The sequence below is a fragment of the Psychrobacter sp. M4 genome (assembly GCF_055699795.1).
The window spans coordinates 2,537,547-2,998,919 of the sequence record NZ_CM146740.1 but is presented as its reverse complement, the minus strand read 5'-3'; the positions used below and the strand labels follow the sequence as shown (position 1 = coordinate 2,998,919).

The following is a 461,373-nucleotide window of genomic DNA, read 5'->3' as shown; positions in this document are numbered from 1 at the left end:
CGCCGTTGATAGGGCCAAGGCCGGGCAGCATGCCTACGATAGTTCCCAAAAAAGCACCAATTAATGCAATCAGCAAGTTTTTGGGTGTAGAGGCGACAGCAAAGCCTTGCAATAAAAAATCAAAGGTTTCCATATCAGCTATCCTATTATCCCTGCGAGCAGTCCAAGTGGTAATTTGACATCTAAAAACACATCAAACAAAAAATATAAACCAATACTGATCACTACCGAAAAGATAAGACTTTTGACAGCGTTACCGGCAAACAGTAAACCGACCGCAAAAGACATAAGGATAGTAGAGATGATAAATCCTAAAGTCTCAAAAAGTAGACCATAAACTAATAAAGCAATGACGCAAAGAATAAGGTTTCTGATGATGGCTTTGTTATAGCCCAACTCAATAACTTTAGTAAATTGGGCGGGGCGAAAGGTGACAATCAAAGCGCCTAAAGCTAGCAGTGAGAAAATAAGAATGGGATAAGGACGAGGGCCAATAGGATCATAAGCAATAGGTGCGGTATAGCCATAAGCTAAGTAGATCAGACCAAAACAGACCAGAGCCATAAGTCCGGAAAATAGACGTTCCATAGTCATAAGATTTGTTCCTAACACTTGAAGCTAAAAAGGCTGGCAGAGACAGAACCTGACAGCCTTAATAAATATTCAACTTCGATAGAATAATTTTACTTAAAAGCGACTTTACTGAGCCTCTACCAGACCATATTCAGCAGAGAGATCACGTAGCTCGTTAGTGCGTCTATAAACGTACTCTTGCAGCTCATCGCCAGTCATTGAAAAAGGTAGTAGTTCACGCTGCGTGCGAATCTCAGCAAACTGAGGATCAGCAAGCATCTTATCAAAGCTTTGCTTCCACCAGTTGTAAGCTTCATCACTGACATCTGGGCCCATATAATAACCACGAACTACCGGCCACGTCACATCATAGCCTTGCTCTTTTGCTGTCGGAATATCAGCCATATTTCCATCAAGTCTTTCATCGGCAAACACAGCCAATACCCGCAGTTTACCCGCATCCACTTGTGGCATCAGCTCAGCAATACCAGCACTAACCGCACTAATATGACCACCCATTACCGCTGTAATGGCTTCACCGCCGCCCTCCATAGCGACATAGGTCATGTCACTAGGATCAACGCCGGCCGCTTTGGCTAAAATAGCGGTTTGCATCCAGTCTTGACCGCCAACACTGCCGCCAGCCCCAAAGCTAACTGATTTTGGATCAGTTTTTAAAACTTCTACCAAATCTTCTAGACTTTGTATAGGCGAATCCGTACTTACGGCTACTGCGCCGTAGTCCGTACCCACTCCAGCCAACCACTTCACATCTTCTTCAGTGAACTGGCCAAATTTACCTTGCGATAGATTGAGAATAGAACCAGTAGAGAAGGCAATAATAGCGTCATCATTGGCGCGATCATTAGCGACAATTTTATTATAAGCCACTGCCCCTACGCCGCCTGGCATATAAGTTACGCGCATAGGTTCTTCTAAGATCCCCGTTTCTTGCAAGCCTGTTTGTGCAAGCTTACAAGTTAAATCAAAGCCGCCACCTGGTTTTGCAGGAGCGATACACTCAGGACGTGATGGGGCTTTTAGCTCACTAGTAGCGCTAGCTGTAGTAGTATCAGCATTGGCATCAGTAGCCGTGGTTTCGCTAGCGTTGTTACAAGCAGCTAAAGATAATACAGAGAGGCCAAGAGCCAAATAAGATAGGTTTTTCAAAAAAACACTCCTTGTTTATTTTATTAACTCGAAAACTAAAAGAACTGCTGATTACTAGAATCTATAAACAGTTTTACAAGTACTATAAAAGTTGTATAGATTAATATTAAACTGCAAACTTATAAGAAATACAAGAATATTGTCAAGAGTTTATCAATAATTAAGAAAATACTCTTATATACTAATAAGCGAATGATGAAGTAAAAATCAAACGAACACAAGAAAAAAATAAAACCGATATAGCCTTATCAAGAAGCAAACAAAGAACTATAATCGTTTACTGTTCAGGTTTAAATTGCCAATCAGTAATAAAGTCTTGATGACGTATACTGCCATCAGCGTCGGTAAGCTTGGTCAAACATTCATAAGTTCTTTGTTGCCAGTAGTTATAGGCAGGTGATGACAACTGGCCGGTCAAGCGCAGCCAACGCAGGTAGATCAGCCAAGTGTTCATGACATCGGATTCGCAGTAGGTTGTCAGAGTATGCCAATCATTTTGAATCACAAGATCTCCCACCATACTGCCATCCACGTCAGTCTTACCCGGCAAACCATAGAGGCTTGCCACCACATCCATGGCTTCACGGCGACTGGCCCCGTATTGGCTAAACCGATCCATCAAGTCCAAATGACGTGTTTGAAACCGGTTGACATAATTATTAAAACGCATGTTTTTAATACGCTCGCCTTCCTCAAACAGCCAAGGCGCTGCTAAATCGTACTGCATCGCACGATAAATCAGCACCGGGATATCAAACCCAGAACCATTCCAACTGATGAGCTGCGGCAAGCTGTCGATATCGCTAAAGGCTTTGAAGAACTTACGTAAAATCTCCTGCTCTGATAGGTTTTCAGCACTGAGTGAAAATAAGGTTGTTCTCTCGCCTTGCACATAAAAGGCTGAGATACAAACTATACGCTGTAGGGGCAGACGCATAAAATCATGCCCAGCTTCTTGTATCCGAATAGCAGTGAGAGCGCTTAGCGTATCAGCATCATTAAGATCAGCCAGCTGCGGATAGATACGGCGCGCCGCTTTTGTGTCGGCTATAGTCTCAATGTCAAAGACCAGTACGGGATTGGAGAATAGGGTATTGGTCATAAATCATCCTAAACTTTTTATACCGCATTGTCGTCAGTATTAGTATCCTCAACACTGTATAGACCTGTCGATAGATAACGATCGCCGCGATCACATACGATAAAGACGATAACGGCATTCGGATTGGCTTTGCCCACTTGCAGCGCCGCCCAAGCAGCCGCTCCTGAGGAGACGCCTGCGAAAATACCTTCGGACTTAGCCAGTTTGCGCATATAAACCTCAGCAGTTTTTTGATCGACATCCATAACTTCATCGACCATATCTGCGTTATAAATACCGGGCATGTAGGCTGCAGGCCAGCGGCGAATACCAGCGATAGAAGCCTCTTCGTCAGGTTGTAGTCCGATAATTTGAATATCAGGATTTTGCTCTTTTAGATATTGTCCCACGCCTGTGATAGTGCCCGTTGTACCCATAGAGCTGATAAAATGAGTGATCTTGCCATCAGTTTGTTGCCACAGCTCAGGGCCAGTGGTGAGATAGTGAGCTTGACTATTATCAGGGTTGTTAAATTGATCGAGGACAATACCTTGACCGTCGGCTTGCATTTGTAGCGCCATATCACGTGCCGCCTCCATCCCTTCATCAACTTCGATTAAGGTAGCGCCATAAGCCGCCATCGCATCTTTACGCTCTTGGGTGGAGTTAGTGGGCATCAAAAGCGTGATTGGATAACCGCGCATGGCTGCCACCATCGCCAAAGCAATCCCCGTATTACCGCTGGTCGCCTCAATCAAGGTATCACCAGGTTTGATATCACCGCGCTGTTCAGCTTGATAAATCATATTAAAAGCAGGGCGGTCTTTGACAGAACCTGCTGGATTATTACCCTCAAGCTTACCTAATAACTGTGTGCCACTAGTAATTTTTTCTTCCTCAGGTAAGCGCTGTAATCTAACTAATGGCGTTTGACCGACACAATCAGCAAGATTGGTGGTTTGAGTGATAAAGTTGCTATTGGGGATGTTTGTAGATGACATAGAGTATCCTTTATTAATCTTAAATTTATAAGCTTTAAATTTTGAGCTTAGTTACTCGTTATAGTTTTTGAAAATTAGTAAGCAAAGCTGACATAGTTGGACTATGCTGAGAAATACTATATTAATTGTAGCACTTTGTTTTTGTCGATGTTTGGTGCATCAAAACCTACTGATAAAAGGTTAACAATTAAGTATAAATGGTTTATGCCTATAATAGAATAAATCAGAACATAGGTTTATGTGCAAGGGGCTGTTAAAATAATCGTTATAGTCACATATGATAGTCAAAGAAGGTAGAGCATGATACACAAAAAACGCTTTGACACTAGCAGCGCTTATGGTCAGCTGATCATATTGGTGTTTTTGCCTATCTGTATACTGGCTGCAGTAGGCGGGATTTTGGTTTTTTATGAAACCATGCGAGCTAGTGATTCAGAGCAAGAGGCTTTAGCGGAAGCTGTGCTCATCCGCTATGCACCGATGGTCGTTGATCTTATCCCAGATTTACTGGATCAAAAAAGCGTACCGCTAATAATCAATCAAAACCTTGATTCAATCTCACTACCTCCAGCCAATAGTAGCGTACCATTTATTGATCAAAATACTTCCGCAGCCAACACTACTACCAGTACTTTGCCACAAAATGCTAGGGTAACCTTAGCCACTATTCATGACAAGCTTAGCCGTATGCAATCGGAGCAGCATGTACAGCGCACAGCTATTATCAATCAAAATAATCAAGTACTAGCTACGGTTGGTTACGGAACTGATGAAGTCTGGCCATCTATAGACCCCTCACAAAACTTTTTATCAAAACAGCCGACGCCTATTGGTACCGCTTATGGTCGTCTGTTAGGTGATTTTGAAGGTCAACGGTTATGGCTGCTAATTGATATGGACAACGAGCCGCTCTACATAGCTCGCTATCGGATTGCTATGTCACTGGCGATTACTGGTTTGTTTACTATTTTGATGTTATTACTTAGCTTAAACATTTATGCCAAACGCTGGATTGCGCCTATTTATGAGCTACGATTAAAGCTACAAAGAACCACCGTTGATAATTTATATAAGCCAATTCTTATAGAATCTGATGGCGAGATAAATCTATTACAACAAGATTTAGTGAGAACTTTACGGCGTTTGCATTCAAGCTTTCAAGAGCTCAAAGACCATGCTGAACAAACCGAAGATGACTTGCGTCTGGCTTTTGATGAGATGGAGATGCAAAATATCTCCATTCGCAATGCCCGTGATGCGGCCATCTCAACCAGCCAAGCTAAGTCTGCTTTTTTAGCCAATATAAGCCATGAGCTGCGTACGCCGCTTAATAGCATTGATGGTTTTATTAATCTGCTGGCGCGTCATGGAGGGCTTAATTCTGAGCAGGACCTGTATGTACAAACTATTCGCAAATCGTCAGCCCATCTGCTGGCCTTGGTTAACGATGTTTTGGACTTCTCTAAGATCGAAGCGGGAAAACTGGTATTAGATTGTCATGAATTTGACCTCTACGATACTATTTATGATGTGGTTGATATGCTCTCGCCGGTGGCCGCAGAAAAAGGACTACGCATGGCAGTCCTCTTTTATAACGATGTACCGATGCAGGTCAACGGTGATGCACTACGTTTAAAACAAGTACTGACTAACATCGTTGGCAACGCTATTAAGTTCACTGATAGTGGTAATGTGGTGGTGCGAGTAAGTTTGGATGATCATCGAGATAATTATCTGATGATTAGCGTCCAAGATAGTGGTAAAGGTATCTCAGCGGCTGATCAAAAGATGTTGTTTCAAAGCTTTAGTCAAGGAGATCCTTCGGTTACTCGCCAGTATGGTGGCACCGGTTTGGGTTTGGTGATCTCAAAACAGTTGGTACGACTGATGGGCGGTGATATTGGTTTTTATGACAATGTGCAAGAAAACATCGCCAAGCAAGGCGCTACTTTTTGGTTTCGGATGCCAGCTCATGTCGATGTGCTAGAGGCTGCGACAGGGCAATCCATTGAACCGCCAGTTTTAGCACCATTGCTCGCTGACAATGATAAATTTAATGTCCTAGTTTGGATCAATCATGTGGCATCAAGACAAGTGCTCAAAGCCAGTTTACAAAATCTGCCCATTAAGCTGACTCAAGCAAACTCCTTACCTGGAGTGCTCGAGTCTTTGAAAGAACATGGCAACTACTGGGACTGGGTGATTGTTGATAACGATACCCAAGACGATATGATGGCGCTACTTAAACAGATTCGTCTGCATTATCAAGGTAAGCTTGCGGTGTTTGGTTATCAAGTTGCAGCGGATCAGGCACTTTTGAACCGTTATCATGCCAATATCTTGTACGAACCTTTAGATAAGCGGCAACTATACGCCATGCTTGATACTCGAAAGAAGAGCGCACCAAAGCTGACGCAAGAGCCAATTTGGCAAGGGGTAACGGTATTGGCTGTCGATGACCACCTGCCTAATCTGCTGGTATTAGATGCCTTACTTAGCGAGCTTGGTATTCATGTGATTACTGCCAGCAGTGGCTTTGATGCTATTGAGATGATTAGTAAACAACAAGCCAAAAATACTAAGCATTCAACAATCAGTACTAATCAGCGCAGTTTGGCCAGTAAAACTCAAACCTCCAAAGCAGAAGACCGCGCCCAGCTTAACAAAGTGGCAGCCACTAATATAAATGCAGAGGAGCAAATGCCTACTAATTTGCTAAATAACTCATCAAACAAGTTTCAGGACAAAGAGAGTATTGATCTGATTTTTATGGATATCCAAATGCCGCGTATGTCAGGACGAGAAGCGGCGCAGCAAATTCGTAAAATTGAAGGCGCTGATAGCCATATTCCTATTATCGCGTTAACGGCACATGGTTTATCTGATGAGCGTGAAAAACTAATAGCTAGCGGTATTGATGATTACGTCGGCAAACCTATCAGTCAACCACAATTATTACGAGTGCTACAAAAATGGCTAGGTCGTACGGCTACTGCGCGTGCGTTGCTCGAAGAAACCGTTAATAACGTCACTTCGCCTACTGAGTCGCTACCTACAAATGAGCATAGTACTGAACTTAGTACTGAGCCTAATATAGCGGTGCACCATACGATCAACCAAAATATCTCTACTAATAAACCATCAGATAGAAAAGTGACACGCCCATTATCTCTTAAAAAAATTCGTGATGATTATTTGCGAGACAGTCAGCCGCGTGACGACTATATGTTAAAGCCTACAAGCGATAATCAATCACGCTATGGAGATAGGCAGTATCATGAATTGCAATATGAAAGACAAAATCAAGCCTTGTTAGAAGATCAATCCATACCTCATGATGAGCAACAATACGGTGAAATAAAAGACTCAAAGCTCTCTCGATTAGAGGCTAACCCATCCAAAAGTCCCGCTTCAACAGCAAGTGCTATTGAGGAATTAGATATTTTAGACTGGCAAGATGCATTAACTCGCTCTGCCCATAAGCCTGAATTAGCAGCTAAGCTCATTATAATGATGCTTGATACTATCCCTGATGAAAAGGAAGCTTTGCATCAAGCGTGGCAAGCACGTGACCGTTATGAGCTGGCACAAATTGCTCATCGTATTCTAGGCGCTAGTCGTTACACAGGCGTGCCGCAGCTACGCCAAGCCAGCCAAAACCTAGAAGATAAGTGTCTGTTGAACGTCCAGCACACCACACCCATTCAGTTTGCGATGCTCAAACCCTATTATGAAGAGTTGTTGCTGGCATTAAGTAACTTACAAACCCTTGATCTATCTTTTTATCCGCAGCTTGATTATCATCGTCTTAGCGAAAACGATATGATTTGGAAGATGATATAGACTCATACTAAACCTAAAAAAAACTACAATAGTCTTATAAGTAAGCCCTAGTAACGCAGTGGTCAATGATTAATACGGCACCCCGATATTTGGCCTGCTACTATTAGCTTTAGTTATTCATCATTAATTGACTATTGACTTTAAATACTCATAATTTTAAACGCTCACTATTTAAGTATTAAGGATTACCATGCACGCTATTGCCACTTATCAATATCAGACGCTACAAGTCAGCGTTACTGAAAATATTGTAACCGTTACTATCAACCGACCCCAAAAAAAGAATGCTATGAGCTTTCAAGTAGTCAATGAGCTGATTGCCGTGGCCGGACGAATTAGTAAAGACAAAACCTTGAGGGCGGTGATCCTCAATGGCGCTGAAGGAGTGTTTTGCGCGGGTATCGATTTGGGAGATTTAAACCAGCCTAAGAATCAAGCCTTTGCGTTTTGGGAATTGATAAAACCGTGGCAAAGTTTGTTTCAAAGGGTATGTCTGGTTTGGCAGGAGGTGCCTATTCCTGTGATTGCGGTACTAGAAGGTTACTGCATTGGTGCCGGTATGCAACTGGCATTAGCCTGCGATATACGCATCGCTCATCCTGAGTGTAAATTGTCTATTATGGAAGCTAAATGGGGCTTAGTACCTGATATGGGTTTGACGCAATCGGCACTAGGGGTGGTACGTGCTGATATTTTAAAAGAGCTAGCGATGAGCGCGCGTACTATTGATGCAGGAGAAGGGCAGACATTGGGGCTTGTCAGTCATTGTAGTGAAACGCCACTTGAGCACGCGCAAACATTGGCAATGGAGTTTACTAAGCGCTCTCCTGATTCAGTACTTGCCAGTAAGCGTGTCATCAATGCTATGTATCAGCAGTCCTTTGCTACCTTGTACAAAGAAAAGACGTGGCAATTGAAATTAATGCTAGGACGAAATCGTAAACTGGCTATCAAAAAAGCCAAAGATGCTAGTATTGAGTTTGCAAAACGTCAATTTGGCTAGGCATTTTTTAATAAAAATGTTTTACACTGAATATTGTTTTATATGTAGATAATAGTAACTTTAGAGATAAGTAATATTAGTTATTATTATGTTAATTAAACTTAACTACCCATTGAAATTCAACTAGACAGAACGATATAGCAGTGTCTACTTATCGGCTGATACGATAAGGGCACTAATAACACTGATAGAAAACGGTCAATGCCATGTCTTCCCCAAAATCTGCTTCAAACAACCAACCAATTACCAGCTCAAGAGTGCGCTCATCAGAGCTACCTGTTGCTTGGATTATGATGCTTGGGCTTATCGTTGCCATAGGGCCATTGTCTATTGACATGTATTTGCCTGCAATGCCTGCAATGGGCGATAGTTTTGGGGTATCAACAGCCTTTATAGCAAACTCAGTGCCAGCGTATTTTGTCGGCTTGGTATTCGGGCAGCTGTTCTATGGTCCTTTTAGTGATCGTGTTGGACGCGTCAAGCCTTTATATATAGGTATGACGTTGTATGTTATTGCCTCTATCATCTGTGCGACAACTGATAGCGAGTATGTGCTATTCGCAGGACGTACCTTGCAAGCTCTTGGTGCCTGCGTAGGAGCTGTGGTCACTCGAGCAGCGATTCGTGATCGCCTTACCGCTAGGCAAACGGCCAAAGCTTTTTCGATTATGATACTGGTCATGGGCTTAGCGCCAATTTTAGCGCCATCGCTTGGAGCGCTATTTTTGCAGTTTTTCGACTGGCCCTCTATATTTTGGTTCTTAGCAGCCTTTGGGGTACTCAATCTATTACTAACTAAATTTTTCTTCTTTGAAACCTTGACCGAAGAAAACCGTAACGCTCGCCCTGCAAAAGAGGTGCTGAGTCAATACTGGGAGCTACTCAAAGACCCCACGTTTAACTATCCAGCGATTGGCGGTGGCTTATTAATGGGCGCAATGTTTGTTTATATTAGCGCCGCCTCTGAACTGATTATGGATACTTACGGAGTTTCAGCAACGCATTTTGGTTGGATTTTTGGCTCGAATGCTGCAGGTTTTGTGGCGCTAACTCAATTAAATCAATGGCTGACCAACCGTTTTCGTATTCTAAGTATTTTGCGCTTTGGTGCAATGATGCAGGTGATCTCTGCAGGTGCGCTATTTATGACAGGTCTACTCTTTGGTACTGACGCCTGGTTGCCATTGGTATTAGGCTGTATTTTCTTTTGTATCGCAGGTTTAGGTCTAACTCAGCCTAATGCTTCAGCTATTGCCTTGGCATTTCAAAAACGCCGTGCTGGTATGGCAAGCGCCCTACAAGGCTCTTTGATGTTTTCAGTTGGTATTTTTGGTGGATTATTAGTGAATCTATTTCCAGTCAACCCCGTACTTAAGATTGGTATTGCTATGTTCGTACTGATGAGCTTGGGCAGCTATTTGATTTGGCAAATTGATCGTAATTTGAACCTCGATGACGCTGAATAGGATCGATAAAATTAACTAGCTTGTACTAAAAAGCCTTCATACGCTTACTACGTATGAAGGCTTTTTTATGTCCGCATTGATTGATACGCGACTCTGTCCAAAATTACATCTGTGGTTCAACTTATCATCAATTAGTTATCCATATATCATTAGCAATCGTAATGATAAGTACCATTCACTATTCACCGTTTATCATTTCATCTATCCATTCATCTACATTTATATTCATAATGATTGATATAATAAAAATACTAAACTATTATCTAGTTTAGTTAGTGTATAAATTTAGACCATGGAATTAGGTACAGTGTTGTCAGGTTTTTGAAAAAAGACAACTACTTTTAAATTTTAAGGATGAACTATGAATACGTTATATCAAATACTACCAATTATAATGGGTGTCGGTCTATTGGGTTGCGGTAATACTAGTAGCACCAATAATACAACTATGCCCGAGAGCAGCACGCCAGCCATTACTGAAACTAAAGAAGCGTTCGTTAGTAAGTTACCGGATTCCGCACCAGTGGTGAAAGTGTCCTCTGATTCAGACTTTGCACCTTATGAGTTTAAAGATGAGTACGGTAAAGTTACTGGGTTTGATATAGAGCTTATGAACTACATCGGTGAAGATCAAGGCTTTAGAGTAGAGAACTATACGGATCGTTGGGAGGAGATGTTCGTAAACTTAGACAACAAAAACCGCGATATGCTTGCCGCAGCTATTCCTTATAGTGCTAAGCGTGATAGCAAATACTTACTGTCAAACCCCTATGCACCGCTGCCGTCCACTCTCTTATATTTAGACAATACACTAAATATTACCTCCTTAGACGACTTAAGTGATGTAAAGATAGGGGTACTTGACGGTACGGTACAACACGAGTACTTTAGCAGTGGTCAATTTAGAGTGAAGTCTGTAGAGCCTTACGTAACAACTTTTGCTGCTGTACAAGGCATGGCAAAAGGCGAAGTTGATGCTGTAGTTGAGGACTCTGCCGCTCTTCGTCATATCATGAGCGAATTGCCAGATCTCCAGCCTAACTATTTTGATTATGAAGACATCCATGCAGAGAGTGCCTACAAAGTTCTTATTATTGATAAAGATCAGCCCGAACTACTCGAAAAGGTAAATGCAGGTCTAAAAAACTTAATAGATGATGGTACTTATGCCATGCTAACGACAAGATGGTTTGGCGAGGATTTAACAGCAGATGTCTTGCAGCAAAAAAAACCACAAACCAAATCCTAACTTAATACTTGGCCAAAAAGCACTCAAATATAAATGATGTTTGAGTGCTTTTTTTGTTTTTATTTAATAATACTTATTTGCCAAATTCAGTTAAATTTTCTTGCTTCATTGCCGCAACATCTAGTTGTCGTATTGAAAATCAAACAAACACATCAAACAGTGGCATAGCTCTTGCACAACTATTGTTGATCCTATAGCTCATTGTTTCTCATAGGACTGCTGTATATCAGGGAACAGAAAACTTTCTAACTTTCAAGGATGGAATATGAAGCAATTATACAAAGTACTTCCAGTAGTACTAAGCATAGGTTTATTCGGCTGTGGTAATAACAATAACGCCAATACCACAACTAAGCCGGAGAGTACTAAGCCTGTAGTGACTGAGACCAAAGAAGTGTTTGTCAGTAAACTGCCTGATTCAGCGCCAGTAGTAAAAGTTGCTACCGAAGCCAACTATGCACCCTATGAGTTTAAAGACGAATATGGCAACGTTACTGGCTTTGATTTAGAGTTAATGCGCCAAATTGGTGAGGATCAGGGATTTAAGGTGGAAGTCTATAACGATCCTTGGGAGGATTTATTCACCAACGTAGACAATAAGAGCCGCGATATGATTGCAGCAGGTCTTTCATACAGTAAAGATCGTAATAGCAAATATTTACTTTCAGACCCTTATGTACCTCTGCCATCAACACTTTTATATATAGATGACTCATTAAGTATCAATTCAATGAATGATCTAGGCAATATAAGAGTTGGTGTCTTGAGCGATACCGTACAATATGACTATTTTACTCAAGATAGTATCAATGTTAAGTCTATAGAACAGTACCCAACTACTTTTGCTGCAGTACAAGCGATGGCACAAGGGGATATTGACGCTGTTGCAGAAGATAGCGGGGTCTTACGTTACCTTATGAACGACTTACCTGACCTGCAGCCTCACTATTTTGATTATGAAGACATTGGATCAGAAGCAGCGCGTAAAGTCCTTGCTATTGATAAAGGGCAACCTGAACTCCTTGAAAAAGTAAACTTGGGGCTAAAAAGTTTAAAAGAAAACGGAACTTACGCTAGTTTAACCACCAAATGGTTTGGTAAAGACCTAACTAAAGATGCATTAACGCAGCAAGAGATGGTTCTATCTAATCCTTAATATTCATAAACAGCTATTACAAACTATTAAGTAAGAATCAACTTTATTAAAGTCGTTTAAATGTGAGTTTGCATTTGAATGACTTTTTCATATGTAACTTCATTTTTAACCGTTATTTTGTAAATGAAGTGGATATATTAAACAGTGGCACAGCTTTTGCATAATAAGAAAAAGGTTACTTTCTGATTTTCAAGGATAAGATATGAAGCAGTTATATAGAGTACTTCCTGTAATGTTAAGCGTTGGTCTGTTTGGTTGTGGCAATAATAATACCGCTACTACGACAACGACAACGGCACCAGAAAGCGCTACGCCAGCAGTTACAGAAACTAAAGAAGAGTTTGTCAGCAAACTCCCTGATTCAGCACCAATTGTTAGAGTGGCTACCGAAGCCAACTATGCGCCTTACGATTTCAAAGATGAGTTCGGTAATGTGACTGGGTTTGATGTAGAGCTGATGCAACAAATTGGTGAAGATCAGGGTTTTAAGATTGAGCTCTATAATGATCCTTGGGAAGATCTATTTGAGAATCTAGATACTAAAAGCCGAGATATGATTGCAGCTGGGACTACTTATAGTGAAGAGCGTGCTAGTAAGTACTTACTTTCAGATCCGTATGTTCCTTTACCAGGGACCCTTGTCTATGTAAATGAGGCATTAAATATTAACTCATTAAATGACTTGAGCAATGTAAAAATTGGCGTACTAAGTAACTCAGCTCAGTTTCGTTACTTTACTAAAGATGATACAACTATTGAAAGTCTAGAAGAATACCCAACTACTTTTGCTGCCATACAAGCTATGGCGCAAGGTAAAGTTGACGCTGTCGCCAGTGATTCAGGTGTGATTCGCTACACTATGAATGAACTACCAGAATTGCAGCCCAAATATTTTGATTATGAAGGGATAACCTCTGAGACGGCTCGTAAGGTATTTATCGTTGATAAAAACCAGCCTGAACTGCTTAAAAAGCTAAATACAGGACTACAAGATCTCAAAGATAACGGTACTTATGCCAATTTAACGACTAAGTGGTTTGGTACTGATCTGACCAAAACTGCTTTGGAACAACAACAAAAGCTTTCTGCAGTTGAGTAAGACAACTAAGTAATTAGATAAATTATAGTCTACACCAGAAACACTCGGCTCATCAATTATGTGCTGAGTGTTTTTTTTATGGGTAAGTCTTATTCTCTTGACTCTCCAAACTGGTATTTATGCTTCGTTAATCAGATGCTTCTGTAGATGGAAAACCTAAATCAATGTTACAAAGCTGATATAGAGACTATGATTAATGGCATGCCTATTGCATATATTACGATGCTCTAATGATTGTCGGTTATTATCTAGTTTCCGAACTTAAGAATCTTTTTTATTACCAAACTAGCGACCAAATACCGAATTATAAATTAACTATAAAAGTTACTATAAATTTTTCTAATGTAACTTTAGTTAACAAAAAGTATTTTATTTTTAATGGTTTTTTAAATTGTAAATGAAGGTTTTTCAACTTTTAGGATAAGTTATGAAGCAGTTATATAGGGTGCTACCTGTTGCACTAAGCGTTGGTCTATTCGGTTGTGGCAATACTAATACTACTACGCAGCAAAGTACTACCGCACAAGAAAGTACTACACCAGTTGCTCCAAAAGTCATCGAAACTGAAGAAGAGCCGGTAAGCAAGTTGCCGGATACAGCGCCTGTGGTTACTGTCGCTTCAGATCCTGATTACGCGCCTTATGTGTTCAAAAACGAATATGGCAATATGACTGGGTTTGAGATAGAGCTTGTGCGCTCTATCGGTGAGGATCAGGGCTTTAAAGTTGAAAACTACAATCATAAATGGGAGTTTATATATGATGTATTGGATACTAAAAAGCGCGACATGATTGCAGCAGGTATTCCTTACAGTAGCGAGAACGCTAGTAAATATCTGATTTCAGACCCTTATGCGCCGCTACCACCAACAGTTGTGTATTTGGATGATTCTTTAAACATTAAATCATTGAATGATTTGAGTAATGTGAAAATCGGTACGACGGTTAATACGATCGAATACGATCTATTTAGCAGCGGCGACTTTGCAGTGAAATCGGTAGATTCCTATGACACGATCTTTCAGGCAGTACAAGCCTTGGCACAAGGTAAGGTTGATGCGGTTGCTGGAGACAGTGGTGTTCTTCGTTATACCTTAAATGATCTACCCGAGTTAAAACCCATATTTTTTGATTATAGAGAGCTTAACGAACCAGCTTCTCGTATAGGTTATGTGATTGATAAAGACCAGCCTGAGCTGCTTGCAAAAGTAAATGCTGGGTTAAAGAATCTTAAAGAAAATGGTACTTACGCAACATTAACGACTAAATGGTTCGGTAAGGATTTGACCGCTGATGTTCTAGAGCAAGAAAAGATACTAGAAGCAGCTTCAGCACCATAAACTAAGTTATACCTTGCTCTAGTTTACTAGGTATTAAGTATAAATTATCTCCATATTAATAGGAATTGGCTATGGCTATATCAACTATGAGCGATAATTCGCGTTATCGTGGTTTGATTTTGTCGATTGCAGCCTTTTTAGCACTAATTGGTGCGTTACTGGCTTTTACGTTTTACACCTCAAGTGTTCTAGAGCGTAATACAGCATTAGTAAATGTATCTAACAAAGCTGCTAACGATGCTCAATCAGTGATTAAAGATTTGTTCGATTTGCAAGGAAGCTTGGGTGAACATATCAATTCGCCCCACCAAATAGAGGTTCGAGAAAGATTAGCAGCCAATACTCAGAGTATTGAACAGCTACTGAGCGGTATGAACACAGGATCAGCTTATGTTAATAGTGAAGGACTTAATACTGATATTCCTGAGCTGACGAACGCAAATGAGAAAGCGGCGTTAGCAGGTGCTCAGCAAGAATGGAGTAAACTAAAACCGCTAATTGAGAATTATCTCGACGGCGCTGACAATATTTTGGTGGATTCGTCAAACGAGCTAGCACTAGCTTATGAGCAGGCAAAAACCTCTAGTTTGCTTATGAACGACTCGCTTGACGAGTTGACTGAAGAGGTATATGAGGCATCAGAGAGTCAAGCAAACTTGATTCGTTTGATTCAGATATTAGGGGTTATCGCTATTTTTGCTTACTTCCTAATTTTCGTATTCTTCTTTGTACGTCGTCTTCGCGAGACAGATGCCGAAGTATCGGCAGCTCGCCGTGAAACGCAAGAGATTATGCAGACAGTTAACACCGGTCTATTCTTGCTTGATAAGGATCTAAATATTGGTCAGCAGCACTCAAAAGCGCTTAATAACATCATTGGTACTGATAAATTGGCCGGAGAGAACTTCGCCAGCGTACTACGTGGCCGTATCTCAGATAAAGATCTAAATACGACACGTCAGTTCGTTGAACAGCTCTATAATCCGCGCGTTAAAGAAAAACTTGTTGACGATCTTAACCCGCTACACAAGGTTCTACTAAATAACGCTTCAGGTGAGCAAGGGTCAGACAATCGCTTTTTAGATTTCAAATTCTCACGGGTTTATGAAGATAAAGATATTGCGCGTATTTTGGTTAACGTCAGCGATGTATCAGACGCTGTGTATTTAGAGCAGCGTCTCGAAAAAGAACGTTCACAAAACGATATGCAGATAGAGATGTTAACGACTATTTTAAACGTTAACCCTAAAATTATTAACGAATTTATTAGTAATACCAAGTCTCATATCGACAAGATGAATAACATCTTGAAAAACCCAGGTAGCTCACAATATGAGCTTGAGGCGAAACTAAACTCTATTTATCGTGAAATGCATAGCTTGAAAGGCGAGGCATCTGCTTTAAAACTGCATAGCTTTACTAAAATCGCTACAGATGCTGAAGATAAACTGAGTGCGCTACAAAACCAAGGCAAGCTATCAGGTAATGACTTTTTACAACTAGCGGTGCATTTGGATGATCTACTGAGTCTGTCTAATACGATTGAAACCTTAGGCGAGCGTATTAATCAATCAGCGCCAGCCGCTGCTAAAGAGACCAAAGCTACAGAATCTGTAGTAGCAGATATTGAATCCTTAACGGCAAATCGCGATCAAACCTTGGATGCTTCCACGCACCATGTAGATGTAACCAGCAATAAGAATGGTATTGATGCAGACGAGACTGATAATTATCTGCTGAGCTACTACCAAGACTTTGCGCAAGAAATCGCTACAAGACAAGGTAAAAAAGTACAGCTTAATAGCGATTCGTTTACACAAACACAAATACCAGAGAGCCTGAAAAATACGGTCAAAGAGATCGGTATCCAGCTACTACGTAACGCTGTGGTACACGGTATTGAAAAACCTGATATCCGCCAGTCAACAGGTAAGCCTGCCATTGGCAATATTAACCTAGACATGCAAAGTAATGCTCAAAACCTGACTATTACTCTGCAGGATGATGGTCAAGGTATCGACTATGAGCGTATTCGCGATAAGCTAATTGATAAAGGTCGCTTTAGTAGTGAAGAAGTCGGTCAGTTCAGTCATAGTGAGTTACTCAAGCAATTGTTCTCCTCAGGTTTTTCGACCAAAGAGTATGCTGATGAAGATGGTGGACGCGGTGTTGGTCTAGATATTATTGAGGCTCAAGTGAAAGAGCATGACGGTAAAATTGATGTAGATAGTGAGTTCGGTAAAATGACACGTTTTGTCATTACCTTACCTAAAGCTTAATTAAGGATATAAATTAGATATGTATAAACTAATGATTGTTGATGACTCCAACATTATTCGCAACCGAATTCAGCGCGCTTATGATTCAGGCAACTTTATGTTGGTTGCTACGGCAACCAGCGGAGTCCAAGCCATTGAAAAATTTAATGTGCATCGTCCTGATGTTATTACGATGGATTTAACCATGCCGCAAATGGATGGTCTTGAATGTATCGAAAAAATCATTGCCATCGATCCAGAAGTACGTATTTTGGTGGTTTCAGCGCTGTCTGATAAAGCGACTGGCATTGAAGCATTATCGTTAGGTGCCAGTGGATTTTTGTGCAAGCCTTTCTCAGAGGAAGATCTTGTAGAGTCCTTGTATGAGCTCATGCAAGACTAATATCACTCATTGATGCAAACAGATACAAGATTGAAGAAAATACTATGAAAGAACAAAAGCTACAGATTTTTTTAGATATTATTAGCAATTATTTTAATCAGTTTGGTGGTGAGGAGCTTATCGCTGACACGCCTTACTTATTAGAAAATAAACAGCCTAAAGTTCATGACTATACTGGTGTGATTGGTATATCAGGAGTGCAAAAAGGCGTGGTTTATTTTTCAGCAACTCGTGCATTACTTTCATCCATACTAGATAAAATGGGTGAGACTGATAATAGTGAAGAGATGTATGTCGATCTTGCAGGTGAAGTGGCCAATACGATCGCTGGTAATGCCCGCACTGAGTTTGGTGGGGAGTTTCATATCTCTGTACCATTTGTGTTCAAAGGCGCGCCGCAAAGTATTATGCTACCGAGCGATGAGCGCTCCTTTATCATTCCTATTACATGGCACTCGCAAGTCGGCGAGATTGTGATCTGCCTGCAAGACTAGTAATTAAGCTGACATGTGTTAATTATATATGGCGACTATATCTGTAATAATTATACATGTGATGACTATGGACAATAATATATTATGGTTAATGTAGAGAAGCTAGGTGTGTTTCTAAGTTCGATCAATGCATTTTTTGCGCAGATTGACGACACAAAAGTGGCCATTGATACCCCTTATTTGAATAACAATAAAAATGCTCTTGGTTATGACTATAGTGGAGTTATAAAAATATCAGGTCCTCTCAAAGGCTGTGTTTATGTCAGTGCCCCTAGTGTGATGCTGCGAGAGGTTATTAAGGTTATGGGCGAGCCTGATTCGTCTATTACTATGATGAAAGATCTACTAGGTGAGATGGCTAATACCATCTCAGGTAATGCTCGTACTGAATTTGGTTCAGAGTTTATCATCTCACCGCCACAGATTGTTGAAAGTGCGCCGGGCATGTCTTACTTACCAAAGGATCGCCACAGTTATATTACTCCATTTACTTGGCGTGGCTATAACGCAATGATTGGTATTTGTGTTGCTTAGTCAAGCGCTAGCGGCTTAAGAACAAACTGCTACTCAAAGTAACACTCAAAAACGGTGCTCAGGCGCCGTTTTTGTATTTCACTGTTTTTAGATTTCGCTTTTTTTAAATTTCATAACAAGCATTGATTTTAACGCTCAATGCCTCGATATACATAAAGTATCAGACAAACATCTCTATAACTTATCTTTACTCCTGTACAAACTGCTGGAGCTTACAATGAGTTATATGATAAAATACAGCGCAGCTATTTTTATGATTTATGTAAAATATGATAATTTGAATGATAGCTCAATTTTTAACTAACCAATGACACACACATCATGGTAAAAAATTGCTGGGTGTTTGGTGACTTGATTAATTTGCAATAGCAAAGTTTTGCATAATGGTAGTAAGTTATGTAGATGCTTTTTATAGTAGCAGATGCGTGTCACTAAATAGGCAGTTTTTGTGGTGTGGAGGCATAACCCAATTAATAGGATAAGTAACATGGCTAATCAAAACCCAACACAAGTTTCAATGCGCGACTTATTACAAGCTGGCGCTCACTTCGGTCACCAAACACGATTCTGGAATCCAAAAATGGGTCCTTATATCTTTGGTGCACGCAATAAAATCCATATTATTAATTTAGAGCATACCGTAAAAGCTTTTAATGATGCCCTTAATTATGTAAATGGTCTAGCAGCTAAGAAAAATAAAGTATTGTTCGTCGGTACTAAGCGTGCAGCAAGCGGTATTATCCGTGAACAAGCACAGCGTGCTGGTATGCCTTATGTAGATCATCGCTGGTTGGGTGGTATGCTTACCAACTGGAAAACGTTACGTCAGTCAATCACTCGTCTAAAAGAGCTTGAAAAGCAGTCAGAAGATGGTACGTTTGCCAAACTAACTAAGCGTGAAGCACTTGAGCGTACTCGCGATATGGAAAAGCTTGAGCGTTCATTAGGCGGTATCAAGGATATGGGTGGCCTGCCTGATGCTATCTTTGTCGTTGACGTTGATCATGAAGCGATTGCTATTAAAGAAGCTAAAAATCTAGGTATTCCAGTTATCGGTATCGTTGATACCAACTCTAACCCCGATAATGTTGACTACATTATCCCAGCAAACGATGATGCTATCCGTGCGGTGTCGTTATATGTTACTGCTGTTGCAGATGCGATTATCGCTGGTAAAGAATACGCACAGACTCAAGCGAGTGGTAAAGCAGATCAAGAACAAGCGCCTGCAGATACTGCAGATGCTAATAATACCTCAGCGAGTAGTACTGATGCTATTGAACAACCAGTAGAAGCGCCTGCAGTAGAAAACCCAGCAGAAGCACAAGCTGACCTGTAAGTAGTTTGTAATATCACTAGCAAAAATTAATACTTTACTAGTCAGTGATCTGATAAATAGGCATGATGCAGTATTACTCGTCATGCCTTATTCTTAGTACACCAATCTTAGTAAAATATACTTAATTAGTGAACCTAATTAGTAAACATAGTACGCTAAATTCATAAGAAGCTGACTACAGTTTGAATATCTTTGTTACTATTTGACTGTATCGTTTTAGCTAACAATAATGAGGTAATTGATATGGCACAAGTATCCGCCAAAATGGTAAAAGAGCTGCGCGACCGCACTGGTCTTGGTATGATGGAATGTAAAAAAGCATTAGAAGAAGCCAATGGTGATGTTGAAGTTGCTATTGATAACTTGCGTAAGTCTGGTCAAGCAAAGGCGGCTAAAAAAGCAGGTAATATCGCTGCTGATGGCGCTATCATTATCGCTCAAAATGATAAAAAAGCTTTTTTATTAGAAGTTAACTGTCAAACAGATTTTGTAGCAAAAGATGATAATTTCACTGCGTTTGCTGAAAAAGTAGCTAATCTTGCACTAGAAAACAATACCACTGATGTCGCTGCTATATCTGAGCTACCTTATGGCGATGGTCAAACGGTTGAAGAAGCTCGCGTATCACTAGTACAAAAAATAGGTGAGAACATCCAAGTACGCCGCGTTGAAAGCATTGAAGGCAACAACCTAGCTTCATACCGCCATGGTCTACGTATCGGTGTTGTAGTATCTTTTGAAGGTGGTACTGCTGAGACTGGTAAAAACCTTGCTATGCACATCGCCGCCTTTAACCCAGTTGCTGTAGATGATGAAAGCGTATCAGCTGATGTATTAGCTCGCGAAAAAGATATCATTGAAGCTAAAGCCAAAGAATCTGGTAAGCCTGACAATATCGTTGAAAAAATGATTGAAGGTGGCCTACGTAAGTACCTAGATGAAGTAACTTTACTACGTCAGCCTTATGTTATGGACAATGACAAAAAGGTGGGCGACGTTCTAAAAGCAGAGGGCGTAAAAGTACTTGGCTTTAAACGTTTAGAAGTTGGCGAAGGCATCGAGAAAAAGCAAGAAGACTTTGCTGCTGAAGTTGCCGCCGCGCAAGCATCAGCTAACAGCTAATTTTAGCTTGATAGTTATTGATACAAAAAGCCCGTTAAATAAATAACGGGCTTTTTGTTGCTATTAAATGTGCTATCAAAACAATGTCATTAAAACGATGTCATTAGCACTGAGTTATTAGATCTGCTTTTAACCATTTAGCGTAGGGCGGCATAGGCTGAGTTGGCGTAACTGGCGCTAGCGCTGTTGTTGCTGGTACCGTAACTGACCGTTTGCATATCACTATTAGTAGTAGTAGATGAGTTGCTTGCATTTATAGTACTGTCAGATAGCCCAGCATCATTTTTATATAAGCTATGATAACGACTCATCACGCTTTTAACGTAGTTACGAGTCTCCTTGAATGGAGGAATGCCACCATATTTATCAACATTGCCTTCTCCAGCATTATAACCAGCAATAGCGTATTCAATATTGTTGTTGAAGCGGCGCATAAGCCAAGCGATATATTTAGCTGAACCTTCAATATTATCTGCAGGGTTCCAAGGGTTGCTGACTTTAAAACGGCTTGCTGTAGCAGGCATTAGTTGCATTAGACCTTGCGCGCCGACAGGGGAGCGAGCATTGGGGTTAAACGCTGATTCGGTATGCATCATCGCTTTCATTAAGCCTGGATCAACACCATGACGCGCAGCAGATGCACGGATATAAGTGTCATAAGCGTTGCGAGTTCCGCTCTTGCTAGCAGAGCTGTTACCATAATTGGCACTACTTCCACCATCATACATTTTAGAATCTTTATAATAGGTGACTTTTACTTTTTTGGTAAATTTATCGAAATTACCACTTGGATTGACATTCGTAAGTAGCACTTGTCCGCCCTGATCTTTATAGATATACATGTTGCCAGCTTGGGCAGTAATCGTCAAAGTAGATAAAGTAAGCGCAGTTAGAGTTAATAAAGTAGAAGATAGGTGGCGAGTAAATAAAGGCACAGTTTTCATTAGCGTATTTTTCATCATATAGATATCACTTTTCATCGAATAATAGCAAATGACTCTATTTATAGGCTTATCGTCTGACCTATTAAAATAGCTATCATAATCACAAATATAATCACAAAGTTTTGTAGGAACCGTTAATAGTATAGAACTATGCAAGAATTACGCCTAAGAAAGCCACTTGCGGCAGATACAAAAAATAATAAGTGCTTACTATAACATATAATAACAGTTGACCCTATAAAAACGACGGGATGCACATGACATTAAAGTAAACAAAAAGTGAGGTTATTTAAGGACTTACTACCTTAATAAATGGCGCTAACGAAGACAGGTACCCAGATGGCTGTAAGCAGACCATTTACTGCCAAGCCAAATGCTGCATAACGGCCTGCTGTTGAGCTAATTTGCCAAGCTTCTACTGTACCAAAAGCATGTGCAGCAAGTCCTAGTGCAAGACCTTTGGCACGGTCATCTTTAATACTGCGAAACAAAAACCGACCCAAAGCACCACCTAGAAGGCCTGAGACTATAATGATGAGATTGGCCATTGCAAGTGGCGCTGCAATAAGATCTGCCACGCTAAGTCCAATAGGGGTGGTGACCGAGCGCGTAGCAAATGCTAAGATAGTATCTTTGCTTAGCGCAAACAGATAAGCCAACGACATCGGTAGTAAAGCGCCAACTATACTCGCTATTAGTACGATGATCGATAAGCGCTTAACGGGCAATCCTTTGAAGTTCATAGCAGCAAGCGGAATGGCGAGCAATACGGTTACATAACCCAATAAATGATCAAATACTGGCTTCGCCACTGCATAATAATGATCATAATCCCATTGCAAGATAACTAAAAACACGATGACCAATACTAGCGCAGTGATGACCATCGGTAATCCAGCCAGTTTTTTGGCCAGTACACGAGCGCTTACATGTGCAACTAAAGTCAATAGTATGGCTGCAAGAGTCGCCATTATTACGCTATCAAAATGCATGGCTACTCCTTGGGCTCAATGATTTTTTGGGTATCACTAATAGGATTGTCTGAGCAGTCATTTAGCCAGCGATTGGCCAGTAGCCCTAAACCCCAAAGCGGAATCAAGGTGCTGATAATCATAGTCAGCATAATTCCCCATAGCTCATCACCTAGCTGGAATAACAGTATTCCAGCGCCTGCTGATACAGGTAGAAAGGCAAAACCGCTATCGACCAATAAGGTGTTACTGGCACGAGTCAACCATTTTGGTAATCCTCTAAGCCTGCGCCAAGTTATCAAAATTAGAAACATAGCCACTAACCCCACTATATTGGCCGCTTTTTCAATACCTGCCCACTGACAGATGACAACTGCCGATTCACGAACGACGATCACCATAATGAGGGTCAATATCAAAGCCTGCCATAACGGCAAGCTCGAGTGCAAGGAGGCTTTCATAAACATGCCCTAGTAATTGCTATTAAAATTAGCGCTAAATAGATGCTGTGTAGTCGATGCACTCTAAAAAATATAGTGCTGCTGGGATGCTTTCTTTTAAAGGATGGGTTGCCCAGCATCGAAAAAGATTCATGTAAACAGCCAGTAAGGAAAATTTATACCAGTAGCATATTTAAATCTATGTAACAGTTTGATTTTCAATGAACTATTCTACAATTATTGACACGCCTTATTGGCATAAAAAAATGAGCATATCGACTTATGTAGCCAATATACTCATTTTTTATTTAAAAGCAATACTAGACTTGTGGGCTTGAGCTAGTATTATTAGTGTCAGTATGAGAAGTGTCAAGCTCACTCTCTACATCAGTACCAAATATCTGCTCGTATGTCAGTTCTTCTTCTATGGGCTCATCTTTAGCTACTTCATCATCAAAATCAGCCGTTTCATGCTTATCGTCCTTTTCAAAAGGCTCGAGCACTGGCATCAGTAACGTCGCTTGTGCTAAAGGTAAGACATCCAGCGGCGCTATATTAGCTTGACCCAATAGCTGCTTTAAACGATCACTTGGCAAGCGCACCGTTAGAATCTCGTGCCCCGTGTCATCATAGCTTTCCTCTAAAATCACACCCAGCTCGTACAAAGTGTTTTTGAATTGACCAGCATTATAAGGAAGCGTTAAATCAAAAGTAGTTAAGGTACCCATCAATAACTGTTGTACAGCAAGCGAGAGCTCATCCATGCCTAAATTTTCTTTTGATGAGACATAGACGCGATTGGGCTGACCTTCAGAGGCGTAACCCACATGCGACGGTTCTCCAGTCAAATCAATTTTGTTATAAACATTGAGTACCGGTACGTCATTATCGATCTCAGCAAGCACGTCTTTAACCGCTTGGATTTGTTCGTGCATATCCTCACTTGAGGAATCAATGACGTGCAGCAATAAATCAGCTTCCAAAGTCTCTTCTAATGTGGCATGAAAAGACTCAACAAGCTCATGCGGCAAATGGCGCACAAAGCCTACAGTATCTACCAGTACAACGCGGCCAACACCTTGCCAATCGAGACGGCGCAGGGTTGGGTCTAGGGTTGCAAACAGCTTGTCAGCGGCATAAATGTTTTCATCGACCAAGCGATTAAACAAGGTGGATTTACCGGCGTTGGTATAGCCCACAAGCGAAACAGTGGGGACGTCCGACTTTTGACGACGGGCTCGTCCTTGCGCGCGCGTTTGCTTAACTTTATCCAGCCTAGTTTTTAATTGATTGACGCGCGTTTGTAATAAACGGCGATCGGTCTCAAGCTGGGTTTCACCCGGACCTCGCAGACCAATACCACCTTTTTGGCGTTCCAAATGCGTCCAACCGCGCACTAAGCGCGTTGATAAATGATTCAACTGCGCAAGCTCTACTTGCAGCTTACCCTCATAAGTACGCGCGCGCTGGGCAAAAATATCTAAAATAAGGCCCGTACGATCAAGTACCCGGCACTGCACCAATCTCTCAAGGTTACGCTCTTGAGAAGGCGATAAGCTATGGTTAAACAAGACAATATCGGCATCGTATTCACGTACCAATTCTGCAATCTCTTCTGCTTTACCACTACCTACAAAATACTTGGCATCAGGCCTAGAGCGCGACCCTGTTACTATTGCCAAGGCATTAGCACCAGCTGAGTCAGCGAGCAGTTCAAACTCACCTAAATCATCAGGATCTTGTATTTGGCGGATATCTAAATGTACTAAAATGGCGCGCTCGCCACCTTCATGCCTTTCAAAATATTCCAAAAATTATCACCTATATTAAATAAATAAATCGCTATTATTGATGTCGCCAAAACGATAGTCAATTATCATTGCAGCAACATCACATCTAAATATAGCGCTTAGATTATTATTGATATGCGGTCTTGTACCTTAATATTAAAGCGTATACATCTAATTAGTGATGATTTTATGTTACAACAATTACTGTTTAAAATATAGTCAGCAGCTCAGTGAACAAATCATCACTGAGCGCTATAATTTTGCTATAATTATCCCGTTTTTTGTCAAAGCTATTCTGAATAGCCCTATATTAACCAGTTCTATTTTGACCATTTTTAATAGCATTCAATTTTTAATAGTTATACGGTTCAGTAGTGACATATTTCACGTTTATATACTTAGTCGTTTATACACTTAGTAATGAGGAACACCGATGAGCCAGTCTAAGTCAAATTTTTCACTTAAAAAACAATTGGGCCGTGGTAAAAAAATTGCTGGTATGACCACCACTATCGCTGGCGGTATGCGTACCGCGCAGCGTATTGGCGCGTTTCGAGAGCCTCCTCGTGAGACCTTACCACGCTATATTCAGACTTTTTGTCGCAAAATGGCAGGCTCATTTGGTATTACTATTGAACAGGTGGAACCTGTACCGCAGCATCATGGTTTGTGGGTATCTAATCACGTCTCGTGGATGGATATTCCAGTAGTCGGTAGCGTGAGTCCGGCGTTCTTTTTATCAAAAGCTGAGATCGGAGAATGGCCCGTATTTGGTAAGCTTGCTCATGCTGCGGGCACGTTATTCATTCAGCGCGGTTCAGGTGATGCAGGCTCGGTTGCCAGTCAGATGACTGATTTTTTAAAAAAAGGATTTTCAATTGTTTTTTTTCCAGAAGCAACAACCACTGACGGCAAAAAAATCAAACGTATTCATGGCACATTGCTGCAAGCAGCGATAGATGCTGATGTTCCCATTCAACCAGTGGTATTGGCTTATGTAAATAAAGACGGGACGTTAAGTGAGGCGCTACCATACTACGGTAAGCTGACTATGAAGGAGAGTATGAAGCGCGTCCTTGATAGCAGAAATGTTACTGCCCACGTGTTACCACTTGAGCCAATAGATCCTAATGGATGTACTAAAAGTGAATTGACCAATATATTGCAAAAACGGATGCAAGAGGGGCTGGCTGAATTACACTCAAAGGTATTAAGCACTGCCGCCAAAGCTTAAAGTGTTTGTATCCAAAGTTCTCGTATTTAAACTGACATTCAATCAAATAAAAAGAAAAGAGGCGCAAATTATAATTATTTGCGCCTCTTTAGGTGTGTAATTTTATATCATTAACAGTATCTTTAATTCGCTCTAGGGTGACGGGTTGGGCTGGCGAGTATGCACCGCCTCTATAGCATCAAGCACGTCTGAGCTTAGGGTTAAATTAATACTATCAATATTGGACTTCAGCTGCTCGGTACTGGTCGCGCCAATAATATTACTAGTGACAAACGAGCGCGAATTCACAAAAGCTAACGCCATTTGTGCCATATCAAGTCCAGCATCAGCAGCAATCTTAGCATATTGCTCGGTAGCTGATTTAGCTTCATCATTAATATAGCGCTGAAAACGGTCATACATCGTCAAGCGCGCGCCTTTGGGACGTTTGCCATCAAGATATTTACCTGATAATACTCCAAAGCCAAGCGGCGAATAGGCCAGCAAACCGACATTTTCACGGTGGGCAATCTCTGCCATGTTCACTTCATATAGACGATTGAGCAAGCTATATGGGTTTTGAACGGTGATAGGTGCAATCAAGTTATTCTTTTCTGCCTCCCAAAGGTAGCGCATTAGTCCCCAAGCGGTATCGTTTGAGAGTCCATAAGCACGAATACGGCCCTTTTTAATCTCATCGTTGAGCGCTTGAATAGTCTCTAAAAACGGTGTTAAATCATCGAGTGATTGTGCAGCCATCTCTTCGTTATAGCCGCGTTGACTGAAGAAGTTGGTTTGCCGCTCAGGCCAGTGTAGCTGGTATAAGTCGATATAGTCAGTTTGCAAGCGCTCAAGATTACCATCAATAGCGCTACTGATATGCTTGGCATTATAACGGCTTTGGCCGTCACGCAAAAAGCTTGCTGGCGACATTTTGCTGGCAAGAATGACTTTATTGCGCTGTTTGGTTTTGGCAAACCACGTACCGATATGACGCTCGGTATCGCCTTGTTTATCCGCTTCGGGCGGTGAGGGGTACATCTCAGCAGTATCCCAAAAGTTGACGCCCGCGCTTAGTGCTAAATCCATTTGCGCGTGAGCCTCGCTCTCGTCATTCTGCTGACCCCACGTCATCGTACCGAGGCAGATTTTGGACACTTTTTCATTAATTTGCGGCAGAGTTGTATAATGCATGCGTTTATCCTTTTTAGTTTTATGAAATGGATTGTTAAGCTTAAATGAGCTGTATGCCAGTGACACCGGGCGGGGTGACTTTAAATATTTTCACTTTAAATAATACTGCTTGACCGGCCAATGGATGATTAAAGTCCACTTCTATCTCGTCATCATCTATGGCGCTAATGGTACCTGGTAGTGTGTTTTTGCCTTTATCTTCGAACTCTACCATCATCCCTACCTCAGGATTGTCAGCGATAAGAGCGAACTGCGCCCGGCTAAAGTGTTGCACATTATCAGGATTCCAATCGCCAAAGGCTTGTTCGCTGTCCAAATGTGCGCTGCGCGTATCTCCCGCGCGTAGATTCATAAGTACTTGCTCAAAACCAGGTAATAAACTCTCATCACCGATAGTTAGGGTCACTGGGTTATCTCGGCTAAAGGTTGAATCAATCACAGTACCATTCTCTAGCGACACCTCAAAGTGTAGCTTTACGGTACTGCCGTAAGTGATACGCGTGTCTTCGTTGGGGTTGATAAATTGCGAGTCGGTCATAATTGATAGCCACTTGTTGATGAGTTAAGAGTATTATTAAATGAGCATGATGTAAGAAATGATAAGCCAAATTATGAGTGCTGTAAGCGTCAATAATGTAACCTAAATAGTGTACTATATTTGACTAGCCTATTTAACGAGTATAAAAGTGAGCGATGGTATTAATGGCAAATAGACAACAAGGTCATATCAAAAACTGGCAAGATGACAAAGGTTTCGGTTTTATTGAAACTGAGGTTGGTGAGTCAATATTTTTTCATGTCAGTGAGTTTAAGGCGCATCGGCGTCCAGATATTGGCGAGCCAGTAGTGTTCACCATCGCCCAAGATAACCAAGGCCGTTTGCAAGCCAAACAAGTGCAAGAGCTGAGCTTTGTACAGCAACAAATGGCACAAAAGAATAGTCAAATACGCAAACGTAATCATCAACGAAGCGCACAAGCAGACTTTGAGGCCGGACAAAAAAAACGTTTGTTTCTTGGTGTGAGCTTCTACGGTGTATTAGTACTACTCGCGTTTATGGGCGATATCAGCTGGCTGGTCGTCGGATGGTACGTATTGCTTGGCGGTATTACTTATATAATGTACGCTAAAGATAAGGCGGCCGCGCAAAGCGGTGAGTGGCGTACGCCTGAATCGACATTACACCTATTGAGTGCAGTTGGGGGTTGGGTTGGGGCGATGATCGCGCAGACGTATCTGCGTCATAAATCCCAAAAGCCTGAGTTTCGTATGACTTATTATTTGACGGTAATTATTAACTTGGCAGCGCTACTATTCATTATGGCGGGTGGCGGTTTAGATATTTTGTAGGGTTTAAGCTAACTTTGCTCTAGCATCTGCTGATAAACTATCGCATCTTGCGCTGAAAAACAGCAAAAGATAATCTCTCGGATTGGAAAGTCATTCGCGTTATCCAACCCTCTTTGTACGTATTCTTGCACCGTATTAACAGCGTTCCTAGCTGCTTTGTCAATGGGATAACCATAAACGCCCGTACTGATGGACGGAAAAGCAAGGCTGGCGACATTGTTTGCAACGGCTAAATCTAATGAGTTCTGATAGCAATTGATAAGTAGCGCTTCCTCGCCCTTATTACCACCATGCCAAACCGGACCTACCGTATGAATGACATACTTCGCGGGCAAATCAAAGCCCGGACTTATCTTAGCCTCGCCAGTGGCGCAGCCATTGAGGGTTCGGCAATACTCTAGCAATTTAGGCCCTGCTGCTCGATGAATTGCACCATCGACACCGCCGCCGCCAAGCAGGCTTGAATTGGCTGCATTGACAATGGCGTCGACATCAAGTGTAGTAATATCTGCTTGCATCATTGACAAAGTAACCTTATCTTTAATCTGATTATTAACAGCTGAAATTTGCTTTTGATAAATGGAGCTGGCTTGATTTGACATACGAGTATCCTTGTAACTGTGCAATAATAGTCTTTTTTTTACTCTAAATTATTTTACATCGTTTGTTTGTATATAGTCTGCGTATAATAAGTTGCAAGTTATAAATACCGTTTATGGTTTTATAAACAGACAAATTTTTGATATAAAAAGGCGAACTATAATGATTACCTTATATAAATACACTCATCCTAGCCGCGCCGAAACCGTCATTTGGGCACTAGAAGAGCTGGGCTTTGATTATGAAACCAAAGAGCTGGACGGTAAAAAAGGCGAGCAAAGAAGTCCTGAATTTTTAGCGATTAATCCGTTCGGTAAAATTCCAACCATCACCCATAATGGTAACCACTTCACCGAATCACTCGCTATCATCGAATATCTAAATGATTTACATCCCGATAAGCCGCTTACGCCAAATCCGGACGATGAAGATTACGCGGAGAAAAACTACAAACTGCGCCAAGTCATCTCTTTTGGCATGATTGAGATCGAAAGCTATCTGTGGATACTGACCAAGATTAAAGTGTTAAACAACTATGAGAGCTGGCCTGAGGGTACAGAGCAAAACTGTATGCAGAGTATTCAAAGCGCGTTACCAATTGCCAGTGCTTGGTTGGATAATCAAGACTACATTGCCGGGAATCGCTTTACGCTCGCTGATATTTATTATCAGCATCTGTTCTCATGGCTTAAAATGATGGGGGTTGATCTGCCTGAACAAGTTAAAGGTTATTTGAAAAGGTTGTCAAAGCGGGAAAAGTTTCCTAGGAGGTAGGGTTGTTTTTGGGGAAAGTTGATTAGGTGTCTGTCAAAGGTTCCACCTAGCATAAAGGCTAATTATTTGAAAATGTTTTAGTCTTAGCACTCCAGTAAAGGGTTATCTCTTTTTCTTGCAAGATGGGAGCTGCAAGGGTGCGACCTTTATCATCAATAAATTCAATCATATATGCAGGAGGGTTCGTATCGAAAATATCTACTACCGTTCCGCTATCACCCGCTTGAATATGATCTTCTAAATCTTTTAAGACTTTAACAACGTCATTTATTTCAAACATACAATAGTCCCCTAGTTAATACATTATGATAATTTCTGATAAATAATAAGTAAGATTGATTCAGTTTTTGAGTACGGAGCGCTCAACCCACTAATAAGGACTCAAATCACGATATATTCTATAGTTTATTGCATCACAACCCATCAAGAATATGATTTTCAATATTAGAAATGGTGGGTTACGTTTCATATGCATTCTCTATGAAAACTTGATAAAACTCACCACACCTTATGCTTATGAGCGTTATTTAGACATAAAACGACAATTCATACTATGCAAAAAACACCAGTAAAAAAAGGGTCATGCTAGTGCCGACCCTTTTTTTATTTTATACACCATATCACTTTTATACGAAATACCAGCCGCTAACCCTTACGCTTACTTTCCAAAAATATCATATCAATGATAATCAGCGCGACACCGATGCAGATAGCGATATCAGCGATATTAAAAATCGGGTAATGCCAAACGTCAGCATAATGCACATGGATAAAATCAACCACTTTACCAATGCGCAAACGGTCGATTAAATTACCTATAGCGCCGCCAAGCACCAGCGCCAGTCCGACAGAGAGAACCTTAGCTTGACGCGGCGCTTTAATCAAAACACCAATCAAAAATAGCGCCATAACTAAAGCTAATACCGAGAAAAACCACTTCTGCCAGCCACCCGCGTCGGCCAAAAAGCTAAACGCTGCGCCATAGTTATAGGCGAGCGTCCAGTTGAGAAATGGCTCAATCACTGGTATCGGCTCATGAAAGTTAAGCTTGGTTTCGGCCAGCCACTTGGTCCACTGGTCGATAATAATTACCACCAGCGATAGCAAATACCACACAAAAGCACGCTTACCATTGGCGATCATGTTTGGCTTTTTATTCAAGCGACTTCTAGGTACAGTTGAGCTGCCAGTAGTCACATGTGCAGGCTTGGGCGTAGTGTCAACCTTGATATGCTCTTCCTCAGTTGGATTAGGCATAGCGGCGTACCTCGCCGTTGCCAAAGACATTAGTGACGCAGCGCGCGCACAGCTCTGGATGCGCGCTATCGCTGCCCACATCATTACGAATATGCCAGCAGCGCACACATTTGGTGCCTTTAGCAGCACTGATATTGACTCTTAGATCAGCTGCTGTATCAGAACCGCTTGCGCTATCTGAATCTTCTTGAGATTCATTACTGTTCATTGAAACATCAGTTGGCGCTTCAGCCAGCGGCGCAAGTGTCGCTTTACTAGTAATAAGCACAAACCGCAGCTCCTCATCAAGCTTGGCGAGGCTATCATACATCGCGCCTTCAGCATACAAAGTAGCATCAGCAGATAAATTAGCATTGATAATTTTATTACCGCGCGCGGTTTCGATCTGTTTATTGACCACGTCTTTAGCGCGCATAATGTTATGCCAGTCAGTAGTACTGATACTGTTTAGCTTAAACTCTGGGAACTTGTACCATTCTTGAGTAAAGACATACCTCTTTGCTTCTTGTTTATTGGTACTTTCTAACACCTCCCACGCTTCTTGTGCGGTAAAAGATAAAATCGGTGCAATCCAGCGAATCAGTGCATGAGCGATATGATAAATTGCCGTCTGTGCTGAACGGCGCGGCTGACCATCGGCTTGGGTAGTATATTGACGGTCTTTAATAATATCTAAATAAAAGCTGCCCAAGTCTTGCGAGCAAAACGCAGTAATATGCTGGGTGACCTGGTGAAAGTCCATACTATCGTAAGCGCTTACAATTTGTGCCTGTACGCTTTGTGCGCGCTCCATAATAAATTTATCGAGGCTGACCAGCTCATTAATATCAACGCTATCCGTCGCTGGATTAAAATCATCGGTATTGGCCAGCAAAAAGCGTAAGGTGTTACGAATGCGGCGATACATATCGATTGCACCTTTAAATACCGTTTTACCCGCGCTCATCTCATAGCGATAGTCGCTTGAGGCGATCCATAAGCGCAGCATATCCGCGCCGGTTTTATTGATCTCATCTTGCGGAGTGATAATGTTGCCGAGTGACTTACTCATCTTGCGGCCGTTTTCATCAACCACAAAACCGTGAGTTAATACTTGTTTAAACGGTGGACGCTCATACATCGCCTCTGAGGTTAAGAGGGAGGTTTGGAACCAACCACGATGTTGATCCGAGCCTTCTAAATACATATCGGCAGGATTGGTCAGCTCATCACGCTGCTCAAGCACCGTGTAATGTGTGGTACCAGAATCGAACCAGACGTCTAGTGTATCGGTTGACTTGTCATAGTCAGCGGCATCAGCGCCTAAATAATCCTCGCAGCTGGCATCAAACCATGCTTCAACACCGCCCTCGTTAATTTTCTGCGCTGCCGTTTCCATCAGCTTAAGTGTATTTGGATGCAGCTCTCCCGTTTCTTTGTGCATAAAAAAAGGAATCGGCACGCCCCATGTGCGCTGGCGTGAAATACACCAATCAGGGCGTCCGGTCATCATCGCCTCAATACGGTTTTGGCCCCAAGCAGGCGTCCACTGCACCGTAGGAATATCTTTTAGCGCACGCTCGCGTAGCCCTTCTTTTTCCATATTGATAAACCACTGCGGCGTGGCACGAAAAATAATCGGCGACTTATGACGCCAGCAGTGCGGATAGCTGTGCTCGATCTTGGTGTGACTAACAAGATGACCATTATCATGCAGGGCTTCGATAATCTTAGGATTGGCTTTATAGATATGCTCGCCAGCAAATACTGCTGCGCTTTCTAAATAAACCCCATTACCGCCTACAGGGTTTTCGACTGGTAGATCATACTTTAAGGCCACGATATAATCGTCGAGACCATGACCGGGCGCAGTATGCACTAGACCCGTACCGCTATCAGTGGTCACATGCTCGCCTAAGATTAGCGGTACTTGGCGCTCTTCGATAAGGGGATGCTGAGCTTGCAGACCTTCTAAATCACGTCCTGCTACAGTCGCTAGTACGCCTTGGTTGCTGGCGTGAATAGACTCTAAAACAGTATCGATGAGATCGCTGGCTAATAATAGGTTACCTTTATCAGTGGCGACCACGCTATAGTCATGCTCTGGATGCACAGATATCGCTTGGTTGGCAGGCAAGGTCCACGGCGTAGTAGTCCAAATAACCGCAGCAACGTTGTCATTTATATCAGCGAATTTAGCAACTTTGTCAGCGTCCAAAACATCAAAGCTGACATAAATAGCATCAGAGGCTTTGTCGTAATATTCAACCTCCGCCTCTGCTAGCGCTGAAGTACAGTCTAAGCACCAGTTGACCGGTTTCATGCCGCGGGTGACATGTCCGTTTTCATAAATTTTTGCCAGCGCACGAACGATATTGGCTTCTTGATGAAAGTTCATGGTCAAATAAGGATTGTCCCAATCACCAAAAATCCCCAAACGTTTAAAGTCCGCTTTTTGTAGCTCAATCTGGGTACTGGCATACTCACGGCAGAGACCACGAAACTCAGTTGCGGAAACTTTTTGACCCACTTTACCCACTTTGGCTTCAACCTTTTGTTCGATTGGTAGACCATGACAGTCCCAACCGGGTACATAAGGCGCATCAAAGCCCGATAAAGTTTTTGATTTAACAATCATGTCTTTAATGACTTTATTGACCGCGTGCCCTAAGTGAATCTGCCCGTTGGCATACGGAGGGCCATCGTGCAAAATATATTTAGGCGCGCCCTCTCGCGCTTGACGAATCTTGGTATAAATGCCGTCTGCTTCCCACTCAGCTAACCAATCTGGCTCGCGTTTGGCCAGATTAGCCCGCATGGGAAAAGGGGTGTCAGCAAGGTTGAGAGTGTCTTTATAGTCGATAGATTCGGTCATAGTGGTGGTCTTTGTCTGTATTATATGATTTATATGGTGAATAAGAGGTAACCATTAGCAAAAAAGTAGCTACAGTCTAATATGTCTAGTGGATATGCGGGTATGATTAGCAAAATCAAAGCTACCTATTATAAGATAAATAATTTACTAAAAATAGGGGCTATAATTCTTCGGTTTAGACGGTTTTAATCGTCCTTAAAAACCCTAGTCCGCTGATATAATTAGCTGCTCTGCTAACGTTGAAAAAGGTTGGATAGAGCGCTGAAAATCCAGCCCGGCTTCTAAGTGATTCAAATGTTGATCAATTAATAAGATCAGGCGTTTTTCATCCTTGTCTGCAAGTGCTTGCACAATACCTGAATGCTCATCTTCTGCGCAATTTGAAGAACCCGCTTTGTTATACAGGCCAATAATTAACGTCGTACGCAGTGTCAGCTCATTCAAAAACTGCTCCAAAACTTTATTGCCCGCTATGATTGCTAAATGCATATGAAAAGCGCGCGACAAGCGCAGCTCTGCTGGTTTATCAGCGCGCGCATGAGCCTCGGCTTCAGCGCTTATTAAATCGCGCATATCGAAGATATCTTGTGATTGCACGTTTTTGACAGCGCTACGTGCTAGGGTGCGCTCAATAGTACGGCGAGCCTCAAACACATCACCAGCTTCTTTTGGGGTAGGGGTTGACACAAAAGCGCCACGATTCGGCTGCAACTGCACAACATGCATGGTAGCAAGGGTGGATAGAGCGCGTCTTACGTTGGCTCGATTGCAATCAAATAGATCACTAAGCATCTGCTCGCCAAGCTTAGTTCCAGCTGACAAACGCTGTTCTGATACGGCCGTAGTAATAGCGTTAATAATAATATGCTCAGGCGTATTATCAGATTCCAAGATCTTTTCTTTTGAGGTTTTTTTATTCATAGCCGCGATTATAGTGTGCCATTCGCGCCTCTACAACAAATATTATTTTATCAGTTGAATTGTTAACAATAATAGTTAACAATATTTACCAGTGTCATTATTTATTTTTGGCAACATTATAGTTAGTCGAATGCCGTCAATTGAGAGCCTTTATGAAAATTTTAGTAATGAATCCAAACTCAACCACTTCTATGACCGATAAAATCGTCGAAAGCGCTCGTCAAAAAGCCAGCGCTGGAACGACTATTATTGGTGCTTCTGGCACAGATGCGCCAGCCTCTATCCAAGGTCATCATGATGAAGCCATGTCAGTACCAGGGTTATTAGCTCGTCTCAAGCAAGCTGAAGCAGAAGGGGTCGATGGCGTTGTGGTCGCTTGTTTTGATGATCCGGGTATTGGTGCTTGCCGCGAAGTGTTTTCAGGGCCGGTTCTTGGGATTTGTGAAGCGGCGGTTAAAGCGGCAAGTATGATCTCAACTTCATTTAGCGTCGTCACTACCTTACCGCGCTCTGTGCCTGTCATTGAAGACTTAATCCACGGTTATGGTCTGTCGCATCGTTGTAGACGGGTACGCTCTGCTGAAATACCAGTGTTGGCACTTGAGGAGCCAGGTTCTGGTGCGAGTGAAAAAGTCCGCGACGAGATCCTGCGCGCTGTAAATGAGGACAACTGCGAAGCTGTAGTTCTAGGCTGTGCTGGCATGGCGGATTTGACAGAATGGTTAACCGAAGAGACGGGCGTTCCTGTCATTGATGGCGTCACTGTCGCCACCCGTATGATTGAGGCTTTAGTCGGCTGCGGACTCAAAACCAGTAAGATCGGCGCTTACGCTAAGCCGATTCAAAGCTAAACTATGCACCATTAACGATAACCTATGCACTACTCACGATAGATAGTAATTCATTTCTCAAGGAAGGAGAACGCAATGGAAAGTATAAAAACGGCCGCTGCGACAGCAGGAATAGATACGCTGGATCATAAGGCAATTGGAGAGGAGAGCCTTGCACCGCAAACTACGCGGATTATGGGTTCATGGTCTTATTTATTTGCATGGCTTGGCGGCTGTGTGTCTATCGGTACGTTTACAGTTGGCTCAGGACTGGTCGGCACTTTAAACTTACTACAAGTAGTACTGGCGATCACCATTGGTTGTACGGTTATTGGTGCCGCATTGATGATCAATGGCAAAGCCGGACACAAATACGGCATACCGTTCATGGTGCAAACGCGCTCTGCATTTGGCTTTACGGGCAGCCGGATACCAGCTCTAGTGCGCTCAGTGCCAGCGATTGTCTGGTTTGGTTTTCAAAGCTGGATTGGCGCAGGAGCACTAAATTTAGTATCAGATACCTTGTTTGGCTATAGCAATATTGTCGTTTTCTTCTTAGGTTTTCAGTTCTTACAAATTGGTCTATCGGTTCTTGGGTTTCATGGCATCAAATGGCTTGAAAACATCGGCTCGGTGTTTATTATCTGTTCACTAGCTTATATGTTCTTTAGTGTCATTGACAAATATGGTACGACGATCTCAACCAATCTTGTCAACGTCGAGGGCAGTTGGGGTACTCCGTTTTGGGGCGCAACGATGCTGTTCTTAGGTGTTTATAGCACCATGATGCTCAACGTGTCAGACTACTCGCGTGAACTACGTAAAAACGTAGGACTATTTCGTCAAGTGGTTATCTACGCCAACTCAATTTTGCCTGCTACCTTGTTCATGGGTTTGATTGGGGTCATGGTCACTAGTGCTACAGGCGAGGTTGATCCTATTCAAGTTTTCTCAAGTGCCGTTGATAACAAGCCTTTACTAGTTATTACTATGCTATTTATCGCTTTTGCTCAAGTCACCACTAATATTCTAAACAACGTTATTCCTCCAGCTTATGCGCTGATGGATATATTTAATCTCAAATATAAAACTGCCGCTGTTATTGTCGGTCTGCTTGCTTTTTGCACTTTCCCTTGGGAGCTGGTAAAAGATGAGTCTGCCGCTGGATTAAATCTATTTATTCAAACCTATTCAGCCTTTTTGGGGCCACTATTTGCTATTTTAGTCGTTGATTATTATTTCCTTCGTAAGCAAAAGCTTGATCTAGATAAACTTTACGACAAAAATGGACCTTATAAAGGTACCAATATGGCAGCAGTCATTGCTATGATAGTGGGTATCGTAGTTGCGCTATTGTTTTCAAGCGTCTCTTGGTACGCCAGTCTGATTCCAGCTGGAGCTATTTATTGGATATTGATGCTAAAAATGCCAGCGGCTCAGCGTTTTATGTCATAAACGCTTGGTAAGCTTACTTTAAAATATGTCCTAAGATATCCATGCTTATTATAACCACCACTCTTAAAAACTTTGAGCAAGGAAGAATTATGAAAATAGGAATCCCAAAAGAGATTAAAAATAATGAAAACCGCGTTGGTTTAACCCCAAACGGTGTCAATATGCTAGTTGACGATGGTCATGAGGTGCTCGTTGAAACTGATGCAGGCATAGGCTCGCAATTTACTGACGATGATTATAAGGAGGCGGGCGCAACTATCGTTGATAGTGCGACCAAAGCATGGAATGTCGAGCTGGTCATTAAAGTAAAAGAACCACAAAAAGAAGAATTTCAATACTTAACCGAAGATCTGATTCTATTTACTTATTTGCATCTGGCGAATGAGCCTGAGCTTGCCGAAGTATTGATCAATAATAAAGTCACCGCTATTGGCTATGAGACCGTGCAACTTGAAGATGAGTCACTGCCACTGCTCACACCAATGAGCGAGATCGCAGGCCGTATGAGCACCCAGATTGGCGCGCAGTTTTTGCAAAGTTTTTATGGTGGCAAAGGGATCTTGCTTGGCGGTGTGCCCGGTGTACAAAAGGGCCGCGTGACCATTATCGGCGGCGGCGTGTCAGGGACAGAGGCGGCGAAAATCGCGGTAGGACTGCGTGCTGATGTAACCATCTTGGACTTAGATCCGCAGCGCCTAAAAGAGCTCTCAGAGATGTTCGGTAATAATGTGCAGACCTTAATATCAAATAAAGCCAACATTGCCAAAAGTGTCAAAGACAGCGATTTAGTTATCGGTGCGGTATTAATTCCGGGAGCATCGACACCAAAACTGGTCACCGAGGACATGATCAAAGCAATGGATGATGGCGGCGTTATTATTGATATCGCCATCGACCAAGGCGGCGTGTTTGAGACTACCGATCATGTCACCACTCATGATGATCCAACTTATACCAAACATGGTATTATCCATTATGCGGTGGCTAATATCCCAGGCGCGGTACCGCGTACCGCAACGATGGCGCTGTCTAACGTTACCTTGCGATATATACAAGCACTCGCCAAAAAAGGCGTAAAAGCAGCCTGCAACGACAACCCAGCACTAGCAAAAGGTGTTAATACCATGCAAGGCTATATGACTTACGAAGCGGTTGCCGAGGCGCTCAATTATGAGTATAAGGATTTAGATGAGCTAATTGATTAGGTTTTTGGTTAAGCGTTTTGATTGTGATTCTTCTGACGTAAAGCTAATACTCTGTTTAGTAGACTAGTTTTTGATAAAAAAGCTCAGTATTTTCAATAATTTAAATTGACGTCAATTGTTAATATATTATATTGTAGGTTAAGATCATCAACCACTATAGGAGCAAGGGACATGGAGCTTTACGATTTAGAATTATCAGGGAATTGCTACAAGGTTCGACTGTTTTTGGCTTTGATTGAGCAACCTTACACCTTGCGTCCGGTTGACTTCTTAAACGGTGAGCATAAGAATGCAGAATCCATTAAACGAAACGCTTTTGGTGAAATTCCGGTACTCGTTGATGGCGATTTAACTCTCAGGGACTCACAGGCTATTCTTATTTACTTAGCTCGAAAATTTGCTAGAACGGACTGGTATCCAACCACAGCTGCTGATGAGGCAAAAGTTGCTCAGTGGCTGATGGTCGCTGAGAGTGAGATTGCAAGAGGGCCAAATGATGCGCGGCTACATGATAAATTCGGCTTTGATCTTGATGTGGATGCCGCTAGAGCGAAGTCGTCCCGTATTCTCACTATCCTAAACGATCACTTAGCTGATCGCGACTGGCTAGAGCTTGATCAGCCTACAATAGCGGATATAGCATGTTTTCCTTATATAGCGCTGAGTCATGAAGGCGGCGTATCATTAGAGCCTTATCCAGAAATACAAAGCTGGATAGATCGCATTAAGGCGCTGCCAAACTTTGTATCCATGCCTGCAATTTAATAGAGTGCTTGGATGCAGACATATAATATAGCGCTGGACTGGGTAAAAAAGATTGATCTGCCAGAGCATCATTTGTCATCCAAATAGTAACGTCTTAGAATTTAATGAAATTTTAAAACAAGTAAGTAATAAGGACTTTAACTTAGAAGGTGTCGCTTAACCACAATCGCAACCTAAGCGACCACAGCGGCTGAATACCAGTCAATCCTTGTGTCATCTTGCCATCTTTTAACACCACATACGAAGGCGTAACTTGTCCTTGCCAATCGGTAAAGATATCGCCTTCTTGGTCGTTGATGGTCGTAAAATTGTACTTATTTTCAGCCAGATAATTATCTAGTTCTTGATCGCTACCCGATTGAATGGCGATGGTGACGATAGGATAGCTACTCGCGTTAGCTAGATTATTGATAGTGGGGGAGGTAACACTACATATCGGACACCAAGTACCCCAAAAATAAACCAGTACTGGCTTATCAGCGCTTATAGCTGCTAAATCAATAGTCTGTCCTTGATAATCAGTAAGCTGCAATTGCGGGTGGGCTGGCATAACCGGCTGTCGCCACCAATTGATAACAGTATAAATTAGTATAAACACTAAGCCGTAAATTAGGACTGTTTTTAGTATTGAAAAGAGCTTTTGTTTTGGCGTTTTTTTAGCTTTTATTTCTGTCTTTTTAATATCAGTCGTCATAGTGGCAGCTTTTTTATTTACTTCCGTGAGGTTTGATTGCGAGCAGTTATTTCAATAGATAAAAATAAACGGCTGAATAAGCAGCCGTTTATTTTAAGTTTTCACAGTAAGTTTCTATAGAGTGTTTCTAGCGATTAAGATTTTTGTGCGCGATTTTGTAATGGATCGCCTAGTAAGACGCTACCTGAGTTCTCACGGCGCTCAGCATCGCTTAGTTTGCTAGCAGATATCTTAGATTTTCGTTTCCATTTAAGACTAAATAAGTCATCGCGGCGATCAAGTAAATTATGCACCGAACCCTCATTACGCACATGGATCAGCTTATCTAAGTTTACATCGGAGAAAAATACCATCTCGGTATTGGGGGTAGTTTCTGCCATAATTGCATCATGCGGGAAGGCAAAATCTGATGGCGAAAAAATAGTTGACTGCGCGTACTGAATATCAAGGCTCTCAACTTGCGGTAAGTTACCCACTGAGCCACAAATCATCACGTAGCATTCGTTCTCAATGGCACGTGCTTGCGCGCAGTGACGCACACGCAAGTAACCATTTTGCGTGTCAGTCCAAAACGGTACGAACAAGATATCCATATCATCAAGTGCCATCAAGCGCGCAAGCTCAGGAAACTCAACGTCATAACAAACTAAAATACCAATACGGCCAGCGTCAGTATCGAAGACTTTTACCTCATCACCGCCTTCAATAACCCAAGCGCTACGCTCGTGCGGGGTAATATGAATCTTGCGCTGCTCCTCAACGGTACCATCACGGCGACACAAATAGCTAACATTATACAAGGTATCGTTTTCATCAAGCAGCGGCATAGAACCAGTAATGACGTTGACATTATAGCTGACGGCCAAATGTGAGATTTCATTCTTAAACCATTCAGTATAATCAGCCAAAAAGCGAATGGCGACGTTTTGATCAGTGGACTCACACAGTCCCATTAATGGCGCATTAAAGAATTCTGGCAAGCAAGCAAAGTCAGAGTTGTAATCGGCCATAATATCCACGAAAAACTCAACTTGCTGCAACAGCTCTTCAGGGGATTCGACCTCTCGCATTTGCCACTGAATACCGCCGATACGCACCTCAGATTTACGCGTATTGGGTTTGTAGTCTTGCGGCTCATAATAGATATTGGCCCATTCAAGGAGGGTAGCAAAACCTTTTGACTGTTTATCATCAGGCAAATAACCGGTCAAGATACGCTTGACGATAAAGCCGTTTGACAACTGAAATGATAAAGCCGGATCATGAATCTCACGCGACTCAACCGCATCAATGTACTCACCTGGCGTCATATCTTGATGATCTTGGTATTTGGGAATACGGCCACCTGCTAAGATAGCGCGAAAATTCATCTGCCGGCACAGCTCTTTACGCGCATCATAGAGCCTGCGTCCTAAACGATACCCACGATACTCAGGATCAATCAAAGCATCTAGACCATAGATAGCGTCGCCCTCAGGATCGTCTTTGATAATTTCTTTGTGACCAATTAGATCATCGTAAGTATGCGGATTGGAAAATTTAGTATAATTAACGCGCACAGACAATACGATACCGATCAATTGATCATGGTCAAACAAAGCAATTTGACCTTCTGGAAAAGCATCAATTAAAGTGTTGATCGTAGTCTTTGACCAAGCCCCGCCTAAGTTTGCATAGACGCGATCCATCAAAGCTTTTAGCTGCGGATAGTCTTTTTTCTTAATCTCAGCAATCGTTAGATGAAAATCGTCTATCTTTTCTACTTTATTCATAATAGTCCTATATCAATGTGCAATTACTATCAGTTGTCAAAATCAGTGGTTAAAGTTTAATAAGGCTTAAATAGTTATATAAGAGAGTTTACAATAGCTTAATGTGCTTACGAAAATTTTGAATTGGGCTAAAAGATAATATCAATGAAACAGTTATGATGTTACAATTATTAACAATATCAATCATTTGTTGTATTCTAACTTACTTACTCATTTACTTTTGTTATATTGAATAAATTTTCTATGTACTAGATTTTTACTTAATAATTGAGATGAGCAATTTTAATATTTTAAACAATTATTATCAGCAGTGCCGACTTGTGAATATTCAATACGCCCCAGTTATGCTTTCTTATATTTAACGTTTTATGTCTATATTCCAACGGTATACACCATCATTCAGGATTAACTTGCTATGTCATCGCATTTAGAGCATATCGATACTATAAAAAACATCGATACTATAAAAAATTTAGATGAAGTATCAGAATCTGCACTAATTCAGCTGGTTTACGTTAGTAGTATCACAATGACTACACGTCTAAATACTTCAATATTTGATGATATAGAAGCGCAGGCTCGCCGTTTTAATCAGTATAATAACATCACTGGTATTCTATGTTATGGCAATGGACACTTTTTACAATGCATCGAAGGTGAAAAGGCGCAAGTACTTGCGCTACAACAACGAATATTCTCTGACAAACGTCATAAAAACACTAAAACATTATTGTTACAAGCTGTTGAGCAACGTAATTTTTCGGACTGGCGTATGCGCTTATTGTTTTTGGAGCGCTGGCTATGGTCGCCGGCGACCAAGCAGCAAGCGACAAAATTAACGCCTTTTCTACCCTTTGCGCCGCACGGCTGGAACCTTAAGCGCACCGAACAGTTTGTAGCGCTGATCAAAACTTTTGAGACGCCGCCCCATATTAGAGCGGCAGGAATTACTTACAATGCGCTAGGTAATATGTTTCGTCATATTGCTGCCCCGCATCAAGCTTTTTTGATAGTGCAAGGGGTCCTCATTGTACTTATTATTACAGCGCTAATATTGCTTTATGTCTAAGCCCTATCCTATTTTTTGTAATACCAAGCACAAAAACGACGCTATATTCTATTTTATAGCGTCATTTTTATGCTCTTTCTTATAGCCTTCAGAGCTATCTAAAAAAGACGAGCCATTAGTAGACAATCACATATCAAAGATCTTGCCACGGTTCATAATATTATTAGGATCAAATACTTTTTTGATGGCCCTTAAGTAATCAATTTCAGTGTCGCTGCGGCTATAGTGCAGATAGGGCTTTTTAGTCATACCGACGCCATGTTCAGCAGATACAGAACCGCCATATCTTTGTACCGTTTCAAAGACATATTTATTGACGATTTGACACTCGTTAAAAAAGTCATCTTTGCTCATGTTTTCAGGCTTTAAAATATTGAGATGCAAATTGCCATCGCCAATATGCCCAAACCAGCATACTTCGAAGTCAGGGTAATTGCTGCTGACGATATGATCAATCTCAGTGATGAAGTCGGGCACATAGCTGATTAGTACGGATAAGTCATTCTTATAGGGGGTAAATACGGAGATAGTCTCAGAGATATATTCGCGCAGCTTCCAAAGCTCAGTTGCCTGCGCCATACTTTGACTCATAACGCCATCAACCACCCAGCCTTCATTCATGCAGTGCTCAAATATAGCCATTGCTTTGTCCATAATAGGCTCATAAGGCGCTTCAAACTCAAGCAAAGTATAAAACTTGGTACGTGATTCGAACGGCTCTTGTACTTGGCCGTGAGCCATTAATTTATCAACCGCAACATCATCGAAAAACTCAAATGCGGTCAGATCAATTTTAGCTTGAAAGGCTGACAATACATTCATAACATCATTGAAACTATTCATACCTAGCACCATGACGTTTAGATCTTGCGGGGGACGCTCAAGCTTAATCTGCGCGTGCGTGACGAAGCCTAACGTACCCTCACTGCCGATAAACAATTGACGCAAATCATAACCCGTAGCGTTTTTGATCATACCGCGGTTTAGCTGCAAAATATCGCCTTTGCCAGTAACAACGGTTAGTCCCATAATCCACTGACGGGTCATGCCGTAGCGAATGACCTTGATGCCGCCCGCGTTGGTACCGATATTGCCGCCCATTTGACTAGAGCCTGCCGAAGCAAAATCAACCGGATAGTACAAGTCCTTGGACTCAGCGAATTGCTGCAATTGCTCAGTGACTACGCCGGCTTCAATCTCCACCAAGCGATCAGCAGGATAAAATTGACCTATTTTATTCATCTTATCCATGCTGACCACAATCTCACCATTGGCCGCAACTGCGCCCGCTGATAGTCCCGTACGGCCGCCACTTGGCGTTAATACTACACTATGCTTATTAGCAAGCTTGACAATAGCTTGTACCTGCTCGGTAGTCTTTGGAAACACAATAGCAGAGGCGGCAGGGGCAAAATGTTTGGTCCAGTCTTTGCCCCAATGCTCTAGGCTCTCGTTATCAGTCTTTATTTGCGTGCTATCAAAGTGATGAGTCTCAAGAAGGGTGTTTAAAATGGTTTGTACAGCAGTAGTATTGGCATCTGCTATAGACCTACTGGTAGGCTCATCAACAGGTGCTTGCTCTGCGGCATGGGTACGCTCGTGAGCGGTGGATAGGGTGTCAGTAGAAGTAGTCATAACGATCTCATATTTTGATTAGCAATAGTTTAATTGACAGTAATTTAATTGATAGTAACCAGTATAAATGCGTATTAGGATCAATATTAGCACACTGCTAAGCGCTACCCCACTGCTATCAAGTCACAAAATAAAGTCTGTATATAAGTGTATAAAATAGTAACTATTTATTTAGACATAATCTCTAACAACATCCACTAAATTTGTGTAAGATAACTGAATTATTTTTATTTATTCGCGTAGGCTACTATCTCTTTGATAGCTTGCTACTACACAAATTAATTATAAAGCAATTATAGGACAGATCTCACATGGCATTATCATTACAAAAAGACAAAATCCGGTTTTTACTCCTTGAAGGGCTACATGAGAATGCCCTAAAAGTGTTAGAAAGTGCCGGTTATCATAATATCGAATATCTTAGTCATGCACTCGATCAAAATGAGCTAATCGAAAAAATTAGAGACGCGCATTTTATCGGTATTCGCTCACGCACACAGCTGACGCGTGAAGTCTTGTCAGAGGCCAAAAAGCTTATCGGTATTGGTTGTTTTTGTATTGGCACTAATCAAGTTGACCTAGAAGCGGCGCGTGAGATGGGTATCCCGGTCTTTAACGCCCCGTACTCAAACACTCGCTCGGTTGCTGAATTGGTACTTGCAGAAGCCATTATGCTTTATCGCGGTATTCCAGAGAAAAACGCAGTAGTGCATCGCGGCGGCTGGGGCAAGTCTGCTACCAATTCGCATGAAGTACGCGGCAAAACCATCGGTATCGTCGGCTACGGCTCTATCGGCTCACAGCTGTCTGTGCTGGCTGAAAGCTTCGGTATGAAAGTTATTTATCATGATGTAGTCACCAAATTGCCATTGGGTAATGCGCATCAAGTTGGCAGCTTAGAGGAGCTATTATCCAGCGCTGATATCGTCACTTTGCACGTGCCAGATGTACCCAGTACGCGCTATATGATGAAGGCGGAGCAATTTGCGCACATGAAAGAGGGCAGCTATTTTATCAATGCCGCGCGCGGTACTTGTGTGGAGATTGACGATTTAGCGGCAGCTCTTGAATCAGGCAGAGTTTTGGGCGCAGCGATTGATGTGTTTCCAAAAGAGCCAAAGTCCGCTGACGAAGAGTTTGAATCACCGCTACGTAAGTTTGATAATGTGATTTTGACCCCGCATATTGGCGGCTCAACCCAAGAGGCACAGGCCAATATTGGCCTTGAGGTAGCTGAAAAATTCGTCAAATACTCAGACCAAGGCGATACCGCTACTGCGGTTAACTTCCCAGAGGTCTCTGTACCGTTTAAAGAGGGCTCACATCGTCTACTGCATATCCATAAAAACGTCCCAGGAGTACTCTCACAAATCAACCGCTTGTTCGCCGAGGCACATATTAATATCTTGGCGCAAAGCCTGATGACCGAAGGTGATGTGGGTTATTTGGTGATGGATGTTGATTACAATGATTCAGATGCTGCTCTTGATCAGCTCAAAGACGTCGAAGAAACCATTCGCGTGCGGATATTGTTTTAATTAGCATCGTTTGACTTGGTTTGGATAATAGATGATAGCAGGCAGTTTTAGGATTGTCTGCTATTTTTTGGCGTGCTCTTACTTAGTTGTGAGACTAGCTTAGCTGTGATACTAATTTATAAAAACTGCTTATTTATAAAATATATTATTTATAACTGCTACAGCCTCTATACTGTACCGATGTTCTCAGACTATAAATCTGCGGCTAGTATACTATACGAGCAGCGATGATTTATTGGTTTTAAAATAGATTTTCTATTTTTGAGCTGGTATACCTCATTGTCTTGTTTTAAAACAACAATTGAAGGATAAGTTATGAAAATAAATATTATGAAAGCAGCAGCGCTAGGCGGCGTATTAGCCATGACCGCGACTGCTGGACAAGCGGCTGATCAAGGTACGCATCAATTATCAAGTCATATTCTTGATATAAGTACGGGTAAGCCTGCGCCAAATGTTAATGTAAAATTAATGATGCAAAATAACGGGCAGTGGCAACTGCTTAATGAGCAAAAAACAGATGATAATGGCCGTATTGGTAACTTCTTACCCAATGCTGGTAATGCGGATCATAAGGGTACTTATAAGCTCATTTTTGAAACCAAACCTTACTTTATGAGCCAAGGCTTAGAGTCATTTTATCCGTATGTCGAAGTTAACTTTAATATCGAAGACAACAACCATTATCATGTGCCAATCACGCTATCGGCCTATGGTTACAGTACTTATCGTGGTAGCTAAGTAGCAAAAATAGTTACATATAATTTGACGATATTAATAAAAAAGAGAGATCCAATCATTGGGTCTCTCTTTTTTTATCATAGGTAAGAAGTAATAATATATAACTGCCTCTTACTTCAATAGTAGCTTAATCCTAACCCGCTTTAGCCTTGTTAGCGGCCTCCGCCTGACGACGCGCTTCTTTTTCCGCTTTACGTTTTTCCATCACTTCAATGACGTCGCTGCCAATATGAGCTTCTCCGCGTTGTTTAGCCAATTGCATTTGATACTCACGCTCACGAAAACGTGCTTTTTGCGCTTCGGTAGCTTTATCAATACAATGTGGGCAAGACTCACCTTTACTATAGGCGGCGCTTTGCTTATCCGCTTCGGTGATTGGCATCCGGCAAGCAAAACACTGATCGTATTCGCCCTTTTCTAGATCATGATTTACTGAAACTCTATTATCAAATACAAAGCATTCACCTTCCCACATAGAGTCGCTGGCAGGTACTTCTTCTAAGTATTTTAAAATACCGCCTTCTAAATGATAGACCTCTTCAAAACCTTGCTCGCGCATAAACGCTGTTGATTTCTCGCAGCGAATACCGCCAGTGCAGAACATCGCTACTTTCTTATGCTTATTAGGGTCTAGCTCTTTTGCCACATACTCTGGAAACTCGCGAAAGGTCTCAGTGTTTGGGTTGACCGCGTTTTGAAAGGTACCGATTTGAACTTCATAATCGTTACGGGTGTCGATTAAAATGACTTCTGGGTCTGAGATCAGCGCATTCCACTCACTTGGCTTCACGTAGCGACCAACCGATTGTAATGGGTCGATATTTTCTACGCCCATAGTAACGATTTCTTTTTTTAGCTTTACTTTGGTGCGATAAAAAGGCTGCTCATCGGTATAAGACTCTTTGAAGGTAAAGCTGCCAATCGCTTCGATACTACGCAAATAACCAAGGACGTTATCAATGCCTTCACGGTTGCCGGAGATCGTGCCGTTAATACCTTCACTGGCAATTAGCAGGGTGCCTTTAACGTCATTTTCGAGCATGGTATTTAAGATCGGTTCGCGATATTGCTCAAAGTCAGTAAAACGGGTAAATTTATACAGCGCCGCCACGACGATATTGTTGATCTCGCTATCGTAAGCCTTGGCTTTTTTTGCATCGTGATTTGTATTACTTATGTTTTTTGGGGTAGTACTCATAATATCTCCTGCGGGCTAGGTCGCAAACCTAGTGCAATAAGTTTAAAAGTTTATAGATAACACTAGCTTAATTGTGGAATTAGCTAGCGGACGTAGTGTAGCAAATTTTGGTAGGTTTTTGAATAAATTGCTGTTATCAAGAGAGCTATCATGTAAAGTTTAAAGTTATCTGTGAAAGTATTAATGACCATAACTACATCAATGGAGATGACACATGAGTGACCAAGCAACTAACCCATCTAGCAGTCCTTCTATCGGCTCGCCTATCAGCCGCTATCCGGTACCGTCTTTAGACAACTTACCTGAGGATATTTTAGAACGTATATTGGCAGTACAAGAAAAAGCTAAATTTATTCCTAATGTATTTTTAGCTTTGGCACACCGGCCAGCGGAGTTTAGAGCTTTTTTTGCTTACCACGATGCTATTATGGAGCGCGAGGGTAGCACGCTAAGCCCTGCTGAAAAAGAGATGATCATTGTCGCCACTAGCGCCGCCAATGGCTGCCAATATTGCGTGGTGGCTCACGGCGCGCTACTGCGCGTGTTCTCAAAAGAGCCGCTGCTCGCTGACCAAATCGCAGTCAACTACTTGCATGCGCTTATTAGTCCCAAGCAAAAACAAATGCTAGCCTTTGCTCTAAAAATTTGCCGTACACCAGAGCTTATTCAGGATGCTGATTATATAGCGCTCAAAGAACACGGCTATGACGACGAGGATATTTTAGATATTGCGGGTATTACCTCGTTTTTTGGCTTATCTAATAGAATGGCGATTGTGATGAATATGCAGTCCAATAAAGAGTTTTATACTATGGGACGTGTGCCAAGAGAATAGAGTTTTTAAATAACTTATCAGTTAAACAAAAAAATCCAGCTTATAAGCTGGATTTTTTATTGACTAGAAACTCAAAGCTTATTTACTTTGGAACCAACGATCGGCTTGACTGCGCGCATTAGCGATATCTGAGCTGGATAAGTTCAAGGCTAACTGGCCGATTTTGCCACGTGCTTTACTACGTACTTTTTCATCGAGCATGCCATCACGGGCCGCAAGATCATACCACTTATAAGCATCAACTAGGTTCTTTTGCTTCTCATCAAGTAGCGCCAAGGTATAGCTGGCACGGTTGTCACCGCGCATCGCGGCTTTTTCAAGCCAAACGCGAGCTTGCTGCAAGTTGGGCTGCACGCCTTCACCGCGCAGATACATAATCGCTAAATTAAGCTGGGCAGGAGCAACGCCTTGTTCAGCCGCGCGGGTATACCACTGAATGGCTTGCTTAGTATTTTGTGCAACCCCTTCACCTTTTTGTAAGCGTTTGGCAAGATAAAACTGCGCATGATCATTACCTTGCGCAGCGCGAGCAGACAAATCACTAACACTCATCAGCTCAAAACGTGACGTATCAAGGGGTACGTTCGATATCAGTTCGGCATTGGCTAGACCAGCACAAGAGAATAATGCAGTAAATAAGGCGGCTTTCAATAGTTTCATAGCAGCTCCAAAATTAGGCAGTTGATAAGCAGTGGATAAAATTTGCTACCGAAATTTAAATAATGAGATAGCAACAATATATCCATTACAGTATTGGCTTACCTAAATATTAGCAGGGACGCAGATGCAAATACGAATGCAAAATAAATACTAAATGGATAGATAAGCAAAAATATTAGAAGTGTCATCGACACTATTTGGCTAGCTTACCATTCGAAGTTACGAAACTCAAATACTAATTACCTCATTTAACACGTTTTGAGCGGTCTTAGTTTGTAACAAAACCAGATAATTACTGTGTAGCAAGTGTAAGTATACTGAGAATATACATTAAGTAAGACTCGCCTTAAAAAATAGGGGTCAGTTAACAATAGGTAATGGGTATAAGGCAGGTTTTATAGTTTTAACGTCTTTGATGTTTGGTCACCCGATAAATAGCAACATCAGCTAAAAGGTTAGGGGCATGTCTTATAAGACTAGTCATCAAAGCAGAATGGCCTTTATCTGAATCGCTCACTGCAAAACGATTGATGATATGAATATCATGTTGAGCACAAAGCTGCTCAAAATCTTTAAAGGTACACAGATGAATGTTCGGCGTGTTATACCACTCGTATGGTAATGCTTCAGATACAGGCATCAGACCCTTTAAGCCAAGATGAATTCGGTTTTGCCAATGCGCAAAGTTGGGAAAGGTAATGACCGCTTCACGAGCCACGCGTAGCATATCGAGTAATAATAGATCCGGTTCTTTAACCGCTTGTAGGGCGCGCGCCATGACTACAGTATCGAAGCTGTCATCGGCAAAACGGCCTAGGCCATCATTGAGGTCTTGCTCCACAATAGATAATCCTTTAGCGATGGCGTCATTGATTTTGTCCTCATCAATCTCTATACCATAGCCAGTTACGCTAAGGTTTTGTTGCAAGTGTGCTAATAATTCGCCATTACCGCAGCCCAAATCTAGTACGTGCGAGTGCGGGGCAATCCAGCGCTCAGCCAGTTGATGATCCATTCTCACAAACGCTCTCCTTTTGTTTATTGATTGACTGATTGAGGGGTAGCAATGAACGGCGCGGTTAAAAACCCTCTGATCGCACCCATGTAACGCGGAATATCAAATAAGAACGAATCATGACCGTGCGGGGCATCGACATTGATATAGCTGACCGGCTTACCAGTAGCCATTAGGGCATCGACAATCTCTTGTGAGCGCTCGGGGGCAAAACGCCAATCGCTGGTAAAGGACACAATCAAATACTGACACTGAGTATGAGCAAAAGCGGTTTTAAGCGCAGTGAGTTCTTGATGGGTGTTACTGGCGTCATCGCTAGCGGCTGCATAATCTTCAAGCTCATCTTTTATAGTAGCGGTTGTGGTTTTTACTGATTCTGCAATAGAAGACTCCAGCGGTTCTACAGAGTCTATAGCATAGTCGCGGGTAGGATCAAAATAGTCCAAAGCCTTGGTCATCAGCAGATAAGTATTAGCATCGAAGTTTTCGCTAAAGCGCTCGCCTTGATAGCGTAGGTAGCTCTCTACCTGAAACTCAACGTCGTAGCCGTACATAAATTTGCCTGACTTAAGATCGCGGCCAAATTTGGCTTTCATCGCATCATCAGTTAAATAAGTGATATGCCCAACCATGCGCGCTAATATTAGCCCGCGGCGCGGGTAGGTGCCAGCTTGTAAGTAGCGCCCGTTCTTAAAGTCAGGATCAGACAAGATGGACTGGCGGGCGACTTCGTTAAAGGCAATATTTTGCGCAGATAGCTTAGGGGTGCTGGCGATAACCACGCAGCGTTTGAGGCGATCAGGATAATCAACTGACCACTGCATAGCTTGCATGCCGCCCATAGAACCGCCAACAATCGCATGCCAAGCTTTTATACCTAAACGATCTGAGAGCATGGCTTGGGTTTTGACCCAATCTTTAATGGTGACTAGCGGAAAGTCAGGGCCATAAACTTGCGGTTCATTATCATCAGTTATACTATTGGGATTAATAGTTGTGGGGCCCGTTGAGCCAAAGCAGCTACCGATATTGTTGACACAAACGACAAAAAATCGATTGGTATCAATGGCTTTATTCGGGCCAATCATATTATCCCACCAGCCCGCTTTAGTATCGTCAGCGCTGTGATAGCCTGCGGCATGATGACTACCAGATAAGGCATGACAAATTAGAATCGCGTTTGATTTATCAGCATTGAGCGTACCATAAGTTTCTACCATCAAGTCAAAGGAGGGTAGAGTGCGATTACACTCAAGCGTCAATGGCTCAGCAAAGTGAAAATTCTCTGGCGTAACAATGCTCACTGAGCCAACTGAACCATTAGAATTAAATCGCTTATTGCCAGACTGATTATCAGCATAGCCATTAGGGGTATCGGGACGTGTGCTCAAAGCTACCTCACAGGACAACAATTATCGATAAAATACAAGATATATCGCTATACAATACGTTATGTTCGCCTATTGTATGGCGATGAGAGCACGAGCACAACCTTCATGCAAAGTGTTTATGTTCAACAGGCGTAAATAACTTAATCAGCGAACTATAGGCTGCGTATTAAATTGTATAGCGGCTATATTTGTCCTGCGATTCATAGCGATAAGATGCTAAACTAACGGCAGTTTTGTGCTTAGTTTTGCTGCTACAACCTTTTAATAACTTTCAATAGAATGTACTGCTATGAAACCTGAATTGCCTCCGCGTATTGCTGTGTTGCTGATTAATCTTGGTACCCCTGATGAGCCTACTGCGCCTGCGGTACGTCGTTATCTACGCCAGTTTTTATCAGATACTCGAGTGATCGAGATTCCAAAACTCTTATGGGCTATTATCCTTAATTTATTTGTGTTGCCTAACCGTCCTAAGCGCGTGGCGGAAGCTTATGCCAGTATTTGGGATGGCGACTCGCCCATGCGCAATATATTAAATGAGCAAGTGGCAATACTTGAGCCGCGCTTGGCTGAGCGTGCCGAGCCATTTCGGATCTCGGTGCATGCAGCGATGAGCTATGGCAATCCAGGTCTGCCCGATGTGATGGATAAACTACGTGCCGAGGGGGTCGATCATTTTGTTATGCTGCCTTTGTTTCCGCAGTATTCAGCCACCTCAAGCGGCGCGGTGTATGATGCAATAACTAAGTGGACACTTAAGCAGCGTAATTTGCCCAATATTACCATAGCTAAAGATTATTTTGCCCATCCTTTATATATCAAAGCCTTGGCCGACAGTATCCGTCGTTTTCAAGCTAAGCATGGTAAGCCTGAAAAGCTTATGTTTAGCTTTCACGGTATTCCGCAGCCTTATGCTGATAAAGGCGATCCGTATCCCAAACGCTGCAAATGTACCGCCGCGCAAGTGGCACATGAATTAGGACTTAAGGAAGACGAATGGATTATTAGTTTTCAGTCGCGCTTTGGTAAGCAAGAATGGGTCAAGCCTTATACCGATGTGGTGCTAGATGACTGGGCAAAATCGGGTGTGCGTTCAGTACAGATTCTCAGCCCTGCGTTTTCAGCCGATTGTTTAGAAACGCTAGAGGAGCTAGCTATTGAAAACCGTGATAATTTTTTGAATGCTGGCGGGCAAGAATATCATTATATTCCAGCGCTCAATGCAGATGACGCGCATATTGATTTGATAGAAGCGCTAGCTGCGCCATTAGTGCAGGGCTGGACGGGTACGCTAGATGGCTGGGTCTAATCTTCTTAAATCCAAAACCGCTTTTTAACGACAAAAAGCACGCTCACTAATATTGGGCGTGCTTTTTAATTGAGACTAACTTGTCAAGTCGTATGACAAGAACTTAAAAATCATCGTCGTTAGTGCGTTCAGCAGCTTCGCTATCAGCGATATCCGCAATATCGGGATAATCGTCATCGTCAAGATTGCCTTCTACTAACAAATCAGGCACTTGTTGCTCATCAACATTTTGACGATGCATAGGGGTCAGACCTTGGGTCGCGTCAGTGCCGACCTCTGAGTTATCAAACCCTGCAGTATTATCAATCACATCGTCATTATCAAAAGTGCGCAGCATAGGGTTTTCTAGATCGACGAGTTGGTCGTCTTTGTCCATGTCAGTACTTTTATTGCTATCGATGCTATCCATCTCTTCTGGTAGTGGATTTTTTGGGTTTTCCATAAGTCATTCCTTAATTTTTATGATAGGTTAATGGTTGTAAGTAGTGTGCGACCTTTTAGTTGCTACTGCTAGTAGCAAGGTGTCACAGGATGTTCAAAAAATGTAAGAAGGTCGTTATGATAAGTAGTCAGCTACCAGTCGCGGTATCATTTATAAGTGTTGTAGTCGCACTGAGCGCTTGTGATCGTCTGCCTATTGGCAGTACCTCTACTGCTAACCATGCTAATACTAAACTTAATTTAAAGCTGCCTCAAATTGTTGATGCCAATCTGCCAGCGCCCACGACAATTATAGAGTGTGGGGATTTAATATCGAAGCAAACTTTGACTATAAAAGGTCATAGTGCGCTGAGTCAAGGTTGCGATTTAACAGGTAAATCAATACGTTTTATACTCGATAGCTCGCACAGCTCACTTAACTGTCAGGGTGCGACATTTAGCACTAGGGCGGACGATGAATCAAACGCTAGCGCCATTACTATTCAGCCTAAAACTGATACCGCTATTGAAGATATCGCATTAGCCAATTGTCACGTTGATGGCTACGGACACGCGCTGCACATTCGCCAATACAGTAATCCTAATCAGCGTTACGCGCGTGGTCTCACTGACCCGGCAGCCAATCGCGCGCTGGCTCCACAAGATATTCGCGTCATCAATGTCAGCAGTCTCAATAGCAAGAATAGCGGCATATTCGTCGGTGACCATGTAAGCCAAGTCACTTTTGAGCAAGTGCATGTGCAAAACGCGGGCACGGTGGGGCTTTATTTGGAATTTGGTAGCCGTAATAATGTCATCAAAGATTCGGTCTTTGTCGGTAATGGTTTTCGCAGCTTCAAACCCAATCGTGAAGCCATCGCTGTCGATTCATCAAGCAACAATCGTATAGAGAACAACACTTTTATTCATAATGGCGCCGGCAGCATCCTGTTATACCGCAACTGCTTTGAGCACGCCAATGATCCAGCGCGCAGCAATCATTTTAAACGTACCGAGTCTAGTCGTGACAATATTATTAGCGACAATCTATTCCAAGACGAACCAGTTGGTGTTTGGGTCGCCTCAAGACAATCACGTGATCTTAAAGGCTTTGAGTGCGGTGCTTATGAGATTAAAGAGACCTTATTTGCCCGTTATCATCTGGACAGTGCCAAAGATAATACGATCACGAACAACCGTTTTGAGCAAGTAGAGCAGGGTATTATCGTTGAAGACGATGGAACGCTTATCGAAGGCAATACCTTTGATGCAACAGTAGCTCAACCTATTACTGTCGGCTCTGATATTCGAGAAGCAAGCACTGCTGGCGCGGTAAAAGATACGGTGATTAAAGACAATATTTTTATCGATAAAATGCTTGCGCAAGCTATCAAAATAACGGACGCCAGCAAAAAGGCCACCGAGATTCGGTAGCCCTAACGTTGATTATAGATTTAACAGATATAAAGACTATGAACCAATCTTACTATTTACAAAGCGAATTACAGGATCAGGGGTAACTTGTGAGAGTTTATGAAAAACCTTGGCTGGCATACCAATAGGGTAGTGGGTACGTGACAGCTTACGATTAGGACGGCTGCACAATTTATATAAGCTCTTGGCAATATCGTCAACGGTTAGATGGATACCCAAACGCTCGATACTGGTGACGGCGATATCTTTGGTCATATCCGACTTGACCCATAGCGGCATGACGTCAATGACTTTGATACCTAGAGCAGCATATTCAATATTCAAACCTTCGGTAAGACCACGAACGAAGAATTTGCTGGCGGCGTAGTTAGCAACCTCAGGCTGACCGTAGATGGCAGAGGCAGAAGACACGTTGATGATTTTACCGTTTTTGCTATCCGCCAGATAAGGCGCAAGCTTATGACAGCCGATCAGAACGCCTTTACAGTTGACATCAATCAAAGATAATTGCTCATCTAAGTCCGTCTCTGGCAACGCACCGCTGACCAGTAAGCCGGCGTTATTGATTAAAATATCGATGCTACCGAAGTTGTCAATCATTTGCCGGGTAGCCTCATCCCATGAGTCTGGCTGAGTGACATCAAGCTGACCGGTAATAATACGATCTTTTTTATTAGGCTTTTTAAAGGTTTTATCTTTGATGGCGTGCTCAAGCGTATCCATATTAGTGGCAAACAGACCGACGTTATGACCTTTTGTAGCCAAACGTTTGGCAGTGGCAAGACCAATACCACGCGACGCGCCAGTGATTAAAATATTCATAGTTTCACCTAATAGTTGGGTTAATGATTGAATTTTTTTAGTATAGCAAAGCGGTAGAGAGCATAACATGGTGTCTTTGCTACAAACTATTAAGGTGTGAGTTTGATTATTGACGTTTTATAATTTTATATTCTAAAACCTTTTATCTTGGCTGAGTGCTTCAAATAAACTTATCATTATCTTAGGATACGATACAAATGATAACCGGGCTAAATCATATTACGCTGACAGTGCAAGATTTAGATATATCTTTGAAGTTTTATACCGATATTCTAGACTTTAAAGCAGATGTACGCTGGGACAGCGGAGCATATCTCCATTTAAATGAGCTTTGGCTATGTCTTTCGGTAGAAGCAACTACGCCTGCTGAAGGTTATACGCATTTTGCTTTTTCTATTGAGCAGGCTGATTTTGAAACCTTTCTAGGTAAGATAAAAACTAATAAAATTTTCGAATGGAAACAAAATACCAGCGAAGGGGACTCGTTATATTTTCTTGATCCAGACGGGCATAAGTTAGAAGTACATACAGGTGATCTACAATCTCGGCTAGAGAGCTTGAAAACTCAGCCGTATGCTGGTCTTAGATGGTTAAACTAACGAGCTTTCTTTAAAATTAAACGTTATCAACTTTAGCGATCAAAGCTAACGTGCCTCCAACTCAAATTCTGTTTTAGTTGCCAAGCGCTTTTCAAAATCTACCAGTCTAAAGCTCAATAAGTAAAACAGAGCAATGGCGTATATCGTATCTTCGCTCAATTCTTCAACCATTATACCAAGATCATGAGGGAAGCCAATCGCGTTCTCGCCCATATACTGTATGAGCGCTAATACCGCTACACTAATATATATCAGGAGCGCTGTACTTTTTAATAGCGCCCACAAATAGCGCCATGAATAAACCAATAACCCAAGAGTTAAGATGTAAACGACTAAGAGTACGCTATCTTCCCACCAGTCATAAGAGTAACTGAGAAATGAGAAGTCGCTAGCAATAAATAGGTCTGGTAAATAGTTTAGTTCTCTACGCAGTACGATTAAAAATACAAAAACTGAGGCTAGCCAAAAGTAGTGGCCTCGCTTGATATGGCTTTGCATCGCATACTGTAAACTGCGCAGTAAGCAGAGCACCAAGATAATATTACCCAAAATCTCAATAATGCCATTCTCGTTGAAAATATTACTCTCCTAAATTATAGAGCTAAATCTAAAGAAAAAAGCGAGCAAAATAGCTTACTTTTATCGCTAAGACGGGTGTTATAAAAAGATAAATTCTAGTACATCATTATAACGGCAACATATGCATTTTTCTATTGTAAAGTTTTTCTAATCAATTGAATACTACTATTGATTTTTTTAATTTACCTTGTATATAGAAACGCTATCTTTTGAGCAACTATGCTATAGCCATACCACTTTTTTTCGTTCTAAGGAGCTAAAACAAAGCCTCCATTCGCAGCAAAGCAGAAGGGTAATGGTTTTTATCGTCTGTTTTGTCGTTGAGATAGTTAAGTTCCGTTTGGACATAAAACCACTCACGCCAAATAGGCTGACGGTAGCTGATGGCAGGGCCGTAACTGTTTAGTGTCGACTTATCGTGATCAAAATAACCGCTGGTCGCGATACCGTAGGCCAGCTGTTTTTCATTACCCAAGTAGTGCACTTGGCGCAGATCATTTACCCAATCTGTGCTCTCTTCATGGTTACGGTTGCGATAGCGAATGGTAGTGCGATTGTTGATGAATCTATCAGCACTAGTACCATATTTTAAATTCAGCGCCCCTTTAATGTAGTGTTTGCTATCAAGGCCATAGCGATAAAAGTTATCATTGCTGATCTTTAGTTTCTCGCCTTCATACCAGTCTTTATCCACGCTTACCTTGACATAGAGATCATCCACCGAGCGCACACCAAGATCTACATCCGTTTTTACACCCAGTTTATCTTCAATCTGATCATCAAAACGTGACCAACGTAGCGCAATGGACGCATTTTCATCTCGGGTTCTTCTAGTATCGATGAGTTTATCTGGATCGCTTATATCCTCATCTACATTGCTACCTGACTTTAGAAAAGTATCCTCATCCAAGTTGCCATCACCGATGATCAAACTTAGACGTTCCTCTAGCACCGGCAGGCGCAAACGTCCACGAATCCTAGGCTTAACCGTTACTTCATTACCTTCTATAGGATCGTCTGCCCAGCGTGTATCCAGTACCAGCCTTAAGCTAGTGGTAGCGGGTTTTTGGGGATCAGTCTCGCCAAACCAATCGTTCATCTCATTTGCCCATATATCCAATTTATCTTTGACTTTTTTACGCTTCTCATCTGTCCAGCCCCATTCAAAATTAGGTTGAGAATATAGAGGGGTTGATTTGTCTAGTGCGGCATTGTCTAAGTGCAAATCTTCTAAAGCTTCTTCTTTGGCCTCTATATAAGTTGCCGCATCGGGTAAAGTCTCTGCCACGGCATAAGATAACAAGCTAAAGCTGACAAAGGTATAAAAGGTTAGAGTAGTGATATGAGATGATTTGATCATAGAGAGGTTTGGTTGCTTTTCCAAGACTGGATATTTGAGGTCGGTGTGGGTAAATAAGGGGTAATTATGTCATATATTGACAGCGATTTGAGGGTAGGTTGGTGTGGAAAGATGAGACACAACGAGTTTTTAGATGATTACTTGCTAAGATATCTTAAGTCGATCACCCGATGACAAAGCCTAGCAACCAGAGCGGCATCATGACTCACGACCAGTGTACCGACGTCACTGTGCTTAAACTTTTCAAGAACCGCTTGCCAAATTTGTGCCTGCGTAATCGCATCGAGCATGGTTGTCATCTCATCAGCAATAAGAAACTTGGTCTTTGGTCCCAGCGCTCTTGCCACACAGAATCGCTGCAGCTCGCCTCCTGATAACTCCCTCGGAAAGCGCGTGAACCACTCTTCTTCAATGCCTAAGGAATCTAATAGCGATTGATCAGGCTTCCAGCCCTCATGAAGCACTTTCCACATTTTCCAGCGAGGGTTAACCGCTTTTTCAGGGTGTTGAAAAACCAATTGCACAGGATGATAAGCCGTTTTAGAGATAGCTGACCCATCAAGCGTGACGCTTCCTTCTAAAGGCGCTTCATAACCCGATAGAATGCGGCAAAGCGTGGTCTTACCGGAGCCACTAGGCCCTATGAGCCCAACGATTTCGCCCGATTCTATCATTATATTCACTCCTCGAAACAACCAAGGTCCCTCCCCGTAGCGAAAGCCAATATTTTTGGCTTCAAGTTGCATGCAGACAACTCACTCTTCCGGTACGAAGGTCGCGCATATCTGGTTGTGCCTCATTGCAGGCAGGCAGCATAAGCGCACAGCGCGGCGCAAATAAACAACCAGGCGGCAAGTCGGTGGCTTTCGGCTGTGAACCTGGAATAGGAATAAAATCGTTTTGTGGCAAGGCACGCCACAAAGCCCGGCTATAAGGATGGCGTAGTCTCTCGCCGTCGCCGCTGAAATCTTCTACTGAGGCGATTTCAAGCGTGGTTCCGGCATAAAAGACCGCGATTCGATCGGCGATTTGTAAAGCCGCTTCAATATCGTGGGTAATGAACATAATGGTGCGCCCTTCATCAGCTAGATCTCGAAAGCTTTGCAGCGCCTCCTTTATGACCACAGGATCAAGTCCAGGCGTGGGCTCATCGGCGATAATAAGCTTGGCATCTCTGACAATAGCAGTCGATAACAAGGTTCTGCGCGCCATACCCCCAGAGAGCTCAAAAGGGTACATATCCTCAACCTCTGCGCCTAATTGCAAACGCTCAAATGCTGCTCTTTGCGCCTTAATGGTCGCTTCATCGTTTGTAGGCGACCTAACTTGCTTAGCTACGCGCATAAGAGGATTTAGAAAATTAACGGATTGCGGAATCAAAGCAATCTCACTGGCGCGTAATGATTCTTGCCGCTTAGCCGTCAATGCTTCCCCTTTATATTTGATAGTGCCACTCACGTTTGCATTCGCTGGCAAAATACCTAAAATTGAATGCGCGAGTAAACTCTTTCCTGAACCACTCGCTCCCACGATGGCTAGTATTTCACCTTTTTTTACACTCACGTCTAAACCTGAGACGACACTCAACTCTCTTTGTTTTAACCCACCTGTATATTGGTTAAACGATATCGATAAATCTTTTACTTCTAAAATCGACATCTATTTCTCCCTTAATTACTGATTTGCTTGTGTAGGATCGAGCAATTTTCTTAAGTTTTCACCAATGGTCTCAAACGTGCGCACCACGATAAGCAAAGCTACCCCGGGGAAAAAGGCCAACCACCAAAGATTTGATGATAAGTATCTCATCGATTCTGACAAAATAATACCGATCGCCGGTTCATGAGGCGATAATCCTAGCCCTAAAAATGTCACCGCCGCTTCATGCAAGATAATGTGCGGGAACATGAGCATAAATCCCACTAACAGCTGCGGGATAAGATGCGGGAGGATATGATTGGTCGCAATCCACCACCGCGATTTGCCCATTTGCTGCGAGACTTGCACGTAGTCCGCAGAGCGTATTTGCATGACCTCAGCTCGAATCACTCGTGCCAGACTTGGCCAGTGGGTCACCATCAAGCCTATCACAATGCCTTTAAAACCGCCGCCTAGCATAAATGAGATGAGGATGAGCGTCACCAGATGCGGCACACTCAAAAACAGATCAATAACCCACGTAATCACCCGATCACTCATCTTTCCCATGGTCGCCGCCGCCATACCTAGTACCAAGGCGATAAAAGCGCTGCCAACCGCGCCCAGCAACCCTACGCCAATACTTAGCCTTAAGCCCTTAATAGTGCGCGCAAACATATCGCGGCCCAGCCAATCGGTGCCAAACAGATGCTCAAGCGTTGGGGAGAGGTTACGATCAGTTAAATTGGTGGCAATTTTGCCTTCATCTATAACAATGCCACCAATTATGACACTGGTAAGAAATAAACTGGCGAGTATAATAATCAGCAGCGTGCGCTGTCTGAGATTGAGTCCAAAGCGTTTAAAGCGCTTATGGTTTTTATTGGTCATGTTGCTTGGTTTACTTTGGCTATTGGGGCTACTTGGCATCATAGCATTCTACTTTCCCTCGTCCTCGGGTCGACGATGTAATAAATCAGATCAGCCATTAAATTGCCTACAAAGACAAAGATCGTACTAAATAACACGATGCCCAATAAAAGTGGCACGTCCCCTCGCAGGCCGGCGTCTATTGTGGCTTTGCCAAGCCCCGGATAAGAAAACACTTGCTCGGCAAGAATAGCGCCGCCAAACAATTCACTAAATGCTGCGAACTGTAGAGTGACTGCTGGCAGAGCAATATTGCGCAGACCATGTCGCCAAAACAAAGAAAAACCTTTTTCACCGCGAGCCCTAGCAAATAAGACGTAGTCACTTGATAGCACCTCAATGAGCTTTTGACGGGTATGTAGTGCCACGTTCGCAACCCCTAGAATACTGAGTGTTAATGCCGGCAGTACAAGGTGCTTGACTCGATCTAAAAACATCACATCCTCCGCTAAAACCCCTGCTGGCACCCCTAAACCGATTGGGAACCAGCCAAGCCATACCGCAAAGATAATAAGCACTAGCAGTCCCATCCAAAAAGTAGGGGTGGAGGCTAGGGTATAGCAGTACCATTGAATAGTGCGATCAATCCATGTGCCATTTTTCATAGCGGCAACGACACCAAACACAAATCCCATCACCCCAGATAACGTCCATGCTACTATCATAAGCGCTAAGGAGCTTATAAATCGCTCACCGATAACCTCACTAACCGGACGCCGATAAATCATTGAGGTACCCAAATCGCCTTGCAGTACCGCCGCCGCCCAGTTCGTATACTGAACTAAAACAGGTTTATTAAGTCCCCAATATTCCGCTATTTGCTGACGCTGCTCAGGTCCTACATTTAGCATATCCGCGCCAATGTAAGCTTGCACAGGATCAATAGGGGAGTTCTTCATCAGGATAAATGAGATAAAGCTAATGGCAACCAGCAATGACGCCATTCTTAGGCCTTTGTACAAAAAAAAGCGTGCCGTTTCTCCCATATTTTTTTGCACATTACTTACTCCATGTCCAATCTACGATATTGTCGGTCGCAGGCCAACCATGTCCATGCACATGAATTCTTTGAGTGCCAATATCGAGATTGTCTTTCATCAGATATAAGTGATCAATATTAACCAGCCAAACCCAAGCCGCGTCACCTTTACCGCTAAGTCCTGTCGTTCCATCCCACTGCGCTTTTTTCCAATACTCAAGCGCTTCTTCTTCACTCTTGGCTTGCAGCGCTTGCTCAAAATAACGATCTACGCTTTTATTGCTGTAATAGCCAGTATTGTTATAATCAATGCCCGCGTTTTCACTGCCATAAATACTTACCATCTCATGAGGATTGTGGCTACCCCAGCCCATTAATACGGCGTCAGAATGCATTTTTTTGCCGATACTATCCCAGCTGCCACCCTCAATATTAATCTGAATGCCTAGAGGCTTTACCATATCAGCGACGGCAATGGCAAGGGATTGTCTAATCATATCGTTTGCCGGGTAATGCAGGGTAAATTCAGCTTTTAGTCCGTTCTTTTCAAGCACGCTGTCGCCATTGGTATCTTCCCAGCCGGCATCGGCGAGTATTTTACGAGCGCCATCCATGTTTGCATCATCAACCACGGTTTCTGGATTCCACCATGGCAAACCATCGACCGAGGTATAAGCCGGCGAACCATAGCCTTCTAACACCCCTTCGATTAACGCTTCACGGTCTACTGCAATATCGATAGCGTGACGAATCGCTGGATCAGCGGTGACGTCGTTGCCAATGGGCAAACCTTCTTCTGTCATTTTGCCTGACTTAACGTAAGGAAAGGCAATGCCGCGGTTATCAACCGTTTCGACTGATTCAAGCTTCATGCCAGGTACTTTTTGGTGACTAAAAGCGGCGGGCAGATAAGTAATATCAACCGTCCCTGCTTGCGCTGCTGCAAAGGCGGCGTCTTCATTTAAGAACACAAACGTTAACTTTTTAAAATAAGGGTGCTTGTCATAGTACTCAGGATTGGCCTCTACAATAAGCTGTTGCCCTTTATCCCACTGCACTAAGTGAAAAGGCCCTGAACCTAAAGGGTTCTCAGCATAATTGTCGTCATAAGCATGCTCAGGCACGATTCCCATCGCCACCAAACTATTCACAAACGTTGATTGCGGGTTTTTTAAGGTAAACTGAACTGTGGTTTCGTCAAGCGCTGCAACTTTTTCTAGGATGTTTAAATCAACCACTGACGCACTTTGCATCGCTTGCTCAAAAGTAAACTTAACGTCTTCAGCCGTTAAGGGTTCACCGTCGGCAAACTTGACGTCATCACGTAAATTTATCGTCCAAACTCTACCGTCCGCGCTTACTTCATAATCTGTCGCCAGATCACCCGCAATATTAAGGTCATCATCTCTTTTGAGTAAGGTGCTTTGAAATAAGGGTGACCCATAGCGTCCCCAACCTGTGATAGGGTCAAACCCTGCTTCTGGCTCTGAAGCAAACGCTAAGATAAGCTCATCTTTTGTCTCGTCAGCCGCTATATTATTACCGGTGCCTGTATTATTTGTCGGTGAGGAACAGCCTACTACTAACACGAGTAACAACGTCAATAATCCAAACATGCCAATAGACTTTCTATTCATGGGAGTACGCTCTTTTTAATAAAACGGTATTTGGAAAAACGTTTATTATTCGACACACAACTTATGCGACCAACTTATTTGAAAAGCAACTAAAACTTATTCAGCAGGGGCGATTGAAAAATCGCCATGACTCACACCCTTTAGCGTGGTCAACTTATGGCTAAGCTTTTGCACCGCTTCAACTTTCCCTTTAACCACGATAAGCTCAAGACAGTTTTCTTGACTGACATGAAAATGAGTGGTCGCTAGGATCAAATCATGGTGTTCATGCTGAATTCTAGTCATCTCCTCAACGAGTTTTCGCTGATCGTGATTGTAAAACAACAAAATACTACCAGCGATTACTTGTTCGCCGTCTTCATAAACATGCTGCATAATGGACTTGCGTACTAAATCACGGAACGCTTCAGAGCGATTGCTATAACCCTTTAGAGCAACCAACTTATCAAACTTCTTGAGCAAGCCTTCCTCCATAGAGACACCGAATCTTGTTAAGTTTGAATCTTGCATAGACACGTTTCCTATCTGGCTATTACTTAGATAGTAACACGTTAGTTAAAAAACGTGTCACGAGGTGAGCTAAAAAAAGCGTCATACAAAATATGACGCTATGACACTGTAAATTTTCTTTAAAAGGTAGATATTTTGATTATACAGTCTTCTTAGCTCTTTTTAAAATGAGCTGTACTAAAGAAACAATACACCTAAACCTGGCAAGCTCTCCAAGGTAAGGACTTTTTGATGGTATCTACATCTACATCAAATCCAATAACCTAGTCTAAATCAGAATTTAATGCGCCTCATCCCAATTCTCACCACTATCGGTTTCAACCAAAAGCGGTACGGCAAAATCAACCTCCCAGCCCATATCTTTAGCAGTATCAGTCAGTACATTTTGCATCGCATCAGTGATGAGCTTGGCCGTCTCATCAACCTTGTCGCTATCGACTTCAAACACCAATTCATCATGCACTTGCAAGAGCATTTTAGCTTGCTCTTTAGGCAATACTTTATCGACAGCGATCATGGCAAGCTTAATCAAATCCGCCGCTGAGCCTTGCAAAGGTGCGTTGATAGCCGCGCGTTCAGCTCCTTGTTTGACCATGCGGTTACTATGATTGATATCGGGAGTGTAGAGTTTACGACCGAGTATCGTTTCGATATAACCGCGCTCTACGGCGCTGGCACGGGTGTTGAGCATATATTGTTTAACGCCCGGATAGCGCTCAAAGTACATGTCGATATAGTCTTGCGCCTCGCCTCGGCTCATTTGCAATTGCTTGGCAAGCCCAAAGGCGCTCATACCGTAGAGCAGCCCGAAGTTAATGGCTTTGGCATTACGCCGTTCGGTAGCAGTGACGTCTTCAACGCTCTTACCCAATACTTCGGCAGCAGTAGCAGCATGAATGTCCAAACCTTCTTTAAAAGCTCGGGTTAAGTTGGCATCTCCTGAAAAATGCGCCATTAAACGCAGCTCAATCTGCGAGTAATCCGCTGCTAAAATAACGCGGCCTTCTGGTGCAATAAAGGCTTGACGAATCAGACGACCCGTTACTGTACGAATAGGGATATTTTGTAAGTTTGGATCAGTGGATGACAGTCTGCCAGTACTGGTCAGCGCTTGATGATAACTGGTATGCACGCGGTCCGTTTCGCTATCTGCTACCGCGTCAAGAGAGTCAGTATAAGTATTCTTTAATTTGGCAAGGCTGCGATACTCTAGGACAATATCGGCTAGGGGATGATCAACTTTTGAGAGTATGGCCTCGCCTGTAGAGTATTGACCAGACTTGGTTTTTTTGCCGCCGGGAACGCCTAGTTTATCAAATAGCATCTCGCCAAGCTGTTTGGGCGAGCCTAGGTTAAACTCCTCACCTGCGATGTCATAAGCCTGTTTTTCAAGCGCGATAATCTCCTCATCAAAGCGTTTGGACAGCTCATTTAAAAACGAGCGCTTGATCAAAATACCGTGCGCCTCCATTTGGCATAGTATCTGCGCGATAGGTATCTCAAGCTCAGTGAGCAGTCTAATATTATTCTCATCATCCGCTAAAGTTTCGCTAAAGACTTCAAACAACTGATAAGTGATGTCCGCATCTTCACATGCATAGTCGCTAGCAATCTCGATAGCGACTTGATCGAAACTCACTTGTTTAGCGCCTTTACCAGCAACGTCCTCATAACTGATGGTTTGAGTGTGCAGGTAATGGCGCGCCAAATCGTCCATGCCGTGACGAGTAATCGCCGCGTTAATCACATAGCTTGCCAGCATGGTATCCATTGCCCAGTTACTTAGAGTCTCATGTATAGCACCGATCAAATCAATATCGTAACGACTGAGAATATGAGCGTCGTATTTAAGATGCTGACCGATTTTACCAATCTTAGGGTTTTCTAAAAGGGGTTTAAGTTTGGTCAGTACCGTATCACGATCTAGTTGCTTAGCGGTTAGCTCATCACCTTCTAGCACATGAGTCAGCGGAATATAATAAGCTTCGTGCGCTTGCACAGCAAAAGACAGCCCGACGATTTCGGCCTCACGCCAATAAATGCTCGTGGTTTCAGTATCGATGACGAAATGCGGCGCAGCTGACAACTCTGCAATCAAGCTGTCCAAAGCCGCCTCATCAAAGATGGTATGCCACGCTTTATCACGGCTTTTGCTATCTTTAATATTGTCAATTTTGCTCGACTGTAAAGATTTGGCGACTTGCGCTTGCGATTCGGCGTTTGCTTGGCTATCTGCCACACTTGAGCTACCGTTTGCCGGATGATTGGGGTGATCTAAGGATGCTAGCTCGTTTTTAAACTCAAGCTCGCTGTATAGCGCGCGTAGCTCATCAATATGAGCGCAAGGGTCGGTATTGATCTTCAGATCTCTCCAATCTTGGCCGATAGCAAGATCAGTCACGATGGTCGCCAGCTGCGCATTCATAGGAATGTCATCGCTATACTCCACCAAGTTTTTACCCGCGCGGCCTTTGATATTAGCTACGTTTTCAAGCATCGTCGCAATGTTGCCGTATTCATTGAGCAAGTCTTTAGCGGTCTTTTTACCAATGCCAGGTACGCCTTTGATACCATCAGAGGAGTCGCCCATTAGGGTCAAAAAGTCGACCATCTGGTTAGGTTTGACGCCGAATTTTTCCACCACGCCTTGGCTATCAGTGATTTTGCCCGTAAAGCTGTCCTCTAATATTACGCAGTCATTAACCAGCTGCGCCATGTCTTTATCACCGGTTGAGATCACTACATGATGACCTTCAGCGACAGCGCGATGAGCAAGGGTGCCAATAATATCGTCAGCTTCTGCGCCTTCAATGCGTAGTAGGGGAATACCGAGGGCGGCTACTAATCGATGAATATAAGGAATTTGCTCGACCAGCTCGATATCGATGGGCGGACGATCGCCTTTGTAGTCGGAGGATAGATGATGACGAAAGGTGGGCGATTTAGTATCGAAACAAACTGCCATATGAGTTGGGTGATAACGGCGCATCAGTTTTAGTAGCGCGTTTAACGTCCCGCGTATCGCATTAGTCATTAGCCCTTGCGTGTTTTGCATAGTTTTTGGCAATGCATGATAAGTGCGAAACAGATAATACGAGCCATCGACTAGGATAAATGGCGGCTGCTCTTTGTCCACATGAGCGGTGTCCATGGTCGCTACATTGGGCATGGTATCGAAGTTTGGCAAAACATCAGGGTCAATAGGTGAGTGTGAGTTGTGATCGTTGTCGGTCATAAAGGTCACTTAGTAGTTGTTAAAAGTTATTAGCAGTTATCAGATAAAAGGATAGATAAAAAGATAACCTATTATAACGCTAAAAGTGACGCGTGCCGAATAGGGAGAGGTTAACGAATAAAAAAAGAACCCAGACCAGCTGAGTTCTTTTAATATACTTATCTATATTGAACAAACCAACACGTTATTTAACTTCTGAAGTCACTTCGATATCGATATTACCTTGGGTAGCTTTTGAATAAGGGCAAACTTCGTGCGCTTTTTCGACCAGTTTTTGGACATCATCAGCAGATAAGTCAGTACTATCAGCGATAACATGGATTTTCACCGCTAGTTTATAATCGTGGTTGTCACCTTGTAGCAAATCTACTGAGGTTTCAGTCGTTGAAGAAAAGCTGGCTTCTTCCATCTTTTTGACCACCCCTAAAGCACTATCAAAACAAGCAGCATAGCCCATTGCCAATAATTGCTCAGGGTTGTTACCTTCTTTATTGCCACCCGGAGGCGCCATATTGATCTCAAGATCACTGTCTTCTAGCTTAGCGGTACCCATACGACCACCAGTTACGGTTGCTTTGGTTGAATACAAGGTTTTCATAAACATATCCTTCGTTGTTAGTTTTACTTAAATTATTTTTTGCTTAAAGTTCTTAAAGAATACACTTATCTTTAATAACTTATTTTTTCGCGTAGCTTAGTTAGCATAGCAAACCTTCTACAGCACTTTACCTATTCGTGGTAAATGTATGCTATGAATTTGTAAGTGCTTACTTGTGAATGTGTAGCATACTCTGAGGTTTAATATTTTTTCGATTTATAGCAGTTAAGTTCCTGCCTATAACAAGCCTTATATATAAATAGTTGCCAAATCCTTATAAGATACTCGTATAAAGTTCAATTTTATGGTGCGAAAGACTAATAGCATTTTTGATAAAAAGGATATTTTGCTATGAAAAACTTGGTAATCACCCCTATAGTGTTGTCAATGGTGGCTATTGGCTTAGTAGGCTGTAATGATGAAGACAATGCTATCTTTGGTTCGATCAGTAGTAATGAATTTACGGTAACGCGCTTTGATAAAGGTATAGATCGTCAGGTAAGCACAGAAGCTGTTGCTCGTATTGATACCGAGTATAGTGATGGCGAGCGCGATATTGATGTAACCAATATTGTCGGAAGCTTTAATTCGCAAAATATTAATGATTTAGAACAATCGATAGTGCTATCAGATAATTTTGAGGGCACACTCGAAGATCGCTATATTAAGGTCAATGGCCGTACCGTCAGGCAACCTGTTTACGAGGTAAACAGTAGTAATAATTTCAATTATGAAACGACTTATAGAACACTGGACTTATCGGGAGTGAACGCTGGTAGCTATAGTCTGGGTAACAATCTTGGCGGCAGCCGAGGAATTTTGACTGATTTAAACAATTATCCGAATATTCCATTAAGTGTCGAGTTTCCAGTAGGTTCTGTGTGCTATATCCCTGTAACGACTAGCGCGCGCTCATTTTTTGTCTTTAATGATAAAGACAGAACTCGTTATGATGATCTTGAAGATTGGGTTGAGGCATCCGAAAATCGTTTTAGCGACAATAGAAATTTTAGTACTACTCGTCTAAATACAGGTATAAGTAACCAATTACAAACGGCGCAAGTTAAATTCTTCGCCTTTGATAATGAACCTGAATACATATTTAGAGGCGTCGATTATGACGACCGTATTTACGAGGCCAATTATATCGACACTAATGCTTCGCGGCCTAATGAGAACAGCAGTCGCGGTGTGGTAGATTGTACTTTAGTCAATGAGGTAGCGGCTGACTTTTTAGAAGAGCAAATCAGACGCTACTACCGCGATAGCAACTCCATACTATAACTGCTAACAAGCTTTAGCTATCGATTATAAGCTCAATTGTGGGCCGCTTGCCAAGCACCCATTGATCCTAAATAAATATCAAGATTTTTAAAGCCACGGCTCGCAAGCCACCCTGCAGCGACCGTAGCTCGTGCGCCGCTACCACACATCAGCGTATAATGGCGGTTTTTATCAAGCTTGCGCCACTGCTCATTGAGCTTGCCAACGTAGATGTGCTGAGATCCTTTGATAGAAACTTCAGCGCGTTCGTCAGCATCGCGAACGTCGAGTAGTATCCAGTCTTTAGCATCACTGTTAAGTCGTTCTTCTACCTCGCCAGTATCTACCATAGGCGTTTGCTGCATCTGCATGCCTTGCGCCGCAGCAGGAAGCAAGCCGACATAGCCACCTATGACATTATTAAGCGCGATCCGTACCAGATGCTCCATAGCGGTAGCCAGCTGTTCTTCATTGGATGCAATTAATGCAATGCTTTCTCCTTCAGAGATGAACCAGCCAGCAAAAGCAGATATCATATCTACTGGCAAGCTCATAGCATTGGGCAGATGACCAGCAGCGTAAGCCATTGGTTCACGAATATCGATTAAATGATCGGCATTACTGTTTTTGAGCTGCTCAAGGGATAGGTTACGCGGACGCATGACGCGCGGTGCCGCTTCACCGCCTTCCATATTGAGGCGCTCCATCAAGCGAAAATAAGGCGGCTGGTAATGGTTCTCGTTTACTTTGAAATCGATAAAGGCGTCACGATCTGCAATTTGCAGACGTGGATTGTTTACTCTCTCATGACCGACAGTAGAGAACTCACGCTCTGCCATCCCTGAGCCGCAGACTGAACCTGCACCGTGGGCAGGGTAAATTATCGCCTGATCTCCTAAAGCTAATATTTTTTGTAGCGAATCATAAAGTAGTCCCGCGACTTCCTCAAGCCGATCAGGATAAAAGTCGGTGCGACCTACATCACCGACAAATAAAGCATCGCCAGTGAATACGCCAACTGCCTTATCTGGATAAGCAGTATCGTATAGAGCAAAGCTAAGATGATCATCAGTGTGACCGGGCGTCTCTAGGACGCGGATCTCCAGCTGACCGATAGCGAAACAGTCACCTTCATGCGCCGTTTGCGCATAGACAATAGGCTTCTCTGGATTGGGACCATGTAGTACCTTGGCACCAGTTATCTCGGCTAAGATCGGCGCGCCAGAAACCAAGTCTTCATTGCGATGGGTCTCAAAAATATGAGTGATCTCAAGTCCTGCTGCACGTGCTTTGTCGACATAAATATCGCAGTCTCGACGCGGGTCAATGACCGCCGCTTGACCATCTGACCCTATCAAATAAGACAGGTGCGAGAGTCCGGGAGTTTTGATCTTTTCGAGTAGCATAAGCGTTTCCCTATTAATTATTATCAAAAATATATGATTCTAATATTAAAGTTTAGTATCAAAAAGGATATCAAGTAAGTCTTCTGTACAATGTACTTTATCATATATTATAAGTATAAATATTGTTCCAAGAGGCTAGTAAACGCAGTAAAAATAGCTTCTTAATCATAAAACCGCTATAATATGCGCACTAAAATTCATCCTATTTATCTATTAGTTTTCACTACCTTCTATTTATTCCTTCCAAAATTTAACGATAAGTTATTCATTATGAGCGCAGATTCTAAGTCTTCAGCTACCAAGCTGTCTCCCACTAAACTTGCCCGTGAGGTTGCCAAACGCCGCACCTTTGCTATTATCTCGCATCCTGATGCCGGTAAAACTACCATGACCGAAAAGCTGCTGTTGTGGGGCCAAGCCATTCAGGTGGCAGGCGAGGTCAAAGGCCGCAAAACCGATCGCCATGCTACCTCAGATTGGATGAGTATGGAGCAAGAACGCGGTATCTCTATTACCACCTCAGTCATGCAGTTTCCTTATCAGGATCACATTGTTAACTTGCTCGACACCCCAGGTCACGCGGACTTTAGCGAGGATACCTATCGCACCCTGACTGCCGTCGACAGCGCGCTGATGATGGTTGATGGCGCAAAAGGTGTGGAGGAGCGTACCATCAAGCTGATGGAGGTGTGCCGGATGCGTGATACGCCGATTATCTCCTTTGTCAATAAGCTCGATCGCCAGATTCGTGAGCCGCTAGATTTGCTCAGCGAGATCGAAGCGGTACTAAAAATCAAGTGTATTCCAGTCACTTGGCCTATCGGTATGGGTCAAGATTTCGTTGGTGTCTATCATCTGACTGAAAACAAAACCTACTTTTATGAAAAAGGTCATGGCGGCGAGATTACCGTCTCTGAGACCCGCGAAGGTTATGACTACCCCGATATACGTGAGCGTTTAGGGACGTTGATGTTTGCCGCCTTTGAAGAGTCGCTTGAATTGGTACAAATGGCGCTCGAGGACTTTAGTGTAGAAGAGTTTTTGGCAGGGGAGATGACGCCAGTACTATTCGGTACCGCTTTAGGTAATTTTGGCGTCAATATGGTGCTCGATACCTTGGTTAAGTATGCGCCGCCACCCAAAGAGCATCCCACTGAAGAGCGTGAAGTGGCCGCGACTGAGGCTGACTTTAGCGGCTTCGTGTTCAAGATTCAGGCCAATATGGATCCGCGTCATCGTGATCGTATAGCGTTCTTAAGAGTGTGCTCGGGTAAGTACGAAAAAGGCATGAAAATGAAGCATGTGCGCTTGGGTAAAGACGTACGTATCGCTGATGCGCTAACTTTTTTGGCAGGGGACCGTGAAGCGTTAGAAGAAGCTTATCCGGGCGATATTATCGGCCTGCATAATCATGGCACCATCTCTATCGGTGACAGCTTCACCGAAGGCGAGGCGCTGAACTTTACCGGCATTCCACACTTTGCACCTGAATTGTTTCGCCGCGTGGTGCTCAAAGATCCGCTCAAATCTAAAGCTTTGCAAAAAGGTCTGCAACAATTAAGTGAAGAGGGTGCAACACAGGTCTTTATGCCGCAAATTAATAATGACCTAATCTTAGGCGCAGTTGGAGTCTTGCAGTTCGAAGTCGTCGCGCATCGTCTCAAAGAAGAGTACAAAGTACAGTGCACCTTTGAGCCGGTCTCCATTGCTACGGTACGCTGGATTCACTGTGATGATGAGGTAGCTTTAACCAAGTTTAAACGTAAAGCCCATGATCAATTGTCTATTGATGGCGGCGGTTATCTAACTTATTTAGCGCCTAGCCGTGTTAACTTGCAGCTGATGCAGGAGCGCTATCCGGAGATCGAATTTAGTAATACGCGCGAGCATTGATTTATTATTCTTAAACCAGAAAAAAGGCACGCTTAGCGTGTCTTTTTTATTGAGTGGAAGTTATTTATCATAGTTTTCGTCGCAAAGGCAAGAGTGGTTCCCTAGTGAGGACTTGAATATTAGGAAAGGTCATGCTTCTTCGTTTTATTGCGCGTCATAGCACATTAATTATGCCAGTTTGCGCCATTGTGGGCTTTGTTTTGCCAAACTTATCTAATGCAGTATTAGTATATTTACCCCAAGTACTGTTCTTCTTGATGTTTTTTACTTTATTAGGCATTGATCAATATGCGCTGTTAAAGCGTATATCGACAAGCTATGTATGGGTTTTTGCCTTATTACAAAGTGGGGGCATGAGTCTATTTTTAATATTAATTGCTTATGCCCTTGGTGTACGTGGCGATTGGTTATTGGCTATTGCAGGTCTTGGTGCCACTGCTCCGTTATTTGGTAGCGGTGCGTTGGTCAATGCAGTGGGGTTTGATGCACAACTGGCGACGGCAAAAACGATCGCTGCGACCCTCGTTATGCCATGTACATTATTGGGCGTATTGTGGCTATTAGGTGACGCGAATGCGCATTTAGATATTGGTGTTTATGTCAGGCGTTTGTTGGTTTATATTGTTATGCCAATGGTGCTAGCAGTGGTAGTGCGTCGTTTCGTTCCACCAGTTATTTTGTCACGTTATTATCCCAAAATTGGGCAGTTTAATATTTTACTACTGATGTTGTTCCCACTGGGACTGATGGCAGGATTTCGTGCCACCTTTGACTATGATCCGTGGCAAGCGTTATTATTACTAGTGCTAAGTTCGGTATTGGCATTGGTGTTTTATTTTAGCGCTTATGTGATATATCGGCGTTTTGGTTATGAAAATGCTATTGTCGCGGCGCTGGTGTGCGGTGGACGTAATGTATTACTTACTTACACCATAACGGTACCCTTTATGGGTACGATGTTTTTACCGTTACTGGGTGCCTTTCAATTACCAGCATTTTGCTTGCCGTTACTGGGTAAATATATGGCAAAACGCCATACTACATAGAAATCGACCTAGTGTTTTTAAATCTAATACTTACAGGGTATTATAATTTGCCTAACATATAGGTTAGTATAATAGTTGTTCATTGAACGTTCTAGACAGTTGTACTGGATACTTGCTAAAAACGCAACCACTAGTATCAGACAACTAAAAATAGCATCAATAAACACGCCCGCCGTGTCTTTTTTTAGACTTAACTAATCACAATCATCCAAATCCGCCAATACTTTGCCATTAATGGTCAAAATACTATCAGGATCTTGCTCGAGTTGTCCTAAATGAGATGGATTAACACAGGCGATTTCAGTTTGAGTGGTAGTCACATCACCATTGATATTTTTCATAGGCCCAGAGAAGGTAATAGCCGCTTTTGCTGGATGATTGACCTGCACATTGGTTAACGTCATATTTTCAACAGCTGCTCCTAACCCTTCATTACCAAACTCATTACCCAACAACGATAATCCAGCGATTCCTGGGTTGTTAACAGTGACGTTCTCTAAGCTAATAGTTGCAGCTGGATTAATAAATACGCCTGAGCGACTTGGGTCACTGATAGTCATGTCTGCTGCGCTAATATCATTGCCATCAAAATTAGGTAAGGTAGCTGAATTAACGATCATTAAGCCATTGACGCCGCCCAATAGATTAGTATCGTTCATAGTTACGTCGTGGCTGGCTTGCAATACGACCAAATCCATATCTTGTACTTGATGACTATTATCAATAGTAAGGTTATTAGTCGTTACGCCATCGTTGCCTACTAAGAGTAGCCCTTCACGGCGTGAGTTACTAATTTTGGTATTGTTGATTGTCACATTTGAGGTTGTGTTCTTATAAGTGTTGGTATCTGAGTCATAATTGCCTTTTAAAAAATTATTAGCTAAAAAGATACCATAGGTAACGCTATCGATATCGACGTTATCAATGATAATGTTGCTACTACCAATAGCACTTATTGCAGCATTTGGAGCAATGGTCGGCGAGAGTACTGAAAATTCACAAATTGTCTTATCTTCACAAATGCTCAAATCATGAATTGCGCTATTGCTTATACTAAGACCGTCGGTATTATCCAGTTTAATACCATCGCCTGTAGTCGCTGAGATATCAACATCGCTAATACTGACGTTGCTTGTGCTATCGTTTAAACTACCGATACCCTCCAAACCACTTTTAAGAGTTACGCCGCTTATATTGGTATTGGAAGCAACTTTAATAACGCTACTGTTTGAGCTATTGGTAATCACGGCTGGCACTTTGCGTATATAAGTAATTATATTGCCAGATTTGGTTTTAATCTGTAGAGAGCCGTTACCTAATAGAGTCTGATTTTCGCCAATAATCAGGCTATCGTCAAACACAACACTGCCACTTATAAGCACAATCCCATTATCGCCTAGACTAGCAATTTTCTGATTGACGGTTTGTACGTCTACGCTGTCCTCATTGCGATAACCTTCATTGTGAGGATAACGTAAGTCTAGAATGGGTACGTCAACCGATTGATTCTTATACGGCATTACTCTTAAATTTTTATTGCCAGTCCAGTCGCTTGGCATCTTTAGTTGTGTACTACTATCAAATTTTATTCCTGCAGTGGCAGAGACAGAAGAGAAGGCTATATGCATGATTACTGAGCTCATTATTAGCAATGATATCTTTTTCATCAAATAGCCTCTTTTTATTGGACGCTGTAGATTATTGGTATAAATATAATAATTTTAAGAAATTGATATAGAAAGAATGTTTTTGTTCTACTGTTCTAGAGGTATAGTAGAGTGCTTCAATCTCATGTCAATCAACAGGTGAATAAGTGAATTTGATAGCCATAATAATGGGCGTGCTTGGGGGAGCCTTTATTGGTGCTCAGGGCGGTATTAATGCACAACTTACCAAGCATTGGGCAAAAAACTCTGTGTTAGCATCGGCAATCTCCTTTTTAGTGGGTGCACTAGCACTGTGGACTTTGAGCCTCGTATTATTCATTCCTATTCCTGCGCTTACAGATAAAATACTTTGGTGGCATTGGACAGGAGGAATACTGGGTGCCTATTTTGTCTACTCTCTGGTTTATCTCTCTCCTCGTTTAGGAGCAAGCGTAGTCGTAGCCTTAGTTTTGGCAGGTCAAATATTAGCTGCTGTAGTGTTAGATCATTTTGGGCTTGCTGGTTACCCCGTTCGTCCAGTAAATACAACTCGTCTTATTGGAATCGCATTGTTAGGCGCTGGTGTCCTTCTTATCCGTAAATCATAAACATAAAAGGCAGTTATGAATATTTTTTATATAGTAATGGGTATAGTAGGTGGCATGTGTCTTGCCATTCAGGGCGGTGTAAATTCGCAGCTTACCGCAGTATGGACTCATAGCCCTATAATATCTGCTGCTATATCCTTTACCATAGGATTTGTGGCCCTCTTTGTGGTAATAATAATACGTAAAATCTCTATTCCTACCATAATCAAAGACACCGACACAAAATGGTGGCACTGGATTGGCGGGTTTTTGGGCGCTTATTTTGTTTTTGCCACTACTTTTCTAGCCCCAGTAGTTGGTGCCGGACTTCTAGTTGGATTAATACTAATGGGGCAGTTAAGTACCGCTGTAGTATTAGATCATTTCGGATTAATTGGATTTAAAAAAAAGCCTGTCAACGGCCGCAAGATACTTGGTGTTGTCGTTTTAGCTTCTGGAGTCGCATTAATTAGGTTTTTCTAATATTTTATATTCTATGAGGCTTAAAATGTAATCTAATGACATGAGTCAAATAGACCGCTCGAATAATGAATACACTATATATGCGCGCAACGACTCCATAGGCTTTGTTTTTATCACGTTGTAGCACCTCACGAGACCTATCTAGTAATCATAAAAACTTGCTTATTATCTAAAAAACACGCCCACTGTATCTTTTTTATCGCCTCTAATTACTGTTTTTATTTACTGTCTCTAATTATTATCCCTGTTCTTAAGCTGATATTTGACCATAAATAGCGACATTCAGCCCTACAAAAACACAAACAGTGTTTCAACAATAGACAATCATACTTGCGGTACTATATCGCTATAGTTCTAAATATAGTAGCGAGAGTCTATGCCAGCATTTGCTCCTCTTAGTCATATCAACCGCTCGCCTATGCCACTAAACGCGCAAATAGGCAGCAGGTTGCTATGTTTGTTTTTAGGACTATTCCCGTTATCTGCCTTAGCTAATACTTTGATTAGCAGTGACTACTATTTAGAGTATGAACTACCAAAAAGCCTACAAGATCAATGCTATGAGAACAACAATTGCCCTGATATCGATGTCAAATATATCAAAACTAATCAAGATTGGATCAATAATATCGTCAATCGGCGCATCAATAATATAGTAATTAATAGCAAACCGAGCGAATCTGAACCCTCTAAAAGCGACGATGATAAAACCACCCAAACGGCGCTCGATGACTTTGCCAAATCGCAGTTCATTGAGGTGCCAGATGACAGACCGTGGTCATATCAATTGTTGGTGACCCCCAATTATATGGGGCATGTCACACTTGGGCAGCGCCAAGATTTTGAGCTATTTGAGATTGACGCTTATGTTTTTACTGGCGGCGCGCATGGTATGCCTTATAGCGAATATCTAATTTTTGATCCTAGTCATAAAACCCAAATCAGCCTTGATGACATGCTTATTAGCGGCAAAAAGTCCAAGTTTGCAGCATTAGCTTATGATGCTTACAAAACATGGGTACGTACGATAGATGAGGATGTTAGTAGTTATGAGCAGAACTGGCCGTTTACGCTTAGTGATAATGTCACTTTGACTGATAGAGGAGTTGATATTCGCTATCAGCATTACTCTATTAGCCCGTATGCTTATGGCATGCCAGTGCTCAGTATTCCTTATAGTAAGCTAATAGGAGTTATCAAAGCGCGTTTTATGCCCACTATTTTAAAGTAAAATATTAATATGATAGTTTATATAACAGGTTAGTCGTTTATAACATAATTAGATCGATACAATAAAAGAACCTATAAAATATTTAATAAAAAGGAGTAACGATATGGCGAATCATTTAGAGCAAAATAACGCTGCGACAACCGATGTAGAGTCTAATACTTGGCAACTCAATGCTTTGACAGAAGCGCTTGGTGATTTGACACTGACCGTCAGTGATAATTTATCCATTGGTCGTGGCAATGACAACGATGTAGTACTAGGAAGCAAATCTGTATCGCGTAATCACGCTCAGCTTAGCGTGTTAAACGGTAAACTACATATCAAAGACTTGGAGTCATCAAACGGTACTTTTATTAATGATCAGCGTATTGAAGGTAGCGATGCCAAGCTGCTCAATGTTGATGATACTGTCAGCTTTGCAAGTTTTGCTTTTCAGGTGGCGATGCCTGTAGAGAGCAAGACATCTAGGAGCGATGATCAAGTAGATTTAGCACCTGTAAGCGCAGAGATGGATAATGTGCAAGCTAATGACGGCTCTACTACTAAAACTGCAACCCCAACATCTACTACAGATGAGTCAGTAGAAGATGATATAGCTGCCGTTACCGCTGATGCTGTCGTTACTTCTGAGACTAAAGCAAGAGAAACGTCTAAACCCGCCTCTAAAGCTTCACAACCAACTACCATTGACCAAACAACTACTATTAAAGAAACGCTTGACGATCAAGAGACGGCAAGTAACACTGACGAGCCAGTAAACAAAGAAACAATGATCAAAGAGGTAATGGCATCTACAGTGGATGAAAATACCTCCCCCGCTGCCGCAGTCGTAGAACCTATATTGTTAAAAAACACCGTACCACTTGAAGAAGAAGAACAGGAGACAATGATGTCAAACGATAAGTCTGATAAGACCTTAAAAGCAGAACCATTAGAAACAAAGCCGGCAACTGATGAACCAAAAACCGATGAACCGCTGATGAAAAAGACAGCCGCTCATCAAGAGTCAGTCGTCACGCCAGAACATGATAAAACTACCACAACGGAGCTGCAAGAAGAAGCTGATCCAGATGTACTACGCGCCAAACAAGCTGCGTCAGCACAGTTCTCAGGAACCGCCAATTTGGGTCAAGGGCGAGATTTAGGTACTGAGGGTAATAACGCCATGGATCAAGCTATTGATAACCCTGCTAATCCCGGTCAAACCGAGAGAAAACCTAGCGGTGGCTGGTTTATTTGGGTATTTATTGCCATTCTTATTATCGGTATCGCCTTATGGTTATTTAACATGGGCGGAGCATAATACTTGGTTTTAAATCACAAAAAATAGAGGCACACATACTCAGACTTACATAAGTTATCTAGCTGTCCCAAACCCAAATGTTAGCCAGTTTTGTTATACTGGCTAACTGGGTTTTAGATGGACTTAAGTTGTTTTCCCTCTATTTATTTTCAGTGTGGGCTCCATAGTATGGAACTTACGCTGTGATTTTTTTCTGCTTTTATTATTTTTATTCTTTGTTAATGCTGTACTAAGAGATTGCTTATTATGATGACCTTTGAAGAATATAGTGACTTTAAAGCTCGTGGCTTTAGTCATGCTCCGCTTGTCAAAAAACGTCTAATGGATGCACAAACTCCGGTATCGGTGTTCTCCAAAGTACGTGATTTGAGCGGTTCGGCGTATTTATTTGAGTCGGTAGTAGGAGGCGAGCGCTGGGCACGGTATTCAATGATTGGTCTGGGTAATGATTTAATTTTGCAGTATACCGATGGCAATATGATGACTAAAAAAGAGGATCATATCGACACCAGTGCCGTTGACGATCCCTTTGATTATATTCGTAAGCTGATGCGCGATTATAAGATGCCAACAGTAGACGAGGTTGAGGCGCTACCAAGCTTTAGTGGCGGATTGGTCGGTTACTTTGGCTACGATATGGTGCGGGTGATTGAACCAAGCGTTGGACTATCCGCTGCGCCAAACCCTATGACTTTGCCTGATATGTGGTTAACGCTGTCAATGAGTGTCATTGTTTTTGATAACTTAGAAAACACTCTCTCGATCATTGTTTATGCTGATTGTCATGATGAAGACGGCTATGGCGATGCTATACGCGAGCTACAAAAAATTGAGGACAAACTGGCTGAGATGCCAGATTTGACTACGCCTATTATGCCAACCCCCAAATTCGTCTCCCAAACCGGAAAAGATAAGTACTGTAGCGATGTCAATAAAATCAAAGACTATATTTTAGCAGGCGACGTTATGCAGGTGGTTCCCGCACAGCGCTTGACAGCAGATTACAAAGGTGACTCACTAGCGGTTTATCGTGCCCTGCGGTTTTTGAATCCATCACCGTATTTATTTTTGGTTCATGGTTATACTTTAGATGATCATAAGCGTTTTGATATCATTGGCGCCTCTCCTGAGATCTTATCGCGAATAGAGAATGGCAAAGTAACCGTGCGTCCTCTCGCTGGGACACGCAAGCGCGGCTTGGATGAAGTTGAGGACTTGGCGCTTGAGCAAGAGCTGCTGGCTGATCAAAAAGAGATTGCTGAGCATTTGATGCTCATAGACTTAGGACGCAATGATATTGGCCGCGTATGTGAGTATGGTACTGTCAAAGTTACTGAAAAGATGCTCATTGAGCGTTACTCGCAAGTGATGCACATTGCCTCAAACGTTGAGGGTACAATAGCCGCTGATAAAGATGCTTTAGATGTGTTCTGCGCTACTTTTCCTGCAGGAACTTTGTCAGGCGCTCCCAAAATCCGTGCCATGCAAATTATTGATGAGATAGAGCCAGTACGTCGTACAGTATTTGGTGGCTCAGTAGGTTATCTTGGCTGGCATGGCAATATGGATACAGCCATCGCTATTCGCACCGCAGTCATGCGTCGCGGCAAGATTCATATTCAGGCCGGTGCTGGGGTAGTTGCTGATTCAGTACCAGAGGCTGAGTGGGATGAAACCAACAAAAAAGCTTTAGCACTGGTCAAAGCGGTAAAAATGGCTTGTGATGGACTGCGTATCCGCTAAATATGGCTTACATGCTTTTGTTATAAACGCTTATAAGAGAATATAATATAGGCGATAAAAATAGCAATATAATCAATATTTTATCAACGTTCACAAAAAAAACTGTGAAAAAGCAGAAATAAGGCTTGTATTCTAAGATATATTTGATAGAATACTCCCCACTTTGAAGGAACAAGCCGACTTAGCTCAGTTGGTAGAGCAACTGACTTGTAATCAGTAGGTCGCCAGTTCGATCCCGGCAGTCGGCACCATTCTTCAAGGTAGCTTTTTCTAAAAATTTTTTGCTAAAATGTTTTATTAAAAGCAACATAAGGTGGGATTGGGGAGCGGTCAAACCCAACAGACTGTAAATCTGTCGCGAAAGCTTCGAAGGTTCGAATCCTTCTCCCACCACCATATTTTTAAAGTTTGTTATAACAGCTAGTGTTATTAATACTGGACTTTATAACAGCTTGTGCGGGTTGTGCGGGTGCAGTGTAGTGGTTACATATTAGCTTTCCAAGCTAAAGACGTGGGTTCGATTCCTACCGCCCGCTCCATATATGTAATAGAATTTTAAGCCATTATCTAATCATTCATCACGACAGTTTGAGTTATTGCGGGTGTGGTATAATGGTAACACCTTAGCCTTCCAAGCTAATGACGCGGGTTCGATTCCCGCCACCCGCTCCATATACACTATCAGCTGTAGATAATATTAAATAAAATACTAAACAATCAGTCACGACTATCAGTTATATTTATTAACTGTCTCGTGATATTTTTTTTAGTAAATAGCGGTTTATTTAAAACACGCTCATATAGCTCAGCGGTAGAGCACTCCCTTGGTAAGGGAGAGGTCTCGAGTTCAATTCTCGATATGAGCTCCATTTATCATCTATTTGTATTGATGATTGGCGATCTAAATTAGATAGAGCCACAGTTATTATATAAAGTTCTATATTGATACTAAAAAATATAAAGTCAGCTTGATAGATAATAAATTAAAGGTGACACTAAGGTGTTGCCTTTTAGTGCTGTCAATGCCTTAATGTTTGATGCCGTTCTAGTAAAACGAAATAGTGAAAATTTTTTGTACTTTAGTCTAGCAAATAAGTTGAAAAAACAAGTATAGCACCCATATATTACAGCTATGCTGATGAATAAAAGCTAGTAAACGAATCCTAGCGTCAACAGTTTGATGGTTTTAATTCATGATAAGCCGTTAAACCATTATTTACCGATCTTTGATCAATGAAGATTCACCAATAAAGAGGAAGAACCCCATGGCAAAGGCCAAGTTTGAACGCAACAAGCCCCACGTCAACGTCGGCACCATCGGACACGTTGACCACGGTAAAACCACACTAACTGCTGCTATCGCAACCGTAGCCGCTAAAACCTCAGGCGGCGAAGCCAAAGACTACGCGTCAATTGATAGCGCCCCTGAAGAAAAAGCACGTGGCATCACCATCAACACCTCACACGTAGAGTATGACACCGAAGCTCGTCACTACGCACACGTTGATTGCCCAGGCCATGCTGACTACGTTAAAAACATGATCACCGGTGCCGCACAAATGGACGGCGCCATCCTAGTCGTCTCAGCGACCGATGGTCCTATGCCACAAACTCGTGAGCATATCCTGCTATCACGTCAGGTTGGCGTACCGTACATCATCGTCTTCATGAACAAGTGCGACCTTGTTGACGACGAAGAGCTACTAGAGCTTGTTGAAATGGAAGTTCGTGAACTCCTTAACGACTACGACTTCCCAGGCGACGACACCCCAATCGTTAAAGGTAGTGCCACCGAAGCCCTAAAAGGCTCTGACGGTCCTTATGGCGAACCTGCTGTTGTCGAACTACTTGGCATCCTAGATACCTACATCCCAGAGCCTGAGCGTGACATCGACAAAGCATTCCTTATGCCTATCGAAGACGTCTTTTCAATCTCAGGTCGTGGTACCGTAGTAACTGGTCGTGTGGAATCAGGTATCGTAAAAGTCGGCGACGAGATCGAAATCGTTGGTATCCGTCCGACCCAAAAAACCACCTGTACCGGTGTTGAGATGTTCCGTAAGCTTCTAGACGAAGGTCGTGCTGGTGAGAACTGTGGCGTATTGCTACGTGGTACCAAGCGTGAAGACGTACAACGTGGCCAAGTACTAGCTAAGCCAGGTTCAATCACTCCTCACACCAAATTTGACGCAGAAGTATACGTACTGTCAAAAGAAGAAGGTGGTCGTCACACGCCATTCCTAAACGGCTATCGTCCACAGTTCTACTTCCGTACCACTGACGTAACTGGCGCAATCCAATTACAAGACGGTACTGAGATGGTTATGCCTGGCGACAACGTTGAGATGGGCGTAGAGCTTATCCACCCAATCGCTATGGACAAAGGCCTACGCTTCGCGATTCGTGAAGGCGGCCGTACGGTAGGTGCTGGTGTGGTTGCAAGCGTTAGTAACTAATACCTAAAGACTAGTTGATCTATACTATTAGGGTTTATGTTTTAGCCTACTCTTACATAGTATAAACTGACTAAAAGCCGTTCTCGATTGAGAGCGGCTTTTTTTGTGCGTGCTTATTTTGAAATGATATCTTCGATGCTATATTGTCATTATCTATGAGCCGCTGTGTATAAACTAGAAAAATAAAAAAGGAGTAATAGTTGATGCTTAGTACACAAAGGATCAGGACTATCAATGATGAAAGTATAAATGTCATAAAAGATGTGGCTGGCATTGAAGCCAGCATTCAGCCGCAAGATGCTTGGGCTTATAACACGATCAAGGACATGCTGAGCCAAGAAGGAGTAGAGTTACTGATAGTCATTGAGTGTACTCAAGAAGAAAAACAGAGGGTCGTGGGTTACTGTTTGTATCAGCTGCTATTTGAGCAAGCAGAGATATTGCGTATTGGTACGCATCCCTGTTATCAGCGCCGAGGCATCGCTTCGCAATTATTTTTTGAGATCAATAAAGAGTTACAAAGCAAAGAAGTTATGAGTTTGTTGCTAGAGGTACGAGAAGATAATACTCCTGCCATAGCACTGTATAAGCAGCAGGGCTTTGCTATTATTCATCGCCGCCATAACTATTATCAAACCCTGCATCAGCCGTCAATTGATGCTTTGGTTATGGAGCTTAGCTATATAGTCAATCCTAAATAAAATTGGCACACTCTACGTGCTGCTGGTATTAATTTCGTGCAGCCTCTATCAGCGTAGACACAGCACACAAGGAAAATTAATACCAGCAGCACTGTACCTATTCTAAAGTGTGTCAACTATAAAGCTTAATGATGAGAATCAAGGGTAGAACTCAGCTAGAGATCTTAATCTTTTAGTTTGCACGAACTAGCAAGATCGGCGCTTTTTCTACATTCAAGAGTAGCAACTTGTTCAGTTAGTAGCTTAACCATAAGGTTGATATTGGCTTGCTGCTCTTTAACTTGTGCAAGTTTTTGCTCAACAACCTTTATTTGCTTATCAAGATCAAGATGCCCTTCATAATAGTCATTAAGGCAGTTCTTGATTTCGGTCAGTGTAAAGCCAATCGCTTGCGCACTTTTTATCAGCTTAACACGTTCAATACATTCGGGATGAAACTCAGTATATAGACGTGACCCTGCTTGGCGTTTGCGTGACTTGAGGAGACCCAGCTGGTCATAGTGACGTATCGTATCTTTGGTGGTGTTAGCCTGCTTTGCCAGTGCACCGATGAGTAGAAAGGATGTGTCAGGTGCCATATGATAACCTCATGTCTAGTAATGGAGCATTCTATAAGCAGGCGACTTAAAAACTAATTTGAAAACTAACTTAAGACTCAAAAGTAACGTAGAAATTAAGGCTACCTCTAGAGTTCTTAGAAGGATAGCTTTAATAAATGTTAGCTTTATTGCTCGCGCTGCCATGGTTCTATCTCGTTGAGACGAGAAACAGACAGTGCTTTATAAGCACTATGTTGCCACTTATCTGAGCCACTACCAATTAAGGTGTTTAATTCACTCAAAAATTCATTACGCGATCGAGTGGTTGCTCCTAAGCTTAGCAAATGATCATTAACCAACTGACAATCTACTAGCTCTACCTTGCTTTGCTGGCATAAAGCCATTAAGCTCCAAAAGGCAATTTTTGAGGCATTAGAGGCTCGGTGAAACATAGATTCACCAAAATAAACTCGGCCTAATTTGAGTCCATATAAGCCGCCGATTAAATTTTTATTCTCATCCCAAACCTCTATACTATGGGCAAAGCCATAATTATGCAGCTCGGTATAAGCTTCAATCATCTCATCATGAATCCAAGTATGCGCGCCATCAGAATGCTCATTATTGAAGTCGTCACAGCGCGGTAGGCTGCAAGCGTGTATCACCTCATCAAAGGCTTGATCAAGTGTCACTTGCCATCGCGTACGTGCTGCTTGTTTTTTTAAGGATTTACTTGGTACATAGTCGCTGGGCACGATGACGCAGCGCGGCTGGGGACACCACCAAGCAACAGGATCATCCTCATTGAACCAAGGAAAAAGGCCTTGGGCGTAAGCAGATATTAAGGTCTCAGGTGCCAAATCACCACCGACTGCCACAATACCAATACCATCAGGATCGACCAAAGCAGGATCTGGAAAATTGTAACGCCCAAGACTTTTTAGGGTCTCAGGCGTTACTTGAGGGCTATTAATATTTTGGGTATCAACAGCACAGTTATTATTAGTATCTGCAGCGTTTTTAGCAGGTGAGCTCACTTAAGCCTCTTTTTCTTTATCAGCGGTCAAGGTGGACGCATAAGTATGGTCACGAGCGACAGCTTCACCAATAGCATCCAAGTATTTTTCAGCATCAAGCGCGGCCATACAGCCAGTACCAGCTGAGGTGATGGCCTGACGATAAACGTGATCTGCCACGTCTCCTGCCGCAAAGACGCCTTCAATACTAGTTTGTGTCGCATTGCCACTTAGACCGCTATTGACAATAATATAACCATCCTTCATATCCAGCTGACCTTTGAACAAATCAGTATTAGGTTTATGGCCGATTGCCACGAATATACCATGACTATCTAGCTGTTTAGTCGTACCATCAAGAGTAGATTCAATGACAACGCCATTAACGCCCATATCATCACCGACTACTTCTTTGACTTTATGGTTCCATTCAATTTTGACGTTGCCATTTTTGGCTTTTTCGAACAATTTATCTTGCAAGATCTTCTCAGAGCGCAGACTATCGCGGCGATGCACCAAGGTTACCTCGGATGCAATGTTGGATAAATAGAGCGCTTCTTCGACTGCTGTATTACCACCGCCAATAACAGCAACTTTTTGATTTTTATAAAAGAAGCCATCACAAGTAGCACAAGCGGAGACTCCTAGACCTCTAAATTTTTGTTCTGATTCTAAACCTAGATATTGAGCAGAAGCACCGGTTGAGATAATAAGGGCATCACAAGTATAGCTGCCGTTATTTCCTGTTAATTTAAAAGGACGCTCGCTAAGATCGACGTCATTAATATGATCGTAAACCAGCTCGGTACCAAAGCGCTCGGCATGATCTTTCATGCGCTCCATAAGTGCAGGGCCTGTCAAATCATAGGCATCACCTGGCCAGTTGTCGACCTCGGTAGTAGTAGTGAGCTGTCCACCTACTTCCAAACCCGTTACCATAACCGGCTTGAGATTGGCACGCGCAGCATAAACCGCAGCCGAATAACCTGCAGGTCCAGAGCCTAAGATAATAAGTTTTTCGTGACGAGGTTGTTGATAAGCAGTGTGATTATCAGTTGTCATTAATTTTCCTTACGAGTTTTAAAAATATGAAATTTAACAAAATAAAGAGAAAAAGTAGAAATTTTATAGCATTTTCATTATTAATGTTACTAACATAGGGGCAGTCGCCATAGAGCACAAGTTTGCTAAAGCAAATATAGGTATTGTTAGAACTAAAGTACGATTAACGGTGCTGTATTAACCATCCTCAGAGCTTTGGCATCAGTATAGCTTGGATACTAAGAAGGTATAAGGTATAAAGAATTGTCTTTATTGCAAATTATATAGCGTAGCCTTCTATCTACAACCGCTCTATAACCACTATTGTGTGTCTGCTTGCTTTTAAGTGCGTTATTAAAGTGTTCTATTGCCTGCTTTCTTTATAACACGCTCGCCACTTAACCTAAGTATTTGTTATTATAACAAGTTAGGCCAAGCTCAATCAGCGATGAAGGCTAGCTGTCATAACTAAGATAGCGATAAAATGCGAGCATCTAGCACAGTACCAAGCTCATAATGAGCTCAAAATTAGACCCATATTTTACGTCATGAGGGTGGCCAAGATGTCTTATAATGGTTAGTTTATTATAAGTGTTTAGTGACGTAAACTTATATCAGCATATCCAGTCAATATGATTGCACTCAATCATGAATTGACAACTATTTAGTATGAATAACAAGGCAGATCCTACGTGATATCAGCACCATTTATTGAATACTTGAAAAAAGGAACTTTTACTTTCCTTGGGACACTTTTGGCAGTTTATCTGTTTATCATTTTACTGACTTATACCGGCAATGATCCTAGCTGGTCGCATATCAGTAGTGATATGACGACTATTAATAATATGGGCGGCTCTACGGGCGCGTGGCTGTCGGATTTGTTTTATAGTTTTTTTGGTTTTGGGGCTTGGTGGTTGCTAATCTTTTTAGTTTATGAGTCCATTTTAATCTGGTGGGATAATAAACCGACTTTTTGGCCACTGCGTGTGGTTGCTTATGTGTTTTTATTATTGAGTAGTAGTGCGTTGTTTGCACAGCTGGTCGCTTTAGTACAGCAAGTTGCCAACCCTCTAGTGACAGGACTTGAAGGCGTAGCCGGCGGTATTATTGGACTAGAGTTGCAGGCACGTTTAGCACAGCTATTAACGCAGTGGGGCAGTGTACTGTTCTTGCTCGTATTTGTAGTGATTACGACTACTTTTGCCTTCAATATTCATTGGCAAGCGCTATATCATAAACTTGTCGATTTATCGTGGTTTGGCTCCGGTGTCAAAGCGGAGGCTACCGATACCGAACAGTATGCAAAAGATGACAACGATGAGGCGTTAGAGAATAATGAAGCTGTGCTTACAGAAGGTTTAATCAGTAAAAAGTCTAAAAAAGCCAAACCTGACTATGGACAATTGCCACTTGAGCTACAACCTACTCATAGCGAACAAACTAATCACGGACAGGCATCGATAAGTGACACAGAGCGCTTTGGTGATGTATTGACAGACTTTTTAATAAAATCAGGACTTGGCGCTAGTGTAAAAGCGACGCTTGCAACCGAAGCTGCGACCAATCAGAACGCTATGAGTGATAGTCTGTCAACCCCTACGTCTACTCTAAAGCATAATAATATCGACGCCGCGTCAGCACGTAAGGTTGAGCCCAGCTTTGCTTGGAACAATACCGATGTTATTGATGACCTATTAGCAGCTGCGCCTAATTCTAGCAATGACGACCAAGAAGCTATACCGGCGCTTGCAAGAGCACCACATACCGCTGATGCTAACGATTTTGAAGCGCCTACTTCTGAACCAGAGTTTTTTGAGACAAAAGAATCTGAATCAGAGATGGTAGCATCGCAGATATTAGAACCAGAAAAATCTGAGCAAGAGACAGCCGATCATACAGATACCGCCTTGAACGATAAATCTGACGAAGCAATCACGCCTGAAGTTGCTGAATTGGCAGATACTTGGTTGGATGCTTATCAGTCGATAGCAGCAGAATCCGAGGAGCCTTGGCAGCCAGAACCACAAGAGTCAGCTTTAACGTCCGTAACTGATCAATCGGTATCACCATCCTCAGACAATCAGCACGTAGAGGTGCAAGCTGCTACTGTTTCAGATACTGCTACTAATAAAAGAGTTTCAGAGGTACAAACCTCTATACCCGCAGCGCCAGCAGCGGACATGACTCCTACTAATACGCCACCTGCCAATCCAAAGGCTGCGCCAACCATAGAGACGGCTGAGTTAAATACCGCTACTAAACCAGTAGCTGCTGCCAAGTCAACGATGAGCTTTGCGGTACCCGAGGGCGATAGTAGTAATCTTATCACTGATATGATGCCAGACGATGATGCTGACGATGAGATAGCTACGCCAGTTATGCCAGACATCAGTGATGATGCGGCATTCAGTCAAAAGTCGCGCTCTATGCAAACGGCGGCTTACCGTAGCAGTTTAACGCCTATTCCAGAGGTATCGATACTGGATAAGCCAGATCCTGATCGTAAACCCAGCTATACCATGGCAGAGCTTGAGCAGTTATCAGAATTGCTTGAGATTAAGTTGCAGGAGTTCAATGTAAAAGCGACTGTGGTTAACGCGATCCCCGGACCGGTAGTTACGCGCTTTGAGGTGGAGCTAGCTGCTGGAGTAAAAGCCAGCAAGGTCACTGGTATCTCGCGCGATCTGGCGCGCTCTTTATCAATGGCCTCCCTGCGGGTAGTCGAGGTCATCCCGGGTAAGCCTTATATTGGTATCGAAGTGCCCAATAAGCAGCGTGAGATGGTACGCCTTATTGAGCTGTTAAATACGGATAAATACAAAGACCCCAAAGCGCAAATCAGTATGGCGATGGGCAAAGACATCGGTGGCAACCCTATTATTACCGATCTTGCGCGCGCGCCGCATATGCTGGTTGCTGGTACCACAGGCTCAGGTAAATCAGTATTGGTCAATTCCATGCTATTATCGATGCTGCTTAAATATACACCCAATGAGCTGCGTTTGATCCTGATTGATCCAAAGCAGCTTGAGCTTGCCAATTACAATGATATTCCGCATCTATTAACGCCCGTAGTCACTGATATGACCGAAGCGGCGAGCAGCTTGTCATGGTGCGTAGCTGAGATGGAGAGGCGTTATCAGCTGATGAGTTTGCTTAAAGTACGTAAGCTTAATGAGTTCAACAAAAAGGTACGCGCTGCCGAAAAAGCAGGTAAGCCCATGCTTGATCCATTGTGGCGACCCAATGACAACGTGAGCATTGAGCAAGCACCCAAGCTTAAAACCCTACCGATGATCGTCATCGTCGCCGATGAGTTTGCCGATATGATTATGCAGGTTGGTAAGCAAGCTGAAGAGCTGATCACCCGCTTAGCCCAAAAGTCGCGGGCTGCTGGCATTCATTTGATGCTCGCGACTCAGCGCCCATCAGTCGATGTCATTACCGGTCTGATTAAAGCCAATATTCCGGTACGGGCAGCGCTGCGAGTCAACTCCAAAGTAGACTCACGGACAATTTTGGATAGCGGCGGCGCAGAAGACATGCTTGGTAACGGCGATATGCTGTTTTTAGGGCCAGGGCAGATTGAGCCGGATCGCGTGCATGGCGCTTATGTGAGCGACGAGGAGGTCAACCGCGTCTGTGACGCTTGGCGTGAGCGCGGTGCTCCTGATTATATCGATAATATGGCGGGCAATTTCGAATTGTCGAGTCCGAGCGGTGGCGGCTCTGCTAATGCTTCTGGCGAGGACGACGATCTGTACAATGATGCCGTGGCCTTTATCATGGAGACGCGCAAAGTATCGGCCTCCAGTATTCAGCGTAAATTTAGTATTGGTTATAACCGCGCCGCTCGCATTGTAGACTCTATGGAGGAGGCAGGATTGGTCAGCTCTATGGGCAAAAGCGGTAAACGTGAGCTGCTGATGTAGAGTTTATACTTTTATTAGGTGTAAAAAGCGAGTTACGATAGTAGCTCGCTTTTTTATTTAAACGCATAACAAGGATGACGCTATGTTTAAAGAATACACCCAATATGACGCGCTAGGATTGGCAGGATTAGTGAATTCAAAAGAGGTCAGCGCTAAAGAGCTACTGGACGCCGCTACCCACCAAGCCAATACGCTAAATCCTAAACTCAACGCTATCATTCACCGCTTTGATGAACGCGCTTATAAGGCGGCGCAGCAAGGATTGCCTAAAGGGGTATTTAACAGTGTACCCTATTTACTCAAAGACTTATCCTTTCATTTTGCAGGTGAGCCAATAACCATGGGCAGCCGCAGCGTCAATATCGTCTCACAATATGACACCGAAATTGTCAAACGTATGAAGGCAACGGGCGTCAATACCTTTGGTAAGACCAATACCCCTGAATTTGGTTTGATTATCACTACCGAACCCAAAGCGCATGGTGCGACCCATAATCCTTTTAAAAAAGGCTATAGCTCTGGCGGCTCTTCCGGCGGCAGTGCAGCGGCGGTAAGTAGCGGCATTGTACCGATGGCAGGTGCGGGTGACGGCGGCGGTTCAATCCGTTTTCCAGCGGCGTGGTGCGGGGTGATAGGACTAAAGCCCAGCCGTGGTCGTAACCCTATGGGTCCTAAGTTTGGTGAAGGGTGGGAGGGCGCGGTCGCCGACCATGTAATTACGCGCACGGTACGTGATAGTGCTGCCATGCTCGATGCTACCAGCGGGATGGAGATTGGCGCGCCTTATGTAATTACGCCGCCTAACGGAACTTTTTTGCAAGCGGCGATGCGTGCTCCTAGAGCGTTAAAGATTGCGCTACATCAACGCCCGCTCATTGCTAATACGGTAGTTGATAAAGAAGTGTTGGCTGTGCTTGAGGGTACGGCTAAGCAGCTAGAGGCTATGGGACATAACGTCGTCCACGCTGAGCCCAATATCGATATCGATAGGTTTTGGCATGATTTTATCGTCATGATCTGCGCGCATACCGCCTTTACTGTAGATGATATTGAAAGCAATTATGGTAGTGAGCATATTAAAAACCTCGAACCACAAACCTATAATTTAGCGATGCTGGGTCGTTCACTATCGGCGGTCGATCTGGTCCATGCCAAACACGGCTGGCATGATACTCAGTACCAGACTGGGCTACTGCTTGAAGAATACGATATGATCTTATGCCCAACGGTGCCCACAACCGTTGTTAAGCACGGAGTACTGCCACCAAGCCGGATAGATGAGATGCTGATGAACACCTCAGGCTTATTAAGCCGCGGCATCAACATGGGCAAGTATACCTTTAGCTCGGGCATGATTGAGAAGCTTAGTCACCCGGTACTGAGCAAAATGTCTTTTACGCTACTTGGTAATATCACAGGTCTGCCAGCAATGTCAGTACCGATGGGTATGAGCAAAAAAGGGTTGCCCATTGGTATGCAACTGATCGGACGTATGAATGATGAGACGACGCTATTTAGCGTAGCAGGGGAGCTTGAGCGTGCAGGATTATTTACTAAGCCTGCTGTTGAGAAGTAGCCCTAAAACGATAAAAATCAGTCAAAGCGATAAATATCCATCCCCAAGCTATGATGCGCCATGCTTTGATGTACAACTGACACCCGCTGACCGGCCCCCAATGCAAAAAACAACGGTAGTAGGTGCTCATCGCTTGGATGGATGTTTTTATAATTAGGATACTGCTGCCAGTCCAGAGCCGTAGGAATGTCGATTTTAAGCTGCTGCAATAGCCAAAGCTTAAAATCCTTGGCGGTTTGATCGATACTATCAGCTTGCCAGCGCATTGCTTGCATATTATGAGTAATGTTGCCGGAGCCAATAATAAGTATTTGCTCTTCACGTAGCTTGGTCAATTGCGCGCCGAGCTGGTAGCAGGCCACACTGTCATAATACCGCGGCAGGGAGATTTGTATAATAGGCACGCTGGCCTCTGGATACAGATGCGTGAGCGGTGCCCATACTCCATGATCCCAAACCCGCATCGGATTGACACTGCAAGTGATCCCGCGCGCCGTTAGTTGCTGCGCAAGTGACTCGGCGAGAGCGGCGTGACCGGGCGCTGGATACTGCACGTCATAAAGCTCAGACTCAAAGCCTGAAAAGTCATGCCAAGTTTTGGGCTGCGGGTTGCTGCTAATCTCAAGCTTATTAGACTGCCAATGGGCGGACATAATAATGATCGCGCGCGGTACGGGTAGGTTTTGCCCTATACGCGCCAAAGCGCTAGTAGTCGCTGATTGCTCAACCGCCAGAGTAGGCGCGCCATGCGAGATAAATAGTGAGGGCAGACGTGCCGCATTAGCTAAACTTGCAGGTGCATCTTCCCACGCTACTGACGCGGTAATAGGCGTAGTAGAAGTGGTTTTATGCTGATAATCAGGACGGCTACGGCTGATATAACTGGCGGATTTTGAATAGGTCATGCTGCGTTTATTAGGGCGGGCGCGTGTTTTTCAATCTCTTTTGTCATTGATATTGCTCAATTACCGCGGTGATAAGGGTGGTTGTGATTGATACTCATGGCCCGGTAAAGCTGCTCCATAAGTACGACTCGCACCAGTGGATGCGGTAGGGTTAATGCCGATAGTGACCATGTCATATCAGCCTTTGCTAGCAGCTCTGGGGCGACCCCATCTGCGCCGCCAATCACTAAAGCGATATCATCACCTTGCTGCATCGCAGCGCTTAATTTAACCGCTAGATTTTCTGTTGAAAGCATCTTGCCTTTCACATCAAGCACCCAAAGCTGCTCACGACTAGCACTGCTATGCGCCGCTAATAGCGCCTGGCTCTCTTGTTCACGGTACTGAGCTAAGTTAGCATCGGAGGGGTTTTTGGCACGCTTGGCGGCAGCCAACTCGACCATTTCGGTACTGAGCATAGGTTGAATGCGTTTATAGTATTCATCGAAGCCGCTTTGCACCCAATTAGGCATTTTGTTACCCACTGCCAAAATTCTTGCTCTCATTACCCTTAATCCTAGTTTTAGTACTCATTGAGGTTTTTTATAGTTTGGATTTAGCTTAGCGAATCACTGTTTTTAAGGTTTCTGAAACCGTACCTTCTTTAGATTTGTCGCTCTTGGGTATGACCGCAAGCGTAGCATCAGATTCAAAAATAATAGCCTCCACATCATCTAGGTTATGAATACCTGCTGAGCGCATGGCGCTTTCAAGCTCTTGCTGGGTCAAACGCTCATCGCGCATGGCCTCAGGCAAATATTGACCTTGATAGAAAACCACGCGCGGCTCAGACAATAGCAGACTAGCAAAGGGTTGGGAGATAGAAGAGTATTTAGTTACTAAAAATTGCAACACATACAAAGTGACAAGAGAAGCTGCACCTTCGATGAACGGAATCTCTCTTAGCAAAATGATACTGGCGCCTAAGGAGCCAATCATGACCGTCATCACCCAGTCGAAGTTATTGAGCTGCGAGGTGGAACGTTTACCCGACGCTTTAGTAAGTAAAATGATTGTTATATAAACCATGGTCGCTGTTGCTGCGATACGCCCAAGTTTTTCAATATGGTCAAAAAATAACATATCCATGCTGATTATTCCTATTGACAATTTTATGCTAGTGAATCTTAATTTAGTAATGTTATCTAAAGCCAATTATAGAGTATCTACTATAAAAAATTGCTAATCAAAAGGTTTTACGTTTAGGATCTAGCAAACGATTTACAATCAAAATACTTATGCGCGCGCCTACCAAGGTTATTACCAAGATCATGACTAAAGCGGCTATCAAAGGTAGCGGCTGCTGCATAGTCATCTCCATAAATACAGCACGGTTAGCGGCGTCAAACAACCATAGCCATACTGCCAAAAAATAAATGGCAGTTATTGTCCAGACCGCTCCTGTGCCTCCAAAAGTCAAACGGTTTATCTCGCTAATGGTAAGAGCGCGCTGCTGATGTTTTGTAAATTTCAGTACCCCAATATAAGCGCCAACAAACACAGCGATAATAGTAACCAGATAGGGATTAAGAGGAAATTTTAATTGAACAATCATAAAGATAGCGCTGGCTAGCAAATAACCAACCGCGAAAAACCCTACATATTGTAATATCCCCGTCTTTGAATGCTGCTGCGTCCGTTTTGACTGAGTAGGGTCTTTGTGTTGATTAGGCGTGATCGGAGAGCGACGGGACATAGTATTGCCTATATGATCGTTAAATTGACTAGCATTAAACAGGTAACGATAAATGAGTCAAGAATGATAATGAGAGCGTGATTGTTGTGAGGTTATAACTAAAGTACAAACATTTTATTGCTGCGCTGTCCAGTCAAGCAAGCTGTCTAATACAGGTCTTGCCGTGTAAGGGTTTAGTGCTTGCTGTGTATTGATCAATCCTACCACAGAATAGTCCTGACCTGATTGTCCTTTCACGTAACCTGCCATGGCGGTAACGTTATTAAGAGTACCGGTTTTTATCCAAGCTCGTCCAATAGCAGCAGAGTCAGGCAAGCGCTCGCTATGATAAACGATGGTGCCACTCACGCCCGCTACCCCTAATGAGTTGACGTAAGCGTCAAAGCTTGGCTGATAGTAAGCATAGGTTAAGAGCTCATTTAAGTTAGCGGCGCTGATCGTACAGTCGCGGCATAGGCCGGAGCCGTTGGTTAGGTGCGGCGGTGCTGTGGTTAAGTGAGTTTGCCACCACTGATTGATAGTTTGTAGCGCCTGCGGGTAATCAGTCATTTTGGGCGCGCCAAACTCATATAAGCTAGTCGCTGACATCTTTTTATGCTGTGCTTGAGACTGCGCCTGATTAGAAGCCGATTTTTTAGAAGTTAAGTTTGTAGCACCATTTTCTATCTTATAAGCGTCTATTGATAGCGCCACTTGTTCAGTTAATACGTTGTTGGAGAAATGATTGATATCGTAAATTTGCTGCTTTAAAGGCAAGGATGGATAGCTGACGATGGGCAATGGAGTAATAGCTAGAGACTTTAAACCAGATGGCTTTGTAGATAAGTTTGTGGCAGCGAGACTGTTTTTATAATCGTTGTTTTTATAGCTATTGTTTACACCACTGTTATTTTTATAAATACTATAAGGTTGCTCTTGCGCTACAACTTTACCCGTTAAAGTATTACCTAATTGTTGCCATTTGGCAGCAACGACGCGGGAGGCAAAGTCTTTGGCATCGGGGTAAGCGATATAAAATACGTGTTCACCGCAGCTATTTGGTAATTTGGCGTTTAAGCTTAGCTGATCCATCTGCCATATTGGGGCGAGGCTATAACGAGCCTGCGAGCAAGGTGCACTGCGCATGTCAATAGTAGGTGGCAACTGATAACTAGCCAGCTGCGGCGTATAGTTAAGCTCAGCTTGTCCGTTGTCTAAAGGCCGACTTCTTAGCGCCACACTATTAAAATTGACCAAGAACCCATCAGGACTGGCGTTGTAGGAACGTAGCGGTGAGCGATCAAACGTTGCCGGATCTTTATTCACCTTATTAAAAATAGCGCTATCAATAATGATATCGCCGTTGATATGACGAACGCCTGATTTTTGCACTTGCAAAAGAAGCGCTTGCAGGCGCTCATGGGTCATCTTCGGGTCGCCGCTACCTTGGATAATAAGATCGCCATATAAGCGATCCTTAATGATAAGGCCAGTATGATAAACACGGGTATACCAAGTAAAATCAGCCCCCAAGGTATCTAGGGCAATCAAGCTCGGTACCAGCTTCATAGTGCTGGCAGGCGTGCGCGCGATGTCTATTTGATGACTGAGGATAGGTTGTGTGACATTTTGAGTAGTGTCTACCGTAGCATTAGTAGTAGCCTTGTTTTTGATGGTTGTATTTTGAGCCACCGCGCGCGCAGGTAATAGAGCAGGCGTACTTGCTATACTGTAATGAGTATAAGGATCATCAGTATAAGCGTTGATCTTGCGCTCTTGATGCCAGATCACTTGCTGATCGACAACGGGTCCGGCGTTATTTGTAGTGTTGTCTATTTTAGGACTATTATCTTTTGTGCTCGCACTATCAACTACCCTTACCACTGACGGTAAGCGGCTGTTGTATTTATCGCCAATGGGCGTCACTACAATACTGATATCCTGCGAATCTATCGCCGCGCGAGCTAGCGCAGTTTGGACAGATTCTGGCAGCGCTGCTTGACTACTTAGTGGGAGCAATACACCAATTGCAATGAGTAGCTTAAGCTTAGCTGATTTAAAGTAAAGCGGTAGTTTGAGAGTAGGGTAAGTAACCTTAGGCGCGTTCAAATCAGTAATACCTGTTGAATTATTGGCAGGTTTGACAAGGGTAGGCATGGTAGTAATATCGTCAGGTATCAAAAACCGCCTATGGTAACATGAGTTACTAACTTTTAGCTCTAGCGTTGATATTTTTAGCTTAAACAAGTACAGTTCTAACCTTAGCGTACATGCAAAAAAGCCATAGCGGTCATCACCGCATCATTATAGGCATTGTGATTACCAAGCTCCGGAATATCATAATACGCTAAGATACTGCTAAGTTGTTGCGACTGAGCTGGAATCCCTTGAGCGCCGCCCATACGCTGGCTGTAAAGCTCACGTACATCGAGCACTTCGTTAGGCAGCGACGTACCCATATAGTGCTTGACTAGTGGGTTCAAAAACGCGGTATCTATGAGCGTACAAAACCCTACCAGTGGACGATTACCGATAAAAGGCAGTAGCAAAGCGAGCATCTCATCATAAGTCATACCGTGCTCAACATCAGTAGGACGCAAACCGTGAATGACAATAGTATCTCGATCAGGCATGATCGGCGGACGGCACACCAAATGCAAACCATTGCCGGTATCAATAGTACCACCATCGATATGGATAGCAGCTACTGACAGCAAGTGATGCTTTTTGGGGTTAAGTCCAGTCATCTCACAATCAATAGCAACCCACTTCTTGGTAGGTGGCGGCTCAAACATGGATGCCAGCTCCGGACGCTGTAGCTGTCTTTTTTGCCAACTAGTTGTCAGTTGTTTAAGCCAGCTCATATTACTTTATCATCCATTTATCCAATCTCGAGCTGATAATGCTGGCGTAGCTGCGCTTTAAAGCTTTTGACGACAGCGAGGCATTCTTTGAGGACATCGCGCTCAAGCGCTGATAAGGTAGTCGGATCAACTTGCCGCGCGTGTTTGTCATCTGTAGACAGCGCTACGGTTAGACGCTGCGCCATAAAAAACTCCAGCGCCTCGTTTAGAGTGTCGGCGCGTACTTGCGTTAGCATACCCACCTCTACTAGCGCTTTGAGCCGGCCTTTGGAGCTGGGGACATACAATATATCATGCTCAAGTGTTAGAGTGCGAATACCGTGCACCAATGGGAAAATCCCTGCTTTTTTAAGGTCAATATCTTGTACGCTAGGCTTACCAAGTAATGGTATAAACTTTTGCCACCACTGATTAACTTCACCAAACTGCAGTGCAGCCCTTGCAAACTGACGTACAAACATGGGATCTGATTGTCGATGCGCAACTTTCAGGTGCTCGCGGATTTGGGTCAACAGCGACTCATCACCGCAAACGTAGGCGCCATCCAGTATCGATGATATCCAAATACTATGCATCGGATCGGTGTTTTTAAACCATAAACTGATCTGCTTTTTAAAATCACTCAGCGGTTGACGCCACAGCGGATTGGTCATCATAATATTACCATCGCACAAGGGATACCCAAGTGCCGCCAACTGCTGATTAAAGGTGTCGGCAAACTTGGCTAAGTCAGGATGAGAATAACCGTCGCGGATAATCAGGGCATTATCTTGATCGGTACGCATAATTTGTTCGCCGCGCCCCTCTGAGCCCATAACGATGACGCAAGTATTGTCAATGACCTCTTTTGGGACAATAAGCTCCCAAAGCTTGGTAAAAACTTGCGCGTTTAAGGTCTGTACCATGCGGCTTACGATACCAATCTTTACCCCGTTTTGATGCTGGGCGCGGATATAGCGGCCGATGAGTTCAACCGCGGTGTCAAGGCTTGCCATATCTTTTGCTTGTTCGATTTGCACACTGATCAGCTGCGAGTGATGGCTCAAGTGCGCCAGTACATCGCTTTGACCCAAGATACCAATGACCGCGCCTTTATCATCAATGACGGGCAGGCGATGAATACGGTAGCGCGTCATAGTCAGTAGCGCATCCCCAATCTCATCATCAGCGCCTATCGTACGCAGATTAAAGTTTGCAAACTGCCGGCAGGGTGTTGTGGCAGGATCACTTTGCTCGCTAACCGCACGGCAAAGATCAGCATCAGTCAAAATCCCCAATTCAGGTGCCAAGCCAGCTATGGGGTCAGAGGTTGAATGCGAGCCTTGAGTCTGGTCTGCTGATTGACGCAACAGTACATGTTTAAGTCCCGCAGCAGTCATAGTACGCGCCGCTTGATACAGGCTACTGTCCGCGTCGATGATATGTACGGGCAATAAAGTGACAGCCACGACAGGCTGGAGCATGATTTGCTGTACTTCTTGCTGAGCATTATAACTGGTAGCGTTTGCTCCCAGCGCTTGATTTTGAGCGCCGCGCCTTTGTTGCAACGCTTTTAGGCGCTCCGGCAGTTCATTGGATAACAACTGGCGTATGAGATGATTTTGGGCACTCATTCTATCGATGGCTGAACCCTCTACTTGCAGCAGTAAGGTGTCCTCAATAGCGCGGTATTGATATGCTGAAGTATTCTTAATATCTGCTCTAGGCAATTTAGCTGACGGCAGCTCCCGATCGTCAGGAGTACGGCGACTATCGAACCAGTCGTTACTATTGAGCTGATCGGAGTAACTACTACCGACATACGAGGCAATAAATTCGTCGCCTAAGCGCTGTTCAATCTGACCTTTTAATACCACAAAAAAATAACTTAAATCATCGGTAGGTAAAGATTCGCCAGCTGCGAGATAACGCACTTGAGTATGCTTTTTGAGACTTTGGCGCTCAGTGAGACTGAGCACATCAAAAGGGGGCTGAGTGAAATCAAGCTGCGGCATAGCATTATCCTTGATAATGTGGGCTCATGATACTGATAAAATGCTTTAAGAGGTATAACAAATGGTAAGCATCTGCTTTTACTATAGCATTATCTAAGCCGTTATTATCAATAACATTACTAAGAACAAGGTTATCTTTATCTCAAATGAGCGGTGAGCAGCTCTTTAATACGCTCAATAGCTTCTCGGCTCTCAGCAACGCTAGCCACTAGCGCAATACGTACATAACCTTTACCAGGGTTTTTGCCATTGACCTCACGTGACAGATAACGCCCAGCAAGAGCATGGATATTTGCCTGCTCATACAACGCTTTGACAAACACTTCGTCATCATTATCAAACTGCGTAGGAACTTTTACCCAAAAGTAAAACCCAGCTTCTGGCATGGTTAACTCGAGTAGCTCGCCCAATTCATCCATCCATAGCGCAAATTTTTCTTGGTACAGCGCGCGGTTATGCGCCACGTGCTTTTCATCTTGCCAGGCGGCGATAGAAGCAAGCTGATGCGGTATCGGCATCGCACAGCCTTGATAAGTACGATATTGCAAATACGGCTGTAGGATGGCTGCGTCGCCGGCGATAAAACCTGAGCGTAGACCGGGCAGGTTTGAGCGTTTTGATAGGGAATGAAAGACCACGCAGTTTTTAAAATCATCACGGCCAAAAGCAGTACAGGCCTGAAGTAAGCCGATAGGAGGCTCATTAAAATATAGCTCGCTATAGCACTCATCGCTTGCGATAACAAAGTCATATTTGTCGGACAAACGAATGAGATCTTCCCAGTCATCCAAGCTCATAATCGAACCGGTAGGATTATTGGGACTACAGATAAATAGCAGCTGGGTTTGCTCCCATATCTCTTTAGGTACAGCGCGGTAGCTACCTTTAAAATTGTTGTCCGGCGTACAAGGAATAAAGTAAGGCGTTGCCTGTGCCAGTATCGTAGCACCTTCATAGATTTGATAAAACGGATTCGGCATGACGACAGTAGGATTGCTTTTATTAGTATTCACTACAGCTTGTACAAAGCTAAAAATCGCCTCACGTGTACCCATAACTGGCAATACTTCAGTATTGGGATCGACATGACGCAAGAAAAACCGCTTCTCAAGCCAATGCGCTATGGTTTGACGTAGCTCAAAGCTGCCATTAGTAGTGGGATAACGAGATATCTTGTCCAAATTTTCTTGTAGTACGTCTAAAACAAAAGCCGGCGGCGTATGTTTTGGCTCGCCAATACCGAGCTTTATTTCAGTGTAATTACGAGCAGGCTCGCTGTTAGCAAGCAACTGTGCCATTTTGGCAAAGGGGTAAGGGTGCAGATGTGCTAAGTTGTTATTCATAAGTAAGATCATTATAATAAGAGGCTATATTAAGTAAGTAATTGTAACGAAAATTAGAATAGTTAGTTGAGCGTAATTTCGATCGTCATCATATTATATATTCGTAAAAAACTACCAATTAGGCAGTGTAGCATTTAGCTTATTATTTGTCTTTTCCTTCTCTTATCGATTTCTCTAAACTATTATTCATTTTTCAACAACTTACCTACTACTTTTATGCTAATAATTTATATGCTTACAACTTAAAAACAACAATAGACAATAAAACAGATAACTGCTGCCAGAGACTAAGGCAAATTATCGTTAGGATAACCTTATGATCGATGCTCCAAAAATTGACAACTTTAAGGCTTTTAAAGAGGGGGGCAATTTCGTTAACGATGATATAAGTATTGACGACGAGACAGGTAATGATCTGAGCGGTCCATCTTATGAGCAGCTTAAACAATATGAACAACAGTGGTGGCAAGCTCGTCAGCGCTTTATTAATCTCAAAGAAAGACAGATGTTTTGGTTTGGTGACAATAGTATAATCACTTGGTTGTTATGGCAATTAGTCAGTTATGTAATCGTGGCTATCGTAATGATGACGTTGGGTAAGTTATTTAATATACCCATGTCATTGTGGCACTACACGATAGTATTTGGCATCCAAACAATGGTGTTTATAATTGCGCTAATATTTAAAGGTCAGCTGGCCAATTATATACAAGAGCACATTAATGACGCAGACACTATGTGTGAACAGGCGCTAACGAAGATGGCTGATTTAGCATCAGAGAATATTTTTCCGTATGTTCATGATCAGGCGCCAATCTCTTTACAAACGATTTATACGCATTATAAAGCACAGTTAAGGCTTGCAACCTTGCAGCGTTTACTCCAAAAAGAGATTGATGCTGGCCGACTGATTTTAGATCAGCACCAAATAGAGGCAGAGATATTGCCTCCAGAGTTTGTCGATGATGAGTTGACTCCATATGCCAGCGAGATGGTTTATAAAAGTCTAATCACTTATTCAAGCTAGCTAAGCTAAACACTTCGGTTGATAATTAAGTGTATTTGTCCTCAGTATGAGCATTCAAGCTAGTGATAAGTGCGCTTTTTAATGTTGCAAGTTTATCAGCAGATAAAGGGGCATCGTGTTGATCGCTGATATAAAACATATCTTCTGCTCGCTCACCTAATGTCGTAATACGTGCCGCATGTACCTCGATACCTTGCTGCAAAAATATCTGTCCTACGCGTGCAAGCAGTCCTGGCTGATCAAGCGTTTGCAAATTCATTATGTGCTGCGATGAGGCTTCATTAAAGTCAAAACTAATCACTGTGGGTACTTCAAAATGCCTTAGCTGGCGAGGCAAGCGCTTATAGGTAAGCTTGGGCGCTGCTGGATTTTTAAAAGCATCAATGAGGCGCTGTTTTAGCTCTTGCTGAGTGTCCTTATCAGTTAGTAAAGTACCGCTGCGATCAAGCAAAACATAAGAGTCCAAGGCAAAATTACGAGTAGCTGTGATGATTCGCGCGTCCAAAACATCTAGATTCATCTGATCAAACACCGCCATAGTTACGGCAAAAAGATTGGCCTGATCTTGGGTATAAACAAAGACCTGCACCGCATCAAGCGCCAGCTCTCGATGCTCACGTAGCACCACCAAAGGTGCACTATCGGTATCAGAGGCGCGTCCGATAGGAGGATGATTTAAAATGGCTTCGGTATGCCACAAAATATCTTCTACAATCTCCCGCAAAAAATACTCATCGCCCAGATCATCCCATAATCTAAGTACTTCATCACGATTCATATGCTGATTGTCGACACTGTCAAGCCTCGCCAACGCCTGTTTGCGTGTGGCGCTAATCATATCTTGACGATTGGTTGGGGCATCGATATCAGCACGCAAGATACGCCGCGTTTGCGAATATAGCTGCTTCATCAAGGTCGCCCGCCAGCTATTCCAAAGCTGAGGATTGGTGGCATTCATATCAGCAACAGTCAGTACGTATAAATGGTTGAGATGAGTGACGTTACCGACAAGATTAGCAAAAACAGTCACCACTTCAGGGTCAGAGATATCCTTTTTCTGCGCGGTCATCGACATCAGTAGATGGTAGCGGGTCAACCAACCGACCAGATGGGCGTCCGCTTGACTCATACCATGTGCCAAACAGAATTGGGTGGCCTCAGTTTCGCCAAGCTGACTATGATTACCGCCGCGGCCTTTGGCAATGTCATGAAACATAGCTGCTAGTACAATAATCTCTTTGCGCTCGATTCGCTGAAAAATGGCACTGATGAGCGGAAAGTCTTGTGCATAATTAGGATCGGTAAAACGGTGTAAAATTCGAATCAAAAATAGCGTATGGGCATCGACGGTGTAGCGATGAAACAAATCATACTGCATCATGCCAGTGACTTGTGCAAAAGCAGGGATATAACTGCCAAGTACCCCATAGCGATTCATAGCGCGCAGACGGTGAAACAGATAGTTTTGTTCTTTTAAATTGGCTAAGAACAGCGCCTGATGTTCAGAATTATCACGATAAGCTTGATCAATACCGCGCGCCGCAATCTTTAGCGCGCGTACGGTGCGCGTACGGATATTTTTGATCCCGTACTGACCCATAAGCAGAAACATCTCCATGATCGCCGCTGGGGTTTGTGCAAAAACGCGGTGATGAGCGATGGCAATCTGATCACCAACTTGATTAAAGCGTGCATTGATAGGCCGTTTTATGGGACGCTCGTCATCTGGCAGTTCAGGCTCAATAATGGTTTCATAATAGTGGTTGATGAGCATCTCAGATAGCGTAGATATTTGCATCGCACAGCGATAATAGTCACGCATAAAACGCTCAACAGCAGCATTGGGCGCGTCATCAGGCTGCGTCTCATAACCCATAAGCTCAGCAATATCGCGCTGATAATCAAATAACAATTTATTCTCGTTACGTTTTGTCAGCTCATGCAAGTAATGACGTATTTGCCATAAATAGCTCTCTGCAAACTGTAATTCATCGAATTCTTTTTCGGTCAAAAAGTCTTGCTGAACTAAGTCATAAAGTTTGCTGACTCGAAAGTAGCGCTTGGTGACCCAGCCAATGATATGGATATCGCGCAGCCCGCCAGGAGCCGTTTTAATATTAGGCTCAAGGTTGTATTCTGTGGCATTGTGACGCAGGTAACGCGCTTTTGCCTCAGCTGTTTTTACCTCATAAAACTCTCGCGGCGACCACCGTTTATTGACAATCGCATGGGGTACTTTTTGCAGTGCCTCGTTACCAGTAAGTAATCTTGCTTCGAGTAGCGCACTGGCTACGGTATGGTCTTTTGCCGCCTCCAGACAGTCGCTGGTATCACGGACTGATAATGAAGGCTCAAGCCCGATATCCCAAAGTAGCGCCACTAATTTATCAATCTTGGCGCTAACCTCACTGCTAATACGGGTAAGGCTAAGTAGTAAAATATCGACATCTGAATAGAGCGACAACTCGCCGCGACCATAACCACCGGTAGCAAATAGAGCCAAGTCTGTATCATTGAGGCCAAATCGTTCAAACAAAGCGATTAGCAGATCATCGATGGCGCAAGCGCGAGCGGCAACCAACTGACGAATACTAACACCGCGCTCAAGAGCACGGCTGATATCATTATTAATTTGTACTACCCACGCAGAGATAGCTGTCAACGCCTGATCAGATAATACTGATTCAGAATGGGTTGCTGCTGATGGGGGACGCAAGAGAACTGACGGTAGCGGCGTAATATTAATAGAGGTGGTATCGCAAGTAAACATGCAAGTTGTCCAGTGTTATCTAATTGGAGTTTAAGATAAAATTAGCAAAAAAAAGACCGCCTAGGCGATCTTTTATGTTATTACTGAGTCAAAAAACTTAAATCTTCTTCAGGGCGTGTGGTAAATACCTCACAGCCATTATCGGTGACCACCATCGTATGCTCCCACTGCGCTGACAGCTTACGATCTTTGGTGATGGCGGTCCATTCATCAGGTAATATTTTGGTCTGCCAAGTGCCTTGATTGATCATCGGCTCAATGGTAAAAGTCATACCCGTTTTGAGCTCAAAGCCAGTACCCTTTTTGCCATAGTGCATGACTTGCGGCTCGTGGTGAAACTCATTGCTGATACCGTGACCACAGAACTCGCGGACGATACTAAAGCGCTCAGGCTCGACCACTTCTTGAATCGCGGCGCCCACATCACCCAAACGTGCGCCATCTTTGACCACGCTCATACCGGCATAGAGTGCTTTTTGAGCCACATCACAAATACGCTGCGCCATGATAGAACCTTCACCAACGATCCACATCTTTGAGGTGTCACCATAATAGCCATCTTTGATGACAGTGACATCAATATTGATAATGTCGCCATCTTTAAGCAGTTTGTTCTCAGTTGGGATACCGTGACAAACCACATGATTGACCGAGGTACAAATAGATTTAGGAAAGCCATGATAATTAAGCGGCGCAGGAATAGCCCCTTGCTCATTAACAATATAGTCATGAGCAATCTGGTTAAGCGCTTCGGTACTCACGCCAACTTTGACATGCTCATCAAGCATCACTAGCACATCGCTGGCAAGTTTACCGGCGACGCGCATTTTTTCTATAGCTTCAGGAGATTGAATAAGAGATTTTTTAGTCATCATTGTTGTACTTATATTAGTCGTAGAATTAATAGAGACAGAATTAATTTATATGAATTATATCATAAACATAATGGTGACGGTTTTATGCTAATCAAGGTCTGTTGTCGTTTTATGAGCTAATAGTCGTAACTATAAAATTATTAAAAAACATCTGTCGGTCTTTGAAATATTCGTTATTTATATACACTAAGCGGACAGAAAAATCTATTGAATAATACAAAATATACAAGTAATGTAAATTTGATTGCTAAATGGATTAGTAATTGTTTTTGATAGCTTTTTATGCCAAGACAAACATAAGCTGGTTAAAAACACTCTTATTGATACAATAACAAGGATGTTGTTATGACCTTTCATAGTATAAAATCATACAAAAGACCACGTGCATTTTTACCACTATTTAGTGCTATTGGCAGTGGTATTTTGCTAATGACACTGCAAACCACTCCGGCGAAAGCTTCTACCTACTATAGTTGTTCTGCACCCAGCGGATGCCAATTGGTAGGCGCTAGATTATTAACGTCAAATTATACAACTACTCAGCATCCGGTGGTGCTGGCGCATGGACTTGGTGGTTTTAATAAACTATTCGGTGCCCTAGATTACTTTTATGGTATTCCTCAAACCTTGATGAGAGGAGGTACCGATGTATTTGCAACCAAAACCTCGGCCATTAATAATAGTGAAGTTCGCGGTGAACAACTACTGGCACAAGTCAAACTCATCTCAGCTATCTCCGGCAACCCCAAAGTCAATCTAATAGGACACAGCCAAGGCGGTATTGACGTTCGCTATGTCGCTGGCGTTGCCCCTGAATATATAGCCTCAGCAACCGCAGTTTCAAGCCCAGAACAAGGCTCAAAAACGGCAGACGCTGTTTTGCGGCAACTCTCAGAGGGTACTATCACCACAGAGGCGGCGCTTGGCTTATTCAAACTCATCGGCATTGCTACCGACATCGGCTCTGGTGTTAGTGTCACTAAGTTACAAGAGCAAGATGGTTGGAAATCGTTAGTTGCTCTGTCCACTGATGGCGCGGCTGAATTTAATGCTAGATTCCCGGCAGCGATGCCGACTACTTATTGTGGGCAACCAGCTGATATTGAGGTCAATGGTATTAAGTATTATTCGTTTAGTGGCGTTGGGCAACTGACCAACTTACTTGATGCCGGTGATCCTTTGCTGTTGTCGACCAGTACTACCTATCGAGGTGAGCCAAATGATGGGTTGGTATCTACGTGTTCGAGTCGTCTTGGTTATGTCATTCGTGATAACTATAGAATGAATCATTTGGATTCGGTTAATCAAGTACTAGGCTTAGTAGCCTTTGGAAGCGTTAATCCAACAACCGTATATCGTAGTCAGGTTAATCGCCTCAAAAACGCCAATCTATAAGCAAAATAGGATGCCGCTTTTATGTCTACTAGACAGCGCTCATATTTAATCCTTACTACTATTGCTGGAGTTATTATAATAACGGCAGCAATTATTTGGTGGTTTAAGCCTACCCAAAGCAACATAACACTTTCTCAAGAAGTGTCTACAGTAGTAAGTAAGAGTACTAATGGTTCAATAGATAGTGAGTCAAATCTTGAGCAAAATCTTAATATATCCTCTACTCAAAGTGGCACTAAGTTTACCACCGGACTTGAAAACTTGCCGCATTCTTTACAAGGCACGGATGTTGATGGCGAAATTGTCATAGATGAAAACCAACAATTAATTGTTACCGAAGGGCTAAAGCGATTGTTTGACTACTTCTTATCCGCGCTTGGTGAAGAAGATGAAGCCACTATCTTTGCCCGCGTTGAGAGCTATATTCGCAGTTTTGTTCCTGAACCGGCCGCTAGCCAAGCTATGGTTATATTTAATAACTATATAGCTTATTTAAAGGCGATTCCTAAGATAGAAAAGCATTACGGTAATTTGCAACTGCAAGCCACACAAAACGGCGAGCTGGATTTAAATATGGTGGCTCAGCAAAAGCAAGACGTGGCGCGGCTGCGTCAACAGTATTTTGATAAAAACACTATTGCCGCCTTCTTTAGCGTAGAAGACGAATACGATAACTATAGTATAGAGATGGTGAGGATCAATCAAAACGATCAGCTCTCAAAAGCACAAAAACAAGTAGCGCGGCAAGACTATATTAGCCGGATGCCAGATAATGCAACCAAAGCTGCTATTCAGCAGCAAGCCAACTTAAACGAGCTTATGAGTCGCACTGAACAGATGAAAAATGAAGGTGCGACTCCTGAACAATTATATAATATGCGCCGTGAGCTGGTAGGCGCGCCAGCAGCAGCAAGGCTTGCGCAATTGGATGAGGAGGATGCCAATTTCGATCAGCGTTTTAAGCAGTACCAAGCGCAAAAGCAGATTATTGTCAATCAAAACAATGATAACGCGGCGACAAATGATCAAACAAGTGCACAAATCAGGCAGCTCGAACAGCAGTTATTTAGTGATACTGAGCGCAAACGTTTGACAGGCTATGCTGCCCTGCAACAGGTAAAGCCATAATAGGCGTTTAAGCTTAACATTAAATAACGAGTAGTAACGCAAAAAGCAGTGAAGTATAAACTTCAAATAAGTTATGGTTACTAACGAAAAAGTAGATGTTCTAGATGTTAGCGTTAGTAAAGAATAACAGTAAAGACATAGCTCGTATTTAAATTTTATTCATTATTGTAGGAGTTCGTATGAAAAGTATAAGCAAAATATTAATGACTGGTTTGGTTGTAATGAGTGTACTAGCAGGCTGTCAATCTACACCCAGTATGACTGCGCCGCCAACCTCTGAGCCTAATATCACTGGCACGGATGTCATATAATTCGTTATTTATCAAAGGCAAATATCAAAGCTAATTATTAAGACTTAGCAATATCTAGTTATCCCATATGTCTAAGTCAGCCTTTATATAAAAACCTCACTACTTAGTGAGGTTTTTTTGGCAAAATCAATCTTGATTTAGACTGCCTTACTATTGTTAGCTTTGGCATTATGATATCCTACGATCTTACATTTAAATTAAAAATTATAATCAGCTATTGTGAAAATTATCGATTACTAAGAATCCATAATATAAAATCTAATAATTCTAGGAGCCTATATGAAAAATATGACCAAAATAATGATGGCGGCGACGCTTACCTTAGGTACGCTAGCTGCAGGCTGTCAAACGACTACTACGCCAAAATCAAGCGTTGAAGCCCCAGCTCCAGTTGCCCAGCCTGTGACTAAACAACAGCTGCAAGCTTACAATTGGCAACTTGTCGATGCCAAACGCAGCAATGGCGATAAAGTAACACAGCTATTTGTTGATCCAGCCAAGCCGCTTACGCTAAACTTTTTCAAAGACAACGGTACTGATCGCGTCAGCTTTATAAATACTTGTAATAACATCGGCGGTGAATACAGCGTAGTTGATGGTAGCGTCCAACTTAGCAACGTATTTAGTACTATGAAGGCTTGTCCTGAACCCGAAGCCAGCTTTGATACTGCGACGATGGCAACTGTACAGGGTAAGTACAGTCTTGGCGAAAATGCTAATAATTTACCTATTTTGACGATTAAAAACGACAATCAAGTAGCCTATTTTAAAGGGGTTGCTAAATAATTGTCTTAATTCTCGGACATTAGTAATGTGATGTTCAAGCTTATATCCCCCATAAAAGCGCTCTACTATTTATAGTGGAGCGTTTTTTTTGGTTAAATTTTAGTTAAGGCTTAGACAAAGGTTTGTTTTATTACTAATAAGTCTATTTTAATTAAAGATATTTCGTAAATTAAGTTATACTATATGTTATATATTTGTTAATAAACTGTCTAAAACAATTCTAATTTATGTTACTTCTGTCTCTATGAGTATTTCTATGTTTAATCGATCTTTAATTAGTAGGCACTCTACTACTATTGCTCTGAGTACCACTTTGAGTGTGCTTTTAACAGCTTGTAGTACTTTACCCCAAACGATACAACCGCTCAGTAGCACCGCGAATCCTATAATTGTTGATCCGTTAACAGCAAATATGCCAATTGTAGATCGGCAAGGTCGTATCGCTTATGTAGAGGAACTAAGTGCAGGTTCTGCAATAATATCAAGTCTTTATACCCTAAACCCTGATGGTAGCGATAGACGGCTACTTGATCAAATCAACGGCTTTATCTACGCCCCAGCATGGTCAAAGGACGGCAAATTATTAGCCTATAGCAAACAAGCCATGCTGCAAAATCCAAAGATTTATATCTACGATACTAATAGCCAAACTCGAAATTTAGTAGTAGACACAGCTGGCAGCAATCTGTCACCGTCATTCTCTCCAGATGGACAAAAGCTGCTTTATAGCTCAACGATCGGCGGTAATGCCGATATCTACGAGATGAATTTACGCGATGGTAAAACCCAGCAGCTCACCACTTTACCTAGTACCGAAGTCCAACCAAGCTATGCCTTTGACGGGCAAAGTTTCGTCTACACCAGTGACAAAAAACACGCAGGGCGTCCGCGCATTTATCGCTATCACTTTGCAACTGGCAGTGCTGAGCAGATTAGTAATGAAGATTATGCTGCCAGCGCGCAGTTGAGTGTTGACGGTCAGCGCCTGGCTTATCTCAACGGTCGTCAGGCAGCCATAATGACTGTAGCAACCGGACAAATCATCAAGCTTGCAGAAACAGGACTTGATGAGCCTGCACGTCTGTCGCCTTCTGGACAGTATGTTCTGTACCCAGCGCGCACCTTACCAGTTAAACAAATTAGTGGTCAAAGTGGGGGTAGTTTAACTGTGCGCTCTTTAGCTGATAATAGTAGTTATGCTATCAGTAGTAAAAATGGAGGCATGATCAGATCGCCAGTATGGGGAAACTGATTGCAAATCAAGTATATTTTTTGACATCTTGTGTATATAATAACTTTATAGCAAACATAAGTTCATTTATAAGTATGAGTTTGAGAAGCGTTTACGTTTGGCGCAACTTATAAAAGGTGAGTACGTAAATTTATAAAATAAGCCATATAAATTTATGAATTACAGGACCAAACCATATAATAATCATGGCTAATTTGTATGGTGGTATGGCTTAGGAGTGCAGGATGCAAGAATCGTTTTTGATTTTTATTACCAAAATAAGTTTATACCCTACCTTTGTGTTTACAGGGCTGGTGATGTTTGTCACTTTGTATTGGGTAGTATCTTTACTCGGCATGACGGATATGGACAGCGTAGAGTTTGGTGAATCAGGCGGTGATGCCGATGTCTCCAACCTATCATCGACCGGATTTTTCACTGGTCTTATGCTCAAATTTGGCCTTTATGGCGTGCCTTTAATCATCATACTAACCTTGATTAGTTTAATCGGTTGGGTATTGAGCTACTTATATACTAGTTTTTTGCATCACTATTTTGATTCAGGCGTTTTGTATTATGTGTTTGGCACAGGGGCGCTCATTTTTGTATTAGTGGTATCGATGTGGTTGACGGGCATCATTATTTCACCGATCCGTAAAAACATCGCTAAAATTCCTAAGCGCAATGCCGTGAGCAATGTAGGTAAGACAGCCATAGTGCGTACACTTAGTGTGATCGATAAGCATGGTGAAGCTGAGCTTAATGATGGCGGCGCAGGATTAATACTCAAAATTCGTCCAGATATGAATGAGAATTCATTAAAGCAAGGCGATAAAGTGGTATTGGTAGAGTATCTAAATGAAGCCAATGTTTACCTAGTTGCTCCTGTTAAAGATAAATAACGCTAAAAATTGAATGGGTTAATTGAAGAACTTTCACGCAAAAGTATTTTTAACTGGGTAGCTTGCAAAAGCGATTTTTCAGTAAAAATTGAACTTAAAAATGAAAACGTAATAACGATCGGGCAATGTATAAACGATAAGTAATCTATTGGCAGGCATTGTAGCAACTGTTTTAAATTTGGTTGGAATGTTTTAATTAGAGGAATGAATATGGACATACTCATTATCGTCGGCGTGGTTGTAGTGCTGGCGTTTGTTTTCATCATGGCAGCACTTTTGATGCTAAAAGCCTTTTATTTTAAGGTTGAGCAAGGCAAAGCACTGATTATTAATGGTGTTAGTAAAATCGCTGTACGCTTTGATGGTGGTTTCGTTTGGCCCATTATCAACAAAAAAGAATTGATGAGAATCTCGCTTATCACTTTAGAAGTGGATAGACGCGGTAAAGAAGGGCTGATTTGCGCCGACAACATGCGCGCTGATATCACCGTTGCGTTTTACCTGCGAGTTAACGAGACCGAAGAGGATGTCCTCAAAGTCGCCAAATCGGTTGGGGTTGAAAGAGCCTCAGATAAAGTCGCTGTCAATGAGCTATTTAATGCCAAGTTCTCAGAAGCGCTAAAAACAGTCGGTAAGCAAATTGACTTCGTTAAGCTGTTTGAGAACCGCAGCGAATTTCGTGACAGCATCGTCCAAGAAATTGGCAACGATCTCAATGGTTATGTCCTAGAAGACGTCGCAATTGATTACTTAGAGCAAACGCCAAAAGCGTCATTAGATTCTAGTAATATCTTGGATGCTGAAGGTATCAAAAAGATTACTCAATTAACGGCCTTTCAAAATGTCATCACCAACGAGCTTGAGCGTGATGAAGAGCTAGCGGTTAAGAAGAAAAACGTTGAAACTAGGGAAGCTATGCTGGAGCTTGAGCGTCAACAAGCCGATGCCGAAGCCAAACAGCAACGTGAAATCTCTTCTGTAATTGCACGTGAGACTGCTGAAACCCGCAAGATTGAAGAAGAAGAGCGTAAAAAATCGGAAACAGCTGTCATTATGGTTGAGCAAGATTTGGCGATTCAGCGCGAGAATCAGCAGCGTGAAATTGAAGTGGCTGGACAGAACCGTCTGCGTGCTGTCGTCATTGAAGAAGAGAAAGTCATTCGTGCTCGTGATTTAGAAATCGTCTCTCGTGAGCGTGAAGTCGACTTACAGCGTATCGAAGCGGAACGTGCCATTGAAGTTGAGAAAAAAGAAATCGCCAACGTCATTCGTGAGCGTATTGCGGTAGATAAAACTGTTGCGCAAGAAGAAGAGCGCATCAAAGAAGTCCGCGAAGTCAGTGAAGCGGATCGCTCTAAGCAAACGCGCGTATTAGCTGCCGAAGCGGATGCTGAAGAAATCAAAGTGCGTCAGGTGAAAAAGGCGGAAGCAGAAGAGCTGTCTGCCAAGCATAAAGCCGTTGAAATCACCACGCTTGCCACTGCCAATCTTGAAGCGTCTGCCAAAGAGTCAGAAGCTAAAATCAAGCTTGCCGAGGGTATCAAAGCTGAAGAGTCTGCTCATGGGTTTGCTGAAGCAGCGATTCAAGAAGCCAAAGCAAGCTCTTTGGAAAAAGAAGGTATTGCTAAAGCCAATATTATTAAAGCGACTGGACAAGCTGAAGCGCAATCAGAGCGTGAAAAAGGCATGGCAGATGCGGAGGTTATTGCCGCTCGTGGTGAATCTAACGCTAAAGCCGACCGTGATGTCGGTATGGCAGATGCTGAGATTATTGCCGCTCGCGGTGAATCAAATGCCAAAGCAGAGCGTGAAGTTGGACTGGCAAAAGCTGAAGTTACCCGCGCGCACTTCCAAGCTGAGGCCGATGGTCTGGTCGAGAAGTTCAATGCCATGGGTAGCATGAGCAAGGAAGCACGTGAGCATGAAGAGTTCCGCATGAGTCTTGAGACTGCATTGCAAGAAGCGATGGCGTCGATCGATGCGGGCAAAGAGATTGCTAAAGAAAACGCTGAAGTGTTGGCAGTGGCGCTCCAAAAAGCCAAAATCGATATTGTCGGCGGTGAAGCGCACTTCTTTGATAACTTCGCTAAGTCACTCTCTATCGGTAAAGCCATTGATGGCTTAGCTGGCAAGTCTGACACGCTAAGCGGTATCATCAATACGGTTATGGCAGGTCAAGTTATGACTAAAGCTAACGAGTCTAATAAGACTGCTCAATATAACGATTAGTCGTTTTAAATATCAATAAAAAATCTGTTGCTTAGGTGGCAGATTTCCAAGCCAACTTAAAACACTGAGTTGGCTACTCTAAAAAAATGTTTTATATACATGACTTACTATGAATTGTCGTAGGGTGCATGCACCATGATAGTGTGATAATAGAAAGTCTTATTTAAAAGATTTTCCTTGCTGAACGCGGCAGTGCTTTTTCATGGCTTTTAGGTGCTTAAAAAGCACCCTACCTATAATTTATAAAACGTTTCTTTAGACTAGCCACATTTAACCCTCTCACCTTTTCTTATTGCGCAAAACTCTCTTATTATATAAAAACAGAAGTGGACGACTCACGATGGCGGATACGCAAAACTCAACCAATTCAGATAGCCCAAGCAACGATAGCCAAGCCAATCAAGCTCAACAAACTGATCAGGCTGTTGCCACAGGCAATGCCTATGAGCTCATTAAAAAACGTCTAACAGAGCAGGGCAGCCGTTTAGAGCAACAGACCGCTACCCTGAATAACGCGCGTCTTGAAGAGTTTGGTAGCACTCAAATGCAAGTGACAGCTCGTACTCGTATTCGCACCGAACACAACTGCGTGGCGCAGGATATGGTGCAGGTAGGTGGTTATTTACTATTCGGCTACAACGTCTTTATGGGTCTTAAACGCGCGAGCAGTGTCAAAGATGTGCTGTCGTTGTATCGTTTGATAGAGCCTGATAATACAAAGCCTGATAATAACAGTAATGATGTTAAGGAAGACTACCAGCTTGAAGAGGTCGATTTAACGGGCACATTTTTAGATCAACAAGCCTTTGTACAAGACTTTAATGAGCTGTATAGATATTACAAGCAAACGCGCCTGATTCAACTGACGGTTAAAGACAGTAAGCTGCTATTAGCGTTTCAGATCGGTGAGCGTATCACCGATATTCGAGTGTTTCGTTTTGCCCTAGACTTTAGCGAAGGCACACCAGAGGCTGCCCAAGTCGCCTATGTAGACAATAGAGGTGAGCGCGATATTGAGTTGCCGCCAGCCTATGATTTTGATTGGACTGAGACTACTCGTGATCAGATGATCAATGGCAAATACCCGCATATGAATATCTTAGATACGATATTTGTAGAGACGGTTAGCGGCAGTTTGACCATTAAGATTGAGGATAATACTCAATCAGGGCTAGGGATTTATAGCGAACCCGTTAGTGACAGCACACAGTCTCTGACAGATGCTGAGATTTCTTATGCCAAAGTTGGTAGTTTAATCTTGCTGAAAATTTTGCCGTATCGTGAAGACAGTCATCGCTATTTCGTCTACAACACCTTGACTGAAGAAGTGCTGCGACTGGATGCCATCGGGCAATCTTGTGTCCAGCTACCCGAAGATCACGGCATTATCTTCCCAGGTGGTTATTACTTGCAAACTGGCGAGCATAAACTGTTTGATGCTCAGAGCGTCGATGCCAATACTAGAACTAGCAACGGTAATGAAAAGAACTTACAATTTAAGCGTAAAATCGTCTCACCCAACGGCGAAGACGTTTTATTCTTATTCTATGACGTGGCGTTGGGCATCACGGGGTTATTCCCTTATAACCTTATCAAAAAACAACTGGCAAACCCCATTTATTGTAATGGTATGGCACTGGCAGAAAATGGTCGCTTGGTACTGTTCAGCGCCCAAAGTGAGCCGTCACGCATTCACCCGATGCAGATATGGCATACCCCTTATGCCTCTCCTGAGTATGTCAGTGAATTACCTGAAAGCACGAGCTTCTATGGCAAAATTGGCAATAAAGAATTGGTGCGCGGCATCTCAGATCTCTATAGCATCACCCGCCTCATTGACAATCAAAGCGTGTCACAAAAGCTCTATGAAGAATTAGCCGACAATACTAGCCGCCTGTTTGATAGCTATTATTGGCTGTCTGAACCTGAGCTGACCGAGATCTCAGGTAGTATCAAAGAGGTGACGGCCACTGCTGAGCTGGTCATTGATGAGTTTGCCAAAGTACAAAGTATTCAAAAGCAAACCCAAACCGCTATAGCTGATGCTGAAGCCCAGCAGAATGAAATATTGCGACAGATACGAGTCACTACTTTTGAGTCGGCCAGTGACTATGTTGATCAATTGTCTGCGTTGAGACGGCAAAAAGGCCGCTTGGTCAGCTTGGAAGATTTGCGTTATTTAGATAGCGATAAATTAGTAGCGCTACAAACACAACTAGAAGCAGCAGAGAGCGAGCTTGCCGAAAAAACCGTACTATTTCTAAGTGGTGAAGAGGCGCTATCAAGCTACGAAGGGGTATTAGCAGATGTTAGTGAGCGTTTAAATACGAGCGAGACCAATGCCGAGCTCAAGCCAGTATTAGAAAAAATCGATGAGACCGCTCAAGGTCTAGACTTGTTGACCGAGCTGCTAGGTACACTAGACGTCGCCGATGCCACGGTACGCACGCAAATTATCGATGACATCTCGACCATCTATGCGAGTCTCAATCAAAGCAAAGCTAAGCTCAATCATAAACGTAAAAACTTAGGCTCAGCTGAAGCCGTGGCGCAATTTGGCGCGCAATTTAAACTGTTTGGTCAATCCATTGCCAATGCGTTATCCATTGCCAATACGCCTGAGAAGTCAGATGAGCAAATGGCAAAATTGCTGGTACAGTTAGAGGAGTTAGAGAGCCAGTTCGCGGATCCAGAGACCAATAGTGGCGATCAGTTTTTAGCCGACATCATCAGCAAGCGTGAAGAGATTTACGAAACCTTTGAAAACCATAAGCAGCAATTGCTTGATGCCCGCAACCGTAAAGCGCAAAACTTAGGTGATGGCGCACTACGCATGCTGGAGAGCATCAAAAAACGCACGCAAAGCACAGGCGTAACAGGCTTCACAGAGGAAGAGGCTTTAAATACTTACTTTGCCTCAGATGGCCTAGTGCAAAAAGTTCGTAGCATCGCTAAAGAGCTGCAAGCACTAGGCTTTAGTGTCAAAGCAGATGATATTGATGCGCGCTTAAAAGCCATTCAAATCGAGAGTTATAAGAGCCTAAAAGACAAGTCAGATTTGTTTGAAGATGGTGGTCAAATCATCAAGCTTGGCAAGCACCGCTTTTCGGTCAATACTCAGCCATTGGATTTGACCTTACTAAGTCGTGGGCAGACAGACGGCAAACGCGTCCTTAATCTACATTTAACGGGCACAGATTATTATGAAGTATTGGACAATGCCGAATTAAACGCTTTGCGTCCGTATTGGGATATGAACATCGCCTCCGAGTCCGATACCGTCTACCGCGCCGAATACCTAGCGTATAGCATTATCGAAAGTGCCAAAAACAGTCAAGATGGCTTGACCGAGTCGCGCCTATATCAAGCTTATGACGATACTGTTAGTACTATTAATAGCAGTGTTAGTAGCACTATCGATAGTAATGGCGACATCGATGATAGCCCTCTTGCCAAACTGGTCAAAGCTTACGCCACACCACGTTATCAGCTCGGTTATGACAAAGGCATTCATGACCATGATGCAACATTGCTATTGCTGCAAATACTACCGACTTTGCGCGAAGCTGGCTTGCTCATTTATACCCCGCAAGTACGTGCGTTGGCGCAGCTGTTCTATTGGCAGTTGAGCCTAGTAAAAGCACTCGGTTTAAATGGATTACGTCAATTTGGTTACGATAACTGGTTAAATGAGTCCGTACTAACGCGCGTGAGTAACTGGACGGATAGAGCCATCACCGCCGAGCAATTGCGTCGTAGCTTAGGTAGTGATACCGCCAAAGCCTTGCTAGTAGAAGATATGACGGAGGTTATGCATAACTTTGTCTCTGCTTATAATGATGATAACTTTAGTAACGACAGTATTAGCCTCGAGAACAATTTTAATAAGAAGTCAGATTCAGATTTAGGCTCAGAATCCAACTCCAGCTCAGACCTGAATTTAGACACCAGCGACATTCACAACGCCAATATCTTTAAACAAAGCTATGTTCAGCTTGCCAGTGAATACTTGGTCAGCGTGATGGGGCAGGCGAGTAGCCCAAATGCAAGCGTAAGTACTGGCACAAATACTGGCATAAGTACAGATGTAGAATGGCAAACCAGTCAGCAAGCGCAGCAGTTGTGCGAGCAGCTGATACAAGCGCTAAATAGTTCGTCAGGTAATACGCAGAACGCTGCCAGTTTTGAGCAATTACGATCCTCAATCGGCAAACTTGGCTTTCAGCCCAAATCAGCCTATGAGCTATTGGCAACGTGGTTTCATGCGCTATTGGATAAGACCTATGGCGATAGCGAAACAATCAATAAGCCATTAGATAGTACTGATAGTGAAGGCAAGCCACTCAGTGAAGAACAGCTTGCTGAAATTGAGGAAAAGTCCGCCTTAAGCAGACATCAATTGCAGATTGGCCGCCACTATGTGCCCGAAGCGATTGCGGTCTTACTCACCCAATTAAATGATGGGCAACGTGAAGCCTTGGTGCAACGTCTCATTGACTCAGGTATTAGCTTTGATAAGAGCGCTACTGGCACGCCGTCTACTTTGTCATTCTCAGCCACTACCTCATTGACCAGTCTCAATAATCCGCTCAATCAAGTACAGAGCTTTGAGCGCAGCATAGGTAAAGTGTCGCTTGAAATACAAGTCAATAACTTACTAGGCGAACATGAGCGCATTCATCAGCAGACTTTGACCTTTGCTGTCGATGATTTCTTAAATCGTTTGCACCATCATGACACACAGGTCATTCCTGCCTACAGACGCTATCTAGCCATGCGCTCAGAGATATTGCACGACTCAAAAGAATCATTGCGATTGGATGAGTTTATGCCACGTCCACTGTCATCCTTTGTGCGTAACCGTCTGATTAATGAGAGCTATCTGCCGTTAATCGGCGACAACCTTGCTAAGCAAATGGGCACGGTCGGCGAAGATAAACGTACCGATCTGATGGGTATCCTGATGATGATATCGCCACCAGGTTACGGTAAAACCACCTTGATGGAGTATGTGGCAAACCGTCTTGGCCTCATCTTTATGAAGATTAATTGTCCTTCCCTCGGTCATGACGTCACCTCTTTAGATCCCGAAAAAGCGCCCAACGCCACTGCTAGAGAAGAGCTGAATAAAATCAACTTAGCCTTTGAGATGGGCAATAATGTCATGCTATATCTGGACGATATCCAGCATACTCATGCCGAATTTTTGCAGAAGTTTATCTCACTTGGCGATGGTACACGCCGTATCGACGGCGTCTGGCAAGGCAAAACCAAAACCTATGATATGCGTGGCAAGAAGTTCTGCGTGGTCATGGCGGGTAACCCGTACACCGAAAGCGGTGAGGCCTTTAAAGTCCCTGACATGCTCGCCAACCGCGCTGACATCTACAACTTAGGCGACATCATGAGCGGTATGGAAGAAGTCTTTGCGCTCAGTTATATCGAAAATTCGTTGACGTCAAACAAAGTTCTCGCGCCACTTGCTAACCGTGATTTGAGCGACGTCCATCGCCTCATAAAAATGGCAAAAGCTGTCGGTTCCAATAGCGAAAGTCTCGCGCAAGCAAGCGACCTGACTTATCCTTATAGCACCTCAGAGATTAACGAAATTATCGCCATCTTGCGCCATATGTTTACCGTGCAAGAAGTCATCCTTGATGTCAACCAAGCTTATATCGCCTCGGCTTCGCAAGATGATAAATATCGCGTCGAGCCGATATTTAAGCTGCAAGGCAGTTACCGTAATATGAATAAGATGACCGAAAAGCTATCGGCGGTCATGAATGCGCAAGAGCTGAACCAGCTGATAGATGATCACTATCTGGGTGAGTCGCAGCTATTAACCCAAGGTGCAGAGAGTAACTTGCTTAAGCTTGGTGATATGCGCGGCGTGCTTGACGATGCGGAAAAAGAGCGCTGGGAGCAAATCAAAGCTGATTTCTTACGTAACGAAGCCATGGGCGGGGAAGATGGCGACACTGGTGCACGTATCGTTGCGCAGCTCGTTGACCTAGCCAGCGGCTTCAATGCTATTAGTAGTCAGTTTGATAAATACCTTAACCAAAACGACCCCGAACAAATTGCCCGCTTACAACAAGCAGGACAGCAAGCCCAGTTAGAGATTCAGATAGAAGCGCAATTAGAATCTCAGAAAGTCCTTGCCGATAGCTTCGTTAGCAATGCCAAAGTCGTCAGCGACAGCATTGATAACGGCTTTGAGAAGAGCATGAATCAGCTGATGCAAATCTATAAGCACGATCATAAAGCAGAAGGCGAGTACCTCAAGCAAAACCAAAATATCCAAAAGCAGCTCATGGTGCAATTGGTCAGTGCGGTTGAGCAATTGGCACAGCAAATGGCAGAAGGTCTGCCTAAGAAAGTTGAGAATCAAATCTCCAAGCCTGACACGCCTAACATTGTTGAGCAAACTGCGCTCATAGCAAATGCACTTAAACAAGCATTAGAGCCCCTTACGCTACGTATGGATGAGAAGCTGATGCTGGATACCAGTACTGATCAATCTGGTAAATTGATTGTGAATTGTCTGAATCGACTCAACAAGATCTTTGATGAGTATGAATAATAGCGACATGCAGGCGTAGGGTGCGTTCCACGCACCAATTTTTAAATATATAGTACGATAAGGAAAATAATGACGCACAAAAAGAAAAATGTACGCAAAAAACAATGCCCTGTCTGCGCGCGCGAGTTTAGCTGGAGCAAAAAGCTAGATAAAAACTGGGATAGCATAGTGTACTGCTCAGACCAATGTCGACGAGTCAAAAAGTATGAGGGTTTAGAACATCAGAAGTGAGATGAAATAACCATGGCACACAAAAAACCAAACTTACCTGAGAAGATTTGCCCCGTATGCCAGCGACCTTTTACCTGGCGCAAGAAGTGGGAAAAGGATTGGGACAATGTGGTTTATTGTTCAGAGCGGTGTCGGCGGGGTAAAGACAAGGCAGATTAAGTTTAGATTATTTGGATATCGAGAACAAATCAATACGATTTTCCATGTAAATTACATTTATCTGTATCAAATATACTAGAGAAAAATATGCAATTTAATCAAGCACATATAAATACAATCATTAATGCAAGAGATAATGACAATTTAGTTATTTTTGTTGGTGCAGGGGTTTCTAAATTTTCTGAAACTAATAGCTTAAATTTCCCATTCTGGGGAGATTTAATTGATGTTTTGAAGAAAGACCTAGATACGAAGGAAAGCGACTACTTAAAAGTAGCACAACTATACTATCTGAAATTTGGTGAATATTCACTCTACGAAAAACTTAAATCATTAATCCCACTACATGCTAACTCGTCTGACATTCACGAGAAGATATTTGAATTAAATCCTAAATATGTTATTACAACAAATTGGGACAATATTTTAGAGAGTACGATAGAACAAAATGGGCATATTTACGACATTATAAAAAGTGATGCTGATTTAGTTAAATCTATAATACCTAGGAAGCTTTTAAAAATACATGGTGACTTTTCTAGCCATAACATTGTATTTAAAGAGGATGACTATTTGCAATATAGCGATAACTTTCCTTTGATTGAAAACTTCTTGATACATATATTATCATCCTACACTATCCTATTTTTAGGATATTCCTATAGCGACTACGATCTAAAAATTGTTTCAAAATGGATTGAGAGGCGTTCTAATATAGCTCCTCCGAGATTTATACTAACAAAAAATGAAAATGTCACAGAAAGTATGTATCTAAGAAGTCATGGGATACAGTCGGTTTTTCCTAGACTTCATAAGGAGAGAAATTTTTTTGATTATAAGGAAGTGTATGAAAATTTTTTAGATAGAGTTAATTCTGAATACAATATTCCTTATAATCTTTTATCAGCAATTGAGAGCATATCAAAAAATGAAATTATTGAAGTTAGCAGTCAAACTAAGATAGAAGTTATTGATTATCTATACGAACATCTTAAAGGACTACTAGAATTCAAGATTTTATTACCTGAGCAAATTACCAATGCACTGTCAAACTGTTCAGTTGAATATCATCTTAACTGTTTCGGATTATGGTTCCACGACGGAGCAATGACAACTGACTACGAAGAAAATCAGCGCAAAATATACAAGATATTTTTTCAGATCATTGAGAACTATGATGATCATGATGCTCTAAAGCACGACAGTGATATTTTTGAAAAAGTAGTGACAATATTTAAAATTTTTTATCTAGGTAATTGTTTATTTATTACTAATAATGGAAGAAAAGATTGGATAGAAATCAAAAAATATTTATCTAGATCTGATGTTGATAAGCTGGAAGACGTAGATTTAAAATATAATGAATACTTGACATTCTCTCATAATAATAAAGAGTTAATGGGAGTAGTACGAACAGTTGATAATAAGTCTGAAAACTTAATAATATATGAAAAGCTGATAAATAAATATAATAACGAGATCTATAAAAGACTAAAGAACAAGGAGTTCTATAAGGCAATAATATCTATGTTCAATGTTGATCTTATAACGAGGAAAATAAGGTTCAATATGGAAATTGAGTTTGAGAGCCAACGAAAATTTGATAATTTGGAAACTAACTGGAGAATCAAACTTGAGTTATATCCTCCGAGTGTAAAAAGGCATATAAAAGGTCTATATGACTTTTTAAATTTTGATATGCTTTATAAATTTTATCATGATGCAAATAATGAAGTTGCGAATATAGATAAGAATTATATAATTAATTCTAATAATTATCGTTCAAATGATAGAAGTTTACAGGTATTACGTTTCTTTGTGCTAAACGAAATAATGATTGACGAATATAGTATTTTTACTGATTTAATGACAATGTACGTAGAATTAAAGCTCAGGTTAATGATTAAAAGAAATAAACAAGAAAATAAAATTTTTCAAATTCCTGTATTAAGTACTCATAGTATAGAGCAACATGACCTGTTTATTCTAGTTAAATATTTCAAATTTAAAAAGCTGTATGAGTTGATTCATAATATTTTAGACTATTATGAATCTAGTGGTTCTTATATAGATTGCGCTGAACATACTCAATACTTGCTAACTACCTTTGAAAATTTAGTCTCACTTTATGATAACTCTAAAATGGGAATTTGCAATGATGTAATTGGGAAAGCAATAACGAATCTAATTCTCCTAAACTCATTGTTAGAGTGGAAAAATGACGATTTAGATAAATTAGTCAAACTAATTTCGTCAAGTTTTATGAATAAAAATCTACCTACAGATGCTTACAAAGCGTTAAATAAATTTATATACTATAACTTTAAATTATTCAATATTTCTAGTGAAAAAATAAAGTCCCTACTAGACATACCTCTTAGAAAGATTATATCAGGAGGATTGAATGCTTTGGAGTTTCACTCCTTCAGTAATGACTTAGGTAATTTGTTCGGGATATTAGTCGAGACTGATATTAAGTATGAAAATAATGTTTTGATTAGTCAGGCAATTGGATCATTGAAACCTTTAGATAATGTAGGTTATCAGAGAAAGATTTGCAAAAATATTCTCATCAAGTATTTGTATATTGTTGATAAAAAAACGGTTAAAAAGCTTCACAGATACATAAACTCTATTAGACTAGAAGATTGGTCTGACGAAACTAGTAACGAACTATTAATTGAAGAGCTGACATTCAATATGTTCGGATTAAAGGTAAATAATAATTTTATAGATTTTTTAAGCAGTAGTATAGAAGATTATAAGTCTACAATAGAAAAAGTTGATTCTAGAAATTTAGAAGAAAAAGATATGCCAAAAATTATAAATGTTCCTGGTTTATTCGAGTTTATAAAAGCTCTATCTGATAAACATATTCATGAATATGTAGAGCTTCAGAAGAAACTATCTCTATAGACAAAAACGCCTATTACATTAATAGGCGTTTCCACTAGTTGCTTACAAATTCGGATTTAACCACTTCTCAGCAGTCTTCATATCCCAGCCTTTACGTTCAGCATAGCTCTCTAACTGATCGGTGCTGATTTTACCGACGTTGAAGTATTCACTATCAGGATGCGAGTAATAAAAGCCACTGACCGAGGAAGCAGGCCACATTGCAAAACTTTCAGTTAGCGTCGTGCCGATAGCATCAACCGTACCGAGCCAATCAAACAGTTTGCCTTTTTCCGTGTGCTCAGGACAGGCAGGGTAGCCCGGTGCAGGGCGAATACCGACATATTTTTCTTTGATCATCTCATCATTGGTTAAATTCTCGTCAGCCTGATAGCCCCAATAATCTTTGCGAATCAGCTCATGCAAGTGCTCAGCGAAGGCTTCGGCCAAGCGGTCGGACAAAGCTTGCACCATGATAGCGTTATAGTCATCGCCTGCCTCTTTGTACTTTTCAGCCAGTGCTTCTGTCCCAACGATCGACACCGTAAAGCCACCTAAGTAATCGGTATGGGTGTCCGATGGTGAGATAAAGTCTGCCAAGCTAAAGTTTGGCTTGCCACTGGCTTTGTCGCTTTGCTGACGTAAGTGCTCAAACTGATAGGTCGGCTTGCCGCCATCAGCTGGACTGTTGTCATAGACGGTTACCGTATCCGCGCCAGTGCGTTTGGCTGGCATGAGTTTAAACACACCTTTGGCAACGATTAACTTTTCATCTATCATTTTTTGCATTAAGTCATTCGCATTCTCAAACAGATCGCGTGCCGCTTCGCCGACCACGTCATCTTGCAAGATTTTTGGGTATTTACCTGTCAGGCCCCAAGAGATAAAGAACGGTGTCCAGTCGATATAAGGCAGCAGATTGGTGATAGGATAATCATCAAATATCACTTGTCCGAGTTTATTAGGCACGGGTGGCACGTAGTTGTCCCAGTCAGCTTTAAAGCCAATTTTGATAGCGTCAGCATAAGATATCTTCGCCGCTTTTGGTTGGCGTTTGGCGAGGCGCTCACGGACTGTTATGTACTCTTCGCGGGTTTCGTCAATCAGCTCTTGACGGTTCTGTTTGGAGAGCAGTTTGGTGACCACACCGACCGAACGTGAGGCGTCACTGACGTAGATGACCGCATCGTTTTGGTAATGCGGTTCAATTTTGACCGCGGTATGCGCTTTTGAAGTGGTTGCGCCGCCAATCATCAGGGGCAGGTTCATGCCGCGCTCTTGCATTTGCTTGGCGACATAGACCATCTCATCGAGGCTGGGAGTAATCAGACCCGACAGTCCGATGATATCGGCTTTCTCGCTAATAGCGGTATCGAGGATTTTCTCACACGGCACCATCACGCCGAGGTCAACGACGTCGTAGCCATTACAGCCGAGTACCACGCCGACGATATTTTTGCCGATATCATGCACGTCACCTTTGACGGTTGCCATCAGGATTTTACCTTTAACCTCGCCCTCGACTTTTTCTGCTTCGATATAGGGGTTTAGCCACGCTACCGATTGCTTCATCACCCGCGCGGATTTGACCACTTGCGGTAAAAACATTTTACCTGCGCCAAATAAGTCACCAACCACGTTCATCCCGTCCATCAATGGCCCTTCGATGACATCGAGCGGTTTGGGATATTTCTCCCAAGCCTCTTTGGTATCGGCGTCAATATAAGTGGTAATGCCTTTGACCAGTGCATGCTCGATGCGTTTTTCTACGCTCTGCTCACGCCAAGATAGATCAACGGTGCTTTCTTTTTTCTTACCATCGTCTTGGTAGTTCTCAGCGATAGTCATCAGGCGTTCGGTCGCATCTTGCCCAGTTTCGCCTTGGTTGCGATTGAGCATGACGTCTTCGATAGCGTCGCGGGCGTCCTTGGGAATATCATCATAAATCTCTAACATAGAAGGGTTGACGATACCCATGGTCAGGCCGTTCTTAATAGCGTGGTAGAGAAATACTGAGTTGATGGCTTCACGAATTGGATTACCACGGAAGCTAAAGGAGACGTTAGAGACGCCGCCCGATACCATGGCATTGGGTAGATTTTCGGTTATCCAGCGTGTGGCATTGATAAAGTCCGCGCCGTAATTATTGTGTTCGGTGATACCGGTGGCGACGGCAAAGATGTTGGGGTCAAAGATGATATCCTCACTAGGAAAACCAACTTCATCGACCAAAATGTCATAACTGCGCTGGCAGATCTCAATTTTGCGCTCATAAGTATCGGCCTGACCGTCTTCATCAAAAGCCATCACCATAATAGCCGCGCCGTAACGCATACAGAGCCTAGCGCGCTCGACGAACTCATTATAGCCTTCTTTTAGAGAGATGGAGTTGACGACTGATTTACCTTGCGTGCGTTTAAGCCCTGCTTGGATAATCTCCCATTTGGAGGAGTCAATCATCAATGGCACGCGGCTGATATCCGGCTCACCGGAGACCAGATTGACGAAATGAATCATCGCCTGCTCGGAGTCGAGCATACCCTCATCCATATTGATATCGACGATTTGTGCGCCGCCCTCGACTTGGTCGCGGGCAACGTCGAGCGCCTCGGTGTAGGCTTCGGTTTTAATTAACCGTAAGAATTTCTTCGAGCCAGTGACGTTGGTACGCTCACCAACGTTGACGAACAAGCTATCAGAAGTAATGTTAAATGGCTCAAGCCCAGACAGACGACAAGCAGGTGCTATCTCAGGAATCTCGCGCGGTGGGTATTTTGCCACCATATTAGCAATTTGGCGAATATGCTCAGGCGTCGTACCGCAGCAGCCGCCGACGATGTTTAATATACCCGCTTTGGCAAAGCCTTCTAGCAGGGCAGTGGTTTCCTTTGCCGTCTCATCATATTCACCAAACTCATTGGGCAAGCCCGCGTTCGGATGCGCGGAGACATACGTATTAGCAATATTAGATAACGTTTGGATATGCGGGCGCAGCGCATCAGCACCAAGCGCACAGTTGAAGCCAACTGATAACGGCTTGGCATGGCGAATCGAGTTATAAAATGCCTCAGCGGTTTGACCAGATAGCGTACGGCCTGAGGCATCGGTAATCGTACCCGATATCATAATCGGTAATTCAAAGCCAATATCGTCAAACACCCCAGTAACGGCAAAGATGGCGGCCTTGGCATTTAGCGTATCAAAGATAGTTTCAATCAAGATGATATCGACGCCACCTTCAATGAGCGCTAACGTCGCTTCACGATAATTATCTACTAACTGATCAAAGGTTACGTTGCGATACGCCGGATCGTTGACATCAGGGGAGAGCGAGCAGGTACGCGAGGTCGGACCAATGACGCCAGCGACAAAACGCGGCTTGTCAGGGGTCTTAGCAGTAAATTCATCAGCAGCTTCGCGGGCAATCTTGGCCGCAGTCTTGTTTAGCTCTGGCACCAGATATTCCATGTCATAGTCAGACATCGATAGGCGCGTGCCATTAAAGGTATTGGTCTCGATAATATCTGCACCAGCCGTTAGATGATCGCTATGAATCTCTTTAATCATTTGTGGCTGGGTTAGCACGAGCAAATCGTTATTACCACGCACGTCTTGGCTAATATCTGCAAAACGCTCACCACGATAGTCCGCTTCTTCTAGCTTATAGTTCTGAATATGGGTGCCCATTGCGCCATCAAGCATCAAAATACGTGCCTTCATTTGCTCGGTAATACGTGCACGCGCGGCCAGTTGCTTTTCCTTAAAGGGAAAGCTAGCTGGCGGAGTTAATATAAAATTATTAGGATTGTCTGAAGGTGAGGGGGTAGTAGTTTGCAAAGGGTTTTGTGAAGTCATAGAAGTACTGCTTATATCATCAAGGTTGTAAAGGGAAAAGAGGTAAAAGGCGTAAAGTTTTATAGATAGAGAATTATAAATTAGTAGTAGTCTAGCATGAACTACAAATCGTTCATGACTGTATAGTTTAGCTCTGTTTAGCGTGAGTATTTAGCATTAATTATTTGGCGCTGAAAATTCAAAGTAATCTCAATCAAATCATATTTTAAAGGTTAAAAGAAGTGTAACTAATTTACTTTTAAAGGGCTTTTCTTTAGTTAAAAGTTATAGAAGCTTAACAATGCTCTTGAAAAATAGACAAAACTTACAAGCGTCTCACAAAAAGTAGCGTAACGATGGCGCGTTACAGCAAAGTTCTATGTTAGTTTACAACCATAAAGATTAGCATCTTACAGTATTTTATATATTTAAGGTTTTTGACTAATAAGGATTTTTAGTTAACTAATTCCAATATTAGTCTAAATAATAAACTTTGTTTTAGTTTTTTAGACTTATTTAGACTTATACTGTTCAAAATTTATTTCTTTTTACAGTAATTGATCTAAATAAAGATGCTGTCTTAGGATATAACACATTAGTCAACACGTAGGATACACCTCATTATTAAGGATATAAGTATGAAACTTACCAAAGTAGCTACTATTGGTACTCTAGCCATCTCACTTGCTGGTCTAACGGCTTGTAATAATATGATGGCGGCAGAAGAAGCTCCAATGGCGCAGCCTGCACCGACGGCTCAAAGCCAACCTGCAGCTCAATCCAATATGACCAAATCGAATGTTAATGTAGTACAAATTGCTCAAAGTAATCCAGACTTCTCTTTATTAGTCGAGGCAGTACAAGCAGCAAATTTAGCTGGTATTTTGTCTGAGCCTAGTGCTAATTATACTATCTTTGCACCAACTAACGAGGCTTTTGCAAAGGTATTACAAGATACTGGAATGACTAAAGAGCAGCTATTTGCTGATAAGGCTTTATTAACTAAAATCTTAGGCTATCACGTTATAAATGCCAATATGCCAGTATATGCCAAAGACGTTAAGCCTGGCAATGTTGTCATGCTTAGTACGGACACCTTAGTGGTGACCCCTCAAGGCACGCTAATGGATGAAAATGGTCGTACTGCAAACATTTTACAAACTGATCTTGCCGCTACTAATGGTGTAGTACACGTAATTGACACGGTACTGCTACCAAAATAAGTACCCGCTATTAATACAACGCCCAGTTTTTAGCTGGTTTTGTAACACTATATATTATAGAACTATATTGAATAAAAAATTATTCAATTACTATTTATAAGGAAGTACTCATGTTAAAGAAGAATTTATTACCACTAGCGTTTGCTATGGCTGTATTACCATTAGCCGCTTGTAGCAACAATGAAACCGTACAAGATGAGCCAGTAGCTGATGTTGCTGAAACTGAGGTTGTAGAAGTTGTGGAACCGGCTCCTGAAGTTGATCCTATGGCTGACCCAGTAGAAGCCGATCCTATGGCTGATCCTATGGCCACGCAGAATATTACTGAAGTTGCTGCAGGTAACCCAGACTTATCGACACTAGTTGCGGCTCTGCAGGCAGCTGGTCTTGATCAAACACTAGCATCAGATGGTCAGTTTACTGTGTTTGCTCCAACTAACGATGCCTTTGCTGCTTTGTTAGAAACGCTTGGTGTGACTCAAGATGAACTATTAGCTGATACCGACTTATTAACTACTGTACTGACTTATCATGTGGTTCCTGATGCTACAGTGATGGCAACTGATATCCCTTACGGTAGCGATATCGAAACAGTAAACGGCGATGCCTTTACTATTAGTGAAGATAATGTGATTACAGCTTCTGGTGGTGGCACTGCAAATATTACTCAGCCAGATGTACAAGCTACTAACGGCGTTATTCATGTTATCGATGCAGTATTAGTTCCTGAATAAAGGCAAATCATAATAATGTGCTGAGTTTAAAATACGATTTTTGAATGAAGCTAATATTGGTTTGATATTCATTAACTTGAGTATCAAACCTTTTTTTGTCTAAATAATAATCTATTATTACCTGGTTTGATGAACTACATTTATAAGATAGGTACAGTTCTGGCTAAAACCACGCTTGTATCAATTATAAAGCTCCATCAAAAAGCCCGTGACTTGATCACGGGCTTTTTGATGATTATTAATAAAGTTTAAATAGCGTTTACGTAAAATCTAAGATCGAGGTGTTTTGCGTAACGACTCTTGTCTTAAAAGCTCTTCTTCTTTTGCATGACGCTCTTCCCAATAAGTGGCGTTTTTGATACCAAATTTCTTAGGATCAAAGACAAATCTCTTATAACTGGTACCGCCACCTGCTTTAAGCTGCGCTTCATAGTCTCGCAAAATATCGATAGCAGGACGGGCAACAAAGAAGATAATAATGATACCAACGATATTGAGCCACGCCATTAGACCAACGCCGACATCACCAAGGCCCCAGATATAGCCTGAGCTATTGAGCGCACCATAAGCGACCATAAACATAATAATCAATTTAACGATAAATTGACCGGTCTTACTGGCCCCTTTACCCATAGAGCGGGTTAGATAGGAGATGTTGACCTCAGCTATATAGTAGTACGCTAAGATAGTGGTAAAAGCAAAGAAGAATACCGCTACAGCGATAAAGGTATCACCAAAGTTACCATAGACAGATTCCATGGCCATTTGGGTAAATGAAGGCGAGTTAATCTCAACATCCGCAGCGACGTTTTGGACGATAAATTGACCATCTTCTAGTGTACCTTGAATGTTATACATACCTGTTGATAGGATCATAAAGGCTGTTGCAGAACAAACTAACAAGGTATCGACATAAACTGAAAAGGCTTGCACCAAACCTTGCTGCGCGGGATGATCAACTGCAGCTGCTGATGCTGCGTGAGGGCCTGTACCTTGACCGGCCTCATTGGAGTAAATACCACGTTTGACACCCCAACCAATTGCCGCACCGAAACCTGCTTGCGCGGTAAAAGCATCACCAATGATCATACCAAATACTTTAGGAATCATACTGAAGTTGGTAAACATAATGAGTAATGCAAGCAAAATATAACCTACTGCCATAAAGGGTACAGCATACTCAGTAAAGGTTGCGATACGCTTAATACCACCAAAGATGATAAAACCTAAAACCACTAAAATAATACCTAGGGCAATAAGACGAGTCGAACCCGTTTCCATACCTACAAAGTTTATCGCTGAACCTTCACCTGCGACCTGAGCGACTGCATTGATAACGCCGTTCGCTTGCACGCCAGGCAGGAACACCCCACAAGCAATAATAGAGGCGATGGCAAAGACAACACCGTACCATTTTTGACCAAGAGCGCGCTCAAAGTAATAAGCGGGGCCACCGCGATACTCGCCTGTGACGACATCGCGCTCTTTGTAAATCTGACCTAGTGTAGATTCGACATAAGCGGTGGAAGCGCCTAAAAAGGCCACTACCCACATCCAAAATACCGCGCCTGGACCACCGAAACCAATAGCAGCGGCGACACCTGCGATGTTACCCATACCCACACGACCTGCGAGTGAGACGGCTAATGCCTGAAACGATGAGATACCATCATTGTCAGGCTTACCTCTAAACAACAGTCTAATCATCTCACCGAATAAACGCACTTGTACAAAGCGCGTTAAAATAGAATAAAACAAACCTGCGCCCAAACACAAATAGACTAGTGCTGGGCTCCAGATAATTCCGTTTGCTAGATTAACTAAACCTTCCATATTAATATTCCTAGTACTGTCTTAAAGTGGTTATGCTCAGTATTAATAGGTTATTGAAACCAATAATAGAAGTCATAATTACTAAGGATAGATTGTCATTGTCTATATTTATCCGCTTGGCTTATCAATAAGGTCATTGAATCAAACAGTTACTATGACCGATATTTTAGCTGCGGCCGCAATTCCTTTTGCCGTTTTATGGATTACCTCATAATAATGACATAACCTTGTGAAGATAGGTAAATAAAATAGACCAGCGGATAAAACAGGTGATTATTGTTATTAAATACCAAGCAATGCTACACCGATATTCAATTTATAGTTAACCCTCTGGTTGCTATGAGTAGCGCTAGCATTGCTAGTGCTACCATAACCCAATGTATAAGCCAGACGGTTAAGTAAATGCAATTTGCCATAATTTTTTAACAATTACTAGAATTTTCTATGCTTTTACAGTCGTTAATTCCATATATCGAGGTCAAAAACGCTCTATATTATTGATACCTAATAAAAAGTTGTGCTAATTCACTTCAAAATCACTCGACAAAATTAATGCTAAAAGTATTATCTTTCCTACTGATCTTTATTAAGTGAGTTTTGTTTATCACTCTTCTGCTCATTTAAATAGCGCTCCTCCCAATAAGAAGCGTTTTTGATACCAAACTTAGCTGGATTGAACGTATAACGGGCGACTCCTGCTTTGCGCTGAGTCTCATAGTCTTTTAGAGCTTTTATAGCGGGACGGGCGACCACAAAGATGAGCAAGATACCAACAATATTTAGCCAGGCAATGAGACCGACGCCAATATCACCGATAGCCCAAATATAACCAGCTGAATTAAGACCACCATAGGCAATCATAATCATAGTGACCACTTTAACCAAAAGTAAGCCTACTCTATTAGCATGGATACTGATAAAGCGGGTCAAATAAGCCACATTGACCTCAGCTATATAATAGTTGGCTAAAATAGTCGTAAAAGCAAAGAAGAATACAGCTACCGCAATAAAGGTATCACCAAAAGCCCCATAGACAGATTCCATTGCCAGTTGGGTGAAGGCAGGGGAGTTAATCTCGACACCAGCGGCAACGTTTTGGACGATAAACTGACCATCAGGTAATTCGCCTTGAATGTTATAAGTACCCATAGTTAGGATCATAAAAGCAGTTGCAGAGCACACCAGTAGCGTATCGACGTATACTGAGAACGACTGCACCAAACCTTGCTGTGCAGGGTGATCGACCTCAGCCGCTGCTGCTGCGTGCGGAGCGGTACCTTGACCTGCTTCACTGGAGTAAACACCACGTTTGACGCCCCAACCAATGGCAGCGCCAAAGCCTGCTTGGGCGGTAAAAGCGTCACCGACGATCATGCCGAATACTTGTGGAATTAAACTAAAGTTACTAAACATGATAATTAAAGCCAAAACGATGTAGCCGATGGCCATAAAAGGTACGACGACCTCAGTAAAGGTAGCAATACGTTTGATACCACCAAAAATAATAATACCAAAGACCACTAAGATAATGGCTATGGCTCCTAAACGCATACTGCCGACATCAGACCCTAGCACTGACATAGTACTGCCTTCTCCAAGCACTTGGGTCACCGCATTGACAACGCCATTTGCCTGAATACCAGGCAGAAATATACTCAAAGCAATAAGCGCAGTAACAGCAAACGCCACGCCATACCAACGCTGTCCTAGTGCACGCTCAAAGTAGTAAGCAGGGCCACCGCGGTACTGTCCAGTGACCACGTCTTTTTCTTTATATATCTGTGCCAGCGTCGATTCAATATAAGCGGTGGAGGCACCCAAAAAGCCAACAACCCACATCCAAAATACCGCCCCAGGTCCACCAAAGCCGATAGCTGCCGCCACGCCTGCAATGTTACCCATACCCACGCGTCCAGCCAGTGACAAAGTTAAAGCCTGAAATGATGAAATACCGTCGGTACTGGCTCTACCTTTAAATATCAAACTTAGCATCTCTCCAAAGAGACGCACTTGTAAAAACCGCGTTGTAATAGAGTAAAATAGCCCTGCACCCAAACAAAGATAAATAAGAGCAGAGCTCCAGATAACGCCGTTTACGCTATTAACTAAACCTTCCATATGTGCATCCCTACATAATGAATTCATTTTAAAATAAGATAATGGTTTTAGCATTCCCTCATTACTGCGCATATTATTAAAAGGTTTTTCTGTCTATTACCGTTTATATTTGTATGCATACTCGTTACATCAAAACATGTAAAAGTAATATATAGAGATTTGCTAGGTAGGCATGCTCAACAATGAAAAAGGAGTACATAAACTTAATCGATTATTGTTAATTATTTGTAGTTGTTTTTTGGTAACGTCTGATTGCAAAACCATGAAGATAGCTCCATTATTAGCAGCATAATTGATATTACTCAGATTACTCGCTTGTCTATTTCTTATGATTGTTTTTGAATAAATAGAATAGATGAACGCTTTTTATTATTAGGAGAGTCACATATGACGCCCAAAGCTATTATAAAACCTATGTTGTTATCAGCTGTATTAGCCACTTCAACAATGGGTCTCTCAGGTTGTGGTTACAACAACTTGCAAGCTCAAGACGAACAAGTTACTGCATCTTGGTCAGAAGTGGTTAACCAGTATCAGCGCCGCTCGGATCTGGTACCAAATTTGGTTGAAGTAGTGCAGCAGTATGCTGAGCAAGAGCAGGAGGTGTTCACTGAGGTGGCGCAGGCACGCTCACAAGCAGGCGGTATTACGATTACCCCAGAAGTACTCAATGACCCAGAGGCGATGGAGCGTTACGCCGAAGCGCAGTCACAGCTCACAGGCGCGCTATCAAGATTGATGGCGGTGTCTGAGCGTTACCCTGAGCTGAAATCTGACGCCTTATTCCAAGATTTGCAAGCGCAGTTAGAGGGTACGGAGAATCGTATCGCGGTTGCTCGTAACCGTTATATCCAAGAAGTACAAGGCTATAACACTACGGTGCGCCAGTTCCCAACCAATATCACCGCCAAAGTCTTCGGTATGGATACCAAGCCCAATTTTTCAGTTGATAATGAAGAGGCTATCTCTACCGCACCAAGCGTGGATTTTGGTGAGTAATGCAGCAGCTGCGAAAACGATGTGAGTTAGATAGTTACATATTAAACAGTTACTAATAATAGTTACTAGTGACTGATCGAAATAGCCATAAAATGATTCAGCACACGATAAGTTTGTGCCTGATGTGTTGGTACCCGTGTCAATTAAGGTGGTAAAGAGCGAATGAATAACTCAAAAGCAGTCATATTAGCATTATTAATTGCCCTTAGCGCCAGTAGTGCTACAGTACTACATGCTGCTGCGGACGATACGGCTGCTCCTACTGACAATAGCGCATCAACTCTACAAAATCGTAGCGTTGAAGATCTAGTCGCTATTGCTAAAGCGGGCGAGTCTAATGAGGCCATCAATGACGCGGTGCTAGGTAATGAGGCTATCAATGAAGCTATACTGGGTAATGATGCCATAAACCCTAATGCCGCTAATGAGCGTGCTGATAGTACGGCTACCAATACCCCAGCGCCACCACCTGTACAATCTACTGCTGATGGCGTCGATGCTGACAAATTAATCCTAAACAGCCCAGTAGTTGATCAGGCTAATATCCTAAATCCGCAAGAAAGATTGCGTTTAGAAACTCAGCTGCAAAACATCTATCGTCAAGGCCTAGCGCAAGCTGCAGTCGTTATTGTACCAACGACTAATGGTGTGCCTATATTTGATTATGCGCTGCAAGTTGCGGAAAAATGGCAGCTGGGTGAAGCGGACACTGATGATGGACTACTAATGGTAGTTGCGGTCAATGATCGTGATATGTATATCCTATCGGGTTATGGCTTGGAAGGCGTTTTGCCTGATGCCGCTTTAAACCGTATCATTCGTGAAGATATCACTCCATACTTTAAGCAAAACGATTATGGGTCAGGTATATTGGCGGGTATTAATAGTATTGAGACCCGTTTAACAGCCGATCCTGAAGTATTGGCGCGTGCAGATGAGCAAGCCGCCGCGCGCAGTGCTCAGCAAAGCTCAGACGACGTTCCAACGCCTATTTTTTTATTCCTAATGGCGATGATATTTGGTAGTTTTATTACCAGTATCTTTGGCCGTATTTTTGGCTCTATTTTAACTGCTGGTGGTTTTTTTGCAGGTTCGCTGGCTTTAGGCGGCGGTTTTTTCATGACTTTGATCATGGCTATATTTATCTGGATGTTCCTCATCTCGCGCGGTTCAGGTGGCGGCCGAGGTGGACGCGGCGGCGGCGGCGGTTTTATCTTTTTACCCGGTATGGGCGGCGGTAGTAGCGGTGGCGGTTTTGGCGGCGGCGGCTTTGGTGGTGGCGGCGGTGGTTTTGGCGGTGGCGGTGCTGGTGGCTCATGGTAGGCTATACCGAGCAATAATCAACAGTTATAAAAATCATTACTATATGTAGTTTGTTGCAAGTTTAATTTAAGCTTGCATAGATAGATAATCGTAAGTGATTAGTAGCTGAGAGCCACTAAACGCATACTTGAGGATACAATATGATGGCACAAAAACACTCGTCTCAGACCAGTCTTGCCCGCTTATGGCGTCAGGTTTTATTCGTGCCTATGCTGCATAGTAGATGGCTGACGCCGCAGATCAAAGCACGTCTGACTGCGAAGATAACTGAGGTCGAAAAAGGCCATCGCGGCGAGGTGTTTTTGGTGATAGAAAATCATCTGCCCATTCAAGAGGCTTATTATATCAACTGCCGTGAACGCGCTATTGATCTGTTTAGTGAATACCGAGTATGGGACACCGAAGAGAATACAGGCGTTTTAATCTATGTCAATATCTGTGAGCAAAGCCTAGAGATTGTCGCTGATCGCGGTATTAGTGCTCACGTTAGTCCCACAGTATGGCGAGCCATGTGTGATAAGGCGCTGGCCGGTATGGCCAATAAAAAAACAGAAGAGAGCCTAGCTGATTTGCTAGATGAAGTGGGGCAGCTACTGCGTCAATACTATCATCTAGAAGATGATCCAGAAGGTAATGAGTTGTCTGATACCGTGGTATTTTTAAAATAGCGTTCCTAAAGTAGCGTTGGTCTTCAATTATGTCACGGGTTTTGTCACTGGCAATTTAAAGAACGATAATGGTGGTATCCTATGATTGAGCTGATAAAAGCCCTACCTAAAGCTGAGCTGCATCTGCATATTGAAGGCTCGCTTGAGCCTGAGCTTATGCTTAGATTGGCTAAAAAAAATAATGTAGACATCCCTTACAAAGATATAGAAGCGATACGTGATGCCTATAATTTCACCAATTTGCAAAGCTTTTTAGATATTTATTATGCTGGAGCCAAAGTACTGGTAACCAAAGAAGACTTTTATGATCTGACTTGGGAGTACATCTTAAAATGTGTGGAAGACAATGTGGTTCATACGGAGATATTCTTTGATCCGCAAACCCATACCCAACGAGGCGTGCCTTTTGAGGTGGTAATCACTGGAATCACACAAGCCTTAAGCGCTGCTAAAGCACGCTACGGCATCACCTCTGCTGTCATCATGTGCTTTTTGAGGCATTTGTCGGAGCAAGAAGCTTTTGAAACTTTAGAGCAAGCCTTAAAATTTAAGCAGCACATTATCGGCGTAGGCCTTGACTCAGCAGAATTGGGCAACCCTCCTTCCAAGTTTAAAGCGGTGTTTAAAAAAGCAAGGGAAGAAGGGTTCAAGCTCGTGGCGCATGCTGGCGAAGAAGCTGATTATTCCTACATTTATGAGGCTTTGGACCTATTAGATATTGATAGGATAGATCATGGGGTACAATCTATAAATAGTGATGCGCTGATGCAAAGGCTCAAAGAGGAGCAAATACCGCTTACGGTTTGCCCAAATTCAAATATTGAGTTAAAAGTCTTTGACAGTTATGAGCAGCACAATATAAAACAGCTTTTGGACTTCGGCTTAAATGTCAGTGTGAATTCAGATGATCCCGCTTATTTTAAAGGGTATATCAATCAAAACTTTATTAACATATATGAGCACTTATCTTTATCAGAAGCTAACATTGTTACTTTAATAAAGAATTCTTTTCGCTCAGCCTTTATTGACAACGATCTAAAACAGCAATATCTGCGGCAAGTTGATCAGGTATTACTGTAGTTTTTGACTGGTTCATCTCTGACTATGTCTCTTTAATCTGTTGCACCAAATGAGGCATGACCACTCCCGCTTTATCGGCTAAAGTGATATCAACTATAGTATTGGGAGTAGGGTTGGGGTTTATCTCAATAATTTTGGCACCGTTTTGCTGAGCCAATTGCGCCAGACCTGCCGCAGGATAAACCAAACTTGACGTTCCAATACTGATAAACACATCGCAATTGGCGGCAGCATCTTCAGCATGTTGCCATGCTCCAGTAGGCAGTGCTTCGCCAAACCAGACGATGTCGGGTCTGATATAGTTGTCACAGTGCTGGCAAGTGATTAAATCAGTACTAAAATTAGAGTCATCTTCGCTAACTTCTTTGTCAGCGTTGAAATCTCTTGATTTGTCCTCGTAAGATATGCCACAGTGACTACAACGATTGCGCCATAAATGACCGTGCAGATGAGCCGCTGTGCTTCCAGCTTGCTCGTGCAGATCATCGACGTTTTGGGTAATCAAGCTGATTGATTGGTTATGCTGTGCCGCATAGTCTTGCCAATCGGCGAGGGCCAAGTGAGCAGGGTTGGGCTGTTTATTGTGTACTAGTTGCCTACGCCACTGATACCATGACCATACCAGCTGTGGATCGCGTGCAAAAGCAGCTGGATTGGCTAAGTCTTCAGCGCGGTACTGTTCCCATAGACCAGTTTGCTTGTCACGAAAGGTGGGAATACCGCTTTCTGCCGAAATCCCAGCACCGGTCAAAATACAGATACGTGCTGGTGCTGTTAATAATCTAGCCGCGCTTTGAATATTAGCCGCTAACGCTTGCGGCAATTCTTGTAACATGACTTAACCTCTAACAATAGGATACATCTCTTTATGATAGACGGAAAATGGTGGCTTGTCATATTATCAGCAGTAATCATTGCATTATGGTTGCTAGCTTCTACGCGCGGCACTAAGAATGTTAGAAACAATAAGAATACTAGAGCAATGAGTAATTCAGCTATTAAAAAAGCATCGCCTAATGACGCCCTACAAAAAACAGCTATGGTGCTCGAACAGAATTTTCCAGATTATCAAGTTACGCGCAGAAGTAAACATCTGCTTATCAGTAAACTTAACAAAAAAGTGGCGATGATTACTATCGATAAAAGTATCGCTGCAGGTCAACGCCGTTTAGGAGAGGTGCCGATCATTAACTATCATAAAGTGCCTAGTCGTGCTCAACTCAAAACTAATTTACAAGACGCACAATAATTTTGGACAGTAACTTTAAATATAGCTCTAAGCCGTAACTTTGAATAAGCTGCCCTAGACACCATCAACTATATGAGTCACAGCATAAAATTTAATCATTATCACTAACGCCTTGTTAGCGTCAGGCAAGGTCATTATAGATTTTTTTGAAACGCTTGATGTCATTATCACTTATCGAGTTGCCATCAGCCAAAAAACAACCACACTCCAAAACACAGAGCCAACTGATAATAAAGCCATATAAAAGACGCTCATTTTTCTCTCCTAAACTTAAATCAAATAATAGTAATAGCTATAGATTCGGTATCCAAACTCGTCCATCAAGTCTTTTATAAATAGTGTCAAACAATATGAATAATCTGGTGAATAGATTTTACCCACTTCAAATCTGATAAACCTAACTTATATTTGGTTTCCAGATTATTACTACTATATTCATTTGTTTACATATAATTACATAAATACCTTAAAAACAATCATACGCATATTGCTTTTAAATTGAAAGTAATTTATTAGATATTTTTGTCTTTTTTATAGTAGATATAAACTGATGAATTTTGCTAGTTGTATCGAAGATATATGCAAAATAGATGCCAAAGAATATAAGGAAGGAGTCGGAGATGAGGTGCGGAAAATAAAGACATTGTAGGGGAAATATGATAAAGGGGGTATTTTATATAATTGCAGAGATACTACGAGCTATGAGTACTGCCAAAGTCAGAGGTTTTAGACACAATTTTTTGACGCATATAACTATCTATTAGCGTTTATGACTATTTCTTAGTGTTTATAGCTGTGAAGACAAAAGTGATGATAAGGATATTGACAAGTTTTTATTTAAAAGGATTGTTGAGGTGAGAAGTCAAGCAAGAAAAAATAAAAAAAGAAGTGGTGCGCTCGGCGGGAATCGAACCCACGACCCTCGGCTTCGGAGACCGATACTCTATCCAACTGAGCTACGAGCGCTTAATGTGATTTGATGACGGAGCGGCTATTAGGATCTTTCCCGATAAGATTTTACAGGAGAGAGTACTAGCCGTGTAACGCAAAGTGTCGAAAAATAAAGACCGCCTAGTCTAACAAATAAAAGCCAAAAAACCAATGCTCAAAGCAGCTAATAAATATTCTTTCACAATAAACAAGATAGTCAACAAACAAGCATGGCAATTTACCACGCTTTTCCCTTATAATGCTATGGAGAATATACATGGATAATCAAATCACCGATTACAAGTGCGCCTGCAGGTAGGGTAATGGTTAATAACCACATGTCCTTGAAGCTCAAAGAAGAACAGAATGCTAAATTATGCTGGCACTTGTATACGCTATAAGAGAACGTGACGGATGAGAAAAGTAGTTATGTTATCGGCAGCTGCCATTCTAGGAATCGCTAGTATCGCGGTGAGCCAAGCTGAAGATATTGTAGATACCCCTGTGACGGTATCGGAAGTGGAAGAAGCGCAAGAAGTCGTTGAAGAGGCACCTGAGGTATTGGGTGATCAGACGCAAGCGGCAGCTGATACTACAGATACGAATGCAGAGGTAAGTGTTGCTGCAGATACTGCTGAAACAGATGCTGATGCTGCTACCGAAGACGGCGCCGCTGAAGAAACTGTGCAAGCTGCTGCTCCTGCCGTTGAAGAAGAGCCTATCCCTGAGGATACGCCGCAAGTACAAAAGCTGATTGCGCTATACCCAAACCTGATTGCTCGTATTCAGCCTGTAGGTAATTTATGCTTTGAAGGTGAGCCTTGTGATGTCACTGTACGGGCCGCTGGTGCTTCAGCAGACGGCAGTCCGCGCGACGGTGTTGCCGTCTACGGCGCAGTCTGTCAAACTTGTCATGGCGCAGGGCTACTTGGTGCTCCAATGCTAGGTGATGCTGGTGCTTGGGGTCCTCGTATTGCTAAAGGTAAAGACACTTTATATGACCATGCTATCAATGGTTTCAACGCTATGCCAGCTAAAGGTGGCGCTGATATCCCTGATGAAGAAGTGCAAAATGCTGTAGATTATCTAGTAGCTGAAGCTAGCTAGTATAAAGTTGCGATAACTTACTTACCACTTGTCTTGCATAGTTCAGTTTTGAGCTTAGCTTCTATAGATATAAATACTCACCTTTAAAAATTTAGAACTTATCTAAAAAAAGCTCATCTTATATATGAACTGACCCCCATAAGTTGGACACAATTTATGGGGGTTATTTTATGCGTTACGATCTAGACTTTAAGATCAAAGTCATAGCATACTACAAGTAAGGACATAGCGGACATGCTACCAGTGAGAAGTTTTCTGTAAATCCGCGGTTTGTCAGCAAATGGGTCGAGCAATATCAACATGGTGGCATAGACGCTATCAAGCCTAAGGTCGATAGGACTAAATACAGTAGCGACTTTAAGTATAAAGTGCTCGCTGTGATGTTATCAGAAGGACTAAGTCAGTCTGAAACTGCCCTTAGGTTTACTATCAGCTCACCTGCGCTTATTAGCCACTGGCACAACGCTTATCGACACTACGGTATGTCTGGACTCACCTCTAAATATAAAGGTAGTAATCCTATGACCTCTCCTATCACAGACAAACCTGATGAGGACAAGACCCTAGCAGAGCTCAAACGTGAGAACGAGTATCTACGAGCGGAGAATGCGTATTTAAAAAAGCTCGATGCCTTGCTCAGAGCGGAGGAACAAGCAGACAAAAAGCAAGGCTCATCGAAGGACTAAGACAACAGCACGTGTTATCTGACTTACTCACCATAGCAAAGCTTGCAAGGAGTAGTTTCTACTATCATAGAGCGAGTCTTTGGGATAAAGACAAATACGCTCCCTTGAAACAGCGCATCCGTGATATCTACCACCAGCATAAAGGTCGATATGGCTATCGTCGAATCACTCAGACACTTAAGAATGAAGGACTAAAGGTCAACCATAAGCGGGTTGCAAGGCTTATGGGACAGCTTAAGCTGACTGCCAGAATCAGACGACAAAGGTATCGATCCTACAAAGGACAGTGCGGCGTTATAGCTAAGAACAGGGTCAAGCGTAAGTTCAGAGCAGGTGCGCCTAATCGCAGATGGTTTACTGACATCACTGAATTTAAGGTCGGCGGTGATAAGTTGTATCTATCACCCATACTCGATGGCTACAACAATGAGATCATCAGTTATACGCTCTCAAGACGACCCGTCTATGATTTAGTCAAACAGATGCTTGAGCGTGCCGTTAAAAACATACCTGCAAAGCGCAAAGAGGAGCTCACCCTGCATTCAGATCAAGGCTGGCACTATCAAATGAAACCGTTTGCAAGTACGCTTAGAGCGAATCATATTAACCAAAGTATGAGCCGTAAGGGTAATTGCTTAGACAATGCATTGATGGAAGGGTTCTTTGGTACGCTCAAATGTGAGACGATTTATATTGAGAAACCGAATACCATTGAGGATTTAGAGCAACAGATTCATGAGTACATACATTACTACAATCATGATCGGATTCAGCTTAAACTAAAAGGACTGAGTCCTGTAAAGTACAGAACTCAGTCCTTTCTTTAATTAACCGTCCAAGTTTAGGGGGTCAGTTCAATACTAGGATGGGCTTTTTTTATGCTTTTTATAAATTAAACGTATTTATCTTGTACTAGGAGTAAATCAACAGGGTACAGCCGTTGAAATTCTTCATAAGCAACCTCACTTTATAGCATTACAATAAATATTCTATAAAACCATAAAAGAGGTGTTCATGTCTGAGGTGCCAGCGCTTACGGTTCAAAATTTATCTAAAACTTACGAGAATGGGTTTTCGGCATTGAAAGGTATCGACTTAACAGTGCCTCAAGGCGGTTTCTTTGCCTTGTTGGGGCCTAATGGTGCTGGTAAATCGACTATGATTGGCATTATTAGCTCTTTATTTAAGCCAACAACAGGTAGTGTGCATATCTTTGGTACAGATTTGCTAGAAAATCCATCAATTGCTAAACAGTATCTTGGAATAGTACCACAAGAATTTAACTTCAACCAGTTTGAAAAAGTTGAAGATATTTTGATTACCCAAGCGGGTTACTTTGGTATTCCGGCCAAAGAGGCCAAACCTCGAGCAAAAAGACTGTTGACGGCTCTTGGACTATGGGATAAGCGCGATACAATGTCACGTGAGCTATCAGGTGGTATGAAGCGGCGTCTAATGATCGCCCGCGCGCTTATTCATAAGCCTAAATTATTAATACTTGATGAACCAACTGCAGGGGTAGATATTGAGCTGCGCCGCTCTATGTGGGAATTTATGCAGCAAATCAATATCGAAGAGAACACTACTATTATTTTGACGACGCATTATTTGGAAGAAGCTGAGCAGCTGTGTAAGCGTATTGCTATTTTGGATCATGGTGAGATTCGTATCAATACTGAGATGAAAGACTTGCTCGCGCAGTTATCTGTCGAAACTTTTGTGTTTGATGTCATCACACCTCTTGAGCAGCCCATAAAACTCAAGGGCGTCACAGAAGTCGCGCAACCAGATGAGCTGACGCTTGAGGTTACCCTGACAGAAGGGGAGTCGCTAAATGGCGTCTTTACTCAGCTGTCTGATCAAGGCATTACTATTGGTAGTATGCGCAATAAATCTAATCGTTTGGAAGAGTTGTTTATGCGCTTGGTAGAAAAAAACGTCCAGAGTGGAGATAGTATGAAGGAGGCAAGATTATGAAACAGGAGATAGAGGTAGATCATAATGAAAGTATATCTTGGTTCAAAAGAGGGATTGCGTTTCGTACTATTTTATTAAAAGAGATACGCCGCATTCTGCGTATATGGCCGCAGACTTTGTTGCCACCTGTCATTACCATGACCCTGTACTTTGTAATCTTTGGTAGAATGATAGGCGATAGAGTAGGCGAGATGGGCGGCGTACCTTACATGCAGTTTATCGTGCCTGGTCTTATCATGATGGCGGTGATTACTAACAGTTACTCCAATGTGGTTTCAAGCTTTTTTAGTGCTAAATTTACTTCGAGTATTGAAGAGCTACTAGTGTCTCCGGTGTCCAAGCATGCTATTTTAATGGGCTATGTCAGTGGTGGGATTTTTCGTGGATTGACTATTGCTATTATTGTCTCTATTGTCGCCCTGTTCTTTACTGATCTTGGCATCCAGCATTTATTTGTCACGGTCTTTACAGTTTTGGGAACTTCAATCTTGTTTTCCTTAGGCGGCTTTATTAACGCTGTGTTTGCACGCTCGTTCGATGATATCTCTATTATTCCAAGCTTTGTATTGACGCCATTAACCTTTTTGGGTGGGGTGTTCTATTCTATGGAAGACTTATCGACATTTTGGCAAAACGTCTCACTACTAAACCCCATTGTCTATATGGTGAACTCGTTCCGCTACGGTATTTTAGGCTATTCTGATGTCAATGTCTTTTATTCGATGGCAGCTATTTTTATTTTTTGTGCGGTATTTTATGTGATCTCATATCGCCTACTTAGTGATGGCTCACGAGTTCGATTGTAGTAGGTGGATTGAATATTATTGGCAATGAAGTAAGTGATAAGGACGTATCAATGAGTATTCACGGTATCTTAGGTGAGCAAACTACTGATTATCCAACCGAGTATAGTCCTGAGACGCTGTATCCTATTGCTCGCAATCTAGGCCGCAATGCTATTGACTGGCAAGCAGATAAGCCCAGTATTCATAAACTAAGTGTTGGCATTGATTGGTGGCACGCCTTTGAGGTGTCATGGCTAAATCCGAAAGGGGTCTCACAAGTAGCGATAGCGCGCTTTAGTGTGCCCGCAAGCTCACCTTATATCGTTGAGTCCAAATCACTCAAGCTTTATCTTAACAGTATTAACTTCACTGAGTTTGCAAGCTGGCAGGATGTAGAGGCACTACTGGCTAGAGATCTATCCGCATGCGTACAAAGCGAGGTGCAAGTTGATTTATTTGCACTCCATGATGACACCTCAGGGTTATTAATCACCCAGCCGGAGGGTATTTGTATTGATGAAGCTTTGGCCGATAGTGATGAAAAGGTAGCTTTAAGCGTTCATCCTGATGCGGCGTTATTAGTGAACGGTAAACTAGAAACAAACCAAACTTACAATAATAATGGGCTTTATACTTTTTATTCTAACTTGCTACGTAGCAACTGTCCGGTGACCAATCAGCCTGATTGGGGAACGCTAGCGGTCTCTATAAATAGCCTTAAAGCAATAGATAATGCGGCGATGCTGCGTTATATCCTAAGCTATCGACAGCATAATGGCTTTCATGAGCAGTGCGTTGAGCAGATATTTGCTGATTTGAGCAGAGTCTATCAGCCAAGTGAATTAATGGTTAGAGCTTGGTATACGCGCCGCGGCGGGATCGATATTAATCCATGCCGGGTCAGCAATACAGCACTGCTACCAATGCCTAGTCGTTTAATTAGACAGTAGTTTTCCATTATATTTTCTTAATCGTATTCAAGAATATCAAAAGCTATTGAGTATAAAAAAGCGCCTATCCAACAAGATAAGCGCTTTTTACTTCTAAAATTCTAGTTCTATTTACCAGTGACTCTCGCCAGTACTTCATCGCGGCTGAGCATTTGCTTCTCGCTATCACGGCGATTGACGTACTCGTATTTGTCTTCTGCCAAGTTACGATCAGAGACTACAATGCGGTGCGGAATACCGATCAGCTCAAGGTCAGCGAACTTGACGCCCGGACGCTCGTTACGGTCATCAAGTAGGACATTAACGCCTTGAGATTTTAATTCTTCATATAACGCGGTGGCCGTTTGCATTACGGTGTCTTCTTTGGACTTCATAGGCACAATAGCCACTTCAAACGGTGCAATTGAGTCATCAATGTCAGGCGTTTTTGGCCACATAATACCGTTATCATCGTTATTTTGTTCAATGGCCGCGGCAATAATGCGGCTAACACCAATACCGTAGCAGCCCATCATTAGCGTGACTGGCTTGCCATCTTCACCTGACACCGTACAACCCATCGCTTGTGAATATTTATCACCCAATTGGAAGATATGACCGACCTCAATACCGCGCTTGATTTGCAGGGTGCCTTTACCATCAGGCGAGGGATCGCCCTCAACGACGTTACGAATATCAACCACGCGCGTGATAGTAGCGTCACGCTCCCAGTTCATCCCTATTGTATGTTTATCGGTCTCATTAGCCCCAGATACAAAGTCTGCTAGGGCAGCAGCAGCGCGATCAACGAAGATAGGCATATCCAGCTCAACCCCAATGTAGCCTTTATGCAGACCTGCGGCTTTAAGCTCTTCTTCTGAGGCCATAGTTAACGGGACATCAACTTCTTCGATCTTCTCAGCTTTGATAGTATTCAAGGTATCGTCGCCACGTATGACCAAAGCGATCAGCTGCGCGTTCCCATCAGCGGTATGACCGTGCACCACTAAAGTCTTGACTGTAGTAGCAAGTGGGATGTCTAAATGCTGCGCGACGGCCTCACAAGTAGGCATATCTACTGTTGATACATCCTCACGTGGCTGTGATGCGGGCTGACGTTCAGCGGTACCAATAGACTCTGCAAGCTCTACGTTTGCAGCATAATCGGATGAGTCAGAGAAGGCAATATCATCTTCGCCGCTATCAGCGAGTACGTGAAATTCATGGGAAGCAAAGCCACCAATAGAGCCTGTATCTGCCTGCACAGCGCGAAAATTTAATCCCAAACGGGTAAAAATACGGCTATAAGCATCGAACATATCATCATACGTTTTAGCAAGTGACACTTGATCAACATGGAATGAATAAGCATCTTTCATGGTAAATTCGCGCGCTCGCATCACCCCAAAGCGCGGGCGGATCTCATCACGAAACTTACCTTGGATTTGGAAAAAGGTCACTGGCAGCTGCTTATAGCTGCGTAGCTCACTTTGAGCAAGGGTGGTGATGACTTCTTCGTGCGTTGGGCCGAGCACAAACTCGCGCTCATGACGGTCTTTGAAGCGTAGCAGTTCAGGACCGTAGTCTTCAAAACGTCCCGTTATTTTCCACAGCTCAGCGGGCTGAGTCATAGGCATAAGTACCTCTTGCGCGCCGATATTTTGCATCTCTTCACGAACGATACGCTCGACCTTTTGCAACACGCGCAGCCCCATGGGCAACCAAATATACAAGCCAGAGGCGATCTTGCGGATGAGACCGGCACGCACCATCAATTGGCTGGAGGCAATATCGGCATCGCTGGGGGTCTCTTTTAGGGTAGCAAATAAAAATTGACTGGCTTTCATAAATAAAGCGTAACCTTATCTTTGATAGAATAATAAATAAGGCGATGAGCTTTTGGCTTATTAGCCACTACAAGCTTGCCTTTATAGGAAGGAAATTATAGTAGTCGATACTTCAATCTAACCGCAGTTTATGCTTGTCTATAGCTAATTTTTTATAGTGCTCTATTTAAGCGGTATTATATAGGTTAGATTTATCGATACAAACGCTCTATGTTAGGTAAAGTTTGCCTAAGACGCAATGACTTTTTAATTTTTCCGCCGCAACTTTATATAAACGCTCTTATAAGCTTAAAGATAGTTTGATTGCTTACTAATTTGATAAAAAAATAATATACGTGGACTAATTATAAGCAATGATGTAGGGGATTGGTAGAGATTGCTTGAAGTTACCTTAGAGCCGTATCATTTAGATTGTATAGCTATGTTTGACATTGTTATCTATTAGCTACATTGAAGCTAGTACTATCCGAGCAAAGCAAAGTATACTATTAAAAATGGCATCATCGATAAAAGGCTGCGTATATGACAAGTCCAAATAATAAACCATCTACTGATCGGGACGGTACGCTGAGCAAGTCTCCTAAACCTAAAAAACCCATTGCTATGATGTCATGGCTGCTACTCATTATAGGTTTCGCAGCTTTAGCATTTGCTATTTATGTTGCGCAGAATGCTACTGAGGAGGAACCAATAGAAACGATTACTCGTGAAGGGGTTGTCACTCAAATACAGCAGCTCAATCGTTTGCAAACGGTAGCTTTTAGCGTCGATACCGTAATTACTAGTCAGCGTCCTGGCAGCTGGATGAAGCTGTGGCAAGATGAGCAAAAGGGTCTGTTTATTGCACGTGGCCGTGTAGATGCAGGTATTGACTTAAGCGCGCTCACCCCTGAGATGGTACAGGTCATCCAACCTGACGAGCAAATGAGTGCAGCTAATAATGAAAATCAAAGTAATGACGCTGCTACGCCTGTCATGCCGCAGATTAACATCACTATACCACCCTCAGAGATATTCTCAGTCTACCTAGATGATATCGAGATTTACGATTGGCAAACCGGAGCATTTGGTATGATGCAAGTCGATCCAAAAATCTTCGAACAAGCACAAGACATGGCCAAAAAAGAAGTCCTTGAGCGTGCTTGTCGCGGTGATGTGATGAATATTGCTTTACAGAATGCGCAAACTCAGCTGCAACAGTTATTTGCTCTAACGGGAGCCGTGGTTACGGTAAACACGCAGGGAGCAGGGGCTTGTCAGTTGCCACAAAACACGGCATAAATTACAAACAAAGAAACTACCATTTAAAACTTTTTATAAGGCTTGAAATTACCGAATATAGTGTCATCTATATTATATAGCATTACTTATTTATTATTCATTGCAAACTTATAAATACTGCTAACAGAATATGATAATACAATGTAAGTGGTGGCGAATATGAAAAACCCTAACGATAAACAGTCTACTGATGTCAAGCGCAAACTTAATAAGCGCCGCAAATCGGAGGATTCTCTGCCATTAGCCACGTGGATACTGCTAATTATAAGTTTTTCTCTACTGGCTTACGCCCTCTATTCTATTCAAACCCGCATAATATAAGCGCCTGATAAGACTGACATAACTAAAAGTAGTCTAACGCAAGCACAATAGCTAAGCCATTACAAACTCAGCGCTCTGCTATTAATGCCCTAATTTAGTTCTTTTTGAATTCAGCAATGGCTAGTTTCCGTGCCGCTTTATGCTCGACCATGGGCGTTGGATAATCGATTTTAGCAAATTCGCCGCCTTTTTTAAGTGCCTTACGTAGCTTGTCTTCGCTATGCAAAATGGAGGCAGGAATATCTTTAAGCTCCGGCAGCCAAGTTTTGATAAATATTGCCTTCGAGTCATGCGACTTGGCTTGGCTAAAAGGGTTCATGATGCGAAAGTAGGGTGCAGAATCAGTACCAGTTGAGGCGCTCCACTGCCAGCCACCATTGTTGGAGGAAAAATCACCATCTACTAGCTGCTGCAGAAAATAACGCTCACCTAAGCGCCAATCAATGAGTAAGTCCTTGGTCAAAAACATCGCCGTCACCATACGCAGCCGATTGTGCATAAAGCCTGTTGCGTTCAAGCAGCGCATCGCGGCATCTACAAAAGGCACGCCTGTCATGCCTGTGCACCATGCTGCAAAATCATCTTCATTATATGACCAGTTAATTTTTTTATCCGTATCGTCTTTATAGGCTTGATGACGAATCAGCTTGGGTTTATCTACCAATACATGCCGATAAAAGTCTCGCCAGGCCAGCTCGCTTATCCAGCGATTGATGTCTTCATTGTCGCTGTCATTGCCGTGCAATTTTTCTTGCGCGCTATTCGCTTGCAGATAGCATTCTCTTGCGCTGATTGCGCCAATAGTTAGATAAGCTGACATGTGACTGGTACCTTGCAAACTAGGTTTATCACGGCTTAAGTTATAATCGTTGATATCATCAGAGGTAAATTGCTGTAAACGCTGGCAAGCCGCATGCTCTCCTGCCGGATAATCTTCACGTGAATAGTCAAGCTGCGAATCACTATCGATATGACTTAGCGCTTCATTGTCTGCTAATGACTTTTGATAGTCCTTAAGGACTTTTTTGGTCAATGACTCGATATCTTTTAGCGTGTTGATGCTGTCTGTTGCAGACTTCAGGGTAATAGCTTTATTATTAGACTCGTTATTTTCGATAGCTTGTGCTTGGTGTAGTGTCAGTGCTCCGGTCTCTAGGGTCTCGCGCCATTTTTTATAAAACGGGGTAAACACTTTATACATGGTGTCATTGTCGTTGGTAGTAATGCTTTTAGGCGGTAAAATGCACTGGTCATGCCAGCGTATAAACTCAATATCTTGCTTCCCAAGCTGCTCGGTTAGTTGCTCATCGCGAGCAATCTCACGACCTTCGTATTCGTGATTGGCCATAACTAGACTGATATTCTGGCTGTCACAAAGCTCAACTAGCGCTTTAACGCAGTCAGAGAACTTTGGACAGACATAGACATGCAGGATAATATTTAGCTCATTACGTAAGTCCTTGGCAAGGATAGGTATAGTGCGCATGATATGATCAACTTGCGCCGGTGACCTATCGTGGAGTTGCCACTGTTTGGGCGTAATAAAAAATACTGCGCTCACTGACGCGTTATCCTCATTAGCGCGTTCGCAAAGAGCCGCTAGAGCCGTATTATCATGTAGACGCAAATCACGGCGAAACCACATTAAATAATGCGGCAAGCTAGCACTAGGGTTTTTATTATTACTGTTGCTATTGTCACTGGCAGACGCAGTCTTAGACATTTAAATCCCTTATTTTAATCATAAACAAAACTATGAATAAAAGTATGCTAGGATAAGTTTTTGGATGCAATTGATTTGCAGTCTAAGTAACAAATTATCATCATATCTTTTAGCAATTATTTAGGTTAACCCATGCACGTTAAGTTCTGCGGCTTTACCCAGCTGGCTGATATTCAAGACGCTGTCCGATTGGGCGCTGATGCAGTGGGTTTGGTATTTTATCTGCCAAGCCCGCGTGCCGTGACACCAGATGAGGCGCAAGTCTTGGTTGCTGCTGTACCCGCCTTTGTCAGCGTGGTCGCATTAGTGGTTAATATGACAGCGGATGAGCTAATCCAGCTTGCTAACGATGTCAGCTTTGATATCATTCAATTTCATGGTGATGAGAGCGCAGATGAGTGCCAAGAGCTAGCAAATGAGGTGAATAAGCGCTGGATAAAAGCGCTGCGTATTAATGCCGAGCAAGATACACCCGCTAGCGTCAAAGCTCAGATTGAACAATTTGCCCAAGCTGGGGCGAGCAGTATCTTGCTTGATGCCTATCATCAGCATAAGTATGGCGGCACTGGCGCAAGCTTTGATTGGGATTTGATACCTTATGATAGTGCACTACCTATTATATTGGCTGGTGGTCTCACTGCTGACAATATCGCTGAAACTTTAGACTTACCGATCTATGGGGTTGATGTTAGCGGCGGTATTGAGTCTACTAAAGGAGTTAAGGATGCTGCCAAAATGCGCGCATTTATGAAAGCGGTTAAGCGTGATCGATGGCAAAGCCCAGCGCTAAGCGAGTCCTAAGAATTATACATAGTTAGTCTTATATTTAGCTGGCTATCAAAAAAATACTTCAATTTCAAACCTCATTTATCCTAGGAATTATCATGAATCAAGTCGCTGATAAAACAGCTCAAGAACCTTCGGCCGCTGCCCAAGCTATCAACACTTTTACCAATCCAAAAGACGTAAAAGACTTTAATCAATATCCCGATGCGCGTGGGCACTTTGGGGTGCATGGCGGCCGTTTTGTGTCAGAAACCTTGATGGCTGCGCTCGAAGAGCTTGAAACTTTATATACCAAAGTTAAAGCTGACCCTGCGTTTTGGGAAGAGTACCATAACGATCTGGTTAATTATGTTGGTCGTCCCACGCCGCTATATCATGCCAAACGTCTTAGCGATGAGATCGGCGGGGCGCAGATTTACTTTAAACGTGAAGATTTGAATCATACCGGCGCGCACAAAGTGAATAATACTATCGGGCAGGCATTGCTTGCCAAAATGAGCGGTAAAAAACGCATTATCGCCGAGACGGGCGCAGGTCAGCATGGCGTAGCAACGGCTACTATCGCCGCGCGTTTAGGGCTTGAGTGTATCGTCTATATGGGCGCAGATGATGTCGAGCGCCAAAAGATGAACGTCTACCGGATGCGTCTGCTTGGCACAAAGGTCGTACCGGTAACGTCCGGTTCACGTACGCTAAAAGACGCGATGAATGAAGCCATGCGCGACTGGGTCACTAACGTGGATACCACTTATTACATCATCGGCACCGTTGCAGGACCGCATCCTTATCCGCTCCTTGTGCGCGACTTTCAGGCGATTATCGGCAAAGAGACTCGCATTCAGCATCTGCAAAAAACAGGCAAACTGCCGGATGCACTAGTTGCTTGTGTTGGCGGCGGCTCAAACGCTATTGGCCTGTTTTTTGACTTTTTAAATGACACTGGCGTCAAAATGTACGGCGTTGAAGCCACAGGCGACGGTATCGAAACGGGTCGTCATTCAGCGCCGCTCGCCGCAGGTCGCATCGGGGTATTGCACGGCAATCGCACCTATTTGATGGCCGATGACGAGGGTCAAATCCAAGAGACGCATTCTATATCTGCCGGTCTCGACTATCCAGGCGTTGGCCCTGAGCACAGTTTCTTAAAAGATATGCACCGCGTTGAATATGTTGGTTGTACAGATTTGGAGGCGCTTGAGGGCTTCCACGAAGTCACCCGTAAAGAAGGCATTATCCCAGCACTCGAGACCGCTCATGCTTGTGCTTATGCTTTAAAATTGGCAAAAACTATGACTCCAGATCAAACCATTGTCGTCAATATGTCGGGTCGCGGTGATAAAGATTTGCATTCGGTGATGAAGGCGGAAGGGATTGAGCTGTAGAGACTATAGAAAGATAAAAGATAAATGAGGCTATAAATAATAGCCTCTAGTTTTTTAATAATATTAATTTTAGAGACCCCTATGACCCGAATTGAAAGCACCTTTGACACCCTAAAAGCCCAAAATAAAAAAGCTTTGATCCCTTATGTGATGGCAGGCGATCCCAATCCCAGCAATTTTGTGGGTTTGCTGCATGATCTAGTTAAGCATGGCGCGGATATGATTGAAGTTGGATTGCCATTCTCTGATCCTATGGCAGACGGGCCTACCGTTGCCTTGGCAGGGGAGCGTGCATTAGCAGCAGGTACCAGCACGCGTGATGCATTAAAAATGGTCGCTGAGTTTCGTCAGCAAGATAAAGAGACGCCTATTATCTTAATGGGGTATCTAAACCCTGTTGAAATTATTGGCTACGATAAGTTTGTAGCGCTTTGCGAGCAATCCGGTGTTGACGGTATTTTAATGGTAGATCTGCCGCCAGCGGAAGCGGGCAGTTTTACCCAACATTTAACTGATCATGCGATGAATGAGATTTTTTTATTATCACCAACCACTTTGCCGGAGCGTCGCGAGCAAGTATTGACCCATTGTGGCGGTTATATTTATTATGTGTCGCTAAAAGGTGTCACTGGTTCGGCCACGCTAGATACTGACGATGTAGCAACGCAAGTGCAAGCGATAAAAGCGGAGACTGATCTGCCAGTATGCGTAGGCTTTGGTATCCGTGATGGCGCGTCAGCCAAAGCCATTGGCGCGCACGCTGACGGCGTCATTGTTGGTAGCGCTTTGGTACAAAACTTTGCTGATATTGATGCCAATGACACGACAGCAGTGGCAGCGGCTCAGCAGAAAATAATGGTAAAAATGGATGAGCTGCGTACAGCTTTAGACAGCTTAAGTGCTTAAGTAGCCCTGACAATGCGTATAATAAACGATCTATTAAATGGCTTTGCTAAATCTAGTTTACGTGTGTAAACTAAGATAAAATATAAATGGTTACATTTACCTATAATCTGACTTTTTATAGCTGCTCATCCTCTCAGCTACCTATATTGTGACTGTACTTAACCTGCAAAGACAAGTGTATGGGCAGACTTGTCGACAAGCCTTTGATAATGGCGAATAACTATGACTGATACGATAAAAAAAACGGATACCAAAAACGCTGATACTCAACAGGACAACGCTGATCCGGGGCGTCATTCTTGGTTTGATCGCCCTGTACCGGGCATCAAACAGCAATTGACCCAGGTACTAACGGCGGTAGAAACTGAACCGTCGACAGAATGCTCTAATTGCCATTCTATGATTACCAATACGGCACTGATTTTCAATTGTTATGTCTGCCCGCACTGCGATCATCATCTGCCTATGACTGCTCGCGAGCGTTTAAAATGGTTTTTAGAACAAATCGATGGTGAGCTTGGGCAAGAATTTACGCCCAAAGATCCGCTTGGTTTTGTAGATAGTAAGCCTTATCCCCAACGTATGGCTGAGGCGCAAAGCAAAACCGGTGAGAGTGAAGCGCTAATCGTTTTGTACGGCAAATTGCGCAACCTTGATCTAGTCACTTGTGCCTTTGACTTTCGCTTTATGGGCGGCTCGATGGGTTCAGTCGTTGGCGATCGTTTTGTGCAAGCAGCCGAAAAAGCGCTGATAGAGAACAAACCACTGGTTTGTTTTGCTGCCTCTGGCGGCGCACGTATGCAGGAGGGTTTATTGTCTTTGATGCAAATGGCGCGTACCGCTGCCGCTATTGAGCGTCTAAGGCTGGCGGGCATTCCTTATATCGTAGTACTAACCAATCCTGTTTATGGCGGCGTGACCGCCTCTCTTGCGATGCTTGGTGATATTCATCTGGCTGAACCAAAAGCGATGATTGGCTTTGCTGGTAAGCGCGTCATTGAACAGACTGTACGTGAAAAGTTAGAAGAACCGTTCCAGCGCGCTGAGTTTTTGCTCGAGCATGGCGTAATCGACGAAGTGGTACATCGTCATCAAATGATTGATACTATTTATCGTTTGCTGGCAAAGCTGTGCAATCAGCCTAATGTTGATGCTTAATTGACGTCAACTCTTAGTGTCGAATTAACCATTAATTTATCATTTTACCTCATAGCATTTATCGTCATACGCGATAAATGCTATTTTTACTTGTAAGTTTGGTTTTGGACCCACTTGTTATACACTAGCTTAATTTTTGCGTTTATACCGCGTTTTCAAATTGGTTTTAGATTTTTAATAGGTTACTGTTATGTCTTCATCTTCTGATGCTAATGCCGTTAATACCGATAGCCCCAATAAACATTCTACGCTTACTGAATGGTTAGATTATATGCAGCAGATACATGTCTCTGCTATAGATATGGGGCTGTCGCGCGTACTACCAGTTGCGAAATATTTAGGCGTGGTGCAATCAGCCAAAGATGACGCTTACGTTTTTACGGTGGCGGGTACCAATGGTAAAGGCTCAACGACCGCGATTATTAATGAGATGTGTCAAGTAGCCGGATATAAGACCGCATTATATCAATCGCCGCACCTGCAAGCGTTCAATGAACGCGTACGTATCAATGGCGAGATGGTCAATGACCAAACCTTGATTGAGGCTTTTAGTAAAGTGGAAACGGCGCGGCTTGAGTGTAAATTGACACTGTCGTTTTTTGAGATGACTACTTTGGCGGCCTTCTTAATCTTTGCCGAGGCCGATTGTGATGTTTGGGTGCTGGAAATAGGGCTGGGTGGGCGCTTAGATGTGGTTAATATTGTTGATCCAGACATGGCAGTGATTACCAATATTGGTATCGATCATGTCGAATGGCTTGGTGACAATGTTGAGGACATTGGTTTTGAGAAAGCGGGTATTTTGCGTGATAATATACCGCTGGTTTATGGCGCTCCTAAGATGCCCACTAGCGTTCAGCAAAAGATCGCTGCCCACAACGTAACCTGTTATCAAATAGAGAAAGACTTTGATTATCGTATAATTGATGCCCAAACGTGGCAATATAGCAGTGCCGCTGTGACCCTGCAACTGCCGCGCCCGTCGTTGTCACTTATGAATACCGCCAATGCCTTATCTGCGGTATTAGCCAGTTCATTAACCATCGGTGTTGACGCTATTGAGCAAGCACTACAAAGTGTCAAGCTGGCGGGACGCTTTGATTATCGTGAAATTGCTGAGCGTCAGTGGTTGTTTGATGTAGCACATAATGAACAAGGGGTTGAGTATTTATTGTCGCAACTACTGCCATTATGGAAGCAGCATAGTAGTTATAAGCCATCACCAAGCATAAAAATGCTATTTTCCATGCTCGGTGACAAAGATATTGCTCATGTTGTAGAGCGTTTGACAGCAGCTGGTCTGCTTATTACGGACTGGTATGTGGCCGAGATTGACCACCCACGTGCAGCGAGTATAGAGCAGCTACAAACTGCGTTATTATCCTATGTAGATAATACTCAGGTACATATTTACACCGACCTGCAGCAAGCTACTCAGGCTGTACTGGATAATAGCTTAGTAGAGGATTTAATTGTAGTATGCGGCTCTTTTCATACCATTGGTGAGGCGTTCGCGGCTCTTGGAGTCTAGTTATACTTGTGCACGACCAAGCATAAAATCTTACTACCCTCTTTCAGTATTAGGCTAAAAAATATACGATAGCAGACAGCATGCAAAATATGTTTTATAATCAAAGCACTTGTACAAGGTGGCATAACTTTTGCTAACTGTTAATAGAGATTGGGTACGCTTAGCAATCAAACCTTACTACCAACTAAGAGACGTAAACGGATGAACTTTTCGAGACAAGCCTTATTGGGCATCGGGATGATTATAGGCGGTAGCGTAATGCTATATGCCATGGCGCAGCAAATTGGCACTGATAAAGAGACGACGCCTCCTCCTGCTATCGTCGAGCAATCATCTACCAAGCCTGCATCGACGCCTCCGCTCACGACAGATATTGATACTGAAAAGCGTATCTTAGCGCAAAAACAACAAGAGCGGGCTGCTCGCGTTGCCGCGCAAGAAAGGCGAGCCCAGCAGTTTTTGGCTGAGCAAGAGAGTGCAGAGGCTAAAGCGCTTGCTAAATCCCGCGCCGAAAATCAGCAGTATGTCGCCAATACTACGCAAGTTGGTGGTGACAGTGATAGTCCAGAGGCTGCACAAAACCCAGCTTTAAATCAGCCAACTGTAGTAACCACGCCAACTACGCCTACGGTACAACCGCGCGCCGAGGCTACTCCTGTAAGTGTCACGACTACTGATAATGATACACAGGCTAAAGAGCAAGCTGAAGCTGCAAAGCAGGCCAAAGCCAAAGAACAAGCAGCTGCCAAAGAGCGAGCTGAAGCCCAGGCTAAAGCTGAAAAAGAAGCTGAAGCAAAAGAAGCAGAGGCCAAGAGAAGAGCAGAAGAGCAAGCGACAGCCAAACAAAAACAACAAGAGTCAGAAAAGCAGCAAGAACAAAAAGCAGAAGCCGCTAAAAAAGAGGCGCCTAAATCGCCAACAGATTATACTGTAAAGCGAGGCGATGGTTTAATCAAACTGGCTCGTCAATATAACGTGCCGGTGGAAGCTTTGGCGCAAGCAAACGATCTCTCACCATCAACTTCCTTGCAGGTGGGTCAAGCGTTGACTATCCCTTCACGCAAGCAAGTTGCGCGTTTAGAGCGTGAGGCGGCAGCTGCCAAAAAAGCAGCTGAAGCTGAACGTACGGCCAAACAAAAACTTCGCGAAGCTCGTCAAGAGGTTAAAGAAACGGATGCTAAAGGTAGCTTTGGAGTGCAAGTAGCGTTGGCTAAAAACCAAGCGGCGGCTGATGATGTTGCCGAAAAACTCAAGTCGGCAGGGTATCAAGTAAAAACCAGCGCAACTAGTCGCGGTGTACGCGTTGTTGTTGGGCCTGAGCGTGGTAAAGTGGCCGCCTTGGCACTAAAGGATAAAATCAATACTGATCCCAATGTCGATACCAATGGCGCTTGGGTATTGTACTGGCGCTAATTGGTTTATTACAACTATATCCAGCACTCACCATTTCTAAAACACGACATTAATTGTCGTGTTTTTTAGTTTATGGATGGTAGCTAAGCATTAGCCCAGCTAGTATAGTGACTTTTTGTTTCTCTTATTTTAAATTAATAATACAAGGTAAAACCATGTCATTTGGCGTTATATTTTTGGTATTGGCGGTAGGCTTTTTAGGACTGATTGCGTTGCCAAAGCTGCTATTAAAACGTCATTCTAATAAACACATTGAACAAGATCTACAGCCAGTACGCGGTGATGATTTGGCCATTTGGCCTTTTGTCCCTGTGCCGATTATGACTGATACCGAAGTTATATTTTTTCATAAGCTCAGCGAGGCTCTGCCAGAGTTTCACATCTTTGTTCAAGTCCAGCTCTCGCGTATTATCGAAGCTGATAGCCAAGAAACAACAGAGCGCAGCTTTTGGTTCAACCGTATCAGTCGTCAAAGCGTAGATTATGTGATCACTGACAGTGATGGGCAGACTACTTTGATGGCTATTGAGCTGGATGATTGGACTCACAACAGTAAATCCCGTCAAAAAGCAGATGATAAAAAAGACAAGGCGCTTGCCAGTGCTGGCATTCCGATCGTACGTTTTCATGCAGAGCGCATGCCTAGCGTAGACATGCTTAGACACGAGCTAATGCAAGTTATCGAAATATACTAACTGTTAGCGTATTACTTGGTCTTAACTTATTCTAAGAATAAAATATAGTTTGATATCTTATAAAATTGTGTTTTTTGAGCAAAGATACAATCATACAAAACATCAATCTATTTATGAATGGACTAATGAATAATCTTGGTTGATTACTATTAATCACGAAAAGACAAGTAAACTGAGTCCACACATATTATGTATAGTCCCTATAAAAATAAATAATCTGTTTGTACATTAACAAACAGATAACTCCAAAAATATAAATACTTACCATATAGACTAAATTGGAAAATAAATATATTATCTATCCTTTACTAAATAAACTTATGTATATACTAATGTTCAATAAATTTAAGCTAGAACAGTCACTATTTAGTTATTTATCTAGCTTCGATTCAATGACCTAATCTAAAAATATCTCATTAATAAAGGGTAATTCTATGAAGTTTTTTAAACTAACCGCTTTAGCATTAGCCAGCTCCTTAGTATTAGCAGGCTGTGGTAGTGACGGTGGCAGCAGTAGTACCACAGTATCTAATAATAATGGATCAACCATTCCTGCCAAGCCACCAGTAAATAACAATCTGTCTGATCTTCAGCAAGCTAAAGGTCTTATTGATACGGCTAAACAGTTTATTTTGGACAATAAAGCGATCAAAGATGCCTACGAAGGGGCTAGTGAGATCTTGACCGAGCAGCAACAAGCAAGAGTGAGCTTAACCTTTGATATTGCTGAAGGTCTGCGTGAGTACATGCAGGAGAAATCAATAACACGGCTAGATGCAGCAGACATTATTTATCTAAGAGATAATGGTGATCTTAAAGAAATAATAGACAAAGACTTGGCGAGTGATTTTTATTGGGACAGATTCTACGACAATAAGCTAACGCCAAGCGATGATTTCTTAGCAACACTTGATGCCAATGGCAAGTTCAAGTTGTCCGGTACTACGCTTGTGAATAGCGAAGATTATGATTATAGCTATAATCCTCTAACCAATAATATAGATAGCATAGCCACCAAGGATTCTTTCAAGATAACCTATGATAAGTTTGAAAATACACTAGCATCTAATAGCAGTACTGATAATTTTAAAGGAAGATTTGGCTTTAACAATATAACTATTGGTTCAGGCGCAAAAGCAGTTGTATTTAGCTCATTGTCGCAAGGCGCTACCGTTAATGCTCAATTTAGCGATAAAGTACTGATCAACGATGAGTTTGATCTAGATGAAGTCAATGCAGCAGGTATTACTGTTGAAAAAGCGGTTATTAAGTTAGGTGATGTCAAGCTTAAAGCCAACGACAGTACTATCAAGGCTAGTGACCTTGAACTGGCGTTTTTAGATATGAGCCACAAGCGTGCTGATGGCAGTTTGGTAGTTAGAACACTACCTTCAACCATCAAACTAACCGGTCAGCTGATAAAAGAAAAACCTAAAACGGATATGACTATTTCACTAAACGCAGTTGCTAATGAAAATGATATCAAAAACGTTATCAAAGTGACGCAAGATGGAGACATTGAAGAAGCGGCTGGTAAATTTGTAGGTATAGAGATTGTGATGTCCCTTAACGGACAGGTAGCTAGAAAGAATACCAATATAACCACTAGCATCCCAATTGATATTCAAGCAAATCTAAAACGTATGTCACGTAAAGATGTCGAGTTACAAGGCTTGAGCGCCAATGTTGACGGTAAAAAACTATACGTAACTGGTAAAACTATTTTGGATACGACCTATAATGTTAGCTGTAAATGTACGCAGCTTAATATCACCCAAAACAATGCGGCGGTTAATTTAAAATTCGACGTGAATAACGACTTTGTAAAACAGGATACTAGCACTGGTAAGATTGCTGATATTACAGTTAATGGTAAGGTTTTAGGTCAGCTGTTAGAGAACAATGGTACCGTTAGTGCCAAGTTCGTTGATAATAGCTTTGTTCCTTTAGGATAATAGTGAGCGTTTATTACACCGCTGTAAAGCATAATTCTTCAGACACGATGATACGCGTTTGAGATATTGTCAATATGTACAGAAGAGACAGCTCGCCCTGTCTCTTTTTTGTGCCTTTTAATTTATGGAAGACTATTATGTTCTGTCTGCGATCATCCCTTTATGTACCCTTCGCACAAATGCTACCTACATCTCCCACCATCGATATCTCTCGGTACGCCATGTATAAGCACACGCTATTTGTCCTACGCAATATAGTAGTGACCGTCAGTACAGGGGTGGCAATATCTGCTATGGCTCAACCAGCACCTTTGATAAACGTACCTTTAGTGACTGCACCATCTGTAGTCCCTAAGAGAGCGGCGGCGCAAATTGATTGGAATATAATGGCCACAGCTCATAGCCCAGCGCAGCCGATTAATGATTTTATCAAAGATTGGGATGCACCTCTAGACTCCGGTAAGCACGCTTACGCCCAGGGACGTGTGTCACTCAATGTACGTCCGCCTGATAGCGCTATTAGCTACGGCTTAGCTTGGCGTTACGATTATCTGTTGAGCTTCAATCAGGACACAGCAGATCTATATTGGCAGTATCAAAATAAGCAATTACCTAATCAAAATCAAAACTATCAGTTGCAGCTAGAAGCGCAGCATAATGAGCGCATTGGCGCTAATATCGGTTTTACTCAGCAGATAATGCCCAATTGGCAACTGACTACTTACGCCAATATTTGGCAAGGACAACATGTGCTTGATGGCGCTATCAAAGGTAATTTGACGTCGCAAGCCTTTCCTGAGGGCGAAATAGTTAGAAACCTAGATCGTTTAAATAAGATTGATACTTCTATAGATTATTATTACGATGAGCCCGCGCTTAAAGAGGAGGACTTGAATTGGTATCCTGATAAACCCTCAGGCTACGGTTATTCACTAGATTTAAACCTGACCGGTCAATTATCCCAAAATACCCGATTGTCTATTCGTGGTTATGACATTCTTGGACGTATGCATTGGCAAGACGCACCTAGTACCCAGTACATTCTAGATTACGATATCAATAGACCCACTACCGATAAAACACGAGGCCAACTCGATACCGACGATGTGACACAGACCTTGCCTTGGCGAGTTGAAGGTAGCCTCATGCATGAGCTAGATGAGCAGTGGCAGCTTGGTGCTCATGGTCAAGTGAATGACGTTCATGATTTGTACCAGCTATCAGCAGGCTACAAAATGGAACAGATGGCTTATTCTGTTACGCTTACAGGTCTGATCGAACCGCAAACGCAATCTTTGGGCTTGGCTTTAGACAGTCAATATGGAGGCATTAAACTCCTCACCGATAGTTTAGACGCAGAAAAAGCCAAACGCAGTGAGATCAGTTTATATGGGCGCTATGCTTGGTAGTGCTAGAAACTGTAGTACTGGAAAATAAAGGTGTTAAAACACAGTAAATTTAGTATGGAACAATAAAATTGCCTAGCACTTATCAATTTAAGACTCGTTATCTACGTGGTCGCGCTGTTGAGGATAGATCACTATAAACCTATCGCCTTCAAAGTACAGACCTGTTCTAGGTAGCGCGTCGTCCGGCTGTTTATTAGAATTTTTATCGAAACCTGTTAATTTTACTTGGCAGTTATCGTAAAACTCGCGCTTGGTAAACCATTCAATATAATGCGCTAAGCGTAGGTTGTTGGTATCGAGCATCGCAAGATTCACCTTGTCACTTTTATCGCACCATTTATGCATGGGAAAGTCTGAGGACAACCAATCCGGCCACTCAAAATAGCTCAAATCGTTTGAGTTCATTGGCAAAAAGAACCTTCCCTTTATCAGCGCATAACGCTTGTCGATTTTAACTTGTCCATGGTTTTCAGTTTCGACCCAAACGGCGCGAAATTGTTTGGTTTGCATATGGGTCATTTTACGTTCTAAATTGTCGTTGGAGTTGATACCCACCCAGTTCTCTGGCGCAAACGGATATGAGCCCATAAAGAATTTAATGGCTAATTCCCAATGCTCTACTCGTTTATCTTCATGATTGTATAAAATCAAATCCAGCTCGCCTACTGTTTGCTTACCATTATAAAGCTGTATATTGCTAGCCAATGTCTCATACGGATGCAGGCCACGCGTATAACCATCCTCTAGCCAAAACGCTAGTAATCCTTCAAAATGAAATCCCAAGCGATTGGGACTGGGACGTTTCAGTAAATAACGGGTTAGGTCTTGGTAGGCGTCGGTATTATCTAGCTCGTGCAAGCGCTGCTGATAAGCAGAAAACTGCGCCAGCCAAAACTCGCTACTATGTACAGCGATAGGAGGTGTGTTTTGATGCGGCGCAAATTCTAGCCATCTGGTTAGTACGTCAGGGCAAGCAAGTGCATAGGCCAAATCACGTACATAAGGGCGGTGGTAAGCTTCCCACGGTGCATTATCTACGGGAGTAGCAAAGAGTAAAGCAGTAGGCTCGGGCATAGGATAGACCAGAGTAAGTGATAGAGGAGAATATAAAGTATTTACCCTAATAGCTTGCGTGGTAAAAGTCTATAGGGAGTTGTAATATGTTAAGATTAAGCCCAATTAGCAGGGTATATTTCTGCCTATAATTTCTCATATCACTTAATAAATAGTAGGAATAAACTATGAAATATCTTTTACAAATGGACTTTCCATACACTGGACCTTTTGGCGATGAGTTTTACAAGCAAATGAAGGAGCTTGCTGAAGATATCGCTACAGAAGATGGTTTGGTCTATAAGCTATGGACAGAAAACGCGCAGACGCAAGAGGCGGGCGGCATTTATGTCTTTAATAATTTAGATGATGCCAATAGATACTTATCCAAGCATACTAAGCGCTTAGAGTCGTTTGGGATTACCGGTATTCGAGCGAAAACGTTTAAAGTGAACGAAGAGCTGAGTAAGATTACTAAAGCATGGTTGCAGTACTTGGCGTAGGATAGATTTTTAGGATCAGAAAAGCCAGCTTCTGGATTTAAGGGCTGGCTTTTTGTTGCGTCTTATATGCTCAAAACATGATATTAATCATATAAAAGTTAAGCTGAATGTCAGGCGAGTTTGACAGAAAAGGCACTAGAATCACTATCAAAAACTTTAATATACTAAGTGTCCATTTTGGTGGTTTGTTGAATGATTTTTTAGATGATGTGGTTTCTTTGGTTTGGGTTGGGTGTGTCATGTTCATAGCTCCATGTAGTTTATCGAGCCGTAACTTGTGCTACGGCTTACATGGGCTATGTTAGAGGATGGGCAGTTATAGCAGTTTTATATAATGGCATAGTGATTTTATATAAAATACTAGTCGTCCTTAGGTTGTTCAGATGCAAGTTTTAGCCAGTTGCCTATGACCTGATTACTAACCTTCATTTGATTAGACTTTATTTGATCAAATATAATAGAGTTTGTAGTATTAGGCTCTTTGCTAGCATGGGGTTTATCGATATTTAAATCAGCTATTTGAGTCAAAGCCAAAATAATCTTGGCAACATAGTTTTGAGACTTTGTATTTAACTCTTTATCATCGTTAGCTTGTTCGTCTACTAATTCTGCTTTTACCTGAGCAAGTTGATTTTCAAGTTCTGCTATACGTTCTTTATCGCTCTTAAGGTCGGTTCGAGTGATTGTTGGTGCTGGTATTCTGTTATTATTAGATTGAGAATTCAGAAAATTTGTGATTTCATCACGATGAGTAGGGCTTGTATTGTATGAGTCCATTTGAGCGTCCATATATTCATGAATTTTTGCTATCACTATCTTTTGAATATCAGTTGCTTCTGATAAGTCTGTTTTACTATCGATTTCTATCTTAACGATTTGGTCTATAGCTATTAGCTCATCTATTCTTTTTTGTGGTAGTCCAGTCACCAGTTCATTAGAGCTAAACAGACTACCTATTGAACCTTTACTTAAATATCCAAACCCTCTAGCCATAGCCTCATGAGCTGCATATTTTTTTATAAAGCTAATTTGCTTTAAAGTGTCAGACTGAAATAGCTCTAACAATGAAAAGTATAAGTCCGCATACCTTTCTCGTATTTCATAAGGAAACCCCATAATTACTGAAAAGCTTGCTGTTTTCTCAATATTATTAAAAAAATCGCAAGTGCTTTTACAGTTGTCCTCATTATCTCCTTTGGGGTTAATGTAATCTCTATTTTTTCTATAAAGAGTAGTAGTAGAAGGGAATGATTTTATACTTAGATAAATTAATATTTCCTCTAAATTTGTCTGCTCAAATTCTACAAGTAATTCGAGGAAGGTACAAACATTTATATATTGAATAGTCGTATCTTTCTTATAACTATCTAAATAATTTTTAGCCGTTAGTAAGCTCAAATTCACACTCCTATACCCTTAAATAAAAACAGCTGCTGTTCATATAATTAGCTCGAGCCCTACATAGTCATTACGCCATACCTTCGTTATCGATGGCATTGGCAAGCGTATCGGCAACCCACTGATTGAGGCTCATACCGTGACTGGTGGCGACAGTGCTCACTTGCTCATGTAGCTCGCTTGGTATGCGCGTCATAAACTTACCAGAGAAGGATTTGTAAGGCTCAATACCATTTTCTTTGCACACCTCCAAAAAGGTTTGTAGTGACTGTTCACCCTCATTCTGTAAAGCGGTGATACTATCACCGTAGAAGTCTGCACCGCCATTTAGTCCTACGAATTCCCCACGAAACAAGCTTAGTTCAGGGTCATATTGAATGATGGCTTTATGCTCATTAATCATCATAATATTTTGCATAATTATTCCTTATTGTCATTGATTACAGGGGCGGTCTGTTCAGTATCATCAATAGGACTATAGTCTAAACTATCTAACCATTTTCGCACGCTAGCTACTGCGCCCTTGTCGGTTGTTGGCTGGGGGTGTGGTCGATGATAGACCTGTACTTCATCATCTAATACGATTGCTACTCTTGATCCTGCCCGTTCGCTAACTTCTGCACCCAATGCTATAAATAAAGCTTCAATATCTGACCATTTTATATTACCGGATATGGGTTTACTAAAAATAGCTATGAGTGTCTTTTGATGCTTACGTTGCATACCATATCCTTATTGTTTATCTCATTATAGTATCATATAGTGATACTAAAAACAGTTGTTTAATTCCATTGAACAGTTTTAAATTCTTGAATCAATTAATTTTGTCTTCAACAACAAGTCTAAACTATTTCTTTTATCGTGAAACTATAGACTAATAAAATCCAAATCAAAAAAAAGCCAACCATTGAAAACAATGATTGGCTTTTCTATTTAACTATTGTGTTTGGTCGGAACGGCAGGATTTGAACCTGCGACCACTACACCCCCAGTGTAGTGCGCTACCAGACTGCGCTACGCCCCGAATGACTGCTATTTTACGCAAAATTATTTATATTGCAAGGGCTAATTAACATCCAAGTTAGCAATTAATTTACGCACAAAACAGTCAGGACTATTTACAGCAGACCCTGTTATCCTAATAATTCTTTTAGAATCTGATTGACCTGCTGCGGATTAGCGCTACCACGGCTGGCTTTCATCACTTGACCGACCAAACCATTAAAGGCTTTTTGTTTACCGCCTTTATACTCATCGACCATGACCTGATTGTTAGCGATAACCTCTTCTACCATCGCTTTAATAGCACCAGTATCGGTTTCTTGCTTAAGGCCTTTTTCCTCGATAATCTTATCAGCAGCGTCATCACCATCGCCGCCTTCGCGTGCATAAAGAGCGCTAAAGACGGTTTTAGCCATTTTACCTGATAAAGTATCATCATTAATGCGCTTGAGTAGTCCGGCTAATTGCTTAGCGCTGATAGGGGAGTCGATAATATCAGCGTCCTCCTTATTAAGCGCACCGAGCAAATCGCCCATCACCCAGTTGCCCGCCATCTTGGCGTCTTTTTGTCCGACCTCAGCGACGACGTCTTCAAAGTAATCGGCCAATTGACGACTACCAGTTAAGATACGCGCATCGTATTCTGAGAGTCCAAGCGCCTCTTCAAAACGGGCACGACGCGCAACCGGCAGCTCAGGCATTTCAGCCATAATAGCATCTATCGTATGCTGCTCGATACGTACAGGAAGCAGATCAGGATCAGGGAAGTAGCGGTAGTCATCAGCGTTTTCTTTGGTACGCATGACCCGGGTTTCATCTTGATCAGGATCGTAGAGCATCGTTGCTTGCACAACTTTACCGCCGTCTTCGATAATATCAATTTGACGTTCGATCTCACGAGCGATAGCGCGTTCTATAAAACGAAACGAGTTGAGATTTTTCAGCTCGGTACGCGTGCCTAGCTCATCCCCTGGTTTGCGCACGGAGACGTTACAGTCGCAGCGAAACGAGCCTTCTGCCATGACGGCATCTGAAATACCCAGCCATGTGACCAATTGATGAATGGCTTTGATATAAGCTAGCGCCTCAGCAGCTGAGCGCATATCAGGCTCAGAGACAATCTCAATAAGCGGCGTACCCGCACGGTTGAGATCCACACCAGTCATACCATCGACAGCGTCATGTACTGACTTGCCTGCGTCCTCTTCTAAATGCGCGCGTGTGATACCCATGCGTTTGGGATACTCATTCTTATCACCTTCATTGACTACCACATCGATATACCCTTTACCCACGATAGGATTAGCCATTTGAGTGATTTGATAGCCTTTGGGCAGGTCAGGATAGAAGTAGTTCTTGCGATCAAAAGTATTAAACAGCCCTAATTCTGCGTTGACGCCGATACCAAATTTTAGTGCTCGATCTACCACACCGCTATTTAGGACGGGCAAGACACCGGGCAGACCTAAATCTACAATATTCGCTTGTGAGTTTGGCTCATGACCAAAGTCGGTCGGTGCACTTGAGAATATTTTGCTTTCGGTATTGAGCTGGCAGTGAATCTCGATACCAATGACCACTTCGTAGCCATCGACGAGCAGCTCTTTACGAACTGCAAACTCTGTCATTTCCATCATAAAATCCTATCAAAAAATTAAAATAAAACGGGGGGATGCTAAAAAGATAATCCATATTTATAGTAGCTACCGATGATAAAATGATTATCACCACACAGCATCAGTAAACTAGCGCAGAGTATATTTTGTACACTACTCAAGTGATGTTTCGACAAATAACATACATTACACTACGTCTGCCTAATAAACAGACTTTAATAACTATTCATCATTTCAGTATAAATTTCTGAGAAAATTTTACTATCCCCACCACTTTGATAATAAGCGGGAATAACGTAACTCAACAAGATTCTAAAATCACCTTGTAGAAACAAACTATTTACCAAAGCTTCAGCTTGTTTAGCATCTCCCTTTTCAAAGCCATAAGGGGCAATAGTCTCTTCAAATTTACTATAGAATTCTTGGAAAAAACTTGAGCTATCCTCGAAGTTTTTGTCAAAAAAAGCTTCTAAGTTTTTAAGCTCTGTTTGTAAGTCATTAGCTTGATTATCATCTAAGCCATAATCTTTTTTCAACATGTCGATAAAATTCATTTCATATCCCTAGTAAAGTCAAATTTTTGCCCGCGTAAAATCGTATAATTTAGTACGGTAAGTTATTCAACCACAACACCGTGTGTTATACGCTTTCCTTGGCGATAGTAGAGTGTTGTAGATGATGATCGGTATGCTGCTGGAATAGATGCGCAGTGGCGAGTAGCTTGCTCTCTTGCCAGTACTGTCCGATCAATTGCAAACCAATAGGCAGGCCCTCAGAAGTCAAACCAACAGGCTGGCTCAGCGCTGGTAAGCCTGCCAAATTTACTCCGATAGTATAAATGTCACCTAAATACATAGTTGCCGGATCGAGGTTATCGCTGAGTTTATAAGCGGCTGTTGGCGACGTTGGACTGGCAATTACATCACAATTGGCAAAAGCTTTATCAAAGTCCTCGACGATCATTCGGCGCACTTTTTGTGCTTTAGTATAATAAGCGTCAAAGTAACCTGCCGAGAGCGCATAGGTCCCAGTCAAAATACGGCGCTGTACCTCGGGACCAAAGCCCTCAGAACGCGTACGCGTGTACAGATCAATGAGATCTTTGGGATCCTCACAGCGATAACCAAAGCGCACGCCATCAAAGCGTGATAAGTTTGATGAGGCCTCAGCAGGAGCTAGCATATAATAAGTAGCAAGGGTAATATCAGGATCAGTGATGTTCACCTCCACAATCGTTGCGCCCAATTCTTGATACTTTTGTAGGGCAGCGCGTACAGCTTGCTCGACTTCTTTATCAAGACCCTTACTAAAGTACTCTTTTGCCACCCCAATACGTAGACCATCAAAGGGCTTATCGCCGGCTTTAGCTTCGGCATCATTGATGTCTTGTACATAATCAGGAATGTCGTGTTTGATAGAAGTGGCATCACGCGGGTCATGGCCGATCATAGGCTGCAATAGATAAGCGCAGTCTTTAGCGCTACGACCCATGCTGCCTGCTTGATCAAGGCTTGAAGCGTAAGCAATCATGCCAAAACGCGATACACGTCCATAAGTGGGCTTGATGCCGGTTAGGCCACAAAACGAGGCGGGCTGACGGATAGAGCCGCCAGTATCACTTGCCGTAGCTACAGGAGTGAAACCTGCTGCCACTGCTGCTGCACTACCGCCGGATGAGCCACCAGGGACGTGCTCTAAATCCCAAGGGTTTTGTACCGTACCATAATAGGAGCTACTGTTATCCGAGCCCATCGCAAACTCATCCATATTGAGCTTACCTAGGCTTATCATGCCAGCCTTGTCTATATTGGAGACGATGGTCGCGCTATAAGGCGCCACAAAATTATGCAGCATTTTAGAGCCACAAGTAGTCAGTACACCTTGGGTGCAAAAGATATCCTTGTGTGCCATCGGTACACCAAGCAGACGTCTTTTATCGCCTTGCGCGCGCATCTCATCAGCAGCTTTTGCTTGTGCGCGCGCAGTCTCTGAGGTGTTGGTAATAAAACTATTAATCTTGCTATCTAACGTTTCAATGCGCTTGATATAGTGTTCAGTGATCTCAAGGCTGCTAAATTGTTTGTCTTGCAGTCCGGTAATCAGTTGCTGGGTACTTAAGAGATGAATCTCAGACATAAGGAGTCGTCCGTCAAAAAGGTTGCTGGATAAAATAAGAATAAAAAGTCAGTTAACGGTTATTCAATCACCTGAGGTACTAGGTATAAACCGTCTTCAACAGCAGGGGCAACCGATTGATTACGCTGGCGATTAATATCATGTTTGGCGACATCGCTGCGCAAATCTTGGCAAACCTCATGGATGTTCGAGAGTGGTCGTACCTCTGTAGTATCAACGCTGCCAAGTGTCTGCATGAGCTTGAGTACTTTGCTAATATCGTCAGCATAGCTGCCAGCCGTATTCTCATCAATACCTAAACGGGCAAGATTTGCTACTTCTATAATTTCTTGACGACTCACGTTGCTATCAGCGTTAGGCTCAGTAATAGACCTATTATCGAGTATGGTCTCGGGCGTTTGCTGTGACATAATTTCTCCAATTGAAGTCAGGATTTGTTCGTACGAGTGCCTGCTAGTCAAGGCACTGTTGTTGATCAGTTATTGAATAGCTAAGAGTTATTTGCTGTATCACTCATAGTTTGGCTTTACATGGGATAGTAAATACATCTATGGTACTTTTGAATAATATTATCTATGCTAGGGTTTTAGGACCATAGATTAACGATCCGCTATCAAGCAGTTGTTAGTGACGTATTATAAAGCATCTAGCCTAGGTTTACAGAGGACGATGATAAATTGCTGTACAAACATGAATAATCACAGCCGCGCCAGCTAAATTACTGGACATGTTTTATTAGACTGGATAATAAAAACTTGTACATAATAAAAAATCCTTGTTTTACCCTGTAAATAACCCTGTTTTTTTTGTATTGAAACGGTATAATTTAGTCCAATTTTAGCTTTTAGTCATTATTGTTCAGATTTCCCTTGTCGCCTAGATAAGCTTTTGCTAATGTGAGCGCCTGACTATCATCTATCCAAAACTATGATCTACTCGACCTGACGAGCACTGTCTCAGTCATTTTATTCGCCTCATTTGCTTCATTCTTTTAAAGCGCTGGATATATTAATGAACCCGTTTGGATTTTTATCGAATAATATCGCAATCGACCTTGGTACTGCGAACACCTTAATTTTTATTCCTAATAAAGGTGTGGTGCTTGACGAGCCTACAGTGGTCGCTTTGCGTAGTAACCGTACGCAAAACCCAACAGTGGCAGCTGTTGGTCTTGATGCCAAGCAAATGCTTGGACGTACGCCTGCTAATATTACTGCTATCAGACCATTAAAAGATGGCGTTATTGCTGACTTTGAAGTGACCCAAAAGATGCTCAAGCATTTTATCGCTAAAGTAAAAGCCAAGCGCTTTATGGCGCAGCCTAATGTGGTGGTTTGTGTGCCCTGCAAATCTACCTTAGTTGAGCGCAAAGCCATTCGTGAAGCGGTATCATCAGCAGGTGCTAATAAAGTATTACTGCTTGAGGAGCCTATGGCGGCCGCTATCGGGGCTGGCATGCCAGTCCATGAAGCGAGTGGTTCGATGGTTGTCGATATCGGCGGCGGTACCACAGAGATTGCTGTTATTGCACTGTCAGGCTGCGTGTATGCCGAATCGATTCGTATTGGTGGAGATATATTCGATGAGGCAATTATCACTCATGTCCGCCGTACCCATGGCTGTGTGATTGGCGAGACGACTGCTGAGCGCATTAAGCAAGAAGTAGGCTCAGCCCTGAACGAGGACAGTCAGCTTGAGGTTGAGGTGCGCGGTCGTAGTATGGCAGAAGGAGTGCCCAAAACCTTTACCGTTAATTCAGAAGAGGTGCAAAAAGCACTAAGTGATCCATTGAGTGGCATTGTCAGCGCAGTGAAAGCCGCGCTTGAGCAGACGCCGCCTGAGCTGTCATCAGATATAGCTGAGCGCGGTATTGTACTGACTGGCGGCGGCGCTCTATTGCGTGATTTGGACAAACTCATCTCAAAAGAGACCGGCTTGCCAGTTACGGTAGCAGAAGATCCGCTGACCTGTGTGAGCCGAGGCGGCGGTATAGCGCTTGATTTTATTAATAATAAAAGCTTAAATATGATTTTTGTATAAAGGTTTTTCTTACTACATTTCTACATAAATGAGGGCGGTCAATGCGACTGCCTTTATTGCATTAATGATTGATAGAAGCCTTCACTCTGATAAATAACCGTATTATATGCTACGCTTAGCGAGTATTACTCTAATTAGATATCCTATGATTCCAAGTATTTTTGCCCGTCAATCCCTGGCACTACGTAGGACTGCTATTGTATTGATAGTGGCACTAATATTGATATGGTTTGATAGCAAAAATCCTGAGTGGTTTCAACCACTACGTAATATTAGCCACGCTGCGATGCAGCCCATCTACGAGTTCTCTTTATTGCCAAGCTACGCTGAGCATTGGACGCGCGGCAGCATACAATCAAAAGAAGCTTTGCGCCGTGAGAACATAAGACTAGAGTCGCAGCTGATCCATGCGCAAGCTAAGCTACAACAGCAAGATTATATCTTGGCACAAAATGCACGTCTGCAAGGTATTTTGTCAACGACTAAGCCCGATTTGTTTGACTTAAACTTGGCACAAGTTATTGGTACTGATACCAATTTACTCAAGCAAATTGTAGTGCTCAACAAAGGCGCAAAAGATGGCGTGCAAGTAGGACAAACCGTTATAGATGAGAACGGTATTTTAGGCCAAATTATTAATGTTTATCCAAATACTAGCAGACTACTATTGATTACCGACGAGCAGCAATCGGTGGCAGTGACGATCAAGCGTACGGGGCAACGCGCTATTGTGACGGGGGCAGGTACTCCAACCTCACTGCATTTAAACTATGTTTTTAAAACCTCGGACGTACGCGTTGGTGATGAGCTGGTGTCATCGGGTCTTGGTGGACGCATTCCGGCAGGGTACCAAGTAGGCCGTATTGCGCGTATTCAAGATACCCAAGCTGATAATTTTAGAAGTATTGAGGTAACACCAGCCGCCAATTTTGTTGATAATGCTTACGTATTAATTCTACAGGATAAAACAGCACTTGATAATTAAGGTAGGCAATACAGATGTCCGCTGCAGTCAAGTTACTCAACGCTGCCAGTTGCTAACCAATCGCTAAGGCAAGCATTTATGGCGCTTTCAAACTCTGAGCAATCCTCTGGTACAGTACTAATTGCTATAGCATTAAGCTTTGTGGTGGCCTCATCGCCTAGCGTATACCCTCTAAGTCCAAGTATGGCAACCTTGCGCCCGATGATTATGATTATGGTGCTGATATTTTGGCTACTGTTTCAGCCGCGCTATGTTGGTGTCTTTACCGCTTTTATTATTGGGCTTATTGCTGATTTGCTGATGGACACTCATCTTGGTCAGCAAGCCTTTGCCGCTGTAATAATGGTGCTGGCTCTGAGGCTTTGTAGCTTACAGGTTAAACAATTAAACACATTTAGCGCGTGGCTATTAGCGACCATAGGATTGATTGTTTTTCAATTAAGCTTGTGGCTATTGCAGCTAATGACCCAAAGCATATTTGTGGTTCAATCAGGATTATCTCTACTAATAAGTATTCTTAGCTGGCCGCTAATCTTGTTGATATTACGCGGCTTTACGCGCTAAAGTTTGTCTAGAAAACCTTATCTGTATAATCATAAAAAATTAACTCCAAGGGACTAGCAATGAATATTTTATTGGCTTCTGGTTCGCCGCGTCGTCGTGAATTACTAATGAGTGCCCAGCTTGATTTTAAGGTCATAAGCGTTGATATTGATGAGACATATTATGACCAAGAGACGCCAAAAGACTATATCCAACGTATGGTCGCTACCAAAGCTGAGGCTGCCATTACGCAGCTTCAAACAGATGATCAAAACCATACTGCTACTATAGATCAGTCTTCTGTGCCTTTTGTCGTTCTAACCGCTGACACTATTGGGGTACTGCCAGACGGACAATCCATTTTGGTTAAGCCAATAGATCGCGATCACGCCTATAATATGTGGCAACAGATGTCTGATGACACCCATCAAGTGTGGACGGCCGTGCAAGCCACACTCGTCGATCCGGCTTTGCAAGTATTATGGCAACAGCAAATCATAGAACGTACTGAGGTTACTTTTGTCCCTTTAACGCCTGCTATGATGGCAAGCTACTGGGATAGTGATGAGCCTGCTGATAAAGCGGGCGGCTACGCTATCCAAGGACAAGCAGCAGCATGGGTCACCCGTATCAACGGCAGTTATACTAATGTCGTCGGCCTACCTTTAGCGCAAACATTGGCTTTAATCAAATCTGCGAGCAATAGTTACGAAAGCCATTGTGCATAATAATTATAACATCAGACACCTACAAGCAGGCGTTGATTAATAGGCTAGGACACATAATGACACGGCAGGAGAGTGGGCAGTGCTAGCAAGCGTTTGTTACACTGTAAGCTTGATCAACTTAATAAGCTTACAAGCCTATATGATCTTAACAAACCTATAACTATAAAAAGCTATCTATTATCAATACGCATTATAAGCAATAAGAGAAAACATTATGTCTGAAGAGCTGCTGATTAATGTCAGTCCGATGGAATGCCGTGTGGCCGTTTTGGATAATGGCGTGCTCGGTGAGATTTATATTGAACGTCACCATAAGCTAGGTTTAGTTGGTAATATTTATTTGGGTACAGTAGTACGCGTACTACCGGGAATGCAAGCTGCTTTTGTTGATATAGGGCAGTCGCGAACCGCGTTTTTACATGTTAATGATATGCAGCGTGAACCACGGACTACAGTAAAAAATACAAACCAAACTTCTATAGACCAAGTCAGTACTGATAAGTCAGTGACACCTGCCGATAGTTTAGCTATGACGCCACCTGTTGTCAGTGCTCAAACGACAGATGTGGCTACTGTGGTTAGTAAGCTTATTCAACACCGCTTGCACGAAGGCCAGCGTATCTTAGTACAAGTTACCAAAGACCAGCTAGGCAGCAAGGGCGCACGATTAACCACCAACATATCACTACCGTCCCGCTATTTAGTCTACCTGCCATCCAGCGATCATGTTGGTATCTCGCAGCGAATAGACGGCGAGGAGGAGCGTACGCGCCTAAAGACTGAGCTGACAAGTCTTATGCAAACGGTCAATCTACAAGGTGGTTTGATCGCACGTACAGCAGCAGAACGCGTTCCTGTTGAGAAGCTAGAGGAGGATATCTACTATCTTGTGCAGCTATGGCGTACCATCTGTGCACGCAGACAGGAAGTAAAGCATCATCAAAGCTCAGAGCTGATCTACCAAGAACTGTCTTTGCCCCTACGCTCCATCCGTGATTTAGTACATGCTGGTACCGAAAAAGTCATAATAGACAATTCGCAGATTTATGAGCAAGTACGCCTTTTTGCTGAAGAGTTTGTTCCCTTTGTTTATGACCGTATTGTACATTATAGTGCTGAGCCAGCATTATTTGATGTGCACCGTGTTGAAGAAGACTTACGTGATGCCCTAAAACGCCGCGTCGATCTAAAGTCTGGCGGTTATCTGATTATCGATCAAACTGAAGCTATGACCACTATCGATGTTAATACCGGCTCCTTTGTCGGTGGCAGATCCTTAGAAGATACTGTTTATAAAACCAATTTAGAGGCCACCCACGCTATAGCGCGTCAGCTGCGTTTGCGTAATTTAGGCGGCATTATTATTCTTGATTTTATAGATATGCAAGAGCAAGAGCACAAGGACGACATATTAGAGAGTTTGCAGCAACAGCTTATGCAAGATTATGCCAAAACCAATATCACGCAAGTTAGTGAGCTAGGTCTGGTTGAGATGACGCGTAAGCGTACCCGTGAATCCTTAGGTCAGCAGTTGTGTGAACCCTGTGCTACTTGCGAGGGCCGCGGTTTTGTCAAAACAGCAGAAACGGTTTGCTTTGAGATATTTCGCGAGATCATGCGCTGTGCCCGTACTTATAACGCTCCAAAGAAATTTACGGTCGTCGCCCATGCTGCCGTTATAGACTTACTCTTGACTTCAGAAGCAGATACCGTAGCAGAGCTTGAATATTTACTCGGACGCGTCATTACGTTTGAGGTTGAAAACTTATACAACCAAGAACAGTATGATATTGTTCTCGACTAAAATGCTGTTTTCATGTTTTGACTTGTCACTTGTGTGACGATTTATTAGAGTACTTAGTGGGTAAAATCATAGTTTATACGCCATTTACCCTTGCAATGACTCAAATGTTCTGTATAATACGCACTACTGAATTATAAGAGCGCAGCGAAGAATATTGCTGCTGCTATGACAGCTAGAGCATCGTTTCTAGCACTATTTCATTATGCCTTTGCTGACATCCATATAACTAGGAGGGTCGGCGGGGCTTTAAATTATTTTGCTTTTAGCACGCTGCTCGTTCTATTAAAAGAATATTAAGCCGCTTGAAGTGAATCTTTAACCAAACGGCTTTTGGTCATCCACTTGCACAGCAAGAATGATCGAAGCACATATTAGGAGCTTGCTGGCATGGCTAACCAGAGAATCCGTATCCGACTTAAATCTTTTGATCATAGATTGATTGACCAGTCGGCACAAGAGATTGTCGATACTGCAAAGCGCACTGGTGCGCAAGTTTGTGGTCCTGTACCGTTGCCGACTCGTATTGAGCGCTTCGATGTCCTAACCTCGCCACATGTCAACAAAGATGCGCGTGATCAGTACGAAATCCGTACTCACAAGCGTATGGTTGATATTGTTCAGCCTACTGACAAAACTGTGGATGCGCTGATGAAGTTAGATTTAGCGGCGGGTGTTGACGTTCAAATTGCTTTGGGCTAACGCGTAGAACACCCCACCCATTAATAAGATATAAAGAGGTTCAAAATGGCGATCGGTTTAGTCGGTAAAAAATGCGGCATGACCCGGGTCTTCACTGAAGCAGGTGCATCTATCCCTGTAACTGTGATTGAGGTCAATGCAAACCGCATTACTCAAGTAAAAAACAACGAAGTAGATGGCTATCAGGCTATTCAGGTTACTACAGGCACTCGCCGTGACAGCCGTGTCACAGCTGCTCAAAAAGGCCACTTTGCAAAAGCTGGCGTTAAAGCGGGCCGCGGTGTTTGGGAGTTTCGTGCCAATGATAGCGATTTAGAAAGTTATGAGATTGGTGGTGAGATCCTAGCTGACTTGTTCGAACAAGGTCAGATGGTTGATGTCACAGGACAGAGTAAGGGTAAAGGCTTTCAGGGCGGTGTAAAGCGTCACAACTTTAGCATGCAAGATGCCACTCATGGTAACTCAGTATCTCACCGTGTTCTTGGTTCAACTGGTCAAAACCAGTCACCAGGTAAAGTATTTAAAGGCAAAAAAATGCCAGGTCAGATGGGTAACAAGCGTGTCACCGTTCAAGGCCTAGAAGTGGTTTCGGTTGACGCTGAAAAAGGGTTACTTGTCATCAAGGGTGCTATCCCAGGCGCCACCGGTGGCGATGTTATCATACGTCCGTCAGTCAAAGCCTAAGCAAGGGGATTAACGTGGATTTAAAAACAGTTACAGGTGCGGCGGTTGAGCTTTCTGATACGGCTTTCGGTCGTGAATTCAACGAAGCATTAGTGCATCAAGTCGTCACGGCGTATTTAGCCGGTGCTCGTCAAGGTACACGTGCACAAAAAACCCGTGCCGAAGTTTCTGGCGGTGGCATAAAGCCATGGCGTCAAAAAGGTACGGGTCGCGCTCGTGCCGGTTCTATTCGTAGCCCAATCTGGCGTAGCGGTGGTCGTGCATTTGCCGCCAAACCACAAGATTGGTCACAAAAAGTTAACCGTAAAATGTATCGTGGTGCGATGCAGTGCATCCTAGCTGAATTAGTACGTCAAGAGCGTCTGATTTTAGTTGATGAGTTGGTTATCTCTGCACCTAAGACCAAAGAGCTGATCGCTAAGCTAAATGATTTGAATGCACCTCGTGCACTTATCGTCACCAAAGAAGTTGACGAGAATTTATATTTAGCAGCTCGCAACATTCCACACGTCAATGTACTTGGTACTAATGAAGTGGATCCTGTGAGTTTGATTGCCTTTGATAAAGTCATCATGTCAGTTGAAGCTGCGAAACAATTTGAGGAAGCACTAGCATGAATAACGCAAGACTCTATCAGGTCTTAAGAGGGCCTGTGTTCTCAGAAAAATCTCAAATGCTTGGCGATTCATTTGGTGTGCAAGTATTTAAAGTTGATTCTAATGCTACTAAGCTTGAAGTCAAAAAAGCAGTTGAGTTGATGTTTGAAGGTGTTGAAGTCACTAAAGTAAACACTTTGAATGTTAAAGGTAAGACAAAGCGTTTTGGTAAAAGTATCGGCCGTCGTAATGACTATAAAAAAGCCTACGTTACCTTAAAAGCTGGTCAAGATGTACAAATGGCTGATGCTGGTGAGGATGTAGCAAATACTACCTCTACTAGTGAAACAGCGAACAACGAATAAGGATTACACTCATGCCTATCGTAAAAGCAAAGCCAACATCACCAGGCCGCCGTTTTGTCGAAAAAGTGGTGCATCCACACCTTTATAAAGGTCGTCCGTATGCTCCACTTGTCGAATCAAAAGGCAAGTCAGGTGGGCGTAACAATAACGGTCGCATTACCACGCGTCATATTGGCGGTGGTCACAAGCATCATTACCGTGTTATTGATTTTAAACGCACCAAAGACAACATTCCAGCGATCGTAGAACGTATCGAATACGATCCTAACCGTACTGCACATATTGCGCTACTTAAATATGCTGATGGTGAGCGTCGTTATATCATCGCTCCTAAAAAACTAGCTACTGGTGATACGGTGTATTCAGGTGAAGGTTCTCCGATTCGTCCTGGTAATTGTTTACCGCTTAAAAATATTCCATTGGGTACTGTAATCCACAATATCGAGCTTAAAATCGGTAAAGGTGCGCAGATGGCTCGTTCAGCAGGTGCAGGCGTACAGTTATTAGGACGTGAAGGTATTTACGCTATCCTACGTCTACGTTCAGGCGAAACTCGCCGCGTCCATGTTGATTGCCGTGCCGTTATTGGCGAAGTATCCAATACTGAAAACAACTTGAAATCACTTGGTAAAGCCGGTGCTTCACGTTGGCGTGGTATCCGTCCTTCTGTTCGCGGTGTCGCGATGAACCCAGTTGATCACCCACATGGTGGTGGTGAAGGTCGTAACAAAGGTCGCCATCCAACTAGCCCTTGGGGTCAGAAGTCCAAAGGACTTAAAACGCGTCATAATAAGCGTACTGACAGTATGATCATCCGTCGCCGCCGCGCCAAGAAGAAATAAAGGAAGAATTTCATGCCTCGTTCATTGAAAAAAGGTCCATTCATTGATGCGCATTTGTTTGCTAAAGTTGAGAATGCAATAGACACCAACTCACGCAAACCCATTAAAACATGGTCGCGCCGCTCGATGATTCTCCCCCAAATGGTTGGCTTAACTTTATCTGTTCATAATGGCCGTACTCATGTACCGGTCATCGTGAGTGAGCAGATGGTTGGTCATAAACTAGGTGAATTTGCCCCGACTCGTACCTATCGTGGTCATGGCATTGACAGAAAAGCTAAGAGATAAGGTGCTTACCATGGAAGTAACTGCAAAATTACGCGGTGCCGCCATCTCGGCACAAAAAGTTAGACTCGTTGCTGATGAAGTTCGTGGCAAATCTGTTGAGCGTGCTTTGGATATTCTAACGTATAGCAATAAAAAAGGCGCGGTTTTCGTTAAGAAATGTCTTAACTCAGCCATCGCCAATGCCGAGCATAACAACGGTTTAGATATCGATACTCTAAAAGTATCAACTATCTACGTTGATGAAGGCATTACGCTAAAACGTATCCTACCACGTGCAAAGGGTCGCGCTGATCGTATCAGTAAGCGTACCTGTCACATCACTATAAAGGTAGGAGAATAAGTTATGGGTCAAAAAGTACATCCAATCGGAATCCGTCTTGGTATTGTCAAAAAGCATAACGCAAACTGGTATGCAAACCCTAAACAATACTCAGAATACCTAATTAATGATATCCAAGTTCGTGAGTATCTACGCAAAAAGCTAGATAATGCCATGATCAGTAATATCATGATTGAGCGTCCTACTGGTGCAGCCAAGATTACCATCGCCACTGCGCGCCCTGGTATTGTTATCGGTAAAAAAGGTGAGGACATTGAAAGACTTCAAAAAGAGTTGACCAAAATGATGGGCGTACCTGCTCAGGTTAATATTGAAGAAATCACATCTCCTGACCTTGATGCTCGCTTAGTAGCAGATGGCATCGCCAGCCAACTTGAACGCCGTGTTATGTTCCGCCGCGCCATGAAGCGCGCTGTACAAAACAGCATGCGTTCTGGTGCACAAGGTATCAAAGTTGAGTTATCAGGTCGTCTTGGCGGTGCTGAGATTGCTCGTACTGAATGGTACCGTGAAGGCCGCGTGCCATTACATACTTTCCGCGCTGACATTGACTATGCATCAGTTCGTGCAGAAACGACTTACGGCACTATCGGTGTAAAAGTTTGGATTTTCCGTGGTGAGATCCTTGACGGTATGAACAGTGTTTATAATCCCGTCAACGAAGAGAAGCCTCGTGCGCCAAAACGCCGTGGTCGTGGAAATCGTCGAAACTCAGACAGAGGTTAAACTATGTTACAGCCAAAACGTACCAAGTTTCGTAAAATGCATAAAGGTCGTAACACAGGGCTCGCTCATCGTGGAAGCACCGTTGCATTCGGACAAATTGGTCTAAAATCTTTGACTCGTGGTCGTATGACCGCCCGTCAAATCGAAGCAGCACGTCGTACTATTACTCGTAAAATTAAGCGTGGTGGTAAAATCTGGATTCGTGTCTTCCCAGACAAACCGATTACCAATAAGCCACTCGAAGTACGTATGGGTAAAGGTAAAGGTCCAGTCGAATATTGGGTATGCGAAATAAAACCTGGTAAAGTACTGTATGAGATTGAAGGGGTTTCAGAAGATCTAGCTCGCGATGCTTTAACGCTTGCAGCAGCTAAACTGCCCTTTAAAACCACCATTGTTAAGCGGACGATAATGTAATGAAGATCAGTGAATTACGTGATAAATCATTAGAAGAGCTGACCCAGTTACTTGATGAAAAGCAACTTGATGCTTTCCGTATTCGTATGGCTAAAGCAACTGGTCAGTTGGGAAATACCCATGAAGTCAAAGGCAATCGTCGTACGATTGCTCAGATTCAGACTTTGATTAACGAGAAACAACGAGGCAACTCATGAGCGATAACAATCAAGCAACTGCAAATGCTAGTGTCTTAACAGGACGTGTTGTCAGCGACAAGATGGATAAGTCCATTACGGTTTTGATTGAGCGTCTGGTTCGCCATCCTTTATATGGTAAGCAGCTTCGTCGTTCAACTAAAATCAAAGCCCATGACGAAAATAATGTTTGCCAACAAGGCGATCTTGTACGCATTAAAGAGACGCGTCCAATCTCAAAAACTAAAGCATGGACTTTAGTTGATGTGATTGAAAAAGTAGAAAAAATCTAAGTAAATTGCATTAGAAGCTAGAAGCTGTTAAAATAGCCGCCTTTTTCAAGATGCTGATCGTGCCTAGCGCACATCATAAGCATGATGAGTAAGATAATGCTATTTTTATTTAAATGCCGCCTACTCATACGGAGCTTGCGGCAGCAACTGGTTTTTACTGCCCATACGTGTGGAGTAACGCTATGATTCAGGTCGAATCTATGCTGGAAGTTGCAGACAATAGCGGTGCAAGACGAGTTCAGTGCATTAAAGTACTGGGTGGTTCTCATCGCCGTTACGCATCTGTCGGCGACATTATTAAAGTAACGGTTAAAGAAGCCATTCCTCGTGGTCGTGTCAAAAAAGGCGATGTGATGAATGCCGTAGTTGTACGTACCAAAAAGGGCGTTCGTCGTCCCGATGGTTCGGTGATACGTTTTGATGACAACGCTGCGGTGTTGCTCAACCAAAATAAAGCACCTATTGCAACTCGTATTTTTGGACCGGTAACTCGTGAACTACGTGGTGATCAGTTTATGAAAATTGTATCTCTAGCACCAGAAGTATTGTGAGGTAACCCATGGCTAAATTACGCAAAGGCGATACAGTTATTGTGATTGCTGGTAAAGATAAAGGCAAGCAAGGCACTGTACAAGCGGTAAAAAACGATCGTATCAAAGTGGAAGGCATCAATATCGTAACTAAACACCAAAAGCCAAATCAGGCTACTGGTACTGAAGGCGGCATTGTTAAGCAAGAAGCTTTTTTACATATCTCAAACGTCGCAATTTTAAATGCGCAAACCCAAAAAGCAGATCGTATTACTTATCAAATGGATGAAAACGGCAAAAAACAGCGCGTTTATCGTTCAAATGGTGAAGTAGTGGCGACTGCGTAAGACACTAAGGGTGTAACGGTAATGGCAAGATTAAAATCTTTATATAATGATAAACTCAAGCAGCAAATCAAAGAAGAGCTTGGTTTAGACAATGTGATGCAAGTCCCTAAGATCACTAAAGTCACACTTAACATGGGTGTAGGCGGCGCGTCTCAAGATAAGAAATTACTTGAAGGTGCTGTAGCTGATATGACCGCAATTGCGGGTCAAAAGCCTGTAGTCACCAAAGCGCGTAAATCAGTTGCCGGCTTCAAAATTCGTGAAGAGTGGCCAATTGGTTGTAAAGTAACGCTACGTGGTGAGCAAATGTACGAATTTTTAGATCGTCTCATTGCCATTGCTATTCCTCGTATTCGTGATTTCCGTGGTTTTTCACCTAAGGCATTTGACGGACGTGGTAACTACTCGCTGGGTATCAAAGAGCAGATCGTATTCCCAGAAGTAGACTTTGATAAGATTGATCGTATCCGTGGTATGGATGTGACGATCACTACGTCAGCTGGTACTGATGAAGAAGGTCGTGCGCTGCTTAAAGCATTCGGCTTCCCATTTAAATAAGGTAAAGACGTTATGGCAAAGAAGAGCATGATTAACCGCGAATTGAAACGCGAAAAAATGGTAGCTAAGTATGCTGAAAAGCGTATGAAGCTAAAAGAAACCATCAGTGATATGAATGCAAGTGACGAAGAGCGTATGGATGCGATGTTAGAGCTGCAAGCTCTACCTCGTAATTCATCACCTGTACGTCTACGCAATCGCTGTGGTCTCACTGGTCGTCCTCATGGTTACTTCCGTAAGTTTGGCTTATCACGCAATATGCTGCGTGAGCGTGTCATGCAAGGTGATGTACCTGGTGTTCGTAAAGCAAGCTGGTAAGGAGTAACTACATGAGTATGCAAGATACCGTTGGGGATATGTTGACCCGTATTCGTAATGCACAAATGGCGAACAAAGTATCTGTCGCTATGCCAAGTTCAAAACTACGTAAATCTATTGCTGATTTATTAGTAAATGAAGGCTATGTGGCGAGTGCTGTTGTTAATGAAGAAGACAACAATAAAGCTACCCTAAATATCGAGTTGAAGTATTTTGAAGGCAAACCTGTCATTGAGACTATTCAACGCTTTAGCCGTCCTGGCCTACGTCAGCATCGCGGCAAAGATAACATTCCTACTGTTAAGCAAGGTATGGGTGTTGCTATTGTATCAACCAGTCAAGGCATCATGAGTGATCGTGCTGCACGTGCTGCTGGTATTGGTGGTGAGATCGTTGCATTTGTAGCGTAAAACTGACATATTTTTATTTAGGTACTAATATTATTAGTATTTAAATAATAAAAACGATATATCTAATTGTTCTCTATAAAGCTTATAAAATTATCATAAATATTTTATAAGCTTATCCCTAAGGTCTGTTTAGTAACTTTGTAATGAATATTTATTGCAATGACCTTATAAAATCGATCGATAGGTGTTAAATAGAGTCAATTATGTTAAACTAACACGCTTTTTAGCCTGTTAGTTTTTTCGCTATTATTTATTTTTAATAGAAGTATTAATTTTTTAAGGAATATTCCTATGTCTCGTGTGGCTAAAGCCCCAGTAACGCTGCCAAATGGCGTAAGCGTTACTTTGAACGATCGGCAGGTTGAAGTGAAAGGCAAGAACGGAAATATGTCTTTACACCTGCACGAATTGGTCGAGCTGAAACAGGAAGATGATGCTATCATTCTCTCACCTACAGCCGATTCAAAAGAAGCAATGATGCACACTGGCACTATGCGCGCTCTGATTAACAATTACGTTACAGGCGTCAGCGAAGGCTTTGAAAAACGTCTTCAGCTTATTGGTGTTGGTTATCGTGCGCAAGTTAGCGGCAATAAGGTAACTTTAAACGTTGGTTACTCACACCCAGTAGAGTATACGCTCCCTGAAGGTGTTACTGCTGAAACCCCAACGCAAACTGAGATCGTTCTAAAGTCGAACGATAAACAGCAGCTTGGTCAGGCCGCCGCTAATATTCGCGATTTTCGTCCGCCTGAGCCTTATAAGGGTAAGGGTATTCGCTATAGTGACGAACGTGTGATTCGCAAAGAAGCTAAGAAAAAATAAGGTGAGTTGAGATGTTTGATAAAAAAGCAGCTCGTCTGCGTCGAGCTAAGAAAACCCGCGCACATATCCGTCATTTAGGCGTTCATCGTCTTACGGTTAACCGCACGCCAAAGCACATCTATGCCCAGATTATCTCTCCGAACGGTGGTGAAGTGATTGCTCAGGCATCTACCTTAGACGGCAGTTTGCGTTCAGGCGCGACTGGTAACGTTGATGCAGCGACGTCTGTAGGCCAAATGATCGCAGAACGTGCAAAAGCAGCTGGCATCACTAAAGTTGCTTTTGACCGTAGTGGTTTTAAATATCATGGTCGAGTAAAAGCTTTAGCTGAAGCCGCTCGCGAAAACGGATTGGAGTTTTAATCATGGCTAGAAACGATAGAAATGATAAAAATGAACAGAGTGATGGTCTAGTAGAACGCTTAGTGACCGTTGATCGTGTTGCAAAAGTAGTTAAAGGTGGTCGTATTTTCTCTTTTACCGCGCTGACAGTAGTTGGTGATGGAAATGGTCGTGTTGGTTTTGGCCGTGGTAAAGCACGTGAAGTACCCGCTGCTATTCAAAAAGCTCTAGAAGCTGCCAAGCGTAATATGATTACGGTTGAATTGAATGAAGCTACTTTATACCATCCAATTAAAGCCCGTCACGGTGCAAGCAAAGTTTATATGCAGCCTGCTTCTGAAGGTACTGGTGTAATTGCCGGTGGCGCTATGCGTGCAGTATTAGAAGTTGCTGGTGTCAAAGATGTCTTGACTAAATGTTATGGTTCTACCAATACGGCCAACGTGGTTCGCGCTACGTTTAATGGTCTGCGTGATATGTCAACTCCAGAAAAGATGGCAGCAAAACGTGGTAAATCTGTAGACGAAATTTTGGGCTAACCTTTTTATAGATAGGAATAGGTGAGTTACGATGAAAAAAATGAAAGTCACTCAAATAAAATCAGGTGCCCATCGCCTCAAAAGCCACAAAGCGAGCTTGAAAGGATTGGGTTTACGCCGTATTAATCATACTGTAGAGGTTGAGGATACCCCTTCGACTCGTGGTATGGTCAATCGCGTCAACTACATGGTAAAAGTGGAGGAAGCGTAATGGGACTCAGATTAAATGAATTATCACCAGGTGTTGGCGCGAAGAAAACTGCCCAACGCCGCGGACGTGGTATTGGTTCAGGCCTTGGCAAAACTGGTGGCCGCGGTGTGAAAGGACAAAAGTCACGTTCAGGTTCTAGCATCGGTGCTGGATTTGAAGGCGGCCAAATGCCTTTATATCGCCGTCTACCAAAATTTGGTTTTACTAGTAAAATGGCAATGACAACGGCTGAAGTTCGTCTTTCTGAATTGAACAAAGTCGAAGGTGATGTGGTTAGCGTTGAAACCTTGAAAGCCGCTAATATTATTCGTCATGATATGAAGCGTGCTCGAATTATATTATCAGGCGATGTCACTAAAGCTTATACCTTTCAAGGGGTAAAAGTGACAAAAGGTGCCAAGCAGGCAATCGAAGCTGCTGGTGGTAGCATCGAGGAGTAGTAACGTGTCAAAACAATCAATGTCATCGACTGGTATCCCGCTCAATCCTTTTGCCTTTATTCGTAAATATGATGAGTTGTGGACGCGCCTTTTATTTTTGATCGGCGCATTGATTGTTTATCGTTTGGGATCACACATTCCAGTACCAGGGATTAATCCAGTAAATTTGGCGGACTTGTTTTCACGCAACGAAAACACCATTTTGAGTATGTTTAACATGTTCTCAGGTGGTGCACTTGAGCGAATGTCAATTATGGCATTAGGTATTATGCCTTACATCTCAGCTTCAATTATTGTGCAGATGATGTCAGCAGTAGTACCTTCACTTGAAGCGCTTAAAAAAGAAGGTGAAGCAGGTCGACGTAAGCTGAATAAGTATACCCGTCAAGGAACGCTTGCACTGGCTTTAGTACAGTCACTGGGCATGTGTGCTGGTCTTATCAGTCAAAATTTAACATTGTCTAGCGGTCTTACCTTTTATATCCCTGCAGTTACCTCACTGGTGGCTGGTGCTATGTTCTTAATGTGGCTTGGTGAGCAGATTACAGAGCGCGGTGTGGGTAATGGCATTTCCATGTTGATTTTTGCTAGTATTGTAGCTGGTACGCCAGGTATGATTTCACAGTCCATAGAACAGGTCAATCAAGGCCAGATGAACTTGATTGTCTTATTTATCTTTATAATTTTAGGTATCGCAGTAACCGCTGGTATTGTTTATATTGAACGTGCGCAGCGCCGCGTACCCGTTAATTATGCGCAAAAACAGCAGCAAGGCCGGAAAATTTATGCTCAGCAGCAATCACACTTGCCGCTGAAAATAAATATGGCCGGGGTTATTCCTGCTATTTTTGCCAGCTCTTTATTGCTGTTTCCAGCAAGTTTAGGGCAATGGGTGGGTCAATCAACTGATCCTACTTTTACTCAAAAGATTTTGCAAAATATGGCTTTAGTGTTGTCTCCTGGACAACCGCTGTATCTAGTTCTGTTCGGAGCGATGATTATTTTCTTTTGTTATTTTTATACAGCATTAGTCTTTAGTCCCCGTGAAGTTGCTGAAAATCTCAAACGTAGTGGTGCGTATATCCCAGGTATTCGTCCTGGGCAACAAACCCAGCGTTATCTTGATCATGTATTAAACCGACTTACTTTTATCGGTGCTATGTACATGACTGTTATTTGTTTAATGCCTATGGTCATTCAGTCAGGATTTGGGGTGCCATTCAATCTTGGTGGTACATCTTTACTGATTATGGTAGTTGTTGTGATGGATTTCATCTCGCAAATTCAAGCCCATCTAATGACTCATCAATATCATGATCAGACGCTAATTCAGTCGCCTACGCAACCTTAAGATGAACAGGTTGACACTTAAAGGAGCATGCTATGAAAGTTCAAGCATCAGTTAAAAAGATTTGTGGTAGCTGTAAAATAGTACGCCGCAAAGGTCGTGTCCATGTTATTTGTACAGCAGAGCCACGTCATAAGCAGCGTCAAGGTTAATGTTTAGGAATTGGATAGTTTTACCCTATTTATATTCCAAATTAATGCTTGAAAAATAACGGCGGATGCGATATCATCCGCCACTTGCCGTAGTTTATACCGAAAATTTTCAATCAGGATAGTTTGTTTAACTGATCACTGATGAGTTAATAGTATATCCTAGTATTATAATATTTAAGGTATTAACAGCAATAAATCAGAAAGGTAGAACGTTATTTGTCATAAATAATGGTTATTTTTCTTTAATGGAGAGAAATCAATGGCTCGTATTGCCGGTGTCAACATTCCGGATAATAAACATGCTGTTATTTCACTAACTTACATCTTTGGTGTAGGTCGTACTACTGCTCAGAAAATTCTAGAAGCAGTTGGTATTGAGCCTGCTACCAAAATCAGTCAGTTAGATGATTCACAGTTGGATGCTATCCGTGCAGAAGTTGCAAATTTTTCGACTGAGGGTGACCTTCGTCGTGAAGTATCAATGAACATTAAACGTTTGGTTGATTTGGGCAGTTACCGTGGTATTCGCCACCGTCGTAACTTACCTGTAAATGGTCAACGTACGAAAACGAATGCGCGTACTCGTAAGGGTCCACGTAGAGCAATTAAAAGATAATTAACTTAGGAAGCTAAAAGATGGCAAAAGACACTCGCAGCCGCAAAAAGGTGGCTCGTCGTTCAGTATCGGAGGGCGTTGCCCATATCCATGCGTCTTTTAATAACACCATTGTTACGATTACCGACCGTCAAGGTAATGCATTGGCTTGGGCCACTTCAGGTGGACAAGGCTTCCGTGGTTCACGTAAATCTACACCATTTGCAGCGCAGGTTGCAGCTGAAGTTGCTGGTAAAGCAGCTCAAGAGTATGGTGTTAAGAATATCGATGTTTTGGTCAAAGGACCAGGACCGGGTCGTGAGTCTGCGGTAAGAGCACTAGGTGCATTGGGTTATAAAGTGAACAGCATCTCTGATGTAACCCCAATCCCACATAATGGTTGCCGTGCGCCGAAAAAGCGCCGCGTCTAATATTAAAGACGAAGCTTTTTATCCCAAAAGCTTAAAGGAGACATAAAGATGGCCCGCTATATTGGACCAAAATTAAAACTATCACGTCGTGAAGGTACAGACTTAGGCCTTAAATCAGGCGTTAAACCTTATGAAGTAAAAACTAAAAAAGCTGGGCGTCCGCCTGGTCAACATGGCGTTAGCCGTAACAAAAGCTCAGAGTACTCTTTACAGCTACGCGAAAAGCAAAAAGTTAAGCGCATTTACGGTGTACTTGAGCGTCAGTTCGCTAACTACTATAAAGAAGCCGCTCGTAAGCGCGGTGCGACTGGTGAGAACCTACTGGCTATGCTAGAGAGTCGCCTTGATAATGTTGTATATCGTATGGGCTTTGGCTCAACGCGTGCTGAAGCGCGTCAGTTGGTCAGTCATCGTACAGTTATGCTCAAAAAGGCAGGACGCGACGAATTTGTTCGAGTGAATATTCCCTCTATTCAAGTTCAAGATGGCGACGTTATTGCTATTCAAGAGAAGTCACGCGAACAGCTACGTATCAAGAACGCTATTGAATTAGCTTCCCAGCGCGGCATTCCAGAATGGTTAGATGTTGATCACAGCAAACTGCAAGGTACATTTAAACATGCACCTGATCGTATTGATCTACCTGCTGAAATCAATGAAAGCTTGATCGTAGAGCTTTACTCTAAATAACTAGCATTATAATTAATACTGTCTTGGTATGTTTATCATACTAGGTAGTATTGATTTGAAGCGCTAATTAAATTTATAATTAAATCGAGGTGACATCATGATGCTAAATGCAACTGAGTTTCTAACGCCGAATGCCATTAATGTGGATACGGTTAATGAAACGATTGCGAAAGTCACGCTCGAACCGTTAGAACGCGGCTTTGGACATACCTTAGGGAATGCTCTACGCCGCATCTTGCTTTCTTCATTACCTGGCGCTGCAGTCATTGAAGCTGAGATTGATGGTGTCGACCATGAATACTCAACACTCGAAGGGTTGCAAGAAGACGTGCTTGACTTACTTTTGAATTTAAAAGGTTTGGCCATTACGCTTCACGAACAGAATGAAGTATTTTTGACCTTGGACAAACAAGGTCCAGGCACCATTACTGCCGCAGACATCGCGTTACCGCACAATGTTGATATTATCAATCCAGAGTTGGTATTGGGTACATTGAGTGATCGTGGTCATCTTAAGATGCGTCTACGTGTGGTTATGGGTCGTGGATATGAGCCAGCAAATCAGCGCCGTGAAGATGGTGATACTAAAGCAATTGGTCGCCTAAAGCTTGATGCAAGCTTTAGTCCAGTGCTGCGTGTTGCTTATCAAGTTGAGAACGCCCGCGTCGAGCAGCGTACCGATCTTGATCGTCTTATCATTGAGCTTGAAACTAATGGCACCATCGATCCAGAAGAAGCAATTCGTAAAGCGGCCACTATTTTACAACAACAGATTTCTATCTTTGTTGATCTAGAAGCTGAAGAAGCGCCTGAGCCTGTGAAAGAAAAAGAAGAGGTTGATCCAGTGCTACTACGCCCTGTAGACGATCTTGAACTAACGGTTCGCTCAGCCAACTGCTTAAAAGCTGAAAACATTTACTATATCGGTGATTTGGTACAACGTTCAGAGACTGAACTACTCAAAACCCCAAATCTTGGTAAGAAATCATTGACCGAAATCAAAGACGTATTAGCGTCTAAAGATTTAGAGCTCGGTATGCGCCTAGATAACTGGCCACCAGCTGACTTGCGTGTCGATGATCGTTTTTCTTATCGTAGCCGTTAAACTTTAAGGATATTTGACCATGCGCCATCGTAAGAGTGGAGTCAAGCTGGGTCGTACCGGCAGTCATCGTAAAGCAATGTTCCAGAACATGACTAACTCACTATTTGAGCATGAACTGATTAAAACAACATTGCCAAAAGCAAAAGAGTTACGCCGTGTTGCGGAACCATTAATTACTATGGCTAAAGAAGATAGCGTTGCTAATCGTCGTCTAGCTTTTAGCCGTATGCGTAGTAAAGCTATGGTAGGTAAACTATTTGGTACGTTAGGTCCCCGTTATCAAACGCGTCCAGGTGGTTACTTACGTATCGTAAAGTGTGGTTACCGTGATGGTGATAACGCGCCAATGGCTTATGTAGAATTGGTAGATCGTGACGCATAATAGTTTTAATTCTAACTAAAAAAGCTCCAATTTATTGGAGCTTTTTTAATGCTAAAATTTTCTAACAAGGTTAATTCTAAATCCTAATACGTGATTTTATTATAATAATAAAGAGCTAACATCAGCTGCTCCTTGTCTCACAATCTCAGGCTGACTACCGGTCATATCAACAATAGTAGTCAGCTTAGTGGTTTTAGTACCAGCATTGATGAGTCCATCTATTTGATTGCCTAATAATTCTTCTATATCAAAAGGATTATCTAAAATGTCTTCATGAGAAGGCAGTATTAAAGAGCTAGTTAATATAGGTTCATCCATAGCTTCTAATAGCGCCTGCGCTATAGGGTTACTTGGTACCCGAATACCAATGGTTTTTTTCTTAGGATGAGCCAGTTTTTTGGGTACATCTTTGGTGGCATTTAATATAAAGGTGATGGGAGCGGGGGTATGCGCTTTTAGTTGTTTAAACTGGTTATTGTCTACAGTTGCATAAGTAGCAATTTCACTCAAATCACGGCATAGCAAGGTGAATTGATGTTTATCATCAAGCTCACGTATTAGTTTTAGTTTTTCTAGTGCGTCTTTGGCACCGAGACGACAACCAAAAGCGTAACTGGTGTCGGTAGGATAAATGAGTAATTGATCGTTACGTAGTAGATCTGCAGCTTGGTCTATTAAACGCGGCTGCGGGTTCTCAGGATGAATATAAAAAGTCTGCATAACAGCTCCTTGTTTAACTCTATATTTTTTTGATTATTTGCTAAGTATAACGTCAGTTGTTAGTCAAGTAATAGGAGTACGTCGTTAAAAATAGTGTGAGGTTGTTAACATTGTTTTAGTTAAAGGTTTTGGCGATCCAGCCTATAGTAGAATCCTATTTAAAACTGATTAGTGTTAAAGCTGATTAGTGATGCATCTTAATAAAGCGTACAGTAGAATTTGTGCATCGCGAGGTAAGGATTGAGGGCTTGTAATATAATGTTTAACTTGCTGGTAAACATCATTAGCAAAAGTGCTGTTGCCTGTATCGAAATCAGCAAATAAATTATCCTGTGAGACTTGAAAAGGACGCTGACAGGCGAGAGTAAACAAACACTCTATAGCTTGTGGTTTAACTTCTACACGCTCAAATGCTTGCTGCTGAGAGGCGCTACGTCCATCTGGAGCATACCAATAGCCAAAGTCATTTAACTGTCTACGAGCTTTTCCTGCCACGCACCAGTGGCTCAGCTCTAGTAAACTCTTATGCATAGATGTACATTACTAAGTTATTGATTAATAAAGAAGTAATTGTAATGACGTAAAATCAGATTTTTGATAAAAAAATGTACAATATTTCTAATAAAAGGAGATATTGTACATTAATTGAGTCATTGGAATTACTACTTTTCAAAGCACTAAGAAGCTTATATTAGCCGTGCATATACAATCGAGACATATCAATATTTTATTTTTGATGAATAGATCGAGATTTTTTGTTGGTTCTTCTCTTAATAGACATTCTTTGTTTTTCAATAAAATTGGGAAGGCTAGATTATTTACTATAGTTATCATCGGCTGAATAGTAGCCTGATGAATCGTCATTCACATGAGTCATTATTTATCATACTTAGCAAGTACCAATTATATCGTTCTTTGGCATAGGCACTAGTAAACATAAACACTTAAAATAGTCTGCTATAAGTGGTTCCATTATACCAGTCTGTCTTAAGTGGTCTATTAGTAGGTTTAAGGGCTAAAATAACTGGTTCCCTTGGGGTATACCCTAAAAGCCTTCCCCTTGAAATTCATGATATTTAGAAGAAAATTTATGCAAATTACTTTTGGATTCTTCGTTTAAAGAATCATACAGGTCATTATTCAAGACAGCATAAGCGCATATAAAAGCACTTTTGTTTTTTTGAGTGTAGTCTTGCATCATGTCTATACAAGAAAATGAATTGAGTACGTTGAATAGAATACTAGTATTATAAGGGGCGTATTCCAAAGCTTTTTGGAAAAAAATTAGTCCAGAGTAGTTTTCTTTATCTTCCGAAAGATATGGAGCAAGATCTACAGTTATTCCTTTTAGGTTTAAAGCCTCCGCTATTTCACTATCTGTTGAATTACTATCAGAAATTACTTCATTTAAGATATCAAGAGCTAGCTCTGGTTCATAGTTTTGGTAAAAAATCTCTGCTTGGTTCAGCTTTTTTTCTATAGTAGGCATTAGTTTTTTATCCATTCATCTTTGGTTATACGGTAAGCAGATCGATGCCTGTATAGCGCACCGAACAAGTGAACGTATACTCAAAATAACAGATGTTAGAGTGATTTTACCATTCTAATATCTGTTATTTTGGCGTCCTCGTATAGCTCTTCATCACATTGACCGTCAGACTTAAAACCAAATTTTTCATAGAAACTAATCGCGGATAGGTTAGTTTTTAACACCCACAAAGATAGAATAGAGCAGCTATTGCATTGAGAAGCATCAATTAGGGCTGAGTCCATCAACTTAGTACCTATTCCTAAATTTTGGTATTGCGGTAAGAGATACAAAGTGGTTATTTCCCACTCTTGATCTTTCTTAAAGTAAGAAATAAATCCTACAGCAGTATTCTCAGCATCATATGCTATCCATGTATTTACACCAGAGCTAGGTAATACCTTCTCCCACATGTTCATTTTCTGAGACAAGTTATTTTCTTTGTCTCTATACGTTTCGGGTAAAAGACTCGAATACGTAGCATTCCAACTTTCAAAGTGTATATGAGCAATATTAGAGACATCGTTCTGGTCTGCCTTCCGTATAAAAAACATTTGGCATTCCATAGCTAATATTAGGGTAATACTACAGCGTAACAAAATGCATCAGCTGAGGTCTCATCTGACTGGTACGTAGATAAGGAAATATCTTGGCTATCAGGATAATGTTTTAAAATTAATTCAATTTTATCAATAATACAATTTTCCGAATCTGTCATCTTTCCGTTGTACACAGCTTGTTTAAAGCTCTCACCTTCGTGTAGCTTAATTTTATACTTACTTTCTATTTCTAGTAATTTTGAAAGAATACTCATATTTGATCCACTCTTTTAATATTATTTAGATAATCATTGTATAGGCTTTTTCATGTTCAAATAAGCCCAAGTTCGATGCATGTCTATCGCATCAATCACAAACAGAGTATGTATGGTAAGTACACCATGAAGTACACTGTGACTCTTTCAATGAGTTAAAATCTTGATACCATTAGCCCACAGCTTAACGTTCGAGTCCTCACTAGGGGACCATACTTCTTCTTATAAAAGACATTATTGGAACAATTCAAACAGAGAGTAATTTAAAATATCTAAATGTTCATTTTGAATAAAAGGGAGTGTTTGCTTAGATCGATACTTTCCAAGTATTTTTTGAGTATGATAGGTAATTACTCATTGAAATGAATATCTTTTCACACAAATACTTCTAAATTTTAAGATTAGATAAGTATGAGCTTACAAGAGGTAGTTAATAAACTAACTATCTGTGAATATAGAAAAATCTGTATGCATTAATGTTTCTAAAGCTATTCTAGCCGTGGGAGGAGGATTCGTAATCATCTCTTGATAATTAACTTCTAAGTTTTTTAGAAACATCTCTGATATTGGTCGACCTGAAAAATCATCAAAACTAGGTGAAAAATGTATACCTATAGCTTCACACATAGCCTTTTCTAAGCCTTGGGGTCTTGCTTCAACCAATTGAAATAGCTCTTGCTCTTCACTTGTTCTACCACATTCAGTATACCAGTAACCATAATCATCTAGTTCGCGTCGTTTTTGCCCTGCTAAACAATAATGAGCTATTTCATGTAATAGACTTCTTGGGTAGTTTTCTTTAAAAAATATCTTTGCCTTTGTCTCCACCTTTGGCGCTTCGTAGTAAGGTTCATCTGCTCCACCAATTATTACTATACTTGGAAATACATGTTCGAACAAATTTATTAGGCTAATACATAAATCATCGTCATTCATAGGAATACTTATAAAATATTTTAATAAACGTAGTACGGGAAGTAATGCTTTAAACAGGCTATGCAAATAGATGAAAGTTAAGTAAGCAATAAGAAGATTAAGCTATTTATCAAATTCTTTAACCAATCTAACATTAGAAGAATCCATTAGTCCTGATTGAAGCTCAAAATTTTGCTGCAAAATATTAAGATAGTTTTGCATTAGAAGATCATATTCTTTTTTAAGCATATCATACTTCGACTTTGCTTTTAATTTAAGCTCTTTTTCGTGCTTGAGCTTAGCAGTATGATTAGGCACTGCTTTAGCAAGTTTTTTGCGTTCCTCTTCCGCTTTTTTTATAGCTTCGCATAGTTTTGGATACCTCTCATTGCGAACATATCCTTTCCCTTTGCCTGCCTCTTTACCTACAGCGTCCTTAGTTAGCTTGAATCGAGACGAATTCGTATCGACAATTTTAGCTGTATTAGTTATGAGGCGCTCCAAGGCATTCCAATAAACCTGTTCTGCTTGACTGGTTTTCATATTGTTTTTCCTTAATTTAATACTAAGACTGAAAGAAGGCTATCGATTTTTTTAATGCTCGTTTCGTACTCATGATGGACACGTTTAGGAATGTCTAGAGTGAGTTGAGACTCATAAAAATCTTTGGTTTGTATTAAACTACTTCTAGATTCTGATGAAAAAACTGCATTTTCACAGCTAATACAAGCAGTTGCCAAAACACCAGCACCCTTATCACAAGGTTTGATAGACATACATCCGCCTACTAAAGTAGATCTATAACGAATTTTACCGTTTTTTACCGCTTTCTTAGTGCTCTTTCTATCGTCTAAAAACTTAGGAAAATTGTTCTCTGCTCGCTTTTTTTGTAAATTTTTGCCAGCCGCACCAGTTAACTTCATTCCACTATCTAATAATTTATGTAAGTTATCTGACTCTACTCTTGCTTGGGCTTCCTGCCACTCCTTTTGCATAGCGATAACTTCAGGACCATTTCCTAAAATATTTATTGCTCTAGAGTTCGAGTCCGTGTAATAGACTGTCATTATCATACTGATATGCTTTAGTTGAGACTTGAGGGTAGGATATGAAACATAACCACTAGAAGCAGCATATACGGCTAGAGAGCGTCTAAATTGATGGAAACCCAAAGGCCAAGGCTGACCTAATTGGACGCTGTCAGATATTTCATTACCATATAGAAACCAATTAACCTCTGATATGTCTTGTTCTGAGATAAGAAATTGCTTACTTCTCATAATTCTTTCGAGCTGTGTGTGACGAAGCGAAGAGGTTGTATAATTGAAATTAGGATGAGGCTTACTAAATTTTCCTTTCTCAATTGAGAGGAACAACGGCAATTTACTTTTATCAGTTTCTATACAACTCTTGTTTCCTGACCAAGCTAATACCCCCTCAGCGATAAACTGAGCTGCTTTGAAGGCATCTTCAACAACCGAGCCTGTAACCCACTTAGTAAATCGTGGTACTCCCCCTTTTTCTAGCTTCGTTGTAGTTGACCATATAACAGGTATGTTACCATTTTCAGAATTAATATATTTTAAACCATTGAAAGGTACAGCTAATAATTCTTGTTTTCGCATACCTGTAAAAGCAGCTATAACTATAGCGCACCTAGTTTGAATTTGAGCCAAGCAAATTGTCAAACTTCCCCAAGTCAGCTCTTTTATAAGTCCTGCCTTCCGAAGGTTTTTTAAAATGGATATCAACCTATCGTCTTTTCTCAAATTAGCATCCCAATAACTCTTAAATAAAGACTTTTGTGACGAAGTTAGTATTGCCATTGGTGCATTTTTTTCTATTTTTAACGTTGTATCTCTTATTTTAATACGCGTAGAGAAAATATATTCTAATTCATCTAGAAACTCATTAAAAATTCTCAAAATTTCAATACTGTCTTTTAAAAGAGCTTGATAAATGCGTGAAGGAATGACCATGGTTTGAAAGACATCAGTAGTCTCAGGAAAAGACAGTCTAGCTTTTTTTAGTTTAATCAAAAATTCTTCTGAGGGTTGTAAGTTAATCCAAAATTTATTCTGATTTAAAACAGATGCAGTATTGATAATTCTATTTATTCTAGCTAAACATAGTCCTATTTGTCTTTCTGATGTATTACTGGTAATTAAAAACTCGATTGCATTAGGTTCCGTAAATATGTGATGCTGTTCTATATCGTTGTTTACACAGTAGCCAATTAGAAAAGAGAGAGCTACTAAGTCGCTACTAAACTTTGTCATAGAACACCCATTTATTTCACAAATCCAATGGAGTGCAAATATCTTGAGAAATTTAACTGCCAAGTCAATTTTTTTATTATCAATACTATTAGTTTCTATTGATTTTTGAATTCTAGATCTAAAGTTGATAGTTTTCAAGATATTGCTAGTAGCACTATAATCCCAGATGTCATCTGAAAAAATGGATAATGCTTCTCCATTTTTAGAAAAAGTTACAGCTAAGTCGTTCAATTGCCTGTCAAGCAAGGCATTAGGTATAGGTTGAACTTCCTTACTGGAAGATTCTCGCATCATAATATGTTTCATAACTTGATTTATCTCTATTTATATTGTGAGGCAGTTTTAAGAAAGTCAATATGCTTACTCCAATACTCGTTATAAATTTGCGCGTTAATGTGTCGTTCGACGTCGTTTACTAGTTCTTTAACGCTATCGTCCCCTTTCTGAAGAGTAACAATAATTTCACTAATTCTGTCCAATGAAGGCTTTATTGAAATAAGGTAATGCTCAGGATCATTACGCATAGCAGAAGACTTCAACAAAGCTTCCCTCAAGCTTAATAGCTTATGTATATCTTCAAAGCTTCTGTGTACGGCGAAGAATCCACAGAACAAGCAGCTCTCGAATGTTGCACAAGAAGGATTGAGAGCTTCCTCACTAAATCCTATTGCCTTAACAGGGTCATAATCAGATAGGTTGGAACAAGATCCTGTTGGTATTTCCAAAGTATCGTAATTATCGGAAGTATTGATAGGTATAGGTTGGTGATTAGTTCGACCAAATTTAAGAATTGCAGCACTCATCTTGTTGTGGTATTCGTTCATCTCTATAGCTTGGGAATCAATATCGATTGAAGCATAAGATTTAGCTACCGTAGTCAGCGAATTATTCAGCTTTTTAGCTACTAATGATAGATTTCCTTTAGAGTGTTTTATAAAATATTCCGAACATAAGTTTCTGATATCTCTAGCTGAAATTCTTTTCACTCCTTTAAATAAAGGAGATTCTTTATTAGTAGCACTTGTAGAACTTCTACCAAAACGAAGCAACTGACCTTGCTCACCAATCCGAACAAACAGGTATTCACAACCCTCGCTAAATCCATAACTATCAATTTTTTCTCTAAGCTTTAAGTATTGTATTAGATAACGTTTTAGTTGCGGAGACGCAGAGAAATCAACTTGTCTGCCTGCTCTGTATTTGTGCTTTGTAGCGAAGTTCGATGAACCAATTTTTTCTAAGTCTAGATCAGATATTTTCAAATCAAGTGTGGGTTGTATATTGGAGGCGGTAAAAGAAAGAAATATATAGTAAAAGCAATACGTACATAAGTTATAAGCATAGATTTTTTTATATTCTAATATGTCACTGTTCCAATTAGTTCTAGAAGCTATTAATGTGTTCTTATAAAATTTTCTTATAGAATATTCATTCTTAAAGCTTGGTTCTAAGATAGGTTTTATTTTATCAAAAGTTAATAGCTCGTTTTTACTATCAAACAAGTTAGGTATTTTTCTTACACCCAAACTACTAGGAGAAGTCCAATAATAATCTTTACTTGAGGGGGATGACGGTAGAGTAACAGGTACAGGATATATATTATCTAATATCGCTTTTGAGAATTCATTGAAACATGTAATACAGGTTTGTAAAAAAACTCTGAAATCTTCTTGTGAATGCTTTCTTTCTTTAGTGTTATGTCCTCTGTAACGTGGTTTAGGAATAATGTTCAGCATCTCAATATCAGATAGTTCAAAAACTATTTTTATGAAGTCTCTGGCGACGCTTAGATTTGAGTAGAGTGTTGAAGCACTTAAAGATTCTCCCTCAGTCAAACGGCTTTTATGATACAGATTAATTTGATAGTACTTATAATTTGATACCAAACTATCTAAATCAATTGGCTTAGAGCCTTTAAAATCACAAAAATTGAAGAATCTTCTTAATACAACTAGAGTGCTTTTTAACGACTCATCTCGCCAACCTCTTTGAAGTATATCTGTGAGATATATTTTCAACCATCTGCTACGTTCTATAGATAGTGATGATTCTTTGACCTGACATGTAGTGTAACGTTTAGTTTTATGACGGTTATAAGTAGAGTATTTATCTCTATCGGTATAACAGACTCTACCGATATCCATTCTAAAAGTCCTACCATCAGCTTTTGAGCCTACGATAACTGTGTATTGAGGATACTTAATATCTACTATTTGCCTAGTACCTATCTCTATAAGTTTCTTATCACGGAAAGAGTTATACATTTTTTTCACCTAAATCAAACGCTATTCCAAAAGTTTCTTGAATATCATTAAATTCTTTTATTTCAGAGTCGAATTTTAGATAGGCTTCAGTGGTTGTTAAACTTCTATGATTTAACCTCTGTCTGACATGATCGAATATTTTAGAGTCAGGGTAATCCTTAGCTCTAAGGTTTCTTACGATATTCATCCCATAGGTAGCACGTAAATCATGGAATGAAAAATTTTGAAGACTGGGTTCAACTTTTTGAACTTTATTGATGAACCTTTTTAATTCATTTCTTAAAGATTGGCCGTTTTTAGGCACCATGACTGGTGCTTCAGTGTTCCAAACTGGTTTAGGGTTATTACGATTACGATCTATAATTTCTCTTTCAGCAGTTAGATAGGGGTTTCCAGTTCGAGTTAAAAACACATAGTTGTCGTCAGTATTTGCATAAAAGCTGTTTATATTCTGTCTTCTATGTTCCGCTCTTTCGCAATCTATATATGTTGCTAAATGATCAATTAGGTTACGTGAAAATATTAAGCGGTTTAGTCTCCCACTCTTTGAATCTGTTCTGTGTTTATATCCAGTATTTATCACGGCATAATCTGAATCAGCACTTTGTTCTAAGTAGTTGAGAGCAGTTTTAATACAAGCAATAGAGAGAGTGCATACGCTTTGTTGTCTAGCTCCTGTTCCGAGAGCTATTCTTATCATTAGTTCTAACTCTATTGACGCATAGTCTTTATCAAATGCCCTGAAAATAATTTCTTGTTCTTCAGAGCTTAAAGGACGCAGACTGCCTCCATCTCTCAATTTACCTAATGATGGTAAAGGTTTTCTGCTGCTTCTTAGCTTGAGATCATTTGTAATAACACTAATATTTCTCATTATTCCTACATTATTATGAATAGGTATAGAAACCTTCCTTTCTCTAAAGGGCTTATTCTCTATATCAGACTGAGGTACGAGTGATTGATGCTGTATATAATTATAGAAATGAGCAATAGAGGACAGAATGTTATTAATGTATTGAGAGCTAAAGTCGTGCTGTTCTATTACAACCTGTAAAAAAGCTTTGAATTTGCGAGGAACCCTTTGCTGATACTGGGTAGGTAAGTCTAAAAAGTGTTGGTTACTATGCTCTAGGTACTGTAGATAGTATTTTAGGTGGATAGCTCTTGCGGATAAGGTCTTCATATTTGAAAGAGCTGGAGTGTCTAGTTGTCCCATGAGATATAGGTTGCCTATTTTCCAAGGTAAACCATCTGATTGAATGATAACAGGCATTCTGAAGTGATAATCTGAGTTAGCTAAAGAGCTAAAAATGTAATCGTAATCATTAGCCTGAGCAGTCTTTGACCAATTTGCATTCTGCAATCTAAACCGTTTTAGATAAATTACTTTTGCATTAGAGTCAAAAAGGTCTTTAAGAGAAGGTTTCATCTCTTTTCTAGTTCGCTGCGTTCTTTGGCTTTAAACATAAGCTTTTCTATATATTGAGATAACGAATGGAACTGGTTCTTTGCATCATTTATGGCAAACCTCTTAAGTTCTTTAGGTACCCAGACGTTCATCTGAACCTTCTGATTTGACATGTATTCACCCCTTCAGGTTTTGTTACATAAGATGATAGCATTATGCTATCATCGTCGCAAGTTCCTTATGGTAATATTATTTGTTTAAAATTCAATATTCTATTTGGGCTTCGAAATGTCAAAAAATGTGCAGTTTAATTTAAGAATTCCTACTGAATTGAAAGCCCTGATCTCCGACGCCTCAAAAGTTAGTGGACGTTCAATTAATGCCGAGGCACAGTATCGACTAGAAAAATCTTTTGAAGGTCAAGAAGGAAGTTATATCGAAGCTATCGACGATTTAAAGAGTTTTTTTGATGCTCATTTACGTAGCGATCGCTTAAATCTACTATCTGGCAAACTAAATTTCCTCTTGAGTGAAGCTAAGGCAGCTGATAGTTTTCATACCCCAAGTATTTCTAGAGTTGCTGAGGCGCTTGGATACAATAGTGTGGGCGTCACTGAGGATTGGTTTGAAGGGCGAAAAGAGCCATCGTTTAACGAATTAGAAAAACTAGCCGCATACTTTGGGTGCCAAAAGAATTGGCTCGCTCATGATGAAGGAAGGCCTTTCGCAAAAGAAACATTTGAGTTTGGCTATGACATTGAAGAGAATGCTAGAAGCTTATTAAAAGGTAATAATGAAGATGAGGTTAAGTTGGTCTGGTTTGCTCGGAACAATACTGAAAACGGTGAACTAGTTATTATCAAGCATTACGATAGTTGGCATGGTTCGATTCTAGACTCTCGTGTGCATGTCAGTGACAAGGTAGGTATAGGTGGCTCTGAAGACAGAGCGCTCCTATCTTTAACATTAAAGTATCTTTGTAAGTACCATATCTCAAAGATTAGAGGAGCAATAGTTTCAGAACCAGACTTTAACGAATTAATTTGGGCCAAACAAAATCCGATCAAAGTAATTGATAAGTATCGTCACAATCCTTGGATTGAAGATATTTGGGATAGGTCAATGTATTCAAAGAAAGCTAATAGTTACTGGAAGGGATGGAGTGAGATGTGCATGTCTAATGAACTTTATATTAGTGAACATGAGATTTTATCTAAAATATCTATAAATTAATTTGAGATAAAATAAGTATGCCATACTAAGTTCAACATCACTTTTATAAGCGTAAATATTTAGAAAGTGCAGTGTTTAGCAAGCTATCAGGTATTTGAAAAGTAATTGAAGTGAGTCCGTAAGGATGGGTGCTCTCGATAGCAAAGTTATACTCATTTCTACCGTATAATTCCGTATACTTTTAAAAGCTGATAAAAAGGCTTTGTACGCTATGTAGTTCTCTATGAACCTAATATCAATGACAACTGAAAAGACTTTAATAGCCTTCGGTACTTAGCTATAGCAAACTGTATAAGCTACCAGTCCCAGAACGTGGATCTAGATAGCCTATTTTTTGAGATGAAATATCTATCCTAAAGATTTTAAAAGCTTATTACTATCTAAATTATAGCCTGCTTCACTGAGCTCTTTTGATAGTACCTGTTTCCAAGCACCAGCATTATCTAATTGGTTCCAAATAACACCGCTAAAATCTGTCGGAATGTCTAAGTCATCTGATTTGAATGCACATACTTTATGCCGTCCGAGCTTCCCCATAAAATAACCTAACTCTAGAATCACATTTTGACGTGCTCGAGGTTGGTAATTATCTGCATTTTTCGATTTACCCATATCATCTGGAGTCAGTAATATAATTGCAAACCCTACATCTGCATAATGCTCAATTTTTTCAATAATCGTTTTATTACCACTTGCCTGTTCATGAAGAATAATAGCTTCAAAGTCATTTTTTTCTAGAAAACGCGCCATCATTTCTTTTGCATGATCGTCATGCCCATGAACGACAAATATTTTTCTATTAGATTGAGCTACAGCGTTAGCATCATGTGTCTTAAGCTCAGGCTCAATTTTGCTATTTGAAGCAACATATTCTTTGTAGTCGCGTACAAAGGGGATTATTAGCCCTCTAACTAAGTTGTGAATACAAGAGATTGTTTTATTATCGCGGCTACTAAAAAACTCGTATGCATAATTGAAAGCATAACTTGTATCATTACCTATTTTTTGAATTAATGCATACTTTAAACCTAAGTCATGTTCATCATCGCCAGTCCATTGTAATTTGCTAGTGCCCGACATTCCTTTCTGTGTGGCATAGCTATCTTCTAGAAACTGTTCTAAATTAATATTTTTAGTAAGTATTTCATTGAAAGGCTGCAAGTCATCATGGCGCAACAGCTGAGCTAGCTTTTCAAGCAAGCCTTCATAAGTTTGGCTCTGTGATGCTTGGAGATCTAACACGGTATTATCTATTTTTTTGAATAGATCAATAGCCATTTTCATTCTCCTCACTATCTGCCTGTATTCTTGCTTCACTTGCTTTATCTACAATCATCTGCCTATAGGCTGCCTTGATACCGTTAGCCATGTCGATAGCCATAGGATTTGAAGCGTAATTTTCGAACTTTTTATCAACCATGTTTTCCATTTCAACGATAGCTAATTCAATGCTTTCAGCACTTTCAGCATCGAACTGTATGGTTCCTAATTCACCTTCAAGCTCATCGGTCACTTTGCCCAACTCACTTAATGTCTTGTTCAGTTGATCCAGCCCTTTTATCTCAAACATCTTATCTACTCCTATTTCATGACTATCGATTTTTATAAAGTTATAATAGCAGGTTAGCTGATTAACAATTCACATTAGCCGAGCATATGCGACAATATGTGTCGTTTGAAATATTTGTCTCATTGTTTGGATAGAATGACTTTGTCATAATGCCAAATCAGTTATATAAGCGCTCCTTTTACCTTACACCTTAGGAAGTATCATGACCAACTTGTCTACCGAAACCCTTTTTGATGAAACTGAAACGGCAAATAGTAAACAAATTGCTATTTTGAAGAAGCACTTTCCTCAATGTTTCGATAAGGATGGCCATTTTCAGCCTGAAAAGATGATGGAAGTCGTAAAAGCCAACGAAATAGATATGGTCAAGGAATCATATAGCTTAAATTGGCTTGGTAAAGCCTATGCTAGGCTGTTAACCAACTTACCGCCTCAAAAGCTACTAAAACCTGATACAACGCATAACGAGAGTTTAGAGAACAGTGATAGCGGTAATATACTGATTAAAGGTGATAACCTTGAAGTGTTGAAGCATCTAGTGAATGGCTACCGTGAAAAAATTAAGATGATATATATTGATCCGCCTTACAACACAGGATCAGATGGTTTTGTCTATCAAGATAACTTTAAGTTTTCAGTCGATGATTTGAGCCGATTAGCAGGCATCGATAAAGCCGAAGCGGAACGAATCCTTAGTTTTAACGCTAAAGGCTCGAATAGTCATAGCGCTTGGCTGACCTTTATGTATCCAAGGCTATATATCGCCCGTGAACTCATGCGCGAGGATGGCGTGATCTTTATTAGTATTGACGATAATGAGCAAGCTCAATTAAAACTATTATGTGATGAAATATTTGGAGAAGAGAACTTATTATCCCAATTTACTTGGCGAACAGACGGTAACTTTGATAACCAAGCTAAAATAAAAATTAACCATGAGTATATTATTTGCTATACCAAGAAACCTGCGCTTTTTGACTTTCCTGAGGCGTTAGATCCGAATATCGATGAATCCAGTAAGCTATTCAATAATGAAATTGTAAACACAATTGTAAAAAATGGGCCTAAAAACCCTATTAGTAAGGTGTTACTCCCAGTTGAATTTAGAGCGAACTTCTCAGATGGAGTAATTAAAGCAAGAGCAAACTCTTATCCCTTCTTTCACCGTGATGCAATTGTTAAGAACGGTAGGTTAACTAATGAGGTTGTTGTAGAAAGCGGGTGGAGTTCAAAACGGAACCTTGAATTGTTCATTGGTAACAATCTTAAGCCTACATTAGATACTAAAGGTCAGTTAACCGACTATCGGTTAACTGAAAATGGAGCTATTGAAAGCGTTAAAGTTAGGAATATTCAAAGCCATGTCGTTAGTGTTTTAATGAATATGGGTAATACACAGAGTATGGGAGCGCAATTAATTAACGAGTTTGATATCCCGTTCTCATTTCCGAAGCCTCTATCACTCATTAAATATTTAGTTTCGATTGCAACTAATAAAGATAGCCTTGTCATGGATTTCTTTGCGGGATCAGGAACTACGTCTCATGCATTAATGGAGTTGAATAGCTTAGATGATGGGCGTAGGAAAAGTATCTCAATTCAGTTGTCAGAAGATATTGAGCAAGACAGTTTAGCTTATCAGAAAGGATATAGAGCTGTATTTGACATTACCAAAGCCCGTATCACCAAAGCTGCGCAAAAAATCGCTAAAGAAAACCCTGATTATCAAGGCGACTTAGGCTTTAAAATCTTTGAAACGACTAATGACTTCCGTCCTAAGATAGATGATGATTTTGAAGTTGCTAATGAAAGCTTATTTGACGATATGGTATTAAGTGACGAGCAGTATCAAGCGCTGCTAGCGACATGGATGCTTTACGATAACAATGAGCTGACTGCAGATATTATAAGTATAGACTTGCAGGGCTATAACGCTGAGCTGGTGAATAAGAACCTATATCTAGTCGCCTCTGACTTTGGCACTCAAAATTTGAAGTGCTTGTTAGATAAGTTAGATGAGGATAAAAGTTTTGCGCCAGATAGAATCATAGTTAACGGCTACAACTTCGATACTGCCATACAGATGGAGTTAAACGAAGCCATCAGAAGCTATCAAAACAAAAAGAAGATCACGATCAATATTATTGTTAGATACTAAATTTTTGATAGCTATTTTCTTTTTCAACTTCATAGACGAGAGTGACCATGGCAGGCTTTAACTTTGAACCAAATCTATCTCACCAAGAGAAGGCGATTACTGCGTTAATAAAGTCATTTTTGAACGTAGAGTTCCATCCTTCAAGTGACTATATCATCAGCCAGTATATCAATCCTAAGATTAGCTTTAACGCTAGCGTATTAACTAGTGATATCAAGCAAACTCAACAAGAGAACGGTATATTTGGCACAGACAAGTGCAGTGATGATCTTGTGTTTGATATCTCAATGGAGACAGGTACAGGTAAGACCTATACCTATACCAAAACCATGTATGAGCTTAACAAAATCTATGGGCTGTTTAAGTTTATCGTTGTCGTGCCTACTCTTTCTATTAAAGCGGGTACGGTAAACTTCTTAAAAAGTGACGCTTTACGTGAGCACTTTCGCCATGATTTTCAAGGTGAGTATCATGATAAGCAAATTGTCATTTACGTGGTTGAAAGCAAAAAAAGTAAGAAAGGCAAAAGATCCTATATGCCAGAGTCTGTGACTCAGTTTGTCAATGCCAGTCACGGTGATAAGAGTAAAATTCACGTTTTGGTGATTAACCAAGGCATGATTAACTCACCTACTATCCAAGAAGAAAGGTTTGATCGCGCACTGCTCGGAGAGAAATATGATCGCGCCATCGATGCGCTAGCAGGTCTCAACCCTGTCGTCATCATAGACGAACCACATAAATTTCCACAGAAGGGTAAGACTTGGAAAAGCATATCGAACTTAAAAGCACAGTTCACACTACGCTACGGTGCAACTTTCAACGATGAATATAAAAATCTCATTTACCATCTAACTGCTATTGATGCCTTCAACCAAGACCTAGTCAAGGGAGTTACTGCTTACGTTGAAACCTTATCAGGCAATGATGATGCTAATCTCACTTTAAAGTCATTAGATGGTAAAAAAGCCGAGTTTGAGCTTAGCGAAAATGGTACTAAGACTCGCCATATACTTGGCAATAATGACTCGCTTTCAAGTATCCATTCAGCGATACACAGTTTAAATATCGAAAAACTAAATAAAACTACTTTGGTGCTCAGTAACGGTATTGAGCTTAAGAAGGACGAGAGTATTAATCCTTACTCTTATCATGAGTCACTTCAAGACAGTATGATTCAAAAGGCTATCAAAGAGCACTTTAAACTGGAGCGGGAGCTGCTTACTCGTAGTCCTCGTATCAAACCGTTAACGTTGTTCTTTATTGATGATATCGAGGGTTATAGAGACGGTAATGAGCTCGCTGGCAGTTTAAAAACACAATTTGAGACTTGGGTACTGGCAATAGCTAAGTCCTATCTTACCAAAGAAACAGATCCATTTTATAAACAGTATTTACAGCGTACTATTGAAGACATCAGTCTAACCCATGGTGGCTATTTCTCAAAAGATAACACGGGTAACGACGAGAAAATTGAAGCTGAGATCAACGAAATTTTGCATGACAAAGAAAGTTTATTGTCACTGGATAATCCAAGACGCTTTATTTTCTCTAAATGGACACTACGCGAAGGGTGGGATAATCCAAACGTCTTTCAAATCTGTAAGCTACGCTCAAGTGGTAGTACGACCTCTAAACTACAGGAGGTAGGACGAGGCTTACGACTGCCTGTTAATGAACACATGGCGAGGGAGAAGACTGATGACTTTCGCTTAAACTACTATGTCGACTTTACGGAAAAGGACTTTGTAGAGGAGCTGACCCAAGAGATTAATCAGACCTCTGCTTCAGAAGTAGTGCCAGAAGAGCTGAACAATGAGTTAGTTGAGCAAATCAAAAATCATTATGAAGTGAGTAAAAGAGAGCTCAGCAATCAACTTTATGACCAAAACTTAATTGATGATGACGAGAAGTTCTTGGAAGGTGGTTATCAAGCCCTTAAAGACCTCTATCCTGACGCCTTTGGTAAAGCACTTAAAAAAGGCAAAATTGAGAATAAGTCTAAAGAGGACATTAAATCTAAAACCAAAGTTAGACTTGGTAAGTATGAAGAGCTTAAAGCGTTATGGGAGCTAATTAACCAGCGCGCCATTTTAGAATATCAGTTTGAAGATGAGGGTAATTTTTATGAAAAGCTACTTATGGACTATCTCAAGCAAGAAATTACCGCTAATAACTTTAGTAAGACTGGGCTCGTAACAAAAGTATCGAATCTTCATATCCACAATAACCAAGCTGGTTATCAGAGTGTATATGACGATGAAGAAGACTTCGCAAAAATCAGCACAATGAGTTACGGTAGTTTTTTACGTCAGTTATCTGAAAAAACATATATAAAACTGCCAACCTTGCATAAAGCGTTCGTTACTCTCAAACATCTAAAAGACGAAGGTGAACAAGGTCTTGATATTAATGACTACTTGAACATCCAAACTATCCGTAAGTTTGCTGATGGGATAAAGCTGTATCTGTTCCAAAATGCTATGCAAAAATTTGAGATAGGCTATAACATCATATCTAATCAAGTTCATCCTACCAGCTATACAGATTCAAATGGCTCACCTTTACTCGAGTTAAAATCAGGTCAGCTAGGTGTTCATTATGATAACGGTAAGCCCGATGACGCTTATCTTTTTGAAGATGTCTTCTATGATTCGCCTTTAGAAAAGCAAAATATTCAAGAGAAGATAAAGCATGTGACGGTATTTAGTAAGATTCCTCGAAATTCAATCAGAATACCAATAGCTGGGGGTGGCACTTACTCACCTGACTTTGCTTATGTTGTTGAGACTGATAAAGGTCAAACGCTAAATTTAATTATTGAGACCAAAGACACTTCATCGTCTGATAACCTTAGAGCAGAGGAAAACCGCAAGATTAAGCATGCTGAGCGTTTATTTAATCAGATGGAAGCAGTCGGGCTCAGCGTGAGTTTTAGCACCCAGTTTCAAGATGATCTGGTGAAGGATATTATTAACAAGGCGTTAGATCGGGCTGGATGAAGGAAGATGCGTCAATAATGAGAGTAAACTAAATAATAACCGTAACATTTCATTGGGTAATAAGGACGTTAAGATGTATAGAGGTTCAGAATGGGGGCGTTGGGATTTACATGTTCATACAAAAGGAACTGCCAAAAATGATCAGTTTGGCAATATAACTTTCGATGAATACTGTGAGAATTTGTTCACTAAAGCTTTAGAGAAAGGTATTAAGGTTATAGGTATCACTGACTACTTTAGTATTGAAAACTTTGAAAAAGTTAAGATTTTTCAAGAGCATATTAACAAACATCCTTCATTCACTGAATCTCAAAAAGATGCGGTAAGTAAGATATTTCTAATACCTAATATAGAGCTTAGAATTACTCCAACTACTTCAAAGAGTAAACTAGTCAATATCCATATAATATTTAATCCAGAGATTATTGAAGATTTCAAAAGTGGGTTCATGACGAAAGTTGAAATGACAACTGACACTCAGCAAAAGTTCAATTTAACTAGACATGATGTTACAAGCTTAGGCAGACACCATGATTCTAAAGCCATCGATAACGATACTGCTTATAAAATTGGCTTAAGAGAACTGGTTATAAATCATACTGATATCATAGATGCTATAAATTCAAGAAAGATTTTATCTGATAATTGCCTCATATTTGTTTCTAATAACTCAACAGATGGTGTTTCAGGTGTTGGTAAGCATGAGGTTCCACCAAGAGAGTTAATGAATACAATTTACAGAACCTCTAACGGAATTTTCTCACCGAAACTATCTGATATTGAGTACTTTATAGGCAAAAGAGCTGATGATAAAGAGGAAATAATAAAAAAATATGGTTCATTAAAACCTTGTATACATGGTAGTGATGCTCATTGTTTAGAAGAGCTGTTTGACCCTGATCTGAATCGATACTGTTGGATTAAAGCTGAGCCAACCTTTGAGGGTTTAAAACAAATACTTCATGAGCCTGAAACACGCGTGTACATAGGCTCAAATAGACCAGAACCCAAGTTAGATTACGAAGTAATTGATAGGATAGAAATCAACAATGAAAACATAGGTACTAACGTTCTTTATTTGAATCCAAACCTTAATGCTATCATTGGTGGACGTTCTTCTGGAAAGTCTACCTTAGTCCAGTGTATTGCTAACAAGGTTGCTCCTAGTTCTCTGAAAAATGGTGAACCAGAAATTCATGTTCAAGAAATTTCAGATTGTATTAAAATAATTTGGCAGGATAATAAGGAAGATGATACAAGATCAATAGATTATTTTTATCAAGGTCATATGTTTCATAAAACACATGAAGAAGGTATTGAAAGTATAGTTAAAGACATCCTATTTCAATTAAACCCGAAAGTCTATGAAGATAGTGATAAGAACATTGCAGGGTTGAGACAGAAAAATGCTAGTCAGCTTTCAAGCTATTTTAGTAATCAAAGACTTATCAATCAGAAGCTTGAACAGTCAAGTAGCATTGGAAATAAAATCGATATATCACAGCAGATTGACAGATTAGATCAGTCAATAAACGAGTCTAGTATTGGAAGCTATACTCAGCATGAGCTTGAAGAGCATAGTCAAAAACAAGCTGCTTTGAAAAAGCTGGAGTATAGTCTCAGCACTCTTAAAAGCACTATAGAAGATATAAGTAATCTATCCGTAGAAAATGTATTAGAAATTAGCAATCCATTTTTAGATAATCCTTTTTACCAATATATAAAAGACACTACAGAAGAAAAGCTTAATAATATCGAAACGTTTGTTGAATCCCAAGTTGAAGAGTTAAAGCAAGTAGCAAAACTAGCTCTAAATACTACTAAGGATTATTATGAGAAGCAAATTTCTTTAATAGATACAGATAGTAAGTTTATCCAAATAGAGCAATACCTTAAAGCTACTGAGTCGATAAAGCCATTAATAGTCCAAAAAACTAAAGAAAATGAAAAGCTTGAAGTTATCATGCAGTTAGAAGATGAGATCAATGAAATTAGAAATGAATCTAGCGTAATTCTAACTAAAACTCATGATAATTGGCGTTTAATAAATAAAGAGCCCTTACTTCTAACTAAAGAGATTAAAGTGCTTGAGGATAATAGCTTAGAAATATCACCTATTCCAAAGTTTCAGGGCGAAAAATTTAATGCATTTATAGTCAAGTATATTAATCAACAACCAGAAAAAGCACAAAATTATGCAAATTTACAATTTTCCGATGTGGAAGCTTTATTTTTAGGTTTTATCGATATTAGTGAGGCACTAGAAAAGGGTTCAATTAAGCTAAAATCAGGCTTTACAGAAGAGAGTTTTCATTCTGAGTTCCTAACTACGACTTGGTTTAAGCTTAGCTATGATGTTCTTTATGAAGGTGACAGTTATATTGAGATGTCACAAGGTAAAAAAGCTTTTGTAGTTCTAAAGTTAAGCTTAGAGTGTAGCGAAAGGAAATGTCCGATAATAATAGATCAACCAGAGGATGATTTAGATAACAGAGCCATTTATACAGAACTTGTAACATACATTAAAGAGAAGAAATCAAAAAGACAAATTATCCTAGTGACACATAATGCTAATGTTGTAGTTAATGCTGATAGTGAACAGATTATAGTTGCGAATCAGCACGGGTCTAAAACTCCTAATAATGGCAGTAAAAAGTTTGAATATAAACTCGGTAGTATCGAGTCAAACGTTAAGTTTGATTCTGAACATGCGTCTATTTTAGAGTCCAAAACCATAAAAGAGCATATTTGTGAAATTCTTGAAGGTGGAAATACTGCATTTAAACTAAGAGAGCAAAAATATAATTTTTGATATATTGAAAGTATTACTAAACACTAGGTTTGCTATCTGATCATGTATCGATAACCAACCTAGTTCTTTTGAGAATATGATTTCAAATTAAATCTTTTATATCCACTTCTAGTGCATCACAAACTTCATACGCCTTTTTAAGAGTAACATTCTTCTCTCCACGCTCAATGTTTCCCATATAGCTACGATCAATACCTGCCATCTCCGCCAATCTTTCTTGGGATATTCCTTTGCTTTTTCGCATCTCACGGACACGCTTGCCAAAGGCAATCATACGCTCATCTGTTGTCATCTCATTAACCACTGCTAAAGATAGCAATACTCACAGTGGTAAGCTACAATATCCACGGGATATAGTCGGTATTGAGAGGTGGGCGTGAAAACTAAACTAGAGTATCAGCCAGACATAACAGAAACTAATAAGCTGATCTGTGAGAAGTACTGGTTAAGAGAAGGCGATAAACGAAGTGGTTTTATATATACCTGCAAAGAGATAGGTCGAGAGTTTGGTGTTAAGCATCAGGATATACCGAGTATCGTTAAAATAAATGCTCATCTTGTTGTACTAGACTGCCAATGCATAGACTGCGGTACAACTAAGATTTGCTATACTCGCTCACAGCTAACTCGATTGGATCTTATTAGATGGCGGTGTGACGATTGCGGGGAGGCGCTTGAAAAAAGGATGGATCAAGAGTACTTAGAGTATCGTCTTAAACAAAAGCGTTTAGAAGAAGGGATGAGACAGACTGCTTTAGAGTACATCAATCAATGCAGAAGCATTCAATTAAGCAGTATTCCTTCAATTACTGAGCTTAACGATGTGGATAAGCTTCTACTTGCAGCGACTGTAGAGAGTATAGGAGCAGATAATCTAAGGAATACAGTCTCTCTACATGACAATTTATCATTATCTTTATCACCGTTCTCTAGACTAGATGAAGAAATACTACAGCATCTCTTTAACCGAAATCTGCTTATACTCGCTCCTGAAAACAGCTACGAATACGTAACTATCAACGAAGAAAAAGAGCTAGAGATAGATTTCTATCAAGCGATCTTTGAGTTTGCTTATAGTATTGAGAATCTTACTAAAATCTTGATAAACGCTAAATCTAAAAAAAATACCAGTGCTCTAGTAGCGGATAGTCAATTTAAGAGCTGGTGTGAAAAGTTACAGCTAGGAGAGTGTTTAAGCTACCTGGTTACTAGAGCAAGACTGAACTATCTAGCACCTCCTATTGGCGACAAGCTAATTAGCATTCTCAGAGCATGTTTAGCTGAATGCTCTGTATCAATCATGCATTATGTCATTTGGAAGTCTGTTGAAAATGCTGCTGCATATGTACAAAAACCAGGTATTACTCGAAAACATGCTTCAAATTCTGTTTCTGGTAATATAGAAAGAGTTTTCGGTAAAATACATAGTGGTAGTTGGAGTCACAATAAATCTTTTCGCGATGCTAGCCACCCTCAGTCTGCAATGGCCAAAATATTTTTTGATTATGTATTTGGAGTAGATGATGGTGGTTTTCACCATACTCTTGATGAGCTATTCAGCCCATATAGGTCCCAAAAAACTTTAGAGCAAGTAAGTTACGCAACTCTAGGAGATGCTAGAAGTACGAATTATTCAGTCACAATCGCTCTTGATATTAAACAATCATGATTTACCGATGTCTAAATCATTAATACAATTAAATCAGCCGAATAAGACATAGCAATGAGAGAAGAGTTATCTAGATAGAAGACTATCTGACTTGCTGAACAATTTTATTACTACTGATAGGAGCTAGTATGGAAGATTCTAAACTTGAAGTATCGATTATTGATGATCGTCCTATCATCGTTAGCCAACAGGAAATAGAAAAGCGCCGCCGCATCAACTTTGATACTTTGGGTAGCTTTGCAGTCGATAATATTCCTACCAACCCAGATACTCAGCATATTTTTAGAGATTTTGAGGAAGGTAAAATTGCAACTAGCAAGGAGGTGAAGGCTCTACTGCATGCTCACTATACTAAGATAGCGCTCGAAGATAATTAGCTCTTATAGTTTGAGCCCGACGTTGCTAAACTATTACAGTATTACTTTTCACAGCCAGTATCGAAAGATGACACATAATTAATTGTGCTATTCAATCATATTTATCAAATCATTTCACCTATGTAAGATTACTAGTCCAACATCACTAACTCTCGTCCAGCTATCTTCGAAATAAAGAATAACTATCTTGCCCACAAACATAATAACGCTATAGCTAGTCAGCTTATTCGTTTAGTGAATAGATAAGCATTAAGACCTGATATCACCGTGATGAATTACATCCTTGGGTCTGCTTCTATCTACACTCGCTTGTTTTAATATTACCATCATTATATCCGTGTTCATATGGTTCGATATATTGCAACTGACAATACTATGTGCAAAGACGTTAATGATAAACATGAATAGCAGAAAACTACTTCTACCTATCTGACATAGATAAAATCTACTGGATTAGAGGATGGTACGATTGATCAAAAGTAACCATTAATAGATAAACGTAGCGAAGCGTACCATGTCCGCGTTTATAGTTTGGTAGGATGACATTAGAAAGGGCATTTCTGAAATTGTGAAAGATACCTGAAAAACTTAATTATTATGATATCTAATTGATAGAACGATCATTATCTTTTGGATAGGTAAAAGTGATTTATTCTGATAGATGGTAATAATCACCGAAGTGATAGTTTTAATTTAGATGCTTACAGATAATATAGCGATGTACACTATTAGAATAAGAGGTTTCTAGCATGTCAACCTATAAAGAGATGTGTGTATCTCATGTAAAGCACTAGCAAAGAAGCCATGTGCAAATTCAATACGCGCAGGTTGATTAGGTTTAGCAGGAAAGTATTCAGGTTCGTTGTCACCATGTTGCAGTTGTACCTGCTGTTTGGCAAACAAGGTATTGAACAATATGATCAGCTCAGTAGTCGCTTCGTCTTCGTTGTTTGTACGCTTTAAACAAAGAGAGTGATTATACAAATAGTCGTGGTCATAAAATTCTTCATTGGCGCCTAGTAGCTGATATTGTTGTTCAATGAGACTGCCAAGTTGAGACAATAATATTGATGCGTCGTCAAAGGCCAATAATGTAGTGAAACTAGGAGTGTTGACAACATGAGTGTTCATACTGAGGGTCATAAAATAGATATTGTATTGACTATAGGTTAAGAAGGTTGAGAGCAACTAATAACTATGCTACCAATAACTATATAGGTAAGAACTAGCTGAGCGCGAAAAAGTAAAAATCGTAACATACTAGCGCTAGCGTAGTACAACGCTTTGCATTAGTATGACAGGCAATATTATACACTGTTTTGATCAAAGAGGCGCTTATGTCAAACCCTAAATCTAATATCCAAGCCAATGATCGCAACGACGACAACCAAATAGCTCATTTAGCAACTATGCCTGAAAATATTGTTTTAGATAAGTGGGCTGAGAGTGGTTTTGAGTGGTCAGGTGTAGTAGCTCCAACTTCTTTTGAGCGCCTATCTGCTCTGTTAACCGATGATCACGAACAGAGTAATTTGCAGCTAAGTACGCGTCTGTATCGTCAGAGTAATGTCATACACCTAGCCACTCACCTAAAAGGTGAGGTGTGGTTGACTTGTCAGCGCTGTCTACAACCGGTAGCAGTCGATCTCACTGATGATTATGATATCGCTTTACTCGAAGATGATAGCCAAGTTGGTCTGATTGACGAAGAAACACAAGACTACTTACTACTTGATGAAGTAATTAGCGAACAAACGCCTGAGCGTCTGTTACCTATCAAAAAAATGATCGAAGATGAGATTATACTTAAAACTCCTATGGCCCCTAAACACGATGACTGTGAAATGGCAGCTTCACAAGTAGGAGACATACCAGAAGAAGAGACAGAAAACCCTTTTGCTGCTTTAGCAGCTCTAAAGGGCAAACTATAAATCTGCTACTAATTTAGGTATAACCTAATTTTTCACAGGTTTTGTAGGTAGCAGTTAAACGCAGGGCTTTATTAATGACTCAAACATGCGTATAATGTCCGGTTTATTGCATTCTGGCAACAAGCCATGGAAAACTAAAAACTGACTGGGTAAATTATATAAAATTTAGCTTCAGTGAGTATTTTAAAAACATGGTCAATCATTTAGTGGTGCGTAAGACTTAGGTTGTTGCAATTATATAGCCTCTGTCAGTATCAATTAACACTAAGTCTTAAGTAAACCTAAGTCTTAATCTAGTAATTTTAAGCTTATCCCCTTTAGTATAGGAGCTATATCATGGCCGTTCAAAAAAGTCGTAAAAGCCGTTCTCGTCGTGACATGCGCCGTTCACATCATCATATGAGTGTGGCTGAACTAAGCGTAGACGCTACTACTGGTGAAAAGCATCGTCGTCATCATATGACTAAAGATGGTTTTTACCGTGGTCGTCAGTTGTTTAAAGTTAGTCAAGAAGCTTAAATTATTGTCTAGATAGCTATGAGAGTAAAAACAGTGAAATGTTAATAACTACTTGCTGTTACTGCTACCCAATCTTTTTAGACAATATATTTAATTAAGCTAATAAAAGCCAAGTTATTTCGCTATCATATACAGTATAGCCGGATAACTTGGCTTTTTACTGTTCTACTGTTTGTCTAAATTACTATCAGTGAGCTTAGTAGTTATTCATTATTGATGTTAATCGTAGCAACGAGCGCTTATTAATCACTGAATTTAATTGTTATTAGTATTCTACTAGCTATAATGATTGAACAAGACAGTATATAGCTAACTTACAATCAGCCGTGGTTACGGATTCAACAAACAATCTTCATAATAGCGTCCAGTAACTTTAAAGACGTCACTAAGTATTTAAGGACTATTGACTATGGTATCTACACCCGATACAACACCAACACTACCACCTCGTATCGCCGTCATTTTTCCTGGACAAGGCTCACAAGTAGTAGGCATGACAGCCGAGCTTGCTGAGCTTTACCCAGAGATTCAGGATACTTTTGCTGAGGCAAGTGAGGCTTTAGGTGAGGATTTATGGGCAATCTGTCAAAACGAAGAGAAGCTTAACCAAACCCAGTATACTCAGCCCGCGCTGTTGACCGCTAGTATTGCTATATGGCGTATCTTACAAGACAAATTAGATAAAGCTCCTCATTATTTAGCTGGCCATTCATTAGGTGAATATAGTGCCTTGTGTGCATCCGGAGTTATCTCTTTAAAAGACGCGGTACAACTCGTCCATAAACGCGGACAGCTGATGCAAGAAGCTGTTGCTGATATCGATACGGCGATGGCTGCCGTACTAGGGCTTGAGGATCAGCGTGTTGAAACGCTGTGTGAACAGGCTACAGAACATGTCGAAGGTGCAGTCGTGGGAGCGGCGAATTTTAATAGTCCGGGTCAAGTGGTGGTGTCTGGTAATGCAGTTGGGGTCAGCGCTGTTATTGACAAGGTGCAAAATACTGGCAAAAAAGCAATTCCTTTAAAGGTAAGTGTACCTTCGCATTGCGCGCTTATGCAGCCTGTCAGTAATGCTCTTGCAGAAGCACTTGCTGCTATCAAATTTGAGCAACCAACTATTCCAGTTATCCAAAACCGACATGCTCAAGTTGAAACCAATATTCAAGATATAAAAAAAGCTTTAACAGAACAGCTTAGTGAGCCTGTACTTTGGTCCAAAACGATGCAAGAGCTGGCAGACAAACATATTGATATACTAATCGAATGTGGCAGTGGTAACGTACTGAGTAATTTGGCTAAACGTCAAGCGAATCCTATTGCTAGCTATCCAGTCGACAAGCCTGCCCGAATGGAAAAACTAATGGAGGTGTTATCATGAGCCGAACTATTGTGTTAGTAAGTGGCGCTAGTCGCGGAATCGGTAAGGCGGTCGCTAAACGTTTTGCAAAAGAAGGCCATTTTGTCATAGGAACGGCGACCACAGAGAAAGGTGCAGCGCTCGTTGATGATTATTTGCATGATAGTGGTGGTATCGGACGGGTATTGGACGTCCGTGATGGCGAGCAGATAGACAAACTGTTTGAAGAGATAGAAAGCGTATATGGTGTGGTACAAGTACTGATAAACAATGCTGGTATTACGCAAGATGGTTTGCTTATGCGCATGAAAGATGAAGACTGGGAGAGCGTGGTAGATACCAATCTAACCTCAGTTTATCGTATGAGCAAACGCGCGATACGCGGTATGATGAAAGCGCGCCGTGGCCGCATTATTAATATCAGCTCAGTAGTTGCAAAAATGGGTAACGCTGGACAGTCCAATTATGCGGCGACCAAAGCAGGCGTTGAAGGATTTAGTCGTACGCTAGCGCGCGAGATTGGATCACGTCAAGTAACGATAAACTGCGTGGCGCCCGGTCTTATAGAAACCGATATGACCGATGAGCTTGATGAGCGTCTGCTTAACTCTATGCTCGACGCTGTCCCTATTGGCCGTCTAGGACAACCTGAAGATATCGCAGCGGCTGTATTATTTTTAGCCAGTGATGAGGCTAGTTATATTACCGGTGCGGTAATACCCGTTAATGGCGGCATGTATATGTAGCTCTATAATTTGCCAAAGATTATAATAAGAAACACTTTACACTTGTATAATAAAAAAAATTGTGTACGAGTGTAAACTGTAATTAATGGTGCTATAATAACAAACACTTTTAGGCGCAAGACCTATAGTATGATAAAGTCTTGTGAGATATTGAATAAAAAGCAACAGTCGTTATAGTGTGTTTAGTTTATAAAGCTGACATAATGTACCGTATTTTATATAATGTCATCGGTGCTAATACTGGCTAGGTGACGATTTTTACATCGATAAATAGAAAGGAGTAATCTATATGAGTAATGATACTGAGCTAAGAGTAAAATCTGCAGTAGCAGAGCAGTTGGGCATGAATGTTGAAGACATTAGTAATGACGCTTCTTTTATGGAAGATCTAGGCGCAGATTCACTAGATTTAGTTGAACTGGTTATGTCTTTTGAAAGTGACTTTGGTATTACTATTCCTGATGAAGATTCAGCTGAATTGACTACCGTACAAAAAGCTATTGATTACGTTCAAGCTCAACTGTAAAAGCTATTGTTATGGAGTTCATTTATAGTAGATTTATCACATTTTAGAATTATTAATCGTATTCTAAAACTACTAGCAATACAAATAAACTCTATAAGGTTTTCTCAACCGCTTATCTTAGTTGATAAGTGGTTTTTTTACGTATAGTAGTCTAATATCCAATAATTTTGACAGTTATTAGCTATTCTATGTTTCTAGTAAGTCAAACTATCATTATAAATAGTGTTCCGCTTAACATAAGCAAAGTAAAATTAACATTACTCAACACTGTTTTACTATTTGCAACTATTTATTTATTTTCTTCTTGGCTATAGTGTTTGTAGAATAAGAAATTTCGTAGTTAGTAGTGATACTGGTATGATTGTTCTGCTAATGAATAAACAACAATGTAAACAATAGAAAATTAAACTTGAAGGAGTAACCATATGGGTATATTTAGTTTTGCAAAGGATATTGGCGATAAAATTTTTAATCGTGATGATGAGAAACATGATGCTAAAGTAGAGACTAAGGCAGACGCTAATACGCCAGTAAAAGACAACGAGCCTTCTGCACAGTCTGTCGCAAATATTTTATTGCGTCGTATTCAGCAGCAAAATCTTAACATTAGTAATTTAAAAGTTAAATATAATGGCTCTACAGATACCGCTGAAATCAGTGGTAACGCCAAAACCCAAGCTGATCGTGAAAAAGCAATTATTGCCATTGGTAATGTACAAAATGTGGCGAAAGTTATTGATAATATCGATATTGAAGAAGATGCACCAGAATCAACTATGTATACCGTAAAATCTGGCGATAGTTTATCTAAGATTGCTCAAGAGGTATATGGATCATCTGGTGACTACATGCAAATATTTGAAGCCAATAAACCGATGTTATCAGATCCAAACAAAATATACCCAGGTCAAGTATTACGTATTCCTAAGCCCTAGTTATTTATAATATATAAGTTAAGCTATTAGCTTCAGCTCATAAAAAGCGCCTTTTTTAAAATAAGAGGCGCTTTTTTATTGTATTTTAGAAAGTGTCGTTCAACAGATTTGAGTTTACGCTAGTTCTTTTAACTTGCGTCGCTGTTCATCGATAGCCCAGTGAATATGTTCATCAAGCATCTCGCCATAATTCCCTAATTTAGCTTGTAACTGAATGATATTATTCTTTTTGACGTTAGCATTACCTAGACCAATAGCTATATTGCGCAAAAAGTTGACATAGCCGGTACGTCTAAGCGGACTACCTTGAGTGTTTTGTAAAAACGTCTCCTCACTCCACTCCCATAATTCAAGTAAGCTACTGTTGTCAAGATTATGTCTTGGCGCAAAGTCATCAACGGTAGTCAGTTTGGCATATCGGTTCCACGGACAAATCAGCTGACAGTCATCACAGCCAAAGATGCGATTACCGATAGCGCGGCGATACTTAGTATCTATTGAACCGTCATGTTCAATGGTCAGATAAGAGATACAGGCGGCAGCATTAAGCTTATGCGGGGCAACAATAGCTTGGGTTGGACAGATGTCAATACAGGCACTACAGCTACCGCAGTGTGCGCTAATAGGCTTATCATCAGGCAATTCAAGACTGATAAATAGCTCGCCTAATACAAAGAATGAGCCTGCTTGCTTATTTAGCAGTAACGTATGCTTCCCGGTCCAGCCGAGTCCTACCGCGTCTGCTATAGGACGCTCAAAAATAGGCGCAGAGTCACTAAAGGGCCGAAAAACAAAGTCGGATTCAGCCCCAACAGCTAGATGTTGCCATTCTGGTAGCATGGACTCTATTTTTAAAGCCAACTGTTTTAGACGACTACGCATAATTTTATGATAATCACGACCTCTAGCATAGCGAGCAATAATGCCATGATTTGGACGATCATTGTCCTCAATGCGGCGACGCATAGGCGTTTGTGTTAAGTAATTCATACGTACGCTGATAATAGTTTTCGCCCCTGCAACTAGTTTATCAGGATGTGCCCGTAGCTCATGATTATGATGCATAAATTGTAGCTGACCCTCATAGCCTTTAGCGAGCCAGTGCTCAAGTTGCTTAATCTGTTTTGAGAATAAAGGATGATGAACGGATAAAAATCCGCAATCAGCAAAACCCAAGGCTTGTGCCTGTACTTTAATCCACCGTTTGACGTCCTCAGCAGTAGCAAACACTTCGGTGTTAACAACATCGATAGATGCAGGTTTTTGAGTTATAAATGATTTTTGCTTCATATAAGATTATATAACGAGTAGGATAAAATAGAGTATAACGATAAATTAGAGATATTTTAGCAGTAATATCAATGTTATTAATATCAATACAGAAGACCAGTCATGATTTTGTTAGGCTTAGCATAATAAATAACTATCAAAACTAACGTTTTTTGATAAGAAAAATAAGGAGAGGTCATGCTACCAAAGATACCGACAACAGCATATCAATACCGTCCATCAATACCAATCGCTTTATACAGTAGTGATCAGGTTTATACTATGGAACAAGATTGGTTTGCACAAGGGTATAGTGGTTTTGCACTTATGAAGCAAGCGGCTTGGCAAATAGCGCAGCATATTATTCAGCTCAATGAGCATAGCATTAAGTCAAAAGACGCTCATAACTGCCAGTCATCTACTAGTCAAAAGCTGCGAGCCTGTGTTTGGGTAGGACAAGGCAACAACGGCGGCGATGGTTGGTTGATAGCTTATTATCTACAGCAAGTAGGCTGGCATGTGCAAATTATAACTGTTGGCATTACTGATCTTAAAGGTGATATACAAGCAAAAAACGTTGATGATACCTCATTATCAGATGCGCTAAAGGCTCAGCAAATAGCATTGGTGGCTCATTGTCCTTATCAACGTTTTGAAGACAGCCAATATTATCAAAATGAAAATGCTCAGTTAGACACGGCGTTGCAGGCTGATGTCTATATTGATGCTTTGTTTGGTATTGGTCTCGATCGTGCTCCAAAGGGTGTCTATCAACAGGCAATTATCGCTTTTAATAAACTTGCTAAGCAAACTGGCGCTTTAGTTGTCGCTGTTGATATTCCAAGTGGCCTAGTAGCGTCCACCGGGCAGGTATTTGAGCAATTAGCGATACAGGCAGATTTTACATTATGTTTGGTGGCGCGTAAGTTTGGTTTGCATACCAAAGATGGTGCTGATTACGCTGGGCAAGTTATTGATATTCCTCTAATACCTTATGAGCCAATACAGCCAGCAGCTTGGTTATTAAACCGGACTTATTGCCTGTCCTCACGTCAGCAAAACAGTTATAAAGGTAGCTACGGGCATGTACTAATTATCGGGGGCAATCGTATAGATGGCTCACAAGGTATGGGCGGTGCTGCAATTTTGTCGTCTGCAAGTAGCATGGCAACGGGTGCGGGCAAGATTACGGTAGCTTGCCATGACGCTTTTCACGGTGCCTTGCTCACCTCCCTCCCAGATGCGATGACTATAGATTTACATGATCAAGGTGGGGTCAAAAATTTAATCAAAGATGCTAGTGTGATAGCTATTGGTATGGGACTTGGTCGTGATAATGCTGCAAAAGAATTATTTATAAGTTATGTGCAAGCAGCCATAGAGCAAAAATGCACTATAGTTATCGACGCTGATGGTCTTTATCATCTAGCATCGTTATATAAAGATAATCATAAGCTCATCAACAGTTTACGAGAACATAGTAGAAAGCATCGGGTTTGCTTAACGCCGCATAGCGGTGAGGCAGCAAGGTTGCTTGATCTGAGTATTAATGAGGTAGAAAATGGGCGTCTGGCAGCTATAAAACAGTGTGCTGATCTTTATGGGGGCGATTGGGTGCTAAAGGGTTCGGGGTCTTTAGTAAGTGAGCAGGGGCAAGTCTACGTTTGTAATGTCGGTAATGCAGGTATGGCAACAGCAGGTATGGGAGATGTATTGTCTGGAGTAACTGCAGGATTGTTAGCTCAGCAAGATTTAGATAATGAGCAGCGCAGTTTGCGTCAAGCTGTGCTTATTCACGGCTTAGCAGGAGATCAATTAACTAATCAGTCAAACAGTGCTATCAACAGTAAGCTACTATTGATCGGACAACGAGGCCTACAAGCACAAGACATGCCTGCTGCTATTCGTCATGTAATGCAAATGTACACTCATTAAAGTGTTTCTTAGGGTAGCCAGTTCAATATAAAACGATACAGGAGGACTAATTTTAGCTTTTATGCTTATTGTTGCAAGCAGATAAGAGTTGCAAAAAATAAGGTTACAAAAGATTCAACTTAGTCCCGCGCTATAGTAGGATGTATCTCTTTTATTTGATATCTTCTGTATTTTACAAGCACCAGTAGTCTTCAACAGTTCAGTTTAGCTTGGTCAGTTAAGTTAAGTACTTACCCCACTGCAGTATTGACCTATAGCCTGCTGCACGCGTTCACGCTTAAGCTCAATCTCACGGCCGTCCAAATACTTACGATTACCGTCTGCATCCATCTCATAAATACGTCCACCGACATTAAGATTGGTAAGGTTATTGCGTAGTGATTGACAGCGCTGAGCATTGGCTTGCGCTTCTTGATCCTTAATACGGGCCTCTAGCTGTGCTATGCGCTGCTCTTCAGCAATCTGTGCGTTGCTGCTTTGGCTTGGGTCAGTTTTTCCAGCCATCTGCCCTGTATCGTTTTGTCTGCCATCACTACGAAATTCAATGACCTCAATATTTTTAGCATCTTGCGGGGCATGTTGGCTATATTTGACTTCACCATGCGCGCCAATTGATTTGTAAACCTGAACGGCATGGCTATTACTTATAGACAAAGCAATCATACAGGTAGTCACAAACGTAGCAAGTAGCTTGTTTTCAGCTTTCATTATAGGTAGATGAGCCATGAGGATGATCCTTTTAAAACATCAACAAAGCAATTACTATGCCGAATTAGACATATATGTCCAAAAGTTACAATTATTATACGATTTTGAGCTATATTAGCGAATAGTAGTTATAGCTAGATATTTCCAATAACGAATAGTTAGGAGTATGATTCACAATTTTTCCTTGACAATAGGACTCAAACCACCGAATATAACAGCAGTTGATTGGTCAGTGAGCGGCTTTTATGATATTGCCGTGGCACTCGAAAATAACCACTACGAGCTACTTATCGGTAGCATTTGTACGTTATTTTCTTTGTGACAATAGCTCAGCATAGTTTATATAGTAGTAGCTACTTTAAACTGTACTTATTGTCTCCGGACTTATCGGTCTACAATGACTAAGATAAACTTATTATTTTGAGATATTAAAGCTAGTTGTAGCGCTGATAGCGCTAAGTATAGTATGTTAAGTGCTCGGTATAATACGACTTTAGTATTCATACGTCATCAATAAGTAAAGTGATTAGTGTCTGTACTAACTGTTTTTATTGACGTTATTCTTCGTGTCGTTGCTACTAATACCGCTATAGCGATTTAATGCTTGACTGTAATGTCTTCTCAAAAGTTAATAAGCCTCTTTTATAGATAGTCTTTAATGCGCTATTTAGTGTATATAAAAACATCTTGCCACTGTATATCGATAACCTCCTATCAAAACTGATCCCATAAATTACTATGTTTAAGCAAAATGCTGCCCGATACAGTAGCACGGCTTTGACGTAGTGAGCATACCTACTTGATAAGGTGATGACAGTGACTCAAACCACACAAAGTCCGAACATGACTGGCCATACCCAGACGGGTCATGCCGCCAAACATTTCGAAGAAAAGCAGCAACAGCTTGCTAAAGGTACTAAGCAGCCCGTAATGCTATCGGGTGCTGAGATGTTAGTACAATCGCTGACCGATGAAGGCGTCAAATATATTTTTGGCTATCCGGGCGGTGCTGTTCTGCATATTTACGATGCTCTATTCCAACAAGATACCATTGAGCATATTCTGGTGCGTCATGAGCAAGCGGCTGGTCACATGGCCGATGCCTATTCAAGAGTGACAGGCAATACAGGCGTCGTGCTTGCCACATCGGGCCCAGGGGCTACCAATACGGTTACTGCCATTGCGACGGCCTACATGGATTCAGTACCGATGGTTGTGATCTCAGGTCAGGTACCCAGTAGCCTGATTGGTGAAGATGCTTTTCAAGAAACGGACATGGTTGGCGTCTCACGCCCTATCGTAAAACATAGCTTTCAGGTCCGTCATGCTAGCGAGATTCCAACCATCATCAAAAAAGCCTTTCATATCGCTCAGTCTGGTCGTCCCGGCCCGGTCGTTATTGATGTGCCAAAAGATATGACTGCGCCCAATGAAAAGTTTGCTTACGAATATCCAGCACAAGTATCCATGCGCTCTTATCAGCCCTCAAATAAAGGTCACGGCGGTCAAATTAAAAAAGCAGTTGAGACTCTACTTGCAGCCAAGCGTCCGGTGGTCTATGCCGGCGGCGGCGTTATTTGGGGTAAAGCACACGCTGAGCTGACTGATCTTGCGCACCGTTTAAACTTGCCAGTTACTAACACTTTAATGGGTCTTGGGGTATTTCCAGGCTCTGATAGTCAGTTCTTAGGTATGCTTGGCATGCATGGTACTTATGAAGCCAATATGAGCATGCATCATGCTGATGTTATTTTGGCTGTGGGCGCGCGTTTTGATGATCGCGTGACCAATAATGTCAAAAAGTTCTGTCCTAATGCCACTATTATTCATGTCGATATTGACCCTGCTTCGATATCAAAAACGATCCTTGCTCATATTCCTATCGTTGGCGATGTCAAATCCGTGCTTAGCGATATGCTAGATATTATCGGTAATGACCAAGAGCTTGATCAGCATGCCCTGCTAGATTGGTGGGCACAGATTAAGGAGTGGCGTAAGCGTCATGGCCTGCGCTATGACACCAATACCGATGAGGGTATCAAACCACAAAGCGTGGTACAAGCATTGGACAAGGTCACTAATAGCAATGCTATAATCACCAGCGACGTCGGTCAGCATCAAATGTTTGCAGCGCTCTATTACACCTATAACGAACCACGTCAATGGCTTAATTCAGGTGGCCTTGGTACTATGGGAGTTGGGCTACCGTACGCGATGGCTGCCAAGCTTGTTTACCCTGATCGGGACGTAGTCTGTATTACGGGGGAGGGCTCCATCCAGATGAATATTCAGGAGTTGTCGACTTGTCTGCAATATAATTTACCGGTCAAAATCTTGAACATAAACAACGCTCAGCTTGGTATGGTAAAACAGTGGCAAGACATGTTGTATGAAGGCCGCCATGCTCAGTCTTATATGAACTCTTTACCCGATTTTGTTAAATTGGCCGAAAGTTATGGTCATGTTGGTATCAAAATTACTGACCCTGAAACTATGGAGGCGCAAATAGCAGAAGCTATGGCGATTACTGATAAGTTGGTATTTATTGATGTTTATGTGGATCGTAATGAACATGTTTATCCGATGCAAATTGCTGGACAGACAATGAGTGATATGTGGTTATCAAAAGGGGAGCGAGCCTAATGCAACAGCAACATCTGATTTCGGTATTGATGGAAAACGAAGCGGGGTCGTTGTCGCGGTTAGTCGGCTTGTTCTCCCAGCGCGGCTATAACATTGAGACACTAAACGTAGCTCCAACTGAAGATCCTACAATTTCGCGTTTAACCTTGACCACCATCACTTCTCCTGAGAAGATTGAGCAGATTACCAAGCAGCTGCATAAGCTAATAGAAGTGGTCAAAGTACTTAACCTGTCAGATACTGTACACGTAGAGCGTGAGCTCATGTTGATCAAAGTTCGTGCTAGTGGTAGTGTACGTGAGGAAGTCAAACGTAGCGCAGATATATTTCGCGCCCAAATTGTTGATGTTAATGCCAATTTATATACTATCCAAATCGTTGGCGATACGGCTAAGCTCGATGGCTTTATCGATACCATCGGTCGCGAACGCGTTTTGGAAGTCGTGCGTTCAGGAGTTATAGGTATTGCTCGCGGTGAAAAGACTCTAAGTTTATAGTTAGAAATCATAACGAAACTGTGCAATACGAAACTGTGCAATCAGCTGTTTATTAATGATCTATATTTAACATCAAGCTTATGTATCAAATGATCTAAGCATTTACTAGCCTCGGCTATCCATGATTGAGGAAAAGGACTCTATATATGAATGTTTTTTACGATAAAGACTGTGATTTATCCATTATTCAAGGCAAAAAAGTGGCCATTATTGGCTATGGCTCACAAGGTCATGCGCATGCTCTGAACTTACAAGATTCTGGTGTTGATGTCACCGTAGGTCTACGTGCAAGCTCAAGCTCATGGAAAAAAGCTGAGAATGCTGGTCTTAAAGTTGCTGAAGTTGCTGAGGCAGTCGCTGCCGCTGATGTTGTTATGATCCTAACCCCTGACGAATTTCAAAAACAATTGTATAACGAAGTTATAGAGCCTAATATCAAAGAGGGCGCAACGCTTGCCTTTGCTCATGGTTTTGCAATTCATTACAATCAAGTAGTACCACGTAGCGATCTTGATGTAATTATGGTGGCGCCAAAAGCACCTGGTCATACTGTACGCAACGAGTTCGTTAAAGGTGGCGGTATACCTGATCTTATTGCTATTTATCAAGATTCTTCAGGTCAAGCGAAGCAGTTGGCGTTATCTTACGCCGCCGGTGTTGGCGGTGGTCGCTCAGGTATTATTGAGACAACTTTCAAAGATGAGACTGAAACGGATTTATTTGGTGAACAAGCGGTACTTTGCGGCGGTGCAGTAGAGCTGGTCAAAATGGGTTTTGAGACTTTGACTGAAGCAGGCTACGCGCCAGAGATGGCCTATTTTGAGTGTCTGCATGAGCTTAAGCTTATCGTTGATCTCATGTATGAAGGCGGTATCGCTGACATGAACTACTCAATTAGTAACAACGCGGAATATGGCGAATATGTTACAGGTTCTGAGGTCATTAACGAGCAGTCTCGAGAAGCGATGCGTAACGCTCTTAAACGCATTCAATCGGGTGAGTACGCTAAGATGTTTATCTCTGAGGGTGCAACTAATTATCCATCAATGACAGCGCGTCGTCGTAATAATGCTGAACATGACATTGAAATCACTGGTGCAAAACTGCGCGCTATGATGCCTTGGATCGGTGGTAATAAAATTATTGATAAAGACAAAAACTAGAAGCCACCATTGGATAGTTTCTAATAGCTATCATCAGTCTTAAATGTACTTAAACCCTGTGCTATCAAAAAGATAGCATAGGGTTTTTTATACTGTAGCGTTTTTTATCATAAGGTTTTTTAACTTATGCTAAAACTTTTTGTGACATTAGGTCAAACAGGAGTCACTAACGTTGCTTGAAAAGCTATAAAGGATACTCAATATAAACAGCCCTCACAACCGTTATTTGTTGTTGTTATCTGTTATTCTCGTCATTGTTGTTGTAAATTTCTTAAATTATAGGTCGTATTGTGCAAATATCAAATCTTGACTGGCTAACGCCGCAGTTCATTTATATCGCTTTTAGTGCCGTGGTTGCCATTCTCATTTGGGTAGAAGGTGAGATGCTCAAACGCACTGCTGGAAAATTGCCACAATCAGCCCTGTTTAAATTTAGCTCATTATTAGATACTGCTTGGTTTTTTATCTCTGTTTTGATGCTGTATGTGATTGATTTGACACCACTTGCCGTTGCAGTACCAGCGGCCTACGGGCTTTATACTGTTTTTGGCTGGATCTACGGTACCCGTTTACTTAAGCGGCGCGGTATTCCAGATTCTCCTAAAGATTTAGTAATACCTCCGAAATATATTGCTTATAGCCAGTCTTTTGCTCTTATATTTTTAGTTTTATGCTTGTTGGTACTAGTTTCTCCATGGTTGCCTATCTTTGATTAAGCTTTCCCAACTATAACTATTTAAATATTATTAAAGTTAATTTATATCTATCTTTATTATTTTGACACATGAAAAGTAGGTGTCAAAAAGTTTTTATAGTTATATGTAAGTTTATTAAACAATCTGTTAAGTTTTTACAAAAACGTCTTAATTCATTATGTTGTCAGTGGTCAAAGCTGCTATAATCAAAACATACTCACTTGATCTTGATTTGAACTTAAAATAATTTATTACTTGATGATTTTTCATTCGATAAAAGATTATTTTAGTTTAAGTAAAAACTTAAAAATCAGCTGAGTATTTGTCAATTAACCGGTGACGATGTAGGTCGCATCAATAGTTTAAGAGTTAGGAAAATTTATGTCAGAGAAAGTTGAAGGCACTGTAAAGTGGTTTAATGAAGCTAAAGGTTTTGGTTTTATCGCGCAGGATAACGGTGGACAAGACGTATTTGCTCACTATAGCGCTATCCAAGGCAGTGGCTTTAAAACTTTAGCCGAAGGCCAAAAAGTGTCTTTCATCTTAGGTGAAGGAAAAAAAGGCCCACAAGCTGAGCAAATCGAAGCAATCTAATCTTTTTAGTAATGAAGTTAATTGATTGATCAGTTAATTTGTTATTAGAAGATAAGTTATTTGCAAAGATTACACGTTGTTATAACAACATAGATATTGTTTAGACTGTATATTAAAAGCAACCTCTCATCAGGTTGCTTTTTTTATGTCTCCAATAAATGATACTAAGTCAATGATTAAAAGTATAAATAGGCTTTATTAAAATATACAAAAAAGGGTAAGGTTATGGATTGGCAAGCATGGTTTTCGATCGAATGGCAACAGATACTTGGTATTTTTTTATCCGTTATTGGCTTTTACTTCTGCTTGATATTATTTACTCGCATTACAGGTCTGCGTAGCTTCTCTAAGCTATCTAGTTATGATCTAGCCATGACTGTAGGGATAGGTAGTATTTTAGCTTCTACAGTATTATCAAAATCTACATCGCTATTGCAAGGGGTTGTTGCCATTGGTTTTTTATTTGCGCTGCAAGGGTTAGTCTCCATTGTTAGACGTAAAGTTAAACCTATAAAAGCATTGATAGATAATCAGCCTATTATTTTGATGGCGCACGGTAAGTATTTTGAGGAAAATTTGAAAGAGGCTAAACTAAGCACCAATGATATTAAGCAAGTACTGCGAAAAAACGGTGTCAAGTCAAAGTCTGAGGTGTTTGCAGTCATTATGGAGACGACGGCTGATATGAGCGTGATCAAAACTAGTGATGCTATTCCTGATTGGTCAATATTTGATGATATCCGTGATAATGAGCTATTGTTAGAGACAAGGTCTAATGATGATCAAGCGCACATTAATAACAATAAAGATGATTTTGCGAAACAACAACAAACTGTAAAGCATGGACAGGCATAGCAATGCTATAAGTATAAAGGTAAAATAAAGATATAAAAGTAGGATTAAGAGTAACTTTATAAGGCTATAACGAATTTAAAGTTTTACGATAAAAGGCATAATGCTCAAAGTTTGTGCAGATGATCTGAAAAAAACGACAAATTTATGACGCGTTATTCACGCCCTTATCTTGACCTTGCAGTGCTACTGACGCAAGATAGTTGAGTCTTAATAACTAGTTTTAATTTGAACTGAATAAGTGCTATTTATTGTATTCAGTTGTTATTTTTAATTGGCTATTTTAACGAATAGCTTTTTAACGATTTGAAAGCATTACTTTTCACCCTTAAATAACATCTAAAAAACGAGGAACGTATGAAAGCATTAGTCGCAGTCAAGCGTGTCATTGATTACAACGTAAAAGTTCGTGTAAAAGCTGATAATAGCGGTGTTGATCTTTCTAACACCAAAATGTCCATTAACCCATTTGATGAAATTGCTGTTGAAGAAGCTGTACGTCTGAAAGAGGCGGGCGTTATCGATGAGATTATTGTAGCTTCTATTGGCCCAAAAGAATCTCAAGAACAGATTCGTGCTGCCTTAGCTTTGGGTGCTGATCGCGGAGTTTTAGTACAAACGGATGATAAACCTTATCCACTACAAGTTGCTAAGATTCTAAAAAGCATTGCAGAGAGTGAGTCTACTGATATCGTTTTGTTGGGTAAACAAGCTATCGATGATGATAACAATCAGACGGGTCAGATGTTAGCAGCATTGATGGGTGTAGGCCAAGGTACTTTTGCTTCAGAAGTCAAGGTTGAAGGTGACAAAGTAAATGTCACTCGTGAAGTAGACGGTGGACTACAAACGGTTGCTCTTGAACTACCAGCGATCATAACCACTGATTTGCGCTTAAATGAACCACGTTACGCAAAACTACCTAATATTATGAAAGCGAAGAAAAAGCCACTTGATGAAAAAACGCCTAGCGATTTCGGTGTTGATATGGCTTCCAAACAAGAGATCACCAAGGTTGAACCACCTGCTGATCGTAAAGCCGGTATTACGGTAAAATCAGTTGATGAATTAGTCGATAAGTTAAGAAACGAAGCAAAAGTAATTTAATAATTTATTTATGTTTACATAGAGATTCGTACTTTTAGCGCTGTATTTAAGTGTTTAAAAGATAGGCGTTTAGAAATTAAGTACTCAAAATTTAAATATCGAAAACCTAAGTGTTGAAAATCTAAGTATTCAACACCTAATTATTTGAAATCTAGTTGTTTAAAATCTATGTCTCAATATAAATATACAAATTAAGGATAAAAACAATGGCAATTTTGGTATACGCAGAACACGACAATGCCAGTCTAAAAAAGGCAACCTTAAATACGATTGCAGCTGCTAAGCAAATGGGTGATGACGTTCATGTGTTAGTAGCAGGTAGTGGTAACCAAGCCGCTGCTGATGAAGCCGCTAAAGCTGAAGGCGTAAGCAAAGTATTATTGGCAGACAATGCTGCCTATGAGCATCAAATGGCAGAGAATATCGCTTTATTGGTAGCTGATATTGCTGGTGATTACAGCCATATCGTTGCACCAGCAACCACCACAGGTAAAAACTTTATGCCCCGGGTTGCCGCTTTACTTGATGTTAGTATGTTGTCGGAGATCTCAGCAGTAATTGACGCGCAAACTTTTGAGCGCCCGATTTATGCAGGTAATGCCACTGCAACGGTTAAAACTACCGAAGACAAAGTAGTAGTTACGGTACGTACGACTGCTTTTGATCCGGTAGCAAGCGAAGGTGGTTCTGCTACAGTTGAAACTATCGATAGTGTCCAAGATGCTGGTAAATCAAGCTTTGTCAATGAAGAGATGGCCGCCTCAGATCGTCCAGAGCTGACCTCAGCAGGTATCGTAGTTTCTGGTGGTCGCGCGCTTGCCAATGGTGAGAACTTCACTAAATATATCGAACCATTAGCCGACAAGCTAGGCGCAGCTATCGGGGCATCGCGTGCCGCAGTCGATGCAGGCTATGTGCCCAACGACATGCAGGTCGGTCAAACGGGTAAAATTGTTGCACCGCAGCTTTATATTGCAGCTGGTATTTCAGGTGCTATTCAGCACATGGCAGGTATGAAAGATTCTAAGGTTATCGTTGCTATCAATAATGATCCAGAGTCGCCTATTGCAAGTGTTGCTGATTATTTCTTAGAAGCTGATTTGTTCGAAGCGCTACCTGAGCTGACTAGCAAAATCTAAATCAATAGATGACTGGTTAAGAGATAAATTATAAAATCCCGCTATAATAGTAGCGGGATTTTTTATGTACAGAGGGCATAAAATATAGTTTTACGCTGATAGTTATGGTTTTAACTTAACTTTGACTATAGTTACGCTGACGCAGGGTTTCATAAAGACATAAAGAACCTGCAATGGCAACGTTTAAGCTTTCCTGCCCATTTGGTTGTGGCAAGGCAATAGGAGTTGCACATTGCATCAGCTCGTCGCAAACCCCTTGACCCTCATGTCCCATCACCCAAGCGATAGGCGCTCGCAAATCATGCGTATAGATGAGCGTATCAGTATGAGAGCTGGTCGCTAATAGTGGAACTTGTACATAGTCTAAGATGTCTTGAGGGCTCAAACCTTCATAAATACTGAGTGCAAACTGAGCACCCATACCCGCGCGCAAGGTTTTAGGCGACCAAGCTTGGGCGGTGGCGCTAGTGCAAAGTACAGTTTTGATACCTACTGCTGCTGCAGTACGCAGTAGGGTACCAACATTACCGCTATCTTGTACGTCGTTAAAAATTAAACAATCGCTATTAATAGTAGATATATCAGGTATTGGTATGTCGATAATAGCCATGATATCGATGCCAACACCTAGACTGCGAATGCTTTGATAGAGCTTATCAGATAGCAAGAGTAAGCTCGTTTGACTGGGCAGACGATCTAAAAGCTGTTGAACTTCCCTATGATTTTGTGCAGACTCCGCTAACAGTATCTGAGCAAGAGGGTAATTGCTACGTAGCGCTGCATCAATAAGATGCGCGCCTTCAATGATGGTCTGCCCTTGCTTTTTGCGCAGACGAGCCTGAGTCAGTAACGCTCTAGCAAGCTTTATCGTTGAGTTTTTATCGGAGGTAATGAGCTCGTTAGGGTTAGATCGCATAACTCTTTAAACCTTTATTAGGAATACTTTTAAATAGACTTTAGGTTTCATCGTGCTCTAAATGCAGCTGTTTAACATAGTCAACCTCGTTTTGACTTCCGAGTACTACAGGGACGCGCTGATGAATGTCGGTTGGCTTGATATCCAAAATACGATTGACCGCATCTGTTGCTCCGCCGCCTGCTCGTTCGATAAGCAAACTCATGGGATTGGCTTCGTACATCAAACGCAGTTTGCCAGCTTTGTGAGCATATTTGGTGTCAAAGGGATAAGTAAACAGACCACCACGGCACAAAATACGATGCACATCGCCGACCATAGCCGCGACCCAGCGCGTATTGAAATCGCGTCCACGTACGCCTGCTTCGCCAGCAACTAACTCGTCAATATATTGCTGCATGGGTGCCCGCCAGTAACGATAATTTGAGCTATTAATAGAATACTCACTAGTCTCAGCATCAATTTTTACTTCATCGTTTACCATTATATAATCACCACTATCTGGGTCCAGACTGAACATTACCACATCATCAGCAATAGTTAGTGCCAGCATAGTTGAGGTACCATACAATAGATAGCCTGCTGCCAATTGCTCGCTACCGGCTTGCAGAAAATCACTATTATTACAGGTTTGACCTTGACGCTGATACGGCAAGATAGAGAAGATGGTTCCGACTGCCATATTGATATCAATGTTAGATGAGCCGTCAAGCGGGTCAAACAAGACCAATAAACTACCGTCTGCATTGGCAGGGGTGGCATCGTCAAGCTCTTCTGAAGCTACGCCTGCGCAGTTCTTGTTTTTCGCCAAAGCGTCTAGAAGTAAATCGTTGGCAAGAACATCAAGCTTCTTTTGCTCTTCTCCTTGCACGTTTTGATTACCTGCCTCACCAAGAATATCAGCAAGCGCGCCCTTACGCAGTAGCTGTGATATAGTTTGGCCGACATTGGTAATAGTGGTAATGACATCGTTAATCGCAGGATTAGAGGAGTGGTCTTTTAAGTATTGTGTTAAAGTTGTCATGGTACTTCCTAGTTGATAAAGTGAAGAGTAAAATAAAGTACAAATAAGCTACCAAGCTGGCAAATAATGTAGAGCACTCATAGCTTAACTTTTTATATTAATCCTAATATCAGCTACACTATCTCTATTATTATTTGATAGCTTCAATTGTTTGTCGTAGCTGATGTTAGTACTATTTAAATCTTTCTACTGCTGCGGCAAAGTGTAGCAAATAAGCGCTAAAATGTCCTTGTATCTGTGTGCATGATTATAAGGCATAACGAAACATGCGTTAAATAAACCAACGAAAAAGACTCGCCACTATGTCAAATATGTCAAATTCAACTCAAGATTCTGTAGAAGATAAGACGGCGTCTGTTACCCATAAAAACAATACGAAGTTTGACCCTGCCACTATTCATAAAAGACTGGATACCTCGCTAAGCCGTCCGCAGCTCAACGAAGATGGTAGCTTACGGCACTTTTTAGGTGTAGAAGGGCTTAATAAAGCGCAGCTACAATCTATCATAGCCAAAGCAGAAACCTTTTTTGATGACAATGGACTGCTCATTAACCGTCCAGAGCTTGAAGGGTGTACGGTGATGAATTTGTTTTTTGAACCCTCAACCCGTACGCGTACGACTTTTGAGGTAGCAGAAAAACGCTTGAGCGCCAACGTGCTGAATATAGATATTGGTAGCTCTAGTACCAAAAAAGGCGAAAGCTTACGTGATACGTTATGGAACTTGCAAGCGATGACCGCTGATATCTTTGTAGTGCGCCATTCTTCTTCAGGGGCTGCCCATTTTATGGCAACTGAGGTTACTCCAAACATTGCTATTATTAATGGCGGTGATGGCTGGCATGCGCATCCAACTCAAGGGATGCTGGATATGCTTACTATTCATCGGGAAGCGCCGCGTCCTTTTGAGGAATTGTCGGTAGCTATCATCGGTGATATTAAACACTCGCGAGTAGCGCGCTCTAATATAAGTGCGCTACAGACCTTAGGGGTCAAAGACATTCGAATCATCGCCCCGCGTACTTTATTACCTAAAGGTATTGAGCGTTTTGGGGTGCAAGTTTATGAAGACATGGATAAATGCGTGACAGATTGCGATGTCATTATGGGTCTTAGAATACAAAACGAGCGCATAGGTTCGCCACTATTGGCTTCATCTAGTGAGTACTACAAACACTATGGCATTACTCCGAAGCGGGTAGCGCTGGCTAAACCCGATGCACTGATTATGCACCCAGGTCCTATGAACCGGGGGGTTGAAATTGCTTCAAGCGTAGCAGATGGTGATCAGTCTGTTATCTTAAAGCAGGTCAGTAATGGCGTAGCTATTCGTATGGCAGTACTAGCGCTTACCATGCAAGGTCAGCGCGTACATCAAGCGGCTAAGTTGGGTTAATTTAGCAATAGCTGTCAAAAGATTAAATCCCAATTAGCATGATATTTTTTTGTCCTAATTTATTTATTATTTATATGGTAATTAACGCTCATGACCACCTCTATTGCTACAAATGCGCAAATGATTGATTTACTGCCTACCGCCTTTAAAGCATCGCTGTCGGATACAGCACTTGATAAGCTGAAAAATATAGTTATAGAAGGTGAGACTTGGCTACTACCTCCTTTGGTAGACTTGTGCGCGCGTCTGCGAGAACCGGGTCAGCAGCAGCACGGGACTTTAGCATCTGAAGGCCAAGCCGCACGCTCCAATGGCTTTTTACACGTGGTCATTCCTCCAGATACCAATCCAATTTTAGAAAATGGCTCGTTATTAAAGGGCTTACGTGAGCGAGCACTAGATGACGGCGGCATTTATTTGCATATTCTTGGGGCATTGACTGCTGGATTAGAAGGCACGCATCCTTCGAATATCGCTGGCTTAAAAAAAGGCGGCTGTATCGCGGTCTCTAATGCTCGGCGACCGTTTGCCAATGATTTAGTATTGCTACGCACATTAGAGTATGCTGCCACCTTTGGTATGAAAGTGTTTTTTTATCCCGATGAGCCAAGCTTATCGAATAATGGGGTAGCGCACGAAGGTTACATTGCCTCTTATCATGGCTTGCAAGGCATTCCTTGGATCGCTGAAACGGTAGCTTTATCGACTCAACTGTTGATGGTGGAAGAAACTGGTATTGCTGCGCACTTTAGCCAGTTGTCTTGCAAATCGTCAGTGGAGCTGATGCGCTGGGCAAAAGATAAAGATTTGCCAGTCACTTGCGATGTCGCCATGCATCAGCTGTATCTAACGGATGATAATTTAGAAGGTTTTAACGCGCAAGCTTATGTACTACCACCGCTACGCAGTAATACCGATCAGCAAGCTTTGCATCGTGGTCTCAAAGATGGGACGATCGATGCGATATGTAGCCATCATGAGCCACTAAACGCTACTGCCAAAAAAGCGCCTTTTGCTGAGAGTACGCCTGGCATCTCAAACTTTGATACCTTTATGGCGCTAGCTTGCCAATTGGTGCGAGATGAGATATTAACCTTAAAGCAACTGGTAGACAAAATATGTCTCAATCCAGCAAAAATCGCTGGCATAAATGAAGACTATGCAAGTATCGGCGGCGCGGTAGTTATCGACCCCAATCTTGAATGGCAAGTAACTACAGATACGATGCACTCAAATGGTAAAAACACACCTTTTTTTGGACAGTTTCTACAAGGACGTGTGGTGGAGACTCTATTTGACTAATAGGCCTGTACAAGAAGATAAAGTACTATCGTTGCCCCCAAAAAGGAGTCATAAATTCGATAAACAAGATCAGGCATTGTCCAGTTATGCTAGTAAATCTAGCGAATCTATTAAGGCGGTAGCCATATACGAGATTGTCAAAGGAGGTGGCGCGTTATTGATGGCTGCCGCATTGTGGCTATGGCATAAAGATTTAGAGCAATGGCTTGCCACAGTAACTCAGACTTGGCATCAGCAGTTTGGTCAATTACTAGCGCCGCAAGTTGACAGTATTGTGCAGCTTGCTCAGCGTGCCAGTAAAAACTGGACGCTATTTTTATTATTAATATTTGCTTATGCTAGCCTACGCTTTATTGAAGCTTATGGACTATGGCAAGATAAAACTTGGGCGTACTGGTTTAGCGTCATCGGTTATGGGATTTTTATCCCCGTTGAGCTGTACTACTTAATTACAGGTCCATTTGATTGGTTCAAACTGGGTATCTTTGTGCTAAATATTATTATCGTGGTAGTGGTCTACCGCAATATGAAGCACAAAGGTTTATTATAAAAAGGTTTGCTATAAAACTGAGCGGTTATGATGTAGGCGTTGCAGGCTGGTTTTCAGTAATGGTTTTAGCCACTTTACCGATGCTTAGACCTTGAACTAAGATAGAGAATATTACCACCGCGTAAGTTAACGATAGTAAAACATCGCGCTCATCTCCGGTAGGTAGCTGTAGTACTAAGGCGACCGAGATACCACCACGTAGACCGCCCCAAGTTAGTACTTTCCATGCGCCTTCAGGCAGATCAAGCTGACGACTAAAGGTCTTGGTGGTCATACCCACTACTATAAACCGAGCAAGCAAAGCGATAACAATTGTTAAGCCACCAGCGATAAACAAATTGCCAGAATAAGCAATCATCACGATCTCAAGACCAATGAGTACAAACAAAATCGCGTTTAAGATCTCATCGATTAACTCCCAAAAGAGATCAATATAGTGCCGAGTCTTATCACTCATCGCTAAGGCGCGACCACGGTTACCTACCATCAGCCCCATCATGACCATTGCCAGCGGCCCTGACAAATGCCAATGACTGGCCAGCGCATAACCGCCTATCACGCCAGCTAGTGTTAACAGTACCTCTTCTTGATAGCTATCGATGCTTTTGATCATATAATACAAAATGCCACCAAGCACCAAACCAAAGACAATACCACCGCCAGCTTCGACCGCTAAGGTATGAGCAACATAATTAGCTGTTGGGATATCGCCACTTGATAAAATGCCAAGCAGTAAGACGAAAATGACAACGCCAATACCATCGTTAAATAATGACTCGCCAGCGATAACCGTCTCCAAGCTTTTGGGCGCGCCAGCTGAGGCTAAAATGCCCATAACAGCAATGGGATCGGTAGGAGATATCAAAGCGCCAAACAGCAGACACCAGATGAAGGGTAAGCCAAAATCTAGCAGAGGTAACATAAAATAAAGGGTGGTCGCAATGAGCACAGCTGATACGATCGTACCAATACAGGCCAAAATACCTATAGGTAATTTATATCGTCTCAAGTCGCCAATATTGACATGCAAAGCGGCAGCGAATAACAGCATAGATAACATGCCATCTAGCAATACTTCAGTAAAATCAAGCTGCTCTAGTAAACTGACTTCATAATCAATAAGCTCATCGAACCCTAAAAATCCTAAAAATATCGCTCCTATAGATAGCAAAATAGAGATTACCATGACACCGATAGTTGTTGGTAGACCGATAAAACGGTGGTTGACATAGGACAGTACAGCGGTAATAGATAAGAAGATGGCGCTTATTTCAAGTACAGTTAAACTGGTTGCAGAAGCCATAAAATAGATCTCAAATAAAATAATAGATAGTTATAAGTTGTGAGTTAAAACGCTAGCTAGATTGGCTCTCTAGTGTCTTATGGATATGAGCAGAAAAACTACCAGTATATTCAAAGTGCTGATGCTGAGCAGAATCTCCTTCAATGAATTGCCGGGCTTGTCGACACATAGCAAACAAGTCGTCTACCAGCTCACTATAAGCAAGGTTTTCTTCTCCTGCGCGTTCAATCAAGGTTAGCTCACGCAGTAAAGTTTGCCGCTGCCCGTCATTGACGCAAGAGTAATTAAGATCAGTCATTGCCTGACACAGTGTTTTTAATACCATTAAATCAGCGGTCGCATAACGGCGTATATCCCCAAGTGAGGCATCAATAAAATCTGATATCTTTGGAGTCTTGGTAATAACTGCTAATATCGGTAGACGTGGCCGATTAGTAGTAATAGTTAAGTCATCATGATCATGGTCTGGAGTATAAAAGTGATAAGGACTGGGCGGCTGGCGGCGCATCATAACGCTCAAACAAATGGTTAGCGACTGGACACAACTAATAGCTGTTTTAGGGTCATTAGTCCCTGGCGATAGTGCTCGTATGGCGATTTCAGTCACCTGTCCTAAGCTATAAGCAATATCATTAGAATGAGTAGGCCTGCGCACTAGGTCGACACAAGCGCTCAGACGCTGCCAAAAGTTGCCATCAGGGCGGCGCGCTAAAAGAGCCAGATTTGAGGTCTTAGTTTTTTGTAAATGGCTGACTTGATCGTCTGGGCGCTGATAAAAATAGCCGATGATATTTCGATCTGTGACAAAGTCGCCAAGATTAGTGTGCAGCCGTATAATGCCGCCATAGTCTTTGGCTAGAGCAACTACTGATTCGACGTAGATTTGCTGCAGGTAACCTGAGTGCGGCGCGTAAATAGGGGTAGCTGGCCACTGCTTATACTGTTCTATGTCTACTTGTTCTACATCACGCTGGTGTTGAACATCACAATACTTGCCATACCAATAATCGATATTTTCCATAGCATCGTCGCTGGCATGCTGAATGACGTGTGAGGCTTGAATAGCATGCACCATATGTTGAATAAAATATACCAGTAATAAGGCACAGCTAATAGCCATAATAATTGCGAAAGTTACCGCTAATTGCGGTACGCCAAAAGCCACATCTTGCTTATGAATAGCTTTTAGTACCAGTAAACTATAGCTAAAGGTGCCAATAAAAGCGCCTAGAACTAACTGGTTGGAGGTATCTGTCAAAAAATTACGCAGTAGTCTGGGACCAAATTGCGATGAGGCCATGGACAAAACAGCAATAGTAATTGAAAAGGTGGTACCAGCAACGCCTAATACCGCACCAGCTATAGCGGTCATGATAGCGCGCGCGGCTGCATCACTGCCAGTAAAAGCAAAACCAATTTCTTTGACTGCTTTGCGATCAAAGTGCTCGTCAATAGCTATTAACAGCGGCGCTAACAAAATACCTAATAGCACACAAGCTGTTGGAATAAACCAGTAAGACCCAATCAATTGTTGCCACAAGTTTTTTAGCCGTTCAGGCAAACTGGCCAAAGTATCAGTTGACCATAAATAAGAAAATTGCTTTAGCCCTTGTATGCCAGTTGCTATCGTCTTTTCAAGCAGTGATTTTTTAGTAGAGTTGGGCACTGCTGTAGCCTCCAAAGTACTTAGAAAAATAGAATGTCACTTTTTTATTGTTAATTTCTTAGATTGTAGTTTAGATAAACTTTTAATTTAAACGTTTATCTAAACTGTTTTATAGTTTATAGATACTTAGCCCGCTGCGGATTATCATCTTCAGTAATAACATTGTTCTTATTATCAGCGCTACCCGGTATCAATACCTCATTGTTATCCTTATCAGCTATTAAATGGCTGTCTTCATCATAAGCTGCAGGCTCGAGATATACGTCACTTTTGTCGTTCTCGTCTTTGGAGTTGGTTTTGGATACAGCAGGCTTACTAGATGAATTGTCGGATGACTTCTTGCGAGGTTCAATATGAGCAAAGATCTCAGCTAAGGGCAAATTAAGCTGTCTCTTGGCATAATCTTCGGTATTTTCAAATCTACTAACCAACATATTCAACCAAGCCTTTTGACTGTGAGGCTCAATCTCATCAAGCTCATCTTTGATCGGTAGGGGGTAGGGCAGAGTACGATAAAAGTCCCATAGCGTCATCTGACTCAAATCTCTTTTGAGCACATATTCATCGTTGTCTGTGGTCGTAATCAGGTTGCTGTCTTTGAGGTAATTGATATAAATATACCACTTTGGCAGCTCTTTTCGGCCTAGTACATTACGCAGCTCTTGCTCGCTTACCGCCTCGCCTTTGACATGATAGGTGTAAACCAAATTTAGCATATCTAGTAAGCTTAGGAGGGGATGGCGAGGATGCACCTCTTTAGTCTCAAAAATAGTCAGAGTGTAGCTAATCTCAACCCCTAATAAAATCAAATTCCAAGATAAATAGATCCATAACAAGAAGATCGGCAGCGCAGCAAAAGCACCATAAATCGCTTCGTAGCTGGTAAAGTTAGTCATCACTGCGCCAAAGATGTGTTTAAGTAGTTCAAAAACAATAGCGACAATAACGCCTGCGATGGCAGCATTTTTAAAAGGTACTCGTGCTTTGGGGATAAACCAATACATTCCCATAAATCCCGCCATCGTAATACCGATAGAGGCCATTTGCACCCAAAAAGACCAATCAATTCCGTAGCCTGCAATTTGACGATTCAAAAAACTCAGACTTTGTACCGTACTAGAGGCGATAAAAGCGGTACCCAGTACAATCGGTCCCATGGTAACGATCGTCCAATAACGCAGCATACTTTTAATGCCACCAGAACGATCTTCTACCCGCCAAATCTGATTAAAAGCACGTTCAATAGTCGTTAGGGTCATGATCGTCGTGACGAATAAAATCACAATACCAATAGCGGTTAGATTGGTTGATTTTTCAGCAAAATTGTTAATATATTTACTGACCTGTAGGCTTGACTGCGGTAACAGGTTACTATAAATAAGATCATAAATTTGTGCTCTTACGGAAGCTAGCGCTGGCACAGAAGATAAAATCATCAATAATACTGTCAATATCGGCACGATTGACAGCATAGTGGTATAAGTTAAGGAAGCCGCCTTTTGCTGGCAGTCGTCCTCGAAGAAATGCCGCGTCAAAAATTTTAGGAACTGAAACCAACGCTGCTGCAAAAAAGGGAACTTTTTTGATAAGTTTTCCATATGAACCATTTAGAAAGCGTAAATATGACCACATTGTAACAAAAATGTAAGGTTAGCATCTGCCAATTATTTGTTTTACAAGCCTCAAATCGATCATTTGCATGTCTGCTTCGGAGTCGGGCATAATGTAGACAGTTTTATAGCCTATTCACTGAAGGCTTTAGTGCCGTTGCTCGTTGGTAACGTCGCTATTGCTATCAACGAATGGCTACTTTAATAAAACCTAGAGCTTAAAGTAAATTTAAAAGGAAATACGGTTAATGAGTCAAACTACCACGCATGCGCCTTACATATTGGTACTGTATTATTCTAGTCACGGTACGACCAAGACGTTAGCTTATGCTATCGCTCAAGGTATTGAAGAGGCGGGCGTAACCGCACGTATTCGCACAGTGCCAATGGTGGCTCCTGAAACCACAGCTAGCAAGCCTGCGATCCCAGATGAGGGCGATTTGTATTGTACGATGGATGATCTCAAAGACTGTATGGGACTTGCACTTGGTAGCCCAACTCACTTTGGCAACATGGCGGCACCCATGAAGTATTTTTGGGACAATACCGTTACTATTTGGCTGGCAGGTAATTTGCAAAACAAACCTGCTTCAGTATTCACCGCCACAGGCTCCATGCACGGCGGACAAGAAACCACGCTACTGACGATGATGTTGCCTCTTATACATCACGGCATGATGATAGTCGGTCTACCTTACGGGGAGCCTGCGCTTGGACGTACCAGTCGCGGCGGTACGCCTTATGGAGCTAGCCATGTTAGCGGTACCGCGCATGACCAGCCTGTCTCTGAGGATGAGCGCGAACTGGCAGTGGCACAAGGTCGCCGTCTCGCTATTAGTGCTAAAGCATTAGCGCAAGTAGAATGGAGCCGCTAAATAATTATTACGAGCTGGTTTTAGTGTTAATTGAAAAACAAGCTGCTCATCTAACTTAGGGAACCATCGCTGCTGATGCCAAATCACTCTGATCTACCTGATAGCCCAATAACTACAAATTCTGCTAGTACAGAACCGGCGGCGAACCGTGAGACAGCTAAACCTATTACTCCAATGCGTCAGCGTTTGCTAGTAACTTGGCTTATTTGGCTGGGGTATCGTCTGCTCGTATTGCCAGTGTTGATTAGTGTTTTTAACCCTAGCAATCCTGATATTGTAGGGGGTATCTTTTGGTACGGTCTGTGGTTGCTCCCTGCTTTTATTTTAACGCCAGTGATCGTGCGTGGGCGTTCGCCTTATTTATTATTGGTAGGCAGCATGTTGACTTTAGTGTATTTGGGCGCAAGCGGCGTGGTTTTGTTTACGCGCCTCTACGGTAGCAGCGCCGCTGAGATTTTAGTTTGTGGGCTCGATTTTTTGCTACTACTACTCATTAATACTTGGCTATTTTTACTACTAAAGCGCCTACCGTCGATGAATAACGTCGTTAAGCAGCCACGCTCGCGTTAAACCACGTCTTTTTAAAGTAAACGATAGCGGTTCTCTTAACTTTAGAATCTAAAAAAGGCGGCGCTCTATACACTAGAGCGCCGCCTTTTTATTGACTTAGTTTTGTTTATCTATCTAACTATCTAACAAAGCAAAGCTCGCTTAGTTGACTTTGGTTAATTCCAAGTCCATTTTTTTACCATCGTTAATCTGGCTCACTTTCACGGGTAGATAATCTAAGCTTGGTGCCAGCCAAAAACTGGTAGAGCGACTATCGCCGTCGTGGATGCGATCCACACGTACGGTATCAAAAGTACCAGCAGGCACGGTAATTTGAGTATTACCAGACTTTTTAAATGGGGTACTCTCAATTTTATTCTTTTTAGCCATATAGTAATTGCCAGAGAATTTACCATTCAATAAGTCTTGACGGATTTGCACCTCAAGGCTCAAATCATCAAAAGCTTGCTGCGCCATGTTCATCGTCGTCGATTTACCTTTGTAAGTACTGACAACTTGGTTGGTACTAGGATTGAAATCAAGCTTATGCGTGCGCCCAATGCCTAATAGCTTATAAGTAGTGCTAGCTTGAGTCGGCGTGACATTATTGCCAACGATAGTAAAAGCACTGTTTTGTGCAGCACTTGCAACGCCTGCCACACGCGCGTTTACATTATACTTCCAAACATTACCTGACTTGCTCAAGGTGCGAGTGGCAGAGCCGTTGTATTTATCTTCAACGGTAAAATTATAACTGGCCGTTGAAGGTTGCACAGTTTTGGCAGTAGCAAGAGTAGGGGCAGTCATACTTAAAGCTCCTATGGCAGCAATACTGATGCCGGTTGTAAAGGTGGATAAAAATTTGGAGTGACGAGATTTTATATTATTAGTATCAGTTTTTATAGTTGATAAGACTGTCATGGATGATCCTTAATTATTTTATTCTAAATGAAATAAATTTATTCGCTAACTTTTTTAAAGTATTTATAGCTGTTATTTTGTTCTCAAATCTTATGATGGTCATATCCTGTTACATTTTCAAGGGTAACCGCAGAGTTAGGCGTATTATCTTGTAGCTGATGTAACTAGAAAGCGTGGACTAGCTATCATAAGTAACCCTCTGTAAGCAGAGTTGCTAGCTCAACTGAATTTGTAAACACTTTAAAACTGCATTCTTAGAGCAGCATTCTTATAAATATTTTGTTTTTACACTTGAAGCACTCCTACCTTGCCCCCACTTTTGGAGACAAGCTCAACGCATATCTATAGAATCTATTTTTGAGAGCTATTTTTAGAAAAAGGCTTTTAAATTAAGGTCTTTCAGGTATTAGCATTGAGACTACTAAACCAAATAAACCCTTAACGTAAACAACCAAATTTTGGAGTCATCTCGATGAATATTCGTCCTTTACATGACCGTATTGTCGTCCGCCGCATAGAAGAAGAAACAAAAACTGCTGGCGGTATTTTATTGCCAGGTTCAGCGCAAGAAAAGCCATCACAAGGTGAAATATTAGCCACTGGTAATGGCCAGATCCGTGATAATGGCGAAACTCGCGCGTTAGATGTAAAAGTTGGCGACAAAGTATTGTTCGGTCAGTATGCCGGTCAAACGGTTAAAGTTGACGGTGAAGAACTACTCATTATGAAAGAGTCTGACGTATTAGGTGTGTTAGAAGGTTAGTTTGATTAGCTTTTTCTAAGCACTGTTTTTATAGGTACTATTTTTATAAGTACTAACTTTATTAAAATAAAATTATTATATATTGGAGTAATTTAACATGGCAAAAGACGTAAAGTTTGGCATTGATGCTCGTAAACAGATGATGGACGGCGTAAACATTTTAGCAAACGCTGTACGTGTTACTTTAGGCCCCAAAGGTCGTAACGTGGTTATCGACAAGTCGTTTGGCGCACCAACCATTACTAAAGATGGGGTTTCGGTCGCTAAAGAGATTGAGCTTGAAAACAAGTTTGAAAACATGGGCGCGCAATTGGTACGTGAAGTCGCTAGTCGCACTAATGACGTCGCTGGTGATGGTACAACTACCGCAACAGTACTTGCTCAATCAATCTTGCAAGAAGGCATGAAATCAGTCGCCGCTGGCATGAACCCTATGGATCTTAAGCGCGGTATCGACAAAGCGGTACGCGAAGCGGTTAAGCAGATCCATGAGTTATCAACCCCAGCTGACGATCACAAAGCGATCGCGCAGGTCGGTTCCATCTCTGCCAACTCAGATCCTAAGATTGGCGAGCTGATCTCACAAGCTATGCAAAAAGTGGGCAAGCAAGGCGTAATCACCGTTGAGGAAGGTTCAAGCTTTGAAGATACCTTAGAAGTCGTTGAAGGTATGCAGTTTGACCGTGGTTATATCAGCCCGTACTTTGCTAATAAGCAAGACAGTCTGACTGCTGAATTTGAAAACCCATATATCTTATTGGTTGACAAAAAAATCAGCAACATCCGTGAGATCGTGCCTTTACTTGAGCAAGTCATGCAACAAAGCAAGCCACTGCTAATTATTGCTGAAGATGTTGAAAACGAAGCATTGGCTACTTTAGTAGTAAACAACATGCGCGGCGGCCTAAAAACTTGTGCGGTTAAAGCACCAGGATTCGGCGATCGCCGTAAAGCCATGTTAGAGGATATCGCAACGCTAACTGGCGGTACTGTGATCTCAGAAGAGATTGGCCTAAGCCTAGAGACGGCGACTATCGAGCAGCTCGGTACGGCTAAAAAGGTTACTGTTGGTAAAGAGAACACTGTAATCGTTGATGGCGCTGGTCAAAAGACGGACATCGAGAATCGTGTTGAGTCTATCAACCGCCAAATTGAAGAGTCTACTTCTGACTACGATAAAGAAAAGCTTCAAGAGCGCGTGGCTAAACTTGCTGGCGGTGTTGCCGTTATCAAAGTAGGAGCCGCGACTGAAACTGAGATGAAAGAGAAGAAAGATCGTGTTGATGATGCCTTGCATGCGACTCGTGCAGCGGTTGAAGAAGGTGTGGTTCCTGGCGGCGGTGTGGCACTAGTGCGCGCTATGAATGCCTTGTCTGAGCTTAAAGGCGATAACGACGACCAAGACGCTGGTATCAACATCTTACGCCGTGCGATGGAAGCACCACTACGTCAAATCGTTACCAACTCTGGTGAAGAAGCCTCAGTAGTTGTTAACGCTGTCAAGCAAGGTAGCGGTAACTACGGTTATAACGCTGCTTCTGGCGAATATGGCGATATGCTGGAGATGGGTATCCTAGATCCTGCCAAAGTAGCACGTTCAGCACTTGAGAACGCCGCTTCTGTCGCAGGTTTGATGCTTACGACCGAAGCGATGATCACCGACTTACCAGAAGGTGATGATCCAATGGCTGGCATGGGCGCTGGCGGTGGTATGGGCGGCATGGGTGGTATGGGCGGCATGATGTAATCAGCTCTTTACCCTGTAATGCTTAGCAGTTAGAAAAATAAAACCCCGATAGGCTTTGGCTTATCGGGGTTTTTTATATGAATTCGATAAAATCTTAGATTCTACTGATCCTTTTCATCGCGCCGAAAAGTCCACGTCTTGTCATCAGATTCACTGTCCACATAGTAATACCCTGCCAAATCAAACCCCTTGAGCTGTTCAGCATCCGTCAATTTATTTTCAGCGGCGTATTTTACCATTAGGCCACGCGCTTTTTTGGCATAAAAGCTGATCACTTTATACTGACCGTTTTTTTGGTCTTCAAATCTTGGCGTAATGATTTGCGCATCGAGTGCTTTCTTCTTCACCACTTTAAAATATTCATTAGAGGCAAGATTGATTAGCACTTTATCTTCGTTGTTCGCCATCTGATTGTTGATAGCTTCGGTAATTTGCTCGCCCCAAAACTCATATAAATTATCACCGCGCTCATTGTTAAGCTTAGTGCCCATCTCAAGCCGATAAGGCTGTATTAGATCAAGCGGCTTTATAATGCCATAGAGTCCTGACAAGATACCCAGATGTTCATTAACATAAGTGGCAGTGTCTTTATCCATATTGTACATATCAAGACCACTATAAACATCGCCATCAAACAAGTAGCCCGCAGGTTTGGCATTATCGTTAGTGAAGGGCTTTTCTTGGCTCCATTGCCACTCCTGATTACGGTTAGCGTTAAGCTGCGCCAGATCATCAGAGATACCCATCAGCTCTTGCAGGTCAATAGGCTCTTTTGCTTTTAATGTTTTCATCAAGACTTGCGACTGCTCAATAAGTACAGGCTGACTATGATAATTACCAAGATTTAATGGCACAGCATCCGTCTCATTTAATGATTTGGCAGGGGACAATAAAAAATACATCAGTGCTCCTCTCTAATAATACGATCTATTTATACCATAGCTCTACCATACCACACAGATGACAAAAGCAACATGCACCTTTCAAACTACAGTTTGTACCGTTATCTAGCTGTCTTGTCATAGGCAGGGCTAATTTTAGACTAATATAAAATAAATAGTATCTTTACAATAACAATTTTAAATACAATAATAAAAGTTATAGTGATGGTAAAGAGATTAACTTTTTATTTACTTATGAGTCATCATTTGACAATGAAAGGTAGGTAGAAATGTCTCTATAATAAAAAAAGGTGATGAGAAGTGTATTGTCATTTATTATATTGATAGTCTTTGGTTCAACTCTTTATATTGAAGCCCAAGCTTAATATTAAGATCGAACTAAAGATTTTTTACGCCATACGTTTTATAAAAAGTCAGACATGTATAGGCCAAAAGTATTCGGATGCGAGGAGACGGTATGAAAATCGGTGTTATCAGTGCAGATAGTGCTCGTGAGAGCCGCGTAGCAATTACCCCAGATGCGGTCAAAAAGCTACGTAAGCTTGGATTTGAAGTAGTCATACAGTCAGGCGCAGGTCTTGGAGCCTTTTATACTGATGATAGTTACAAGACTGCTGGCGGTGAGATTGCAGCAAGCAGCACTGATGTTATTACCCAGTCTCAGATCATTACTACCGTCGATGATCTGCCCGCAGCGTTGACAGAGCAGTTGACCTCAGGACAAATCATTGTTGGAATGCTTGATCCTTACCGTAATACTCAGCTCGATACTTACGCAGCTAAAGGCGTCACTGCCTTTGCCATGGAGCTATTACCTCGCACCTTATCACGCGCGCAAAATATGGATGTGCTGTCCTCACAAGCCAACCTTGCTGGCTACAAAGCTGTACTCCTAGCCGCCAACGAATACTCGCGTCCTTTTCCAATGTTTATGACCTCAGCAGGTACCGTTAAGCCCGCTAAAGTCGTGATTTTGGGCGTTGGTGTGGCAGGTCTGCAAGCGATTGCGACGGCCAAGCGTTTAGGGGCAGTAGTTGAAGCCAGTGACCTGCGTCCTACGGCAAAAGAGCAAGTGGAGTCTTTGGGCGGTAAATGGTTGGATGTGCCAATGAGCGATGAGGAAGCGCAAAAAGCCAAATCGACAGGCGGTTATGCGTGGACGCCCTCGGAGCAGTATATGAAAGACCAAGCCATCGTTGTAGATAAAGCGCTGAGTAATGCTGATATTGTCATAACTACAGCGCAAATTCCGGGTCGTCAAGCACCACGTTTGGTACACAAAGCCACGCTAGATAAGATGAAAGCTGGTTCTGTCCTTATAGATATGGCGGCGGGTACGGGCGGTAATGTAGAAGGTAATGTTGCTGATGAAACTATCACCACTGATAATGGGGTGCGTATCGTTGGTGCTGCCAACATACCGTCTATGCTCGCTGCGCAGTCATCGGATCTATATGCCAACAACTTAGTCAATTTTATTACCACGCTGATTGCCTCCGATGACGCAGCAGATACTACGGCACCGAACACACTAGCCCTGGATATGGAAGATGAGATTCAAGGCGCATTAGCGGTCACGCATGATGGCCAAGTACGCCTTGCAAAACGTTAAGTCTTGTAAGACTCAATCCTGTGAGACTCATAACCAAGTTTGCCAGTGATGAATAAATTTTTAGGAGGATAAGATGATTGCCAGTATTTTAGCGGCGGCATCAGCCGGCGCGGCCATGGGCAATACCCCATTCGTAGCAATTTTTACCGTATTTGTACTTGCCATTTTTGTGGGTTATTACGTGGTCTGGGGCGTGACCCCAGCACTGCATACGCCGCTAATGGCAGTGACTAACGCCCTATCTAGTATTGTCATCGTCGGCGCTATTTTGCAGACGGTGACTATCGATGGTGAGGTATTTACGGCTACTAGTCTCATTGGTGCCTTTGCTGTCTTTTTAGCCAGTATTAATATCTTTGGTGGCTTCTCAGTGACTGAGCGTATGCTGTCTATGTTTAAGCCTAAACCCAAAAAGGTAGCTACGCCAGTTACTGATGCTAGTGATACTTTAAGTGAGAAGGGAGGCAATGTATGAGCAACTTTTCAGCGATGATTGCCGCTAATGCCGACTGGTTTTATTTAGTCGGCGCTATTTTATTCGTCTTGACCTTACGTGGACTCTCAAGCCCAAAGACGGCTATTCGCGGTAACCGCATGGGTATGGTAGCGATGGCGATTGCTGTCATTACTACCTTTTTCTTAGCCGAAGGTCCTATCATGTGGATGATCATCGGTGCCATGGTATTAGGCGCTGCTGTTGGTATTTGGAAATCAAGAACCGTTGCGATGACACAAATGCCAGAAACGGTCGCTTTGATGCACTCCTTAGTCGGTCTAGCGGCGGTTGCTATTGCGCTGGCAACGGTTCTGCATTCTGATCAAGAGTACAATACTGTCACGCGCCTAGAGCTATTTATTGGTTGCTTTATCGGTGCAATTACCTTTTCAGCCTCGGTTTTTGCTTTTGGTAAACTTGCTGCTAAGAGCTGGGCGAAAACGGTCAATGGTAGTTGGGTCAAACCCGTACAAGCCATCTTATTTATCGCTATGATAGGCTTTGGCGCGGTATATTTTATTACCGACTCCTTACCTGCTTTTTATGTCATGACTGTATTAGCTATCGCTTTTGGTTGGATGTGGATTGCGCCTATTGGCGGCGGTGATATGCCAGTTGTTGTGTCATTATTGAACTCATTCTCAGGCTGGGCCGCGGCAGGTATTGGTTTTACGCTGGGTAACTCCATGCTTATTATCGCAGGCTCGCTTGTTGGCTCATCGGGTGCAATTCTATCTTACATTATGTGTAAGGCGATGAATCGCTCATTAATCAACGTCTTATTTGGCGGTATAGGCACTGCAGCAGTAGCAAGTGGCGCTGATGACGGCGTACCAAAGAACTACAAGTCAGGCTCAGCAGAAGATGCTGGCTTTTTGATGTCTAATGCTAGCGACGTCATTATCGTACCGGGTTATGGTATGGCTCAAGGCCGCGCGCAAAACGCAGTCAAAGAGTTGTATGAGCTGCTAAAAGAAGAGGGCGTCAATGTCCGCTTCGCTATTCACCCGGTTGCAGGTCGTATGCCTGGGCATATGAACGTTTTGCTAGCCGAAGCAGACGTACCTTATGATGACATTATGGAGATGGATGAGATCAACTCGGACTTTGCCAGCACCGATGTGGTACTGGTTATTGGTGCTAACGACGTGGTGAATCCGTCGGCAAAAGATGATCCAACCTCGCCTATCTTTGGTATGCCAATTCTGGAGGTTACCAAAGCACAAACGGTGATGGTCATCAAGCGCTCAATGAGTACAGGTTACGCGGGTCTTGATAACAGTCTGTTCTACATGGATAAAACCATGATGATCTTTGGTGATGCCAAAAAGATGGTCGAAGAGATGGTACGCAGTATTAACGGCGGTGGTCATTAATACTTTGGCTTGATTATCATAGTAGTCGCCAGCGTCTAGGTTGATAGCTATTTAATATTAATAATGATGCTAATATAGTCCATAACAGCGCAAAGATTTAATACACTAAAAGTCACTCAGGTGACTTTTTTTGCGTTAAGGTATGCCGCAATTTGGGCGTGTTGAACATTCAAATATTAGGACTGCTGATAGCTAAAATTGCACCAAACCTTTATTAGAATGGGCATAAACCGAAGATAATGTCGAGACCTTAGCTAGGTTTATAACACCGTTTGGGGTGATTTTAGCATCATCCTTTCAGGGCGAGACTATTTTTTGTCAATACATGGCGAAATTGTCTATCCTAGAATGACTAGGCTTCGAAAATTTCACTGCGTATTGCCCAAAAAATAGCACCCGCCAGTGCCATATTTGAATATTCAACACGCCCTATAATCAACGACAAAATAGACCTTAAGAGAGCTTTTTTATGAACATGTTGATACGTTTTTTTATTATGTATGGTCTACTACAACAGCAGCTCAAGCACCAGTCCGCTCGCCCGCGACTTAGCGAAGAGACACTAAGCACACCGAGTGTCCGTCACTATCGGGTATTGCCACACGACATGGGTTTTCGCGATCATCTGCCCAACTATCGCTATCTATCATTTATTGAGCTTAACGTGACGCGCTGGCTAATAGCCTGTTGTCATCAAAAAGGCATGAAAACCTTAGACTGGGTTATCGCTATGCAAGAGATGGTTTATCTAAAAGAGATTAAATTTTTGGATAAAATGACGCTTAGTAGTCAGCTTGCCGGCTGGGATCATAAGTACATTTATTTTGAACATCGGTTTTTTGTAAAAAACCAGCTTATGAGCGTGGGAATGAGTAAGTTTGTATTAATGGATAAAAAGGAAAAACGCGCGCCAGCAGTGCTTGATATGTTTGGAGAGCAGTTAACTGATGTGATCAATACGTGGAATAAACATCAAGCCGCGGTTAAATCTGCGCCCTACAAAAGCTAAGCTATATTCAATCGGCAAATTTTGCTAGGATAACAACTATCATATTATAAATTCTAACTACCACTAAGGAGTAATTATGACCCCGCAAAAACTAAAATGGACCGACAGCCTAGATATCGCTATTGAACTTGCTGAAAAATTTCCTGAAACTGATCCGCAATATGTGCGCTTCACAGACTTGCATCGTTGGGTAACAGAACTTGAAGGCTTTGACGATGATCCGCAAAGATCAAATGAAGGTATTTTAGAGGCGATTCAGATGAACTGGATTGATGAAGCAGATTAGTTATTAATCAGCAAAAATTCGCCTACCTGATAAGCATTTTTATACATAATATTATAGAGATTATAATGACCGTTAATGCCAAGACACTCACTGAAACCATAGCATGCCAAGGCTTGAGTGTGAGAACTACTAACCAAGCCGAATTAAACCCCAGCACGGCAAAAATGGGTAAATTATGGTTAACTTTCTATCAAACGATTTTTTCTAAACTGCCAGCGGGTAGCGCTGCTTATGGTATTTATCATAACTACGAAAGTGATGCGAATGGCGCTTTCGATGTGACTGCCAGCTGTCAGCAGGATATGAACGTTGATAGTGATAATAATCTAAATTTGCAAATAGTAACTATTCCAGAAGGCAAGTATCTGGTATTTAGTGAGCAAGGTATGATGCCTGCAGCAGTGATTACCGCTTGGCAAAAGGTTTGGTCGTATTTTAATAGCTCAGATTGTGAGCATGCCCGCCTTTATAACGTTGATTTTGAACATTATGTGAGTCAGTTTCAAGTTGATGTTTATATTGGTATTGAGCAGAAGTAATATCAAATACAATAGATAAATAATAACAGCCTACGCAAACTAAAAAGCGTTACTTATTGGATAAGTAGCGCTTTTTTTAAGTCATAATAAACGGGTTAAGTAAAATTAGTCTAACAATAAATTCTCCAAAATTCCCTCATAAATTTGCGCAAGCTTACCTAAATCATCTACTTCGACCTTTTCATCGACTTGATGAATAGTGGCGTTACGTACGCCAAGCTCAACGACTTGGGCACCCGTTGGCGCAATAAAACGACCATCGGAGGTGCCGCCAGAGGTAGATAAGGTAGCGTCCGTATCGGTCACTGCCTTAATAGCTTGCTGGCAAGCTGAAACCAGTTTACCTTCGGGGGTTAAAAACGGCTGACCCGATAACTTCCAGTGGATATCATAACTCGCTGTACTGTCTTTGAAATGTTTATCAAAGATAGCATGGGTTTTTGCTCTTAATTCTTCCTCAGTTGTCTCTGTTGAGAAGCGAAAGTTAAAGATCGCCTCTAATGTTTCTGGAATAACGTTGGTTGCACCTGTACCGCTATTAATATTGGAGATTTGCAAGGAGGTCGCTGGAAAATAGTCGTTGCCGTTGTCCCATTTAGCTGCAGTTAATTCAGATAATGCTGCCATCGCCGCATGAATAGGGTTGGAAGCCAGATGCGGATAAGCAACATGACCTTGTTTTCCTGTTACCGTTAGCACTGCGCCCAATGAGCCACGGCGACCATTTTTAATGATATCGCCGAGCGTATCGGTGCTGGAAGGCTCACCGACGAGGCAATAAGTGATTTTTTCTTGGCGAGCTTCTAAAGCTTCGATGACTTTTACCGTGCCATTGATGGATGGGCCTTCTTCATCGGAGGTAATAAGCATGGCAATAGAGCCATTATGCTCAGGATGATTGGCAACGAAACGCTCGGCGGCAATCGTAAAAGCGGCAATGCCTGTTTTCATATCAGCGGCACCACGTGCCCATAAATAACCATCAGCGATAGTTGGCGTAAAGGGTGGATAAGTCCAATTTTTTACATCGCCAGTCGGTACGACATCAGTATGACCTGCAAAACAAATAACTGGATCGCTACTTCCGCGTCTTGCCCAAAGGTTTTTAACCTCAGCATGTTCGCCACTTTGCTGCTTATCACCGAAGAACATAAACTCACAATCAAAGCCTGCTTGCTCTAAGCGTTCTGACAATATATCTTGGCAGCCGTCATCATCAGGAGTTACTGAGAGGCGTTCAAGTAGGGCGATGCTTAAGTCTAAGGTTGCTTTTTGATGGGTAGATTGCTGGGGAGTTTGAGTACTAGAGTCAGACATAAATAAACCTTTTATATTGTAAATTGAATTATTAATCCGCGCTCAACTATTTATTATTACTAGCGTAGGCTGGGTTTTTAACCCAACTTTGAAACTCTGTAAAATCAAAATGCTGGGTTAAAAACCCAGTCTGCAATAGTTTATGACAAGTTAAGAGCCAGTTATTAATGTTATCTATTAATTATCATTTTCAACAAACGGCACCAAGCCATCACGGCGCATCCATGTGGCAATTGAGTAACGCTGACGATGCGCGATTTGAACCTGATGCTGCAGGTCACTATCAAATATGATTAAGCGATTGGTAACTGGCATAACCGTATGATAGATACTATGATTATCGACAATCTCTAGCGCGCCGCCGTCATCAGCTGTCCAATCGTCGTTCAAATAAAAAACGGCTGATAACACGCGCTCATTGCGTCCAGCAGGGTTATCGCTGTGCCACTGGTAACCAAAACCTGGTGGATAACAAGCATAGTGTGCTTCACTGTGGCGAATACCTGTAAACAGCGTGCGGTTGAGTAAAGAGGCCAGCGCATTGATACTTTGTAAGTAGTAAAATCCAGCAAAGAAGTTTTTGGTAATCCAGCGAATCCTGTCACCGCGTATGTCGCTGATACGAATACCAGCGGTAAGCTGAGCATCACGGTAATCAATAAAACCACCCTCCGCTTGTAAAGCTAATAAGGCCTTAGTTGCAAAAATATCATCAATAACCGTCCAGCCGTCATCAGCAAGCTTATCTAATTTATCGTCGTCAAGCTTATCCTCCCAATTCACTTCGAAGTCAGATAATTGCAGCACCTTTTGCGTTAAGTTACTTGCTTCACTAGTATTAGTACAGTTATTGGGAGTAAGAAGCGGAGGATTATCTCGGCCTATAGGATTATCGAGCGCAGCCGTCGTCAAGCTCGAATCTTTTGCATCAAGATTACTAATAATTACGGTCATCTCATCATTACCTTTATGTGAGTCAGTACCTTTATTACTAAAACCATCGTTATCTTTTGTGCTTCCTATGCTACCATAGATGCACTTTTTCTTATTTAAACTTTTGCTACTATGAATTATAAACATGCCTATCATGCCGGTAATTTTGCCGATGTGGTCAAACACATTTTACTTGTGCAACTGCTCAATCAATTAAGCCAAAAGAATAAACCTTTTTATGTACTTGATGCCTATGGTGGTCGCGGTCTGTACTCTCTTAGTAGTGAAGAGGCACGCAAAACGGGTGAAGCCGATGGTGGTATTAAAGCCTTATCAAAGCTCGATGAGGCTGATATAGAACAAGCACCTGCAGCCATTAAAGACTATATGGAAGGTATCAAGCAAGCTCGTTCTACTTATGATAATAAAGTTTACCCCGGTTCTCCATGGTGGATTGCGCATCATGTTGAAAAGTATCCTGATCTAGGGGTGCGCGGTGAAGCGTTTGAGGCCAAAGCAAGTGAGTATGATGCGCTCAACTATCAGCTACATAAACTACCGATTGGTATTCATCATCGCGACGCTTTTGAAGGTGTTACTGCCGTTATTCCACCCGCTGAGCGCCGTGGTCTGATTTTCCTTGATCCGCCATATGAGCAAGAACACAAAGACTTTACGCGGCTGATTAATTTGTTAGTCGCTGCTTATACCAAGTGGCCACAAGGTACGTATGCTTTATGGTTTCCTATTAAGAATATTGAAGCGGTCGAGCTGTTTTATAAGAAGCTAAAACGTACTGATATTAGACGTCAGCTGATTTGCGAGCTGAACATTTATCCAAACGACGTTGCGGTGGGTTTAAACGGTACGGGTATGCTGATTATTAATCCGCCCTGGCAGTTTGATAATCATGCTCGCGAGATATTACGCTTTTTACAGCCGGTATTAAAAGTTGCTGATGCGCCAAATCTATCAGCCGACAGTGCGACTAATGTGCGCTGGCTGGTTGGCGAATAAGGATATTGTTTTATGAGCAACGATACACGTATTGATCCCCAGAATAATACTGCCACTGAGCTGCCACTTAGTGATAATTTAAATAAGATAAGTGATAGTGCAGCGACTCAGCCGCCTTATATTGATGAGCACGAGTTTAATATTCGCTTAGCAGACAACGACAATTACGATGGTCTAACTTTTGAGGTCATTGAAACCGAGGTTGCTGAAGGTAAGCAAGTAGTGAGTCGCGGTGTTTATCTAGCACCTAACTTAATAACTACCTTATCTTTACTATCTGGTTTTTTCTCTATTCTAGCCAGTACCGATGGACGATTTTACCAAGCCTCGTTAGCGATTTTCTTATCAGCCATTCTTGATGGAGCAGATGGCCGCGTCGCCCGCATGCTCAATGCCCAAAGCCCTTTTGGCGAGCAATATGACTCCTTAGCAGATATGTTAGCCTTTGGCATTGCCCCAGCAATTTTGATTTATAGTTTTGCTTTGGAACCATTAGGACGTATAGGTCTCGGCTGCGCGTTTGTCTTTACCGCTTGTGGGGCGTTTCGTTTGGCACGTTTTAACGTTCAAGTTGGTACGGTCGATAAAAAGTACTTTGTCGGACTTGCAAGTCCACTCGCAGCTATCCTAGTAACCTCGGCAGTGATGGTCGCTATTGACCATAACCAATGGGTTGGTGAGTATGATAGTCTCATTATGATCTTGTTCGCTGCTTGGGTAGTTATTTGCGGTTTACTAATGGTCAGTAATGTCAAATACTATAGTTTCAAAGAGTTCGACAAAAAGAAAGTACCGTTTGTGGTATTAATTTTAGGTGTATTAGTTATAAGCATTGCTATCTACGATATTCCAGTTGGTATTTTAGCTATAGGTATTATTTACGCCCTATCAGGTATTGTGACGACGATAAAAAGTAAGATGTAGATTTGAGTGGTAATGATCTATCTAATAGAGTATGGAAAACATGCTACGAATAGCTAATTCAAAAAACATAGATTAAATTTAGAAAACCGCTTGACCCAATCTGAAAGATGCGTATAATGCCACCCAGTCGAAAGGGAAGGCGGGTTAAGGAAGTGGTTTACCACTGACTTATAATTAATAGCGCAGCTATTAACTAACCAGCCGATAGTTTGAAGCCATTATCTAATTAAGATAAAAACTTTAAACGAAATTAAAAATACTTCTTGACTTACCAATTAAAGCGTCTATAATACGCACCTCACTAAGGGATAGAGACAGATTAAAGCTAACAAATTTAGCGAAATCAGAATCTTAACTTACTGAAACAAATGATAAAAAAGCTTGACAGAACATCAAACTATGATATGATAGTCAGCTCGCTAGACAGAACCACCCGTAAGGGATGGGGAGAATTTAGCAAATAGAATACAAGATATACTTACATACTGGACGACAGATGTAGGACACTATTTAAAAGCGAAACTAAAGAACAACTTGTGTGGATTTTTGCTGAGACAGAATGCTAAACATAAAGTTGACTATCTTCTCTTTTCGGGGAGGTAATTAACTATAAAAATTATCATTTAATCAGTAAAGAAACTCGAAGTTAATTCATTACGAACATATACGAAGAGCGTAATTGCCAGATTAGATGAGCCAAGTTTAGTAACCTCTTTAAAGGGTTACATAGCAAGATTAAACTGAAGAGTTTGATCATGGCTCAGATTGAACGCTGGCGGCAGGCTTAACACATGCAAGTCGAGCGGTAACATTTCTAGCTTGCTAGAAGATGACGAGCGGCGGACGGGTGAGTAATACTTAGGAATCTACCTAGTAGTGGGGGATAGCTCGGGGAAACTCGAATTAATACCGCATACGACCTACGGGAGAAAGGGGGCAACTTGTTGCTCTCGCTATTAGATGAGCCTAAGTCGGATTAGCTAGATGGTGGGGTAAAGGCCTACCATGGCGACGATCTGTAGCTGGTCTGAGAGGATGATCAGCCACACCGGAACTGAGACACGGTCCGGACTCCTACGGGAGGCAGCAGTGGGGAATATTGGACAATGGGGGCAACCCTGATCCAGCCATGCCGCGTGTGTGAAGAAGGCCTTTTGGTTGTAAAGCACTTTAAGCAGTGAAGAAGACTCAATGGTTAATACCCATTGACGATGACATTAGCTGCAGAATAAGCACCGGCTAACTCTGTGCCAGCAGCCGCGGTAATACAGAGGGTGCAAGCGTTAATCGGAATTACTGGGCGTAAAGCGAGCGTAGGTGGCTTGATAAGTCAGATGTGAAATCCCCGGGCTTAACCTGGGAACTGCATCTGATACTGTTAAGCTAGAGTAGGTGAGAGGAAGGTAGAATTCCAGGTGTAGCGGTGAAATGCGTAGAGATCTGGAGGAATACCGATGGCGAAGGCAGCCTTCTGGCATCATACTGACACTGAGGTTCGAAAGCGTGGGTAGCAAACAGGATTAGATACCCTGGTAGTCCACGCCGTAAACGATGTCTACTAGTCGTTGGGTCCCTTGAGGACTTAGTGACGCAGCTAACGCAATAAGTAGACCGCCTGGGGAGTACGGCCGCAAGGTTAAAACTCAAATGAATTGACGGGGGCCCGCACAAGCGGTGGAGCATGTGGTTTAATTCGATGCAACGCGAAGAACCTTACCTGGTCTTGACATACAGAGAATCCTGCAGAGATGCGGGAGTGCCTTCGGGAATTCTGATACAGGTGCTGCATGGCTGTCGTCAGCTCGTGTCGTGAGATGTTGGGTTAAGTCCCGCAACGAGCGCAACCCCTATCCTTAGTTACCAGCGGTTTGGCCGGGAACTCTAGGGACACTGCCAGTGACAAACTGGAGGAAGGCGGGGACGACGTCAAGTCATCATGGCCCTTACGACCAGGGCTACACACGTGCTACAATGGTAGGTACAGAGGGCAGCTACACAGCGATGTGATGCGAATCTCAAAAAGCCTATCGTAGTCCAGATTGGAGTCTGCAACTCGACTCCATGAAGTAGGAATCGCTAGTAATCGCGGATCAGAATGCCGCGGTGAATACGTTCCCGGGCCTTGTACACACCGCCCGTCACACCATGGGAGTTGATTGCACCAGAAGTGGATAGCCTAACCTTTTAGGGAGGCGTTCACCACGGTGTGGTTGATGACTGGGGTGAAGTCGTAACAAGGTAGCCGTAGGGGAACCTGCGGCTGGATCACCTCCTTATAGACGGCATTCGCTCAGCAAGAATTCACAACAAGTTGTTCTTTAGTTTAGTTTAAGAAGATATGGGTCTGTAGCTCAGCTGGTTAGAGCACCGTGTTGATAACGCGGGGGTCAGTGGTTCAAGTCCACTTAGACCCACCATTATCTGGGTAAGGCACAAACCAGCAAATCCCCTTTAAGGGATTTACTCTTGCGCTCGGGATGAAGCAGTGCTTCATCTATATCCTCGCTCAGGGGCCATAGCTCAGTTGGTAGAGCGCCTGCCTTGCACGCAGGAGGTCAGGAGTTCGACTCTCCTTGGCTCCACCACTTAAACGAAAAGCTTTTATAGGTTAATACAGAATTAAGTGATCGTAGATGATTATTTAGTTCTGTTTTATACGGAAACCTATACTCTGACGAAGAGATAGGAACTATTTAAAAACATAGATATGAGTCTGGGTTAGGAAGAGCGTGTTCACGCGCACTTTCTAACCTTAATAACTCACCTCTTAACGACATTGTTGTTATCCCAGGGGTGGGTTATTAAAAAAGTAAAGAGAACTGAATCAAGCGTAAACATAGGTGATATCGTTATAATTGCGAGACCAACCTGTTAAGTATTAGATTTATGCATTGGTTAAAACACCTCGGATTACTTCGAGGTTGTCTTTAACCAATAGTAAAACGAAACTTAGCAATTAACCAAGACTACTTGGGGTTGTATGGTCAAGTAATTAAGCGCACATGGTGGATGCCTTGGCAGTCAGAGGCGAAGAAAGACGTGACAGCCTGCGATAAGCTTCGGGGAGGCGGCAATATCCTGAGATCCGGAGATTTCTGAATGGGGAAACCCACTTAGCATAAGCTAGGTATCATATACTTTGTATATGAGGCGAACGAGGGGAAGTGAAACATCTCAGTACCCTTAGGAAAAGACATCAAATGAGATTCCCCAAGTAGCGGCGAGCGAACGGGGAGGAGCCGATTGATACTAGAATAGAAGAACAGATTGGGAAGTCTGGCCATAGTGGGTGATAGCCCCGTATTTTAAATTCTAGTATTGACATATTAAGTAGAGCGGGACACGAGAAATCCTGTTTGAAGATGGGGGGACCATCCTCCAAGGCTAAATACTCCTGACTGACCGATAGTGAACCAGTACCGTGAGGGAAAGGCGAAAAGAACCCCTGTGAGGGGAGTGAAATAGAACCTGAAACCGTGTGCGTACAAGCAGTGGGAGCGAGCTATCTACTTGTAGATAGTCTTGTGACCGCGTACCTTTTGTATAATGGGTCAGCGACTTATATTCTGTAGCGAGGTTAACCGTTTTGGGGAGCCGTAGGGAAACCGAGTCTTAATAGGGCGATGAGTTGCAGGGTATAGACCCGAAACCGAGTGATCTATCCATGAGCAGGTTGAAAGTGCCGTAACAGGCACCGGAGGACCGAACCCACTGTCGTTGAAAAGCCAGGGGATGACTTGTGGATAGGGGTGAAAGGCTAATCAAACTCGGTGATAGCTGGTTCTCCCCGAAAGCTATTTAGGTAGCGCCTCGGACGAACACCATTGGGGGTAGAGCACTGTTTCGGCTAGGGGGTCATACCGACTTACCAAACCGATGCAAACTCCGAATACCGATGAGTGATATCCGGGAGACACACAGTGGGTGCTAACGTCCATTGTGGAGAGGGAAACAACCCAGACCGCCAGCTAAGGCCCCAAATTCCTAGTTAAGTGGGAAACGAGGTGGGAAGGCATAGACAGCTAGGAGGTTGGCTTAGAAGCAGCCATCCTTTAAAGAAAGCGTAATAGCTCACTAGTCGAGTCGGCCCGCGCGGAAGATGTAACGGGGCTCAAACTAGGAGCCGAAGCTGCGGATTTGAATTTGTTTTCAAGTGGTAGGGGAGCGTTGTGTAAGCCTGAGAAGGTGCATTGTAAAGTGTGCTGGAGGTATCACAAGAGCGAATGCTGACGTGAGTAACGATAATGGGTGTGAAAAGCATCCACGCCGGAAGATCAAGGGTTCCAGTCCAACGTTAATCGGGGCTGGGTGAGTCGACCCCTAAGGCGAGGCCGAAAGGCGTAGTCGATGGGAAATCGGTTAATATTCCGATACTTGTTTATGATGCGATGGAGGGACGGAGAAGGTTATGCCAGCCTGGCGATGGTTGTCCAGGTGAAAGGATGTAGGTTTATAGCTTAGGTAAATCCGGGCTATTTTATACCGAGATCTGATAGCAAGCGGTACTTGTACCGTGAAGTGGTAAATACCATGCTTCCAGGAAAAGCTTCTAAGCGATAGTCATAAACGAATCGTACCCTAAACCGACACAGGTGATCAGGTAGAGAATACCAAGGCGCTTGAGAGAACTCTGCTGAAGGAACTAGGCAAAATGGTACCGTAACTTCGGGAGAAGGTACGCTGCTGGAGGTGAAGGACTTGCTCCGTAAGCTTCTAGCAGTCGCAGATACCAGGCTGCTGCAACTGTTTATTAAAAACACAGCACTCTGCAAACACGAAAGTGGACGTATAGGGTGTGATGTCTGCCCGGTGCTGGAAGGTTAATTGATGGGCTTAGCGAATGCGAAGGTCTTGATCGAAGCCCCAGTAAACGGCGGCCGTAACTATAACGGTCCTAAGGTAGCGAAATTCCTTGTCGGGTAAGTTCCGACCTGCACGAATGACATAATGATGGCAGCGCTGTCTCCAGCAGAGACTCAGTGAAATCGAAATCGCAGTGAAGATGCTGTGTACCCGCGGCTAGACGGAAAGACCCCGTGAACCTTTACTACAGCTTTACATTGAACTTTGACCTGACTTGTGCAGGATAGGTGGGAGGCTATGAAACCGAGACGCTAGTCTTGGTGGAGCCAATCTTGAAATACCACCCTGGTCATGTTGGGGTTCTAACTCAGGTATAACAGTACCGAGGACAATGTATGGTGGGTAGTTTGACTGGGGCGGTCTCCTCCTAAAGAGTAACGGAGGAGTACGAAGGTGCGCTCAGAACGGTCGGAAATCGTTCAAAGAGTATAAAGGCAAAAGCGCGCTTAACTGCGAGACCCACAAGTCGAGCAGGTACGAAAGTAGGTCTTAGTGATCCGGTGGTTCTGTATGGAAGGGCCATCGCTCAACGGATAAAAGGTACTCTGGGGATAACAGGCTGATACCGCCCAAGAGTTCATATCGACGGCGGTGTTTGGCACCTCGATGTCGGCTCATCTCATCCTAGGGCTGAAGCAGGTCCTAAGGGTATGGCTGTTCGCCATTTAAAGAGGTACGCGAGCTGGGTTTAGAACGTCGTGAGACAGTTCGGTCCCTATCTACCGTGGGCGTTGGAAATTTGAGAGGAGCTGCTCCTAGTACGAGAGGACCAGAGTGGACGAACCACTGGTGTTCGGGTTGTCATGCCAATGGCATTGCCCGGTAGCTACGTTCGGATGGGATAACCGCTGAAAGCATCTAAGCGGGAAGCCCACCTCAAGATAAGATTTCCCTAAAGAGCCGTTCAAGACTAGGACGTTGATAGGCAGGGTGTGGAAGCGCAGCGATGCGTGTAGCTAACCTGTACTAATTGCTCGTTTGGCTTGACCATACAACACCCAAGTGGTTTGTATCAAGCATTATATCGATATCACCTTTATCCTTGATTCAGTTAGGATAAGTGATACTTAGTCAAATAAGTAAAACAAACACAGACTCATATCTAACCCCCTTTGCTGACGACAATAGCACGATGGCACCACCTGATCCCTTCCCGAACTCAGCAGTGAAACATCGTAGCGCCAATGGTAGTGTGGCTCCGGCCATGTGAGAGTAGGTCATCGTCAGCTCTCTATTCTAAAAAGAGTCATCTCGAAAGAGGTGGCTCTTTCTTTTTACCTTTAATTTAGTCATCACCATGTGACCTACGCAGCCAATCCTATTTAAAGGATTGGCTCTTGCGAACCTGAGGAGGATTAAGCGAAACACTGTTTCGCCCGACGCAAGACAAGAGCTGTGCTCGCAGTTAGCAGTGCTTTGCTTTAACGGCGCTCTCTTCGTTCGTCAGCTCTCTATACTCTAAAAGCCCCCCAACTTGATTGTTGGGGGGCTTTTTTTGCCTTTTATTCTAATATATAAAAAAACCATCATTCTTACGAGTGATGGTTTTTGTCGTTTTAATTTAAACTGTTACTGTGAATAGCATAGTTACTTAGTAGTTGATATATCAAACACTTCTTTCAAACTGTTAGGCTCTTTACGTTTTACACCGTTCATTTTATGACGAGTATCGGAAGAAGTCTTGTAGGCTTGCAAACGCGAGTTTTGAATCACACCAATAGGACGGTTCTCTTCTAAACATCTAAAAGTCGTGAAAGTAAGATCTTCTATCGCTTCAATATTGCCATCTTCTGGCACATCCTGACAAGGTATGGTCAAATTTGCGACCGTAACAAAAGGCGCATCAGACTCATCCCATTCTTGAGTCAGCTTCTCGATAGGTTGCTTCTTAAGATTACGACATAATTGTATTTGTACGTTGAACTGATAATCATGTTCTTGAATCTCTTTAATGATAGCAGGACGAATAGCTTCATCCTCTGTGAACAAATGAATGTCACGACGTTTGATTTTGGCAGCAGAAGCTTTGGTAGGGGTTACTCTTATTTTCCCCATATAATCGCCATGACGACAAGCACCTTGTGAGAAATAATCATATAACCAGGCATTTTTTGGTGGAATAGTAGCCAGCTTTCTAAACGCGTTTAAGGTTCTTACTCCTTCTGCGTCAGGAAACTCTTTGCCGTACTTAGTGAGCCAATTGAATACTAGCTTGCCTTTACCGAGCAGGCCATCACCTAAATAGCCGTTTAGCTCAAAATTCAGTTTAGACAAATAACCATAATCAGCTAAGCTATTGGTAAAAAAGATAGGACCATTCACTAAAGCATAATCGAAAGTGGTGCAATCTTCTTCGCCGGGTGTTAGTTTCTTGCCGGGCACATCGAATACTTTGATAGCTAGTCCCTGTCCTAAACCTAGTCTTCTATCAGCGTCGACACCTGCCGCTGCATTAGAGAAACGAATGACAGCATCGTGAATACCTGGCTTAGCATACAAGCCTTGTGCAAATTCTTTCGGCAAGTTATCTAGAATTTCAAACTTAGCTTTTAGACCGCAATAGCTTTTGGCATGAACAGAGCGAGTGTGATAATCAATGTCATTGGCTTCTTTACTTTTTTTGACGTACGCGCGAATATCAGCGGTGATCATCTCCATAGTTTGCTTATCTTCTGGACTTAGAATGGTATATTTCTCATCGAATTTAACGTATTTGGGTTTAAACAGTTTTTTTAGCATAATCAGCTACCTATGTGTTAATGAGTTATAATCTAAAAGCTTAACTATTTTATAAAAGTTCGGCAGCCAGTCTTAGTGTTAAGTATTAGTAATATGTAAAGAAATATTGTTACGTTTGCTGTCGAGGAAGATTAGAAAGGTGCATGTAATCATCGTTGAGACAGCTGGTAAAGCTTAAAATCAGCTTTACCATTAACCCAAATTAATTGGTTCCATTTCAATTTTTTAAATGATTTTAGGCTTGATCTAATAAGCGTGATAGAACTAGCACAAAATAACAAAGCTTGCCAAAATTAGATTCTGGCAAGCTTCGTTATTGTTAAGTTGCTATCAAAACAACATTTACACTTAAGATTATTTCTCTAGAAATGAATTAGCTAGACATGAAGCCTAAATCTGTATTGTTAAACTTATGCAGATTAGGCGCTACCATAGCTAGATTGTTATCTGCGACACCAAACCATTTAGCCAAAGTCGCTGAATACTGATCAATAGATGTCGTAGGTAGCCATATACCTTGACCGACATCAGTGGCTGTATTCAAACCAATTTCCGGTGCTTCACCATAGAAATCTCTACCTTTCACCGCGCCGCCCATAATAATATGATGAGCTCCCCAACCATGCTCCGATCCATCACCATGGCTGTTAAAAGTTCGACCGAACTCTGATATAGTGAACGTCGTGACATTCTGAGCAACTCCTAATTCTTCAGTAGCTTCATAGAAACTTGCTAATGCATTATCAAGTAGACCCATCAACTTACTATGCCGACCAAGTAGATCATTATGTGTATCGAACCCTTTAAGTTTTACAAAGAATATCTGACGTTTGACACCTAGATTGTCTCTTGCTTTGATAAGTGAAGCTACTGTTTTTAACTGCTGTGCCAATGCATTTTCAGTGGGAAATTTGGTTGAAATAGTTTCGGCATTCTGTAGCGCAGATAGTATTATTGATTCATTAGCAGAGCTTGCAACTACATTATCATCGTTATCGTCAGATGAAGTAAATAAATTATTCACTGCTTCTGAAAAACTCGTCGCACCAGATGCTTGTGACCCCTCATTAATACTTTTAGTACTTTTGATACCATCAGCGGTAACTCTCAATGGATTGGTGTTTTTGCCTGTCAAAAATACAGTATCCTCATCGGTACTAATACAAGAAAACGCTCCATGCGAATTTTGTTTTAGCATGGCATCACCAATTTTTCCGCCCCAGCCTTCTCTAAACAAATCCGAAGCTGTGCTTTGCCAATTTTGCTTTTGATTAAAGTGCGCAAACAAACCCCTAGGCAACGCTACTGATCGCTTTTTATACTGATCCAACGAAGTAGGTTGTACTAAAGAACCTACATTTTGTAGGATTGCTAATTTTTTTAAGTGAAATAAGCTATTTAAACGCTTAAGATTGGGATTAAACCCCCATTTTAGACCGCCTGCTAAATTGGTTGTGGGTATTAGAGGTAGTAAAGTGGACTGATCCAAAGCAACATCTTGACGTATGTTACGGTAAGTTGCATAGTTAGATGGGTCGATAGGAATCAAAGTGTTGGTTTGATCATTGCCGCCGTCTAATAGGACACAGACTAAGGCTTTATAATCTGAGCCTGCTGTTGCCGCTCGCGCTTTGTTCATAGCTGATAAGTTGAGCGCCATAGGTGCCACAACACCAGCACCCGCTAAATAGCTTAAACGCTGTAAAAAGGCTCTTCTTGATAACTCGTTCATGATAACTTTCCTATAATCTTTGTCATTTTATTACGTATTAAACTGTTGATTTACAATATAGCTAAAGATATCATTAACTAAGATTCCGAGTGCCTTCTACATTTGTGACATTGATATTAGTTGAAGAATTGATTTCAATGTTTGTAACTCTGTTACCAACTTCAGTTTTGATATTTCTGACCACACAGTCTTTACCAAGAGCAATAAACGTGCTAAAGGCTTGTGTATTGTTTAGGGTAATATTCTGAAACGTACAGTCTTCAAGTAATCTCTCATAATCTATGCATGCAATAACGCGGTTATTATGGGTACAACCTTCAACCTTAATACCTCTGAATACGCGCTGATTAGATTTTGATGCCAGTCTGATGTATGGGGCGTCTCCATTATGATTACCTTCTTTAATCATCAGACAGTTACGAATAGTAATATCAAGGTAGTTACGATTGTTACGATTGTTATCTTGTATGATGATCTGTCGACCATCATACGAGTCGCTAGCAGTGATAAACTCAATACCTTCATAAAGCACATCGCCCCATTGATAAGCGGTGCTAGGGGGTTCAATATCAGCAAGGTATAAACCGCCATAGGTCGGTCGAGGATCACTGTTTCTAGGGTTTGTAGAATAGACATATACGTCTTTTTCAAATCGAACGACACCGTTCTTAAGCGTTATGCCAATACCTGAGGCAATAGTAATGCAGTTTCTGTTGGATGGACCTATTTTGAAATCACTGGCTTCAAAGTTCATTGCACTGTTGCCGCGTAGGTATAAGCTATCGTATATTGCACCTTCAGTGGTAAAGTTACTAAACTTACAATTCTTGCCCCATATCCACATGCAATAGATAGATGTGGCCAATCGGCTGTTAGAATCCGCATTCCTTATGGTTTGACCTCTAAAATGAACGCCTGTAGCTTGAAAGCCATCTCCTTCTTCACGAACTTCCAGCACTGCTGCACTAGATTTAGCATAAAAGTAGGTTTCACCCGTACCGAACAGCCGAATATTGGGCACTCTAGGTTTTAGCGCTACCTCATACCTACCATCTGGAAATACAATGTTGGCACCTCCGCGCCTAGCTGCATCCTCAAGCGCTTCTTCAGGCGTATTATAATTGTTGTTATAATAGATAGTATCTTGATTAGGGTCAGGGTATACGCCCTCAAGCTCAGTTTCGGAGTATATGCTATCAGGGTCAATATCAGAGGATATGTCCCCAAGATTTTGACTAGGTACTCCTTCGCTATCCTTTACAAACATACGGTTGTGTTGAGAGGCAGGGCCGCCATTCATATTGAGGCGTGCATAGTGAGCATTTCTAGGAATGGTAACAGTTATACTGTCTAAATATCTGTCTCTTGCAGATACTCGTCTTATAAATCTTCTGTTGCTATCGTAATAGGCAATACTGTTAAAGGTATCAAGACCTCTGCGTTGTTCGCTAGAGATGGTATATTTAGCGCTTGGCTCTACTTCAATGAAGTCAGATGTATCATAATTGGGACTGATAATCATTCTACCATCGTTTTTGATCACTCTATTTTCTGTGACCGTATCTAAGTTTAACAAATTCTGACCAATACTCATGAACACTCCATTCATTAATATAATTTCGTTTTACATAAATCCGTTTTATGTATGCTGAGGAATCAATGCTCAGCTTTAACTTTAGCTTCAATAACGCGGGTGTGAGTATAGTCCAGCTTTCTTACTATAAAACCCGTGGCAATTGCAAAATTGTAGCAATCAAGTTTTAATAATTACGTTGATTTGTATAAGTTTTATACTAATGTAAAATGGTGTAATAAAATCATTTCATACAAGTCTTACTATTAGTAAGCATAATGATCAAGACCAACAATTATCGAAGAGAAATCTATGACAACTTCAAAAGTAACTTATAAAGGTGACCTACGCACCATTGCCGTCCATTTACAATCTAATAACGAAATCATTACTGATGCACCAACTGACAATCAAGGTAAAGGTGAGGCTTTTTCGCCAACAGATCTACTAGCAACCAGTCTAGCCAGTTGTATGCTCACTATTATTGGTATCAAAGCAAGAGATATGAAGATTGATATTGCAGGGACTAGCGCTGAGGTGACCAAAGTGATGGCAGCTGATCCAAGACGCGTTAGTGAAGTGCATGTGGTTATAACATTTCAAAACAAGTTAGATGCTAGAGTCCAAAAAATATTTTATAACACGGCGTTGACTTGTCCGGTGGCTAATAGTCTGCATCCTGATATTGTGCAAAATGTGACTTTTAATTACGAGGGTGACTGATATGACCTCTAAAACGCTACTTATTGTCGCTCATACGCCATCGCCTAATACCAAAAAATTGGCGCAAGCAGCTTACAATGGCGCTAATCATCCAGATATAGATATCAGTGTGATATTGAAATCGCCACAAGACACTCAGCCCGAAGATGTACTTACAGCTGATGCTCTGCTTTTAGGAACGACTGAGAACTTAGCTTATATGGCAGGACTGACTAAAGATTTTTTTGATCGCTGTTATTATCCGGTGCTTGAGAAAAAACAAGGCATGCCCTTTGCTTTATATATTCGTGCAGGACAAGATGGCACGGGGACTAAACGTGCGATGCAAACTATTATCACGGGTTTGCGCTGGAATCAAATCCAAGACACCCTTATCTTAAAAGGGGAATGGCAAGATGAGTTTATTGGGCAGGTAGAAGAGCTTGCGATGACGCTAGCAGCTGGTGTAGAGGCGGGTATCTACTAGCGACTAATATAATTATGAACTGAACTAGCAGTGAGAAAGAATATAATGCAAGATGCAGGTAGGTTACCATTTTCACAAGCTTGTGAGAATAATAAAGATGCTATTCTAAAAGTACTACAACAAGAATTGCAAGAATATACTCACGTATTAGAAGTGGGATCAGGCACAGGTCAACATAGCGCTTACTTCGCACCCAATTTACCACATCTACAGTGGCAGACCAGTGATGTTATTGATAATCATCATATTATAAAGGCTTGGCATAACGCTTATCCTACGTCTAATCTATATGCGCCTTTAACGTTTGATCTGAGGACAGATGCTTTACCTAAATCAATGACAGGTAAGCTTTACGATGCAGTATTTACCGCCAATACTTTGCATATTATTGCTTGGTCTTTAGTTGAAAATTTATTTAAGTTGGCCGCAGAGGCGTTACCTACAAATGGTAAACTTATTATTTATGGACCATTTAATGAAAATGGACACTATACTAGTGCCAGCAATCAAAGTTTTGATTTGTCCTTGAGGCAGCGTGATCCTAGCAGTGGCATCCGCAATAAAGAAGATATTATCATCTTGGCAAAACAGCATCATTTAACCTTGGGTAATCAATATCAGATGCCAGCAAACAATCAAATTCTAATTTTTAAAAAGATAAAACGGTTAAGAGCTGAAGAGTAGCCTTGCAACTAAAAACTACTCTTCAAAGATATAAACTATTTGTAAGTATTTTCTAAAAAGTTTAAGTAGCGATTCCAAGAGCGTTTATCTGCGCGCTCATCATACCTATCAGGGTTATTGAAGTCAGTAAATGCATGAACTGCGCCGCTATAAGTGATCATTTCATGCGGTACTTCACTGGTCTCTAAAGTCTTGCCAAGCGCAGCAAATTCATCAAACGGAACGGCTTCATCAGCGGTACCATGAAAAACTAAAATCTCACCCTTAACGTTATTATAATTTTGACCCGCTGGCGTATCTAAGCTGCCATGAAATGGGACAAAGGCTTTTTGCTCAAATCCTGAGCGTGCAAGCTCCAAAGCCACACCGCCGCCAAAGCAATAGCCCATCGTTACACCCTCACGCACATTATTGCCTTGTGCTTGTCCAGCATTCAAAGCTCCTGCAAGTAAGCGGCGCATTTTACCACGATCGTCATACAGCTCAGAAGTAAGACGTTTTTTATCTTCCATTTCAGTTGGGCGAACGCCTGTCCCAAACAGGTCAGCTGCTAACACATTATAGCCTTCGGTAGCGAGCATATCGGCACGTTTCTTTTCATAATCGGTTAAGCCGTCCCAATCATGAATCAAAAGTATAAAAGGTGCATTTGGTCTATCTGCTTTAGCGTAATAGCCTTGATAAGGCTGGTTATCTACGGTATAGGTAATGTCTTTAGTAGTAATGGCTGATGCAGTCTGACTAACAGTCAATACAATGACGCCTAGTGAGGCTCCTAGCAGGAAGCGACGATAATTAGAAGTAAACGTGTGCGAAGGAATAGATAACATAGATGGCCTCATAAATTAAGTGAAGTATAGATTTTTAGGAGATAATACTCAAAAACAGTATTTAGAAGTAGCAAGGCTTAAGTTAATTCCTCTTAATAGTATCATGCACCAGAAAAACTATGAAATACTCTTTTTTGGGTGCAATCTTTAACTAAATATCAACAAGGTTAATCATGTATATAGCTGTTTTTTTAGGTAATATTACTGGTAGCTCTTTTTGGAGCACATTTTAATTTACTAGCTAGGATGCATGATGAAAACAAATATTGATCATACTGACCCCGCAAAAGATATGAACACTGAACGTGGCAATGGTGGCGAGACGCACCAGCGTGCAGGTGACAATGATAAATCTTTGACGACACAACAAGGTGTGGTTATCGCAGATAATCAAAACTCATTAAAAGCAGGTAGCCGTGGTCCAACATTACTAGAAGACTTCGTAATGCGCGAGAAAATCAACCATTTTGATCATGAGCGTATCCCTGAGCGTGTGGTTCATGCTCGTGGTAGTGCTGCGCATGGTTATTTTGAGTTGACTGAATCATTAGAAGAATATACTACAGCAAAGATTTTGACTGAAACTGGCAAACAGACGCCACTATTTACGCGTTTTTCTACGGTTGCCGGTAATAAGGGCTCAAAAGATACGCCGCGTGATGTTCGCGGATTCTCAGTGAAGATGTATACTGAAGAGGGTAACTGGGACTTGGTTGGCAACAACATGCCCATCTTCTTTATTCAAGATGCCATCAAGTTTCCAGATTTGATTCATGCGGTCAAGCCTGAGCCTGATCGCGGTTTTCCGCAAGCGGCTTCTGCGCATGATACCTTCTGGGATTTTGTCTCACTAAGTCCTGAGACTATGCACAATGTCATTTGGCTCATGAGTGATCGTGCCTTGCCGCGTAGCTTTAGTATGATGGAAGGCTTTGGTATTCATAGTTATCGCCTATTAAATAAAGAAGGTAAGAGTACTTTTTTCCGTTATCACTGGAAGCCAGTAGCAGGCGTGCAATCACTCATTTGGGATGAGGCAGTCAAAATCTCTGGTGCTGATCCTGACTACAACCGTCGTGATATGTTTGAGGCCATCGATAATAAGATGTATTTTGAATGGGAACTAGGGGTTCAGCTCTTTACTGAAGAAGAAGCTAATGAGTTCCCATTTGATCATTTAGATGCCACTAAGCTGATTCCAGAAGAAATGGTACCTGTAAAAATCATCGGTAAAATGGTACTAAACCGCAATCCAGATAACTTCTTTGCTGAAACGGAGCAAGTCGCCTTCTGTCCGTCACATGTACCACCAGGAATCGATTTTAGTAATGATCCACTATTGCAAGGTCGCCTATTTAGTTATCTAGACACGCAACTGATTCGCTTGGGTTCACCGAACTTTGTGCAAATTCCAATCAATGCACCGAAATGTCCGTTTGCCAATAATCAGCAAGATGGCCATATGCAAATGCAAGTACCTAAAACTCGCGTGCTCTATGAGCCACAAAGTCTAGATCTAGATCGTCCACGCGAGAATCCTAAAAAAGGTTTTGAGTCGTTCCATGAGAAGCTAGATGATGGCGTTAAAGGACGCGTACGTGCTGAAAGCTTTGCTGATCATTATAGTCAGCCACGTATGTTCTATCATAGCCAGACACCAGCTGAACAGGCGCATATTGCTTCTGCTTATGCTTTTGAGCTTGGTAAGGTAGACACGCCGCACGTACGTACTCGTATGCTTAGCCATCTGATCAATATCGATGAAGATTTAGCTAATCGTGTGGCAAAAGCGTTGGGTATGAAACTGCCAGAAGCGGCGGAGCCTGCGGCGCCAGTATTGGATATGGCAACCTCAGAGCCACTGCAAACGATTGGACGTACACCTAAATCTTTACAGGGTCGTTTGATTGGTATCTTAGTAGCTGAGGGTTCAAGTCATGAACAGGTCAAAAAGTTTGAAGATGCTGTAAATGGTCAGGGCGGTATGGTAAAACTCGTCGCTCCTACCAAAGAAGTAGAATTAGACGATGGTACGCGCGTGCAAGCTGATGAGCGTGTTGCTGGTGCTCCGTCAGTCTTCTTTGATGCGGTAGTTAGTATCATTATGCCTGATCAAGCTAAAAAACTTGCTCAAGATAGCTCAACCTTGGACTGGTTTACCGATGCCTATGTACATTGTAAAGCTATTGGTTATTGCCCAGCGACAGATGAGTTTATCTTAAGTAAGCTGCCTGTTGAAAAAGATAGCTTTGTAACCCCGCTTGATGAGATGGATAGCTTTATTGAAAATGCTAAATCACGTCTATGGGAGCGTGAGCCAAAGGTTCGTGACTTGGCTTAATTAATATCAATTGACAAAAAATACTTATTAACTTTATTTAAAACTCAGTCTTAGCACTGGGTTTTTCTTTGTGTGTATGATCGGAAAATATATAGTCAAAAAATATATAGTCACAAGCGTTCACTGAAAATAACTTAGTTATAAAGTATCAACGATATAATAAAGAAAACCAAGCTCAGATTGATGAAATATTAGAGCTTAGTAATTTTTCTTTAGTCAGGGAAGATCGATGAGTTTATGTGAAATTGTACATTTAGAGGGTTATATTCAAAGCATCTATCTAGCTGTATACCCAGATAAACTATTGCTGCTTGATGGCTGCTGTCGTCCTGATGTGTCATTAGTGACTAATTATATTGAACAGACACTTCGTCGTCCACTTAATGACCTAAAGGTAGTTATGGTCACTCATATGCATCCAGATCACGTAGGCGGGGCAGTGAAGCTCAAAGAAGTAACGGGCTGCCAGATTGTAGCTGCTCATAAACAACGACAATGGTATAGCGGCGTAGGAGGGCAATTGATGCATTTGATAGATATCAGCCTTGCGCACTATGTAGCTCGGCGTAAAGGTCTTTCGATTAAAAACCTATGGTATCCAGCGTATCTGTATCCTGATGTTACGGTTCAAGATGGTGATAATATTCCAGGGTTTGAGGACTGGCAGGTATTAGAAACGCCTGGGCATACCGATCGAGATTTGTCCTTATTTCATAGACCTAGTCGTCAAGTTTATACGGCTGACCTAATTATTAAGCTTAAGCACAAATTTGTCGCGCCGTTTCCTATCTATGATCCTAAGGTATATATAAAATCTTTGCAAAGAATTAAAGATTTGAAGCCCTCTAAAGTCATGATGGCGCATGGATATGAGTTAGCCATCGATGCTGAAACTTTTGATAAACTGATTTCTCAAGCGCCCAAACAGCCGCGTACGGTAAAAGATACTATCAAACATAAGCTGCTATGGGGACACAGTAATGATTTTAGTTTCCGTAAGCGCCGCTAAGTTTATTCAAGATGCTATAGTTGCCTATAAACGATGACTTGATATAACTGAACAAGAAAAAGCCCCACTACCAATAAAGTAGTGGGGCTTATCTAATATATGGTGGACCGACCGCGACTCGAACGCGGGACCAATTGATTAAAAGTCAACTGCTCTACCAACTGAGCTATCGGTCCTGAAGAGCGTATAAAAAAAGCACTGCTTTTTTAGCTCTGCAAGAGAAAATCCCTTAAAGGGGATTTTCTAAAAACTTTGCGTACAACCTAAACTTATCAACTAAGATCTTCGCAAGGGAAATCCTTTAAATAGGATTTCCAAAATCCCTGCATACAATCAATGTATATGATTATTTGCAAGAATAATTTCCTTAAAGGGAAATTATGTAAAACTTAGAGTTCTAAAAGAATTCACAATTTTGTAAATCCTTAATCTATTATATTGATACCGGATAGGGTAAAACACATAATAAATCTAGTAATATGGTGGACCGACCGCGACTCGAACGCGGGACCAATTGATTAAAAGTCAACTGCTCTACCAACTGAGCTATCGGTCCTGAGAACCGTGAAAAAAACGTTCATAGAACGTTTTTAGGTTCGCAAGGGAAATCCTTTAAATAGGATTTTCAAAAACTTTACTATCAAACGATTACTTACTTGAAAGCTATTTATTAAAATCTTCTATCCACATTCAGATAAGACATCTCGCTAAACGTGAGAGCACATTATATATATTATTGTGATAATTACAACCCTGCATTAGCAGAAAAATGCAATTTCTAGGTGAAATTTACTGTATTTTTTGTATTGGACTTTATTTATATTCTATAACACGGTTTCTATAGGAGTTTGGAGAGAAAACTATTTAGGCGATCAAATTAATCTCTAGAAAGTGCTTCAACAGGATCAAGCTTGGCAGCATTACGAGCGGGCAAAAAGCCAAAAATAATACCGATAAGCGTCGAGCAAACAAAGGCGGCAATAATTGAGGTTGGCGAATAGATGACTTTAAAACTATCCCCACCAACACGATTAATCAATTCACCAATAGCAAAAGCCAGCCCAATGCCAAGTAGGCCGCCTAAAATACACACCAATACTGCTTCAATCAAAAACTGCTGCATGATATCACTTTGACGCGCGCCAACGGCCATCCGTACGCCAATCTCATTGGTACGCTCCGTCACAGATACTAACATAATATTCATGACGCCAATGCCACCAACGATGAGAGAGATAATAGCAATAGAGGATATTAGTAGTGTCATCGTGCCAGTCGTAGCTTCAATAGTTTGCCGAATGGAGTCAGAATTGCGAATACGAAAATCATCAGCACCGTGTCGACCCTCTATCAGCGTAGATATCGCAGTTTCTGCGGCAGAGGATGAAATACTATCATCAATTAGCGCCACAAAACGCTCGATAGTGGGACTACCTACCAGACGCGACATCATCGTAGTGTAGGGCATGTATAGTGTCGGTGAGTCCACTTGTCCACCAAAACCACTGTCATTAGGTTCAAGAACACCAATTATCCGTCCCGGTACACTACCAATCAAGACCACCTCACCGATAGGATTAGCATTATTAGGAAAAAAGGTTTGTTTGGCATTATCATCAATAATGATATCTTGAGTGCGCGTCAAGATGCTTTGCTCATCGAAACCTTGACCTTGCGCGAGCGTCTCACCGCTAACCGCGAGATAATCTTTACCAACCCCGCTAATGCTTGCTGCCTCTTGGACATTGCGATAGCGCACATTCATATTAGTATCAAGTTGCGGGCTGACGCTGGTGACATAAGGTTGGTCAGCGACTGCTTGCGCATCTTGCGGGGTTAGGTTGTCATCGTTATAGCGCCGTCTGGGATCGCCCCAAGGATAGCCGTCGATGACGGTAATGGTATTGGTACCAAGCGAGCTGATATTGGCCAATATCTGCTCTTGTGAGCCTTTACCTAAACCGACAACGGAGACGACTGACGCAATACCAATAATGATACCTAGCATGGTCAAAAGCGTACGCATTTTATGCGCGCGCATAGCCAGCAAAGACATCTTAAAGGCTTCAAATAAGCGATCAATAAAACTGCTAAGCTTACCCTTACGATGCTTATCAAGTATAGCTTCTGGCCTAGCTCTATCGTCACTTTGAGCTTGCTGATAATGCTCGGTTTGATAGTCCTCAATGACGTAGCCATCTTTGAGCTCAATCACCCGCTCGGCTTGCTGGGCAAGACCGGGGTCATGAGTAACCATGATGATGGTGTGACCTTGCGCCTTTAGATCGTGCAAGATTTTCATGACATCTTCGCCAGATTTGCTGTCGAGAGCGCCCGTTGGTTCATCGGCTAAAATAATGTCGCCGCCATTCATCAGCGCGCGCGCAATAGAGACGCGCTGCTGCTGACCACCTGATAGCTGGTTAGGACGGTTGTTAACTTTGTCGCTAAGTCCTAAGTTGCCAAGCAAAGTCTCAGCACGATCGCTACGAGCTTGTCCATCCATACCTGCATAAACAGCAGGTACAGAGACATTGTCGCGCGCGTTGATATCACCTAAAAGATGATAACGCTGAAAAATAAACCCAAAGTGCTCGCGGCGCAGTTTGGCAAGCTCGTCGGCATCAAGGCGACTTACAGGCTGTCCAAATATTTTATATTCACCAGCCGTCGCTTGATCAAGGCAGCCCAAGATATTCATCAACGTTGACTTGCCAGAGCCTGATTGACCGATGATGGCAACCATCTCACCTTGATGGATGGTCAGGTCGATATCATGCAGCACGCGAATGGTTTGCTCGCCAGCAGGGAACTCTTTAATCAGGCCCTTAACTTGCATCAAAGGCACATCTGTCAAAGGTTTGGAAGGAATGGTTTTGCTGTCCATGTACGCGTGCCTATATCAATAACATTTAGTATCAAAAGTCTGTTACAAGTCCTAAAGGTTAAAGCTTAAAAGGGGCGTCTACCTCTGCTTTGTCCTTGTTCTGATTCTTCACTCAAGATCACCTCATCGCCCTCAGACAGACCGTTTAAAATCTGAGCATTAACCCGGTTATTAATACCGACTTGTACCGTTTGCTCGACCACTTCGCCATCGTCTTTAAGAACGCGCACAGTAGCGGTAGAGCCGTTTGTCGCTTCAGTATTGGCTGCGTCTGTAGATTTTGGCGCACCGCTGGCAGGCTGTAAGGCGGCAGAAGGGATAAGCAGAGCATTCTTTGCCTCATCAACAACAATATAAACCTGCGCAGTCATATCGATACGAAAGCGGCGTTCAGTATTGGGTACTTCAATATAACCGATATAGTAGATAGCAGCATCGGTTGAGCTGGTGTCACTAATATTCTCGGGTGCAGGCTCGATGGCTTTCAAGGTAGCATCGTACTTTTGGTCAGGATTACCAATAATATTAAAATAAACCGGCATACCGGGTTCGACGTTAATGACGTCGGCTTCGGAGATTTGCGCATTGATACGTGCGGTTGATAAATCGGCTAAGGTAACGATGGTTGGCGCGGTTTGATTGGCATTAACAGTAGTCCCTTGCTCGGTGGTGATAGAGACTACGGTGCCTGCCATCGGCGCGCGAATGGTGGTGTAGCTCAGATCTTCTCGAGCAGTGCTGACATTGGTCTGAGATTTGCGTAATTCTGCGCGCTGGCTGTTGATATTAGCTTGCGTAGTAATAATAGCCGCTTTGGCAGTATCGATAGCGGCACGCGCATTATCAACCGCTGCTTTGGCAGTCTCAACACGGGTCGCTTGTGTATCGTACTCTTGCTGCGAGATTGCATCAATGGCCACTAAACCTTGCAAGCGCTCAAAATCTGCTTGTGCTTGCTTTAATTCAGATTGTCGACTGTTAAGATCGGCCTCAGCACTTTTTAAGCTGGCGCGCCGACTCAAAAGCTCAGCTTCGGCGCTTTGAATGGCAGCTTCGCTCTGCTCAAGACTGGCTTGCTGATTGCTTAGATTGTTTTTTTGGGTAACCTGATCAATCTGCGCAATCAAATCGCCAGCTTTTACTTCATCGCCCACTTCCACATACAGGCGCGTTACTTCCCCTGAGACCTGTGCACCAACGTCTACAGTGTTTAGCGCCTTAACTTTACCAGATGCCATGACGTTATTTTCTATATCGCCAATCTCAGCTGTTGCCGTAATATAATTGGGTGTATCCTCAGTAGGTTTAAAAGTATTATAGGCTAAAGCGGCAAGCAGCAAGACTACTAAAGCTATAATACCCCATTTGATGGCAGACTTCTGAGTCATTTTGCGCATAACAACAATCCAATTACAGTTAAATCAAGTTTAGTTATAGTAAAGACTTCATAGTTAAAAAGGAACGTTAATTAGTTTAAGAAAGGTTAAGTAGAAGGCTATGAAAATATCTTTTAGGCAAACAAGCGTTTACCCGATAGTTCTAGAGCAGCTTGCAACAAAAGCTCCCAAGCGGGCTGACGAATAAGACCTTTAATAGCCTGATCGCAGCGATAGAGAAGGTCAGGCCAGCGAGCCGTTTGTGCTTGGGTTTGACGACGACAGGCTTGCTGATACAACCCTTGTTTACTGCGCCAAATGCCCAAACTTTGCGGATCTTGTCCGTCCATTAAACCTATGATTTGTCGCATGTCCTTGCTGATCGCCCAAAGCACCAAGGTAGTCGGCTCATCAGTGGCTTTAAGCTGGAACATAATCTTGGTAACTTGTGTGCTATTGCCTGCGAGCATAGCATCGGACAAGTCAAACACACTAAACTGGGCGTCACTAACCAAAGCGGATTGTAAGTCGTTAATATCTAAGGCGACATTGTCTGAAGCGCTCGTCGCGTCCCCTTTTGCTAGCTGCGCTGCAAATAGATAAGACAGCCGCCACAAGGTTTGATAAGCGCTCAAAAGATGGTGCTCAGTATGTGACATCAATAACTGCCAAGCATCTTGTGATAACTTTAGGCCAAACTCTTGTGCTTGAACTTGCAATAACTGTTGGCGTTGACGCTCATCATAAAGATTACAGTCGATAACGTGACCGTATTTGGCAAAAGGAGTAAACCACTTGCTGCTCTGACTACGACGATCTTGTTTGGCTGTTAGCCAAAGCAAGCTATGACTGTGCGCGCCTGTTTGGGCATCTTGAGCAAAGCCTTCAAGCTCAGTGATTACCCCTTTGTCTGGTTTATGATTGCCGGTGACAATTAAGCTACTAGCATCATCAAATAAAGACTGACTGCTAAGCTCGGACAACACTTCTTGCCACGTTTTTACAGAGACCAGCTCAATGCGCTTTATGGCGTAGTTTTTTGCGCGCCAATGTGGCCTTAGAGCGTCAACAAGCCACTGCTGTAATAGCGGCTCATCACCGTGCGCCAGCCACAAGCCAGCTACCGCAACGTCAGTTTGCAGTAGCTTTGGATAGACTTGTATAAAAGACTCTTGCATAAATTTATGACACAAATTTATTGATATGAATTTTTAGGTATAAGTGAACCAATTTATCATCTAGTTGGCGTGCTTAAAAGGTCATGCAATTAAGACGTTACGTCTTTAAGAAGAGGGAGCAATAATGGTGGTAGTCGCTGAGCTCTCCTCTATTTGCGCTGACTTATTAGTAGGAGCGGGCGCTACTTTAGGAAGAGCAATCGCGACATACTGATCGGTAATACGCCGCGCTAAACTATCGTATAACCAATCACGAATTTGGCTGCCTTGCTGATCATCAGTGCTAACCGAGGCCTCGTTGTACTGATAGCTACGCTCAACTTGAATAGGGTTAGTAAGTGTTACTGGTCTACCATTTTCTATAGTTTCATAGCTGACATCTGCTGATAATACCAAGCGAATCTCCGTTAATACACCAACCAGCTCATAACGTCTAAAACGTACATTATTGACATTAATGACGGCTATTTGTTCAGAGCCTTCATCAGCGATAGTACCATTTAATTGAGCATTGTCTGCATTTTCAATAAGACTAATACCATCAACGACTTCAATGCCCAAAGCTTCTAAGCGTCTTGTTAAAGGCAGCTTTAGCGGAAACGATATACGCTCATCTTCGATAACCACAGCGGTCTTAGCAATATCAAAGCGCATAGGAGCGTCATAACCGCGCAGATGAAAGCCGCAGCTACTAAGGATAGTTGTCGATCCAAGCACGGCGATTATAGGCAGACTTGTAAGTAGTGCCATCGCCGCTTTTTGTCCAAAGCGCTTTTTCACATTAAGTTGATGCTTATACGACATAATTGCTATCCTCAATTGTACTAATAGACACTTGCAACCCTAAAGTTGCAAGCTTAACCTGCAACCACAATATTGACTAATTTGTTCGGTACGACGATCTCTTTTTTGACATCACCGGTGATAAATTTTGCTACGCTATCAAGGCTGCGTGCTTGTTCTTTGAGCTGCTCAGGATCGCTATTTGGCGCAACATCCATTTTGCCGCGTACCTTACCATTGACTTGTACCACCATGGTGATGGTATCTTGTATTAAAGCACGCTCATCAACAGCCGGATAGCTTAAGTTTTGGGTATCAAGACCTAGGCGCTCAAGCAGATGTTCACCGACGTGCGGCGCGTATACTGACAACATTATAAGCAAATCAATCAGCGCCTCATGTTGTACTTGTAAGTCCTGCTCGCTACTAGCCTTAAAGCTGGCAAGCTCGTTAGATAGCTCCATAAGACTAGAGACCGGCGTATTTAGTGCTAAGCGGTCACCCAAATCCTTATCAATCTTAGCGATAGTCTCGTGGGTCTTACGGCGCAAATCTTTAGCCGCTTTACTCAGATCAGTGCTATCTAACGCGCTATTATTCAAACTATCAAGACTTAGGTTCGCAGCTGTTAGCGCCTGTATATGGTCGGTAGCAATGCGCCATAACTTTTTGATAAAGTTATAAGGGCCTTTTAGTGCGTCATCTGACCACTCAAGCGTTTGATCAGCAGGCGCAGTAAATAGGGTATAAAGACGCACAGTATCCGCGCCGTATTGATCAATGGTGGTTTGTGGATCGACGCCATTGTTCTTAGACTTTGACATCTTCTCAATTTTACCGATGGTCACCGGTTGGCCATCTGCTTTTAAAGTAGCTTTGATCGGCTGTCCGCGCTCGTTATAATCGATATCGATATCGTCGGCAAAATAATAAGTAGTGCTGCCATCGCTATTGGTACGATGGAAAGTACCAGCGAGTACCATGCCCTGCGTCATCAGGTTAGCAAATGGCTCATCACCGGAGACTAATGACTCATCACGCATAAGTTTGTGAAAGAAGCGTGCATAAAGCAGATGCATAACGGCGTGCTCAACACCGCCAACATATTGATCTACCGGTAGCCACTTATTAGCCGCTGCTTTGTTCACCATATTATTGGTATCGTTTGGACTAGCAAAGCGGGCATAGTACCAGCTCGACTCTACAAAGGTATCAAAGGTGTCGGTCTCACGCTCAGCATGATTACCACATTTAGGACAAGTGGTATTGACAAAATCGGTGATGTTTTTAAGTGGGTTACCGCGTCCATCGGGTACTACGTCAGTTGGCAGTATCACCGGCAAGTCCTGCTCTTCAACGGGCACCGTACCACAATGCTCACAGTTGATCATGGGAATAGGGCAGCCCCAATAGCGCTGGCGCGATACGCCCCAATCGCGCAGACGATACTGAATCTTCTTATTAGCTAGACCTAGCGGTTCAAGCTTGGCGAGCATCGCCTCAAAGGAGTGCTCAAAATCCATACCGTCAAACTCGCCTGAATTGATTAGAGTATTGCGTTCAGTATAAGCAAGATTGACCTCAGAACCATCAGCTTTTGCCTGAGCTTTTATGTTATCAAAGTAGCCCTTTGGCGTATCGATGACTTGCTTGATAGGCAAATTATACTTGGTCGCAAATTCATAGTCGCGCTCGTCATGAGCAGGCACCGCCATAACAGCGCCTGAACCATAGCTCATTAAGACATAATTGGCGACCCAAACCGGTAGCTTCTCGCCAGTCAACGGATGCGTGACGGTCAGACCCGTATCCATACCGATTTTCTCAGCTTTCGCAAGATCGGCTTCAGCGACTGAGCCTTTTTTGCATAGCGCACAAAACTGCGCAATTACCTCATCACGCTCAGCAGCGTACTGCGCTAGCGGATGCTCGGCGGCAACAGCAACATAAGTTACCCCCATTAAAGTATCGGGGCGAGTAGTAAACACATCTAAAGTATTGTCGTCACCAGCAAGCGTATAAGGAAAATGCACCTCCATACCAGCGCTACGGCCAATCCAATTGCGCTGCATGGTCAGCACCTCGGACGGCCAGTGCCCTTCTAACTGCTCCAAATCATCGAGTAGCTCATCAGCATAGTCAGTGATATTAAAGTAATACATCGGAATATCGCGCTTTTCAACGGGCGCGCCGCTACGCCAGCCTTTGCCATCAATAACTTGCTCGTTTGCCAAAACCGTATTGTCGACTGGATCCCAGTTGACGGTGGCTAGTTTTTTATAAACCAAGCCTTTTTTGTACAATTGCAAAAATAGCCACTGCTCCCACTGATAATAGTCCGGGCTGCAGGTGGCAAATTCGCGCGACCAATCGACTGATAAACCAAGCAGTTTAAGCTGCGCACGCATGTTGTCGATATTGTCAAACGTCCATTTAGCAGGCGGCATTTGGTTGGCAATCGCTGCGTTTTCAGCAGGCAAGCCAAAACCATCCCAGCCCATAGGTTGCATGACCTCAAACCCTTTGAGCCGATAATAACGGCTTAACACATCAGAGATAGTGTAGTTGCGCACATGACCCATATGCAGCTTACCGCTTGGATAGGGGAACATGGAGAGCATGTAGCGGCTAGGCTTGTCGCTTGGCTCATTGTTAACCTCATAGCGCTTGTCGGTTGCCCATTTGGCTTGCTGCTCAGCTTCGATAAGCTGCGGCTGATAGTGGCTGCTATCATTATTAGTATTTATATTGTTAGTATTGGTTTGATCTGCTGTCACAGTGTTGCTCATAGTTGGCTCTAGGTTGGAATTTGATAAAAAGAATAAGGATGCATTTGGATAAGGTAGAATAGCGTAAATTGGAAAAAATTGCGATGGGGCTGATAAAACATTGAGTATATACTGCAATTGATTATATGTAACAACCTCTAAATTTTGTATAGATGTCTATTTTTTCTATCTATTTGTCTATCAGTAATCGCTTAATAAATAAGAGCAATTAAGGAGTAATAATGACCATCACCATTTACGGTATCAAATCATGCAGTACCATGAAAAAAGCGTTTGCCAAACTCGATGAATTAGGCGTTGATTATATCTTTCATGATTATAAAAAACAGGGTATCGATAAACAAAGTATCCAGCGCTGGGTAAATGCATTAGGTATTGATAAAGTGCTCAATAAACGTGGCACCACATGGCGTAAATTGGACGATGAACAAAAAGCGCGGGCAGATAGTAATGAGTCTCAAGCTATTGAGATGTTAGCCGCTAATACCAGTATGATTAAGCGCCCTATCGTAGAAGGCGAGTATAATGATCAGAACGTGTTGCTATGCAGCTTTGATGAAGAAGCGTTCATCAGTACTTTTTCTTAAACCATTTAGTGTTTTTGCATAAATAAAAGTGTTTCTACATAAATAAACCCAAGCCTAGAAGCATTTAAATCTAGGTTTGGGTTTTATGGTTTGTACTTAGTTCAACGTCGACTCTAACTCACGGCTGATCAGCGTACCCACGCCTTCATTGGTAAAAATCTCTAACAGCGTAGCATGCGGGACGCGGCCATCAACGATAACAGCGCTTTTGACACCGCTTCGTACCGCATCAAGGGCGCACCCGATCTTTGGAATCATACCGCCTGAGATCGTCCCATCCTCAATCAAAGCATCGACCTTCTTAGGGGTAAGGCCCGTGACTACTTGGCCATCACGTCCCAATACCCCTTTGATATTAGTAAGCAGCATGAGCTTTTCGGCTTGCAAAAATTCAGCGACCTTACCGGCGACTAAGTCAGCATTGATATTATAAGTATTGCCATCGGTATCCACCCCTAATGGCGCAATAACGGGGATAAAATTAGAAGCAATGAGCATGTTGATAACATCTTTATTGACGCTGACCACATCGCCGACAAAACCTAAATCTATCGGTACTGCTATACCATCTTCGCCGACTTTTTCCATTAGCATTTTTTTGGCTTGAATAAGATTGGCATCTTTGCCCGTCAGCCCAATAGCGCGGCCACCGTGTTTGTTGATTAAACTAACAATGGATTTGTTGACCCCGCCGCCTAATACCATCTCTACGATATCCATGGTGCTTTTGTCTGTCACGCGCATACCATCGATACGCTTGGAGGTACGTCCCAGCTCTTTGAGTAGGTTGTCGACTTGCGGGCCGCCGCCATGTACCACTACTGGATGCATACCCACGGTTTTTAACAGGACAATGTCACGAGCAAATGAGCTTTCAAGCTCAGGATCAGTCATGGCATTACCACCGTATTTGACCACAATAATCTTGTCAACGAAGCGCTGAATATAAGGCAGAGCTGTGGTTAATACTTCGGCGGTGGTCTTGGCATCGTCCAAATTTAGCGACATGGTAAGCTCCTAAAACACGGTTCTAAAATATAATTTTAGGCTTATAGTAAGCCATGGTTTTTGTGATAAGCTATTTGACAACTATTCATAGCCGATAGCAGCGATTTGTTCTGCTATTTGGGTATCAAAGTAGCGGCACAGGGCTACAAAGCGCGCTTGCACCTTTTGTAGATCAGCGACACTATCTCCTGCAAAGCGCACGGTCAGGCTATGACTGGTATTAGACTGACGTAATATACCAAAGCCATGAGCAAAATCTAAACGAATCCCGTCAATACAAGATAGAAGAGTACCAGCTGGCAGAAGTTTACGAGCCTGCGCTATCGTTACTTGTTTTATAGTATCAAAGCAAGCGCACGACAATAGGGCTTGAAAATCAGCTGTTTTTGCTATCTCTTTAGGTAAGTCGGCAACTGTAAAAGCCGCTGATAAGTTTAGTGGTTTAGCGTTAGGGTTTTTTACTAAGTGCTGCAAATAATGACAAAATACTACCATATGATCTACTATTGAGCAGGTGCTCGCCGTCTCACTTGACGAACGATCTGGTAGCGGCAAATAATTATCAGCCGTACTGACTAGCCTCGGTAGATACTGGGTAATATCAGTCAAGCGATACGGTAGTGTCGCCCGTCTAGAAGCGCCCCATAAATCAGTGCTAGTAGTAGCTAAAATGCTATGGGTAAGCATGGGATCGACAGCTGTTTTAGCACTACTATTTATTCCAGCATGAGCATTTGTTTTAATGTTAGCACTTAGCTGGGTGACGATATCGGACTCAATAACTGTTGATGCTAGCCAGTGTAGAAGCCGGAGGCCAGCATACATAGCATCGTCATAAACAATAAAATAGTCATCATTAAAAATAAAGTGACCTGATAATTCGCCAGCGAATATAGCAAGGCTGTCTTGGGACTGCAACTGCTGACGCAGTATACTACTGCCAGTCTTGCTCATTACAGGTATAGCCCCAAGTTTTTTTAGTAGGCGCGGCAGATGATGAGAGCATTTTACATCGAATATAACTTGTGGGTCACTGTTGTTTTTACTAGAGATAGCTCGCTCAGTCATTGCAACTTGCGCTAATAAAAAAAGCAGATGATCGGGGGTAACCACTTTACCACTATTATCAACAATCATCAGACGATCACCATCACCATCAAAAGCCAGACCCATATCTGCTGCATTGATAATAACGGTTTGTTGCAGTTCGGCCAGACGGTTGATCTCAGTAGGATCAGGATTACCCGTTGGAAAATTGCCGTCAGGCGTATCATTGAGCATAATGACACTTTTACAAAAATTCTCAAATAAAGGCTGCGCGATTCTGCTCGTCGCCCCATTCATACAGTCAATCACTACCGTCAAATCAAGTTTAGTAGCTACACTTTGATTATTGAGATTGGTCTTGATGTTTTGCTGTTCAATAAGGGTAAATATTTGCGCGATCTCATCAATATAAGTAGAGGCCACTATGTCGGTCGGTAAACTTATAACACTAGAGCTAGATGCCTGTTTATAATGCGTCTCTAATTGATTTATCAGCGTATCATGATGTTTTCTATTGTAGTAATTGTACTTATACTCGCCAACTTTTGATCGTTCAATGGCTAACAAACTTTTATAGAGCGTTTGAATGTCAACATCGCTAGGAGAGTTGTTATCAACCAGCCATTTAATTCCTAAAGTGTTTTTTTCTGAATGACTGGCTGTCACCATAATGCCATGGCCAGCATATTGCTGCGCCCAAAACGCCATCATAGGCGTGGTAATGAGACCAAGCTGAATAACTGTCAGCCCATACGCATGCAAAATGCTAGTCAGTGCTTGCGATATCGTATCACTATTACAGCGTACGTCGTAACCAATGACGATGGTTTTAGAAGCTATGCGATTATACCTAGTATCAGAGGCAGTGTTGCTAGAGACAACATTATTAGAGTCAAAGTCGTTAAAGATTGGAGAATTGATGTTTTTTTGACAGCTAGAGCTATTCTCAATAAGATGATTTTGGGTAAGATAGAGATGAGCAAAAGCCACGCCCAGCGCTTCTATAAATTCAGTAGTAAAATACTGACGCGCGCCGCGAATGTCATAAGCACGAAATAAGGACTGCTGTGCGGCAAAAGCTGACATGGCTATACTCCCCTTATTATTGTTCTTATAAAATCAGACGTTTTATTTTATTAATATATTTGCTTTATACAAAACGGACAAAGACTATTGACGACCTGAATGACCAAAACCGCCAGCGCCGCGTGCGCTCTCATCGCTAAATTCAGTGACAACTTCAAATTCGGGTCGAGCAATAGGCACGACAATATACTGCGCCATACGCTCGCCTGAATTAAGTACGAAGTCCTTACCGCTACGATTCCAAACACTGACCATCAGCTCGCCTTGGTAGTCGGCATCAATGAGACCGACTAAGTTGCCAAGTACTATGCCATGCTTATGACCAAGGCCTGAGCGCGGCAAAATCATACCAGCGTAATCAGGATCAGAGATATAAACAGCCAAACCCGTACCTATTAAATGAGTTTCGCCAGCTTTAATCGTCAGTGGCTTATCAATACAAGCTCGCAGATCTATACCCGCTGAACCATCGGTAGCTCGCGTTGGCATCGGAAAGTCAGGATGCGTGCCAATCTTAGAATTTATTATTTTAACTTGTACTGCTTGCATGATACGTTCACTTATATGGTTATTGTATTCTTTACAGCCTAACTACTCGAGGCGCTCTACAAACTACAAATTAGGGTATTCTATAAATCAGCCGTGATTATAAATAATAACGAGAGACACCGCGTTGTATTTTTAGCTTGAAAATTTTGCTGCTAAATTGCCGTAGACATAAGCTAAAGTAACAATATACTCGCCAGTCCCAAAAATGACATAAAACCGACAATATCAGTTACTGTGGTCAAAATAACCGAAGCTGACAAGGCGGGGTCAATATCCATACGCTTGAGAATCAGCGGTATACTAATGCCAGAGACATTAGCAGCGGTCATATTAATCGCGATGGCAAGACCAATTACTGCACTAATCTTAATATCATGAAACCACATTTGTGCAATAATTGCCATAATAATAGCCCAAATAAATCCATTTATAGCGCCAACCCATAGCTCCTTGTTAAGTAACCAGATGCGGTTAGAGCCCCCGATCTGACCCATAGCCATACCACGAATGACCACGGTTAGGGTTTGGGAGCCGGCGATACCGCCCATACTGGCAACTACTGGCATCAGTATCGCAAGCGCCACCACTTGCGCTAGTACTTCTTCAAATTGGCCAATGACTGCAGCGGCTAGAAGCGCAGTACCTAGATTAATACCTAGCCAAACACTACGGCTCTTGGCGCTGGTCAATATCGGCGCAAATAGCTCTTCGTCTTGACTGACCCCGGCCAAGCTTTTCATAGTGCTATCGACATCATCTTGGATAATCTCCATGATATCCTCACCATTTAACTGACCAACCAGCTCGCCGAAGTCATTAATAACGGGCGCGTAACGAATATCTTCTGAGCGAAAAATAGCGGCAGCATCTTGGATATCTAAGCGATCATTAATCGTAATGGCATTATCAATAAAGCTTGCCACCATGGCCGTTTGATCATGCTTGATAAGATCAACTAAGCTGAGCAGACCTAACAGCTGCTGGCTTTGATCAACGACCAATAGCTCTTGGCTTTGATCGTCAAGCAAATCTTCATGCTCGCGCAGCCAAGATTGTACCTGCGCTAGACTGATATCGTCTTGCACTTGAATAATATCTGGATCCATATAACTGCCAACTTCCCAGTCCTCGTAAGTATCGAGCTTGTTAACCTGAATGCGCACCTCTTCATCCAAGGTTGCCATCACAGAGGTACGTACAGTTTCGGTAACGGTCTCTAGAATCTCTGAGATATCCTGCGCATCTAGGTCTTGGGTGAATGCAGATATCTCTTTTGAAGAGATATTCTCCATTAAAGGCTGGCGCGTATCCACCTCGAGCTCTGCAAGAACCTCACCTTTGAGATGCTCAGGAACCTGTGCCCAAATAATTTGCCGATCTTGATTGGGAAAAGACTCCAACAGATTGGCAATCTCGTACTCAGACTGCTTAGCCAAAAACTCGCCAATATCTGTATACGCATCTTTTGCGACCAAATCCTGCAAATATAACAGCTTATATTCGGCGCTAAACTCTAGCGGATTATAATCTGTCGGTAATTTAGGGGGTTGATCTGGGCTAGGCGTAGGGTCGAGCATAAGCGTTCCAAAATAATAAATAAGGGTATAAGACAATATAAAAGTTTATTAAGACTAAAAATTTGAGCGCTTGGAGTCAACGGCTATAGTTAACACACTTTAAAGTAGGTACGGTGCTGCTAGTATTAACTTCCCTTGCGTGCTGTAGCTAACAGAGATATGAGCATCAACGATTACCCAATAACGCCCGAATATTAGCCAGATATTCATCAGCGACGGCTTCTGGGTTTTTGGTCGCTTTTTTCTTTTTGGTTTTGGCAGGCCAGTCGATATGATCCTCAGGTAACTCATCTAAAAATCTAGATTCAGAGGTCACGCGCATCTGCCCACCAGCGCGGCGCTGGGTGGCAAGCGTTAACGTTAGTTCACGACGTGCGCGGGTAATACCCACATACATGAGTCGACGTTCTTCCTCGACCGTCTCACTCAAGATAGAGTTGCGATGCGGCAGCATCTCTTCCTCTAACCCCATGATATAGACATAATCAAACTCCAAGCCTTTAGCCGCGTGCAGCGTCATTAGATTAACTTTGTTAGTATTCTCTTCTTCTTGCTGCTGCTCAAGCATATCGAGCAGTACCAGTTTGCGAATAATAGTATCAATCGTGCGCTCGTCATCTTCCTCAGCACGGTTGATAAGCGATTGAATACTGGTGTAGAGCATATCGATATTATCAATACGGTTTTTCTCTTGCTGCGGTGTTTTGGCATCGCTGCGCACAAAGTCAATATAGCCCGTCTCATCGATCATTTGCCTGACGATAGGGACGGGGTCAGGATGCTGATCCAATTCCCTAGTATAGTGCTCAATAAACTCGCCAAATTCTTTTAGCGTACTGTAAGCTTTGGAAGGCAACACGTGAGCAAGACCAGCGTGAGTACAGGATGCTAACAAAGATATGCTATGCTCTTGAGAAAACAGTCCGAGCTTCTCAAGGGTGGCAGGTCCCATCCCGCGCTTAGGCGTATTAATAATGCGCAAGAACGCGCTGTCATCTTCAGGATTCAAAATAAGACGCAAGTAGCCCATGATATCTTTAATTTCACTACGCGCAAAAAAAGACTGACCGCCAGATAATTTATACGGCACTTGCAGCTGACGCAGCTGCGCCTCTAACATGCGCGCCTGAAAATTACTGCGATAGAGTACCGCATACTGCTCCCATTCGTTACCAAAGCGTAGCTTGTGGGTGATGATCTCTTTTGCCACACGCTCGGCTTCGTCGTCATCGTTACGGCAATTGATAATCCGGATCTTTTCGCCATGACCTTTGTCTGACCAAAGCTTTTTCTCAAATAAATGTTCATTATTAGTAATGACCGCATTTGCAGAGGTCAAAATACGCGTGGTAGAACGGTAGTTTTGCTCAAGCATAACCACCTTAAGCTTAGGAAAGTCCTCCTTGAGCAGCGCCATATTTTCAGGTTTAGCACCGCGCCACGCATAAATAGACTGGTCATCATCACCTACCACAGTGAAGCGTCCTTGTGGCCCGACTAAGTATTTAATCATCTCATACTGCGCGGTATTAGTATCTTGATACTCATCGACCAGCAAGTAGCGGATACGGTTTTGCCATTTGTCACGCAGCTCTCTATTTTCACGCAAAATCTTGGTGGGCAGGACAATCAGATCATCAAAATCAACGGCGTTATAAGCGCGCAAGTTGCGTTCATATAATGCATAAAGGGTAGCAAAGATCATATCTTCTGGATCGTCCAATGTCTCCATAGCCTTATCAGGTTCAACCAGATCATTTTTCCAATCAGAGATGAATTTTATGGCTTTACCGACCAGCTCACGACTCTCAGCACCCGATAAGTTATCGCGCATCATCAGCTCCATCAAGAGACGCTTGCTGTCATCGCTGTCCATGATAGAGAAATTACCCTTAAGCGGCGTATGAATCAGCTCATAACGCAAAAACTGGAGACCAAATTGGTGAAACGTCGATACCGTCAGCCCACGCATTTTTTCACTAGGCAACAGTTTGCTGACCCGCGCCTTCATCTCGCGCGCCGCTTTATTAGTAAAAGTCACCGCCGTGATGCGTTCAGCTGGCATGTTGCAGTTTTCTATTAAGTGGGCAATTTTACGGGTAATTACTGAGGTTTTGCCTGAGCCTGCACCCGCCAATACCAGTAGTGGCCCTGATACGTAGAGCATAGCCTCGTTTTGTTTGGGATTTAGTTGACTCATAAGTGACCTGTATAGCAAAAGAAAATAGAGGTTAATAATAGCGCCGACAACACGAACGCTGTGCGTTTTAGTCTAAAAGTTGAGTAAAAGTAGGTTATAGGAGTAGAGTTTAATAGTGGTAAAAATAATTATAAAAGTAACGGGAAAATGTTATAAATGAATGATAACGCTCAGCTTTATAAAGCAGATAATACATTAGATTTTAACAGTTGACGTTAACTGAAAATCAAAATGAAGTTAGCTATTATAAAGCAAAAATATTGACTTTGGGGAGGAGATGGACAGGGTAAATTTGTCCAGACTGATAGCTCATAACAAAATGCGTCAATAGATCTAAACCAATTGACGCAAAAAATTCAAATAGAAATTCTATTTCTAACTTTTATTGTTTACTAAGTATTATTCAACTGCCGCGCTGCCTCAAGCGCAAAGTAAGTCAAGATACCATCGGCACCAGCGCGGCGAAAGCCAATCAAGGACTCCAAAATTACCGCGTCGGTAAGCCAGCCATTTTGAATCGCTGCCATATGCATGGCGTATTCGCCGGAGACTTGATAAGCAAAGGTAGGTATGCCAAAGGTATTTTTGACCTCACGAATCAGATCAAGATAGGGTTGGCCGGGCTTGATCATCACCATATCTGCGCCCTCGGCGATATCCATCGCCACTTCGTGCAAAGCCTCAGCACGGTTACCAAAGTCCATCTGATACTGCTTTTTGTGCCCGCCTTTTAGGTTGCTAGCACTACCGACCGCATCACGAAACGGTCCGTAGTAAGCAGAGGCGTATTTGGCAGAGTAGGCCATAATAGCCGTATTAGCAAAGCCCTCGGCCTCAAAAGCATCGCGCATGGCTTTAATACGTCCATCCATCATATCGCTTGGGGAGATAATATCGGCGCCTGCGCGTGCATGTACTAAAGCTTGTTTGACCAAGACCTCTACTGTAGCATCATTGACCACATAGCCACTATCATCAAGCAGACCATCTTGACCGTGCGAAGTATAAGGATCAAGCGCCACATCAGTCATGACCACCATCTCAGGCACCGCGTCTTTTACCGCCGCTACTGCGCGTGCAGCCAAACCGTTTTCGTCATAGGCTGCCATGCCATCAGGCGTCTTTAACGAATTATCGATAACAGGAAAAATATCGATAGTGGTGACGCCTTCGCTCAAAAGATCTTTGGCATGTTTGATTAGTAAATCAATTGATAAGCGTTCAACCCCGGGCATACTAGCGACTGCTTCGCGTTGATTGTCTCCTTCTAACACAAACACTGGCGCGATAAAATGCTTGGGATGCAGCTCAACTTCACGAATCATAGCGCGCACGTTATCGTTGTAACGCAAGCGGCGCAAACGGGTTTCAGGAAATTGGCGATTGAAAGTATAAGACATAATAAATCCTTATTTCAGTTTGATAATAGACAGATGTAACAAATATCATAAAGCAAAAAGCCCCACCAAATCGGCAGAGCTGATCGTATTATTGATTACTAAATGACTGGTAAAACAAGCATCTAAGGTTCGACAATTTCTGTAGTTGGCGCTTGTTCAACTGGCGTTTCTTGAATCAGAGTACCAACCGCTGCATCAGCGTCGTTGTCATTATCGATATCAACGACCGCTTTTGGTCTAAATACAGCGGTCGCTGGATCTTTTGCTTGTTCAATAGCCGCCGCTTCTGGCACCGATGCTACGCGTGCGGAGCTTGCAGCATCAATAGCATAAGCCGCTTTTGCTTTAGGACTGTATTCATTAAGATTGGCAATCCGTGCTAAGTTAGTGTACTGCGGTACAGGAATAGCCTCTGGTATATCCAAATTCGCACCGCCGCCCAGCGCTTGATACAGCTCAATTTGACTGATGATGTTTTGTAGCTCTAAATCCAAAATACCTTGCTGCGTTGAGAACAATGAGCGCTGCGCATCAAGAACATCGAGATAGTTGGAGATACCGGCTTTAAAGCGCGCGTCAGCAATCTGATAAGTTTGATCAAAGTTATCTTGCAGACGGTACTGGGTTCTAAGCTGCTCGCCTAAAGTCGCCCGCGTAGCTAGAACATCCGACACCTCACGGAATGCTACCTGAATAGACTGCTCATAGTTAGCAAGAGTTTGCTCGCGCTCGATTTTTGCCACATCATAATTGGCATTCAAACGCCCGCCATCAAAGATAGGTACAGTGATATTAGGGCCAAAAGACCAGCCGTATGAATCACTCTCAAACAAATTACTCAGACTATCACTACGCACTCCTACACTACTGGCTAAGCTGATCGTTGGGAAGTAGGCGGCGCGTGCGACAGCAATGTTAGCACCAGCCGCTTTTAGGTTATATTCTGCTTGTAGCACGTCAGGACGATAGCGCAGTAGCTCACTTGGTAAGCCTGCATTAAAGATCTCAGGCGTAGTAATGTTGCTGATCGCAGGTGCTGGGATGAGCTGGCCTGGAATAGGCGCACCTACCAAAAACTGTAGAGCATTGCGTGATCTTAAAATACTAGTTTGAGCTTGCAATACAGCGATTTTGGCATTTTCAAGAGCCGCTGCAGATTGCAGTGAGGGGAGTTTAGGATCAATACCTGCTTCAAAACGTGCCTCGGCAATATCCAAAGAGCGTTCACGGCTCTCGACCGTAGCTTCAGCTAGTTTAAGCTGCGCCATACTATAACTTAGGTTGGCGTAGCTTTGCGCGATATTACTAATCAGACTGATCTGCGTCACATCTTTGGCGGCAGTGGTTGCCAAAAAGTTTTGCAGCGCCTGATCTTTTAGGCTGTCAATTCTGCCCCAAAAATCAAGCTCGTAGCTGGCTAGACCTAGATTGACGCTATAAGCATCAGTCGTTTGTCTGCCACCAAAGCCGCCGACGCCAGGAATATCTGTCCGCGGTGAAGACTGACTTTGACGAGAATAGTCCGCTTGACCATTAATCGTCGGCAGGTCTTGAATATCAGTGATTCGGTACTGAGCTCGGGTACGCTCAATAGCTAAGCGTGCACTTTCAAAATCTTTGTTGTTCTCTAAACCTAGAGCAATTAATGCTTTTAAGCGCTCATCACTATAAAAGTTCTGCCAGCGCTGACTGGCTAGACTTGGCTGATTACCATTACTAACGGTCTCACGATCAAGATCGCTAGTACCAAAAGCCTGATTAATACCAATATTAGGCTTGGCAAGTATGGGACTATTATCCGCTTTTGGAGGAATGGTAGTACAAGCGGCCATACTCATCACCAAAGCACTCAAAGCAAATAATCTTCCTGATCTGGTAGCACTTTTCAAAGAAGTAGCAGCAGTAGTCATTAGCAATGCTTTACCTGTCGCAGGTCGCACAGTAGTAGTGGTAGCTACTGTTTGACTTGCTGATTTGGGAGTAAAAAAAGATTGAAAACTCATTGTATATTATCTCCAAAGCTTACAGGCTGATAACTTCCAGAAGGAGCATCTCGCTTATCATCGGTTGGCTTTTTAGGCTTATGGTCATTATCACCGTTGTCATCATTATCACCGTCATCGTTACCATTACTGCCATTTCCACCGTTATTATCGCCGCCACCATCATCTATGTCATGGGCTTCATTACCTTTATAAGGGAACAAGCTACGTACCCAAACGTAGAACATTGGAATGAAGAAAACCCCTAAGAAAGTTGCAGTAATAACGCCGCCAAGAACACTCGTACCGATAGCATTTTGGCTACCAGAACCTGGACCGCTGGCTATGAATAATGGCACAACACCCAAACCAAAGGCAAGTGAGGTCATGATAATAGGACGCAAACGTTGCCGTGCTGCCAGCATCACCGCATCTCTGAGACTATTACCTTCTTCTTGGTGGTCTTTGGCAAACTCAATGATCAAAATGGCATTTTTGGCGGATAGTCCGACCACGGTAAGCAGACCAACTTGTAAGTAAATATCGTTGGAAAAGTTTCGTAGCCAAGTCAGGAGTACCGCGCCTAAGACGCCAAGTGGAATGACCAACAGCACCGAGAAAGGCACAGACCAGCTTTCGTAAAGTGCAGCTAGACACAAGAATACGACTAAAATTGAGATAGCATAAAGGATCGGTGCTTGTGCCCCTGATTTTTGCTCCTCTAATGACAATCCTGTCCATTCATAACCAACCCCTTCAGGTAAATTGGTGATCAGCTCTTCCATAGTATCCATTGCTTCACCAGTACTTAAACCTGCAGCAGCGTTACCTTGAATGTTCATGGAAGGTAAGCTGTTATAACGGGTTAGACGCGGGGAGGCTAGGCGCCATTCGCTAGTGGAGAACGCATCGAACGAAATCATATCACCAATCTCATTGCGCACGTACCACTTACCTATATCTTCAGCGGTAGTACGGCTCTCAGGTTCCCCTTGAGCAAACACCCGTTTAATACGGCCACGATCAATAAAGTCGTTGATATAAGCTGAGCCCCAAGCGATAGAGATAACGCTATTAATACTACCCATAGATAGACCGTAGGCGGCCGCTTGCTCTTGGTTTACGTTGATCTTTAATTGCGGTGCATCTTCTTGACCGTTGGGACGTACGCCCGTCACTCTGTCATCTTGTCCTGCCATACCAAGTAGCTGGTTACGGGCTTCAAGTAGACCTTGGTGGCCGATATTACCAACATCTTGTAGCATCAGATCAAACCCGCTTGAGTTACCAAGACCGGTAATAGCTGGAGGCACGATGGCAAAAACCTGAGCTTCATTAAGCTGGGTTGCAAAGTAACCATTGGCACGGGTAGAGATTGCTTGTACCGTATCCTCCTCTGCGCCGCGGTTGCCCCAATCGCTAAGCGAGACAAAAGCCAGACCAACGTTTTGCCCTTGTCCTACAAAACTAAAACCTGCAATACTAAAGATCGACCTAATATTACTCTCTTCTTGCGTATTGTAATACTCGGAGACTTTATCGAGAACGTCTCGTGTTTCATCGAGGGTAGAGCCTGCTGGCAGCTGTACTAGGGTAAACATGATACCCTGATCTTCTTCGGGCAAAAACGAGCCAGGAATGCGCAAAAATACCACTGCCATAATGGCAATAATAGCGGCGTAGCCAGCAAGGTATAGCCATTTTACCCCGATACTTTTACCAATAATTTTTTCATAACTACGACTAACTTTGTCAAAACTACGGTTAAACCAGCCAAAGAAACCTTTTTTCTCTTTAACTTCGCCATTTTTGTCGTGATTTTTGCTACGTTTAAGTAAAGTGGCGCATAGGGCCGGGGTAAAGATAAGAGCGACAAGCGCTGATAATACCATTGTAGTAATCAAGGTAATAGAGAATTGACGGTAGATTACACCCGTTGAGCCACCAAAGAACGCCATGGGTACAAAGACGGCTGATAAGATAAGTGCGATACCAATAACGACTTTACTGATCTCACCCATAGATTGAATCGTAGCGTCTTTGATGGAGATCTCTTGATTCTCCTCAATAATACGCTCAACGTTCTCGACCACGACGATAGCATCATCGACCAGTAGACCAATGGAGAGTACCAACGCGAACATCGTTAATACGTTGATACTAAACCCTGCTGCATACAGGACGGCAAAGGTACCTAAAATAACCACAGGCACCGCAAGTGTTGGAATAATAGTGGCGCGCCAGCTCTGCAAAAACAGATACATGACGATAAATACCAAGGCAATGGCTTCAAGCAAAGTATGGACTACTTGCTCAATAGATAAGCGTACAAAAGGTGTGGTGTCATAAGGGACAACAGTCTTTAAACCTTCTGGAAAGTTTTGCTCCAGCTCAGCGATACGCTCTTCTACCGCTTCACGAGTATCAAGTGCGTTAGCCCCAGTAGCGAGAGAAATACCCATACCGGCTGCTTCTTGACCATTATAAAGCGCCGTCACACTATAGCTTTCACTACCAATCTCAACATCTGCGACATCACCCAAACGTACTATCGCGCCTGAGCTGTCTGTTTTTAAGAGTATATTGCTAAATTCTTCAGGAGTTTGTAGATAGCTTTGCACCGTAACCGTTGCACTGATAACTTGATTATCAAGATCAGCGGGTCTTTGAGCCAGCTGTCCAGCTGATACTTGAGTGTTCTGTGCCCGTACTGCTTCAACGACATCAGCTGGCACCATGCTAAAGCTACGCAAGCGCTCAGGATCGAGCCAAATACGCATCGCATAAGAAGAACCAAATGACTGTACCTCACCGACACCTTCAACTCGGCTGATCTGATCAACGATATTGGCGTTAATATAATCACCAATATCAGCCTCATCCATACGCCCATCTTCAGAGATAAAACCCTGTACCATCAAAAAGCTACTAGAGGACTTATTGACGTTGACGCCTTGACGCTGAACGGCTTCTGGCAAAGCGCTTATAGCTGCCTGTAGTTTGTTTTGCACCTGTACCTGAGCGATATCGACATCAGTACCGTTTTCAAAGGTTAGCGTTATAGATGCGCCGCCGTTTGAAGAGCTTGATGATGAGATGTACATAAGGCCATCAAGACCTTTCATACGCTGTTCAACAATCTGTACCACCGAGTTTTCAATAGTTTCTGCGTTAGCTCCTGGGTAGGTGGTACTAACAGTGACTGTCGGTGGTGCAATAGGAGGATATTGTTCAATCGGTAGATTGATAACAGCTATTATCCCCATAAGCATGACTAAAATAGCCAACACCCATGCAAAAATAGGGCGATTAATAAAAAAACGTGACATAGTATATCCCTAAGTCTTCCTACCTTTGAATGGAGTTAGTTAGTGGCATCGGTTGATGTGCTAGTATCATTATCGCTACTAGCTGGCTGATCCGTTGTTGCAGCCGCTTGCTGTGATGACTCATTTGTAGGAGCATTTGGTGTAGATGATGCAGGATTAGAGTCTTCCATTGGTTTGACCGTAACTTCTTGATCAGGCCTGAGATTTGCACCGCCGACAACGACGACTTTGTCACCTGACTCAAGACCATCAGTAACAACCCAGTTGCCCTCATAAGTACCATTAATCGTAACTGGACGCACCTGAACTTTATTATTCTCATCCACAATATAAACTTGCGGCGCGCCTTTTGGCGTACGTATAACGGCACTTTGCGGAATTAAAGCTGCATTAGGGATAACGCTTTGAATGATTCGAGCGGTGACATACATGCCAGGCAGCAAGACATTATTAGGGTTTGGAAATACAGCGCGCAGGGTAACAGCCCCTGTCGACTCATCAACACTAGCTTCTGATAGTGAGATCTTGCCGCGTACTGGATACACTGAGCCATCTTCTAGCACCAATTCAACAGAATTTGCGCCAGCTTGAGCTTTACCCTCAGCGAGCTGCTGACGCAATTTGAGCAGATCAGAGGAAGATTGGCTAATATCAACGTAAATAGGATCTAAGCGTGAGATAGTTACCAGCGGTTCAGATTGTCCCGAGCTGACTAGCTGACCTGCAGTAACGTTTGAGCGATCACTGCGACCAGTAATAGGCGCACGCACGATAGTACGGTTAAGATCTAAGGTACTGGCATTTAGATTGGCTTTAGCGGCTTGAATGTCAGCTTTTGCGCTTTCTATAGCAGCTTGGGTTTGACCAACTGCTGCTTGCGCGCTTTCGACTGCTGCTCGTGCCGTACGAACCTGCGTTTGGGCTTGGTCGTACTGCTGCTTAGAGATGGCGTCAATCTCAACCAGCCCCTCGAGGCGTTGAAAATCGTTTACCGCTTGCGCTAGAGAAGCTTGACGACTGGCCAGCTCCGCTTTAGCATTAGCGTTATTAGCCAGCGCTGTTTGATAATTAGCCTGAGATTGCTGGACAGCTGCTTCACCGCTGGCAACAGAGGAGGTATAGTTATCGGTATTAATACGATAAAGAGGCTGACCTTCTTCAACGTTACTACCTTCACGAAATAAGACCTCTTCGATAACCCCGTTGACCTGAGGTCGTACATTCGCAGTTTCATATGCAGCAGTACGCCCAGAAAAAGTCTGTACTTGAGGGATAGTATCAAAGCTCACAGTTTGGACGTTGACGACGGCAGGTGGCATCTGCTGCTGTGCGGCGTCTCCAGCGTCTTCGTTTCTGTCACAGCCAACCAGTACAGCTCCAGATAGTACAGATGCTATTACAAGCGCAAGATAAGAGTGCTTCATCAATGTCCTCGGCGATATATTATAAAAATAATAACAATATAAAAAATGATGGTTGAATTCTAGCCTGTTGAAAAAATAGTTTTACAGCATAGATAATAATTTACGTCAAACAGGCTAGATGACTGACTACTATTATCCAAAGAATATTTAGTCACGAACCGTTCGGCTCGTTGCCAATTTAGCTATATAAATTTGATCGCTATTATAAACTATTGGGCACACCCTATAGTCAAGCCTAGTCAAATGACATAGGCCGCATTTCTTTTAATACTAGAATAGAGTCAAATATATAATTTGAAGTATTACCGATAATAAGAGCATTACAAGGGAAAATCTGTACAATTCTTTGTAATAAACGAGTAAACAAGAAAATGTTAATTTTTGTTAATATTTCTTTAGCATTATTAAAAACATAAGAAGAACTTTTCTTATGCTCCAAAAAACAAACGAGACAGTAAAGTAAGAAAATTATCAATAAGAAAATGTAATCAATACTATCTAACCTCTTAATTATATTAAAAAGTTATAAAAAGAATGAGAGATGATACCTCAGTTTAATCACTAACGTCTATATTGTGTATACGGCATATATGACACAAATTATCTTATAGCAACCGCGCACTAGCCAGCTCTGTCAACTGATACAATCCTAGACGGTAGCGATTGTCAGGTAAAAATTTTAGCGCCTGCTGTGCTAATTTAGTTTCTTCTAAAGCCCGCGTTTTACAATAAGCAAGTGATCCTGAACTACGTACCAATTCAATAAGCTGCTCAGCATTAGGGGTTTTGCCTGTTTGAACGGCAATACGTAATTGATTATAGCCTTGCTCATCGCTATCTTTTAATAGCTCAAGTGCCTTGATTGTTGGTAAAGTAGGTTTGCCCTCACTCAAATCATCACCTAGATTCTTGCCCATAAGAGCGCTATCACCACTATAATCAAGCACATCATCTATAATTTGAAAGGCATTGCCGAAGTGTTGACCAAAGTCTGACAAAGCTTGCAGATACTGTTCTTGCCCCTGCAAAATAGCCGCGCCTTGAGTCGCCATCATAAACAGACGTGAGGTCTTACCATCGATAATACGCAAATAATCTTCTTCAGTGGCAGAGGGGTTATGCTGGTGCTGCAGCTGGAGCACTTCACCTTCGGCAATATCACACGTACCATCTGAAAATAATTGCAACAATGATAAGCTTTGAAAACCGACCAATAAATTGAAAGCTCGTGCAATCAGGTAATCACCGACTAACACGGCTGTAGCATTGTCCCAAGTAGCATTAGCAGTAGGTTTACCACGGCGCTGCCCTGATTCGTCAATCACATCGTCATGAACCAAAGTGGCAGTGTGCAGCATCTCAGTAATAGCAGCCAGATGCATCGCTTGCTGTGAGGGTACATCGTTAAACATGCGCGCACATAATAAAGTAATCAATGGGCGCATACGTTTGCCACCAGCGTTAATGACATGTTGCGAGACGCTCATAACGAGCTGTACTTTTGAGTTCAAGCTGCCAAAAACTTGTTTATCCATAATCTCAAAGTCGTCAGCGACGATACTTTGAATATCGGCATAGTTTGGCTGAGATGAGGGAGGTGTCGCTGCTGCGCTGACTAAAGAGGTGCTGGTCATAGTAGTAATCGTATTAATAATAGAAAATAAGTAAAGGGTTTGAGAAAGCGGAGGTGTGGCTGTTTATTCTATTTATGTTTATAAGTTATCGTTTCTCAGTTCCATAGCGTGCATATCATAGCACAGCTAACCTTTAAAATCGGTATTTAAAGTAATACAAATGTGAATAGCGTACTGTAAGTATTTGATTAAATAAGATATAATCATACCTGCAAATACAAATTGATGTTAAGGTTAGTTGGCTTGCAAGTTTATGATTATAAGAATTATTTTTAGTCTCCTAATCTTATAAAAACAGAGTAGTTAACTTGCTTTTAAAGACAAAAAGACGTAAAATCTTGCCTTTAATTTTTCCCTGTCGTGTTCGTTATTGAAGCGTTGGTATAGTATCAGCCACGGCACACGGGTTAAACGGAGTCAGACAATGTACGCAGTAATCAAAAGTGGTGGTAAGCAGCACCGTGTCGTTGCCGATGAGTTGCTTAGAGTTGAGTTACTAAAAGCAGAAAAAGGCGAGACAATCAAGTTTGAAGATGTCCTTATGGTCGTTAATGGCGATGATGTCAAAATCGGTCAGCCAGTTGTTGACGGTGCAAGCGTAGAGGCGGAAGTAGTTGAGCATGGTCGTGGAGAGAAAATTCGTATTATCAAGCACAATCGCCGCAAGCACTACCATAAAGAGCAAGGTCACCGCCAATGGTATACCTTGTTAAAAATCAAAGCGATTAATGCTTAATTATTATCAATCAGTAGTCAGTTATTCATTTTATTAACTGACTACTTATTAATTGACTACTGATGATAAGCTAAAGTGTTAACAGCATCCGAATGTCGCAGCCGCGATAAGTCATATTAACAAGGAGAATTATCCATGGCACATAAAAAAGCTGCCGGTTCAACCCGTAACGGTCGTGATTCAAATCCAAAAATGCTTGGCGTAAAAATTTTTGGTGGTCAAACGATCACTGCTGGTAACATCATTGTTCGTCAACGTGGTACCGAATTCCACGCAGGCGAAGGCGTTGGTATGGGACGTGACCATACTTTATTTGCACTAAACGATGGTGTAGTAAAGTTTGCAACTAAAGGCAAGTTTAACCGTCGCTACGTGATGGTTGAAAGCGCGTAATTATTTATTTGTGCTAGTTTATTATCTGTACTAGTTTACAGTTTCCACATAAAACGGCACGATTTTTAAATCCTCATTACCAGATGGTAGTGGGGATTTTTTACGCTTATATAATTTTTATTAGCATTATATTGGCTATACTCCATATACCAAACAATAGGTGAATAAAAGTAACGAGTAGACAATAGAGTCTACAAAGGCTATAAGATAAAATTATTTTGGTAAAAACTGTGTAACTGTCAGTGTTACAAGCGCGTATAATAGGGGTAGTATTGATTGCAAATCATGACTAGGCGCGTAATAAAAAAGCTGGCACACTGTAAACATTAATCAACAGTATGCTATGCAAAAGAGATGCTCACTGAGTACTGACTATTTAAATTTTAACTAAAAAGACTGCTGATTAATTAGAACTAAAACGTTGCAGATCCACATTGTTAGAGAACCACATTATAATTTGATTGACTGCCATTAAATTTTTATTATGAGAGGAAAAAGATGACCTTATTAACAAAACCGACAGATAAACAGCTAACCGAGCAGAAAGTGTCTGTCAAACAAAAGCTTATCAGTGGCGCATTAGCAGGTGTATTAACAACCACACTTGGCGCTGCTCTGCCTATAATAGCGCTAACCCAATCAGCAACCGCTGCGCCTGCTGATAGCTTAACTGCTGCTAAACGCTTGAATAAACTATTAACCAATACCAAGAGTATGACGGCAGACTTTAGCCAAACGACTCAGGGCGCAAGTAGTGGTACCTTCAAGGGATCAATGAGTGTACAGCGTCCTAATAACTTTCGCTGGGAGACTAAGTCGCCATCAGAGCAGCTAATTGTAGCTAATGGCAACTCAATGTGGATTTATGACAAAGACCTGGAACAAGCTACCAAGCAGGGCGTAGATACGCAAGTAGGTAACACACCAGCACTGCTATTATCAGGCGATCCTAACAAAATTGCGCAAAATTTCAAAATCACCCAGCCTTACAACAATAAAAACTATTATGTGCTTTATCCCAAGTCAGACGATGCTAGCTTCAAGAATTTATCGGTAAGTTTTAGCGGTGGTAAACCAGTTATGATGGTATTAAACGATACTTTGGGTCAAACCACATCTATTAAGTTTAACAACATCAAACTAAACTCTAGCGTCAATAGCAACCAGTTTAAATTTACTCCACCAGCAGGTGTTGATGTCATCAATCAATAGTTATTTATCCTATCTTTTGTAGACAGAAGGACAGATCGTTAATCGATTTGTCCTTTTTTATGAAAGTCATATAGAGTCATTGTAGGTAAACCCTTGTTATTATTTATAGGTTTACCTATTTAATAATAATATAAGCTTTACTATCTATTTTATGACTTGCAAAAATTAAAATAAGGCGTACCCTGTACCATAATTTATGGCAAAACACACACATTTTGTAGCATATTAGGTGACCACTTGATACAGTTAAAAACTGGCTTTTGAAGCTTGATATGCGTATAGTAAGTAGGTGATTTATGTCAGTTGTCACGCTATTATTGATCATATGTAATGAGTTATTAAATCAATTAAATGGTTCAATATAATATTGATTTAATAAATTCATTCAACTAAGTTATAGAATGTATTCTATGACCAAACGTTGTACGCATATACCGTATATGCGTTCGCAATCGATACCATTTGTATCATTTTCAATAATCTTGCTAATTGGCTATTACCAGTATAACTACCCAAAAACAGCGAGTTCTGTTTTCGTCTAAGTTATCGATATCAAGAGCATTATGTTCAATGGCACTGCTCATGATTTTCTAACTTTAGATTTGGTGAGGAGCAAGTATTATCATGTCTGCTTTTAATTGGTCAGCAGTTGCTTTTATTCTAGCTGCTATTGGTCTGGTTGTATTCATGCTTGTCGTCCCCCGCTTACTTGGTGGACGTTCACGTGGCTTGCAAAAAGAAGAAGTATTTGAAGCGGGTGTTGTCGGAGCGGGCAATGCCCGTATTCGTTTGTCTGCCAAATTTTATTTAGTGGCGATTTTCTTTGTCATTTTCGATTTAGAAGCGCTCTATTTATACGCTTATGCCGTCTCCGTAGTTGAGGTGGGCTGGATTGGGTTTGCAGCAGCGGCCGTCTTTATTGGTATCCTAATTATTGGTCTAATATACGAGCTTAGTTTGGGTGCTATGAACTGGTCACCTTCTGATAAACGAATCAAAAAACCACGCTTATATGCAAACCCTAATGGTTTTAATTTAGCAGACATTACTAAGTTTAATGGTGTTGACGAGCTAATAAGAGATCCTACTGGTAAAATACCAGCACAATCATCAGGACAGATTAATGTCTCTAATAGTATTGAGATCAACCGTCAACATTTGCAAAACATTGATCATATCAACACTACAGGTGATATTACTTCAGTAGACTTTGCTGAGACTGCTCAAAATACAAATAACTAGTACCTAGATGAGCCTTAATAAAATAATGGTATGACTGGGTTAATCTACATTTAGTTGCTGAAAAAGTAGTCCATATGATTATGTCGATCTGAGTACTATCATCTCCTTCTTCGCTGTGCTTAATATAAAGGTTGTATGTTATGAAATACACACTAACAAAAGCCAACCCTGATGCTGAGTCTTATCCTGCTCAGACTCGCGAAACGGTCAATGATCCTATAGAAGATGAGGTTAATAAAAACGTCTTTATGGGCCGTTTAGAAGACCTTGTGCATTCAACAGCCAATTGGGGTCGCAAACATTCACTATGGCCTTTTAACTTCGGTACTTCTTGTTGTTATGTCGAATATGCGACGACTTTGACAGCAGTTCATGACTTATCACGCTTCGGCGCTGAGGTTATTCGTGCCTCACCTCGTCAGGCCGATGTAATGATCGTAGCTGGTACCTGCTTTATTAAGATGGCACCCGTTATTCAGCGTCTCTATGAGCAAATGCTCGAGCCTAAATGGGTCATCTCCATGGGTGCTTGTGCCAATTCTGGCGGTATGTACGATATTTACTCTGTGGTGCAAGGGGTGGATAAAATTATCCCCGTTGATGTTTACGTACCTGGTTGTCCGCCGCGTCCAGAAGCGCTAATACAAGGGCTTATGTTACTACAAGAGTCCATTACTAAAGAGCGTCGACCATTGGGTATTCATGTTGAAGACCAAGGTATCTATCAACCGCAGATGACGCCTGAACGTGATCGCAAACAAGCAGATCGCATTGCCGTAAAAAACCTACGTAGCCCAGACAGTATTTAACCAAATGATTACTCACAATATCTAAAGAGCTTATTGCTGAGAGAATCCCGCTGTTAATCTTGCTATAAAGTAGTTATGAAGGAAGACATCATTCATGGTCATGGTAGTTGAAAACAAAGATCCCAAAATTAAACCAGTACCAGCAGTTATCAAAGAGCTCGGTCACAAATATGCTGGCAAGTTTGTAGTACAGCAGACCGTCGATGAGATTCCAACGGTTTGGGTGGCGCGCGCTGATTTATTAGATGTTCTATTATTTTTGCGTAAGCTACCCAAACCTTATGTCATGCTATTTGATTTGTCGGCGATAGATGAGCGTCTACGTCAACATCGTCAAAGTTTGCCCGCCAGCGACTTTACAGTGTTCTATCATTTGATGTCGCTTGAGCGCAACAGTGATGTGCGCATTAAGGTGGCACTTAGCGAAGAGGATTTGACTGTTCCTAGTGCGACCAAAATATGGCCCAATGCCAACTGGTATGAGCGCGAAGTATGGGATATGTTTGGCATTGTTTTTAGCGGTCATCCGCATCTGACCCGTATTTTACTACCGAAATATTGGGAAGGTCATCCGCTACGCAAAGAGTATCATGCGCGCGCTACTGAATTTACCCCTTACTTTTTAAATGCTGCCAAACAGCAATATGAGCAAGAAAACCTGCGTTTTGTCCCCGAAGAGTGGGGTATGAAGCGCTCAGGTCGCGACGAGGACTTTATGTTTTTGAACATAGGTCCCAACCACCCCTCAGCCCATGGTGCTTTTCGATTGGTACTGCAGCTTGATGGCGAAGAGGTCATTGACTGTATTCCAGATATTGGTTATCACCACCGCGGCGCCGAAAAGATGGCAGAGCGCCAAACTTGGCACTCCTACATTCCTTACACCGATCGTATCGATTATCTTGGCGGGGTAATGAACGAGCTACCTTACATCATGTCGGTAGAGAAGCTTGCGGGCATTACTATACCTGATCGCGCGCAGACTATCCGTATTATGATGAGCGAGTTTTTCCGCATTACTAATAATTTACTTTACGTCGGTACTTTTATTCAAGATGCGGGTGGTATGACGCCGGTCTTTTACATGTTTACCGACCGCCAAAAAGCCTATGACGTCATTGAAGCGGTAACTGGCTATCGTATGCACCCAGCTTGGTTTCGTATCGGCGGCACGGCAGCAGATTTACCACGGGGTTGGCAGCGTTTGGTTCGTGAGTTTTTGGACTGGATGCCTAAGCGCTTAGATGAATATGTCAAAGCAGCGCTTAAAAACAGCGTGCTTAAAGGCCGTACCCAAAACGTTGCTCAGTACAACGCTAAGCAAGCGCTGGCATGGGGGGTAACTGGGGTCGGTCTTCGCGCAACTGGTGTGGATTACGACTTACGTAAAGCTCGACCTTATATGGGCTATGAGAACTTTGATTTTGAAGTACCGCTCGGTCACAACGGTGATGCTTATGATCGCTGTATGATTAAAATTGAAGAGATACGTCAGTCCATGCGTATTATTCGTCAATGTATGGACAATATGCCGCAAGGACCTTATAAAGCTGACCATCCACTGACGGTACCGCCGCCAAAGGATCGCACCCTCAATGATATCGAAACTCTGATTAATCACTTTCTCTCAGTATCTTGGGGCCCGGTCATGCCAGCAGGTGAATGCGCGACATTAGTAGAGGCGACCAAAGGAATAAATAGCTATTACATTACCTCAGATCGCGCCACTATGAGCTACCGTACACGCATTCGTACGCCAACATTTGCACATTTGCAACAAATGCCCTCAGTGATTAATGGTTCTTTGGTGTCCGATGCCATTATGTACTTGGCATCTATTGATATTGTGATGGCTGACTGTGATCGTTAAATGAGGCTCTAGTTTAGTAAGACTGTATTTGATTAAAAATTATATAATAGGTTCTTATTGCCAGTAGGCACACCAAAACGCTGTAATGTTTCAATATGACTATTTGCACATTTTTTTTGATACAACGTTAGTCGTAATATGATTAAGCGTGGTGAGTGAGGATAGAAAGAAGATTATGAAAATTGTTTCTGATAAAGTGCCAAAAGTAGATGTAGCTAGTATTTTAACCAGCGCAGAGATTGATGCCATTTCCGACTTTATGCACCATTATCCGCATGCGCGCGCGGCCTCATTAGATGCCCTAAAAATTGTACAAAAGCGCAATGGTTGGGTCGATGATGCGCAAGTACATGCTATTGCTAATATCTTAGATGTTCCTGTAACTGATCTTGATGGCGTAGCCACCTTTTTTAACCGTATTTACCGTCAGCCTGTTGGTCGCCATGTTATCCTAATATGTGATTCTATCGCTTGTTATTTGACAGGTTATGAGGAATTGTCTGCTGAGTTTAGATCCCAGCTAGGTATCGAATATGGTCAGACCACCATCGATGGTCGCTTTACGCTATTGCCAATTTGCTGTTTAGGAAATTGTGATAAAGGTCCTGCAGTATTAATTGATGAGGATACTTATGGGCCAGTCCAGCCTGACGAGGTTGCGCAACTATTGGAGCTATATACATGAGATTAACCGTTTCAGAGCAAATTGAGCAGCGCCGCCAAGGCAAAGCGCCAAGTCAGCTCAACGAGCAGCGTATCCCAGTTTATGGTGATAAAGCTACGGCCACCAGTGAGACCAAACCTCTAACTTGGCGTTTGGCGCACCATGATGCTGTCTTAGACCTGGCAACCTATGAGTCCCTACGCGGTTTTGAAGCTTTAAAGATAGCATTGAATCAATCAGCAGATGAGACTCTCGAAACTATTAAAGAAGCGGTCGTAAAAGGTCGCGGCGGCGCCGGTTTCCCAGCCGGGATTAAATGGTCACTCATGGCACCGCCTGATGGCGGACCACGCTATTTAGTTTGCAATGCCGATGAGATGGAACCGGGTACTTTTAAAGATCGTTTGCTTATGGAGCGTCTCCCGTTTCAGCTCATTGAGGGTATGATTATCTCGGCTTATGCCATTGGTGCTACAGCGGGTTATATTTTTATCCGCGGTGAGTATATCGTTGCAGCAGAGCGCTTAAATGCAGCCCTCGACGAGATGCGTGCCAATAATCTTATCGGTGACGATATTTTAGGTTCAGGTTTTAGCTTTGATTTGCATGTGCATACCGGCGCTGGTCGTTACATTTGCGGTGAAGAGACGGCTCTACTGAACTCTTTAGAAGGTCGCAGGGCTAATCCGCGTACCAAGCCGCCATTCCCACAAGTTGCTGGAGCATGGGGTCGACCAACCGTAGTTAACAACGTCGAGACTCTGCATAATGTCTCAGCAATTATTTTGCACGGCAGTAAATGGTATCAAGATTTAGCAAAAATCAAAGATGTGGTTGAGACTCCAGGCACTAAACTGTTTGGCTGTTCAGGATTGGTTAATGATCCTGGTCTTTGGGAGCTGCCTTTTGGTTATACAGCGCGCGAGATTATTGAAGACTTCGCAGGCGGTATGCAAGAGGGGCGAACCCTTAAAGCTTGGTTACCAGGCGGGGCGTCAACTGACTTTTTGACTGCTGATCATCTAGATACTGTCGTTGATTTTGATACTATTCAAGAAGCAGGTAGTCGTATGGGTACTGGACTTATTATGGTGGTTGATGAATCGCAAGATATGGTAGCACTGCTGCGTAACCTTGAGATTTTCTTTCAACGTGAGTCCTGCGGGTTTTGTACACCATGCCGTGATGGCCTGCCTTGGGGCGTCAAGTTGCTGACCGCTATTAATAATGGCGAGGGGCAGATAGGTGACGTCGAAAAGCTTGAGGGTTTAACGCGCGATTTATGGATTGGTAAAACCTTCTGCGCTCATGCCCCCGGTGCTATGGAGCCGCTGATGAGTGCGATTAAATACTTCCGCCCTGAGTTTGACAACAAGATTGCACGGGCGGTTGGTGAAGATGTCATTGAGGCTGCAGATGCTCAGCAGCTAGTAGTGAAATAAGGAGAGCGGCATGGCAGTCATACATATTGATGGAACCACTGTCGAAGTAGATAGCAGTGATAACTTGCTGCAAGCTTGTTTATCCCTTGGCCTCGATGTGCCCTATTTTTGTTATCATCCAGCTCTAGGTTCGGTAGGCTCATGCCGTCAGTGCGCGGTTAAGCAGTACAAAGACAAAGAGGATTTAGAAGCTGGTAAAGGCAAGATCGTTATGTCTTGCATGGTGGCTCCCGATGATGATATGTATATCTCGGTCACCGACGATGAAGCTAAAGCATTTCGTAAGTCTATGGTTGAGCTACTAATGACCAACCATCCTCATGACTGTCCGACTTGTGAGGAGGGTGGGCACTGCCATCTGCAAGATATGACCTATATGTCAGGTCACACCAATCGCCGCTATCGTTTTACCAAACGTACTCATCACAATCAATATCTTGGGCCCTTTATCGCTCACGAAATGAACCGCTGTATTGCTTGTTACCGCTGTGTGCGTTTTTATAAAGACTATGCAGGTGGCGAGGATTTAGGCGTTTTTGCTTCCAACAACCGGGTTTATTTTGGCCGTGAAAGCGAGGGCCAATTTGAAAGTGAGTTTTCAGGTAATCTAACTGAAGTGTGTCCGACTGGGGTATTCACGGATAAAACCCACTCTGAACGTTATAACCGTAAATGGGATATGCAGTATGCGCCTAGCATTTGTCATGGCTGCTCAGCGGGCTGTAATATCTCACCGGGTGAGCGCTATGGTGAGCTGCGCCGTATTGAAAATCGTTATAACGGCGAGGTTAATCGCTATTTCTTATGTGATCGTGGTCGCTTTGGTTATGGTTATGTCAACCGTGCCGATCGTCCTACGCAAGCGCTTGAGCTTATCAATGGCAAGCACGTCAAAATCAATATCGATTATGCGCTTGATGAAACTATCAAACGCATAAAAGATAAAAAGGTTATTGGAATCGGCTCACCGCGCGCCAGTTTAGAAACCAACTTTGCGCTAAAAAACTTAGTCGGCTTTGAGAGGTTTTCAACAGGTCTTAATCACCAGCAGCAGGCTTTGGTCAATAAGTGTATCGAGATTTTAACTACCGAAGGCATTCACAATCCAGGCTTAACTGAGGTCGAATATCATGACGCCGTGCTTGTTTTGGGCGAAGATATCACTCAAACCTCACCGCGAGTCGCACTATCTGTACGTCAATCGGCAAAAAACGAAGCGCTTAAAATGGCCGCCGCTGCTAAGACTCAGGCTTGGCTTGCAGAGCCTGTCCAGCGTATTGCTCAAGGAGCGCTAAGTCCTGTTTATGTCATCGATGTCACGCAAACTAAGCTTGATGATATCAGTAAGATCAGCTGTGTAGCAACTCCTGAAGATATCACCAAACTAGGTTTTAAAGTCGCTGATGAGATCAGTAGCTTAGCTGATGATTTAGAACAAATAACTGACCCCGAAGAGCAGGCAGAGTCAGATTCTGCTGCTAGTGATATGGATGCTATGCAAGCGCTTGCTAAGCAAATCGCTTACGATTTAGTAACTGCTGATCGACCCCTGGTAGTATCAGGTAGTAGTCTATCGTCTATTGCTCTGATAGAAGCTGCTGCGCAAATTACCCAAGTACTAAGTCAGAAGCGCACCGCTATTAAACGGACAGAACAAGGTCGAGTTGATGCCCATAACGAAGAGGTTCGCGCAGCCAAGCAGCAAGCACAAACCGCGCAGCCTGATGAAGATAAAGAGTTATCGGCCAAGCCCGCTAAATCTGGAATGGGTATCAATAAAGACGAGCAAGACGATATTGATCGTGAGCCTGCTGATGAGCTTGAACTAAGAGAGATTAATACTGACTATCATGCCCAAGCTGGCATCTACCTTGCAGTAGCAGATGCTAATAGTATAGGCGTCTGTCTGCTTGGCGGTCAGTCAGTAGAGGAGCTGCTTGCTACTGATTTTGAAGTTATAGTCGTTGCTGAAAATCAATTGACAGAAGCGATTGATGCCCAAAAACTTACTCGTTTATTGGCCGATAAAACCGTTATTGCTCTAGATCATCAACTGCTAGATTGGCATAAAGATGTTGATATCGTACTGCCAGCTGCCAGCTTCGCTGAGGCAGATGGTACGTTGATATCAGCAGAAGGCCGTGCTCAGCGTTTCTTTCAGGTTTATGACAACAACTATTATCATCCGCTTAGCGGTATCAAAGAAGGCTGGCGCTGGCTGCATGCTGTGCATAGTAGTTTGATGGAAAAGGAAGTCGATTGGACTCAGCTTGATGATGTGATCAATGCTTTAGTAACTACTCATCCTAAGCTTGCAGGTATCAAAGATGCAGCTCCAGATGCTGATTATCGCATTACTGGTCTAAAAATCGCTCGCCAACCGCGTCGCTACTCAGGTCGTACTGCTATGCGAGCGCCCATATCCGTACATGAACCGATGCAGCCAAAGGATTTAGATACCGGTTTGACGTTTTCAATGGAAGGTTATAGCGGTAAACAAACCAAAAGCTCAATGATTCCATTTGCTAGTGCTGCAGGTTGGAACTCACCGCAGGCATGGAACAAATATCAAGATAAAGTCGGTGGTAGTCTAAAAAATGGTGATCCAGGGGTACGCTTGTTTGATCGCTTCGAGCGTTTAGCCAAGCGCCAATATATCGCACCTGAAACTACAGCTTTAAATACTACTAATATGCAGCAAGGACAGGCAAAACTGGTGCCTATTTACAACATCTATGCTAGCTCTATTATGGCTTCGCGCAGTCCAATCGTCGCTGAGCAGTTGCCGGTAGCGACATGGTATATCGGTATTGATGATGCCAAAGAATGGAGTATTGCCGCCGGAGACTATCTGGCTATCGAGATCGACAACCAGCAAATTACCTTACCCGTACAAACGGTTCCGTATTTAGCGGAGGGTTGTATTGGTTATCCTGTCGGACAGGTTAATATCGTGCATCCTTCTACTCCTGCTTCCGTACGTAAGGTGGATGCGCCAGTTGTGATAACGGGTGGCATGGCAGATGACACTCATTTAACGGCTGATAGTGTATCAGCACCGACTAGCACGCAAGAGGTATAATATGCCATATACTCGTATTATTCCCGATGTGCCAAGCTTTTTGGCTGGTATGATGAGCTTTGATGCTTGGTCCATTCTGTTTTTGGTCGTGCAATCTATCGTTATTTTTTTAGTTGTAGTCATTACCGCAGCTTTAATGATCATATATGAGCGCCGTATGTTAGCGCTTTGGCAAGATCGTTATGGGCCTAATCGCGTAGGACCTTTTGGCTCCTTACAATTGGTTGCTGATATGCTCAAAATCTTCTTTAAAGAAGATTGGACGCCCAATTTTACCGATAAGTTTATCTTTACTCTCGCGCCCGCCGTGGCCATGTTTACGGCATTAGCTTCTTTTGCCATTATTCCAATATCACCCACCTTTGGGGTTGCTGATTGGGATATTGGCATTTTGTTTTTCTTGGCGATGGGCGGTATCGCCGTTTACGCCGTGATGTTTGGTGGCTGGGCTTCAGCGAACAAGTTCTCACTATTGGGCGGCCTGCGTTCAGCGGCGCAAACCATCAGTTATGAGGTGTTCTTAGGCTTGTCTTTAATGGGCGTTGTTGCTTTATCAGGCTCTTTTAACCTGAGGGTAATCGTTGAATCACAAATTGACGGCTGGTACATTATTCCGCAGTTTTTAGGGTTTTTGACCTTTGTTGTAGCTGGGGTTGCCGTTACTCATAGACATCCCTTTGATCAGCCAGAGGCAGAGCAGGAGCTGGCCGAAGGTTATCATGTCGAATACTCGGGTATGAAATTTGGTATGTTCTTCATTGGCGAATATGTCAACGTAGTACTTATCTCAGCGCTAATGACCTGTCTGTTCTTTGGCGGCTGGCTGGCGCCTTTTAACTTAGATATTCCATTTATTCCACCTGCTTTTTGGTTCATGATTAAAACCTTGTTTTTTATGACGATGTTTGTTTTAGCACGGGGTTCGCTCATACGGCCACGCTATGATCAGGTAATGAATTTTGGCTGGAAAATATGCCTACCAGTCACTTTGATTAATTTGCTACTTACCGCTGCGATAATTTTGATCCTTACCCCGACGTGATAGTTATTGACAACTATTTGTCGTCACTGTCTATACACCAAGGTTAAGCTGATAAGGATAATAATTCCATGCTTACTACTATAAAAAAGACCATCGTTGGTATGTATACCATCGTCCGCAGTATGTGGATGGTCAATAGCCACGCGATACGACCACGTGATACGATTCTTTATCCAGAAGAGGCCGTGCCGGTGCCGCCGCGCTTTCGTGGGCGCATTGTGCTCACTCGCGATCCTGATGGTGATGAGCGCTGTGTGGCTTGTAATCTGTGTGCGGTCGCTTGTCCTGTGGGTTGTATCTCTTTGCAAAAAGCTGAGCGTGAAGATGGACGCTGGTATCCAGAATTCTTTCGTATCAATTTTTCGCGCTGTATTTTTTGTGGTATGTGTGAAGAGGCTTGTCCGACGACAGCCATTCAGATGACCCCGGATTTTGAGCTTGGCGAGTATAATCGCCAAGACTTGGTCTATGAAAAAGAGCATTTACTGATATCGGGGCCAGGTAAATATCCCGATTATAATTATTATCGCGTCACTGGTATGGCGGTAGCAGATAAACCAAAAGGCTCAGCACAAAACGAAGCTGCGCCTGTGGATCTAAGGAGTTTGCTGCCATGATAGATTTTTTGAACTCTCCTGATCTGGTAGGGTTTTATACGCTAAGCGCGGTGGCAATTTTTGCAAGCTTGCGAGTCATCACCCAAAGTAATCCGGTACATGCTATTTTATCGATGATCGTACTACTATTGTCCATTGCTGGCATTATGTTCGTACTGGGTGCTCCGTTCGCTGGTGCACTTGAGGTTGTTGTTTATGCTGGTGCTATTTTAGTTCTATTTGTCTTTGTGATTATGATGCTCAATTTAGGAATGGCTAATAAGGCGCGTGAAGAGCTTTGGCTTGATGCCGGCACTTGGGCGCTGCCTACTGGTTTAATGATTATCGTTGCTGTGGTACTTTATGCCTTGATAGGTCTAAATCACAACGATACAGCTATGATGGGCGGGGTAACTATTCCAGCCAAGGTAGTGGGTACTGTGTTATTTAGTAAGTATATTATTTTGGTTGAAATTGCCGCGTTACTATTATTGGCAGCTCTAGTGGCCGCTTATCACTTGGGTAAAGAATCTTTGGATGACGACATCACAGATGAGCATAGCCGCTCTGCACTGAGCAGCGTAAATATCGAAAAACCTAATGCTCAAAAAAGTAGTGTAACAAGAGATAGGGCACTGGATACAGCTGCGACAGCCGAATCTTACGAATATAAAGAAGTAGATCCACATGACTATGTGGGCATGCCGCAAGCCCCGCGCAAGGAGTCAGACTAATGACACAAGCAGCAAGCGTGGCACCAGAGGTGTCAAACGTACCGTTTGCCCATGAAGTAGTAGGCTTAGTACAGCCCGCTGCTGAGGTGCAAAACGTACTGGGCGTGATACCCATGAGCCATGGACTGATCTTGGTTGGTATTTTGTTTACGATTGGTCTGTGCGGGGTTATGGTACGGCGTAATTTTTTATTTATGCTCATGAGTCTTGAAATTATGATGAATGCGGCAGCGCTTGCCTTTGTAATTGCAGGGAGTCGCTGGGCAGATCCCGATGGACAGATTATGTTCATCTTTATTTTGACTTTAGCGGCGGCTGAGGTGTCTATTGGTCTTGCCATATTATTGCAGTTTTATCATAAGCGTGGACATCTCGATGTTGACCGCGCCAATGAGATGAAAGGATGATGTCATGAGTTTATTACCATTAACCTTTATATTTCCGCTCATTGGCTTCTTGATTTTAGCCTTTATGCGCGATCGGTTAACCGAACAGGCAGCAGCATTCGTCGGTGTGGGTAGCATGGCGCTATCTGCCCTTTGCACTTTAGTCGCCAGCTTTACGTTTTTGACGACTTATCCTACTGGTAGCATCGTACAAGTACCGCTATGGACATGGATGCAAGTTGGTGATTTTACACCAAGCTTTGGTCTCAGCTTCGATGGCTTAGCGCTAACCATGCTTGGTGTGGTGACCGGCGTTGGTTTTTTGATTCATCTGTTTGCTGCTTGGTACATGAAAGGCGAGCTGGGGTTTGCTCGCTTTTTTAGCTATATGAATCTGTTTGTCGCCAGCATGTTACTGCTGGTATTAGCAGATGATTTATTGTTGTTGTATCTTGGCTGGGAAGGCGTTGGTATTTGCTCGTATTTACTGATTGGCTTTTATTTCAATGATCGCGCCAATGGCCGCGCGGCGATGAAAGCTTTTACGGTCACGCGAGTTGGTGATGTATTTTTAGCCTTTGGTCTGTTTTTACTGTACCGCGAATTTGGTACCCTTAATATTCAAGAGATCATTACTCGCGCGCCTGAACTATTTAATGTCAATGATCCGGTAATGATTCTAACTACTATGATGCTGGTTGGCGGCGCTATGGGTAAATCAGCGCAGCTGCCGCTACATACTTGGCTTGCAGATGCTATGGCTGGACCGACGCCAGTATCTGCGCTTATTCACGCCGCTACCATGGTTACAGCAGGGGTGTATTTAATTGCGCGTATGCATCCCTTATTTATACTCACTCCAGGTATTTTACTGTATTGGGTTGGTGCAGTAGGGGCATTAACTTTAGTCGTTGCAGGATTCTGTGCATTGGCGCAGACTGATATCAAGCGCATTTTAGCGTACTCAACCATGAGTCAAATCGGCTATATGTTCTTGGCTTTAGGCGTTGGCGCTTGGCAAGGCGCTATCTTTCATCTGATGACGCATGCCTTTTTTAAAGCGCTATTATTCTTGTCCTCAGGTGCGGTCATATTGGCGGTGCATCATGAACAAAACATCTTTAAAATGGGCGGTCTGCGTACCAAAATACCTTTAGTCTTTTGGTGCTATATTGTCGGCGGCGGTGCCCTTGCTGCGATCCCTTGGGTGACGGTTGGATTTTATTCTAAAGAAGCTATTTTATGGGAATCTTATGCCACAGGTCATCAAGTTTTATTCTACGTAGGTGTATTTGGTGCATTTTTAACCGCGCTTTATACGTTCCGGATGATTTGGTTCATATTCTTTGGCGAAGAAAAAACTCACGCGCACAAGTTGTCAGGTATTTCCTACTGGCTACCGCTTAGCGTGCTATTGGTGCTATCAACTGTAGTTGGCGCACAGATTATACCGCCGCTACAAGGGGTATTGCCTGAGAGCTATGGTCATATGTTAGAGATAGCGGGACAAGCGCATGGCAAGCATACCGCTGAGTATATCGCCATGGGTGCGATGGTTGCAGGGCTAGTCTTAGCGGCATTATTATATGTGGTGAATAAAGGCCGCATGCTCACAAGCTTTAAGCGCTCATCTATAGGCGGCGCTCTGTATCATTGGTGCTATCACGGCTTAGGTTTCGATGCCTTATATGATTTGGTTTTTGTAAAACCTTTCTTGATGATTGGGCGCTTGTTTAAGACTGATCCGGTCGACAGGACTTGGAATGTATTGCCAACGCTTGCATCTGCGGGTAATAGGATGTTTTCGGCGACACAAACAGGGTCACTTCGAGGCTACGCTACAAGCTTTGGCTTGGGAATGGCTGTATTGCTAGTGCTGGTAATGATAACGGTGGTATAAAATGATAGAGTTACAACAAACGTGGATGCTACCAGCGCTAATTGCTATTCCCTTTATTGCCGGATTGCTGTGCTGGTTAATTGAAAAGGTCAACAAACGCTTGCCGCGCTGGATTGCTTTGATCGGTATGATATTGACCTTTATCTTATCGCTAGTGTTATGGCAGTATGGCGACTTTAGTGGTATGAGTGAACAGGTTATCTCACCACGTGCAGCCGCTCCTTGGTTCGCAGAATTCAATGTGCCATGGATACCTATCTTTGGTATCAGCTTTTATCTGGCGATGGATGGCATGTCGCTATTGATGGTGGCTTTGACAGGGTTGCTTGGTATCGCTGCAGTTGCTTGCTCGTGGAATGAGATTCAACGCCGAGTTGGTTTTTTCCATCTCAACCTTTTATGGAGCTTGGGCGGCGTTATTGGTGTGTTTTTAGCGCTTGATATGTTCTTATTCTTCTTCTTTTGGGAGATGATGCTGGTTCCCATTTATTTCTTGATCGCTATTTGGGGTCATGATGTAGCTGGCGGTAAAACGAAAGAATATGCCGCGACCAAATTCTTTATCTATACTCAGCTCTCAGGGCTGATCATGCTCGTTGGTATTTTGTTGCTAGTTATCATCAGCTATGCCCAGAGCGGTTTGCTTAGTTTTAACTACAACGATTTGCTTGGTACCTCGCTTCATGGTTGGGAGTACCCAATCATGCTGTGCTTCTTTATCGGCTTTGCTGTCAAGCTGCCTATTATGCCTTTTCATGGTTGGTTGCCAGATGCGCACGCACAGGCACCGACAGCAGGTTCAGTCGATTTGGCAGGGGTGCTGATTAAGACCGCCGCTTATGGTTTGATTCGTTTTGTATTGCCTTTATTCCCCGCCGCTTCTCAAGACTTTGCGCCTATTGCGATGACTCTAGGAACGATAGGTATCTTTTATGGCGCATGGTTGGCCTTTATGCAGACAGATATGAAGCGCTTATTGGCTTATACCAGTATCTCGCATATGGGTTTTGTAGTATTGGCTATTTATGCCGGTACGCTACTAAGCCTGCAAGGTTTGATGGTGCAAATGCTAGCACACGGTTTAAGCTCAGCGGCACTGTTCATTATGGCAGGGCAATTGTATGAGCGTTTGCATACGCGCGACTTGACAGTGATGGGCGGTATTTGGGGACAGTTTCGTTATTATGCGCCGCTCCTCATGTTCTTCTGTGCAGCGCTGCTTGGTATTCCAGGTACCGGCAACTTTATCGGTGAGTTTATGATTTTGTTTGGTACCTTTAATCAGTATCCAGTATTCGTAGTACTTGCAACCTTCAGCTTAGTATTAGCTGGTCTATATTCGTTGGTTTTAATACACCAGGCTTTGTTTGGCGCCAATAACATCAAAGAAGTAGCCAGACATGAGACCAAATCACATGGTTTACCGCAGCGTCCGCTAAAAGATTTGGGTAAGCGTGAGATCTCTTTACTACTGGTATTAGCTGGTGGGCTGGTATGGCTTGGCCTCTATCCGCAGCCGATACTTGATACCTCAAGTCATGCTATGCAGTGGATTAATAACGCTTATATTTATAGTGAAGTAACTCAGTTAAATATACCGCAGTCACTCGATGCGATGGAGGTACGTTAAGTCATGAACGATATTACGATGAATGATTTGATGGAATTGTTGCCTTATGCATCCATTATTGCGGTAGCGATTACAGTTTTGCTGGTAATGATCGCGATTACCGTGAAGCGCTCGCACTTCGTCACAGCTTCGATTACCGTATTTGGTCTCAACGTTAGTCTGTTTACTTTGCTTGCCCAAATGGGAGGAGTTATTAGTAGCGGCGCTGCACTACCACATGCCGATACGATGTTTGTCATTGACAATTTTGCTCAGTTCAACATGGTGGTCATACTGATCTGCGCGCTAGCGTGTTGTACGCTGTCTTATGCTTATTTTGCCAAGTTCAATGACCATAAAGAAGAGCTTTATTTGCTAATACTGGTATCGACTACCGGCGCACTACTTATGGTAAGCGCGCAGCATATGGCAGCATTCTTTATGAGTTTGGAGCTACTATCAGTACCCCTATATGGCCTGCTTTCTTATACCTTTTTACGCAGCCGTTCTTTGGAGTCAGGATTAAAATACATCGTTTTATCCGCTACCGCTTCAGCGACCTTGCTTATGGGTATGGCGTTCATCTACGCGCAGGTAGGGACGCTTGCCTTTAAACCCATAAATATGGTACTTGGTGATATATTTGAGTCGCCTCTACTCATATTGGGTGCAGCGATGATGCTGTTTGGCATTGCTTTTAAGCTGTCAGCCGCGCCTTTTCACATCTGGACGCCCGACGTCTATGAAGGAGCTCCAGCACCAGTTGCTACTTATTTAGGTTCAGTTACTAAAGTTGCGATGATGGCTCTAGCGGTACGCTTCTTAATAGATACCGCTTTATTAGCGCTGCCATCAGTACAAATGCTATTGATGGTTATGGCCACTTTATCTATTTTAGTAGGTAACTTATTAGCGGTACGTCAAACCAATCTCAAGCGTCTACTCGGTTACTCCTCCATTGCACATATGGGTTACGTGTTAATTGTTATTGTTAGTATTGGTTCAGCTGCTGATAGTATCTCTAGTATGTATATGGCCGTTTATGCCTTTACTTCTATTGGCGCGTTTGGCGTGGTGACCTTGATGTCAAGCCCTTATCGAGTAGAGGGTGAAGCCGATGAGCTGATACATTACCAAGGTCTGTTTTGGCGTCGTCCAGTACTGACAGGAGTCATGACTATCATGATGTTGTCGCTGGCTGGTATTCCATTAACTGCAGGCTTTATTACTAAGCTCTTTGCTATACTTGCCGCTGTACAAGGCATGCAGTGGTTCTTAGCTGCCATGATTGTTGTAGGTAGTGCCATTGGTCTGTTCTACTATTTGCGAGTGATGTTAACGCTGTTTAAACGTCCAAAAGAGTTTATTGAGTTTGATGTGGCTGGGCAATGGGGTATTCGTGTTGGCGGTCTTATGGTTATAGGCGTCACGGCTGTTATTATCTTCTTTGGTATCTTGCCCAATAGTTTGATCGAATGGTCGAGTATAGCGCGTATTTGGTAGCATAAAGTTACTTTGATGCTACCTTGATTATAATTTATTCTTCTTATTAGTTATTTAAGCTCGAAAAATAAGATGCGCCGCATTATGCTATGCTTGGCGCATCTTTTTTATCTGCTTTGTTATATAAACCTTTGCCAATAAGAGAGCTTCAATAAGAAAGCTTTAATAAGAAAAATTTAATAATAAATAAGGATAAACAACTATGAGTGATAATATTCAAACGGTAACGGTACTGAGCAAAACCACTTGGACACCCCATTTATTTAGTTTTACAGTAACCCGTCCAGACAGTTTTAAATTTACTGCTGGTCAGTTTGTACGTTTGGGCGTCAACCCTAGTAAACTTAAACACTATCAACAGCTTAGCGAAGACTTAGATGCTGAGCCAATAGATGAAGATATTTTTCGAGCTTACTCTATTGTTTCCTCACCCTTTGACGAGACACTAGAGTTCTTTTCTATCGTCATCCCTGATGGCGCATTTACCTCACAGCTGCAATATTTGCAGGTAGATGATGAGCTGCTACTCAATACCACGCCATTTGGGTTTTTGACTTTAGCACGTTATCAGCAGCCGCTGCCCAAAGATTTATGGCTACTAGCCACCGGTACTGGCCTTGCACCGTTTTTATCGATGCTACAAGATATACAAACTTGGCAGGACTACGAGCATATTGTATTAGCTTATAGCGCTCGTACAGTAGAGGAGCTGGCATACGTAGATAAAATCAAGCAGCTACAAGAAGATTTTGGCACATTGGCTGATAATCCAGCGCAGCTTATTTTTATACCGATAGTAACTCGCGAGCCCATAGAGGGAGCGCTGACTGAACGTTTACCAAAACTACTACTTGATGGTTCTTTACAAGACGAGGCAGGCGTTGATCTGGACGCTGATAACGCTCATATAATGCTATGCGGGAACCCTGAGATGGTAGAAGATACCAAAGAAACCTTGAAATCTATGGGATTTGTAATGAATAGGCGTGGTGAGGGTAATATTGCTGTAGAAAATTACTGGTAAAAGAATAGATACACAACGCCGCGACTTTAAATCTATTTTAGGTTTGGAGTGGCGGCGTATTGGTTTAGGCCTCTTTTTCTTTACTAGGCTCGGTTGCATCCTCTATAGGGTGAAGCGGGCCTTTCATCATCTCAGGCTCGGCCTCACCGCCGTAGTAGTCATCATCGACAGCTTCTTTATGTTCTTTGCTTTCTTCTTTATGGCTGTCGTCTTGGTCTTGATCGCTATCACTAGCATCTTCAGCGGTAATGATATCTTCACCGCTATTACCGCCTAACAGATCTCGATAGTTGATTTGAGCTTTGAGTACTAGCTGCTGCTCTTCAAGCTCACCGTAGTTTACTTGCACTTTATGCAGGGCGCTCATAATCTTTTGGTTTTTCTTAAGCCAGCGATGAATATCTAAATAGATGATATCTTCTTTAGCGCGCGCAATATTGATATAGGTTAAGATGACCCCTAAAGGGTCTTTTTTGAGTATCTTATGATAAAACCAGATAGCAAGCTTAATACCTTGACGTTTAAAAATAGACTCACAACGCAAGTTGAGAACGTCAGTATAGCTAAGTTGTCCAAAGACAAAACGCTGTACATTGCGATCCAATTGCACGTGAACTAGGCTAAAATTGCCCGCAACTTCAATATAAATACCAGCAGCATTGACCGTACAAAAAAGCCGAAACCAGTCATTATGTAACTCGGTACGCAGCTCTAAAATAGCGTTTACATTGTCAGTAACAAACTTTTGCAGAGCATCATTAACGTATTTTTGGGCTACCGGTAAAGCAATCTCATCATCGAGTTTATCGGTAGTTTTATTATAGGCTTGTCTAATGGTTTGGGCTATATTATGCCAACCATCATGAAACGACTCGTTAAAACGGTAGCCGATATTATCAAAGAAGTCGTCAAAGTCATCAAAATGGCTCAAACTTATTATCCTTATAATTGTAGGATTGCTTTAGTAGTACAATTTTCTAAATGCTCTAACAGTACAAAGGGTTAGATGTACTCATATAGCGAGCAGTAACAGAGTGGTGAAAATAGTATATAGCAAAATAACGTTATACTAAATAAAGGGCAGTACATTGTAGCAAATAACCCTAAAATATAACGAATAGAAACAAGCGCTGTCAAATTTCTTACACGCGAATCTATAATGTTGAGCGAATTGACACCATCTTATTGCTATAAAGAAGTTTTTTAAAGCAAGTGGCGCTAAAATTTAGTAATTTTAGTATCGGTAGTTAGAACCCAGCGCTATAATTTTGCTTCATGCTATGGTAGCAACGTCCATACCTAAGTATAATCAGGATATAACAATCGGAATATAAGTAGAGTCAGCACTCATATCAACGGTATGATAATTGCTTATAATTTTTTATAGTCCTAGCAAAATGATTGTCGCTGTATCTACTTTTATTATTTGAGACCTGTTTTGGCACATATTAAAGACTCGCAAAGTTATCATTTTTCTGCACAAGCACCCACCCGCGATTTTAGCTTACCGATGGCTGTTTTTATAGCATTATTGGTACACATGATCGTCATCTTTGGTATCAGCTTTTCTATGGGTCAAGACCCAGCAGCGATGATGCAGGATGTGGCAAAAGCGCTCACAGAAAACATGCAGCCTAACGAAGATGCGCATTATATTGCTAACGCTTCGCAGCAAGGCGGCGGCACTGTACTTGAGCCGATAAGACAAGAAAGCACGCAGTCTAGTCCCTTGTCTGCTGAGCAGATGAGTGAGACGCAAGATATAATTGATTTGCAGCGGCAAGTACGTCAGCAGCGCTATCAAGAGAGCTATCTGCGTACCACCTTAAGCTGGCGCAAAGCTGACAATGAGACTGACAACGACAGTGACCAAACACAAGATGATATGGCGGCACAAGAAGCACGCCTGCGTAAAAAAATTGCTACCTTAGAGGCCCAGTTATCGCAGCGTGAACAGAGCTTTGCCACCAAATCCAAAGTGGTGACCCTTGATAGCAATTCAACCACTCGCGGCGCGGCAGCTGACTATATTGAAACTTTTCGTGAGCATGTCGAGCGCGTAGGTAACTTGCATTATCCAGCGCAAGCTCGCGCGCAAAGTATAACTGGCGATGTGCGTCTTATGGTAATCATCAGCGATAATGGCAACATAAAAGCCATTCGTCTACTCGAAAGCTCAGGATCGACGATACTAGATGAGGCCGCCAAGCAGTCAGTACGCCAAGCTGCGCCCTTTGGTAGATTTACGGCAGATATGAAAGATATTGTAGAGCTACGCCTGATTCGCACCTATCGTTATAGCAACACAGTAGAAGTCACTTATTAGATTTACAACCAATGATTAATAATTAACAAAAGAGCAGCTATGGAATTTTTAGGATTTACCATTGATGTAGCAGCATTAACCAGCAACACTTTGAGTATATTATTTAATATTGCTCTGGCGATACTAGTGTTTGTGGTTGGTCGCTGGCTTGCCAAAAAACTGGTCACTTTTGCTCATGGTATTATGGTACGTAGTCATCTTGAGGTGACCGCGGCTAACTTTTTGAGTCGTATGTTATATGGAATACTATTGGTAGTAGTTACCTTGGCGGCGCTCAGTAAGGTTGGGGTGCAGACCACCTCGGTTGTGGCTATATTGGGCGGCACCGCGGTAGCGGTTGGTTTGGCTTTAAAAGATCAGTTGTCCAACTTTGCTGCTGGCATTATGATTGTGACCTTTCGCCCATTTGTGCGCGGCGACTATGTGCAAATTAGTAGTTATACGGGTACGGTTGCTGAGATTACTTTAGTTAATACTCATCTAACCACTATTAATAATCATGACATTATTATTCCTAATAGCGATATTACTACCTCAGCGGTGGTCAATTATACGGCATTGCCCAATCGCCGTGTCGATATTACTATCGGTGTAGGTTATGATGCCAACATCAAAACGGCTAAAGAGTTGATACTAAAACTGGCTAAAGAGCATCCCGCTTCTTTTAGTGATCCCGAGCCTATCGCCCGTGTAACCAATTTAGGTGACAATTCAGTTGACTTGACCTTGAATGTTTGGACGACCAACGATGACTGGTGGTCCATGCAATGTGATTTGCTCGAACAGTTCAAAAATGTGTTTGATGACGAAAAAATCGACATACCTTTCCCGCAGCGTAGCGTACATATTAAAGGTTTGGATCAGATGATAAACAACATGGATCAATCGCAAAAAATACCTATGAGCAAAAATTGAATAGGTTAAAATCTAGTTTAAATGCAGCTTTATTTAAACCTGTTTCAGTTTAAATATGATGTCATTTAAAGATAGGGATTAGGCACAGCCAGCTTTGCCAAGATATCAATCTCAAATTGTTCCATCTCATCCTGCTCTGATTGTCCAATCTCATGGTCAAAACCTAGTAAATGCAGTATACCGTGTACCAATAAATGCGAAATATGTTGAGCGGTGGTTTTGTCTTGTTCATGCGCCTCAAAGGCAACGACTTCATGACAAATAATCAGCTCACCGAGCGGTAGCGTTGGCATCAGCTCAAGCACACTGCTAGGCAGCTCGCTTGGATAGGATAGGATGTTGGTGGCATAATCCTTACCGCGTGCCTCTAAATTCAATTCATGACCTTCTGTACTATCAGTGATATAGATATCTAATGTTTTTGGTTTACTTTGCCACAGCTCACTATCCGTATCGGTAAAATAAGGCAGGGTCAGACCATTTTTGATACAGGTATCGATATAATCTAAGGTAGCTATCGCTACAGGCATAAGGCTATCTTCACTGTAGAACTCATCAATTAGCGCATTGTCAATACTGTCTATAGCACTGATATCCAGCTCAACTTTAACGGCGTTGTTCTTTCTAGTACTGTCTGTATTATTACTAGGTAAATCCATCGTTTGACCCTTTAATATCTATTGGTGTTATATCATTTATTCTCAAACCATAAAAAACCGGACTGCTCTATTATTAGCAATCCGGCTTTTTGAGAGTAAAGACAAGCTCTAAAACGATGCTTCTTTAAGATAATGTTTTTAACACAACACTTTATAATTTGTTCGCTGCATCAGTTATCGCCTGTTTACGCTCTTGCTCTTTTTGACGCTCAAACTTGCGCTGCTCTTGTAGCGCCAACTGCTCTTCATCAAAAACATCATAAGCTTCGACGATCTTTTGTACCAAATGATGGCGTACCACGTCTTTTGAGGTAAACTTGGTGATATGAATCTCTTCAATATCGCTTAGAATCTCCATCGCTTGCGCCAGACCTGACTTGGTACCGCGCGGTAAGTCAACCTGCGAGATGTCACCAGTAATAACTGCTCGCGAACCAAAACCTAAGCGCGTCAAAAACATTTTCATCTGCTCAGGAGTGGTGTTTTGTGCCTCATCTAAAATCACAAATGAGTTATTAAGGGTACGGCCACGCATGTAGGCTAGGGGCGCAATCTCAATAATCTGCTTTTCTAGCATTTTACCCACTTTTTCAAAGCCAAGCATCTCATAGAGCGCGTCATATAAAGGCCGCAAGTACGGATCAATCTTTTGCGCTAGATCACCGGGTAAAAAGCCTAACTTCTCACCCGCTTCCACCGCTGGACGCACCAGCAAAATACGCTCAATCTCGTTACGCTCAAGCATATCGACCGCGCAAGCTACCGCTAAGTAAGTTTTACCAGTACCAGCCGGTCCAATACCAAAGGATACATCGGAGGTGAGCACGTTTTTGACATAGTCCTGCTGGTTACCACCGCGCGGGATGATTTTACCTTTGCGCGTACGCAAACTGATAGGGGTAAAATCGCTTGCTGACTCTAAATCATCTTCATTATTATCAATCCTGCGCCGATCGTATTCCATATCCTGATCACGAGTAATACTTGATTGGATCATAAGGTGTAGCTCTGCGGCACTAATGTCTTTTGAGTTTTGCGCCTCGTCAGCCAGCTTATATAAAACACGCTCGCCACGCTCAACACCTGTTAGATCGCCAGTAAGGGTAAAACTACCTTGGCGCTGGTTGATTTTGATATCTAAGCGATCTTGGAGATATTTAATATGATTATTATACTCACCAAGCACGGTTTTTAATTGTGCAGGGGTTAGCGATTCAAATGTTACCTGTCGGCTCATGGATTCAGTCAAGCGGTTATCCTTGTGTAGTAGTTGCCCACCTTGTTATGAGGCTATGCTTAAGTTTATAAAGGGTATGTGTAGGCGAAAAATAAAACAACGCAACGTCTCTAACGTAAAACAGTGACGATAAATGATCTACCTTTATTATGGTTGATAGTTTTTAAATTTCAAGCATTGGACCGCGCTTACGAGGTTGATTTTGTATGCTGATTGCAACGGTTTGCTACATAGCTTATGAGTTATTTAGTCATTAATTAAAATCTACCGTTATTTTGCTGATAATGCCGTTTTGTAATCAATTATAAACGCTAGCAACACGGTTAAGCGCAGCGCTATCCACTCAAGATATGGTAACCTATTAAACCTTTAACAAGGATTTAATAAAAAATATAAAACAATAATAATAGTCTTATCATCAGCAGATTTGCTGCAAACCTATTAGATATTTAGCAAGAAAATTACCATGGGAGTAAATAATGAATAACAATAATGTAGAAAGTGCTGATATGACGTCAGTAAATAATAAGATTTATCAGCCAAACGAGCATGCAGAGGCGACAAAGCTTACCGAGCAGCAAGTACTGATCGCAGGTGGCGGTAATGTGGGCTTGTCTTTCGCCTTGCTCCTTGCCCATCATGGCATTGCCAGTACCTTACTGGAAAAAAACAGCTATCCTGATATCAGTCCTGATGATGACCAGCTACGTAGCCACTACCTAGACAGTCGCAATACCGCTCTGTCGCGCCGAACGGTGCAAATTTATCAAGAAATTGGTCTTTGGTCACAATTGCAAAGTCATGCCTGCCGCATCGATGCGGTACAAATTAGCGAGCAAGGCAGCTTTGGACGGGCACAATTAAATAAGGCTGAAGAGAGAGTAGAGTCTTTTGGACAAGTGATGGAAAACGCTTGGCTGGGTCGCAAATTGTTACTGGCCGCGCAAGATGCACCTTTGATTACTCTTATTGATAATGCTGAGGTCACCACTATCGATCAGCAATCCGATAGCGTAACGCTAACTTTTAACTATTACAATGGCGATGAGGGCGCGCAGCAATTACAAGGCAGTGTGTTGGTCGCTTGTGACGGTCGTGATTCGACGGTACGCCAATTGCTTAATATTGGCACAACAACTTATGATTATAAGCAAACCGCTGTCGTAGGTGTGGTAGAAACTGATCAGCCTCATAAACATACGGCGATTGAGCGCTTTAGTCCCGCAGGACCACTCGCCGTATTGCCGCTAACCGATCCTGAGGGCGACGGCAATGATGAGTATCAAAAAGGTCATCGGCGCTCAGTGGTTTGGGTCTGTCCCAAAGGCGAAGAGACGCGATACCTAGAAGATGACGAGCACTTTTTGCAAACCTTGCAGCAAGCTTTTGGCCCGCGTACAGGCACATTTATCAAAGCAGGTCGCCGTGGGGCTTATCCATTGACGCGGGTGCTTGCTGATAAACAGGTAGAGGGTCGCTGCGTGATTATGGGTAACTCTGCTCATACGCTGCATCCGGTTGCCGGACAAGGTTTTAATCTGTGTATGCGCGACGCTCATGTGCTGGCGCAAATGATGGGCGCACAGGTAATGAAAGGCGCGGATATTGGTGATCCAAAGCTACTTAAACGCTACGAGAAAGCACGCCAAACCGATCAAAAGCGCGTCATTCGCTTTTGCGATGCGGTCGTACATGGTTTTACTCATCCCAATCCTGCGATTAAGCTGGCGCGTAACGTAGCCTTGGTAGCTTTTGATAAACTACCTAATGTTAAACCGTTAGTTGCCAATTATGCTATGGGACTAAAATCGTAAGACTAATAACTAATTCTTATATTTATTGTCGTTTCTCAACTTGATGTAGGGCTTTACGAAAACTCTATTTAAAGAGTTTTCCTTGCGAAACTAAAATTGCAATGCAATTTTTAAACGTTTCTCAGGATTAAAAATTCAGCCTACACCAGACGTTTTACATTTAGGAAGCACTTATGAAAAGTAACCATACCTTGATCATTGGTGGCGGTATCGTTGGGGCTACGCTAGCACTCAAATTAGCCCAAGCGAAAATACCAGTAACCTTAATTGATGCTGCCCCTGAGCGCGTAGCGGACGATTGGCAAAAGGTTTTAAGTCAGCGTGATGCGCGAGTTTATGCACTGAGCCTTGCTAGTATTAATCTATTAAAAGAGGTAGGCGCTTGGCAGAAAATCACGCAATCTGGACGCAAAGCAGATTATTCTCAAATGCAGGTTTGGCAATTAAACGGTAGGGGTGAGTTACTTTTTGGTGAGCAAGATAACACACACCCGCAAATGCTGGGCAGTATGGTCGAGCCTTTGGTCATTGAGCATGCACTATGGCAGCGTCTATATGAGGATGACGTTAGCGACTATTTAACCATCATCGCTGGCCAAAAGGTCACGCAAATGGACTGGTTGGGAGCGCAGCATGGCTACCGTGTGGTTTTAGAGGATGGTCAAACTATCGATGCTGCTTTATTAATTGGCGCTGATGGTCGTGGCTCCTTTGTGCGCAAGCAAGCGGGTATTAAGCTGGACACTTTAGACTATAATCAAACCGCGATTTGCTGCGCTATTCAAACGACCAAGCCGCATTTAGCTACTGCTCGCCAAGCCATGCTGCCTACCGGGACGCTGGCTTTACTGCCCCTTGCTGATATTACCGATGAGGATAAAGCCCGTCCGCAGCATTGGCAGTCAGTGGTTTGGACACTACCGCGTAATCAGGCGTTGGACTTGTTAGAAGAAGAGCCGCGCACTATCGCTGATAAACTTGCTGCTGCTAGTAACTATGAGCTAGGCGCTATAGAGCAGATCGAATCTATCGCCAGCTTCCCGTTAGCCGCGCAGCAAGCTAAAAGCTATGTCGCTGACAACTTAGTATTGATAGGCGACGCCGCGCACGGGGTACATCCACTAGCGGGACAAGGGCTTAACTTGGGTATGCTTGATGTAAAAGAGCTATTTGAGCAGTTGACTCATGACTTTGCGCGTAGTGGCGGTACGCTGTGGGGCGCGGGTCAAACACTGCGCCGCTATGAGCGTCTGCGCCGCCCGCATAATAGCCTGATGATGCATAGCTTCTCGGCGCTTAACTGGCTATTTGCAGGGGAGCTGGCACAAATGCGTCCCATCCAGCAAATACGTAGTGAGGGCATGTACCGGGTTGGTAAGATTAAGCCCTTAATGAAATTGTTTGCGAAGCAGGCGAGTGGGGTTTAATCAACACTTTTAATAAAACAAGGATAGTTTGTGAAAACTAAGTCAGGGATGACGATTGCAATTGCAGTAAGTGTTTTGATGCTTGCAGGATGTCAGCATACTCTGGTAACCCCTTCTAAAATAAACTCCACACCACAGAACATTGATAACGATATAAAACTTATTGTACCGCTACCAGATATTCCTGATTCAGATGGCGATGGGGTATTAGATCATGTTGATAACTGTCCAAAAACTCCAGTAGGTGTCATTGTAGATGATAAAGGTTGTCCGGAGCCAGTTGATCTAGCGGATACCGTTACTATGGATCTTCGAGTATTTTTTGAGCACGGTGACTATGAGTTGCAAGACAAGTTCTTACCGCAAGTAGAAATGGTCGCTAAAAAAATGTATAGCGACCCTAAGTTAATAGTTTTTTTGTCTGGTTATACCTCTTCTAAGCATGAAGATATACAAATACCTACTATGACAAATAAAGAAACAGATGAAATAAAAACGTATAATCAGCTCGGACAAAAACGTGCACAGCGAATAAAAAAGGCTTTACTTGAACAAGGTATTCCTGCGGAAAAAATCTATACGTTCGATTGCGCTGATGATATGCCGATTGCTTCAAACGATACCGAGGAGGGCGCAACAATGAACCAGCGTGTTTATGGCAGAGCACTGCCAGCAGATGATTTTTTTACAGGTACAGGGTATGGTCAATCCGATTCGTTCGATTATTATCAATCGCTTTGTCAGCAGTTTTGAGAGAGGAAGCTATAAAAAAGTAAAACTAGAAATGAAATTATTTAAGGCGCTTATAAATAAAATAGCTCCAACTTGTCAATTCAGCATAAATCAATATTTCTGCTGAAAAAGCCTTGTATAAATACTTGCTTGGAGCCACTTACCTTAAACACAAATAAAAGCCTAATACGAAAAAGACGACTCTAAGGAAAAACTATGACTGATATAAATGATCTAAAAGAGCTTATTGATTTTAATCAAACACAAACGGCTTATATTAATGGTCGATACCTTGCAGTAGATGAAAAACTGTCAACTTTTGACACTATAAATCCCGCGACTGGTAAAGTTTTAGCAACGATTCAGCAGACAACTAATGAGCAAATAGACGCCGCGGTAATAGCGGCACATAAAGGACAAAAAGTTTGGGCAGCGATGACCCCAGTTGAGCGTAGTCGTATTTTATTAAAAGCAGTGGCTATTTTGCGTGAGCGTAATGACGTATTAGCCCTCCTTGAGACCAAAGATACGGGCAAAGCTTACTCGGAAACTAAGTATGTAGATATTGTCACTGGTGCTGATGTGGTTGAGTACTACGCAGGTCTGGCATCAATGATTGAGGGGCGTCAGATTCCTCTTCGAGACACCAGCTTTGTTTATACCCGTCAAGAGCCTTTAGGTGTTGTGGCAGGTATCGGTGCTTGGAACTACCCCATTCAAATCGCTATGTGGAAAGCCGCCCCTGCCTTAGCTGCTGGAAATGCGATGATTTTTAAACCTTCGGAGGTAACTCCTTTAACAGCGTTAAAACTGGCAGAGATCTTTACCGAAGCCGGATTGCCCGATGGAGTGTTTAACGTCGTGCAAGGTAATTATGAAGTAGGCACCATGCTTACTGAGCATCCTGATATCGCTAAGGTATCGTTTACGGGCGGCGTACCGACGGGTAAAAAAGTAATGGCAAGTGCAGCCTCGTCTTCGCTTAAAGATGTGACGCTGGAGTTGGGCGGTAAGTCGCCGTTAATCATATTCGATGATGCCGATATCGATATGGCAGCTGACATTGCTATGATGGCAAACTTTTATAGTACCGGTCAAGTATGTACTAATGGTACGCGAGTATTTGTACCCAAATCTTTACAAGCTCAATTTGAGCAAGCTATCGCCAAGCGCGTCAACCGTATCAAGATAGGTGATCCTATGGATGAGAATGTCAATATGGGGCCTGTCGTAAGCTTTACCCATATGGACAGAGTGCTTGATTATATTGAGCAAGGTAAAGCCAGCAGTGCTCGATTGTTATGCGGTGGTGAACGTCTAACTACAGACGCACTTGCTGATGGTGCTTATATCGCGCCTACCGTATTTACTGATTGTAGCGACGATATGACTATTGTAAGAGAAGAGATTTTTGGTCCCGTCATGTCAATTTTGACCTATGAGACCGAAGAGGAGGTCATTGACCGTGCTAACGATACTGAGTATGGATTGGCTGCAGGGGTAGTGACGCCCGATCTTAAGCGTGCTCATCGAGTCATTGGCCGGATCGAAGCGGGTATATGTTGGTTAAATACTTGGGGCGAGTCGCCAGCGCAAATGCCGGTAGGCGGCTATAAGCAGTCAGGTATTGGCCGCGAAAATGGTATTGAAGCGCTTGAGCACTATACGCAGACTAAATCTATTCAAGTCGAGTTGGGTAAATTTGAGTCCGTATTTTAATAAGCGTTATTAAAAATACTTCTAAAGCAATAAGGGTTTCTAATTAAAATTTGTTCAATCTTCTTATCCATCTTTACTGACTCTAAGTCATTTATTCTTCCAAATTATGGAGCATTTTATGTCATCAACTACACCTGAGTATGACTATATTATCGTTGGTGCCGGGTCAGCAGGCAATGTGCTGGCCACACGTTTAACCGAAGATGCCAATATCAAAGTGTTATTGCTAGAAGCTGGTCGTCCCGATCATCGCTTAGATTTTCGTACGCAAATGCCTGCCGCACTAGCCATGCCTTTACAAGGAACCACTTATAACTGGGGCTATGAGACTGATCCTGAGCCAAATATGAATAATCGGTTGATGGACTGCGGTCGCGGCAAAGGCCTTGGCGGCTCATCTTTGATTAATGGCATGTGTTATATCCGTGGTAACGCGTTAGATTTTGATGATTGGGCCAAAATAAAAGGCTTAGAAGACTGGACATATCTGGATTGCTTACCTTATTTTAGAAAGTCGGAAAATTGCGACGCTGGAGAGAACGCTTACCATGGTGTTGGTGGACCTGTCGAGATGACCACATCAAAGCCTGGCGTCAACCCCCTGTTTCAAGCCATGATTGAGGCTGGCGTGCAAGCAGGCTATCCTCGCACCGATGATCTAAATGGTTATCAACAAGAAGGTTTTGGTCCGATGGATCGATTTGTAACACCCAACGGTCGCCGTGCCTCAACTGCTCGAGGCTATCTTGATCGCGCCAAACCGCGCAGTAATATTAATATTTTGACAGGAGCGTTAACCGACGTTATCTTATTCGATGGCAAACGTGCTGTTGGCGTTAAAGTAGAGCATCAAGGACAAACCAAGAATTTTTACGCTGCTCGAGAAATTATTGTATCCTCTGGTGCGATTGCCTCACCGCAGCTGCTACAACGCTCAGGTATCGGACCTGGTCAATGGCTCAAAGAGTTTGATATCAAAGAAGTGCTAGATTTACCGGGAGTAGGCAATAATTTGCAAGATCACTTAGAGCTTTATATGCAGTACGAGTGTATCAAGCCAGTATCGATTGCGCCTGCTAATAAATGGTGGAATAAGCCGGCTATTGGAGCTGAATGGTTATTTATGGGAACAGGTTTAGGCGCATCCAACCAGTTTGAAGGCGGCGGCTTTATTCGTACTGATGAGAAATTCACCCATCCTAATATTCAATATCATTTCTTACCACTTGCGGTTCGTTATGATGGCCGTAGTGCGATTAAATCCCATAGTTTTCAAGCACACGTTGGTTCCCTGCGTTCTCCGAGCCGAGGCCGAGTAAAGCTGACTTCACGTGATCCAAACGCACATCCTAGTATTTTATTTAACTATATGTCGCATGAGCAGGACTGGCAAGAGTTTCGCGCTGCTATGCGTATTACTCGGGAGATTATGCATCAGCCAGCGCTAGACCCATACCGGGGCCGCGCTATTTCTCCAACCGATGATCTGGTTACCGATGCGCAGCTTGATGAATACGTTCGTCAAAATGCAGAGACTGCTTATCATCCTTCTTGTACCTGTCCGATGGGTGAGCACAATGATGCCGTAGTGAATGGCGAAGGTCTCGTACATGGTATGGAGGGTCTGCGAGTGGTTGATGCTTCTATCATGCCAAACATTATCAGCGGTAACTTAAATGCCACTACTATTATGTTAGCTGAGAAAATTGCTGACAAAATAAAAGGAACGCAGTTACCTCGTTCTACTGCCGAGTATTATGTAGCGAACGGTGCGCCTTTTAGATCGAAACCGATGCGAGAGTATAATGCTGCTGTTTGATAGGTAAATATCTTTATTTACTTAAACTATATACTTTGTAGTTACGTCGTACCCGCTTGATAGTAACTCTCTTATAGACCTATAAGAGAAGGTGCTGCTAACAAAAATAGTTAATTATCTAGTCTTTGTTTATCATTGTTTCTTTACTCGATGTTGCTTTATCAAATAGCTGATATAGCAATATCGTCGAGGACTTCATTCTATTATTAAGGCCACTTATGCAAGGCTCGCCCTCAGAAAACACGACAAGTAGTACCACAAAACTTCTAAGTCTAAATAAAACGGTATTTTTAGGCTCAGCGATTATCTCTATTTTGCTTATAGTCTGGACAATTATGTTTCCAGATTACAGTGAAGCTTTACTTGGTTCTGGAATGGCTTGGGTATCAGAGAGCTTCGGTTGGTACTATATGCTTGTTGTTGCAGCATATAGTATCTTTGCTCTATTTGTTGGTTGTTCTAAATATGGTGATATTAAGCTAGGTTTAGATCACGAAAAAGCTCAGTTTCCTTTTCTAGCGTGGGCTGCGATGCTGTTTTCAGCAGGTATCGGTATTGATCTATTATTTTTTGGTGCCTCAGAGCCACTAATGCACTATCTGACCCCTCATGTTGGCCTTGAGCCTGCTAGTGCTGAGGCTATGGAACAAGCACTTGCTCAAACTTTTTTGCATTGGGGACTACACGGTTGGGGTATCTATGCATTGATCGGTATGGCTTTGGCTTATTTTGCTTATCGCAAAAACATGCCGCTTGCGTTGCGATCACCGTTAACGCCCATTTTTGGCGAGCGTTTGATTAAAGGCTGGCTCGGTGATGGCATCGATACCTTTGGGGTAGTATGTACGCTAATGGGGATTGCAACCAGTTTAGGTATCGGGGTACTGCAGGCCAATGCTGGACTCACCCATGTGTTTGGTATTGAATCGAGCAAAATGGTGCAAACCTTTATCATTGTGGGTGTCGTCGCTGCTGCTGCTATATCTGCTATGACAGGTGTTGAACGAGGCGTACGCCGTTTGTCTGAATTCAATATGTTGTCTTCGATACTGCTATTGATCGCTATATTAGTAATGGGCAATACCGTTTATTTACTTAATACTTTTACCCAGAGCATTGGCCAGTATTTCCAGACCATTATTTATAAAACATTTGATGTTTATGCTTATCAAGGAGCAGTGGGTGCTGAATGGAAATCAGGCTGGACGATATTCTTCTGGGCATGGTGGGTCGCATGGGCGCCATTTGTAGGCTTGTTTATCGCACGTATCAGTCGTGGTCGCACTTTACGTGAATTTGTATTTGGCGTAATGTTTATCCCGCTAGGCTTTATATTTGCATGGTTCTCAATTTTTGGTAATTCAGCCATATATTTAGTCGCTAACGGTGCCTCTGAGCTGGGTGAAATTGCGGTCAACGATGCGGCTATGGGTATGTTTGCTCTGTTTGAATACTATCCTTTTAGCGATATATTATCATTCGCTGGTGTGGTTATCGGTCTAGTGTTTTTTGTTACTTCAGCTGACTCAGGCGCTTTAGTATTAGCTAATCTAAGCTCAAGAGGCATGACTAACGATGCGGATGCGCCAGTGTGGCTACGCCTGTTTTGGGCCGCTGCGACAGGACTAATTACTCTGGGATTACTTTTTGCAGGTGGTTTTGCTTCATTGCAATCTGTGTCTGTAATTGCAGGCTTGCCATTTTCAGCTATCCTTGTCCTTTATATGATGTCCATGTGGAAATCACTTAAGGAAGAAGGTAATAAGCGTAAAGCCAGCACAGTAGGTACAGCGAATGTACTCGATAGTGGCAAAGGTTGGAAAGCAAGATTGCAGCGTATCGTCAGCTTTCCTGGACATAAACAAGTTGAACAGTTTTTGCAGAACGTTGTCTTGCCTGCCATGAATGAGGTTGAAGAGGAGCTAAAAGTAGGAGGACTCAATACTACTTTACAAGTTCATGATCTTGCAGATATCGAAAAACATATAGACGCGAATAAAAATCAAGACAGCTGTCAAATAGATGGTTTAAAACTACAAGTTGGTCACGGTGATAAAGATGATTTCATTTACGAGGTAAACTTAGTTAAAGCGGAGCGGCCTAACTTTACGCTTAATACTTCAAGTAAAAACGTTGAACATTACTATAGAGCGGAAGTGTTTTTAACTGATGGTTCTCAAGAGTATGATTTGGTTGGCTATACTAAAGAGCAAGTATTGGTCGATATTCTTAATCAGTATGAACGGCATATGCAATACATTCATTTGGAGCGCTAAGTAAAATTTAAGTATTAGTTCAGTAGTAAGTATGCCTTTAGTCTTGATAATATTAAACCCTTGTTGGACTATGAACCAACAGGGGTTTTTGCTATTCTTTTGAGAAACTATAATAGTCTATATGCTTATTTAAGTAGCCGTTAAAACCCCATACTTATATGGTAAAAAATAAAGAATCCAAAGGCAAAACCCATGCTCATTCCCAAATACTGGGCGCAACATAAGCAGCGCTTTGAATCTTCTACAATATCCAGTGGTAACACAAAACAAGCTACCATCAAACGTTACGGCTGGTCAGATACTAGCCAAGTTGCGGCATTAGATCACGCCAAAACGCGGGTTTTTGAGGCGCACAAGCACTGGCTAGCAGGCGAGGATATCTTGCGACGTGAGCGCAAAGAAGAATACAACGAAGGCAATGGCATTCCTATTCGCGAACAAATCTTCGCTGAACAGACTTTTCCTCAAAACGCATCAGTTTCTATAACGCAAGTTATCGTCACACGTAATAGCTACGGTGCACAGGTCGCCAACGTCGACAACATCGCCATCATTGACGTCGATAACGCAGAGTTGTTACATCACCTTTATTCTGATCATTATGATCGCCATGGCTTTATAATCACAGCTGCTAATCAAAACCAACCTATTACTAAAGGACTCGTTTGGAGCTTTGTTATCATCTTCGCTCTTATTGCCAGTATCATAGCGTGGCAAAGCTGGTCGTGGCTGTGGTTGATTGTGGTGATGGTAGCGGCAACCGCTTTTTTATGGCAAAAAGCCAGTAAAGAAGAGCAAGCGCGCCAGCAAAAGATAGACGCTGACTTAGCTTCGCTTCTATCGTTTATGACCGACTTAATGCAAAAGCGTATCGGCAATTATCCAGATGAGGCTTTTCGTCTGTATAAGACGCCAGCGGGATTTCGTATTATCGCTATTCACGATACGGTTTTACCAAGTGATCGCCTAATTGCCGAATGGTTTGAGTATTTCCATGCCGATGCTAACTACGTGCGTCTGTGTCAATCGCAGCAGTGCTTTCGCGCGCGCTTAACCTCGAAACCTTGGCGTATGACTGAGGTCACTGAGACGAATAAGCTATCTAAAAATATTCCGACCAAGGATTTTTGGTCAATGCCAATTGATGACGTTGATTCTGAGGAAAATGAGCTACGCTATGCAGAGCTTGAGGCTAGGGAGAAATGGCTGGCTGACTATGATAAGTTTGCTAAAGGCTATAAGGCTTGCCGTTATGTAGAGAGTTTTGATGGTAGAGAGGTTAGCGATAGTAAACCCGCGCCAGACGCTATTGGGGAGTTTGTTGATTGGCATGATAGGGTTTGTCAGGTGGATAAAGATTTACCGTTGGCTTAATTGTTAAATCTAATATATTATTAAAATAATGTTTGTTAATTACTAATAATATTTGTGAGACGGTTATGGTTATTAGATTTTCAATGTGTTTAGCCATAGCAACTGTTGCTTTAGCAGGCTGTCAGACCTTGCCAACCTCGTCATCTCAATCAGAATCTGCGCTTAAAAGCTTTAAAAACTATGGTAATGAAAGTGTTGTTACAATGGCTCTACCTACTCCAGATTCAGATGGCGATGGCGTACTTGATGATATAGACGAGTGTCCAGCCACGCCTATGAACGTGAAGATAGATGAAAGGGGCTGTCCGCATTCCTTACTTTTCGCTGAAAATGAATTTATGATGGAAGCTAGAGCATACTATGATGAGAATAGTAGTGAAATAAAAAGCGAGTATTACGAACAGTTGGATAACGCTGGTAAAAAGATGCAAGATCATTTAGATGCTGTCATGCTAGTTGAAGGGCATATATCAAAGAACGAAGACAATAGCGCCAACCAAACATTATCAAGGTATCGGGTGGAAGGTATCAAAAACTATGTGATCATGAAGTATAATATTGACCCTGATCGTATCAAAACTTTTTATTATGGTTCAGATCGTCCGATTGCGCCAAATGATGCAGAAAACAGTTGGTTAAACCAGCGTATCTATGCGCTTATTAGCAATGTTGAGTAGGGTCTTAAACGTTTGAATAATTATAAATAAACACATCAACGCGAATTAAAAACCAAAATTATTTATCCTTACCAAGCCGAAAACACCACCATTAACACCGGCGACACAATATTAATAATAAAACCAAAGCTAATCGCTAAAGGTATCACTTTAAGCCCACCAGATTGTTGAATAATAGGTAAGGTAAAATCTAGGCTGGTCGCGCCGCCAAGCCCAACCGCCGCCGAGGGATATTTACGCATAAATACGGGGATAAATATCAGCGCGAAAAACTCACGAATCAAGTCGTTAAATAATGCCACACTGCCCCAAATCGCCCCATAAGCATCGGTCATCACGATAGCGGATAGCGAATACCAGCCAAACCCAGAGGCAAGCGCCAAGCCTTTTGTCCACGATACCTCAGTAAATAATAGCGCAAAAAGTAACCCGCCTACTAGCACTGCTAAGGTAAAGATGATACTAATCTCCACTCCGCGCTGATTGAGCAGCACCTCCCTTAGGGTAATTCCTGAGCCTTTGAGTCCAATACCAACCAGTAGTATCAAGATCATCAGTAGAACAGTCATGGTATTCTCAGGTGGCATGTAGCTCTCCGGTAAGAAATAACCGATGATCATGCCAATCACCACACAAAATACTTGCGCCAGACTACCGCGAATACTGACCCGATGCTCTTTGGATTTGGCCGTTGACTTTTTGACTTGCCATGGACGCCAGTGATCGAAAATCATTAATCCAACTAAACCTGTGCCGATAGTCAATATCGACAGTACCGCAACATATAGCGCAATCTCGCCCAGTTGACTGCCAAGCCCTTCGACTTGCGACAGCTCAATACCGATAAGCGTTAAAATGATAAATACTAAATAAGATAAGCCCTTATCTGCAAGGATAGTCATCCTCCGATGCGAGGGAATGGCAAAGCCAATAAACATCGGCGTAAGTACCAAAACGAGGGTAATGAGGCTTTGCATAGTGGACAGGCTCGTAACAATTTTGACAAGCCGGAGATTGTATCATATCAGTACTTAAAAGCTGGAATAGCGTTGCAAATTTCGGCCCTAATGAGGGGTTTTATAGCGGTTGTTTTAGCTGGCTGCTTTTCGAGTACTCTTCTTAGAATGTTCTACTATAGTTTGTAGAGGGCTATCTTTTAGCTTAATACCTTCTTTTGATAGCGGCTCAATAATACTAATTCTTGGTTTATCTGCTAAATTAGGGTAGTCCGCTCGGTAGTGTCCACCGCGACTCTCACAGCGCTGATAAGCGGACTGGATAATCAGGCAAGCCAACCTTAATTGCCGGTTAAGTCGAAAGTACGCCAGCTTGTCTGTTTTGTTTGAGGATGTTTGAGTGTCTAAATTATCTATTTTAAGTTGCCACTCTTGTAGTTGTGCTAGCGCCTGCTTTAGTTGCTTAGCACTACGTACAACCCCCAGATGGTTGGTCATTAACGATTTTAATTGAGCGGTTATTTTATCGATATTAATAAGAGTAACGGTATTGATGTAAGAAGTGTCATTGGTCATGACGCGGCCAGTAAAATTAGAAGATGCTAAATGTACAATCTGAGTATCCGTTAAAGTAGGAGTTATCCAAGTGTTAGTTGCTAAATAATGCGGTACATGCGCTGCGATATTGCGACCAACTACTACGCATTCTAGCAGTGAATTGCTTGCCAATCGGTTAGCGCCATGGAGACCAGTATAAGCAACCTCGCCAGCTGCATACAATCCTTGCACATCAGTTAAACCATTGGCGCAAGTGACTACGCCGCCGCAGCTATAATGTGCGGTAGGCGCAACTGGAATAGCGTCTGTGGTGATATCAATGCCAAGTGCTAATAGCGTCTGATAAATTTGTGGAAAGTGAGCGGTTATAAAGGTGCTTGGCATGTGGCTGACATCAAGATGCACATAACCAAGACCATTATTACTGATTTGCTTAGCAATGGCGCGGGCCACGATATCTCTTGGAGCGAGTTCGGCACGCGCGTCTATGCCCAACATAAAGCGATTGCCCGTCAAAGGACAATAGAGCCGTCCACCTTCACCGCGCAGGGCTTCGGAGATCAAAAAACTACTGTCATTTAAAGCCAATCCGGTTGGGTGAAACTGGATAAATTCTAAATTAGCTAAGCGGCATCCTGCTTGCCAAGCCATCATCACCCCATCACCGATGCAAACATCAGGCGCGCTGGCACGCTGAAACATCTTACCCAAACCGCCACTAGCAAGCACAACTGTTCGACTATAAATAGACAATTGACGCTGACTAGTATGGTCAAAAACGATTGCGCCTTGGCATTGTTTATCACTATTAGCGTTTTTTACTTTATCGTTGTTATTGGCTAAGTCGGTGTCGCTAGAGGTTGAGGTTAAGGTTAATAAGCTGAGCGCTTCATAAAACGGCAAAATAGTAATATTGTTGGCCGCTTTCGTCTTTTTGATTAAAGCGTTCATAATATGTCGACCAGTGGCGTCATCAGCGTGCGCGACTCGGCGGTGACCATGACCGCCTTCTTGGGTCAGATGTAGGCTATCAAGGTTTAATGTAGCTTGAGCTGACTTTGGAATAGGCTTTTGTGCTACAGCTTGAGTAAAAGGTACGCCTTGCTCGCACAGCCACTGTACGGCTTGTTGTCCAGCGCTCAAAATAGTATTAGTGTTGTTAGCAGCACAAAGTCCTGCGCCAGCGATAAGCGTATCATCCACATGATCAGTGACGCTATCATCTTTAGCTAAGCTTGCCGCGATACCGCCCTGCGCGTAGTAGCTAGAGCCACTCTCAAGCGCGGCTTTACTTAAGATAATAATATTTAATGACTTAGGCAGTGACAGCGCAGTACTGAGTCCAGCAAGACCTGCACCGATAATCAAGACATCCGTCTTTACAATATTCGTTTGCATAGCGCTAGCAAGTGCTGTCATCTTACGCGGCTCCAACATTGGCAAATAACGCGCGATCTTTGACAATATCACCGCTAGCAGTTACGCGCTGCTGTTGCAATTCAGCAAAATCAAGCATCCGTTGTAGAGGTTTTTTAGCCGCAGCTGCCAGCTCTGGCGTCATGGTTACCTCGCCAGTTTTATGCATCAAGCACTGTTCAATACCTTGAAGCCCATTCATCGCCATCCATGGACAAAACGCACAGCTCTTACAACTGGCGCTCTCACCAGCAGTAGGCGCGGCCAAAAAGCGTTTATAAGGTGAGCGTTTTTGCATCTCATGCAAGATACCTAAGTCGGTGGCGACAATAAAAGTATCGGCATCCATCTCATAGGTGGATTTGAGGAGCTTGCTAGTTGAGCCGACGACATCAGCAAGCGCAATCACGCTGTCAGGCGACTCAGGATGGACGAGTACTTTGGCATCAGGATGCTCGGCTTTTAATTGCTCAAGCTCTGTGGCTTTAAACTCGTTATGTACCAAGCATGACCCTTGCCACAGCAGCATATCCGCGCCAGTTTCACGGGCAATATAGTTGCCCAAATGTCGATCAGGACCCCAAATGATTGGCTCGCCTTGTGCATGCAAATGGCGGATAATATCGATACCCACTGACGAGGTTACTACCCAATCAGCACGTGCCTTCACTGCCGCGCTAGTATTGGCATAAACTACCACGGTACGCTCAGGATGCGCATCACAAAAGGCAGAAAATTCATCAGCAGGGCAGCCCAAATCGAGCGAACATTCGGCCTCTAAATCAGGCATCAACACTGTTTTCTCCCTACTAAGTATCTTGGCCGACTCGCCCATAAAGCGTACGCCTGCGACCACTAAGGTTTGGGCGCTATGCGCTTGACCAAAGCGTGCCATCTCAAGCGAATCACCAACACAACCACCAGTTGTCAATGCCAAATCTTGGATAAAAGGATCGACATAGTAATGGGCGACCAGCACCGCATTATTATCTTCTAGTAATTGTTTGATATTGGCTTCGATAACGCTGCGCTCAGTGCGAGTTAAGTCTTTTGGCATTCTAGCTTTGGCATGCTCGATATTAAGAGTGGCAACACGGCTGCTATCAGAGCTCAATATTGGCGCGTCATAGGGATAAGTGTTCATGGCTGCAAGCCTCCGTGCAATAATGCTAGTGAATATGTAAACAAGTAATTGATATAAAAAACTGTAGCTAGTTAATAAAGTAACTCTAATTATGCTCATTTTGAGCATAATTACAAGAAGTTTTTGATTTTTTTATTTATTCAAAGACGTTGTCTATCTCAAGTTAAAGAAGCAAAAAAATATAAATTACATCCAGTAGCTACGATAAAACGTGAACCGCGTTATACTAAGTTCTATTAACTAAGGCTTTATCAACTCAGGTTTTATTAACTGAGTCTTATCAAACATGATTTGTAAAAAACGAAGGATAATACTAAAGAACTATGAGCTTGTCTTATTCACATGCGCATCAACAAGGTAGTGGCACAACCGAGGTGGTCGCTGTATTGGTTGCTATCACTGATCATAACGCACGAGTATTAACGGTCGATCAAGGTAAATTACTACCCAATGGACCACTCATGCCACTGCATCGCTCGTTGCAGGCGGGCGTCCGCCAGTGGGTGGAGGAACAAACCGAGCAGCCGCTTGGATATATTGAGCAGCTTTATACTTTTGTCGATACCAATAGGCGCAACGTTGATGGTCATGCGCTAGTTTATGTTAGCTATTTGGGATTAGTGCAAGAGGAGCAAACTCAAGAGCTGCAAACTAAAGCGTTGTGGCGTGATTGGTATGATTATTTTCCATGGGAGAATCATTTAGATGGTATGCCAAGTACCATTACTGATTTTATCGTCCCTGCTTTATTTGACTGGGCGGATAGCTCGGCAGATGAGATGATGCAGCAACGCCGTCGACAGCGTATTCGTTTATGCTGGGGAATAAACAAGGTTGCTATTGGAAATAATGCTAACAATACGTTAGAAAATAAAAATACTAAAAAAGGTAAAAAGCATCATTATGAATGGGTCGCTGAGCATGCGCTGCTGCGCTATGAGATGCTCTATGAAGCAGAATTAATTCCAGAAGCGCCTAATTATCAGCCTAATAAGCTTCCCAAGCATTGGGGACAGGTAATAGGCATACCGATGTATTATGATCATCGCCGCGTAATCGCTACTGCCATATCCAGACTACGCGCCAAGATTGAATATCGACCGCTTATCTTTGGTCTTATGCCGGATACTTTTACCTTATCACAGTTACAGCGAAGTATTGAGGCGCTCTCAGGAGGGCGCTTGCATAAACAGAATTTCCGCCGGTTGCTCGATTCGCAGAATTTGGTCATGGAGACGGGAGAAAGTAGTAGTGCTCAACGAGGTCGTCCTGCCAAATTATATCGTTTCTGTCATGATATCGAGCTACAAAGCCTGCTTATGGATAGCAAGTTGCCTAAAAGCAGATAATCTTATACTCATAAATAGCCCCTTATATTAAGTGAGAACAAATCTTGCTAGTCGTTAAACTTTACGTTATATTTATGCTCGTTTTGAGTTTAATTAAACCAAAAGATCTTTAACAGAGGCAAAAACAAATGAGCGTACGCATAGAGCCGGCGATAGATGAAGTACTATTAAAACCTTTAGTAGAAACAGCATTAGTAGAAGATTTGGGTAGGCGTGGTGATGTCACCTCGCAAGCGACCATTCCAGCAGATAGACAGGCGCAGTTACAGATTAGAGCTAGGCAAGACGGAGTCATTTGTGGCATGGATCTAGCGCGTTTATCTTTTGCTATAATTGATAAGCAAATTGAATTTATTGCTCAAATAAGTGATGGCGAGTACGTCACAGCCAATACTGTACTAGCAACGGTGCGCGGTAATGCGCGCCATCTATTGACCGCCGAGCGTACGGCGCTGAATTTTATGACTCATCTGAGCGGTATTGCAACGGCTACGCGTGAGATCGTCGATAGTGTGGCAGATTTTTCTGCACAAGTCACTTGTACTCGTAAGACTATTCCAGGCTTACGTATCGTCCAAAAGTACGCGGTACGCTGCGGCGGTGGACGCAATCATCGCTTAGGCCTCGATGATGCAATCTTAATTAAAGACAATCATATTGCTATTGCTGGCGACATTGAAGCGGCTATCAAACAAGCAAAGGATTTTGCCGGACATCTGATTCCGATTGAAGTTGAAGTAGATACGCTAGAGCAGTTAAAGCAAGCTTTAGACGCTGGCGCAAATCTGGTGTTATTAGACAATATGTCGCCTGAAACACTCACACAGGCAGTCGCTATGTGTAAAGGTCGTGCCAAAACTGAAGCCTCGGGCGGGATTACTCCACAGACAGTACAAACAGTTGCAGAAACTGGCGTTGATTTTATTGCTATGGGTTATTTGACCCACAGTACAACGGCACTGGATATTGGACTTGATTTTAATGCTTGAGGTTTATAGGTGCCAGTTTTATAAGTCTTAAATAATATAAATCAGATTAAAGTTTCATTCGTAGAGCACTATTAAAAATCGGATGAAGTTAATGATTTAATTGACTTATCTACCTATGCTACAATGCTGCTATTAATTGCCTACATGGTCATCGTTGCACTCGCGCGATGGCCTTATTTTTTGCTAGATTTTGACGACCAACAAGCGAGCGCTCAGTGAACACTGAAATTATTAAAATTATCTTAGCCTTTGTGGTGTTGATCAATCCCTTTAGTGCTTTGACGCTGTTTTTAGATTTGACTCGCGGCTACTCGATGATCGATCGACGTAAAGTTGCGCGCATAGCCTGCCTAACTATTTTTATTACCATCAGCTTTTTTACCGTAGCTGGTGAAGTATTACTAAAAGCTTTAGGTATTTCAATCGGCTCGTTTCAGCTAGCAGGGGGCATATTAGTGTTTTTGATTGCGCTTAATATGATGAACGGGGAGGGCAACCCTGTTAAGCCGGATCAAGAAAACTTCGACGTTGAATATGATAAATATGCGCCGCCAAGTACCGCCTCGGCAGTAGTGCCTTTAGCCATTCCTATGATGATAGGACCTGGCGGCATCTCAACGGTAATTATTTATTCTTCACAAGTTTCAGGCATACTGCGTGTGTCCGCCGTTATTATCGCCGGATTGTTAATCAGCCTTTTTTGTTATTTGGCTTTGATGGCTGCAGGTCGTATTAGCCGTGTATTGGGTGATACTGGTCTTAATATCATGAGTCGAATCATGGGTATGCTACTTGCTGCCGTTTCCATTGAAATTATTGTTAGTGGTTTACGTACTTTATTTCCCAATTTAATATAACGCCAATGCTTTAATTTAAAAAACACACTTATAATTTTTTGTAGTAAAAACAGGTTGTTTATAGTAAATAATTGTTTACTAATGACTAGTAATGTCATCTTTTAATGTCGGCCATAAAAATATGTTATGATAGCTTCTCACTATTTTTAACAGGAGTTGACTTTGAGTAAGACAAGAATTGCTATTTTAGGTGCAGGTCCAAGCGGTCTAGCACAATTGCGCGCTTTTGAAGCCGCACGTTTAGCTGGTGTCAAAGATTTGCCTGAAATAGTTTGTTATGAAAAACAAAATGCCATCGGTGGCATGTGGAATTATAGCTGGCGTACAGGTTTAGATAGAAACGGTGAGCCTGTGCACGGTAGTATGTATCGCTACTTATGGTCAAATGGCCCCAAAGAGTGCTTAGAGTTTGCAGATTACTCTTTTGAAGAGCATTTTGGTGAGCCTATCCCTTCTTACCCGCCTCGTGAAGTGTTGAAAGATTACATCATGGGTCGCATCGATAAGCAGGATATTAATAAATACATTCGCTTCGAATGCCCAGTGCGTTGGGTATCTTTTGATGATGAAACCCAAAAGTTCACCGTTACGGTCATGAATCATAAAAGCGGTGAGCAAGAAGTTGAAGAGTTTGATTATGTGGTAGTGGCAACTGGTCACTTCTCAACGCCAAACATGCCTTATTTTGAAGGGTTAGAGGCGTTTCCAGGTCGCATTTTGCACGCTCATGACTTCCGTGATGCTCTAGAATTTAAAGATAAAGACATCTTGCTGGTCGGTAGCAGTTACTCAGCTGAGGACATTGGTACGCAGTGTTATAAGTATGGCACCAAGTCCGTGACGATCAGTTATCGTACGCAAGCACTGGGTTATGATTGGCCAGAAGGTATCAAAGAGGTGCCATTAGTTACTCATTTTGAAGACGATGTGGCGCACTTCGCTGACGGTACCAGTCAAAGCTTTGACGCTATCATCATGTGTACCGGTTATCTATTCCATTTTCCGTTCTTGCCTGATGAGCTGCGGTTGCAAACGCATAACTGCTTATATCCTGCAAACTTGTACAAAGGTATTTTTTGGCAACCCAATCCAAAGCTTATCTATTTAGGTATGCAAGATCAGTACTTTACCTTTAATATGTTTGATGCTCAGGCTTGGTATGCACGCGATGTGATGATAGGTGATATCGAATTGCCCGATTTAGAGACGCGTCAAGAAGATGAAGCAAAGTGGCTTGCAACTTATGACAAGACGATAACGGTCAGTGACTCAATTGACTTTCAAGCCAATTATATTCGTGATCTAACTAACGCAACGGATTACCCAGAGTTCGCTGTTGAAAAGCAAGGTGATATCTTAAAGCAGTGGCAAAAAGATAAAGTTGCCAATATTATGGGCTTTAGAGAAAAAGCTTATCGCTCTACCTTGACAGGTACTCTAGCGCCTGAGCTACCAGAGCCTTGGCTTGATATCACTGATGATTCGCTTGAGCACTTTTTGAATCTGACTTTTGTGAAACCTAAAAATCAGAAAAATCACAAAAAGGCTTCATAAATAATCAGAATTTTTAGAGATATTTTTCTAATACCGATAATAAGGTTCATTTAAACCAAACATGATCAATTGATGATGTTTGGTTTTTTTATTGCTCAATTTTTAATTCAGCTTTGGTACTTAGCTTTGGTATAAGTGCCATGCCAAATATAGCATTAATATACCTACTAAAGCGTCAAGTATGTTCCATGCCTTTGGTTTAGTAAACAGCGGCTTTAGTAATTGCGCGCCATACCCCAAGGCGAAGAAAAACACAAATGAGGCACTGATGGCACCGCTAGCAAATACTAATTTACTACTGGCTCCGGTTGAAACCATGCCCACTAGTACCAAGGTATCTAGATAGACATGAGGATTGAGCCAAGTAAAGCCAAAACATAGTAGAAGTGCTCTTTTTAAGCTCGTGACCACTTGTCCTTGAGTACTGAGAGCGTGTGATAGACGCACACTAGCATACAAACTTTGCAGTCCATAACCTAACAAAAAAACCACGCCTACAAGCTTAGCGATATCTACCACTTGCGGGTAGCGCGCAGTGACAGTACCAAATCCAGCTACGCCTGCAGATATAAGTAGAGCGTCACTGACTGCGCAAAACAGACAAATAAAGAACAGGTGCTCGCGTCTCAGTCCTTGTTTGAGTACAAAAGCATTCTGGGAGCCAATCGCAATAATCAAAGATAAGCCTAACAAAAAGCCAGAAAAATAATCGGTACTATTCATAGCGTTTGCTCGTTGTTAAGACTAAGTTTTTAAGACTAAAACGTTGACGTTTGCTTACTGGCAGCATAGCGAAAAACTGTTAAGATACGTTATTAAACCAGTGCATGCAATACAAAAAATATTTGGGAAATAAGCGAGGAGCACAGTAGGTCATGGCCATAAGTTTGACAAGAATGCTACAGTCTTTTGGGCAGGCTCAAGATGATCTACCGACCATAGCAGCTACTAACGCCCAACGGCGAGTGAGCAGTCAAAGTCTAGAGGATAACGTTGTTGAAGATACTGAGAGTAGCAATGAAACCTCTACGCTCACAGCGCCTGAACGTGTAAATCGTCTTTGTCAGGCATTAGCACAGGTGAATGATTCGCATTCGCCAACGCCGCTGACGGATCGCTATTTGACCAATAAAGCGCAGATGCGCTCGCCTAATCGCCCTCCCTTTGATCCTAATACCTTATGGTATCTTAAACATGGACATTGCCCTATTATGACTGAGCTTGTTGATGTAGTTGATGAGGCCACCCTAAACGCTATGCCCATCGAAGCCGTGGCGGTCTTAGACCGGATTAATGGTAAGCTAAAACGCTATCGTGATTGGAGTCAAGAGCTCAATGAGCAACAGCAGCAACAGCATAACGAACGTCAGTTTGTTATCGATAAGCTAGTGACTGAAAGTATTCCTGAAGCCATACATCATTATGAGCAGCTGCTACGCTTTAGTCCGCATAGAACCAAAAATAATACGGTACAAGGCAGTATGACGGCAGGGGATATGCTAACGGATCTTTTTCTAGAGGTGGATTACGAGCTAGATGAGTTGTTAGATGAGCTGCATCAAACGGTCCTAAACCGTTTAGCATCGACGCATCGCTATGTTAAAAGTCGTACGCAGAACTGATATAGATATAAAATTAAACAGGGATAATCCAATGACTCAAATGACGGCAATGTTCATAATGTTCGTGTTGTACGGGGTGTTGCCAGCAGCTGGATTGTATCTGGGTTATCGTGGTATTAAAAAAGTCACGGCACCCAAAATGCTTGAGTATGAAGCGATGCCGCAGCTGGGTTATATTCCTGAAAAAAGCCTCCCGGTAGAGGTTAAAACAGCACTTGAAGAGATTAACCAAAAAGGCGAGAAACTGCGCGTTATTTACGGTGATACCAACAATGATGGTAAGATTGATGACACCGATACGGTCAATGAAACTTATATTATGATTCAAAACCTAATGGACAAACATATTCCGCAAGCCGTTGCTGATTATCGCCGTTTACATGATTTAGATGGTGCACGCGCAGATAATACCAAGATTAAACACTCAGACGTTACCGGAAAAGAGGCTTTGCTAGAAGTGCTTAGCACTATTAACACTCAGTTTGATGACCTGCTATCTGCCTCCTACCATCAAGATGGACAAAAACTATTGGTAACTAAGCGTTATTTACAGCAGCGCTTCGATAATCCTGACGCCACTCTCCGAGCCCATCAATCTGTAGATACTGATATCGATGTTAATAGTAGTAAAATTACCAACGATAAACATATTTGATAGATATGAAACTGAATATAAGCTTTCTTTGAAGAATTATAGATTTAAAAAGTCATAGAGAAGCAAGTAGCTAGGTAGATAGGCATGAGTATATTAATAGGGGTAGGAGTGGTTGGTACAGTTGCTATCCTTTATTTGGGCAAAAAAGGCTGGCATGCTTTGCACAATGCAGTCGGTATTACCCCAGGTATACTCACCTATCAAGATCCTCATGCGCCTCTATCATTAGCCAATATAAAATGGCAACAGTTGAAACTAGATACTGAATACTTAAAGAGCTTATCGGATATACAGCTGCGTCAGCTACAACGTATTGATGAAAAGATAGCGATTTATAGTCAGCACCAGCAGAGTCTAGATGCGCAAAATAGAACATTGGCGGTGGATGAGTCGCAAGTCGTATTACAAAGACTACTGTATACACGCTTACCAGAGATGCTAGCCAGTTATCATCATCTAGGAAAAACTGGAGCTAATCATGCTAGTTTAGATACACAAACTAAAGCCAAAAGTATTTTGCAAGAAGGTCTAGATAATATTGAAAAACGTTTAGATAAAGCTTTAGAGGCCATGGAAAATCGGCATTTACAAGATTTACAGGTCATGAGGCGCTATTTAGATGATCGTGATTAACGATTAACTAAGCTGATGTATTATAAAAAAAGCAGCCAGTGATATATATATATCACTGGCTGCTTTTTTTGTTTTTATACAGCTAGTAAGCAGTAAGCAGTAAGCAGTAAGCATAGTATACTTGCTAGCTGTTGCGATCACGAGTATTACGCGTACCGCGGCTTGGTTTTACACTACTATTAGATGATGTATCACGACGTTTACTATCACTACGACGCGCTTTGAGAGGTTTATCTTTGATCCGCTCTTGCTTACGCTTAGCAGCGCCATGAAGACCAGTACCGTAGCGCGGACGCAGACTAACTAAGTCAGTTAATGTATTGATGTCTTTTTTATCAAGCTCTATAAAACGGCCAGTACGTAGCTCTTTTGGTAGAGCAATGCTGCCATAACGTGTTCGCAATAAACGGCTGACCTTGAGACCTTGGGACTCAAATAAACGACGTACTTCGCGGTTACGGCCTTCTTTGAGCTTCACATGATACCATTTGTTGACACCTTCACCGCCACCTTCTTTAATGTCTTCAAATTGTGCCATTCCATCTTCTAACATGACTCCAGCGGTTAGCGTACGTGCGATATCTGGTGTCACTTCACCTAAAACTCTTACTGCATATTCGCGAGTAATCTCATTGGAGGGATGCATCAAGCGATGTGCCATCTCCCCATCGTTGGTAAACAATAAAAGTCCAGTTGAATTGATATCTAAGCGTCCAACCATTACCCAGCGGTCATGGGTTAATTTAGGCAAGCGCTCAAATACTGTAGGGCGACCTTCTGGGTCATTGGCAGAGCATACTTCACCCTCAGGCTTATAATAAGCCAGTACACGGCGGCGCTTTTCGTTCTCAGCGGTATATTTAATCAAACGACCATCTACACGAATCTCGTCACCTGGTTCGACACGATCACCGATAGTAGCAGGACGGTTATTGACAGAAACACGTCCTGACTTAATAACTTCTTCCATTTGTCGACGAGAACCTAAGCCCATACGAGCCAGCGCCTTTTGTAGTTTTTCATCTTTCATAACGGTAACCTTAATCCTTGAGTCGGTTTGGGTTTACATTTCGCAATGTATTGCTAGGTTACTAGCATTAAATAAGTTGCCCGGTATATTCTACGCTATTTTAATGAGCTTGACAGATAGATTAGCGCTTTTGCTGTATATAGATGTCTATATAATGCAGTTATCCAGATATTTCTGCTAACAGTTACTTTTCTATAAATTTTATCTGATTATGCTTATTAATTCTGTTAAACCATCTTAAGTAACATTTTCTTAACAAATCTATTAATCGTTTTTTGTGACACAAATATTCATTATTGAGATTTTATGTCGTTAATCGTTTATACCTGTAATATTGCGTTTATACTTAATTGACTAAAACTTATAAAAAAAATACCATAATTTATTCCGTTAAAGAGAATATAGGTGCCGTTCATACTGTTTTTTAGTATTTTTGTTTTTCTTATCTTCTGTCGATTGTTACAATGCCAATTGATGATGAGGGTAGTTAAATTTTAGTTTCTGTATATATTTTACGCAACAATTGGTGATTCTTTCACTACAAAAGTTTATAAGATATTGCGTTATCTTAGTTTTGAGTGTATATTTGGCACTTATTAATTCGCTTTTGTGAATACATTTATTCAGGTTTGTATCTATAAGTAACTGCATGATTCACGTTATAAGTGAAAGTAACTAACTGAGTTTTTGCGTGAACATAAGTAATTTCCAAATTCAATTTAAGAATATGTACGAATTTTTAATCCGGATTTAAGAATATAAAATTGAGTCATAATTATGGTCTATCATCGTTTACTTCCTATTAAACAGTCGCCCAAACTTTTTACGGCATGTCTGTTGTCCCTCAGTCTGCTTTCAGGCTGTACTATTAACTCAGGACTACAAGCTGGCGACCTGCCACCTACTAGTGGTACTTTCATAGCAGAAAATGGCATGCAGTTTAATATTCAGCCTTTAAATCTGCAAACCTTACCGCCCAAACCAGTCGCTACTCCTGATAGCGATTTATCTCGCTTGTTGCAACAATCCGGTAAAGCCGATTACCGCATTGCTGAGGGAGATATTTTAAGTATCACATTGATTGATTATCCAGATATTACCCCTTCGACACTAAGCGATAGCTCTAATCCTTATGCTTCGGGCCTTCCTGTTGATCAGCAAGGCTTCGTTCAGTTTCCTCTAATTGGACGTATCAAAGCAAGTGGTCTGAGTGTGCCGCAATTTACAGCGAAACTACGTAGTCAACTACAAGAATATCTAAAATTTCCCGACCCTCAAGTAAAAATTATCAATTATCGCGGCAGTAAGTTCTTTATTGATGGTGAAGTTAGACAGCCTGGTGAGTTTGCGATTGCAGACACTCCTGTTTCACTCTATAGCGCAATTTCTCTAGCAGGAGGAACGACAGATACAGGCGATTCTAACAATATCGTATTGAACCGTGACGGCAGAACTTACTCATTGGGATTACAAGCACTTCAACAAGCCGGAGTGTCAGGTAGCCAGATTTATTTACGTGATGGTGATTCTATCCACGTCAATAATGAAAGTCGTAATACGGTTTATACCCTAGGCGAATTTGGTGTGGTAGAGCCTATTGTTATACCTGAACAAGGAATTACTTTAGCGCAGGTATTAAGCCGGTCAAGAGGTTTGAATTCAGCTACTGCTGATGCGGCTAAAGTATATATCGTACGTGATAATCCAGGGTACCCTTACACCACTATTTATCATGCTAACTTGCAGTCAGTTACAAGTCTAGCATTAGCTAACCGTTTTGAGATGCAATCAAATGACATTATTTATGTCGATCCAACTGGCCTAGCACGTTGGAACCGTATCATCAGTGCTCTATTACCTTCAACCTCTGCAATCAATTCGATTTCACGTATATAGGTAGATATATAGAAGCGTAAGTTATGACATTCAATAATATCTTAGTTGTTTGTGTTGGCAATATATGTCGTAGCCCTATGGCTGCGGCGTTACTGGCTCGAGAATATCCACAAAAGCATATTAACTCCGCTGGCGTGTCGGCATTAATAGGTTATCCGGCCGATGAAAAAGCAAGCGCTGTAATGGCAGCTGACGATATAAATATAGATTCACACCGTGCTCAGCAGATCAGTGCAGAGCTAGTAGAAAAAGCGGATTTGATTTTGACGATGTCAACAGATCAAACTAAGTGGATTGAAAATGAATGGCCACATTGCCGAGGCAAAACGTTTCGAATTGGTCATTGGAATAATAAAGATATTGAAGATCCGTACTTGCAAGATAGGTCAGCGTTTGAGGCTGCTAAGAAAGACATTATTGATAGCCTTGAACAATGGGCTGATAAAATTAGTTAAATGGCGAATACACACATGAATACAGATTCGAAAAAATTGACAGAACCTGCTATCGATCGAGAGAACAACGAGTTTAGTTTGTCAGACTTGTTTGGAGCATTGATGCGTGGCTGGAAAACGATACTTTTGTTTGCTTTACTAGGGTTGGTATTAGCAATACTGTATAACCGCTACGTCAATCCAACGTATCAATCAGATGCGTTGATACAAATTAATGAAAGCTCGCAAAGTGTTTCAGGACTTGGCAATGATATCTCTAATTTGGTTGGTCCAGGAGCAAATAACTCTTTAGCAGAAACGCAATTAATAAAATCGCGCATGGTATTAGAGCCAGTAGTTGATTTGTTGCATTTGCAAACTCGATTAGGCAATCCTGAAGTTACTGCTATAGATAGAATAGCAAATGATCGAGTTAATACTCCAGTACATGCACCAACAGGAGTCTCATTAGATACTGATAATGGACAAGCACAGATCAGTCAGTTCAATGTAGCACCAGACTACCTAGATGAGACTTTTACTTTGGTGAGATCTGATAACGGTTTTACATTGAGCAATGCTCTTGAAGAGTTTAAAGGTCAGTTTAATCAATCACAAGAGTTTAAAGGGGCCAAGGGTCCTATTCAAATTACTGTAGAGGATCTACCTGCTAGTGGACACCCCATCAATATTACTAAGCAGTCGTTACAAATTACGACAAACGCTATAAATAGTAAATTGGAAGTAATAGAAACAGAAAATTCAAGCGGTATTATCCAGCTGTCTTACACAGGCCCTAATCAGCAACAAACGACCTTGATCTTAAACGAAATTGTTCTATCTTATGTAGGTCAAAACGAGTCGCGCGGTGCTGAAGAGACGACTAAAACCATAGAATTTATGGAAACACAAATCCCTAGACTAAAGCAGCAGCTTGATGACTCTGAGGCCGCTTTTAACGATTTTCGTGAAAGATACGGCACTATTGATGTCGCTCAAGAAGCTGAGTTGTTGATAGCAGAGAACTCTAGAATTGACGGTCAGATTAGCGATCTAAAGCTGCAACAAGCAGAGCTGTCTACTTATTATACTGACGAGCATCCTCTAGTTATACAGATTAATGATCAGCTAAGAGTGCTAAATAATAGAAAACAAGAGATTAGTAATACTATTGAAAGATTACCCGATATTCAAAGAGAGTTTTTACAACTATCAGAGGATGTTGGTATCAATAGAGATCTTTATCTCACTATGCTTAACAACTATGAGCAACTAAAAATTGTTGAAGCCGGTCAAATTGGTTATGCGCGTGTCGTTGATCTACCTGTTAGCACCTATGAGCCTATAGCACCGATGAAAGGTCTGATTATGCTACTGGCCACAGCTATAGGTGCGCTATTAGGAGCAGCAGTAGTATTAATTAGAAGCTCTTTTAAAGACGTAGTCAAAGATCCTGAAGATTTAGAGTCTAAAATAGGTGTTCCTGTTATAGCTACGGTTCCTCGCTCTAAATCAGTGCAACGATTAGGTAAAAACAACAGAGCTGGTAACCGCTTATTATCTTATGCTGATCACGATAGTGTGAGTTATGAGGCGATAAAAAGTCTAAGAACTTATCTAATGTTTGGTATGCCGGTACAAGGAAAAAATGATCAACGTAGCCGTGTGATTGTGGTATCTGGTGAGAGTCCTGGCGTTGGTAAATCCTTCATCGTTGCAAATTTAGCGGAAGTGTTCTCACAATTAGATAAAAGAGTGTTGGTTATAGATGCAGATATGCGCTTAGGTAGTTTGCACAATACATTTAACATAGATCAAGAAAGTGAGAACGGGCTTGCAGATTACTTCGCCACAGATGACAGTACGGCCGTTAGTATTACTTATCCTACGAGTATAGATAATTTAGATATTATCCCTCGCGGTAACCAGCCCCGTAATCCGTCTTCGCTGCTAGCTAGTGATAGGTTCAGTGGGTTGATGAGTGAGCTTGCTGACCATTATGACTATATCATTATTGACTCGCCGCCTGTATTAGCAGCAACAGATGCGGTAATACTGTCGAAGTTTGCTGACAAGGTCTTAATGGTAACTCGCCATAACGACTCTTCAGAAGGTCAATTAGCTTATGCTATTAAACAGATGAGTAGATCAAATGTTGAAGTTGACGGTATTGTAATAAACGATATAAAGCAAGGCATGATGACTAAGAATACTTATCATTTTACTTATGCTTATAGTAGTAATAATAGTAAATAGTAGTAATAAAAAAGTAGCAACATAACAAAAATAGTAATAAAACAACCAGTTGAGTTTATGATTATGAAGCCAAAGCTTAATAATACTTATTCTGAAAATAGGAATACCGTTAACCGGTTGTACAATACTGCTCAACGATTATTAGAGCTGCCGCGTGTAGTAAAGCGTAGTTTCTTTTTAACCGCCGATATCTTAATGTCATTAGTCTGTTTGTTTTTCGCTTACGCATTGAGATACGGTTATGTTGCCAACCACATTAGCCCTATAGCCTTGTTTTTTTATGCTATACCCCCTGTGGTTGGCCTCTACCTTATTGGATTTTATAGAGGTGTTGCCCGTATCTTCTTTGATTCGGTGATGCGTAACGTATTGCAGTTATTTGTATTGTTGATAATCCTTTATCAATTCATAGGATTCTTTGATGCATTACCTGTTATGCCTCGCTCTGTTCCTCTGTTGTATTTATTCCTATTTTTCATCTGGTTATGGGGCAGTCGCTTAAGCATTCGCGAAATACTAGAGCGCAGTACAGGTAGTCAAAAGCATCGTCGTAAAGATACAGAAGTCAACGAGAATGTCATTATTTATGGAGCGGGCGTAGCAGGTAGAGAGTTGTTCGATGCTCTAGAGCGTTCACATAAATATCGTACTGTAGCCTTTGTCGACGACAATCCGCAGCTAACTGGGGGCTATGTCTTTGGCAAAAAAATATACGATGCTAGCGAAACAGTGGCTTTGGTAGATCAGTTGAATGTTGAGCAAGTATTTTTGGCCATGCCTTCTATAAGTCGTGCCCGTCGTCGCCAAATCATCGATGAGTTTGCAGAAGTCTCTGTCAAGATCAAAGAGTTACCAAGTCTGCATGATATCGCTGATGGTCAAGTGACCGTTAGCAAGATGCGTCCTGTTGATATCTTAGATGTATTAGATCGACAAACTGTCGAACCTGATGCCAAGTTACTAAGTAAAAACATTAGTGGCAAAAGCGTATTGGTCACAGGGGCTGGTGGCTCTATTGGTAGTGAGCTTTGTCGACAAATCATTAAAAATGGCCCTCGCTGTCTAATACTTTATGAACTATCTGAATATGCTTTATACAGTATTCATCAAGAACTAAAAAACCAACAAGCGCTCAATCCTGATTATGAAAACATCGAGATTATAGCCATGATTGGTAATGTAACTAACGAAGATAAGCTAATCAGAGTATTTAAAAGGTATCGCATTCAAACCGTTTATCATGCTGCTGCCTATAAACATGTGCCTATCGTTGAGCATAATCCATTTGAGGGCGTGATCAACAATTCTAAAGGGACTTATCATTGTGCTTACGCAGCTTTGCAAGCTAAAGTTGAAACCTTTGTACTTATTTCAACCGATAAAGCGGTAAGACCTACTAATGTTATGGGCGCCTCTAAACGTTTGGCAGAGCTAGTTTGTCAAGGGCTAAGCCAAGTTAATAGTAGCACCTGCTTTAGCATGGTACGTTTTGGTAATGTATTAGGGTCATCTGGATCTGTTATTCCTTTATTTACTAAACAAATTGAGCAAGGTGGTCCCATTACAGTAACCCATGAAGATGTGACACGTTATTTTATGACTATTCCAGAAGCAGCAAGCTTGGTTATTCAAGCAGGTGCAATGGCATCAGGTGGTGAAGTATTTGTGCTTGATATGGGAGAGCCGGTCAAAATCGTAGATCTGGCTAAACGTATGATTTACTTAACAGGTTGTAAGCTAAAAGATAATAATAATCCTGATGGGGATATGGAGATTATAGTTACTGGGTTAAGACCTGGCGAGAAACTCTATGAAGAGTTGATCATCGGCGACGATAATGTTGAAGAGACAGAGCATCCTCTAATCAGACAAGCAATAGAGCGCAGCTTTCCACTAATGGATATTGAAAACATGTTATCGCAGTTGACACGCAGGGCTCAACCCCATGATGTCGAATGGCTCAAAGAAGAGTTTAAATATTTTGTTGAAGGATATCGCGAAGGTTCAGAATCTTAGTAAACCTGATTAATCTTAACCTTTATTAATTTAATTTAAGTGGACGTTATTTCGAATTATCGAAACCGTTATATACGAAACTATTATATAAATATATTTAGAAGGGAGTGTTATGAGAGATATTAATGATATAAAAATAGCTGTTATCGGCCTTGGTTATGTAGGTCTACCTTTAGCAGTCGAGTTTGGTAAAAAAGTACCAGTTATAGGTTTTGACATCAATGCGAATCGTATCGCTGAGCTGCAATCAGGTACTGATCATACTTTAGAGGTTAGCGATGAAGAATTGGCTCAAGCTACGCATCTCACCTACAGCTCAGATATTGAAGCACTAGCGAATTGCAACTTTATTATCGTTACTGTACCTACACCTATCGATGACTTTAAACAACCAGACTTAACACCCTTAATTAAAGCATCGACAGCTATAGGCGGTATTCTAAAAAAAGACGACATCGTAGTTTATGAGTCTACAGTTTATCCAGGTGCTACAGAAGAGGTTTGTATTCCTGTACTGGAAAAGGTTTCTGGATTGGTTTTTAACCAAGACTTCTATGCAGGCTATAGTCCTGAGCGCATCAACCCAGGTGATAAAGAACATAGAGTTACCAATATCTTAAAAGTTACTGCAGGTTCTACACCAGAGATTGCAGACTTCGTTGATGATGTCTATAACCTTATCATTACCGCCGGCACTCATAAAGCACCAAGCATCAAAGTTGCAGAAGCTGCAAAAGTGATTGAGAACACTCAAAGAGATGTCAATATTGCCCTTATTAATGAGTTAGCGGTTATCTTTAATAAAATGAATATAGATACTGAAGCCGTATTAACTGCTGCCGGTACTAAATGGAACTTTTTACCGTTCCGTCCTGGTTTAGTAGGCGGACATTGTATTGGTGTTGATCCTTACTATCTAACCCATAAAGCACAAGCTATTGGATATAACCCAGAGATTATTCTTGCTGGCCGCCGCTTAAACGACGGTATGGGCGAATACGTCACTACTCAGCTAATTAAAACTATGATTAAGAAGCGTATTCAGGTGGAAGGCGCGCGAGTACTGATACTTGGTCTAAGTTTTAAAGAGAATTGTCCTGATGTTCGTAATACCAAGATTATTGATATTGTTCACGAATTAGAAGAATACAACATTGAAGTGGACATCTACGATCCTTGGGTAGATAACGAAGAAGCTCAGCGTGAATATAACGTTACTCCTATTGATAAGCCGCAGTCGCAGCACTACGACGGTATTATCTTAGCAGTAGCACACTCAGAGTTTACAGATATGGGCATCGATAATATCCGAGCTTTGGGTAAAGATAAACATGTCCTCTATGACCTAAAATATGTATTTGACAAAGAAGAAGCTGATATTCGTTTGTAGAGGTAAAATACAATACTAATAAGGAAGCAACATAATGCAGTATGAAGAAACAAAGCAGACGTTGGTAAACCATCCAAAGAAGTGGTTGATTACAGGAGTAGGCGGGTTTATCGGCTCAAACTTACTCGAAACGCTACTGAAATTAGATCAGGACGTAGTAGGCTTGGATAACTTTGCGACCGGTCATCGAAAAAATTTAGAAGAAGTAAAAACCCTAGTATCTGAGGATCAATGGCAACGTTTTAATTTTATTGAAGGCGATATAAGAAACGTAGATGACTGCTATCAAGCATGTACGGGTGTAGATTACGTTTTACATCAAGCGGCTTTAGGTTCTGTACCGCGTTCACTTGCAGACCCTATCGCTACTAACGAAACCAATATTTCAGGTTTTCTAAATATGTTGGTTGCGGCTCGTGATGCGAAAGTATCAAGCTTTACGTATGCTGCTAGTAGCTCAACTTACGGTGATCATCCCGCTTTGCCCAAAGTTGAAGATGCCATTGGTAAACCTTTATCTCCATATGCGGTGACTAAGTATGTCAATGAGCTATATGCAGAAGTGTTTGCACGTAGTTATGATTTTCATTCCATTGGTTTACGCTATTTTAACGTTTTTGGTAGACGCCAAGATCCTGATGGCGCATATGCGGCTGTTATTCCAAAATGGACAGCTGCAATGATATCGGACGATGAGGTCTTCATGAATGGTGATGGAGAGACTAGTCGTGATTTTTGTTATATCGATAACACAGTACAAGCAAATATATTAGCAGCGACAACTACTGACCCCGAAGCTAAAAACCAAGTTTATAACGTGGCAGTAGGGGATAGAACCACATTAAATGAATTGTTTAATGCTATCAAACTAGCACTGATAGACAACGGCGTCATTTACGAAAAACCACCTACCTATCGAGATTTTAGAGAAGGTGATGTCAGACACTCTCAAGCAGATATCAGTAAAGCAAAGAATTTGTTGGGCTACAATCCGCAGTTCAATATAGAGCAAGGTATTGATAGAGCAATGCCTTGGTATGTTAAATCTTTGAAAACAAATAGTTGAGTTTTATGATCAAGAAAGTTCGCACTGTGCTGGGTGACAAAGATATCAGTCAACTGCTCAAAAATTTTTTCTCCTTAGCTGTTTTAAAGCTAATAAATGCAGTACTACCTTTTGTCACTCTACCTTATTTAATTAAGGTATTAGGAATACAACAGTATGGTGCGATCGTATTAGGACTAGCTTTGATTGCTTACTTTCAAGCAGTTACGGATTACGGTTTTAATCTATCAGCCACTAGAGAGATTGCAAAGCATAGAACTAGTCAAAAGCATTTGAGCTATATTTATAGTAAAACTATGGTGACTAAGTTTTATCTATTAATATTTGCATTAAGTATATTAATTCCTACTATTTTTCTTGTGCCTCAGTTCAAAGAAGATTTAGTCGTATATCTATTAATGTGCTTAATGCTGTTAGGCGAAACCCTATTTCCTGAGTGGTTTTTTCGGGGAGTAGAGAGAATGACTTATATAGCTGTTCTAAATCTTATTGTTAAACTAACGTTTACCATAGGAGTGTTTACACTAATTAAGGAGCCAGAGGACTACTGGCTTTATCCTTTCTTATTAGGAATTAGCTTTATTGCGGTAACCTGTGTATCACACTATTTAATTATAAAGAATTTCAAATTAAATATAGTACCTATTAATCTAACTAGAGTTAAAAAAACTTTAAAATTTGGTTTTCCTTTGTTTATAAACCAATTTGTTCCAAACCTTTATAATAATACTACTAACTTTTTAGTAGGAATAATACTAGGTAAGTCAGCCGCTGGTTATTTTGGTGCTACTAGACAAGTAGTAACAATATTAAATGTATTTAACTCTGTAATATCAGGAGTTGCTTTTCCGTATCTAATTAGACACAAAGAGAAGTTCGGTATTTATAGAAAATATTACTTAGTATTGATTGTTTCTATCATTGTTTTCCTTTTATTAATACATCAGTTTATATTTGACATTATTGGTATAGAGTACGCGAATGATTCAGAAGTTTATTACATTCTTATGCTGGGAGTGTTGTCTGTTGTTATTTACAACATACACTCTACAAATTATCTAATTTCAAGAGGGTACGATAAGATAGTAATGAAAATAACGATAACAGTATCGATAATAGGTTTCTTATTATCTTTTCCACTCATTCAAAATTTTGGACTATTAGGAGGTGCTACAAACATATTTATATCACAAATTATGTTAGCAGTTTCTGCTTATTTCTTTTATAGAAAAATAGAAAAGAAGATAAACTACGAAACTAGGCTACTGTAGGCAAGTATGAATAGTTTTAATGTATTAAAGTTTCTCAAATAAAATTAACTACTGAGGTGAAATATGAAAGCTAGAAAATTTATAAGGGATAAGGCTAGCAGTACATGGACAGGTCTTTCAGTATATTCCTCTTTTCATAAATATAATAGGTCAATTTATAGTAACCCTAACTTTGAAAGATCAAAATTAACGAGCGGTGAAAAAAAAGAATATTATAATTACTGGAAACAAATATCTCCAATAGTAAGCTTCAAAACAGTTGAAATGTCTAAATCTCTCTCTGGAGTATTTAATAAAAGAATTATTCCTGAAGAGTTTTTTCTTCTATATATTGAACCATATTTGAATAATAATAAGGATGTTGCTTTTTTAGGTAACAAGAGTATTTATAACAAATGGTTTGGGGGTGAGCTTTTTCCAAAAGACTTTTTTCATAAATTAAACAATATATATTACACTTATGATTTCGATGTTATAGATGATATTGAAAGTTTTATTGACAACACGATGAATGTAAATGATTTTCCTGTAGTGGCTAAGCCAAATAAGGATAGTTATGGAGGTGCGAATATATATTTTTTAAAAAACAAAGACGAAGTAAAAAAAATAATAAAAGATCATCCTGATCTAGTAGTACAAGAAAAACTGCAGCAGTCTGAATTAATTAACGAGCTTAATAAAGATAGTATAAATACCGTTCGAACATGTCTATATAAAGATAGCAAGAACACTATACATTTCCTTGGTTCTGGTATACGTATGGGTGTAGATGGAAGTTTAGATAATGTATCAGATGGTGGGATCATTTGTACTATCAATTCTGATGGGTCTTTAGATAAATATGCATTTGATAAGTATGTAAATAAGTATTTAGCACATCCTAACTCAAATACTGTATTTGCAGATAAAAGGTTACCATTATATGAAGATTTAGTTGAAACAAGTAAAAGCGTTTTCGAAAAAATCCCAGAAGCAAGATTAGTAAGTTTAGATATGTGTTTAGATAATACTGAAAAGTGGCGCTGTATAGAAGTAAATTTGTTTGGCCAAACTACAAGGTTTATGCAGTATGTAGGTGAGCCATTTTTAGGGGAATTTACTGATGAAGTTATAGATAGTATAGTTAATTTAAAAAGTTAATTGCTAGAATAATTAGAGGCTTTTGGCTTTACAAAATTACAGTGATCGGAAGATATGGCTCTATATTGTTTTGAAAAATAGTATAGAGTTAAAATTCTAAGTGTAAAAAGGAAGATGGAATATGCAGGCTAGAAAAATTATAAAAAATACAGCTATTGATGTTTGGAGAAGTGTAACAGTATATTCTGCATTCTATAAACATCATAAAGCTGTGAATAATGGTTCTAACTTTGAAAAAACAAGATTAACAGAGAATGAGGAAAAGGAATACCGAAGTTATTGGAAAGTATTGTCTCCTATTATAAGTATCAAAACAGTGGAGATTTCAAAATCATTGTCAGGTAAGTTTGATAAACGTATTATTCCTGAAGAAATTTACGCATTGCATGTTGAACCTTATCTTAATGATAACAAGGCAATCACCTTTTTTGAAAATAAAAGTATTTATAGTAAATGGTTCAATAAGAGCGTTTTTCCAACGAATTTTTTCCATAAATTCAATGGTATTTACTACAACAATAACTTTATCATCATAGATGATATTGAAGAGTTTATTGATAACGAAATTAATGAAGCGGACTTCCCTATAGTGATCAAACCTAATAAAGGTACTATCGGAGGAGCAGGTGTAAACTTTATTAAAGACAAAAACGAAGTTAAGAAGATCATAAAAGAATACTCTGATTTAGTAGCCGAAGAAAAAATACAGCAATCTAATTTTATGGTTGAAGTTAACGAAGCAGGAATAAGTACGGTTCGAGTAACTTTATATAGAGACAAAAATGGAGAGTCTCATATACTTGAAACTAATCTTCGTATGGGGAAAGATGGCAGTCTAGACAATGAAGGAGATGGGGGGATAGCTTGTAATATTGATTTAAATAGTGTCTTAAACACTTATGCAACTGATAGATATGCAAATAAATATTTAGAACATCCTAACTCTAGCTTTACTTTTGCAGGTAAAAAACTCCCTCTATACAAAGAGCTGGTTGAAACAAGCAAAGATATTTTTACAGAGGTTATAGGTGCTCGTATAGCTGGTCTTGATATGATTTTAGATTCTAATCAAAATTGGCGCTGCATAGAATTAAGTTTTTTTGGTTTAACCACTAAACCTTCTCAATATGGAGGTGATCCTTTTTTAGGTAGATATACTGACGAAATTGTAAATGACATAGTTAGTTCTGATAAATGATTATAGACCAAAATGATTTTAAATAGCTTTACTATGAATGATTAATTATTTATCAGCTAGATTTATGTATTCAATACTATTTCGCTATAAATAAAGAATCTACAATAATGTTCGTAGTTAGTTTGCTGTTATATAGGTTTTTATAGCAAGTTTGACACTGAATATAATCTATATTCATATTATTGAACATACCAGTCATAAATAAACTCCAAATATTAATGAACAATTGTGAATAACATGTTATCATTGTAATTTACACAATAGAAGTATTTATTACAAAAGGATTACGGTATGAAAATATATATAGCCACGTTACCCAATGGGTTCTTCGGTAGTGCAGGACAAAGTTGGAAAAGTATCGACGTTAATAAATTGGCTTCCTTGTTAAATCATGATACTGAAATTGTAACTATAAACGATTTAATACACATTGATTTTCAAGAAACAGATACAGTAGTTTATACTTCTAGTGATGAGAGAAATATAAGAGCTTATTTAATAGACGTTATGTATTTTGTGAGTAAGAAATGTAACATCATACCAAGTTACGATATGTTGATGAGTCATGAAAATAAAGGTTTTCAAGAATTATTTAGAAATGAATTAGATTTTGGTAATCTACGTGGCAATTATTTCTTCGATTTAGACGATGCCAAACTTGCAATTCCTAAAGTGCTAAAAAGTGTAACAGGTGCTGGAAGTAGCGGAGTTTATTTAGTAAAAAAACAAGATGAGATAGCAGACATAAAAGATAAGCATTTTGCAGTATCTAAAAAAAGAAAGGTAATAAAACTACAAAGAAAATTTAAACTACAAAGTGATGAATATTCGATATACGATTATAGGCATAAAGGTTTTAATAGATTCGTTGAACAAGATTTTATACCTAATTTGACACATGACTTTAAAATACTTGTATTTGGTGATAGATATTACAGCTTAAAGAGAAATATTAGAAAAGGTGATTTTAAAGCAAGCGGCAGTAATTTGTTTGAACATGTTATGCCTTCAGTAGAAGTATTAAACTATGCAAAAAGTGTGTTTGAAACCATAGATAATCCATATGCTTCTTTGGATATTGCTCAATCAACAAATGATTGTCATTTAATAGAATACCAAGGTACCAATTTTTCTCCAGGTACTTTATTGAAAGCTCCTAATAGATTTTTGTGTAAAAATGGTGAGTGGCTTAAAGAGAAAAATGATAAAGACCTTGAGGCTAACTATGCTCACGCTCTAAATCTATTTGTAGATAGCAATTATTTGTCTGATATATCCGTAAGAATGAATATAACATCTAAGAATGATTATGCTGAAGTCTTATAAATAACATTTAAAATTGTATACGAATTACTCTCATTGTTGATAGCTTTTGTTTAGATACGATTTAATTACAAAAGCTAAGGTATAATTATACTTGTGAAAAATTATAATGTTACAATAAGTTTTAATTATTGTTTTAAGGACTTCACAATGAAAGTATATATTGCAACGCTGCCAAATGGCTTTTTTGGCAGTACTGGTAAAAGTTGGAAAAGTTTAAATGTTAACAAGATAGCAGGTCTTTTAGAATATAATACTGAGATCATAACTATTAATGATCTGAAAAATATTGAACTTAATGAAAGTGATACTGTCATATATACTTCTAGTGATGAAGAAAACATTAGATTATACATGAGAGATGTTATGTACTTCATTAACCAGAAATGTAGAATTTTACCTAATTATAATATGCTTTTAGGCCATGAAAATAAAGGTTTTCAAGAATTACTTAGAAAGGAGTTAGGTTTCGGCGATCTAAAAGGAAATTACTTTTTTGATATTGATGATTCTATTTTACCTACTCCTAAGGTATTGAAAACAGTATCTGGTGCTGGTAGTAGTGGAGTTTTTCTGGTAAAAAATAAAAAAGACATGAAAGATATAAAAGATAACCATTTCGATGTATCCAAAAAAAGAAGACTGATTAAACTTCAAAGAAGAATTAAGCTAAAGCGCAGTGAGTTCTATTTCTATAAATATAGACATAAAGGATTTAATAGATTCGTTGAGCAAGAATTTATACCCAATCTAAAAAACGACTTTAAAATTTTAGTGTTTGGTAATAGGTTTTATACCTTGAAAAGAAGTATTAGAAAAAATGATTTTAGAGCTAGTGGTAGTGGGTTATTTGAATATGTGACTGCTCCTGAAGAAGTCTTGAATTTTGCAAAAAGTATTTTTAGTAAACTTGATAACCCATATGCTTCTTTAGATATCGCTCAATCAGCAAATGGATGTCACTTGATAGAGTTTCAGGGAACTAACTTTGGACCATTAGCTTTACTAAAATCCTCTACTAGAAAGGTATTTTTAGATAATAACTGGATCGAAGAAAAAAACGATCAGGATCTTGAAGAAAATTTTGCTTATGCTATCAATATGTTTTTAGGTAATTCGTCATCAATTCATAGTGAAGGCTGAGTAAGTTTCAGGCAGGTTTTGGACCCAAGAGCTTGCATTTAAAAAACTGAATGAGAAAACTGTTTAATATGAAAATTGTCCATATAATTATCGGCTTAAATGTAGGCGGTGCTGAGTTGATGCTTAAGCGCCTAGTACTTCATAGCCAAAAAACAAACCAGTTTCAACATTCCGTTATCTCTTTGACGGATGATGGTGTTATTGGTCCGGATTTACAAGATCAGGGCATAGAAGTACATAGTCTTGGTATGAGCTCCACTATAACAGTGCCAAGAACTATGGCTAGGCTTAGAAAACTCCTTAAAAATCTTCAACCTGATGTGGTGCAGACTTGGATGTATCATGCAGACTTTTTGGGTGGTTTAGCTGCTAAGAGTTTGAATGTAGATAAAATTATTTGGGGTATCCGTACTACTGATGTTTCACAAGGGCCTTCAAAACTAACGGTTCATCTGAGCAAAATATGTGCAAAATTGTCTTATTCTATTCCTGACGTTATAGTTTGCGCCGCTCACGTATCAAAGGACTATCATATAAGCATTGGATATGATGAATCTAAAATGATGGTTATACCTAATGGATTTGATGTAGAAGCGCTCTCTTCTACAGAAGAAGAAGGATCAAAGGTTCGTAAAGAGATTAATCTGTCTGACGACGATACAGTGATAGGTACCGTAGGTAGATTTAATCCCGTCAAAAATCAAAAGCTTTTTGTTGAAGTTGCTGCCAATCTAGTAAAAGATTTTCCCAATTTGAAATTTATGATGGTAGGTCGTGATAATACTGCAGATAATAAAGAATTAACGTCTTGGATAAAACATTACAACCTTACTGATAATTTTAGATTGCTCGGACAAAGAAATGATGTGCCTAAATGTTTAAAGGCAATGGATATCTTTTGTCTCCATTCTAAGACTGAGGGATTTCCTAATGTTGTAGGAGAGGCCATATTATCAGAAACGGTAAGTGTAGCTCCTGATGTTGGGGACGTTAGGGTTTTATTAGATGATGAGTCTATTGCTACTAGCAATGATACAGCAGGTATTAGTGACGTAATACGCAACTATCTTAACTATCCAAAAGATAAGCTGGAAGACAAAATTAGTAAGAACAAGGAAAATGTTATTACCAAGTATTCTATGAATGTTGTTTTAGATAAATTCCACAGTTTATATTCGCAAAATAAAAATTAACAGACAATACTGTAGTAAATAATATGAATATAAAAGCTCCTAGATTCATTAGTTTTAACTCTTTTTTGTTGAGTTCAATACTTGTAATCTTTATTGTTAGTTTTTCAAGCTTGGCTATACTAAGAGCACCATTAATTGTCTTGCAGTTTACATTGTTCTATTTACTTATACTGTATAAACATAGAAAGGTAGTGATGAATAATAGTTTGATTCCTATTTTTCTTCTCGTAGTTTATGTATTAATACAGAGTATTATCTTTCAAGGCAGTATCATAACTATTTTTCAAGCCGTAGCTATGGTGGTTTTCTTATTTTTTGCTTCTCAAATAGGTTTAACTGAAGCTGAGTCTTTTTATAATGAAGGACGCTATAAGAGTCTAGCTAAAATACTACTTTTTCTATTGCCATTCTTTTTAATAAGTTTTGTAAATTGGTCACCTTTTCGACAACCTGGTTTGTTTATGAACCCAAACATTACCAGCCATCTTGCTGTTATGTTATCACCTTTTGTATTACTAGGTTTAGATCAAAAAAAATACAAAGTTTTACTAGTAGGAATATTATTGGTCATTCTACTAGCTACGGCCTCTAGGAGTGCTACGTTAGCGTTTGCATTAGGTTTGCTGTCTTATATTGTTGTTGCACAGTTTCCTAGAAGCGGTTTCCTAGCTTTGTTACTCTTATTGGGGTCCGTTTTACTAGCATCTATTTATTCTGTAGATATAGCAACTTGGTTCTCTACTCGTTTCGCTGAATTGGTAAGTTCTTCTGATTCAAGGTTATTAAATACAGGTTATAACGCACGCGATATATTGCTAGAGATTTCTATCAATAGATTCAAAGAAAAGCCGCTATTAGGCGTAGGTTTTGATGGCACTAAGATTATTCTTGAGGGTCACGAGCTTGGTACCCATAATGGATTAGTAGAAACCTTATTAAAACTTGGAATTATTGGAACAACAATCTTTGTAGCTTTCTTTTTGTCTATGATATGGATGACATCTAAACATAATAAAATATTCAAACCTGCGACGGTGATGTCGCTTACAGCTATACTTTCTTTATCTACCAATAGCTCAACTTTTTTAATACTAAACTATCTATTTATTTATAGTGTTTTCTTAGTTTACTTGGGTTATGGAGCCAAAGAGGCTGACCGAGTAGCTACCTCTATTTGATATTAACCTACTTTACTAGAGTCGCTTATGAAATTTTTAATTATAGCAAGCTTTCCGCCTTCTTTACTGAGTTTTCGCGGTGCTCTACTTACTGCCATACAAAACGCAGGATTTAAAGTGCATGTTGCTGCTCCAGAATTTGAAAATTACTTAGAAGATAAAAAAAAGTTAGAAACGCTTGGTTTTGTGGTTCACAACATTCCTATGCAGCGTACAGGTACTGACCCCATAAAAGATGTTAAAACTCTAAGTGCGCTGTATCGACTGATGAAGAATGTCAAACCTGATTATGTGCTGGGTTATACCATTAAACCTGTAATCTATGGTACTTTGGCGGCATGGCTTGCAAGGGTACCTAATCGCTTTGCACTTATTACCGGCCTGGGCTATGCCTTTCAGGAGATGGAATCAGCCGATCAGCGTACTAGGTTACAAAAGCTGATACATGATCTATATCGACGGGCACTATCGAAGGCAGATAAAGTTTTTTTTCAGAATCCTGATGATGAAAAACTATTTCGTCAGCTAAATATTGTATCTAAAAAATCTGAAACTTGTGTAGTAAATGGTTCAGGTGTTGATGTTGCACAGTATAACGTAGCTCCTCTTACTGAACAAACAACGCCAAAATTCCTGATGATTGCTCGTTTGTTGTGGGACAAAGGCGTACGCGAATACGTGCAAGCAGCACAGCAGATTAAGCAGACCTACCCTGATGCCCAGTTTGATTTGGTTGGTTGGATAGATACCAATCCTCATGCTATTACTCAAAAAGAGCTAGACGATTGGGTTGCAGAAGGTACTATTAATTTCCTAGGTCGCTTAGATGATGTGCGTCCAGCAATTGGAGATAGCTCTGTTTATGTGTTGCCATCTTATCGTGAAGGCACACCCCGTACGGTATTAGAAGCAATGGCTATGGGGCGTGCAGTAATCACTACTGATGCACCAGGCTGCCGCGAAACGGTAGTAGATGGTGATAATGGTTTCTTAATCCCAGTTAAAGATGTAGACGCTCTAACTCAAGCTATGCTCCGTTTTATTGAAGAACCTTCACTGATTATAGAGATGGGAAAACGGGCACGTGAAGTAGCTGAAGAAAAGTATGATGTGCACAAAGTTAATGAAAAAATGCTAAGCGAGATGGGTTTGTAGGTAGAGTAATCATTGAAATTGTCGTATTTTCCAAATGTAGAACTCTACGAAAATTTTAAAGTATTTAAGAAAAAGACCAATAAAGTCATTAATAAAATTTAATAACACTGTATTTTACGCTGTAACAATACATTTAAAATAAAAGGGTTCCTATGAAGCGTTGTTTTGATTTTCTCATAAGTATTCTTATACTGTTAATTATATCACCATTATTAATTATAACTGCTGTCCTAATAAAGACGACGAGCAAAGGGCCGTTGTTTTTTAAACAAGAACGAGTAGGTAAAAAAGGCAGTCTGTTTTCTGTATACAAGTTCAGAACCATGATTGATGATAAATACAGAGATCTTAGCAAACAAACCTTTAATAATGATGCAGAGATTACTAGAGTCGGTAAAGTAATACGCAGATTAAAGATAGATGAGTTGCCACAACTATTTAATGTAGTCAAAGGTGATATGTCTTTGGTCGGACCAAGACCTTGTCTGCCAGCCTTAGTAAAAGAGTTTGATGAGAGCGGTAAAAAGCGTCTATTGGTGCGTCCAGGCTTAACAGGATTGGCGCAAGTAAATGGCAACATTTATCTCAGTTGGGAAGAGCGCTGGAAATTCGATAGAAAGTACGTTGAACAACAATCGTTTTTATTGGACTTAAAAATCCTTTCTAAAACAGCTTTGATAGTCTTGCTGGGAGAGAAATGGGGTAAAAAAATATGAAGGTTGCATTAATTGGCGGCGTAGAGTCGAGCTTGCTAACATTACGTAAATTGTATGAACATCAGCTGGATATCGTTAAAGTTTTTGGTTATCAGCCTAAAAGTACTCGCTTAGTCAGTGGCTATAGTGATTTAGAACCTTTTTGTGTAGAAAACTCAATTGATTTTACGCCATTTACAAAAATCAACGAGCATGTTGATGAAATTACTGCTTTAGATATTGATTTTTTACTAGTTGTTGGTCTTTCGCAGTTGGTTTCTGAAGATATTATAAATACTCCTAAATTAGGTGCTATAGGTTTTCATCCCACGAAGCTGCCAAAAGGTAGAGGCCGTGCTCCAGTAGCTTGGCTTGTAAATGAAGTTGCAGAGGGCGCCGCTACCTTTTTTATGCTTGAAGAAGAGGCTGACGCTGGCGCTATTGTGGCTCAAAAAAGCTTCGAAGTTACTAATAAGGATGATGCTAAAAGCGTTGAGTTCAAACTGTATGACGCTATGATTTCTGCGTTAGATAGTTTGTTGCCTCAACTGGCCAATGGTAAGTTAAATGCTATTGATCAAGATGATTTGCAAGCCACAGAATTTGGTATAAGAAAACCTGAAGATGGATTGATCGATTGGTCTCGTTCAGCATATGAGATAGATCGTCTTATTAAGGCTGCTTCAGAGCCGCATCCTGGCGCTTTTACTTATTCAGATACCAAAAGAATAGAAGTAAAGGCTAGTAAAATTGACAAAGATTCAAAAATAAAAGGTATTGAAGGCCGCATCTTAAAGCTTAATGATGATCAAGCCTTGGTACAAACAGGCGATGGACTTATTTGGATTACGATGGTTTTGAGTGGCACAGATAAGGTACGTGTAGGTAGTTTGTTAGGTTATAAAGTCGATCTTGAAATTTATGAGCTCAAAAAGCAAATTGCAGAATTAAAAGAGATTATTAGGAATATATCATGAAGAATGTTTTAGTAGTAGCGCCTCACGCCGACGATGAAATTATAGGATGTGGTGGCACAATAGCAAAACATATACGTAAAGGCGATACCGTATATGTAGCGATCATGACTAATGCTTCAATCGGTGCTCCAGAACTTTTTAGCCTTGAGGGTTTGCAGCACGTACGCTCTGAGGCTCTAGAAGCACATAAGATATTGGGTATAGAGGAAACTTTCTTTTATGATTTTCCTGCACCGCAGTTGGAACAATATCCACAGTATAAAATTGCTGGCGCTCTAAACGAATTAGTAAAAAAGAAGAATATTGATACCCTTTATATACCTCATAAAGGTGATTTGCATCTTGATCATGGCGCTATATACAACGCCTGTTTGGTTGCAGCTAGACCTTTGCCAGGACAATGTGTTCGTCATATCTATGCTTATGAAACATTATCTGAAACAGAATGGGGGCATCCAACTGTAGAAGCCGTTTTTATTCCAAGATATTTTAATGCTTTGAGTGATTCAGATTTTGCAAATAAGATTGAAGCTATGCAATGTTTTTCTAGTCAGCTTAAGGACTTTCCAAGTACACGATCAATTAAGACCATTGAACATTTAGCGGCGCTCAGAGGTTCCTATGTTGGTACTAATAATGCGGAGAGCTTCGATATAATTAGAAGTATCAATGACTAGTTTATATCCTTAAATATCTTACCAAAATTTGCGTACAAATAGAATTGTGTATTATTACTGTCGACTTAATTTTTCTAACTAGATTTATACTTAAACCATAATAGTAGCGACATCTACTAGTTCAATAGCTACTATTATATTAAGTTATTCAACTATAATTATAGAAAACTAATAAAGCAACAGTGAAAGTATGAGTCAAAAAACAATAATAAAAGTATTGAAAAGGTTTAAATTAATTTTTCGATGAGTGGTCATAATAAACTAGCTTTTGTTTTAGTTTAGTTGCTAAAACTAAGTAAGAGAGTATATACCAAATGGCTTTTACTATATCTCATATGGCCGCAGCATTACCATTTTATCCTGCTAGACGTTGGTTGCAGTTCGATGCGCTGCTTATCGGTACCATGATGCCAGATATGCCTTATTATACTGGTATCGGTAATCCAAATGGAAACTTTTCACACCAGTGGATAGGGGTTTTTGCTTATTGTTTACCATGGGGAATAGTAGTATTCGCACTCTGGTACTGGGGACTAAAACCTGCCGCTTATGCACTTGTTGAACCGTTTTTAGAGCAACCATCAAAAGGACATCATTATCAGCCTAATCAAAGTCATCGCTACATTACCGGTTATACCAGTAGTAATTATCGGTCTATTAAAGGTCTTATGCAAGGATCAGGCCGATTCTATTTATCAGTAGTCTTGGGTCTGGTATTGGGAGCAGTGACTCATATCATTTGGGATGGTATTACGCACGAAGATGGGCTTATTGCCAGTCATATAGACTGGCTACAGTATCGCGTCTACTTTTATCCTTTTAAAGGTACCACCGTTGCTAGGTTGTTGCAGTATTTAAGCTCGTTAGCAGGACTAGCAGTACTGCTCTGGTTTGCTTTCTCACGTTTGCAAACGTGGCAACGTAACAGCCACCGTTTAGATCGACAATTTGCGATATTCCACAAGGCCATAAGACCTATATTTACCAAAAAACAAAGCTTACTAATAGTAGTCTTGATGATCGTTTTATCTTTAGTGTGGTTTGTAAAAGCGGTTGTAAAGTGGTACCCCTCCTTGATTGGAAGTCCTTATAATTTAGCTGCAAGAGTATCGGTAGTTGTATCGCGAGATATTATAATACTATGCGTTGGTTATGCGGTTATCTATCATGGACTACGTTTTTTACGCTATATAAACCGTAAGCATAGAAGACATTAGCTTAGATTGATTATAATCTTTACTAGTATAATTTTCTTTAACAGTAGTTTTGAATCATTAAATGGGAGAAATAATAAATATCCTCGAATTTGATAGATTGATTTTTTGAAATACTAGAAAATAATTTAGGTAAGTTACACTTAATAAGTGAATAGAGGTGTAAGAAAAGTATTTTTATAAGATAGTAGCTATTTAACTATAGGCAGATAGTTAAATAATATAATAAATTAGCACTTAAAGAGTCAAATTTTTTAATATATTCGGTTTAACGAATATTATAACGTATTTTATACATTAAATTTTGGAAATAGCTATGATTCTCATACATAATGCCCTTATTAATAATATAAAGCGCTCCGAAGCTGCTTATAAAGTGTATCAAAAGGGTCTGACTTATCATCAGGCACTACATGTTTTTCATGCTAATAAAAAAGTATACGATGAATTAAATCATTTATTAAACAATAATAATATAGATCCTGTATTAAATAGAAAGATATTTAATTATATGTTTCATCTTGAAGATTGGTTTTTACAGTTCTCAAAACTAGAAGAAGATATTAGTAGTATTGAAGATCGTTTTTACTTTACTGCTCTAAAGTACAGTATACCTTATCCCTCTAATTTTTTAGATGATATAGTGAGGTAAGACTTAGGTAACTACCAGCAAGCTGATTGTTATCAAAACATTAATTAAAATGACTAGCGAACATCTAATAACACAATATAAATACTATAAGCAAGTACGCTTATTAACCAATATTTTATAATAGAATTAGGAAACCATATGTTAAATTCACCTTTCTCACCTTGGCCAAGTTTTACTCAGCAAGAGGCTGATGCTGTAAGTAAAGTCCTCTTGTCTAATAAAGTCAATTATTGGACAGGACAAGAATGCCGTCACTTTGAAAAGGAATTTGCTGACTGGGCAGATAGTAAATATGCTATAGCGCTGGGTAATGGTACTCTAGCTTTGGATGTGGCTTTAATAGCTTTAGGTATTGGCGCTGGGGATGAAGTGGTTGTGACACCGCGTACCTTTATTGCCAGTATATCAAGTGTGGTTAATGTAGGAGCAACACCAGTTTTTGCAGATATTGACGAGGCTACTGGTAACATAACTCCGGAAACTATCGCTGCGGTTGTAACTGAGAAAACCAAAGGTATTGTTTGCGTGCATCTGGCAGGCTGGCCATGTGATATGGATGGCATCATGGCCTTAGCAGATAAACACAACCTGTATGTTATTGAAGACTGCGCCCAAGCACATGGTGCTCACTATAAAGGTCGAAGTGTTGGGAGTATAGGCCATGTCGGAGCTTGGAGCTTTTGCCAAGACAAAATCATGACTACAGGCGGTGAGGGCGGTATGGTTACTACTAATGATGAAGCATTATGGCGTAAGATGTGGGCTTATAAAGATCATGGCAAAAGTTATGCTGCAGTTTATGAAAAAGAACATCCACCTGGCTATCGCTGGCTGCATGAGAGCTTTGGTACCAACTGGCGTCTAACTGAAATGCAAGGGGTAATCGGACGTATTCAGCTTGAGAGAATGCCGGATTGGACTGCTAAACGTACTAGCAATGCACAGGCAATATTACAAGCTTGTAGTCAGTGGGAGACAAAAGGGTACTTGTCAGCACCAAAGCTGGAGGACTCTCCAAAGTTTGCAGATTCAAAACATGCCTATTATAAGTTGTATGTTTATGTCAACGCTGACAACTTGCCCAAAGGCTGGACACGTGATCGTATTATAGAAGAGATCAATGAGCTTGAAGTCCCTTGTTTTTCTGGATCCGCCTCCGAGGTCTATTTGGAAAAAGCTTTTGACAATACAGGTTTGCGTCCTGAAACTAGACTGCCTATTGCTAAACAGCTTGGAGAGACTAGCTTGATGTTTTTAGTTCATCCTACTCTAAAAGATTCGGAGATTGAACAAACAGTTGCAGCAATAAATACTGTTTTTTCTAAGATAGATGAAGAGTCTAGAAGTTAATTCTTTATATAAAGACTAAGGATAGTAGTAAGACAGAGTAACATAAAATAATAGTGCCTATTTTCAGAATAAATTAGCCCTTGTTATATTATTAATCGTTATTGAATAATCAAAGAATTATCCAATTGCAAAGACTTTCAAGCCTTAAAAGCTGTAAGTGTTTAGATGTTATTAATTATAATCAAGGAAGGTACTGATATAAAAGTCCAAGAGTTATCTTGTTCTTATGCCGACGAGATAAGTACAATGTATCAGGAAATATACGATCCGTATTACCTGTTGGGTAGTGTTTATCTCGTCTTAGAGATAGCGATTTAGAGGACTTAGAGTTTTTCTTTATAGCTTCCAACATTCTAGTCTTAAAAACATCGATAGAAACAGAGCTATTAGATAAGTTATGTAATTGAATTAGCGGTCTGTTGATTATAGACTCAGGTTTATTAGACGAAGAACATAAATCTATTCTTAATAGAGGCAATATTAAAATAGTAAGACCTCCTATTAGTCAACGTTAGCTTGGAAGATAAATTTATTACTTTTTATAGTAATGTGATTATTCAAATAGTCTAATAATAAAATACGTTAGGGTACTCAAAAGAGGCTCTAGCTTTTTTTTATCTAAAAATTACCAGATAGATGTAGCCGTGCTGAACAATTTAACATATTTCGATAACCCTTCTTTTTAAATCAAACCTCATTTATCCCAATTATAGACAGTTGTTTCTATTATATGCAAGATTTTGGATATTAGACAAACAATTGAAAAGTTACATACTATTCTTCTATAATGAAGTAATAAATCTAAAGGTTAATCCTTGATGTAGAAGAGTAGCAAATTAAAGCAACATAAAACATTCGCGCTCAAGTTTAGAATAAATTAACCTTTATTATAATTATTGACCACCTCAAAACGGTTGAAAACTCTTAGATTTACATACTTGCAGTTTATAGAAGCTGCTAGCATTTTAAAGTTTTAGTCATTAATTATTATTGAAGGAGATACGGACATGGAAATGCAAGAGTTGTCTTGTTCTTATGCTAAAGAAATAAGCACTATGTATCAAGAGATATACGATTCACTTTATATGTTGGGTAGCGTTTATACTAGTCCAAAACTAGATAAATATTTGAAATTTATCTGTGAAGAAAAAATAGAGACCTTTTTAGGTTTTGTCGGAGACGATGAGTTAGCAGCAGTCGCGCAGTACAAGAAGACAGATGAGTATTTATATACAAATCATATTGTAGTAAGACCTGCTTATCAAGGTGAAGGTCTGGCTAGAAAGTTATTAATGCGTATGTTTGAGATAGCTGATGCAGAAGGTCTTGAGGTAAGAGGAGATGTAAATCCTGCTAGTGAAAGCGTTTATGCTTGGTATTTAAAAGTCGGTTATCTACCCGTTAGTGAAACTACAGTTTCCATCCTCAAACTTGATAACCAAAATCCTAGTCCTATCAAATTCGAAGATGAGGATAAATACACTAACTTTGGTATCTCAAACTCTCGTCTCGATAACAGCGACTTAGAGGACTTAGAGTTTTTCTCTATAGCTCCTAATACTTTAGTGTTAAAAACGCCTATAGAAGCAGAGCGTGTAGGTAAACTGTGTGATGCCGTTAATGGTCATCTAATTATAGAAACTGAGACACTACCAGAAGAGTATAAGTCCAAGTCCATTCATGAAAGAGGCAATATAAAATTAGTAAGACCGCCTGTCAAATAGATCTTTAGTTAAATTTTTATCGGCTGTTGAACCGATTACTTTAAAAGTAACACAGAAATAGTCAAAGTATTCAAGAAAATGCTTTGGCTATTTCTGTGTTGGGGATAGATGGCAGCTCATCCAAATTGGTAAGACCAAAGGCGTCTAAAAATTGTGCTGTGGTGTGCAATAATGCTGGACGTCCCAAGGTTTCTTTATATCCGTCCTCTTTGATCCAACCTTTATCAAATAGCTGACGCAATATGTTACTAGATAATGTTACGCCGCGCACATACTCAATATCACTACGGGTTACTGGCTGTTTATAAGCAATAATACTCAAAGTCTCAAGCAGTGCTTGACTCAAGCGCTCTTGACGCTGCGGAAAAACGCGTTGTATCAACGCACTATAGCTATCTGCTATTTGTAAGCGATATCCACTAGCTGTTTTATATAGTCTAAGCACTCCAGAGTCTAAGCGTAGACGTAGTAATTCTAAAGCTTGGTTTAGCTCTTCAGTAGATAAAGATAAATGTTTTTTGAGGGCATTGTCAGTCAATGGCGCTTCAGATGCATGTAATAGCGCTTCAATATGGTGACTAATGCTTTCATACTTATTAGTATCGCTAATGTCTTTCATAATAAAGAAGGCTCTTTTTTAAGTACTATAATGCTAGTGTTTAACATAACTTCCAAATCACGATAACCACTGCAAAGCCAGTTGCTCATTATGGTTACTAGAATCAGTATTAACTACACCGACCAATTGACGTTTTATTAGCTCAAGCACCGCGACAAAGCTTACCACCACGCCTATTTTACCTTGTGATTTATCCAATAGTTGATGAAAAAAGTGGGTTTTGTCAGCATTAGTACTGAGCTGACGGCTGATACTGGCGATACGGTCTGCTAGTGGTACGGTATCGGTCTTAATATTGTGCGTTTGCATCTGATAATTCGCTTGCAACTGCATCTTAAACAAACTATCAATCAATAAGTTTGCTGAGTAACTGGGTAGCTGGGCATTCATGATATCTTGATCAGGCATACTAACCATAGCCAAAAATACATCACGTTCAAGCCTGACGAGACTGTCTAAACGTCGGCTTGCTTCTTTAATCTGTGCGTAAGCTTCAAGACGCTCAATCAGCTCTGCTTTGGGGTCGCGCTCATCAACAGGCACTTGTGGTTTTGGCAGTAGTAACTCAGTTTTTATAGCTATTAGCGTTGATGCCATCAGCAGGTAGTCGCCTGCTAATTCGAAATGATCAGTATCCAATTCGCTAATATAGGCCAGATACTGCTCGGTAATAGGCAATATGGGCATTTGGGTTAAATCAACATTGTTTTTTTTAACCAGATACAGTAAAAAATCCAATGGCCCTGCAAATTGTTCCAGCCAAATGGCAAACGCTCCGGGCGGTACGTATAAGTCGTCTGGCAAATGCTGAATCGGAGTCTGATAAATACGTAGTGAAGATATTGACGTGTCAGAAACGTTTATTACCACATCATTAACCTCAGTGTCATTACGTTCAACATCAACCATATGGCCAACACTTGCTGGTATTGCTGGCACTTATTTGAGCTTAGCTAGTGGACGAATACCAATCGCGCGGCGAGTTTTGTCGAGCTGCTTGCGGCTATGACGACGAGCTTTGTCTGCGCCCATTTGTAAAATCTCTTCTAGCTCTTTTGGATTGGCCATTAGTTCTTGATAGCGCGCGCGAAATGGGGCAATCTCGTTATTAATCTTATTATACAATGCTTGTTTGGCATCACCCCAGCCAATACCAGCGGCGTACTGAGCACGCATGTCAGCGATCTCCTCTGGTGTTGCAAAGGCTTTGTAAATCTCAAATATCGCAGAGTCGTCAGGGTTTTTGGGTTCTTGTGGTAGCTGTGAATTGGTGACGATTTTCATGATGGCTTTGTGCATCTGTTTTTCAGGACTAACTTGCGGATTAGGTTCACCAAATAGCGGAATGGTGTTGCTATAGCTTTTGCTCATTTTGCGCCCATCAAGACCTGTCAATAGCGGTATTTCATCATCCACGACGGCATTGGGTAGGGTAAATAGCGGTTTGTATCTATGATTGAAGGTACCTGCCATATCGCGTGCCATCTCTATATGCTGTACTTGATCGCGTCCGACAGGAACGTGGGTTGCATTAAACATCAAAATATCGGCTGCCATCAGTACCGGATAACCAAATAGCCCCATAGTAATACCTTGATCAGGATCAACGTCGCTTTTCTCCATGTTAACGTCAACTGCAGCCTTGTAAGCATGGGCGCGATTCATCAAACCTTTAGCGCAAGAACAATTAAGTATCCAAGCTAATTCTGGAATCTCTGGCACATCCGACTGCCGATAAAAAGTCACGCGTTCAGGATCAAGCCCGCACGCAATCCAAGTGGCGGCAATAGCTTTAGTTGATTCATGAATGATAGCTGGATCATAGCAGCCGATAATACCGTGGTAGTCTGCCAAAAAGAAAAACGCTTCATGGTCGCTATTTTGTATAGATTCAATCGCAGGACGAATGGCACCGACATAGTTGCCCAAATGCGGAATGCCAGTGGGTTTGATGCCGGTTAAAATTCGCTTAGTTTCACTAGATTTTTTGATATCAGAATTTTGACTGTTGGCAATTTTATTAGCGCTCATAAGAGATCCGTTATATTATTTTTGATTAATTAATTCTTTAAAAGCGGTAGCTTATTGTAATTGATGCTAAATTAAATGGATGCATAAGATTATGACGCGAGACTGAAATAAACTTTACTTATGTGCTGTATCTAAGCTGTTTCGATACTACGTAACCTACATATTAAGATATAAGCATTCCAGTCTCACTATGCCATATCTCTTTTACATTGACCTAACTATATTTAGGCACGAAGCAGCTATTAGCAACAGAGTATAACAAATTTGCTTAAGTTTTTTGCTACGCTCCTATCTATTTATAAATATCGGTACGACCATTAGGACCATTTTTAAAGCGTCTATGAAACCACATCCACTGGGACGGATCAATGCGAATCAGCCCTTCTAGTATTTCATTAACGCGAGTGGCATCTGCGACCTCATCTTTGCTAGGGTAGTTGTCAAGCGTAGCAGTGATAGTCAGATGGTAATGCGGACGCTTACCTCTAGGTAAATTATCTGGTGTTTGCCGATAAGTATGCAAAGCCATTACCGCAGGCGGTTTGGCTTTATTACCAAGTTTGGCTAGACGCCTAGGCATAGTAATTGTTGCAGCCGGCACGCCAAAGAAAGGTGCCATAACGCCTTGTTTGAGACCGTAGTCTTGATCGGGTGAGTACCAAATCACGTGTCCCTCGTTAATAGATTCAACCAGACTACGCATATCACGGCTAGAGATTTGTTTGCCAAAGATATGAGTGCGTCCGTTATAAATAAACCAGTCAAGCAAAGGATTGTTTTGCGGGCGATACATGCAGTCTGCTGCAAAAAACTGCGTACAAAACCTACCGCCTAAGTCAAGCAGCGTATAGTGAGCTCCTAGTAAAATAACGGCGCGCCCTTCATTTTGAGCATTAATTAGATGCTGTAGCCCAGATATCGACACAGTACGGGTAAATAGATTGGGACGAAACCAAGCGCACAAAGTCTCAAACACGCCAATGCCTTGATTAACAAAGACTTGGTTGGCTATAAGCTCACGTTCAGCTTCTGGCTTTTGTGGAAAGGCTAGTTTTAAATTAATAAGGGTGTCGCGCCGCCGTGAACCTGCAATCTTATAAATAAAAATGCCCAGTTTACGACCCAGCCAAAACTGCCAACGTAGTGGCAAATAAATCAGCAAAAGGAGCAGACCCATCAGCAGCCAGATGCCCCAATATTTGGGTAGTAAAAACTGCCATTCAAAAGGCTTTTTATCTGCCTGTACGGTTTGTTTGTGCGTCTGCTTAATGGTAGGAGTACCAGGTGCAATAGCAGGCGATTTATTTAGCTTGCCTTGTTTCAACGCACCAGATACTTTATCAGGCGTGGATGAGGGCTTACTAGGATCAAATTGTTCAGGCGCTTTCATAATATCCCTTTATAGCATTAGCTATGGTTTTAAGACTCAGTATGAAAATTTGCTATTATGATAGGGTAGCTCGCATCGCTTTATAAGATAGTAAATACAACCAAAGTTGGATCATTAATGATCCTAATTTACAACTAAGTAAATATAGTTTACCAGTAAACAGACATAAAAAAACCTTACAAGCTGTGACCAACTTATAAGGTTTTGCAAAGCTATGTTTATATTATTTGCAGATAGTAGGTCTTTGCGACGAAGACAGTAAATGCAAACCTATAAACAAAAGCTTTGATTGATTTTCGAAGATTAGCGTTTTGAGAATTGTGGGCGTTTACGTGCTTTACGTAGACCCAATTTCTTACGCTCAACTTTACGTGGATCACGAGTCACAAAGCCAGCTGCTTTTAGAGCAGGTTTTAGTGTCTCGTCTGCTTCGATAAGTGCACGCGTGATACCATGGCGAATAGCGCCCGCTTGACCACTAATACCGCCGCCTGCGACAGTAATATATAGATCATAAGATTCAGTAGAATCCAATAGCTCTAGTGGCTGACGTACAACCATACGTGAGGTTTCACGGCTGAAATATTCGTCAAGTGGTTTGCCGTTGACAACGATACTGCCAGTGCCTCTTGATAAGAAAACACGAGCGGTAGACGTCTTGCGGCGACCAGTTCCGTAATTGCGTTCCATAAGTTTATCCTTAGATGTCTAGTTCTTTGGGTTGCTGTGCAGTATGTGGATGTTCTTCTCCGGCATATAGCTTTAGCTTTTTGATCATGGCATAGCCAAGAGGGCCTTTTGGAAGCATACCCTTAACTGCTTTATGTAGAACATCTTCAGGCTTATGTGCAATCAGCTTAGTGAAGTTGGTTTCTTTAATACCGCCAGGGTATCCGCTGTGACGATAGTATTTTTTATCTTGCGCTTTCTTACCAGTAACCGCGATCTTTTCAGCATTGATAACTACGATAAAATCGCCAGTATCAACATGCGGTGTATAAGAAGTTTTATGCTTGCCACGTAAGCGAATAGCAATTTGAGTGGCTAGGCGACCAAGGGTTTTGCCGTCAGCATCGACAACGTACCAGTCATGGGTCACTTCAGCTGGTTTTGCACTAAGTGTTTTCATGATAAAACCTTAAATTAGAATTTATTGAGAGTTTAGCTGGGAACGGGGCTCTCAAAAAACAGACTGCACATTATAAGCAGTAGCGCCTAAGCTTGCAAGCGGCATTAGGGTTTATTTTAGCTTGCTGCTCATTAAATGACTATATTTAGCAGTTTTTGGCGCTTTTGATAGGGATAGTTGATTATGACGATGTCAAGCGATAAAGTCCAGCGACAACTTGCCCTACTTTGGTCTGTTTAAGGCACTCAAAACGGGTTAAATTTTGAGTCTTGACCTTTTCATTAAGTCTAGCTGTTAAGTCATCTAATCGCTCGCTTAGATCTTTATCAGATTCTAAATAGATTAAGGTATCAGCCGTGATTAAATGATTATTAATTAAGGCGCTCAAAATAGGCTGCCACAAGTTTTGGGCATAAGGCGGGTCAATGAAAACAATATCAAACGGCTGCTCAAAACCGCCTTTTTGATTTAATACTTGTTCAGCGGCGCCGCCAATAATCTGATAGTCATTGCTCTCAATCTGTAATTGTTCAGCGCTTTGAGCCAGCAGCTTACTTTGCACGTTATTGATTTCGATAAAGGTGCAGTGTGCCGCGCCGCGAGACAAGGCTTCAAAACCAAGAACCCCGCTACCCGCGCAGCTGTCAAGCACGCGGGCGTTATGAATATCAGCAAGTAGCCAATTAAACAAAGTCTCGCGCAGACGATCAGGTGTCGGACGCAGCCCATCGGCGTCAATAAAGGCAATACTACGGCGTTTGAATTGACCGCCAATGATGCGTACGCTACTTATTGGCACTGGTTTAGCTTTTGACTTGTTTGATGTTTTTTTCATAAAAATAGTTTTCTCATAATGAGAATAGTTTATTAAGCTCAATTTTTTATAAAATACAGATAACTTACTTATATTGCTTCGGCAGCAGGATCAGTTTCGGCTGCAGTTTCTGCTTGTTCTTTGAGCGCTTCTTCTCGATCCCTTATAGCATCGCGTTGCGCTTTAGCTTGCGCCTTTTGTTGCTTAATGGCTTTGAGCTCATCAGCTGTGGGCGGCAAGATAGGATCATTTTTGCGCTGCAGCACCCAGTAATCAAACAGCGCACGTCCAATAGGGGCAGCAACAGCACTACCACCGCCGCCATTTTCGACTAATATAGCAAGCGCAATTTGCGGGTCTTCGACGGGTGCAAAACCATTGAACCAAGCATGATCCCAATGCCGCTTATCAAGAGCTGCTTTGTTATAACTTTTACCTTGAGCGATGGATTTAACCTGTGCGGTACCAGTCTTGCCAGCGATACGATAGCGCGAGGTGTAGATGCCGCGGCCAGTACCGCTCTCAATCACGCTCTCCATCGCATCATGCATGCGTGTCCAGTCAGAAGGCTTGCCATTGTATTCTATTTTGCCATCAGGCTTGGTAATCACGTTGACTATGGCTGCACCATCACTGCTTTTTAACAAATGCGGGGTAATGTGATTACCCTTATTGGCTGTCATAGCAGTAGCGTTTGCAATCTGTAGCGGTGTCGCTAAAAAGTAACCTTGACCAATACTGACAGAAATGGTCTCACCGGGGAGCCAGCTTCTATCATAGGTCTCTTTTTTCCATTTTGGAGAGGGCATGATGCCAGATTTTTCGTTAGGCAAATCAATGCCTGTCTCCTCGCCAAAACCGAAGCGTACCATCCAATCATGTAGACGCTGAATACCCATCTCATATGCTAATTTATAATAATAAGTATCAACAGACATGACGATAGATTTTTTTAGATCGACGGTGCCATGACCACCACGTTTCCAATCTCGAAAACGATGTGAGTCACCGGGCAAACTAAAATAACCGGGATCATAGATGGTCGTATTCCAATCGCGCAAACCATAGTGAATACCGCCCAAACCTTCAAAGGGTTTTATGGTTGAACCGGGTGGGTACATACCTTGCAGCGCCCGATTATATAGAGGCTGGTCAATGTCCTCACGCAGATCGCCGTAGTCTCTAAAAGAGATACCAGAGATAAAGGGGTTAGGGTCATAGCTTGGGTTACTGACGAATGCCAGCACGTCACCGTTCTTGGGGTCTATCGCGACGATAGCACCGCGCCTACCATCTAGTTGCTGCTGCGCGATAGTTTGCAGACCATAATCTAAACTTAAGGTAATATCATTACCAGCGATAGGTGGCTTGGTATCTAATTGGCGTAGAATATTGCCATGGGCATCGGTTTCGACCGATTGATAGCCGGGCTGCCCCAATAAAATGTCTTCATAAAAATCTTCAATACCGATCTTGCCAATCAGATCAGTACCAGCATAGCGATCTTTATCAATGCGTTTGGTCTCTTTATCATTGATACGCCCCACATAACCGATCACGTGCGCGAACAACTCATCATAGGGGTAGGCACGCGTCAACTTACTTTGAATGGTGACCCCACGAAAAAAAGGTTTGCGTTCACTAAACTGTGCTAGCTGCGTATCTGTCAGATCTATTTTGATAGTCACCGGATCATTTTTACTCTTACTCAAGCGCGCTAAGATGTCAGTAATTTCAGTATCTGTCAGCTCAAAAATAGGTGCAAGCAGGCTTAAAGTGCGCTCAGGGTTCTCTACTTCATCAGGACTTAGCATAGCAGTAAACACGGGCTGATTATCAGCAAGCAATATGCCGTTACGATCGTAGATATAACCGCGGCTAGGCGGCGCTGATATCAGTTTAATACGGTTGTTATCTGCCTGCGTTTTGTATTTGTCGTGAGCATATACCTGCAAATAACCATAGCGCAGCAATAAAACACTCAGACCCAAAAAAATCAGTAAACCGAGAATAATAATACGGTGCATAAAAATACGGTTGATTTGTTCAGTATCTGAGGTAAGCGGTGTTTTCATGTAAAGTTAGTACCAATAAACCGTGGAGAGCAATAAGCGCAGTAATAAAAAAAGAAAGTAATGAGGTGAATAAGCGTTAACACGAATAATAAATTATAACAGAACTAAGACAGTTACGCTGGACTTGCCCACTCATTTTACGCTGGTTTGTCTCAGTAGACTCTGTGTTAGGCTAAGCAGATAACGAGCCATAGTTTTCAATAGCAAAAATAAATATTATTGGTTATTAAAACGAAGCGTTAGATATAGAATGCTGTCACTTATAGTCACAACTTGTATAGGGTCTACAAGTGCTAATAAATAGCAAGTATGCTAAAATTGACTGGTTTATTTTTAGGGTATTTATTTAGAATTGGCTGGTCGTTGAAGCGCTCTTTTTATTGAGCGTTTTTTAACTGTAATAAAAATGACAATAGATTAACGATAATCGCTATGTCAGGGGCACCAAGAGTCATGTTTGCAACCTCAATATGGCAAACGCTTGCTGAACATCCAGAATTTTTTGCCATGATGACTATTCCGCCTGTGACGGCGTTTGTCACATGGCTGCACGTGTGGATGGCACTAAAAATGCTGTTTTATCCGATTAAGTTCTGGGGTATTCGTATTCCTAGATTTCCCTTTTTTGGTCTGCCAGGTATCGGCTGGCAAGGTATTGTGCCACGTAAAGCGGGCAAAATATCGGGGGTTATCGTTGATCAAACGCTCTCAAAGCTTGGCTCGCTTGATGAATTCGTACAAGCGATGGAACCTGAGCAAATGGCCGCCTTTATTACCGATACGGTGGATAAAAATATCGAATCACTCATTGATGAGATTATGCTTGAGCATTCAGGTGCGCTATGGAGTGGTCTGCCTTATGCCGTAAAACGGCGTATTTACACGCAAGCGCATCAAGATCTACCAGAGATTATGCAATCATTAGTAACTGATTTGACTTACCATGTTGAAGATCTGGTCGATATGCGCCAGATGATTGTCAACAAGATGGAAAGTGACCGGCGCTTGATGGTCAATATGTTCTTGAAAGTCGGACAACAAGAAATTGATTTTATCTGGCATATCAGTGCGCTGATTGGTTTGGTGTTCGGTGTCATTCAAATGTTTATCTTTTTGGTAGTACCGCAGCACTGGACCGTGCCTTTTTTCGCTGCTATTTGGGGTCTGCTTACCAACTGGATTGCAATCTGGATGGTATTTAATCCAGTAGAGCCGCACTTTATCCCATATATAAAGTTTTTTGATCGTTGTAGTAGTTTTCCCTTTGTCAAATTGCAACTACCGCACAAGGCGCAGTTTCGATTCCAAGGCGGCTTTATGAAGCGTCAAGAGGAAGTATCAGAGGTTTTTGCTCAGATCGTAGTCAATGATTTGGTCACTTTGGAAAACATTATGAACGAGATGATGTACGGCGCCCGAGCCGCACAAACGCGTGAGATGATGAAGTCACACCTTTATCAGGTGTTAGAGTCGCCGGTGGTGAGAACGACCCTACGAATGGGACTAGGTCGCCGCGAATATGGACAGATGAAAAACACGATTATTGATAAATCGATTAGCGCTACTATGATACCACTGCGTGATCCTGAGCTTAATGAGAGCCGTGCCAGCAAAATATTTGGTCTCTTTCGTGATCGCATTCGAGCTCTATCGCCTTATGAGTTTCAAAACTTATTACGTCCTGCGTTTCGTGAAGATGAGATGACGCTGATCGTATTAGGCGGATTGACTGGGTTCTTAGCAGGTTGGTTACATCTGGTTTTAGTGTTTTTTCCGGCGATGCAATAAAGCCTATGGACGTTTTTGTGGACTGTCTAGGCTCAGTTATGAGCTTGTTCGACCATTGCGTAGCCCCTATATAATGCTTATATGGTAAGGAATAAACGATAATCTAACATCAACTGACCCAGCATTATTAAAAGTCGCGTTCTTATTAATTAGTAAACACTATTAGTTAGTCAATAAAATCTAGTAAATCATTAGCAATAATTACATAGTTTAGCAGTAGCGAATGCATGTAATTGTGAACTCATTATTATAGTAAACCTATAAATAAAGACTCCAGCAAACGCGGGGTGTTTTTAAACGAATAACATGCTTAATCTGCCGTAGCTCACTATGAAAAGTAAGTATGAAGCTATGACTGGATTAAGACAAACAAGGTTAGATGGTATGTTAATCACAGAACTGGGTTATTTGGCCTTGCTAGCCGCCTTTATTTTGGCGATTTTGCAGGTAGTATTGCCAACCGTTGGGGTCATGCATAATAGAGTAGTATGGCAGCGTTTAGCACCAAGCTTGGCTTGGACGCAATTTGTAGCGATGATCATATCGTTTGGCTCGCTCATGGCAGGCTTTTATTATAATGATTTTAGTCTTGTCTACGTTGCGCAGCATTCTAATACTTTGTTGCCTTGGTATTATAAATTGTCGGCTACATGGGGCGGACATGAAGGATCCTTGCTGCTATGGATGACGATCATGGCCACTTGGTGTGCCTTGGTATCGTACTTTAGCCGTGGTTTACCTCTGTCTATGCGGGCGCGGGTTTTGGTCATCTTAGCTGGCGTGCAGCTTATGATGCTATCGATGTTGATTTTTACCTCGTCGCCTTTTGATCGTACCCTACCAAACCTAATCGTTGATGGCGCTGACCTAAACCCTTTATTGCAAGATTTTGGGTTAATTATTCATCCGCCTATGCTGTATATGGGTTATGTGGGTATGGTAGTGCCGTTTGCTTTTTGTATGGCGGCACTATGGGAGGGGCGTTTGGATGCGGTATGGACGCGCTGGTCACGTCCGTGGGCTCTTGCGGCTTGGGGTTTTTTGACCACAGGTATCGCGCTTGGGTCTTGGTGGGCTTATTACGAGCTTGGCTGGGGCGGCTGGTGGTTCTGGGATCCAGTAGAGAACGCTTCATTGATGCCTTGGCTTGCTGGTATCGCACTGCTGCATTCTTTGGCCGCCACCGAAAAACGCGGTGTTTTTAAAGCGTGGACCATCATGCTAGCGATTTTCGCTTTTGCGCTCAGCTTACTTGGTACTTTTTTGGTGCGCTCTGGGGTGATTACCTCAGTGCATTCTTTTGCCGCTGATCCAACGCGCGGACTCGTCATTCTAGTGATTTTAGGTATTATCGTGGGCGGCGGCTTGTTGATGTTCGCTTTTCGCGGTTGGCGCTTGACCGTTGAAAGTCAATATCAGCTGGTTTCACGCGAATCATTTTTAGTCATTAATAACGTTATTATTCTTATATCAACCTTAGTAGTACTGCTGGGCACGCTTTATCCTATTATCGCTGACGCCTTTAGTTTGGGTCAGGTATCTGTAGGTCCTCCATACTTTAATGCTCTCTTTGTACCACTGACGTGGCTGCTGCTCATCGCTATGGGTATGGGATCGAACATCCGCTGGAAAAAAGACACGCGTCCGCTATTAGGCGTTGGTATGGTCATTGCGGCCAGTAGCTTGGTATTAGCGGCGATCGTTACTTATTTTGTTAATCCTTCATCAATGTTCAACATCGGCGTGACTTTATTGGTCAGCTTTTGGGTACTAGCGTGGATGATTGTCGATATCAAAGATAAGACTAAGAATGCTCCTAGCTTATTGAACGGTCTACGCAGACTGCGCTTGCACTATTGGGGTATGCAGACCGCTCATATCGGTGTCATTATTGCCGCTATTGGTGTGGCTTTTACCAGTAGTTTAAGTATTGAAACTGACGTGGCTTTAGGTGTTGGTGATACGATCAATGTACAAGGCTATGATTTTCAGGTAAATGATTTTAAAGAAGTTAAAGGCAGTAACTTCGATGCTATTCAGGCGCAAGTAGATGTCAGTAAAGATGGTCGCGAAGTTGCCACCTTATATCCTGAAAAACGTACCTATATTGTTAGTATGATGCCGATGACTGAGGCAGCTATTGATGCTAGCCTCATGCGTGACCTATATGTCGCACTTGGTGAACCAATAGCTGACGGCAGTAACAAATGGGCGGTACGTATTTATGTTAAACCTCTGATCCGCTGGATTTGGCTTGGCGCCATTATTATGACTTTGGGTAGTGTACTGAGTATATTTGACAGACGCTATCGCATGAAAAAAGTTAAAGTGCTGCATGATGTTCCTGCGAATACGACAAATAATACGATGACCCCATTAGCTTTGCAGCGGGAGAAGTGATATGAGTGCAACGAATAACCGTTCTGATAACCAAACGATGAAAAAGAGTCAGATTAAGATTTGGTTTTTGATTCCGCTTCTGGTTTTTGTTGGTTTAATTGTCATACTATTTATGCGCTTAGGTAAGCCGACTGATATTGTACCTAACACGGCACTTGAGCGTCCGGTACCTACCTTTGAGCTGCCCTTATTATCAGATACAACGCGGATGATTACCAATGATAATTTACCTGACGAACCATTTTTAATGAACGTCTGGGGTTCTTGGTGTCCAACATGCATCGTTGAGCATCCTTTTTTAATGGAGTTAGAGTCGCGCGGTGTCAATATCGTTGGAGTTAATTATAAGGATGAAATTGGCAATGCGTTTAGATATCTAAATGAGGGCGGTGATCCTTTTTCGATGTCTGTGCAGGACTTATCAGGCCAATTTGCGCTTGATTTAGGATTGACGGGTGCCCCTGAAACCTTTTTGGTTGATAGTGATGGGATAATTCGTCAGCACATCATAGGTGAGGTTAATGAGGCTAATTGGCAAGCGCGCATCAAACCTTGCTTAACCTTATTTAATGACGCTAGTGGCAGTAATGAGAGTCCAGATCCTAGCCAGATTCAGGAGGCATGCCAATGAATAAGAACCTAGTAAACATGAGCATAGTCTCAAAGCTTATAAGTCTAATGTTAGCTTGTTTGCTAAGTATCACAGTTTATGCCGCGATTGATGTTTACGACTTTGATTCACCGCGCCAAGAGGCGCAGTACCGTGGTCTTATTGAAGAGCTGCGTTGTCCTAAGTGTCAGAACCAGAACTTAGCAGGATCTGATGCGCCTATTGCTCAGGATTTAAAGCAGAAGACTTATGACATGGTCAAAGACGGCCGTAGTGATGCTGAGATTCGCGCTTTTATGCAAGAGCGCTATGGTGATTTTATCAGTTATAAACCGCCGGTACGGCCCTCAACGTGGATATTATGGTTTTTCCCGCCTTTGCTGCTGATCTTTTTAATTACCGGTTGGTTTTGGCAAAGTAAACGTCGCCAACTTGCTGCTAAAGGACAAGGTAGCATGGCTACAAGCAGTAGCGCTCAAGCTTTGACTCCAGCTGAAAAAGCGGAGCTTGATCGCCTATTGTCGCGTGCTGACAATAATGATGATACGGATCGCAATAATCGTGACACCATAAGCCCAGAGGACAGAAAATGACTTTATTCTCCACTGTTAGCTTGTTCATCTCTTTAAGCTTGCTGATTACCCTAATTCTTGCCCTCATTGTCATTACACCGTGGCTGCGCGCCAAGCAGCTGCGCGCTAAACCTGTTGATAATCAATTATTAGATATCAATGTAAGCGTCTTCCGTGAACGTCTAGCGGAGCTTAAAACCGATAAGGATAGCGGAGTCATCGACGATAATCACTATCAAAATCAAAAGCTTGAGCTTGAGCGTCAATTGCTAAGCGCTCAGCATCAAACCTCACAGATGATTCCTCCGGGGATTAAAAGCCGTCTTATTATCGCTTTTTGGGTACCGGTGCTAACGGCGTTGGCTTATCTATTAATTGGTGATCGTACGCCAGTGTTTGAATTTTGGGCAGGGCAGGATAAAGTAGGTCAAGTCGCCGATGATCTGCTGACTGGGAAGATTGATGGCCCACCAGCGTGGGCGATTGAAGATGACGGTCGTCAGCTGATCACGGCTATGCAAGCCAATGTCCATAGTCATGCCGATGATCCTAACCGCTGGATGCGCTTATCAGAGCTGTTCTTATCGCTTGAGTCTAATGAGTCAGCGTTAGAAGCTTTGTCACGTGCTTACCGCTTATCGCCTGACAATGAAGAGATAGCCACCACTTATGCGCAAATTAGTTTCTTTGCTAACAACGGTCAGCTCGATCCTGCTAGCCGCCGCGTCTTGCAGGATGTGTTAGCGAAGAACCCGCAGCATGAAGGGGCGCAAATGCTAATGGTAATGGGAGAATCTCGTGCTGGCAACTTTGCGGAGGCACAAAGCTGGATTGAGCGTTTGCGGACCAGCATCGCAGCCAAACCTGGTGATCATAGTCATGCACTGGCTAGCTTGGATGAGCTGACTGCTAATGTTACCTCACAGCAACAGCAGGCGTCGCAAGGTATTGACGTTGATATCACTGTTAATCCAAGCTTACTGCCTTTGATAAAAGGCGATGATACCTTATTCGTCGCTATTCGTGATGTCAATGGTGGGCCGCCATTTGCAGCTAAACGTCTGCCCATTAGTATAATCCAACAAGGCAAAGCTACGGTTAGCTTGAGTGATCTTGACGCTATGATGCCTGAGCGTACTATAGCCTCTGCTCGCGCTGATAATGTACAGCTTGCAGTGATCGCTCGTATCAGTCATAGCGGTAATGCAGGAGCTGAATCAGGAGACTTATCAGGTAACCCTGTAGTTATTAATATTGACCAAAATCAAGTTAATGTTGAGATTAATCAACAAGTCCCATAATAGCAAGTTCTATAATACTTAGAGCTTGTCGTAAATTAATAGTAAAATAGGCGCTGTAACCGTATGCTTGCAGCGCTCGCTTTTAAGTCCTAGTGATATAACCTAAAGTAATGAATTATTGCAATCTACTGCCTCGGTACTAAAAATACTTGAGCTTTGTAAACCCACAAGGTAAGGTAAGCCTTGCTACAAACCAATCCCTAAGTTTTATCATCCAAACATATGTCTATTAAGGAGAGTCGTATCATGATGCGTATAATTTTGCTAGGTCCACCTGGTGCTGGTAAAGGCACGCAAGCTCAGTTCATCTCACAACAATATGATATTCCACAAATCTCAACAGGCGATATGCTCCGCTCAGCCATTAAAGAGGGCAGCGAGCTTGGCCGACAAGCTGAAGGCGTCATGAATGCAGGTGGTTTGGTCTCTGATGACTTGATTATCAATCTAGTAAAAGAGCGCATCAGTAAGCCTGACTGTGCTAACGGTTGTATCCTTGATGGTTTTCCGCGTACCATTCCTCAGGCGCAGGCACTTGCTGAAGCTGATGTATCTATTGACCATGTTATTGAAATTAGCGTTCCTGACGATGAAATCGTCAAACGTCTATCAGGTCGTCGCCAGCATCCAGGTTCAGGCCGGGTGTATCATATCGAACACAATCCGCCTAAGCAAGAAGGCATTGACGACGTAACTGGTGAGGCTCTTATTCAGCGTAAAGATGATAAAGAGTCTACTATTCGTGATCGCCTAGCGACTTATCAAGAGCAGACTTCAGCACTAGTAGGTTATTATCAGGACAAAGCTGCTAAAGGCGGTGATGCGCCTAAATATGACAAGTTTGATGGTACGCAGCCCATTGATGAGGTCAAGCAGAAAATCCTGTCCGCCTTAAAAGGTTAATACCTGGTAAAGCGTAATAAGTCAGACCGCATAAAAAACCCGACCAACAATAGTATTGTTGGTCGGGTTTTTATTTATATATTATAATTTTAAAAACTATAATATATAAATGTACAGGTTTATAAAAGTATGCTGTTTAGCTGTTTATGCTTGACCTTGGGCATCGACCTGCGCTTGTTGTTGGCTTTGCGCATAAGCTTGATCAAAGTTTACTGGAGCGAGTAGCAGCTGCGGGAAGCTACCACGAGTTACGATGTCACTTATGACTTCACGCGCATATGGGAATAACACATTAGGACAATAAGCGCCTAGAATCTGTCCAATTTGATCTTCAGGTATGTTTTTTAGTAAAAAGATACCCGCTTGATGCACCTCAGCAATGAAAGCCGCTTCTTCAGCATTTTTAGCAGTCACGCTGACCGTTAGGACCACTTGATAATGATCATCATCAAGCTTTTCAGCATTGCTTGATAGATTGATGTCCAGCTCAGGGTTCCACTCTTTGGTAAAAACGCTAGCACCCGGTACTTCAAGCGACATGTCTTTTACATAGATGCGCTCTAGTGCTAATTGGGGTTGTGCTTGTTCTTCAGCCATGATTACTCCTCAAATAATTAATACAGTACAATGTCACTTAGTTTGCAGCTTATTTCATAAACTGATAAAGCGTAACTTAGCATAAACGGTTAAAATTAAACCTAGGCTGTGGTCAACCAAGTTCATTATAAATAAACCTTTAACAAGATAACAGATTAACCTGCTAATAGCTCGTCAAGCTTACCTTGCTGATTCATCTGATTGAGCTCATCAAAGCCGCCAATAAAATCATCACCGATAAAGATTTGTGGTACGGTGCGATAGTTATTGGTTTTTTGCATCAAGGCACGGCGCTCATCGCTACTCATATCATGCATGCCAATCTCTTCATAATTAACGCCTTTATTGTCTAATAGTTTTTTAGCGTTTGAGCAATAAGGGCAAATAGGCGTAGTATAAACTTTTACAGAGGTGGTCATAAAGTATCCTTAATTAAGTTATAAATAAACGGTTAAAGTATAGTGTTTTTTATGGAGTTATATTATAAAAACTGCTGCTATATGTTACTAACAAGTTTGTATTTAGCTGCGCTCATTATAAAGTGGGGATAGGTGCTATAAATTCAAGCCAGTCGTATCGATAATTTATAAGGGCTTGGCTTTTATGTCTTACTTTTTATGGTAATCACAATAACTATAATTTCTTTGTACTTAAAACATCATCAAAAACAAAAAGACACCATTAAAAATGATGTCTTTTAAATTCTAATCTTTACTTGCTCAGTTTAGGTTTGGTTTTATCTTTTTTCGGTTGAGCGTCTTTTATACCGACTAATGGCATACCAGCACCTTGCCAGCCGCCAATGCCGCCTTCTAAACGATAAACATTTTCTTTAGCGATCATTTGTACCGCTGCGCCAGCTTGCACACCAATGTCACAGACGATAATAACTGGATGCTCAATCGCCCGTATCTCTTCTAAGCGATCTTTGAGCTCAGTAAAAGGTATATTACGACTACCTTGAATATAGCCAGTAGCAAACTTCTTTTTGGGACGAATATCAATCAATTGCGCGTTTTGAGAGTTGACCATCATACCAAGCGTATTGGGCGATATTTTTCTGCCACTGCGTTTGTTTTCAATAGTGAAAAACAATATCGCTAGCACAGCTAAAATACCGAATAAGAACGGGTGGTTGCCCATAAATTCAAATGCACGATCCAAAGCATACCTCCAAAGATGATGTTCTATCAGACTTAATCATTAATATGATAAGCATGAACAAGGCGCTATTATACCCACTCGTTCATTGATAGTAAACGTATGATAACTAAGCACAAGCAAGGCGAAGCTTAATAGGGCTTGGTATCGGCCTCTGCTTGTAGCGTCACTAAGTTTTCAACTCGGCGCTGTAGTACCTTACCGTCAGCTACGGCCTGCCACAAAGCACAGCCTTTGCTATTATGGGTATGTTTGCAGTCACGAAACTGGCAATAACCAGATAGGGGTGCAAGCTCAATAAACCCTGAGATAATGTCCTCAGGAGTCAGATGCCAAATGCCGTACTCGCGTATTCCTGGGGTATCAACAATGCCGCCTTGGTTGAGGTCATCAGGATCAAAAGGTAGCAAACGGCTGGTCGTCGTGGTGTGCTGACCCAGCTGTGAGTTCTCCGAGATGATATTGACGCTTTGAGCGGACTCAGGCAATAGCGCATTGATCAGACTGCTTTTACCGACACCTGATTGTCCCGCGAAGATGACCAACTTTTTATCAATATAATTTTTGAGCTCACTAAGTCCTTGCTGCTCATCGCTACCAGCGATATTTTCAGGACAATCAACTGAGGTCAGTACGCTCTCATAACCCAGCGCAGCGTATTGTGTCAGCAGCTCATTAGTATTTGCATCGTCACTTTTGGCCAATAAATCCGCTTTATTGAGTACCAATAGTGGCTGCACGCCTGCGTGGTGACAGACTACCAAATAACGGTCAATCAGGGAGGGCGCTGCTGCAGGCAGCGGCGCAAAGACGATGGCTAGGATATCAACGTTAGCAGCCACAGGTTTGAGCTTATGATAGCGATCGGGGCGAGACACTAAAGAAGTACGCGGCTTTACTGATTCGATACGTCCAAAGCCGGTATTAGGATCAGCGCTCCAGCGTACTTGATCGCCAGTCGCGAGCATAGGCAGATTGGTACGCACGTGACAGCGCCAGATATCGCCAAGCGCTAATTCCTGCCAAAACGGCTCAGGGTCATCAGGGCCAATCTCAGGCTGCATAGGAATAATAGCAGGTAAGCTTGTGACCTGTACCTCTAACTGCTTACCGTAATGCGCCATGACCACGCCATCCATCAAGCTATCATCGAGGCTGTCTTGGCTATCAAGTTGTTGCTTATCAATGCGACGGATTTGTTGTTTGGTCAGTTTGCGTTGTCGAATCAGTGCCATAAGTGCTGCCTATCAAAAAATATCTCTAAGTGTAGCGTGAAAATTTGCTAACATACAGCCTAAAGCGCCAATGCTAAGCAGTGGTTTTGTAACGTTATAAGTAGCATGCAAGCAATTTTTGAAATTTAACTATAGGACAATATATGAGCACCGATGATCATCCCAATAAGATCAGAATTAAGAACCAAGGTAAAAAAGGGCTGGTATGGATTGACCTTGAGATGACCGGACTTGATACGCTAAATGATGAGATTATCGAGATCGCAACGGTGGTGACTGATGAGGACTTAAACGTATTAGCGGAAGGGCCAGTATTTGCGATCAAAGTATCGGATCAAACCTTAAATAAAATGGATGATTGGAATACCAAGCAGCACGGACAGTCAGGATTGGTCGATCGTGTGCGCCGTAGTACAACGACACTGGCAGAGGCAGAAGCGCAAACCATTGCCTTTTTAAACAAATGGGTGGATAGTGGTAAGTCACCAATGTGCGGCAATTCTATATGCCAAGATCGGCGCTTTTTAGCCCGGCAAATGCCAGAGCTTGAGCGCTTTTTTCATTATCGTAATTTAGATGTCTCATCGATCAAAGAGCTGTGCTTTCGCTGGCGTCCTGATATTTTAAAGAACTTTGAAAAAGGTGGTAGTCATTTAGCACTTGATGATATTCGCGACTCTATTCGTGAGCTCAAACACTATCGTCAGCACTTTTTTAAATTGATGGATTAAGGGTTTTAGAGTTAATGTGACATATATATTGTAGGGTGGGTTAGCGATAGCGTAACCCACCGTCTGCCCAAATTATCAAAGTTCAATGGTGTGTAGAAAGCACTCTATAAATAACTATCTCACCAAGTATTGAAACTCAACTAATCTAAACTCATCATCATTATTTACATTTTCTTCTACAACCGCGCCAATGACAGCATTAACTTTGGGCTGGCGCGTATCGCTATCTAGTAGCCGCCAATCACCAAGCACATAGCGTATTTTATTATCGGTAGTTTGATGGATATCAGGTCGATGAGTATGACCGTGTAATAAAGCGTCATTATCATAAAGAACCTTATCTACCGCATCCTTATTAACATCCATAATATGAGTGGCTTTATTGGCGTTGCTTTGCTGACTTTTTTTGCGCATGTTATCGGCGATAATGAGGCGTTTTTCAAGTGACTTATTTAATAGATACCATTTGGTAAAGCGATTACGCATCACTTTGCGAAACAGCTGATATTTTTTATCATCGATACACAGCGCATCGCCATGCTCAAGTCGATACGTTTGTGCGCCGATCAGCAGCGTATAAGGCTCATAAATAAGCTCACCGCCAAACAAATTACAAAAGGGCTGACCGAGCAGAAAATCACGATTACCGTGCATCACTAAAATCTCACAGCCAGCTATGCGTAGTTTTTTAAGTTTGGCTATCAACGGCGTGAGCCAATGCACTGAAAGTTCGTCATCTGATAACGACAAATACGTATCATCACCAACCCAAACCTCAAACCAGTCGCCCAAGATAAACAGGCGTTTGAGCGCAGGCAATGCTAAGCAGTCATCAAGCAGTGCCAAAAAAGCCTGCACTAGGGCAGGCTCCTCAGGTGATAAATGCAAATCGCTAATCAATACTTGCCGTACCTCATGAGGACGGGTCGTTATCAGATGATTAAAAGTTTGCATTTATCGATATCCTAATTAAGCAATACATCATTTACTGAGATACAATTTTCGCTGATTGAATAGTGATCGGCTCTTTTGGTACATCAGCATGCATACCGAAACGACCCGTTGGTACGCCGCGCATTTTTTCAATGACATCCATACCGCTAGTGACTTTACCAAAGACGGTATAGCCCCAGCCTTGTGCATTTTTACCGCTGTGATTTAAAAAGTCGTTGTCTTTAACGTTAATAAAAAACTGGCTAGTCGCTGAATGTGGATCTTGGGTACGCGCCATGGCGATCGTGCCTTTATCATTTTTTAGATCGTTGTCCGCTTCGTTTTCAATCGGGGCATTGGTTTTTTTCTCATTCATCTCAGCGTCCATACCGCCGCCTTGAATCATAAAGCCATCAATGACGCGATGAAAAATCGTACCTTCATAATGACCTGATTTTACATAGTTTAAGAAGTTTTCGACCGTTTTTGGCGCTTTTTCTTCGTTGAGTTCAATAGTGATATTACCCATTGAAGTCTCTAACTGTACTACTGGCATGTTGCTCATTGTGTTCTCCTGAGTGTTTACATTGGAAAGTGAATTGGGCTGATTGTCCGTAGGGATCGTATTATTAGTACTGGTACAACCTAGTATAAATAAAGGCGCAAATAAGCTGGCAAACCCGAATGTTTTGACGGCATGCATAGATATTCCTTGTGGTTCTAAGAGGCAATCCTAATTCAGACGCCAGTTTAGATGCCAGTCTAACGGCTTTTTTGTCATATGTCATGTATCAGGCTGTTAATGGCTTTGTAAAAGCTGATAGAATAACGCCATTCTTTTTTATAACAACCTTTAGATGCTGTATTTCAATTCTAAATTATATCTACTATATACATCGCTTAGGAGCAACGCTACATGAGTGAGCACGCAAAGAGCACCATACAAAAAGACGAGCCAAAAAACGACTTTATTCGTAACATCATACGCAGCGATATTAAAGCGCAAAAGTACGAGCAAATCGTTACCCGTTTTCCGCCAGAGCCCAATGGTTACTTGCATTTAGGTCATGTTAAATCTATCTGCCTAAATTTTGGCGTGGCTGAAGAGTTTGATGGTCTGTGTCATCTGCGTTATGACGACACCAATCCAACCGCTGAAAAGCAAGACTACATTGATAATATAAAGAACGACGTGCAGTGGCTGGGTTTTGAATGGGCAGGTGAGGCGCTGCATGCGTCTAGTTATTTTGATCAACTTTATGCATGGGCGGTGCAGCTCATTGAGCAGGGCGATGCTTATGTTGATCTGCAAACCCCCGAGCAGATTCGCGATAACCGAGGCTCGTTTAATGAGCCAGGTACGCCATCACCGCAGCGCGAGGCGAGCGTGGAGGACAACCTAAAGCGTTTTATGGATATGAAAGACGGTAAGTATCAAGACGGCGAAGCTGTTTTGCGTGCCAAGATTGATATGACCAGTCCAAATATGAATATGCGCGATCCTATTATTTATCGAGTTATGCATCAAGAGCATCATCAGACTGGTGATAAATGGTGCATCTATCCAATGTATGATTTTGCCCATCCGTTGTCAGATGCTATCGAAGGCATTACCCACTCATTGTGTACACTAGAATTCGAAGATCATCGCCCCTTTTATGATTGGGTGGTCGATAAGATCGGCTTTGATAAGCCGCCGCATCAGTACGAGTTTAGTCGCTTAAACGTCGACCATACTTTGACCAGTAAGCGTAAGCTGAAGCAATTAGTCGATGAAGGTATCGTTGAGGGCTGGGACGATCCACGTATGCCCACTATCGCTGGCATGCGTCGCCGCGGCTATACGCCAGAAGGCTTACGTGACTTTAGCGAACGCGTTGGAGTATCAAAAGCCGACGGGGTCACTGATATGCGCCTACTGGAGTTTAGCATTCGTCAATCGCTTGATGATACCACCGCGCGCGGTATGGCAGTGCTCAAACCACTTAAAGTGACGATTACTAACTTTGATGAAGTATTAAGTCAATGGGAGACGCAAAAGGCGGATAGCGTTGAAGCTCGCTGGGACGCAGACACGCAAACCCTTTGGCTTACGCAGCCTAAGCATCCAAACGTCGATATGGGCGCGCGTGAAATTCCTTTTACCAAAACCCTTTATATCGATCAAGGCGATTATGAGATAGAGCCGCCAGCAGGTTATAAGCGCTTATCACCAGAGAAACCTGAGATTCGTCTGCGCAATACCTATGTGCTAGCGGTTACTGAGCATATTACTGATGAGAGTGGCAACGTTGTTGAGCTCAAAGCCACTATTGATCCTACGACCTTGGGTAAAAACCCTGAAGGACGCAAAGTCAAAGGCGTCATCCATTGGGTGTCAGCAAGCCGAGGCGTACCTGCAACCGTACGTTTATATGAGCAGTTATTTAGCGTAGAAGACCCCAGTAGTGTCAGCGATGTCCACGACGCGCTTAACCCTAATTCACTAACGGTGCTTGATGCGGTAGTTGAGCCGTCACTTGCCGAAGCGGAGGCGGGTACTCGCTTTCAGTTTGAGCGTGAAGGCTACTTTATAACAGATAGTGAGGATCATACGACTGATAAGCCCGTCTTTAATCAAATTGTAAGCTTACGTGATAGTTATAAGCCAGCTTAAGACATGCCAAAGCGCAACGATAAATTATTGGTCATTTTTATCTCTCGGTTCAATTTTATCTATCGATAAAGGTAAGTAAACCCAAGGATCAATTTAAAGAAGAGTAAAGAGATTATGGTTAAAAAAAAGTCAATCAATTTAGCCTTACAGGGCGGCGGTTCGCACGGTGCCTTTACATGGGGCGTGCTTGATTATCTTATGGAAGATGGCCGGGTTAGTGTAGAAGGTATTTCAGGCACGAGCGCCGGTGCTATGAATGCAGCAGTATTAGCACAAGGCTATATGGAGGGCGGCGCAGATGGCGCGCGCGAATCGCTTGAGACGTTTTGGCGCCAAGTGGCTTATATGGGTAGGCTCAGTCCTATTAAACGCAGCCCTTTAGATATCTTGACAGGTAAATGGGATTTGGACAACTCACCGACTTACCTTATGTACGATCTATTTACTCGAGTGGCCTCCCCTTACAACACCAATCCGCTAAACATTAATCCCCTGCTTGATTTAGTCGACTCTACCATTGACTTTGACAAAGTCAGAGCGTGCAGTATGTTACAGTTATTCGTGGCAGCAACCAACGTACATACGGGTAAAATAAAAATATTTAACCGTGAAGAGCTGACCGCAGATATGCTGCTAGCCTCAGCGTGTCTGCCCTCCTATTTTCAAGCCGTTGAAATTGATGGCGTACCCTATTGGGACGGCGGTTATGTTGGTAATCCACCTTTGTATCCCTTGTTTCAAACCACCAAGTCCAAAGATATTGTCATCGTACAAATTAATCCAGTTGAGCGCGCCGAGACCCCGAGAAGTGCGCAGGAGATACAAAATCGCATTAATGAGATCTCATTTAATTCCTCTTTGCTCAGAGAGCTGCGAGCTATTGACTTTGTAACCCGTCAACTACAGGAGGGAAAGCTCGATAGAGAGCGTTACACAGAAGTACTCGTGCACCGTATCGAAGCCACTGAACAAATTAACCCGCTATCAGCGTCCAGTAAAATAAATTCTGAATGGGCGTTTTTAACCCATTTGCGTGATATTGGTCGCGCGTCAGCGAAAGCTTTTCTTGATGAGCACTATGAAAGTTTAGGCAAGGATTCCACTCTCGATTTGCGTCGCGAATTTTCATAAATGAATGGTAAAAATCTAAAGCCCTAATACTAAATTATTACTATTATTAAATTCAACAATAGTAGTTTGCAAACCTGCCCATTTCTAGTACGCTAGAGATGGGTTTTTTTGTAAACCATTGTAAGTTTTTATCAGTGAATCTTGAGGATGTAATTATGGCAAAATTTTTGAACACCAGTGGTACTACTTACCATTTAGAAGAATTGATTAAAAATGCATCTGATCGGCTAATTATTATCAGTCCTTATCTAAAATTAAACGAGCGCATCAAAGAGCTATTAGAGGACCGTAATCGACTCAAAATAGATATTCGCATTGTTTATGGCAAAAACGACTTGCAACCAGAGGAGATCAATTGGCTAAAGAATTTGACCTTTATTCGTACCAGTTTTTGTAAAAACCTGCATGCCAAATGTTATTTGAATGAAAACGAGTGCATTATTACTAGCTTAAATCTATATGAGTTTAGCCAAGTTAATAATAATGAGATGGGCGTACTTATCTATCGTAACGAAGATTCTAAACTCTATGCTGATACTTATGAGGAGGCGCAGCGCATTATTCGTATCAGCGATGAGGTGCGTATGTCACTTGAAAAAGTAAACGATATTGATAATAAAGCTGATCTTAATAGTCAGACCAAAGCTGATAAGCCAGTAGAAACAACGCCCAATAGTATCTCTAAATCGATAGAGGCAACGCCAAACTACTCTAAACTCACCACCGCAAAGCTGGCTAAAGAGCTTGGATTTAAAACCCAAGAGTTAAACGATAAGTTGATTGAAGCAGGATATTTAGAAGAAAAAGATGGCGAGCTGGTGTTGACTGAGGCTGGCACTACGGCAGGCGGTGTTACTAAACGTGGTAAATTTGGTGCGTTTTGCTTATGGGATGCAGGAATGGTGGTTTAGTTTAAAAGGCTACTATTGAATGCATTTTCTTAATCCTAAACGGAATAACAGCATTACAATCGGTCACAAGACATTCATAACCAGTTTGATAAGATAAAATAGGATTTTTACTCAAAACTTACTAATAATTAAGGAGCCAAGTATGGCACATTTACGATTAGGTGATACCGCGCCAAATTTTGACGCAAGCACCACCGAAGGCGATATCAACTTTTATGATTGGGCAGGGGACAGCTGGATTGTTTTATTCTCGCATCCTGCCGATTATACGCCTGTATGTACCACCGAGCTCGGGCGCACCGCCGCATTAGGAGGCGAGTTTCAAAAGCGTAACGTTAAACCTATCGCGCTCTCGGTTGATGGTTTGGACGATCATAAAGGCTGGGCAAAAGATATCGAAGAGACGCAAGGCAGTGCTGTCAACTTTCCAATTATTGCGGACTCCGATCGCAAAGTCGCTGATCTTTATGACATGATTCATCCCAATGCTGATGATACCGCGACAGTAAGAAGTGTATTTATTATTGATCCCAACAAAAAGGTACGCTTAACGCTGACTTATCCTGCCAGCTGTGGCCGTAACTTTAATGAGATCGTTCGCGTAATCGATGCATTACAATTGTCTGATGACTATAACGTGGCTACCCCTGTTGATTGGCAAGAAGGCGATGATGTGATCATTCCGCCTAGTGTCAAAAACGAAGACATCGCAGCCAATTATCCTAAGGGTCATACTGAGATTAAGCCATATTTACGCACTACGCCAGCACCGAATAAATAAGCTACACCCGCGATGAATAGTTAAATAAACTAAGTCCTATAACTAAGTGTTATAGGACTTTTTACTATTCGTATCACAAGCGAAGGTTGGGTTTTGCTATGATAATGGGAGTAGATGGTTTTACTTAAAACACTTATAATCTCAGTTAAGTAAGGGCTCTTCGTCTATAAACTTTATATCCATAAGCAGTATGGTGTAATTTCATTCATCGCTCAAATTAAAAGGAATTTATTGTGAAAAAATTATACGTTACCCGCACGGCTCCCAACCCACGTAAAGCGCTTATTTTAATGGCATCGAAAGGCATCGATGTTGACGATATAGATGATTTAGAGGTTGTTGATATTGATTTTGCAACCAAAGAGCAGTTTTCAGAGTCATTTACCAAAATAAATCCTATGCAAACCGTACCCGTTTTAACGCTTGGTGATGGTACGGTACTTAATGACTCGCAAGCAGTTTGTGAATACCTTGACCGGGTTTATGGAGAGCGTTCGGTCATGGGCAATGACGTGGTACAGCGTGCTCAAGTTTGTTCTATGCGCCGTATTGCTGAGTTTGAGGTGCTTTATAATCTGATGCTGGCTTTTCAGCATAGCCATCCCTCAAAGGCAGAGCGCATAAGTCAGGTACCAGAATTTGTAGATCAATCCATCGCCCGCGCTATTAAGGCACTCCCTTATTTCGAAACCGCTTTAGAGGGACGCGAGTATCTAGTGACCGATCATCTTACCTTCGCTGATATTGTTCTATATTTAGGATTGGATTTTGGCAAAGCGCTCAAGGTCAATCCAACTGAACATGGTGACAATCTGGCGCGTTTTTACCAGATGATGCATGAGCGTTTCAGCATTAAAAAAATGGCTAGCGCTAAGTCAATAAATCAGTAAGAGTAGGGGTAGTGAGGTAAAAAGATGAAACAGAGGTAGCTGAGATAAGTTTCAGCTACCTCTGTTTTTTTGTAAAATGAGTAAAGCAAACATCAATACATAAACAGTTACATTATACAACTAGAAGAATAATAATATAGCAATGTTGTTCTGTGAATATGGCTGGTTCTTCATAGTGTAGTTTTACTGCATTATTTATTAATTTATTTAATGAATCACCTAAATAGATGAAGTTTATATATATAAAACTGTTAAATTGATGATCATAAAAGCGTTGAGATAACATCTTAGAGTAGTACTAAAAAGACGAATAGTACTAAAAAGACAAGAATATACGTTGAATACAATGATGAAACGAAACCTTAAAATACTTTTGTTACCAGCTATGATGGTAACAGCCTTAACACTGAGTGCTTGCAACAATATATCGTCTGCTAGTGGCACCGAATTCAAACACGTAACTACTGATGACGTAGTAGACACCGATAATAGTAGCAATGACATAACCGAGCAAAGTATAAGCGCTGAAGAACAAATGATCGATAATCTTACTCGTCATCACTGGACATTGGTAGCAGCGAACGATGATAAAAGACAACCGCTACTACCTCTTACGGACATCAAAGATCAAGTTACTTTAACTTTTAGTCAGTATCAAGGACAGAACGCTGTTAGCTATACAGTTGGATGTAACATGGTGAACGCCGCCTATCAGCTACAAGGAAATACCTTGTTAATTGAGAATGGTATGAGTACCAAAATGTCATGTGATGATCTAAATGTGGCCGAAGATACTTTGAATCAGCTTATGCAGGGTGAGAGCCTACTAAGCTTTGTAGAAGGCATATCGCCAATGCTTACTCAAACCACTAACGATGCTGTCCTAGAATGGAGAGGCAAACTGACAGCGCAAGCCAAATATAATAGCAGAGGCGAAACTATATTCTGGGCGGTAAGTGCTGAGACTAAGCCTTGTATAAATAATAATACTCAGACATGCCTGCAAGTAAAACCTATCACTTATGATGATCAAGGTATAAAAATCAATGAAGGCAATTGGACTGAGTTCTCAGGCAGTATTGATGGCTATCAGCACGACAGCAAACATGATGAAGTACTACGTCTGCAACGTTATCAACTTGATGCTAGCAGTGCAGATAAAGGGTCAAAAGCAGAAAAATATGCTTATGTATTAGATACGGTTATCGAAAGTAGTCTGATTGATTAAAAGTACCGCTGCTGATTAAGCGTTTAATAGCATACTTTAGATAGGGTTGAGTTATTTCAAAACCCATACAGTGTTACTGGGAGATATTTTGCGCAGCATTGAAACAGCGTAGACACAGCATGCAAGTAAAAACTATCCCAGCAGCACGACAGTATTAGTGTATTAATTTTATTTCAAACTAACTATAACTAGGTGTTAATCTCAACTGCTATAGATTGCTCAAATCTTCTTCAGTCAAACGCCAACGTCCTTTTTTCTTAGAAGCACCGCGCCCGCGCATAGAGCTATTAAGTAATATCTTATTCATAGAGTGGCTCGAGTGCGCATGACAGATAGCGCAGGCAAGTCCGTCAGCTGCGTCCGCTTGCGGTACAACATCAAGCCCTAAAATCCGGCAAACCATCTCTTGCACTTGCTCTTTCGCCGCAGCGCCGTAACCGCATACGGCTTGTTTTATTTGTCGTGCCGTATACTCTGATACCTCTAAGTCAAGAGCTACCATTGCTGCAATCGCAGCACCGCGTGCTTGTCCTAGCTTAAGTGCTGAGTCAGGATTTTCTGCCATAAATACTTGCTCAATTGCTGTATAAATAGGTTCATCTGCGTACTTGAGATGATACTGTGTGATACGTGTCAGGCCATTGAAAATACGTTTGAGGCGTTCAGGCATCTCTTTGGTATCGGTACGGATGGTGCCTGCATCGATAAAAGTTAGCTTGTCACCCGTTTGTTGTACGATTCCATAGCCCGTCATACGCGAGCCGGGATCAATACCTATAATAATTGCCATAATTTCCTACAATATTTCTATCTTATTAATTGGCTTAAAAAGTAACGCTAAGTTTGATAGTATAGCAAGTCATCCCCATATATAGCATAAGTTAACCATTTTAATTTATGCCGCTTTTTTATTTTTAGATTTTATTTACAGGATGACACTTTATGGGTCAGATAGTTGGTATTGCCATTGTTTGGTTTATTATTGAGATGTTGGTGTGGTATCTAATCGCTCAGTTTGTGAGTGGTTGGTGGGTCTTTTTCTGGTTCATTATCGCTGCGGTTATTGGTATATCACTGATTCGTAAAGGTATGTCTGCGCTAAATCCAATGGCTCAGCAAATGAAAGCAGGCGGAATGATGAATCCTGCTATGCGTCCGCAAGAGTCTACCATGCTTAAAAGCGTGGCTATGGCTGCCGCTGGCATTTTATTATTGATTCCAGGAGTTGTCAGTGATTTATTGGCTTTACTAGTTGTTTTACCACCTGTACAAAAAAAGCTTAAAAACATGGCCAACAATTATGTGATGAATAACCAGCAAAAAATGATGGAGATGATGGCCAAACAAATGGGTGGTCAAAGTCCATTTGGCGGTGCAGGTGGTATGAGCGGACAAAATCCGTTTGGTGGTATGGGTGGGATGAATAATCAAAACCCGTTTGGTCAACAGCAAAATCCTTTTGGTGATGTCTTTAAGCAACATACTACCGTTGATGGTACTGCTAAAAATGTACCAAAAGACGTTAAAAAAATTACTAAATCTGCTAACGATGAGTAACATATAACTATAGCAGCAGTAATTTAGAAGCATTAATAAGTGCTTGTTAAATAGCATCTTATCAGACTTAAACACTATTAAGCATAATGATAAAGGTATAAAAAAGAGAAAACCCCTTTAGCCGTCAGCTAAGGGGGTTTTTCTGGTCGTAACCAAATATAACAACCGGAGTGCCGCCGTAAAATGGCGACCCATGAACCGTGAAGTTCAGGGCGGATGTGTCATCGTCTCGGCAGGTTTCCTGATACACCGTAAACGGTGCAGGCATACACAATGAAACGATAGGTAGCACATCCTGGTAAAGCATTATCGGCTCAGGGAATAAACATTCACTAGCGAGCACTCCAGAATAGTCTTATCTTAACTAATGGAACAGAGGATTGCAAGTTAGATTGATGAATGAGCATATAGTACAAATTTTATCAATAACTAGCTTTTAATCGTTATCGTCTGTAGCTGGCATACTAAAATGCTCATAACAAATATCTAAAAATGTCGAGTTTTCAGCTATTTTGAGATATGTGTTAAGATAGGCTCGTAATGGCTGTCGGTTTTAGCAGCCACTGATTTTATCTATGTTTTTTTTCTAATAAAATACACCAGACGTTCACCTAGTAAAGGAGCGGTAATCTATGACCAGTACACTACAACAAGTAGAAAATAGCCATGATAATCAGGTACATTCTGATAACAACCAAAATAAAAAAGTACCTAATGTCTTGATGATTTTAGATGGTTTTGGGCATCGTGAAGATACCGAGGACAATGCTATTGCCGCTGCAAACATGCCAAACTTAGACAAGATCTATCAGCACTACCCACATGGGTTAATATCAGCGTCAGGTGAAGATGTCGGTCTGCCAGATGGACAATTTGGCAACTCAGAAGTTGGTCATATGAATCTTGGTGCTGGGCGCGTCCTATATCAAGACTCTACTCGTATCTCAAATGAGCTTGCTAATCGCGAATTTTATAAAAACGAGGCATTGGTCGAGGCGGTAAAAGCGGCCAATGAGAAGGGCGGCAACGTACATATTATGGGGCTATTGTCTGATGGGGGTGTACATTCGCATCAGGATCATATTGAGGGCATGTGTCACTCTGCACTGGTACACGGGGCTAAAAATGTTTTCGTTCACTGCTTTTTAGATGGCCGGGATACGCCGCCCAAATCTGCCGATAAATACATCAACCGTCTGCGTGATTATCTCAATAAGCTTAACGATCATTATGAAGGTAGGGTGCAAATTGCTACGATCATTGGGCGTTATTATGCAATGGATCGTGACAACCGCTGGGATCGAGTGCAAAAAGCGTATGAGCTGATCACCGAAGGTAAAGCCGATCGTCATTCCACTCGTGCTGATGGTGCGGTGCAGGCGGCTTACAAAGCGCGCGAAACAGACGAATTTGTTAATCCTACTACGGTCATTGAGCACGGAGAGATACCATCTACTGTCAATGATAACGATGCTGTCATTTTTATGAATTTCCGCGCCGATCGTGCGCGTGAGCTTGCACAAGCGTTTGTACTACCAGATCATGAGTTTTCAGGGTTTTCTCGTCATAAACGTCCCAAACTTGCCGCCTTTGTCATGCTGACTAAGTACTCAGACATATTGGCCGATAATGCTAATACCAGTATTGCTTATTATCCAACCTCTTTGAGCAACACGCTTGGGGAGTACTTACAGGATCAGGGTAAAACTCAACTGCGTATTGCTGAAACTGAAAAGTACGCGCACGTTACTTTTTTCTTTAGTGGTGGCCGCGAAGAAGAGTATGAAGGTGAAGCGCGCATTTTAGTACCATCGCCTGACGTAGCGACCTATGATTTACAGCCTGAGATGAGTGCTCCTGAGGTCACAGATGAGTTGGTAGCTGCGATAGAGTCGGGTAAATATGATGTACTAATAGTTAATTATGCTAACGGTGATATGGTTGGACACACGGGTAACTTTGATGCTGCGGTACAAGCAGTAGAGGCGCTCGATGACTGCATTGGCCGTATTGAGTCAGCCGTACGTGCCGCAGGTGGCAATATGCTTATTACCGCCGATCATGGTAACGTCGAACAAATGCATGATTATGAAAGCGGACAGGTTCATACGCAGCATACTACAGAGCATGTGCCTCTCATCTATGTTGGTGAGAAAAAAGTGCGGGTACGTAGTGGTGGTAAGCTTAGTGATATTGCTCCAACTATTTTAAACTTGATGGACATAACGCCACCTGATGAGATGACGGGTGAGAATTTACTGGTTTCTACTTGATCGTTTTTACTTGGTTATTGATATATTCTAAATAGAGTAAAGATTGATCTATAAAAAGACAGAACCAACTATTTATGTCTGCATGATTGTTAATTAACTGGCTACAATGTGAGTCAGTTAACTCTTTGTTGTCTGGACGATCCAGTTTTATGTGAGCTCTGTTATGTTTCTCTTAACCTGTAAACGAGCAATGAAAGTCACCAAACCTAGTAAGCAAGTATTGATTAACGGCGTTTTCCATGAATTCGCTGCTAATCTTATGCGGAAAACTGGTTGCATAATGGTAATCGCTTTAAGTAGTGTTAGTCTATATGCCCAAACGGCTCCAGCAGCTAGTAATTTAATGGGTTCTGATAATACGAGTCGTAGCCCAACGGCAAGCTTGCAACTCATTAGTCTAAGAGTTGATGAAGTTCCATTAAACAATGGCGCTGATGATTTATCTGATATAAATACGTCAGATGCAGTTGACGAGACGGATAGCTGGATGGATGATGAGACACAAGGTGTCAATCCTATAGAGACAGCGTCAGACTATGAAATTGATGAGACGCCAGAAGAGGTGGCTCATGTGTCGTTAAATGCTATTTCGCCAGAAACTTTAAAGACGTTTGTTGCGGTAATAGACTTAGTGCGCCGTGAGTATATTGATCCTGTCAATGATGAAGCATTATTTAACGATGCCATGAGTGGTATGCTGACCAAACTTGATAGTCATGCTGAATTCTTAGATGTTGAGGCTTATGAAAACCTTCGTGCCTTTACTCAAGGTGATGTAGGTGATATTGGTTTAAGGGCTGAGTATCAACCCAAAGTAGGCTATTGGGTAGTTGTTGATGTCATCAGCGACTCACCTGCAGACAAAAAAGGTATTACGGTAGGAGATTATTTACATCAAATTGACGATTTCAAACTTGATCAAGATAAACAGTCTAATGATATTGAGCAGCTATTAACAGGTATTGCTGGCACACAGGTAAATATCATCGTCTCAAAAGCAGGTCGGCGTAAAAGCACGATAACTTTGCAGCGCAATAATAGTCACCCTCAAACTATTGAAACAAAGCTGATTGATGGTATTGCTATTATCAAACTACCAGCCTTTCAAAACAATAGTCGTGAGCAAATTTTACAAAGTCTAACCAAATTAGATGGTTCTGTGAAAGGGGTACTGCTTGATCTACGCGACAATCCTGGTGGCGTACTGGCATCAGCAGTAAAAGTCGCCAGCTTATTTATGAATGATGTAGACGTAGTACAAGTTAAAGGTCGTCAAGGCGATCCCCGTGTTTTATCGACCAAAGACGCGGCCATGTTGAAATCTTTACCAGTGGTCATTTTACAAAACCGCTATTCTGCCTCGGCAGCTGAGGTACTAGCCAGCAGCTTACAAGAGCAAAAACGTGCCACTATTGTAGGCGAGGTAAGCTATGGTAAAGGTTCTGTGCAGTCGGTTATACCGCTTGATAATGAGCAGGCGGTCAAATTGACAGTAGCGCATTACTTAACAGCAGCAGGAAAAAAGATAGATAAAATAGGAGTACAGCCTGATATTACGCTATCTGGTAATGAAAACACATGGGAGGAACAAGCGCTTGCTGTGCTGCGTCAGCAAGTAGGTACCTCAGGGCTTCGTTTTGTAAAAAATGAAGCTGCTGACAAATAAGTAATTAAAAAATAGGTAATTAGAAAATGAATCATCGCAAAACCGCTAGCTACTGAGGCTAAGAATAGCCTTTAGGTTCTATTTACTTTAAATCCTCGTTTTGTTCTTCGTCGATATCAAGCTTTTTCATACGGTAGCGTAGCGAGCGAAAAGTAGTTCCTAACAATTCAGCAGCTTGGGTCTTGTTCCAATCGGTCTGTTTAAGTGCTTTGATAATTAGACTCTTTTCTTGTTCTTGTAAGTAAGCTTCAAGTCCTCTTTGTGGTAAGTCAGCATCAGATATACTGACGAGTGAGGGTTGACTGGTTAACTCGTCAGCGAGTAGCTCAGGTCTACGGCGATCTTGATTGTAAACAGAAGAGGTACTGATAGAGTTGGACTCAGGTGTCGACGTTCGAATAGCAGAAGAGTATCTTTGACTATGAGTACGATAAGGATGCAAATTATTAGTAATCTGCCCATTAAGCGCTTTAGGGTTTTGGTTTAAGTTATCTGCTGTAAGCGGAGCTGATACGTCAGCTGATTCAACATCAGCAGTAGTATTATTCTTGTGATCGTGAGTGAGTGTAGGTAAGCCTAAATGATCACTATCAATGATTGAGGTTTCTGCTAAGGTAATTGCACGCTCAAGTATATTGCGCAGCTCACGAACATTACCAGCAAAATGGTGATTTTGTAGACGTAGGCCTGCTTCTTCTGTTAATTGTATAGGTTCATCAAGCTGCCATTCAGCAGAGATCGACGCCAAAAAGTGTTTAGCAAGTACAGGTATATCATCGCCGCGCTCATTGAGTGTCGGCAGCTTAAGCTCAATAACGTTAATACGATAGTATAAATCTTGTCGAAAATCGCCACTGTGTACCAACTGATTTAAATCTTTATGGGTAGCCGATAAGATGCGAATGTCGACAGGTATCTCTTTGGTATCACCAATGGCGCGTACTGTTTTTTCTTGAATAGCGCGCAGTAGCTTTACCTGCATCACTAACGGTAAATCTGCAACTTCATCTAAAAACAATGTACCGCCGCTGGCTTGTTGAAACAGTCCTTGCTTATCCGCAACGGCGCCTGTAAAGCTGCCTTTTTTGTGACCAAAAAACTCTGACTCCATAAGCTCTGAGGGAATTGCACCGCAGTTCACCGGCACAAAGCTACCATCGCGACGCGGACTTAGATCATGAATAAGTTTGGCAACCACTTCCTTACCGGTACCAGAGGCCCCAGACAAAAACACAGGTGCTTGAGAGCGTGCCAATTTAATAATAGTGGCCTTTAGCTTTTGCATAACCGCAGAAGCACCTATAAGGCGAATGTCTAATAGTTGCTGCTCAGGCGTAGGTTGATTAGGCTTTTCAATGCTTTCATCTTGGCTCACCACTTTAAGAGCATTTTCAACCAATTGACGCAAACGTGGTAATTCAAGAGGTTTATTAACAAAATCAAAAGCACCCAGTTTAAGCGCTTCAATAGCTAGATCCATACTGCCGTGAGCGGTAATAACGGCAACAGGTACGTTTGAGCTGGCGCTGATTTTTTTGACTAAATCTAGTCCTGAGCCGTCTGGCAGTTGTAAATCGGTTAAGCAAAAGTCGTAATCGTTATTGTCCCAGCAAGACTGGGCTTCTGACAAACTATAAGCGACATCACTTTTTATACCCATCTTTGTTAGTGTGATTTGCATCAGTCGGCATAGATCTACTTCGTCATCAACGATTAACGCAGTTGCTGTCATACATAACCTCATAGGTATTCAAATGATTACTAATTGCTAAAACATATCCAAACAAACTACTGTTATTGATAGTGAACTTTAGGCTACGCAGTTGGTTTGTTGAGATGGGGTAATTGTTCGATTTACTGACTTTAATTAATGTTGCTTCGATTAACTGTCATTGTAATTTTGTTAGTATACACTTACTCATTTTCTACATCTGTCTCAATAGATACCACAGGTATAATGAGTCGAAAGCAAGTCTTTTCATGTTCAGGAACATAAAGTAGCCGAGCATGATTGACTTCACTAAAGGCTTGCGATAAATAAAGTCCAAGCCCAGTACCAGCTTTATCTGTTGTAAAAAATGGATTGAATAAGTGCTGTATATCATCAGCACCAACACCAACGCCATTATCTAAAACATCAATTATAACATCGTTCTGCACGCAATATATTTCTACCTCAGCATAAGAGTGCGTCTGCGTATGACTGCTGTAACGTAGGGCATTATTAATCAGATTGATAAGAATTTGCTCTAAATGATGAGTATCAAATTTTACTGCAGGTTCAGAGTCACTACGCAAAACAACATTGTGTTCGCTATAATAGTTGTGTAAAAACTCAGGCATCCAAGTAGATAGTTCTATCGTTTGTTGATTTGGCTTTTGTTGACGTGATAGTTTCAATATATCTTCAATGATACGGTTGACGCGCTTGGTTTGGGCAAATATTATTTTGTAAAGCTCATGGTTGCCCGTCATGTCAACTGCAGTTTGTTGCTGTGTTGAAGTGACATTAGTGTTTGTTGAACCTGGATCATCAGTAGCTTGAGTATCATCGACTACGTCTTCTATTAGTAGTTGGCTCGCCTGTGAAATAGCAGCCAACGGATTACGAATCTCATGAGCAATGCTTGCCGTTAGTTGTCCTAAGGAAGCAAGCTTTAACTGCTGGACGTTGGCTTGCTCACGTCGTAAGTCTTCAAGTAATATCAGCTGGCTATGGTCTTTTAAAGGCGTAACCTGTACCCTTAATCTATTAACTACAGAAGCATTAGCAGCGGCGGGAAGCTCGTAAACAAAATCGCTCGTTCGGCCAGTAGCAGCTGATAGGCAGTCGGCTAGAAGTTGACTGTGCTGCTCAGCCAGTTGCTGCTGAAAATAAATAAGTGGATAATCTTTACCGACAAGGTTTTGATACTGCGGTATAAAGCTAGATAGTTTTTCTTGACTGTCAGTAGCGGATGCTTCTAGATCAGGAATACCTAACAGCTGGTAAGCTGCGTGATTGGCTAAAACGATACGTTGCCGATCAATAACCATAACTCCATTTAGCATCTGACTAATTACTTCTTGATTGATAGTATTAAGACGCTCTACCTCTTCTGCCTGCCGAGCGGCAAACTTCTCAACATAAACTAAACGCTGGGAGATGGACCAGCTCAAAAAACCAACGGCCAAAAAGCTTGCGGACATCAGTAGCGCATCACCTAGATTTGTAAGACTCATACTATTGGCGATAGCATAAAAAAACTGCTGATAAATAACAAAAATAATTGCAAGTAAGGTAATTATCAGTGCCTGTGAGCTTGGCAATAGCATAAAGCTTGCCGCCACCACTACCATATACAGCATGGTTAATTGTAGATCCGGTGCACCGCTGGTATACAATAGCAGGCTCAAAATAATGACATCAATACCTAAACCAAAAGCCAGTTGTCGTCTAGGTCGTCTCAAAGCTACTAAAAATAAACCAAATAAAATTAAACTGAGAATCAGATAAAAGATAAGGGCGGTTTGTTGCAGTAAGCTAGGTAAAAGTAAACTTTCATCTGTTTTAACGGCCGCATAAACCATTAACAATAAAAACACACTTATGATCAAGCGGTAGCTATTGTAGATAACACCAAGTCTACGCAGCTGTGAAGCTGGTAAAGTATCTGCTTGATGCAATGACCCAACAATAGTAGTCATAGTATTAGAAACAGGGGTCATAACAGGGCCAAAAGATAAAGTTGAAGATTAAGGATAGTACTGAGAACGACTCTAAGTTTAAGGTTGGATTAAACCATGGCGAATGGCTAGATGAGTTAATTTAACATCGCTATCAACCCCTACTTTTTCGTAAATACGATAGCGATAAGTATTTATTGTCTTTACGCTTACAAATAACTGATCAGCGATTTGCTGCGGGCTTTGACAATTAACTACCATCATAGCGACTTGTTTTTCGCGATCACTTAGTAAATCAAAAGGTGAGGCAGCATTATCTGATAACAAAACCTCTGCTAGTTGTTCTGCGACATCATGACTAAAATAACGGCCACCTTGATAGATCTTTTTGATACCGCGTATCATCTCATCGAGCGGTGTTCCCTTAGTAATATAACCGTTAACGCCTGCTTTGAGAAGCATTGAGGGGTAAGGCTGAGCTGACATGCTGCTTACAGCTAATATTTTGATTCCCATATTTAATTGCACCAAACGTTTGGCTGCCTCAACACCGCCAATATTAGGCATGTTTACATCTAGGAGCACCACATCAGGACTTAGTTTTCTAGCTAGTTTCAAGGCCATGTCACCACTATCAGCTTCACCGACTACTTCAATATCTGGACTATCAGATAGCATACGACTAATGCCCATTCTTACTAAGTCGTGATCATCTACTACTAACACTCGAATCATGGTTGTACTCTTAATCATTTAATATATTGATAACTGTTAGCAATGCTTAAATATGACTTAAAAACAATTATCGCTTCAATAATTTATATAACATTTGTTAGTCTTTTATGGTCTAATATTAATATTTTATGGTATAACGATGTTGCTATTAATGACAAGTTTGTTTTATAGTAAAGATCTTGCATTGAAAGATAACATCAAATATTACTCTCATGTTAGTAGACTTTACTAAAAATTAAACATAGCGGGTTATTTCTGACAAATACATGAAAAAAATTATAAAATTACTCTCATTAATTAAATTTGAAAACAAATCATGATACACTAAAAGTACAAAAAATCTATGTAAGTGTATATAAACATAGTAAAAAATAATAAATGCTTCGAAAAGAGCCGTTAAATCTATTATCGATCATCATCAGTCATTAAAATTATTACGTAACGTCTATTAAGTGCTTATAGCCACTTGAGCTGAGGCGCCACCAACAGTAGGGAATACAATGAAACACTTGCCACTAACTAATCAGCAATTAGTCGCTGCTATTATCTCATTAAGCTTAGGTAGTGCAGCCCAAGCTGCGCTTACTATTAATGGTAGTCCAGCTACCAATAGTAGTCCAGAATCTAGTGCACGTATCAGTTGGGGCGGTGTCGATAGTTTGTCAGAAGCTCGCAACATTATGTATAGCTCTAATGCCAAACAATCAAACGGTTCGACCATCAAAAAAGTCGACAATGGCTATGGCTCTACTAATATTACTAATGCTAATGTCAATAGTTATGCCAGCCCCAGTAATAGTAGCTATAACACTACTTATCGGGGTAGCTTTGGTAGTAGTGACATGTTGCCAATTAGTACGGACTCGCGTAGCGTAGCAGTAATAGACGCGGAAACAGGCGAGTCTATCTACGAGAAAAATGCTGATGTGGCACGTCCCATGGCTAGTATCACTAAAGTGATGACCGCTATGGTGGTATTAGATAGTGGCCTTGATATGCGCGAAGAGATTACCCTTGAGCCGGAGGATTTTATCGGTCCTAAGCGTGCCAGCTCACGGTTAAAGTCAGGCGATCGTATGAACCGTGCTGAGCTATTATTAATGTCTTTGATGAAATCAGAAAACCCTGCTGCGAAAAGCTTAGCGCGTAATTATCCAGGCGGCTATGATGCCTTTATGCGCGCTATGAATCAAAAGGCACAAGAGCTTGGCATGACGACAGCTTACTTCGGTGATCCCACTGGCCTTGATAAGCGTAATGTTGCTTCTTCAAATGATTTGGTAAAGATGGTACGTGCAGCGGGCAACTACGATGTTATTCGCCGTTTTTCAACGACCAAAAGTTATGATTTTTTTGTCGCCAACTATTCAAGCGGCAATCGCACCTATAAGGCCAACAATACCAGTAGCCTTGTACGCTCAGGCGATTACCCCATCGGTATCTCAAAAACTGGCTTTATCAATGAAGCTGGCCGCTGCGTAGTCATGGAAACCCGTGTCAATAATCGTCCGGCTATTATCGTCATTTTGGGCGCCAATAGCTCAGCTACGCGCTGGGGCGACGCCAAAAACATCCTAAGTAGTCTTGCTACGCGTCGTACAGTGTAAGGTGTCGCTGTTTATGAAGTATTGAGTATTTTTAACTAAAAAAAGGCTGTTATATATATAACAGCCTTTTTCAGTGTTTCTTGAGGGTGAAAAATCGTAAGTATAGAAAATTATTCAGCGTGCTCCATGCATAATGTAGCATAAGGCACTGCCTCTAAGCGCTTCTCTTCTATATCACGGCCACAAACTTCACATTCTCCATAAGTGCCATTTTCAATACGACTAAGGGCATTTTCGACATAGATAAGGTTTTGACGAGCTTCTCCCATTAGGCTCTTACGCATGTCGTTTTGACGATAGGAGATAGCTTGATCTTCCCAATGCTCATTGAGTGAGTCCTGTGGATTTTGGATATGATCTTCAATTTTATCAATACGAGTCTCATATTCTTCTTTTAATTTTAATAGCTCTTTTTTAGCGATGTCAAAATCAACGCTCATTATAATCTCCTAATAGGGGTGATGATTTACTACTTTGCTTATTACAAAAGTAGCTAGCGCTTTATAGTAAAAGGAATAATCATTAAGTACCACCACGAAATGTTACTGGTGCTACTGAATACACGCTAGAATAGATGATGGCTATTGTATAAACTATAGCGAATATAATGGACGTACTTTGAAAAGAAAATAGTCTTGCTGCGATGCTTTCTTTTAGAACATGGGTTGTGCAGCATCGAAAGAAATTCATGTAAACAGACAGCGAGGAAAATTTATACCAGTAGCATATTTAGATATATATACCAGTTTTGTTTTCAACTGAGTGTATAAGTTTATAGGATGATATAGGTTTTAAAATAGTTGTTACTATAATTAAGAGATACCCAAAACAAACAAACAAAATAATTTCATTATAGGAGTAGTCATGAACTTTTTGCGCATGAGCGAGCTGGATTTAACTGATAAGGTGGTGTTGATTCGTGAAGATTTAAATGTACCAATCAAAGAGGGTAAAGTAACCAGTGATGTGCGCTTACAAGCCAGTTTACCGACTATTAAGATGGCACTGAGTAAAGGAGCGGCTGTCATTATTTGTTCTCATTTGGGACGTCCAACAGAAGGTAATTTTGAGGCGATATATTCACTAGCACCAGTGGCCGATTATCTAACGGACAAGTTAGCCGGATCAATAAAGCAGCCTGTAACTCTCAATGATAATTATCTTAGCGCAGGAGTAGATATTAAAGCTGGTGAGGTGGTTTTACTAGAAAACGTACGTTTTAATAAAGGCGAGAAGAAAAATGATGACTCACTAGCAAAGGCTTACGCTGATCTTTGTGATGTGTTTGTTATGGATGCCTTTGGTACAGCGCACCGTGCGCAGGCTTCAACCGAAGGGGTGACTCAAGCCATGCGTCAGGCTGATAAAACTGTGTGTGCAGGGCCTTTATTGGCAGCCGAGCTTGATGCGTTGAGTCAGGCGCTTGAAACGCCAGATCAGCCTATGCTTGCTATCGTTGGCGGCTCAAAAGTATCGACTAAGCTTGAAGTACTTCATAGTTTGGCAGAGCTTTGTAGCCAAATTATCGTGGGCGGCGGCATTGCTAATACATTCTTAGCGGCTCAAGGCCATAGTGTTGGCGCTTCACTATATGAAGCAGACTTGGTTGATACCGCGCGCGATATTATGAGTAAAACGGATATTTTATTGCCCCAGTATGTTGTCGTTGCAGATAAAAACGACATTGATTTTGCTGATTTTGGGGGTTCATTGCAAAAGGCGACTGCTACCGTTAAAGCTGTAGATAATATCGCTGACACTGATATGATATTGGATATTGCTCCGCAAAGTGCCAAGCAGTTAGCTGAAGCAGTTATGAATGCAAAAACCATACTATGGAATGGCCCAGTGGGTGTATTTGAAGTGGATGCCTTTGGTGCGGGTACTGAAATTCTAGCAAAGGCGGTCCAAGATAGTAAAGGTTTTTCAATCGCTGGCGGCGGTGATACTTTAGCTGCGATTAATAAGTATGAAGTGGCAGATGGCGTAAGTTATATGTCGACAGGAGGCGGTGCATTTTTGGAGTTTGTAGAAGGTAAGACACTACCTGCGGTCGCCGCGCTACAATCTTAATGAGTTAAATATTATAATTAGACAATTGTTATTTGTTAATGTACTAAAATTGTTATTGCATGTCTTATCTGCTCTCTATAAAATAGCGTTACCATGTATTTTGACATGCACTATTGATAAGAGGTTTATTATGTTAAAGCGTCATTTGTTAATTGCTAGTGTTCTTGCTGGTACTTTTGCAGTCACTGCGTGTAGCCAACAAACTGAAGAGCAAGCTGAAGCTACTGTTGAATCTGCTGGTGATGACATTGCAGCTAACACAGAAGCTGCTACTGCAGAAGCTGAAGCTGCAGCTCAAGAAACAGGTCAGGCCATTGCTGACGGAGCTGAAAATGCTGGTGAAGCTGTCGCTGATGGTACAAGTGAAGTAGTTGAAGGCTCTGCTTCAGTAGTTGCTGACGGTGCTGATGCCGTTGCTGATGGCGCAGATAATGTCGCTGAAGGCGCAAATGAGGTAGCTGTTGACGCCGATCAACAGTACTAGGCAGTATTAGTGGCTGGTCTGACAAAGGCCTGTTGGTTAAAAGCATAGTTCTAAAGAATAGTTTTGAAGTAACTGTTGCTTAAAGATATATAATTTACTTAAAAAGCTTTGGTAATTGCTGAACTGACCCCCTAAACTTGGACAGTTTAAGTTTACATCAAGGACTGAGTTCTGTACTTTACAGGACTCAGTCCTTTTAGTTTAAGTTGAATTCTCTCATGATTATAGTAGTGGATATACTCATGAATCTGTTGCTCTAAATCCTCAATGGTATTCGGTTTCTCAATATAAATCGTCTCACATTTGAGCGTACCAAAGAACCCTTCCATCAATGCATTGTCTAAGCAATTACCCTTACGGCTCATACTTTGGTTAATATGATTCGCTCTAAGCGTACTTGCAAACGGTTTCATTTGATAGTGCCAGCCTTGATCTGAATGCAGGGTGAGCTCCTCTTTGCGCTTTGCAGGTATGTTTTTAACGGCACGCTCAAGCATCTGTTTGACTAAGTTATAGACGGGTCGTCTTGAAAGCTCGTAGCTGATGATCTCATTGTTGTAGCCATCGAGTATGGGTGATAGATACAACTTATCACTACCAACCTTAAATTCAGTAATGTCAGTAAACCATCTGCGATTAGGCGCACCTGCTCTGAACTTACGCTTGACCCTGTTCTTAGCTATAACGCCGCACTGTCCTTTGTAGGATCGATACCTTTGTCGTCTGATTCTGGCAGTCAGCTTAAGCTGTCCCATAAGCCTTGCAACCCGCTTATGGTTGACCTTTAGTCCTTCATTCTTAAGTGTCTGAGTGATTCGACGATAACCATATCGACCTTTATGCTGGTGGTAGATATCACGGATGCGCTGTTTCAAGGGAGCGTATTTGTCTTTATCCCAAAGACTCGCTCTATGATAGTAGAAACTACTCCTTGCAAGCTTTGCTATGGTGAGTAAGTCAGATAACACGTGCTGTTGTCTTAGTCCTTCGATGAGCCTTGCTTTTTGTCTGCTTGTTCCTCCGCTCTGAGCAAGGCATCGAGCTTTTTTAAATACGCATTCTCCGCTCGTAGATACTCGTTCTCACGTTTGAGCTCTGCTAGGGTCTTGTCCTCATCAGGTTTGTCTGTGATAGGAGAGGTCATAGGATTACTACCTTTATATTTAGAGGTGAGTCCAGACATACCGTAGTGTCGATAAGCGTTGTGCCAGTGGCTAATAAGCGCAGGTGAGCTGATAGTAAACCTAAGGGCAGTTTCAGACTGACTTAGTCCTTCTGATAACATCACAGCGAGCACTTTATACTTAAAGTCGCTACTGTATTTAGTCCTATCGACCTTAGGCTTGATAGCGTCTATGCCACCATGTTGATATTGCTCGACCCATTTGCTGACAAACCGCGGATTTACAGAAAACTTCTCACTGGTAGCATGTCCGCTATGTCCTTGCTTGTAGTATGCTATGACTTTGATCTTAAAGTCTAGATCGTAACGCATAAAATAACCCCCATAAATTGTGTCCAACTTATGGGGGGCAGTTCATATTTAGAGGCTTTTTTGCGTTTAGATAACGGATATGACGCTGAAGATTAAAGATGTAGATAAGTTTGTAGACAGTCACAAATAGTCGTACAACGGCTACGAAGCAGTAGCGAATCTTGCTATAATCAGCGCGTAATGATGACTAGCAAAATACGATGAATAGGTAACGGTTTAATCTTTAAACTCTTTCCTATCGATTTTGTAATCCTCAAACATCATTACAAAACTTATTTTAAAATCGAAACAGAGAGTTTTATGGCTTTAATATCTTTGCGTCAACTTTTAGATCACGCCGCTGAGCATAGCTACGGTGTTCCTGCCTTTAATGTTAATAACCTTGAGCAAATGCGTGCGATAATGATGTCAGCCGATGCTTGCAATGCACCTGTGATCGTACAAGCTAGCGCTGGCGCGCGCAGCTATGCAGGATCTAGTTTTTTGCGTCATCTCATTAGCGCAGCTATTGAAGAGTGGCCGCATATTCCAGTAGTTGTGCATCAAGATCATGGTATGTCCCCTGCCATCTGTCAACGCTCGATCCAGCTAGGGTTTTCATCGGTGATGATGGATGGCTCTTTGGGAGAAGATGGTAAGACACCTATGGACTATGATTACAATGCACGCGTCACGCGCGAAGTGGTGAAGATGGCTCATGCTTGCGGAGTATCTGTCGAGGGTGAGATTGGCTGTTTGGGTAGCCTTGAGACGGGAATGGCAGGCGAGGAGGACGGCTCTGGAGCTGAAGGGGTACTTGGTCATGAGCAGCTATTAACCAGCGCTGATGAGGCTGAGCAGTTTGTAAAAGATACCAATGTTGATGCTTTAGCAATAGCTATTGGTACTAGTCATGGCGCTTATAAGTTTACCCGTCCACCGACAGGAGACATCTTGTCTATTGAGAGAGTCAAAGAGATCCATGCACGTATTCCCAATACGCATCTGGTGATGCACGGTTCATCTTCTGTGCCGCAAGAGTGGCTCCAAGTGATCAACGAGTATGGTGGTGATATCGGTGAGACTTACGGCGTACCTGTGGAGCAAATCGTTATCGCGATCAAGCACGGCGTACGTAAGGTCAATATTGATACAGATTTGCGTCTGGCTTCAACGGGTGCGATCCGTCAGTATTTAGCAAACCATCCTAGCGAGTTTGATCCGCGTAAATATTTTAAAGCCTCGATGATAGCGATGTCAGATATTTGTAGTAATCGCTTTGAAGCGTTTGGATCAGCAGGACAAGCTAGCAAGATCCGTCCGATGAGTCTTGAAAAGATGACTGCTTTTTATCAGTAAGTATAACTACTTACCTCCCGTATTATAGGTGACGGATCATGATAGGACTAATTACCGGGCAAGTGCAGTATTTAATGGCACCAACAGCCTGCATTATGACAACATCTGGCGTAGGCTACGATATTGAACTGCCGCTACCGTCATTTTGTCAGCTACAGGTGGGTCAACAAGCGAGTATTTGGACACACTTTCATGTACGCGAAGATGCGCAGCTGCTCTTTGGCTTTATAGATCGCAAGGAGCGTGATGTGTTCCGGCAACTGATCAAAATCAACGGAGTAGGAGCTAAAATGGCGCTAGCTATGTTATCAGCTATGTCTGGGGCTGAGCTTAAAATGCATGTTGAGCAAGATTCTGAGGCGGCGTTGACTCGAATACCAGGGATTGGTAAAAAGACCGCTCAGCGCTTATTGATTGAGCTAAAAGATAAGCTCAAAAATATAGAAGTTGATAGTAGCGCCCTTGAGCTGAGCATGCAGCCTATTGCCATCTCAGCTGAAGGTAGTATTATTGCTGAAGTGGAAGGCGCACTTATAAGCTTGGGTTATAAAGAAAAAGAAGCACAGCAAGCGATTAAGGCGGCGAAAAGTAATGGTGATACTTTTGCAGACACCCAAGGTTTACTAAAAGCGACGCTACAACAGTTATCAGGCTTTTAAGCTTTAGTTAAGAGCAATGTTCTAACGGCATGAGCGACACCAGTTGTCGCTTATTTTTATAACAAGCATTATTTAAAACGTTTTTGCATGACTTATCTATTAAGGTTGGTTATGCTATTTCTATTCTTATTCAATCTCTTCGCTCCTTTTATACAATGACAAAAACTATGACGCAAGACCGCTTAATCAATCCATTAGCAGGTGCTGGTGACGCGCCTGACGCCAACATTCGTCCCGCACTACTGGCTGAGTACATTGGTCAGCCAGTGGTACGTGAGCAGATGGAGGTCTTTATCAGTGCCGCTCGTGGACGTAATGAGGCGCTAGATCATACGCTGATTTTTGGGCCACCAGGCTTAGGTAAAACGACGCTTGCCAATATTATCGCGCGTGAGATGGGCGGCAATCTGCGTTCAACCTCAGGACCTGTGCTTGAGCGCGCAGGCGACTTAGCGGCAATGCTGACCAACTTGGAGGCAGGAGATGTACTCTTTATTGATGAGATTCATCGGTTAAGTCCAGTGATCGAAGAGATACTGTATCCGGCAATGGAGGATTTTCAGCTTGATATTATGATCGGTGAGGGGCCAGCTGCGCGCTCTATCAAGCTTGATTTGCCGCCCTTTACTTTGGTTGCTGCGACCACGCGGGCAGGTCTTTTGACCTCACCGCTACGTGATCGCTTTGGTATTGTCCAGCGTTTGGAGTTTTATAATATTAAAGATCTGACCACTATCGTCAGCCGTGCAGCGCGTTTGATGCAGGTACCGATGACTGAGGATGGCGCGGTTGAGATTGCTCGCCGTGCTCGCGGTACCCCAAGGATTGCCAATCGTTTGCTGCGCCGTGTGCGTGATTATGCACAGGTAAAGGGCGATGGTGGGATTAATGGCGTTATCGCCGCTAGTGCGCTTGATATGCTGGCTGTCGATCGGCGCGGTTTGGATCATTTAGATCGGCGCTATATTGAGATTTTGCATGAACGCTTCGATGGTGGTCCTGCAGGCGTTGAAGCTATAGCAGCGGCGATGGCGGAGGATCGTGGTACGCTTGAAGATGTGATCGAGCCGTATTTAATTCAACAAGGTTACGTGCTGCGTACCGCGCGTGGACGGGTACTAACGCAAATGGCTATCGATCAGATACAATAATTTAACAATAAAAATCGCTTAGTTATAACTAGGCGATTTTTATTGCTAATAGCAGTCGCACTGTACCGGTCTCGAATTGTGTTAACTATACTACTAGTGGCTGCGGCCATATCTTGCCGGGGTTTAAAATATTCTTCGGATCCAAAGCAGATTTGATAGCTTGCATAAGCATCACTGCATTACCATGTTCTTGATCCATGTATTTTTGCTTGCCTTGACCGATACCGTGCTCACCGGTACAAGTGCCATCCATTTCAATTGCGCGTATAGCCAAACGGCCAACTATACCATCCGCTGCGGCCACCTCTGCTGGATCATTGGTATCTACCAACAATAATACGTGAAAATTGCCATCGCCGACATGACCGACGATAGGACCGATCATTCCTGCTTCTTCTATATCTTTAGCAGTGGCACTGACGCATTCGGCAAGACGTGAGATAGGGACGCAAGCATCAGTAGATAATGCACTGGCCTCAGGTCTTAGTGCCGAGCTGGCATAATAAGCGTTATGCCGCGCTTGCCAAAGGCGTTTACGCTCAGCCTCGTTGGTATCCCAAACAAAGTCAGTGCCGCCAAACTCTTCGATAATATCGCTAAAGGTTTGTGCTTGTTCACGTACGCTGGCCTCGGTGCCATGAAACTCTACAAATAGCGTTGGCGTTTCTTGTAGATCGAGATTGTCGTATTGGTTGCAAGCTTTGACTTGTAGCGCGTCAAGCAGCTCAATACGAGCAATGGGCAGACACATTTGAATGGTCATCATCACCGCTTGGCAAGCGTCTTCAATCGTTGGAAAATGGCAGATGCCGCTACCTATACTCTCACTCAGTCCAAATAGTTTTAGCGTCACTTCAGTAACGATGCCGAGTGTACCCTCAGAGCCTATTATCAAACGGGTTAAATCATAACCAGCTGCTGACTTTTTAGCGCGCGTACCGGTGCGTACAATATCGCCACTGGCAGTAACGACTTCAAGCGCCAGCACTACATCCTTCATAGTGCCATAACGTACCGCGTTGGTTCCTGAAGCGCGAGTGGCAACCATACCGCCGATACTGGCATTGGCACCTGGATCTATCGGAAAAAACAGTCCGGTATCACGCAAATAATGATTGAGCTGCTCACGGGTAACTCCTGGTTGTACAGTTACCGTGAGGTCTTCATTGTTAACTTGCAAAATAGCATCCATCGCATGCATATCGATACAAAGCCCGCCGAATGGCGCGTTTAACTGGCCCTCCAGTGATGAGCCAATACCAAAAGCAATTACTGGCATTTGATACTCACTACAAATCGAGATGGCAGTAGCTACGTCATTTTTATCGTTAACCGTCAATACCGCGTCGGGCGGCTGATTGGCAAGCCAAGTCATGGTGTGCCCATGCTGCTCACGTACCGTTTGATTGATGCTCAGCTGCTCGCCAAATTGAGCCTGCAACGCATCAATAGCAGCACTGTAATTTGTTTGCGTAGGAGTAGGACTAACTTCGGAAATTAACATAAGTAGTTCCCTTTATAGCTTTTAAATAGGTTTAATAACTTTCATTTTAGCGTAATTAAACCTAACACATTAAGCTAAAATGCGCCAAATAACTGCCAGTACAGCAAGAATATAAAAAATTGGCGCAAACCAGCCCACTTGGGTAGCAATGGCAATAGAAACACCAAATCCGGCTAGTGCTAACCAGTCACGACGCCGGTCGTTGAGCATATCAGCGCGAATTTGCTGAATCTCGCGCAGCTGACTGTCTTGCCTTGAGCCTTGGGAGGCAAGGCTTTGCAGGCCTTGATCAAGCAGTTTAGGAATGTTGGTGCTGGATAACAAAATCTCCGGTAGCTGGGTACGCAGTTGCTGCAAATTACGCACAGGATCGAGCTGCTCTTTAATCCAGCTACTCAAAATAGGCTTAGCTAACGACCAAATGTCTAAATCTGGATATAAATCGCGGCCAAGACCTTCAACATGAACTAAGGTTTTGAGCAGTAGCATCAACTGCGGCGGAATACTCATATGATGGCGACGGGCGATGTCTAATATCTGCATCAGCACCCCTGCAAAATCAATATCGTTGATAGACTTTTGCAGCATAGGGCCGACGGTTCGGCTCATATCGCGCATTAAAGCATGCTTGTCAGTATTTGGCGGTATCCAGCCGGCGCGACTGACAATATCTACTAAAGCGGCAAAGTTATTGTTCATCACCGATAGCAGCATGCGCGCTACGATCAGCTGGTCGTCCTTTGACAGCGTACCCATGATCGCGCAGTCAAGGCCAATATAGCGCGGCTCATAACCTAGACCTGTAGGAAGTGTATTGCTAGCTGAAGTCTTTACTGGCGGCGTTTCTACAAACACATTACCTGGGTGCATATCGGCGTGAAAAAAGTTATCACGAAACACTTGGGTAAAAAATATCGTTAAGCCTTTTTCTGCTAGTATCGCACGGTCATAACCTAGCTCATCAAAGATATGTACCTGCGAGATGGGCACGCCTTGAATACGCTCCATAACCATCACGTTTTTGGCGGCATCATAGACTTCCGGCACGTACATCAAAGCTGAGTCTAAAAAATTGTTGCGCATTTTGGTAGTATTGTCAGCTTCTAACAACAAATCTAGCTCGTTGAGCATGACTTGTCGATAGTCCTCGACAATATCAATAATGTGCACTGCGCGCGCCGCTTCAATACGAGCAGATACCCACTGAGCAAGCTCACGCAGCAGCTCAAAGTCAGCAATGATAGTGCTGCGAATATCGGGACGTACGACCTTTATCACCACTTCGCGGCCATCACGCAGTGCTGCAGTATGGACTTGTGCGATAGAGGCGGCGGCTAAGGGCTTGACATCAAAGCGCGCAAATAAAGTAGCAATAGGTTGACCAAGGCCATGTTTGGGATCTTGTATTTGTGCGATGGCAACATCAGGATCGAACGGTTTGACCTGATCTTGCAATTGTACCAACTGTTCAATGATGTTAGGTGGTACTAAGTCGCGGCGCGTAGATAGGAGCTGACCGAGCTTTAAGAACAGGGTGCCCATGTCTTCGAGCGCGTACTTGATAGCATTGGGCTGATGGGTCTTACCCCATGCGGCAGGATGCAGGCGAATCAGACGTAGCAGCGGCTGCAACTGCGGCGCGTCTTCGATAGAGAAGTGGGTATCAATACGGTAGCTTGCTGCGATACGCCAAAGCTCAAGTAAACGGGCACGGTGAGATAGTAGCATGGACAATAATAACTCTAATAAGCGATAATTATTCTAAAGTAACAATTATAAAAACAACGGTTGAAAAACTTATCGTCTAAAACGTCACTGTTTAAAATGTTGCTATTTAAAAAATTACTTTGAATAAATAGGGGAGAAGCGACTTTAGATGGATACAAAACGAATCTTAGGGTCTTACTAATCGCGATCATAGCGTGCTTGTTCTGCTTTAATTGCAGCAAGCCTTGCCTCTTCACGTTCAACATCTGCACGTAGCTTGAGCAATTGCTGCTTTAAATTATCGGTTTCAGCTTTGTCATCAGCGTCGGGCTCACTATTGCCTGCTACTTCATTGGCCCAGTCACTGACATCATCAAAAGCACGTTTGGCACTATGGCGCAGGCTACCCTTAAGTTGAGAGATCAGTAATTGTAATTGGCTGGACATAGGCTTACCTATAATAGGTTCAAGCTGTCCGGCAATATCAGGATCAAAACCTGCGACCAACTGTTTGAGCTGCATAAGCACTTTATAATCGCCTGCGATAGGCAAATTACCTTCAGCGCCGCGCATCAGATTAAGCAGCTGCGCTGGGTTATCGACAGAGATCGTGCAGTCAGGACTACTGTGACCGATACGCGCCATATCTATATTTGCCTGTACACGCTCGCTATCAGCGTTGCCATTATAATCAGAGCTAGCTGCAAATTTACGCTCAGAATGGCTGCGCGGCTCAAATACACTCTCAGTAGTCACAGGCTCAAAACGCAAACGCTCATGATTAAATAAAATATCTAAATGTATCTCAGGCATTGCCATATTAAGACGTAGCACTTTACCTGCAAGCGGTGCAAGTCCAGCTTGCGTAATCTCATCACTGGCGATAGCCATATTGATAAGCTTCTCGGCACCTGCCAAAAGTAATACCGTTAGCATAATACTGTCACCTGTTTAAAGGGGGTTATAATCATCTAGCTACACTGTTTTATGTGACAACTTTCACCGGTTTAACCATCCAAGATTAAAGCTACCACACAAAACCTGTTAAGCTTTAAAACCGCGATGTACCGCTACAATACCAGCGGTTAGATTATGATAATCGCAGTTCTCAAAACCGGCTTCTTCCATCATCTGCTTTAAGGTTTGCTGATTGGGATGCATACGGATGGACTCAGCTAGGTACTGATAACTCTCTGAATCGTTAGCAACCAGTTTGCCCATCATCGGCAGCGCGGTAAAAGAATACAGATCATAAGCTTTAGATAACGGCTCAAAGACAGGCTTGGAGAATTCTAAAATAAGGAGACGACCACCTGGCTTTAGTACCCGGTACATGGAGCGTAGCGCTGCGTCTTTATCAGTGACATTACGAAGGCCGAAGCTGATCGTCAACAGATCAAAACTCTCATCATCAAATGGGGCTAAGGTCTCAGCGTTTGCTAGCACAAAGTCTACATTATTACAGCCAGCATTGATCAGGCGTTCACGACCAACTTCTAGCATAGCTGCATTGATATCTGATAACACTACGTGGCCACTGCGTCCCACCTCACGGCTAAAGACTTTGGCAAGATCGCCAGTACCACCAGCAATATCAAGTACCTGTTGACCGGCACGTACCCCTGACAAGCTAATGGCATAACGCTTCCAAAGGCGATGAATACCAAAAGACATCAAATCGTTCATGATGTCGTATTTTTTGGCGACCGAAGTAAACACATCGGCGACGCGAGCTTGTTTCTCAGCTTTTTTCACGGTTTTATAACCAAAATGCGTCTCTTCGCTACCATCGGTATCTAAAGTATGCGGATTATTAATATCATCGCGCTGATTAAAAGCAGTTTGCGCCGCAGTCCGTGTTTGTTGACTATTTTGCTCATCACTCGAGCTGGTGTGATGGGCGTTGGCCTGATTGGTTGGCATAGTGGTTTGTTGACCTTGCGCTTTGCCTACCGGTAAGTCCTGAACTTGAGTAAAATCGCTACTGCGACTGTCTTGAGACGCGGTTTCAAGCGTTGGGCTTGGGCGGGCTTGAGCCTGAGTACTAATATCCTGGTTGCGCGCGATACTATCTTTAACCAGCTTGTCTTGAATATCGTTATTCAGATGGTTTTTTGGGTTGTCAGTCATAGCGTTGTCCGATTGTAAGCTCTTATAATCATATATGATACTTAGAGGCTTAAGATTTACTCTTTAATGATGCTGTTGTTTTGCGAGCTATCATACACCAAACACAGCTCGTTTATCGGCAATATTGGCATCATGGACTTGATCAATGATCTTTAGTTCGCGCTCGCAGAAAGGTTCAATAAAGCCGCTAACACTTTTGAGAGGTTTCATAGCACTAAAACCGGCTTCAATAAAGTCATATAATGGCTGATAGTTATGCTTATAAGCGGTACCTTTAGAAAAGGAAAAAGCTTTACGCAGCACAAAAGAGTTCAGATATTTATCGGTACGATAGCAAACATCTTTTAGATTATTGATTTGTGTACGGCGTGCATCTGCTTCATCAACGGCATTGTAAGCGGTGAGCATGTTCTCTTCATTGACATCTAAATCATGCTCTATCAACCACTGCGCTAAATGCATATCCAACTCAATGGCCAAAATAGCAGCTTGAATAGCCATACTGCCGGTTTGTAAGACATTTTCGCTGGCAAGACGCTCAAGCTTTTTAGCTTTCGGCAAGATGCGTTCTAACTGTTTAGCTAATAGCTTAAATTCACCACCGCCGTATAGCTGGGTGACGAAGTAGTCAGCCATGGGCTTGTTTTTGGGCTGCTCAAACAATGCTGCATGAGTTTTTTGAATACGCGCGCGTTGCCAAGCTTGAACTTCATTGAGAGTGTCATTAAGCTTTTCATCTTCATGATAAGGTAGCGCCCAATAGTGGGTTAGATGCTGTTGTAAGTCAGATAAAGCAGACATAATAGGCAATCCTATAGATATAAATGTTAATGGGAAAAATAATTGTTATTTGAAAGTTATAAAATGGATAACTAAAACTAAGGCTTATCGGTAGCTGTCAAGCATACTGTCATCATAGTCAGTTACCTTAAAATAAAACAAGACAGAATACAAATGTCAAACTGTTACACAGCGAAGTTATTTATCGTTAAAGTGAGTGTTATTATCATTAGATAGGTATTACTACTAGCAGTAGCTACCTTTATAACTATAAAATGGACTTAAAATATGTCTAAACCCAAACAAAATCAGCCTCAAGCTAAAAACAATAAGGCAAAAAAAGACAGTCAGTCCCCACAAGCGACTATTAATCAGGTTAATGATCAAATAGTAGATCAGCGCTTGACGCCTAATCCACTTAGTCAGTTCTCATTAGATAAGGACGCGCTTAGGTTGGCATTAGTGACTGCACAGTATGCTTTGAGGGCGACACGTCAGCAAGAGCCGACAGCGTTCAATAAGCCTACAGGTCTATTAGTGCTAGTAAATGGCATGGAACAAGCTGGCAAAGGGACAGCAGTCAAGCAATTGCGTCAATGGGTGGATCCGCGATTGTTAAAAGTCGAGGCAACTATTGGCTATCCGCCACTAGCTTATCAGCCTATCTGGCAAGCACACGTACAAGCGCTGCCGCGCCACGGTGATGTGATGGTCTACTTTGGTAACTGGTATGCTGACCTTTTATATAATGTCATGCGTATTACAGCTGATCAAGATCAAAGTGAAGCCGTTAAATCCAGTAGCACTAATAAAGCGGCCACGTTACCGGTTACAGATTGGCAAGATTATTTACAGCAGCAACTGCGTAAACTGCAAATATTTGAACAAGATCTAGCAGCCAACCAAACCAAGCTACTTAAATGCTGGTTTCACGTTGATATCGCCACCTTGCAGGCACGCTTAAAAGATGAAGAGGCTGATCCGCAGTTTTTGTATCAAATCAACTGGGACGATGTTGATACCGTAGCAAAGTTTAATGAAGTTGCCGCTGAGCTATTACGCCAGCAAGAAGATTGGGTTATTATCGATGGTAGTGATAAATCCGAGGCTGCCACTAGTTTTTGTCATGAAGTGCTGCAAGCTATGCAAGTGGCGCTTGTAAGTAGTCAGATATTGGATAGGGATAAGGAGAAGGGCAGTAGTATTGATGAGCATAGTAGTATCGATAAGGACCTAGATGATTTAGGTAATAAATCTCTAAAAGTTGATTCGCAGCTTGATGACAACCAGTATAACTTTGCACCAGTAAAAATACCTAAACCGCTTTTAGATATTGACGATCCTGATATGGATAAGTCAGACTATAAAGAACAGCTGGCTAAAAAACAGGCCAATCTTGCTCAGTTGCTACGTGCCCGCAGAGGCCGTCATGTGGTTTTTGCCTTTGAAGGTATGGACGCTGCAGGTAAAGGTGGCGCTATTAAACGGCTGGTGGCACCTCTCGATCCGCGTGAGTACCAAATTTATAATATCGGGGCGCCTATGTTATACGAGCTCCAGCATCCTTATCTGTGGCGGTTTTGGACACGGTTGCCCAATGAGCAAACGGACCGTATGAGCCGTGTCGCTATTTTCGATCGTACTTGGTATGGGCGCGTATTGGTTGAGCGCATCGAAGGGTTTGCAACTGATCATGAATGGCAGCGAGCTTATGAGGAGATCAATCGTTTTGAGGCTGAGCTGGTTGCTGCTGGCACTATAGTGATCAAGTGCTGGTTGGCTATCGATAAAAAAGAGCAGTTAAAACGCTTCGAAGATCGCGAGGACACGCCGCATAAACAATTTAAATTAACCGATGATGACTGGCGCAACCGTGACAAATGGTCGGAGTATGTACAGGCCGCTGCTGATATGCTAGCGCGTACTGATACAGAGGTAGCGCCTTGGAAAATAATTGCTACTAATGATAAGCGTACCGCGCGTTTAGAAGTACTAGATTATGCTATCAAGCAATTAAAAACACACTGGTAACTGTCATATGGTACTGTACCACTTCTAAAATGAATCAACTATATATGTCCTTTAATATTATATTCATTCAACAGTAATTGTTGAATAAAGAGATTTTAGATCAGAATAATTGATATAATTATCTTTGACAATTTATCGCAGATATTCATAATAGGCGAGAATAATTCAAGAAGTAACTTAAGCCGCAAGAGCTTCTAATCAGATGATTTAGCCTAATCAGATGATTTAGAATTGTCACTTGCGGCTTAATGCTATGTCGAAGATTTTACTTTTAATGAATTCACGCAAGGCGTATCAATTTATGGGTACTAATAGCAGTTCTACAGGAGTAACTGAATCAGTTGGTAATAAGAGAGTGAACCTCTTTTTTGCTCTTTTACTGATTGCGATGACCAGTTACTTTGTATGGTGGGGTCTTGACTACACCATGTATCAGCAAACGACTTTATTTTTAGTAGCGACCGCTTTTGGTGTCTTTATGGCATTCAATATCGGTGGTAACGATGTCGCCAACTCCTTTGGTACCTCAGTGGGATCAGGCACATTAACGATTCCACAAGCCCTTGGAATCGCGGCAATATTTGAAGTATCAGGAGCGGTGCTAGCGGGTGGCAGTGTCACCGACACTATTCGTAAAGGTATCGTCGACTTGGATGGTTTACCCGTTGCGCCCAATCAGTTCATTTTTGTGATGCTTTCAGCCTTGATAGCAGCAGCTTTTTGGTTATTGTTTGCTACTCGCAGAGGTCTGCCAGTATCAACGACTCACGCCATCATCGGTGGTGTGGTCGGCAGCTCCATTATTTTAGGTTTTGATTTGGGTGGTAGCGAGACGGCACTATCGACAGTCAATTGGGCAACGATAGGGCAGATTGCTATCTCTTGGGTGCTATCACCGCTCTTAGGCGGCGTACTCGCTTACTTGCTATACAGTCAGATCAAAAAGAAAATTATTGATTATAATGATAAAACAGAAGCGTATATCAATGATCTTAAGGCGAATAGAAAAGCGGTAAAAGAAGATCATAAGGTATATTTTGACAGTCTATCAGAGATGGAGCAGGTCACTTACACCTCAGCGATGCTTCATGATCAAGATATCTATAAAGATGAAGATTGTACGCTTGAGGATCTAGAAACGGATTATTATAAAAGTCTTTATAAAATTGAGCGTGAGCGTAGTGGCCTTGACACCCTAAAGGCGTTGAAGCAGTGGGCACCTATTATTGCGGCTATGGGCGGCGTAGTTATGGCCTCCTTAGTCGTCTTTAAAGGTCTTAAAAACGTTAATGGCAACTTTACCACCATCCATGGTTTTTTAATCATGGGTATGGTTGGGGCGCTGGTATGGCTTGCAACCTTTATGTATACCAAAAGCATTCGTGGTAAACATAAAGAGAATCTAGCTAAAACCACTTTTGTTATGTTCAGCTGGATGCAGGTCTTTACCGCCTCCGCTTTTGCCTTTAGTCACGGCTCCAATGATATTGCCAATGCGGTTGGCCCTTTTGCCGCTATTATGGATGTTATTCGTACCGACAATATTGCCTCGCAAGCAGCGGTTCCTCCAACGGTCATGATCACCTTTGGCGTGGCACTTATCGTTGGCCTTTGGTTTATTGGTAAAGAGGTAATTCAAACAGTCGGTACCAATTTGGCAAAGATGCATCCTGCTTCAGGGTTTTCAGCTGAGCTTGCCGCCGCCGCTGTAGTGATGGGAGCCTCAACTATGGGCCTACCAGTATCAAGCACGCACACTTTAGTAGGCGCCGTACTAGGTATCGGCATGGTCAATAAAGATACCAACTGGGCATTGATGAAGCCTATTGGTCTTGCTTGGGTCATCACCTTACCCGCGGCCGCTTTATTATCAGCACTTAGCTACGTTATATTAGGTCAGATATTTTAAAAGCCTAATTAACAGCGAATAACGTTTTATGTTGTTAGCTTGTATTATAAGAAAAGTATAAAAAACGCTTATCAGCACGATGCTGATAAGCGTTTTTCAGTGAAAATATTAGTGACAATAGATATTGTTTATATAGTGCTGTTTTTATCTAGTAAGACGATTAGGCTTCTGCAGTGCTATTTTTGGTTTTATCGGCTACTTTATCAGTACCAAACTGTTGACGTTTTTTGGCAAAAAAGCGATCTAAGCGATCCATAGCATCCTCTAATTCATATAGATTAGGCAAAAATACCACACGGAAATGATCGGGCGCATCCCAGTTAAAGCCTGTGCCTTGTACCATTAGCACTTTTTCATCGATCAAAAGCTCCATCATAAATTCCATGTCGTTTTCAATAGGATAAACGGTAGGATCCATCTTTGGAAAGCAGTAAAAAGCGCCTTGCGGCATAGTGCACGAGATACCTTCGATGGCATTAAGGCGCGAGACCGCCATTTCGCGTTGTCTGTACAGACGACCTTTTTCCGAGGTTAGATCCTTCATACTTTGGTAGCCGCCCATAGCGGTCTGAATCGCATACTGACCCTGTACGTTTGAGCACAGACGCATAGAGGCGAGCATGTCAAGCCCTTCAATAAAGTCACTGGCATGCTGTTTTTTACCAGAGACCATAAGCCAGCCGGCGCGAAAACCTGCGATTCGGTGCGATTTTGATAGACCATTATAAGATAAAACCAGCGCCTCATCTGTCAGGGTGCACATAGGAGTATGCGTCATATCATCATAAAGCACACGATCATAAATCTCATCAGCCATAATGACTAAATCGTGCTCTATAGCAACCTCTACAATTTGCTTTAGAATCTCATCAGAGTATAAAGCACCGGTAGGGTTGTTGGGGTTGATGACGACGATGCCCTTGGTTTTGCTAGTAATTTTTGCTTTGATATCTTCAATATCAGGATGCCAATTATCGTCCTCATTACATCGATAATGAACAGCGTTGCCACCAGCTAGGTTGGTCGCCGCGGTCCACAGCGGGTAATCGGGCATAGGAATGAGTACCTCATCACCGTCGTTGATGAGCGCTTGCATGGTCATAACGATCAGCTCAGAGACGCCGTTACCCAAATAGACGTCACGTACATCTACTGCCGATAACAACCCTTTGGACTGATAGTACTGGAGCACTGCTTTACGCGCTGAAAAAATCCCTTGCGAGTCCGAATAACCTGTTGCCTCAGGCAAGTTCGCCGCTACATCACGCAGGATCTCGTAGGGAGCATCAAGACCAAAAGGGGCAGGATTGCCTATGTTTAGCTTTAAGATACGCTGACCTTCGGCCTCCATTTTGGTCGCTGTTTTTAGTAGGGGGCCACGAATGTCATAACAGACGTTTTGTAATTTGGTAGATTTTTTAAGTGCGCTCATAGGTTTATCATCCCTAGTTGTGTTATTTTTTAAGTCCATATTATGATTTGTAGCGGTATAGTTAGCTTGCAAATTTATTTGAGAATCTGTATTTATAGTTGTTGAAGCATCTGTAGCGTAATTATTATTTTGGCCGTCAACTTGATTTTTAGTATTTTGGTTGCTGGCAGTTGGACTATTGTCAGCTGGCATATCACCACGTAATAGATACCCTTCCGAGCAGCCTAATATGCGTGCAAGCGTAGGCAATTTTGAGGAGACAATACCATTAGTACCGCGCTCCCAATTGGAGATAGCGCCGCGGCTAACCTTGGCGCCAGCCTCAGTCATAGCTTGTGCCAATTGCTCAGCAGTCAGGCCTTTATCGCGGCGTAGCTGTACTAGGCGCTGCGCTTGTGCCAACTTGGCTCTATCGTCATTCATAATTATTTACGCCTCTATTTTATTTTTCACGAATAAAAATTACTATTATTGCAAACTTAATCTAACGTTTAATGCAAGATTTTATTGCATTTATATCTATGGTGCAAGCTAATTTTATTCTAAATTTCTATGATACTTTTATTGCAAGTTTTTCTTGCATTAAGTGGTTTTGTTTTAATCTTTTTCTAGATCTTAGAAAATATACCCTTGTTTTTAAGTCAATAATAAGCATATAGAGAGGTGAGCTAAACAGGTTCATAAAAGGAGTATTTATGCAAGACAACCAATTGACAAAAGAAGAGATCTCGCAACTTACTGAAGCGGATTGGAAGCAGCGTTTGAGTAGCGATGAATATCATGTAATGCGTGAAAAAGGTACTGAACGCCCCTTTACTGGTGTTTACAACGATGTTGAGGACAAAGGCGTGTATCGCTGTAAAGGCTGCGGTGCTAAACTATTTGACTCAGATAGCAAGTTTGATGCAGGCTGCGGCTGGCCAAGCTTCGATAAAGGTATCGACAACAGCGCTATCGATGAACATGTCGATAATTCGCTAGGGATGACTCGAACAGAAGTTACCTGTAGTAACTGCGGTGCTCACTTGGGTCACGTCTTCCCTGACGGTCCACGTGAGACCACGGGCATGCGCTATTGCATCAACTCAGTCTCCATTGACTTAGATAAAGCTGAGTAGTTTGCATTGTTTAACTTCTAAATAATAAACGTATAGCGGCATGATTTTATGAATCAGGCCGCTATTTTTTTGCTATATTAGTAAATCATACAACTTTGTTATAAAAGAGATAGCCTGTTATGAATACTATTTATGATTTTAACGCTGAACGTATGGATGGTACGAAACAAGCGTTTACTGACTATGAGGGTCAGGTGCTCCTGGTCGTTAATACCGCTAGCAAATGCGGATTTACGCCACAGTTTGAAGGCTTAGAAGCTTTATATGAGCAGTATCAAGATCAAGGGTTAATGGTGATTGGTTTTCCTTGCAATCAGTTTGGTAGTCAAGATCCAGGTAGTAATGAGGAGATTGGCGCGTTTTGTCAAAAGAACTACGGCGTCAGCTTTCCTATGATGGCCAAAATCGATGTCAATGGCGCTGATGCTCATCCTATCTTCGAGTGGTTAAAAGACCAAAAGGGCGGAGTGCTTACCGATGGTATCAAATGGAATTTTACTAAGTTCTTAATTGGCCGTGACGGACAGGTGATTGATCGCTACGCACCGACCACTAAACCTGAAGCCATTCATTCTGATATTGAAAGGGCCTTAGCGACAATGGTTTAAACTGAAAGGGTATAGCTGTTTGATATAAAAAATAAAGTCAATATAAACAATTACTTGTCACCGTATCGAACCTTGACATAAAAAATATCTCATAAAAGCTTAAAATATATTTGACAGGTAGGTGTAAATCTATATAATACACACCCACAGCACAGGGCTTTATTTAGTTTTGGGCTGTTGGAAAACTCCCTTTAAGGAATTTCTATCATTTAGTTTAGGTGCAAAGTTTTAGGAAATCCTATTTAAAGGATTTCCCTTGCGAAGCTAAAAACGTTCTATGAACGTTTTCTTAACGCTTCTCAGGGTGATTAGCTCAGTTGGTAGAGCGTCTGCCTTACACGCAGAATGTCGGCGGTTCGAGCCCGTCATCACCCACCACTTACTAGCTTGTGGTAAAAAAGCTAAAACGACCTAAGCAGCGGTAGTTCAGTTGGTTAGAATACCGGCCTGTCACGCCGGGGGTCGCGGGTTCGAGTCCCGTCCGCTGCGCCATATTTAAAACTTAGTTTGCGTACAAAGTTTCAACCTCAAGTATTCGTTTACTTGAGGTTTTTTTGTATCTGTTTATTACCTCAAACCCTTTATTTATTGAGTATATTTGTAATTATGAATATATATAATAACTAAGTTGAGTTTAGATTAACTAATAATACTTCTTAATATATTAATGCAACCTTACAACCATCTGGAGGCTGGGAATTAAGTGTTTGACTCTCTTTTTCTGCTGCAAATTTTTAAAAATCAAATCGAATAGGAATGAGTTTTATCGTCAGAATGCTAATCAAAATCTTTGCAAATAGAATATCATGGGTTTGACAACTCAAATTAGACTGTGTATAGGTAAAGGTGATAAACCATTGATGTAATGGATAATTTCCAAGCATTAGTATATTTGTTTTATATGTTTGGTAATCATTTCTACATCTGCTCGTGCTGTTGATTTCTACATCTGCTTGTACTGCTGACTTTCAGTTGTGATGTCTACTGCAATGTAACACTAAACCAAACACTTGTACTAAGTATCTGGCTAATGGAGACATTAAGATGATTGAAAATAACCAACATACCCCCGACGAGAAGTATCCCAAATCCATAGAGTATAAAGGACGAAAAATTACCTTTTCTAAACTGCCAAGCTCTGACAAAAGCCAAAAGATTTTGCAGGTATTAAAGGTTGAAATCGACGAAGAAGCATTTGAAGTTGTAGAGTTCCGTAATGGATCATTTGAGTCCGGTTTATTGCCATATTCTTCATACTCGACACCGATTGAGTTGGCGCAAGACGTGGTTGATTACGTACCGGATTTCAGATAACAAGCAATCTTATATACACAGTTTATCCAAGTTCACAATGCCTGGACCTTTGCTCCTAGTAATTAACTTCAAGCATCTAATTCCAAGCATTTAATAAAGGAATTATCACTCATGACTTGTAGAAAAAACGTGAATTCTCTGACGACAGAGGAAAAGGCCGCTTTCATTAATGCTATTAAACTTATGAAAGCCGAAGAGTACGTGTACGTCGACGATGAAAATGATCCAGAACACGTACGTACCAGATATCCTAACATAACCAACACCTATGATAAGTATGTACTTGACCACTATATCGTCGCGCTAACAGGAACACCGGGGGTTGGGGGGTAGATCACGGGGTACGAAATGGAGCGCATCGCGGTCCAGCATTTTTGCCATGGCACCGTGCGTTTATACGCCAGTTTGAGCTGGACTTGGACAGATTAGTACCTGGAGTAACATTGCCGTATTGGGACTGGGCAGCAGATGCGGCAGATCCTATGAATGCGGCCGTCTGGGCTAATGATCTTATGGGCGGCAATGGGTCTGGTACGGGTAACTTTGTTCAAAGCGGTCCGTTTGCTTATAATGCTTCAGACATAAATAACAGTTGGAATATCATTGATATATTCGGAAATAATACCGACTCATCGGGTATGCATTTTGGGTTGGTACGGAATTTTGGCTCTCGTCCTAATACTCCGGACTTGCCCACTCAAGCTGACGTTGACGAAATTCAGCAGATATCCATTTATGACAGCGGTAATTTCGATGCAACGAGCACGGAGGGTTATCGTAGCGCGAATGAAGGACGTCTAACTGTCAACGGCAAAACACCTCCGCCCGGAAATACCCATAACCTCGTTCATGAATGGATAACTGGCTCTATGCTGCCTCCCACCTCACCCAATGATCCGGTCTTCTTTCTGCATCACTGCTTTGTGGATAAACTGTGGGCTGATTGGCAAGTGCTGCATCCAACAGTGCCTTATGTACCTGACGACACAGCAAGCGATGATCTCGAGGGTCACCGTTTGGGCGACACACTCTTTGGTTTGGGGACGCTGGTATCTGAGACGCTGGATCACCACGCTATGGGATACTCATATGATACAGATACGCCGCCCATAGTGACATCCACTAACACGACGTTAGTGTTTAATGACACGCCTGTAGGTAGTACAGCGGTACGGGCTGCAACTTTTAATATAAGTCCTCCAAGTCCTGACAACAGTTTTTGTAGAGAGCTAATCTTTACTATCACGGCTGGCCCAACAGGCACAGGGTTTGGAACGCCTGACGGTGATAGGGTCGTTGTTAATAGAGATAATACCAATACGGCACAGGTTTGGTTTTCGTACACGGCAACCAGTGTCGGTGATTCAGTTACGGGAACTGCGCAAGTTACCTGTGTACAAACAGGACAAACTTGGTCAATTGATTTGTCTGCCAACACTATCGCCAAACCAACGGTCGCCACCGTTTTGGTGTTGGATAAATCTGGTAGTATGGCTAGGGACGCAGGCGATGGTCGATTGCGTATTGATGTGCTAAAAGACAGCGCACCTGTATTCGTCGATCTATTAGGCGACGAGGACGGCATTGGTGTGGTGTATTTCGACAATGATGCGACTCTAGGGACTCCGATTGCGGTTGCGGGCGCAGTAGGGACTGGCTCTGGGCGTATAGCTGCGAATGAAGCCATCACGGATCAACCAGCATCTGGCGGTTCGACGTCTATTGGTAGTGGGATTGAGTTGGCCAGTAGCGAGTTGGATGATTTGACATCTGGTAGCTATAATCATACCGCTATAGTGGCGCTAACGGATGGTCGCGAAAACCGAGCGCCTTACATTAGCCAACTTATAGATGATGGTATCATCGATGATAGCGTCTTTGCTATTGGCCTGGGAACGGCGCAACAGATCAGCCCTGCTGCTTTGGAAGCATTGACTGGTAGTGCGGACGGTTACGTTTTGATGACTGGCACGTTGGACTCCAATGATTACTTTACGCTTCAAAAATATTTCTTGCAGATATTGTCAGGAGTTAAAAATACGGAAGTAGTGATGGATCCCGAGGGTTGGATTCAACCTGACCGCGAGATACGTATTCCGTTTAATCTTAATGAAGCAGATATCACAGTGGATGCAATCTTGTTGACGGGAGACGTTCTACCAGATGTTTTTGACTATATGCTTGAAACTCCGAGTGGCAAAATTATCGACCCAAGCATTGCCAACACTTCTGTTGAGTTAGTGTTTTCAGCAAATGAACATATGCAGTTTTATCGCATGACTTTGCCGACCGCTGTTGCAGGTTTCGAAGAACGTGAAGGTCAATGGCATGCCGTCCTCAATCTGAATGAAAAAGTATTCGCTAAATATTTAGCCAGCCTTGAAAACGACCGTGAAAAATTTGATGAGGTCAAAACACACGGGCTACGCTATTCTTTTAATGTGCATTCTAGTTCTGATCTACGCCTTAGAGCACAGCTTGAGCAGGCTACCCGAGAGCCAGGTGGCATGATAACTTTATCAGCTCAATTGACTCAGTACGAACGCCCATTGGATAATGGTGCGTCCATCCAAGCTGAATTGGAAAGACCTAACGGCACTAAAATCAACCTAACCTTATCGGAGGTTGAGCCTGGTGTTTTTAATGTCACATTCAATGCTGGTTCAGCCGGTGTCTATAAGGTGCGAGTTTTGGCTAAAGGAAAGTCAATACAAAACAACCCTTTTACAAGGGAGCAGCTCTTAAGTGCTTCTGTCTGGATAGGCGGTGATGAGCCGTTCCCAAACAGTAACACGGATGGACGTGATCAAAAACTCTGCCATCTGCTCATGTGTTTGCTAGAAAAAGATAGTATTCGCAGCTTTCTCAAACGACAAAAAATTGATGCCGAAGAGGTGAGTGAATGCCTCAAACAAGTTTGTGAAGATAGCAGTCAACCAAAGTCACGGTCAGAAGTTACTAAAAACAAAGATTTAGCCGATGCCTTAGTCGCATTTGCTAAGAACCCAAACCTGATAATAAAGTGGCTTAGAAATATGAAAAATAAGCCGTAGACTTATGGGCGTATAGCAAGATGGACGTATAACAAGCCAAAGGGATGGCATATTTTGTTCCTTTGGCTTTACATTTAACAATTCTAAGAGTAAAAAAGTTCTATTTATCAAAAGCATAGGTATGCTCTCTATATTATTTACAGGCATAGCTCATGCTGATCTAAAAAGCGGTAAGCAGTGGCCTTCTACTCAAGAAAACATACTTATTTAGCAGCATTGTAGATAATCTACAAACTAATATTAAAATGATGACACGCCTTAACTTTTCAAAAACCTAAATACTGCTATATGAAATAGGTTTGTAACTTGTTTATTTAGGTAGACTTAACTTTTACAGCAGATTTAGCTTGCTTCGTCTTTACGAGAAGGTTAATGTTATAGATAACTTATGTACGCTGCTCCAAATTTCATCTAAATACATTTGTATAACTGTCTTTATCAGGTTCAGATGATTGTTCATTATATGTAGTACAGGAGTGTTTTAATTAGTTGATCTCGTAGTATTAATTGTGATTTCAAATTCAGTATCGGCTATATTCAGCAGTGAACCAATAATCCATGCTTTTGTAATGTTAAAACAAAAAATCGTACTCAACATCTAAATGGAGAAACTGAAATGATTGATAATAACGAATCTACCTTAGGCGGACGTCATTCCAAGTCCACAGAATACAAAGGACGGAAAATTAAGTTTTCTGATCTTTCAACCTCTGATTTACAAGCCCCTGATTTACAAACCTCTGACCTACATGGCAAAAAAGCACTTAAAGTCGAAAAAAGTGCTGACTTACACGGCAAAAAAGCACTTGAAGTTGAGAAACGCGCTGACTTACACGACAAGAACGCACTTGAAGTCGAGAAACGCGCTGACAAAAGCCAAAAACACTCACGAAAATTGAAAGTTGAAATTGATGACAAAGAATTTGAAGTCGTAGAGCTCGAAGAAGGAGTCTTTGAGTCTGGCTTATTACCTTATTCTTCGTACTCGTCACCGATTGAGTTGGCGCAAGACGTGATTGATTACGTATCGGAGTTTAAAAAATAACTAATTTTAAATCTATGGTTTACTCAAATTCATACTGCCTGGATCTTTGCTTTTAGTCTTTAGTGCCAAGCATCTAACTCCAAGCATGTTAAAAAGGAATTTTCACTCATGACTTGTAGAAAAAATGTGAATTCTCTGACGACAGAGGAAAAGGCAGCTTTTGTCACCGCTATTAAACTTATGAAAGCTGAAGAGTACGTGTACGTCGACGATCCAAATGATCCAGCACACGTACGTGCCAGATATCCTAACATTACCAATACCTATGATAAGTATGTACTTGACCACCACATTGGCATGTACACAGGAACACCGGGTGGTTGGGGAAGCAATTTCTTAACTCGCAATGCAGTGTACCGTGGTCCAGCATTTTTGCCATGGCAACGTGAGTTTATAAGGCGTTTTGAGCTGGACTTAGCTAGATTGGTACCTGGGGTAACATTGCCATATTGGGACTGGGCGTGGGATGCGGCGGACCCTATGAATGCCGCTGTCTGGGCGGATGACCTTATGGGCGGTAACGGATCTGGCGCGAGTAGAGTGGTTAGAAACGGCCCATTTGCTTATGACGATGCAGATCCAGAGAACAGTTGGGTTATTATTAATTATCTTGGACTACCGGACGGCGGGTTGGTTCGGAATTTTGGCTCTCGCCGTAACGCTCAGAACTTGCCTACTCAAGCGGACATTGACGCAATCCAGCAGATATCCACATATGATAGCGGTAATTTCGATACAAATAGCGTCGGTTATCGCGGCGCGAACGAAGGACGCATACCTGTCAACGGCAAAATACCGCCGCCTAGTAATACCCATGCCCTCGTACATGAGTGGATATCTGGCTCTATGATGCTCGGCACGTCGCCCAATGACCCAGTCTTTTTTCTGCATCATTGCTTTTTGGATAAGCTATGGGCTGATTGGCAAGCGCTGCATCCAACAGTGCCTTATGTACCTGGCGACACGGCAAGCAATGCTCTCAATGGTCATCGCTTGAATGACGAGCTTGTTGGTTTGGGTACCCTAATATCCGCGACCTTGGATCACCATGCTATGGGGTATTCTTATGATACGGATACGCCTCCCGTAGTGACACCAATTAACACGACGTTAGTGTTTAACGACACGCCTGTAGGTAGTACCGATGTACAGGCTGTAACTTTTAACATTAGCACCCCAACTCCTGATAACAGTTTTTGTAGAGATTTGATATTCACTATCACAGCCGGTCCGACAGGTACGGGTTTTGGAACGCCTGATGGTGATAGGGTGGTCGTTAATAGAGATAATACGAATACGGCGCAGGTTTGGTTTTCGTACACGGCTACCAATGACGCTGATCCAGTCACGGGAGAAGCAGAAATTACCAGTGTGCAAACCGGGCAGACGTGGCACATTAGTTTGTCTGCCAATGCTGTGGTTACCAACACTATTAGAAAAAATGTGAATGCTCTGACGACAGAGGAAAAGGCAGATCTTATTACTGCGATTAAGCTTATGAAAGCCGAAGAGTATGTGTACGTTGACAATCCAAACGATCCAATACACGTACGTACCAGATATATTAACATTACCAACACCTATGATAAGTATGTACTTGACCATCATATCGCTATGTACACAGGAACCCCAGGAGGATGGGGGAACAACTTCATGAATCGCAATTCGGCACACCGTGGTCCATCTTTTTTGCCATGGCACCGTGCGTTTATACGCCAATTTGAGCTGGACTTAGCTAGATTGGTACCTGGGGTAACATTGCCGTATTGGGACTGGGCGTCAGATGCAGCTGACCCTATGAACGCTGCCATCTGGGCTGATGATCTTATGGGAGGCAATGGGTCTGGTGCAAATAATATTGTTCAAAGCGGTCCGTTTGCTTATAATGCAGCAGACCTAGAAAATAGCTGGGTTATCATTAATTATTTTGGACTGCCCGACGGTGGATTGGTTCGAGATTTTGGTGGTAGTACGCCAAGTCTGCCGACTCAAGCTGATGTTGACGAGGTTCAGCAGATATCTACGTATGACAGCGCTGCTTTTAACCAAGCCAGTGTGGGCTATCGTGGTGCGAGCGAAGGGCGTTTGCCTGTCAATGGCAAAACACCTCCGCCCTCCAATATGCATAACCTCGTACATGAATGGGTAGCTGGCTCTATGATGCCTGGCACATCACCCAATGATCCGATCTTCTTTTTGCACCACTGCTTTGTAGATAAGCTGTGGGCTGATTGGCAAGCGCTGCATCCAACAGTACCCTATGCACCCGATGATACGGCGAGCAATGATCTCAATAGACATCGCCCAAGCGATGAGCTTTACGGTTTGGGTACGCTAGTATCTGAGACGTTCGATCACCAAGCTATGGGATACTCGTATGATACGGATAGTCTTTCATAGTGACCTGCCATAGTGAAAGCGATCAATATAGCGTCAGTTTTTAACGACACGGCTGTAAATAGTACAGCCGCGTAAGCTAAAAATTTTAATATCAGTGCATTCAATCATGACGATGATAGCGTCATCAATAAAGACAGTACGAGTTTGGTTTTCGTACATGGCAACCAATGTAAGTGAGTCGGCTCAAATACTAAGCAAGTTGTCTGTGTGCAAACAGGGCAGCTTGTTATACCAAATTGCTATAAAATAAATAACTCTTACCTCAATGAAACTAATTTTTAACTAGAGCTTACCTGCGTATCATAATCCACTAGCTGCTCTGGCTGATTTGAGCCGCTAAGAATCCGATTACCGACCACGCCTGAGGTAATTGAGCCGCTCACATTCACTAAAGTACGCATCATATCAATTAGCGGTTCAATTGAGATCAGTAAGCCTGCAAGCTCAAGCGGCATACCTAAGGTAGATAGTACGATAATGGCTGCAAAGGTTGCACCGCCGCCGACACCGGCAACCCCAAATGAGGCGATCATCGACACGCCAACCACAGACGCTATAAAACCAATAGACCAAGGATCAAGTCCCATCGTTGGTGCAATCATGATCGCCAGCATAGCCGGATAAACGCCTGCGCAGCCGTTTTGACCGATGGTCGCGCCAAAAGAAGCGGAAAAGTTAGCAACAGGTTTAGCGATACCAAGCTTGTTAATCTGCACATCGATATTTAACGGAATAGAGGCGGCTGAGCTACGTGAGGTAAAAGCAAAGGTAAGCACAGGTGCGATTTTTTTGAAGTGGGTAATCGGCGAGCGTCCCGCCAATAAAATAATGATAGCGTGCATGATCAGTACAATAAATAAAGCTACGTAGGAGGCCAGTAGGAATTTTGCCAATTGCCAAACAGCGCTGGCGTCTGTAGTTACGATTACCTTTATCATCAGCGCAAAAACGCCATAAGGAGTTAAGCGGATAATAAAACGCACTAGCGCCATAACCCAGCTTTGTAGTACATCAATAGCGCGAATGATCACTGCACCTTTTTCAGGCTCTTTGGCATTAACCGTCAGTGCTGCTATCCCTAGTAAGCTGGCAATAACCACCGCTGAGATCATTGAGGTGCTTTCCAGTCCTGCAAAGGTTGCGCCGATACTAGTGGGAATAAAGCTCAAGATCAACCCCGGAATGGACAGGTCAGTGACTTCACTACTGCTCTCAACCATGCTTTGCCCACGTGCAATCTCTGATTGACCGGCAACGATGGAGCTGGCATCAAGGTTAAATAAATTGGCAACGATGGCACCGTCTAACGCAGCGATCCCAGTGGTCACAAGTAAAGTACCGATGATCCAAAAGCTCATAAAACCGATCACTGAGGCCTTTTCTAGGCGAGCAATAGCGGCCAGTATGGAGATAAAAACTAAGGGCATCGCAATCATTTTAAGCAAATTGACATAGCCGTTACCGATAATATTTACCCAAGGCAAAAAGGTGCTAGTATCGATACCAAGGGTAGAGATCACCAGACCATAACCCACGCCGATGAATAAACCTAGGAATACGCTACGGCTCAGCGAATCACTCTGACGGTGATAACGCCACAAACCATAAAGTAACGCTATAAAAACAGCCACCAATAATAATAACTGCATTACAAACTCCTAAAAATATGGATACCAAAGAGGCCATTATCCGGACTTTAGTTATAAGGTCTAACATCAAAACTTCATGAGGTTATTCCTTTTCGTTATAAAGTCGCAAACTCTTTGTCTACATTAGGACTATTTATTAGAGCTATGCTTTGACAGCGGTACTTAGTAGCGAAATGATAGTGAATCGACTATAGTGATCAGAACATAAAGTTGAGCATAGATTAATAGCAATTTAATGGACAATGAGACGTCTCTTTAGGACACTGTTAAAATAATTATCAACATATAGGGCAAAGACATGGATACCTTAAATATCCTATATCTAGTAGGGGCGCTATTGATATTTACCAGTATCATGGCAAGCACCCTATCTGCTCGTCTAGGCTTGCCTTTATTACTATTGTTCTTAATAGTGGGTATGCTGGCGGGCGAAGAGGGTCTCTTAGGTATTGAGTTCTCTCAGTACAACATTGCTAATTTTATAGGGCAGGCGGCCTTAGCTTGTATTTTGCTAGACGGGGGGCTGCGCACCTCTTTTCAGTCCTTTCGGGTCGGTCTCAAGCCTGCGGTAACCTTGGCGACTTGGGGTGTGCTGGCTACCGTCATGGTACTAGGCGTATTCGTCACTTGGCTGCTAGACGTTGATTGGCGTATAGGTTTATTGATGGCGGCCATCGTCGGCTCAACGGATGCCGCCGCAGTGTTTTCTTTATTGCGTAATGGCGGCGTCAAGCTCAATGATCGCGTACAAGCTACGCTTGAATTAGAATCTGGTGCCAACGATCCTTTAGCAATCTTGTTAGTGACCGGTTTGATTGCCCTAAACGTAGATCCTGTTGGCCAAACGGCCTTTGGTTTTTTAGGACTGCTGCTGCAACAATTGGGTTTTGGCTTGGGAGTCGGGCTGCTCGCCGGTTACCTGCTAGCGCAGCTGCTGCCCAAAGTGCGTTTGGCCGAGGGCATGTACGCTATTTTGATTCTGTCAGCGGGGCTGGCCGTATTTGCCGCTACCAACTTGCTTGGCGGTAGCGGCTTTTTGGCAGTATATTTGACTGGTGTCATCATCGGTAATCATAAAGTACGCTCAACCGAGCATGTGCTGCGCGTCATGGATAGCTTTGCTTGGTTATCACAAGCAGTACTCTTTGTAGTATTGGGTTTGCTAGTTACCCCCTCCAACGTCATCAATGTATGGCATTATTCAGTCGCCATCGCCGCCTTTATGATTTTGATAGCACGTCCCATCGCAGTTTATACCAGCGTCAAACCTTTTAAATTCAAAGACCGCGAGATCGGCTTTATCTCCTGGGTCGGCCTGCGCGGTGCGGTGCCCATTACCCTTGCTATTTTGCCAGTAATGGCCGGAATAGATAACGCTTTTTTATTATTTGACATTGCGTTTGGCGTGGTCGTATTGTCCTTGGTACTGCAAGGAACGACTATTCCTATCATGGCCAATCTGTTTAAAGTACGCATTCCTAGTAATGATGAGCCCAAAGAGAAGCACAAAGTATGGGTGTCTGATAATGCCAGTATTACTTTGTACGAATTTGAGGTCAATGCTGGCGCATTTGCTATTGGACGTCATCCCAAAAGTGTATCTAACCGAGTCAGCCCGGATGATATTAACATCTTCGCGCTGGTACGCGCGCAAAAAATTATCGTCGTTGATAAAAACACGCAGCTAGAATATGGCGACAATGTCTGGTATGCCATGCGCGGTGATTATGCCAGTCAAATCGCTAAAGTGTTTAATGATACAGCGATAGATCGTAAGAAAATAGATGACTTTTATGGAAATTGGTTATTATCTCCTAACGTCCAGCTTGGCGATCTGCCGTTTTTTGCTAAGGCTATGCAAACGGATGCCAAGACCGCTATGTGGCGGCAAACTGTAGCGGAGTATGTAAAATCAAACTTAGAAACTGCACCAGTGGCAGGGGATACCGTCGCTATTAATGATGAGTGGTCACTAGTAATCAAAGAGATTGATGGTAAAGGCACGCTAAGGACGATCGGGCTTAAACATTTAGATCGTCCTAATAACTAAACCTTTCATCTCAAATCAAAGGTTTATTAAAATAGCACCTCGATATTTCTTATGATCATTATAAGACCACTGATGACCATAAGTAGGAGTAGCATCACTCTAAACTGACCAATGCTCATGCCTGCCAAAAAACGCTTGCCAATGATATTGCCGACTACTGCGCCTAGACCTAATATAAGACCGTAAACCCAGAGCTTTGCTGTGAGTACATTAAAAAAACTGTAGCTGGCGACTTGTACCATACCCATAAAAAAAGAATTGGCGGTTTTGGTGGCGATAAGATTTTCTTTCTGCAGTCCAGCATTCATATAAAAAGGGTTAAGAATAGGCCCAAGACCGCCTACCAAGGTGCTCATAAAAGCAATAGCAAAGCCTAAAGGAATAAAGCCTACTTTTGGCATATCAAAAGTTTTGGCGACTTTGCCAAACTTGTATTGAAAGATGGTGGATACCAAAAAAGCGCCCACTAATAGCTGAATCCATTCAGCATTTAAACGGCTAAATAATAACGCTGCTAACCACGTTCCTATCATGGCACTGGGCACATAATACTTAGTCAGTGACCAGTCAATATCATTCCAAAATAGATAAAGTCGTGAGGTATTACTAAGAAAGGTACCTAAATTAATTATGGGCGCCGCAACCGCTGCCCCAAGCATCCAAGAAGTCCCTGGTATCAGTAGTATCGCACCGCCGCCGCCCGATATAGTAGAGATAATAAAGGCCGTCATGCCAGCGATAAACAAGACAACCAAATGCCAATTTGGAATGGCTTGCAAGAGAGCTATAAAATCAAAATCTATAAAAATAGCCACTATCACACCCTACTTTATGACTTCTTATAGTTAATAAATCGCCAAGTGACAACCAATACCAGCTTTATAATAAATAGTAGTTTTGCACATACTCAATGCATAATTCATGAAAAGCTTGGGCGGCAGGCGAGATGGTTTTGTCGGCCCGTTTAAAAACACCAATTTGCCGCGTTAAAGCCGGTTCTAACAGCTCTATCCAAATTAGTTCTGGCTCATTGGCTGGAAAAGCTAGTTTAGGCAGAGTAGTAATACCAAGATCGTTACGTAATAAAGAAAATAGTGAGGTAATGTTTTCGATAGTATAACGCGCTTGCCTGTTTAGCGCCTGCGCTGGTGTGTTCTCAAGCAAAACACAAGTTCCATTATAAATGAAAGGTTGATCTATGAGCTGCTGCCAGCTTAAACCTTTTTTGTTACGTGAGTTATTGGCTTTTGACGGGCGTGACGACTTATTTAGCACATTGCTTTTTAGACAAACCACGCCAATAGGATCAGAGATCAAAGGGGTAAAGTCTATATCAGTTTGACTGATACTATTATAATTACCTAATGCTAAATCAACCTCTCCTGCCAGTAGTCTATTGGTCACACCAACTGAATTATCATCTATCAACACAATCTCAATGTTTGGATATTTCTCTGAATAAGCCATAAGCACATTTGGTAGTAATCTAGTCACTAGCGACGGTACGCTGGCGATTCTTATCTTGCCTTTATCACCGGCGGCAACCGATTTTAAATCCTCCTCAAACGCTTGCACAATGGTCATAAACTGCTCAATTTTTGGCAGGCAGGTCTCGCCAAAAGGCGTAAGCGTAGCGGTATTGCCAGCCTCAAATAAACGCTGACCTAGTGTTTTCTCCAACTCCTTGATAGAAGCCGATAGCGCCGCTTGCGTGCGATGAGCGCGATCTGCCGCTGCCCGAAAACCGCCTGCTTCGACGACTAATAAAAAGTGGCGTAATTGCTGTAGTTTCATTTTCAATTATCCAAATCTGCTTATTTAAAACATCTCCTACATGATAAGTTAAATTTATCATTATTAATATTTAATTAGTTAGATTTGTCATATTTAAACAAGTAGCATAAATGCTAACTACAGAAACGTTTATAAATCTATTTAAGGAACATGACATGACGACTCACTCAACCAAACAAGCGGTTAAAACCTCTCTTTATGCTTCAAAATCTCCTCTTGAGTGGGCAGTCACTAACAATGGCACGCTATATACTGCGCAAATTCCAATTGATAAGAATGGGGAAGTGGTCGCAGGCGGCATTGAAGCGCAAACTCGGCAAACGCTAGATAACCTTAAGCACACGTTAGAGAGTGCTGGCGTTGGCATGGACGCGGTATTACAAGTGCTTATCTATGTAACTGACCGCGAGTATTTAAAGGCGGTCAATCAGGTTTATGCTGAATACTTCGAAGCTCCTTATCCAAACCGAGCAGCACTGGTGATAGCAGGACTTGCGCGTGAAGAGATGCTAGTCGAGCTGGTCGTTTATGCTGCTGTGCCTTAAATTTCAAAAAATATTATTCTACTAAGTTTTATTAAAATACTAACTATTCTTTATTTTTCATTAGAACATAGTCAATCTTACTAAAGTACAAGTAAAGGTGGGATGAATTTTTTGAAGCCTCTGGAGTGACGAAGTCACACAGCAAGCGAAAAAAATTTATACCAGCTATACAAAACTGTATCAATGCTTGTTTCATTTTAGATAAGTCAGATCATTTATCAAACTCTTAATCGTTTTACTAAGGATTTTTTATGTCAGCACAAACTGCTCAAAAAGTATTGCAACAAGACCCAACCAAAGCCCTTTATATCAATGGCGAATGGCAAGCGGGCAGCGATACCGTTGATAATATTAACCCCTCAAATACTAGCGAAAATTTAGGCGAGTTTGCGCAGGCAAGCACGGAGCAAGTCAAAGATGCTATTGCTGCCGCACGCCTTGCCCAGCCGAAGTGGGAAGCGACGCCACTTGAGAAAAAGCAGTCTATTCTACAAGCGATTGGCGATGAGCTGATTGCGCGCTGTGATGAGCTGGGCACACTATTGTCTCTTGAGGAAGGCAAACCCTTTCTTGAGGGTCGCGGGGAGATTTATCGCGCGGGACAATTTTTCCATTATTACGCCGCTGAAGTGCTACGCCAAATGGGCGATCTTGCGGAATCAGTCCGTCCGGGTGTCAAAGTCGAAGTCACCCGTGAAGCGGTCGGTGTCGTCGCTATTATCTCACCTTGGAACTTCCCAACCGCCACCGCCGTATGGAAAATCGCTCCCGCTTTAGCATTTGGCAATAGTGTCATTTGGAAGCCTGCGAATTTGACGCCAGCCAGCGCCGTTGCCTTAGCGGAAATTATTCATCGTCAAGGTCTTCCAGAGGGCACCTTTAACTTGTTATTAGGCGGCGGCTCCTCAGTAGGCGACACGCTTATCCACTCAAGAGAGATTGATGCGGTCAGCTTTACAGGTTCAGTGCCGACGGGTCGTAAAGTCGCTGCCGCTACCGCGCCAAACTTTGTACGCTGCCAGCTTGAGATGGGTAGTAAAAATGCTCTAGTCATCGCTGATGATGCTGACATGCAAATCGCTGTTGATGCTGCAATCGCTGGTGCATTTGGCGGTTCTGGACAAAAATGTACCGCCTCCTCACGCCTGATTGTGATGGACAGTGTCCACGACGCTTTTGTCGAGGCTATGGTTGAGCGCATGAAAACTCTAAAGGTCGGTCACGCGCTTGATGACGGTATCTTTATGGGCCCGGTCGTTGATGATAAGCAATTAACATCAAACATGGATTGGATTGAAAAAGCCAAACAGTCTGGTGCCAACCTAGCTTATGGTGGCGAGCGCCTAGAGATGGCCCACGACGGTTATTACATGGCACCAACCTTGTTTACTGAGACCGAAAACAGCTGGGATATTAACCAAGAAGAAGTGTTTGCGCCACTAGCTTGCGTCATGCGTGCCAAAGATTTAGAAGAGGCGATTGCAATGACCAATGACACGCGTTTTGGTTTGACCGGCGGCATCATTACCCAAAGCCTACGCAACAGCGCGCTGTTTAAAGAGCAAGTACAAGCGGGCTGCGTCATGGTCAATCTGGCGACGGCGGGCACTGATTATCACGTGCCATTTGGCGGCCGTAAAGAGTCGAGTTTTGGCCCGCGTGAGCAAGGTCAGTACGCCAAAGAGTTTTATACCATCGTGAAAACGGCTTATCAAAAAGCGTATTAATTTTTGAAGGGATAAAGGATAAAGGCGTAGGGTGGGTTAGTTTTTCAAACTCTCGCAGAGAGTGCAGATAAAACGTAACCCACCATTTCAAATTCAAATTGTTGAATAAAGGTGGGTTACGCTATCGCTAACCCACCCTACGCAAACCTTAAGTTAAAAGCCAGTTCGTAAAATTAAGAAAGTATAAAAAGGATAGCAAGATGTACCAAGATCATATCGTCATTGACGGCTTGCAGTACAGTAATTGGGATAGGGATTATTTCAAGATGCTACAAAATAGCGGTATCAACGCGGTACATGCCACTTTGGTTTATCACGAAGACGCGCGTCAAACCATGACCCGCTTCGCGGAATGGCACGCGCGCTTTGAGCAAAACCCTGACCTTATCATACCCGTCTATTCAGTAGATGATATCAAAACCGCCAAAGAGCAGGGCAAAGTCGGTATCTTCTTTGGCGCGCAAAACTGCTCGCCTATCGATGATGAGATTGGTTTGATCAGCGTGATGCGCCGATTGGGTCTCTTGATAATGCAGCTGACTTATAACAATCAAAGTCTGCTGGCAACGGGCTGTTATGAATCCAAAGATAGCGGGGTGACACGCTTTGGTCAGCAAGCGATAGCGGAGATGAACCGCGTCGGTATGATTGTCGATATGTCGCACAGTGCTGAGCAATCAACGCTGGAAGCGATAAATATATCTACGCGTCCAATATGTATTAGCCATGCCAATCCAACTACTGCTCATGATGCGCTGCGCAATAAATCGGACACCGTGATTAGTGCCTTAACTAAAGCGGGCGGGCTATTAGGTTTTAGCTTATATCCCTTTCATTTGCCAAACGGTAGCGACTGTACCCTTAATGACTTTTGCACCATGATTGCCAATTGCGCCGATAGATATGGCGTGGAGCACTTAGCCATCGGCAGTGATTTATGCCTGAATCAGCCTAAGTCAGTGCTTGAATGGATGCGTAATGGACGCTGGTCAAAAGCGATGGATTATGGCGAAGGCAATGCTAATAACTCAGGCTGGCCGGATAACCTACCTTGGTTTGCAGGCGAAAAAGGTATGGAGAATATCTATAACGGTTTGCTCAAACACGGCTTTAATGAAACTGACGCTGGCAAAATTATCGGTCAAAACTGGTTTGACTTTTTAGAGCAAGGCTTGAAGCCTTTAGCCTAAAGAGCGATGTTTGTAGTTTCGCTTCAAAACCGCTATAAGACAAGCATGGTTTTATAGCGTTTAGCCCTTTCAAAGACAAAAGTACTTACGTAAAAGTACTTATATAAAAGTACTGATATAAATGAGATACGAGACTGCTTGTACACACCCTCAAACAATACCGTATATATGGAACTATAATCATGGCTAATTTAAAAGGACTTAATCCAGACGAGCAAGGACGCTCAGCTGCTGCTAATAGTGTGGCGTCTGATACAGCTCGAGTGTCAGCTTCTGAAAACACCGATACGGATACCTTAGGGCTTAAAAACCCGGCGTTTTGGTATAGTGGCGGCTTTATTACGCTCTTTGTCATTATGGCGATCTTTGCTGAAGAGCAGCTAGCAGCAATCGTTAATACTGCTTTCACTTGGTCAGCCGATATCTTTGGACCGTTTTGGCAAATACTACTACTAGCGACTTTTGTCATTGCGATAGCTGTTGGTGCTGGTCGTACAGGCAGGGTCATCTTAGGTAACCTACCCAAGCCTGAAATGGATAATTTTAAATGGATGGCGATTCTTTTTTGTACGCTACTTGCAGGTGGCGGGGTATTTTGGGCCGCAGCTGAACCGATCGCGCACTTTGTCTCAGCGCCGCCAGTTTACGGGGAAGCCGCCGATTTGCAACAACGCTCTTTTAATGCCTTGGCACAGTCGTTTATGCATTGGGGATTTTTGGCGTGGTCGATTGTCGGTAGTCTGACCGCTATAGTGGTGATGCATTTGCATTATGATAAAGGCTTACCGCTCAAGCCGCGTACGCTTTTATATCCTGTGTTTGGCGAGCGTGTGTTGACTGGTCAAACAGGCGCTATTATCGATGCGTGCTGTATCGTCGCCGTCGCTGCCGGTACGATTGGACCTATTGGTTTTTTAGGATTGCAGACCAGCTATGCACTCAATGAGCTATTTGGTATTCCTGATACCTTTGTTACTCAGCTTATTATCATCATATTTGCCATCGTTCTTTATACCATCTCAGCCATTAGTGGTCTGGCGCGCGGTATGCAGCTCTTAAGCCGTTTTAACGTCATATTAGCAGTGGCGCTGATGCTGTTTATTTTAATCTTGGGGCCGAGCAACTTTATCGTCAATGGTTATATCCAAGGCGTGGGCACCATGGTACAAAACTTTATCCCGATGGCAACTTTTCGCGGTGATGAAGGCTGGCTTGGCGGTTGGACGGTGTTCTTTTGGGGCTGGTTTTTAGGTTATGGACCGATGATGGCGATCTTTATCGCTCGTATCTCGCGTGGCCGTACTATCCGTGAATTAATTACTACCGTGTGTATCGTTGCACCATTAGTCACTTGTTTTTGGTTTACCGTTGTTGGCGGTTCGGGGCTCGCGTTTGAGGTTGCAAATCCGGGCAGTGTCAGCGCCGCTTTTGAAGGTTTTAACCTGCCAGGAGCGCTTCTTGCTATTACGCAGCAGCTGCCATTCCCATTGATCGTTTCGATATTATTTTTGATCTTGACCACGGTTTTTATTATTACTACTGGCGATTCAATGACTTATACTATTAGTGTAGTTATTAGTGGTGAGAGAGAACCGAATGCGATGATCCGTACCTTTTGGGGCGTTATGATGGGGATTACCGCCATTGTCCTTATCTCCTTAGGTTCAGGCGGGGTGTCGGCGCTGCAATCCTTTATTGTTATTACTGCGGTACCAGTATCTTTTATTCTTCTGCCGTCCTTATGGAATGGACCACAAATTGCGCAGCAAATGGCACGTGATCAAGACCTATATCGTCCCAATCGTGTGGAGACGGACTACCGGATCGCTGAGGAAAAACTGGCTAGAGAAGAGCTTATTAAAGATAGAGATTAGATAGTCGTTCATTAATATAGTCGGCGACTAGTTTATATATTTGTTGCTGGCTCAACACATTATCAAAGGTGGTGACATTATGAATCAGGTTCATATGGAAAATGGATGCATGGACATCGCAACACAGTCCCTGCGCTCGCCTGATGTGGTTATGAATGCCAAAAGAGTAGGCGCGATGCATCAGACGCGCATCAGCTTTGTTCGCACCTTGCTGCGCAAAATCGATAGAGAGAAATGGACGCTAGATACCTATCTGTGGGATTTGGATGACGAGGGTTTCGGACAAGTGATCTATCGTTTGCAAACCCCTGAACATGTTTATAATTTGGTAGTGTTCTGTAATGAGATCGCTGATGAAGAACGTAACGATCGCGTCATTGCGCAAAAGTGGGACGTCACCTTTGGACTGGTGTATGGCGAGATTGGGGAAGAGCTACTTGATAACTTAAAAGCCAATGTGCCGCTGCAAGAAGCGGGGCGTAATTCCAATATGGTCATGGTGCTGGCCCGCGCCAATAAAAGCGTACGGGTCTTTGAGCATACGGTTGATGCGCTTGCGAGTGGACGCCAGCCTGACCTCGATATTCTGGCGCAAGTGGGCTATATTTTGCGTACCACAGCGGTTTATGGCAATGGCAAATTTGGTATTTATGATTTTAAGCCCCTTGATCACAGCGAAGATTTTAAGCAGTCATTTCGCGCGCAGATGTGCGCCGTTTATCTATTACGTGAGTTCAGCCTCGACTGGGTGGATTATTTAGCCAAAAAGCGCGGCGGCGATAAAGCGGTGACCTTGCATCCACAGATTAAGCGTTATTTAGGAATTGGTAATGCGACAGGTCTTGGCATGGCACCCTATTTGATTAATCATCCGTGTATCGTCGATCAGTGGCTAACTAGTCGCGAAAAGGCGCTACAGGCGACTTTAGAGTGTGCTATCGAGCCTAAAAAGGTTGAGCATTTTTCAACCTTGCTAGCACGTGCTATTCAGCATTTTACTGAAATTGTCACTATTAATGAGCCGCAAGATCAGCTGAATGCGACTGTCGTTGAGGAGCTGAGCTCATTACAAAGTAATTTGAATGATAAGTTGCAAAAGTATGATAGGTGGGAAGATTTCCTACAAGCTCAAAATCATCTAAGCTTTGAGAGTCAAGAAGTTATTATCTCATGTCTGATGGAGCTGTATCCTGAGCGTGTCGATAGCTTTGAAGAAGAGGTCAATGCAGATGAGACGTTGTCGCTACCTAAAGGCAAAATGGTCAGAGATTTAATCGAGGTGTTAGAAGCCCGTTATCAGTGGGCTATCAATATTGATTTTAGTCAACCTGAAAACAAGTATTGGTTTTGGTATCGCTCCATAGATAAAGAAGAGCCGCGAATGGGTGTGCGCGGACAAGAGCCAGGCGATGATCGTGAGCTGTTTTTGGACATAGCACGCCAAGCGAATACTTTATATTTAGCTCTAAAGCAAGCCAATCCCAATCAGCTACTCTCAGAATTTATTTTAAAGCAGCCTAAATATCGCTCTATTGCGCGCCGTGTTTGGACATTGGGTCATAAAAAAATGGGCGATATTCAGATGAATGTGCTACAAAAAGACACGCTACCCATTCGTTTACTGCGCTGCAAGTTATCGATGTTTGGTGCCACTAAGTTTGATCCTAGATCTGATCGCTGGGTTCGCGTAACGTTGTTTCAAGGCGCGCCGCTGTTCTCGGAGGTGCATAGCGATGAGTGGCTGTTCCCATTATTGCCAAAAGCAGATGAGCTTGCCGATTTACCCCTAAAGTCAGTGCCATCGCGCTTGTCGAGCCGCACCAGGGAGGAGATATGATCGTATCACGCAATGAAATTGTCACCACGGTTTACAAAGCTTTTTTGGGAATGCACCGTGAAGTCGGCGAGGCGGATCTAATCGCTACTATGGTCGCAGAGCTACAAATGGCTGGACTTGACGGCGTACGTCACTTCAATAATGCTAGCCCTTATATCTTATATGAGCGCGATATGCCTATCGATATCGTTCATGAAGAAAAAGGACTTATCCATTTAGATTTGCAGGGCAGCAGCTTAGTTTGTCATCTCCCTGCTGTGATAGATTATGCGCTTGAGGAAATGGGTAATCTCGATCACATCAAAATCTATCTCCAAAACTGTCATAACCGCTGGCTGGCTTATAGTGAGCTGGTCAATCTGGCGGCTAAGCACATCGCTTGTCTGGCAAAGTGGGACAATGGCTCAGCACCTAAGCATACTTTATTTACCCTAAACCAAGGCTTTGTCTATCCTGATATTTACTTTTTTGATAAGGCGCAAGAGAACTACAATACTAATGATATGGTCATTGAGCTCTCCACCTCTAACTTTGATATTGAGGAGAAGATTCAACACTTTAATCATAAAATATCAACCGATGAGCTCTATGAAACTCATCAGCGCGCGTGGAAACAAGGCATCTATGTCGATGATGAGCAGTGGGAGATGCTGAAAAAAACAGCGGCGGCTATATTGGTTGAAAACAGCGAAGCTTCTAGTAAAGGGGCAGGCGGGGTATAAGTTTGATCGGTCTTCATGCTTTAAATTGAATGTTTGGATCCCTTCATTCATAGGGGGTCAAACTTAGCATAATATTATTAGAGAGCTAGTATCTAATTTTAAAGACTTCTTCGGTGCCTTTGGTTGCTCTTGTTGGGCAGTGTAAGCCAATTTATTTTGTAGCCTGTTAGTTGATAGCCTGACTTGCTTATTGATAGTAGAAACCCGCTAAATTATTTTTAGCGGGTTTCTTGCTATGTGCTGTGCTGTTAAAAGCTCTAAGTCATCACTTATCAACACTTCTAATTTATTATTTATTGAATTATTTCCATATGTCTGTATTATTGGACATATGGAAATAAAAAATGCTATCGCAAGCTTCGCGGCGCTCTCTCAAGATACTCGTCTTAAAGCCTTTAGGTTACTTGTCAGCCAAGAGCCCGAGGGTTTACCTGCGGGTGAGATAGCCCGTCAACTGTCTGTACCACATAACACTATGTCCGCGCATTTATTAGTGCTGGCACGAGCAGGGTGGGTAGTGTCAAAACGCCAAAGTCGGCAGATAATCTATCGTGCCTCGCTTACGCATATGGAGGCGGTCGTGCAGTTTTTATTGCAAGACTGCTGTGCGGGACATCCAGAGCTGTGTGCCTCGCTGATGGACAGTTTGAGCGGATGTGAGACTGCCCAGTTTAACAATCAAGACAGTTTTTAGAGCAAGCGCTACGCCAACAACGGATTTGATCAGCCTATTTATTCATAAACATTTTCTTAACAAGTAGGTTTTTAATAACCTTACTCAAAAAATAAGTGAGACTGCTATGACGTCATACATTTTTCATAATCCAAACTGCGGTACCTCTCGCAATACGCTTGCCATTATAAAGGCATCAGGCGAGCAACCGGAAGTAGTGGAGTATCTGAAAAACCCGCCGAGTCGTGATGAGTTGGTTGCGCTATTGGCAAAGATGAATATCTCGCCAAGAGAGTTACTACGTAGCAAAGAAGCCATCAATGATGAGCTGGGCTTAGATAATCCTGAGTTATCTGATGATGAGATTATTGATGCGATGATTGCCCATCCTATCTTAATTAACCGTCCTATCGTGGTCACAGATAAAGGCGCAGCGTTATGCCGACCTTCAGAGCGAGTGTTTGAATTGTTAGACCACCCAGTCAGCAGCTTTACTAAAGAAGATGGAGAGGTTTTACATCATGGTAAAGGTTAATACAGGGCAATCTGACGTCGATGACTTATCCAATCTAGATGACTTGCCCAATATTGATGCCAGTCAATTACAACCGATTGATATTGAGTCGTTGATTGCGCCAAATGATCCGCGTCATCCGCCTAAGATACTGGTGCTATACGGGTCATTACGTGAGCGCTCGTTTTCGCGGCTGGCGGCTGAAGAGGCAAGCCGTCTATTACGTTGGTATGGCTGCGAGGTACGGATGTTTAATCCATCGGGTCTACCGCTGCCAGATGATGCTGATATCGATCATCCAAAGGTGCAAGAGCTGCGCGAATTGGCGCAGTGGTCAGAGGGTATGCTGTGGGTGAGTCCAGAGCGTCACGGTAGTATGACTAGCATTATGAAAGCACAAATCGATTGGATACCACTCGCACTGGGTGGCGTACGTCCAACCCAAGGCAAAACCTTAGCGGTGATGCAAGTCAGCGGTGGCAGTCAAAGCTTTAATACCGTCAATCAGCTGCGCATTCTGGAGCGCTGGATGCGTATGATTACTATCCCGAATCAATCGTCTATCCCGAAAGCCTTTTTAGAGTTTAACGACGATAATCGCATGGACAAGTCGCCCTTATATCTGCGCCTCGTTGATGTCTGTGAAGAGCTGGTAAAGTTTACGTGGCTCACTCGTGGACGCTCAGCCTATCTGACAGATCGCTATTCAGAGCGGGTTGAAAGCGCTGAAGCAGTGTCGCAACGTGTCAATCAAAAGTCGCTGTAATATCTTCTAGTTATAATCAACACGCTGTAAATAAGGTTGCTCCATGCTCGCATTAATTATCTTTATCGTGACTTTGGTTTTGGTGATATGGCAGCCTAAAGGCTTGGGTATTGGTTGGAGCGCGCTGGGTGGGGCTTTAATCGCCTTAGCTTTTGGCGTGGTACAGCTATCCGATGTCGCTGTGGTATGGGACATCGTCTGGGATGCGACCTTTACCTTTGTAGCGCTAATTATCATCTCGCTTATCTTAGATAGAGCGGGATTTTTTGGTTGGGCGGCGCTACATGTGGCCAGACTTGGCAATGGGCAAGGACGGTTGTTATTTCCCATGATTGTGATATTGGGCGCGTTTATCTCCGCGTTTTTTGCCAATGATGGCGCAGCATTACTTCTGACACCGATTGTCATCGCTATCTTGTTACGGCTTAAGTTTTCACCGCCATCGGCATTGGCTTTTATCATAGCGACTGGCTTTATTGCTGATACCGCCAGCCTGCCGTTAGTGACTTCTAATCTGGTTAATATAGTCAGCGCCAATTATTTTGATATTGGCTTTGGACGTTATGCGGCAGTCATGGTGCCAGTAAATATGGTTTCTGTCATCGCGACATTAGCAGTGCTATGGGTGGTATATGCGCGCCAAATCCCAAAACATTATTCCATCGCCAATCTTAGCGCACCTGCATCCGCTATCGAAGATCCGCTAGTTTTTAGAGCGGCTTTTCCGCTATTGGCATTATTACTTGTTGCTTATTTTGCGACTGAATCACTAGGTATTCCTATTTCCCTCGTCACGGGAGCAGCGGCATTGGTATTAATGGCTATTGCAGGCCGCTGGTGGCAAGGCGGACGAGATGCCGTTGTTTCTGTGCCTGATGTCGTACGTAACGCGCCTTGGCAAATCGTATTGTTTTCTGTGGGTATGTATTTGGTGGTGTATGGCTTGGGTAATGCAGGACTGACGGCTTATGGTGCTCAAATACTGAATTGGTTAGGGCAGCAGGGCAATGTCATCGCTACAGTAGGGACTGGATTCCTTTCAGCGATCGTGGCTTCTATCATGAATAATATGCCATCTACCTTAGTAGGTGCACTGGCTATCGATAGCGCGCAAGTACCGGCTGCCACTCGTGAGCTGATGATATATGCTAATGTGATTGGCAATGATTTGGGGCCAAAGTTTACGCCCATCGGTAGCCTTGCAACCTTGTTATGGCTACATGTTTTAGCAGAGAAAGACTATAAAATAAGCTGGGGGCAATATATGAAAATCGGGCTGCTCATCACGCCGCCAGTGTTACTAGCCACGCTGTTGGCCTTGGTATTTTGGTTGCCGATGCTACCGAGTTATTGAGAAGCTATAGTCGATTCGCTTTAAAACCGATACAGTGCTCGCTACAAAACTACCTCAACTTGGAAGTAATAATCATCTTTGATAGTAATGCTGACTTTGCCGTTATGGGCGTTGACGATAGCTTGCACAATGGATAAACCCAAACCTGATCCTGCGTGCATAGTCTTGGTTTGATCATGTCGATGGAAGCGCTCAAATAATTTATCCGCATCGCTTTGAGTCAGGGGCTTAGCCAATTTATTAGTTATGGTGACTGTTAACGTAGAGGTTGTAGCTGCTTCAATAATAATGACGCTATCACTAGCCGCATAATAAATGGCATTTGACAGTAAATTGGCAAAGAGTCTTTGCAACAAGCCTTTATCGCCTAGCACTGTGCCAAAGCTGCCTGTTTTTTCAAAAGTTATCTCACGATCTTCCGCTATCAACTCAAAGTAATCTATGAGCTTAGTAATAAGTAAGTCTGTATCGACAAGTTTAAGCTGCGAGTCTTCAAGTCCTTTTTGAGTTTTTGCTAGCAAGAGCATGTTATTAATCAGCGCAGATAACTGCTCAAGCGTGTCATGTTGATGATGCAATTGCTCGATATATTCATTGGTGTTTCTCGTCTTGCTAAGCATGACCTGAGTCTGAGTGCCAAGAGTTGCCAGCGGGGTACGCAGCTCATGCGCGATGTTATCCGAGAAGCGCGATAATGATTCAAAGTTACTCTCAAGCTTGCTCATCATTAAGTTATAAGACTCAGCAAGCGGTCGCAGCTCGCGCGGCATATCACTAACGATGACTCGTTCATCCAGCTTTTCAGGGTTAATGCCTTTCATCTTTTGGACGATAGTAGATAAAGGTGCAAAACCCCAGTAGACACTTAATGCGGCAACTGACACCAATAGCAGGGTAATCGCTATCAATATCATACTAAGCTGGCGGTTAAACTGTAATAAATATTGATGATGGACATCGATAGGCAGTGCGATAAGCGCAAGCATTTGATTGTCTTGAATGATAACGGCGCGGTAACTTCTATTATTTATCTCCACGACAAACTGCTGCTCGTGATGGTCTTGCCATAGAGATGGCAGGTTAAAATCTGCGGGCA

At 42.1% G+C, this 461,373-nt stretch carries 392 protein-coding genes, 13 tRNA genes, 3 rRNA genes, 1 other RNA gene and 3 pseudogenes (2 of these 412 running past the window's edge); 260 read left to right on the top strand and 152 right to left on the bottom strand.

Annotation, left to right across the window (positions count from 1 at the left end; genetic code table 11):
* The 5 genes from ACR63N_RS12560 to cysM form a co-directional block, all read right to left on the bottom strand.
* Positions 1–133, bottom strand: partial view of a tripartite tricarboxylate transporter permease gene (locus ACR63N_RS12560; RefSeq protein WP_367104617.1) — the beginning only. The gene continues 1,370 nt to the left of window position 1, outside the view; 133 of the gene's 1,503 nt are visible here — the first part of the coding sequence; the start codon lies at positions 131–133; its stop codon lies off the left edge, out of view.
* 5 nt (positions 134–138) lie between these two features.
* Positions 139–594: a tripartite tricarboxylate transporter TctB family protein gene (locus ACR63N_RS12555; protein ID WP_367104618.1), complete on the bottom strand. Its 456-nt coding sequence runs from the start codon at positions 592–594 to the stop codon at positions 139–141.
* A gap of 105 nt (positions 595–699) precedes the next feature.
* Positions 700–1,743, bottom strand: a complete 1,044-nt coding sequence (locus tag ACR63N_RS12550; protein ID WP_367104619.1) for a tripartite tricarboxylate transporter substrate-binding protein — start codon at positions 1,741–1,743, stop codon at positions 700–702.
* Positions 1,744–2,020: 277 nt separating this feature from the next.
* The gene (locus ACR63N_RS12545; RefSeq protein ID WP_472782108.1) at positions 2,021–2,845 is read right to left on the bottom strand and encodes a 3'-5' exonuclease; all 825 of its coding nucleotides are present in this window, start codon (positions 2,843–2,845) and stop codon (positions 2,021–2,023) included.
* A 17-nt stretch (positions 2,846–2,862) separates the two neighbouring features.
* Positions 2,863–3,825: a cysteine synthase CysM gene (gene cysM, locus ACR63N_RS12540; RefSeq protein ID WP_472782107.1), complete on the bottom strand. Its 963-nt coding sequence runs from the start codon at positions 3,823–3,825 to the stop codon at positions 2,863–2,865.
* A 300-nt stretch (positions 3,826–4,125) separates the two neighbouring features.
* Here cysM and ACR63N_RS12535 point away from each other — a divergent pair, with 300 nt between their 5' ends.
* From ACR63N_RS12535 to tsf, 13 genes are all read left to right on the top strand, one after another.
* Entirely contained in the window at positions 4,126–7,668 is a 3,543-nt protein-coding gene (locus ACR63N_RS12535; protein WP_472782106.1) for an ATP-binding protein, read from the top strand.
* Positions 7,669–7,858: 190 nt separating this feature from the next.
* A complete protein-coding gene (locus ACR63N_RS12530) occupies positions 7,859–8,671 on the top strand; it encodes a crotonase/enoyl-CoA hydratase family protein (RefSeq protein ID WP_367104623.1) in 813 nt (270 codons plus the stop codon).
* A gap of 206 nt (positions 8,672–8,877) precedes the next feature.
* Positions 8,878–10,137 carry a multidrug effflux MFS transporter gene (locus tag ACR63N_RS12525; RefSeq protein ID WP_367106565.1) on the top strand — a complete coding sequence of 420 codons (1,260 nt, stop codon included), beginning with the start codon at positions 8,878–8,880 and terminating at the stop codon, positions 10,135–10,137.
* A 361-nt stretch (positions 10,138–10,498) separates the two neighbouring features.
* Positions 10,499–11,386, top strand: coding sequence for a substrate-binding periplasmic protein (locus ACR63N_RS12520; protein WP_367104625.1), 888 nt, complete (start codon positions 10,499–10,501; stop codon positions 11,384–11,386).
* A gap of 265 nt (positions 11,387–11,651) precedes the next feature.
* Positions 11,652–12,542, top strand: coding sequence for a substrate-binding periplasmic protein (locus tag ACR63N_RS12515; RefSeq protein ID WP_367108454.1), 891 nt, complete (start codon positions 11,652–11,654; stop codon positions 12,540–12,542).
* Between the two features lie 202 nt (positions 12,543–12,744).
* Entirely contained in the window at positions 12,745–13,641 is an 897-nt protein-coding gene (locus ACR63N_RS12510; protein ID WP_367108453.1) for a substrate-binding periplasmic protein, read from the top strand.
* A gap of 427 nt (positions 13,642–14,068) precedes the next feature.
* Complete coding sequence (locus ACR63N_RS12505; protein WP_367104628.1) at positions 14,069–14,980, top strand: substrate-binding periplasmic protein; 912 nt, start codon at positions 14,069–14,071, stop codon at positions 14,978–14,980.
* Positions 14,981–15,051: 71 nt separating this feature from the next.
* Positions 15,052–17,259, top strand: coding sequence for an ATP-binding protein (locus ACR63N_RS12500; RefSeq protein WP_367106568.1), 2,208 nt, complete (start codon positions 15,052–15,054; stop codon positions 17,257–17,259).
* A 19-nt stretch (positions 17,260–17,278) separates the two neighbouring features.
* Positions 17,279–17,641: a response regulator gene (locus ACR63N_RS12495; RefSeq protein ID WP_367104630.1), complete on the top strand. Its 363-nt coding sequence runs from the start codon at positions 17,279–17,281 to the stop codon at positions 17,639–17,641.
* A 44-nt stretch (positions 17,642–17,685) separates the two neighbouring features.
* Complete coding sequence (locus tag ACR63N_RS12490; RefSeq protein ID WP_367104631.1) at positions 17,686–18,135, top strand: chemotaxis protein CheX; 450 nt, start codon at positions 17,686–17,688, stop codon at positions 18,133–18,135.
* Between the two features lie 84 nt (positions 18,136–18,219).
* Entirely contained in the window at positions 18,220–18,669 is a 450-nt protein-coding gene (locus ACR63N_RS12485; protein WP_472782105.1) for a chemotaxis protein CheX, read from the top strand.
* Positions 18,670–19,156: 487 nt separating this feature from the next.
* Complete coding sequence (gene rpsB, locus ACR63N_RS12480) at positions 19,157–20,008, top strand: 30S ribosomal protein S2 (RefSeq protein WP_472782104.1); 852 nt, start codon at positions 19,157–19,159, stop codon at positions 20,006–20,008.
* 243 nt (positions 20,009–20,251) lie between these two features.
* Positions 20,252–21,130: a translation elongation factor Ts gene (gene tsf, locus ACR63N_RS12475; RefSeq protein ID WP_367104634.1), complete on the top strand. Its 879-nt coding sequence runs from the start codon at positions 20,252–20,254 to the stop codon at positions 21,128–21,130.
* 137 nt (positions 21,131–21,267) lie between these two features.
* Here tsf and ACR63N_RS12470 read toward each other — a convergent pair whose 3' ends face one another.
* The 4 genes from ACR63N_RS12470 to hflX form a co-directional block, all read right to left on the bottom strand.
* Positions 21,268–22,089 carry a lytic transglycosylase domain-containing protein gene (locus ACR63N_RS12470; protein ID WP_472782747.1) on the bottom strand — a complete coding sequence of 274 codons (822 nt, stop codon included), beginning with the start codon at positions 22,087–22,089 and terminating at the stop codon, positions 21,268–21,270.
* A gap of 290 nt (positions 22,090–22,379) precedes the next feature.
* Entirely contained in the window at positions 22,380–23,066 is a 687-nt protein-coding gene (locus ACR63N_RS12465; RefSeq protein ID WP_367104636.1) for an LrgB family protein, read from the bottom strand.
* Between the two features lie 2 nt (positions 23,067–23,068).
* Positions 23,069–23,506, bottom strand: coding sequence for a CidA/LrgA family protein (locus ACR63N_RS12460; protein WP_367106571.1), 438 nt, complete (start codon positions 23,504–23,506; stop codon positions 23,069–23,071).
* Positions 23,507–23,805: 299 nt separating this feature from the next.
* The gene (gene hflX, locus ACR63N_RS12455) at positions 23,806–25,296 is read right to left on the bottom strand and encodes a ribosome rescue GTPase HflX (protein WP_367104638.1); all 1,491 of its coding nucleotides are present in this window, start codon (positions 25,294–25,296) and stop codon (positions 23,806–23,808) included.
* Between the two features lie 412 nt (positions 25,297–25,708).
* Between hflX and ACR63N_RS12450 the strand changes: the two genes are divergently transcribed.
* On the top strand, positions 25,709–26,509 hold the full coding sequence (locus ACR63N_RS12450; RefSeq protein ID WP_367104639.1) for a lysophospholipid acyltransferase family protein: 801 nt from the start codon (positions 25,709–25,711) through the stop codon (positions 26,507–26,509).
* A 132-nt stretch (positions 26,510–26,641) separates the two neighbouring features.
* On the opposite strand, the gene ACR63N_RS12445 is transcribed toward ACR63N_RS12450, so the two are convergent.
* Both ACR63N_RS12445 and ACR63N_RS12440 read right to left on the bottom strand, forming a co-directional pair.
* Positions 26,642–27,682, bottom strand: coding sequence for an aldo/keto reductase (locus ACR63N_RS12445; protein ID WP_367104640.1), 1,041 nt, complete (start codon positions 27,680–27,682; stop codon positions 26,642–26,644).
* 40 nt (positions 27,683–27,722) lie between these two features.
* On the bottom strand, positions 27,723–28,220 hold the full coding sequence (locus ACR63N_RS12440; protein ID WP_367104641.1) for an FKBP-type peptidyl-prolyl cis-trans isomerase: 498 nt from the start codon (positions 28,218–28,220) through the stop codon (positions 27,723–27,725).
* A gap of 164 nt (positions 28,221–28,384) precedes the next feature.
* Here ACR63N_RS12440 and ACR63N_RS12435 point away from each other — a divergent pair, with 164 nt between their 5' ends.
* Complete coding sequence (locus tag ACR63N_RS12435; RefSeq protein WP_367106572.1) at positions 28,385–29,032, top strand: DUF1294 domain-containing protein; 648 nt, start codon at positions 28,385–28,387, stop codon at positions 29,030–29,032.
* Positions 29,033–29,040: 8 nt separating this feature from the next.
* On the opposite strand, the gene ACR63N_RS12430 is transcribed toward ACR63N_RS12435, so the two are convergent.
* On the bottom strand, positions 29,041–29,634 hold the full coding sequence (locus ACR63N_RS12430; protein WP_367106573.1) for an O-acetyl-ADP-ribose deacetylase: 594 nt from the start codon (positions 29,632–29,634) through the stop codon (positions 29,041–29,043).
* Positions 29,635–29,794: 160 nt separating this feature from the next.
* Here ACR63N_RS12430 and ACR63N_RS12425 point away from each other — a divergent pair, with 160 nt between their 5' ends.
* Positions 29,795–30,406: a glutathione S-transferase family protein gene (locus tag ACR63N_RS12425; RefSeq protein WP_367104644.1), complete on the top strand. Its 612-nt coding sequence runs from the start codon at positions 29,795–29,797 to the stop codon at positions 30,404–30,406.
* A 58-nt stretch (positions 30,407–30,464) separates the two neighbouring features.
* On the opposite strand, the gene ACR63N_RS12420 is transcribed toward ACR63N_RS12425, so the two are convergent.
* From ACR63N_RS12420 to ACR63N_RS12405, 4 genes are all read right to left on the bottom strand, one after another.
* Complete coding sequence (locus ACR63N_RS12420; protein WP_367104645.1) at positions 30,465–30,686, bottom strand: DUF4926 domain-containing protein; 222 nt, start codon at positions 30,684–30,686, stop codon at positions 30,465–30,467.
* Between the two features lie 365 nt (positions 30,687–31,051).
* A complete protein-coding gene (lspA, locus tag ACR63N_RS12415; protein WP_367104646.1) occupies positions 31,052–31,663 on the bottom strand; it encodes a signal peptidase II in 612 nt (203 codons plus the stop codon).
* The gene (ileS, locus tag ACR63N_RS12410) at positions 31,656–34,517 is read right to left on the bottom strand and encodes an isoleucine--tRNA ligase (protein ID WP_367104647.1); all 2,862 of its coding nucleotides are present in this window, start codon (positions 34,515–34,517) and stop codon (positions 31,656–31,658) included. Before ileS ends, lspA begins: the two co-directional genes overlap by 8 nt.
* A 204-nt stretch (positions 34,518–34,721) precedes the next feature.
* Positions 34,722–35,408: a GntR family transcriptional regulator gene (locus tag ACR63N_RS12405; RefSeq protein WP_367111366.1), complete on the bottom strand. Its 687-nt coding sequence runs from the start codon at positions 35,406–35,408 to the stop codon at positions 34,722–34,724.
* Positions 35,409–35,590: 182 nt separating this feature from the next.
* Between ACR63N_RS12405 and ACR63N_RS12400 the strand changes: the two genes are divergently transcribed.
* The 4 genes from ACR63N_RS12400 (at position 35,591) to ACR63N_RS12385 (ending at position 39,693) form a co-directional block, all read left to right on the top strand.
* Entirely contained in the window at positions 35,591–36,289 is a 699-nt protein-coding gene (locus tag ACR63N_RS12400) for an aspartate/glutamate racemase family protein (protein WP_367104649.1), read from the top strand.
* Positions 36,290–36,364: 75 nt separating this feature from the next.
* Positions 36,365–37,723, top strand: a complete 1,359-nt coding sequence (locus tag ACR63N_RS12395; RefSeq protein ID WP_367104650.1) for an NCS1 family transporter — start codon at positions 36,365–36,367, stop codon at positions 37,721–37,723.
* Between the two features lie 89 nt (positions 37,724–37,812).
* Complete coding sequence (ald, locus tag ACR63N_RS12390) at positions 37,813–38,928, top strand: alanine dehydrogenase (protein ID WP_367106575.1); 1,116 nt, start codon at positions 37,813–37,815, stop codon at positions 38,926–38,928.
* Positions 38,929–39,099: 171 nt separating this feature from the next.
* Positions 39,100–39,693, top strand: coding sequence for a glutathione S-transferase family protein (locus tag ACR63N_RS12385; protein ID WP_367104652.1), 594 nt, complete (start codon positions 39,100–39,102; stop codon positions 39,691–39,693).
* A gap of 142 nt (positions 39,694–39,835) precedes the next feature.
* Here the strand turns inward: ACR63N_RS12385 and ACR63N_RS12380 are convergent, their stop codons facing one another.
* Positions 39,836–40,387: a protein disulfide oxidoreductase gene (locus tag ACR63N_RS12380; RefSeq protein ID WP_367104653.1), complete on the bottom strand. Its 552-nt coding sequence runs from the start codon at positions 40,385–40,387 to the stop codon at positions 39,836–39,838.
* 134 nt (positions 40,388–40,521) lie between these two features.
* A complete protein-coding gene (locus ACR63N_RS12375; RefSeq protein WP_367104654.1) occupies positions 40,522–42,159 on the bottom strand; it encodes a carbon-nitrogen hydrolase family protein in 1,638 nt (545 codons plus the stop codon).
* A gap of 415 nt (positions 42,160–42,574) precedes the next feature.
* Here ACR63N_RS12375 and ACR63N_RS12370 point away from each other — a divergent pair, with 415 nt between their 5' ends.
* Complete coding sequence (locus tag ACR63N_RS12370) at positions 42,575–43,228, top strand: BLUF domain-containing protein (RefSeq protein WP_367108446.1); 654 nt, start codon at positions 42,575–42,577, stop codon at positions 43,226–43,228.
* Positions 43,229–43,354: 126 nt separating this feature from the next.
* Here ACR63N_RS12370 and ACR63N_RS12365 read toward each other — a convergent pair whose 3' ends face one another.
* Positions 43,355–44,863 (bottom strand): FAD-binding oxidoreductase, encoded by a 1,509-nt coding sequence (locus ACR63N_RS12365; protein ID WP_367108445.1) that lies wholly within the window; start codon positions 44,861–44,863, stop codon positions 43,355–43,357.
* A 311-nt stretch (positions 44,864–45,174) separates the two neighbouring features.
* Between ACR63N_RS12365 and serA the strand changes: the two genes are divergently transcribed.
* Both serA and uraH read left to right on the top strand, forming a co-directional pair.
* Entirely contained in the window at positions 45,175–46,401 is a 1,227-nt protein-coding gene (gene serA / locus ACR63N_RS12360) for a phosphoglycerate dehydrogenase (RefSeq protein ID WP_367104657.1), read from the top strand.
* Positions 46,402–46,716: 315 nt separating this feature from the next.
* The gene (gene uraH, locus ACR63N_RS12355; protein WP_367104658.1) at positions 46,717–47,142 is read left to right on the top strand and encodes a hydroxyisourate hydrolase; all 426 of its coding nucleotides are present in this window, start codon (positions 46,717–46,719) and stop codon (positions 47,140–47,142) included.
* Between the two features lie 133 nt (positions 47,143–47,275).
* Here the strand turns inward: uraH and trhO are convergent, their stop codons facing one another.
* On the bottom strand, positions 47,276–48,340 hold the full coding sequence (gene trhO, locus ACR63N_RS12350) for an oxygen-dependent tRNA uridine(34) hydroxylase TrhO (RefSeq protein ID WP_472782103.1): 1,065 nt from the start codon (positions 48,338–48,340) through the stop codon (positions 47,276–47,278).
* Between the two features lie 214 nt (positions 48,341–48,554).
* On the opposite strand from trhO, the gene ACR63N_RS12345 reads away from it, so the two are divergent.
* On the top strand, positions 48,555–49,175 hold the full coding sequence (locus ACR63N_RS12345; RefSeq protein WP_367104660.1) for a peroxidase-related enzyme: 621 nt from the start codon (positions 48,555–48,557) through the stop codon (positions 49,173–49,175).
* Positions 49,176–49,253: 78 nt separating this feature from the next.
* Here the strand turns inward: ACR63N_RS12345 and ACR63N_RS12340 are convergent, their stop codons facing one another.
* The 3 genes from ACR63N_RS12340 to metX form a co-directional block, all read right to left on the bottom strand.
* Positions 49,254–49,835 (bottom strand): tetratricopeptide repeat protein, encoded by a 582-nt coding sequence (locus ACR63N_RS12340; protein ID WP_367104661.1) that lies wholly within the window; start codon positions 49,833–49,835, stop codon positions 49,254–49,256.
* A gap of 403 nt (positions 49,836–50,238) precedes the next feature.
* A complete protein-coding gene (gene metW / locus ACR63N_RS12335; protein WP_367104662.1) occupies positions 50,239–50,856 on the bottom strand; it encodes a methionine biosynthesis protein MetW in 618 nt (205 codons plus the stop codon).
* Positions 50,857–50,873: 17 nt separating this feature from the next.
* Positions 50,874–52,154 (bottom strand): homoserine O-acetyltransferase MetX, encoded by a 1,281-nt coding sequence (gene metX / locus ACR63N_RS12330; protein WP_367108562.1) that lies wholly within the window; start codon positions 52,152–52,154, stop codon positions 50,874–50,876.
* A 376-nt stretch (positions 52,155–52,530) separates the two neighbouring features.
* Here metX and hemH point away from each other — a divergent pair, with 376 nt between their 5' ends.
* Complete coding sequence (hemH, locus tag ACR63N_RS12325) at positions 52,531–53,550, top strand: ferrochelatase (protein ID WP_367108443.1); 1,020 nt, start codon at positions 52,531–52,533, stop codon at positions 53,548–53,550.
* A 103-nt stretch (positions 53,551–53,653) separates the two neighbouring features.
* Here hemH and ACR63N_RS12320 read toward each other — a convergent pair whose 3' ends face one another.
* Complete coding sequence (locus ACR63N_RS12320) at positions 53,654–53,992, bottom strand: hypothetical protein (protein ID WP_367104664.1); 339 nt, start codon at positions 53,990–53,992, stop codon at positions 53,654–53,656.
* 116 nt (positions 53,993–54,108) lie between these two features.
* Between ACR63N_RS12320 and ACR63N_RS12315 the strand changes: the two genes are divergently transcribed.
* The gene (locus ACR63N_RS12315; protein ID WP_472782102.1) at positions 54,109–55,404 is read left to right on the top strand and encodes a right-handed parallel beta-helix repeat-containing protein; all 1,296 of its coding nucleotides are present in this window, start codon (positions 54,109–54,111) and stop codon (positions 55,402–55,404) included.
* Between the two features lie 36 nt (positions 55,405–55,440).
* Here the strand turns inward: ACR63N_RS12315 and ACR63N_RS12310 are convergent, their stop codons facing one another.
* Positions 55,441–56,226, bottom strand: a complete 786-nt coding sequence (locus ACR63N_RS12310; RefSeq protein ID WP_367106581.1) for an SDR family NAD(P)-dependent oxidoreductase — start codon at positions 56,224–56,226, stop codon at positions 55,441–55,443.
* Positions 56,227–56,423: 197 nt separating this feature from the next.
* Here ACR63N_RS12310 and fos point away from each other — a divergent pair, with 197 nt between their 5' ends.
* Positions 56,424–56,825 (top strand): fosfomycin resistance glutathione transferase, encoded by a 402-nt coding sequence (gene fos / locus ACR63N_RS12305; RefSeq protein WP_472782101.1) that lies wholly within the window; start codon positions 56,424–56,426, stop codon positions 56,823–56,825.
* A 45-nt stretch (positions 56,826–56,870) separates the two neighbouring features.
* Here the strand turns inward: fos and ACR63N_RS12300 are convergent, their stop codons facing one another.
* The 10 genes from ACR63N_RS12300 to ACR63N_RS12255 form a co-directional block, all read right to left on the bottom strand.
* A complete protein-coding gene (locus ACR63N_RS12300) occupies positions 56,871–57,374 on the bottom strand; it encodes a hypothetical protein (RefSeq protein ID WP_367104668.1) in 504 nt (167 codons plus the stop codon).
* 286 nt (positions 57,375–57,660) lie between these two features.
* Entirely contained in the window at positions 57,661–58,764 is a 1,104-nt protein-coding gene (locus ACR63N_RS12295) for a hypothetical protein (RefSeq protein WP_472782100.1), read from the bottom strand.
* Between the two features lie 137 nt (positions 58,765–58,901).
* A complete protein-coding gene (locus ACR63N_RS12290) occupies positions 58,902–59,510 on the bottom strand; it encodes an ABC transporter ATP-binding protein (RefSeq protein ID WP_367106585.1) in 609 nt (202 codons plus the stop codon).
* Complete coding sequence (locus ACR63N_RS12285) at positions 59,500–60,423, bottom strand: ABC transporter ATP-binding protein (RefSeq protein ID WP_367106586.1); 924 nt, start codon at positions 60,421–60,423, stop codon at positions 59,500–59,502. The genes ACR63N_RS12290 and ACR63N_RS12285 overlap by 11 nt, the downstream gene beginning before the upstream one ends.
* Positions 60,424–60,438: 15 nt before the next feature.
* Positions 60,439–61,335 carry an ABC transporter permease gene (locus ACR63N_RS12280; protein WP_367106587.1) on the bottom strand — a complete coding sequence of 299 codons (897 nt, stop codon included), beginning with the start codon at positions 61,333–61,335 and terminating at the stop codon, positions 60,439–60,441.
* Entirely contained in the window at positions 61,332–62,330 is a 999-nt protein-coding gene (locus tag ACR63N_RS12275) for an ABC transporter permease (RefSeq protein WP_472782099.1), read from the bottom strand. The genes ACR63N_RS12280 and ACR63N_RS12275 overlap by 4 nt, the downstream gene beginning before the upstream one ends.
* A gap of 1 nt (position 62,331) precedes the next feature.
* Positions 62,332–63,948: an ABC transporter substrate-binding protein gene (locus ACR63N_RS12270; RefSeq protein WP_367106589.1), complete on the bottom strand. Its 1,617-nt coding sequence runs from the start codon at positions 63,946–63,948 to the stop codon at positions 62,332–62,334.
* A gap of 96 nt (positions 63,949–64,044) precedes the next feature.
* Positions 64,045–64,458 carry a nickel-responsive transcriptional regulator NikR gene (gene nikR / locus ACR63N_RS12265; RefSeq protein WP_367106590.1) on the bottom strand — a complete coding sequence of 138 codons (414 nt, stop codon included), beginning with the start codon at positions 64,456–64,458 and terminating at the stop codon, positions 64,045–64,047.
* A 280-nt stretch (positions 64,459–64,738) separates the two neighbouring features.
* The gene (gene polA, locus ACR63N_RS12260) at positions 64,739–67,693 is read right to left on the bottom strand and encodes a DNA polymerase I (RefSeq protein ID WP_367106591.1); all 2,955 of its coding nucleotides are present in this window, start codon (positions 67,691–67,693) and stop codon (positions 64,739–64,741) included.
* Positions 67,694–67,877: 184 nt separating this feature from the next.
* Complete coding sequence (locus ACR63N_RS12255; protein WP_367104677.1) at positions 67,878–68,291, bottom strand: Ohr family peroxiredoxin; 414 nt, start codon at positions 68,289–68,291, stop codon at positions 67,878–67,880.
* Positions 68,292–68,642: 351 nt separating this feature from the next.
* Between ACR63N_RS12255 and ACR63N_RS12250 the strand changes: the two genes are divergently transcribed.
* Complete coding sequence (locus tag ACR63N_RS12250) at positions 68,643–69,575, top strand: hypothetical protein (RefSeq protein ID WP_367106592.1); 933 nt, start codon at positions 68,643–68,645, stop codon at positions 69,573–69,575.
* A 32-nt stretch (positions 69,576–69,607) separates the two neighbouring features.
* On the opposite strand, the gene ACR63N_RS12245 is transcribed toward ACR63N_RS12250, so the two are convergent.
* Positions 69,608–70,960 (bottom strand): MBL fold metallo-hydrolase, encoded by a 1,353-nt coding sequence (locus ACR63N_RS12245; RefSeq protein ID WP_367106593.1) that lies wholly within the window; start codon positions 70,958–70,960, stop codon positions 69,608–69,610.
* 270 nt (positions 70,961–71,230) lie between these two features.
* Here ACR63N_RS12245 and ACR63N_RS12240 point away from each other — a divergent pair, with 270 nt between their 5' ends.
* Positions 71,231–72,853 (top strand): peptide chain release factor 3, encoded by a 1,623-nt coding sequence (locus tag ACR63N_RS12240; RefSeq protein ID WP_367110794.1) that lies wholly within the window; start codon positions 71,231–71,233, stop codon positions 72,851–72,853.
* A gap of 131 nt (positions 72,854–72,984) precedes the next feature.
* Positions 72,985–73,899, top strand: coding sequence for a lantibiotic ABC transporter permease (locus ACR63N_RS12235; RefSeq protein ID WP_472782098.1), 915 nt, complete (start codon positions 72,985–72,987; stop codon positions 73,897–73,899).
* A 194-nt stretch (positions 73,900–74,093) separates the two neighbouring features.
* Here ACR63N_RS12235 and ACR63N_RS12230 read toward each other — a convergent pair whose 3' ends face one another.
* Positions 74,094–75,566: a right-handed parallel beta-helix repeat-containing protein gene (locus ACR63N_RS12230; RefSeq protein WP_472782097.1), complete on the bottom strand. Its 1,473-nt coding sequence runs from the start codon at positions 75,564–75,566 to the stop codon at positions 74,094–74,096.
* Between the two features lie 146 nt (positions 75,567–75,712).
* Between ACR63N_RS12230 and ACR63N_RS12225 the strand changes: the two genes are divergently transcribed.
* From ACR63N_RS12225 to rimI, 12 genes are all read left to right on the top strand, one after another.
* Entirely contained in the window at positions 75,713–76,153 is a 441-nt protein-coding gene (locus tag ACR63N_RS12225; protein WP_472782096.1) for a DMT family transporter, read from the top strand.
* A 15-nt stretch (positions 76,154–76,168) separates the two neighbouring features.
* Complete coding sequence (locus ACR63N_RS12220) at positions 76,169–76,615, top strand: DMT family transporter (protein ID WP_367106597.1); 447 nt, start codon at positions 76,169–76,171, stop codon at positions 76,613–76,615.
* Positions 76,616–76,991: 376 nt separating this feature from the next.
* On the top strand, positions 76,992–77,846 hold the full coding sequence (locus ACR63N_RS12215) for an RsiV family protein (RefSeq protein ID WP_367106598.1): 855 nt from the start codon (positions 76,992–76,994) through the stop codon (positions 77,844–77,846).
* 103 nt (positions 77,847–77,949) lie between these two features.
* On the top strand, positions 77,950–79,149 hold the full coding sequence (locus ACR63N_RS12210) for an FHA domain-containing protein (RefSeq protein WP_472782095.1): 1,200 nt from the start codon (positions 77,950–77,952) through the stop codon (positions 79,147–79,149).
* Positions 79,150–79,395: 246 nt separating this feature from the next.
* Positions 79,396–80,892, top strand: a complete 1,497-nt coding sequence (locus ACR63N_RS12205; RefSeq protein ID WP_367106600.1) for an anthranilate synthase component I family protein — start codon at positions 79,396–79,398, stop codon at positions 80,890–80,892.
* A gap of 175 nt (positions 80,893–81,067) precedes the next feature.
* A tRNA-Thr gene (locus tag ACR63N_RS12200) sits at positions 81,068–81,143 on the top strand.
* Between the two features lie 61 nt (positions 81,144–81,204).
* Positions 81,205–81,288: transfer RNA gene (locus ACR63N_RS12195), tRNA-Tyr, on the top strand.
* Positions 81,289–81,357: 69 nt separating this feature from the next.
* Positions 81,358–81,431, top strand: a tRNA-Gly gene (locus ACR63N_RS12190).
* A 59-nt stretch (positions 81,432–81,490) separates the two neighbouring features.
* Positions 81,491–81,564 (top strand) — tRNA-Gly (locus ACR63N_RS12185).
* Between the two features lie 122 nt (positions 81,565–81,686).
* Positions 81,687–81,761: transfer RNA gene (locus ACR63N_RS12180), tRNA-Thr, on the top strand.
* A 396-nt stretch (positions 81,762–82,157) separates the two neighbouring features.
* Positions 82,158–83,348, top strand: a complete 1,191-nt coding sequence (gene tuf / locus ACR63N_RS12175; protein WP_367104688.1) for an elongation factor Tu — start codon at positions 82,158–82,160, stop codon at positions 83,346–83,348.
* A 203-nt stretch (positions 83,349–83,551) separates the two neighbouring features.
* On the top strand, positions 83,552–84,049 hold the full coding sequence (rimI, locus tag ACR63N_RS12170; protein ID WP_472782094.1) for a ribosomal protein S18-alanine N-acetyltransferase: 498 nt from the start codon (positions 83,552–83,554) through the stop codon (positions 84,047–84,049).
* A gap of 164 nt (positions 84,050–84,213) precedes the next feature.
* Here rimI and ACR63N_RS12165 read toward each other — a convergent pair whose 3' ends face one another.
* From ACR63N_RS12165 to trxB, 3 genes are all read right to left on the bottom strand, one after another.
* Positions 84,214–84,627 carry a MerR family transcriptional regulator gene (locus ACR63N_RS12165; protein ID WP_367104690.1) on the bottom strand — a complete coding sequence of 138 codons (414 nt, stop codon included), beginning with the start codon at positions 84,625–84,627 and terminating at the stop codon, positions 84,214–84,216.
* Between the two features lie 146 nt (positions 84,628–84,773).
* Positions 84,774–85,562, bottom strand: a complete 789-nt coding sequence (gene aat / locus ACR63N_RS12160; RefSeq protein WP_472782746.1) for a leucyl/phenylalanyl-tRNA--protein transferase — start codon at positions 85,560–85,562, stop codon at positions 84,774–84,776.
* A gap of 63 nt (positions 85,563–85,625) precedes the next feature.
* A complete protein-coding gene (trxB, locus tag ACR63N_RS12155; protein ID WP_367107260.1) occupies positions 85,626–86,666 on the bottom strand; it encodes a thioredoxin-disulfide reductase in 1,041 nt (346 codons plus the stop codon).
* A gap of 671 nt (positions 86,667–87,337) precedes the next feature.
* Between trxB and ACR63N_RS12150 the strand changes: the two genes are divergently transcribed.
* A complete protein-coding gene (locus tag ACR63N_RS12150) occupies positions 87,338–90,580 on the top strand; it encodes a DNA translocase FtsK (protein WP_472782093.1) in 3,243 nt (1,080 codons plus the stop codon).
* An 82-nt stretch (positions 90,581–90,662) separates the two neighbouring features.
* Complete coding sequence (locus tag ACR63N_RS12145; protein ID WP_472782092.1) at positions 90,663–92,156, top strand: amidase; 1,494 nt, start codon at positions 90,663–90,665, stop codon at positions 92,154–92,156.
* A gap of 17 nt (positions 92,157–92,173) precedes the next feature.
* Here the strand turns inward: ACR63N_RS12145 and ACR63N_RS12140 are convergent, their stop codons facing one another.
* From ACR63N_RS12140 to dapC, 8 genes are all read right to left on the bottom strand, one after another.
* A complete protein-coding gene (locus tag ACR63N_RS12140) occupies positions 92,174–93,061 on the bottom strand; it encodes a DODA-type extradiol aromatic ring-opening family dioxygenase (protein WP_367107257.1) in 888 nt (295 codons plus the stop codon).
* Between the two features lie 56 nt (positions 93,062–93,117).
* Entirely contained in the window at positions 93,118–93,606 is a 489-nt protein-coding gene (rlmH, locus tag ACR63N_RS12135; protein WP_367104695.1) for a 23S rRNA (pseudouridine(1915)-N(3))-methyltransferase RlmH, read from the bottom strand.
* A gap of 55 nt (positions 93,607–93,661) precedes the next feature.
* On the bottom strand, positions 93,662–94,189 hold the full coding sequence (locus tag ACR63N_RS12130; protein ID WP_472782091.1) for a DUF421 domain-containing protein: 528 nt from the start codon (positions 94,187–94,189) through the stop codon (positions 93,662–93,664).
* A gap of 97 nt (positions 94,190–94,286) precedes the next feature.
* Positions 94,287–94,796: an ABZJ_00895 family protein gene (locus ACR63N_RS12125; protein ID WP_367110781.1), complete on the bottom strand. Its 510-nt coding sequence runs from the start codon at positions 94,794–94,796 to the stop codon at positions 94,287–94,289.
* A 114-nt stretch (positions 94,797–94,910) separates the two neighbouring features.
* On the bottom strand, positions 94,911–96,956 hold the full coding sequence (locus ACR63N_RS12120; RefSeq protein ID WP_367108426.1) for a D-alanyl-D-alanine carboxypeptidase/D-alanyl-D-alanine-endopeptidase: 2,046 nt from the start codon (positions 96,954–96,956) through the stop codon (positions 94,911–94,913).
* An 80-nt stretch (positions 96,957–97,036) separates the two neighbouring features.
* Positions 97,037–97,639: a 3'-5' exonuclease gene (locus tag ACR63N_RS12115; RefSeq protein ID WP_367104699.1), complete on the bottom strand. Its 603-nt coding sequence runs from the start codon at positions 97,637–97,639 to the stop codon at positions 97,037–97,039.
* Positions 97,640–97,656: 17 nt separating this feature from the next.
* Complete coding sequence (locus ACR63N_RS12110; RefSeq protein ID WP_367104700.1) at positions 97,657–99,633, bottom strand: DUF294 nucleotidyltransferase-like domain-containing protein; 1,977 nt, start codon at positions 99,631–99,633, stop codon at positions 97,657–97,659.
* Positions 99,634–99,770: 137 nt separating this feature from the next.
* On the bottom strand, positions 99,771–100,976 hold the full coding sequence (dapC, locus tag ACR63N_RS12105; protein ID WP_367107253.1) for a succinyldiaminopimelate transaminase: 1,206 nt from the start codon (positions 100,974–100,976) through the stop codon (positions 99,771–99,773).
* A gap of 316 nt (positions 100,977–101,292) precedes the next feature.
* On the opposite strand from dapC, the gene ACR63N_RS12100 reads away from it, so the two are divergent.
* The gene (locus ACR63N_RS12100) at positions 101,293–102,003 is read left to right on the top strand and encodes a hypothetical protein (RefSeq protein ID WP_367104702.1); all 711 of its coding nucleotides are present in this window, start codon (positions 101,293–101,295) and stop codon (positions 102,001–102,003) included.
* A gap of 25 nt (positions 102,004–102,028) precedes the next feature.
* Here ACR63N_RS12100 and glnD read toward each other — a convergent pair whose 3' ends face one another.
* Positions 102,029–104,773 (bottom strand): [protein-PII] uridylyltransferase, encoded by a 2,745-nt coding sequence (gene glnD, locus ACR63N_RS12095; RefSeq protein WP_472782090.1) that lies wholly within the window; start codon positions 104,771–104,773, stop codon positions 102,029–102,031.
* A gap of 80 nt (positions 104,774–104,853) precedes the next feature.
* Positions 104,854–105,660, bottom strand: a complete 807-nt coding sequence (gene map / locus ACR63N_RS12090; protein ID WP_472782745.1) for a type I methionyl aminopeptidase — start codon at positions 105,658–105,660, stop codon at positions 104,854–104,856.
* Positions 105,661–105,993: 333 nt separating this feature from the next.
* Between map and ACR63N_RS12085 the strand changes: the two genes are divergently transcribed.
* The 11 genes from ACR63N_RS12085 to ACR63N_RS12035 all read left to right on the top strand — a co-directional run bounded on the left by ACR63N_RS12085 (position 105,994) and on the right by ACR63N_RS12035 (position 123,519).
* On the top strand, positions 105,994–107,043 hold the full coding sequence (locus tag ACR63N_RS12085) for an esterase/lipase family protein (RefSeq protein WP_367107251.1): 1,050 nt from the start codon (positions 105,994–105,996) through the stop codon (positions 107,041–107,043).
* A 21-nt stretch (positions 107,044–107,064) separates the two neighbouring features.
* Positions 107,065–108,171 (top strand): lipase secretion chaperone, encoded by a 1,107-nt coding sequence (locus ACR63N_RS12080; protein WP_367107250.1) that lies wholly within the window; start codon positions 107,065–107,067, stop codon positions 108,169–108,171.
* A 179-nt stretch (positions 108,172–108,350) separates the two neighbouring features.
* Positions 108,351–108,482: a hypothetical protein gene (locus tag ACR63N_RS12075; protein ID WP_367104707.1), complete on the top strand. Its 132-nt coding sequence runs from the start codon at positions 108,351–108,353 to the stop codon at positions 108,480–108,482.
* 279 nt (positions 108,483–108,761) lie between these two features.
* Positions 108,762–109,268 (top strand): META domain-containing protein, encoded by a 507-nt coding sequence (locus ACR63N_RS12070; protein WP_367104708.1) that lies wholly within the window; start codon positions 108,762–108,764, stop codon positions 109,266–109,268.
* Between the two features lie 256 nt (positions 109,269–109,524).
* Positions 109,525–110,520, top strand: coding sequence for a Xaa-Pro aminopeptidase (locus tag ACR63N_RS12065; RefSeq protein ID WP_367104709.1), 996 nt, complete (start codon positions 109,525–109,527; stop codon positions 110,518–110,520).
* 224 nt (positions 110,521–110,744) lie between these two features.
* Positions 110,745–111,401 (top strand): hypothetical protein, encoded by a 657-nt coding sequence (locus ACR63N_RS12060; RefSeq protein WP_472782089.1) that lies wholly within the window; start codon positions 110,745–110,747, stop codon positions 111,399–111,401.
* Positions 111,402–111,611: 210 nt separating this feature from the next.
* Positions 111,612–113,630 carry a flotillin family protein gene (locus ACR63N_RS12055; protein WP_472782088.1) on the top strand — a complete coding sequence of 673 codons (2,019 nt, stop codon included), beginning with the start codon at positions 111,612–111,614 and terminating at the stop codon, positions 113,628–113,630.
* 340 nt (positions 113,631–113,970) lie between these two features.
* Positions 113,971–120,213, top strand: coding sequence for a DNA repair ATPase (locus ACR63N_RS12050; protein WP_472782087.1), 6,243 nt, complete (start codon positions 113,971–113,973; stop codon positions 120,211–120,213).
* 69 nt (positions 120,214–120,282) lie between these two features.
* Positions 120,283–120,444, top strand: coding sequence for a DUF2256 domain-containing protein (locus tag ACR63N_RS12045; protein ID WP_472782086.1), 162 nt, complete (start codon positions 120,283–120,285; stop codon positions 120,442–120,444).
* Between the two features lie 12 nt (positions 120,445–120,456).
* On the top strand, positions 120,457–120,603 hold the full coding sequence (locus ACR63N_RS12040) for a DUF2256 domain-containing protein (RefSeq protein ID WP_472782085.1): 147 nt from the start codon (positions 120,457–120,459) through the stop codon (positions 120,601–120,603).
* 87 nt (positions 120,604–120,690) lie between these two features.
* Positions 120,691–123,519, top strand: a complete 2,829-nt coding sequence (locus ACR63N_RS12035; protein ID WP_472782084.1) for an SIR2 family protein — start codon at positions 120,691–120,693, stop codon at positions 123,517–123,519.
* Between the two features lie 42 nt (positions 123,520–123,561).
* Here ACR63N_RS12035 and metH read toward each other — a convergent pair whose 3' ends face one another.
* A complete protein-coding gene (gene metH, locus ACR63N_RS12030) occupies positions 123,562–127,353 on the bottom strand; it encodes a methionine synthase (protein WP_472782083.1) in 3,792 nt (1,263 codons plus the stop codon).
* Positions 127,354–127,970: 617 nt separating this feature from the next.
* Between metH and ACR63N_RS12025 the strand changes: the two genes are divergently transcribed.
* Positions 127,971–128,555: a fasciclin domain-containing protein gene (locus ACR63N_RS12025; RefSeq protein WP_367104720.1), complete on the top strand. Its 585-nt coding sequence runs from the start codon at positions 127,971–127,973 to the stop codon at positions 128,553–128,555.
* Between the two features lie 110 nt (positions 128,556–128,665).
* A complete protein-coding gene (locus tag ACR63N_RS12020; RefSeq protein WP_472782082.1) occupies positions 128,666–129,289 on the top strand; it encodes a fasciclin domain-containing protein in 624 nt (207 codons plus the stop codon).
* A gap of 270 nt (positions 129,290–129,559) precedes the next feature.
* Here ACR63N_RS12020 and ACR63N_RS12015 read toward each other — a convergent pair whose 3' ends face one another.
* Positions 129,560–131,122: an alanine/glycine:cation symporter family protein gene (locus ACR63N_RS12015; protein WP_367107241.1), complete on the bottom strand. Its 1,563-nt coding sequence runs from the start codon at positions 131,120–131,122 to the stop codon at positions 129,560–129,562.
* 573 nt (positions 131,123–131,695) lie between these two features.
* The gene (locus tag ACR63N_RS12010; protein ID WP_472782081.1) at positions 131,696–133,240 is read right to left on the bottom strand and encodes an alanine/glycine:cation symporter family protein; all 1,545 of its coding nucleotides are present in this window, start codon (positions 133,238–133,240) and stop codon (positions 131,696–131,698) included.
* A 387-nt stretch (positions 133,241–133,627) separates the two neighbouring features.
* Here ACR63N_RS12010 and ACR63N_RS12005 point away from each other — a divergent pair, with 387 nt between their 5' ends.
* From ACR63N_RS12005 to ACR63N_RS11990, 4 genes are all read left to right on the top strand, one after another.
* On the top strand, positions 133,628–134,239 hold the full coding sequence (locus ACR63N_RS12005; RefSeq protein WP_472782080.1) for a LemA family protein: 612 nt from the start codon (positions 133,628–133,630) through the stop codon (positions 134,237–134,239).
* Positions 134,240–134,401: 162 nt separating this feature from the next.
* Positions 134,402–135,562 (top strand): TPM domain-containing protein, encoded by a 1,161-nt coding sequence (locus ACR63N_RS12000; protein ID WP_472782079.1) that lies wholly within the window; start codon positions 134,402–134,404, stop codon positions 135,560–135,562.
* 143 nt (positions 135,563–135,705) lie between these two features.
* Positions 135,706–136,230, top strand: coding sequence for a TPM domain-containing protein (locus ACR63N_RS11995; RefSeq protein WP_367104737.1), 525 nt, complete (start codon positions 135,706–135,708; stop codon positions 136,228–136,230).
* 81 nt (positions 136,231–136,311) lie between these two features.
* Positions 136,312–137,310, top strand: a complete 999-nt coding sequence (locus ACR63N_RS11990) for an adenosine deaminase (protein ID WP_367104726.1) — start codon at positions 136,312–136,314, stop codon at positions 137,308–137,310.
* A 22-nt stretch (positions 137,311–137,332) separates the two neighbouring features.
* Here the strand turns inward: ACR63N_RS11990 and ACR63N_RS11985 are convergent, their stop codons facing one another.
* The gene (locus ACR63N_RS11985; protein ID WP_367104727.1) at positions 137,333–138,145 is read right to left on the bottom strand and encodes an SIR2 family NAD-dependent protein deacylase; all 813 of its coding nucleotides are present in this window, start codon (positions 138,143–138,145) and stop codon (positions 137,333–137,335) included.
* A gap of 33 nt (positions 138,146–138,178) precedes the next feature.
* On the opposite strand from ACR63N_RS11985, the gene ACR63N_RS11980 reads away from it, so the two are divergent.
* The gene (locus ACR63N_RS11980; RefSeq protein WP_472782078.1) at positions 138,179–138,559 is read left to right on the top strand and encodes a hypothetical protein; all 381 of its coding nucleotides are present in this window, start codon (positions 138,179–138,181) and stop codon (positions 138,557–138,559) included.
* Positions 138,560–139,448: 889 nt separating this feature from the next.
* Here the strand turns inward: ACR63N_RS11980 and ACR63N_RS11975 are convergent.
* Positions 139,449–139,525 (bottom strand) — tRNA-Arg (locus ACR63N_RS11975).
* Between the two features lie 378 nt (positions 139,526–139,903).
* Between ACR63N_RS11975 and ACR63N_RS11970 the strand changes: the two genes are divergently transcribed.
* The 6 genes and pseudogenes from ACR63N_RS11970 to queF all read left to right on the top strand — a co-directional run bounded on the left by ACR63N_RS11970 (position 139,904) and on the right by queF (position 144,994).
* Positions 139,904–140,596: a c-type cytochrome gene (locus ACR63N_RS11970; protein ID WP_367104729.1), complete on the top strand. Its 693-nt coding sequence runs from the start codon at positions 139,904–139,906 to the stop codon at positions 140,594–140,596.
* 380 nt (positions 140,597–140,976) lie between these two features.
* A complete protein-coding gene (locus ACR63N_RS11965) occupies positions 140,977–141,282 on the top strand; it encodes a hypothetical protein (RefSeq protein ID WP_472782744.1) in 306 nt (101 codons plus the stop codon).
* A pseudogene (locus ACR63N_RS11960) lies at positions 141,267–142,109 on the top strand (IS3 family transposase); the annotation flags it as partial. The gene ACR63N_RS11965 and the pseudogene ACR63N_RS11960, both read left to right, overlap by 16 nt.
* Positions 142,110–142,296: 187 nt before the next feature.
* Positions 142,297–143,259 (top strand): ABC transporter ATP-binding protein, encoded by a 963-nt coding sequence (locus ACR63N_RS11955; protein WP_367105683.1) that lies wholly within the window; start codon positions 142,297–142,299, stop codon positions 143,257–143,259.
* On the top strand, positions 143,256–144,065 hold the full coding sequence (locus ACR63N_RS11950; RefSeq protein ID WP_472782077.1) for an ABC transporter permease: 810 nt from the start codon (positions 143,256–143,258) through the stop codon (positions 144,063–144,065). The genes ACR63N_RS11955 and ACR63N_RS11950 overlap by 4 nt, the downstream gene beginning before the upstream one ends.
* Before the next feature lie 50 nt (positions 144,066–144,115).
* A complete protein-coding gene (gene queF, locus ACR63N_RS11945; protein ID WP_472782076.1) occupies positions 144,116–144,994 on the top strand; it encodes an NADPH-dependent 7-cyano-7-deazaguanine reductase QueF in 879 nt (292 codons plus the stop codon).
* A 107-nt stretch (positions 144,995–145,101) separates the two neighbouring features.
* Here the strand turns inward: queF and ACR63N_RS11940 are convergent, their stop codons facing one another.
* The gene (locus tag ACR63N_RS11940) at positions 145,102–146,820 is read right to left on the bottom strand and encodes a proline--tRNA ligase (protein ID WP_472782075.1); all 1,719 of its coding nucleotides are present in this window, start codon (positions 146,818–146,820) and stop codon (positions 145,102–145,104) included.
* Between the two features lie 522 nt (positions 146,821–147,342).
* Here ACR63N_RS11940 and ACR63N_RS11935 point away from each other — a divergent pair.
* Together ACR63N_RS11935 and ACR63N_RS11930 are read left to right on the top strand one after the other, a co-directional pair.
* A complete protein-coding gene (locus ACR63N_RS11935) occupies positions 147,343–148,101 on the top strand; it encodes a DUF4230 domain-containing protein (RefSeq protein ID WP_472782074.1) in 759 nt (252 codons plus the stop codon).
* A 159-nt stretch (positions 148,102–148,260) separates the two neighbouring features.
* Positions 148,261–148,422: a hypothetical protein gene (locus ACR63N_RS11930; RefSeq protein ID WP_472782073.1), complete on the top strand. Its 162-nt coding sequence runs from the start codon at positions 148,261–148,263 to the stop codon at positions 148,420–148,422.
* Between the two features lie 94 nt (positions 148,423–148,516).
* Here the strand turns inward: ACR63N_RS11930 and ACR63N_RS11925 are convergent, their stop codons facing one another.
* Positions 148,517–150,145: a cryptochrome/photolyase family protein gene (locus ACR63N_RS11925; protein WP_367105688.1), complete on the bottom strand. Its 1,629-nt coding sequence runs from the start codon at positions 150,143–150,145 to the stop codon at positions 148,517–148,519.
* Between the two features lie 132 nt (positions 150,146–150,277).
* On the opposite strand from ACR63N_RS11925, the gene ACR63N_RS11920 reads away from it, so the two are divergent.
* The 9 genes from ACR63N_RS11920 to ACR63N_RS11880 all read left to right on the top strand — a co-directional run bounded on the left by ACR63N_RS11920 (position 150,278) and on the right by ACR63N_RS11880 (position 161,380).
* Complete coding sequence (locus tag ACR63N_RS11920; RefSeq protein ID WP_472782072.1) at positions 150,278–150,946, top strand: phosphoribosylanthranilate isomerase; 669 nt, start codon at positions 150,278–150,280, stop codon at positions 150,944–150,946.
* 83 nt (positions 150,947–151,029) lie between these two features.
* Positions 151,030–152,313 carry a tryptophan synthase subunit beta gene (gene trpB, locus ACR63N_RS11915; protein WP_367105690.1) on the top strand — a complete coding sequence of 428 codons (1,284 nt, stop codon included), beginning with the start codon at positions 151,030–151,032 and terminating at the stop codon, positions 152,311–152,313.
* 81 nt (positions 152,314–152,394) lie between these two features.
* Positions 152,395–153,219 carry a tryptophan synthase subunit alpha gene (trpA, locus tag ACR63N_RS11910; RefSeq protein ID WP_367107233.1) on the top strand — a complete coding sequence of 275 codons (825 nt, stop codon included), beginning with the start codon at positions 152,395–152,397 and terminating at the stop codon, positions 153,217–153,219.
* A 222-nt stretch (positions 153,220–153,441) separates the two neighbouring features.
* A complete protein-coding gene (accD, locus tag ACR63N_RS11905) occupies positions 153,442–154,377 on the top strand; it encodes an acetyl-CoA carboxylase, carboxyltransferase subunit beta (protein ID WP_367105692.1) in 936 nt (311 codons plus the stop codon).
* Between the two features lie 190 nt (positions 154,378–154,567).
* Positions 154,568–155,908 carry a bifunctional folylpolyglutamate synthase/dihydrofolate synthase gene (locus tag ACR63N_RS11900; RefSeq protein ID WP_367107232.1) on the top strand — a complete coding sequence of 447 codons (1,341 nt, stop codon included), beginning with the start codon at positions 154,568–154,570 and terminating at the stop codon, positions 155,906–155,908.
* A 201-nt stretch (positions 155,909–156,109) separates the two neighbouring features.
* Positions 156,110–157,321 (top strand): LysM peptidoglycan-binding domain-containing protein, encoded by a 1,212-nt coding sequence (locus ACR63N_RS11895; RefSeq protein ID WP_367107231.1) that lies wholly within the window; start codon positions 156,110–156,112, stop codon positions 157,319–157,321.
* A 155-nt stretch (positions 157,322–157,476) separates the two neighbouring features.
* Positions 157,477–158,016 (top strand): DUF2726 domain-containing protein, encoded by a 540-nt coding sequence (locus tag ACR63N_RS11890; RefSeq protein ID WP_367107230.1) that lies wholly within the window; start codon positions 157,477–157,479, stop codon positions 158,014–158,016.
* 434 nt (positions 158,017–158,450) lie between these two features.
* Positions 158,451–159,971, top strand: coding sequence for a hypothetical protein (locus ACR63N_RS11885; protein ID WP_472782071.1), 1,521 nt, complete (start codon positions 158,451–158,453; stop codon positions 159,969–159,971).
* A 137-nt stretch (positions 159,972–160,108) separates the two neighbouring features.
* Positions 160,109–161,380 carry a hypothetical protein gene (locus ACR63N_RS11880; RefSeq protein ID WP_472782070.1) on the top strand — a complete coding sequence of 424 codons (1,272 nt, stop codon included), beginning with the start codon at positions 160,109–160,111 and terminating at the stop codon, positions 161,378–161,380.
* An 87-nt stretch (positions 161,381–161,467) separates the two neighbouring features.
* Here ACR63N_RS11880 and ACR63N_RS11875 read toward each other — a convergent pair whose 3' ends face one another.
* A complete protein-coding gene (locus ACR63N_RS11875; RefSeq protein WP_367105698.1) occupies positions 161,468–162,454 on the bottom strand; it encodes a DUF1853 family protein in 987 nt (328 codons plus the stop codon).
* Positions 162,455–162,621: 167 nt separating this feature from the next.
* On the opposite strand from ACR63N_RS11875, the gene ACR63N_RS11870 reads away from it, so the two are divergent.
* Positions 162,622–162,936: a monooxygenase gene (locus ACR63N_RS11870; protein WP_367105699.1), complete on the top strand. Its 315-nt coding sequence runs from the start codon at positions 162,622–162,624 to the stop codon at positions 162,934–162,936.
* A gap of 360 nt (positions 162,937–163,296) precedes the next feature.
* Here ACR63N_RS11870 and ACR63N_RS11865 read toward each other — a convergent pair whose 3' ends face one another.
* From ACR63N_RS11865 to gatC, 8 genes are all read right to left on the bottom strand, one after another.
* Entirely contained in the window at positions 163,297–164,334 is a 1,038-nt protein-coding gene (locus ACR63N_RS11865; RefSeq protein WP_472782069.1) for a hypothetical protein, read from the bottom strand.
* A gap of 70 nt (positions 164,335–164,404) precedes the next feature.
* The gene (locus tag ACR63N_RS11860; protein WP_472782068.1) at positions 164,405–164,752 is read right to left on the bottom strand and encodes a type II toxin-antitoxin system HicB family antitoxin; all 348 of its coding nucleotides are present in this window, start codon (positions 164,750–164,752) and stop codon (positions 164,405–164,407) included.
* Positions 164,753–164,754: 2 nt separating this feature from the next.
* The gene (locus ACR63N_RS11855) at positions 164,755–165,057 is read right to left on the bottom strand and encodes a type II toxin-antitoxin system HicA family toxin (RefSeq protein WP_472782067.1); all 303 of its coding nucleotides are present in this window, start codon (positions 165,055–165,057) and stop codon (positions 164,755–164,757) included.
* Positions 165,058–165,281: 224 nt separating this feature from the next.
* A tRNA-Pro gene (locus tag ACR63N_RS11850) sits at positions 165,282–165,358 on the bottom strand.
* 109 nt (positions 165,359–165,467) lie between these two features.
* On the bottom strand, positions 165,468–166,973 hold the full coding sequence (gatB, locus tag ACR63N_RS11845) for an Asp-tRNA(Asn)/Glu-tRNA(Gln) amidotransferase subunit GatB (protein WP_367109539.1): 1,506 nt from the start codon (positions 166,971–166,973) through the stop codon (positions 165,468–165,470).
* Positions 166,974–167,167: 194 nt separating this feature from the next.
* The gene (locus ACR63N_RS11840) at positions 167,168–167,506 is read right to left on the bottom strand and encodes a hypothetical protein (RefSeq protein WP_472782066.1); all 339 of its coding nucleotides are present in this window, start codon (positions 167,504–167,506) and stop codon (positions 167,168–167,170) included.
* Between the two features lie 85 nt (positions 167,507–167,591).
* Positions 167,592–169,088 (bottom strand): Asp-tRNA(Asn)/Glu-tRNA(Gln) amidotransferase subunit GatA, encoded by a 1,497-nt coding sequence (gene gatA / locus ACR63N_RS11835; RefSeq protein WP_367109540.1) that lies wholly within the window; start codon positions 169,086–169,088, stop codon positions 167,592–167,594.
* Positions 169,089–169,147: 59 nt separating this feature from the next.
* Positions 169,148–169,498, bottom strand: a complete 351-nt coding sequence (gene gatC, locus ACR63N_RS11830; protein WP_367105705.1) for an Asp-tRNA(Asn)/Glu-tRNA(Gln) amidotransferase subunit GatC — start codon at positions 169,496–169,498, stop codon at positions 169,148–169,150.
* Between the two features lie 601 nt (positions 169,499–170,099).
* On the opposite strand from gatC, the gene ACR63N_RS11825 reads away from it, so the two are divergent.
* The 33 genes from ACR63N_RS11825 to rplQ all read left to right on the top strand — a co-directional run bounded on the left by ACR63N_RS11825 (position 170,100) and on the right by rplQ (position 189,836).
* Positions 170,100–171,128: a rod shape-determining protein gene (locus ACR63N_RS11825; RefSeq protein ID WP_367105706.1), complete on the top strand. Its 1,029-nt coding sequence runs from the start codon at positions 170,100–170,102 to the stop codon at positions 171,126–171,128.
* A 145-nt stretch (positions 171,129–171,273) separates the two neighbouring features.
* Positions 171,274–172,113 carry a rod shape-determining protein MreC gene (gene mreC, locus ACR63N_RS11820; RefSeq protein ID WP_367105707.1) on the top strand — a complete coding sequence of 280 codons (840 nt, stop codon included), beginning with the start codon at positions 171,274–171,276 and terminating at the stop codon, positions 172,111–172,113.
* A 78-nt stretch (positions 172,114–172,191) separates the two neighbouring features.
* Positions 172,192–172,677, top strand: a complete 486-nt coding sequence (gene mreD, locus ACR63N_RS11815) for a rod shape-determining protein MreD (protein WP_367105708.1) — start codon at positions 172,192–172,194, stop codon at positions 172,675–172,677.
* Between the two features lie 59 nt (positions 172,678–172,736).
* Positions 172,737–173,384 carry a Maf family protein gene (locus ACR63N_RS11810; protein ID WP_472782065.1) on the top strand — a complete coding sequence of 216 codons (648 nt, stop codon included), beginning with the start codon at positions 172,737–172,739 and terminating at the stop codon, positions 173,382–173,384.
* Between the two features lie 214 nt (positions 173,385–173,598).
* The gene (locus tag ACR63N_RS11805; protein ID WP_367107223.1) at positions 173,599–175,188 is read left to right on the top strand and encodes an Rne/Rng family ribonuclease; all 1,590 of its coding nucleotides are present in this window, start codon (positions 173,599–173,601) and stop codon (positions 175,186–175,188) included.
* Positions 175,189–175,575: 387 nt separating this feature from the next.
* On the top strand, positions 175,576–175,887 hold the full coding sequence (gene rpsJ, locus ACR63N_RS11800; RefSeq protein ID WP_025644420.1) for a 30S ribosomal protein S10: 312 nt from the start codon (positions 175,576–175,578) through the stop codon (positions 175,885–175,887).
* Positions 175,888–175,932: 45 nt separating this feature from the next.
* Positions 175,933–176,571 (top strand): 50S ribosomal protein L3, encoded by a 639-nt coding sequence (gene rplC / locus ACR63N_RS11795; RefSeq protein ID WP_367105711.1) that lies wholly within the window; start codon positions 175,933–175,935, stop codon positions 176,569–176,571.
* 14 nt (positions 176,572–176,585) lie between these two features.
* Entirely contained in the window at positions 176,586–177,188 is a 603-nt protein-coding gene (rplD, locus tag ACR63N_RS11790; protein WP_367105712.1) for a 50S ribosomal protein L4, read from the top strand.
* Positions 177,185–177,532, top strand: a complete 348-nt coding sequence (rplW, locus tag ACR63N_RS11785) for a 50S ribosomal protein L23 (RefSeq protein WP_367105713.1) — start codon at positions 177,185–177,187, stop codon at positions 177,530–177,532. Before rplD ends, rplW begins: the two co-directional genes overlap by 4 nt.
* 11 nt (positions 177,533–177,543) lie before the next feature.
* On the top strand, positions 177,544–178,374 hold the full coding sequence (gene rplB, locus ACR63N_RS11780) for a 50S ribosomal protein L2 (protein WP_367105714.1): 831 nt from the start codon (positions 177,544–177,546) through the stop codon (positions 178,372–178,374).
* Positions 178,375–178,386: 12 nt separating this feature from the next.
* Positions 178,387–178,662 carry a 30S ribosomal protein S19 gene (gene rpsS, locus ACR63N_RS11775; RefSeq protein WP_367105715.1) on the top strand — a complete coding sequence of 92 codons (276 nt, stop codon included), beginning with the start codon at positions 178,387–178,389 and terminating at the stop codon, positions 178,660–178,662.
* A gap of 10 nt (positions 178,663–178,672) precedes the next feature.
* Entirely contained in the window at positions 178,673–179,002 is a 330-nt protein-coding gene (gene rplV / locus ACR63N_RS11770; protein ID WP_472782064.1) for a 50S ribosomal protein L22, read from the top strand.
* A gap of 3 nt (positions 179,003–179,005) precedes the next feature.
* Entirely contained in the window at positions 179,006–179,728 is a 723-nt protein-coding gene (gene rpsC / locus ACR63N_RS11765; protein ID WP_367105716.1) for a 30S ribosomal protein S3, read from the top strand.
* A 3-nt stretch (positions 179,729–179,731) separates the two neighbouring features.
* Complete coding sequence (gene rplP, locus ACR63N_RS11760) at positions 179,732–180,145, top strand: 50S ribosomal protein L16 (protein WP_367105717.1); 414 nt, start codon at positions 179,732–179,734, stop codon at positions 180,143–180,145.
* Complete coding sequence (gene rpmC / locus ACR63N_RS11755; RefSeq protein WP_367105718.1) at positions 180,145–180,342, top strand: 50S ribosomal protein L29; 198 nt, start codon at positions 180,145–180,147, stop codon at positions 180,340–180,342. Before rplP ends, rpmC begins: the two co-directional genes overlap by 1 nt.
* Positions 180,339–180,614, top strand: coding sequence for a 30S ribosomal protein S17 (gene rpsQ / locus ACR63N_RS11750; RefSeq protein WP_367105719.1), 276 nt, complete (start codon positions 180,339–180,341; stop codon positions 180,612–180,614). The genes rpmC and rpsQ overlap by 4 nt, the downstream gene beginning before the upstream one ends.
* A gap of 182 nt (positions 180,615–180,796) precedes the next feature.
* Entirely contained in the window at positions 180,797–181,165 is a 369-nt protein-coding gene (rplN, locus tag ACR63N_RS11745; RefSeq protein WP_201572055.1) for a 50S ribosomal protein L14, read from the top strand.
* 8 nt (positions 181,166–181,173) lie between these two features.
* Complete coding sequence (rplX, locus tag ACR63N_RS11740; protein ID WP_367105720.1) at positions 181,174–181,491, top strand: 50S ribosomal protein L24; 318 nt, start codon at positions 181,174–181,176, stop codon at positions 181,489–181,491.
* Between the two features lie 21 nt (positions 181,492–181,512).
* Positions 181,513–182,049, top strand: coding sequence for a 50S ribosomal protein L5 (gene rplE, locus ACR63N_RS11735; protein ID WP_299221458.1), 537 nt, complete (start codon positions 181,513–181,515; stop codon positions 182,047–182,049).
* Between the two features lie 12 nt (positions 182,050–182,061).
* A complete protein-coding gene (rpsN, locus tag ACR63N_RS11730) occupies positions 182,062–182,367 on the top strand; it encodes a 30S ribosomal protein S14 (RefSeq protein ID WP_367105721.1) in 306 nt (101 codons plus the stop codon).
* A gap of 11 nt (positions 182,368–182,378) precedes the next feature.
* Positions 182,379–182,777 (top strand): 30S ribosomal protein S8, encoded by a 399-nt coding sequence (gene rpsH / locus ACR63N_RS11725; protein WP_367105722.1) that lies wholly within the window; start codon positions 182,379–182,381, stop codon positions 182,775–182,777.
* A 291-nt stretch (positions 182,778–183,068) separates the two neighbouring features.
* The gene (gene rplF / locus ACR63N_RS11720; RefSeq protein WP_367105723.1) at positions 183,069–183,602 is read left to right on the top strand and encodes a 50S ribosomal protein L6; all 534 of its coding nucleotides are present in this window, start codon (positions 183,069–183,071) and stop codon (positions 183,600–183,602) included.
* 11 nt (positions 183,603–183,613) lie between these two features.
* On the top strand, positions 183,614–183,964 hold the full coding sequence (gene rplR / locus ACR63N_RS11715; protein WP_367105724.1) for a 50S ribosomal protein L18: 351 nt from the start codon (positions 183,614–183,616) through the stop codon (positions 183,962–183,964).
* Positions 183,965–183,966: 2 nt separating this feature from the next.
* Positions 183,967–184,482: a 30S ribosomal protein S5 gene (gene rpsE, locus ACR63N_RS11710; RefSeq protein WP_353104792.1), complete on the top strand. Its 516-nt coding sequence runs from the start codon at positions 183,967–183,969 to the stop codon at positions 184,480–184,482.
* A gap of 31 nt (positions 184,483–184,513) precedes the next feature.
* The gene (gene rpmD, locus ACR63N_RS11705) at positions 184,514–184,693 is read left to right on the top strand and encodes a 50S ribosomal protein L30 (protein ID WP_201588105.1); all 180 of its coding nucleotides are present in this window, start codon (positions 184,514–184,516) and stop codon (positions 184,691–184,693) included.
* Entirely contained in the window at positions 184,693–185,133 is a 441-nt protein-coding gene (gene rplO / locus ACR63N_RS11700; protein ID WP_367105725.1) for a 50S ribosomal protein L15, read from the top strand. The genes rpmD and rplO overlap by 1 nt, the downstream gene beginning before the upstream one ends.
* Before the next feature lie 19 nt (positions 185,134–185,152).
* Positions 185,153–186,484, top strand: a complete 1,332-nt coding sequence (gene secY / locus ACR63N_RS11695; protein WP_367105767.1) for a preprotein translocase subunit SecY — start codon at positions 185,153–185,155, stop codon at positions 186,482–186,484.
* 32 nt (positions 186,485–186,516) lie between these two features.
* Positions 186,517–186,633 carry a 50S ribosomal protein L36 gene (rpmJ, locus tag ACR63N_RS11690; protein ID WP_025644371.1) on the top strand — a complete coding sequence of 39 codons (117 nt, stop codon included), beginning with the start codon at positions 186,517–186,519 and terminating at the stop codon, positions 186,631–186,633.
* Positions 186,634–186,892: 259 nt separating this feature from the next.
* The gene (gene rpsM / locus ACR63N_RS11685) at positions 186,893–187,249 is read left to right on the top strand and encodes a 30S ribosomal protein S13 (protein WP_367105726.1); all 357 of its coding nucleotides are present in this window, start codon (positions 186,893–186,895) and stop codon (positions 187,247–187,249) included.
* A gap of 20 nt (positions 187,250–187,269) precedes the next feature.
* Positions 187,270–187,659 (top strand): 30S ribosomal protein S11, encoded by a 390-nt coding sequence (rpsK, locus tag ACR63N_RS11680; protein WP_192518015.1) that lies wholly within the window; start codon positions 187,270–187,272, stop codon positions 187,657–187,659.
* 48 nt (positions 187,660–187,707) lie between these two features.
* Entirely contained in the window at positions 187,708–188,349 is a 642-nt protein-coding gene (gene rpsD, locus ACR63N_RS11675; RefSeq protein WP_367107221.1) for a 30S ribosomal protein S4, read from the top strand.
* 97 nt (positions 188,350–188,446) lie between these two features.
* Positions 188,447–189,454, top strand: coding sequence for a DNA-directed RNA polymerase subunit alpha (locus ACR63N_RS11670; RefSeq protein ID WP_367105728.1), 1,008 nt, complete (start codon positions 188,447–188,449; stop codon positions 189,452–189,454).
* Positions 189,455–189,473: 19 nt separating this feature from the next.
* On the top strand, positions 189,474–189,836 hold the full coding sequence (gene rplQ / locus ACR63N_RS11665; RefSeq protein WP_367105729.1) for a 50S ribosomal protein L17: 363 nt from the start codon (positions 189,474–189,476) through the stop codon (positions 189,834–189,836).
* Positions 189,837–189,935: 99 nt separating this feature from the next.
* On the opposite strand, the gene ACR63N_RS11660 is transcribed toward rplQ, so the two are convergent.
* The 10 genes and pseudogenes from ACR63N_RS11660 to ACR63N_RS11615 all read right to left on the bottom strand — a co-directional run bounded on the left by ACR63N_RS11660 (position 189,936) and on the right by ACR63N_RS11615 (position 199,785).
* Complete coding sequence (locus tag ACR63N_RS11660) at positions 189,936–190,556, bottom strand: L-threonylcarbamoyladenylate synthase (protein ID WP_472782063.1); 621 nt, start codon at positions 190,554–190,556, stop codon at positions 189,936–189,938.
* A gap of 174 nt (positions 190,557–190,730) precedes the next feature.
* Positions 190,731–191,078, bottom strand: a pseudogene (locus ACR63N_RS11655) (elongation factor P hydroxylase); the annotation flags it as partial.
* A gap of 523 nt (positions 191,079–191,601) precedes the next feature.
* Entirely contained in the window at positions 191,602–192,045 is a 444-nt protein-coding gene (locus ACR63N_RS11650) for a hypothetical protein (protein ID WP_472782062.1), read from the bottom strand.
* Positions 192,046–192,140: 95 nt separating this feature from the next.
* Complete coding sequence (locus ACR63N_RS11645; protein ID WP_472782061.1) at positions 192,141–192,638, bottom strand: GNAT family N-acetyltransferase; 498 nt, start codon at positions 192,636–192,638, stop codon at positions 192,141–192,143.
* Positions 192,639–192,658: 20 nt separating this feature from the next.
* Positions 192,659–192,898 (bottom strand): hypothetical protein, encoded by a 240-nt coding sequence (locus ACR63N_RS11640; RefSeq protein WP_472782060.1) that lies wholly within the window; start codon positions 192,896–192,898, stop codon positions 192,659–192,661.
* 438 nt (positions 192,899–193,336) lie between these two features.
* A complete protein-coding gene (locus ACR63N_RS11635; RefSeq protein ID WP_472782059.1) occupies positions 193,337–193,834 on the bottom strand; it encodes an elongation factor P hydroxylase in 498 nt (165 codons plus the stop codon).
* Positions 193,835–193,936: 102 nt separating this feature from the next.
* On the bottom strand, positions 193,937–194,356 hold the full coding sequence (locus ACR63N_RS11630) for a hypothetical protein (protein ID WP_472782058.1): 420 nt from the start codon (positions 194,354–194,356) through the stop codon (positions 193,937–193,939).
* An 11-nt stretch (positions 194,357–194,367) separates the two neighbouring features.
* Positions 194,368–196,386 carry a hypothetical protein gene (locus ACR63N_RS11625; RefSeq protein WP_472782057.1) on the bottom strand — a complete coding sequence of 673 codons (2,019 nt, stop codon included), beginning with the start codon at positions 196,384–196,386 and terminating at the stop codon, positions 194,368–194,370.
* A 26-nt stretch (positions 196,387–196,412) separates the two neighbouring features.
* Positions 196,413–198,356, bottom strand: a complete 1,944-nt coding sequence (locus tag ACR63N_RS11620) for a hypothetical protein (RefSeq protein WP_472782056.1) — start codon at positions 198,354–198,356, stop codon at positions 196,413–196,415.
* Positions 198,349–199,785, bottom strand: coding sequence for a tyrosine-type recombinase/integrase (locus ACR63N_RS11615; RefSeq protein ID WP_472782055.1), 1,437 nt, complete (start codon positions 199,783–199,785; stop codon positions 198,349–198,351). Before ACR63N_RS11615 ends, ACR63N_RS11620 begins: the two co-directional genes overlap by 8 nt.
* A 267-nt stretch (positions 199,786–200,052) precedes the next feature.
* On the opposite strand from ACR63N_RS11615, the gene ACR63N_RS11610 reads away from it, so the two are divergent.
* Entirely contained in the window at positions 200,053–200,997 is a 945-nt protein-coding gene (locus tag ACR63N_RS11610; RefSeq protein ID WP_472782054.1) for an Arc family DNA-binding protein, read from the top strand.
* A 348-nt stretch (positions 200,998–201,345) separates the two neighbouring features.
* Here ACR63N_RS11610 and ACR63N_RS11605 read toward each other — a convergent pair whose 3' ends face one another.
* Positions 201,346–202,275 (bottom strand): TIR domain-containing protein, encoded by a 930-nt coding sequence (locus tag ACR63N_RS11605; protein ID WP_472782053.1) that lies wholly within the window; start codon positions 202,273–202,275, stop codon positions 201,346–201,348.
* Positions 202,265–202,567: a hypothetical protein gene (locus ACR63N_RS11600; RefSeq protein WP_472782052.1), complete on the bottom strand. Its 303-nt coding sequence runs from the start codon at positions 202,565–202,567 to the stop codon at positions 202,265–202,267. Before ACR63N_RS11600 ends, ACR63N_RS11605 begins: the two co-directional genes overlap by 11 nt.
* Positions 202,568–202,769: 202 nt before the next feature.
* Here ACR63N_RS11600 and ACR63N_RS11595 point away from each other — a divergent pair, with 202 nt between their 5' ends.
* The 3 genes from ACR63N_RS11595 (at position 202,770) to ACR63N_RS11585 (ending at position 210,539) form a co-directional block, all read left to right on the top strand.
* Complete coding sequence (locus tag ACR63N_RS11595) at positions 202,770–204,725, top strand: DNA methyltransferase (RefSeq protein WP_472782051.1); 1,956 nt, start codon at positions 202,770–202,772, stop codon at positions 204,723–204,725.
* A 47-nt stretch (positions 204,726–204,772) separates the two neighbouring features.
* Positions 204,773–207,727 (top strand): type III restriction-modification system endonuclease, encoded by a 2,955-nt coding sequence (locus tag ACR63N_RS11590; RefSeq protein ID WP_472782050.1) that lies wholly within the window; start codon positions 204,773–204,775, stop codon positions 207,725–207,727.
* A 73-nt stretch (positions 207,728–207,800) separates the two neighbouring features.
* Complete coding sequence (locus ACR63N_RS11585; RefSeq protein WP_472782049.1) at positions 207,801–210,539, top strand: TrlF family AAA-like ATPase; 2,739 nt, start codon at positions 207,801–207,803, stop codon at positions 210,537–210,539.
* An 82-nt stretch (positions 210,540–210,621) separates the two neighbouring features.
* Here the strand turns inward: ACR63N_RS11585 and ACR63N_RS11580 are convergent, their stop codons facing one another.
* Positions 210,622–210,831 (bottom strand): helix-turn-helix domain-containing protein, encoded by a 210-nt coding sequence (locus ACR63N_RS11580; RefSeq protein ID WP_289000696.1) that lies wholly within the window; start codon positions 210,829–210,831, stop codon positions 210,622–210,624.
* Positions 210,832–210,915: 84 nt separating this feature from the next.
* Here ACR63N_RS11580 and ACR63N_RS11575 point away from each other — a divergent pair, with 84 nt between their 5' ends.
* Positions 210,916–212,208 carry a hypothetical protein gene (locus tag ACR63N_RS11575; protein ID WP_472782048.1) on the top strand — a complete coding sequence of 431 codons (1,293 nt, stop codon included), beginning with the start codon at positions 210,916–210,918 and terminating at the stop codon, positions 212,206–212,208.
* Between the two features lie 128 nt (positions 212,209–212,336).
* Positions 212,337–212,585, top strand: a complete 249-nt coding sequence (locus ACR63N_RS11570) for an antitoxin VbhA family protein (protein ID WP_472782047.1) — start codon at positions 212,337–212,339, stop codon at positions 212,583–212,585.
* 744 nt (positions 212,586–213,329) lie between these two features.
* Here ACR63N_RS11570 and ACR63N_RS11565 read toward each other — a convergent pair.
* Positions 213,330–213,716 (bottom strand): elongation factor P hydroxylase, encoded by a 387-nt coding sequence (locus ACR63N_RS11565; RefSeq protein WP_472782046.1) that lies wholly within the window; start codon positions 213,714–213,716, stop codon positions 213,330–213,332.
* A 206-nt stretch (positions 213,717–213,922) separates the two neighbouring features.
* Between ACR63N_RS11565 and ACR63N_RS11560 the strand changes: the two genes are divergently transcribed.
* The 6 genes from ACR63N_RS11560 (at position 213,923) to lysM (ending at position 218,599) form a co-directional block, all read left to right on the top strand.
* The gene (locus ACR63N_RS11560) at positions 213,923–214,516 is read left to right on the top strand and encodes a YceD family protein (protein WP_367105732.1); all 594 of its coding nucleotides are present in this window, start codon (positions 213,923–213,925) and stop codon (positions 214,514–214,516) included.
* 336 nt (positions 214,517–214,852) lie between these two features.
* Positions 214,853–215,035 carry a 50S ribosomal protein L32 gene (gene rpmF, locus ACR63N_RS11555; protein WP_058368285.1) on the top strand — a complete coding sequence of 61 codons (183 nt, stop codon included), beginning with the start codon at positions 214,853–214,855 and terminating at the stop codon, positions 215,033–215,035.
* A 409-nt stretch (positions 215,036–215,444) separates the two neighbouring features.
* The gene (fabD, locus tag ACR63N_RS11550) at positions 215,445–216,413 is read left to right on the top strand and encodes an ACP S-malonyltransferase (protein WP_472782045.1); all 969 of its coding nucleotides are present in this window, start codon (positions 215,445–215,447) and stop codon (positions 216,411–216,413) included.
* Positions 216,410–217,138, top strand: coding sequence for a 3-oxoacyl-ACP reductase FabG (gene fabG, locus ACR63N_RS11545; protein ID WP_367105734.1), 729 nt, complete (start codon positions 216,410–216,412; stop codon positions 217,136–217,138). Before fabD ends, fabG begins: the two co-directional genes overlap by 4 nt.
* A gap of 289 nt (positions 217,139–217,427) precedes the next feature.
* Complete coding sequence (gene acpP, locus ACR63N_RS11540; RefSeq protein ID WP_058368288.1) at positions 217,428–217,664, top strand: acyl carrier protein; 237 nt, start codon at positions 217,428–217,430, stop codon at positions 217,662–217,664.
* Positions 217,665–218,089: 425 nt separating this feature from the next.
* The gene (gene lysM / locus ACR63N_RS11535; protein WP_367105735.1) at positions 218,090–218,599 is read left to right on the top strand and encodes a peptidoglycan-binding protein LysM; all 510 of its coding nucleotides are present in this window, start codon (positions 218,090–218,092) and stop codon (positions 218,597–218,599) included.
* Positions 218,600–218,713: 114 nt separating this feature from the next.
* Here the strand turns inward: lysM and queG are convergent, their stop codons facing one another.
* Complete coding sequence (gene queG, locus ACR63N_RS11530; RefSeq protein ID WP_367107218.1) at positions 218,714–219,889, bottom strand: tRNA epoxyqueuosine(34) reductase QueG; 1,176 nt, start codon at positions 219,887–219,889, stop codon at positions 218,714–218,716.
* 177 nt (positions 219,890–220,066) lie between these two features.
* Here queG and ACR63N_RS11525 point away from each other — a divergent pair, with 177 nt between their 5' ends.
* Complete coding sequence (locus tag ACR63N_RS11525) at positions 220,067–221,803, top strand: NAD(P)H-hydrate dehydratase (RefSeq protein WP_367107217.1); 1,737 nt, start codon at positions 220,067–220,069, stop codon at positions 221,801–221,803.
* A gap of 222 nt (positions 221,804–222,025) precedes the next feature.
* On the opposite strand, the gene ACR63N_RS11520 is transcribed toward ACR63N_RS11525, so the two are convergent.
* Positions 222,026–222,529 carry a DUF4124 domain-containing protein gene (locus ACR63N_RS11520; RefSeq protein ID WP_367107216.1) on the bottom strand — a complete coding sequence of 168 codons (504 nt, stop codon included), beginning with the start codon at positions 222,527–222,529 and terminating at the stop codon, positions 222,026–222,028.
* Between the two features lie 912 nt (positions 222,530–223,441).
* Between ACR63N_RS11520 and ACR63N_RS11515 the strand changes: the two genes are divergently transcribed.
* The 8 genes from ACR63N_RS11515 (at position 223,442) to ACR63N_RS11480 (ending at position 231,201) form a co-directional block, all read left to right on the top strand.
* Complete coding sequence (locus ACR63N_RS11515; protein ID WP_367105768.1) at positions 223,442–225,154, top strand: acetolactate synthase 3 large subunit; 1,713 nt, start codon at positions 223,442–223,444, stop codon at positions 225,152–225,154.
* Positions 225,154–225,651, top strand: a complete 498-nt coding sequence (ilvN, locus tag ACR63N_RS11510; RefSeq protein WP_367105739.1) for an acetolactate synthase small subunit — start codon at positions 225,154–225,156, stop codon at positions 225,649–225,651. The genes ACR63N_RS11515 and ilvN overlap by 1 nt, the downstream gene beginning before the upstream one ends.
* Before the next feature lie 146 nt (positions 225,652–225,797).
* A complete protein-coding gene (gene ilvC / locus ACR63N_RS11505; protein WP_367105740.1) occupies positions 225,798–226,814 on the top strand; it encodes a ketol-acid reductoisomerase in 1,017 nt (338 codons plus the stop codon).
* Positions 226,815–227,104: 290 nt separating this feature from the next.
* On the top strand, positions 227,105–227,530 hold the full coding sequence (locus ACR63N_RS11500; protein WP_367105741.1) for a hypothetical protein: 426 nt from the start codon (positions 227,105–227,107) through the stop codon (positions 227,528–227,530).
* Positions 227,531–227,890: 360 nt separating this feature from the next.
* A complete protein-coding gene (locus ACR63N_RS11495) occupies positions 227,891–228,103 on the top strand; it encodes a cold-shock protein (protein ID WP_367105742.1) in 213 nt (70 codons plus the stop codon).
* Between the two features lie 225 nt (positions 228,104–228,328).
* Positions 228,329–228,958, top strand: a complete 630-nt coding sequence (locus ACR63N_RS11490; RefSeq protein ID WP_367107215.1) for a DUF421 domain-containing protein — start codon at positions 228,329–228,331, stop codon at positions 228,956–228,958.
* A gap of 354 nt (positions 228,959–229,312) precedes the next feature.
* Positions 229,313–230,062, top strand: a complete 750-nt coding sequence (locus ACR63N_RS11485; RefSeq protein WP_367107214.1) for an electron transfer flavoprotein subunit beta/FixA family protein — start codon at positions 229,313–229,315, stop codon at positions 230,060–230,062.
* Positions 230,063–230,268: 206 nt separating this feature from the next.
* Positions 230,269–231,201 carry an electron transfer flavoprotein subunit alpha/FixB family protein gene (locus ACR63N_RS11480; protein ID WP_367105745.1) on the top strand — a complete coding sequence of 311 codons (933 nt, stop codon included), beginning with the start codon at positions 230,269–230,271 and terminating at the stop codon, positions 231,199–231,201.
* Between the two features lie 115 nt (positions 231,202–231,316).
* On the opposite strand, the gene ACR63N_RS11475 is transcribed toward ACR63N_RS11480, so the two are convergent.
* Both ACR63N_RS11475 and ACR63N_RS11470 read right to left on the bottom strand, forming a co-directional pair.
* Positions 231,317–232,117: a TrmH family RNA methyltransferase gene (locus ACR63N_RS11475; RefSeq protein ID WP_367107213.1), complete on the bottom strand. Its 801-nt coding sequence runs from the start codon at positions 232,115–232,117 to the stop codon at positions 231,317–231,319.
* Between the two features lie 40 nt (positions 232,118–232,157).
* Positions 232,158–233,141, bottom strand: a complete 984-nt coding sequence (locus ACR63N_RS11470; RefSeq protein ID WP_367107212.1) for a class 1 fructose-bisphosphatase — start codon at positions 233,139–233,141, stop codon at positions 232,158–232,160.
* A gap of 311 nt (positions 233,142–233,452) precedes the next feature.
* Here ACR63N_RS11470 and ACR63N_RS11465 point away from each other — a divergent pair, with 311 nt between their 5' ends.
* The 3 genes from ACR63N_RS11465 to ACR63N_RS11455 all read left to right on the top strand — a co-directional run bounded on the left by ACR63N_RS11465 (position 233,453) and on the right by ACR63N_RS11455 (position 236,390).
* On the top strand, positions 233,453–234,538 hold the full coding sequence (locus ACR63N_RS11465; protein ID WP_367107266.1) for an aspartate carbamoyltransferase catalytic subunit: 1,086 nt from the start codon (positions 233,453–233,455) through the stop codon (positions 234,536–234,538).
* Positions 234,539–234,658: 120 nt separating this feature from the next.
* Positions 234,659–235,840, top strand: coding sequence for a dihydroorotase (locus ACR63N_RS11460; RefSeq protein WP_367107265.1), 1,182 nt, complete (start codon positions 234,659–234,661; stop codon positions 235,838–235,840).
* Positions 235,833–236,390, top strand: coding sequence for a DUF2127 domain-containing protein (locus tag ACR63N_RS11455; protein ID WP_367105748.1), 558 nt, complete (start codon positions 235,833–235,835; stop codon positions 236,388–236,390). The genes ACR63N_RS11460 and ACR63N_RS11455 overlap by 8 nt, the downstream gene beginning before the upstream one ends.
* A gap of 25 nt (positions 236,391–236,415) precedes the next feature.
* Here the strand turns inward: ACR63N_RS11455 and ACR63N_RS11450 are convergent, their stop codons facing one another.
* The 3 genes from ACR63N_RS11450 to ACR63N_RS11440 all read right to left on the bottom strand — a co-directional run bounded on the left by ACR63N_RS11450 (position 236,416) and on the right by ACR63N_RS11440 (position 240,957).
* Entirely contained in the window at positions 236,416–237,693 is a 1,278-nt protein-coding gene (locus ACR63N_RS11450) for a cation:proton antiporter (protein WP_367107211.1), read from the bottom strand.
* Positions 237,694–237,745: 52 nt separating this feature from the next.
* A complete protein-coding gene (locus tag ACR63N_RS11445; protein WP_367105750.1) occupies positions 237,746–239,359 on the bottom strand; it encodes a DUF2254 domain-containing protein in 1,614 nt (537 codons plus the stop codon).
* A gap of 116 nt (positions 239,360–239,475) precedes the next feature.
* A complete protein-coding gene (locus tag ACR63N_RS11440) occupies positions 239,476–240,957 on the bottom strand; it encodes a YihY family inner membrane protein (RefSeq protein ID WP_367105751.1) in 1,482 nt (493 codons plus the stop codon).
* Positions 240,958–241,217: 260 nt separating this feature from the next.
* Between ACR63N_RS11440 and wrbA the strand changes: the two genes are divergently transcribed.
* Together wrbA and ACR63N_RS11430 are read left to right on the top strand one after the other, a co-directional pair.
* Positions 241,218–241,844: an NAD(P)H:quinone oxidoreductase gene (gene wrbA / locus ACR63N_RS11435; RefSeq protein WP_367107209.1), complete on the top strand. Its 627-nt coding sequence runs from the start codon at positions 241,218–241,220 to the stop codon at positions 241,842–241,844.
* Between the two features lie 75 nt (positions 241,845–241,919).
* Positions 241,920–242,414 (top strand): hypothetical protein, encoded by a 495-nt coding sequence (locus ACR63N_RS11430; RefSeq protein WP_472782044.1) that lies wholly within the window; start codon positions 241,920–241,922, stop codon positions 242,412–242,414.
* A gap of 141 nt (positions 242,415–242,555) precedes the next feature.
* Here ACR63N_RS11430 and ACR63N_RS11425 read toward each other — a convergent pair whose 3' ends face one another.
* A complete protein-coding gene (locus tag ACR63N_RS11425; protein ID WP_367107208.1) occupies positions 242,556–243,314 on the bottom strand; it encodes a DUF3108 domain-containing protein in 759 nt (252 codons plus the stop codon).
* Positions 243,315–243,786: 472 nt separating this feature from the next.
* On the opposite strand from ACR63N_RS11425, the gene ACR63N_RS11420 reads away from it, so the two are divergent.
* On the top strand, positions 243,787–244,077 hold the full coding sequence (locus ACR63N_RS11420) for a co-chaperone GroES (protein WP_367105754.1): 291 nt from the start codon (positions 243,787–243,789) through the stop codon (positions 244,075–244,077).
* A 97-nt stretch (positions 244,078–244,174) separates the two neighbouring features.
* A complete protein-coding gene (gene groL / locus ACR63N_RS11415) occupies positions 244,175–245,824 on the top strand; it encodes a chaperonin GroEL (protein WP_367105755.1) in 1,650 nt (549 codons plus the stop codon).
* 101 nt (positions 245,825–245,925) lie between these two features.
* On the opposite strand, the gene yaaA is transcribed toward groL, so the two are convergent.
* The gene (gene yaaA / locus ACR63N_RS11410; RefSeq protein WP_367105756.1) at positions 245,926–246,726 is read right to left on the bottom strand and encodes a peroxide stress protein YaaA; all 801 of its coding nucleotides are present in this window, start codon (positions 246,724–246,726) and stop codon (positions 245,926–245,928) included.
* Positions 246,727–247,183: 457 nt separating this feature from the next.
* Between yaaA and ACR63N_RS11405 the strand changes: the two genes are divergently transcribed.
* The 6 genes from ACR63N_RS11405 (at position 247,184) to ACR63N_RS11380 (ending at position 252,044) form a co-directional block, all read left to right on the top strand.
* Positions 247,184–248,338: an NAD(P) transhydrogenase subunit alpha gene (locus tag ACR63N_RS11405; protein ID WP_367105757.1), complete on the top strand. Its 1,155-nt coding sequence runs from the start codon at positions 247,184–247,186 to the stop codon at positions 248,336–248,338.
* Between the two features lie 115 nt (positions 248,339–248,453).
* Entirely contained in the window at positions 248,454–248,813 is a 360-nt protein-coding gene (locus tag ACR63N_RS11400; protein WP_367105772.1) for a proton-translocating transhydrogenase family protein, read from the top strand.
* 14 nt (positions 248,814–248,827) lie between these two features.
* A complete protein-coding gene (locus ACR63N_RS11395) occupies positions 248,828–250,210 on the top strand; it encodes an NAD(P)(+) transhydrogenase (Re/Si-specific) subunit beta (protein ID WP_472782743.1) in 1,383 nt (460 codons plus the stop codon).
* A 469-nt stretch (positions 250,211–250,679) separates the two neighbouring features.
* Positions 250,680–251,219 carry an acyl-CoA thioesterase gene (locus ACR63N_RS11390; protein WP_367107207.1) on the top strand — a complete coding sequence of 180 codons (540 nt, stop codon included), beginning with the start codon at positions 250,680–250,682 and terminating at the stop codon, positions 251,217–251,219.
* Positions 251,220–251,295: 76 nt separating this feature from the next.
* Positions 251,296–251,505: a Fe-S cluster assembly protein IscX gene (gene iscX / locus ACR63N_RS11385; protein WP_367107206.1), complete on the top strand. Its 210-nt coding sequence runs from the start codon at positions 251,296–251,298 to the stop codon at positions 251,503–251,505.
* A 65-nt stretch (positions 251,506–251,570) separates the two neighbouring features.
* Positions 251,571–252,044 carry a GyrI-like domain-containing protein gene (locus tag ACR63N_RS11380; RefSeq protein ID WP_367105761.1) on the top strand — a complete coding sequence of 158 codons (474 nt, stop codon included), beginning with the start codon at positions 251,571–251,573 and terminating at the stop codon, positions 252,042–252,044.
* Between the two features lie 105 nt (positions 252,045–252,149).
* Here the strand turns inward: ACR63N_RS11380 and dapE are convergent, their stop codons facing one another.
* Positions 252,150–253,361: a succinyl-diaminopimelate desuccinylase gene (gene dapE, locus ACR63N_RS11375; protein WP_367107205.1), complete on the bottom strand. Its 1,212-nt coding sequence runs from the start codon at positions 253,359–253,361 to the stop codon at positions 252,150–252,152.
* Between the two features lie 177 nt (positions 253,362–253,538).
* The gene (locus ACR63N_RS11370; RefSeq protein ID WP_367107204.1) at positions 253,539–254,315 is read right to left on the bottom strand and encodes a 2OG-Fe(II) oxygenase; all 777 of its coding nucleotides are present in this window, start codon (positions 254,313–254,315) and stop codon (positions 253,539–253,541) included.
* Between the two features lie 111 nt (positions 254,316–254,426).
* Between ACR63N_RS11370 and ACR63N_RS11365 the strand changes: the two genes are divergently transcribed.
* From ACR63N_RS11365 to rrf, 7 genes are all read left to right on the top strand, one after another.
* On the top strand, positions 254,427–255,311 hold the full coding sequence (locus ACR63N_RS11365) for a 23S rRNA (adenine(2030)-N(6))-methyltransferase RlmJ (RefSeq protein WP_472782043.1): 885 nt from the start codon (positions 254,427–254,429) through the stop codon (positions 255,309–255,311).
* Between the two features lie 12 nt (positions 255,312–255,323).
* The gene (pssA, locus tag ACR63N_RS11360; protein WP_367105765.1) at positions 255,324–256,235 is read left to right on the top strand and encodes a CDP-diacylglycerol--serine O-phosphatidyltransferase; all 912 of its coding nucleotides are present in this window, start codon (positions 255,324–255,326) and stop codon (positions 256,233–256,235) included.
* A 737-nt stretch (positions 256,236–256,972) separates the two neighbouring features.
* Positions 256,973–258,511, top strand: a 16S ribosomal RNA gene (locus tag ACR63N_RS11355).
* A 64-nt stretch (positions 258,512–258,575) separates the two neighbouring features.
* Positions 258,576–258,652, top strand: a tRNA-Ile gene (locus ACR63N_RS11350).
* 92 nt (positions 258,653–258,744) lie between these two features.
* Positions 258,745–258,820 (top strand) — tRNA-Ala (locus tag ACR63N_RS11345).
* A 397-nt stretch (positions 258,821–259,217) separates the two neighbouring features.
* A 23S ribosomal RNA gene (locus ACR63N_RS11340) occupies positions 259,218–262,089 on the top strand.
* A gap of 123 nt (positions 262,090–262,212) precedes the next feature.
* Positions 262,213–262,327, top strand: a 5S ribosomal RNA gene (gene rrf, locus ACR63N_RS11335).
* The 16S, 23S and 5S rRNA genes sit together here with 2 tRNA genes alongside, the layout of an rRNA operon.
* 358 nt (positions 262,328–262,685) lie before the next feature.
* Here the strand turns inward: rrf and ACR63N_RS11330 are convergent.
* From ACR63N_RS11330 to ACR63N_RS11320, 3 genes are all read right to left on the bottom strand, one after another.
* Positions 262,686–263,837 carry a catalase family protein gene (locus ACR63N_RS11330; RefSeq protein WP_367106763.1) on the bottom strand — a complete coding sequence of 384 codons (1,152 nt, stop codon included), beginning with the start codon at positions 263,835–263,837 and terminating at the stop codon, positions 262,686–262,688.
* 373 nt (positions 263,838–264,210) lie between these two features.
* A complete protein-coding gene (locus tag ACR63N_RS11325) occupies positions 264,211–265,569 on the bottom strand; it encodes a DUF1501 domain-containing protein (RefSeq protein ID WP_472782042.1) in 1,359 nt (452 codons plus the stop codon).
* 73 nt (positions 265,570–265,642) lie between these two features.
* Complete coding sequence (locus tag ACR63N_RS11320) at positions 265,643–267,163, bottom strand: hypothetical protein (RefSeq protein ID WP_367103810.1); 1,521 nt, start codon at positions 267,161–267,163, stop codon at positions 265,643–265,645.
* 291 nt (positions 267,164–267,454) lie between these two features.
* Between ACR63N_RS11320 and ACR63N_RS11315 the strand changes: the two genes are divergently transcribed.
* Genes ACR63N_RS11315 through ACR63N_RS11305 form a run of 3 tightly spaced genes read left to right on the top strand, consistent with a single transcriptional unit; the run spans position 267,455 to position 269,015 of the window.
* Entirely contained in the window at positions 267,455–267,865 is a 411-nt protein-coding gene (locus ACR63N_RS11315; RefSeq protein WP_367103811.1) for an OsmC family protein, read from the top strand.
* Between the two features lies 1 nt (position 267,866).
* Positions 267,867–268,331 (top strand): flavodoxin family protein, encoded by a 465-nt coding sequence (locus tag ACR63N_RS11310; RefSeq protein ID WP_367103812.1) that lies wholly within the window; start codon positions 267,867–267,869, stop codon positions 268,329–268,331.
* Positions 268,332–268,376: 45 nt separating this feature from the next.
* Positions 268,377–269,015, top strand: coding sequence for a DUF938 domain-containing protein (locus ACR63N_RS11305; protein ID WP_367106883.1), 639 nt, complete (start codon positions 268,377–268,379; stop codon positions 269,013–269,015).
* 35 nt (positions 269,016–269,050) lie between these two features.
* Here the strand turns inward: ACR63N_RS11305 and ACR63N_RS11300 are convergent, their stop codons facing one another.
* The gene (locus ACR63N_RS11300) at positions 269,051–269,845 is read right to left on the bottom strand and encodes a dienelactone hydrolase family protein (RefSeq protein WP_367106768.1); all 795 of its coding nucleotides are present in this window, start codon (positions 269,843–269,845) and stop codon (positions 269,051–269,053) included.
* 253 nt (positions 269,846–270,098) lie between these two features.
* Here ACR63N_RS11300 and ACR63N_RS11295 point away from each other — a divergent pair, with 253 nt between their 5' ends.
* Positions 270,099–272,186: a catalase gene (locus tag ACR63N_RS11295; RefSeq protein ID WP_367103814.1), complete on the top strand. Its 2,088-nt coding sequence runs from the start codon at positions 270,099–270,101 to the stop codon at positions 272,184–272,186.
* Positions 272,187–272,415: 229 nt separating this feature from the next.
* On the top strand, positions 272,416–273,195 hold the full coding sequence (locus ACR63N_RS11290) for an MBL fold metallo-hydrolase (RefSeq protein WP_472782041.1): 780 nt from the start codon (positions 272,416–272,418) through the stop codon (positions 273,193–273,195).
* 100 nt (positions 273,196–273,295) lie between these two features.
* Here the strand turns inward: ACR63N_RS11290 and ACR63N_RS11285 are convergent.
* From ACR63N_RS11285 to leuS, 7 genes are all read right to left on the bottom strand, one after another.
* Positions 273,296–273,371: transfer RNA gene (locus ACR63N_RS11285), tRNA-Lys, on the bottom strand.
* 304 nt (positions 273,372–273,675) lie between these two features.
* Positions 273,676–273,751 (bottom strand) — tRNA-Lys (locus ACR63N_RS11280).
* Between the two features lie 321 nt (positions 273,752–274,072).
* Positions 274,073–276,082, bottom strand: coding sequence for a MacB family efflux pump subunit (locus ACR63N_RS11275; protein WP_367109056.1), 2,010 nt, complete (start codon positions 276,080–276,082; stop codon positions 274,073–274,075).
* A gap of 65 nt (positions 276,083–276,147) precedes the next feature.
* Entirely contained in the window at positions 276,148–277,479 is a 1,332-nt protein-coding gene (locus tag ACR63N_RS11270; RefSeq protein ID WP_367103817.1) for an efflux RND transporter periplasmic adaptor subunit, read from the bottom strand.
* Positions 277,480–277,592: 113 nt separating this feature from the next.
* Positions 277,593–278,636 carry a DNA polymerase III subunit delta gene (gene holA / locus ACR63N_RS11265; RefSeq protein ID WP_472782040.1) on the bottom strand — a complete coding sequence of 348 codons (1,044 nt, stop codon included), beginning with the start codon at positions 278,634–278,636 and terminating at the stop codon, positions 277,593–277,595.
* 105 nt (positions 278,637–278,741) lie between these two features.
* Positions 278,742–279,440, bottom strand: a complete 699-nt coding sequence (locus ACR63N_RS11260) for an LPS-assembly lipoprotein LptE (RefSeq protein ID WP_472782039.1) — start codon at positions 279,438–279,440, stop codon at positions 278,742–278,744.
* A gap of 53 nt (positions 279,441–279,493) precedes the next feature.
* Positions 279,494–282,208, bottom strand: coding sequence for a leucine--tRNA ligase (gene leuS, locus ACR63N_RS11255; RefSeq protein ID WP_472782038.1), 2,715 nt, complete (start codon positions 282,206–282,208; stop codon positions 279,494–279,496).
* Between the two features lie 221 nt (positions 282,209–282,429).
* On the opposite strand from leuS, the gene ACR63N_RS11250 reads away from it, so the two are divergent.
* Positions 282,430–282,795, top strand: a complete 366-nt coding sequence (locus tag ACR63N_RS11250) for a Spx/MgsR family RNA polymerase-binding regulatory protein (RefSeq protein WP_367106775.1) — start codon at positions 282,430–282,432, stop codon at positions 282,793–282,795.
* A gap of 96 nt (positions 282,796–282,891) precedes the next feature.
* Here ACR63N_RS11250 and argB read toward each other — a convergent pair whose 3' ends face one another.
* The 10 genes from argB to ACR63N_RS11200 form a co-directional block, all read right to left on the bottom strand.
* Positions 282,892–283,803 carry an acetylglutamate kinase gene (gene argB / locus ACR63N_RS11245; protein WP_367103821.1) on the bottom strand — a complete coding sequence of 304 codons (912 nt, stop codon included), beginning with the start codon at positions 283,801–283,803 and terminating at the stop codon, positions 282,892–282,894.
* 81 nt (positions 283,804–283,884) lie between these two features.
* Positions 283,885–285,936 carry a phosphohexomutase domain-containing protein gene (locus ACR63N_RS11240; RefSeq protein ID WP_367106776.1) on the bottom strand — a complete coding sequence of 684 codons (2,052 nt, stop codon included), beginning with the start codon at positions 285,934–285,936 and terminating at the stop codon, positions 283,885–283,887.
* Between the two features lie 84 nt (positions 285,937–286,020).
* Positions 286,021–286,485 carry a dUTP diphosphatase gene (gene dut, locus ACR63N_RS11235; protein WP_367103823.1) on the bottom strand — a complete coding sequence of 155 codons (465 nt, stop codon included), beginning with the start codon at positions 286,483–286,485 and terminating at the stop codon, positions 286,021–286,023.
* 173 nt (positions 286,486–286,658) lie between these two features.
* Positions 286,659–288,062 (bottom strand): magnesium transporter, encoded by a 1,404-nt coding sequence (locus ACR63N_RS11230; protein ID WP_367103824.1) that lies wholly within the window; start codon positions 288,060–288,062, stop codon positions 286,659–286,661.
* 166 nt (positions 288,063–288,228) lie between these two features.
* Positions 288,229–290,262 (bottom strand): UvrD-helicase domain-containing protein, encoded by a 2,034-nt coding sequence (locus tag ACR63N_RS11225; protein ID WP_367106777.1) that lies wholly within the window; start codon positions 290,260–290,262, stop codon positions 288,229–288,231.
* 392 nt (positions 290,263–290,654) lie between these two features.
* The gene (gene hemB / locus ACR63N_RS11220; protein ID WP_367106778.1) at positions 290,655–291,662 is read right to left on the bottom strand and encodes a porphobilinogen synthase; all 1,008 of its coding nucleotides are present in this window, start codon (positions 291,660–291,662) and stop codon (positions 290,655–290,657) included.
* A gap of 122 nt (positions 291,663–291,784) precedes the next feature.
* Positions 291,785–293,665, bottom strand: a complete 1,881-nt coding sequence (locus tag ACR63N_RS11215; protein ID WP_367106779.1) for an efflux transporter outer membrane subunit — start codon at positions 293,663–293,665, stop codon at positions 291,785–291,787.
* Positions 293,662–296,973, bottom strand: a complete 3,312-nt coding sequence (locus tag ACR63N_RS11210) for an efflux RND transporter permease subunit (protein WP_472782037.1) — start codon at positions 296,971–296,973, stop codon at positions 293,662–293,664. Before ACR63N_RS11210 ends, ACR63N_RS11215 begins: the two co-directional genes overlap by 4 nt.
* Before the next feature lie 35 nt (positions 296,974–297,008).
* Complete coding sequence (locus ACR63N_RS11205; protein ID WP_367103830.1) at positions 297,009–298,397, bottom strand: efflux RND transporter periplasmic adaptor subunit; 1,389 nt, start codon at positions 298,395–298,397, stop codon at positions 297,009–297,011.
* 605 nt (positions 298,398–299,002) lie between these two features.
* Positions 299,003–299,932 (bottom strand): polyprenyl synthetase family protein, encoded by a 930-nt coding sequence (locus ACR63N_RS11200; protein WP_472782742.1) that lies wholly within the window; start codon positions 299,930–299,932, stop codon positions 299,003–299,005.
* Positions 299,933–300,455: 523 nt separating this feature from the next.
* Here ACR63N_RS11200 and rplU point away from each other — a divergent pair.
* The 17 genes from rplU (at position 300,456) to ACR63N_RS11115 (ending at position 320,275) form a co-directional block, all read left to right on the top strand.
* On the top strand, positions 300,456–300,767 hold the full coding sequence (gene rplU / locus ACR63N_RS11195; protein ID WP_367103831.1) for a 50S ribosomal protein L21: 312 nt from the start codon (positions 300,456–300,458) through the stop codon (positions 300,765–300,767).
* A 135-nt stretch (positions 300,768–300,902) separates the two neighbouring features.
* Positions 300,903–301,160, top strand: coding sequence for a 50S ribosomal protein L27 (rpmA, locus tag ACR63N_RS11190; RefSeq protein WP_353104720.1), 258 nt, complete (start codon positions 300,903–300,905; stop codon positions 301,158–301,160).
* Positions 301,161–301,658: 498 nt separating this feature from the next.
* On the top strand, positions 301,659–302,372 hold the full coding sequence (lolA, locus tag ACR63N_RS11185) for an outer membrane lipoprotein periplasmic chaperone LolA (protein WP_367103832.1): 714 nt from the start codon (positions 301,659–301,661) through the stop codon (positions 302,370–302,372).
* A gap of 624 nt (positions 302,373–302,996) precedes the next feature.
* The gene (ndhC, locus tag ACR63N_RS11180; protein ID WP_472782036.1) at positions 302,997–303,614 is read left to right on the top strand and encodes an NADH-quinone oxidoreductase subunit A; all 618 of its coding nucleotides are present in this window, start codon (positions 302,997–302,999) and stop codon (positions 303,612–303,614) included.
* Positions 303,615–303,754: 140 nt separating this feature from the next.
* A complete protein-coding gene (locus ACR63N_RS11175) occupies positions 303,755–304,423 on the top strand; it encodes a NuoB/complex I 20 kDa subunit family protein (RefSeq protein ID WP_367103834.1) in 669 nt (222 codons plus the stop codon).
* Positions 304,424–304,517: 94 nt separating this feature from the next.
* Positions 304,518–306,293, top strand: a complete 1,776-nt coding sequence (gene nuoC, locus ACR63N_RS11170) for an NADH-quinone oxidoreductase subunit C/D (protein WP_367103835.1) — start codon at positions 304,518–304,520, stop codon at positions 306,291–306,293.
* 175 nt (positions 306,294–306,468) lie between these two features.
* On the top strand, positions 306,469–306,978 hold the full coding sequence (gene nuoE, locus ACR63N_RS11165) for an NADH-quinone oxidoreductase subunit NuoE (protein ID WP_472782035.1): 510 nt from the start codon (positions 306,469–306,471) through the stop codon (positions 306,976–306,978).
* Entirely contained in the window at positions 306,975–308,399 is a 1,425-nt protein-coding gene (gene nuoF / locus ACR63N_RS11160) for an NADH-quinone oxidoreductase subunit NuoF (RefSeq protein ID WP_367106783.1), read from the top strand. Before nuoE ends, nuoF begins: the two co-directional genes overlap by 4 nt.
* A gap of 10 nt (positions 308,400–308,409) precedes the next feature.
* Complete coding sequence (gene nuoG / locus ACR63N_RS11155) at positions 308,410–311,481, top strand: NADH-quinone oxidoreductase subunit NuoG (RefSeq protein WP_472782034.1); 3,072 nt, start codon at positions 308,410–308,412, stop codon at positions 311,479–311,481.
* A gap of 49 nt (positions 311,482–311,530) precedes the next feature.
* Positions 311,531–312,523, top strand: coding sequence for an NADH-quinone oxidoreductase subunit NuoH (gene nuoH / locus ACR63N_RS11150; RefSeq protein WP_367104163.1), 993 nt, complete (start codon positions 311,531–311,533; stop codon positions 312,521–312,523).
* Between the two features lie 68 nt (positions 312,524–312,591).
* Positions 312,592–313,140: an NADH-quinone oxidoreductase subunit NuoI gene (nuoI, locus tag ACR63N_RS11145; protein WP_367103839.1), complete on the top strand. Its 549-nt coding sequence runs from the start codon at positions 312,592–312,594 to the stop codon at positions 313,138–313,140.
* Positions 313,137–313,853, top strand: coding sequence for an NADH-quinone oxidoreductase subunit J (gene nuoJ, locus ACR63N_RS11140; RefSeq protein ID WP_472782033.1), 717 nt, complete (start codon positions 313,137–313,139; stop codon positions 313,851–313,853). Before nuoI ends, nuoJ begins: the two co-directional genes overlap by 4 nt.
* Positions 313,854–313,951: 98 nt before the next feature.
* On the top strand, positions 313,952–314,260 hold the full coding sequence (nuoK, locus tag ACR63N_RS11135) for an NADH-quinone oxidoreductase subunit NuoK (protein WP_367104164.1): 309 nt from the start codon (positions 313,952–313,954) through the stop codon (positions 314,258–314,260).
* A 4-nt stretch (positions 314,261–314,264) separates the two neighbouring features.
* Positions 314,265–316,139 (top strand): NADH-quinone oxidoreductase subunit L, encoded by a 1,875-nt coding sequence (gene nuoL, locus ACR63N_RS11130; RefSeq protein WP_367103841.1) that lies wholly within the window; start codon positions 314,265–314,267, stop codon positions 316,137–316,139.
* 1 nt (position 316,140) lies between these two features.
* Positions 316,141–317,769, top strand: coding sequence for an NADH-quinone oxidoreductase subunit M (gene nuoM / locus ACR63N_RS11125; protein WP_367103842.1), 1,629 nt, complete (start codon positions 316,141–316,143; stop codon positions 317,767–317,769).
* Between the two features lie 3 nt (positions 317,770–317,772).
* The gene (locus ACR63N_RS11120) at positions 317,773–319,251 is read left to right on the top strand and encodes an NADH-quinone oxidoreductase subunit N (RefSeq protein ID WP_367103843.1); all 1,479 of its coding nucleotides are present in this window, start codon (positions 317,773–317,775) and stop codon (positions 319,249–319,251) included.
* 202 nt (positions 319,252–319,453) lie between these two features.
* The gene (locus ACR63N_RS11115) at positions 319,454–320,275 is read left to right on the top strand and encodes a ferredoxin--NADP reductase (RefSeq protein WP_472782032.1); all 822 of its coding nucleotides are present in this window, start codon (positions 319,454–319,456) and stop codon (positions 320,273–320,275) included.
* Positions 320,276–320,339: 64 nt separating this feature from the next.
* On the opposite strand, the gene ACR63N_RS11110 is transcribed toward ACR63N_RS11115, so the two are convergent.
* On the bottom strand, positions 320,340–321,206 hold the full coding sequence (locus tag ACR63N_RS11110; protein ID WP_472782031.1) for a hypothetical protein: 867 nt from the start codon (positions 321,204–321,206) through the stop codon (positions 320,340–320,342).
* A 507-nt stretch (positions 321,207–321,713) separates the two neighbouring features.
* On the opposite strand from ACR63N_RS11110, the gene ACR63N_RS11105 reads away from it, so the two are divergent.
* Both ACR63N_RS11105 and ACR63N_RS11100 read left to right on the top strand, forming a co-directional pair.
* Positions 321,714–322,601 carry an energy transducer TonB gene (locus tag ACR63N_RS11105; protein ID WP_367103846.1) on the top strand — a complete coding sequence of 296 codons (888 nt, stop codon included), beginning with the start codon at positions 321,714–321,716 and terminating at the stop codon, positions 322,599–322,601.
* Positions 322,602–322,640: 39 nt separating this feature from the next.
* On the top strand, positions 322,641–323,516 hold the full coding sequence (locus ACR63N_RS11100; RefSeq protein WP_367103847.1) for a mechanosensitive ion channel family protein: 876 nt from the start codon (positions 322,641–322,643) through the stop codon (positions 323,514–323,516).
* Between the two features lie 65 nt (positions 323,517–323,581).
* On the opposite strand, the gene ybeY is transcribed toward ACR63N_RS11100, so the two are convergent.
* Both ybeY and ACR63N_RS11090 read right to left on the bottom strand, forming a co-directional pair.
* Positions 323,582–324,175, bottom strand: coding sequence for an rRNA maturation RNase YbeY (gene ybeY / locus ACR63N_RS11095; protein ID WP_472782030.1), 594 nt, complete (start codon positions 324,173–324,175; stop codon positions 323,582–323,584).
* A 151-nt stretch (positions 324,176–324,326) separates the two neighbouring features.
* On the bottom strand, positions 324,327–325,412 hold the full coding sequence (locus tag ACR63N_RS11090) for a PhoH family protein (RefSeq protein WP_472782741.1): 1,086 nt from the start codon (positions 325,410–325,412) through the stop codon (positions 324,327–324,329).
* A 509-nt stretch (positions 325,413–325,921) separates the two neighbouring features.
* Between ACR63N_RS11090 and ACR63N_RS11085 the strand changes: the two genes are divergently transcribed.
* From ACR63N_RS11085 to ACR63N_RS11050, 8 genes are all read left to right on the top strand, one after another.
* On the top strand, positions 325,922–327,226 hold the full coding sequence (locus tag ACR63N_RS11085; RefSeq protein WP_472782740.1) for an FAD-dependent monooxygenase: 1,305 nt from the start codon (positions 325,922–325,924) through the stop codon (positions 327,224–327,226).
* Between the two features lie 173 nt (positions 327,227–327,399).
* The gene (locus ACR63N_RS11080; protein WP_472782029.1) at positions 327,400–328,653 is read left to right on the top strand and encodes an FAD-dependent monooxygenase; all 1,254 of its coding nucleotides are present in this window, start codon (positions 327,400–327,402) and stop codon (positions 328,651–328,653) included.
* A 30-nt stretch (positions 328,654–328,683) separates the two neighbouring features.
* A complete protein-coding gene (locus tag ACR63N_RS11075) occupies positions 328,684–329,406 on the top strand; it encodes an OmpA family protein (protein ID WP_472782028.1) in 723 nt (240 codons plus the stop codon).
* A 195-nt stretch (positions 329,407–329,601) separates the two neighbouring features.
* On the top strand, positions 329,602–331,104 hold the full coding sequence (betB, locus tag ACR63N_RS11070) for a betaine-aldehyde dehydrogenase (RefSeq protein WP_472782027.1): 1,503 nt from the start codon (positions 329,602–329,604) through the stop codon (positions 331,102–331,104).
* A gap of 118 nt (positions 331,105–331,222) precedes the next feature.
* The gene (betA, locus tag ACR63N_RS11065; protein ID WP_472782026.1) at positions 331,223–332,923 is read left to right on the top strand and encodes a choline dehydrogenase; all 1,701 of its coding nucleotides are present in this window, start codon (positions 331,223–331,225) and stop codon (positions 332,921–332,923) included.
* Between the two features lie 218 nt (positions 332,924–333,141).
* On the top strand, positions 333,142–335,199 hold the full coding sequence (gene betT, locus ACR63N_RS11060; protein WP_367103853.1) for a choline BCCT transporter BetT: 2,058 nt from the start codon (positions 333,142–333,144) through the stop codon (positions 335,197–335,199).
* A 192-nt stretch (positions 335,200–335,391) separates the two neighbouring features.
* Complete coding sequence (locus ACR63N_RS11055; RefSeq protein ID WP_472782025.1) at positions 335,392–336,573, top strand: hypothetical protein; 1,182 nt, start codon at positions 335,392–335,394, stop codon at positions 336,571–336,573.
* Between the two features lie 65 nt (positions 336,574–336,638).
* Positions 336,639–337,250, top strand: coding sequence for an OmpA family protein (locus ACR63N_RS11050; RefSeq protein ID WP_472782024.1), 612 nt, complete (start codon positions 336,639–336,641; stop codon positions 337,248–337,250).
* Between the two features lie 68 nt (positions 337,251–337,318).
* Here ACR63N_RS11050 and ACR63N_RS11045 read toward each other — a convergent pair whose 3' ends face one another.
* The 3 genes from ACR63N_RS11045 to nadA all read right to left on the bottom strand — a co-directional run bounded on the left by ACR63N_RS11045 (position 337,319) and on the right by nadA (position 341,324).
* Complete coding sequence (locus tag ACR63N_RS11045) at positions 337,319–338,227, bottom strand: LysO family transporter (RefSeq protein ID WP_367111718.1); 909 nt, start codon at positions 338,225–338,227, stop codon at positions 337,319–337,321.
* 114 nt (positions 338,228–338,341) lie between these two features.
* A complete protein-coding gene (gene nadB, locus ACR63N_RS11040) occupies positions 338,342–340,183 on the bottom strand; it encodes an L-aspartate oxidase (protein WP_472782023.1) in 1,842 nt (613 codons plus the stop codon).
* A gap of 1 nt (position 340,184) precedes the next feature.
* Positions 340,185–341,324 carry a quinolinate synthase NadA gene (gene nadA / locus ACR63N_RS11035; RefSeq protein ID WP_472782022.1) on the bottom strand — a complete coding sequence of 380 codons (1,140 nt, stop codon included), beginning with the start codon at positions 341,322–341,324 and terminating at the stop codon, positions 340,185–340,187.
* 323 nt (positions 341,325–341,647) lie between these two features.
* Between nadA and ACR63N_RS11030 the strand changes: the two genes are divergently transcribed.
* From ACR63N_RS11030 to ACR63N_RS11015, 4 genes are all read left to right on the top strand, one after another.
* Positions 341,648–342,673, top strand: coding sequence for an NUDIX hydrolase (locus tag ACR63N_RS11030; RefSeq protein ID WP_367103861.1), 1,026 nt, complete (start codon positions 341,648–341,650; stop codon positions 342,671–342,673).
* Between the two features lie 128 nt (positions 342,674–342,801).
* Positions 342,802–343,662, top strand: coding sequence for a carboxylating nicotinate-nucleotide diphosphorylase (nadC, locus tag ACR63N_RS11025; protein ID WP_367109061.1), 861 nt, complete (start codon positions 342,802–342,804; stop codon positions 343,660–343,662).
* A 215-nt stretch (positions 343,663–343,877) separates the two neighbouring features.
* On the top strand, positions 343,878–344,519 hold the full coding sequence (locus tag ACR63N_RS11020; protein ID WP_367103863.1) for a MarC family protein: 642 nt from the start codon (positions 343,878–343,880) through the stop codon (positions 344,517–344,519).
* Between the two features lie 162 nt (positions 344,520–344,681).
* Positions 344,682–346,073 (top strand): NAD(P)-binding domain-containing protein, encoded by a 1,392-nt coding sequence (locus ACR63N_RS11015; protein WP_367103864.1) that lies wholly within the window; start codon positions 344,682–344,684, stop codon positions 346,071–346,073.
* Positions 346,074–346,193: 120 nt separating this feature from the next.
* Here the strand turns inward: ACR63N_RS11015 and ACR63N_RS11010 are convergent, their stop codons facing one another.
* Positions 346,194–346,796: a LysE/ArgO family amino acid transporter gene (locus ACR63N_RS11010; RefSeq protein ID WP_472782021.1), complete on the bottom strand. Its 603-nt coding sequence runs from the start codon at positions 346,794–346,796 to the stop codon at positions 346,194–346,196.
* A gap of 152 nt (positions 346,797–346,948) precedes the next feature.
* Here ACR63N_RS11010 and ACR63N_RS11005 point away from each other — a divergent pair, with 152 nt between their 5' ends.
* The 3 genes from ACR63N_RS11005 to ACR63N_RS10995 all read left to right on the top strand — a co-directional run bounded on the left by ACR63N_RS11005 (position 346,949) and on the right by ACR63N_RS10995 (position 348,983).
* A complete protein-coding gene (locus ACR63N_RS11005) occupies positions 346,949–347,695 on the top strand; it encodes a hypothetical protein (protein WP_367103866.1) in 747 nt (248 codons plus the stop codon).
* A 31-nt stretch (positions 347,696–347,726) separates the two neighbouring features.
* Positions 347,727–348,350, top strand: coding sequence for a hypothetical protein (locus ACR63N_RS11000; protein WP_472782020.1), 624 nt, complete (start codon positions 347,727–347,729; stop codon positions 348,348–348,350).
* Between the two features lie 84 nt (positions 348,351–348,434).
* Positions 348,435–348,983 (top strand): hypothetical protein, encoded by a 549-nt coding sequence (locus tag ACR63N_RS10995; protein WP_472782019.1) that lies wholly within the window; start codon positions 348,435–348,437, stop codon positions 348,981–348,983.
* Positions 348,984–349,107: 124 nt separating this feature from the next.
* Here the strand turns inward: ACR63N_RS10995 and rluB are convergent, their stop codons facing one another.
* The gene (gene rluB, locus ACR63N_RS10990; protein ID WP_472782018.1) at positions 349,108–350,013 is read right to left on the bottom strand and encodes a 23S rRNA pseudouridine(2605) synthase RluB; all 906 of its coding nucleotides are present in this window, start codon (positions 350,011–350,013) and stop codon (positions 349,108–349,110) included.
* A gap of 777 nt (positions 350,014–350,790) precedes the next feature.
* Here rluB and ACR63N_RS10985 point away from each other — a divergent pair.
* The 21 genes from ACR63N_RS10985 to ACR63N_RS10885 all read left to right on the top strand — a co-directional run bounded on the left by ACR63N_RS10985 (position 350,791) and on the right by ACR63N_RS10885 (position 375,961).
* Positions 350,791–351,909, top strand: a complete 1,119-nt coding sequence (locus tag ACR63N_RS10985) for a polysaccharide biosynthesis/export family protein (protein ID WP_367103870.1) — start codon at positions 350,791–350,793, stop codon at positions 351,907–351,909.
* 23 nt (positions 351,910–351,932) lie between these two features.
* Positions 351,933–352,364 carry a low molecular weight protein-tyrosine-phosphatase gene (locus ACR63N_RS10980; protein ID WP_367103871.1) on the top strand — a complete coding sequence of 144 codons (432 nt, stop codon included), beginning with the start codon at positions 351,933–351,935 and terminating at the stop codon, positions 352,362–352,364.
* Between the two features lie 15 nt (positions 352,365–352,379).
* Positions 352,380–354,599, top strand: coding sequence for a polysaccharide biosynthesis tyrosine autokinase (locus tag ACR63N_RS10975; protein WP_367103872.1), 2,220 nt, complete (start codon positions 352,380–352,382; stop codon positions 354,597–354,599).
* 63 nt (positions 354,600–354,662) lie between these two features.
* Positions 354,663–356,615, top strand: a complete 1,953-nt coding sequence (locus ACR63N_RS10970; RefSeq protein WP_472782017.1) for a polysaccharide biosynthesis protein — start codon at positions 354,663–354,665, stop codon at positions 356,613–356,615.
* 112 nt (positions 356,616–356,727) lie between these two features.
* Entirely contained in the window at positions 356,728–358,005 is a 1,278-nt protein-coding gene (tviB, locus tag ACR63N_RS10965; RefSeq protein WP_367103874.1) for a Vi polysaccharide biosynthesis UDP-N-acetylglucosamine C-6 dehydrogenase TviB, read from the top strand.
* 34 nt (positions 358,006–358,039) lie between these two features.
* Positions 358,040–359,071: an NAD-dependent epimerase/dehydratase family protein gene (locus ACR63N_RS10960; RefSeq protein WP_472782016.1), complete on the top strand. Its 1,032-nt coding sequence runs from the start codon at positions 358,040–358,042 to the stop codon at positions 359,069–359,071.
* A 5-nt stretch (positions 359,072–359,076) separates the two neighbouring features.
* The gene (locus ACR63N_RS10955) at positions 359,077–360,342 is read left to right on the top strand and encodes a flippase (RefSeq protein WP_367103876.1); all 1,266 of its coding nucleotides are present in this window, start codon (positions 359,077–359,079) and stop codon (positions 360,340–360,342) included.
* 63 nt (positions 360,343–360,405) lie between these two features.
* Complete coding sequence (locus tag ACR63N_RS10950; RefSeq protein ID WP_367109062.1) at positions 360,406–361,482, top strand: sugar-transfer associated ATP-grasp domain-containing protein; 1,077 nt, start codon at positions 360,406–360,408, stop codon at positions 361,480–361,482.
* Positions 361,483–361,603: 121 nt separating this feature from the next.
* Positions 361,604–362,680: a sugar-transfer associated ATP-grasp domain-containing protein gene (locus ACR63N_RS10945; protein WP_367106802.1), complete on the top strand. Its 1,077-nt coding sequence runs from the start codon at positions 361,604–361,606 to the stop codon at positions 362,678–362,680.
* Positions 362,681–362,971: 291 nt separating this feature from the next.
* Positions 362,972–364,006 (top strand): ATP-grasp domain-containing protein, encoded by a 1,035-nt coding sequence (locus ACR63N_RS10940; RefSeq protein ID WP_472782015.1) that lies wholly within the window; start codon positions 362,972–362,974, stop codon positions 364,004–364,006.
* Between the two features lie 147 nt (positions 364,007–364,153).
* Positions 364,154–365,146, top strand: coding sequence for an ATP-grasp domain-containing protein (locus ACR63N_RS10935; protein ID WP_367106804.1), 993 nt, complete (start codon positions 364,154–364,156; stop codon positions 365,144–365,146).
* Between the two features lie 68 nt (positions 365,147–365,214).
* Positions 365,215–366,339 carry a glycosyltransferase family 4 protein gene (locus ACR63N_RS10930; RefSeq protein ID WP_367106805.1) on the top strand — a complete coding sequence of 375 codons (1,125 nt, stop codon included), beginning with the start codon at positions 365,215–365,217 and terminating at the stop codon, positions 366,337–366,339.
* Between the two features lie 194 nt (positions 366,340–366,533).
* Positions 366,534–367,517: an O-antigen ligase family protein gene (locus tag ACR63N_RS10925; protein WP_367103882.1), complete on the top strand. Its 984-nt coding sequence runs from the start codon at positions 366,534–366,536 to the stop codon at positions 367,515–367,517.
* A gap of 27 nt (positions 367,518–367,544) precedes the next feature.
* The gene (locus ACR63N_RS10920) at positions 367,545–368,672 is read left to right on the top strand and encodes a glycosyltransferase family 4 protein (protein ID WP_367103883.1); all 1,128 of its coding nucleotides are present in this window, start codon (positions 367,545–367,547) and stop codon (positions 368,670–368,672) included.
* A 152-nt stretch (positions 368,673–368,824) separates the two neighbouring features.
* Positions 368,825–369,388: a sugar transferase gene (locus tag ACR63N_RS10915; protein WP_367103884.1), complete on the top strand. Its 564-nt coding sequence runs from the start codon at positions 368,825–368,827 to the stop codon at positions 369,386–369,388.
* Positions 369,385–370,344 carry a methionyl-tRNA formyltransferase gene (locus tag ACR63N_RS10910; protein WP_367103885.1) on the top strand — a complete coding sequence of 320 codons (960 nt, stop codon included), beginning with the start codon at positions 369,385–369,387 and terminating at the stop codon, positions 370,342–370,344. Before ACR63N_RS10915 ends, ACR63N_RS10910 begins: the two co-directional genes overlap by 4 nt.
* Positions 370,341–371,021 carry a PIG-L deacetylase family protein gene (locus tag ACR63N_RS10905; protein WP_367103886.1) on the top strand — a complete coding sequence of 227 codons (681 nt, stop codon included), beginning with the start codon at positions 370,341–370,343 and terminating at the stop codon, positions 371,019–371,021. The genes ACR63N_RS10910 and ACR63N_RS10905 overlap by 4 nt, the downstream gene beginning before the upstream one ends.
* Before the next feature lie 314 nt (positions 371,022–371,335).
* A complete protein-coding gene (locus tag ACR63N_RS10900; protein ID WP_367106806.1) occupies positions 371,336–372,238 on the top strand; it encodes a DUF4184 family protein in 903 nt (300 codons plus the stop codon).
* 313 nt (positions 372,239–372,551) lie between these two features.
* A complete protein-coding gene (locus tag ACR63N_RS10895) occupies positions 372,552–372,887 on the top strand; it encodes a hypothetical protein (RefSeq protein WP_367103888.1) in 336 nt (111 codons plus the stop codon).
* Positions 372,888–373,025: 138 nt separating this feature from the next.
* A complete protein-coding gene (locus ACR63N_RS10890; protein WP_367103889.1) occupies positions 373,026–374,237 on the top strand; it encodes a DegT/DnrJ/EryC1/StrS family aminotransferase in 1,212 nt (403 codons plus the stop codon).
* Positions 374,238–375,244: 1,007 nt separating this feature from the next.
* Positions 375,245–375,961: a GNAT family N-acetyltransferase gene (locus ACR63N_RS10885; RefSeq protein ID WP_367106807.1), complete on the top strand. Its 717-nt coding sequence runs from the start codon at positions 375,245–375,247 to the stop codon at positions 375,959–375,961.
* A gap of 70 nt (positions 375,962–376,031) precedes the next feature.
* On the opposite strand, the gene scpB is transcribed toward ACR63N_RS10885, so the two are convergent.
* The 8 genes from scpB to mrdA all read right to left on the bottom strand — a co-directional run bounded on the left by scpB (position 376,032) and on the right by mrdA (position 384,019).
* Positions 376,032–376,580, bottom strand: a complete 549-nt coding sequence (gene scpB, locus ACR63N_RS10880; RefSeq protein ID WP_367106808.1) for an SMC-Scp complex subunit ScpB — start codon at positions 376,578–376,580, stop codon at positions 376,032–376,034.
* Between the two features lie 57 nt (positions 376,581–376,637).
* On the bottom strand, positions 376,638–377,489 hold the full coding sequence (locus tag ACR63N_RS10875; protein WP_472782739.1) for a segregation and condensation protein A: 852 nt from the start codon (positions 377,487–377,489) through the stop codon (positions 376,638–376,640).
* Between the two features lie 30 nt (positions 377,490–377,519).
* Entirely contained in the window at positions 377,520–378,611 is a 1,092-nt protein-coding gene (gene trpS, locus ACR63N_RS10870) for a tryptophan--tRNA ligase (RefSeq protein WP_367103893.1), read from the bottom strand.
* A gap of 292 nt (positions 378,612–378,903) precedes the next feature.
* Positions 378,904–380,001, bottom strand: coding sequence for an LpxL/LpxP family acyltransferase (locus tag ACR63N_RS10865; RefSeq protein WP_367106810.1), 1,098 nt, complete (start codon positions 379,999–380,001; stop codon positions 378,904–378,906).
* Positions 380,002–380,304: 303 nt separating this feature from the next.
* Complete coding sequence (gene rpsI, locus ACR63N_RS10860; RefSeq protein ID WP_367103895.1) at positions 380,305–380,691, bottom strand: 30S ribosomal protein S9; 387 nt, start codon at positions 380,689–380,691, stop codon at positions 380,305–380,307.
* Between the two features lie 10 nt (positions 380,692–380,701).
* A complete protein-coding gene (rplM, locus tag ACR63N_RS10855) occupies positions 380,702–381,130 on the bottom strand; it encodes a 50S ribosomal protein L13 (RefSeq protein ID WP_367106811.1) in 429 nt (142 codons plus the stop codon).
* Positions 381,131–381,311: 181 nt separating this feature from the next.
* Positions 381,312–381,965, bottom strand: coding sequence for a 16S rRNA (guanine(966)-N(2))-methyltransferase RsmD (gene rsmD / locus ACR63N_RS10850; protein WP_367106812.1), 654 nt, complete (start codon positions 381,963–381,965; stop codon positions 381,312–381,314).
* 68 nt (positions 381,966–382,033) lie between these two features.
* Complete coding sequence (mrdA, locus tag ACR63N_RS10845) at positions 382,034–384,019, bottom strand: penicillin-binding protein 2 (protein WP_472782014.1); 1,986 nt, start codon at positions 384,017–384,019, stop codon at positions 382,034–382,036.
* A 453-nt stretch (positions 384,020–384,472) separates the two neighbouring features.
* Here mrdA and ACR63N_RS10840 point away from each other — a divergent pair, with 453 nt between their 5' ends.
* From ACR63N_RS10840 to adk, 6 genes are all read left to right on the top strand, one after another.
* Entirely contained in the window at positions 384,473–385,807 is a 1,335-nt protein-coding gene (locus tag ACR63N_RS10840) for a DUF445 domain-containing protein (RefSeq protein ID WP_367104168.1), read from the top strand.
* A gap of 384 nt (positions 385,808–386,191) precedes the next feature.
* Complete coding sequence (locus tag ACR63N_RS10835) at positions 386,192–388,207, top strand: heme lyase CcmF/NrfE family subunit (protein WP_472782013.1); 2,016 nt, start codon at positions 386,192–386,194, stop codon at positions 388,205–388,207.
* Between the two features lies 1 nt (position 388,208).
* Positions 388,209–388,838, top strand: coding sequence for a DsbE family thiol:disulfide interchange protein (locus tag ACR63N_RS10830; protein WP_367103900.1), 630 nt, complete (start codon positions 388,209–388,211; stop codon positions 388,836–388,838).
* Positions 388,835–389,410: a cytochrome c-type biogenesis protein gene (locus tag ACR63N_RS10825; protein WP_472782012.1), complete on the top strand. Its 576-nt coding sequence runs from the start codon at positions 388,835–388,837 to the stop codon at positions 389,408–389,410. The genes ACR63N_RS10830 and ACR63N_RS10825 overlap by 4 nt, the downstream gene beginning before the upstream one ends.
* On the top strand, positions 389,407–390,690 hold the full coding sequence (ccmI, locus tag ACR63N_RS10820; protein ID WP_367103901.1) for a c-type cytochrome biogenesis protein CcmI: 1,284 nt from the start codon (positions 389,407–389,409) through the stop codon (positions 390,688–390,690). Before ACR63N_RS10825 ends, ccmI begins: the two co-directional genes overlap by 4 nt.
* Positions 390,691–390,939: 249 nt before the next feature.
* Positions 390,940–391,593 (top strand): adenylate kinase, encoded by a 654-nt coding sequence (gene adk, locus ACR63N_RS10815; protein WP_367104170.1) that lies wholly within the window; start codon positions 390,940–390,942, stop codon positions 391,591–391,593.
* A 144-nt stretch (positions 391,594–391,737) separates the two neighbouring features.
* On the opposite strand, the gene secB is transcribed toward adk, so the two are convergent.
* The 4 genes from secB to rsgA all read right to left on the bottom strand — a co-directional run bounded on the left by secB (position 391,738) and on the right by rsgA (position 394,586).
* Complete coding sequence (gene secB, locus ACR63N_RS10810; protein WP_367104171.1) at positions 391,738–392,193, bottom strand: protein-export chaperone SecB; 456 nt, start codon at positions 392,191–392,193, stop codon at positions 391,738–391,740.
* Between the two features lie 152 nt (positions 392,194–392,345).
* On the bottom strand, positions 392,346–392,609 hold the full coding sequence (grxC, locus tag ACR63N_RS10805) for a glutaredoxin 3 (RefSeq protein ID WP_367103902.1): 264 nt from the start codon (positions 392,607–392,609) through the stop codon (positions 392,346–392,348).
* A 292-nt stretch (positions 392,610–392,901) separates the two neighbouring features.
* Positions 392,902–393,354: a rhodanese-like domain-containing protein gene (locus ACR63N_RS10800; protein ID WP_367103903.1), complete on the bottom strand. Its 453-nt coding sequence runs from the start codon at positions 393,352–393,354 to the stop codon at positions 392,902–392,904.
* A gap of 128 nt (positions 393,355–393,482) precedes the next feature.
* A complete protein-coding gene (gene rsgA / locus ACR63N_RS10795; RefSeq protein ID WP_367103904.1) occupies positions 393,483–394,586 on the bottom strand; it encodes a ribosome small subunit-dependent GTPase A in 1,104 nt (367 codons plus the stop codon).
* Positions 394,587–394,729: 143 nt separating this feature from the next.
* On the opposite strand from rsgA, the gene orn reads away from it, so the two are divergent.
* Positions 394,730–395,317 carry an oligoribonuclease gene (gene orn, locus ACR63N_RS10790; protein ID WP_367103905.1) on the top strand — a complete coding sequence of 196 codons (588 nt, stop codon included), beginning with the start codon at positions 394,730–394,732 and terminating at the stop codon, positions 395,315–395,317.
* A gap of 114 nt (positions 395,318–395,431) precedes the next feature.
* Here the strand turns inward: orn and ACR63N_RS10785 are convergent, their stop codons facing one another.
* Positions 395,432–396,271: a UDP-2,3-diacylglucosamine diphosphatase gene (locus ACR63N_RS10785; protein WP_367103906.1), complete on the bottom strand. Its 840-nt coding sequence runs from the start codon at positions 396,269–396,271 to the stop codon at positions 395,432–395,434.
* A gap of 31 nt (positions 396,272–396,302) precedes the next feature.
* Positions 396,303–396,815, bottom strand: a complete 513-nt coding sequence (locus ACR63N_RS10780; protein WP_367104172.1) for a peptidylprolyl isomerase — start codon at positions 396,813–396,815, stop codon at positions 396,303–396,305.
* 351 nt (positions 396,816–397,166) lie between these two features.
* Between ACR63N_RS10780 and ACR63N_RS10775 the strand changes: the two genes are divergently transcribed.
* From ACR63N_RS10775 to ACR63N_RS10750, 6 genes are all read left to right on the top strand, one after another.
* On the top strand, positions 397,167–398,906 hold the full coding sequence (locus ACR63N_RS10775; RefSeq protein WP_367106816.1) for a glutamine--tRNA ligase/YqeY domain fusion protein: 1,740 nt from the start codon (positions 397,167–397,169) through the stop codon (positions 398,904–398,906).
* A 114-nt stretch (positions 398,907–399,020) separates the two neighbouring features.
* The gene (locus ACR63N_RS10770; RefSeq protein WP_472782011.1) at positions 399,021–400,037 is read left to right on the top strand and encodes a patatin-like phospholipase family protein; all 1,017 of its coding nucleotides are present in this window, start codon (positions 399,021–399,023) and stop codon (positions 400,035–400,037) included.
* A gap of 155 nt (positions 400,038–400,192) precedes the next feature.
* Entirely contained in the window at positions 400,193–400,948 is a 756-nt protein-coding gene (locus ACR63N_RS10765) for a phospholipase D family protein (RefSeq protein ID WP_472782010.1), read from the top strand.
* A gap of 142 nt (positions 400,949–401,090) precedes the next feature.
* Positions 401,091–401,729: a peroxiredoxin gene (locus ACR63N_RS10760; RefSeq protein ID WP_367103910.1), complete on the top strand. Its 639-nt coding sequence runs from the start codon at positions 401,091–401,093 to the stop codon at positions 401,727–401,729.
* Positions 401,730–401,962: 233 nt separating this feature from the next.
* Positions 401,963–402,619: a glutathione S-transferase family protein gene (locus tag ACR63N_RS10755; RefSeq protein ID WP_472782009.1), complete on the top strand. Its 657-nt coding sequence runs from the start codon at positions 401,963–401,965 to the stop codon at positions 402,617–402,619.
* A 385-nt stretch (positions 402,620–403,004) separates the two neighbouring features.
* Positions 403,005–403,847, top strand: a complete 843-nt coding sequence (locus tag ACR63N_RS10750; protein ID WP_472782008.1) for an META domain-containing protein — start codon at positions 403,005–403,007, stop codon at positions 403,845–403,847.
* A 208-nt stretch (positions 403,848–404,055) separates the two neighbouring features.
* Here ACR63N_RS10750 and ruvC read toward each other — a convergent pair whose 3' ends face one another.
* The gene (ruvC, locus tag ACR63N_RS10745) at positions 404,056–404,637 is read right to left on the bottom strand and encodes a crossover junction endodeoxyribonuclease RuvC (RefSeq protein ID WP_367103913.1); all 582 of its coding nucleotides are present in this window, start codon (positions 404,635–404,637) and stop codon (positions 404,056–404,058) included.
* Positions 404,638–404,789: 152 nt separating this feature from the next.
* Between ruvC and ACR63N_RS10740 the strand changes: the two genes are divergently transcribed.
* Positions 404,790–405,404 (top strand): FxsA family protein, encoded by a 615-nt coding sequence (locus ACR63N_RS10740; protein ID WP_367103914.1) that lies wholly within the window; start codon positions 404,790–404,792, stop codon positions 405,402–405,404.
* Between the two features lie 158 nt (positions 405,405–405,562).
* On the opposite strand, the gene ssrS is transcribed toward ACR63N_RS10740, so the two are convergent.
* A non-coding RNA gene (gene ssrS / locus ACR63N_RS10735) (6S RNA) lies at positions 405,563–405,758 on the bottom strand.
* A 278-nt stretch (positions 405,759–406,036) separates the two neighbouring features.
* Between ssrS and gpmI the strand changes: the two genes are divergently transcribed.
* Complete coding sequence (gpmI, locus tag ACR63N_RS10730) at positions 406,037–407,677, top strand: 2,3-bisphosphoglycerate-independent phosphoglycerate mutase (protein ID WP_367109074.1); 1,641 nt, start codon at positions 406,037–406,039, stop codon at positions 407,675–407,677.
* A 163-nt stretch (positions 407,678–407,840) separates the two neighbouring features.
* Positions 407,841–409,343 (top strand): S41 family peptidase, encoded by a 1,503-nt coding sequence (locus tag ACR63N_RS10725; protein WP_367106821.1) that lies wholly within the window; start codon positions 407,841–407,843, stop codon positions 409,341–409,343.
* Positions 409,344–409,425: 82 nt separating this feature from the next.
* Here the strand turns inward: ACR63N_RS10725 and ACR63N_RS10720 are convergent, their stop codons facing one another.
* The 3 genes from ACR63N_RS10720 to ACR63N_RS10710 form a co-directional block, all read right to left on the bottom strand.
* Positions 409,426–411,075, bottom strand: a complete 1,650-nt coding sequence (locus ACR63N_RS10720) for a sigma-54-dependent transcriptional regulator (protein ID WP_367106822.1) — start codon at positions 411,073–411,075, stop codon at positions 409,426–409,428.
* Between the two features lie 182 nt (positions 411,076–411,257).
* Positions 411,258–413,051: a sensor histidine kinase gene (locus ACR63N_RS10715; protein WP_367106823.1), complete on the bottom strand. Its 1,794-nt coding sequence runs from the start codon at positions 413,049–413,051 to the stop codon at positions 411,258–411,260.
* A 57-nt stretch (positions 413,052–413,108) separates the two neighbouring features.
* Positions 413,109–413,744: a response regulator gene (locus tag ACR63N_RS10710; RefSeq protein ID WP_367103919.1), complete on the bottom strand. Its 636-nt coding sequence runs from the start codon at positions 413,742–413,744 to the stop codon at positions 413,109–413,111.
* Positions 413,745–414,244: 500 nt separating this feature from the next.
* Between ACR63N_RS10710 and ACR63N_RS10705 the strand changes: the two genes are divergently transcribed.
* Positions 414,245–415,351, top strand: a complete 1,107-nt coding sequence (locus tag ACR63N_RS10705; protein WP_367103920.1) for a serine hydrolase — start codon at positions 414,245–414,247, stop codon at positions 415,349–415,351.
* Positions 415,352–415,461: 110 nt separating this feature from the next.
* Here the strand turns inward: ACR63N_RS10705 and ACR63N_RS10700 are convergent, their stop codons facing one another.
* Positions 415,462–415,791, bottom strand: coding sequence for a TraR/DksA family transcriptional regulator (locus ACR63N_RS10700; RefSeq protein ID WP_367103921.1), 330 nt, complete (start codon positions 415,789–415,791; stop codon positions 415,462–415,464).
* 424 nt (positions 415,792–416,215) lie between these two features.
* Here ACR63N_RS10700 and ACR63N_RS10695 point away from each other — a divergent pair, with 424 nt between their 5' ends.
* Positions 416,216–417,424, top strand: coding sequence for a phosphoglycerate kinase (locus ACR63N_RS10695; RefSeq protein WP_367103922.1), 1,209 nt, complete (start codon positions 416,216–416,218; stop codon positions 417,422–417,424).
* A 130-nt stretch (positions 417,425–417,554) separates the two neighbouring features.
* On the top strand, positions 417,555–417,908 hold the full coding sequence (locus ACR63N_RS10690; protein WP_367103923.1) for a hypothetical protein: 354 nt from the start codon (positions 417,555–417,557) through the stop codon (positions 417,906–417,908).
* A gap of 152 nt (positions 417,909–418,060) precedes the next feature.
* On the opposite strand, the pseudogene ACR63N_RS10685 reads toward ACR63N_RS10690, so the two are convergent.
* Positions 418,061–418,903, bottom strand: a pseudogene (locus tag ACR63N_RS10685) (IS3 family transposase); the annotation flags it as partial.
* On the bottom strand, positions 418,888–419,403 hold the full coding sequence (locus ACR63N_RS10680) for a transposase (RefSeq protein ID WP_367105913.1): 516 nt from the start codon (positions 419,401–419,403) through the stop codon (positions 418,888–418,890). The gene ACR63N_RS10680 and the pseudogene ACR63N_RS10685, both read right to left, overlap by 16 nt.
* Positions 419,404–419,703: 300 nt before the next feature.
* Between ACR63N_RS10680 and fba the strand changes: the two genes are divergently transcribed.
* From fba to ruvB, 3 genes are all read left to right on the top strand, one after another.
* Complete coding sequence (gene fba / locus ACR63N_RS10675; RefSeq protein WP_367103924.1) at positions 419,704–420,741, top strand: class II fructose-bisphosphate aldolase; 1,038 nt, start codon at positions 419,704–419,706, stop codon at positions 420,739–420,741.
* 38 nt (positions 420,742–420,779) lie between these two features.
* Positions 420,780–421,400, top strand: coding sequence for a Holliday junction branch migration protein RuvA (ruvA, locus tag ACR63N_RS10670; RefSeq protein WP_367103925.1), 621 nt, complete (start codon positions 420,780–420,782; stop codon positions 421,398–421,400).
* A gap of 167 nt (positions 421,401–421,567) precedes the next feature.
* Complete coding sequence (gene ruvB / locus ACR63N_RS10665; RefSeq protein ID WP_367103926.1) at positions 421,568–422,551, top strand: Holliday junction branch migration DNA helicase RuvB; 984 nt, start codon at positions 421,568–421,570, stop codon at positions 422,549–422,551.
* An 85-nt stretch (positions 422,552–422,636) separates the two neighbouring features.
* Here the strand turns inward: ruvB and ACR63N_RS10660 are convergent, their stop codons facing one another.
* The 5 genes from ACR63N_RS10660 to ACR63N_RS10640 form a co-directional block, all read right to left on the bottom strand.
* Positions 422,637–424,055, bottom strand: coding sequence for an FAD-binding oxidoreductase (locus tag ACR63N_RS10660; RefSeq protein WP_367103927.1), 1,419 nt, complete (start codon positions 424,053–424,055; stop codon positions 422,637–422,639).
* Between the two features lie 69 nt (positions 424,056–424,124).
* Entirely contained in the window at positions 424,125–425,783 is a 1,659-nt protein-coding gene (locus tag ACR63N_RS10655) for an ABC1 kinase family protein (protein ID WP_472782007.1), read from the bottom strand.
* Between the two features lie 177 nt (positions 425,784–425,960).
* Positions 425,961–426,698, bottom strand: a complete 738-nt coding sequence (locus ACR63N_RS10650; protein ID WP_367110511.1) for a ubiquinone biosynthesis accessory factor UbiJ — start codon at positions 426,696–426,698, stop codon at positions 425,961–425,963.
* A 108-nt stretch (positions 426,699–426,806) separates the two neighbouring features.
* On the bottom strand, positions 426,807–427,685 hold the full coding sequence (gene ubiE / locus ACR63N_RS10645; RefSeq protein WP_472782738.1) for a bifunctional demethylmenaquinone methyltransferase/2-methoxy-6-polyprenyl-1,4-benzoquinol methylase UbiE: 879 nt from the start codon (positions 427,683–427,685) through the stop codon (positions 426,807–426,809).
* 297 nt (positions 427,686–427,982) lie between these two features.
* Complete coding sequence (locus ACR63N_RS10640) at positions 427,983–428,693, bottom strand: FFLEELY motif protein (protein WP_367106827.1); 711 nt, start codon at positions 428,691–428,693, stop codon at positions 427,983–427,985.
* A 267-nt stretch (positions 428,694–428,960) separates the two neighbouring features.
* On the opposite strand from ACR63N_RS10640, the gene ACR63N_RS10635 reads away from it, so the two are divergent.
* A complete protein-coding gene (locus ACR63N_RS10635) occupies positions 428,961–430,703 on the top strand; it encodes an ATPase (protein ID WP_472782006.1) in 1,743 nt (580 codons plus the stop codon).
* 301 nt (positions 430,704–431,004) lie between these two features.
* Positions 431,005–432,612, top strand: coding sequence for an inorganic phosphate transporter (locus ACR63N_RS10630; protein WP_472782005.1), 1,608 nt, complete (start codon positions 431,005–431,007; stop codon positions 432,610–432,612).
* Positions 432,613–432,772: 160 nt separating this feature from the next.
* Here ACR63N_RS10630 and ACR63N_RS10625 read toward each other — a convergent pair whose 3' ends face one another.
* Positions 432,773–434,467 (bottom strand): aminotransferase class I/II-fold pyridoxal phosphate-dependent enzyme, encoded by a 1,695-nt coding sequence (locus ACR63N_RS10625; protein WP_367103934.1) that lies wholly within the window; start codon positions 434,465–434,467, stop codon positions 432,773–432,775.
* 272 nt (positions 434,468–434,739) lie between these two features.
* On the opposite strand from ACR63N_RS10625, the gene msrB reads away from it, so the two are divergent.
* From msrB to ACR63N_RS10580, 9 genes are all read left to right on the top strand, one after another.
* Entirely contained in the window at positions 434,740–435,162 is a 423-nt protein-coding gene (gene msrB / locus ACR63N_RS10620; RefSeq protein ID WP_367106829.1) for a peptide-methionine (R)-S-oxide reductase MsrB, read from the top strand.
* A 119-nt stretch (positions 435,163–435,281) separates the two neighbouring features.
* Entirely contained in the window at positions 435,282–435,770 is a 489-nt protein-coding gene (locus tag ACR63N_RS10615; protein ID WP_472782004.1) for a glutathione peroxidase, read from the top strand.
* A gap of 302 nt (positions 435,771–436,072) precedes the next feature.
* Positions 436,073–436,148 (top strand) — tRNA-Val (locus tag ACR63N_RS10610).
* Between the two features lie 37 nt (positions 436,149–436,185).
* Positions 436,186–436,262: transfer RNA gene (locus ACR63N_RS10605), tRNA-Asp, on the top strand.
* Between the two features lie 552 nt (positions 436,263–436,814).
* Positions 436,815–437,084: a hypothetical protein gene (locus ACR63N_RS10600; protein WP_367106831.1), complete on the top strand. Its 270-nt coding sequence runs from the start codon at positions 436,815–436,817 to the stop codon at positions 437,082–437,084.
* A gap of 129 nt (positions 437,085–437,213) precedes the next feature.
* Positions 437,214–437,417: a hypothetical protein gene (locus ACR63N_RS10595; protein WP_472782003.1), complete on the top strand. Its 204-nt coding sequence runs from the start codon at positions 437,214–437,216 to the stop codon at positions 437,415–437,417.
* 41 nt (positions 437,418–437,458) lie between these two features.
* Positions 437,459–440,137, top strand: a complete 2,679-nt coding sequence (locus ACR63N_RS10590) for a tyrosinase family protein (RefSeq protein WP_472782002.1) — start codon at positions 437,459–437,461, stop codon at positions 440,135–440,137.
* A 616-nt stretch (positions 440,138–440,753) separates the two neighbouring features.
* Complete coding sequence (locus ACR63N_RS10585) at positions 440,754–441,182, top strand: hypothetical protein (protein ID WP_472782001.1); 429 nt, start codon at positions 440,754–440,756, stop codon at positions 441,180–441,182.
* Positions 441,183–441,290: 108 nt separating this feature from the next.
* Positions 441,291–443,582 (top strand): tyrosinase family protein, encoded by a 2,292-nt coding sequence (locus ACR63N_RS10580; protein ID WP_472782000.1) that lies wholly within the window; start codon positions 441,291–441,293, stop codon positions 443,580–443,582.
* A 278-nt stretch (positions 443,583–443,860) separates the two neighbouring features.
* Here ACR63N_RS10580 and ACR63N_RS10575 read toward each other — a convergent pair whose 3' ends face one another.
* Positions 443,861–445,231: a cation:dicarboxylate symporter family transporter gene (locus ACR63N_RS10575; protein ID WP_472781999.1), complete on the bottom strand. Its 1,371-nt coding sequence runs from the start codon at positions 445,229–445,231 to the stop codon at positions 443,861–443,863.
* A gap of 298 nt (positions 445,232–445,529) precedes the next feature.
* Here ACR63N_RS10575 and ACR63N_RS10570 point away from each other — a divergent pair, with 298 nt between their 5' ends.
* Entirely contained in the window at positions 445,530–447,281 is a 1,752-nt protein-coding gene (locus tag ACR63N_RS10570) for a potassium/proton antiporter (RefSeq protein WP_367106835.1), read from the top strand.
* Positions 447,282–447,307: 26 nt separating this feature from the next.
* Here ACR63N_RS10570 and ACR63N_RS10565 read toward each other — a convergent pair whose 3' ends face one another.
* Positions 447,308–448,096, bottom strand: a complete 789-nt coding sequence (locus ACR63N_RS10565) for a sulfite exporter TauE/SafE family protein (RefSeq protein ID WP_367106836.1) — start codon at positions 448,094–448,096, stop codon at positions 447,308–447,310.
* Between the two features lie 64 nt (positions 448,097–448,160).
* Positions 448,161–449,075, bottom strand: coding sequence for a LysR family transcriptional regulator (locus ACR63N_RS10560; RefSeq protein ID WP_367106837.1), 915 nt, complete (start codon positions 449,073–449,075; stop codon positions 448,161–448,163).
* A 155-nt stretch (positions 449,076–449,230) separates the two neighbouring features.
* Between ACR63N_RS10560 and ACR63N_RS10555 the strand changes: the two genes are divergently transcribed.
* The 10 genes from ACR63N_RS10555 to ACR63N_RS10510 all read left to right on the top strand — a co-directional run bounded on the left by ACR63N_RS10555 (position 449,231) and on the right by ACR63N_RS10510 (position 460,277).
* Positions 449,231–449,620, top strand: coding sequence for a RidA family protein (locus tag ACR63N_RS10555; protein WP_472781998.1), 390 nt, complete (start codon positions 449,231–449,233; stop codon positions 449,618–449,620).
* A gap of 251 nt (positions 449,621–449,871) precedes the next feature.
* The gene (locus tag ACR63N_RS10550) at positions 449,872–451,347 is read left to right on the top strand and encodes an aldehyde dehydrogenase family protein (protein WP_367109087.1); all 1,476 of its coding nucleotides are present in this window, start codon (positions 449,872–449,874) and stop codon (positions 451,345–451,347) included.
* Positions 451,348–451,547: 200 nt separating this feature from the next.
* Positions 451,548–452,537 carry a membrane dipeptidase gene (locus ACR63N_RS10545; RefSeq protein WP_367106838.1) on the top strand — a complete coding sequence of 330 codons (990 nt, stop codon included), beginning with the start codon at positions 451,548–451,550 and terminating at the stop codon, positions 452,535–452,537.
* Between the two features lie 182 nt (positions 452,538–452,719).
* Positions 452,720–454,411, top strand: a complete 1,692-nt coding sequence (locus ACR63N_RS10540; RefSeq protein ID WP_367103949.1) for a BCCT family transporter — start codon at positions 452,720–452,722, stop codon at positions 454,409–454,411.
* Positions 454,412–454,490: 79 nt separating this feature from the next.
* Entirely contained in the window at positions 454,491–456,248 is a 1,758-nt protein-coding gene (locus ACR63N_RS10535; protein ID WP_472781997.1) for a hypothetical protein, read from the top strand.
* Complete coding sequence (locus ACR63N_RS10530; protein WP_367103951.1) at positions 456,245–456,970, top strand: DUF3726 domain-containing protein; 726 nt, start codon at positions 456,245–456,247, stop codon at positions 456,968–456,970. Before ACR63N_RS10535 ends, ACR63N_RS10530 begins: the two co-directional genes overlap by 4 nt.
* Positions 456,971–457,301: 331 nt before the next feature.
* Entirely contained in the window at positions 457,302–457,664 is a 363-nt protein-coding gene (locus tag ACR63N_RS10525) for an ArsR/SmtB family transcription factor (RefSeq protein WP_472781996.1), read from the top strand.
* Between the two features lie 106 nt (positions 457,665–457,770).
* A complete protein-coding gene (gene arsC, locus ACR63N_RS10520; protein ID WP_472781995.1) occupies positions 457,771–458,178 on the top strand; it encodes an arsenate reductase (glutaredoxin) in 408 nt (135 codons plus the stop codon).
* On the top strand, positions 458,165–458,923 hold the full coding sequence (gene arsH, locus ACR63N_RS10515; protein WP_472781994.1) for an arsenical resistance protein ArsH: 759 nt from the start codon (positions 458,165–458,167) through the stop codon (positions 458,921–458,923). Before arsC ends, arsH begins: the two co-directional genes overlap by 14 nt.
* 43 nt (positions 458,924–458,966) lie before the next feature.
* Positions 458,967–460,277 carry an arsenic transporter gene (locus ACR63N_RS10510; protein WP_472781993.1) on the top strand — a complete coding sequence of 437 codons (1,311 nt, stop codon included), beginning with the start codon at positions 458,967–458,969 and terminating at the stop codon, positions 460,275–460,277.
* Between the two features lie 41 nt (positions 460,278–460,318).
* Here ACR63N_RS10510 and ACR63N_RS10505 read toward each other — a convergent pair whose 3' ends face one another.
* On the bottom strand, positions 460,319–461,373 hold the 3' portion of the coding sequence (locus tag ACR63N_RS10505) for an ATP-binding protein (RefSeq protein WP_367106845.1). 394 nt of this gene lie beyond the right edge of the window; only the last 1,055 of its 1,449 coding nucleotides appear in the window; its start codon lies beyond the right edge, outside the window; the stop codon is at positions 460,319–460,321.

What these genes read in the sequence shown, in the direction of transcription:
- accD (WP_367105692.1), top strand. Translation starts at nt 153,442, where the DNA reads ATGACTGATACGATAAAAAAAACGGATACCAAAAACGCTGATACTCAA.
- ybeY (WP_472782030.1), bottom strand. Translation starts at nt 324,175, where the DNA reads ATGGATTTACCTAGTAATAATACAGACAGTACTAGAAAGAACAACGCC.
- ACR63N_RS10770 (WP_472782011.1), top strand. Translation starts at nt 399,021, where the DNA reads ATGGTTAAAAAAAAGTCAATCAATTTAGCCTTACAGGGCGGCGGTTCG.
- ACR63N_RS12100 (WP_367104702.1), top strand. Translation starts at nt 101,293, where the DNA reads ATGATCGATGCTCCAAAAATTGACAACTTTAAGGCTTTTAAAGAGGGG.
- arsH (WP_472781994.1), top strand. Translation starts at nt 458,165, where the DNA reads ATGGTAAAGGTTAATACAGGGCAATCTGACGTCGATGACTTATCCAAT.
- ACR63N_RS11935 (WP_472782074.1), top strand. Translation starts at nt 147,343, where the DNA reads ATGACAAGTCCAAATAATAAACCATCTACTGATCGGGACGGTACGCTG.
- nuoG (WP_472782034.1), top strand. Translation starts at nt 308,410, where the DNA reads ATGGCAGTCATACATATTGATGGAACCACTGTCGAAGTAGATAGCAGT.
- groL (WP_367105755.1), top strand. Translation starts at nt 244,175, where the DNA reads ATGGCAAAAGACGTAAAGTTTGGCATTGATGCTCGTAAACAGATGATG.
- rpsM (WP_367105726.1), top strand. Translation starts at nt 186,893, where the DNA reads ATGGCTCGTATTGCCGGTGTCAACATTCCGGATAATAAACATGCTGTT.
- ACR63N_RS11615 (WP_472782055.1), bottom strand. Translation starts at nt 199,785, where the DNA reads ATGAAACCTTCTCTTAAAGACCTTTTTGACTCTAATGCAAAAGTAATT.
- ACR63N_RS11645 (WP_472782061.1), bottom strand. Translation starts at nt 192,638, where the DNA reads ATGTTTTTTATACGGAAGGCAGACCAGAACGATGTCTCTAATATTGCT.
- arsC (WP_472781995.1), top strand. Translation starts at nt 457,771, where the DNA reads ATGACGTCATACATTTTTCATAATCCAAACTGCGGTACCTCTCGCAAT.
- nadC (WP_367109061.1), top strand. Translation starts at nt 342,802, where the DNA reads ATGAGCGTACGCATAGAGCCGGCGATAGATGAAGTACTATTAAAACCT.
- ACR63N_RS12000 (WP_472782079.1), top strand. Translation starts at nt 134,402, where the DNA reads ATGAATAACTCAAAAGCAGTCATATTAGCATTATTAATTGCCCTTAGC.
- ACR63N_RS11005 (WP_367103866.1), top strand. Translation starts at nt 346,949, where the DNA reads ATGGCCATAAGTTTGACAAGAATGCTACAGTCTTTTGGGCAGGCTCAA.
- dapE (WP_367107205.1), bottom strand. Translation starts at nt 253,361, where the DNA reads ATGTCTGACTCTAGTACTCAAACTCCCCAGCAATCTACCCATCAAAAA.
- ACR63N_RS11475 (WP_367107213.1), bottom strand. Translation starts at nt 232,117, where the DNA reads ATGCGATCTAACCCTAACGAGCTCATTACCTCCGATAAAAACTCAACG.
- ACR63N_RS11515 (WP_367105768.1), top strand. Translation starts at nt 223,442, where the DNA reads ATGCTATCGGGTGCTGAGATGTTAGTACAATCGCTGACCGATGAAGGC.
- ACR63N_RS11495 (WP_367105742.1), top strand. Translation starts at nt 227,891, where the DNA reads ATGTCAGAGAAAGTTGAAGGCACTGTAAAGTGGTTTAATGAAGCTAAA.
- acpP (WP_058368288.1), top strand. Translation starts at nt 217,428, where the DNA reads ATGAGTAATGATACTGAGCTAAGAGTAAAATCTGCAGTAGCAGAGCAG.
- ACR63N_RS12130 (WP_472782091.1), bottom strand. Translation starts at nt 94,189, where the DNA reads ATGGATATGTTATTTTTTGACCATATTGAAAAACTTGGGCGTATCGCA.
- ACR63N_RS10655 (WP_472782007.1), bottom strand. Translation starts at nt 425,783, where the DNA reads ATGCTACTATCTCACCGTGCCCGTTTACTTGAGCTTTGGCGTATCGCA.
- ACR63N_RS12545 (WP_472782108.1), bottom strand. Translation starts at nt 2,845, where the DNA reads ATGACCAATACCCTATTCTCCAATCCCGTACTGGTCTTTGACATTGAG.
- ACR63N_RS10740 (WP_367103914.1), top strand. Translation starts at nt 404,790, where the DNA reads ATGGGTCAGATAGTTGGTATTGCCATTGTTTGGTTTATTATTGAGATG.
- fabG (WP_367105734.1), top strand. Translation starts at nt 216,410, where the DNA reads ATGAGCCGAACTATTGTGTTAGTAAGTGGCGCTAGTCGCGGAATCGGT.
- ACR63N_RS12020 (WP_472782082.1), top strand. Translation starts at nt 128,666, where the DNA reads ATGTTAAAGAAGAATTTATTACCACTAGCGTTTGCTATGGCTGTATTA.
- ACR63N_RS11890 (WP_367107230.1), top strand. Translation starts at nt 157,477, where the DNA reads ATGTCATTTGGCGTTATATTTTTGGTATTGGCGGTAGGCTTTTTAGGA.
- ndhC (WP_472782036.1), top strand. Translation starts at nt 302,997, where the DNA reads ATGTCTGCTTTTAATTGGTCAGCAGTTGCTTTTATTCTAGCTGCTATT.
- ACR63N_RS11525 (WP_367107217.1), top strand. Translation starts at nt 220,067, where the DNA reads ATGCTACCAAAGATACCGACAACAGCATATCAATACCGTCCATCAATA.
- ACR63N_RS11465 (WP_367107266.1), top strand. Translation starts at nt 233,453, where the DNA reads ATGTCAAATTCAACTCAAGATTCTGTAGAAGATAAGACGGCGTCTGTT.
- nuoE (WP_472782035.1), top strand. Translation starts at nt 306,469, where the DNA reads ATGAAAATTGTTTCTGATAAAGTGCCAAAAGTAGATGTAGCTAGTATT.
- ACR63N_RS11805 (WP_367107223.1), top strand. Translation starts at nt 173,599, where the DNA reads ATGTCTGAAGAGCTGCTGATTAATGTCAGTCCGATGGAATGCCGTGTG.
- ACR63N_RS12470 (WP_472782747.1), bottom strand. Translation starts at nt 22,089, where the DNA reads ATGAAAAATACGCTAATGAAAACTGTGCCTTTATTTACTCGCCACCTA.
- ACR63N_RS10910 (WP_367103885.1), top strand. Translation starts at nt 369,385, where the DNA reads ATGAAGGTTGCATTAATTGGCGGCGTAGAGTCGAGCTTGCTAACATTA.
- rplB (WP_367105714.1), top strand. Translation starts at nt 177,544, where the DNA reads ATGCCTATCGTAAAAGCAAAGCCAACATCACCAGGCCGCCGTTTTGTC.
- ACR63N_RS10775 (WP_367106816.1), top strand. Translation starts at nt 397,167, where the DNA reads ATGAGTGAGCACGCAAAGAGCACCATACAAAAAGACGAGCCAAAAAAC.
- ACR63N_RS12505 (WP_367104628.1), top strand. Translation starts at nt 14,069, where the DNA reads ATGAAGCAGTTATATAGGGTGCTACCTGTTGCACTAAGCGTTGGTCTA.
- ACR63N_RS11325 (WP_472782042.1), bottom strand. Translation starts at nt 265,569, where the DNA reads ATGAACGAGTTATCAAGAAGAGCCTTTTTACAGCGTTTAAGCTATTTA.
- ACR63N_RS12255 (WP_367104677.1), bottom strand. Translation starts at nt 68,291, where the DNA reads ATGAAAACCTTGTATTCAACCAAAGCAACCGTAACTGGTGGTCGTATG.
- secY (WP_367105767.1), top strand. Translation starts at nt 185,153, where the DNA reads ATGTCATCGACTGGTATCCCGCTCAATCCTTTTGCCTTTATTCGTAAA.
- ACR63N_RS11605 (WP_472782053.1), bottom strand. Translation starts at nt 202,275, where the DNA reads ATGGCTATTGATCTATTCAAAAAAATAGATAATACCGTGTTAGATCTC.
- ACR63N_RS12465 (WP_367104636.1), bottom strand. Translation starts at nt 23,066, where the DNA reads ATGCATTTTGATAGCGTAATAATGGCGACTCTTGCAGCCATACTATTG.
- ACR63N_RS11940 (WP_472782075.1), bottom strand. Translation starts at nt 146,820, where the DNA reads ATGAAAGCCAGTCAATTTTTATTTGCTACCCTAAAAGAGACCCCCAGC.
- ACR63N_RS10970 (WP_472782017.1), top strand. Translation starts at nt 354,663, where the DNA reads ATGAAGCCAAAGCTTAATAATACTTATTCTGAAAATAGGAATACCGTT.
- ACR63N_RS12270 (WP_367106589.1), bottom strand. Translation starts at nt 63,948, where the DNA reads ATGAATAGAAAGTCTATTGGCATGTTTGGATTATTGACGTTGTTACTC.
- ACR63N_RS11825 (WP_367105706.1), top strand. Translation starts at nt 170,100, where the DNA reads ATGAACCCGTTTGGATTTTTATCGAATAATATCGCAATCGACCTTGGT.
- ACR63N_RS10725 (WP_367106821.1), top strand. Translation starts at nt 407,841, where the DNA reads ATGTTTCTCTTAACCTGTAAACGAGCAATGAAAGTCACCAAACCTAGT.
- ACR63N_RS10920 (WP_367103883.1), top strand. Translation starts at nt 367,545, where the DNA reads ATGAAATTTTTAATTATAGCAAGCTTTCCGCCTTCTTTACTGAGTTTT.
- ACR63N_RS11640 (WP_472782060.1), bottom strand. Translation starts at nt 192,898, where the DNA reads ATGAGTATTCTTTCAAAATTACTAGAAATAGAAAGTAAGTATAAAATT.
- mreC (WP_367105707.1), top strand. Translation starts at nt 171,274, where the DNA reads ATGATTCCAAGTATTTTTGCCCGTCAATCCCTGGCACTACGTAGGACT.
- ACR63N_RS12165 (WP_367104690.1), bottom strand. Translation starts at nt 84,627, where the DNA reads ATGGCACCTGACACATCCTTTCTACTCATCGGTGCACTGGCAAAGCAG.
- ACR63N_RS10710 (WP_367103919.1), bottom strand. Translation starts at nt 413,744, where the DNA reads ATGATTCGAGTGTTAGTAGTAGATGATCACGACTTAGTAAGAATGGGC.
- nuoH (WP_367104163.1), top strand. Translation starts at nt 311,531, where the DNA reads ATGATGAGCTTTGATGCTTGGTCCATTCTGTTTTTGGTCGTGCAATCT.
- ACR63N_RS11630 (WP_472782058.1), bottom strand. Translation starts at nt 194,356, where the DNA reads ATGAAAACCAGTCAAGCAGAACAGGTTTATTGGAATGCCTTGGAGCGC.
- ACR63N_RS11225 (WP_367106777.1), bottom strand. Translation starts at nt 290,262, where the DNA reads ATGAGTCAACTAAATCCCAAACAAAACGAGGCTATGCTCTACGTATCA.
- ACR63N_RS11320 (WP_367103810.1), bottom strand. Translation starts at nt 267,163, where the DNA reads ATGAGTATTGGTCAGAATTTGTTAAACTTAGATACGGTCACAGAAAAT.
- betT (WP_367103853.1), top strand. Translation starts at nt 333,142, where the DNA reads ATGCAAGGCTCGCCCTCAGAAAACACGACAAGTAGTACCACAAAACTT.
- glnD (WP_472782090.1), bottom strand. Translation starts at nt 104,773, where the DNA reads ATGTTTACTTGCGATACCACCTCTATTAATATTACGCCGCTACCGTCA.
- ACR63N_RS12425 (WP_367104644.1), top strand. Translation starts at nt 29,795, where the DNA reads ATGATTACCTTATATAAATACACTCATCCTAGCCGCGCCGAAACCGTC.
- trpB (WP_367105690.1), top strand. Translation starts at nt 151,030, where the DNA reads ATGAATCAAGTCGCTGATAAAACAGCTCAAGAACCTTCGGCCGCTGCC.
- ACR63N_RS10705 (WP_367103920.1), top strand. Translation starts at nt 414,245, where the DNA reads ATGAAACACTTGCCACTAACTAATCAGCAATTAGTCGCTGCTATTATC.
- rplV (WP_472782064.1), top strand. Translation starts at nt 178,673, where the DNA reads ATGGAAGTAACTGCAAAATTACGCGGTGCCGCCATCTCGGCACAAAAA.
- ACR63N_RS11485 (WP_367107214.1), top strand. Translation starts at nt 229,313, where the DNA reads ATGAAAGCATTAGTCGCAGTCAAGCGTGTCATTGATTACAACGTAAAA.
- ACR63N_RS12075 (WP_367104707.1), top strand. Translation starts at nt 108,351, where the DNA reads ATGAAAAGTATAAGCAAAATATTAATGACTGGTTTGGTTGTAATGAGT.
- ACR63N_RS11080 (WP_472782029.1), top strand. Translation starts at nt 327,400, where the DNA reads ATGAAAAGTAACCATACCTTGATCATTGGTGGCGGTATCGTTGGGGCT.
- ACR63N_RS11570 (WP_472782047.1), top strand. Translation starts at nt 212,337, where the DNA reads ATGGAAGATTCTAAACTTGAAGTATCGATTATTGATGATCGTCCTATC.
- rplU (WP_367103831.1), top strand. Translation starts at nt 300,456, where the DNA reads ATGTACGCAGTAATCAAAAGTGGTGGTAAGCAGCACCGTGTCGTTGCC.
- ACR63N_RS10905 (WP_367103886.1), top strand. Translation starts at nt 370,341, where the DNA reads ATGAAGAATGTTTTAGTAGTAGCGCCTCACGCCGACGATGAAATTATA.
- ACR63N_RS11980 (WP_472782078.1), top strand. Translation starts at nt 138,179, where the DNA reads ATGATAGACGGAAAATGGTGGCTTGTCATATTATCAGCAGTAATCATT.
- ACR63N_RS11925 (WP_367105688.1), bottom strand. Translation starts at nt 150,145, where the DNA reads ATGTCTAAGACTGCGTCTGCCAGTGACAATAGCAACAGTAATAATAAA.
- ACR63N_RS11270 (WP_367103817.1), bottom strand. Translation starts at nt 277,479, where the DNA reads ATGCGCAAAATGACTCAGAAGTCTGCCATCAAATGGGGTATTATAGCT.
- ACR63N_RS10930 (WP_367106805.1), top strand. Translation starts at nt 365,215, where the DNA reads ATGAAAATTGTCCATATAATTATCGGCTTAAATGTAGGCGGTGCTGAG.
- ACR63N_RS10700 (WP_367103921.1), bottom strand. Translation starts at nt 415,791, where the DNA reads ATGAGCGTTGATTTTGACATCGCTAAAAAAGAGCTATTAAAATTAAAA.
- rplW (WP_367105713.1), top strand. Translation starts at nt 177,185, where the DNA reads ATGAATAACGCAAGACTCTATCAGGTCTTAAGAGGGCCTGTGTTCTCA.
- ACR63N_RS12115 (WP_367104699.1), bottom strand. Translation starts at nt 97,639, where the DNA reads ATGAGCTGGCTTAAACAACTGACAACTAGTTGGCAAAAAAGACAGCTA.
- ACR63N_RS10600 (WP_367106831.1), top strand. Translation starts at nt 436,815, where the DNA reads ATGATTGAAAATAACCAACATACCCCCGACGAGAAGTATCCCAAATCC.
- ACR63N_RS12395 (WP_367104650.1), top strand. Translation starts at nt 36,365, where the DNA reads ATGGAAAGTATAAAAACGGCCGCTGCGACAGCAGGAATAGATACGCTG.
- rpsQ (WP_367105719.1), top strand. Translation starts at nt 180,339, where the DNA reads ATGAGCGATAACAATCAAGCAACTGCAAATGCTAGTGTCTTAACAGGA.
- gpmI (WP_367109074.1), top strand. Translation starts at nt 406,037, where the DNA reads ATGACCAGTACACTACAACAAGTAGAAAATAGCCATGATAATCAGGTA.
- fba (WP_367103924.1), top strand. Translation starts at nt 419,704, where the DNA reads ATGGCTTTAATATCTTTGCGTCAACTTTTAGATCACGCCGCTGAGCAT.
- ACR63N_RS11400 (WP_367105772.1), top strand. Translation starts at nt 248,454, where the DNA reads ATGGGCAATACCCCATTCGTAGCAATTTTTACCGTATTTGTACTTGCC.
- ACR63N_RS10530 (WP_367103951.1), top strand. Translation starts at nt 456,245, where the DNA reads ATGATCGTATCACGCAATGAAATTGTCACCACGGTTTACAAAGCTTTT.
- ACR63N_RS11000 (WP_472782020.1), top strand. Translation starts at nt 347,727, where the DNA reads ATGACTCAAATGACGGCAATGTTCATAATGTTCGTGTTGTACGGGGTG.
- ACR63N_RS10945 (WP_367106802.1), top strand. Translation starts at nt 361,604, where the DNA reads ATGCAGGCTAGAAAAATTATAAAAAATACAGCTATTGATGTTTGGAGA.
- ACR63N_RS11610 (WP_472782054.1), top strand. Translation starts at nt 200,053, where the DNA reads ATGTCAAAAAATGTGCAGTTTAATTTAAGAATTCCTACTGAATTGAAA.
- ACR63N_RS12375 (WP_367104654.1), bottom strand. Translation starts at nt 42,159, where the DNA reads ATGAATAAAGTAGAAAAGATAGACGATTTTCATCTAACGATTGCTGAG.
- ACR63N_RS11210 (WP_472782037.1), bottom strand. Translation starts at nt 296,973, where the DNA reads ATGTCACGTTTTTTTATTAATCGCCCTATTTTTGCATGGGTGTTGGCT.
- ACR63N_RS12110 (WP_367104700.1), bottom strand. Translation starts at nt 99,633, where the DNA reads ATGCCGCAGCTTGATTTCACTCAGCCCCCTTTTGATGTGCTCAGTCTC.
- ACR63N_RS10550 (WP_367109087.1), top strand. Translation starts at nt 449,872, where the DNA reads ATGTCAGCACAAACTGCTCAAAAAGTATTGCAACAAGACCCAACCAAA.
- rplM (WP_367106811.1), bottom strand. Translation starts at nt 381,130, where the DNA reads ATGAAAACACTTAGTGCAAAACCAGCTGAAGTGACCCATGACTGGTAC.
- ACR63N_RS11875 (WP_367105698.1), bottom strand. Translation starts at nt 162,454, where the DNA reads ATGCCCGAGCCTACTGCTTTACTCTTTGCTACTCCCGTAGATAATGCA.
- ACR63N_RS12210 (WP_472782095.1), top strand. Translation starts at nt 77,950, where the DNA reads ATGGCGAATCATTTAGAGCAAAATAACGCTGCGACAACCGATGTAGAG.
- ACR63N_RS10935 (WP_367106804.1), top strand. Translation starts at nt 364,154, where the DNA reads ATGAAAGTATATATTGCAACGCTGCCAAATGGCTTTTTTGGCAGTACT.
- betB (WP_472782027.1), top strand. Translation starts at nt 329,602, where the DNA reads ATGACTGATATAAATGATCTAAAAGAGCTTATTGATTTTAATCAAACA.
- rpsK (WP_192518015.1), top strand. Translation starts at nt 187,270, where the DNA reads ATGGCAAAAGACACTCGCAGCCGCAAAAAGGTGGCTCGTCGTTCAGTA.
- ACR63N_RS11290 (WP_472782041.1), top strand. Translation starts at nt 272,416, where the DNA reads ATGAGTTTATGTGAAATTGTACATTTAGAGGGTTATATTCAAAGCATC.
- grxC (WP_367103902.1), bottom strand. Translation starts at nt 392,609, where the DNA reads ATGACCACCTCTGTAAAAGTTTATACTACGCCTATTTGCCCTTATTGC.
- fos (WP_472782101.1), top strand. Translation starts at nt 56,424, where the DNA reads ATGATAACCGGGCTAAATCATATTACGCTGACAGTGCAAGATTTAGAT.
- ilvN (WP_367105739.1), top strand. Translation starts at nt 225,154, where the DNA reads ATGCAACAGCAACATCTGATTTCGGTATTGATGGAAAACGAAGCGGGG.
- ACR63N_RS11660 (WP_472782063.1), bottom strand. Translation starts at nt 190,556, where the DNA reads ATGCAGACTTTTTATATTCATCCTGAGAACCCGCAGCCGCGTTTAATA.
- ACR63N_RS11300 (WP_367106768.1), bottom strand. Translation starts at nt 269,845, where the DNA reads ATGTTATCTATTCCTTCGCACACGTTTACTTCTAATTATCGTCGCTTC.
- ACR63N_RS10975 (WP_367103872.1), top strand. Translation starts at nt 352,380, where the DNA reads ATGAATACAGATTCGAAAAAATTGACAGAACCTGCTATCGATCGAGAG.
- ACR63N_RS11295 (WP_367103814.1), top strand. Translation starts at nt 270,099, where the DNA reads ATGAAAACAAATATTGATCATACTGACCCCGCAAAAGATATGAACACT.
- ACR63N_RS11380 (WP_367105761.1), top strand. Translation starts at nt 251,571, where the DNA reads ATGACCGTTAATGCCAAGACACTCACTGAAACCATAGCATGCCAAGGC.
- ACR63N_RS10750 (WP_472782008.1), top strand. Translation starts at nt 403,005, where the DNA reads ATGATGGTAACAGCCTTAACACTGAGTGCTTGCAACAATATATCGTCT.
- ACR63N_RS11970 (WP_367104729.1), top strand. Translation starts at nt 139,904, where the DNA reads ATGAGAAAAGTAGTTATGTTATCGGCAGCTGCCATTCTAGGAATCGCT.
- ACR63N_RS11480 (WP_367105745.1), top strand. Translation starts at nt 230,269, where the DNA reads ATGGCAATTTTGGTATACGCAGAACACGACAATGCCAGTCTAAAAAAG.
- ACR63N_RS11260 (WP_472782039.1), bottom strand. Translation starts at nt 279,440, where the DNA reads ATGTCGTATAAGCATCAACTTAATGTGAAAAAGCGCTTTGGACAAAAA.
- ACR63N_RS12530 (WP_367104623.1), top strand. Translation starts at nt 7,859, where the DNA reads ATGCACGCTATTGCCACTTATCAATATCAGACGCTACAAGTCAGCGTT.
- ACR63N_RS12220 (WP_367106597.1), top strand. Translation starts at nt 76,169, where the DNA reads ATGAATATTTTTTATATAGTAATGGGTATAGTAGGTGGCATGTGTCTT.
- ACR63N_RS10635 (WP_472782006.1), top strand. Translation starts at nt 428,961, where the DNA reads ATGTCTAAACCCAAACAAAATCAGCCTCAAGCTAAAAACAATAAGGCA.
- nuoJ (WP_472782033.1), top strand. Translation starts at nt 313,137, where the DNA reads ATGATAGATTTTTTGAACTCTCCTGATCTGGTAGGGTTTTATACGCTA.
- ACR63N_RS12140 (WP_367107257.1), bottom strand. Translation starts at nt 93,061, where the DNA reads ATGACCTATTCAAAATCCGCCAGTTATATCAGCCGTAGCCGTCCTGAT.
- ACR63N_RS10580 (WP_472782000.1), top strand. Translation starts at nt 441,291, where the DNA reads ATGACTTGTAGAAAAAATGTGAATTCTCTGACGACAGAGGAAAAGGCA.
- ccmI (WP_367103901.1), top strand. Translation starts at nt 389,407, where the DNA reads ATGACTTTATTCTCCACTGTTAGCTTGTTCATCTCTTTAAGCTTGCTG.
- rluB (WP_472782018.1), bottom strand. Translation starts at nt 350,013, where the DNA reads ATGAAAGATGAAAAACTACAAAAGGCGCTGGCTCGTATGGGCTTAGGT.
- ACR63N_RS12485 (WP_472782105.1), top strand. Translation starts at nt 18,220, where the DNA reads ATGGTTAATGTAGAGAAGCTAGGTGTGTTTCTAAGTTCGATCAATGCA.
- ACR63N_RS12080 (WP_367107250.1), top strand. Translation starts at nt 107,065, where the DNA reads ATGTCTACTAGACAGCGCTCATATTTAATCCTTACTACTATTGCTGGA.
- ACR63N_RS10780 (WP_367104172.1), bottom strand. Translation starts at nt 396,815, where the DNA reads ATGAGCAACATGCCAGTAGTACAGTTAGAGACTTCAATGGGTAATATC.
- ACR63N_RS10940 (WP_472782015.1), top strand. Translation starts at nt 362,972, where the DNA reads ATGAAAATATATATAGCCACGTTACCCAATGGGTTCTTCGGTAGTGCA.
- ACR63N_RS10690 (WP_367103923.1), top strand. Translation starts at nt 417,555, where the DNA reads ATGTTAAAGCGTCATTTGTTAATTGCTAGTGTTCTTGCTGGTACTTTT.
- ACR63N_RS10995 (WP_472782019.1), top strand. Translation starts at nt 348,435, where the DNA reads ATGAGTATATTAATAGGGGTAGGAGTGGTTGGTACAGTTGCTATCCTT.
- ACR63N_RS10760 (WP_367103910.1), top strand. Translation starts at nt 401,091, where the DNA reads ATGGCACATTTACGATTAGGTGATACCGCGCCAAATTTTGACGCAAGC.
- ald (WP_367106575.1), top strand. Translation starts at nt 37,813, where the DNA reads ATGAAAATAGGAATCCCAAAAGAGATTAAAAATAATGAAAACCGCGTT.
- rpmD (WP_201588105.1), top strand. Translation starts at nt 184,514, where the DNA reads ATGAAAAAAATGAAAGTCACTCAAATAAAATCAGGTGCCCATCGCCTC.
- fabD (WP_472782045.1), top strand. Translation starts at nt 215,445, where the DNA reads ATGGTATCTACACCCGATACAACACCAACACTACCACCTCGTATCGCC.
- argB (WP_367103821.1), bottom strand. Translation starts at nt 283,803, where the DNA reads ATGTCGCTAAATTTGGACGATGCCAAGACCACCGCCGAAGTATTAACC.
- ACR63N_RS11045 (WP_367111718.1), bottom strand. Translation starts at nt 338,227, where the DNA reads ATGCAAAGCCTCATTACCCTCGTTTTGGTACTTACGCCGATGTTTATT.
- ACR63N_RS12430 (WP_367106573.1), bottom strand. Translation starts at nt 29,634, where the DNA reads ATGTCAAATCAAGCCAGCTCCATTTATCAAAAGCAAATTTCAGCTGTT.
- ACR63N_RS12380 (WP_367104653.1), bottom strand. Translation starts at nt 40,387, where the DNA reads ATGACGACTGATATTAAAAAGACAGAAATAAAAGCTAAAAAAACGCCA.
- ACR63N_RS11120 (WP_367103843.1), top strand. Translation starts at nt 317,773, where the DNA reads ATGAACGATATTACGATGAATGATTTGATGGAATTGTTGCCTTATGCA.
- rsmD (WP_367106812.1), bottom strand. Translation starts at nt 381,965, where the DNA reads ATGAAAAAAACATCAAACAAGTCAAAAGCTAAACCAGTGCCAATAAGT.
- ACR63N_RS11200 (WP_472782742.1), bottom strand. Translation starts at nt 299,932, where the DNA reads ATGGATAAACAAGTTTTTGGCAGCTTGAACTCAAAAGTACAGCTCGTT.
- ACR63N_RS12520 (WP_367104625.1), top strand. Translation starts at nt 10,499, where the DNA reads ATGAATACGTTATATCAAATACTACCAATTATAATGGGTGTCGGTCTA.
- rplO (WP_367105725.1), top strand. Translation starts at nt 184,693, where the DNA reads ATGGGACTCAGATTAAATGAATTATCACCAGGTGTTGGCGCGAAGAAA.
- ACR63N_RS12340 (WP_367104661.1), bottom strand. Translation starts at nt 49,835, where the DNA reads ATGAAACTATTGAAAGCCGCCTTATTTACTGCATTATTCTCTTGTGCT.
- ACR63N_RS12440 (WP_367104641.1), bottom strand. Translation starts at nt 28,220, where the DNA reads ATGACCGACTCGCAATTTATCAACCCCAACGAAGACACGCGTATCACT.
- polA (WP_367106591.1), bottom strand. Translation starts at nt 67,693, where the DNA reads ATGACCGACAACGATCACAACTCACACTCACCTATTGACCCTGATGTT.
- ACR63N_RS12295 (WP_472782100.1), bottom strand. Translation starts at nt 58,764, where the DNA reads ATGATCAAATCATCTCATATCACTACTCTAACCTTTTATACCTTTGTC.
- ACR63N_RS12535 (WP_472782106.1), top strand. Translation starts at nt 4,126, where the DNA reads ATGATACACAAAAAACGCTTTGACACTAGCAGCGCTTATGGTCAGCTG.
- ACR63N_RS10985 (WP_367103870.1), top strand. Translation starts at nt 350,791, where the DNA reads ATGGTCTATCATCGTTTACTTCCTATTAAACAGTCGCCCAAACTTTTT.
- ACR63N_RS11930 (WP_472782073.1), top strand. Translation starts at nt 148,261, where the DNA reads ATGAAAAACCCTAACGATAAACAGTCTACTGATGTCAAGCGCAAACTT.
- rplF (WP_367105723.1), top strand. Translation starts at nt 183,069, where the DNA reads ATGTCTCGTGTGGCTAAAGCCCCAGTAACGCTGCCAAATGGCGTAAGC.
- ACR63N_RS11885 (WP_472782071.1), top strand. Translation starts at nt 158,451, where the DNA reads ATGAAGTTTTTTAAACTAACCGCTTTAGCATTAGCCAGCTCCTTAGTA.
- ACR63N_RS11420 (WP_367105754.1), top strand. Translation starts at nt 243,787, where the DNA reads ATGAATATTCGTCCTTTACATGACCGTATTGTCGTCCGCCGCATAGAA.
- ACR63N_RS11305 (WP_367106883.1), top strand. Translation starts at nt 268,377, where the DNA reads ATGCAAGATGCAGGTAGGTTACCATTTTCACAAGCTTGTGAGAATAAT.
- ACR63N_RS11310 (WP_367103812.1), top strand. Translation starts at nt 267,867, where the DNA reads ATGACCTCTAAAACGCTACTTATTGTCGCTCATACGCCATCGCCTAAT.
- ACR63N_RS11855 (WP_472782067.1), bottom strand. Translation starts at nt 165,057, where the DNA reads ATGCAACGTAAGCATCAAAAGACACTCATAGCTATTTTTAGTAAACCC.
- rpsJ (WP_025644420.1), top strand. Translation starts at nt 175,576, where the DNA reads ATGGCTAACCAGAGAATCCGTATCCGACTTAAATCTTTTGATCATAGA.
- nuoI (WP_367103839.1), top strand. Translation starts at nt 312,592, where the DNA reads ATGCTTACTACTATAAAAAAGACCATCGTTGGTATGTATACCATCGTC.
- ACR63N_RS12500 (WP_367106568.1), top strand. Translation starts at nt 15,052, where the DNA reads ATGGCTATATCAACTATGAGCGATAATTCGCGTTATCGTGGTTTGATT.
- ACR63N_RS10980 (WP_367103871.1), top strand. Translation starts at nt 351,933, where the DNA reads ATGACATTCAATAATATCTTAGTTGTTTGTGTTGGCAATATATGTCGT.
- ACR63N_RS11215 (WP_367106779.1), bottom strand. Translation starts at nt 293,665, where the DNA reads ATGAGTTTTCAATCTTTTTTTACTCCCAAATCAGCAAGTCAAACAGTA.
- ACR63N_RS10925 (WP_367103882.1), top strand. Translation starts at nt 366,534, where the DNA reads ATGAATAATAGTTTGATTCCTATTTTTCTTCTCGTAGTTTATGTATTA.
- ACR63N_RS11950 (WP_472782077.1), top strand. Translation starts at nt 143,256, where the DNA reads ATGAAACAGGAGATAGAGGTAGATCATAATGAAAGTATATCTTGGTTC.
- ACR63N_RS12345 (WP_367104660.1), top strand. Translation starts at nt 48,555, where the DNA reads ATGAGTGACCAAGCAACTAACCCATCTAGCAGTCCTTCTATCGGCTCG.
- ACR63N_RS11870 (WP_367105699.1), top strand. Translation starts at nt 162,622, where the DNA reads ATGAAATATCTTTTACAAATGGACTTTCCATACACTGGACCTTTTGGC.
- ACR63N_RS11030 (WP_367103861.1), top strand. Translation starts at nt 341,648, where the DNA reads ATGAGCTTGTCTTATTCACATGCGCATCAACAAGGTAGTGGCACAACC.
- ACR63N_RS11565 (WP_472782046.1), bottom strand. Translation starts at nt 213,716, where the DNA reads ATGAACACTCATGTTGTCAACACTCCTAGTTTCACTACATTATTGGCC.
- ACR63N_RS10915 (WP_367103884.1), top strand. Translation starts at nt 368,825, where the DNA reads ATGAAGCGTTGTTTTGATTTTCTCATAAGTATTCTTATACTGTTAATT.
- ACR63N_RS10535 (WP_472781997.1), top strand. Translation starts at nt 454,491, where the DNA reads ATGAATCAGGTTCATATGGAAAATGGATGCATGGACATCGCAACACAG.
- ACR63N_RS10955 (WP_367103876.1), top strand. Translation starts at nt 359,077, where the DNA reads ATGATCAAGAAAGTTCGCACTGTGCTGGGTGACAAAGATATCAGTCAA.
- ACR63N_RS11240 (WP_367106776.1), bottom strand. Translation starts at nt 285,936, where the DNA reads ATGTCAGCTTTTGCCGCACAGCAGTCCTTATTTCGTGCTTATGACATT.
- ACR63N_RS11860 (WP_472782068.1), bottom strand. Translation starts at nt 164,752, where the DNA reads ATGCAAAATATTATGATGATTAATGAGCATAAAGCCATCATTCAATAT.
- ACR63N_RS11560 (WP_367105732.1), top strand. Translation starts at nt 213,923, where the DNA reads ATGTCAAACCCTAAATCTAATATCCAAGCCAATGATCGCAACGACGAC.
- holA (WP_472782040.1), bottom strand. Translation starts at nt 278,636, where the DNA reads ATGCAAGAGTCTTTTATACAAGTCTATCCAAAGCTACTGCAAACTGAC.
- rpsS (WP_367105715.1), top strand. Translation starts at nt 178,387, where the DNA reads ATGCCTCGTTCATTGAAAAAAGGTCCATTCATTGATGCGCATTTGTTT.
- ACR63N_RS11895 (WP_367107231.1), top strand. Translation starts at nt 156,110, where the DNA reads ATGAACTTTTCGAGACAAGCCTTATTGGGCATCGGGATGATTATAGGC.
- tsf (WP_367104634.1), top strand. Translation starts at nt 20,252, where the DNA reads ATGGCACAAGTATCCGCCAAAATGGTAAAAGAGCTGCGCGACCGCACT.
- ACR63N_RS10825 (WP_472782012.1), top strand. Translation starts at nt 388,835, where the DNA reads ATGAATAAGAACCTAGTAAACATGAGCATAGTCTCAAAGCTTATAAGT.
- lspA (WP_367104646.1), bottom strand. Translation starts at nt 31,663, where the DNA reads ATGCCTAATCCAACTGAGGAAGAGCATATCAAGGTTGACACTACGCCC.
- yaaA (WP_367105756.1), bottom strand. Translation starts at nt 246,726, where the DNA reads ATGTATTTTTTATTGTCCCCTGCCAAATCATTAAATGAGACGGATGCT.
- ACR63N_RS12365 (WP_367108445.1), bottom strand. Translation starts at nt 44,863, where the DNA reads ATGACTACTTCTACTGACACCCTATCCACCGCTCACGAGCGTACCCAT.
- ACR63N_RS11275 (WP_367109056.1), bottom strand. Translation starts at nt 276,082, where the DNA reads ATGGACAGCAAAACCATTCCTTCCAAACCTTTGACAGATGTGCCTTTG.
- nuoF (WP_367106783.1), top strand. Translation starts at nt 306,975, where the DNA reads ATGAGATTAACCGTTTCAGAGCAAATTGAGCAGCGCCGCCAAGGCAAA.
- rlmH (WP_367104695.1), bottom strand. Translation starts at nt 93,606, where the DNA reads ATGAGAGCAAGAATTTTGGCAGTGGGTAACAAAATGCCTAATTGGGTG.
- ACR63N_RS10840 (WP_367104168.1), top strand. Translation starts at nt 384,473, where the DNA reads ATGTTTGCAACCTCAATATGGCAAACGCTTGCTGAACATCCAGAATTT.
- ACR63N_RS12015 (WP_367107241.1), bottom strand. Translation starts at nt 131,122, where the DNA reads ATGGAAGGTTTAGTTAATCTAGCAAACGGAATTATCTGGAGCCCAGCA.
- ACR63N_RS11090 (WP_472782741.1), bottom strand. Translation starts at nt 325,412, where the DNA reads ATGAGCCGACAGGTAACATTTGAATCGCTAACCCCTGCACAATTAAAA.
- rpmC (WP_367105718.1), top strand. Translation starts at nt 180,145, where the DNA reads ATGAAGATCAGTGAATTACGTGATAAATCATTAGAAGAGCTGACCCAG.
- lolA (WP_367103832.1), top strand. Translation starts at nt 301,659, where the DNA reads ATGACCTTATTAACAAAACCGACAGATAAACAGCTAACCGAGCAGAAA.
- rpsC (WP_367105716.1), top strand. Translation starts at nt 179,006, where the DNA reads ATGGGTCAAAAAGTACATCCAATCGGAATCCGTCTTGGTATTGTCAAA.
- ACR63N_RS11595 (WP_472782051.1), top strand. Translation starts at nt 202,770, where the DNA reads ATGACCAACTTGTCTACCGAAACCCTTTTTGATGAAACTGAAACGGCA.
- ACR63N_RS11430 (WP_472782044.1), top strand. Translation starts at nt 241,920, where the DNA reads ATGCCAAATCACTCTGATCTACCTGATAGCCCAATAACTACAAATTCT.
- ACR63N_RS11965 (WP_472782744.1), top strand. Translation starts at nt 140,977, where the DNA reads ATGTTATCAGAAGGACTAAGTCAGTCTGAAACTGCCCTTAGGTTTACT.
- ACR63N_RS11405 (WP_367105757.1), top strand. Translation starts at nt 247,184, where the DNA reads ATGAAAATCGGTGTTATCAGTGCAGATAGTGCTCGTGAGAGCCGCGTA.
- ilvC (WP_367105740.1), top strand. Translation starts at nt 225,798, where the DNA reads ATGAATGTTTTTTACGATAAAGACTGTGATTTATCCATTATTCAAGGC.
- ACR63N_RS11460 (WP_367107265.1), top strand. Translation starts at nt 234,659, where the DNA reads ATGATTGATTTACTGCCTACCGCCTTTAAAGCATCGCTGTCGGATACA.
- ACR63N_RS12315 (WP_472782102.1), top strand. Translation starts at nt 54,109, where the DNA reads ATGATAAGTAGTCAGCTACCAGTCGCGGTATCATTTATAAGTGTTGTA.
- rpmJ (WP_025644371.1), top strand. Translation starts at nt 186,517, where the DNA reads ATGAAAGTTCAAGCATCAGTTAAAAAGATTTGTGGTAGCTGTAAAATA.
- ACR63N_RS12515 (WP_367108454.1), top strand. Translation starts at nt 11,652, where the DNA reads ATGAAGCAATTATACAAAGTACTTCCAGTAGTACTAAGCATAGGTTTA.
- ACR63N_RS11620 (WP_472782056.1), bottom strand. Translation starts at nt 198,356, where the DNA reads ATGTATAACTCTTTCCGTGATAAGAAACTTATAGAGATAGGTACTAGG.
- ACR63N_RS12290 (WP_367106585.1), bottom strand. Translation starts at nt 59,510, where the DNA reads ATGCAACTTGAAGCCAAAAATATTGGCTTTCGCTACGGGGAGGGACCT.
- ACR63N_RS10545 (WP_367106838.1), top strand. Translation starts at nt 451,548, where the DNA reads ATGTACCAAGATCATATCGTCATTGACGGCTTGCAGTACAGTAATTGG.
- ACR63N_RS10960 (WP_472782016.1), top strand. Translation starts at nt 358,040, where the DNA reads ATGCAGTATGAAGAAACAAAGCAGACGTTGGTAAACCATCCAAAGAAG.
- ACR63N_RS12555 (WP_367104618.1), bottom strand. Translation starts at nt 594, where the DNA reads ATGACTATGGAACGTCTATTTTCCGGACTTATGGCTCTGGTCTGTTTT.
- ACR63N_RS11840 (WP_472782066.1), bottom strand. Translation starts at nt 167,506, where the DNA reads ATGAATTTTATCGACATGTTGAAAAAAGATTATGGCTTAGATGATAAT.
- ACR63N_RS10695 (WP_367103922.1), top strand. Translation starts at nt 416,216, where the DNA reads ATGAACTTTTTGCGCATGAGCGAGCTGGATTTAACTGATAAGGTGGTG.
- ACR63N_RS12245 (WP_367106593.1), bottom strand. Translation starts at nt 70,960, where the DNA reads ATGCTACTCGAAAAGATCAAAACTCCCGGACTCTCGCACCTGTCTTAT.
- ACR63N_RS12460 (WP_367106571.1), bottom strand. Translation starts at nt 23,506, where the DNA reads ATGAAAGCCTCCTTGCACTCGAGCTTGCCGTTATGGCAGGCTTTGATA.
- ACR63N_RS12400 (WP_367104649.1), top strand. Translation starts at nt 35,591, where the DNA reads ATGAAAATTTTAGTAATGAATCCAAACTCAACCACTTCTATGACCGAT.
- ACR63N_RS11955 (WP_367105683.1), top strand. Translation starts at nt 142,297, where the DNA reads ATGTCTGAGGTGCCAGCGCTTACGGTTCAAAATTTATCTAAAACTTAC.
- ACR63N_RS12005 (WP_472782080.1), top strand. Translation starts at nt 133,628, where the DNA reads ATGACGCCCAAAGCTATTATAAAACCTATGTTGTTATCAGCTGTATTA.
- ACR63N_RS11085 (WP_472782740.1), top strand. Translation starts at nt 325,922, where the DNA reads ATGACGTCAGTAAATAATAAGATTTATCAGCCAAACGAGCATGCAGAG.
- ACR63N_RS12070 (WP_367104708.1), top strand. Translation starts at nt 108,762, where the DNA reads ATGAAAAATATGACCAAAATAATGATGGCGGCGACGCTTACCTTAGGT.
- ACR63N_RS10560 (WP_367106837.1), bottom strand. Translation starts at nt 449,075, where the DNA reads ATGAAACTACAGCAATTACGCCACTTTTTATTAGTCGTCGAAGCAGGC.
- ACR63N_RS12240 (WP_367110794.1), top strand. Translation starts at nt 71,231, where the DNA reads ATGAGCGCAGATTCTAAGTCTTCAGCTACCAAGCTGTCTCCCACTAAA.
- ACR63N_RS12205 (WP_367106600.1), top strand. Translation starts at nt 79,396, where the DNA reads ATGATGACCTTTGAAGAATATAGTGACTTTAAAGCTCGTGGCTTTAGT.
- ACR63N_RS11010 (WP_472782021.1), bottom strand. Translation starts at nt 346,796, where the DNA reads ATGAATAGTACCGATTATTTTTCTGGCTTTTTGTTAGGCTTATCTTTG.
- ACR63N_RS12435 (WP_367106572.1), top strand. Translation starts at nt 28,385, where the DNA reads ATGGCAAATAGACAACAAGGTCATATCAAAAACTGGCAAGATGACAAA.
- ACR63N_RS10885 (WP_367106807.1), top strand. Translation starts at nt 375,245, where the DNA reads ATGGAAATGCAAGAGTTGTCTTGTTCTTATGCTAAAGAAATAAGCACT.
- ACR63N_RS12010 (WP_472782081.1), bottom strand. Translation starts at nt 133,240, where the DNA reads ATGGAAGGTTTAGTTAATAGCGTAAACGGCGTTATCTGGAGCTCTGCT.
- rpmA (WP_353104720.1), top strand. Translation starts at nt 300,903, where the DNA reads ATGGCACATAAAAAAGCTGCCGGTTCAACCCGTAACGGTCGTGATTCA.
- dut (WP_367103823.1), bottom strand. Translation starts at nt 286,485, where the DNA reads ATGCAAGCAGTACAAGTTAAAATAATAAATTCTAAGATTGGCACGCAT.
- ACR63N_RS12385 (WP_367104652.1), top strand. Translation starts at nt 39,100, where the DNA reads ATGGAGCTTTACGATTTAGAATTATCAGGGAATTGCTACAAGGTTCGA.
- uraH (WP_367104658.1), top strand. Translation starts at nt 46,717, where the DNA reads ATGAAAATAAATATTATGAAAGCAGCAGCGCTAGGCGGCGTATTAGCC.
- ACR63N_RS10720 (WP_367106822.1), bottom strand. Translation starts at nt 411,075, where the DNA reads ATGACAGCAACTGCGTTAATCGTTGATGACGAAGTAGATCTATGCCGA.
- ACR63N_RS12310 (WP_367106581.1), bottom strand. Translation starts at nt 56,226, where the DNA reads ATGAATATTTTAATCACTGGCGCGTCGCGTGGTATTGGTCTTGCCACT.
- nuoL (WP_367103841.1), top strand. Translation starts at nt 314,265, where the DNA reads ATGAGTTTATTACCATTAACCTTTATATTTCCGCTCATTGGCTTCTTG.
- ACR63N_RS10510 (WP_472781993.1), top strand. Translation starts at nt 458,967, where the DNA reads ATGCTCGCATTAATTATCTTTATCGTGACTTTGGTTTTGGTGATATGG.
- ACR63N_RS12370 (WP_367108446.1), top strand. Translation starts at nt 42,575, where the DNA reads ATGTCATCGCATTTAGAGCATATCGATACTATAAAAAACATCGATACT.
- ACR63N_RS11490 (WP_367107215.1), top strand. Translation starts at nt 228,329, where the DNA reads ATGGATTGGCAAGCATGGTTTTCGATCGAATGGCAACAGATACTTGGT.
- mreD (WP_367105708.1), top strand. Translation starts at nt 172,192, where the DNA reads ATGGCGCTTTCAAACTCTGAGCAATCCTCTGGTACAGTACTAATTGCT.
- trxB (WP_367107260.1), bottom strand. Translation starts at nt 86,666, where the DNA reads ATGACAACTGATAATCACACTGCTTATCAACAACCTCGTCACGAAAAA.
- ACR63N_RS10765 (WP_472782010.1), top strand. Translation starts at nt 400,193, where the DNA reads ATGGCAAAATTTTTGAACACCAGTGGTACTACTTACCATTTAGAAGAA.
- nuoM (WP_367103842.1), top strand. Translation starts at nt 316,141, where the DNA reads ATGATAGAGTTACAACAAACGTGGATGCTACCAGCGCTAATTGCTATT.
- ACR63N_RS11050 (WP_472782024.1), top strand. Translation starts at nt 336,639, where the DNA reads ATGGTTATTAGATTTTCAATGTGTTTAGCCATAGCAACTGTTGCTTTA.
- hemB (WP_367106778.1), bottom strand. Translation starts at nt 291,662, where the DNA reads ATGTCTTATACTTTCAATCGCCAATTTCCTGAAACCCGTTTGCGCCGC.
- ACR63N_RS12285 (WP_367106586.1), bottom strand. Translation starts at nt 60,423, where the DNA reads ATGTCGATTTTAGAAGTAAAAGATTTATCGATATCGTTTAACCAATAT.
- ACR63N_RS11055 (WP_472782025.1), top strand. Translation starts at nt 335,392, where the DNA reads ATGCTCATTCCCAAATACTGGGCGCAACATAAGCAGCGCTTTGAATCT.
- nikR (WP_367106590.1), bottom strand. Translation starts at nt 64,458, where the DNA reads ATGCAAGATTCAAACTTAACAAGATTCGGTGTCTCTATGGAGGAAGGC.
- nadB (WP_472782023.1), bottom strand. Translation starts at nt 340,183, where the DNA reads ATGACAGCACTTGCTAGCGCTATGCAAACGAATATTGTAAAGACGGAT.
- ACR63N_RS11205 (WP_367103830.1), bottom strand. Translation starts at nt 298,397, where the DNA reads ATGAAGCACTCTTATCTTGCGCTTGTAATAGCATCTGTACTATCTGGA.
- ACR63N_RS11330 (WP_367106763.1), bottom strand. Translation starts at nt 263,837, where the DNA reads ATGCTAAAAAAACTGTTTAAACCCAAATACGTTAAATTCGATGAGAAA.
- rplE (WP_299221458.1), top strand. Translation starts at nt 181,513, where the DNA reads ATGGCAAGATTAAAATCTTTATATAATGATAAACTCAAGCAGCAAATC.
- rplC (WP_367105711.1), top strand. Translation starts at nt 175,933, where the DNA reads ATGGCGATCGGTTTAGTCGGTAAAAAATGCGGCATGACCCGGGTCTTC.
- rpsI (WP_367103895.1), bottom strand. Translation starts at nt 380,691, where the DNA reads ATGGAACGCAATTACGGAACTGGTCGCCGCAAGACGTCTACCGCTCGT.
- ACR63N_RS10950 (WP_367109062.1), top strand. Translation starts at nt 360,406, where the DNA reads ATGAAAGCTAGAAAATTTATAAGGGATAAGGCTAGCAGTACATGGACA.
- adk (WP_367104170.1), top strand. Translation starts at nt 390,940, where the DNA reads ATGCGTATAATTTTGCTAGGTCCACCTGGTGCTGGTAAAGGCACGCAA.
- ACR63N_RS11900 (WP_367107232.1), top strand. Translation starts at nt 154,568, where the DNA reads ATGTCTTCATCTTCTGATGCTAATGCCGTTAATACCGATAGCCCCAAT.
- ACR63N_RS10640 (WP_367106827.1), bottom strand. Translation starts at nt 428,693, where the DNA reads ATGTCTGCTTTATCTGACTTACAACAGCATCTAACCCACTATTGGGCG.
- hemH (WP_367108443.1), top strand. Translation starts at nt 52,531, where the DNA reads ATGAAACCTGAATTGCCTCCGCGTATTGCTGTGTTGCTGATTAATCTT.
- ACR63N_RS12445 (WP_367104640.1), bottom strand. Translation starts at nt 27,682, where the DNA reads ATGCATTATACAACTCTGCCGCAAATTAATGAAAAAGTGTCCAAAATC.
- ACR63N_RS12060 (WP_472782089.1), top strand. Translation starts at nt 110,745, where the DNA reads ATGCAAGAATCGTTTTTGATTTTTATTACCAAAATAAGTTTATACCCT.
- ACR63N_RS12050 (WP_472782087.1), top strand. Translation starts at nt 113,971, where the DNA reads ATGGCGGATACGCAAAACTCAACCAATTCAGATAGCCCAAGCAACGAT.
- ACR63N_RS11590 (WP_472782050.1), top strand. Translation starts at nt 204,773, where the DNA reads ATGGCAGGCTTTAACTTTGAACCAAATCTATCTCACCAAGAGAAGGCG.
- rpsB (WP_472782104.1), top strand. Translation starts at nt 19,157, where the DNA reads ATGGCTAATCAAAACCCAACACAAGTTTCAATGCGCGACTTATTACAA.
- ACR63N_RS11250 (WP_367106775.1), top strand. Translation starts at nt 282,430, where the DNA reads ATGACCATCACCATTTACGGTATCAAATCATGCAGTACCATGAAAAAA.
- ACR63N_RS12215 (WP_367106598.1), top strand. Translation starts at nt 76,992, where the DNA reads ATGCCAGCATTTGCTCCTCTTAGTCATATCAACCGCTCGCCTATGCCA.
- ACR63N_RS10785 (WP_367103906.1), bottom strand. Translation starts at nt 396,271, where the DNA reads ATGCAAACTTTTAATCATCTGATAACGACCCGTCCTCATGAGGTACGG.
- gatB (WP_367109539.1), bottom strand. Translation starts at nt 166,973, where the DNA reads ATGATGGAAATGACAGAGTTTGCAGTTCGTAAAGAGCTGCTCGTCGAT.
- ACR63N_RS12420 (WP_367104645.1), bottom strand. Translation starts at nt 30,686, where the DNA reads ATGTTTGAAATAAATGACGTTGTTAAAGTCTTAAAAGATTTAGAAGAT.
- ACR63N_RS12125 (WP_367110781.1), bottom strand. Translation starts at nt 94,796, where the DNA reads ATGTCCCGTCGCTCTCCGATCACGCCTAATCAACACAAAGACCCTACT.
- ACR63N_RS11365 (WP_472782043.1), top strand. Translation starts at nt 254,427, where the DNA reads ATGAATTATAAACATGCCTATCATGCCGGTAATTTTGCCGATGTGGTC.
- rpsD (WP_367107221.1), top strand. Translation starts at nt 187,708, where the DNA reads ATGGCCCGCTATATTGGACCAAAATTAAAACTATCACGTCGTGAAGGT.
- trpA (WP_367107233.1), top strand. Translation starts at nt 152,395, where the DNA reads ATGACCCGAATTGAAAGCACCTTTGACACCCTAAAAGCCCAAAATAAA.
- ubiE (WP_472782738.1), bottom strand. Translation starts at nt 427,685, where the DNA reads ATGCCAACCAATCAGGCCAACGCCCATCACACCAGCTCGAGTGATGAG.
- ACR63N_RS11440 (WP_367105751.1), bottom strand. Translation starts at nt 240,957, where the DNA reads ATGGAAAACTTATCAAAAAAGTTCCCTTTTTTGCAGCAGCGTTGGTTT.
- ruvC (WP_367103913.1), bottom strand. Translation starts at nt 404,637, where the DNA reads ATGGCAATTATTATAGGTATTGATCCCGGCTCGCGTATGACGGGCTAT.
- ACR63N_RS10615 (WP_472782004.1), top strand. Translation starts at nt 435,282, where the DNA reads ATGAATACTATTTATGATTTTAACGCTGAACGTATGGATGGTACGAAA.
- ACR63N_RS12495 (WP_367104630.1), top strand. Translation starts at nt 17,279, where the DNA reads ATGTATAAACTAATGATTGTTGATGACTCCAACATTATTCGCAACCGA.
- ACR63N_RS11470 (WP_367107212.1), bottom strand. Translation starts at nt 233,141, where the DNA reads ATGACAACTTTAACACAATACTTAAAAGACCACTCCTCTAATCCTGCG.
- tviB (WP_367103874.1), top strand. Translation starts at nt 356,728, where the DNA reads ATGAGAGATATTAATGATATAAAAATAGCTGTTATCGGCCTTGGTTAT.
- metH (WP_472782083.1), bottom strand. Translation starts at nt 127,353, where the DNA reads ATGACTTCACAAAACCCTTTGCAAACTACTACCCCCTCACCTTCAGAC.
- ACR63N_RS11450 (WP_367107211.1), bottom strand. Translation starts at nt 237,693, where the DNA reads ATGGCTTCTGCAACCAGTTTAACTGTACTTGAAATAAGCGCCATCTTC.
- msrB (WP_367106829.1), top strand. Translation starts at nt 434,740, where the DNA reads ATGCAAGACAACCAATTGACAAAAGAAGAGATCTCGCAACTTACTGAA.
- ACR63N_RS12280 (WP_367106587.1), bottom strand. Translation starts at nt 61,335, where the DNA reads ATGATGCCAAGTAGCCCCAATAGCCAAAGTAAACCAAGCAACATGACC.
- rplR (WP_367105724.1), top strand. Translation starts at nt 183,614, where the DNA reads ATGTTTGATAAAAAAGCAGCTCGTCTGCGTCGAGCTAAGAAAACCCGC.
- ACR63N_RS10630 (WP_472782005.1), top strand. Translation starts at nt 431,005, where the DNA reads ATGGGTACTAATAGCAGTTCTACAGGAGTAACTGAATCAGTTGGTAAT.
- ileS (WP_367104647.1), bottom strand. Translation starts at nt 34,517, where the DNA reads ATGACCGAATCTATCGACTATAAAGACACTCTCAACCTTGCTGACACC.
- nuoC (WP_367103835.1), top strand. Translation starts at nt 304,518, where the DNA reads ATGGTCATGGTAGTTGAAAACAAAGATCCCAAAATTAAACCAGTACCA.
- cysM (WP_472782107.1), bottom strand. Translation starts at nt 3,825, where the DNA reads ATGTCATCTACAAACATCCCCAATAGCAACTTTATCACTCAAACCACC.
- gatA (WP_367109540.1), bottom strand. Translation starts at nt 169,088, where the DNA reads ATGTCTGAGATTCATCTCTTAAGTACCCAGCAACTGATTACCGGACTG.
- ACR63N_RS11625 (WP_472782057.1), bottom strand. Translation starts at nt 196,386, where the DNA reads ATGATGCGAGAATCTTCCAGTAAGGAAGTTCAACCTATACCTAATGCC.
- ACR63N_RS11390 (WP_367107207.1), top strand. Translation starts at nt 250,680, where the DNA reads ATGAACATGTTGATACGTTTTTTTATTATGTATGGTCTACTACAACAG.
- tuf (WP_367104688.1), top strand. Translation starts at nt 82,158, where the DNA reads ATGGCAAAGGCCAAGTTTGAACGCAACAAGCCCCACGTCAACGTCGGC.
- rpsE (WP_353104792.1), top strand. Translation starts at nt 183,967, where the DNA reads ATGGCTAGAAACGATAGAAATGATAAAAATGAACAGAGTGATGGTCTA.
- ACR63N_RS11175 (WP_367103834.1), top strand. Translation starts at nt 303,755, where the DNA reads ATGAAATACACACTAACAAAAGCCAACCCTGATGCTGAGTCTTATCCT.
- scpB (WP_367106808.1), bottom strand. Translation starts at nt 376,580, where the DNA reads ATGAAAGACATTAGCGATACTAATAAGTATGAAAGCATTAGTCACCAT.
- ACR63N_RS11370 (WP_367107204.1), bottom strand. Translation starts at nt 254,315, where the DNA reads ATGACCGTAATTATTAGTAATCTTGATGCAAAAGATTCGAGCTTGACG.
- iscX (WP_367107206.1), top strand. Translation starts at nt 251,296, where the DNA reads ATGACCCCGCAAAAACTAAAATGGACCGACAGCCTAGATATCGCTATT.
- ACR63N_RS11985 (WP_367104727.1), bottom strand. Translation starts at nt 138,145, where the DNA reads ATGTTACAAGAATTGCCGCAAGCGTTAGCGGCTAATATTCAAAGCGCG.
- rplP (WP_367105717.1), top strand. Translation starts at nt 179,732, where the DNA reads ATGTTACAGCCAAAACGTACCAAGTTTCGTAAAATGCATAAAGGTCGT.
- ACR63N_RS10555 (WP_472781998.1), top strand. Translation starts at nt 449,231, where the DNA reads ATGACGACTCACTCAACCAAACAAGCGGTTAAAACCTCTCTTTATGCT.
- ACR63N_RS11635 (WP_472782059.1), bottom strand. Translation starts at nt 193,834, where the DNA reads ATGAATGACGATGATTTATGTATTAGCCTAATAAATTTGTTCGAACAT.
- ACR63N_RS11995 (WP_367104737.1), top strand. Translation starts at nt 135,706, where the DNA reads ATGGCACAAAAACACTCGTCTCAGACCAGTCTTGCCCGCTTATGGCGT.
- rpsH (WP_367105722.1), top strand. Translation starts at nt 182,379, where the DNA reads ATGAGTATGCAAGATACCGTTGGGGATATGTTGACCCGTATTCGTAAT.
- gatC (WP_367105705.1), bottom strand. Translation starts at nt 169,498, where the DNA reads ATGTCACAGCAAACGCCCGAGACCATACTCGATAATAGGTCTATTACT.
- ACR63N_RS10890 (WP_367103889.1), top strand. Translation starts at nt 373,026, where the DNA reads ATGTTAAATTCACCTTTCTCACCTTGGCCAAGTTTTACTCAGCAAGAG.
- ACR63N_RS12065 (WP_367104709.1), top strand. Translation starts at nt 109,525, where the DNA reads ATGTTTAATCGATCTTTAATTAGTAGGCACTCTACTACTATTGCTCTG.
- queG (WP_367107218.1), bottom strand. Translation starts at nt 219,889, where the DNA reads ATGAAGCAAAAATCATTTATAACTCAAAAACCTGCATCTATCGATGTT.
- ACR63N_RS12025 (WP_367104720.1), top strand. Translation starts at nt 127,971, where the DNA reads ATGAAACTTACCAAAGTAGCTACTATTGGTACTCTAGCCATCTCACTT.
- rplN (WP_201572055.1), top strand. Translation starts at nt 180,797, where the DNA reads ATGATTCAGGTCGAATCTATGCTGGAAGTTGCAGACAATAGCGGTGCA.
- nadA (WP_472782022.1), bottom strand. Translation starts at nt 341,324, where the DNA reads ATGAACACTTATCCCTATGACGCGCCAATATTGAGCTCTGATAGCAGC.
- mrdA (WP_472782014.1), bottom strand. Translation starts at nt 384,019, where the DNA reads ATGAAAACACCGCTTACCTCAGATACTGAACAAATCAACCGTATTTTT.
- ACR63N_RS11580 (WP_289000696.1), bottom strand. Translation starts at nt 210,831, where the DNA reads ATGACAACAGATGAGCGTATGATTGCCTTTGGCAAGCGTGTCCGTGAG.
- ACR63N_RS10830 (WP_367103900.1), top strand. Translation starts at nt 388,209, where the DNA reads ATGAGTGCAACGAATAACCGTTCTGATAACCAAACGATGAAAAAGAGT.
- ACR63N_RS10625 (WP_367103934.1), bottom strand. Translation starts at nt 434,467, where the DNA reads ATGAATGACGATAGAGCCAAGTTGGCACAAGCGCAGCGCCTAGTACAG.
- ACR63N_RS11990 (WP_367104726.1), top strand. Translation starts at nt 136,312, where the DNA reads ATGATTGAGCTGATAAAAGCCCTACCTAAAGCTGAGCTGCATCTGCAT.
- rimI (WP_472782094.1), top strand. Translation starts at nt 83,552, where the DNA reads ATGCTTAGTACACAAAGGATCAGGACTATCAATGATGAAAGTATAAAT.
- ACR63N_RS11100 (WP_367103847.1), top strand. Translation starts at nt 322,641, where the DNA reads ATGGAATTTTTAGGATTTACCATTGATGTAGCAGCATTAACCAGCAAC.
- rpmF (WP_058368285.1), top strand. Translation starts at nt 214,853, where the DNA reads ATGGCCGTTCAAAAAAGTCGTAAAAGCCGTTCTCGTCGTGACATGCGC.
- ACR63N_RS12085 (WP_367107251.1), top strand. Translation starts at nt 105,994, where the DNA reads ATGACCTTTCATAGTATAAAATCATACAAAAGACCACGTGCATTTTTA.
- ACR63N_RS12040 (WP_472782085.1), top strand. Translation starts at nt 120,457, where the DNA reads ATGGCACACAAAAAACCAAACTTACCTGAGAAGATTTGCCCCGTATGC.
- rsgA (WP_367103904.1), bottom strand. Translation starts at nt 394,586, where the DNA reads ATGGCACTGATTCGACAACGCAAACTGACCAAACAACAAATCCGTCGC.
- ACR63N_RS12230 (WP_472782097.1), bottom strand. Translation starts at nt 75,566, where the DNA reads ATGAAAAAGATATCATTGCTAATAATGAGCTCAGTAATCATGCATATA.
- ACR63N_RS11115 (WP_472782032.1), top strand. Translation starts at nt 319,454, where the DNA reads ATGAGTGATAATATTCAAACGGTAACGGTACTGAGCAAAACCACTTGG.
- ACR63N_RS11650 (WP_472782062.1), bottom strand. Translation starts at nt 192,045, where the DNA reads ATGCCTACTATAGAAAAAAAGCTGAACCAAGCAGAGATTTTTTACCAA.
- ACR63N_RS12055 (WP_472782088.1), top strand. Translation starts at nt 111,612, where the DNA reads ATGGACATACTCATTATCGTCGGCGTGGTTGTAGTGCTGGCGTTTGTT.
- ACR63N_RS10660 (WP_367103927.1), bottom strand. Translation starts at nt 424,055, where the DNA reads ATGTTAATTTCCGAAGTTAGTCCTACTCCTACGCAAACAAATTACAGT.
- ACR63N_RS11425 (WP_367107208.1), bottom strand. Translation starts at nt 243,314, where the DNA reads ATGACAGTCTTATCAACTATAAAAACTGATACTAATAATATAAAATCT.
- ruvB (WP_367103926.1), top strand. Translation starts at nt 421,568, where the DNA reads ATGACGCAAGACCGCTTAATCAATCCATTAGCAGGTGCTGGTGACGCG.
- ACR63N_RS10715 (WP_367106823.1), bottom strand. Translation starts at nt 413,051, where the DNA reads ATGACCCCTGTTTCTAATACTATGACTACTATTGTTGGGTCATTGCAT.
- ACR63N_RS10525 (WP_472781996.1), top strand. Translation starts at nt 457,302, where the DNA reads ATGGAAATAAAAAATGCTATCGCAAGCTTCGCGGCGCTCTCTCAAGAT.
- ACR63N_RS12045 (WP_472782086.1), top strand. Translation starts at nt 120,283, where the DNA reads ATGACGCACAAAAAGAAAAATGTACGCAAAAAACAATGCCCTGTCTGC.
- rplQ (WP_367105729.1), top strand. Translation starts at nt 189,474, where the DNA reads ATGCGCCATCGTAAGAGTGGAGTCAAGCTGGGTCGTACCGGCAGTCAT.
- betA (WP_472782026.1), top strand. Translation starts at nt 331,223, where the DNA reads ATGTCATCAACTACACCTGAGTATGACTATATTATCGTTGGTGCCGGG.
- leuS (WP_472782038.1), bottom strand. Translation starts at nt 282,208, where the DNA reads ATGAGCAACACTGTGACAGCAGATCAAACCAATACTAACAATATAAAT.
- ACR63N_RS10680 (WP_367105913.1), bottom strand. Translation starts at nt 419,403, where the DNA reads ATGCGTTACGATCTAGACTTTAAGATCAAAGTCATAGCATACTACAAG.
- ruvA (WP_367103925.1), top strand. Translation starts at nt 420,780, where the DNA reads ATGATAGGACTAATTACCGGGCAAGTGCAGTATTTAATGGCACCAACA.
- ACR63N_RS12320 (WP_367104664.1), bottom strand. Translation starts at nt 53,992, where the DNA reads ATGGAAAACCCAAAAAATCCACTACCAGAAGAGATGGATAGCATCGAT.
- ACR63N_RS12250 (WP_367106592.1), top strand. Translation starts at nt 68,643, where the DNA reads ATGAAAAACTTGGTAATCACCCCTATAGTGTTGTCAATGGTGGCTATT.
- ACR63N_RS10865 (WP_367106810.1), bottom strand. Translation starts at nt 380,001, where the DNA reads ATGAAAGCGCCTGAACAATTTGATCCTAGTAAGCCCTCATCCACGCCT.
- serA (WP_367104657.1), top strand. Translation starts at nt 45,175, where the DNA reads ATGGCATTATCATTACAAAAAGACAAAATCCGGTTTTTACTCCTTGAA.
- ACR63N_RS11520 (WP_367107216.1), bottom strand. Translation starts at nt 222,529, where the DNA reads ATGGCTCATCTACCTATAATGAAAGCTGAAAACAAGCTACTTGCTACG.
- ACR63N_RS11670 (WP_367105728.1), top strand. Translation starts at nt 188,447, where the DNA reads ATGATGCTAAATGCAACTGAGTTTCTAACGCCGAATGCCATTAATGTG.
- ACR63N_RS11880 (WP_472782070.1), top strand. Translation starts at nt 160,109, where the DNA reads ATGTTCTGTCTGCGATCATCCCTTTATGTACCCTTCGCACAAATGCTA.
- rpsN (WP_367105721.1), top strand. Translation starts at nt 182,062, where the DNA reads ATGGCAAAGAAGAGCATGATTAACCGCGAATTGAAACGCGAAAAAATG.
- ACR63N_RS12035 (WP_472782084.1), top strand. Translation starts at nt 120,691, where the DNA reads ATGCAATTTAATCAAGCACATATAAATACAATCATTAATGCAAGAGAT.
- orn (WP_367103905.1), top strand. Translation starts at nt 394,730, where the DNA reads ATGAGCACCGATGATCATCCCAATAAGATCAGAATTAAGAACCAAGGT.
- ACR63N_RS11585 (WP_472782049.1), top strand. Translation starts at nt 207,801, where the DNA reads ATGTATAGAGGTTCAGAATGGGGGCGTTGGGATTTACATGTTCATACA.
- ACR63N_RS12490 (WP_367104631.1), top strand. Translation starts at nt 17,686, where the DNA reads ATGAAAGAACAAAAGCTACAGATTTTTTTAGATATTATTAGCAATTAT.
- ACR63N_RS10900 (WP_367106806.1), top strand. Translation starts at nt 371,336, where the DNA reads ATGGCTTTTACTATATCTCATATGGCCGCAGCATTACCATTTTATCCT.
- wrbA (WP_367107209.1), top strand. Translation starts at nt 241,218, where the DNA reads ATGAGTCAAACTACCACGCATGCGCCTTACATATTGGTACTGTATTAT.
- ACR63N_RS12450 (WP_367104639.1), top strand. Translation starts at nt 25,709, where the DNA reads ATGAGCCAGTCTAAGTCAAATTTTTCACTTAAAAAACAATTGGGCCGT.
- ACR63N_RS12525 (WP_367106565.1), top strand. Translation starts at nt 8,878, where the DNA reads ATGTCTTCCCCAAAATCTGCTTCAAACAACCAACCAATTACCAGCTCA.
- ACR63N_RS10585 (WP_472782001.1), top strand. Translation starts at nt 440,754, where the DNA reads ATGATTGATAATAACGAATCTACCTTAGGCGGACGTCATTCCAAGTCC.
- ACR63N_RS12145 (WP_472782092.1), top strand. Translation starts at nt 90,663, where the DNA reads ATGTTTAAAGAATACACCCAATATGACGCGCTAGGATTGGCAGGATTA.
- ACR63N_RS10895 (WP_367103888.1), top strand. Translation starts at nt 372,552, where the DNA reads ATGATTCTCATACATAATGCCCTTATTAATAATATAAAGCGCTCCGAA.
- ACR63N_RS10575 (WP_472781999.1), bottom strand. Translation starts at nt 445,231, where the DNA reads ATGCAGTTATTATTATTGGTGGCTGTTTTTATAGCGTTACTTTATGGT.
- lysM (WP_367105735.1), top strand. Translation starts at nt 218,090, where the DNA reads ATGGGTATATTTAGTTTTGCAAAGGATATTGGCGATAAAATTTTTAAT.
- rplX (WP_367105720.1), top strand. Translation starts at nt 181,174, where the DNA reads ATGGCTAAATTACGCAAAGGCGATACAGTTATTGTGATTGCTGGTAAA.
- trpS (WP_367103893.1), bottom strand. Translation starts at nt 378,611, where the DNA reads ATGAGCGCTAATAAAATTGCCAACAGTCAAAATTCTGATATCAAAAAA.
- ACR63N_RS11315 (WP_367103811.1), top strand. Translation starts at nt 267,455, where the DNA reads ATGACAACTTCAAAAGTAACTTATAAAGGTGACCTACGCACCATTGCC.
- ACR63N_RS10650 (WP_367110511.1), bottom strand. Translation starts at nt 426,698, where the DNA reads ATGCTAACGGTATTACTTTTGGCAGGTGCCGAGAAGCTTATCAATATG.
- ACR63N_RS10540 (WP_367103949.1), top strand. Translation starts at nt 452,720, where the DNA reads ATGGCTAATTTAAAAGGACTTAATCCAGACGAGCAAGGACGCTCAGCT.
- ACR63N_RS10570 (WP_367106835.1), top strand. Translation starts at nt 445,530, where the DNA reads ATGGATACCTTAAATATCCTATATCTAGTAGGGGCGCTATTGATATTT.
- pssA (WP_367105765.1), top strand. Translation starts at nt 255,324, where the DNA reads ATGAGCAACGATACACGTATTGATCCCCAGAATAATACTGCCACTGAG.
- ACR63N_RS12510 (WP_367108453.1), top strand. Translation starts at nt 12,745, where the DNA reads ATGAAGCAGTTATATAGAGTACTTCCTGTAATGTTAAGCGTTGGTCTG.
- ACR63N_RS11230 (WP_367103824.1), bottom strand. Translation starts at nt 288,062, where the DNA reads ATGCTCGACCCTACGCCTAGCCCAGATCAACCCCCTAAATTACCGACA.
- queF (WP_472782076.1), top strand. Translation starts at nt 144,116, where the DNA reads ATGAGTATTCACGGTATCTTAGGTGAGCAAACTACTGATTATCCAACC.
- ACR63N_RS11920 (WP_472782072.1), top strand. Translation starts at nt 150,278, where the DNA reads ATGCACGTTAAGTTCTGCGGCTTTACCCAGCTGGCTGATATTCAAGAC.
- ACR63N_RS12235 (WP_472782098.1), top strand. Translation starts at nt 72,985, where the DNA reads ATGCTTCTTCGTTTTATTGCGCGTCATAGCACATTAATTATGCCAGTT.
- ACR63N_RS11600 (WP_472782052.1), bottom strand. Translation starts at nt 202,567, where the DNA reads ATGTTTGAGATAAAAGGGCTGGATCAACTGAACAAGACATTAAGTGAG.
- ACR63N_RS10875 (WP_472782739.1), bottom strand. Translation starts at nt 377,489, where the DNA reads ATGGTTGATGTTGAACGTAATGACACTGAGGTTAATGATGTGGTAATA.
- trhO (WP_472782103.1), bottom strand. Translation starts at nt 48,340, where the DNA reads ATGAGTACTACCCCAAAAAACATAAGTAATACAAATCACGATGCAAAA.
- dapC (WP_367107253.1), bottom strand. Translation starts at nt 100,976, where the DNA reads ATGAATAACAACTTAGCACATCTGCACCCTTACCCCTTTGCCAAAATG.
- ACR63N_RS11810 (WP_472782065.1), top strand. Translation starts at nt 172,737, where the DNA reads ATGAATATTTTATTGGCTTCTGGTTCGCCGCGTCGTCGTGAATTACTA.
- ACR63N_RS10835 (WP_472782013.1), top strand. Translation starts at nt 386,192, where the DNA reads ATGTTAATCACAGAACTGGGTTATTTGGCCTTGCTAGCCGCCTTTATT.
- ACR63N_RS11395 (WP_472782743.1), top strand. Translation starts at nt 248,828, where the DNA reads ATGATTGCCGCTAATGCCGACTGGTTTTATTTAGTCGGCGCTATTTTA.